We start from the raw sequence: 451,002 nt of genomic DNA, 5'->3' as shown, positions 1-451,002 counted from the left end.
GACGATGCGCACCCACCTCCCGGGTGCGCCGATGTGCTCGGCCCACGCCTCACGGCGCTCGCCGAAGCGGGTCGGCGGCATCACCTCAGGGTCGGGTGCGAGGCGCGGTGCGACGAGGGCGAGCTCCCCCAGTTCCTCGGCGATGGCTGCGATGCGGTCGAGCTCGTCGCGGCTATCGGCCGAGATGACGGCGCCGTGTGCAATGGCCAGGCGCAGCAACCCGTCGGTCTTCACCGCGGCGGTGACGATGGTATCGCTGCCCTTCACTCCCCGGCCGAGCACCTGGGTGAGCTCGCCGACGCTGGCCACGTCCACCCCGTGCCCCGCATCGCGCGCCGCATCGACGAAGGCTAAGGCCTTGTTGGCCTTGCGGGCGAAGAACACCTTGAGCTCGACGCCGTGGCCGCGCGCGGCGTCGACGAGCTGGGTGATGTTGCGCTCCATCGGCTCCGGGTTGAGGACGTTGACCGGGCTGGAATGGTCCTCGATGAGGTTGTGGCACGCCTGCGCATCGGCGAGGAGGCCATCCGCCCACGCCTCGGTGCGCGCGGTCAGAGGCGGGATGCCGTGCACCCCGCTCGGGGCCGCCGCCGCGGAGACGCGCCGCGCCCAGGCAGGGATGACATCATCGGGGCCCCGGCGCAGCGTGTCGTGGCCGAGGATCCATCCCTCGCACATCCTTCCCGCGGCGGCGAGGTGCTTCTGCCCGGAGACGGTGCCGTCGCGCTCGACGATGAGGGCACCGGCCTCGGTGCGCGCGAGCCCATCTGAGACGAGGCGGCCGACGAGCGAATCCGGGTGAACCCCCGGGGGCGCGGTGACCGAATCGACGACAGCGCTGGCTCCGACCTCGCGGGCGAGCGCACCGATGTCTTCCGCGCCGCGCCCGAGCACATCGGTGCGCACGCGGCCGGAATCGATCGCGGCGACGAGGTCCCGAGCGGTTACCGCGGGAGGGCCGAAGGCGACGCGCTCGAGGGTGTGCGTGAGCGCGTCGAAACGCTCCCCTCCCAGGCTGGCTCGCCCGCCAAAGGATGCGCGCTCGATGACGCGAGGGTAGAGCTCGCGAAACACGTAGCCCACCGCCTGGGCGGGGGTCCACGGGCGCAGGCCCTGCGCGCCGGCCAGCGAGGCGCGCAGCTCGGCGACGGCGTCACCGCTAAAGTCGGTGCCTTCGATGACGGGGCGGGTCTCCCCGCTCCCGCCGACTGCCTCGAGCACGGCGTCCGCGGCCTCGGCGAGGGCGCGGGTGAATGCGACGAGGTCGGCGCTTCGGGCAATCTCGGCCCCGGCGCGCTCGAGCGCGGCGGTGGCGACCGGCCCGTCCTCGGGATAGGCCTTGACCTCCATAAACCTTCCGCTGCGGGAAACAGGGAAGAACGTCTTGGCGCCCGAGTAGCGCACCACGTCCATGAACGACAGCGCCGCGCCGCGGACGAGCACCACGTCTGAGGGACCCAGGGCATCGAGGTTGGTGTGCGGGTAGGCGGCGATGGCGCCGGGAACCGGGGTGGCGGTCTCGTGGCCGGTGCAGATCATCACTTCGTCGAAAAGCGTGCCGTCGACCCTCAACCCACCGCCCGCCGGCACGATGCGCTCGACCCTGTGCTGGCGAAAATCGAGCGCGCACCCGCGCGGCACACGAGAGAGGGCCGCGCGCCACGAGGCGGCGATGAACTCCCCAACCTGCGCGCGCGACGGGAAATCCCCGCCCGGCGTGCGCCACTGATCGAAACTGCCGAGGCGGGTGGCAATAGCGCTGGCGGGCACGTTGAGCAGCCACTGGGCGGGAAGGTCGGGCTGGAACGCGCCGGTGGCGCTCGTGGCGCCGCGCGGGGCGGTGTCGAAAACGGTGAGCTCGATTGATGCGCCGCGCTCGCGCGCTGTGCCCATGAGCTCTTCGCACGCCCACAGCCCGCGCGGGCCTGCCCCGATAATGGCAACTTTCATCTACAGGTTCGCCTCCACCCATTCGTCGTTGTAGACCGTGTCCAGGTAGGCGCGGCCGTCATCGTGAAAGATCGCGGCGATCTCCGCGCCGGGGTGCCGCGCAGCAAGCGTATCGACGCCATGGGCAACCGCCCCGCCGGAGGCCCCCGGTAAAAACCCCGAGGCGCGCGCCATGGTACGGGCGGCGCGCACGGCATCGCCCGCGCTCACGCGGATCACGCTGTCGGGCTCGACGTGGGTGGAGAGTTCGGTGACCACACCGGCGCCGTAGCCGGGCAGGATCCGGCTCCCGCGGGTGCCGCCGAAGAGCACGGAGCCTTCAGCATCGATCGCGACCACCGTGGTGGGCAGGCCGTGGCTGCGCACGAAGTGCGCGCACCCGCCGATAGTCCCCGTCGTGCTCACCGCCGCGACGATGAAGTCCGGAGCGTGCCCGAGGGCGTCGATAATCTCGCACATCGTGCCCTCGCTATGCGCCGTAATCGCCGCCCGGTTGGAGTATTGGTCGAGGGTTATGGCCCCGAGCTCGGCGACGAGCTCGTCCACCGCGGCCCGGCGCGCCACGAGCCAGTCTCCGGTCTCCGGGTCGGGGGCGGTGACCTCGTGGAGTATCGCGCCGAGCGCGCGCATGTGTGCCAGCGTCTGGGCGTTTGTGCGCGTATCGACAACACAGTGGAAGCTCCACCCCCCGATCAAGGCCTCCCTCGCCAGCGCCACCCCGAGGTTGCCGGAGCTGGATTCGACGACAATCGTGCCAGGCCCGAGGATCCCCTTCTCGTAGGCGTCACGTACCATCGCCCGGGCCGTGCGGTCTTTGGCGCTGCCCGAGGGGTTGAAGGATTCGAGCTTAGCCCACGCCCGGGCGCGGGGCGAGACGGCGAGTTCGACGAGCGGTGTGTGGCCGACCGCGGCGAGAAGGTCCGGTCGTGGATCGCTGAGCATAACAACAATCTTATGCGTAATCGCTTCGTCCGGCTTACTGGCCGATGGTGAGGGCCTCCCCCGTGAACCGATCCGCGGAAATGTAGTACGCCTCCATCTGACCGTTGAGCATCACCACGTGCTCTGATATCGCGTCGGGCATGCCGGCTCCAACTTGCTTGAGCCTGTTCGCGATGTCCTCGGTAGCCATGTCCGCGTCAATGGTGATCGGCGCCGGCAGCGCTACCCCGGCGATCTGCGGGGTCACCGTCATTTCTTTGACGATGATGTGGAAGTGGCCGCTCAGAGTCGTCTTCACTCCGGGTCCCGAGCGCTGCCACTCGTCTGGGACGCCGGCAACGCTGCTGGGAAAGCGCACCCGAAGGTTGTCCAGAACCACCTTGTCGGCGTCGATCCGGATCGCGGAGCGTGGCCCCTGAGCTGTCTCGATGTTGACGTAGGAGAGCTTGACGCCACCCGTGAGTGCGGTGGAGTCCGCCTGCACGGTATACGTCGTCCCCGAAGGCGTGCCCATACCCGCAATCGGCTCTGGAGGGGCAAAGTCGAGCCCAGCGATGGGCGGGAGCGTGAGCTGTCCGGGAGGCGCGGGTGTTCCGAGTGGAACGGGGGGTGCGGGAAGTGCAGGAACAGACATGAGCTGCTCGAGCGGGGATTCCCGCGGCATAAGCGCGGACGTCGACGCGGGCGCAAGAATACCGACCGCCACGATACCAGCTAGCGCTGCGAGCCCGCCCCGACGAATCAAGATTCCTCCCCGTCCCGGCGTGCCCTCTTGTTCCCGTCCGGCCGCGGCCCGGGCGCCCACGCCAACGACAGCGCACCGCCGATCAAGGCGCACAGTGAGCCGACGAAAAATCCACCGAAGTTCGACGTCGGGATAGCCACGACAGCGAGAATCATTGCCGCAATGCCGGCCAGGAGCCGGCCCTCGCTTTGAAACCACACCATCGCCCCGCAACACAGAAGCAGCGCACCAATAAGCAGCGTAGAGACCCCGGACATCGTCGACAGGTGGACCTGGATGTTGGACATTTCGAAGGAGAGGTAGGCCGGGGTCAGGACAACCAGGCCGGAGATGACCATGAGCAAACCCGCGACAAAAGGACGGTGGGAAGCCCAGCGGCGAAATCTACTAGCACTGTGCATTGTCGACATCCTCAACCGTAATAACGCCGCCCCGCGCAGTTAGACTGTCCGCAGAAATCGAAGAGGCGTGGATGGTCTGGTTGATTGCCTCTAATTTTTCGGCGTTGAGCCCGAAAGCGCCAGGCAGTGCTTTGTCGCTGAGTTGTTGGGCGTCGATACCGATGTGCGGGTTGATCATCGTCATCTCACCTGCCAGGTCTTTGGCGCCAATGACCAGGTTGCTTGCGGTGGTCGACTCCCCCGGCACGAGCATCTGGAACTTCTTCGGACCGATTCCTGGAAGGTCGATGGGAGCGGACATACACAGATCTGCAATCATCGCTTCGCTGATGTGGAGGCGTGAGACCCCTAGGTTTCCGTTCTGCATGGGCTCAGCATCAACGAAGAGATCGAACTCTTGCCCCTTAATCGAACCAACCGTCTGGGTAAAGATCACGTTCGATAGCGCGATGTTTGCAGTCAGGCCCGTTTGCGCCATCACCGCGGTCTCTGCCCCCATCATGAGCAAGCCCGCCCCTAGCACGGCGGCAAAGCGCCCCTTCCTCAGGTGTCCCATGAGACATCCTCCCTTTGCCTATTGCTAGCGCTATTTCCCTCGCGCGAACTAACTATCGCTGCCGATACGATACACTCCCCACCGCCCAACGTGAGCCATTTCACGAATAATTTTTCGACAATCACCCCTCACAGCGTTCACCGTCCACCGTTCACTCGCCGTTTATTCCACCTTAAGCGACCGTTTACAGCGACCGCCTAGGATTTCGCTCGTCCAGCTACCCCCAATCCGCCTCACCCTTCGCCAGAAAATGACTCCGCTCCGCATGCCCAACAATCCCGCAGCCGCCACAAACGACCACACCCAGCCCCGCCGCCACTCGATCTCCCGGCGCTCCCTGCTCCTCGGCGGCACGGCGCTCGCCGCAGGCGCCGCCGCCTCCCGCCTCGGCGCGCCAGAGGCCTCCGCGCAGACTGGGCTCGGGGTAGAGGATGCGCACGCCGAGATTCCGCTGCGCTTCGGGCCCGACGGCCGCTTCACCATCGTCCAGTTCAACGACACCCAGGACGACCACCTCACCGACTACCGCACCATCGAGTTCATGGGGCGCGTACTCGATGCCGAGCGCCCCGGTCTCGCGCTTATCAACGGCGACGTCATCACCAGCGGCCCGCAGAACCCAGAGCAGGTCTACCAGGCCATCAACAACGTGGTCATGCCCATGGAATCCCGCGACATCCCCTGGGCGATCACGTTTGGCAACCACGACGAAGATTCCGTCGAGGACGCCGGCACCGGGGTCTTCGAGCGGCAGATGGCCGATTTCGTGCGCACCTACCGCCACAACCTCAACCCGCCTGCGGGCGACCGGGCGTTCGGGCACTCCGACACCCAGCTCCTCATCTCCGGCTCCGCCGAGCCGGGGACCGCACAGTTCGCGGTGTGGCTGCTCGACTCCGGCAACTACATGCCCGGGGAGTTCAAGGACAAGGCGAAGGAGGACCTGCCTCACTACGACTACATCCGGCCCGCCCAGGTCGAGTGGTACCTTAAGGCCTCCCGCGCGGCCGAGGAACGCTTCGGCCGCAAGATCCCAGGCCTGATGTACTTCCACATCCCCACCTACGAGCACCGCGATATGTGGTTCGGCGGGCCGGGCAAGGACGGCCTTATCGACCACAACGCCGCGGCCGATAAGCACGGTATCGACGGCGTCAAGCACGAGGACGTCTACTTCGGCTCGTTTAACTCCGGGATCTACGCCGCGGTGCGCGATCGCGGGGATGTGCTCGGCATCTACTGCGGCCACGACCACATCAACAGCTACCACGGCGACTACTACGGGGTGGAGCTCGGGTACTGCCCCGGCACCGGTTTCGCCCCCTACGGGCTCCACGACGGCACACGCGACCAGCACACCCTGCGCGGGGCCCGCATCTTCGAGCTCAACGAGAACTCCGAGCGTGTCTACGAGTCGACCCGCCTCGTCTTTGCCAAGGATCTTGGCGCGGACATGGTTCCGGCAAAGCAGCCTATCGACGCCCCCCTGCCGCTGCCCGACTACGTGCGCATGCCGGAAGCGACCCCCATGCCACGGCCGCAGGACCCCGCCACGGAGGACAGCCCGGCTTCGTCGACCCGATCGTCGCTGTCCTCGCGTTAGCCGCACGCGCCGCGGGCGCGGGCCTAGACTGGGCCCATGACTGACAACGATGCCACCACCGCCAGCAAAGATGAGCGCTTTGCGGCCGGCATGGCGGTGCGACGTGCCGTGATGGGCGACAACTTCGTCGATACCGCGCTTGCCAAGGCCGCAGGGTCCGACGGCGAGGAACTGCAACACCACATCACCGCCACCGTGTGGGGTTCCGTGTGGACCCGCGAGGGGCTCAGCCGCCGCGACCGCAGCCTGCTCAACATCGGCATGCTCGTCGCCCTGCGCGCCACCGAGGAGCTGCGCGGTCACGTCCGCGGGGCGCTTGCTAACGGCCTGACACGCGAAGAGGTCACGGAGGCGATCATCCACGCCAGCGGGTACTGCGGGGCACCCGCTGCGCTCTCGGCGATGAAGGTGGCCCAGGATGTTTTGGAGGCAGAGCTTGGGCCGAAAAAGAGTTAGCGCACGATGTTGCCGTTACTGTCGTATTTGTAGAACCCTTCACCATCGCCTGCACCCGAGCGGCCTTCTTCAATCATCCTCTTGGCCCGAGCTGTGAATTCCTTCTTCCACTCCGGCTGCTCGTCTTTCGAGCCTTCTGCGACGTTGACGATCGAACGCAACCCGATCATATCCATGATCTCGAAAGGCCCTTGATCGGTTGACATGGCGATCTTCCAATCCTTGTCAATCTGCTCAATGTCGGCCACATCGTTGACGTAGAGGTACTGGGCAGCCTGTAGGAACGGCACCATCATAGTGTTGAGAAGGTACGCACGTTGCTCCTTTTTCATAACTACCGGCTCGAGGTTCGCTTCGCGCGCAAACTCCTCGACGATATCGCGATACTTCAGGTCGGTCTCGGGATTAGGCATGATCTCTACAATGTTCTTTACCCAGACGCGGTTGGCGAAGTGGGTGTTGAGGAATCGCTCCGGTGCACCGGAGGCATCGGCGATCTCGCTGCCGAGAAGCGAGGACGTGTTCGTGCAAAATATCGTATTCTCGGATGCGGATGCGCCGAGCTTCTCCCACGTTGAGCGCTTCAACTCGAGTTTCTCCGGCACGGCCTCAATAATCAGGTCAGCTGACTTCGCGGCCGAGTCCAAGTCGGTGGTTAAAGTAAGGTTTTCGTGCCCAATCGAGATCGATTCTTCCGTCGCGTAGTCGAGCTCTTCGATCATCCGTTTGCCAATGATGTCGAAGCGCTTCTTGGCAGCCTCCACGGCGTCGTCGTTCAGATCCCAGGCAGTCACCTTGAACCCCGCGTGAGCAATAACAAACGCGATCTGAGCCCCGAGTACCCCGGAACCAATCACGCTGACGTGAGAAATGCGAGTCATGAACAATCCTTTCGTGTGGTTTGGTGGAGCAACCCCCCACAGTCCTACCATACGCAGAGAACGACGCTCGCTACGATAAATCCCCCCACCTCAGTAGCGAGGTGGGGGGGATTTACTGTACCCCGTACGGGATTTGAACCCGTGTTACCGCCGTGAGAGGGCGACGTCCTAGGCCGCTAGACGAACGGGGCGCGTTCGCTTGGTGTTTGCGACTTGTTAAACATAGAGGAGCCCCACCCGCCTGCACAAATCAGCACGTCATGCCCTATAAAAGCGCCCACCCGATGAGTGCCGCGCCGATGACGACGGCCCAGGCCGGAACCTTGAAGGCCTGCAGCGCGGTCAACGCGGCGGCGGCAAGCGACATCGTGGCCGCCCCTGTCACGCCCGAGGTGAACACGGGGGTGTAGAGGGCCGCGCCCAAAATGCCCACGACCGCGGCGTTCGCACCGGCGATTGCCCGGGCCACCAGCGGCCGGCGCCGCAGCTCGTCGAAAAACGGGAGCACGCCGAGGACGAGCAGGGCCGCCGGGAGGAAGATCGCCACTGTCGCCACAGAAGCGCCGACGAGCCAGTGCACGCCGCTTGCCGACGCCCCCAGGAAGGACGCAAACGTAAACAGCGGCCCCGGAACCGCCTGGGCGGCGCCGTAGCCGGCGAGGAAGGTGTCGTGGCCCACCATCCCCGTCGGCACCGTCGCGCCCTCGAGCAGCGGGAGAACGACGTGCCCGCCGCCGAAGACGAGGGCCCCGGCGCGGTAGAAGGTATCGAAGATCCCCGCTGCGTTCCCGCCGACGGCGCGGGAGAGGAGGGGCAGACCCGCGAGCAGGACGACGAACGCGGCGAGGCATGCGCCCGCGACCGCCTTCGGTACCCGCACGCTCAGCCCCGAGCTCTCCCCCGCGTCAGGCACCCGCTCGCACAGCGCCGCACCGGCGATCATCGCCGCCGCGATCGCGCCGACCTGGATGAAGGGAGTGGGCACCAGCAGCACCATGACGAAGGCGGCCAGCGCAATCCCTGCGCGGACTTTGTCCGTGATCAGCGAGCGCGTCATGCCGAGCACCGCGTGGGCCACGACGGCGACCGCGGCGGCTTTTAGGCCGACGAGCCAGCCGGCCTGGGAGACGTCGCCAAGCTGCGCGAGCCCGAGCGCGAAGAGCACGAGCGCGAGTGCCGACGGCATGGTAAAGGCCACCCACGCCGCCAACATGCCCGCAAAGCCTGCACGCTGGAGCCCGACTGCCATGCCCACCTGGCTCGAGGCGGGGCCGGGGAGGAATTGACATAGCGCCACGAGGTCCGCATACGACTTCTCGCTGAACCACTTGCGGCGGCCGACGAATTCGTCTCGGAAGAACCCCAGGTGCGCGGTCGGCCCGCCGAACGAGGTGAGGCCCAATTGAAGGAAGACGGCAAATACCTCGAGTGCGCTGCCGTTCGCTGGTTTCGTAGCCATCCTCCTCGCTGCTCCTACTCGGGGTGGCGCGGGTTGAGCAACCCCGAGCCCGCGGGCGCATGGGCGGGGTCTTCTCCCGCCTCGATCTGCCGGTTATCGGAGTCGACGAAGATCACCCGCGGGCTGTAGGCGGCGAGTTCGTCCTCGGAATACTGCGCGTAACCGATGATGATGACGAGGTCGCCCGGGCTGATAAGCCGTGCCGCGGCACCGTTTATTCCAATGACCCCCGTGCCGCGCTCGCCCGTAATGGCGTAGGTGGTCAGCCGGTTGCCGTTGTTGATATCGACGATATCGACCTGCTCACCCTCGTAGATGTCCGCGGCCTCCATGAGGTCGGCGTCGATGGTGCACGAACCGACGTAGTGCAGGTCCGCCTGGGTGACGGTCGCCCGATGGATCTTGGACTTGAGCATGGTGCGCAACACGAGAGCCAACCTTAATGTTTCTTACCCGAATACTGCCAATAGAAAACTCCCAGCCCGATGGATCAGGCTGGGAGCTATCCTTGTACCCCGTACGGGATTTGAACCCGTGTTACCGCCGTGAGAGGGCGACGTCCTAGGCCGCTAGACGAACGGGGCATAGAGCTAGCGGAGGAACTCCGCTGCTGGCCTACCTGGACTCGAACCAAGAATGACGGTACCAGAAACCGTTGTGTTGCCAATTACACCATAGGCCAATCGTTTTCCAGAACCGGCGCTCACCGCCCGCTCTGAACAACGTTGATTACTATAACCAGCCCGCCCCGCGAGGGACAAATCGCCAGCTAGAGGCTACTGCACAGCCTCAAACGGGGTGACGGCGCGGGCCGCGCGCAGGCGGGCCAGGGTCGATTCCTTACCCAAGAGCTCCATCGATTCGAACAGCGGCGGGGACACGGCGGCACCGGTGACCGCCACGCGCAGGGCGCCAAACGCCTTACGGGGCTTGAGGCCGAGGTCGTCGATGAGCGCGGCGTTGAGCGCGCTTTCGATGGTGGCGGTGGAGAAGTCCTCAATGGGCTCTAGCGCCGCGATACCAGCATCCAGGGGTTCCACCGCGTCGTCCTTGAGGTTCTTCTTCGCGGACTTCTCGTCGAGCACGAGGTCGTCGTCGGCGGTGACGAGGAACTTCAGCAGGCCGTAGGCGTCCGAGAGGACCTTGATGCGGGTCTGCACAAGGTCGGCCGCGACGGCGAACTTCTCGGCCGGGTAATCGGCGGGGAAGTCCGTGTGCTCGGTGAGGTAGGCGCGCAGGCGGGAAGCAAAATCCTCCGGGGCAAGCAGACGAATATGGTCGGCGTTAATCGCCTCGAGCTTCTTCTGGTCAAAGCGCGCGGGGTTGCCCAGCACGTCGGAGACATCAAAGGCCTCCACCATCTCCTCGACGCTAAAGATGTCCTTATCCGCGGAGAGCGACCAGCCGAGCAGCGCGAGGTAGTTGAGCATGCCCTCGGGGATGATGCCGTTGTCGCGGTGGTTGAACAGGTTGGATTCCGGGTCGCGCTTGGACAGTTTCTTGTTGCCCTCCCCCATCACGTAAGGCAGGTGACCGAACTGGGGGGCCCGCTCCACGATGCCGAGGCGGATGAGGGCCTCGTAGAGCGCAAGCTGGCGAGGGGTGGAGGAGAGCAGGTCTTCGCCGCGCAGGACGTGGGTGATGCCCATCAAGGCATCATCGAGCGGGTTGACCAGGGTGTAGAGGGGCGCGCCGTTGGAGCGCGCGACGACGTAGTCGGGCTGGGTGGCCGCCTTGAAGGTCACCTCGCCGCGCACCAGGTCCACCCAGGTCCAATCCTTCTCGGGCATGCGCAGGCGCCACACCGGTTCGCGGCCTTCCGCCTTGTACGCGGCGATCTGCTCTTCGGTTAAGTCGCGATCGAAGTTGTCGTAGCCGAGCTGCGGGTCGCGCCCGGCGGCGCGGTGGCGCGCGGCGACCTCCTCGGCCGTGGAGTAGGCGGGGTAGACCTCCCCTGCGTCGATAAGCTTGCGCAACACGTCCGCGTAGATGTCCATGCGCTGCGACTGGCGGTAGGGCTCGTGCGGGCCTCCCTTCTCTACACCCTCATCCCAGTCGAGGCCGAGCCAGGTGAGCGCGTCAATGATCGCGCGGTAGGACTCCTCTGAATCGCGCTTCGCGTCCGTGTCCTCGATGCGGAAGACGAGCGTGCCGCCACTGTGGCGCGCCTGCGCCCAGTTGAACAGGGCGGTTCGCACCAGGCCCACGTGGGGTGTGCCGGTGGGCGAAGGGCAGAAGCGGACGCGCATCTCGGTCGTCTGGGGGGTGTCAGTCATGCGCCCAATCGTAGCGCTCCCTCTCCCGCCCCCTCACCCTCGCCGTGGGGTCTCGCAGTAGACTTTCCAAACATGCTTTCCGCTCGTCCCGAAACCGCGCCCGATTTCCTGCTCTCCCGCAGCTCCGGCTCCGTGCGTACCCAGGGGGCGCGGACGGGGTATAGCGACGCCGCGGAGGCCGCCGCGGCGCTGCGCGAAGGGCGAGCCGAGATGATCGTCGGCGCCCTGCCCTTCGATCAAGACGCCGACTGCGCGCTGACGGTGCCCGAATCCATCATCCGCGAGCCCGGCCCTCTCAACCCGCACACCTATTACCGCACCGGCCCGGGCTCGAGGCTCTCCGCTCGCATCGAGGGATTTGACCCCGCCCCTGGAGAACACCTCAGGCGCATAGAGGCGGCCGTCTCAACAATCCAGGGCTCCGCGCTGGAGAAGGTCGTCCTCGCCCGCGCTGTGGATATAGCCTTCGATCCCGCCGTCGACCCACGCCTTGTCGCAGCCCGGCTCATCGACCACTCCCCGACCGGCGACGGCTTCATTGCGGACCTCACCCCGGCGGGTTTTCGCGGCCACATGCTCGTCGGCTCCTCCCCCGAGGTCTTGGTCAGCCGCCGCGGGCGCGCGGTCTCCTCATATCCCCTGGCCGGCTCGACCCCGCGCATTCTTGGCGACGCCAACGCCGACCGCGCCGCCGGCGAGGCCCTCGCCGCCTCCGCGAAGGACTTAGCCGAGCACGCCTTCGTGGTCGATCACATCACGGCAACGCTTGCTCCACTGTGCACGCAGCTGCGCGTGCCGAGCGCCCCGGAGTTGCACCGGACGGATGGCATGTGGCACCTGGCCACCCCGATTACCGGCACGCTGCGAGATCCCGCCCCCAGCGCGCTCGAGCTCGCGCGGGCGCTCTACCCCACCCCTGCGGTGTGCGGCACCCCGCCGGAGGCGGCCAAGGCGCTGATCTGCACCGCAGAGACGGACCGCCGCTTCTACGCGGGCGCGGTGGGACACACCGACGCGGCCGGCGACGGCGAGTACGTCGTGGCGATTCGGTGCGCGGAGGTCAACGGCGACGGGACCGCCGCCCGGGCGTGGGCGGGCGGCGGCCTCGTGGCCGGCTCGGACCCGCACGACGAGCTCGACGAGACGACCGCCAAGCTGCGCACGATCATGCGCGCGCTCGGCCTCGCCGAGGATTAGCTCGCCCAGGCGGAGCCTCCCCTAATAAGAACTCATCACAGCTAAGCGCGCTCCACGGGGTTGGCCAGCGTGCCAATGCCCGGGATTTCCACCTCGATGCGGTCCCCCGGCACCATCTCTGCGGTGCCCGCCGGAGAGCCGGTGCAGATCACATCGCCCGGCAGGAGGGTGAAGGAGGCGGTGATGAACTCGATGATCTCACCGAGGTCCATGATCATCTGATCGGAGTTCGAATCCTGCTTCGTCTCGGTCTTCCCGTCGTGGGTGAGGTGAGCCTTGATCGGGGTGTGCCCGAAGTCGAACTTCTCTAAGTCGGTCTCGATCCACGGGCCGAGCGGGCAGAACGTGTCAATGCCCTTTGCCCGGGCCCACTGCCCGTCGGCGAACTGCAGGTCGCGCGAGGAGACGTCGTTGACGATGGTCACGCCGCACACGACGGACTTCCAGTCCGCAGCCTTGACGTTCTTGCACGGCCTGCCAATCACCATCGCCAGCTCGCCTTCGAACTCGACCTTGGTGGCAAACTCCGGGATCTTGATCGCGGCCTCGGGGCCGATCACCGCTGTCGGGGGTTTGAGGAAGAGTGTCGGGGGAAGGTGCTCGGCGGACTGCTTGAACACCTCGGCGACGTGGTCGGCGTAGTTGCGGCCGATGGCCACGATCTTGGACGGCAGCATCGGGGCGAGGAGCCTGACGTCGGCAAGCGGCCACTCCTTGCCTGTGTATTCGGGTGGGGTAAAGGGGGTCCCGGCAATCGCCTTCGCGGTCGTTGCCTCGTCGTCGATCACCGCGAAGGCCATTCCCTCGGGGGTTGCAATTCGTCCAAAACGCATGCCTGCGAGATTACCCGAAGCACTCCCCCGTCGGAGGAGCCGGTCCCCGGGGCCGGCCGGGGCTATTGGTAGCTCACGAACCAGGGCCGCGGCTGCACCTCGGTGTAGGTGCGCTCCGGGGTAAACGTGGGCTGGTCTTCGTCGATAAAGTTCTTCCACGCCATGAAGAAGGAGGGGCTAAGCCCCTCGCGCAGGACATTCCAGGTGTCGAACTTCTGCTCGGCACTGCCGTGCCCGTCGGCGTGCAGGACGTAGGACAACTCGGGGTGATCGGTCCTGATGTTCTCGCGGTCCGGGAACATTCCCACCTGGAATTGGTGGAGCACGAACGCCTTTTGCGGCAGGTTGTTCGCCCGAGTGAGCTCCGCGAGCCAGTCGGCGACGACGTTTATCTCTTCGGCCCTGGCGGAACCGACCCGGGACAGCGGCTGCTCGCCGGGGTTGAGCTTCCACTCGGCGTCGAGGGCAAGGCCGACGTTGGGGCGCTTGAGCAGCTCCTCGTAGAGTTTGGCCTGCGCGAGGAAGTCGCCCTGGCCGGGCTGGAGGTCGAGCACGGCGTAACCGCCCGCGGCCGTGATCGCGTCAATCCACGGCACCACCGCCTCTACCGGCGCTTCGTTGGAGTAGTCGCCGTCGTCGCCGGGGGAATTCGAGGCGACGGTGACGATGATCTCGAAGGCCGGGATGACCGGCTGCTCCTCGAGCTGCTGGTAGCGCTGGGCGTAGTCCTTTGCCGTCTGCGCCGCTGCCTGCGGGTCCTGCTCCCCCATCATCCCGAGCTCGGGGGCAAACGGGTGGCCGTACAGCGCGACCATGCGCCGTCCGGGGAAGACGAGGCCGCCGCCGCCGGGCAGCTCTCCGTTATCCGCCAGGTCTACGAGGGTGCTGTAGCGCTGCGCGCCGCCCCACTGCGCGCCGAGCGCGATGGTGTCTTGTTCGGAGACTGTGCGCATGGACTGGGCGCTCGAGCGAGGGTCCGGCGCATCGAGCACCTCTACCTCCGCGCCGGCGGAGCGCGCCGTGGCTGCGGCGGCAAGGGAGGTCTGCGCCGTGGCCAGCATCGGGGGCAGCACGAGCTCGACGGGGCGGGCAGGCGCGAGGACGGCCACGGCCGCAACGTCGCCCTCTGGCGATGGGGAGGCAACCGGTTCCGTCTTCGCCACAGCCTCGTCGTCGCCGGGCACCTCCACGACGCGCTCGGCGCCGAGGCGCGCGATTTCGGCATCGACGGCCTGCGCCGTGGCGTCGCTACGCACGAGCATGGGCGCACCGAGCGAGGAAGCGATCGCGGCCGCGCGGAGCTGGTCTTGCCTGCTTGGCGACGCCACCACCACCGCCTCCGAGGAGCCGAAAAGCCGCCTGGATACCTCGACGCCGCTGCCGTCGGCGTCCGAGATCACCTCGGGCCCGTTTGTTTCCAGCCGGACCGGCTCCCCCGCCCCCTCCTCCTGCTGGGCACACGCGGGGAGGGTGAGGGCGAGCGCTGCGCAAAGCGCTCCGGCGGCAATCCTGACGGGGGGCGTTGAGGTGCTCATATGCGACTTTCGTGTGTCGGTTCTCTGGGTCGCTAAACTACCCTACGCGCACGCGCTGGCGATCCTGTCACCAACCTCCGATGTCACCACGGGCCCGGCCGGGCGCGCCGACACGTCCGCGGCCACGGCGTCCTCGATGCGCTGCGCGGCCGCCTCGTCGCCGAGCCAGCGCAGCATCATCGCGACGGAGAGGATCATAGCCGTCGGGTCCGCGATGCCACGTCCCGCGATATCGGGCGCGGAGCCGTGGACGGGCTCGAACATCGACGGGTTGGTGCGCGAAGCATCGATGTTGCCCGAGCAGGCCTGGCCCACACCACCGGTCACGGCGCCGGCGAGGTCGGTGATGATATCGCCGAAGAGGTTGTCGGTGACGATGACGTCGTAGCGCGACGGGTCGGTGACCATGTAGATCGTCGTCGCGTCGATGTGGTTGTAATCGACGGTGACCTCGGGGTATTCGGCGCCGACGGCGTCGACGGTCTTCTGCCACAGCCCACCGGCGTTGACCAACACGTTTGTCTTGTGAACGAGGGTGAGGTGCTTGCGGCGCGTCATCGCCAGCTCGAAGGCGTAGCGCACGACGCGCTCCACCCCGAAGCGCGTGTTCTGGGAGACCTCGCAGGCCACCTCGTGCGGGGTGCCCGCGCGCAGCACGCCGCCGTTTCCGGCGTAGAGGCTCTCCGTGCCCTCCCGGACGACGACGAAGTCGATCTCACCGGGGTTGGCCAGCGGGCTCACTGCCGTCGGGTAGAGCCGGGAGGGGCGCAGGTTGACAAAGTGGTCGAGGTTGAAGCGCAGCGGCAGGAGCAGGCCCCGCTCGAGCACGCCCGCCGGGACGCGCTGCGGGTCGCCCACAGCTCCGAGCAAGATGGCGTCGTGGCTGCGCAGGCTCTCCAAGTCCGCGTCTGTCAAAAGCTCACCGTTGCGCAGGTAGCGGCGCGCACCGAGGTCGTAGTCGGTCGTTTCGACGTCGCCACGCACCGCGCGCAAGACCTTGAGCCCCTCGGCCATGACCTCGGTTCCGATGCCGTCGCCTGCGATGACCGCAATCTTCATTTTTGGAATTCCTCTCTCACATTGTGGACGATCACGACCAGCCTAGCAGCCCTAGCAGCAGCGGCCCTGCGGGCTGGCGCCCTCCCGCGCCCACCTCGCCTTCCAGTATTCTCTCTCGCTGATCGGCGAGACCCCCGGGTGCTGCCGCCTAAGGTGCTCACAATACCTGCGGTAGTCGTTATCCCCCATGAGCTCCTTGAGGTACCAGCCCGCGGCCTTCCACCACGCCGCCGCCACCCTAGGATTCTCCCTTCGCTCCCGCGCGCGCCCCGCCGAGCACGCGCGCGAGTTCGCGCTCCTCCGCGCTGGCCACCATGCCGCGCGGGATGAACCACGTCGAGGGGCGATCGGGCTCCTCGCTCAACGCCAGCGGCCGGCCCACCCGGCGCGCCCGCACCGCCTTGACGATGGTGACAATGGAGGCTACCACCACCGCGATGACGAGGACCGCGAAGAGGATCGAGAGGCCACCTTGGATGTAGGTGTTGCGGATCACCGCGTCAATCGCCTCGGGGCTCTTCGCGCTGCCGAACTCGCTCAACCCCTGCTCGCGGGCCTGGCGGAAGCGGGCGTTTTGGGCAAAGTAGCCGATCGCCGGGTCGGAATGGAAGATTTTCTGCCAGCTCGCCGTCAGGGTGACCACGAGGTCGAATACGAGCGGCACCGCGGGCACCCACACCCAGGCGTAGAGCCCCTTCTTCACCACCACGACGGTCACCAGCGTCAAAGCAATGGCGGCGAGGAGCTGGTTGGCAATGCCGAAGAGCGGGAAGAGCACGTTGATTCCGCCCAGTGGGTCCGTCACGCCCATGACGAGGATGAGGCCCCACGCTGCGCAGACGATCAGGGTGGAGATCCACGAGCCGAGCCTCCACGATGGATCCTTGAACCGCCCGAGGCCGGGGATGTGGCCCAGGGAATCCGACATCATAAACCGGGCGACGCGGGTACCGGCGTCGACGGTCGTGAGGATGAACAGGGCCTCGAACATCAACGCGAAGTGGTACCAAAACGCCTGCAGCGCCGGGTTGCCAAACACGTCTGTCATGATCTCCGACATGCCCAGGGAAAACGTCGGCGCGCCGCCGGTACGCGAGACGATGGTCGGCTCCCCAATCGCGCTCGCGGTCTCGGCGAGCTCGCCTGCGGTGACGGGATCCCCGGGCAGGCCCAGCGTGGCGACGAACTGGGCAGCGCCTTCCTCCGTCCCCTTTGTCAGCCCCGCCGGAGCGTTGATCGCAAAATACATGTGCCGGTCGATGATGACCGCCGTGATCATCGCCATGACGGCGACGAAGGATTCCATCAGCATCGAGCCGTAGCCGATGGCGCGCATGTGCGACTCTTTCTCGATCAGCTTCGGCGTCGTCCCGGAGGAGATCAACGCGTGAAAGCCCGAGAGCGCCCCGCAGGCAATCGTGATAAAGAGGAACGGGAAGAGCGAACCGGCGAAGACTGGGCCGTTGCCCTCCAGCGCGAAGCTGGTCACGGCCGGCATCTGCACCGTCGGGCGGACGAAGAGGATCGCCACGGCAAGCAGCACGACGACGCCGATCTTCATAAACGTCGAGAGGTAGTCACGCGGAGCGAGCAGGAGCCAGACCGGCAGGACCGCGGCGACGATACCGTAGACCACGAGCGCGACGGCCAGGGTCGTCTTCGACAGGGTGAAAGCCTGGGCACCCCACGCGGTATCGGCAACGAAGCCGCCCCCGATGATCGCTGCAAGCAGCAGCACCACGCCGATCGCGGAGACCTCGACCACCCGACCGGGGCGCACAAACCGCGAATAGCACCCCATAAACACGGCAATTGGGATCGTCATCGCCAGCGAGAACACGCTCCAGGGCGATTCGGCCATCGCGCCCACCACGACGAGGCCGAGCACCGCGATGAGGATCACCATGATCGTCATCGTGGCGATAATGCCCGCGGCGCCGCCGACGCGGCCGACCTCGTCGGTAATCATCTGGCCCAGCGAGCGGCCGCGGCGGCGTGTCGAGATCCACAACACGAGGTAGTCCTGGACCGCGCCGGCGAAGATCACCCCGAGGATGATCCACAGCGTGCCGGGGAGGTAGCCCATCTGCGCCGCCATCACGGGTCCAACGAGGGGCCCGGCGCCGGCGATGGCGGCGAAGTGGTGCCCAAAGAGCACGCGGCGGTCCGTGGGCACAAAATCGGCCCCGTCGTCAACGTACTCCGCCGGGGTGGCGCGGGTGCTGCGGGGCTTGACCACCTTGTATTCGATAAGCCTGGCGTAGAGGGTGAACCCGATTACGTAGGAGCCCACCGCGGCGCAGACGAGCCACACGGCGTTGATCTCCTCGTGGCGCCCGAGCGCGATCGCCGCCCACCCCAGGGCGGCGAGTACCGCCGCGCACCCGATGCCGATGCGCTCGGCCGTCCCGATGGCGCGGGCGGGCGTGATCCCCACGATGTGTTCTTGCCCGTCCGGGGTGATTGATTTCTCTAACCGGTCCTCTCCCTCGCGGGCGCGTGGGCCCCGGCCGCTGACCGTCGTGCTCATCATGTTCCTTTCCGCGTGACGCTGCGTCTCAGTCTCATAGCGTCTTATACCGCGGGACACATGGTCTCATAAAATGAGCGAACATTGGGCGAAATCGCAAAAAATCCGGGGAATTACCCCCGGATTTCCTGCACTGCGGCCTCCTATGCCGCCGCGGGCGCTCCTAGCTCAGGTCGATCTGGATCGAGGAGGCACCGATCGACTCGGCGATCGCGGCCTCGAGCTCCTCGCCCACCTCGCGCTCGACGCGCAGGATGAGCACTGCCCCGTCGCCCTTCGACGTCTGCGTCATCGCGGCTGCCTCGATGTTGATCCCGGCGTTACCAAGCTGGCTGCCGACCTTGCCCAGCGCACCCGGCGCGTCGGTGTAGCGCAGGAACAGGTTGCGCCCCTCCGCGCGCATGTCAAGGCCGCGGCCGTTGATGTTGACGATCTTCTCCACCCGCTCCAGGCCGGTGAGCGCGCCGGTGACGGTGGAGGTCTCGCCCGTGGCGGAGACGACCTGGACCTCCAAGGCGCTGCGGTGGCTGCGTGCCTCGCTGTGTGTATCTACGGTGTATTCCACGCCGCGGGACGCGGCGATCGACGGCGCGTTGACGAAGGTGACGGGCTCGGAAATGATGCCGGAGAACAGTCCGCGCACCGCGGAGAGCCCGAGGGTGTCAACGTCTTCGGTCGAGAGCTCGCCGCGCGCGGTGACGCGCAGGGAGGCCGGGGCGGCGTCGAGAAGCTTGCCCGCAAGTAGGCCAAGCTTGCGCGCGAGATCGAGCCAGGCGGCAACCTCCTCCCCTACCCGCCCGCCTGTGATGTTCACGGCGTCCGCGACGAACTCGCCGCGCAGAGCCTTGAGCACGGAATCGGCCACGTCCGTGCCGGCGCGATCCTGGGCCTCGATCGTCGAGGCGCCCAGGTGGGGGGTGACCACGACCTGGTCGAGCGCGAAAAGCGGGGAGTCCGTACACGGCTCGGAGGCGTAGACGTCGAACCCGGCTCCGCGGATGCGGCCGGCGAGGATGGCGTCGTGGAGCGCCTGCTCGTCGACGAGCCCGCCGCGGGCGGCGTTGATGATGATCTGGCCCTCCTTCGCCTTGGCCAGCAGGTCCGCGTTGAACATCCCCGCGGTCTCCTTGGTCTTCGGCAGGTGGATGGTGACGAAGTCGGACTTTGCCATGAGCTCCTCGAGCTCAACGAGCTCGACGCCGAGCTGGGCGGCGCGTGCCGGGTTGGCGTAGGGGTCGTAGGCGATAATCGTGGTCTCGAACGCTTTGAGGCGCTGCGCGAAGAGCTGGCCGATGTGGCCGAAGCCAACGATGCCGACGGTCTTGCCAAAGACCTCGACGCCCTTAAAGGCCGAGCGCTTCCACTCGGCGTCGCGCAGGGTCTTATCCGCCGCGGGGATCTGGCGCGCGGTGGCGAGCAGCAGCGCGATGGCGTGCTCGCAGGCGGAGTGGATGTTCGAGGTCGGGGCGTTGGCCACCATGACGCCGCGCTCCGTGGCGGCGTCGATGTCGACGTTGTCGAGCCCCACACCGGCGCGGCCGATGATGCGCAGCTTCGGCGCGGCCTCGATGACCTCGCGGTCGACCGTGGTGGCGGAGCGGACGAGCAGCGCGTCGGCCTCGGGGACGGCCGCGAGGAGCTCGGTGCGGTTCGGGCCGTCGACCCAGCGAACCTCCACGGCGTCGCCGAGGGCGTCTACGGTGGAGGGTGCGAGCTTGTCTGCGATGAGCACGACTGGTTTAGTCACGGGTGGGGTCTCCTAGGGTATGCAGTGAATGCGATGTGTATGTCTAAGCCCGGGTGGCCGGATTTCCGCCCATCCTACCCGCTCCGGCGCGCGGGGCGATACACCGCGGTATTAATATTATTCTTCCGCCTGCATGATGTTGCGCGTGAGCTCCGCGGCGGAACCAAACTGCGGCCCCAGGGCGATGAGCGCGCCATCGGCAAGCCCGGCCATGGCGTAGAGCGCGCCATCCGAGCGGCGCGGATCAGGCTCGTCTAACACCTCGACGGAGGCCCCGAAGCTGCGTGCGTTGGTCACGGACGCAAGCGAGCTCTCGCGCGTGGCGACGACCACGGGGGCCATATCCGCATCCCTGCGCGACTGCAACGGGAAGGGGCGTGCCGCTGCCCCAGGCATGATCGCCGGGGCGTCCGGTGTACGCAGCCACGTCGGCGGGTCCCCCGGCAGGCCGGCCACCGCGCTCACGGCGGCGCCCGGGTCACCCGAGCCGGGGACGTCTCGGATGTCGAAGCGCAGGCTCGTCATCGTATGCAGGGCCTCCAGCCCGCCGGGGTCGCGCTGGAGGCGCAGCGCGCCGGTGGTCGGGGCGAGCGCGACCTGGCCGACCGTAAGCACGGTGTGCGCCTTGAGCCGCTCGATTTCGCGGATGACCTCGACGTGCCGCTGCGGGCTATAGGAGATCATGGGGGCGTGCGCCGTTACCGCGACTGAGGCCCCGCGCAGCTGCGCCTCCACCGTGCCGTCGGTGACCACCACCGTCTCCGAGGCGGAGAAAAACAGCCTTGAGGTCTCCACCCCGGACGGGTCATCAATCACGACCGGGTGGTCCTCGAAGCGCTCGGAGACGTGCCGCGACTGGTTGCGCGCCCGCGCGCTATCAAGCGGCGAGGCGGGCCCGGCGAGCGGGTTGACCGAGCAGGAGGCCAGCGCGGCTGCGGCTGCCAGCGCGATGACCCCGCGCCACATGCCCCACGTCATGCGCGCCGTCACGCCTCGTCAGCGGCCACGCGTGTGCCCATCGCGTGCTCCACCAGCGCGACGAGCCGGTCGAGGCGGTCCGCGAAAAACGCCGCCGCGTCGGAGGCCAGGAGGTGCTCCGGTGCGATGTCGTGGCCGCGGATCACGGCGTCAAACTCGGCGTCGTCAAGCAGGCTCTTGGACTGCAGCCTCGGCAGGTAGCGCCGCGGCTCGGTCGATTCGATGATGAGACGCGTGCGAATGCCCATCGGGGTGCGGCCCACCGCCGAGCGCAACAGCGCCGGGTCGACCCCTTGAGCGCGGCACACCTCCGGCGGGAAAACCAGCTCCAGCGAGGGCTCGAGCTCCGCAATGGTGTCGCTGGTAAAGGGCATACCGGTGCGCCAATCCCGGGCGCCGCGCGCCATGAGGAGTGCACCGAGGGCGCGGTAGACCCCCGATTCGGGCCCCGCCGTGGCAATGCGCTGGCGCTCACACCGCGCGTCCGCCACGGTGCGCGGGAGCTGATCTGTCTCGCCCCGCACCCACGGGGTGACCTCGTCGACGTCGCTCGCGGCCCGAATCATCGGCGAGTGCGCTCCGTAGAGCTCGCCGAACACGCCCGACCAAAACCACCGGTTGAGCCGATCGCGCGCGCTTTGCGACTCCCCGTCGACCCCGCCGCCCTCACTCGCGCCCTGCTGCCCACCGAGGCGCGCGAGCACGACCGCCAGGGAGACGATCTGCGCGGTGTAGGGCACCTGGTTGGCGTGGAACATGAAACGCTCGGAGAGGAACCGCGCCGCAGCGGCGAAGCCTTCGACCACCTCGTCGGCGGCGGCCACGTAATCGGCCACGGTAAGGCTCAAGATGTCCCCGCGGTGCCCGCTCGCCGTCCCTTGCCCGGCGGTGACGAACAGCGATACCGCACGCAAGAACTCAATGCGCCCGATCCCCTCGAGGGCCGGGTGGCTGCGCAGCTGCCGCTCCACGCCCTGCCAGTGCGCCGGGAGAGAAAACTCCGGGTCCTCCAGGGTAAAGGCGGCCGTGAGCAGATCGAAGACATCCATCTTGACGCCCGCCGAGTTCACGTGCGCGAAGATCTGGCCGATCCCGGTCAGCGGCGTGTCGCGCTCGATGCGCATGACCGGGATGGAATAGGCGTTCAGCTGGCTGGCCACCCGGGCGTGGAAAGCCGCCGCTGCGCCGCGCACCTCGGGGTTTGCTGTTGCCGCCGCGATGTCAAAGAGCAACTCGCTGCCGCGGGCGTGGAGCAACAGCGAGACAGGAATGACGCCGTGGGCAATCATGTCGTCCGTGCCCGCGATCCCGCCGGGGATTTCCGGGCCGAAGTGGGAGCGCACCGCCCCCTTCTCGTCGACGGCGAAGACCGCCTCGACGGGCATCGGGTCGGCAGAGACGGCGCGGCGGATATCGACGAAGAAGCGCCGCACAATGCGGCGGCCCATCAGGTCGAACGTCTCCACTCCCCCGTCGCCGGTGCCGTCACCCCCGAAGGCCTGGTAGAGGGCGGTGAGGCGCTGCTGGCCGTCGAGAAGCAACAGCCCGGGCTCCGCGAGCGAGCCCGCGACCCCGTTGATGGGCCGCGACGCGAACCGGGGCGCGACGTTGCGGGTATCGAGGGCGAGGAAGGCGCCGACGGGGTAGCCGCGCAGCACCGTAGTGACCAGCGAGCGCACGCGGTCGACGTCGAAGACGACGTCGTGCTGGAAGTCAGGCAGCTGCAGCTCGCCGCGGCCCGCGCGGGAGAACAGGTCAGTCAGCGAGTAGCTCGGCGTGGTAAAGCCCATGCCCCATACTCTAAGGAATCCGCCGGTATCGCGCGCGACACAGCGGCGCGCCCGCGGTACAGGCGACCGGCGCGTCCCCGATTCCCCCCTCCTCCTGACCGATGACGCCGAGCGGCCAATCCCCCGTCACCCCTCTTGAGCTGCCTGTTTTTCACGATTAGGACATCGTTATACAAACGTAAGCGCATGGTTTAGTCATTTTTTGTTAACGTGGATGTACGCCTCCGGCTAACCAGCCGGGAGCGCGTGAGCGCCGCGCGACCGCGTGGGTGCCCTACGCATTAGACCTCTTAAGCGAAAGGATCGACACAATGACGAACAACAACCATGATCCCAAGGACCTGAACAAGCTCAACAACCTCAACAACGAAGAGGTTAGCCACCGAGTCGAGGGCGTCCGCGACGACGCGAAGGTCCCCGCCACCAACGCAGGGCCCACCGTCGACACCACGAAGGCCACCGGCACCCCGACGACGACCGCTGGTTCGACCGCCGTGGCCGAGAACCAGGGCGGCGGCTGGTGGAAGTGGCTGCTGGGCCTGCTCGCGCTGCTGCTCATCGGCTGGCTGCTCTACTCGATCTTCGCCGGCAACAAGGACAACGAGGGCACCACGGGTGAGACCTCGACCTCCATTGTGGCCACCGAGACCGTCGACGTGACCGAGACCGAGGGCGCCCAGGGCGGTGCCGAGGGCGCGGCACAGAGCGCAACCGAGGGTGCTGGCGACGCCGTCCAGGGTGCAACCGAGCGCGCCGGCGAGGCCGCCAACAAGGCCGGCGACGCCGTCCAGGGCGCGACCGAGGGTGCTGGCGAGGCCGCCAACAAGGTCGGCGACGCCGTTCAGAACGCTGTGCCGACCAACTAGTCCGCGCACGCCCCCCCTACCCCGCCCCCGCCGCTTACGGCGAGGCGGGGTTTTTCATGCCGCAGGGCCCCGGCCCCCGCGTGCAAGGCGGGGTTTGTGGGAGCGTCCAGGCAGGAAAAGGCCCCGCGCGCTCGACGGATGATGCATCGAGCGCGCGGGGCTGGTTCGCTGAATTTAAGCGTGCCCCACGGTAATTACGCGGTTTCGCTCAGCGGGTTCTTCACCCAGCTCATCATGTCGCGCAGCTGGGCGCCGGTCTTTTCAATCGGGTGCTCCGCAACCTTCGCGCGCAGGCCCTCCAGCTCGGTGTTCCCGTTGTCGATGTTGGCCACGAGGCGGCGGGTGAACTCGCCGGACTGGATGTCCTTGAGCACCTCGCGCATGCGCTCCTTTGCGCCTTCGTCGACCACGCGCGGGCCGGAGAGGTAGCCGCCGAACTCCGCGGTGTCGGAGACGGAGTAGTTCATGTTGGCAATGCCGCCTTCGTAGATGAGGTCGACGATGAGCTTCATTTCGTGGAGGCACTCGAAGTAGGCCATCTCCGGCTCGTAGCCGGCCTCGGTGAGCACCTCGAAACCGTTCATGATGAGCGTCTCCAGCCCGCCGCAGAGCACGGCCTGCTCACCGAAGAGGTCGGTGACGGTCTCGGCCTCGAAGGTCGTCGGGATGACGCCGGCGCGGGCGCCACCGATCGCGGCTGCGTACGACAGCGCGAGGTCCTGGCCGTTGCCGTTCGGGTCCTGCTCAACCGCGATGAGGCAGGGAACGCCCTTGCCGTCGGCGAAGGTGCGGCGCACCAGGTGGCCCGGCCCCTTCGGCGCGACCATCGCGACGGTGATGTTCTCAGCCGGCTCGATGAGCTTGAAGTGGATGTTGAGGCCGTGTCCGAAGAACAGTGCGTCGCCGTCCTTGAGGTTCGGCTCGATGTCGTTGGTGAAGATCTCGGCCTGGGAGGTATCCGGGGCGAGCAGCATGATCACGTCGGCCCAGGCCGCAGCCTCGGCGTTAGACTTGACCTCGAAGCCGGCCTCCTTCGCCTTCTCCACGGACTTGGAGCCCTCGCGCAGGCCGACGACGACCTCGACTCCGGACTCGCGGAGGTTCTGGGCGTGGGCGTGGCCCTGCGAGCCGTAGCCGATCACGGCGACCTTCTTGCCCTGGATGAGGCTCAGGTCGGCGTCCTTGTCGTAGAAGACTTCGATTGCCATGGGTTAACCACGCACCTTTCTTAGTATGTGAGATAGACGTTTCACATTATGCCACAAGACCGCGCTACTTCGACGTCGACATGGACTTCGGGCCGCGGCCCAGCGCCACCTGGCCGTAGCGCACAAGCTCGCGGATGCCGAAGGTCTCCATCACGTCGAGGAACGCCCGGAGCTTCGACGGCGTGCCGGTGGCCTCGATGACGACGGATTCCGGGGCCACGTCGACGACGCGGGCGCGGAAGATGTTGGCCGCGTCGACGACCTGCGGCCGGTTGGTGTTATTGGCGTTGACCTTCACCAGCATCAGCGACCGCGCGATCGTGTTGTCGTCGTCAAGCCGCAAGACCTTGAGCACCTGGACGAGCTTGTGCAGCTGCTTGGTGATCTGCTCGATGTGGTACTCGCTGGCGTCGACGACGATAGTGAGACGGTTGATGCCCTCCGTCTCTGTCTTCGCGGAGACCAAGGACACCAGGTTGTAGCCGCGGCGGGTAAACAGCGCGGTGACGCGGGTGATGATGCCGTCGACGTCTTGCACGAGGACGGAGAGGATGTTTCTTGTGGTCTCGTCTCGGTTCATGATCAGTTTCCCTTCTCCTGCTCGCTGCCTAGCTCTACAACGTCATCGATGTCCTCCGGCGCGGTGCCCACGGACTCCTCCTGCTCGAAGAACGGCCGGATGTTGAGTGCGTACTGGATATCCGAGTTCGAAGCGCCGGCCGAAATCATCGGCCAGACCTGCGCGTCTTCCCCAACGATGAACTCGATGACAACCGGGCGGTCGTTGATCTCTCGCGCCCGGCGGATCGCCGGGATGACCTCGTCCTCGGAGGTTACCCGGATCGCCTCGGCGCCGAGCGCCTCGGAGAGCTTGACAAAGTCGGGCACGTAGACCTCGCCGCCGAGCTTGGTGTGCGAATAGTGGCCGTCGTAGAACAGCGTCTGCCACTGCCGCACCATGCCGAGGTTGCCGTTGTTAATCAGGGCCACTTTGAAGGGGAAGCCCTCCATCGCGGCGGTGGTGAGCTCCTGGTTCGTCATCTGGAAGCAGCCGTCACCGTCGATCGCCCAGACCTCCTTGTCGGGGCAGCCCGCCTTCGCGCCGAGCGCCGCCGGGATGGCGTAGCCCATGGTCCCCAGCCCGCCCGAGTTCAGCCACGTGCGGGGCTTGTCAAAGTTGAGGAACTGCGCCGACCACATCTGGTGCTGGCCCACGCCCGCGACGTAGATCGCATCGGTTCCGACCTGCGAGGCGAGGGTCTCGATGACGAACTGCGGGGAGAGCGATCCATCGGACTGCGGGTCATACCCGCGCGGGAAGCGCTCCTTGAGCTCGTTGAGCCGCTCGATCCACGCGCCGATCTTCGGCGCGTTGGCCTTGCCTTCCTTGAAGACGTCGAGAAGCTGGGAGAGCACCCGCCTGGCATCGCCGACGATGGGGACATCCACCTCGCGGATCTTGCCCACCTCGGCGGGATCGATATCGGCGTGGATGGTCTTCGCGAGGGGCGCGAAGGTCTCGGTGTCCCCGGTGACGCGGTCGTCGAAACGCGTGCCCACGGCGATGAGCAGGTCGGCCTCCTGCAGTGCGCCGACCGCAGGCACGGAGCCGTGCATGCCGGGCATGCCCATGTAGAGCGGGTGCGACTGGGGGAACGCGCCAAGAGCCATCAGGGTGGTGACGACGGGCACCCCGGTTTCCTCCGCAAGCGCAAGCAGCTCCTCGTGGGCCCCAGCCTTAATCACGCCCCCGCCGATGTAGAACACGGGCCGCTTCGAGGTGGCGATGAGCTTCGCCGCCTGCACAATCTGGCGCGAGTGGGGCTTGGTGTTGGGCTTGTAGCCGGGGAGGTCCACCACGGGCGGCCAGCTAAAGTCGAGCTCTTCGTTTTGGACGTCCTTCGGAATGTCCACGAGCACGGGCCCCGGCCTGCCGGTCGAGGCGATATGGAATGCTCCCGCGATCGCCGCCGGGATGTCCGCGGCCGAGCGCACCATCATATTGTGCTTCGTAATCGGCATCGTAATGCCGCGGATATCGGCCTCCTGGAACGCGTCGGTGCCGATCAACGGCGATCCCACCTGGCCGGTGATGGCGAGGATGGGAACGGAGTCCAAGTAGGCATCGGCCAAAGGAGTCACCAGGTTCGTCGCGCCCGGGCCGGAGGTGGCGATGCACACGCCGACCTTGCCCGTGGCCTGCGCGTAGCCCGTCGCCGCATGCCCGGCGCCCTGCTCATGGCGCACGAGAACGTGGCGCAGCGTGTGGGCCGCGAACAAGGACTCGTAGAGCGGGAGGACCGCCCCGCCGGGCAGGCCGAAGACGATGTCGGTGCCGAGAGCCTCCAGGCTGCGGACAACCGCGTCCGCGCCGGTCATACGCTCGGGCGCGGGCGCTTCAGGGGTTTTCGGGGCCTTCTTCGAGGGCTTTATGGAAGCTGCCACGTGAAAATAGCTCCTTAGGATCTCTGGTATCTCTGATGAGTGGTGTGTGAGGGCGTGGAAGGTGCAGATCAGATAACAAAAGCCCTCGGAGCAGCACGCGGGTGCTGTCGAGGGCGCTTGGTGACGGGGACTGAGGGTTAAGGTCAGAGCCGCTACGGCAAGCGCCGTACGCTAATCCCTACTACTCGCCGAGTCGTGATCATGGTCTCTCATCATACACAGCTACCTAGCGTCAACGAAGCGCTACCCTAGGAAAGCACTATGCCTTTTGAGTACATCGCCGTCGGGTTGTGGCGCTGGTTCGCCAACACCGGCATCAACCTCGCACTTTTGATCCTCCTCGCGCTGCTCGTGCCGCGCGCGGGGCGCTTCGCCAACCGCATCGCGGAGCGCCGCGCCGCGGAGCTGCCCGACTCCGGCGAGAGCAAGTCCCACCTCGCCATCGCCGGCGTGGGCATCTACATCGCCCAGGCGATTGCTTACTTCCTCATCCTCGTCTTCTTCCTGCAGCAGCTCGGCTTCTCCCTCGCCGGCGCCGCCATCCCCGCCACCGTGGTCTCCGCCGCCATCGGCTTCGGCGCACAGAGCATCATCGCCGACTTCCTCGCCGGCTTTTTCATCCTCTCTGAAAAGCAGTACGGCGTCGGCGACTTCGTCACCTTCCAGGGCAACGGTATCGACGTCTCCGGTGACGTCATCCAGATCACGATGCGCGCCACCCAGATCCGCACGATGCAGCAGTCGACCATCAGCATCCCCAACTCCACCGCGCGCATCTGCATCAACCAGTCAAACTACTGGTCTTCCGCCGTCGTCGTTGTCCCCGTGCCGCTGCTCGGCTCCGATTCCGCTGACGAGGCGATCGCACGCTCGGAGGCAGCCGCGCGCCGGGCGCTGGCCCGCCCCGAGATCTGCGTGAACGTGCGCGACGAGCTTGCGGTCCACCCCGCCGTTGAGATCAACCCGCCGGCCACCGTGGGGATGCCGTGGACCGTCGACATGCGCTTCGTCGTCCGCGTCGAGCCGCTGTCCCAGTGGATGGTCGAGCGCGCCATCCGCGTGGCCATCCTCAACGAATTCTGGGAGGAATACGGCTCTGCCACCACGATCGAGGGCACCCGCATCGCCCACGTCGTCGACGAAAGCGAGAAGCTCGACGGCTTCCCGCCGACCGAGTACATGGACCCCCTCGAGCTGCCTGCCGAGGACTCAGAGATGGATTCAGCGGCAGGTTCAGAAACACAGGCCGTGACCGCGCCCGCCGCCGCGGGCGAGGCGGAGGAGGACCCGGCGACCGAGACACTGACGGGCGATAGCGGGGCCGAGGAGAAGCTGCCGCGCATGGCTTTCGGGGGCAGGATTCGCTTGTCGACGGCCCTCCTCCTCGCCGCCTTCCTCATCCTGCTGCTTGCCCGCGGGCTCACCCTCGACCCCGCCGGCGCCGACAACCGGGGCGTGCTCGCCCCGCCACCAGCCTCGACGGAGCCCGCCACGCCGACAACACACGCCACACCGACTACCGGCGCAGACTCTGTGACAGACACCGTGCCCGCCGACACGCCCTCCTCCACCGCAGTGCCGGCGGAGACAACCCCACCGACCGTCCCCGCACAACCCTCCAGCCAGGCCCCGCAAGCAACGCCGCCGAACCCTGCCCCGGAGGGCTCCACGGCACCGGCGCCGCAGTCGGGCACCGGGGAGGCCGGTGGGGCGTCGCCAAGCGTGCCCCCTGCCCATGCCGATAGCGCGCCGCCGGTCGGCGCTCCCGCTTCGCAGCCCGCGAACCCGCTTGGCTAGCATGTAGCCATGACTGATTCGCCCCAGGTCTTTCGCCCCACCCGCGAGCACATCCTCGCGATCGTGCTCATGACGGCGATCGCCCTGATCGGCATCGCCTGGGCCCCGCTCGTACTCGGCTGGATCCTGCTCTTTCCCGCTGCCTACCTGGCGTGGGTGCTCTCTTCGTCCACCACCGTCTCCTCCCGCGGCATCGAGACCCGCTACCTGATGCGACGCAACGCCTCGCTTGCGTGGGGCGAGCTCGCAGGCATCGCCTTTCAGGGTGCACGCGCCCTCGCAACGACCAAGGACGGCTCCACCTACCCGCTACCCGGTGTAACGTTTAACACCATCCCCGAGCTCTCCGAAGCCTCGGGCGGGGCCATCACCGACGTCATCACGCAAAGCGCCGAGGCCGCCGATGGCAAATACGAAATCATCGACCGCGCCGGGCACAAGGTCCTGCTCACCCGCGATGAGTACGACGCCTACGTGCGCGTGCACCCCGACCTCTACGGCCCCCGCCCGGCAGGGAGCACCAAAATTTAAGGAGTAACAACCATGATTCCGCTTCGTTCACGAGTCACCACTGTCGGCCGGCAGGCCGCCGGGGCGCGTGCCCTGTGGCGCGCCACCGGCACCGGGGAGAGCGAGTTTGGCAAGCCGATCGTCGCCATCGTCAACTCCTACACGCAGTTCGTTCCCGGCCACGTCCACCTCAAAGACGTCGGCGACATCGTCGCCGAGGCCGTCCGCGCGGCTGGCGGCGTGCCCAAGGAATTCAACACCATCGCCGTCGACGACGGCATCGCCATGGGGCACTCCGGCATGCTCTACTCCCTGCCTTCGCGCGAAATCATCTCCGATTCCGTGGAATACATGGTCAACGCCCACACGGTCGACGCCATGGTCTGCATCTCCAACTGCGACAAGATCACCCCGGGCATGCTCAATGCGGCGATGCGGCTCAACATCCCCGCGGTCTTCGTCTCCGGCGGCCCGATGGAGGCCGGCAAGGCCTTCTCCGTCGGCGGGGTGACCAAGCCGAAGTCGGACCTCATCGACGCCATTTCGCTCTCCGCCAATGACGCGGTCTCCGATGCCGAGCTCGAGGAAGTGGCGAACAACGCGTGCCCGACCTGCGGGTCGTGCTCCGGGATGTTTACCGCCAACTCGATGAACTGCCTCACCGAGGCGCTCGGGCTCTCGCTGCCGGGCAACGGCACGACGCTGGCCACCCACACGGCGCGCCGCGAGCTGTTTGTCAAGGCCGGCCGCACCATCGTAGAGATGTGCACGCGCTACTACGGCGAGGGCGACGAATCCGTCCTACCGCGCTCCATCGCCTCTGTCGAGGCCTTCCGCAACGCCATGGCTCTCGATATGGCCATGGGCGGGTCGACGAACACCATCTTGCACATCCTCGCCGCCGCCCAGGAGGGCGAGGTCGACTTCGACCTCACCGACATCGACGACCTCTCCCACACCATCCCCTGCCTGTCCAAGGTGGCACCGAACGGGGAGGCCCACGTCGAAGACGTCCACCGCGCCGGGGGCATCCCGGCTATCCTGGGCGAGCTCAACCGCGCCGGCCTGCTGCACAAGAACGTCCACTCGGTGGCCTACCCCAGCCTCGACGCGTGGCTGAGCGATTGGGATATCCGTTCCGACAGCCCGCTGCCGGAAGCCATCGAGCTCTACCACGCCGCCCCCGGGGGCACGCGCACGACCACGCCGTTCTCCCAGTCCGCCCGGTGGGACAGCCTCGATACCGATGCCGCCAACGGTGTCATCCACGACGTCGAGCACCCGTTTACCTCCGACGGCGGCCTCGTCGTGCTGCGCGGCAACCTCGCCCCCGATGGAGCGATCTTAAAAACCGCAGGCGTGGAGGAGGGCCTGTGGGAGTTTAGCGGCCCCGCCCACGTCGTCGATTCGCAGGAGCAGGCCGTCTCCATGATCCTCGCCCGGGAGGTGCAAGAGGGCGAGGTTGTGGTGATCCGCTACGAAGGCCCCGCGGGCGGGCCCGGCATGCAGGAAATGCTCCACCCGACCTCCTTTCTCAAGGGTGCCGGGCTGGGCAAGAAGTGCGCGCTGATTACAGACGGCCGATTCTCCGGCGGCACCTCCGGTCTCTCCATCGGCCACATCTCCCCCGAGGCCGCGCACGGCGGCCTCATCGGGCTGATCGAAAACGGCGATACGATCTCGATTTCCGTGTCCAACCGCGAGCTCAAGCTTGACGTTGACGAGGAGGTGCTGGCCAAGCGCCGCGCCGCCATGGAGGCCTCCGAGCACCCGTGGACCCCGAACCGCACCCGCGAGGTGACCAAGGCGCTGCGCGCCTACGCGAAGATGGCCACCTCCGCCGATAAGGGTGCTGTCCGGGTCGTGGATTAGGCTCGAGCGGGTGAGTTCGAAGCACCTGTCCCGTCTCGTCGCCGCCCTCGGCGCCGTTTTCGGGTGCGTGGCCACCTGGCTGCTCATCCGCGGCACCGACTTCCCCATCGACACCATCATCTACCGCGAGGGGGCCCGCGCTTTCCTCGCGGGCCGCCCTCTCTACTCGGAGCCGATGTACGCGGCCGATGTCGCGCTCCCCTTCATCTACCCGCCCTTCGGCGCGCTCGTGCTCACGCCGCTTGCGCTGGCGAGCTGGCTGTCTGATGACGCCGCGGGCAACGCCGTCATCGTGCTCTCCTCGGCATTGCTGCTTGCCTGCGTGTACGTCGTGCTGCGGGCTGTGACGCGGGGGCGCCTCGGCGGCCCCTGGCTCGCCGCCGTGGTGCTCGCCGCGTGGGCGGTTGGGGTGTGGCTGGAGCCGGTGCGCTCCAACGCGCTCTACGGCCAGATCAACGTGGTCATCATGGCCCTCGTCGTGCTCGACGTGGTGCCGCGGAAGCGGTTTTTGCCCCAGGGCAGCCTTATCGGCATCGCCGCCGCCATCAAGATCACCCCGCTGGCGATGCTGTTGTTCTTCCTCCTGCGCCGTGACTTCCGCGCAATTGTCGCGGCCGGCGTTGCCGGCCTCGTCGCCACCGCGCTCGCCGCGGTGGTGCGCTTTGACGCCACTGCGGAATATTTCGGCACCACGCTGCTCAACATGGGCACGAAATCGGAGTTCGGGGTGGACACGACCTATCAGTCGAACAGCTCAATCAAGGGCGCGGTGATGCGGTTTTTCCCCAGCCCGGAGTCTCTCGCGGCGCACTCGGCGCTGGCGGGAGGCATCTGGATTGCGGCCTCGGTGGCCACGGTAGTGCTCGGCGCATGGCTCATGGTCGCGCTCATGCGGAGGGGCATGCTTGTCGACGCCACCTTGGTCAACGCCGTAATCATGCTGCTCATCTCCCCCGTCTCGTGGTCGCACCACTGGGTCTGGCTTGCCCTCATCCTGCCCGTGGCGGCGTGGCGCTGCGCGACGGTGCTGAGGTGGCCCGCGGCGCTCACCGCGGTGGCGGCGATGACCGCCGCGCTCACGCTGACGGTGCCGCCGAAGTGGTGGTTCGGCGACGAGATCGACGTCTACGCGCTGACGCTCTGGCAGAAGGTGTTGGTAGATGATTTCGTCTGGCTCGGCTTCGCCCTCCTCGCTGCGTGGGCACTCGCTCTGCGCCGCGTGGACGAAAAAGAGAACCAGGGCGCGCGGGTTGCGCCAGCCGCTTAGGCAAAGGGGTTGATGCCGGTACCGAACCACCACATCAGCCCGGCCGCCGCAATGCCAAGCACCGCGAAGATCCAGGAGGAGGCCAGCGGGCGCCGCGCCCAGCCGCGCCCGGCGTCGACGGCGTAGAAACCGGGGCCTGTAAACTGCTGCGCCAGTGCAAGGCCGAGGAGCACGACGGGAAGCCAGACGTTTGCGTCCCACATCAGCGCGTTGATTCCCGCGCCGGAGGCCGCGGCCGAGTGCGCGGCGTAGAAGCCCGTCACAGCGATGGCCACCATGGCCGCAGCCGGGGTGACGAGGCCGAGGACGATAAAAACGCCGGCTGCGAGCTCAAGCGTGGGCACGACGACAGCGAGGGCATCGCCGAAGGCGTAGCCGCTAAAGGCGTTTTCCAGCCCCGTCACGCCGTCGGAGGCACCGAGGCGGAAAAACGTCGCGGTGGCGTGGAACGCAAGGTAGCCGCCGAGGACGAGGCGGAGGATGAGCAGGCCGAGGTCGATCGTGCCGCGGCGGGCCCGCGGCTCGACGGCGGTCGCCGGTCCGGCTGGCACGGGATCCGGAGCGGCATCGGCGCTGGTCGGGTCGAACGCTTCGACGGGAGCGGGCGCCGGAGCCGGGTAGCGCCCCGTCGCCTCGTCTGCCGTGCCAGCGGCGGTCCCGGTGCTGCCTGTGCTGCCGGGTGTGGAACGGGGGAAGACCTCCGTCGGCGCGGCCTTGCCGGTGCGCTCGTAGATGTTCGAGCCGCCCGCCTGGCCCGTGTAGGTGGGAACGCCGTCGAGGCCGGTGAGGTCGTCTGCCGTGACGTCGCGGTGGTTGCGCGGGTTTATATTCGTCATAGCCTCGAAAGTATTGCAGGCCGGCGCGCTCGAGCGTGATTGCCCCCGGCGCGCCTCACGAAAACTTTGTTGACTTGTCACCTGATGTGGCACACACTGGGTGCCATGGACAAAAAGGATTGGAAGACACCCCCGCGCAACGCCTCGCCCGACGGGGCGTACGTGCGCGATACCACCTACATCCACGACCGCATCGTGCGCGACACCGCTCGCGCTAGCGACGGCGAGGCTGAGCTGTGGCCGGTCGTGCCGGGGCGATACCGCCTCATGGCCGCCCGGGCGTGCCCCTGGGCGCACCGCACCGTCATCGCCCGCCGGCTGCTTGGCCTGGAAGGCGCGATCTCGCTCGGCCTCGCCGGGCCGACCCACGACGCCGACTCCTGGGTCTTCGACCTCGACCCGGATGAGCGGGACCCCGCGACGGGCCTGCACCGGCTCAAGGAGGCCTACGACAACCGGTTCCCGGGCTACCCCAAGGGCATCACCGTCCCGGCGATCGTCGAGGTGGACTCGAAGCAGGTGGTGACCAACTGGTTCCGCCAGATCCCCGTGGACTTCAACAACGAGTGGTCCGACTACCACCGCGACGGCGCGCCCGACCTCTACCCGGAGAATCTCCGCGACGAGATCGACGAGGTGGCCGACCGCGTCTACAAGCAGGTCAATAACGGCGTCTACAGGTGCGGGTTCGCCGGCAGCCAGGAGGCCTACGAAGGGGCCTACCGCGAGCTGTGGGACGGGCTCAATTGGCTCGAGGAGCGGCTCGGCCGGCAGCGCTTCCTCGTCGGCGAGCACGTCACGCTTGCCGACGTCTACCTCTACCCCACCCTGGTGCGCTTCGATCCGGTCTATTACGCGCACTTCAAGGCCTCTCGCCACAAGATCGCGGAGCTGCCCAACCTCCGCGGCTACACCCAGGAGCTCTTCGGGCTGCCCGGTTTCGGCGATACGACCGACTTCACCGAGATCAAGCAGCACTATTACATCACCCACGAAGAGGTCAACCCCACCGGTGTCGTCCCGGTCGGCCCCGATCTGTCCTGGATCGCCGAGCCGCACGACCGCGACCGCTTCGGCGGCTCGCCGTTCGCCGCAGGGGTCACCGCGCCCGGCCCGGTGCTGGCCGGCGAGGAGGTTAAAAACCCGGAGCCGTTCCAGCTGGCGCTGCCGTAAGCAGGCGGGGGCGAGAGGCTTCGCTATTATTGGTTGATTAGAAGATAGTCCAATTGTTCACACCTTAATAGCGGGAAAGCGCATGAAAAAAGCCATCAAACTTGCCCTCGCCTTCGTCGGCCTGCTCGTCGGCGCCGGCTTCGCCTCTGGCCAAGAGACCATCCAATACTTCCTCTCCTACGGGTACTGGGGCATAGTTGGAACCATCGTCGCCGGGCTGATCATGATCATCCTGGGCGCGACGCTGTTCCAGCAGGGGTCTTACTACCTTGCGGACGACCACAGCGCCGTGTTCACATCCGTCTCCCGCCCCATCGTCGCCGGGTTCATGGACATCGCCACGATGTTCACCCTCTTCTCCATCGGCTTCGTCATGGTCGCGGGAGCCGGATCCAACCTCGAGCAACAATTCGGCTTCCCCACCTGGGTCGGCGCCGTCATCATGACGCTCGCGCTCATCGCCTCGGGCTTCCTCGACGTCGACAAGCTCACAGGCGTCATCTCGGCCATCACCCCGCTGCTCATCATCGCCGTCATCGGCGCGCTCATGGTCACCATCGTCAACATGCCGGATAACCTCAGCTCGCTCAACGAGCTGGCCATGCGCAACGAGCCGGCGGCGGGCTTGTTCGGCAACTGGTTTCTCTCCGCGGTGAACTACGCCTCACTCAACATCATCGTCGGCGTGTCCATGATCCTCGTCATCGCCGGTACCGAACTCAACCCCAGGGAGGCGGGCACTGGCGGGTTGATCGGCGGGATGATCTTCGCGTTCTTGCTGGTCATCCTCGCCTTTATCATCTTCGCCAACATGGAGGGCGTCTTCGGTGCCGACCTGCCGCTGCTCATGGTTTTTGACAACATGCACCCCGCCGTCGGGGTCGTGGTCGCGCTCATCATCTACCTCATGATCTACAACACCGCCGTCGGCATGTTCTACGGCATGGCCCGCCGGCTCTCCGCCAGCAAGCCGCAGCGCTTCCGCCCCATCTACTTCACGGTCGTGCTCATCGGCTTCGCGCTGTCCTTCATCGGCTTCGCGGACCTCGTCAGCTGGGTCTACCCCGTCATCGGCTACCTCGGCATGGCGCTCATCATCGTCATGCTGCTCGCCTGGGTCCGCGACCGCGCAGCCATCCAGCAAGAGACGCGGCGACGCGAACGACTCGCCGCGCTCGCGGGCGACGCCCTGGACCCAACGCATTCCACACTCGGGCCGAAGCAGCGCAAAGAGGTGGAGAAGCTCCTCAACCAGTCCAACGTCGACGATGCGAACCTGTGGCAGACCGTGCAAGAAGACGTTGCCGCCGAACTCGACGCCGACCCTGACAGCGAGTTCTCCCTGCACGACATGCCCGACCTCGATCCCGACTCCGACGACTACAGCGGGGCGCCCACCTCCACGAAGGAGGCCCCGGTGGATTGGGAGGCCTACGATTCCCTCTACCAGACCGGCAGCTTCCGCGCCGTCAAGCCCGGCGAGGCGGACAGCGGCAAATGAGGGCCACGTGTCGACGTTTTGCTACCCTCGGGTACGCATTCGAAAAACCTTAATCTTCGCGTACCCCACGGGACATAAATATGAGCCATTCGATTAAAGTCGCCCTCGCCTTCGTCGGCCTGCTCGTCGGCGCCGGCTTCGCCTCTGGCCAAGAGACCATCCAGTACTTTCTCTCCTTCGGGTATTGGGGCTTCGCCGGCACCATCGTCGCGGGCCTGGCCATCGTCGTCGTCGGAACGATCTTGTTCCAGCAGGGGTCTTACTACCTTGCGGACGACCACAGCGCCGTGTTCACATCCGTCTCCCGCCCCATCGTCGCCGGGTTCATGGACATCGCCACGATGTTCACCCTCTTCTCCATCGGCTTCGTCATGGTCGCGGGAGCCGGATCCAACCTCGAGCAACAATTCGGCTTCCCCACCTGGGTCGGCGCCGTCATCATGACGCTCGCGCTCATCGCCTCGGGCTTCCTCGACGTCGACAAGCTCACAGGCGTCATCTCGGCCATCACCCCGCTGCTCATCATCGCCGTCATCGGCGCGCTCATGGTCACCATCGTCAACATGCCGTCGGATTTCGGCGCGCTCAACGAGCTCTCCCTGCAGAACTCCTCCGCCGCGGGCGTGGGCAATAGCTGGTTCCTCTCGGCGCTTAACTACGCGGCGCTGTGCATCCTCGTGGGCGTGTCCATGATCCTCGTCATCGCCGGCTCCGAGCTCAACCCCGGCAAGGCCGGTCTCGGCGGGCTGATCGGCGGGATCGTCTTCGCCATCATGCTCGTCATCTTGGCGTTCGTGATTTTCGCCAACATGGAGGGCGTCTTCGGTGCCGACCTGCCGCTGCTCAAGGTCTTCGACAACATGCACCCCGCCGTCGGCGTGGCCATTTCGCTGATCATCTACCTCATGATCTACAACACCGCCGTCGGCATGTTCTACGGCATGGCCCGCCGGCTCTCCGCCAGCAAGCCGCAGCGCTTCCGCCCCATTTACTTCACGGTCGTGCTCATCGGCTTCGCGCTGTCCTTCATCGGCTTCGCGGACCTGCTTAGCTGGGTCTACCCCGTCATCGGCTACCTCGGCATGGCGGTCATCGTCGTGATGGTCTACGCCTGGGCCACGCACCGCGACGAGATCAAGGAGGAGACGCAGCGCCGCGAGCGCCTCACGGCGCTTGCCGGACAAGCCCTCGACCCCGGGGAGGACGACCTTACGAGCACGCAGCGCGCCGAGGTGGAGAAGCTCGCCACGTCCTCGCACATCGACGACAACGAGCTGTGGCACACAGTGCAAGAGGGCGTTGCCGCCGACCTCGATGCCGACTCGGAGTGCGACTTCGAACTTACCGATGCCCCCGCCCTCGACCCCTCCTCCGAGCACTACGACGGCGCCCCCTCCCCCTCCAGCGGGAGCACGATCGCCTGGGAGGCCTACGACTCCATCTACGGCTCGGAGAGCCCAGAGAGCCCAGAGAGCCCAGAGAAGAAAGGCTAGCTCAGCTTCTGGGCGATGAGCTTGTTCACCTGGCCCGGGTCCGCCTTGCCCTGGGTCGCCTTCATCACTGCGCCGACGATCGCGCCGGTCACCTTCTTGTTCCCGGCGCGGTACTTCTCCACGATGTCCGGGTTGGCGGCCAGCGCGTCGTCGACGGCGCGCTCGATGGCGGCGTCGTCACGCACGACCTCGAGCCCTCGCTTTGCGACGACCTCGTCGACGCTCCCCTCGCCCGCAATGACGCCATCGATCGCCTGTCGGCCCAGTTTCGTGGTGAGCTTGCCCTCCTTGACCAGATCGACCACCCGCGCCACATCCCGCGGGGTGACTCCGATGGCGTCTAGGTCCTTGCCCTGTTCGTTGGCCTTCGCAGTAATGTAGGAGACCCACCAGGCGCGCGCCTCGTCCGGGGTTGCGCCCGCTTCGACCGTGTCGACGACGAGGTCGAGCGCCCCGGCGTTGATAAGGTCGCGGAACTCCTTCTCCGGCAGCTGCCACTCCTCCTGGATGCGCGCACGGCGCACCCACGGCAGCTCCGGCAGCGTCGCCCGGATCTCTTCGACCCACTCGGGGCGGGCGATGACCGGTGGCAGGTCCGGATCGTTGAAGTAGCGGTAGTCGGAGGCCTCCTCCTTCGGCCGCCCCTTCGAGGTGGAACCATCCTTTTCCTGGTAGTGGCGCGTCTCCTGGACAATTTCGCCGCCGTGGTCGAGCACGTAGGCCTGGCGCTGCATTTCGAAGCGCACCGCCTGCTCGACAGATCTCAGAGAGTTGATGTTCTTCGTCTCGGTGCGGGTGCCAAACTTTTCCTGGCCGATGGGACGCAGCGAGACGTTGGCGTCGCAACGCATCGAGCCCTGGTCCATACGCGCGTCGGACACCCCGAGCGCCTTGACCAGCTCGCGCAGCGCGCCGACGTAGGCCTTGGCCACCTCGGGAGCGCGCTCGCCTGCACCGATGATCGGCTTGGTGACGATCTCAATGAGCGGCACGCCCGCGCGGTTGCAATCCACCAGCGACGCGGTGGCCCCCGTGATGCGGCCCGACGCCGAGCCTAGGTGCGTGAGCTTGCCTGTGTCTTCCTCCATGTGCGCGCGCTCAATTTCCACGCGCCACTCGGTGCCGTCCTCGAGGACGACGTCGAGGTAGCCATCAAAGGCGATCGGCTCGTCGTACTGGGAGATCTGGTAGTTCTTCGGCTGGTCCGGATAGAAGTAGTTCTTCCGCGCGAACCGGGAGCTCTCCGCGATCGTGCAGTTCAGCGCCAGGCCGATCTTGATGGCCCACTCCACGCCCTTGGCGTTGACGACGGGCAGCGCGCCCGGCAGGCCGAGGGAGACCGGGTCAATATTGGTGTTCGGCTCCGCGCCGAAGTGCGCGGACGAGGTGGAGAACATCTTCGTCTCCGTCGCCAGCTCGACGTGCACCTCCAGACCCATCACCGGGTCGTATTTCTCCAGGACGTCGTCAAAATCCATCAGGTCATAGGCAGTCATGGCCTACAGTGTAGTTCTCGGGCGCGCGTGTTCGGCCTTCGCATACTATGCGGGCGTTCCTCTCTCACTCAACCGACGACAACCTAGACCGGAACACCACCCAACACCCCAAAACACCCCCCCAACCCCCCTTCCCGTCTAGAACACCCGCAAGAGAGTGACTACCTCCCGACCCGCGCCTCCAGACCGCACTTCACGGTCGGCCACTCGTAATCCAGGATGGAGTAGATGCAGGAGTCGCGCACAGTGCCGTTGTTCATGATGCGCTGGCGACGCAAGGTGCCCTCGTAGGTGGCGCCGAGCTTCTCTAAGGCCCGGCGCGACTGCCAGTTCATGGCGTGGCAGCGAAACTCCGCGCGGATGAAGCCGAGCTCCTCGAAGGCGCGGGTGAGCACGAGGAGCTTGAGCGCCGCGTTGATACCGCTTCCCTGTGCCTTCGTACTCAGCCAGGTGTAGCCCAACTCGCAGTGCCGGTTGTGGTCGTCGATGTTGTACATGCAGGTCAGGCCTACGGCGCGCCCGGCCGCGCGGTCGATGACTGCCCACGGAACGTAGTTGTCGCTGCCGAGCAAGAACTCGATCTGGGCGGCGACCCCTTCAGGCGCGGGAACGTGGTCGACGTACCACGTCTTCCCCAGGTCCCCGACGGCGGCGCGCAGGTCCTCGGCGTGCGCACCGCCCAGGGGCTCGAGCCGGACCAGCGCGTTTTCCATCACCACCGCGTGCTCAGTCATGGGAGTAGTCTACGCGCCGCGCGATGAGGACGAGCAGGGCTCCGGAGAGGTTGTGCCATACCGAGAAAACCGCCCCGGGCAGCGCGGCGAGCGGGCTGAGGTAGGCCCCGGCCAGCGTGGCGGCGAGCCCGGAGTTCTGCATGCCCACCTCGATGGCCATGGTGCGTGCGACGGGCTCGGGCTGGCGGGACAGTCGACCCGTAGCGTAGCCCAGCGCGTAACCGAGGGCGTTGTGGATCACAACAGCGGCCAGCACGATGAGCCCCGCCTGCACGATCTTGTCGCGGGAGCCGAAGACGACGATGGCGACGATCAGCGAGATCGCCACGACGGAGACCCACGGCAGTGCGGGCAGCACGGCCTCGATGGCCTTCGGCACGACGAGACGGAGTAGCAACCCGGCGACGACGGGGAGGAAAACCATGCGCAGGATGGACAGCGCCATCGACGAGGCGCTGACCGGCATGTATTCGCCGGCGAGCCAAAGGGTGAGCACCGGGATCACAAGCGGCGCGAGCAAGGTGGAGATGGATGTCATGGTGACGGAGAGTGCGACGTCGCCACGCGCGAGGTAGCTCACGACGTTTGAGGAGGTCCCACCCGGCGCGCAGCCGACGAGGATGACCCCTGCCGCGACTTCCGGCGGCAGGCGTAACAGCAGCGTGACGACGACCGCGAGCGCCGACATGATGACGAACTGCGCCACCACGCCAATGAGCACCGGCAGGGGGCGCCGGGCCACGAGCGCGAAATCGGCCGGGCGTAGGGTCAGCCCCATCCCGAACATGACGATGCCGAGCAGCCAGGTGGTCCACCCCGAGATGGGCTCGACGGCGGCTGGGGCGAGGTAGCCGAGAGCACCTCCGGCGATGACGAGAAGGGGAAAGCCAAGGGCGGCGAGGTATGCTGAGCGGTCTTCCTGAGATGCTTCCATAAGGCGGAATCTTAGTCCCGCCAGATGAACTAGCCGAACATGGTCCGCGCGGTGCGGTAGCGCCCCTCCGGGACCTGCTTGAGGTGCGCGACGGCATCGGCGAGAGGGACGAGCTCGATGTGTTCGCCGTGGAGCGCCACGCAGGTATCGAAGTTCCCCTCGTGGGCGGCGCGCGCGGCGTTGACCCCGTAGCGGGTGGCCAGCACGCGGTCGTAGGCGGTGGGCGTGCCGCCGCGCTGGATGTGGCCGAGGACGGTGGTGCGCACGTCGTAGCCGAGGCGCTTTTTAATTTCGTCGCCAATAATCTGGCCCATGCCGTTGAATGTCTTGTGGCCGAACTCGTCTTCCTCCCCTAGCCCGGCGTCCATGGTGCCCTCCTTGGGCACAGCCCCTTCGGCGACGACGATGATGCCGTATTTCTCCCCCATCTGGAAGCGGCGCTCCATCGCCTTGCACATCTCGGCGATGTCGAATGGTTGCTCCGGGATCACGGTGTAGTGCGCCCCTCCGGCCATGCCGGCGTGCAGCGCGATCCAGCCGACGTGGCGGCCCATCACCTCGACGATGAGGATGCGGTTGTGCGACTCCGCCGTGGTGTGGAGGCGATCGATCGCGTCGGTGGCCACCGAGACAGCGGTGTCGAAGCCAAAGGTGTAGTCGGTCGCGGCGACGTCGTTGTCAATGGTCTTGGGCACACCGACGACGGGGACGCCGTTGTCCGAGAGCCACTTCGCACCCTTGAGCGTGCCCTCCCCGCCGATGGGGATGAGGGCGTCGACCCCGGCGTCATCAAGATTGCGCTTGATTGTCTCTAGCCCGGCCTTAAACTTGTCCGGGTGGAGGCGGCCGGTGCCCAAGATGGTGCCGCCGCGCAGGAGGATGGAGTCGATGAACGCGTCGTCGTAAAGGTCGACCCGGCGGTCCTCGATGAGCCCGACCCAGCCGTCCTCGTAGCCCACCACCGTGGAGCCGTACTGGGAGCTGGCGGTGCGCACGATTCCGCGGATCACAGCGTTGAGCCCCGGGCAATCTCCGCCGGAGGTGAGTGTGGCAAGTTTCATGGCTTCAACCCTAGCCGTTTTTCGCCCCCACGTCCCTGCGCAGCAGCAACACGGTGAAAAGCCCGAAGATCATCGACGCGGCAACGACCACCACCGCCGCGGGCGCGGAGCTCTCGACGGGACCGGAGGCAAGCACGAGGCCCACGAGCGCAACGCCTGTGACGGAGCCGAGCTGGCGCACCGTGTTATAAACCCCGCTGGCGGCGCTCGCCGCCTCAGCCGGAATCCGGCGCATGGTCGTGGCCGCGTTTGGCGCCCAAAACAGCGCGCTGCCCACGCCGAGCAGCGCGGTCGCTCCCGCGAGCCACCCCGCCTTGGCTCCTACGGCCATGACCCACCACGCCGCGCCCAGCCCGGCGAGCATGAACCCGAACCCGGCAGCCGTGAGCACGCGCGGGTCCATGCGCTCGCTCAGCCTGCCCGCAAGCGGCGTGAGCACCATGGCCACGAGCGACATCGGCACCGCCACGAGGCCCGCGCGTGACGACGCCACCCCCGCCGCCCCCTGCAGCCAATACATCACCGGAATAAACATCGAAGCCACTGCAAAACCCATCGCGGCGACACCTAAGACGCCGGCGGCGAAGTTACCGTCCGCAAATAGGCGCACCGGCACGAACGCATCGCCGCGGCGCCTGAATTGGAGAGCACAAAACACCGCGAGTACCACGGCTCCGACGCCCACGGCCGCCGGTTCAAGGAACTGGATTCCGTACACGAGGGACCCGAGCCCGATGAAGGACAGTGCGGTGGAGGAGGCGTCGATACGCGCGGGCGAGGTGGGAAGCCGCGGCAGCCACACGAGCGCCGCCGCGGCGACGCACGCCGCGAACCCGGCCTGCACGGCGAAGGCGACGCGCCACCCCGACTCGACGACAACCCCTCCGAGGACTGGCCCGAGCAGCGAGCCGACCGAGCCGACCACCCCCCACGCGGCAAAGGCCGGGCCCCGCCCGCTCGCGGGAAAGACCCTGCTGATCAGCCCGAACGCCTGCGGCATGAACACCGCGGAACCGATGCCTTGCACCGCGCGGGCGGCGACGAGCCAGCCGAGCGAGAGCGAGGCGGCGGCCGCCGCGAGGCCGGCCGCGTAGAGTGCCATGCCGACGACAAACACCCGGCGCTGCCCGAACCTGTCGCCGAGCCTGCCAGCCAGCGGCATGGGCACGACCGCGCAGATGAGGTAGGCGCTGGTGAGCCAGACGGCCTCGCGGGCAGGGTAGGGCAGGTGCGGGGCGAGCACCGGCATGAGGCCCTGATCGATCATGATCAGGAAGTACCCCGCGGCGAGCGCCGCGAGGATCCGGGCGTTAGCGGCGCCCGGCTTCAAAGGCCGCACCGACGCGGTAGATCCTGTCGTCGCAAAACGCCGGGGCGATGAGCTGCAGCCCAACGGGCAGGTTCGTATCCGGGGCGAGCCCCGCCGGAACCGACATGCCCGGCAGGCCGGCGAGGTTGAGGGGCAGGGTAAACAGGTCGAAGTTGTACATCGCGAGCGGGTCTTCCACCTTCTCCCCGAGCGGGAAGGCCGTGGTGGGCACCGCCGGGCCGGCGATGATGTCAACGCCTTCAAAGGCGCGGGCGAAGTCGGCCGCAACAAGGGTGCGGATGCGCTGCGCCTGGAGGTAGTAGGCGTCGTAGTAGCCGACGGAGAGCGCGTAGGTGCCCAGGATGATGCGGCGCTTGACCTCTTCACCGAAGCCCTCGCCGCGGGTGAGCGCCATGACCTCCTCGGCGGAGCGGGTGCCGTCGTCGCCGCGCCGCTGCCCGTAGCGCATGCCGTCGAAGCGCGCCAGGTTGGAGGAGACCTCGGAGGTTTGGATGAGGTAGTAGGCGCCCATCACGTGGTCGAAGTTTGGGCAGTCGGCCTCGATGATCTCGGCTCCCTGGGACTCCAGCTGCGCGAACGCGGCCTCAACGACCTCGTTGACGCCGTCTTGGGTGCCGGGGCGGGAGAACTGCTTGACCCGGCCGATCTTCACTCCGCGCAGATCCCCGCTGGCGCCCTCCCTCGCCGCGGCAACCACGGGCGGGACCTCGCGCTCGACCGAGGTAGCGTCGAAGGGGTCGTGCCCGGCGATGATCTCGTGCAGCAGCGCGGTGTCGAGCACGTTGTTGGCGCAGGGGCCCACCTGGTCCAGCGAGGACGCGTTGGCGATCACGCCGTAGCGGGATACCCCGCCGTAGGTCGGCTTCGCGCCGACGGTGCCGGTCAAGGAGGCGGGCTGGCGGATGGATCCGCCGGTATCGGTACCGATGCCGAGCGGGGCCTGGCCCGCGGCGAGCGCGGCCGCGGTGCCGGAGCCGGAGCCGCCGGGCACGCGGGTGAGGTCGTGCGGGTTGCGCGTCGGCTTGTAGGCGGAGTTCTCGCCGGAGGAGCCCATCGCGAACTCGTCGAGGTTGGTCTTGCCGATAATCGGGATCCCGGCGGCGCGCAGTTTGGCCACCACGGTGGCGTCGTAGGGGCTTAAGTAGCCCTCGAGCATTTTCGACGCCGCCGTCGTCGGAGCGTCCGTGGTCACCAGCAGGTCCTTGAGCGCGAGCGGGACGCCCGCGAGCGCGGAGGCGGGCTGATCGCCGGCGGCGACCTGTGCGTCGACGGCGTCGGCGGCGGCGAGCGCGGAGGAGGCGCTGACGTGGAGGAACGCGCCGAGCTCGCCGTCGGTCTCGGCAATGCGGTCGAGGAACGCCTGGGTGACCTCGCGGGAGGTGACCTCGCCGGCTTGGATCTTGGCCGCCAGCTCGTGGGCGGGGAGGGAGATAAGCCCTTCGGCAGGAATGACGTAGTTAGTCATGGTGTTGGTCATGATGCTCTACTCCTCTCCCCCGAGAATCTGCGGGACGACAAAGCGGTGATCCTCCACGGCCGGCGCCTGGTCGAGCGCCTGGGCCTGGGTGAGCGTCTTTGCCTCGACATCGGCGCGCATTCCTGCGTCGATGGAGAGCGGGTGGCTCATCGGGCTCACGCCATTGGTGTCGACCTTTTGGACCATTGATACCGCATCGACGATGCTATCGAGCTGCGGCGCGATCTCGTCGAGCTCCTCCTCACTCAAGGCGATGCGTGCGAGGCGCGCGATGCGCGCTACCTCGTCGCGGGAGATCTCGGACATGGTAGTTCCCACCCTTCAACAATGCGGATGATGTGTGATAAACGCCCCTCATCATACGTCACAGCGCGGACGCTCCGGTGGGCGGCGTGTGTAAGCGGCGGTGATATAACTTGTCCTATGTCTTACCTCATCCGCGTCCACTTGCCGGATACCCCGGGCAGCCTCGGCGAGCTCGCGGAGGCCTTCGGGCTGGTCGACGCCGACATCCGCTCGGTGGACATTGTCCAGATGGACCGCGAGGGCGTGGTCACGGATGACATCGTCGTCGAGCTTCCCACGGGCACGCTTGTCGACGCCCTTATTACCGCCGCCGCGTCCGTTCGCGGCGTCGAGGTCGATTCGATCCGCCCGTTCACCGGCACCGTCGATAGGCGCGGGCAGATCCAGATGCTCGCGCGCATCGCGGAGGTCACCCACGACGTCACCGCCGCCGCCGAGCTCGTCTCGGTGATGCCACAGGCGATGACCTCCTCGTGGGCCGTCGTGTTGCGTGAAACCCCCGACGGGCTCGTGCGCGTAGCCGCGTCCCAGGCCGCCCCGGGCGACGACGGAACGACGCCGCAGCTCGTTGATGTCACCACGGCACGCATCCTCCACCCGGAGGACGACACCTGGGCACCGGAATCGTGGTGGCTGTTGGAGACTACGTTGGCGATTACCCCGCTTAAGGGCACGGACCTCGTGCTCGTGGTTGGCCGCGTCGGCGGGCCGGACTTCCTCGCCTCGGAGGTCGCGCAGATCGGCGACCTCGGCCAGATTATCGGCGCGATGCTGCGCTAGATTGCCACCTCCGCGGCCGTTCATGGTGGCCATTTCCGCCGTGTGTGTGATCTTTGTCGCGGCGAGTATCGCCATCGCCAACTGGTACGTCATCGTCGCCCGGTGGCTCCCGGCGCTTCTCGCGGTTGCAGTCTCGCTGCTCTCCCCGGCCAACATCGCGGCGGTCGGCGGATACGTCGCCATCTCCTGGCGTCTCAGCGCCCGAGCGAACCCGGGTGTGACCTCGTCGGCGGAGATCATCGCATGGCCGTAGACCCATTCGGTCAGCAACGCGGTGATACCGGCCGCGGCTGAGGCTGTGTGACCGACCCTGTCATGGAAAAACGCCAGCAGGTCCTCGTTGATGTGTAAAGCGTTGGGCCCGCAATGCGCTGCTGTGCAAGCAGCTGCGCATGCTCCGGGCTGTCGGTGAACAGTTTTTGCACGTGCCGCAGAAACTGGATCAACGCCGCAGATGGGTCGCCGATGAGTAAAAGCTCGGTATCGATCGCGCCCGAGAACCGGTCGCCGAGCTCAATCCGAATCTCCTCCAGGTCCGCGACGTAGGTGTAGAGCGCGTTGGGGCTCACACCGGCCTGCTGTGCGATGCGCCGCTGCGTTAACGCGCCGGGCCCATGGCGCGCGATAAGTTTCTCCGCTGCAGCGAACAGCTTCTCCGCAGAAATGTCGCCCCTGGGACCTCCCTTTCCCGCAACGCCAGCCATAGGGTTGTGGTACCCCGCCAACAAAATTCTACGATTATGGTATTTTAGAATTTGTGACACGCACTGAGACAGCACGCATCGCCGATCTCGAACGTCGGGTTGCCCGCCTCGAAGCCCACACCCATCCCACAGGCCAACAACCCCCTGCATTCGTACTCACCGAGGCGATCAAGCGTAACGACGACCTTGCAGACGGCGCCGTCACCTTCGGCGGCGTGGTCGATACAGGACTTGGCCACTACGAATATGAATGGGCCAGACCAACCCATTGGGTCACCGACAGCCCCTGGGAGAACGAGATCGAGCGCCTCTCCGCCCTCGCCCACCCACTGCGCGGCGAGATCCTGCGCCGCCTGCTCGCCTCCCCGGCTTCCGTGCCCGAGCTCGTCGCCGAAGGCATCGTTTCCTCCGCGGGCACCGCCTACCACCACATGAATGCTCTCCACGCCGCGGGCTGGGTGGCAAAGCGCGACGGCGGGTACACGATCCCCCCGGGGCGCATCGTCCCCCTCATGACCATCATCACCGCAAGCGAGGCACACTAATGCTGCGTACGCCGATTATCGCCGGAGCCCTCGTGGCGGCAATCACTCTCGCGGGGCTCGTCCTCATCGGCCCCCGCCCGATCTTCCTGAGCAACGATCCCACCGGCGACCCGGAGATCACTGCCGTGCTCCAAGAGCACGCAGAGCGGGGCCACCACAACCTCGCGGCCTTCGTCTACACCGACGGCGAGGTCCGCTATGGCGGCCTCGGCGCGGACGAAAACACCGAGTTCGAGATCGGGTCGATCACGAAGACCTTCAACGCGGAGCTGCTGCGCCAGCAGATCGAGGAGGGCACGATCGGCCTGGATACGACGGTGGGCGAGATTATCGACGTCCCCGGCGCTCCCATCGAAAACGTCACCATGGAAGAGCTGGTCAACCACACCTCGGGCCTTTCACGATTGCCGGGGGTTTCTTTTTCCAACCTCATGAGCGCAACGTTTACGCTGAGCAACCCCTACGCAGACGTAACGCCCGAGGATATCTTCGACATCGCGCGCACGGCCGAACTCAACGGGCGCGGCGAGGAGCACTACTCCAACTACGGTCACGCCCTGCTCGGTCAACTGCTGGCGAAAAGCGCCGGGATGCCCTACTCCGAGCTGCTAGAGCGGAAGATTTTCGCCCCAGCGGGGATGGAACACACGCACCTGCCTGATCACCCTGAGGGCTTGACGCGCGGGCTCGGCAGCACCGGGCACAGAGCCGAGCCATGGGTGATGGACGGCTACGCCCCCGCGGGCGCGATCCGCTCGACTGCGGCGGATATGGCCCGCTACGTCGAATGGGTCGCGCGCCACGGACGCCCGGAATACGGGTGGGCGGAAGCGCCGGCGGACGGGACGGATTACCCCTACCACAACGGCGCGACCGGGGGCTTTCGGACGATGCTCGTCTGGTCACCGGACGCGCCAGGCGAGGCTGCTTTCGTCGCTAACGATACGGCCGCCTGGGTCGACAGCCTCGGGCTCGAACTGTTGAGGTCACACACGAGGAGCGCTAGCTAGCATGATCACGATCGCCGTCATCTCTTTCCCCGCAGTCCTGCTCATCCTCAGCGCACTGAAAACGCGGCGCACCCCCAACCCGGGATGGGGCCGGCTTGCCGACGTCACCATCACCGTCGCCGTGTTAGTCCTCGTCGGGCTGAACTCGAACGTGGCGTGGAATAGTTTCGGCCTGGTGTGGATCTGGCTCGCCCTCGCGGTTGCCGCGGCGGCGGTAGCGGGCTACACCGTGACCAGGATTCTTAGTTCTGCCCCGTCTCCAGCAGCTGCCGAAACTGCGCCTCGTCAAGAATAGGAACGCCCAGCTCGCGCGCCTTGTCCGCCTTGGAGCCGGCGTTTTCCCCCACCACGACGTAGCTCGTCTTTTTCGACACAGACCCGGCCGCCTTGCCGCCGCGCGCGAGGATCGCCTCCTTCGCCTCGTCGCGGGTGAACCCCTCCAGCGTGCCGGTCACCACCACGGTGAGCCCCTCGAGGGTCTGCGGCGGGGCATCTTCGGTCGAGTCTTCCATGCGTACCCCCGCCGCGGCCCATTTCTCGACGATCCCGCGGTGCCAATCGACCTCGAACCAGTCCTTGAAGCTCTCGGCGATAATCGTGCCGACTCCGTCGGTGTCTGCGAGGTCGGCCACGGGGGCGTCGATAAGCGCCTCCATGGACTTGTAGCGGGCGGCGAGCGCGCGGGCCGCGGTCGGCCCGACGTGGCGGATGGACAGCGCGACGAGCACGCGCCACAGTTCCTTCTCGCGCGCGGTGGCGAGGTTGGCCAACAGCTTCTTGCCCGAGGCGTTGACCTTGCCGGCCTTCGTCGTGTACACGCTGGATTTCTCCAGGTCGTCCTCGGTGAGGTCGAACAGGCCGCCCTCATCGTCCAAAACGCCGGACGCGAGCAGGTCGGCCGCGCCCTTCTCGCCGAGCGCCTCGATGTCGAAGGCGCCGCGCCCGGCGAGGTAGGTCAGGCGCTCGGCGAGCTGCGCCGGGCACGAGCGCGTGTTCGGGCAGCGCCAGTCGGCATCGCCCTCCTTCGCCGGCGCCAACACCGTGCCGCAGGCCGGGCAGTTCGTCGGGTAGACGAACTCGCGCTCGGTGCCGTCGCGCAGGTCAGCCACCGGGCCGAGGACTTCCGGGATGATCTCGCCGGCCTTGCGCACCACCACGGTATCGCCGATGAGCACGCCCTTGCGCTTGACCTCGTGCTGGTTGTGCAGCGTCGCCATCGACACCGTGGAGCCGGAGACGAACACCGGCTCGAGCACGGCAAACGGGGTGGCCCGCCCGGTGCGGCCCACGGAGACCTCGATGCCGAGAAGCTTCGTGGTCACCTCCTCGGGCGGGTACTTGTACGCGATCGCCCAGCGCGGGGCGCGCGAGGTCATCCCGAGACCACGCTGGGCGGCCACGCTGTCGACCTTGACCACCAGACCGTCCATCTCGTGGATCGCGTCGTGGCGGTGATCCGCCCAGTAGCGCACGGCCTCGTGGACCTCCTCGGGCGTCCCGGCCAGGCGCGTGTATTCGGAGACCGGTAGCCCCCACTCCGCGAGCTTCTCGTAGGCCTCGTGCTGGGTCGCGGGCGAGAAGCCCTCACGCGCGCCGATGCCGTGGCAGATCATGTGCAGCCTGCGTTTCTTCACGTCCTCAGGGTTCTTCTGCCGCAGGCCCCCGGCGGCGGTGTTGCGCGGGTTGGCGAAGGGCTTCCCGCCCTCTTTGATGCGCTGCTCGTTGAGCTCCGGGAAGTCCTCGGGCCGGATGAACACCTCGCCGCGCACCTCGAGAAGCGGCGGGAAATCCCCGGTCAGCCGGTGCGGGATGTCCTCGATGACCCGCGCGTTGGCGGTGATGTCCTCACCGACGCGGCCGTCCCCGCGCGTCGCGGCTCGCACCAGCTCGCCGCCCTCGTAGACCAGGTCGATGGAGAGCCCGTCGATCTTGAGCTCCGTGAGGTAGGGCCCCGGCGTCTTCGCCAGCCACTCGGTGAGCTCCTCGGCGGAAAACACGTTATCCAGGCTGGCCATGCGCTCCAAGTGCTCGACGTCGTTGAAACCGCTGGCCACCGGGGCGCCGACCTCCTTCGTCGGCGAATCAGGCACCGCGAGCTCCGGGTGGGCCTCCTCGAAGGCCTCGAGCTGCTTGTACAACGCGTCAAACTCGGCGTCGGAGATCACCGGCTGGCCGTTGTAGTACAGGTCGCGGTGGTGGCGCACCTCGCTGGCGAGGTCGTCCCATTGGCGCTGCAGGTCTGCGGAAATGTCGCTCACGGAAAGCCAGTCTAGAGTGAGGTCCATGCCAACGTTTGACGCCTCACGCATGCTCTCCTTCGACCTGGAGACCACCTCGGCCGACCCCGCCGTGGCACGCATCGTCACCTCCGCAACAGTGCTTATCGACGGCTCCTCCGTCACCCCCTCGGAAACACTGGCCGACCCCGGCGTCGAGATCCCGGCCGAGGCCGCCGCCGTGCACGGGATCACCACCGAGAAGGCCCGCTCGGAGGGACTCCCCCACGACGAGGTGCTTGCAGAGACCGTCTCCACCATCAAGCGCGGCTGGGAGGACGGGCTGACCCTCATTGTGTTCAACGCCTCTTTCGATCTCACCGTGCTGCGGCACCTGACCGGGGATTTCACCGTCACCGGCCCCGTCTACGACCCCTTCGTCATCGACAAGGTAAAGGACCGCTACCGCAAGGGCAAGCGCACCTTGGGAGCCCTGTGCGAGTTCTACGGCGTCAAGCTTGGCAACGCCCACGAGGCCACCTCCGATGCCATGGCCGCCGCCCGCATCGCGTGGAAGCAGGTGCGCATGTGGCCGGAGCTGGCCCAGATGGACGTCGGCGAACTCATGGAGTACCAGGCCGTGGAGTACTACAAGATGCAGTCCGAGCTCAAGACCTACTTCGAGTCCCGCGGCCGCGACGCCTCCAACGTGAACCTGGGCTGGCCGATGGCGGGCTAAGCCCTAGCCCAGCCCCTCCCACATGCCGCGCGCCTCCCGGTAGTTCTCCGCCGCCTCTCTCAGCGTCGCCGCCGGGCGCGCCCACACGTCGAGCCCCACGACGGCCGGGTCGATCTGCAGCTCGTCGAGGAAGGCCCACACCTGCTTCGGCTGCTGCGGCGCGATCGCCAGCCGGGTGCCTGCCTCTATGAGCGCCGCCACCCTGTCCTTGCCCGCCCCGTCGAGCGCGGCGATGTCCACGGTGAGCCACGGCGCGTTTACTAGTGCTTCGGTGTGGAGCAGGTGGGCGTCGAAAAGCGAAAGCCGCTCCTCGGGCTCGGGTACGGCGCGGATCTCCTCGTAGTCCGTCGCGCCCTTGAGCTCGCCAGCCATGATCTCGGGCAGCGCAGGCTCGTCGAGCTGCAAGATCGTGCGCGCGGCGCATCGCTTCTCGACGTCTTCTCTGTGCGCCCGGACCGCATCCATCAACGCATCGGTGACATCGCGCAGCGCGCCCGGGTCGGTGATGATGCGGTGGCCGTTTGCCATCTCGATCCGCGCCGCCAGCGTCCACGGGCCGACGAGCTGGACCTTTATCTCCTCAACCTTCCCCGCCCAGAGCTCCTCGAGGCGGTCTAAGTCGCGCGCCATCTGATCCCTGGCGCCGCGGTGCCGCGTGGCCACTCGCCACCCGCGCGGGCCGCGGTCGATGGGGATGTCCAGCAGCGCAGCGGTGCGCCCGATGAGGTCCGAGCCTAATCCCCGCTCGGGCAGCTGCGGCAGGTGCGGGGTGGGGCTCTCCCCCAGCACGATCTCGGCGGCCTTGGCCAGATCGGTGCCGGGCATCTCTCCGAGGCCGAATGCAGTCACGATTGCTCCTTCGTGTCGAGGGGATGCGTCCGATTCTATGGCGCTTCTCCGCCTCAACCCGGATACCCCGAACATGCCGCGGGTTGAGGGTGAGCAACCGCCAGTTGAGGCGTCCGAGTTGAGGTAGAAGTCGTGGGGGCGCCTCGGGGTGCTCCCCCTACGAACAACCGTGTATCCACAGACGAGTACTCGGCTGAAATCGCCCCGAAACGTCCCAATGCTCGTGTTTGAACACCCGCGGTTGGCGGGAGCCGAGGGCCCTACGCCGTCGCGCAGATGGTGCCGGAGCCGAGGACGACATCGCCAAGCCCATCCGGATCAGGCAGGTAGAGCACGGCTGCCTGTCCGCGGGCCACGCCCTCCAGCGGCTCGCGCAACGACAGCGCCACCTCATCGCCCGACACTGTGGCCACGCAGGGCACCACCCCGCCGTGCGCCCGGATCTGCACGTTGGCCTCGAAGGTGCCGGTCATCGCCGGGTGCAAAACCTTGAGCCGGTCGGCGCGGATCTCGCGCACGGTCAACGCCGAGCGCGGGCCGACGGTGACCACGCCGGTTGCGGCGTCGATGTCGGTGACGTAGCGAGGCTGTCCGTCAGCGGCGGGGACGCCAAGGTTGAGCCCGCGGCGCTGGCCGATCGTGTACTGGAAGGCTCCGTCGTGTCTTTTAAGCTCCGTGCCGTCACTATCCACGATCATGCCGGGGCGCATGCCTATCGACTTTCCCAGGAACGCCTGGGTGTTGCCGTCCGGGATGAAGCAGATGTCGTAGGAGTCGGGCTTTGTGGCCGTCGAAAAGCCGTGCCTCTTGGCCTCTTCGCGAATCTTGGGCTTTTCCGTGTCGCCGACCGGGAAGATGCAGTGGTCGAGCTCGGCGCGGGTGAGCACGCCGAGCACGTAGGACTGGTCTTTGAGGGGGTCAGCGCTGCGACGCAGGTTGCCCTCGGCGTCGAGGATGGCGTAGTGGCCGGTGGCAAGCGCGTCGAAACCGAGCGCCAGCGCGCGGTCGAGGAGGGCCGCGAACTTGATCTTCTCGTTGCAGCGCAGGCACGGGTTCGGGGTCTCGCCGTGCTCGTAGGACCACACAAAGTTGTCAATGACCTCCTCTTTGAAGCGGTCAGAGAAGTCCCAGACGTAGAAGGGGATGCCGAGCTTGTCGCAGACCCGGCGCGCGTCGGCGGAATCCTCCAGCGAGCAGCAGCCGCGGGCGGACTCACGGGTGGCCTGGGGGTCGCGGGAGAGCGCGAGGTGGACGCCGACGACGTCATGCCCGGCCTCGACGAGGCGTGCCGCCGCCACTGAACTATCCACTCCGCCACTCATCGCCGCCAAGACCCGCATGCCCGGGAGTGTACCCTGACCTCCCATGCCCCCAAAAAGCCAGACGTTCGAGATCGACTACGGCATCGCCGAGGTGATCGCCGAACACGACGGATCGCTCACCCTGCTGATTAACGGCGTGCCCAGCTCCTCCATCGTGCCGGGCGAGCCGGAGCGCCTCGATTTCGAGTACATGCGCTGGATCGCTGACTTCCTTGACAACCAGAAGCGCTGGGAGAAGCCGCGGCTGACTCACCTCGGCGGCGGCGCATGCTCTCTCCCCCGCTACTTCGCCCACGCGTGGCCGGGCAGCCGCAACACGGTGGTGGAAATCGACGGCGAACTCGCAGTGTTGGCGCGCAAGCTTTTCGACGTCCCCCGCGCCCCCGCGGTGAAAATCCGCGTGGGCGACGCCCGCACCGAGACCGAGGGATTTGCACCTGGCACGCGCGACGTCATCATTCGCGACGTCTTCGCCGAGGCAAAGACTCCCTACAACCTGACCACGGTGGAGTTCTTTGCGGCGGCGCGGGCGTCGTTAAGCGAGCTCGGCGTCTACATCGCCAACTGCGGCTCGCACGCCGACCTGAAAGAAGCCAAGGAAGAGCTCGCGGGGATGTGCGAGGTGTGGCCGCACGTCGCGGCGATCGCGGACCCGCCGATGCTCAAGGGTCGGCGCTACGGCAACATCGTGCTCATCGGCGCGAACACCGCGCTCGAGGCCTCCCCGCGCCTCACCCGCGCGCTGCTCGCTGGCGCGGTGCCCGCCCAGTTCAAGGGCGAGGAGTGGGCGCGGGCCCTGGCAACTCGGGCTCGTCACGATCCCGCCGCGCTAGAAACTCCCTAACCACCCCGGCGTAATCGGACGGACGCATGGTGGGCAGGTAGCAGCTCACCACCGCGAGCGCGATCGCGCCGAGCGCGAGCTCGTCATCGTAGGCGAGGTACCAGCCCGAGTGCGTGGGGTGGAACTTATACTTCGACGCCGCCAGCGAGCGGAACCCGTAGAGCGGTTCGATACGCGCCCCGGTGCGATCCAGCAGCACCTCGAGCAGCGAGTCCGGCTCGCTCGTGCGCGCCAGCGGTGCCCCCGAGAGCGAGACCCACTCTTTGCCCTCCGCGGCGGCGATCGCGGCGGCCTCGGCGAGCAGGAACTCCACCGTGGGGCGGAAGCCCGCCGTGTCGCGGCGCATGAAATCGAGGGTGTAGCCGACACACTGCCCGCCCTCGTAGACCGGCAACCAGCTGGTCACCCCGTGGAGGCGGCCGTCGTCGCCGACGGCGAGCAGGAGCTTCGTCCCCTCGACCGCCAGCTCGTCGACACCGCCCAAGGTAAAGCCCATCTCCGGTAGCGCCTTGTCTGCCACCCACTGTTCAGAAAGCGCGAAGACCTTCTCCCGCATCTCCACGTCGAGCTCCGCCCAGGTCGTCCACACCGCGCGCACGCCCTCCTTACCCGCGCGATTGCGGGCAGTGCGGATGTTTTGGAACTTCTTGCCCTTAAACTCGATGTTGTCGGTGTAGAGCAGGGACTCCTCGGCCACGTGGACGCGGCGGAACCCGGTGCGGGAGAAGTCCTCCGCCACCGAGTACCACGCCACTCTCCAGCCCTGCTCCGCGCAGTACGCCTCGAAGGCATCTGCGACGTCGTCACGCGTAGAAGCCTCCGTGTACACGGGCCCACCGACCGTCACCGCGACGTTGCGCACCACCCGAAACGCCACGTAGCCTTCTCCCCCGCCGGCGAAGAAGTAGCGGTTGCCGCCCCACAGCCCCATCCAGGCGAGGTGATCCCCTGTGCCGCGGGTGAGGATCTCCTGCGCCCGCTGCCGCTCCGTCTCCGCCGCCGGGGAGGGCGCCGAGGTGAGCGCCCGGTGCAGGAAGAAGAGAGCCGCGGCCCAAAAGGCGATGCCGACCCACTCGTAGAGCACCCACGCGAGGAAGCGCTGCGGGATGACGTGCGTAGGCAGCAGCACCGCAGCGGCGGGCGGCAGGAAGCGGGCCGGGGCCTCCAGCAGCGCCTCTCCGAGGCTCGGCGGCCAGAGGAAGCCGGGGTTGGCCAGCGCACCTGCGACCCACACGATCGTGCACACCACCAGCGCGCCTGCCGTGCCCACGATGGCGGGGCGCAGGCTCGAAGCGACCCGGAAAAACGCCCTGGTTGCCGCCAGAACGGCGAGCACGATCAGCCACGGCAAGATGACGAGAACGACGTTGACAGCCCTGAGCACGTCCGCCGTCGGGCCGCCCACCTGGGCGAAGATGATGACCAGCGAGCCTGCCGCGCTGAGGATAGCGAGCACCCAGGCCACCCTCCGCCCGCGCACGAGGCCGAAGGCGATGACGAGTGCCAGTGCCAGCGGGGCCATGTTGAGTAGGAAGGGACCCAGCCCGTCTTGTTGGTTGATGAGCAGCGCCTCGCGGCACGCGGTGGACTCGACATCGACGCAGCGCGCCTGGATCTCGTTGGCCGCCACCGCGGGCTCCCACATGAGCTGGCTCACCTGTGCGAACGGGCCACTTGCCTGGGGGTTGAGCGCAGCGAGAACGGGGCCCGCGCTCACCACGGCGAAAAGGGTTGCGATAAGCACGCGGGCCTCGCGCAGGGAGACACGCACTCGTTGGATGCTTTCCCGGTGGACCAAGCTCCCACCGGCCCACCCGAGTACGACGGCGCTGAGCGCGATGACGTCGACAAGCGAGCCGCTGTAGAGAACCAACGTGCCTGTGAGCACGACCATGATGAGGCGCAGGCGGCGGCGCCACAACACGCCCATCGTGGATGTGGCAAACGCGAGCGGGCCAAAGATCCACGCCACCGGCGACAGGTAAGCACCGGCTGCGAGGTTTGCACCCCACTCGTTGAATCCCGCCCGCTCAACCGCCGCGGCGAGGACGGCACCGATGGGCACCGCGAGGGCGTGGGAGGCCAGCGCAGCGACGATAAAGCGCCGGGTGCCCAGCAAGATTTCGGCCGGCACCGCGAAACACACCAGCGCGAAGGTGGCGTAGACCATCCCGGCCGGGTGCCAACTGGTCAGACCAGACGTCAGGAAGGATGCGATGTTTTCTTCGCCGAGGATGTGGTACCCAAGAATGTGGTAGGCGCCGCGGCCAAAGAGCGCATAGAGCACCCACATCCCCGCGAGCGCCACCACGCTCGCGGGGAACCTCAACGCGGCCTTCTTTAAGGCACTCATCCGATCCCTCCCCGCCGCGCAACGAAATCGAGGCTATCGCGCCACGCGACGCGCCACACGCCGTAGCTGTGCGCCCCGGGCACCGTGTCGTAGGTAGTATCCATGCCCGCCGCGCGGGCGAGGTCGTTGAGGTGAGGCAGGGCTGCTGTGGACATGTGGTCATCTTCCCCTGCGATGAAGCGCCCGGCAATGCCCCGGTAGGTCGGCGTGCCCTGCGCCTTGGCGAGGAGCGTCGCGGCGTTAGCGTTGTGGAAATCTTCCTCGCTGCCGCCAAAGATCTGCTGCACCGTCTTGTCGTGGCTGCCCACGTTCGGCTCCGCCTCGCCGGAGAAGTCCAGGAACGTGCCGTAGGCCTCCGGGTGGTTGGTGACAACCTGCAGTGCGCACGTGCCTCCGTAGCTCAATCCCCCGACCGTCCAGGTGGACTGGTCCTCGTTGACGTGGAAGGTATCCCGGATGAGCTGCGGGATGTCCTCGCTGAGGTAGGTCAACACCTGGTATTCGGGACCATCGGAGCAGGCCGGATTGCCTGTCTCCGAACCCGTAGCGTCGACGCTGATGACCACCGGGGCGATTCCGTTGTGGGCGGCCTGGTACTCGTCGAGCGCCTCGGCGGCGTCGCCCTTGGTAAACCAGTCCATCGGGCTGCCGGGGCTGCCGGCCATGAGCACGACGACGGGGAGGTCGTGGTTGCGCCAGTAGGCGGGAGGGACGTAGGCCACGGCGTCGCGCATCGGGCCCGCCGGCACCGTGACCAGGGCGGCGACCTCGCGGCCGTCGTTCAACGGTGCGCGGCGCAGTGTCGTGAACTTCTCGACGCTCACGCTCGAGGCGACCGGCACCGGATAGAACGAGCCCGCCGTCGGGTACTGCTGGTAGACGAGGTTGGAGACGAGGTAGGCGTTGGCCACCGCCACGACGGCGACGAGCCCGAGCACGAGGCGTCGGCCTTTTTGGGCAATCGCGGAGAACACGATGAAGACCGCGGCGGCGCCCGAGGCGTAGATCATCCACGGCACGGAGTCCGGGAAGGGCTTCGGCCACACTTCGAGCCCGAAGATCACCACCGCGGCCACCACAAGGCTCGCCCCGCCCGCCCAGGCTGTGCGGCGGTTGGGCGGGACGAGCGCGGCGAGCAAGGTCACAACCGCGATGGCGTAGATAGCAATGCTCGCGTCGCCGGAGACGAGCGAGAAGTTTCTCAGTCCTTCCACGCTTTTGTAACCTAGACCCCCATGGCCCCCAAGGCACTGCTCTCCCGCCTCCCCCGCGTACTTCCTGACCCTTCCACAGCGACCTCCCAGTCCACTGGCCGGGTCGTCGTAGCGGTTCACGGCACGTTGTCAGATCCGGTGGTCTTCGCCCCGCTCGGTGAGGCGCTAGGCTCCCGCGGGGTGGACATGGCAGCGGTTGCGCACGGGGCGCGGGGCTCGGCGCGTATCGACGCCTCAGCGGCCGAGCTCGCCTGCGCCATTGCCGCCCTGCCGGACGAGGTCGACCGGGTCGATATCGTCGGGCATTCCAGCGGCGCCCTGGTGGCGCTCCGGGCGCTCGCCGTGCCTGGCGTGCGCGAGCGGGTGGGAACCCTCGTCGGGCTGGGCGGGGCCTGGCGCGGCACCGACCACCACGGTTTCCTCCGCCCCGAGTGGCTGGTGCGGCTCGTTTTCGGGGAATCCTTCGTCGACCTCGAGCACGTCGCTGGTGAGCCGGCTCTGCCCGAGGGCGTCGAGGTGGTCTCCATCGTCTCCGACGCCGATAGCGTGGTGCCGGAGTGGTCATCCACGCTCGGCCGCGTGGTCACCGTCAGCGGCGTGCCCCACGCCCTGCTGCCGGGCTGCACCGACGAGGTGCTCGACGCGCTCGGGCTGTAGAGCTACTTCTGGGCGTTGGCGAGCAGGATGAGCAGGTCGCCGACGGAGTAGTCGCCGAGCATCATGGTGCGCAGGTCCCCGACAGGCAGCTGCCCCTGTGCCGCGAGGTCTTTCACGTTCGCGGCGATCTTGTCGGCGTCTTCGGGGTTAAAGCCGAATTTCGCAGCCGCGTCGTGGACCTGCGGGGAGCCGAGGATCCCGGTGGCAAGCCCCAGGATGGCCACGACGAGGGCGGTGTTGTCCTGCTCCAAAATGCCGAGCTCCCCAGACTCAGGGACCTGGAAGGACTCGAGGACCCCGCCGCCCACGGCGTAGTTGCCGGCGGAGAAGCTGGAGAGATCGGCCTCGCTGCCGTTGAAGACGTTCATGTCTACCGGGGTATTCATGCCCGGCACGCGCCCGGAATCGGAGCGCTGCCAAAACGTCAGCTTGTCCCAGCCCCCCACCGGGCGCGGGGCCTGGTTCTGGTAGGCCGCGAGCCACAGCGGGTAGCCGGTAAAGGCATTCGTATTGGCCATGCGCTCTGTCCAGAAGTAGCGGTAAGTATAGAGCATCGGCTTGGTGCCGGTGGCCTGCTCAACCTCGGAGAGGAACACCTGGGTCCAGCCGATGAGCGCCTGCGGGCTCAACCCCTCGTCGACCTCTACGTCGAGCACGGGCGGGAGGGAGAGCGCGGGACCGGCATTGATGACGGAGGCAAAGTACTGGGCCTGGGTGACCGGGTCTTCGGCGGGGCGCGCGTAGTGGTAGGCGCCGACCTTCATGCCCGCATCCGCCGCCGCGCGGGCGTCTTCGTCGTAAAACTCGTTCTTCCAGCCCTCGCCCTCGGAGGCCTTGACAAAGGCGAAGCGCTGCCCGCCGGGCCCGGCGACGGTGCGCCAGTCGATCTGCCGCCCGCCGGGGCGCTGGTGGCCCGCGACGTCGACGCCGGAGACCACCCCGGGCAGCGTCTGCGCGGCGGCGTCGGTACGCGAAGCCGGGCTAAACGGCACGACGACGGCGAGGACGAAGGTCAGGGCGGCCGCGACAAGCGCGGCGAGGACGGGTTGGATCCTGCGGGAGACGTGCATGCGCGCCACGCTAGCGCACTTAAATCACAAATTTCACACGCGACACACCACTTACAGGGATCCCGCGATTCGGGCACGCGTGACGACGCCCCCAATCTCCCCCACCAGCTCCTCAACGTCCTTTTCCGTCGACGTGCGCCCCAGCGTGAGCCGCAGCGCCCCCGCCGCTGCCTCGGGCGCGACCCCCATCGCCTCGAGCACGTGGCTGGACCGGTTGACCCCCGCCGCGCAGGCCGAACCCGTGGAGGCCTCGAGGCCCAGCGAATCCAACAGCATGATCAGCGCATCCCCGTTCGCGCCGGGGAAGAGCACGTGGACGTGGCCGGGGAGGGCGGGCAAGGGCGTTGTCACGCGGGCGTCCGGCACCTCGCGCAGGATGCCGGCGACGAGGGCCTCGCCGAGCCTGATGAGCCTCGCCTCCTCGTGCGCCATTTCCCCGACGGCCTCTCGCAGCGCCGCCGCCGTCGCCGCCGCGGAGGCCACATCCACCGTGCCCGAGCGCAGCCCCCTCTCCTGCCCGCCGCCGGTGATCACGGCGGTCGGCGCCGGAGAGCGCCGCGCGAGCAAGATGCCGGTGCCGCGGGGTCCTCCGAACTTGTGGGCGCTCGCCGCTAGCGTCGTCGCGCCGAGCTCGTGGAAGTCCACGGGGACCTTGCCCACCGCCTGGACGGCGTCGACGTGGAAGGGTGTGCCTACCACCGCAGCCCGGGCGGCGGCCTCGGCCACGGGCTGGACCACGCCCGTTTCGTTGTTGGCCCACATGAGGGTGGCGACGCCCGCTGGGGCGTCGAGAAGCGAGAAGTCCTCCACGCGGCCCTCGCGCGTGACGGGAAGCCACTCGAGCCTCGCCCCCTCGGTCACGGCCAGTGACTTGACCGTCTCGAGGACAGCCGGGTGCTCAATGGGGCTGGCCACCACCCGGCCTCCCCTGCTGGCGCGGTAGAGGCCGCGCACCGCGAGGTTGTCCGCCTCGGTACCCGAGCCGGTAAAGACCACCTCGACCGGGTCTGCGCCGAGCAGCTCGGCGACCTCCTCGCGTGCCTCGGCGAGCACGGCAGCCGCCCTGCGACCCGAGCCGTACTGCCCTCCCGGGTTGAGCAGGCCGGAGTACTCGGCCCAGGCCTGCCTCGCGCAGTCTCGCATCGGCGTCGTCGCGGCGTGGTCGAAGTAGGGCATGGGCGCGATTCTAGTCGCGCGTACCGCCACAGCTCTCGGATCCATCGGTGCTCTCGGAGCCGAGGAACTACACTGCAGTACTATCCACGCGCCGGAAGGAAGACCCCAAGGAGCCGCTCCGCCATGCCCCCACGCCCAATCCTCCTCGACTGCGACCCCGGCCACGACGACGCCGTAGCCATGCTCCTGGCCTGGGGAAGTCCCGCCATCGACCTCGTCGGCGTGACCACGGTCGCAGGAAACCAGACCCTGGAGAAGGTCACGGCCAACGCCCTCGCACTGGCGCGGGTCGCCGGGATCGCAGGAGTCCCCTTCGCGAAGGGCGCGGACTGCCCGCTCGTCGGCCCGCAGCTCATCCCCGCGGAGATCCACGGCGAGTCCGGCCTCGACGGCCCGCGCCTGCCGGGCCCCGGGGCAGACCTGGACCCGCGCCACGCCGTTGATCTCATCGCCGATACCGTGCGCGGACACGCCTCAGGCGAGGTCACCCTGGTGGCCACCGGAGCCTTGACCAACCTCGCCCTGTTCGCCCGCACCCACCCCGACCTAGTCGGACGGGTCGCGGGCGTGACGCTGATGGGAGGGGCGCACCACGGCGGGAACATGACCCCAGCGGCCGAGTTCAACATCCTCGCCGACCCCGAGGCCGCCGCCATCGTCTTCGACGCGAGCTGGCCGGTGACCATGGTCGGCCTCGACGTCACCCACAAGGTGTTGGCCACACCCGAGCGGATGGAGCAAATCGCACGGGTGGGAACCGACGTCGCCGGTTTTGTCGCCGAGCTTGTCGATTTCTTCGGTCAGGCCTACAAGGCTGAGCGCCGCTACCCCGGCCCGCCGATGCACGATCCTCTGGCTGTCGCCGCGGTGGCCGACCCATCCGTCCTCGCGACAGTAGCTGCGCCCGTGCGCGTAGAAACCCGCGGGGAGTACACGCGCGGGATGACGGTGGTGGACCTGCGCCGCACGTGGGATGTGGCTGGCGGCGAGCCGTCGATACTCGGTGTGGCCGACGACTATGAGAATATGTCGATGCACAGAGTCGGGGTCGACGTCGATGTTGATGGTTTTTGGCACATGCTTATCGACGCCCTCACCCGCATCGGCAACACCCACTTCAGGTAGAAAGGCCCCCGTTGACTTCACGACCAGCCGCCCCCGGCGACCCCGTTGATTCCCGCCCCGGCGGCATCGCCCTACTCATGGGTGTGCTCTTGACCGCTGCCGTTGCATTCCAGCTCAACGCCTCGATGCTCTCGCCCGTCCTGCCGACCATGGCCGCTGAGTTGGGTACCGACGAAGCCGCCGTAGGGTTAACCCAAACTGCGTTTTTCACCTGCGGGGCGATGTGCGGGCTGTTTTTGCCGCGCCTGTCCGACATCATCGGGCGGCGCCGGGTGCTCGTCGTCATGCTGGCAGTCATGTCCCTCGGCGGCGTGCTCGCCGCGCTCGCGCCGAACATTCAGGTGCTGCTTGCAGCCCGCGCCCTGCAGGGCATCGCGGGCCCGACCATCCCGCTCACCCTCATCATCCTGCGCAGCCAGGTCAAAGACGAGGTCCGCCTCGGCACCCTCATGGGTCTTATCGCCGCAGTCAACGGCGGCATCGCCGGGCTTGACGTGCTGTTGTCCGGTTGGATGGCCCAAGAATTCGGGTTCCGCTCGGTCTTCTGGCTCATCGCGGGCATGGGGTTGGTCGCGGTGGCTGCAGTTGCCCTCTGGGCTCCGGACTCCAAACCTTCCGCGGGGGTAAAAATGGACGTCGGCGGTGCCGCCCTTCTCGTAGTTTCCGTGCTCTCGCTGACCCTCGCCGTCAACGAGGCAGGCAAGGCCGGGGCGGCGAATTGGCTCGCGGTGGCCGTGCTCGCCGTGCTGGGCTTCGGGTTCTTCGCCGTGTTCTGGAGGTATGAGGGGCACCAGACGCAGCCCCTCGTCGCACCGCGCTACCTGGCCAGGCGCCACACCTGGGCGCTGTTGCTCACCACGGTGCTCACCATGACCGGTGTTTTTGCGGCGGTCAACGGCGTGGCGGTGTCGCTGGCCCAAAACCCCACCGCGGGCTTCGGTGTGGAGGCGGACGTCGCCGCGCTCGCGCTGCTGACCCCGTACGCGCTCGTCGGGTGGTTGGTTGGCCCGTTCGCCGGGCGCTTCGCCCCGCGTATCGGCTACGCCCGCTCGATCCGGGTCGCCAACATCGCCACCGCCGTCCTGCTCGTGTTGCTGGCGCTGGTGGGCGTGCGCTCACTCTGGGTCCTCATCGCCGGGGTCATCCTCATCGGGGTGACCTACGCCGGCATGGCCAACATCGTGCTCAACAACCTCGGCGTGGTCAACTCCCCGAAGGACAACGAGGGGTTCCTTCCCGGTATGAACTCCGCCGCCTTCAACCTCGGCGCCGGCATCTCCTTTGCCGTGCTTCCCGTTTTCATGGTCGCCGGTTCGCCGCAGGGCTCGGACTCCACCGCCGGGTATACGACAGCATTCCTCGTCGGCGCGGTCATTCTCGCGGTCTCCGCGGCGGCGACACTGCTCATCCCCCGCACGACCGTTGCCGAGCTGGATCGCGCTCTTAACTAGGCCCGCTCGCGCGCCCCGCACACGTACGCCACCGCGCTGGTGCCCACGCGCGCGACGACCACGGCCATCGGCCGCTTCCCCTTCAGCTTCAGTGAGGCCCGCAGCTTGTCGGGGTTGACGTCGACGCCGCGCACCAGGATTTCGAGCGAGCCCGCCCCGTAGGGCCGCAGCGCCGCCTTTAAACCACGCAGCGGCACCGCCTCAAGCACGGGGAATGCGCTGTAGCCCGCCGGGATCGCATCCCCGGTGAGGAAGGCGATGTGGGGGTCGAGCATCCACAGGCCGTGGCGCGCGCCGAAGGCGCGCACGAGCCCGGCGCGGATGACCGCCCCATCCGGCTCGACGATGTAGGCCCCGGGCTCGCCCACCTCAAGCTCCGCCTCGTCCTCGCGCGACGCGGAGGTGACGATGTCTGTGAAGCCGTCGCTACGCAGCACGGCGGCCTCGCGCGCCAGCCCTCCGGCAAGCCCCGGGGTGTAGAGGCAGGCCTCCTTGACCGCCCCGTCGACGGAGACGACGCTAACCAGCCCATCCCACTCGGAGTAGTCGATGCCCGGGGCACACTTCACGGCCAGCTCTCTGCCCCGGTACGCCGCGAGGAGGTCGGGCAGTGGGGGTTGGAGCTTCGCGGGGTCGGCGATGCGGTTTCCCCCGTCGCGGCGGGCGGGGTCGGCGACAACGACGGCGTCACGGGTAACGGGGGCGAGGGCGTCGGCACGCGCGAGCCACGCGTCCGGGCCCAGGTTGTGCCTGGCCATGAGCACCCTGGCCGAGTCGAGATCGGAGCCGAGCCACGCCAGCCCCGCCTCCGCCGCGGCGGGCGCCTCGGTGCCCACCGAGCAGGTCACGTCGTGGAGGCGGCCGGCCCCGGCAGCGGCGATGCGCCGCGCGCGCAGGTGGGCCACCGGCACGGGGGTGGCCTGCTGCGCGGCGTGGAAGTCTGTGAGCCACTCGCCGGGGAACTTCCCCGCGGCGGCCCGCCGCCCGCCGAGCAAGCCCATCACCGCGCGGGCGTAGGTGCCGAAGCGCTTGTCTAAAATCTTACGGTCGGAAATCATCGCGGCGCGGGTGAGAGAGAGCGCGGGTGCCACCTCGTCGATCTCGGCACGGTGGGCCGCGAGGAAGCGGACTTCCTCGACGCTAAAGCTCAAAGGGCCTCCCGATGCGGTCTTCTGGGCGCAGCGTGAAAAACTCGGCGTAGCGGGGGTTATCCACGGCGTCGTCGCGCACCAGGGTGATCTCTGCGCCCTTCGTCGCCTCCCACAGATCGTCGGTGGTAGCAAACTCGGAGATATCGAGAAGCTGCGCCCACGTCGAGGGCGCAAAGCGCACCAGCCCGGCCCGCCAGCCGTCGATAAGCAGCGCAGGCGGGAACCAATTCGCGTCGTCCGCCTCCCCCGTGCGCCCGTCGGGCTGCTGCCCCTCGGGCAGGCGCGCGAGCCAGGTAAACGTATCGTAGGTGGTACCTCGCTCGGAGCGCCCGACCCAGCGTGCGAAAGGAAGCAGCAGGTCCGGGGTGACCCGCAGGCCCTTATCGCGCAACACCTCGGTGAGCGAGAGCTCATGGGACTCCATGCGCACGCGCTGAGAATGGAAGGAGTGGGCGTCCGCGGGCAGGTCGCCCGCGCTATCGACGGCGAGGAGCGTACCGGTTTCCTCAAACAGCTCGCGCACCGCCGCAAGCAGCAGCGCGTAGGCGGTATCCGAGCCCACCTTGAGCTGCGCGGCGAGGTCTTCGGCGCTCCGGCCGTACCAGAGCTCACCGGCGCTCTCCGCATGCGGGAAGTCGCGGGAATCGACCCCGCCGCCGGGAAAAACGGTCATGCCGGGGTAGTTCGGCATGCTCATCACCCGCTCGAAAACCCAGACCTCCAGGCCCGTCTCGCCATCGCGCGTGAGTATCACGGTGCAGGCGAGGCGCGCTGAACTCTCGATGCTCTCGATTGCCACCGCGTGCCTCCTTCCGCCTAGCCTGCCCTGTGCACTCCCCCGCGCCGCGCGCGCCGCGCCGTGTAGCGCCCCTCCGAGGCGTGGACCTCGATGGGTTGATGATACGCGCGGGTGAGGTTTTCGGCGGTGAGCACGTCCTCGATGAGCCCCTGGGAGACGACTTCGCCTTCGTCGAGCAGCAGCGCGTGCGTAAAGCCCGGCGGGATCTCCTCGACGTGGTGGGTGATCATGACAATCGCGGGGGCGTCGGGGTCCATCGCGAGGTCCCCGAGGTAGGCCACGAGATCCTCCCTGCCGCCGAGGTCCATCCCGGCGGCAGGCTCGTCCATGATGAGCAGCTCCGGGTTGGTCATGATCGCGCGCGCGATGAGCACGCGCTTGCGCTCCCCGTCCGAGAGCGTCTCCCACGTGCGGTCGATCAGGTGCATCGCGCCGACCTGCTCGAGCACCTCGAGGGCCTGCTCGTAGTCCATCTCGTCGTAGTCTTCGCGCCACCTGCCCAAGATGGCATAGCCGGCGGAGACGACGAGGTCTCCGACCTTCTCCTCTCCGGGCACCCGCAGCGCCACGGCGGAGGAGGTGAGGCCGATCTGGGCGCGCAGGTCACGCATGTCGGTCTTGCCCAGCCGCTCCCCGAGGACGAAGGCCGTGCCGGCGGAGGGGAATTCCTGCGCGGAGGCCATCTTGATGAGCGTGGTTTTGCCCGCCCCGTTGGGGCCGATGACCACCCAGCGCTCGTCCAGCTCAACCTGCCAGTCGACGGGGCCGACCAGGCGCGCTCCCCCGCGGGAATACTCCACGCCGCGGAAATCGATCAGCAGGTCCGGGTCGGTTTCCAGTTCTTCTCCACGATTACTCACCCCTCCATTGTGGACTAAATCCGCCCGCCCGGGTGGCAGCGCGCCAACCCCCGGCACGGTTGGCGGTTGTGTGGCTAGTGTGGGGAGGCATACCACGCCGCACACCGCCCCCCGACCCAAGGATGTGGAGCACATGATTGGACGCTTCGGAATTGATGACGTACGCCCCCAGGTATCCGGGCGCACCCTGCCGGCCAAAGCCGTCGTCGGCGAGGTCGTCCCCGTCTCCGCACTCGTCTGGCGGGAGGGCCACGACGCGGTGGCCGCCACCCTCGTCACCGAGGCTCCCGACGGGACGCGCAGCGCGGCCTTGATGCAGCAAGAGGTCTACCGGCCGGACTACGTCCACGCGCTCATCGTCCCGCACGTGGAGGGGACGTGGCGTTTTCGTGTCGACGCCTGGAGTGACGTCATGGCGACCTGGCGCAACGCGGTGAGCAAAAAGCTCGCCGCGGGGCAGGGGGAGGCCGAGCTGGCCAACGACATCGCGCACGGCGTGGAGCTCTTCGATCGCGCCGCGGCAAACGCTCCCGCCGGTGCCGCGGAGGTCCTCTCCCAGGCGAGCAGCACGCTTGGCGACACCTCATTGCCGCTGGCCACCCGCCTCAACGCCGGGCTGGCGAAAGAGGTCACCGACGTGCTCGCCGAGCACCCGCTGCGCGAGCAGGTCACCCGCGGGCCGATCTGCGAGATCCTCGTCGAGCGGCGCGAGGCGCTGGTGAACTCGTGGTACGAGCTCTTCCCGCGCTCGACCGGCGGGCGCGACGCCGCGGGCAACCCGATCCACGGCACGTGGGAGACGACCTCGAAGGCCCTCGATCGGGTCGCCGCGATGGGCTTCGACACCGTCTACTTCCCGCCGATCCACCCCATCGGCGAGGTCAACCGCAAGGGCCGCAACAACACGCTCACGCCCGATCCGCAGGACGTGGGATCGCCGTGGGCGGTCGGCTCGGCAGACGGCGGCCACGACGCCTTCCACCCTCTGCTCGGCGGCGAAGAAGAGTTCCTCGCCATGCTCTCCCACGCCCGAGAGCTGGGCCTCGAGGTCGCGCTCGACTTCGCGCTCCAGGCCGCGCCCGACCACCCGTGGGCACGCGAGCACCCGGAGTTCTTCACCGTGCTTGACGACGGCACCATCGCCTATGCGGAGAACCCGCCAAAGAAGTACCAGGACATCTACCCCATCAACTTCGACAACGACCCCGAAGGCGTCTACGCGGAGATCTACCGGGTGCTGATGTACTGGGTGGGCCTGGGGATCAAGACCTTCCGCGTGGACAACCCGCACACCAAGCCGGTGAACTTCTGGCACTGGCTCATCAACGCCGTCCACGAGACGAACCCCGAGGTCATCTTCCTCGCCGAGGCCTTTACCCGTCCCCCGCGCATGTTCGGCCTATCCAAGGCCGGCTTTTCCCAGTCGTATACGCACTTCACGTGGAAGACCTCCAAGGCGGAGCTCATCGACTTCGCCGGCCTGCTCGTCGATGTCGCCGACGTCTCACGCCCCAACCTCTTCGTCAACACCCCCGACATCCTGCACGCCTCCCTCGTCACCGGCGGGAAGGCGGCGTTTGCCATCCGCGCCACCCTCGCCGCCACGCTGAGCCCGCTGTGGGGCGTCTACTCCGGCTTCGAGCTCTACGAAAACGTCCCCGTCGCACCGGATTCCGAGGAATACATGGACTCGGAGAAATACGAGCTGCGCCCCCGCGACTTCGCCGCCGCGCTCGGCCGGGGTGAATCCTTGGAGCCCTACCTCACCCTGCTCAACGCGATCCGCCGCGGCAACCCCGCGCTCCAGCAGCTTCGTCAGCTGCACTTCCACGACGCCTCCAACGACCAGGTGCTGGCCTACTCCAAGGTCGATGCCGTCAGCGGCAACGCCGTGTTAGTCGTGGTCAACCTCGACCCCTGGGCCACCCAGGAAGCGATGGTGCGCATAGACGCCGAGGCCATCGGCGTCGGCGCCGGGGAGAGCTACCCCGTCCACGACCTTGTCACGGGCGCCGACTACACGTGGAGCACGGATAACTTCGTGCGGTTGGTACCGGAGGCGAACGTGGCTCACATCTTTAGGCTGCCGGACGTCGATAAGCGGCTGCGCGCGTCGCTCGCCTTCCGCGCCATCCCTGACCACGACTACCGCCCATAAAAATCGGTAGCGTTTTACCTCATAAGCGTATCCCCCTCAAGCCACCCCCTGCGAAGGACCACCATGGAGAGCACACCTACACACCTTGCGATTCCGGAAGCGGACCGCGCGCGCCTCATCCAATGCAAGCACCACGCGCCCCACGACTTCTACGGCTGGCACAGCTTATCGGCCGGATCGGTCGTGCGCACCCGCCAGCTCGGGGCGGTAAAGGTCGAGCTCATCATCCACAACGAGCGGCGCGAGATGACGCCTATCGGCGACGACATCTGGGTCATCGGGCTTGAAGACGAGCACGCGCCCGACTACCGCCTCGCCGTCCACTACCCCTTTGGCAAAGAGGTCACCACCGCCGACGGCTACCACTTCCTGCCCACCCTTGGCTCCCTCGACCTCCACCTCATTAGCGAGGGCAGGCACGAGAGGCTCTGGGAGGTCTTAGGGGCCAACCCGAAGACCTACACCACCGCCTTAGGCGAGGTGAGCGGCACGGCCTTTGCCGTGTGGGCGCCCAACGCCCGAGGCGTCGCGGTGGTCGGAGACTTCTGCAATTGGAACCCGAACCAGTACCCGATGCGCACGCTCGGGTCGACCGGCGTGTGGGAGGTCTTCATCCCGGGCATCGAGGCGGGCACGCCGTACAAGTTCGCCATTCACGATGTCAACGGGGTGCGCGTGGACAAGGCCGACCCGATGGCGCGGCAGACGCTCGCCCCGCCGGAGACCGTCTCTGTCGTCGCCGCGCAGAGCACGTATACGTGGCGTGATCACGACTGGATGGCCAGGCGCGTGGGGCTGGATGCGAAAAACGCCCCCATGAGCGTCTACGAGTGCCACATCGGCTCGTGGAAGCAGGGCTCGAACTACGCCTCGCTGAAGGAAGAACTCGTGCCCTACCTCGTGGAGGGTGGTTTTACCCACGTCGAGTTCCTCCCCGTCGCCGAGCACCCCTTCGGTGGCTCCTGGGGCTACCAGGTCACCGGGTACTACGCGCCGAGCGCGCGGTGGGGCAGCCCGGACGAGTTCCGGGCTCTTGTTGACGAGCTGCACCTGCACGGCATCGGCGTCATCGTCGACTGGGTGCCCGCGCACTTCCCCAAAGACGCCTGGGCGCTCGGGCGTTTCGACGGCACCGCGCTCTACGAACACCCCGACTGGCGCCGCGGCGAGCAGAAGGACTGGGGCACCTACGTGTTCGACTTCGGCCGCAACGAGGTGCGCAACTTCCTCGTCGCCAACGCCTTGTATTGGTGCGAGGAGTTCCACTTGGACGGCTTGCGCGTCGACGCGGTGGCCTCCATGCTCTACCTCGATTACTCCCGCAACCCCGGGGAGTGGCTGCCCAATAGCCAGGGCGGCCGGGAGAACTGGGATGCCGTGCGCTTCTTGCAGGAGACCAACGCGACGGTGCAGCGCAGCCACCCCGGGGTGATCACCATCGCCGAGGAGTCGACCGCATGGCCGGGCGTGACTGCGCAGACCTCTGCGGAAGGGCTCGGGTTTTCCCTGAAGTGGAACATGGGGTGGATGAACGACACCTTGGAGTACTTCTCCCTCGACCCCATCCACCGCTCGTATCACCACAACGAGATCACGTTTTCGCTGGTCTACGCGTTCTCCGAGGCCTACGTTCTGCCGTTTTCGCACGACGAAGTCGTGCACGGTAAGGGCTCGCTGTGGCAGCGCATGCCTGGCGACGCCTGGAACAAGGCGGCCGGGATCCGTGCGCTGTTCGGCTACATGTTCTCCCACCCCGGAAAGCAGCTGATGTTCATGGGCTGCGAGTGGGGCCAAACCACCGAATGGGACGAGGCGCACTCGGTCAACTGGGACAACATCGCCGGCGAGGGAGAGGGCGCCTACCACCGCGGCATCATGCGCCTCGTGCGCGACCTCAACCGCGTCTACCGGGATACCCCGGCGATGTTTAGCCAGGACAACACCCCCATGGGGTTCCAATGGGTCAAGGGGGACGACCACGAGCACAACATTCTTGCCTACGTACGCTGGGGCGTGGACGGCCAGCCGCTGCTCGCGGTGGTGAACCTCTCCGGCGCATCCCACCTCGGCTACCGCCTGGGCCTTCCCGAGGCGGGCAACTGGCAGCTCGTGATCAACACCGACGCCGGAATCTACGGCGGCGCCGACAACGACCTACCGTGCACCGTCCACACCGAGCCCGTCGAGTGGGATAACTTCGAGCAGTCAGTCACGCTGCACGTGCCGGCCATGAGCGTGCAGTACTACACGCTCATGCGCTAGAGCTAGAACAGCGCCGAGGCCAGCCGGGTGCGCGCCGCGATGACCCGGCGATCGCCCGGCTCGTAGGCCTCGAAGAGCTCGAGGAGGCGCTCCTTCGCGCGCGGCTCTGTGCGCACCAGCTCGAGCAAGAGGTCGAACGCGCGCTCGGGCTCCCCACGGGCGACGTCATCGTCCGCCGCGGCGAGGGTGGCCTCCACCCCCTCCGGCTGGCTCGCCCCGCGCTCGTGGACCCGCTCGAGCACGGCAACCATCGCACGTGCGCGCTTCGCCTCGGCGTTTTTCGGCTCAGCGGCCAAGATATCATCGTAGATCGCCCTCGCGGCGGCGAAATCTGCGCGCTCGAGGGCCTCCGCCGCGGCCTCGAAACGCGGGTCGGTCTCCTCCGCCTGCTCCGCGCCGTCCTCCTCGCCGAGGCCGGCGAGCTGTGGGCCGATCTGCGAGACAAGGGCGTCCACCCACTGGCTCAGCTGGGCCGCGGGCTGGTTGCCCTCGAAGCTCGTCACCGGCCTGCCCGCCGCGACGGCGATTGCTGTCGGCAGCGCCCTGACCCCGAACATCTGCGCCACCGCCGGGGCTGAATCGGCGTCGACGTAGGCCACGCGGAAGGCGCGCTGGTCGCGTGCGAGCTCCTCGAACGTAGCCTTGAGCTGCACGGACTCGGGCGAACGGTCGGTGCCCACGAGCACCACCACTGGGATCTTCGCGGAGTAGCGCAACACCTCCTCTTCGACGTTCGACGCCGTGGCAGAGATAAACCCGGCGAAGCCGCCGCCCGCGCTTGGTCGCTGCCCGGCAGTAGCGCCTACCGCGCCGAGGTCTACCGCTCCGCGCTCATTGGGGCCCTGAGTCATGGTTGCTACTCCTTAAAGATCGTTGTCTGTGTGCTCGGCGGGGTGCTCGCCAAGGTGCTTGTTGAGGGATTCCATCTTCGCGGTGAGCATGTTGTCGTGCCCGGGCCTGATATCTGCCTTGATCACGAGGGCGACCCGCGGCGCGACCTCCTCGACGGCGCGGGTCGCGCGCTTGATCACGTCCATCACCTCGTCCCACTCGCCCTCGATGGTGGTAAACATCGCCGTGGTCTCGTTCGGCAGACCGGATTCCCGCACGACGCGCACCGCGCGGGCGACGGCGGCGGACATCTCTGCACGGGGGTTATCTGTGGTCGTCGGCGCGACCGAAAACGCGGCAATCATGGCATCTAGCTTAGCGACGCTCCCAGCAATGCCGGTGCCAATGCCTTCTGTCCTCTCCCCCGCGCACCGTATCCCGCGGCCACGCGACGACGTGGGCCACCCCGGGCGGGATATTGTGGTTGCAGCCCGGGCAGACATAGAACTTCTTCGCTGCAGACGACCCGATGAGCCGCATGCAGTATGTCTCCCCGCGCGCCCACCGCGGCCCGCTCACCTCCTGGGTGCCGATGAAGCTCGAGCCATCCCTCGGCAGCACGTAGGACGCGGTGATGTTCGACCGCCTATTCCTCCTCGGCATCTCCCCTATCCCCCCTAAAATAGGCGCAGCTCGTCGGACTCTATCCCGCGCAGCTCGTCGTAGTCGAGCACGAGGCACTCGAACCCCCGATCGAGCGCGAGCGTGCGGGCCTGCGGCTTGATCTCCTGGGCGGCAAAGACCCCGCGGACGGGCCGGAGCAGGTCGTCGCGGTTGAGCAGGTCGACGTAGCGGGTGAGCTGCTCCACCCCGTCGATCCCCCCGCGGCGCTTGACCTCCACCGCCACTGTCGCACCGCTCTCGTCGCGGGCGAGGATGTCGATCGGGCCGATCGCCGTGGGGTATTCCCGGCGCACGAGGGTATAACCGCGGCCAAGCGTCTCAATGTGCTCGGCGAGAAGCTCTTGCAGGTGCGCCTCCACCCCGTCCTTGACCAAGCCGGGATCCGGGCCGAGCTCCACCTCGGTCTCACTGACGACGTCCTCTAAGGTGATGCGCAGCTGCTCGCCCTTGTGGTTCTCGACGATCCACAGCTGCGCGCCCGTGTCCTCGCCATCCACATCCACCACGGGCTCTTCCCGCATCGAGCACGGCGGGGTCATCCAGTTCAACGGCTTGTAGGCGCGGTCGTCCGCGTGAATGGAGACCGAACCATCGGCCTTGACCATGATGAGCCGCCGCGCCGACGGCAGGTGCGCGTCGAGGCGGCCGACGTAGTCCACGGAGCACCGGGCGATGACGAGACGCATGGGTAATAGGCTACAACCCCGCGCTTACGGGCGGTGCACACGGCGCTGGGCGGCGCGGGGTTGCGCCCCTTTGGCGTCGCTACGCACGGAGCGCGTGCTCGGCGCGGATTCGATCCAGGACACCAACGCCATCTGCGCCCGGCTATCGCTGGCGAGCTCGTAGCGAGCCGCGCCGGTGCTCAGCACGACGACGCGATCAACGCCGGGTATGAACTCCCGCTCGGCCGCAGAGAGCTCACGGAAACCCTCGATGGAGCTGCCCCGCCGATTCACCGCGGCATCGCAGGTGAAAGACAAGGAGCGCAGCTTGTAGAACTTCAACTGCTCCTCGCTATACCGAAACACGCCGTGGCGCCAGCCGTGTACGTCCTCGGCAGGCAGCCTGCGCATCAGGCCCTGCGAGCCGGTGTTGCGCAGCGTGGAGAAGCGCCACAGCGCGGCCGCCCCCACCGCGACCACAGCCGCGACAGCGACAACGAACACAAGGCCAAAAACCTCCATGCGTCCACTCCTGCCTGTCAAACTCCGGTGAAGATAAAGCCCTCCCACCTGCGAAGGCGTGTTTGTCTCATTGTACATTCCGGGAATGAGTGAGAAAACCGCAAAAGGGGCTGCGCCCCCACCGCCGCAGCGGTAGAAACACAGCCCCTCTCAAGGGGGGGGTGGCGGCTAGTTGCCCGCGCGGCGCACCGCGGCAAGCTCTGCCTGCCCGCGCCACTTGCTCAACTCGTCGTCGTCCTGGCTCGCGTTGGATTCCGCCTCGGAGGAATTGACCTCGTCGGATAAAACCGCCCAGTCCGCCAGGATGGTGACCTTATCGCCCACGACAGAGAGGAAGCCTCCCTGCACCGCGGCGATGATGCGCTCGCCGTCCACCGGGTTGATCGTGACAACGCCGTTGTCCTTGAGCTGGCCAAGGAGGGGCTCGTGGCCCGGCAGGATGCCGATCTCACCCTCGGTGGTCTGCGCGGTGACGATGCTGGCCTGACCGGTCCAGATCATGCGGTCAACAGAGACCAGTTGCACGGTGATGTCAGCCATATCCCCCTCCTACTTTTCCTGCAGCTTCTTGTAAGCCGCCTCGACGTCGTCTAGGCCACCGAGGTTGGAAAACGCCTGCTCCGGGTAGGCATCGAACTCACCTTCGCAGAGGCGGTCGAACGCCTCGATGGTCTCCTCGAGCGGCACGTAGGAGCCCTCGTCGCCGGTGAACTTCTTGGCCACGAAGAAGTTCTGGCCGAGGAAGCGCTGGATCTTACGCGCGCGCATGACGGTGAGCTTGTCTTCCTCAGAGAGCTCATCCATACCGAGGATGGCGATGATGTCCTGCAGCTCCTTGTTCTTCTGCAGGATCCCGATGACCTTCTGGGCCACCGCGTAGTGGCGCTCGCCGACGATGCCCGGCTCGAGGATGCGCGAGGTCGACGTCAGCGGGTCCACAGCCGGGTAGATACCCTTCGAGGCAATGGAGCGCGACAGCTCGGTCGTCGCATCGAGGTGGGCAAACGTCGTCGCCGGGGCCGGGTCGGTGTAGTCGTCCGCCGGCACGTAGACGGCCTGCAGGGACGTAATCGAGCGGCCCTTCGTCGAGGTAATGCGCTCCTGGAGCACGCCCATCTCGTCCGCCAGCGTCGGCTGGTAGCCCACGGCAGAAGGCATGCGGCCCAGCAGGGTCGAGACCTCGGAGCCGGCCTGGGTGAAGCGGAAGATGTTGTCGATGAACAGCAGCACGTCCTGGTCCTGCACGTCGCGGAAGTACTCCGCCATGGTCAGGCCGGACAGGGCCACGCGCATGCGCACCCCCGGCGGCTCGTCCATCTGGCCGAAGACCAAGGCGGTATCGGGAAGCACGCCCATGTCCTCCATCTCGAGGAACAGGTCGGTACCCTCACGCGTGCGCTCGCCGACGCCCGCGAAGACCGAGGTGCCGGAGAACTCGCGGGCGATACGGGTAATCATCTCCTGGATGAGAACCGTCTTGCCCACGCCCGCGCCACCGAACAGGCCGATCTTGCCGCCCTTGACGTACGGGGTGAGAAGGTCGATGACCTTGATGCCCGTCTCCAGGATCTCGGTCTTGCCCTCGAGGTCCTTAAACGCCGGCGGGTCGCGGTGGATGCCCCAGCGCTCGCCGCCCTCGCCGACCGAAGGGTCGTCGAGGCACTTGCCGAGGGCGTTGAAGACGTGGCCCTTGACCTGGTCGCCCACGGGAACGGAGATCGGGTTGCCGGTATCGACCACCTTCGCGCCGCGCACGAGACCATCGGTCGGAGCCATGGCGATCGTGCGGACGAGGTTGTCACCGAGGAACTGCGCCACCTCGAGCACGAGGGTGCGCGAGAGGTCGCCGAGCTCGATGGCGGTCTCGAGTGCGTTGTAGAGTTCGGGCTGCTCGCCGCGCGGGAATTCCACGTCGACGACCGCGCCGATGACGCGAACGATGCGGCCGTTCTCAGAGCCTGCCGGCTTTTGAGTGTTCACGGCCTCGCGGGCTTCGGCCTGGGTGTCGGCCTGGCCCGTCGGCTCATCGCGTCCATCAGTAGATAGAGCTGTAGTCATGATTTAGTCACTTTCTCCACTATCGGCCAGCGCGCCAGCGCCGCCGATAATCTCGGTGATTTCCTGGGTGATTTGTGCCTGACGGGCTTGGTTAGCCTCACGCGAGAGGTTGTTGGCCAACTCCGTCGCGTTGTCGGTCGCGTTCTTCATTGCGGTGCGGCGAGACGCCGATTCCGAGGCGGAGGACTCCAAGAACATCGAGTAGAGCGTCCTGGAGACGTAGGCCGGAAGAAGCTTCTCCATCAAGGTATCGGCATCCGGCTCGAACTCCATGTCCGGGGCGACCTCACCAGACGTCGTCAAGAGATCCTCTTGCTCGTAGGTGAACTCCTCGAGCACCGGCTCGATCGGGAGCAGCTGGTGGACAACCGCTTCCTGCGCGAGCATGGAGACGAACTCCGTGTAGACAACGTGGACCTGATCGAAGCCGCGGACGGCCTGGCCCTCGGGCGCGTTGACGCCTTCGCGCCACTGCACCGTCGAGTCAGAACCGGCGAGGAAGCCATCGACGATGTGGGTGCGTACGTCGTGGGTGTCCTTCCACGTCGGCTGCTGGGACCACCCGGTCCACGCCCCGGCGATCTCCTGGCTGCGGAACTTGTAGTGTGTCACGCCCTTGCCGCCGGTGACGTAGCGGACAACCTCGTAGCCGGCGTCGGTAAGCATGCGCTCGAGCTCGGCGGCCTTCTTCAACACGTTGTGGTTGTAGCCGCCAGCCATACCGCGATCCGAGGTGACCACGAGGATCGCCGCGACCCGACCGTTTTCACGCTCGTGGAGCATGGGGTGGTCGAGGGAGCTCGCGGCCGCGAGGCGTTCCATGACTCGTTGCATCTCGTCTGCGTACGGCTTGGCCGCCTCGACGCGCTGCTGGGCCTTGGTGATCTGCGATGTCGCGATCAACTCCTGGGCCTTGGTGATCTTCTTCGTGGAGTTCACGGACCGGATCCGGTCGCGCAATTCGCGAAGTGTTGCCATGGTGTTACTGCCCTCCCTTCCTTAAGTAGAAGTGATCCAAGTGGTCTATTACTTGGAGCGGTTGACGTTGAGCTGGTGCTTCTTAACCTCGCCGGAGTCGAGCGGCTCCGCCTCCGGCTCGCGCACCACGGTCTCGCCCTCAGAGGAGCGGAACCCGCGCGCGAAATCCTCGTTGACGCGACGCAGGGTCTCCTTCGAGGCGTCGTCGAGGGGCGCGCCACCGGCGATCTGCTCGTAGACCTCCGGGGCGGTAGAGCGGATGTGCTCGTGCAGTTCGGCCTCGTAGCGGCGGACGTCTGCGACGGGAACGACGTCGAAGACACCCTCGTTGGCGAGCCAGATCGAGATGATCTGGAACTCAACCGACTGCGGGCTGTTCTCGGCCTGCTTGAGCAGCTCGACGAGGCGCTGGCCGCGCTCGAGCTGGCGCTTCGAGGCGGAATCGAGGTCGGAAGCGAACGCGGCGAAGGCCTCGAGGTCGCGGTACGCAGCGAGGTCGAGACGCAGGTTACCGGCGACCTTCTTCATGCCCTTGGTCTGCGCGGCGCCGCCGACGCGGGAAACGGAGATACCCACGTCGATGGCCGGGCGCACGCCCTGGTTGAACAGGTCGGACTGCAAGAAGCACTGGCCGTCGGTAATGGAGATGACGTTTGTCGGGATGAACGCGCCCACGTCGTTGGCCTTGGTCTCGATGATCGGCAGGGCAGTCAGCGAACCGGCACCGAGCTCGTCGTTCAGCTTCGCAGCGCGCTCCAGAAGGCGAGAGTGCAGGTAGAACACGTCGCCCGGGTACGCCTCGCGGCCCGGCGGGCGGCGCAGCAGCAGGGAAATCGCGCGGTAGGCCTCGGCCTGCTTCGTCAGGTCATCGTAGATGACGAGGACGTGCTTGCCCTGGTACATCCAGTGCTGGCCCAGGGCCGCCGCCGAGAACGGGGCGAGCCACTTAAAGCCGGCAGAGTCGGAGGCCGGGGCAGCCACGATCGTGGTGTACTCCAGCGCGCCGCGCTCCTCGAGTGTGCGGCGCACACCGGCGATGGTCGAGCCCTTCTGGCCGATGGCGACGTAGATGCAGCGGACCTGCTTCGACGGGTCACCGGTTTCCCAGAAAGCCTTCTGGTTCAAGATGGTGTCAATGCACACCGCGGTCTTGCCGGTCTTGCGGTCGCCGATGATGAGCTGGCGCTGGCCGCGGCCGATCGGCGTCATGGCGTCGATGGCCTTCAGGCCGGTCGCCATGGGCTCCTCGACCGGCTGGCGGTCAAGCACGCCGGCCGCCTGCAGCTCGAGCGCACGCTCTTCGTTTGATTCGATCGGGCCGAGGCCGTCGATCGGCTGGCCCAGGGGGTTGATGACACGGCCGAGGAAGTTCTCCCCGACCGGGATGGATAGGACCTCTCCGGTCCTTTTGACTTCGTCGCCCTCGGAGAGGGTTTCGAAGTTGCCCAGCACCACGACGCCGATTCGATCGGTCTCGAGGTTTTGGGCAACGCCGATGACACCGTTAGGGAACTCGAGCAGCTCGTTCGTCATGCAGCCCGGCAGCCCGGAAACCTGGGCAATGCCGTCTGCGGCCGAAGTCACCACGCCGACCTCCTCACGGGAGGCCTCCGCAGAGTAGCTCGAGGTGTAGTTCGCTATCGCGCTACGGATCTCATCGGAGGAGATCGTCAGCTCCGCCATGTTCTTCCTGCTCTCGGTAGATTGTTCCAGCATATGTTTTGTCTAGTAGGCCGTTGTGGCGGCGAGGTCGGCCCGCAGGCGCGTGATCTTTCCGCGCGTGGAGCCGTCGATGACCTCGTCACCGACGCGGATCACCATTCCGCCGAGGAGGCTGGGGTCAACCTCAGAGTGGATGGCAATCTCACAGCCGTAAATCGTCTTCAGCTTGCCGGCGAGGGCTTCCCGCTGCGAGTCGCTGAGCTCCTCGGCAGAGGTGATACGGGCCACCGTCTTGCCCCGCAGCTGCGCCACCTCTGTGGCGAGCGCGGCGAGGTCGTCGACGGGGTTGCTCTCGGGACGGCCGATCACCTGCAACGCCAGGGCCTCGGTGAACATAGTCACGTGGCCGTAGATGACGTTTGCCAAAAGGCCACGCTTCTTCTCGGCGGTCGCAGTGCGGTCAGCCAGCAGCTGGGTGAGCTGCTTGTTGTTCTCCAGCAGCACGGACAGGCCGAACAGCTCTTCTTCGACCTGCTCGAGCTGGCCCTGCCCCTCGGCGCCACGCAGCAGCGCGCGGCGGCCGAGGTTGATCAGCCCCTGACGCAGCTCGCGCGGCGACGACCACTCCTGACCCGCCGCGGCGAGGAGCACCTGCTTCGTCTGATCAGCAACCCTGTTGCCGAAGACGTCGCCCATGATCCCCGTGCGCTGCGCGGGCTCGAGGCTTGGATCCGCAACGGCGACACGCAGCGCGCGCTCGCCGTCGAGCTGGTCTACCACGAGAAACAGCTCGGCGCCGATCTGAGCGGCGGCGGCGACGGAGTTGTCGGAATTGCGGATCAGGTCTTCGAGGCGTACCTGTACCTGCTCTTGTGCTTCGCGACTAGCTGCCTTCATCTCGCCTACTTCCTCGTGGACACGTTGTCGAGCTGGGACAGGAAGTCGTCGATCGTCGAGGAACGGCGGGTCGAATCCGACAGCTCGGTGCCGAGCAGGCGCTCGGCGAGGCTGATCGAGTTCTGGCCCATCTCGTTGCGCAGCTCGGCAACGACCTGCTCGCGCGACGCGAGGAGCTGCTTTTCGCCCTCCTCGATGATGCGCGCGCGCTGGGCCTCGCCCTCGGCACGCAGTGCAGCCTCGATCTCCTTGCCCTTTGCACGGGCGGCTTCGCGGATCTCGGCCGCCTCAGCGCGGGCCTCGGCGAGCTCGGCGTTGTTCTTCTCCAGAGCAGCCTTGGCTTCCGCCTGGGCAACCTGAGCACGCTCGATACCGCCCTTGATGCGGTCTTCGCGCTCCGCGAGGACCTCCTGGAACTTCGGGATGACGTACTTGGAGAAGAGGAGGAAGACAACCGCGAAGACGACCAACGACCACACCACGTCGTACGCAGGCGGCAGGAGGATCGACGGCTCGTTGGCGAGCGGAGTCTCCCCTTCTGCAGCCACGTTAAAGATAGTGACGTTTGTCATAGGTTGCTCCTGATCTAAAAGGTTGACGGGTTTGATGTGCGCGTTCTTTTAGAACAGGAAGCCGGCGACGAGGCCGATGAGGGCGAGGGCCTCGACGAAGGCGATACCCAGGAACATGGTGGTGCGCAGCTGGCCGGCCATCTCGGGCTGGCGAGCCATGCCCTCGACGGTCTTGCCAACGAGCATGCCGATGCCGATGCCCGGGCCGATGGTGGCGATGCCGTAGCCGATGGACTGGAGGCCGTCGAATGCGGTGGTGGTGGACTCGGCCTGTGCGAGGATGATCTCGTTCATGTGAAAGTCGTTCCCTTTCTAGGTGCCCTAGGGCCGCGCGACGCGCGGCCACCGGGCGTGTGACATTGAGGTGGGGTTATTCAGTTTGGCCTTTAGTTCGCGCTTTGTTAGTGCGAATCAGCGTGCAGCGAGAGCTCAATGTACACCGCCGTGAGAAGCGCGAAGATGTACGCCTGCAGGAAGATGATGATCAACTCGTACAGGGTGAAGAGCAACGCTGCGATCAGGGTCAAGCCACTTACCGCCGTCCACGCGTTGAGCTGCCAGAAGAAGAAGTTGGTAGCGGAGTACAGCAGGACGAGGATGATGTGGCCCGCCAGGAAGTTCGCCATGAGACGAAGAGCCAGCGTGACCGGACGCAGGACGAAGGTCGAGAAAAACTCGATCGGCACCACGAGGATGTGGAGGAACCATGGCAGGCCGGGGATGATGAGCGAGTGCTTGAAGTACATAGCACCGTAGCGCTTCACCCCGGCGTAGATCATCGCGATGTAGGCCACGACCGCCAGCACGATCGGCATGCCGATGCGCGCGTTAGGCGAGATGTTCAGCCCCGGGATGATCGTTGCCGCGTTCATGAACAAGATCGAGAAGAAGATGGTGGCGAGGACCGGCAGGAACCGCTTCCCGTCCTTCTTCCCGAGCGTGTCCTCCGCGATCTGGACGCGGACGAAGTCCACACCCATCTCGGCGACGTTCTGCAAACCTTTAGGAACCAGCTGAGGCTTCCTAAAAGCAATAACAAAGAGGAGCACCAAAATCGCCGCCACGAAGAGGCGAACGATCATGATGCGATCCAGTGCGAACCACCCGTTGGCGAATTCCTCGCCGATCATGTGGCCGTACGTTTGCCCCGGGAAAAATTCTGGACCAAGTGAGGGCGCGTGGAATTCACCCTTAAAGCCCTCGGCCAAAGTTGTAACGCTCAGCGTTCTCTCCCGTTCTCGGGCCGCATTGCATGGATGTCAATGCGGTGCGATGGACGTCTTCAAAAAGACTGTCACCGCGGCGGACTCCGTCGCACATCAGCGACCGCGGGACAGGGGGAACCTCGAGGTTGATCTGGACCAACGCACAGGTGCGCAGGTTGTTACCTCAAGCAAACCCAGCGGTTAGCCTAACAGGTCCATCACTTTTTGGTCACTAGCGGGGGGATGTGCTCTACCCTGCGGGCTCGTATGCGGCCCAGATCACCGCGAGATGGGCGCTTTTGGCAGGCCAGGTGCCATTGTTAATTATCTCACAGGGGGTGCCTAGCCCGGCGCGAGGCGGCGCCGCGCGGCCGCTAGCCGACGTAGGCCACCCGGGTGGTGATCACACCCCACGCCTCGACACCGAGGACGATGATGAGCGCGGCAATCGTGGTTACCCCGAACGCGAGGTGATCGTAGAAGGTAAGGTCCCGGATCAGCATCAAGACCAGGACTAAGACCACCATCTTGACCAGCCAGCCGCCGAGTACGACCGCCATCGTCGTCGTCGGAGATGACGCCGAGGTCACGAGCACCGTTAGTGCCGTGAGCAGGACGAAACCCCCGCCGATTACCGCCCCCATGAGCACGGCCCAAATGCCGGGCAAGCCGCGCGCTGCGCCCCACCCCATCAACGAGGCGACGGTGAGCGCCCCCAGCGCGATGCCGCCGAGGCGCAGCGCGCGCAACAACGGGGCGCGCGGGTCGTCGTATTCGGTGGTATCCCGGGCTTCGAGCTCGCCGGGTGTCGTCGCTTTGCTTTCAGTCACGGGCACCCATCCTAGTCCACGCGTACGCCCGCCCCGACCCGGTTCATCGCCCCGCAGCGAACTCGGCGACTAGGTTGGGAGGAAAACACCCTCGAAACACCTCAAGGCGCGAGAAAAGGGACCCGTACCCACCATGACGAGCCAGACCCCAGGTAGCGCCAACGGGGGAACGTAGCGGTGATCGGAGCGCACGGCCACGTCGCGCTGCTCGCGTTGCCCTTGATCGCCCGCGTCACCGATGGCGAGATCTTTGGCATCATCCGCAACCCCGACCACGCCGAGGAGGTGCGCGATACCGGCGCGACCCCGCTGCTGCTCGACGTCGAGGAGACCTCCGAGCGCGAGCTAGCCGAGGCGTTTCGCACCCGCGAGATCAGAACCGTGGTGTGGTCCGCCGGGTCCGGCGGAGGCAACCCGGCCCGCACCTTCGCGGTCGACCGGGACGCGGCGATTCGCTCGATGCACGCCGCCGTGAGCGCGCGGGGGCACTCTCCTACTACGGCGCCGGGCCCGATCACGAAGTCCCCGTCGATGACGGCTTCTTCCCCTACGCCCAGGCGAAGACCGTGGCGGACGGCCATCTCGAACGCCTCGAGCGAGACGCGGGCCTGGCCTATACCGTCTTGCGGCCGAGCGTGCTCACGTTCGTCCCTGCCACTCACGAGATCGACGTCACAGGGGAGGGGCGCTTTTCCACGAGCCGGGCCAACGTCGCCGAATGCATCGCGGCGGCGGTGGCACACCCGCCGACCGACGGTCGCGTGGTGGAGTTTAACGACGGCGCGACCCCGATCTCCGAGGTCTTCTCCCGCTAGCGCCGGTGGCCTCGCGCGAGGACAGCAGCGGCACGGCCGTGAGCAGCGCCGCCGCGACGACGGCGATGGCGGTCACTCCCACAGCGAAGCGCACGGGCACAATGGAAAAACTCACGGCGCCGAAGGCGACTGCTGAGACCCACGTGTAGAGCACCAGCACGGTGCGCCGGTGCGTGTGCCCCAGCCGCAGGAGGCGGTGGTGGATGTGCCCGGCATCAGCCGTCGCCGGGCTCTGCCCCTTCGCCGCCCGCCGCACCACGGCCCAGACGAGATCGATCACCGGCAGCGCCACCGCGGCCCCCACGACCATGACGGGGCTGATGAGCGCGATGAAGTCCGCCGTGCCGTAGAGCGACATGTTGATCTTGCCGGAGGCGCTGATCGAGGCCGCAGCGAGCAGCAGCCCGATGAGCATCGCCCCGGAATCGCCCATGAAGATGCGCGCGGGCTCGAAGTTGTGTGGCAAAAAGCCGGCGCAGATGCCCACGAGCGCAGCGCAGATAATCGCCGGCGGGTAGGCAGAGACCGCACCTGCCTGATCGTGCAGGATGGTCAGCGAGTAGACCAGGATCGCTCCCCCGGCGATCATGCCGAGGCCCGCTGCCAGGCCGTCGATGCCATCGACGAAGTTCACCGCGTTAATCAGCACCACGGTAAAAAGCGCGGCCACGGCCATCCCCTGAACCTGGTCGAGGATGAGCGTGGTCCCGTCGCCGAAGGGGACAAAGAACACGGTAAACGTCACGCCGAGGAAGCTCAGTAAGACTGCGGCGAGGCACTGACCAATGAGCTTGGTCAGCGCACCGAGCTCGTAGAGGTCATCAACAAGTCCGACGATGACGATCGCGAACGCCCCGGCGACCACCGCGGTCATCTCCGGGGTCACGGGCGCGAACCCGCGGGTGAGCGCGGGCAGCTGCTCGGCGAGGAAGACCGCGCAGATAAACCCGCTGAACATCGCCAGCCCGCCGAGCGAAGGCGTCGGCTGGGTGTGCACGTCGCGGGTGCGGATCTCCGCGACGCGCCCTGTGCGCACGAGCAGCGAGCGCACAGGGCCCGTCATGAGGTAGGTAATGGCCGCGGCGGTCAGGAGGACGAGCCCGAGCTCGCGCAGCGGCACGCCTGCGCCGCCCACCTAGGACCTGGCCCTGCTCATGCTCTCCGGGTCAAGGCCCAACACTTCACCGATGCGCTCCGCGCTGACCGCTCCGTGGCGCAAAATGACAGGGTGCGGCCCGGAAATATCCACGATAGTCGAGGCCGTACCTACCTCCGCGCGCCCGCCGTCGAGGTAGACCGGGATGGCGTTGCCGAACTGCTGGCGGGCCTGCGATGTGGTCACCGCCGCGTCGTGGCCGGAGAGGTTCGCCGAGGACACGGCCATCGGCCCGACTTCGCGCAAAAGCTCGATCGCCAGCGGCTGGTTCGGCATGCGCAACAAGACCGTGCCGCGGGTATCACCGAGGTTCCACGGCAGAGAGGGCGCCTCGGGCACGACGATCGAGAGCCCGCCGGGCCAAAACGCCTCCACGAGGATCTTCGCGGTATCACTGAACTCCCGCACCAGCCCCTGGATGGTCGACCACGAGCCGACGAGCACGGGCACGGGCATGTCGGGCCCACGGCGCTTGGTGGCCAAGAGCTTTGCCACCGCATCGTTGTTGAATGCATCGCACCCGATGCCGTAGACGGTGTCGGTCGGCAGCACCACGCACTGGCCGGCCCGAATCGCGTCCGCCGCGGCGGCAAGTCCTTGGGCCCTACCGTCAGGGGACAGGCAGTCATACGTCTGGCTCGGCATGGTTCTCCTTCGCGCGTGGGTTTCTAGCTACCGCACTACCTTACTCGCCGTGACAAACCTCGCCCGCCCGGTGAGGTCCCGCAGCACCGCAGGCTCGCCCAGCTCGCCGTGCGCCGCGACCTCCCGCAACACGAGCTCGGAGGTCTCCTCGTCGTGCTCGATCCCGAGCGCGCCGCCCGGCGCCAGCAGCGCGGCCGCAACGGGGATGAGACCGCGGATGGCGTCCATGCCGCTCGCGCCCGAGAACACGGCCTCGTGCGGGTCGAAATACACCTCCGGGCTCAGCCCCGGGTTCTCCGGGACATAGGGCGGGTTGGAGACGACGAGATCGACGCGGCCGCGCAGCGGCGCGAGGAGACCCGGGTCGGTGAAGTCCCCGGCGACGACGTCAACGCTTACCCCCGCGCGCCGCGCGTTGGCGGCGGCGTAGTCCCTGGCTACGGTTGAGGCGTCGACGGCGGTGACGGAGGCGTCGCCACGCGCGTGCGCGATAGCGATGGCCAGCGCGCCCGAGCCCGTACCAAGGTCCACCACGCGCGGCTTGTCGACGCCAGCGAGCGCGCGCACCGCCCACTCCGCGAGCACCTCCGTCTCAGGGCGCGGGATAAACACCCCCGGGCCGACGGCAAGCTCGAGGGGGCCGAACGCTGCCACGCCGGTGATGTGCTGCAGCGGCTCGCGGCGCGCGCGGCGCGCGATGCGCTCCCTATAGCGCTCCTCGAACCCGTCGGGAACCTCGGCGAAGTTGACCTCGAGGGGGGCGAGGCCGAGGAGGTCTGCGGCGATGAGGCGCGCGTCGACGAGCGGGGTGTCGACCCCGGCGTCGGCTAGCACGCGCGCCGCGGCCGCGACGAGCTGCCTACTGCTCTGCTTCAAGGCGCTCCTGGCGCTCATGCTTCTGCAGCGCGGCGATGAGCTCGTCGAGGTTGCCGTCGAGCACCGAATCGAGGTTGTTCGCCTTGAAGTTGATCCGGTGATCGTTGATGCGGTTCTCCGGCCAGTTATAGGTGCGGATGCGCTCGGAGCGGTCCATCGTGCGCACCTGGGAGGCGCGGCCCTCGGCCTCCTCGGCCTCCGCCTTCTCCCGTTCGAGCTGGTCGAGCCGGGCCTGCAAGACCTGCATCGCGCGCGCCTTGTTCTGGATCTGGGAGCGCTCGTTCTGGCAGGTCACCACGATGTTCGTCGGCAGGTGCGTGATGCGCACCGCCGAGTCGGTCGTGTTCACGCCCTGACCGCCCTTGCCGGAGGAGCGGTAGACATCGATGCGCAGGTCCTTCTCGTCGATGTTGACGGAGGCAACCTCCTCCGGCTCCGGGAAGACGTACACCCCGGCCGCGGAGGTCTGGATGCGCCCTTGGGACTCGGTCACCGGAACGCGCTGCACGCGGTGGACGCCGCCTTCGAACTTCAGCAGCGACCACGCCCCGTCCCGCGAGGGGGTCTTCGCCTTGATCGCCACCGTCAAGTCCTTGGCGCCGCCGAGGTCGGACTCCGCGAGGTCCAACACCTCCCAGTTCAGGCCGTGCTTCTCGCAGTATTTCTGGTACATGCGCGCGAGGTCCGCGGCGAAGAGCGCGGCCTCCTCGCCGCCGGCCCCGGCCTTGATCTCCATGATGATGTCGTCGCCGTCGTGCTCATCCCGCGGGGCAAGCAGGTCGGCCAGCTCTTCCTCGAGCACCGCGATCTCGCCCTCAAGTCGCTGCGCCTCCTCGGCGAACTCCTTGTCCTCGCTCGCCATCTCGGAGGCCGCCTCGAAATCGTCGCGGGCCTGCGTGAGCCGGTTATAGACGTTGATGATCGGCTGCAGCTCGGCGTAGCGCTTCGAGAGCTTGCGGAACTGATCGGCGTCCCCGGCCACATCCGGGTCCCCCATCTGGGCCTGGATGCCCTCGTATTCGGAGACGTAGTCGTCAACGAGTGAGACTTCACCAGCCATCAGAGGTACTCCTCTTCGTTCTTGTCCGCCGCCATCGGCGCCGACTGCGCCACGCCCATGAGGAACTCGCCGTTCGTCTTCGTCTTCTTCAGCTGCTTGATCAGCATGTCGATCGACTGCTGCGGGTCGAGGGCCGAGAGGATACGGCGCAGCTTGTGCATGATGCGCGCCTCCTCAGGCGCGAGGAGAAGCTCGTCCTTGCGGGTGCCCGAGGGGTTGACGTCGACGGCCGGGAACACGCGCCGCTCGGCGATCTTGCGATCCAGCTTCAGCTCCGCGTTGCCCGTGCCCTTGAACTCCTCGAAGATGACGGTATCGCCGGCCGAGCCGGTCTCGACCATCGCGGTGGCGATGATCGTGAGCGAGCCGCCTTCTTCGATGTTGCGCGCCGCGCCGAGGAAGCGCTTCGGCGGGTAGAGCGCGTTGGAGTCCACGCCGCCGGAGAGGATGCGGCCCGACGCCGGGGAGGAGTTGTTGTACGCGCGGCCCAGGCGGGTGATGGAATCGAGCAACACGACGACGTCGTTGCCCATCTCCACCAGGCGCTTCGCCCGCTCGATGGCGAGCTCGGCGACCGCGGTGTGCTCTGACGGCGGCCGGTCGAAGGTCGAGGAGATGACCTCGCCCTTAACGGAGCGCTGCATGTCGGTCACCTCCTCCGGGCGTTCGTCAACAAGCACGACCATGAGGTAGCACTCGGGGTTGTTGGTCGCAATGGCGTTGGCGATGTTTTGCATGATCGTCGTCTTGCCCGCCTTCGGCGGGGAGACGATGAGCGCGCGCTGCCCCTTGCCAATCGGCATGACGAGGTCGATGACGCGGGTGGTGAGGATGTGCGGCTCCGTCTCCAGCCGCAGGCGCTGGTTCGGGTAGAGCGGGGTGAGCTTGTGGAAGTTCTTACGCTGCTTCGCCTCCTCGACCCCCATCGCGTTGACCGTGTCCACGCGGACCAGCTGGTTGTAGCGCTGGCGGTTGCGCCCGTTTCCGTGGGTGTGGCTCTGGCCGTTGGCCCGGACCTGCCCGATCACCGCGTCGCCGGAGCGCAGCCCGCAGGAACGGACGAGCTTGTTGTTAATGAACACGTCGGCGGAGCTGGCGTGGTAGCCCGTGGTGCGTACGAAGGCGGTGTTGTTGTCCACAACGTCAACGATGCCGGCGACCTCCTGCAGGTCGTCCTGCGAATAATCCTGCCCGCCACCGTTGTTGTGGTTGTTGTTCCCGCCGCCGTTGTTCTGGTTGTTCCCGCCGCCGTTGCGGTTGCGGTTGCGGCGCCCGCGGCGCCCGCGGCGGTTGCCCCCGTCGCCGTCTCCGGCGTCGTTGCGCTCCCTGTTGTCCCGGTTGTCCCGGTTATCCCTGTTTTCGCGCTGCCCGTCGGCGTCGTTGTCGACCTCGCTTCCCTGGTCGCGGCCGGCGTCGTCGCTGTGCTGCGCCTCGTCCCCGCCCCCCTTGGCGCGGTTGCGGCGCGCCCGGCGCGCCTGCGACCGGGACTCGTAGCGCTGCTCCTCGGCCTCGCCGCGATCGGACTGCCCGGGCTGTTCAGACTCCGCCGCGGCTCCGCTGCCCTGGGCCTCAGGCGAGCGCTCCCCCGTGTCCTCGGCGGCGCCCGAGGCTCGCCGCGCCGCGCGGCGCCGCTGCCCGGCGCCGCCACCCTCCGCACCCCCGGCCTCTTCTGCCGCGCCCCCGGCCGGCTCGACCGCCGCGCGCTTGGGCACGACGCCAGTGGTGATCGCCTGGATCAGGTCGCCCTTGCGCAGGGTAGAGACCCCGCGCAGGCCCTTCTCCGCTGCCAACTTGCGCAGCTCGGGGAGCTTCATGGTGGTGAGGTCTTGGCCGTTGTGGCCCTGTGCGGCGTTGCCCGTCTCGGTCACGAAAGTCCTTTCGTCGCCCCCGGCTTCGCCGACCGCGCGCACCCTTTGTGTCGGGGCGCGAAGCCGGCGTAGGCCGGCGGCGTTCGTGTGCAATGAATGTGTGTGCTGTTGTCCGGCTCACGGTGCGCGCTTAGTATGCGCGCCCCACGGCGTGCCTCGCGCGGGCGGCCTCAACCAATCTCGGCTGGGATCCCCGCGAGCGTGCGGCGTGGCGTGAGCCGGGGCATGAAATCACGGAAGACCGCTCGAACCAGCCTCGAAGCGGCTGAGCCCGATGCTGCCATCGGGGTGTCTTCGCCGGGCGCACATGCGGCCCAGCAGTACTCGATGGGCGATCTCGCAAGCATTGTATCCCATTGGCCCGGAAACGCATGGATCCAACCCCGCCATGGCGAGCGCTAGAGTAGTGTGCATGCTCTCCACCATGCAGGAAGTGCCGTTTTCCGTCGCTCGGATCCTCTCCTATGGGGAGACCATTCATTCGGCGACGCGGATTACCACGTGGCGCTCGGGCGAGGCCGAAGAATCGAGCTTCGGCGCGGTGGGGGCGCGCGCTGCGGCGTTTGCGCACGCACTCAATGACTCGCTCGGGGTCACGGGGGACGAACGGGTGGCCACGCTGCTCTATAACTGCGCTGAGCACCTCGAGGTAATGTTCGCTGTGGCGGCAAAAGGCGCCGTGTTCACGCCGGTGAATTCCCAGCTCGTCGAGGACCAGATCGCATACGTGCTCAACCACTCGCAGGCTCGGGTGGTGGTGGCAGACCCCCGCCTCGCCGCGAAACTCGGGCGGGTTCTCGCGTCCTGCCCACAGGTGACGGCGGTGTGTTTTACCGGGCTAGGCCCCCTCGATCCCCTCGCCGCTGAGCTGCCGGACGGCACCGAGGCGCTGTCATACGAGTCGCTTCTCGACGGCCGCTCGACCGTCTACGACTGGCCCGACCTGCCGGAGACCACCGCCGCCGCGCTGGTCTATTCCACCGCGACGACGGGGGCACCGAAGGCGGTGGCGTACTCGCATCGCTCCCTTTGGCTTGAGGCGATGAGCCTGCGCGCCACCGATTCGATGGCGATCACACACGGCGAGACCTTCTTGTGTTGCATCCCGATCTACCACGTGTTGAGCTGGGGCGTCCCGCTCGCGGCCTTCCTCGCCGGGGCGCCTTTGGTACTGCCCGATTCCGACGTCTCCGCCCCCACCCTGGCGGCACTTATCGCGGCGACTCACCCGCGGGTGGCACACGGCGTGCCCACGCTGTGGATCCAGCTGATCAACCACTACGTTGACAACCCACCGGGCCGGATGAGCTTGACCGAAATTTTCGTCGGCGGTTCCCCCGTCCCGCCCGCGCTGATCAAGGCGTGGGAGGAGCGCTACGGCGTCGACGTGATCCACGTCTGGGGCATGACCGAGACCTCCACCGTCGGCACCGTCGCGCGCCCTCCCTCGGGAGTCTTCGGTGAGGCCCGCTTGGCGTTTCGCGTCTCGCAGGGCCGCTTCGCGCCCGACTTGGAGTACCAGGTGGTCAACGACGGGAAGGTCATGGCCTCGACCGACCGCTCCCAGGGCGAGATCCAGGTCCGGGGGAACATGGTCGCCGCCTCCTACTACCACTCGCCCACCCAAGAACCCGGGGAGCTCGCCGGCGAGTTCCGCGGAGAGCAGGTCACCGACGTGCGCGAGGCATTTACCGCCGACGGGTGGCTGCGCACGGGGGACGTGGGCACGGTGACCAACGACGGCTTCATGACGCTCTATGACCGGGCCCGAGACGTGATCCGCTCCGGCGGCGAGTGGATCTATTCCGCGCAGGTGGAAAACCTCATCATGGAATCCGGAGAGGTCATCGAGTGCGCGGTGATCGGCTACCCCGATAAGCAATGGGGCGAGCGCCCGCTCGCGGTGACCGTTTTGCGCGGGGACATCCCCGCCACGCAAGAGACCGCCCAGATGCTGCGCACGCAGCTCTACTCCCAGCTGCCGCGCTGGATGGCCCCGGAGTATTGGACGTTCGTGAGATCCATCGATAAGACGTCCGTGGGCAAGTTCGACAAAAAGGACCTGCGCAAGCACCTTGCCAACGACCGCTTCGACATCATCGCGCTGCCGGGGCCGGGAAACCGCGGCGGCGAGTAGGGCCCGCTAGGCCCTGCCAAGGCTCGAAGTCACGGGCCCTGCGACTTCGAGGTCCAACACCCGCAACCCGGCCTCGCGGGCGGAATCAAGGATCTTCTCCGGTACCGGCTCGGTGCTCAACACCATCGCGGTCGGCCCGGCGCCCGAGAGGTAGGCGGCAAAGCCACGGTTGCGCAGGTGGTTGACCCATTCGCTGGTCACCGGCAAGACGTCCGCACGATAGGGCTGGTGGAGGCGGTCGCGCGTGCCCTCCCACAGGAGCTCTGGGTGGTGCTGGATTGCCACCGTCATCACCGCCGTGCGGGAGACGTTAAAGCGGGCGTCGATATGCGTGACGTGGCTCGGCAGCACCTGCCGGACCGCGTTCGTCGAGGCGTGAAAGTCGGGCACGAGCGCAGTCGCCCTGATATCGGGTTGCACGCCAATACTGACTGCCTTGTAGCAGGGATCGCTCACCCCGTCGACCGGCACGTCCGTCCAGGAGACCACCGCCCCGCCGAGCACTGATGCCGCCGCGTTGTCTGGGTGACCTTCGAACGCGGAGGAGAGCTGCACCACGGCGGCGGTGTCGAGCGGCCCGCCGGCGAGCGTGTTCGCGGCGACGACGCCGGCCACCGCGGCGGCCGCCGAGGAGCCCAGACCGCGCGATTGCGGGATCGTGTTCGTGCACACGACGCGCAGGCCCGGAGCGTTGACGTCAGCGGCCTTGAGTCCCGAGCGGATCGCCTTGACCACGAGGTGGGAGGAATCGCGCGGCAGGTCGCCGGCGCCCTCGCCGAAGATCTCCACCTCGAGCCCGTGCGGGGTGACCTCGACCTCGACGGTGTCGAAAATCCCCAGCGCGATGCCGAGGGTGTCAAAGCCAGGGCCGAGGTTGGCCGAGGAACCCGGAACGGTCACCGTGGCCTTGAGGCCGACGGGAAGGTCGGTGGGCATGGGTCGTACCTGCCTTCCTAGGCGTCGAGTCGAATAACGGAGTTGATTGCCTGCACGTCGGCGTGGCCCGCTAGCTTATCAACGATCCCCTGCAGCCGCTTCTCCTGCGCGGCGTGCGTGACCACGATGAGATGCGCGCCGTCGCCGGATTCCTCCTGGCGCACCGCCGAGAGCGAGACCCCAGACTCTGAGAAGGTCCGCGCCAGGTCGGCGAGCACGCCGATGCGGTCGTTGACGGTCATATTGATGTGGTATCGGGTGTCCACCTCCCCGAAGGCCACGACGGGGTAGTTCGCGTAGGGGTTTTCTGCCGGCGCGCGCCCGCCGTGGATCTTGTTGCGCGCGGCGCCGACGAGATCGCCGAGGACGGCGGAGGCGGTGGGCGCCCCACCGGCGCCGTTGCCGTAGAACATCAACCTCCCCGCGGCCTCCGCCTCGACGAAGATCGCATTGTAGGATTTATCCACCGTGGCCAGCGGGTGTTCGTTGGGCACCAGGGTGGGGTGGACGCGCGCGTTGACCCCGGTGGTCTCGCCGGATGCGTCGACAAGCCGCTCGCAAATGGCCAAAAGCTTGATCGTCTGGTTCGACTGCCGCGCGGCGTCGATGTCCTCGGCGGTGATCTTGGTGATTCCCTCGCAGTAGACGTCGTCGTAGGTGACGCGGGTGTGGAAACCCATCGAGGCCAAGATGGCGGCCTTCGACGCCGCGTCGTGGCCCTCGACGTCTGCGGTCGGATCGGCCTCGGCGTAGCCCAGGCGGGTGGCCTCGGCGAGCGCATCTGCGTAGCTCATTCCGGTCGTCGCCATCGCGTCGAGGATGAAGTTCGTGGTGCCATTGACGATGCCGGAGATGCGCTGGACCTGGTCACCAGCCAGAGAGCGGCGCAGCATGCCCACGACGGGGATCGCCGCGGCGACGGCGGCCTCGTAGTAGAGGTCGACCCCAGCGTCGTTGGCGGCCTCCGAGAGCTCATCGGCGTGCGCCGCCACCAGCGCCTTGTTTGCTGTGACGACGGACTTACCCGCCTTGAGGGCTTCGAGGACCAGCTCGCGCGGGTAGTCGATCCCCCCGATGAGCTCGACGACGATGTCGACGTCCTCGCGGGCGATGAGGCTGCGGGCATCGTCCGTGACCTCAATGCCCGCGACTTCCGGAGAGCCTACATGCTTATCGACGTTCGCGACCGCCACTCCGCGCACCTCGATGGGCCCCCCGATGCGCTGGGCGAGGTTGTCCGAAAACTCCGCCAACAGGCGCAGGACCTCGGTGCCTACCGTGCCCTTGCCCAACACGGCCACGCCGACCGGCTCGCCGATGCCCTTGCCCGGGTAATTGCCGTTGCGGCCTTCGGCATTCGAAACTGGGGTAGGTTGAGGGCTCGAAAAAGTCATGGTTCCTAGAGGTCCTTACATTGTCATTCGCAGGTGACGCGGGTGTATCCCCCAGCATACATAACGTACCGCTCGGTCTATATCGCGGGCAGGTCGTACTCGCGAGCCAGCAGGTCCTCGACCGTCTCGCGCCGCACCATCGGCGTGATCTCCCCCGCCCGCACCGCGACCACGGCGGGGCGGCCGAAGGCGTTGTAGTTCGAGCTCATCGAGTAGCAATACGCCCCGGTTGCCGCGAGCGCCACGAGGTCGCCGGGGGCGACGTCCTCGGGCCAGGACGCGTCGTTGACCAGGATGTCGCCCGACTCGCAGTGCGATCCCACGAGGCGCGTGGGCACCTCCGCGCCGTCGACGAGACGGTTGACCACGCGGGCGTCGTATAGCGAATCGTAGAGCGACGGGCGGATGTTATCGCTCATGCCTCCATCGACCGCGATGTAGCGCCGCGTGGTCGTGTGCGACGTGTGGACGTCTTTGACGGTGCCGACGCGGTAGACAGTTACCGTCGACGGCCCGGCGATCGCCCGGCCCGGCTCCACCACCACAGTCGGCGCCGGAATACCAAGGTCGTCGGCGACCTCGCGGACCGCCCGGAGCAGGTCCGCCGCCACCGCCGCCACGTCGAGGGGCTCTTCCTGCTCGACGTAGGCAATGCCGTACCCGCCGCCGAGGTCGAGGTAGTCCAGCGCCACGGACTGCTCGGCGTAGATCTGCTTGTAGAGCCCGAGCACGCGCTCCGCGGCAAGCTTGAAGCCCTCTGCATCAAACACCTGAGAACCCACGTGGCAGTGTAGGCCGGTCAGCCGCAGGTGATCGGCGGCGATCGCGTCCCCCGCGGCCCGATACGCCGAGCCCGAGGCGAGCGAGAGGCCAAACTTCTGGTCTTCGTGGCTCGTCGCGATGAACTCGTGCGTGTGGGCGTCGACGCCCGGCTTGACGCGGATGAACACATCCTGCACGGCACCTGCCCGGCCCGCCACGACGTTGAGCTCGCGCAGCTCCTGGTGCGAATCGACGACCACGTGGCCCACGCCGGCGCTCACGCACAGGCCCAAAAAGCTTAAGGACTTGTTATTTCCATGCACGGTGATGCGCTTCGCGGGAAAGCCCGCCGCGAGTGCGATGCGAAGCTCGTTTTCGGAGGCGACGTCGAGCGCGAGGCCTTCCTCGTCGACCCAGCGCGCGATCTGCCGGGTGAGGAACGCCTTCGATGCGTAGTGGACGTTTTCGGGGGCGCCGAACGCGGCCGCCATGTCGCGGCAGCGGGAACGGAAATCGTCCTCGTCGATGACCATGACGGGGGTGCCGTACTGCACGGCGATCTCCGGCAGCGGCACACCGCCGATGGTGACCTCGCCGTCGGCGCCTCGCGCGGCACCGCGCGGCCACACGTGGGTGGGGAGCTCGTTGAATCCCATCTACATCTGCTCCGGGGCGCTCACGCCGACAAGGCCCAGCGCGTTGGCCAACACCTGGCGCGTCGCCATCGCAAGCGCGAGGCGGGCGGAGTGGATCGGCTGGGCCTCCTCGCCAGCCTTCGGCAGGATCTGGCAGGCGTCGTAGAACTTGTGGAAGGAACTGGCGAGCTCCTCGGCGTAGCGGGCCACGCGGTGCGGCTCGCGCAGCTGCGCCGCCGCCCCGACCACCGCGGGGAACTCCCCGAGCGTGCGGATCAGGTCGCCCTCCTTGTCGTGGTCAAGCAGCCCGAGCTCGGGCTCGTCGTATACCACCCCGGCATCGTGGGCGCGCCGCGCGATCGAGCAGAGGCGGGCGTGGCCGTATTGGACGTAGTAGACGGGGTTGTCCGAGGATTGCTTCGTCCACAGGTCGAGGTCGATATCGAGGGTTTGATCCACCGAGGAGCGCGCCAGGGCGTAGCGCGCACCGTCGACCCCGATGGCGTCGACCAGGTCGTCGAGGGTGATGATGGTGCCGGCGCGCTTGGACATCTTCACCGGCTTGCCGTCGCGCACGAGGTTGACCATCTGGCCGATGAGCACCTCCACGGCCTGCGGGTCGTAGCCGAGTGCCTGGGCGGCGGCGCGCAGGCGCGCGATGTAGCCGTGGTGGTCGGCGCCGAGCATGTAGATGGCCAGGGTGTGGCCGCGGTCGAACTTGTCGGCCACGTACGCGATGTCCCCGGCGATGTAGGCGGCGTTGCCGTCGGACTTGATCACCACACGGTCCTTGTCGTCGCCAAAATCAGTCGAGCGCAGCCACCACGCGCCCTCCGACTCGTAGAGGTTGCCGTTGCCCTTCAGGGTGGCAATCGCCTTGTCCACGGCACCGGAGGCGAACAGGGAGTTTTCGTGGAAATAGACGTCGAACTCGACGCCGAACTCCGCGAGCGAGGCCTTGATGTGGTCAAACATCATCTCCACGCCCTCCGCGCGGAAGGTCTCCTGGACCTGCGCCGGCTCGCCGGCAAGGGCGTCGGGCCGCTTATCGACGACCGCCCCAGCAATCTCCGAGATGTACGCCCCACCGTATCCGTCCTCGGGAGTGGGCTCCCCCTTCGCGGCGGCAACCAGCGAGCGGGCGAAGCGGTCGATCTGGCCGCCGTGGTCGTTGAAGTAGTATTCGCGGGTGACCTCCGCCCCGGCGGCCTCGAGCACGCGGCCGAGCGAGTCGCCGACGGCCGCCCAGCGGGTCCCGCCGAGGTGGATGGGCCCGGTCGGGTTCGCGGAGACGAATTCGAGGTTGACCCTCTCGCCTGCGTACATGTCACTGTGGCCGTAGGCCTCGCCGGCGGCGAGGATGTCGGCGACGATCTCTCCCTGCGCCTCGGCGGCGAGGCGCAGGTTAATAAATCCTGGTCCGGCGACCTCTGCGGTGGCGATCGCGGGGCTGGTCGCAAGCGCCTCTGCGAGCCAGCCGGCAAGCTCCCTGGGGTTCGCGCCAGCCTTCTTGCCCACCTGGAGGGCGATGTTCGTGGCGTAATCGCCGTGCTCCGGGTTGCGGGGCCGCTCAACGGTCACCGTGGCGGGGACGACGGTGGCGTCGAGGTCGTGCTCGTGAAGGACGGTGGTCGCGGCCTGCTTGATGGCCGATGCGAGGTCAGCTGGCGTCATGGGGCACAAGTCTAATTCAGGCTGCGACAACCGCACCCCGCGGGTAGCCGGGCCCCAGAGGTTCCAAAAAAGATACGATGAGTGTGTTAGCCCTGTTCCACCGTTCCCCCAGCAAAGGATGCTTCACTTATGCGCCAACGTTTACGCTCCCTCGGTGCCGTCGGCATCGCCGCGCTCGCGCTCGGGCTTGTCGCGGCCCCGCAGGCGGGCGCGCAGGACGCCCCCGCGGTCACCCGCGAGGAATGCCCGGTCACGGTCAACGCCGCGCGCGCCGAGTGCGGTCAGGTCGAGGTGCCCATGCGTTACGACGACCCGACCGGGCCGCACATCTCGGTCGGCTACATCCGGATCCCGGCCGCCGACCCGGCCGCCCGACGCGGTGTGCTCTTCGGCAACCCCGGAGGTCCCGGCATCGATGCGTATAGCTACTTCGGCATCGATGGAGGACCCCTCTCGACGTTCGAGTGGCCGGCCGAGATCCGCAACGAGTGGGACTTAGTCGCGGTGCAGCCCCGCGGGCAGGTGCACTCCACGCAGCTCGCCTGCCCCGCCCAGGGCCTCGACGACCCCCTCACAATCGCCCAGGCCCAGCTGTCCTCCGGGCGCTATCTTCGCGACGCCTGCGAGTCTGGCCAGCCGGGGTATCCGAGCACGATGACCACCCAGACCAACGCGATGGATTGGGAGTCTGTGCGGGCGGCGCTGGGCTACGAGAAGATCTCCATCATGGGCCTGTCCTACGGCACCTACCTGGGCTCGGCGTACGCCTCCCTCTACCCGCAGCACACCGACCGCGTCGTGCTCGATTCGGCGATGGACCCGAACTTGCGCTGGCAGGCGCTCGCGGCAAGCCAGATCGCCGGGTACGAGCGCGCGTTAGAGGACTACTTCTCCTTCGTCGCCGCCAACGACGCGACCTACCACATGGGCGATACGCCGCTAAAGGCCTACCAGTACTGGTCCGCCCGCATCGTCGAGGAGACGGGCACGAACCCCACCGTGACCCCTCCCCCGGCGCAGGTGGGCGACCTTCCCGCCGGGCTGGGCTCCTCCGGCGAGCTCGGGGCGGAGGCAATGACGTCGTCAAGCAAGGCACGCGTGGAGGGCGAAGGGATTGTCTCCCGCATGCTCCACCCGGGCGCCACCCAAGCCGCATCAGGGCTGCTTAACGCCACCAGGACGCTCCTGCCTGCCCCGTCGATGTGGGACAGCCTCGCGCGCATGACCAACGGGACGCTGCCCCCTCATGACGGGACTGAGGGGCTCTCCGAGGAGGAGACCAAGAAGCTGGCCGAGGAGCAGATCCTGCAAAGCATGGGGATGATCCAGCTCGCCACCGTGCAACAGTGCAACGAAAACATCACTGCCCCAGACCACGGGCTGCTGCCCACCGCGCTGTGGGCGCGCTACGTCAGCAATGACCTCTTTACCGCCCCCAACGCGGTGCTGGCCTCTGGGATGCAGTGCTCCGGTACGCAGCCCGTCGCAGGCCCGGTCGAGCTCGACGGCTCACAGCTGGCGGTGCGCCCGCTGCAAATCAACGCCACCGGCGATCCGCAGACCGTCTACTCCGGCCGCGGCACCATCGCGGGGGCGATGGGCTCTCACCTCGTGACGGTTCACGGCCCGGGCCACGGCCACGTCGGGCTGGGCAACAAGGCAGTCGACCGCATCGTCATCGACTACCTGCGCACCGGGCGCACCGAGGTCACCGACGCGCCCGGCTACTTTGAGGCTCGCTAGAGCCCCTTCATAATCGTCGTCGCCAGCTCCTGCGACGATGCCGGGTTCTGCCCGGTGTAGAGGTTGCCGTCGGCGACAATATGAGAGGTAAACGGCTCGCCGGCGCTGTAGGTCCACGCCGAGCTCGACGAGCTTGTCCTCAAGCAGCCACGAGGCCTTCTCAGCGAGCCCGCCCGCGCTTGCTTCCGCGTTGGAGAAACCGGTCATCTTCCGCCCCGTGGCGGCGATGACCGCAGGCGGGCACACCATCGCTAGGGTGCGGCCTTGCTCCGGCCTGCTCGACAGGATGCGTGCCGACGCCTCGCTGACCGCCAGGTCCTCCATCGGGCCGTGCCCACCCGGGTAGAACACGACGTCGAAGGCATCCGGGTCGACCTCCTCGAGCACCGCCGGGGCACCAAGCACCGACGACAGCACCGCGGGCTTCGCTTCCTGCTCATCGTTGAGGCTTACAGGGTCCGCCACAGGCGTGCGCCCGCCGGGGGTGGCCACCGTGGCATCCCAGCCCGCGTCGCGGAAGACCTCGCACGGGGTGGTGAACTCCTCGGACCAAAACCCGCTGCGATGCGTCGTCGTGTTCTAGGCAGATGCGCCTAAACCCGGACGGGTAAGAATGCGCCCGGAGCGTCATTTTTTGGGCATTCTTACCCGTCCGGGTTTACCCTCAATGGCACGGTGCGCACACGCAAACCCCCAGGCCATAGCCCCGGGGCAAGATGGTGCGCCCAGAGGTGTCTGTAGGCGCGACATAGTTGACAGACCATGCCTGAGGTGATGGTTGACAAGGTATACAGTCCCAACCGCAACCTCGCCCTCGTCAAAGCCGTCAGAGAACAACACGAACCCGTAGCGAAAGTCGCCGCCCGCTTCAACATCTCCCGCCAACGCGTCTACAAACTCCTAGCGGACTATGACGCCGGAAGCCCCGCGGCAATCGCCCCGAAATCCCGCGCACCGCACACCCACCCGCACGCCATACCCGACAGGCTTCGCAACCGCATCATCGAGATGCGCACCGAACTTACCCGGGCCGGCATCGATGCGGGCCCGGACACCATTGCCTTCCACCTTCAGCGGCAAGGCCTGCGCGCACCGTCACCATCAACAATCCGCCGAATCATCACGCACCAGTAAAACCATCACACAGCTACGACACCAACTCGACGAATTCACCGCCTACTACTACACACAACGCCCACACCGATCCCTTGGACGCCGCACCCCCGAGACCGCCTGCACCACAGGGTCGAAAGCCACACCCCCGTTCACACCGGACGAAGAATGGCGGGTGCGCAACGACATCGCTAAAAGACACCGGCAATACCATCGCCGAACACTCCATCGACACCACCCGCCACCACCAAAACCATCCTGGCGACAAGGCGACCCACCCCTGGCCTGACGCACAAAACCAGCGCCCCACGAACACAAACACTGGGACGCCGGTTTGTCCACCATGACGCGACTGATGACAATGGTGTCCCCGACAGGATTCGAACCTGCGACCTTCGGTACCGGAAACCGATGCTCTAATCCACTGAGCTACGAAGACATACGCGAGCGACTCGCACGTGTAAAGAGGTTATCACCCGGCTTCCGGATAGAGCGAATCACCGCCCCCCCCTAAACACCTTCGGGCATGATGAACCAGGCGACGGCGTAGGCTAGGATGCCCGGCACGAAGCCGGTGACAACAGTGGCGGCAGCGACGATGAGGCGGATGAGGACGGGATCGAGCGCGAAGTAGTGTGCGAGGCCGCCGCACACGCCGGCGATCATCTTTTCGGAGCTCGAGCGCGTGAGCCGCTTGATGGGGTCAGAGCCGTTGGTGGGAGTGGTGGGCGTGGACATGATGGAAAAGCCTTTCTCTGACGCGGTCTTAGGTGGCCTCATGGCCTCTGACACACTTCATTGAACGCCGCCGCCGACCGGCACGCATCAGGGTTTTCCCTGATTAATCCCCTGATCCCAGCGTTGATTCCGGCACCCGTTGGCACGCGGGGATCCGCGGCGATGCGCCGAGAACGTTGTCCACCTCGATGATGCCTGAGAGGAAGCGTCGCAACGCGGCCGCGTCTTCGCGCCCGAGGTGGTCGAAGACGACGCGGCGCACGGACTCCACATGGTCTGGGGCGGCCTCGGTCACTCTGCGCATCCCGTCCTCGGTGAGCTGAACTAAGACGCCGCGCGCATCGCCGGGACACTTGCTTTTGGTCAGCAAACCACGCTTTTCCATGCGGGTGACCTGGTGAGAGGTCCTCGATCGGTCCCACTCGAGCGCGACGCACAGGTCGCGCAGCCGCAACTCGTGGCCGGGGGCCTCCGAGAGCGCGACGAGGACGCCAAATTCGGAGGCGGAGAGGTCCGAGGTGGCCTGCAGCGTCTCCTCGATAACCCGGTTGAGCTTCCGGGACGCCGAGAGCATGAGGCGCCACAGGTCCTGTTCGTCGTCGTTAAGCCAGCGAGGTTGTTGAGCCATAGCATTCAACGCTACATCGTCGAGCGCGCAAAACGAAACGGATCGGAACGATGAGGAGGGCACCATTTACGCACTCCACCTGCATAGACCGTCCGCCATCCCCCTTATGTTGACACGTCACTCTCACGGGCTATGATGGCCTTTGTTAACACGTCAACAACTACTCAAGGAGATACACAGATGCACGATCTCACCGGTACCTGGAACCTCGACCCCGCCCACTCATCTGTCGGGTTCGTCGTCCGCCACGCGATGGTCTCCAAGGTGCGCGGCACCTTCACCGACGCCGCCGCCACGCTCACCGTGGACGGCGAGGCCCCCGAACGCTCCCGCGTCACTGCCTCGGTCAAGACCGGCTCCCTCAACACGGGAAACGCCGACCGCGATGCGCACGTGCGCGGTGAGGACTTCTTCGATGCGGAGAGCTACCCGGAGATGACCTTCGAGTCCACCGCTTTTCGTGTCGACGACTCTGGCAACGGCACCGTCGAGGGCAACCTCACCATCAAGGGCGTGACCAAGCCTGTCACTCTCGCCGTGGAAACCTTCGGCGTGCAGACCGATCCCTCGGGCAACGTCCGCGCCGGGTTCGAGGCCAGCACCAGCATCGACCGCACTGCCTTCGGGATCGACTTCAACGCCCCGCTGAACTCCGGTGGCGTGCTGCTGTCCACGAAGGTCGACATCGAGATTGAGGGCTCCGCCATCAAGGCGTAGACATCCCCTCTCGGCTAAGCCCTAGCCTTGAGCTCCTCAATCGAGGCGAGCTTGGCGGCTGGCACGCGGTCAAACCTCTGGGGATAGCACGTCAACACAAACACCTGGGTGCGTGCACCCACCCGGGCGACCAGTGAGTTCATCAGGCTTAGCCTGGTGGGGTCGGTCGCACCGAGGGCATCATCGATGATCACCGGGACCTCCTCCGCCGAGTCCTCCCCCGCCCCCACGAGATCCGCGATGGCGAAGCGGATGCACAAGGCAAGCTGTTCCTGGGCCCCGCCCGAGAGCTGGGGGAGATCCACCGTCGTATCACCCTGGGTCCGCGCACGCACCTCCAGAGAATCGCTGAGCTCGAATTCGACGCCCGCACCGAAGACCACCTCGGCGTAGCGCGTTAAGGCCTGGGCAAACGGGGCTGCGTAGCGCGCCCGCGCCGCGTCCCGGTGGCGCATCATGGTCTCGCGCAGGAGCTTGATCGCCTCGGCGCGCTTTCTCGCGCGCGCCAGGTCCGTGCGAGCGGCGTCGAGCCGTGCCTCCGCCTGATCCGCTTCCTCCGCAACGCCCGTGGCCTGTTCAATCCGCCCCTTGAGCTCGGCAACCCGGTTCGTTGCCTCGGAGTGGCGGGTCTTGAGGTTACGCACGCGCGTGCGGGCACCCTCGAGCAGGTTCGCGGCGAGCGCGGGGTTGGCCGCGGCGAGTTGCTCTCCGAACTCCCCCGCCGCCCGGCGCGCTTCCTCGAGCGCGGTGGCGGCCGCGTCGCGGGCCGCCTCAAGGTCACCGTCCGAGGCGGCGGCGCGGGCCTCCTCCAACTTCGCCTGCGCGGCGCTGATCTGCGCCCTCGTTGATTCCGCCCTCGACTCCAGCACCGCCAGGGCGGTGGCGTGCTTGCGCTCCGCCCAGGGCTTGAGCTCGGCCTCCGCGCGTTCGAGCTCCTCCGTCGCCTCGTCAAGCCGGCGCTGAGCGCCTTCGAGAACGGCCTCGGCCTCCGTTTCGTCGGCCGCTCCCCTGCCGACGCCTGCCTCCCCGTGCTCCTCCTCGCGGGCGCGCAGGCGGTCCCGCTCCTCCTTTAGCTCTTGGGCGTTCCTCCCGTCGAGGAGGTCTTTCACGCGGCGCTCGCTCGCCTCGATCGCAGTGAGAAGCTCTGCGTGCTCGTCGCGACGCGCGCGGGCTTGGTCAAGGTCGGCGCACCCGAGCGCGGCCAGAAGCTTCTCCTCTGCACGCAGCGCCTCTTCCAGCTTCTCATTCCGATCGCCCGCACCGTCGCCGGCACGGTAGGTCACGGTGTATTCCCCGATTCCGACGGCCGTGCCCTCGAGGGCGCTCACAGTAGCGCGTCCGTCGAAGGCCACCTCTTCCCCGTCGATGCGTAAGGTCCCGTCCGAGGGGCCCGTGACCTCTAGCTTCGCCGCCGCGGCGGACGCGAGGCTGGAGGCCACCGCAACCTTTTCGTGTGCCTTCTCTAACGCGCGGAGGTCCGCCGCGGTCACGACCACGTCGGGCCGCTTCGCCTTGAGGGCGGAGAGCTCTTCGTCCGCCTCGTCGAGACGCGTGATAAGCGCGTCGAGCTCGGCCAGCTTGGCGCGGGAGCGGGAGCGCTGGCGGGCAGCCTCGGCACGCTTGGCCTCCTCGCGCGCTCGAGCCACCGCCGCCTTTGCCTCATCTCGCACCTCCGTGAGCTCCGCAGCCTTGCCTGCCTCTTCCTCGGCCTGCTCGGCGGCCTCGGCGAGCTTGGCGCCCTGCGCCACAGCGTCCTTCTCTAAGGCGGCGAGTTGGGCTACGGCCTCCGTGCGCGCCGCGAGGTCGGCCTCGGCGCGGTCGCGCTCCTTGGCGCGGCGCTGTTCCTCCTCCCCGGCGCGGGCTGCTTTCTCCGCAAGCTCCGCGGCCGCCTTTGCTTCAGCGCCCCGTTCTTCCTCCTCGATGACAGCTTCAGGCAACTCCCGCTCGATCGTGCGGAGCTCCTCTTCGCGCCGTTCAACCTCCTCGACGAATTGGCGCAAACTCTCCCACTCCTCGGCGAGGACGCGAAGCTCCGCCTCGCGCTCATTCACCGCCACCTCCAGTGCCTTGTACGACGCCTTTTCTTGGCCCTTGTCCGTGAAATACTCGCCGTATTCCTTCGAGATGCGCTCCATGAGCGCGGTGTCCTCTGTCCCGGAGCCACCCTCCTCGCTTACCCCGTCGAGGGCGTGGGTGATCGAGGGGATGCCGGCGGCCGCGATGCCGAGATCGAGCTCCCCCTGTCGCAGGAACAGCGCCTCGGCGAGGGTCTCGTCCAGGTGGCCGGAGATGATCTCCGCTAGCCTGTCATCTGCTTCCCGGCCGGCGAACTGCTGGTGTTGAGGGGCGGTGATGTTCAGCTCGCATTTAGGTTTGCGGAGAAACCGCTTCCATATCCGGAAGGTGTATGGCCCGATGGTCGCCTTCAGCGTGACCTCGGGCGCGACGTCTTTGCCCACAGGAGCGAGCGCCTTGATGTCTTTTCCCTTCGAGCTGTACTTGACGTTGAGCACGGCAGCGAGACCGTCGAGGATGGTGGACTTTCCCGCTTCGTTATCCCCGTGGATGATCATCACGCCGGTTGCGGGGATATCGCTTAGCACAAGGTGCTCGACACCGCGGACGTTGCGCAGTTCTAAGGAGTGGATCTTCATGTGCTCTAGGCCTCCGAGGTCAGGCGGAATAGGACATTGATCGCATCGCGGGCAACGGCGTCTCCGTCGGCCGCGCTGGCGGCGAGCTCGCGGGCGGCGGAGGCCGCGAACCCGCTGAGGGGGAGGTTTTCGAGCTCCTCGTCCCCGGGCTCGAGGTGGAGATCCATAAGCCTGGCCCTCTCGCGCAGCGAGGCAAAGAGCGGCTCGAGGTCGCCGATCCCCTGCTCGAGCCGGCGGGTGTCCTCCAGGCCGAGGGTGCCCTTGATGGCGTATTTCACCACAGTGCGGTCCTTCTCCGGGTAGGCGCGCAGCCGCTCGAGCAGCGCATCCACATCGCGCCTATCTGCGACGTCGAAAAACAACGCGTCAAATGTCCACCCGCCGACGGGGACCTTCTCCACCTCGATCTCGCGGGTATCCTGGCCCTTTGACAGGCTCACGACGAGGGCGTTGCCGGAGTCGACTTCTCCTCCCGCCACCCCCGGTGTGTGATCGAAGAAGTCGGTCGTCTCGGGCGAGCCGGAAAACCACACGCGGCCGCTGGTGCCGAGGCTGCGGGTGGAGTGGGTATCGCCTAAAGCGACGTAATCGATCGTGCGATCAGCCAGGCTCGCTTCGAGGTTGGGCAGGTCGATGACATCGGGGGCGAACTCTCCGGTGCGCGCCTCGACCTGACCGTGCGCGACGAGCACCCGGATGGCCTCGGTCGGCTCGAGCGGGCCGAGCGCCTTCGCGCACAGGTCCTCCGCGGCCTTCTTCGCCTTCAGCGGAGCGGCGACGATCTCAACCCCGGGGCGCACCTCGATCGGCTCGAAGGTGCCAAGCACCGTGACGTTGGGGATCTCCTCGGTGCGGCGGAAGATCGAGTCCGCCACCAGCGGGTCGTGGTTGCCGGGCAGGAGGTAGACGGGTACGGGCAGCTTCCGCAGCGCCTCGAGCGCTCGCCCACGGGTGAGCGCCTGGAGGGAGTTGTGCTCGAAGACGTCGCCCGCGACGACGATAAACTCCGCGCCCCGCTCGCTTGCGAGCTCCCCGATCCGCGCGACGGCGCGCAGCCGCGCCTCGTCGAACCGGGACTGGGCCTCGGGCGGGAGAAATTTTCTCGTCATTCCCAGCTGCAGGTCAGAGGTGTGGATGAAGGTGAGATCGCTCATGGGTGCACTTCTACCAAATCTCGTGGACAGCGGCCCGCCGACTATCGAATATACGTTCTATTCTCGCGCGTCCAGGCTCGTCAGCTCCTCGTAGAGGTCCTCGATGTCAGCCACCGCTCGAAGCTGGTCGATGTTGGTAAAAGACACCGACTGCATTGCGCGGTGCAACAGATCGATGTCGGAGTCCGCGATCATCGGGGCGATATCCGGCTCCGGCAAGGAAGGCAGGTCGCGGCCCGACCAGAAGAATTCAGAGCCAACCTGCGAATTCTCCCGCGCTACCGACACCGCGCGCAGGCGCACGCCATTTTCAATCGAGGCGAGGGTGAGGCTGCGCATGGAAAAGATGGTCTCGGGTCGGGTATCGATGAGCTCGGCCAACTTCTCCGCCACCGCCACCGCGTGCTTGCACACGGCGGCGGGGTCCGGGCAGCTACAGAGGAAGCGCACGCTCGAGGCATCGGGCGCGATGAGGATATCGAGGACATCGTCGTCGAATTCTCCTGCGCGCGCCCGCGCCACCGATCCCGCCCGGCGCGCCATCATATCCAGGGCGACCTGGATATCCGCCCTCTCGCGCGCCGGGAGCTGGATGGTCACCGTAAACGGCTCGTTCTGGCTGCCCGCCACGAGCCCGTCGCATCCCCCCATCCGCGGGGTGAGCTCTAAGACGTGGCCGCCCTCAGCGTAGAGGTGGCCGCGCTTGACGCGCCCGGGGTCTGTCTGGCGCACCGCGGCGTTGACCAGACGCATCGCCGCCGGGGAGTACGCGGAGGCGCGAAGCGGGGCCTCGGCGCCGGGATGGCGCGCCTCCTCGGGCGTCGACACGCGGCGTCGTGCCCCGAAGTTGGCGTAGATGACGTTGTCCTCGCGCGGCCTGGCCATAGGTTAATCCTCCTGATTCCGGTAGCTCATAAGCCTAGCGAGGTCCTCCGTATCGAGCTCCGTGATCCATCCCTCGCCTTCGCCGACGACCGTGCCCGCGAGCTGCATCTTGCCGTCGAGGACGTCTTGGATAGATTCCTCCAGCGTGCCGCGGGTGATCATCTTATAGACGGTGACGTCCTTTGTTTGCCCAATGCGGTAGGCGCGGTCAGTGGCCTGATTCTCCACCGCCGGGTTCCACCAGCGGTCGAGGTGGATGACCACCGAGGCCGAGGTGAGGTTGAGCCCGGTGCCGCCCGCCTTGAGCGAGAGCACCATGGCGCGTGGCCCATCCTCGGCCTGGAAGCGCTCGACCATCGCGTCGCGCGCCTCTTTTCCCACCCCGCCGTGCAGGAACGGAACCTCCTCACCGAGGCGTTCTTCGAGGTAGGGCTGGAGCAGGGAGCCGAAGGCCTTGTACTGGGTGAAGATGAGCACCCGCTGGCCGGAGTCCATGGCCTCGCCGAGCAGCTGCATGAGCATCTGGACCTTCCCAGAGCGGTGGACGCCCTTCACCGTCACCGGCGAGCCGTCACCGAGGTAGTGCGCCGGGTGGTTACAGATCTGCTTGATGCGCGTGATTGAGGCCAGCACCAGTCCTTTGCGGGCCATGCCCTTGCGGCGCGAAAGCTCGCGCTCGACGTCGCGCACGAGCGCGGTGTAGAGGGCCGCCTGCTCGGCTGTCATGTCGACGGCGACGATGTGCTCGTTCTTCTCCGGCAGATCGTCGATAATCGCCGGGTCGGTCTTCAGACGCCGCAGGATAAACGGGGTGGTGAGCCTGCGCAGCCGCTCGCTCATCTCGGCGGCGAGCTCCTCGTCGCGGCGCGACTCAATCACCTTCGCGAAGTGGTTGCGGAAAAACGTCTGGCTGCCGAGGATGCCGGGGTTGGTGAAATCGAGCAGGCTGCGCAGCTCCGAGAGCTTGTTTTCGATCGGCGTGCCCGTGAGCGCAATGCGGTGGCGAGCGGGGATCGCGCGCACGCTTTTCGACGCCTTCGTCGACGCATTCTTAATCGCCTGCGCCTCATCCAACACCACGTGGTCCCACCCGACCCGCGCCAGAGAGGCCACGTCGCGCCCGGCGACACCGTACGAGGTCACCACCACGTCCGCCGACTCGATCGCGGCGGCGAGCTCGTCACCGGCGAGGCGGCGCGAGCCGTGGTGGACTAAGACCCGCAGTCGCGGGACGAACCTCGCCGCCTCCCGCGCCCAGTTGCCCACCACGGACGTCGGCGCCACGACGAGGCTGGGCCCCATGCGATCCCCGCGCTCGGCCTCCACGGCAAACAGCGTGAGCAGCTGCAGCGTCTTGCCCAGCCCCATATCGTCAGCGAGCACCGCCCCCAGCCCGGAGCGCGACATGAAGTAGAGCCAATCCACGCCACGGCGCTGGTATTCCCGCAGCTCGGCGCAGACCCAGCCCGGGAGCTCGACGCGCTCGGGCGCCGGGCGCTGGGTGCCGGAGACCAGCGAGGTAAACCACGGCGACCCGGCGAACTCCACGACGTCGATGTCGGCCTCGGCCGCCGATTCCAACGCCAGGGCGCGTAGCTCCGCCGCGGTGACGGTGCCCCCAAACGCGGAATCGTCCTCCCCTGCGGCAGGCGAGTCTTTGTGAGCCGCCGCGAGCCTATCCATGTAGCGGCGCGTCCTGGCCAGCGAGCGGGAGTCGGCAAGCACCCACTGGCCGCGCAGCTTGACCAGCCCGGACTTCGACTCGATGAGGCGTGCCATCTCCTCGTCGTTGAGCTCGACGTCGCCGACGGAGAGCCGCCAGTCGTAGGAGACCAGCGTATCGAACCCGAGGTGCGTCACCGTGGAGGAATCGTGCGGATCGCCGGGATCCGCCACCGATAGCCGCGCACGCGTCTCCGCCTCGGACCAAGCCCGCGGCAACATCACGGCGAAGTTGTTGTGGCGCAGCCGCGCGGCGTCGCGCTGGACGAAGCGGACGATCTCCTCGGTGTCGAGGAAGGCGTCCCACTCCCCCTCGCCCTCGGCAAACAGCGCGCCCGCAGCGCGCGGGTGGGCGACGGGATCGACCAGATCGCTCACCTCGATGGCGCGCTCCAACTCGCGGCGCAACGTCTGGGCGGTGGCGGCGTCGAAGTCGCTGAGCACCACCGGCCGCGGAGAATCCGTCCCGGAGCGCACCTGCGCGCGCACCGGCCACCTCGCCTCCGCCTCGTATGCCCCCGAATCGCCCGCGTCGACCGCGTCGTCCACGTCGTCCGAATCATCGTCGCCCCCAGGCGGCTCGACGATGAACACCAGCTGGAGGTTCACCGCGGTAATCGAGCCGTTCCAATCACTGAGCTTGCGGGCGAGCTCGGCCCCGCCGCGGCGCAGTGGCGTACCGCTGAGCAGCGAGCGGACGAAGTCGTGCCAGGGGTAGGGCCGCGTCCCCTCGTCCAGGCGCGAGAGGATGGCCGTGGCAATCCAGTGCACGAGGGTCTGCGAGACACCCTCGTCCAGGCTGGGGTTGTTCGCCGTTAACACCCCCGGCGCCGCCGCGATCATCTCCGCAAGCCACCCGCGCTCGTCAACCCCGGTGCCGAGCTGCCACTGGGCGTAGAACGCCCCGTCGCGGTAGGGCACGTGGAGGCTCACCCGGCCCGCGCGAACAAATCGGGACAGTCCGCTAAAGAGGCGCACCAGCCACATAATGTCGGGGGCGAGGGACTCGCCCTGGGGCGGCGGGGCGAGCGCCGAGGGGTCGTCGTAACGCGCGAGCGCCGCGAGGAAAGCCACCGCGTCTGCCGGCGCGAACGCCGCGGTAGGAACCCGCAGCTCGACGTGCTTGCCGCGCGGGGTTTGCAACGTGACCCGCTCGCGGTGCCGGAACCTTTCGTCGACGAGCTCCGCGGCGACCTCGGGCGGGAACGTCCCCTCCGGAACTTGGGACGGCAGCACGACCTTGCGCCCTTCCACCTGCTCAACCCACAGGTTGAGCCCGGACTCGCGCATCCAGAGCCCGTGGAGGAGGAATTTAGGCATAACCACCCTTATACCATGACACTGGTTCACGTTACCCTGGAAAAAGTCCGTACCCATGCATAAGAAATGTAAGGAGACCCTCCCCGTGAACAACGCGTGGATGATTACGGCCATAGTGCTCTACTTCGCCGTCATGCTCGCCATCGGCTACTACTCGTGGCGTAAGACAAGCAAATACGACGACTACGTCCTCGGCGGCCGCGACCTCCCGCCTTTCGTAGCGGCGATCTCGGCCGGCGCCTCGGACATGTCGGGCTGGCTCCTCATGGGCCTGCCCGGCGCACTGTTCGCCACCGGCATGAGCGAGCTGTGGATCATGATTGGCCTGCTCATGGGCACCTGGGCCAACTGGAAGTGGGTCGCCCCCAGGCTGCGCTCGTTCTCGGAGGTCTCCGGGGATTCGATCACGCTCCCGAGCTTTTTTGAAAACCGCACCCACGATACCTCCCGCGTGCTCCGCGTGGTCGCGGCTGTGATCATCATCTTCTTCTTCACCTTCTACGTCTCCTCCGGCATGGTCGCGGGCGGCAAGTACTACGAGTCGACCTTCGGCGGCAACTACCTCACCGGCATGCTCATCGTCGGCGCCGTCACCGTCATCTACACCCTCATCGGCGGCTTCCTTGCCGTGTCCTACACCGACGTGGTCCAGGGCATGCTCATGTTCGCAGCCCTGCTCGCCGTGCCGATTACGGCGCTGTTCGTGCTCAACAACCCGGCGGACATCTTCTCCTTCGCGGCAGAGAACCCCTACGGGCCCTACCCGGAGGCAAACCCCACCTATTTCAACCTCTTCGCCGGGGTCTCAGCCGTGACCATCATCGGCAACCTCGCCTGGGGCCTGGGCTATATGGGCCAGCCGCACATCGTCACCCGCTTCATGGCGCTGCGCTCGCCGGCCGAGGCTGCCTCTGCCCGGCGCACCGGCACGACCTGGGTCTCCGTGTGCTACATCGGTGCCGTGTTTACCGCGCTCGTGGGCACCGTCTACTTTTCCCAGACCGGCGCTCAGATTACCGACGCCAGCGGCGAGACCGTCTTCCTCGACCTGGCGAAGCTGCTCTTCCACCCGCTCATTGCCGGCATCATCTTGACCGCCGTGCTCGCCGCGATCATGTCGACGATGTCCTCCCAGCTCCTCATCACCTCCTCGGCGCTCATCGAGGACCTCTACCGCGTCGTGGCTAAGCGCGAGGTGTCCGGGCGGTGGCTGCTGCTGGCCTCCCGCGGCATGGTCGTTGCCATCGCGCTCATCGCCGTCGCCCTGGCCGTCAACCCCTCCGATACTGTCTTGGGCCTCGTCGGCTTCGCGTGGGCCGGGTTCGGCGCGGCCTTCGGCCCCGTCGTCGTCGCCTCGCTCTACTGGAAGCGCCTCACCGCCCCCGGCGCGATTGCGGCGATGCTCTCCGGCGCGGTGACGGTCTTCGTGTGGGGCTCGATTGATTCGGCGCTCACCGAGCTCTACGAGATCGTGCCCGGCGTGATCGTCGCCACCGTGGCAATGGTCGCTGTCTCGCTTGCCACCCGAGCCAAGCCGGAGGCCATCGAGCAGTTCAACGCCGCGGTGCGCGTCAACGACTACGCTATGGACAACCCCACGGCATCCTTTGACGACGCGCTCGACGCGGTGGAAGGACGGAACCGCTAGGCGCCTCGCGCAGTCTAAGAGGGTATGCGCACCTATCTCTGTCTGCTCATTGCCCTCACCGTTGCCGTCGTCCCGTTTCCCACGCCGCTTACTTACGGGCTTGCGGCACACGTACCCTCCACACCCCAGCGCGCACGCGTAATCGGCTACGAGCGCGACGCCTTCGGGCCGGGCTGGGCCCCGGCCCCCGGCGGGTGCGACACCCGCTCCGCACTGATGGCCGCGGCCTTCGGCGCGGCATCGTGTGGCAGGCGGGAGACGCTTTCCGCCTCGCCCATTACGGATCCCTATACGGGTAGCCCGCTCGACCCCGCCGAGGTGGAGATCGACCACGTATACCCGCTCGCCGCGGCGTGGGACCTCGGGGCGCATGCATGGAGCGCGGATAAGCGCGTCGCCTTCGCCAACGACCCGCGAAACCTCGTGGTCACCTCCGCGAAGGCTAACCGCGAAAAATCCGACCATCTCCCCAGCGAGTGGCTCCCGCCGCGGCGCCGCGCCCATTGCCCGTATGCGCGGCAGCTCGTCGCGGTCGCCCAGGCCTACGGCCTCGCGCTGCCGCGGGCTGACGCGCGTGCCGCACGACGCGCCTGCGCGGGATTGCGAGGCGTGCTCTCTGACAGGGCACTGTAAGGTGGTGTGCATGACTACTGTTCTTGTTGTCTTCCACGTGGCCGCAGCGATCCTGCTGCTTGGCCCCGTCATCGTCGCCACCTCCATGTTCCCGCGCCAGGCCGCGGAGGCCCGCAAGGGCGATGCGTACGCCGCGGGCCGCGCCTCGATCCTCTACCGCATCACCTCGACCTACGGCATGCTCTCCGCAGCAGTGCCCCTGCTCGGCGCGGTAGTTCTCATCTTCGGCTGGGAGGAGTTCAAGACGAACTTTTTCCTCCACACGGCGATCGTCCTCGCGCTCATCGCCTGGGGCGTCCTCTTCGGCATGGTCATCCCTCAACAGCGCAAGATGATGGGGGCGATTAACGCCCTTGATCCCGCCGAGGCTGACCAGAGCGATTTCACCTCGAACTTCGAAGGCACGAAGGCCAAGGCGACCGCCGGAGCAGGCCTGTTTAACCTGCTTGTCATGATCGTGTTGATCCTGATGTACCTCCCGTCGAGCATCTTCGCCTAGGCAGTACTGCGCGCGCAAAAGCGGCCTCCCCATCGTGCGTGGGGAGGCCGCTTTTGTAGCGCTATGTAGGCCCGGGGGGCTGGCTGGCTAGTCCCGCCAGCCGCGGCCCTGTCCGCCGCGCCCCCGGAACCCGCCGCCGCGGCCGCCGCGGTCGGAATCCCTGCGCGCCGCACCGCCCTTGTCGCGCTGAATGTTGATCAGCTGTCCCGAAATGCGGGTATCGGAAAGCCTGTCTAGCACGGAGCGGTCCATGTTCTTCGGCAGCTCCACGAGCGTGAAGTCACCGCCGATGGTGATACGGCCGAAGTCGCGGGAGTTCAGCCCGCCCTCGTTCGCGAGCGCACCAACGATGGCGCCGGGGCGCACGTGCTGGCGCTTGCCCACATCGAGGCGGTAGGTATCGAAGTTCTCGCTGTCGTCGCCAAAGCGCCCGCGGCCACCGCGCCCGCCGCGATCATCACGGTCGAACCGGTCGCGCCGCCCGCGCCCACCGCGATCATCACGGTCGAACCGGTCGCGCCGCCCGCGCCCACCCCGGTCGTCGCGGTCGAAATCGCGGTCGCGGCGGTCACGCTTGTCCTTCGGCGGCTCCTTCATCAAGAACTCGTCGCCGGCGTTCGCCTGCGCGGCCAGCGCCGCGGCGATGTCGTCCATGGGCACGTCGTTGGCGCTGGAGTATTCGCGCACCATGGCCTTGAACACGTCTTGGTCCTTCGACTCCAGCGACTCCGTGATCGAGTCCATGAACTTCAGCTTGCGGCTCTCGTTGACCTCGTCGACCGTCGGCAAGTCCATCTCTTCGATCGTCGCGTTGGTCACGCGCTCGATAGAGCGCAGCATGCGGCGCTCGCGCGGGGTGACAAACAAGATCGCCTCGCCGGTGCGCCCGGCACGGCCCGTGCGCCCGATGCGGTGGACGTAGCTTTCCGTATCGTTCGGGATGTCGTAGTTGAACACATGGCTGATGCGCTCGACGTCGAGGCCGCGGGCGGCGACGTCGGTGGCCACCAGGATGTCGAGCCGGCCGTCGCGAAGCTGATCGACAGTACGCTCGCGCTGCTGCTGGGCGATGTCGCCGTTGATCGCGGCGGCGGAGAAGCCGCGAGCGCGCAGCTTCTCGGCGAGCTCCTCGGTCTCATGCTTGGTGCGCACGAACACGATCATCGCCTCAAACTCGGTGACCTCGAGGATGCGCGTGATCGCGTCGAGCTTGTTGCGGTGCGCGGTAAACAGGTAGCGCTGCGTGATGTTGGTGTTGGTGCGGGTCTCGGACTTGACCGTCACCTCGGCCGGGTCGTTGAGGTACTGCTTGGAAATCCGGCGGATGCCGTTCGGCATCGTCGCCGAGAACAGCGCGACCTGCTTGTCGTCCGGGGTATCCGCGAGGATGCGCTCGACGTCTTCCTGGAAGCCCATGTTGAGCATCTCGTCGGCCTCATCAAGCACGAGGAAGCGCAGGTTGGAGATGTCCAGCGAGCCCTTCTCCAGGTGGTCGATGACGCGGCCCGGGGTGCCGACGATGATCTGGGCCCCGCGGCGCAGCCCGGAGAGCTGGATGCCGTAGGCCTGGCCGCCGTAGATCGGCAGGACCTGGATCTTGCCCAGGTGGTCGGCGAAGGATTGGAAGGAGTCGGCGACCTGCAGGGCGAGCTCGCGCGTCGGCGCAAGGACGAGCGCCTGCGGGTGGCGCAGCGAAGGATCGATCTGGCTGAGCACGGGCAGCGCGAACGCGGCGGTCTTGCCGGTACCGGTCTGCGCGAGGCCGACGACATCGCGGCCCTCCATGAGCAGCGGGATGGTCTGCGCCTGAATGGGCGAGGGCTGCTCGAAGCCGACCTTCTTCACGGCGTTGACGACGTCTTTCGGCAGGTCGAGGGCTTCGAACCCGTTGGCGGGCTCTTCAGCTACCTCGTCGGCGGGATTCGCCGGGGCAGCCTCGGTAGACGGGGCGTCATCTTCGTTGTGTTCATTCTCAGTGGCGGTGGCTTCGGGCGTGGCCGAAGCGCCGGCGTTCTCAGAATCTCCCGCATCCCTGGTGTCTTCTTCTGCGACAGCCTGCGGGGCATCCTGATTTTCCGACAGTGTCATGTCCGGCTCAAACTCGCTGCCGGTAGCGTTTTCGGAAGTGCTCATTGCTATCCCACACTACGCGAGGCGCGCGAGTATTACTATCTGGGACGTCAGTGCCCCTCACCCTGCCCACCAGTTAAGACAGCGAAGGGACCCGCCCGCCATGACCCAAGCCGCTCGTCCTGCCACGCACCCGACCGCGCCCACCCACGGCAACAAGATCGTGCTCATTGGCGCCGGCGCCGTCGGCATTGCCTACGCCTACGCCCTGCTCAACCAGGGCCTGACTGACCACCTCGCGATTATCGACCTCGACGAGGAGATGGCCTGGGCACAGGTCGAAGACCTCTCCCACTCCGTGCCGTTTTCCGGCCAAAACATCCAGGTTACGGTCGGCACCTACGCCGACTGCCGCGACGCGGCGATCGTGGTGAACTGCGCTGGCGTCGCCCAGCGCGAGGGCGAGACGCGCCTCGACCTCGTGGCCCGCAACATCGCCATCTTCGACGCCATCAACCGCCAGGTGATGGACAACGGCTTCAACGGCATCTACCTCGTGGCCACGAACCCGGTCGACGTGCTCTCCTACGCCACATGGAAACAGACGGGCCTTCCCGCCGCGCAGGTCATCGGTTCCGGCACGGTTCTTGATACCGCACGCTGGCGCCACAACCTCGGGCGCTACTTCGACATCGCGCCGTCGGCCGTACACGCCTACGTCATCGGCGAGCACGGCGATTCCGAGCTGCCGGTGTTGTCGTCGGGAAGTATCGCCGGTGTGCCCATCCCCCGCATCGTGGAGAAAGAAGCAGAGAAGGACCCGCACGTCCATGAGCGCATCGACGAGATGTTCCGCGCCACCCGCGACGCCGCGTACGACATCATCCGCCGCAAGGGCAACACGTCCTACGGCATCGGCTCGGCGCTCGCGCGCATCACGCGGGCGATCCTGCGCAACGAGGACGTCGCCCTGCCCGTCTCCGCGCTCTTGCAGGGAGAGTACGCGCGTGACGACGTCTTCATCGGCACCCCCACCATCCTCAACCGCGGCGGGGTCCGCAACGTCGTCGAGTTGCGCCTCGACCCGGGTGAGTTCGCCCGATTCGACGCCTCCGCCGCGACTCTGCGCCGCGTCATCGAGGACTCGGGACTGGAGGCCTGAGAAAGCTAAGACGCGGGGAACAAAACTTCGCCCAATCGTTTCTGCCGCGATGGCTCTCGCCCTTGTGTATGCCGCTCGATAGGTTTGGCTGCCGAAACCTCAGCGACACCCGGCTGAACTCCCGCATAGCCCACTCGCGATCAGTTGCCCTACAGGTCTCCAGCTTCTTGACTTTCATCAGTTCTGCGCCGATGCGACCTTTTCCGCATCGAGCGGGATGTTGTCCACACAGTCGTGGACCTTGCCCGTTCCTACTGAGGCTGATTCCGAGCCGCACGCTTGTGTGCGTCTGCGCCTGCTGGATGAAGTTGTTAGGACGTTGGCGCGAAGACGAGGTATGGCTGAGCGCCAGCGTCCGTAAGGGAAGCACTGCCAAACGAAAACGCTCTCCCTGGCGGGTACCCCCAGGGAGAGCCTTGCTACGCCTTGCGTATAAGGGCACCTTCGGCCGACTAGTCCTCGGCGCGGGCGTCGCGCGCCCGCTCGAGGTCGCGGCTGCCGCCGAAGAACTTCGCGTGCACCTCGCAGGCCCGCAGGAACTCCCGATGGGCCTGCTCAATATCGGCGCCCGTGACCACCACGGCGTTTGCCTCTCGCTCGAAAAACCCGCGGGTGTCTTCCACCGAGGTCCCGCGCATGAGTTCGGAATCGGCCTCGACGTCGACGGTGGCGGCGTGGGCGTCGACACGCAGGGCGCCCAGCGCCACTTGCGCCGTGAGCAAGTCGTGGACCTGCGCGAGGTAGCCCTCCCCCATCTCGTCGTGGAACTCGAAGTAGAAGCGCATCATCTCCCCAAGCTCGGCGGCAATCGGGGCGGGCCCCAGCGTATCGACGCACCTGCGCAGCGCCGCAGGATCAATCACCATCTGCTCGGTGAGCCCGAGAGAGCACACGGTCACCGGCACAGGCGTGCGGGAAAAAACCTCGGCGGCGGCGTGCGGGTCGACCCAGAAATTCCACTCCGCGCTCGGAGTGGTGTTACCGGGATAGAAAAACGCTCCACCCATGACGGTGATGTGGCGCAGCCGAGCGAAATGGCCCGGGTGGAGCTGCGCGAAGGCCGCGAGGTTGGTCAGCGGCCCGGTGACGATGAGGTGGAGGTCCTCGGTACTGCGCTCGATCGCATCGCACCATAAGGCATCCCAATCGTGCTCCACGTGGCGATCGGGTGCCGTGGCATACCCCACGCCTGTCGGGCCGTGGGTCTCCGGGGTCGTCGTCAAGCTGTAGACGAGGGGGCCCGGCAGACCCGCCGCAAGCGAGACCGTGCGCAGCCCGCACTGCGCGAGCACCCACGCCGCATTAATGGCGCACTGCTCCGCCCCGACGTTGCCGGCGCTCGTGGTCACCGCCTCTAGCTCGATGGCACCCTCGTGGTGCAGTGCTGCGAGGTAGATCAACGCCAGCGAATCGTCAATTCCCGGGTCACAATCGATGATGACGCGCTTGATAGCCCGCACCTCCCTAGTTCTTTTCCGCTGCGAGGGTGTCAACCCCGCGCACCAGCCACACTGCCAAAGACACCGCAGCGATCGCCCCGCACGAAGCAAAAGCGGCGGCAAACCCGACGGACTGCGCCAACATGCCCACGATAATCGGGGCGAAAATCTGGCCCGCGTCCATCGTCATCTGAAACGTCGAGAGTACCTTACCGCCTGAGCGCTCATTGCCGACGATATCCGCCAACGCCGCCTGCTGAGCCGGGTTCATCAACCCGCCGCCCACCCCGGCACAGACGGACATAAGAAGCAGCGCCCACACGCTTGTGGCAAAGCCGAGGAAGCCCGTAAACACCGCTGTAGCGGCCAGGCCTGCGACAATCAGCGGCTTGCGCCCCAACCTATCAGCCAAGCGCCCGGAGAACTGCAACGTAATCGCGGTTCCCACCGCGAACGCTGTGAGCGCCAGACCCGCGGCAGCGGCGCCATTAGCGAAGACGCTGGCCGCGAACAGCGGCAAGACGGACACCCGCGCGCCCAAGTTCGCCCACCCGTTAGCAAAACCAGAGGTCAACAGCGCCTGGTACGTTGGCAACGCAGCGGCGTCTGCAAACCGCATCGGGGGGAGCTTCGGCGGGAGCGGCGCCCGGCGCCTCGGGGAGGAGGTGGCCACCCACACGATCCCCGCGGCCAAAGCAACGCCCGCGCCGTAGACGGCAAACGGGATGCGGTATCCGAGGGAGGCGAGCAGCGCCCCCATGATGGGGCCAATGATGTTGCCGAGCAGGAACGCAGAAGCGTACACCGCGCTCGCGCGGCCGCGGATCGTCGGCGGCGCAACCCTCACAATGAGGGCCTGGGCGGAGAGAGTAAACATCGTCGAGCCAAACCCCGCGATAAAGCGCAAGGCGAAGACGTGCCAATACGCCTGCGCATACGCAACAAAGAACGTAGATACAGCGACGATGAGCAGGCCCGCTATGTAGACAGGCCGGGAGCCGAGCTTATCCACCAGAAGCCCCGCACCCGGCGCACCAAGAAGGCGGGCGGCGGCGAAGACAGAGACCACAGCACCAGCAGCGGCCATGGACACACCAAAGCTTGCCGTGAACTGCGGAAGAATGGGCGCAATAAACCCGTATCCGAGCGCAATGACAAAGGCTGCGGCTGTCAGCACCCAGATGGTGGCCGGGATCTTCGGCGCGGAGGACTGCGAGGGCAACGGTGTAGACATGTCGACCTCAGGGTAGCCCTCACAAGCCATCTCGGTGGCGCGGGGTGGTGCGCGCGGCTTCATTCGAGGTTGGATGACTCTGCAGCTGCGGAGCCTGCGGGGGTGACTCTGCAGCTGCGGAGTCGAGGTGCGGCCGAAAAAACTCCGCAACGCGGAGTCAGCGGGAAGTTCACTCTGCAACTGCGGAGTCGAGGTGCGGCCGGAAAAACTCCGCAATGCGGAGTCCACAGGGGGTGACTCTGCAACTGCGGAGTCGAGGGACGGGCCGGAAAACTCCGCAATGCGGAGTCAGCGGGAGGTTCACTCTGCAGCTGCGGAGTCGAGGGACGGGCCGGAAAACTCCGCAATGCGGAGCCCCCGCCGAGGCCGAAACCCTTCCCACTCTGCAGCTGCAGAGTCACAATCCTCTCCAGAGAGCCCTTCGCGCTCTGGAGATCCGTTGATCACCGACAAACTTTTTAGAACAAATGTTCTACATCCGTTCATGCCGTGTCGCACCGGTGTTCTACTTTTTAAGCCATGACACACACCACTGCCATCGCCCACCGCCATCCCCTCGCCCTCGAAGACCTCCACACCATCATTCACCACCCGCGTTCGCTCGCGCGCCCGAGCGCCGCGTGGCGCCCGCCCGTGAAGGCACTTCCTCCTCTCGATTCCGGACCGAGGCTCTCCGCGGCCATCACTCGTCGTCGTGTCGGTCCACGAGCGAGGGCGCGAATTCAGGGTTGGGGCGAACAACACGTGCCCGCCTATCTCATCGAGATCCGCATCGCAGACCCCACGGGCGTCCCGGTCGACGGCACGCTCGCCCGTGCATGGGTCGACGCACTGGTCACTGAGGAATTTGCCGACGCCGTGCACGCGCTACCCGCCTCGCGAGCGGCTACCTTCGTGTGGCTCGCCGATAGGACGTTCCGGCCGGTGTTTTCCCCAGCCTCAATGTTCGACGGGATGTTTGCCGCCTAAGCCGGCTGCCTAGACCTCGTCGTTGAGCGGGACCTGGGACTCGGGGTCGATGCCGGCCGCGGGGTTGTCTTCGTCTTCGTCGTCGAAATCGAAGTCGTCGTCGAAGCCTTCCTCGTCATCATCATCGACATCGTCAAGCCCTTCGAGCTCGTCATCGAGGCCGTCGCGCCCAAAGATGTCGTAGACCTCGGGCTCGTCGAAGCCATCTTCAACGGGCAGGAGCTGGGCCTCCCACTCCTCGGCTTGGTCGGCGGCGAGCGAGAGGACGTCGAAAAGCCTGTCGAAATCCGCGAAACGGCCGAGATCGAGCACCTCGGCCTCTGCAACGGCCTCAGCGTGGATGGTCTCAAACAGACGCGCCCGGTCCTCGTCGGTGAGCTCGGCATCCCCGTCGGATTCCCACAGCTCCCCGATCGCATCGTCGACAAGGTCATCGTAGCTTTCCGCCAGCGCGACAAAAGTCACAGATGCGCACGGCTCCCCGTCGACAACCTCGACCAAGACCTGCAGCTCGGCGCTCTGTCCCACCTCAGCGCGCATGAGCTGGGTGTTGACCGGGTCGGGGAAGAACTCCAGATCGCTGATCCGTTCGTCGGTCGCCTCGTGCAAGTCGCGGAGCACGGTCACCACTTGGTCTGTGGCGACGTGCTCGCTCACTGTGTTCACCGCGTCCTCGACAGAGAACACGACGGAGACCAGCACGGCCTCAAACTCCTCGTCGTCCTCATCGACGTCGGCCGCGGCGATATAGACGTTCGCGGCCGGCAGGTGCGGGTCAATCTCGACAAATTGGATCTCCACGTCCGCGGTGATCGGGACGAACATGGTCTCATCGTGGACGCGCGATTCGATGCCGTCACGGTCCAATGCGGCGGCGATATCCTCGAAAAAGCTCACGGCGAACCATTCCTTCCAAGTGGGAAAACTCGATGTGTCACGTGCGACGGCCCCAGCCTAGCGGCGAAACGCCCGCCCCGCTGATACACGCGCAGAACTCGCGCCGACCAGACACTCTTTACTCGTCGTCGCTTTCCGGGATATCGAAGCCGAAGAACTCCGCCAGTGACTCCATCAGATCATCGCGATTGTTTCCCCACTGGCGCATGTCAAAGCCCTCCCACGCCCTGCGTTGCGCCGCCTTCGGGTCGTACTCCACCGCAAAACCCTTCCCGAACACCGCTGTCGCGCGGCCCGGGCGATCATCGCGGCGGAAACCGTACTCCGGCCACTTCTCTCCCGGCCTGCCTGTGTGGAAGAACGCGCCCCAATGCGCCTGCATCTCGCGGCTGACCTCTTCGAATGCCTCCCTCGATCCGAAGCGATCTAATTTTGAGACCCGGGTGGCATACGGGTCGCCGAACACCGCGACAAGATCCGCCGAGTGCATCGCGCCGAGCCCCAGCAGGTGCATCGCGGTCGATGCGTAGTCGAACCTGTACATCCAGGTCGGAGCGGAAACACGATGCGCGGTGGCGAGCATGACCGAGGGCGCCCAAAACACTGCATCGGCGATGAGGTCCGCAAAATCGGCGCGCCCGCCTGCGTAGCCGTAGGCCTTGAGCACCATGAGGGCGTTCTCCGCGTCGAAGACCTCCAGGGCCCGGCGCGCAGCGCGCTGCCGCGACCGTGTGGTCTGGTACATCGCCTTGGCAAAGCTCGCCTCGTCGGAATTCGTCCCAATAATCAACGGCACGGAAGCCTGCTCCCCCGCGGCGAACGCATCGATCGGGTGGCGGGGCAGGCTCGACCCATCGACGGTAGGCATAAACGCAGTGTTAAACTGCACGACCTCCTTGCCCGTAAGCATCATCGAGCGGCCAACCCGCACGATATCATCGGCCGGCACGGCGCGTAGGTCGGCCAGTGTTGTATCGCGGGGCAGGGAGAGGCCGTCGATAAGCTTGCGCACCCACATCGCTGCCTGCACGCGCGAGTGCACGCTTGCCGACGGCGGCGACTGCGCAATCGCCCGATGGAACAACCCCCGCGCGGCGGGCGCACACATCAGATGCAGCACCGCCGCGCCCCCGGCGGACTCCCCCATCAAGGTCACCGCGCCGGGGTTGCCACCGAACGCGGCGATGTTGTCGTGCACCCAGCGCAGCGCGAGGATCTGATCGTAGAGCGCGGGGTTAGCCACGCAATCATCGCCCAGCGAACGCATGTCCAAATACCCCAGCGCGCCGAGGCGAAAGTTCACCGAAACGTAGACCACGTTGGTCGATTGGGCCAGGTAGTGGCCCTGCAGGACCTTTTCGTGCGAGGCGCCGGTGACGAAGGTACCGCCGTGAAAATACACCACGACGGGCAGCTCGTCGTCGGTATCCGGGCGCACCACATCGAGCGTGAGGCAATCCTCGCTGCCCACCACGGTCTCCCGCAGGCTCAGCGTCGTCTGCACCGCCGGGGGCGCGTACTCGACGGCCTCCCGCACACCCTCCCACTCGGGGGCAGGGCGCGGCGCGCGGAAGCGCTGCGGGCCGGCCGTCGACGCACCAAAGGGCACCCCGCGCCAGGTGCGCGCGCCGGTGAGCGGGTCGACGACGCCACGCACCTGCCCCGAGGAGGTGCGCACCACGGGACCTTGTTGCGCCACTGCGTTGGCCTCGCTTTCGCATTGCTCAATGTATACGGTATACACCGCTCCGGCGCGCCGCGCGCGGGCGGATCTTCTAGAATGGACCGAGCCGCAGAGACCTATCCAAGGAGAAGACCATGTTCGGGCGCTTTGAATCGCACCACCTGGGTAACGGCCAGGCGGCCTCAGACATTATTACCGACGCCATCCACTCCGACCCCGCGACGCTGGAGGCGCAGGCGGGCTGGATGGGCAAGAGCTTCATCACAGCCGTCGATACCGCCGTCCGGCTGCAATCGTCCAGCATCAAGGCCTACGTCCACTGGCTGCGTCGCCAAAACCCTGAGGCGACCCCGGCGCAGGTGCAAGAAAAGATGGACCGCCACTTCCGCACCACCGTCTCCGGCACGGGCGCCGGCGCGGGGCTTGCCTCGGCCGTGCCCGGCATCGGGCTGGTCACCGGGGCCGCGGCGATCGCGAGTGAATCCGTCGTCTTCCTCGACCTCGCTGCCTTCTACACCGTGGCCAGCGCCTACCTGCGCGGGGTCGACATCGACGATCCGCAGCGCCGCCGCGCCGTCGTGCTCGTCGCCCTCACCGGCGCCCAGGGGCTCGCGATCGTCGACACAATCCTCGGTGCGCAGGGCGGGGTGAGCAACCTCCGCACCCTCTCGCGCTTTTCCGGTCCGACCCTCGTGGAGGCGAACAACATCTTGACGCGCGCCGCGCTGCGCAGCGTGACCAAGCGCCTGCGCCGCGCCTGGCTGGGCAAGTTCCTCCCCTTGGGCGTCGGCGCGGTGGCGGGCACCATGGCCAACCGCAAGCTCGCGCGCGTGGTGCGCGATAACATCGCCTCCTCGCTCGGCCCCCTTCCGCAGCGCTTCGCCGAGGCGCTGCCCGCCACGGAGAGCGAGGAAGAAAAGGACGTCAAGCGGGCCTCCTCGCCGCGGGAGTTCATTGGTTTCGTCGTCTCGGCGATCACGCCCGGCAAGAGCGACGGCAGCGACGGCAGCGGCGACAGCGACGACTCGGCAGCGACAGTGAAGGAGCAAGGCAACGAAAGCGATACGTCGGCCGGCAGGCGGTTCTTCCGCCGTCGGCGCAGCTAGGCCTTTCCCGCGCCTGTTTTACAGAGCGCTTGCGGCCAACCGTGCCGCCGCGGCTGCGGCGTTCGGCGCTGCGATCATCGCCGCTTTTGCACAGGCCTCCCTGCCTGCGCTCACCGGGCGCGCTGTCGACGTAGCCACGGGCGAGGCCGCCGGTTCGGTAGGCCCGATCGCCTGGGCAATGGTGGGGCTCGCGCTGCTGACTTACGCGCTGAGCTGGGTGCGCCGCCACAGCTCAGGGCACCTGGCTGCGAGCTCGCAGCACTGGGTGCGCACAGGCCTGCTTGAAACGCTGCAGCGACTCGACGGGCCGGGCCAAGACGACATCGTCACCGGCGAGATCATCTCGCGCTCGATCTCGGACCTCAACCAGTTCCACGTCGTGCTTGGCTCGGCGCCGATGTTTCTCACGCGCGCGCTGCAGCTCGCCGCCACCCTGGTCATCATGGCGGCGATGGACTTACGCCTCACGGCGCTCTCGCTGGCGTTCATGCCTCTCATTTTGTGGGAAGCCAATCGTTCCCGCCGCGCGCTCTACGCCGCGACCTGGGTCAACCAACACGCCGCCGCGGATGTGGCCAGCCACGTTGAGCAAACGGTCTCCGGCGTACGCGTGGTCAAGGCGTTCGGGCGCGAGGACCGCGAGATCGACCGGCTCGATGAGCTCGGCCGCAGGCTTTACGCAGCGAAGATGCGAACGGCCCGACTCACCGCCCGCTTCCAGCCCGTTTTGTCGCAGCTCCCGAAGCTGGCGCTCGTGGTCACCATCGTCCTCGGCGGCCTCATCGCGGCGGGAGGCGGCATCAGCGTGGGCGGCTTCGTCGCGTTTACCGCCTACCTCTCGTCGATGTCGTCGCTGATGTCGATGCTCACCAACCAGTACGTGCGGCTGCAGATGGGCATGAGCTCGCTCGACCGCCTCGATGAGGTCCTCACCCTCTCGCCGCAGCGCGCGGAGCCCGCCGATGCGCTCTCCCCTCCGCCCGGCGCGTTGGGCATTGAGTTCGACTCCGTGTCCTACTCGTCCGGCGGCGAACGCGTGCTCGACGGGTTCAGCCTCAAAGCGCGCCCCGGCGAGGTCGTCGCGCTCGTTGGACCGGCCGGGGCGGGCAAGTCGATGGCGGTGGCGCTCGCGGGCGCGTTCTACGCCCCAGATGCGGGCAGCATCTCGCTTCTCGACGCCTCAGGGAAACGCACCGATTATTCCCGCCTCCACTCCGCCGACATCCGGTCGAAGGTGACCTGCGTGTTCGACGAGGCGTTTTTGTTCTCTTCCTCCATCCGGGACAACATCGCGATGGACAGCGGCGCGACCGACGCAGAGGTCCGCGCCGCTGCCCGGATGGCTGCTGCGGCGAGCTTCATCGAGGAACTACCGGAGGGCTACGACACCGTCGTCGGCGAGCGGGGCCTCACCCTCTCCGGCGGCCAGCGCCAGCGCATCGCCCTGGCTCGCGCTCTGCTCTCCTCCCCCAAGGTGTTGCTGCTTGACGACGCCACGAGCGCCATCGACGCCGAGACCGAGGCGGTCATCCTCGACAACTTGCGGGCTCACCTCGCGGGCGTGACCGTCATCGCCGTGGCGCACCGCCAATCCACCGTCGATCGCGCCGAGCGCGTCGCCGTAGTCGAGCGCGGCCGCGTCGTCGAGCTCGGCCCGCGCGACGCCGTCGTGGCCACGCCGGCCTACCGCGCGCTGATGGAACCGGATGACGATGCGCCCGCTCGCCCCGCCGTCATCCCCCGCGAGGAGCTGTGGCCGGAAGTGCAGCGCACACCCCGCGTCGGCACCGCCACCCCGGAGCTCCTCGCGCGGATACGCGCACTCCCGCCGGCCACCGAGGACCCGGGGCTTGGAGCCGGCGCGCGCGCTGCGCTGCGCAACCCGGTCGGCGAGTTCAGTCTCTCCCGGTTGTTCCGGGCGGTGCGCTGGCTTATCGCCGCAACCGTCGCGCTGCTCGTCGTCGGCGTGCTTGCCGAGCTCGCGCTGCCCACCTTAATCCGCGCCGCGATCGACAGGGGTATCGTCCCCGGCGATACGGGTGCGCTATGGGTGGTCGGGGCCGCAGCGCTCGGCGTCGTCGTGTGCGCGTGGGCCGCCGAATCCTTGGTTACGACGCTTAGCGCGCGTGCCGGCGAGCGGCTGCTCTACGGGTTGCGCCTGCGCAGCTACGCCCACCTGCAGCAGCTGGGGTTGAGCTACTTCGAGCGCAACCTCTCCGGGCGGATTATGACGCGGATGACCACGGACATCGATACCTTGTCGTCTTTTTTGCAAACCGGCTTGGCCCAGTCGATCGTCGCCGCCGGCACGCTCGTCGGCGTTGTTGTCATGCTCGTGGCCACGGACCGCCAGCTCACGCTGGTCGCGCTCGCGGCCGTGCCCGTCATCGTGGCGGCGACGGTGGTCTTCCGGATCCTCTCCAAGCGCTACTACCATGCCGCCCGCGCGCAGATCTCGCTGGTCAACGGGGAGTTTGCCGAGCGCATCGGCGGGATCCGCATCACCCAGACCCACCGCGCCGAGGCGGCCTCGCTCGCCTCCTTCGCGGCCGCCAGCGAGTCCTACCGCCGCATGCGGATGCGCTCGGTGAACCTCTTGGCCCTCTACTTCCCCGGCATGCAGGCTATCTCCCAGGTGATGACGGCCGCGGTCGTCGGCGCCGGGGCCGGACGGGTGGCTAGCGGGGACCTGAGCGTCGGCGTCCTCGTCGCCTTCACGATGTACCTCGGGTTGCTCTACGGGCCCATCCAACAGCTCGGTGCGCTTTTCGATTCATGGCAGCAGGCCACCGTGAGCTTCGGGCGCATCACGGAGCTGCTCTCCACGCGCACGACCGTGGCGGACACCGGGCGCGCCCCGGGCGCCGCCGAGGCCGCCCGCGGGCCGCTCGAAATGGACGCCGTCTCCTTTTCCTACGACCCGGCCGGGGGTGAGGCGGCGCTCGTGCTGCGCGACGTGACCGTCACCTTCGCGCCGGGCGAGACCGTCGCGCTTGTTGGGCCGACGGGCGCGGGGAAATCGACCATCATCAAACTCCTCGCGCGCTTCTACGACCCGACGGAAGGGGCGATTCGGGCGTCGTCACGCGATATTGCCCGCTTCCCCTTAAAGGACTGGCGCCGCGCGCTCGCGCAGGTGCCGCAGGAGGCGTACCTCTTTCCCGGCACGGTGGCCGAGAACATCGCCTACGGGGTCGACAGGGCAACCGAGGAGCAGATCGAGGCCGCCGTGGCGCGCATCGGCGCCCTGGGGATCATCGCGTCGATCCCCGGCGGGTTCAACCACGACGTCGGCGAGCGCGGGCGGGGCTTGAGCTCCGGGCAGCGGCAGATCATCGCGCTCGCGCGCGCAGAGATGCTCGAGCCGGGCGTCGTGCTCTTCGACGAAGCCACCGCCACCCTCGACCCCGCGACCGAGGCGCTGGTGCTGGAAGCGACCGAACACACCGCCGCCGGGCGCACCGCGATCATCGTTGCCCACCGGCTCGCCACCGCGCGGCGGGCCGACCGAATACTCGTTGTCAACCAAGGACGTATCATGGAAGACGGTTCCCACGACGAGCTCCTGGCAGCTGGAGGGCAATACGCCAGGATGTGGTCCGCCCACCGCTAGCGGGGGTGGTTACCCCGCGTTGTGGGCTGTTCATTAGAGTCGATGACGTTAGCGCAATCAAACACAGAAGTGAGGCGAGCACCTGCCGTGAGCAGCGACAGCACTTTCGGGCAAAACGACTGGTTAGTCGACGAGATGTACCAGCAGTATCAACAGGACCCGAGCTCCGTTGACCCGGAGTGGCGCGACCTGTTTGCACGGGACAGCTCATCAAAGGTCACCTCCGGGGGGAGCGTTGCTACCCCCGCTTCGGGCACGACGTCCGCCGGCGCAGAGCGCAAGAAGACCGATCCCCGTGTCTCCCGCACCACCGGCGCGCCGAGCCAGGACGGCCGCGCAACCCACGTGGACGAAGCGTTAAAGCCGGCCAAACCGGCCCGCAGGAAGACAGCTTCCCCGTTAGAGAAACTCGGCTCCGTGGAGCGCGAGCCCGGCGAGAAGCAGCTCAAGGGCATCTACAAGTCCATCGCCAAGAACATGGATGCGTCTCTGTCGCTGCCGACGGCAACGTCGGTGCGAGACATGCCTGTCAAGCTCATGTTCGAAAACCGCTCCTTGGTCAACGATCACCTCACCCGCACACGGGGCGGCAAGATCTCCTTTACGCACATCATTGGCTACGCCGTGGTCAAGGCAGCCCAGCTCCACCCGGGCATGAACGTCAATTACAAGGTGGAAAACGGCAAGCCGTTCGTCGTCCAGCCGGAGCACATCAACCTCGGCCTCGCCATCGACCTGCCACAGAAGGACGGCACCCGCGCCCTCGTCGTCGCTTCGATCAAAGAGTGCGAGAACCTCTCCTTTGACAAGTTCGTCGAGGGCTACGAAGACATTGTCACCAGGGCCCGGGACAACAAGCTCACCGTCGATGACTTCCAGGGGGTGACCATCCAGCTGACCAACCCCGGCGGCATTGGCACCCGCCACTCCATCCCGCGGTTGACCAACGGTATCGGCACCATCGTCGGCGTCGGGGCGATGGACTACCCCGCTGAGTTCGCCGGCGCCTCCGAGGACCGACTGGCTGAACTCGGTGTGGGCAAGCTCGTGACGCTAACCTCTACCTACGACCACCGCGTGGTCCAGGGCGCGGAGTCGGGCGAGTTCCTGCGCACCATCTCGCAGCTGCTTATCGATGACGCATTCTGGGACGAGATCTTCGCCGCGATGGGCATCCCCTACGCCCCGCTGCGGTGGGCGCAGGACCTGCCGAACTCCGGCATCAACAAGGACACCCGCGTCATGCAGCTCATCGAGGCCTACCGCTCCCGCGGCCACCTCATCGCGGATACGAACCCGCTGAGCTGGCACCAGCCCGGCCTGCCGAAGCCGGATTCGCGCGACCTCGATATGGAGACCCACGGGCTGACTCTGTGGGACCTCGACCGCACGTTCCACGTCGGCGGGTTCGGCGGCAAGGAAACGATGACGCTGCGCGAGGTACTCTCTCGCCTGCGCGCGGCCTACACCCTCCACGTTGGCGCCGAATACACTCACATCCTCGACCGCGACGAGCGCGAGTGGCTGCGCGACCGCATCGAGGCCGGAATGCCGAAGCCGACCAACGCCGAGCAGAAGTACATTCTGCAAAAGCTCAATGCCGCGGAAGCATTTGAGAACTTCCTGCAGACGAAGTACCTCGGCCAGAAGCGCTTCTCCCTCGAGGGCGCGGAGACCCTCATCCCGCTCATGGACGCGGTCATCGACACCGCGGCGGGCCAGGGCCTCGAGGAAGTCGTCATCGGTATGCCGCATCGCGGCCGCCTCAACGTCTTGTTCAACATCGTGGGCAAGCCCGTCTCCACCATCTTCAACGAGTTCGAGGGCAACATGCAGTCCGCCCAGCAGGGTGGCTCCGGCGACGTGAAATACCACCTCGGCTTCGAGGGCGAGCACATCCAGATGTTCGGCGACGGTGAGATCAAGGTCTCGCTCGCTGCCAACCCCTCCCACCTCGAGGCCGTTGACCCGGTCATGGTGGGCATGGCGCGCGCGAAAGACGACGAGGCAAGCCGCACGAAGGGCCGCACGGACCACCCGATCGTGCCGCTCATGCTTCATGGCGACGCCTCCTTCGCCGGGCTTGGCATCGTGCAAGAGACGCTCAACCTGTCCAACCTCACCGGCTACACCGTGGGCGGCACCGTGCACATCGTGGTGAACAACCAGATCGGCTTTACCACTACCCCGGACTCCGGCCGCTCGACGTACTACGCCACCGACCTGGCCAAGGGCTTCGATTGCCCGGTCTTCCACGTCAACGGCGACGACCCCGAGGCTGCGGCCTGGGTCGCGCAGCTCGCCACCGAGTACCGCCGCGAGTTTGGCAAGGACGTCTTCATCGACCTCATCTGCTACCGCCTGCGCGGCCACAACGAGGCCGACGACCCGACGGTGACCCAGCCGCTGATGTACGAGAAGATCCAGGCCCACCCGACGGTGCGCACCCGCTACACCAACGACCTGATCGGCCGCGGCGACATCACCGCCGACGAGGCGGACATCGCCGCGCAGGACTTCCACGACCAGCTGGATTCCGTCTTCTCCGACGTCAAGGCCAGCGAAGGCAAGCCGAGCGAGCAGACGGGCATCACCGAGGCTCAGGAGCTGACCACCGGCCTGAGCACGAACATCTCAAAGGAGACCTTCGCCCGCCTGGCCGACGCGTACGCCAACTTGCCGGCGGACTTCACGCCGAACAAGCGGCTGAACTCGGTGTTGAAGAAGCGTGGGGCGTCGCTAAGCGAAGGCGACATCGACTGGGGCTGGGGCGAGCTGCTCGCCTTCGGCTCGCTCGCCGAGCAGGGCAAGCTCGTCCGTCTCGCCGGCGAGGACTCCCAGCGCGGCACGTTTACCCAGCGCCACGCTGTGCTCTACGACCCGGAGACCGGAGACCTGCTCAACCCGCTCGACGTCAACGCGGTCAACGCCGGCAACGGCGGGCGCTTCCAGGTGTTTAACTCGGCGCTTACCGAATACGCAGGCCTCGGCTTCGAGTACGGCTACACCATTGGCAACCGTTCAGCGGTCGTCGCGTGGGAGGCCCAGTTCGGCGACTTCGCCAACGGCGGCCAGACCATCATCGACGAATACATCTCCTCCGGCGAGACGAAGTGGGGCCAGCTCTCCGGGCTCATCGCCCTTCTCCCCCACGGATACGAGGGCCAGGGACCGGATCACTCCTCGGCGCGCATCGAGCGCTTCCTGCAGCTCGTCGCCGAGGGCTCAATGACGGTTGCTCAGCCGTCTACCCCGGCGAACCACTTCCACCTCCTGCGTCGCCAGGCCCTCGGCGACATGAAGCGTCCGCTCATCGTCTTCACCCCGAAGTCGATGCTGCGCAACAAGGCCGCGGTCTCGCAGCCGTCCGACTTCATCGAGGTCGATCGATTCCAGTCCGTCATCGACGATCCCTTCTTCGTCGAGCGCGGAAACACCAAGGTCGCAGGCGCGGACCACTCGAAGGTGACCACGATCCTCCTGTGCTCGGGCAAGATCTACTGGGAGCTGGACAAGCGCCGCCAGAAGGACAAGCGCGACGACGTGGCCATCGTGCGCATCGAGATGCTCCACCCCATCCCGTTCAACCGCCTCTCCGACGCGTTTGCCAACTACCCCAACGCGAAGCAGATCCGGTTTGTTCAGGATGAGCCCGCCAACCAGGGCCCGTGGCCGTTCTACAACGAGCACCTGCGCCAGCTCGTGGACAATATGCCGGAGATGGTCCGCGTCTCCCGCCGCTCCCAGTCGACGACGGCGACCGGCGTGGCCAAGGTGCACCAGCAGGAAGAGCGCCAGCTCATCGACGAGGCCTTCGCCGTCTAGCTTCCTGCCGCGCTGGCTAGACGGGCGGCTGGTCGAGCAGCTTGTCCGAGGCGCCGGACTCGCCTTCCTCGATGGACTGCGGGTCCACGCCAACCTTGGTGTGCTCGAGCATCCAGGACGCGACGACACGGCGCACTGGCGCTCCCCCCTCGACCTCGCCGACCATCGCGTCGAGGTCGTCGGTGCTGATCACACGGTTGACAAAGTTCAATCGGTTGACCTGTCCCCGGTTAAGTTCGGTCTTGCGAAACACCGGGATGATATTCATCGGCAGAGTCCCCTCGCCTCGCTGAGCGCCCTTTTCGGCGCAGCCCTCGGCGGGCGAGGGGTCGATCGTCATCACCCCGCCGGGAAAGGTGCCCACGGCGTCTTCGTAGACGGCCTTGGAGGCGGAGTCGTCGTTCATATCGCCCGCCGTTTCGTCTTCCTCGATGTCGCGCTGCGTCTCTTCGGCGAGCGCCGGGTTGAGCTGCCCGAGGATCTCGCCCGTGCACGCGATGGCCACGTCCGCCTCTCCCGTTCCCACGAGGTCAACAGCCGTAGTCCCCGCCGCCGCTGGGAGCCGCTCAACCGTGGCGGGCTGGCCGACGGAGACGAGCAGGGCGCGGTAGATCTCCCCTAAGACCTCCTGCTCGACGGAATCGGGCTTAATCCCGATGATGTATCCCTCCGCGGCGGTCTCCGCGGGGCGGCCGCACGCGCCGAGCGCACACACCGCCGCGGCGCACAGGGCGACGGCGGCGGTGGTGGTGAATCCAGGTCGGGTGAGCATGGGCTCATCCTACCCGGGGCGGTAGTTCTCGCTGCGGGAGGCTATTGCGCGTCCTTGGCGGGCGCGAAACCCATCTCCGCGATCATGTCGCGGGCGCGCGGTGCGGACTGCGGGTCGCAGATGATGTCGTAGCGCCCGGCGACGATGGTGGTCATCGAGGCGAAGTCACGCTTACCGCCCGTCAGGGCGTAGCCGACGGCCGCGAAAATGAGGCCGAAGACCGCGCCGATGAGGATGGACCAGCCGAAGATGCCCCAGCCCGTGCCGGGCAGGGCGAACAGGGCGAAGATCAGGCCGATGAAGAGGCCGAACCACGCGCCCGAGAGGGCCCCGGAGAGGAGAATGCGCGGCCAGGTGAGCCGGCCGGTGACGTTTTCAACCTGCATGAGGTCGACGCCGACGATCTTGAGGTCTTCAACGCTAAACTCGTGGTCCGAGAGCCCGTCGACGGCGCGTTGCGCCTCTTCGTAGGTGTCGAAGGAACCAACCGGCCACCCGGCGGGGCGGACGCGGGCGATGTCCTGGCGAATGTTGTGCTGGGAATTGGATTGTGCACTAGTCATAGGTGAGAGTTTACACATTTTTCGGTCGACCGTATGGCGCCCGCCGCTAGCTGCGCGCTTATACTTGCACTCAATGACTGAGCAACTCTCCACGCAACAGGTACTCGAGGCCCTCTCCCGTGTCGAAGACCCCGAGATCGGCCGGCCGATCACCGAGCTCGACATGATCGAATCGGTTTCTATCGACGGCTCTGACGTCTCCGTCGGCATCTACCTCACCATCGCGGGGTGCCCAATGCGCGAGACGATCCACTCGAACGCACGGGCCGTTCTTGAAGAACTCAACGGGGTCAGTAGCGTCGACGTGCACATGCACACGATGAGCGACGAGCAGCGCCGGGCGCTGAGCCAGAAGCTGCGCGGCACCCAGGCCACCCCCTCGATCCCGTTCGCGGACCCCGACTCGCGCACCCGCGTCTTTGCTGTGGCGTCCGGCAAGGGCGGAGTGGGCAAGTCTTCCATGACGGTCAACCTTGCCGTCGCGCTCGCCGCCGAAGGGCTTACGGTGGGCGTGCTCGACGCCGATATCTACGGGCATTCCGTCCCCGGCCTGCTTGGCTCGGCGGGCCAGGCCCCCACACTTGTCGACGACATGATCATGCCCCCCATCAGTCACGGCGTTCGGCACATCTCCGTCGGCCAGTTCGTCGATGGCAACGCCCCAATCGTGTGGCGCGGGCCGATGCTCACCCGCGCGATCCAGCAGTTCCTCAGCGACGTCTATTGGGGTGACCTCGACGTCTTGCTGCTCGATCTGCCTCCCGGCACGGGAGATGTGGCCATCACGGTCGCCCAGCTCATCCCCAACGCCCAGCTCATCGTCGTGACCACCCCACAGTCCGCCGCCGCAGAGGTCGCCGAGCGGGCGGGGACGATCTCGCAGCAGACCGGGCAGCCCATCGCTGGAGTGATCGAGAACATGTCCGCCATGGTCTTGCCGGACGGCACCGTCTTAGACGTCTTTGGCACCGGCGGCGGGGAGGCCGTGGCCCAGCGATTGAGCGCTTTGACCGACTCCGCCGATGTCGAGCTGCTCGGTTCCGTTCCGCTCGATCCGCGGCTGCGCACCCATGGTGACGACGGCACCCCCGTCGTGCTCTCGGAGCCGGATTCGCCTTCGGCGCGCGCGATTGCCGCGATCGCGGCGAAGCTCAAGGTGCGCCGCTCCACTCTGGTGGGAAAGAGCCTCGGGGTAAGCCCCCGCTAGGTGATATCCGCCCAGGAAAAACTGGCGCCACCCTCGCGCTTCGGCGCGGGCGCGCCCTGCTCCGGACGGGGGCGCGGTCCTGAGCCCGCCGGGGGCCTGGGCGGGGCCGTCGATGCGTCGCCAAGCTGGCTGCGCGGGTCGAAATCCTCGAAGAAGCTCTCGTCACCATCGAGAAAGACCTTCGTGATCGCCTTGCGCGGCCCCATGGCCGCGTACTCGGTAACGGTGCTGAGAGGTTGGCGCAACTCGTCGAAACCCCCGAGCTCGCCATCGAGTTCCTTGCGCGCGTTGGCGATGGCCTTGCGCGCCGCGTAGATGCCCGCGCGGACGTCCTTGATCACCTCAGGGAGGCGCTCGGGGCCGATCACGATCAGCCCGATGATGACGATGAAGAAGATCTCGCCCCAACCGATGCTTGAAAACACGGCCTATACTCTACCCCTTTGTCCCGCCGTGACCGCGCCCGAGCAGCGCCCGGTACGCCCCGCCCACGAACTCGGCAACGCTGTAGGGCTCCCGGCGATCGACATAGCTGATGTCCTGCCCGGCAGATTCGGCCGGCAGCTTCGCCAGCCTTTCCACCAGCGCCAACGGGGCACGGACCTCCCCGTCGGCGTCGCAGTGGCGCAGCCTCTCCGCGGCGGCGCGCTGCTCGCTGACCGCCCCGCGGCACTCCTCGCACTTGACAATGTGCACTCGGGCGCGGTGCAGCGCCGTCGGGGAGAGCTCGGAGTCTGCGAACGCGGCGACGGCTTCGGGGCTGAGGTGGTCGGTGGAAGAAAACGGACGCTTCTTCCGCGGCGGCTCTCCCGGGCGGGGAATCGCCATGGCGGGGCCTCCTTCAATCAAGCGTTGAGATCTCACCCCATGCTACCGGCTTTGGATGAGTTCCCGGGCGCTCTCGTCGCGCGCCGCCTGTTCCTCGAGGCTTAATCGCAGCTGCGTGCGGCCGCGGTGGATGCGCGAGCGCACCGTGCCCATCTTCACCCCGAGTGTCTCCGCGATCTCCTCGTAGGTCATCCCCACCACGTCGCACAGGACGACGGCGACGCGAAAATCCGGGCCTAAGCCATCGAGCGCCTTCTGCAGCGCAGGGTCGAGGTTAGCGACGGAATACGCCTGCTCCGGCGTCATATCCGTGCCCGGCACGCGCTCGTAGTCCTCCGGCAGGGCCTCCATGCGAATCTTCGCGCGGTGGCGCACCATATCGAGGAAGAGGTTTGTGGTGATGCGGTGCAGCCACCCCTCGAAGGTTCCCGGCTTGTAGGACTTCAGGCTGCGGAAGACGCGCATGAAGGTCTCCTGGGTGAGGTCCTCTGCGTCGTGCTGATTACCAGAGAGACGAAACGCCAGCCGGTAGACGCTATCGGCGTGCTCCTCGACCAGCTCGGCCCAGCTCGGCATCCGGCCCACGCCCGCGTCGAACGCGGCGGTTCCTTCGAGAACGTCTGGCGAGGAGGCGGCGGGGGCGGTATCCGGGGCGGGCAGCGGGTCCATGCACCAATGTTTTCACGCCGCTATCGAAAAATCCAGAAATGCGGCTTTTAAATGCCTGTAGACCGAGCAGGTGCACCGGAGCGGGGCGCGCGGTGCGGCCTAAGATGTGGCCTAAGATAGGGGCGTGAGTGATTCCGCCTTTACCTTAATGTCCGACTACATTTCTTCGCGCCCCGCGCCCGGCGCGGCCGCCGGGGTCGAGTTCGCGCGCACCGACGCTGAAGAAAACGCCTTGAGCGTGCCAAGCGCGGCGACGTTGTCGCTCCTCAGCGCCCTCGCCGCGGGCGGGTCGGCGGCACACGGCACGCACGGCGCGGTCGCGGTCACCCCGGCAGCCGGGGCCGTCGGGCTGAGCATCCTCCACGGTCTTGCAGAAAAAGCCGCGGTGACCTGCATTGATCCGGAGGCCGCGCACCAAGCCAGCGCGCGCGAGGCCTTCCGGCTGGCCGGTTTCCCTGCCTCCCGCGCGCGCTTCCTCACCGCACGCCCCCTCGACGTCATGGGGCGACTCGCCCCCGCGTCCTACCGCCTGGTCTATCTCGACGTCGACCCGGTCGAGTTCGGCCCGGCCATCGATGTCGCCTGGCCGCTCGTCGCGCAGGGCGGCACTGTGGTCATCGCGGGCTCGCTTCTCGACGGCACCGTGGCCGACCCCACCCGGCGCGACCGCGCCACCGAGGCAGCACGCGCCGCCGACGCGGCCGCCGAGGAGCTCTCCGAGAGCGGCGCCGCCACCATCGCCCGCCTGCCGCTCGACGGCGGGCTGACCTTGATAACGAAACGCTAGCTAGATCACTTCGTTTTTGCCGACGACGACGACCCCGTTGTCGGAGACGGTAAACCGCCCGCGGTCGCGCTCGAGGTCGACGCCGACGATCTCCCCATCGGAGACGTAGACGTTCTTATCGAGAATGGCGCGGCGCACCACTGCGCCTTTACCCACACGCACGCCCGGCAACAGGACGGATCCTTCCACCGTCGCGCCCTCCTCCACGAGCACGTCCGTGGAGACAACCGAGTTGCGCACCGTCGCACCGGAGACGATCGAGCCGGAGGCCACGATCGATTCCTGCGCGATGCCGCCGAGGACGAACTTTGCGGGAGGTAGATTGTCCTCCTCTGTGGAGTGGATCGGCCACGCCTTGTTGTAGAGGTTGAAAATCGGGTGCGAAGAGATGAGGTCCATGTGCGCGTCGTAGAACGAGTCAATGGTGCCGACGTCGCGCCAATAGCCCTTGTCACGCTCTGTCGCGCCGGGGACCTCGTTGCTCGAAAAGTCGTAGACGTGGGCGCGGCCCTTGCCCACGAAATAAGGGATGATATCCCCGCCCATGTCGTGGGCGGATTCGTCGTTCTTTTCGTCCTCAAGCAGCGCATCGATGAGCGCCTCGGTGGAGAAGACGTAGTTGCCCATCGAGGCAAACGTGGCCTCCGGGTCGTCCGGTGTACCCGGAGGGTCGGCCGGCTTTTCGAGGAATTCCGTAATGGCACCGGTCTCATCGGCCTGAATGCAGCCAAACGCCGTCGCCTCACGGCGCGGCACGCGGATGCCGGCCACGGTCGCGTCCATGCCGGAGGCGATGTGGTCCTCGACCATCTGAGAGGGGTCCATACGGTAGACGTGGTCAGCGCCGAAAACGAGGACGTAGTCCGGCTTGTCGTCGTAGATCAGGTTGAGCGACTGCACAATCGCGTCCGCCGAGCCCGAGAACCAGCGCTTGCCGCGCCGCTGCTGGGCGGGCACGGAGGCGATATATTGCGGCGTGGGGCCGGAGACGTTCCATGCCGTGGCCACGTGGCGGTCGAGCGAGTGCGACTTGTACTGGGTGAGCACGGCAATGCGCATGTATCCGGCATTGACCAGGTTCGACAACACGAAGTCGATGAGCCTGTAATTTCCGGCGAAGGGAACGGCGGGCTTGGCGCGGTCGGCAGTCAGCGGAAAGAGCCGCTTCCCTTCGCCGCCCGCGAGGACGATGGCGAGAACTCGGGGCTGTGTCTTCACAGTGATTAAGCTTATTGAATCCCGCGTCATCATGCACGCAAACGCGGGGATCCATGCAGCCTGCCGGTTTCCTCACTAAGCTCGGCAGTCATGAAAGTGGGAATGTTCACGCGGGAATACCCGCCGGAGGTATACGGCGGAGCAGGGGTGCACGTCACCGAGCTCACCCGTTTCATGCGCCGAATCGACGACGTTGACGTCGACGTGCACTGCATGGGTGCGCCGCGCGATGAGGACGGTGTGATCGTCCACGGCGTCGACCCCGAGCTCGAGGGGGCAAACGGCGCGATCAAGACACTGTCCACGGGACTGCGCATCGCGAACGCCGCACGCGACCTTGACGTCGCCCATTCCCATACCTGGTACGCGGGCCTGGGGGGCCACCTCACCGGCCTGCTCTACGACATCCCCCACGTGGTCACCGCACACTCGCTTGAACCGGACCGGCCGTGGAAACGGGAGCAGCTCGGCGGCGGCTACGACGTGTCGTCCTGGTCCGAGAAAAACGCCATGGAATACGCCGATGCTGTCATTGCTGTCTCCACAGGGATGCGCGAGGCGATCCTGCGCGCCTACCCGCGGATAGACGCCTCCCGGGTCCATGTCGTGCTCAACGGCGTCGACACGCAGAAGTGGTTCCCGGGCAAGGGCGACATCGCGGCGGGGCTCGGCGTGGACGAATCCCGTCCGATTGTCGCCTTCGTCGGCCGCATCACGCGGCAAAAGGGCGTCAACCACCTGCTCAAGGCCGCCGCTCACTTCGACGATGGCATCCAGCTGGTCTTGTGCGCCGGGGCCCCGGATACCCCTGAGATCGCCGCGGAGACCCAGACTCTAGTCGACGAGCTCTCTCGTCGGCGCGGGGGAATCCACTGGATCAAGGACATGCTGCCGCCGGAGAAGATCCGAGAGGTCTACGCCGCCGCCGACATCTTCGTCTGCCCCTCAATCTACGAACCGCTGGGCATCGTCAACCTCGAAGCAATGGCGTGCGGCACAGCCGTGGTCGCCTCACGCGTCGGCGGCATCCCAGAGGTCGTCGTCGACGGCGAAACCGGAGTGTTGGTGGACTACTCCGAAGCTGACCCGGCCGCATTCGAGCGCGGCCTCGCCGAGGCCGTCAACGCTCTGGCCGCCGATTCCGACCGCACGCAGGCGATGGGGCAGGCCGGGCTCGCGCGGGTGCACAAGGACTTCACCTGGGACGCGATCGCACGCCAGACCGTCGATGTATACCGAAGCTTGATCTAAGTGAAGGACCTATGATGAGCGTTTATAGACCAGAACTACATGTCACGGCCGAGGCTGGGATCCTCGACGCCGCCGCGGGCATCCTGCGCGACGGCGACGCCGCGCAGGCGAAAGACGTCTGGCACATCTTCTACCAATACCGCGCAACGCCCGAGGCCCCGAGCCGCTGGGGTCACAGCTGCTCGGAGGGCAACGCCTTCGACTGGGTCGAGTGCAACGACACCGTCGTACCCATCGGCGGCGAGATCGCGGTGCGTGCGGGCTCGGTTGTCGCGCACGAGCAGGGCGCGGACCTCTACTTCACCTCCGTGACGGAGGCGGGGATGTCCATCCAGATCGCGCGCACCCCCAATCTCGACGCGCTGTGCGAGGACGTCGACGATTCCTACCAGGTCGACCCCGCCGTGCGCAGGCTTGGGGCGGTGCTTGTCAACGAAGCCGGCTACACCCGCTTCCGCTCCCCCTGTGTCGTACCCGACTGGCGCGAATCCGGTGATCGCACCAAAGGCCAGTCGGGCTGGCTCATGCTCGCCATGACCGGCGAGCCCGAGCGCCCCGTGCCCGTCGTGCTCTCCTCGACAGACGGCACCGCGTGGACGCTCAGCGGGCCCTTGACGTTCGCCGGCGACCCCGGCTTCGATCCCGCCGCTGAGGCCCTCGTCGCCCCGCGCATCATCAGGCTGCGCGACGAGGTCGATGCCCGCATCTACGACGTGCTCATGTTTACCCTTGAGCGCCGCGGGAAGGACACGACCGGCTACATCGTGGGCACGCTCGAGGGCAACGTCTTCACCGTCTCGAAAGAGGCGCGCCGGATCGACCTCGGCCACGACTTCACCCGCCCCCGCAGTACGAACTACTCCCCGGGCAGCATCTCCGAAGGCGACCGCCTCAGCCACGCCTACATCTACGGCCTCATGACGGACGTCGGGCGCGGGGGCGACCCGACGGCGGAGCCGAACTGGGAGGCCGAGGGCTGGTCGCGGACCCTGACGCTGCCGCGGCGCATCACGCTGCAAAACGGCGCGCTCTACCAGACCCCGCCGCGCGGTCTGCCCGACGCGGTCGCGGAGACGGAGCGGGCCCACCTGTGGACCGGGCTGTGCGAGATCCCCGTAGGCTCCGCCGTGGTCGCTGAGGTACTCGACGGCGCGGGCGAGGTCGCTGCCGTGGTCACCCACTCGGGAGACGAGGTCCGTCTCGACCGCCTCGACGGGGCACCGGCCTCAGCGATCGTCGGCGAGGACGACGAGGACAACATCACCATCGTTGTCGACAGCTCGACCATCGAAGTCTTTGCCGGCGGTGGTGTCGTGGCCATGTCCTCGCGCTTCTGGCCGGAGGGCGGGTGCTCCGGGCTCCGGGTAACCACCCACGGCCAGGCCCAGGTCATCAACGGCTGGCACCGCGGCGCTTAGAGCTTACGCATCCGCACCAAGGTGCCGCGGGCGGTCACGTCCATGAAATCCGGCAGCTTCTCAAGCCGTTGCCGCAGCGTCGACGGCTCGACGTGGTGCGCCGACGGGCTCATGCCTACCTGCGCGGCGATTGACGCGCGATCAAGCCTCATCGTGAACTCGACCTGCGTGGGATCAGCGGCCAGTTCGAGGTGGCCGGACGCCTGCTCGAGCATGCGCTCGAGCTTGCCTTCTTCCACGCCGAGAATCCCCAGCGGGGCACGCAGCTCGTCGAGGTGTCCGCGGGAGGCGATGAGGCAGACAACCTCCCCGCCGGGGACGAGCACGCGGGCGAATTCCGCGGGGTTGCGCGGGGCGAAAACGACCTCGATGGCGCTCACTGAGGCGTCGATAAGCGGGAGGCCCTCCCACACATCCGCGACGACCGCGCCGACGCGCGGGTGCGACTTGGCCAGGCGCTTCGCGGCGGGCACCGAGATGTCGATGCCGACCCCGCGCGAGGACTCAATGCTATCGAGCGTGTGGGAGAGGTAGTATCCGGTGCCCGCGCCGACCTCGAGGATGACAGGCTCGGCCGCGCCCGTCGCCGCGGCGGCGTGACACACATGCTCGGTGACCGACTCGACGAACGGGGCAAAGTGGCCCTGCGAGAGGAACACCTCGCGCGAGGTGACCATCTCCAAGCTATCGCCCTCGTGGTTCAACCCCGATCCGGCGCTGAGGGTGACGTAGCCCTGCTTGGCCACATCGAAGGAATGCCCGGAGGCAGAGACTAAGCGGGAGTAATCGTCTGCCCCGCGCAGCGCGGACCCATCGATCGGGTCGGCGAGGACATCAACAACGTCTTTGAGCATACGGCGCGCTATTCTCCGGCAGCCTCGAGCAACAGGGCGCCCAGCTCGGAGGCCTCCTCCGCGTTGAGCTCCACGACGAGGCGGCCGCCGCCGTCCGAGGGGATGCGCATGACGATCTTGCGGCTCTCGACCACGGCCTCCATCGGGCCGTTACCGGTGCGCGGTTTCATTGCTGCCATGGGTATTACTCCTTGTCAACGCAGGCGTGTGGCTCCAACTCTACGCGCCTTTCGGCCCCGACACCGCCAGATTCACCGGATAGCTGGGCGATTAAGGCGTCGACCTGATCCATCCGGTAGCCTCTGTGGACCACCTCAAGCTGGATCCGACCGAGATCACCGGCGGCAACCGCGCGCCGGTTGTGCTCGATGACATCGGTGGTCTCCGCCAGCTCCGGGGCGGCCTCGCCGCGGCCGAAGAGCTCGGCGCTGCCCATGATGCCGAGCAGGCACACAATCGCGATGCCGAGGATGATCAGGACCCAAGAGAGCATGGGTCATATCCTATCGGGTGGCTCGGCGGGCCGCTGCGAAACCCGCGCCGCGCCCACGCCCGCACGCGAGAGGATCGTCGCCGCGACCTCGTCCGCGGTGCGCGCCAGCTCTTCGAGCGGGCGGTTGCGGTGGCGGCGCAGGCCCAGCTCCGCCTGGGCGATCGCGGCGGGCCCGTAGACGCGGGCGATATCGATCAGCAGCCCCGCCTCCACCCCGTAGCCATCCACGAAAGGCAGACGCAGGGCGGTCGAGCGGCGGATCGCGTATTCCCCCGCAAGCGGCTGATCGATGCCGGCGAGCTCCGGGAAGAGCTGGCGTAGCAACGGCTTCGCCGTGAGTTCGGTGACCCTTCCGCCGCCGGAGTCGGACCGCCCCATCGCGCGGCGATAGGAGGCCTTGACCATGTGCACGGTAGGCGATGCGAGCGGGGCGGCGAGCGCGCCTACCCACCACGGCTCGGCCGTGGTGACGTCGGCATCGACAAAGACGACGATCTCGCCGGCCGCGGCCCGCACCCCGCGCCACAACGCCTCACCCTTGCCCGGCCGGGTGGGCACCTCTGGGCACGCCTCCGCCCAGTTGACCACCCTCGCGCCGGCCTCAGTTGCGCGCTGCGCCGTCTCGTCCGTCGAGTCGGAATCGAGCACGATGACCTCGCTGGCGACCGAGGCGAGGCAGGCGCGGACCACGGCGACGACGGTGTCCTCCTCGTTGAGGGCCGGGATGACCACGCTAATCGACGCCCCGCTCACGCCAGCCCCCGCACCGTCTGCAGCGGCGCCGCCCCACCCGCGATCGCCGCGGTCATGCGGATCACGTCGACGGTCTCGCGCACCTCGTGGGCGCGAAAGACCGCCACCCCCCGCGCCGCGGCCCAGGCGGTAGCGGCGAGCGTTCCGGCGACGCGGCCGCCCACCGGCGCGCCGACCGTCTCCCCCACGAAGTCCTTGTTCGACAGCGCCATAAGCACAGGCCAGCCCGTGGCCACCAGTTCGTCGACGCGGCGCAAAATCTCCAAGCCGTGGAAGGTGTTCTTGCCAAAATCGTGGGCCGGGTCGATGTAGACCTTTCCCTCCGGAACTCCGAGGGAGGCCGCCCTCTCCGCTAAGGCCACGGTATCGCGCACGACCTCTGCGACGACGTCGTCGAAGTGGACGCGGTGCGGCCTCGTCCGCGGCACTACCCCGCCGGTGTGGGAGCACACGTAGCCGACCTTGTGCGCCGCCGCGACCTCGACAAGCTCCGGATCGTAGCCAGCCCACGTGTCGTTGATGAGGTCCGCCCCGGCCGCGATAGCGGCGTCGGCGACCGGAGCGCGCCACGTATCCACCGAGATGCCGATGCTCGCGTGCCTCCTACGGATCGCCTCGATGAGGGGGACGACCCGGTCGATCTCCTCTGCCACCCCCACCGTCGATCCCGGCCCGGCCTTCACCCCGCCCACATCGAGGATTCCCGCCCCGGCGTCCACGACGTCCTCGGCCCGCGCGAGCGCGGCCTCGATGCCGAAGGTCGCGCCGCGGTCGTAGAAGGAATCGGGCGTGCGGTTAATAATGGCCATCACCGTGGCCAAGTCGTCCGACACCGCTTACTCGGCGCCTTTCTCCGGGGTCTTGAGCCGGTTGTCCGTCATGATCTTGTGGGTCTTAACGATATACGCGATGGCATCGCTTACGGAGTCGGTGACCAGGAACAGCTCGTCGTCGCCCTCGGAGATCAGGCCGCGGGCGAGCTGCTGGGAGCGGATCCATTCCACGAGCCCGCCCCAGAAATCGGTGCCCATGAGCACGATCGGGAAGTTGGTCACCTTGCCGGTTTGCACCATGCACAGCACCTCGAAGACCTCGTCGAGGGTGCCAAAGCCTCCCGGCAGGGCGATAAACGCCTGGGAGTACTTCAAAAACATCGTCTTCCGGGCGAAAAAGTAGCGGAAGTTGAGCCCCAAGTCGACCCAGTCGTTGAGCCCCTGCTCGAAGGGCAGCTCGATGCCCAAGCCGACGGAGAGCCCGCCGGCCTCGTGCGCGCCCCGGTTCGGCCCCTCCATCAGCCCGGGACCCCCGCCGGTGATAACGGCATAGCCCGCTGACACCAGCGCCTCCCCGATCTCGCGCGCCTTGGCGTATTCCGGGGTGCCCTCACCGAGCCGCGCGGAGCCGAAGACGGTGACGGCCTTGGGCAGGTCGGAGAGCGCATCGAAGCCTGCGACGAACTCGGATTGGATGCGCATGACCCGCCATGGGTCGGCGTGCCTCCAATCGTGGTCGCTGCTGCCCAAAGATTCCAGCAGGCGCTGGTCGTGCGTGGTCGGCTGCTGGGCGTCGCTACGCAGCATGATGGGGCCACGCAGCTTGCGGTCTCGTTCTGGCTTGGGGGTGATGGTGGGCGCCACGTATCTGCCTCTTTGCTTGTCGTTGAACTGCTGGATCGCGTGCTATCTCGCGGCGAGGTACTCGCCAAGCACCCGCGCCACGGTGCGGATCTGCTCGGTCGGGCATTGCTCATCGACCTTGTGGGCATAGCCCGGGTCGCCGGGCCCGAAGTTCACGGCCGGAATTCCAAGGGTAGAGAACCTCGAGACATCCGTCCATCCGAACTTCGCCCGCACTTCGCCGCCGACGGCGCGCACGAGATCACGGGCCACGGGCTGGTCCAGGCCGGGCATGGCTCCCGGCGCGACGTCATCGAAGACCAGCTCGAGGCCCTCCTCGAGGGCGAGGACATCAACGAGGTGCGCCTTTGCGTCCTCGACGCTGCGGTCCGGCGCGAACCGGAAGTTAATGGTCAGCCGGGCGGCGTCGGGGATGGTGTTGGTGGCCACGAAGCCGTCCATGCCCACAACGTTGAGGCCCTCGCGGTATTCGCACCCCGCGATGGTCACTCGGCGTGGGGAATAGTTGGCCACACGGGTGAGCACCCCGGCGAGCTTGTGCGCGGCGTTGTCGCCGAGCCAGCTGCGCGCGGAGTGGGCGCGCACGCCGCGCGCTTCGACGAACACCCGGATGGTGCCCTGGCAACCGGCCTCGATGACTGCGCCGGAGGGCTCGCCCAACAGGGCGATATCACCAGCGAGCAGCTCGGGGTGGTCTCGCTCCAGATGGTAGAGGCCGTTATCGGTGATCGCGACCTCCTCGCACTCGTAGGCAATGAGGGTCAAATCGACCGCGCTCGCACCCGGCGCGGACAAGCGGGCGAACGCACCGAGGTAGCAGGCAAGGCCGGACTTCATGTCCACAGCACCGCAACCGTAGAGCGTCTCGTCCTCGATGCGGTGGGGCGTGTTGCCCGCCAGCGGAACCGTATCGATGTGCCCGGCGAGCACGACGCGCTGGCCCAGGCCGTGGTGGGTGCGGGCGACCACCGTGTTGCCGGTGCGGATGACCTCCACGCCCTCGAGTGTGTGCAGGGCGGCCTCGATGGCGTCGGCAAGCGGGCGCTCATGGTGGGACGGCGACTCGATGTCAATCAACGCCGCGGTGAGCTCGACGGGGTCCGCACATAGGTTTAGATCAGCCACCCCACGCATCCTACGTTTAAGATGTGGACCATGCCGCTTGGAGCAGTCGCGACAGGGATCGCCAACATCGCCATCGACGGGACGGTTCTTGACACGTGGTACCCCTCGCCACGGCTGGTCGAGAGCACTTCGCTTGGCGACGCCCCCTCGCCCGGCTCCGAGAGAGTCAGCGCCCGCGACCTCTCCGACAGCTTCCTCCAGATCGTCGGCGCCGACCGCGACCGCCTCGTCGAACTCGTCCCGGTGCGCACCGTCATCGCCGACCTCTCCGCCCCCGCCATCGACGCCCACGACGTCTACCTCCGCCTCCACCTCCTCTCCCACCGCCTGGTGCGCCCGCTCGAGCTCAACATGGCCGATTGCCTCGAGCACCTCGTCGACGTGGTGTGGACGAACAAGGGCCCGTGCCTGGCGGACAATTTCGAAAACGTGCGCACAAACCTGCGCTCCCGCGGCCAGATCCACGTCTACGGCATCGAGCGCCTGCCCCGCATGGTCGACTACGTCGTTCCCACCGGTGTCTCCATCGCCGAAGCCGAGCGCGTGCGCCTGGGCGCCTACCTCGCACCGGGCACCTCTGTGATGCGCGAGGGCTACGTCTCGTTCAACTCCGGTTCCCTTGGGCCTGCGCGCATCGAAGGGCGGCTATCCTCCTCCGTCGTCATCGGCGAGGGCTGCGACATCGGGCTTTCCACCACCGTCATGGCCACCCGTGCCGAGCGCCGCAACCGCACTCCCCTGCGCCTCGGCCGGGAGTGCAAGCTCCACCCCTCCGCCGGCGTCATCGGAGTTAACCTGGGCGACCGCTGCGAGGTCGGAGTCAACGTCATGCTCGAGCCTTCAACCACGATCATGGATTCACGCTCCGGCACCATGATCTCAGCCGGCGCCATCGCCGGACTTAGCGACATCGCAATTACCAACGAGCCGGACTCCCCTTGCCCGGTGCTGCGGCCCCGGTAGGTGCTGCCGATTCACTGCGGTCGATGGGCCCCGGGATTGTGCGGGTCTTGCCAGGGCATCGGTGTGACCCTACGGTTCCGAAACGTCATATCTGAGGTTATCGTGGCTGCATTTGCCCAGGCGGTCACAGTCTCGCGGGGCTTCGATGTGGCGTCGCGGCAGGCTCATCGAATAAGCACGCGTCACCCGCTGGAAGCAAGCCATCAACCACGTGGCGGCCTCCTACCCCCGACCGCTCCAACACACCTCCACAGAGGCCCCACACACGAACAACGTGACACCCCCAATATTGAGGGTGTCAGGAAATTTGTGTGTGAGGCTCTGATCCAGAAGGAGTTTCACCGATAATGACAACGGTGACAACGAAGAAAAACCATGACCAGGACAAGGTCAACGAGATCAGCGAGAAGCTGATGGAAAATCCTGAGCTCGCCAAGCTGATTGGCGAGTTGTCGACGTCCACCGATGACGCCAGCGACCTGGTCAAAGGTCTGTTGCAGGCATCGATTAACGCTGGTCTGCAGGCGGAAATGGATGCCCATTTGGGCTATGGTCATTCCGACCGGAAGATGAAGGCCCAGGTTGAACCAACACAGGGTAGTAACCACCGCAACGGGTCGTACACCAAGACCGTCAATTCTGGGTACGGCGCGTTGGAAGTGACCGTGCCCAGGGATCGTGCCGGTACGTTTACTCCCCAGATGGTGCCCAAAGGCTCACGCCGGCTCACAGAGCTCGACGACATGATCATCTCGCTGTACGCCGGTGGGATGACCGTGCGCGATATTCAGCACCATCTCGCCACCACCCTCGGGGTGGATATGAGCCCAGATACGATCAGCACGATTACCGATGCAGTCTTAGACGAGGTCATGATCTGGCAAAACCGTCAGCTCGACGAGTTCTACCCAGTAATCTTCCTTGATGCGCTACGCGTGAAGATCCGCGATGGCCACCGCGTGGTCAACAAGGCGTGCTACATGGCGGTGGGCATCGACATGGACGGTATCAAGCACATCCTGGGCTTGTGGATTGCTGATAATGAAGGTGCCGCCTTTTGGGCATCTGTGTGCGCAGATCTGGCCAACCGTGGGGTCCAAGACGTGTTCATCGTCTGCTGCGATGGTCTTCAAGGCCTACCGGAAGCCGTGGAGGCAACCTGGCCACATTCGATGGTGCAGACCTGCATCGTGCACCTGATCCGGGCGGCGAACCGGTGGGTGTCCTATCAGGACCGAAAACCCGTCTCCAGCGCGCTACGTGCGATCTACACGGCCGCAAACGAAGATACCGCCCGTGCCAGCTTAGATGCGTTCGAAACCTCTGAGCTTGGCCAGAAGTACCCGCAGTCGGTGAAGGTCTGGCGTGATGCGTGGGATCGGTTCGTGCCGTTTCTGCAGTTCCCGCCTGCGGCACGGCGGGTACTCTACACCACGAATTCGATCGAATCGCTGAATGCTGAACTGCGGAAAGCCACCCGCAACCGGGGCCAGTTTCCGAACGATACCGCGGCGCTGAAAACGCTGTGGCTGATGATCTGCAACATCGAGGACAAGCGCGCTGCCCAGCGAGCGAAGAAAGCGAAGCGCGCCATCGAATGCAACGGCTATATTGAAGGAGCGAAAGCCACCGGGTGGAAACAAGCCATCAACCAACTAGCCGTGGCTTACCCCGACCGATTCGCGGACTACTTGTAAACCAAGCCCCCCCGCACACAAAGAATCGGACACCCTCTGATATACACCACGAACTCAATCGGGTCGTTCAACGACGAGCTGCCTCAAGCCACCCGAAACAGGGACCAGTTCACCAACGATGAGTCCACGTTGAAGACGTTGTGGTTGATTGATCTGCACCATCGAAGACACACGTGCCCGACGCCGCATCAAAGTAGGTAGCAAGGCCCGAGCTACCACCGGCAGGCTCATCGAATAAGCACGCGTCACCCGCTGGTAGCAAGCCATCAACCACATGGCGGCCTCCTACCCCGACCGCTCCAACACACCTCCACAGAGGCCCCACACACGAACAACGTGACACCCTCGGCCAGCCAGCTGAGATGTCACAGTGAACGGTTTTCAGGCCGCGAACCCCAGGCAGCCACATCGAACAACCCCGAAAATGCGACATCTCGGTAGGCCGCCCCAGGCAATAACCCACCCACGACCGGCGTCGAGACCCCCGGGTCACCCTCCTGCCCACCCCCGATTATGCTTTTCGCATGTCCACTACCGCCCCCCACCCTGTGACGGCGCTCCGCCGCGGTTTAAAGACGCGCCACCTCACTATGATGGGCCTCGGCTCCGCCATTGGCGCCGGGCTCTTCCTCGGCACGGGTGTCGGCATCCAGGCCGCCGGCCCGGCTGTCATCATCGCCTATTTTATTGCCGGGGCGATCACCGTGTGCGTGATGCAAATGCTCGCCGAGCTGGTCGCCGCCCGCCCATCCTCCGGAACGTTTTCCACATACGCCGAGCAGGCTTTTGGCCCGTGGGCCGGGTTTGCGGTCGGCTGGCTCTATTGGTTCATGATGATCATGATTGTGGCCGTCGAGGTGACGGGGGCGTCGGCAATCATCGCCGGCTGGCTCGGTGTTTCGCCGTGGATTCCGGCTTTGGTGGCAATTGCTGTGTTCACCGTGGTCAATTTCGCGGCCGTGCGCAACCTCGGCGAGTTCGAGTTTTGGTTCGCGCTGATCAAGGTGAGCGTGATCGTCGCGTTCCTCGCCCTTGGGCTGCTTTTGTGGTTGGGCTGGTTGCCGGGGTCTGAGTTTGTCGGTCTGTCCAATGTTGCTGAGGTCGGCTTCATGCCCAACGGCTTGGCTGGTGTGGCCACGGCGCTGCTCGCGGTGGCATTTGCGTTCGGCGGGATCGAGATGGTGACCATCGCCGCGGCCGAGTCGGAGGATCCGGAGGTGGCGGTGCATTCGGCGATTCGCTCGATCATTTGGCGGATCACGGTGTTCTACCTCGGCTCGGTGGCGCTGATCATTCTGTTGCTGCCGTTCGAACAGATCGGCGGTGCGCGGGATGCATCTGAGTCGCCCTTCACCGCGGTGCTCCAGCTCGCGGGCATCCCAGGTTCGGTAGGCATCATGGAGGCCGTGATCGCGATTGCGCTGCTCTCGGCATGCAATACACAGATCTACGGTTCGTCGCGGTTTTTGCACAACCTCGCTCTGCGTGGCGACGCCCCCGCGGCCTTCGCCGCCACTAACTCTCGCGGGGTGCCGCTGCGCGCCGTGATTGTCTCCGTGTTCTTCGGGTTTGTCGCCGTCGCCCTGCAGTATTGGAACCCGCCGGGGCTCTTGGCTTTCCTCCTCAATGCGGTGGGCGGCTGCCTCATCGTGCTCTGGTTTGCCATTGCCCTGTCGTTCATCCGGCTGCACCCGCGCCTGGCCGAGCGCGGTGAGGTCACCGAGGTGCGGATGTGGTGGCCCTCCGTCTTGCCGTGGGCGACGATCGCGCTGGCGGGCGGGATCGTGGTGCTCATGCTTACCGACCCCGCTGGCCGTGCCCAGATGCTCTCCGTCGCCGTTGTTGTCGGCGTAATCACCTTCGCTGGTATTTTATGGACCACCTCCGGCGCGTTTTCCCGACGCGCTGCACTCACCCTCGAGGAGAACTCTCATGACAACTAAGCACACCCCCGCCCTCGGCACGGGGTTAAAGTCGCGCCACCTGACGCTGATGGGCCTGGGCATGGCCGTCGGCGCGGGCCTGTTTCTTGGAGTCGGCGCGGGCATCCGCGCGGCCGGGCCTGCGATCCTCATCGCCTACGTCATCGCCGGGGCCATCGTCGTGGCCGTGATGCGCATGCTCGGGGAGATGGCGGCTGCGCATCCTTCACCTGGGTCGTTCGCCACCTACGGGCGCCTCGCCTTCGGCAATTGGGCGGGGTTCCTGCTGGGATGGCTCTACTGGTTCCTCCTCATCATGGTCGGCGGCGCGGAGATCACCGGCGCCGCGGCGATCATGGCAGGTTGGTTCGACGTCCCCCAGTGGATCCCGGCGCTGATCGCGGTGGCGTTCTTCGCCGCGGTGAACCTGGCGCAGGTCAAGGGCTTCGGCGAGTTTGAATACTGGTTCGCCATGATCAAGGTCGTCGTCATCGTGGGCTTCCTGATCGTGGGCGCGGCGCTGTTTTTCGGCCTGTTCCCCGGTACGAGCTTCGTCGGCTTCGGTAATGCCGCCGAGGCGGGTTTTGCCCCGAACGGGGTGGCGGGTATCGCCGCGGGCTTGCTGGCGGTGGCGTTTGCCTTCGGCGGCATTGAGGTGGTCACCATCGCCGCGGCCGAGTCGGAAAACCCGGTCGCTGCGGTCAAGCGGGCGGTGAACTCGATCATCTGGCGCATCGGGTTGTTCTACATCGGCTCGGTGATCATCATCATCCTGCTGTTGCCGTACTCAGAGATTGACGCCGCTGATTCGGCGGCGGATTCGCCGTTTACCCAGGTGCTCGGCATGGCGCATATCCCGGGCGCGGCCGGTTTCATGGAGGCGATCATCGTGCTCGCGCTGCTCTCGGCGTTCAATGCGCAGATCTTCGGCTCCTCCCGCATGGCCTACCAGCAGGCACTCGACGGCGACGCCCCGGCCTGGCTGCGGGCGACGAACGCCCAAGGTGTGCCCATTAATTCCGTGCTCGTCTCGGTGTTCTTCGCGTTCTGCTCGGTGGGCCTGCAGTGGTGGAACCCGCCGGGGCTCCTGGCGTTTCTCATGAACGCTGTCGGCGGCTGTCTCATCGTCACCTGGGTGATGATCGCGCTGAGCTACCGGCGGCTGCGCCCCCGGCTCGCGGCGGCAGGCATGGAGCACAGCCCGGCGTGGCTTGCTCCCGCCACGCTCGTCGTGCTCATCGGCATCGTCGCGCTCATGCTTTTCGACGCCTCCGCGCGCTACCAGATCCTCGCCGTCGCCGCCCTCTCCGCAGTGTTGATTGGGCTTTCTTTCCTCAACCGCATGCGCTCCGGGAGCAACCCCGCCTGATGCTCTAAGGTGTGAGGCATGACTTCTGCTCTACACACTTCGGCGAGCGCCCGCGGCGTCGCCACCGTCACCCATAACGGCACCGTCCTCGATGTGTGGTACCCCGCCCCGAAGCTGGGCGAGGCCGTCGAGGGCACCGGCACGCAGCGCGTTGACTCCCCGGATCCCCGCTTCGACGCGCTGGTCGGCCCCGACGAGGACCGCGGTGTCGCCCGCGTCCAGGTGGAGACGACGATTGCGGATCTCTCCGCCCCCGCCATCGATGCCTACGATGTTTACCTGCGCCTCCACCTGCTCTCCCACCGCCTGATCAAACCTCACGAGGCGAACATGGATGGCGTGTTCGGGCTGTTGGCCAACGTGGTGTGGACGAACTACGGCCCGTGCGAGGTCTCCGATTTCCAGGTGACCCGCAGCCGCCTCGCCGCGAAGGGCCCGGTCGTGGTCTTCTCTGTGGACAAGTTCCCCCGCATGGTTGATTACGTCGTCCCCTCCGGCGTGCGCATCGGCGATGCTGACCGCGTCCGCCTCGGCGCCCACCTTGCCGAGGGCACGACGGTGATGCACGAGGGTTTTGTCAACTTCAACGCCGGCACGCTCGGCGCCTCCATGGTCGAGGGCCGGATCTCCGCGGGCGTCACCGTCGACGACGGCACCGATTTGGGCGGCAGCGCCTCCATCATGGGCACGCTCTCCGGCGGCGGCAAGGAGACCATTTCGCTGGGTAAGCGCTGCCTGCTCGGAGCGAACTCGGGCGTGGGCATCTCGCTTGGCGACGACTGCGTGGTCGAGGCCGGGCTCTACGTCACCGCCGGTACCCGCGTGCGACTCTCCGCAGATATCGCCGCCGCCTACGGCTACGCCGACGGCGAGGAGATCAAGGCGCTCGAGCTCTCCGGTAAATCGGGCATCTTGTTCCGCCGCAACTCGCTCACCGGCGCCGTGGAGGCGCTGCGCGCCAAGGGCATTGAGCTCAACGCCGAGCTACACAAGAACTAGCTAGACGGCCTTGGGTTTGCGAAACGCCCAGAACTTGTTGATGACGAAGTTCACCGGCATCGCAATGAGCGTCGAGATCGCCTGCGCCCAGTAAGACTTGGTGCGCAGGCCCGAGGAGTCGTCGAAAATCTCGCTGGGCAGCGCGATCGGCGATGTCGGATTCATAAGAAGCGTCATCACCGTCAACGACACCCCGAAGGCGAGGACGCCGGTGGCGATGAAAGGCACAAAGCCCTTGAGCCACGGCTTCCTCGGTATGTGCTTAAACGTCCAGTACCGGTTGAGCTGATAATTCCACACGTTGGCGGCGACGAAGGACAGCGTCGAGAGCACGTGGTACCACCGCACGTTGAAGCGGGTGCCGAAGAGGTTGAAAAACACATCGGCCTCGTGGATTCCGAAGCCCAGGTCGATCGTCTTCTTCAGCACGTAGAAGACGACGAGGTTCACAGCGACCCCGGAACCGCCGACGAGCCCGAACTTGACGAACTCCCGCGCGCTTGCCGCAAGCCGCACAGAAGTGCTAGCCAACTGGGAAATCAGCCCCCCGACCGCCGAGCCGCGCGGCGGCGGCGGCGATGCGCTCGTCGGTGGCGGTGAGCCCCACCCGCACGTGCTGGGAACCGGAGGGGCCGTAGAAGTCGCCGGGGGCGGCGAGGATTCCGCGGCGCGCCAGCCAGTCGAGGCTGCCTCGGGAGTCGAGGCCATCACGGCGCGCCCAGAGGTAGAGCCCGGCCTCGGAGTAGTCGATGCTGAACCCGGCCGTTATGAGGGCGTCGATGAGCAGCGCGCGACGCTTCGCGTAGATGAGACGCTGCGCGGCCTCGTGGTCGTCGTCGGCGAGCGAGGCGACCATCGCGTGCTGAATCGGGCCGGGGACCATGAGCCCCGCGTGCTTGCGCACGGCCAAGAGCTCCTGTATGAGGCGCTCGTCGCCGGCGAGCATGCCCGCGCGGTAGGAGGCCATGTTCGACGTCTTCGACAGTGAGTGGATCGCGAGCAGGTTCGTGTTGTCCCCGCCGGTGACCCGCGGGTCGAGCAGGGAGACGGGATCGGCCGACCACGGCAGGCCCATGTAGCACTCGTCGGAAGCGATGATCGCGCCGGTCTCGCGAGCGAAGCCGGCCCAGGCTCGCAGCTCCTCGACCGAAGCCACCCGCCCCGTTGGGTTCGACGGGGAATTGATAAAGACGATTTCTGCACCCTCGGCGTCGGCCGGTGCATCGGCGCGCACCACGCGGCAGCCGGCGATCAACGCCCCGACCTCGTAGGTGGGGTAGGCCACCTCGGGGATGGCGACGGTGGAGCCTCGCACCCCGAGCATCGTCGGCAGCCAAGCGATGGCCTCCTTCGTGCCAATCACCGGCAGCACGCTCTTCTCGCTCAGCCCGGCAGCGTGGTAGCGCCGCTCCAAGCTGTGCACGATCTCGGCGCGCAGTTCGGGCGTGCCCATCGTCTGCGGGTAGCCCGGCTCGGCGGCGTGATTGGCCAGCGCGAGCTGGATCGACGGGCTTACCGGGTCGACGGGCGTGCCAACGGAGAGGTCAACGATGCCATCTGGGTGGGCGTTCGCCAGCGCCTTGTACTCCGCGATCGTATCCCACGGAAAGTCCGGCAGCTGCGCCCCCAGCGGGGTGCGGGTCATAGGCGTCCTATTCCTGGTTCTGCGGCGGGAGCGCGGCAATGAAGGGGTGGTCGAAGTCCTGTGCACCGAGCTTCATCGCGCCGCCCGGCGAGCCGAGCTCGTCGAAGAAACCCACGTTGGCGTCGTAGTAGTCGGCCCATTCCTCGGGCGTGTCGTCTTCGTAGAAGATGGCCTCCACCGGGCAGGCCGGCTCGCAGGCGCCGCAGTCGACGCACTCGTCCGGGTGGATGTAGAGCATCCGCTTCCCCTCATAGATGCAGTCGACGGGGCACTCCTCGACGCACGAGCGATCCAGCACGTCGACGCACGGCTGAGCAATGATGTAAGTCATGCCAGCTATTATGTCACCTTCGTCGTTGAGCGGGCCACACACCTCCGGCCATCCCGGCGACGAGCAGCGTCGCCGCCGATACGGCGCGAATATTATTGCCGAAACACATCGCAACTGCGCTGGCGAGCCACACGGCGAGCGGGATGAATAGTGCCGCGCGAGGCACCGGCCAGAGCGCCGCCGTGCGCGTGAGCACGGAATTAAACAGCGCCGCCGCGGTAACCGCTATGGGCGCCGCGGGCAGCGAATCGAGCGAGGCCACCTCCAAAAGCGCCGAAGCCGCCGCACCCGCGCTCAGCCACACGTAGGCGCCGACGACCTCCCCGCGGGTTCTCACCACTCGATCCCACTGAGCAGGTCTGCGCCCGGCTCGAGCTCCACGCCCTCCCCGAACTGGTAGTACTCTCGGCGGGTCACCGCCTGGGTTTTGAGGTTCGATAGCGCATACGCCGTCACCGGGCCCGCGGCGCGCACAGAGTGGGGGTTGGTCTGCCCCGCGTAGCCGTCGGCGATCCACACCTGGGTCGCATGGGAGCGCATCGCCTCGACCTTCGCACTGTAGGCCCGATCGTCGAGCTCGACGAACGTGTCGGCGGCTTCGACGGCGTCGAGCTCGCCCGGCGCCGGGTAGGACCACCCCGCGGGCGCGTCCGCGGGCAGGCTGGCTTCAAGGTCGCTGCGCAGGCGTACCGCCCACAGGATGCGCGGTACCCCGCCTACCCGCCGTGCGGCGGCGTGGGTGATCTCGTGGGCCCGGATGTGGTCCGGGTGGCCGTAGCCGCCGTCCGGTCCGTAGGTGAGCACGAGATGGGGGCGCTCGATGGCAAGCAGCTGCGCGAGGTCCTCCACCGCAGCCTCCCCCGAGTTGACAAACGCCCGGGGGTTGGCGTGCGAGGGCGCCCCTACCATGCCGCTATCGCGGTAGCGGCCGGGCCCGCCGAGGAAGACCTGCCGCACCCCGAGGATGCGGCAGGCGCGCTCGAGCTCACCGATGCGAAAGCCCCCGAGCTGGTCGGCCTCGTCCGCCACCAGGCCCTGGTAGGTCTCCCCGATCACCTCGCCTTCCTCGCCGAGGGTGCAGGTGACCACGAGCACGTCGGCGCCGCGGGCGGCGAGGCTGGCGAGCGCACCGCCGGTAGAAATGGACTCGTCGTCCGGGTGGGCGTGCACCGCGACGACGCGATAGCCTGCAAGGTCTCGCTGGGTCAAGGGAGGACTCCTTAGGTCTCTCATTGGTGGTCTCTACTGCTTCCCCGACGCCTCGGCGTAGCCTTCCGCGAGGCGCCAGCTCGCGGCCGTATCAAGTCCACCGGGCCAGTTCGCCACGTCAGGGTCTGGTCCCACGATACCCTGACCGAGGGCCTGGATCCGGCGCTCGTAGAGCAGCGGAATCCACACCCGCTCCCGCCCGAGCGCCTCCTCGACGGCCGCGCGCGCCTGCGCCGGGGCAATTCGGCCCGCCAGGATTGCATCGGCGAGCTCCTCGGTGTGCGGCGTGCACAGCCCCGTGAGGTTGCCCGCCCGGTAGTCGGCGGGCTGGCAGTAGAGCCTGCTGGCGAGCTCGTTGGGGGCTTGTGTGCCCGGCACGTAGTGCACCACGGCGTCGATCGAATCGCTCGCAAGGCCCCCGCTGACGATGCTTAACGCATCCGTCGATACCACCTTGGCCGGCACGCCGCGGCGCACCGCCAGGTCAACAATGGAGCGCGCGGCGGCGGTGGCCTCGGGGTCCGCGGCGTCGGCCGCGATCCGCAGGGGGCGAGAGGGGGTGGCGCGCTGGGTGAGCACCCCGGGGTTTGGGGAGGCGGTGTTGTCGTACGCAGCGACGCTAAGGTCGGCGTCTCGGCCGGCTGCGAGCCGGGCGACGAGCGGGACGTCGATAAGCGAGCTCAGCGCTTCGCGCGCCTCGATATCCCCCACGATCGGCGAGGTCACAGACACGCTCACGCCGAGGGTGCGGGGCCCGTCGACCATGCGGACCTGGGTCCCGGGGAGCAGCGAGAACGCCTCCCGCGTCGTTTGGTCGGGGATCATGTCTACGAACGCGACCTGGCCTGAGCGGAGGCGGTCCGTGGTTTGGGCCGTGCTTCTCGACGCCACAATGCTCACCACGTCGACAGCCGCCGTGCCCCGCCCCCAAAACCTGTCGTTGCGGTTGAGCGTGATCGTCCCGCGAGCGCGATCGACGCCGTGCACCATGAACCTTCCCGCCGACGCCGGAAGCGTCTCTGCGGCGGCGGTGGCGAAATCGGAGGCGTCCGGCTCAAGCAGGTGGGAGGGCATGAGGTGGGCAAACAACCCGCGCCAATCCCCCACCGGAGCTGAAAAATTGACATCGACGGTCTTGCCTAGCGGGCCGCTGACGCGGATATCTGAAATCGCCCGGTAGCCGGCCGGGTCAATGACCCCCGGGGTCGATTTCATCGCGCGCCACAGGTAGACGAAATCGGCCCCGGTAATCGGCGTCCCGTCGGACCACTGCGCCTCCCCGGTGATGACGTAGCGCACCGTCATCGCCCCGGGCGAGCTCGGCAGCACGGTCGCGCCCGCAAGGAGGTCACTGTTGCGCTCCCCGCCGGAGAAGGCGCTCGGCAAGGTGAGATCGGCAATGGCGCTCACCAGCGCGGATTCATCCGCAAGGAGGTGGGGATTGAGCCCTGCGCGCAGGGGCTGCGAAGCCACCTGCACCTGGGTGCGCTGTGGCCTGGGCGGCGCCGGGGTCGTCGTCGTTGTCGGCTCCGCCTCACCCGGGTATTCCTCCCCCTGCTGCACGAGCGGGGGCGGGCCGGGGCGCGCCGCGCAGCCCGCGGCCGCAAGCGCTGCCGCGGCGGCGAGCGCCAGGCCTACCCTGCGGTATGCCAGATCGCCCACAGCACGCTGCCTACTTATCGCGCTGCTTCGCACGCGAACGGGCACGGCCACGCTCGGTGGCGTTGAGAATGATCTTGCGCACGCGCATCGCCTCGGGCCCGACCTCGACGCACTCGTCGTCGTCGCAGAACTCGATAGCCTCGTCGAGGGAGAGCGTGCGCGCCTTCGCCAGCGTCACCGTGGCATCGGCGGTGGCCGAGCGCATGTTGGTGAGCTTCTTCTCCTTCGTGATGTTGACGTCCATATCCTCGTCGCGCGAGTTCGCCCCGACGACCATGCCCTCGTAGGTCTCCGCGCCCGGCTCGACGAAGAAGTCGCCGCGATCGGCGAGCTGGGTTAGGGCGTAGGCCGTAACCTGGCCGGAGCGGTCTGCCACCAGGGAGCCGGTCGGGCGGCCCTTGATCGGCCCCGCCCAGGGACGGTGCTCGATGGAGTACGAGTTGGCGATGCCGGCGCCGCGGGTCTCCGTGAGGAAGGTGGTGCGAAAACCGATCAGACCACGCGAGGGGACGTCGAACTCCATGCGCACCCAGTCGCCCGAACCGGCATTCGACATGCCCGTCATCTGACCCTTCCGGTTGGCCATGAGCTGGGTCACCGCACCCTGGTACTCGGAGGGGGTATCGATGACCATGTGGTCGTACGGTTCGTAGGTCTTGCCGTCGATCTCCTTCGTCACCACCTGCGGCTTGCCCACGGTCAGCTCGAAGCCCTCGCGGCGCATCTGCTCGATAAGCACGGTCAGGGCCATCTCGCCGCGGCCCTGCACCTCCCAGGCGTCGGGGCGGTCGGTGGGCAACACGCGGATGGAGACGTTGCCGATAAGCTCCTGGTCGAGGCGCGCCTTGACCATGCGCGCGGTGAGCTTGTCGCCGCCGTTGCGCCCAGCCATCGGGGAGGTGTTCACTCCGATGTTCATCGAGATCGCCGGGTCGTCGACCTTGATGCGCGGCAGCGGCTCGACGTTTTCCGGGTCGGTGAGCGTATCGCCGATCATGATCTCGTCGATGCCGGAGACCGCGGCGATATCACCCGCAACGACGTCGCCGGTCGCGGGAACGCGGTCGAGGCCCTCGGTGACGAGCAGCTCGGCGATCTTGACGTTTTTCACGTGCTGGTTGCCCTCGGCGTCGTAGTGCACCCAGGCGACGGTCTGTCCCTTCTTCACCGTCCCGCGGTAGACGCGGATAAGGGCGATGCGGCCAAGGAAAGACGAGGAATCCAGGTTGGTCACCTGCGCCTGGAACGGCGCATCGAGGTCGGCGGACGGCTCGGGCAGGGTGTCGTAGATGACGTCGAAGAGCGGCTGGAGGTCCTCGTTGTCCGGCACGTTGCCGTTGCCCGGGTTGTTGAGGGAGGCCCGTCCCGCGCGGCCGGAGGCGTAGAGCACCGGCAGCTCGAGGAGGTTCTCCGCTGCCTCGGCGGCCTCTGGGTCCTCCAGTCCTGCGCCGAGCTCGAGGAGGAGGTCTTGTGCCTCATCGACGACCTCATCGATGCGCGCGTCGGGGCGGTCGGTCTTGTTCACGCAGATGATCACGGGCTTCTTCGCCTCCAGCGCCTTGCCCAGGACGAAGCGGGTCTGGGGCAGGGGGCCCTCAGAGGCGTCGATAAGCAGCACAACGCCGTCGACCATAGACAGGCCGCGCTCGACCTCGCCGCCGAAGTCGGCGTGGCCGGGGGTGTCGATGACGTTGATGACCAGGTCGCGGCCGTCCTTGCCGGCACCCGCTCGGCGGATGGCGGTGTTCTTCGCCAAAATGGTGATGCCGCGCTCGGATTCGAGCTCGCCGGAGTCCATGACGCGATCGCCGTGTTCGCCGTGGTCGCCGAAAACGCCGGATTGCTCCAGCATGCCGTTGACGAGGGTGGTCTTGCCGTGGTCGACGTGCGCGACGATGGCGACGTTACGGAATTCGGGGTGCGACACTGAGCCGGTGCTCCTTCTAGGAGGTGGTGGTAAATAACGCCTAAACCCTACCCGCATCACCCCGCCATTGCACTCCCTCGCCTCCTTGACTCCTCCACTGCGGTGACTATTGTGACTAGAGTTACTTGCTAGTGAAGATTTGCCACGCGCTCAACGCCCACCTCACCCTGAAATAAGGAACCCTTCCCCGTGCCCTCCTTCGCCTCGTTTGCCCGCAGACCACTGACCGCCATGGTCGCCGCCGCCTCCGCCGCAGCGCTCATCGCCGCCGCGGCCCCCCAGGCTAACGCCCAGCCCGAGGACCTCTCCTCCCGCATTCCCCTCTACATCGACGGGCTCGGGCGGCCCACCCCGCTCGCCGTGGAGGCCGTCTACGCCTTCGCTGCCCAGCCCGGCGTCCCGCCCGAGGTGGCCGACGCGCTGCGGGCGGGCATTGATTTCTTCGCCGGCAACGGCGAGCCCGGGGGCCCGCCGCTGCCCGAGGACGCCCCCGCCATCGCCCAGTTCGCCTGGCCCACCATCTCCCGGGACTGCATCGGCCCGGGCCTACACTCCACCGCCTCTGCGATCGCTGCGCCCGGCCCCACCGAGATCCCCGCGCCGGGCGCCGGCCCAGGGCAGGTGGCGTTTGCCTTCACCGCCTTGGGAACCCCCGCGGCCGCCGCTGAGCAAGGTGAGATGAACGTCTACTGGGTCAATGTAGAAAACCTCCGCGCCGGAGTGACCGCCCTGGGCAACAACGGGATTAACCCCACCGGGCCGACAACGCTGTCCGGAACGGCCGATACCGGCCCCGGCTTCGTCCTCGCCGTCGCCGCCGGGCGGGTGCACACCGAGGCCCGCGCCTGCGGCTTCGCCCCCACGGCCGCGGCGTTTCACGTCCACTAGCAGAGCCATGGCCGTCGACCTTCACCCCGTCAAGCAAGAGACCTTCGACACCTGCGCGCTCACCAACACCGATCCGAAAGGGTTCGTGCGCACTGTCGAGGTCTACCGCGAGGCCGACTTCGGCCTCTACATGGCCCGCGGCGCCAACCACCCGGGCTTCGGCTACCTCGAGAGCTGGCTGCTGCCCGATTACGGCCTGCGCGCCAACATCTTCCACTTCCGTCCCGGCTTTCAGCGAGACCAGGACTTCTACTTCGACATCGCAGACATCACTGTCGATGGGCCCGTGTGGCGCACCCGCGACCTCTACATCGACCTCGTATCGAAGACGGGCCGCCCAGCCGAGGTCGTCGACATCGACGAGCTCGCCGCGGCCGCGGCGGCCGGGCTCGTCACCGCCGCGGAGGTCGAGCGCGCCATCGAGGCCACGCTAGCCGCCGTCGACGGCATCGCCCGGCACCACGACGACCCGATGGCGTGGCTGCGCTCGGTGGGGGCGGACCTCACGTGGGCGGATGCGGTTGAGCTCATGCCAGCTAACGAGAAACCGTAGCGTCGACCTCGGCACACGATAGCCGGGCTTCCTGCTCGGCCCACATTCGCCAGTAGGCGGCGAACCCGGGATCGCGCGCCAGCGCCCGCGCCTTCCTCGTAGCGGGGTCTGCGACAACGCGCAGCGTGTCCACGTCGCCAAGCGCGCGCGCCGCGCGTATCGACGCCTCCGTCACCGCGCCGACCCCCTCCACGATGAGGTCGGCGCGCGGATCGAGGCGCACCCAGTCCCCTCGGCGCTCCTGCTCCCAGTCCCACCGCCAGTAGCCGGGGTTGACGGGATCCAAGACGTCCTCGGCGACCATGCGCGCGCCCTCCTCAAGGCCCGCCCACCCGGGGTAGAAGTCATCCATGTGGACCACGCGGATGCCCAGAGCACTGCCGATGAGCTCGGCGAGGGTGGTCTTCCCCGCGCCGGATGGGCCGTCGATAAGCAGGGTGTAGCGGCTCACAGCGACACCGCCCACACCGGGCGCAGCGTGCCCAGCCACCACGAGGCACCGATACTCACCGCCGCGGCCGCCGCGCAGGCCGCCACAAGCAGCCAATCGCGACCGGTGAGCCGCGAGGTACGGGCGTGCGTGCGCGCCCCGGTGCCGAACCCCCGCGCCTCCATCGCGGTGGCCAACTTCCCGGCACGGCGCAGGGACATGACGAGAACGCCGAACGCGAGCGAGAGCCAGTAGCGGGCCCGATCTGCGTTGTTGATTCCCCTCGCGCGCCGAGATAGCCGCATCGCGGCCAGGTCATCGCGCAAAAGCTCGAGGGTGCGAAGCGCCGCGACCGCCCCGATGACGAAGCGCTCCGGCAGCCTGAGGACCTGGATGAGGCCGTCGCCGAGGTCGGTCGGATCGACCCCCTTTGATAGCACCACCACGGGCAGCGCGACGGCGAGCACCCGAACACTAACAGCCACCGCCAGGCTCAGCGAGAGTTCAGTGACGTTGACCAGGCCCCACGAGAAGTAGGTCTCTCCCCCGCTCTTGCCGTAGAGCGCCATCGGAATCCCGGCCAGTGGCGCAGCGATGAGCAGTGGCCACGCGCGGCGGGCGAGGTTAGAGGGGACGACTCCACACAAGGGTGCTGCGGCGAGGGTGATCGCGAGACTGATCGCCGCGGTGACGGTATCGAGTGTGAACAAGATGGGGGTGGTCATGACCGCAAGCCCGACGATTCTCGTGACGGGATTGACCCGGCTCAGCAGGTTCATTCCGCTCCCCTGCCCACCTCAATCGTGTGATCCCCCAACGAGTCGATGAAGATTTCGTCGTGAGTGATTGAAACCACGGTCACCCCATCCGCGGTGAGCTCCCGGAGGAGGCCTGCGAGCTCGGTGAACGTGCGGTCGTCCTGGCCGAATGTCGGCTCATCGAGGACCACCAACCGCGGCGCGTTGGCCAACGCGGTGACCACGGAGAGACGGCGTTTTTCGCCGCCGGAGAGGGTAAACGGGTTGGCATCCATGACATGCGTGAGACGGAAACGCTGGGTGAGCTCGGAGATACGCCCCGGGCTCGCGCCGGTGAGCTCCAGCTCGGCCCTCACCGACGATGTAACGAACTGGTGTTCCGGCTCCTGGAACACGTACCCGATGCGCTGCGCGAGATGCAGCGAGGACCACGTGTGCGGCGCGGTGGACAACCCGCGCGCAATGCCATCTGAATAGGCGACCCGCCCGGCGCGCGGCTGGAGGAGACCGGCGAGGGTCAGTGCAAGCGTCGTCTTCCCGGAACCGTTGGGCCCGGTGATCACGGTTGAATACCCCTCGGGAACCCGCAGCGGCGCTGCGGCTCCAGCCCGCGTAACCAACTCGTCCGCGGCCACGGCCGGTTGCGTTCCGTGCGCCACGCCACGCGACGGTGGCAGCTGAGGCCCGGTCGGCAGCTCGAAAATTTGCTCCAGACCAGTGCCGTCAAGGCGGTAGTACTTCTGCACCACCCCTTCCCAAAAGTGGGGGCGGTGCTCGACGACGATCAGTGTCGCTCCCGTTACCTCGCACGCTCGGTCCACGGCGGAGATTACCTCGGCCCGGCCGCGCGGGTCGAGGTTCGCGGTGGGCTCGTCGAGCACGATGATCTGCGCGCCCATCGCCAAGATCCCGGCCAGGGCGAGCCGCTGCTTCTGCCCTCCGGAAAGCCGCGCCGTGGGGTGGTTGAGCGGGAGATCGAGGCCGACCGCGTCTAGTGCGGAGCGCACCCTCGGCCAGATCTCGGCCGGGGGCGTGGCCGTGTTTTCGGCGCCGAAAGCAACATCGTCTCCCACGCGGCCGTAAATGACCTGCGAATCGGGATCTTGGAGAACCATGCCCACGGTGCCCTCGATGGCGAGGGTGCCGAGGCGGTGACCGTCCTCGTCGTCTCCCGCCAGGCCTGCGATGAGAGAGAGCAGCGTCGATTTTCCGGAACCGGAATCGCCGGTGATGAGGATGCGCTCGCCGCGCTCGACGTCCAGGTCCACCCCCTGGAAGGCAGGCTGGGGCCTCGTGGCATGGCGGTAACCCAGCCCTCGCGCAGAGATGACCGGCATGGCCTACCTAGCTATTCCGTGGGCGCCGAGAAGCGCTCACGGCCCGGACCGAAGCGATCCAGCGCGCCCGTTCGTGCCAGCGCGCGCACCAACCAGAACCCGAGCAGGCCCGCGAGCACGGCGCCGGAGAACACCGTACAGGTCAAGTAGATGGCGTTGAAGGCGAAGCTCTTTGCCAAGTTCCCGTAGGTGAACAGCTCGAGAATAAAGGCACCGATACCCGCCCCCATACCGGCGATGACCGCAACGTCGGCCGAGAAGCGTCGATAAGCAAAGGCCGCGAAAACAACCTCCGCGCCCAAACCTTGGGCGAGGCCGGAATAAATCGTCGGCATGCCCCACTGGCTGCCGAGAACCGCAGAGATGCTCGCTGCGAGAACCTCGACGAACAACGCCGCTCCCGGCTTGCGTATGACTAGCCCACCGAGGACGCCGCCGAGGAACCAGACCCCGCTAAAGAGCCCTCCCAGCCCAGGCGTCAACGCATCGAGAGCGCTAAAACCGGCGTAACCGACGGAGTTCCACACCCAAAAAATCAGCCCGCAGGCAACCCCGAGCACCGCTGCGGTGACGATGTCAATGACCCGCCAGGTATTGCGGGAGTTATTCGCTGCCACTTAGTTGTCCTTCCTCGCGCCGGCATTACCCGGATCCAGGTTCAACGGTTCGTAGGGGACTGCGCGCGCCGCCACGTCTCAGCCCCCGCGCGAAAGTTCGGGAGCACCCGTGTTGGTTGTGGAGACCACGATACAGGGCGCAACCCCGCACCGACTATTCGATTCTAGGAGCCGATATCGAAGCCGAGGTTCTCCCCTGTCCCCAGCTCAACGCCCAGTCCTGGCACCGAGTTGAGAAGATTTTTCGTGTACTCCTCTCGCGGATTGCCGAATATGTCGTCCGCAGCGCCTATCTCTACTGCCTTGCCCTGGCGCATCACCACGACGTCGTCCGCAGTCTGGCGCACGACGGCAAGGTCGTGCGTGATAAAGAGGTAGGACAATCCCAATTCGCTCTGCAATCCAGTCAAGAGCTCCAAGATCTGGTTCTGGACAAGCACATCGAGTGCGGAGACCGCCTCGTCGAGCACGATTACCTCGGGTTTCAGCGCCAAAGCGCGAGCGATGGCGATGCGCTGGCGTTGTCCTCCGGAGAGCTCGTTTGGGTAGCGTCGCATTGCCGAACGTGGTATCTGCACCATATCAAGCAGCTCCGCCACCCGTGCTTCACGCGCCTTTCTACCGCCGACCTTGTGCAACGCCAGCGGTTCCTCGATGCAGCGGTAGATCGAATACATCGGGTCGAGAGAACCGTACGGATTTTGGAAAACAACCTGCATTTTTCTCCGCATGGCGAAAAGTTCTCTGCCTTTGAGCGAAGACACGTCGCGTCCTTCGAAGATCACCGCGCCACTCGTGGGCTTAAGCAGAGAGAGCACCATGTTGGCCACCGTGGACTTGCCGGACCCGGATTCACCGACCAGGGCAAGCGTCGAACCGCGACGCAGCTCGAAGGAGACGTCGTCAACCGCGCGCAGCGTCTTCTTGTCTCCCTTCGCTCCACGGACGTCAAACTCTTTAACCAGATGCTCGACGTTAACCACTACATCGGCGCTGCCCGCCCCGCTGGTCAAGGATTCCGACGTAGAGAGGCCCTGCGTCTTTGCAGACTGAATACGTGCCGAGGCCAACGACGGCGCCGCCTTGACCAAACGCTTCGTGTAAGGGTGACCAGGATTACGGAGGATCTGAAGGCTCGGGCCTCGCTCGACGATCCGCCCGCGGTGCATCACCACGAGGTAGTCCGCGCGTTCCGCCGCGAGCCCGAGGTCATGGGTGATAAAGAGCAACGCCGTCCCGAGTTCACTGGTCAGCTGTCCCAGGTGGTCCAGGATCTTCTTCTGCACCGTCACATCTAGCGCCGACGTCGGTTCATCCGCAATGAGAAGCTTCGGACGAGCCGCCAGGCCGATCGCGATGAGAGCGCGTTGCCGCATGCCACCCGAGAACTCGTGTGGGTACTGCTTCGCCCGCCGCTGAGCATCTGGCAAGCCGGCTTCTTCCAGAAGCTCGCAGGTGCGTTCGTGGAGCTTTGACCCCTCAGCGATGTTGTTGGCCCGCAGAGACTCTTCGACCTGGGTACCGATCTTCCACACGGGGTTGAGGTTGCTCATCGGGTCCTGCGGCACAAGCCCAATGCGGCTACCGCGGATCTCTTGCCATCCCTTCTGATCCAACTTAGTCAATTCTTCACCCTCGAGCTTGATCGAGCCCGCGGTCACTTTTCCGGTACCGGGCAATAGCCCAAGGATGGACATCGCCGCGGTGGACTTGCCAGACCCAGACTCCCCGACGATGGCAACAGCCTGCCCTGGATAGATCTGCAGGTCGAAGTCTCGGACGGCTTCAACGGTTCCAGTGGTGGATTCGAATGCAACCTTGAGACCGGTGATATCCAGGAGGGGTTCTTCATAAGGTGTGCTCATCGGTTCCTCGCCTTCGGGTCTAGGGCGTCGCGCACAGCGTCACCCATCATGATGAAACTCAGGACGGTCAGCGCGAGCGCGATCGCCGGATAGAAAAGGACCATGGGTTGGGTGCGTAGCGACGCCTGGGCGGCCGAAATGTCCCCTCCCCACGACACCACCGTCGTGGGCAACCCGATACCGAGGAACGACAGTGTCGCTTCGGCGACAATAAAGGTGCCAAGCGCCACAGTCGCGTAGACGATGATCGGAGCTGCTGCGTTGGGCATGATGTGGCTGACGATGATCCGTGCGTCTGAGGCCCCAAGCGCCCGAGCAGCTGTAACAAACTCGTCGTTCTTTACACCGAGCACGGCTCCCCTGGTAATACGTGCAATTTGGGTCCACCCAAACATTGCCAAGGCGAAGACCACCATCCAAATCGAACGTTGATTCTGGAACATCGACATCACCACGATGGCGGCAAGAACGAGCGGCACCGCAAAGAAGATATCAGTCAAACGAGACAGCAGCGTGTCCCACAATCCCCCGAAGTATCCGGCAATCGCACCCACGACGGACCCGATTAGGGTAACGACAATCGTGGTGAGCACGCCTACCGTGACAGAGGCGCGCGCGCCGTAAACAGTCCGGGAGTAAATATCGCAGCCTTGACGGTCGAATCCGAAAGGGTGCCCGGTCTCTGGGCCACCCAGCGAACGGGATAGCGCGCATTCACGTGGGTCGACGGAGGTAAACAGGCTCGGGAACATGGCGAGTGCGAGCGCCATCGCAATGAGCACTGCCGAGACCCAAAACACCGGCCTGCGACGCAGGTAGCGCCATGCTTCGCTCCATTGGCTGGAGGGGGCAGAATTGTCGGCGACGGCGTCAACAGCGCCAAGGCCAACCTCATCGGTCTCCGCGATGAAGTAGTCCTGGCCCTTGCGCAGGACGGCGCGTTCAAAGGAGTTCTCAGGCATATCGAATCCTTGGGTCGAGTACGGCGTAGAGGAGATCCACGATGAGATTGGCAACGATGTAGACGATGACCAACACGGTTGTAAAGGAGACGACGGTGGCTGGTTCACCTTTGATGATGGCCTGGTATATCGTCCCCCCGACACCGTTAATTCCGAAGATTCCTTCGGTCACAATCGCACCGCCCATCAACGCGCCAAGGTCGGCACCGAGGAAAGTCACCACGGGGATAAGGGAATTGCGCAGCACGTGCCGCCCCATGACCGCCTGGGAGGACAGTCCCTTTGCTCGTGCGGTCCGCACGTAATCGGCACGGAGGTTCTCGCTCACCGCTTGCCTCGTCAGCCTGATCACGTAGGCAAAAGAAAGCGCCCCGAGAACCACCGCGGGCATGAGAAGCGCCATGAAAGATTCATTCCTGCCAACAGTAACGGGCAGCAGACCCCACTTCACGCCGACGACGTATTGGAGCACGAACCCAATAACAAATGACGGCACCGCAATGACGAACAACGAGACGAGCAGGATCGTCGAATCGAAAACTCCTCCACGGCGGACCCCAGCTATCACGCCGAAGGTGACGCCGAGGACTGCTTCGAAAACGAGCGCCATCAGTGCAAGCTTGATGGTGACGGGAAACGCGTTCGCCATGACAGAGGCGACCGGTTGGCCAGAAAATGTCGCACCGAAGTCGCCCGCGAAAATGCCCTTGATATAGAGCAGGTATTGCACGATAAATGGTTTGTCCAGATTATATTCGGCCTCGATGCGAGCCCTGGCCGCCTCCGACAATCCGCGATCGCCACCGAGAGCCTGGACTGGATCCCCAGGCATGAGAAACACAAGCGCGTAAAGGAGCAGTGTTGCGCCGAAGAAAACGGGGATCATTTGGAGCAGGCGGCGTCCGATGTAGCGAAGCATGGTCGCGTACCCTCCTTTGTGGATGTAGTGATTTACATTCGATGGGGAAGCAAAGCCAGCACCCCGCTGCTGGGTGCAAGCGGGGTGTAGACCTCACCAAAAACTACTTCTTCGTGATGGCGTAGTAGAGGGGCTGTGACTTCCAGGAGAAGGTGACATTATCGACGTTCTCGGAGAAACCGCCGGTGACGTTGGAGTACCACAACGGGATCGACGGCAGATCCGCGAGAAGGATTTCCTGCGCTTGGTTGTAGGTCGGAGAAGCCTCCTCAAGATTGGCCGCGCCCGCAGCCTCATCGAGCAGCCTGTCGACCTCGGGGTTAGAGTAATCCCCATCGTTGGAGCTCGCTCCGGTGCGGTAGAGCGGGACGATGAAGTTGCCCAACAGCGGGAAATCGCCCTGCCAACCGGTTCGGAAGGCACCCTTGAGGGTTCGGTTGGTCACGTCGTCACGCAGCGACTTGAAATCGGGGTACGCGTTTCCGACGGCCTCGATTCCAAGCGTGTTCCGGATGGAGTTTGCGACCGCGTCGACCCACGGCTGATGACCGCCATCGGCGTTGTAAGAGATAGAGAATTCCCCAGTGAACGGCGAGATGGCGTCAGCCTCTGTCCACAGGCGCTTGGCCTCCTCGGGATCGTAGCTCAGAACCTCCGCGCCGTTTAGGTTCTCCGAGTGCCCCGGAATTACCGGGGAGGTGAAATCGGTCGCCGGGGTCCGCGTCCCCTGGAAAATGGTGTCGGTGATTTCTTCGCGATTAATCGCACGGGAGAGCGCGGCGCGGCGTAGTTTCCCTTCCTCTCCGGAGAAGTGTTCGAGGTTGTCCGGGATGGTGAATGACTGAAAAACTGCCGCCGGCTGGTTGACCGCTCGTTCGCCGAGTTCGTTTTCGAAAGTCGCGAAAGCGGAATCGGGAACCACATCGAGCACGTCGAGGTTGCCCGCCAAGAGGTCTGCGTAAGCCGCATCCTGCTGGGCGTAGAACACGAAGGTGACCCCGTCGTTCTGGGCCTTGCGCTCCCCAGTGTACTCCTCATTGGGCACGATGGTCGCGTCCTGGTTGTGGTTCCAGGCCTCCAGCTTGTACGGGCCGTTGCTTACCGGTTTTTCCCCGTAGCTTTCGATGTTGTCATAGGCAGAGGGGTGCAGCGGGAAGAACGCAGAGTATCCGAGCTGTTCCGGGAAATCAGCCATGGGCTCGGCCAGTTCGATAGTGAAGGTTTGGGCGTCTTCGACCTTCAGCCCCTCCATCTCGGACTTTCCTTCCTCGAAACCGAGGATCGGCTCGTAGAAGGACGCCGACATCAAGGCGTTCTCCATCGTGTAGTTCCAGGCCTTGACGAAGTCCTCGGCTGTCACCTGAGTGCCGTCGGACCACTTTGCGTCCTCTTTCAACCGCACCCGGTAGATCTTCTCCCCCACCAAGTCGATAGATTCCGCGATATCGTTGTGGGCCTTGCCCTCGCCGTCGTAGTAAATGAGACCCGAGTAGATGCTGTCGATGATCCGACCGCCTCCGTTTTCATTCGTGTCCCCGGGGATGAGAGGATTCTGTGGCTCCGAACCATTGACCAGAACGTAATTGTCTCCGCCCTGGCCAGAGGCGGATCCGTCTGTGCTCTCGCCCCCGCATGCGACCAGACCGAGCGTCATCACGCCAACCGCGCCCAGGGATAAAAATTTTTTGATCGACATGACACTTCTCCTTAGATGTCTGTGTGAAAATGACTGGTGCGTCCGACTTTCGCCCGCCTTCGTGGGGCCACCGCGAGAACTAATCTTTCGCGGTCAGGTGATGCAGGTGGAGCAGGCCCCAGCCAGAAAGTCCTGAGAGAAGGTGCTGCCGGACGAGGATTAGTCGTTCTAGCAACCGATGTGAGACGTTCCCCCGAATGCAACCCTAACGACATACGCTTATGACACATCGAGGTCGCGGTGGGTGCTACCCACTCTTGACACCCCCCGGCTGAGTTGTAGAAACTGCTGAGCGTGCCAACAATCGAGGAGAGAGTATCGGCCTCCGCGCCCAGGCGCTTCGAACCCGACCCCTTGAAGTCAGGCGCTCTCTCCCCGGCATCGCCGCCTTCCGGAGCGACGACAACGGCGATCCCCTCTTTCACTACCGCCAAAGAGAACCTCCCAGGTCTAACTCATCTATCTATTGGCAGGTATCTAACCATAAGCTCCATCCAACTATTGGAAATATCGCAAAAATTCCCGAGGGGTAAGTACATTATTGCCGGTAAACAGCTTCAGTTCGGCCGCAGGAATCTACCCCTTGTTTACCCCCGATACACCTTCGGCACGGCCTCCCCCACTCCCCGCCGCACAGCCGGACCCCACCCGATCTACTAGGATCGCACTGTCTATCCCGGAGTATTTCCGCACCCTCTTTCCCGAAAGGTACCCCCATGGCCGGTGGCCTACTTGCACTGCTTGATGACGTCGCTTTGATCGCCCGCACCGCGGCCGCATCCACCGACGATGTTGCCGCAATGACGGTGAAGACCTCCGCGAAGGCCGCGGGCGTCGTCATCGACGACGCCGCCGTGACTCCCCAGTACGTCCAGGACGTCACACCGGCGCGCGAGCTGCCGATGATCTGGCGCATCGCCAAGGGATCGCTGCGCAACAAGCTGCTAATTATCCTTCCCATCGCGCTGATCCTCAACGCCATTGCACCGTGGGCGCTCGTGCCCATTCTCATGCTCGGCGGCGCCTATCTTTGCTTCGAGGGAGCAGAGAAGATCTTGCACAAAATCGCTCACCGCGGCGAGGAAGAGCACGCCGCCGCCGAGGCCCCGCAGAGCGAGGACCAGCTGGTCAGCAGCGCTATCCGCACGGACATGATCCTCTCCGCTGAGATCATGATCATCTCCCTCGACGAGGTCAAGAACGAACCACTATGGATGGAGGCGGCCGTGTTAGCCAGCGTCGGCGTCTTCATCACCCTCGTCGTCTACGGCGCGGTCGCACTCTTGGTCAAGGTCGACGACATCGGGCTCGGCATGATCAAGCGCGACAACGCCCCCGGGTTCGGCCGTGTACTGGTCAAGGCCATGCCTTATGTCCTCAGCGCGATCGGGATTATCGGCACAGTGGCCATGCTCTGGGTCGGTGGCCACCTCATCATCCGCGGCCTCGACGAGGTCATCGGCCTCCACGGGATCCACCACCTCATCGTCGCTGGTCAGGAGGCTGTCGGCGGGGGCGCGGCCGGCTGGTTCGTCGAGACGGGAATCTCGCTTATCGTTGGCCTGATCGCCGGTTTCATCGTCGTCGGAATCGTCGCCCTGGCCACGAAGGCGATGAAGCGTTGACAGCCCCTCACGACGCGATCCGGGTCACGGGCGCCCACGAGAACAACCTCAAGGGCGTCTCGCTGACCATCCCGAAGCACAAGCTCACCGTCTTCGCCGGGTTGTCAGGCTCGGGAAAGTCTTCGCTGGTCTTCGACACCATTGCCGCGGAGTCGCGCAGGCTTATCAACGAGACGTACTCGTCGTTCGTGCAGGGCTTCATGCCCTCGATGTCGCGGCCCGACGTCGACAGGCTCGAGGGCATCACCACCGCCATCACGGTCGATCAGGAGCAGCTCGGGGCGAACGTGCGTTCCACGGTGGGCACCGCCACCGACGCCACGGCGATGCTGCGCGTGCTCTACTCGCGCGTGGCCGAGCCGAACGCGGGAGGGCCCGGTGCGTATTCCTTCAACGTGCCCTCCGTTAGCGGCGGCGGCGTTCTCACCGACGCCAAGGGCAAGAAGAAAGTGGTGAAGGACTACAAGCGCACAGGCGGGATGTGCCCCGAGTGCGAGGGCACGGGCCGCGCGTCGACCTTTAACGTCGACGAGGTCGTCGATACGAGCAAGTCGCTTGACGACGGCGCCATTACCGTCCCCGGCTACAAACCCGGCTCCTGGCAGCTGCGCGCGTACGCCGAGTCCGGCCTCTACCCCGCCGATACGCCTGTGGCTGACTTCACCGACGAGCAGCGCCACGCTCTGCTGTTCGCCGAGCCGCGCAAGATGGACTACCTCGGGTTTAACTCCACCTACGAAGGGCTCATCCCGAAGCTGTCGAAGTCGCTGCTGAGCAAGGACAAGGAGGGGCTGCACAAGGCGATGCGCGAGTTCGTCGAGCGCGCCGTGACCACCGGGACGTGCCCGTCCTGCGGCGGCACGCGCCTGGCCCCGCACGCGCTGGCCTCGAAGATCAACGGGAAGAACATCGCCGAGCTGTGCGCGATGGAGGTCGGCGACCTCGCTTCCTGGTTCGACGCCATCGATGCGCCGTCCGTCGCTCCGCTCGTTGCCGCGATCCGCGACACGCTGGCCCATTTCGTCACCATTGGGCTGGGTTATCTCACGCTCGACAGGCCGACATCGACGCTCTCGGGCGGGGAGGCGCAGCGCATCAAGATGATCCGCCACCTCGGCTCCGCGCTGACCGATGTCACGTACGTCTTCGACGAGCCCACCGCGGGCCTGCACCCGGACGACATCGAGCGGATGAACACGCTGCTGCTTGAGCTGCGTGACAAGGGCAACACCGTGCTCGTCGTCGAGCACAAGGCCCAGACCATCGAGATCGCCGACCACGTCGTCGAGCTCGGCCCGGGCGCCGGTGCCGACGGCGGCTCCGTCGTCTTCGCCGGCACCGTCGATGAGCTCAAAGCGGCGCAGACGCTCACGGGCCGCCACCTCCACGACAGCTACCGCCTCAAGCCCGACGAGGAGTGCCGCGCGGGCAATGGAGTCATCGAGGTGCGCGGGGCGAGCGCGAACAACCTCGACTCGGTCGACGTCGATATCCCGCGCGGCGTGCTCGTCGCGATCACGGGCGTCGCCGGTTCCGGCAAGTCCTCCCTGCTCGCGGCGCTGCCGCTCGATGACCACACGGTGTGGGTCGACCAGTCCCACATCTCCGGTTCGCGCCGGTCCAACCCGGCGACCTACACCGGGGCGCTCGATGCGATTCGCAAGGCCTTTGCCAAGGAAAACGGGGTCAAGCCCGCGCTGTTTTCCCCCAATTCCGAGGGTGCTTGCCCCCACTGCAAGGGCGCCGGGGTGGTCTACGTCGACCTGGGCATCATGCAAGGTATCGACGTGGTTTGCGAGGTCTGCGAGGGCAAGCGTTTTGACGACGCCGTGCTCGGCTACACCTTCGGCGGGCGCACCATCGCGGAGGTGCTCGACATGCCGGCGGCGGAGGCGCGGGAGTTCTTCTCGGCCAAGGACCACAAGGTCGCCGCCGCGACCCGCATCTCGGGCTACCTTGTCGACGTCGGGCTCGGCTATATCCGGCTCGGCCAGCCGCTGACTACGCTCTCCGGCGGGGAGCGCCAGCGCCTCAAGCTGGCCAGCCACCTCAACGACAAGGCCACCCTCTACGTCCTCGATGAGCCGACGACCGGGTTGCACGCCGCGGACTCCGCAACACTCGTCGCGCTGTGCGACAGGCTCGTGGACTCGGGCGCGAGCGTTATCGTCGTCGAGCACAACCCCGCCGTGGTCACGCGGGCGGACCACATTATCGACCTAGGGCCCGGCGCGGGCTCGGCGGGCGGCCGCGTCGTCGCCCAGGGCACGCCCTCGCAGGTCGCGGGCGCAGCCTCCTCCGTCACAGGAAAGTATTTGAGAAAGTTTACGGGCCGCTGAGGGATTCGCGCGTATCGTAGGTGTCAGAAGGATTATCTGGATACTTTTAAGGAGTACGCACATGTCTCAGCCCGTAGGCGATCGGGGCCCGCAGCCCTACACCGTGAACATTGAACAGGCCACCGTGAACAACGAGGCCTTCCGCGACACGCTGTGGACGGGTAAGAACCTGCAGCTCACGGTCATGTCCATCCCGGCAGGCGGCGAGGTAGGCGCCGAGATCCACGATGACCACGACCAGTTCCTCCGCCTGGAGTCCGGCTCACTGCACGCCATGATCGGCGCGAGCGAGTCTGAACTCGAGGTCGATACCATCGTGCGCGATGACGACGCGATCTTCGTCCCCGCCGGGAAGTGGCACAACTTCGTCAACGAGGGTACCGAGACTGCGAAGCTCTACTCCATCTACGCCCCGCCGGAGCACGCCCACGGCACCTTCCACGCCACGAAGGCCGACGCGGACGCCGCCGAGCACGCCGAACACTAGGTGGTGCACGGACCAACCTCCTACCTCCTCGCGCCGTCCGCGTGGGGGGCGGGCGAGGAGATCCCGGTTGTCGATGTGGTGCAGGCCATCTTGTTCGGGGGTCTCGCTGACCCTTCGACGACCACCTACCTCGATGTCTCTTTGGAGCCCGACCCCCTGACGCGGGGCTGGCGCGTCCGCACCAGCGACGGGTGCATCATCGGCGCTGTTGAGGAGGGGGAGCGGCAGCGCTTCGAGGCCCTCGACCGCGTCCACGCCGCGGGGCACGTCCCCACCACTGTGGCGGGGGCACAAATCGACACTTCGCGCGGCGCGTTTCTTCTCGACGTCTACCTCCCGCCCGCCCAGCTGTGCGTCCCGCGCAATAACTGCCCCGCAGGCCGCGCTGTCCTGCCCGCCGGGGACATGTACCCCGTCGACGCCTCCCGCGGGGAGCTCGACGCCGCCGAGCTCGCGGGGAGATCCCCCGGGCAGTGGATCGTGGGGCTAGACCTCGTCAGGGACGTGGTGGTGGCCTCGCTTGGCGGGCGGGTGCTTGGCCCGCTTGGCGATGACGATTCCGCCGCCCTCGCCCCGCTCGTCGCGGGCGGCGCAGCCTGCGCCCGCGCCCACGTGCTCGAGGGCATGGTTGGCCTTGATGTCTCTGCAGGAGCGCCAGCCCCCCTACCCGCGATCGCGGAGGAGAGATTCGAGCCCGTCGAGGCGTGGCACGTGACCGATTTCCCGGACGGCACCTGGGGGATTACCGTCGAGCGCGACCGCGCCGTCGACGAGGAGGACCGCGCCCATCCCGCCGCGGGCGCGCGGCGCGTCTCCTCCCCTGCCGCAGGGATCGACTTCACGCCCACCACGAGCTTCCGCGCATCGGCGGTGACCTACCTCACGGAGGTAGAAAAGCTCGCGCTCCTGCGGCGGCAGGACTCGCACCGCGGTTCCGGCCGCCACCGGGCCGGATAGACGCCGTATAAACACCGTATAAACGCAGCAATTCCAACCACCAGCTCACGCACCTACCACCCCATGAATTCACGCAGTCCCCTCACACCGCCCCATTCCCACCCCGGCTCCCCCGTGCCCATGCCGGGCGGTATCACCGTGCAGGTCATCGGCGACGTCCTCGGCCCGGGCATCTCCGACCACGTCGGCTTCCTCTCGGGCGATGTGGGCGTGATGGCGCCGCTGGGCGATGGCACCTTCGCGCTCATCTTCGGCGACTCGTTCCGCGAGGAAAATCTGCGGGGTCAGTGGCTCAGCCCTGTCGGGGTTGCCGCCACGCTTATCGACGACCAGGTGGCCATCCTCCGCCCCCTCGGCGCCGGGGAGAGAGTCGAGCAGCTCATCGACTACCCGCGCCCTCCCGGCGACAACCTCACGCTCATCCCCTCCGACGTCGTCAACATCGACGGCACCCTCTACTTGCAGGGCATGTGGAACCGCGGTATCGGCAACGTGCTCTCCACGGAGATCTGGGCCTCTCGCGATCGCGGGCGCACATGGCGCAGCGTGGGCGCGACCGATCCGGGCTACCTCGGCGGGGTGGGAAACCTCATTTCCTGGGAGCGGGGGCCAGACGGGCTGATCTACGTCGTTTCTACCTCTTTTACGCGCAGCAACCCGGTCTACCTCTCGCGCTTCGCGCTGCCCGACATCACCGAGCGCACCCGCTGGCAGCTCTTCGACCCTTCCACGGGAGCGTGGTCGCGCGACGGGGCGCCGATTCTGAGCGGCGGCGTGAAGGCCGGCGAGCTCAACCTGCGCTACATCGACGGCCACTGGGTGCTCGCCATGTTCAACAACGAGACGCTCCAGGTCGAGGTGCGCGCCTCGACGACGCTGGCACGGGAGTGGGACTCGGTGCCTACCGCAGTCGTCGCCAAGCATGGCCCGTGGGAAAACAAACAATCCCCCATGAACTTCTCCCAACCCTACGGCGGGTACATCGTGCCCGGCTCCACGCTCGCTCACTTAAACATCGTCATCTCGCAATGGAACACCGCGGACAACAGCCGCTACAACGCCACCCAATTCACCGTGCGCGGCCTCGACTCCTTCTTCGGCGCCAGAGCCTAGTCCGGCACGACGCCGGGCAAAGGGTTATGGTATGTCTACATTCGTCGTCCACCCTTCGCACCTCAGTGAGGTTTTCGTGCTCAGGCATCCAGGTTCCCGGCTCATCGCCCTTGCCCTGTCCGCAGCCCTCGTCAGCGCCGCCCCGCCGGCCGACGCACGCCCTGGTTCGTCGCTGGGCTCCTCGCTCGGCTCGAGCAAGCCCCAGGCCGACAACGCCAGGATCCTGGGTCCCTCGGAACCCGTGGCCATGCCCGGCGGGTATTCCGTGCGGATGGTGCGCGACCTCCTCGGCCCCACGCTCACCCCGCACGTGGGGCTGCGCTCCGGCGATTTGGGGGTGATGGCCCCGCTCGGCAACGGCGAGTTCGCGGTCGTATTTGGGGATTCGTTCCGCGGCGTGAATTTGCTCGGTGAGTGGCTCAGCCCCGTCGGCGTCGTCGCCACGCTTGCCGACGGCACCATCCAGGTCGAACGCCCCCTCAACGCCGGGGCCGGTGTCACACAGCTCATCGCCTACAACCGGCCGACCCACAACTTCACCCTCACCCCCTCCGACATCATCAACATCGACGGCACCCTCTACATGCAGGGCATGTGGCACCACGGCCTCGGCAACGTGGACACGACGGAGATCTGGGCCTCTCGCGATCGCGGGCGCACATGGCGCAGCGTGGGCGCGACCGATCCGGGCTACCTCGGCGGGGTGGGAAACCTCATTTCCTGGGAGCGGGGGCCAGACGGGCTGATCTACGTCGTTTCTACCTCTTTTACGCGCAGCAACCCGGTCTACCTCTCGCGCTTCGCGCTGCCCGACATCACCGAGCGCACCCGCTGGCAGCTCTTCGACCCTTCCACGGGAGCGTGGTCGCGCGACGGGGCGCCGATTCTGAGCGGCGGCGTGAAGGCCGGCGAGCTCAACCTGCGCTACATCGACGGCCACTGGGTGCTCGCCATGTTCAACAACGAGACGCTCCAGGTCGAGGTGCGCGCCTCGACGACGCTGGCACGGGAGTGGGACTCGGTGCCTACCGCAGTCGTCGCCAAGCATGGCCCGTGGGAAAACAAACAATCCCCCATGAACTTCTCCCAACCCTACGGCGGGTACATCGTGCCCGGCTCCACGCTCGCGGACTTAAACATCGTCATCTCGCAGTGGAACACCGCGGACAACAGCCGCTACAACGCCACCCAATTCACCGTGCGCGGCCTCGACTCCTTCTTCGGCGCCGCCCGCTAGCTACCCATCGAGGAGGCTAACGGCCCACCCGTTGGCCTCGAAGGCATACTCCACCCGCGTCGCGTTTCGCGCGTCGACAGCCTGGAAGAACTCTAGGCGCACCGGCTCGACCCGCCAGATGTGGAAGCCTTCCGTGGAGTGCTCATCAAGGCGCGCGGCGCCGCGCACCCGCACGGTGCGGTTCATCGGCTGCCACCAGAAGTTCAAGGCGGCGACTGGGCTGTCGGTGAGCTGCTCGACCTTGGTCGAGTGCGCGCCCGTGCCAAAGCTGAAGCCCTTATCGCTTAGCTCCATCAGGTTCATCACACGGGCGTCCGGCACCCCGTTTTCGTCGACCGTGGCGACCGTGGCCGCGCGGACGTCTTCGCAACCCGCCTCGACCGCAGCGTGGAACCACTGGGTGAACAGCTCGAAAGGGTCGTCCGGAAGGTCATTGGTGTCAAAGCTCGGCGGGCGCCCGCACAGGGATGAGATGTTGCCGAGGTATTCGGAATCGAGGTAGGTCATGGCCTCGACGATACCCGCCGGGAGAGACTTCACCGAGTGTTCAACCTCGGGGTACCTGGGGGTTACCTCATCACAATATCGTGAACTGCGCATAACACTCTGAGCGTTCCCCGAAAGGACCCCCACCCCCATGCGCTTCTCCCTGCCCCGCGCCGCGGTCGCCGCGGTCTCCGTCAGCGCCCTGGCGCTCTCCGGCCTGCCGGTCGCTTCCGCGCAGACCGCCGGCGAGTTCACCGTGTCCAACTTCACCGACTTCCACGGCCGCTGGGAGCAAGTAATTGACACGAAAAAGCCGGAGAATACCATCCCCGGCGCCGTCGCACTCAAGTGCGCCGTCGATAAGGCTGCCGAGGGCCGCGCCCACGCCCTGACCTCCTCCGGCGACCTCATCGGCGCCTCTACGTTCGCCTCGATGATTCTTGACGATGAACCCACGATCGACATCATGAACCTCATGGGCCTCGACGTCTCCGCGGTGGGCAACCACGAGTTTGACAAGGGCGCCGACGACCTGACCAACCGCGTCGTCCCCGAGGCGGAGTGGACCTACCTCGCCGCGGGGGCTGATGGCCTGGACCGCTCCACCGGGGTGGAGGGCTACAAGATCATGGAACTCGACGGGGTCAAGGTCGCCTTCATCGGTGCTGTTACCGACGACATGCCTAACCTCGTCTCCCCCGCCGGCATCGAGGGGATCACCTGGGTAAACCCAGTGGACTCTATCAACGCGCTCGCCGACACGCTCACCGCCAGCGGCGAAGCCGACGTCGTCATCGCGCTGCCGCACGAGGGCAAGATCGCCGCCGACGCGTGGTCCGACAATGTTGACGCCGTCTTCATGGGGCATACCCACGAGTACATCGCACCCGAGGCAGGCAAGACCCCGCTCATCATCCAGGCGGGCCAGTACTCCCAGGGCCTGGCGAATGTCGACTTCGCCTACGACAAGGCCACCGACACGCTCACCGTGCAGAAGGCCGAGCTGCTCAAGCCCGCCGACATCACCGCCTGCGACACCCCCAACCCCGAGATCCAGGCAGTCATCGACGCGGCGGTGGCCGAAGCAAAAATCGAAGGTTCCAAGGTGATCGGCACCCTCGATCAGACGCTCTACCGCGGCACCAACGCGGGCGCGGATTCGGGCTCGAACCGCGGCGTCGAGTCCCAGCTCAACAACCTCCTGGCCGAGGTCGCCGCATGGGGCCTAGCCAAGAACTCCCGGATCACGCCCGACATCGCGGTGATGAACGCCGGCGGCGTCCGTACGGACCTGCTCGAGGGTGAGGTGACCTACGAGGAAGCCTTTCTAGTCCAGCCCTTCGGCAACGAGATCACTTACACCACCTTGAAGGGATCCGACTTCAAGGAAGCCCTCGAGCAGCAGTGGCAAGACCCCACCCAGGGCCGGCCCTTCCTCTCCCTCGGCGTGTCCAACAACGTCTCCTACACCTACGACCCCACCGCTCCGCAGGGCGAGCACATCACCTCCGTCACCATCGATGGCGTCCCGCTCGACCCGGACAAGGACTACGTCGTGGCCGGCTCGACCTTCCTGCTCGGCGGCGGCGACCGGTTCAGCGCGCTGAAGAAAGGTACCCCGCTTTCCCTCATCGGCTACATCGACGTCCAGGCTTTCGAGGAATACCTCACCACCTACCTCGGCGGCGGGGACGCCCCGGCACCGCGCACCGGGCAATCCAACGTCGGCATCCACATCGACAAGCCGCTCGTGGCGGGCGAGCAGGCCACCATCGACCTGACCTCGCTGATCTACACCCAGGGCGAGACCGCAAAGACGGTCACGATCGAACTGGGAGACCTCAAGTACAGCTCGGAGATCGACTACGACTTCGGCCCGGCTAACTACAACGAGGCGGGCCGGGCGAACTTCACGTTCGGAATTCCGAAGGACTACGCCGGTGAGTACACCCTCCGCGTCACCACCGATGCCGGTACGGATGTCTCCCTTCCCCTTACCGTCGCACCGGCGAAGGCCACGACCCCCACGCCGGCACCGAAGCCCTCTTCCGACGGCTCCTCTGATGGCTCTTCCGGCGCCTTCACTGGCGGCTCGTCGACCGGCCTGATCACCGGCGTGATCGCCACCATTGCCGCCGTGGTCGCCGCTATTGCCTTGGGGGTTGGCGGCATCCTGGCTAACCAGCCGCAGCTGCTGGGCATGCTGCGCGCCTACGTCCCTGGCTTCCCGTTCTAGCCGTTCTAGGGAGGTAGACTCTCCGGGGTGAAAACTACCCCGTGGCTCGCCCTGTGGTCGATGATGATCGGGTTCTTTATGATCCTGCTCGACTCGACCATCGTCTCCGTGGCCATACCGGCGCTGGCCGCCGACCTCGGGGCGCGCTACAACGAGGTCATTTGGGTCAACAGCGCCTACCTCCTCGCCTACGCCGTGCCGCTGCTCATCACCGGCCGGCTGGGCGACCGCTTCGGCCCGCGCTCGGTCTACCTCGCGGGCCTGGCGTTGTTTACCGCCTCGTCCCTGGCGTGCGGCCTGGCGCATTCGATCCCGCTGCTCGTGGCCGCGAGGATCTTCCAGGGCCTCGGCGGGGCGCTGTTGACCCCGCAGACGATGAGTGTGATGATCCGCATCTTCCCGCCGGACATCCGCGGCGGCGCGATGGGCGTGTGGGGAGCGACCGCGGGTGTGGCCACTGTCGCGGGCCCGCTCGTGGGCGGCGTGCTTGTCGACGCCGCCGGCTGGCCCTGGATCTTCTTCGTCAACGTCCCCATCGGCGTGGTCGGGCTCGCCCTGGCGTGGCGCTTCGTCCCGGTACTCGAAGGCACGGCCCGCCGCCTCGACTGGGCCGGGGTGGCAATGAGCGCCGTGGGCATGTTCTGCCTCATCTTCGGCATCCAGGAAATCCAGCGCGTGTCCTGGTCGTGGGTTCTCGTTGCGGCGGGGCTCGCCTTCCTGCTCGGCTTCGCCGCCTGGCAAAGGCGCACGAGGACAGACCCGCTTGTCCCACCGGCGCTATTCCGTGACCACAACTACACGCTATCAATCCTCGCGATCTTCGCCATCGGTTTCACCGTGGCCACCTACGCCATCCCGTGGATGATCTACGTCCAGCAGGGCGTCGGATACACCCCGACCCAGGCCGCGCTCCTCGTGCTCCCCGCCGGTGTGGTCTCCGGCGCGCTCTCACCGTACATCGGCAGGCTCACCAACACGCTGCCGCCGAAGCCGTTCGCCGTGGCGGGGATGGCCTTGATCGGGATCTCCGTGGTGCTCATGGCGCTCATCACCACCTCCGAGGCTGACCCGCGCTGGTTGCTCGCCGTCTCGGTGGTCACGGGCCTGGGCAATGCGATGATGTGGGGACCTTTGTCGATGATTGCCACGCGCAACCTCGACCCGCGGCTCGCCGGGGCTGGCTCTTCGGTCTATAACACGATGCGCCAGGTGGGATCCGTGATCGGATCCGCTGCCGTCGCCGCGCTCATGGGCGCCCAGGTCGCCCGCCACGGCTCCTTGTCGGCGGCGATGGGGACGTCGATGTTGCTGCCCGCAGCTGTGATGTGCCTCGGTGCGGTCATTGGCACGGCCTTTGCCCGCACCGAGGCATGGTCGCGCCCTTAGGCGGTGGCGGAGATGTGCCAGGCCATGCCGTAGGCGTCCTCGCACTGCCCGTAGTGGTCACCCCACGGGGCGCGTTCGAAGGGCATGGTCACCCGCCCGCCGTCCTTCGTGAGTGCGTCGATAATGCGGCGGCCCTCCTCCACGTCGTCTGCCTCGTAGACGAAGGAGCAGTCTCCGCGGTTGAGCGCTCCGGAGTTATCGGAGAGGTCATCGCTTCCGGTGAGGTTGAAGGTGCCGGTGAGCTTTCCGTGGGCGACGGCCTCGCGCGGGGCCGGGAAGGGGAACTCGGCGCCGTTGTCGAGCTGGTCGCCGTAGGTGAGGACCTCGAGCTCGCCGCCGAAGATGGAGTGGTAGTAGGTGAACATCTCCGCGGCGTTGCCGTGGAAGGAAATGTAGGGGTAGGTTGCAGGCATACACTCATCTTTGCACAACCGTGGCGAGCTCACCTGGCAACTTACCCGGCGCTCCAGGCACCCCAGGAAGGCGGATGTTCGATTATGAGGATCGCGAAGCTTCGTGATGCCGCGTCGGCCGCGCGGCTACTGCGCGAGTTCAACGTGGAGTTCGGCTGCGCCGCACCCGACCTCGACGCCTTGACCAGACGGTACGAAAAGCTCATCTCCTCGGGCGCGGGATTTGTTGTGCTCGCGGACGGATTCCAGGGGTTTGCGCAGGTTACTTTGCGCCCCACCCCCTATTCCGATGGCCCCCTCGCGGTGCTCGATGAGCTCTACGTCGTCCCGGAGCACCGCTCGCGCGGGATCGGCTCGCGCCTCCTCTCGCGCGTGGAAACGGAGCTGCGGGAGCGCGGTTGCGAGGAGATGCACATCAGCGTCGATGCGGGGGATGTCGATGCGCGCCGCTTCTACGAGCGGCACGGCTACTCCAAGACCGATCCGGAAACGGGCAAGGACATGTACCTCTACGTGCGCGAATTCGGCCGTGGCGCGTAAGCCCCGCGCGCCGAAGAAGCGCATCGCGGGCACCTATCGCATCGACACGGGCACCGCGCGCATTATCGAGGATCCGCTGCGCGACGGCGGCTACACGCTCGAGGTCAACAACGTTCCATCCTCCTACGTCGTCCTCGGCGCGCCGGAGGTGCTCGAATACGACTACATGGAGTGGATCGCGGGCCTCATGCGTGGCGACGCCCCCTTCACCAGCACCCACCTCGGCGGCGCCGCCTGCACCTTGGCGTCGTACTTCCAGCAGCGCTGGGGCGGCAGCCACACCGCCGTGGAGGTCGACGCGGCGCTCGCGAGGCTCGTGCGCTGGGCTTTCGAACCGGCCGCCCCAATTGTTGTCGCGGAGGCCCGCGCCTACACCCACGCGCTTGCCCCGGGGTCGCAAGACGTCATCGTTCGAGACGTCTTCGCCGGCCCCGCCACCCCGCGCCCGCTCACCACGGTGGAGTTCTACCGCGCGGCCCGCACCGCCCTCGCTCCCGGCGGGATCTACGCCGCCAACGTCGGTGACCTGCCGGGTCTTTCGCAGTCGAGCGCGGAGCTCGCCGGGATGGCAGAGGTGTTTGCGCACATCGGGGTGGTATCAACCCCGGATATCCTCGCCGGGCGGGCCTACGGCAACATCGTCCTGGCCGGCTCGGACACCGAACTGCCCGGGGAGCGGCGGGCGCGCGAGATCGCCTGCGGCGCGGCGGCCCGGCGAGACTAGCTAGAGGGTGATGCCGAACCGCTCTGCGAGCTGCGGCAGGTTGCCCACCAACGCGGCGACGATTCCGATCGCGCCGATGACGGCCGCGGCGATGCCGATCCCGGCCGCTGCCTCGGAGGATCCACCGGTGGGGGCTTCTGGCTGCCCGTCGCCCGGGGCGTCGACTGCCGAGTGCGAGAGCGTGACGTCGTCGACAAGCGAGCCGTCAAAGGTGTTGTAGCTGCGCACGTTGAGCGCGTCCCCGTCGACCTCGACCACCGAATAATCCGGGGTGTAATCCTGGTTCCACAGCGCGATCGTCGGCTGGTTGAGCCCGGCCTCGCGGGCCTGCTCAAGGGTCATCCCCGGGTATTCCTTGCCGTCGTTGCCCTCGAAGTCGTAGTACTTGCCGCCGCCGGCGGTGTTGAAGGTGAGGTAGAGCACCTCACCGTCTTCCTTCTCCAGGACATCCCCCGGGGCGGCAGGTGCGTTAGGGACGCGCGGGGAAAGGCCGTTCATCAGGTGCGAGCGGTTGTACATGTGGTCATGGCCGTTGAGCACGAGGTCCACGCCGACCTCACTGAAGACCGGGCTAAGGGTCTCGCGCATGCGCACGATGTCCTCGTCGGTGTAGCGCCCGCCGTGGGAGTGGAAGGCGAAGTGGTTCAGCACGATCACCCAGTCCTTGTCGCTGCCGTGGGCGGAGGCGGCTTCGCGCACGAACTGGGCCTGCTCGGCCAGGCCGGCGTCATCCTTGCGGTTGGAGTTCAAGGCGATAAACAGCGCGTTGTTCTGTTCGAAGAAGTAGTTCGAGGTATCGCCCTGCTCGTTGGGCAGGTCCCAGTGCTCCTTAAAGTGGCGGGTGGCCAGGCTAGAGGGGTACGTCTCGTGGTTGCCCTCGATGGCCGCGAAGCGGTAGCGGCGCAGCTGCGGGGCGGAGAAGTAGGCGTTGTACTGGCCGAGGGTGCCGATCAGGTCGCCCCAGCCCTCGACCTGGTCGCCGAGGCTGACGAAGAGGGACGCGTCGGGGGCCTGCTCCGCGGCGCGCGCGGCGGTTTCACGCCACGTGCGCGCCTGCTCGCTAATCCGCGCGCCGACTCCGATCTGCGCGTCGGTCACGGCGACGAAGCGCCAATGATCGTCCCCGTCGTCGATGGTGACCGTCTCGGGGGCGCTCCACCCGCCCGCCTCGGACCCGATCTGGTAGCTGTAGGCAACCCCGGGCTCCAACCCGGTGACCTCGGCAAACCGGGAGCGGTAGGCGATAGCCCCGAAGTCTACCTCGCGCCCGGGCACCTCGATCGCGCGCTCCGGGCTGCCGTCGGGGTAGATGCGCACGACCTCGGGGCCGCTAAAGCTCGTCCGCCAGGAGAAGTTCACGCTGCTGGCATCCGGCCCCACCTGGGTGGCGGCGCGGAAGACCGGGCCCGAGGATGTATCGGACGGCGATGACGATGACGACGACGAGCCCGGCGCTGCGTCGGCCGGCGCCTCCGCCCCTAGCACGAGGGCGAGGACGAGCACAGTGGCTGCGGAGAGCACGGACGACACGGGCGATGCGGACGATGCAGAGCGCATGTGAACACCTTCAGGTCTGGCGGGAAGAGACCTGTCAATCTCACCACAGCGAGGTGAAGTGTGAGTAAACGCTACATGGCGGTCTGGTTATTTTCCGGGGCCATCCTGCAGCTCGGGGACGAACGGGGTCTGGTCTTCGATGGCGCGGCGCACCATGTCGCGGTGGCCCTCGCCCGTGCGCACCTCGAAGGTGACGTCGGTGCCGTCGTTGCCCTGGAGTGCCTTCGCCCCGGCGCTGATCTGCTCGAAGTTGATGATTTCGTCGTCTTCGCTGCTGAAGATGACAACCGGGGTCTTCGGGTACATCTTCGCCATAGAGTTCGCCGCGAGGTGCTCGAGCAGTGGGGTGAGCGTGGGGGCGTCGTTAAAAATGTCCTTGCCGGGGGTCGTGTTTTCCTCCTTGAAGGTGGTCAGGCACACCTTCGAGGCGAAGTCCATGACCTTCTTTCCTTCCTCGCTGAGGAAATCATCGGCGCGGATCGCCGGGTTAAAGTTCATCGCTCCCTGAAGGGCGAACGCGGAGTAGGCGAGATTTTCCTCGTCGATGCCCGCCGCCATCTCCTTGGCCACCTCGGCCGGGATCTCCGTCGCCGGCACGAAGGTATCGCCCGGCGCGATCGCGAGGGTCTTGACCAATCCCGTTGCGACGTTCTCGGCAGAGGCCGCGGAGACCGCGGCGAACCCGCCCTGGCTCCACCCCGTGTTGTACCAGGTCTCGGCGAAGCCGAACTTCTCCCGCGTCGCGCGCACCATCTCGTTGACGGACGAGGCCAGGGAGTGCCGGTCCATGTAGGTGCCATTGCCCGTGGTGCCCAGGCCCTCGTAATCGGGCTGAATCACCGCGAAGCCCTTATCCAGCCAGACCTGCAGGTAGTCCTCGACCACGAGTTCAAACGCCTCGTGGTCGGGGTGCGTGTCAATGGCGAGGGAGGGCGCGGCCTGCCTCGTAATTCCGGTCGTGCCGTGCGCCCAGCTCAGCACCGGCCAGCCGCCCTGCGGCGCCTCTCCGACGGGGAAGGTCACGAGCCCGGTCACGGCGATCGGGGTGCCGTGGGCGTTGCGGGCACCGTAGGTCACTCGAAGGGTCTTCGCTCCGTTGGGAGCGGAGATAATCCTCTCTGCGGGAAGCTCTTCCTGCTTGAGGATGGTGCCTACGGCCGCCTCGTCGATGGCGACCGAATCATCCACCGTATCGGTCTCAGTGCGGGTAGCGCTCTTCGGCCGCAGCGCAATCGTGGCGAGGGCAGCCGCGGATGCCACAGCCGCGATAGCAACAAATTTCTTCGAAACCATATTTTCTCCTTACCTTTCGCTCATCGGTGCGTGTCGTGCACACTTCCACCGTAGTAAGGCGGGGCGAAAAATGTCGGTGTGCGCTACTGTCGCGCTATGACAAACGCCCCAGCTACGCCCCCGACCAGCCAGATCGCCCGCCTGTGGGAGAAGTCCTCCGGCTCGCCCATTAAACGCGGGCTGTTCTCCGCAATGTACGCGCTCAAGGCGCCGTACTTCCGCACGGTGTTGCCCCGCATCCAGGAGCTTGTCCCGGGCAGCCACTGCACCGTACGCATTCCACAATGGTGGGGCGTGAATGACCACATCGGCACCTTCCACGCTATCGCTGCCCTCAACGGCGCGGAGGCCGCGATGGGGCTTCTCGCGGAAGCGACCGTGCCCCCAACGCACCGCTGGATCCCCCGCGGGATGCGCGCGGACTACCCCGCGAAGTCCACCGGGGGCCTCACCGTGACGGCTACGGCAGACTGGCCTGAGTACTCCTCCATCACGCGCGAGACGGGCGGGCAGCTCGTCACCATCGCATGCACGCTTGTCGACGACTCCGGAACCGTCCCGGTCACTGCCGAGATCGACATCTGGGTCAGCGCGAAGAAGTAACCCTACCTCTGCGGGGAGACGAGGATCTTGACCGAGGTCCCCCTCGCGGTCCAACAGGGCGGCAAAGCCTTTCTCCACGATGCCCTCGGGGGCGATCTTTGCCGTGAAGTACGGCTCCAGGTCGATCGCCCCCGAGCGCACCTGCGTAATCGCCTCGTCGTAGTCCTCGCGGTAGTACCCGTAGGCGCACTTGACCACAATCTCGGCGCGGTGCAGCTGGGAGAGCACGTCGAAGTCGAGCTGCTTCGAGGGGATGGCAACGAGCTGCAGGCTCCCGCCGGGGTGGAGGGTTGCGGCGAGGGAGGAGATGACGGGCACGACGCCGGCGCAGTCGAAACAGTCGAAGGTGACGTCGACAAGCCTGACCTCGCTAACCTCGCGGATCTTCGCTTCCAGGTCCCCTTCCATGGGGTTGATGCCCCACTCCCAGCGGGAGGTTGAGGCGGGCTCCTCGGCGTCGTCGACACGCAAGTCTTCCGGGCCGTAGAGCCGCGCTGCCTTCGTGGGTGTCCCTTTCGCGGAGGAAGTCTTTAGCCTTACTCACTAAACTTTACGCCCAATAGGCTCCCGATAAGTGCCCTGGAGACTACATCGCGCAGGTCTCGCACGCATCCGGTGGGATGATTCCGGCGCGCTGGCCGTGGCGGTAGATCCAGCAGCCCGCACAGAACCCGAGGAAAGCCTCGGCGGAGGCGGCCAGGATGAGCAACAACAGCGTGACCTGCGCCGCGGCAAGGCCCCCGAGCGTCATGAACGCGTCATGAACACCAACGCAGTGAGCGAGAACGCCAACCCGATGCACTGCGCGAACTGCTTGGGCGCCCCCGAGACAATGTGCTGCCTGCCGAACACCGCGTCCGCGAGGAAGCGCACGGAGAGCTGGCCGAACGGCGAGTACTTCGGGCCGGCGTAGACGCGCAGTGCGAACCCGGCCGTGAGCAGCGCGTTGAGAACGAGCGCGACGCCGGGCACGGTAGCCGAGGCGATTACCTGTTCGAAACTACCGACGCACGCCCCACGGGCTTTTCTGCACGCGTCATCAATCGCCCGCAATGAAGGCGAATCTACTTTCGTACCGTGACGATAATCATAAATGGCTTCCACCTGCATCGATAGCCATTTTTGCCGAAAGTTATACGCGGCGACGCAACGAATCCAAGTCGTAGCTCCTAAGGTCTCAGGAGCGCCAATTGCTTCGAACACAATGACGCCCGCCCATAATCCATCCTCTTTCCAAAGTTTTTATTGGAGCGCACAACATGCTTACTTTTCTGGCCGCTGCCGGTGCCTCGGCAGCGATAGCCATGGAAGGATTTCGCCGCCGCGAGAACCGCCACACGCAGACCCTGCACAGCCTTGACGTCAACGTCCACGTCAACGGCATCCGCGGCAAGTCGACCGTCACCCGCATGATCGGCGGGGTTTTGCGCGCCGCCGGCTACAGCGCGATTGCCAAGACCACCGGCACCTACGCCTGCGTCATCGACCAGGCCGGTGGCGAGCACGCGATCGCGCGCAGCGGCCCCGCCAACATCAACGAGCAATACGACATCCTCAAGCAGTGGGTCACCCCCGAGATCACCGCCGCCGTCTTCGAGTGCATGGCCGTCAAGCCCAAGTACCAGACGCTGTGCCAAGACGTCATCCTGCGCTCCCCCATCTGCGTGATCACCAACGTGCGCCTCGACCACCAGGAAGACATGGGAGACACCGTCGAGGAGATCGCCGCGTCCCTCTGCTCGACTGTGCCCGACCACGGCTTCGTCGTCACCGGAGAGCGCAACCCCGACCTCGTGGCTATCCTTCAGGAGCACTGCGATGCCAAGGGCGCCCGCCTCGTCGTCGCTGAAGAATCCGCGCTATCGCGCTCGCTCGTGGACAAGTTTGACTACCAGCAGTTCGAGGAAAACGTCGCGGTGGTCCTCGCCGTCGCAGACCTCCTCGGCATCGACCCCGAGACAGCCACCCGCGGCATGCTCGCCGCCGCCCCCGATCCCGGGACGACGCGCGTGACCCGCATCGCCGACCCTGAGGCCCCCGATCTCTACTGGGTTCCAATGTTCGCCATCAACGACTGGGAGTCCACCGTCCGGGTCTTTGACGACGTCAAGCAGGGCCTGCCGGATGACTGCCACCACGTCATCGCGCTGAACAACCGCGCGGACCGCACCGACCGCGCCGCGATGTTCGTCGACCTCGTCTGCGAGGAGCTGCTCGATTCCTCGGACCTCATCGTGCTCTACGGCGAGATCCAGGAGGTCGTGCAGAAGAAGCTGCTCGACCTCGGCGTGCCCGATGACAAGATCGTCACCACCCTCGAGGCCGACGACTCCGACGGCCGGGAGCTCGTCAACGCCGCCCGGATGCGCTTCGAGCCGGATGAGAACGTCGCCGTCTACGGGATGGTTAACATCCACACCGAGGCCGTGGGCGCCATGGAGCGATACATCACCGCCCTCGTCGAGGGCAGCCGCGCTGAGGTCGGTGTGGCGTGATCTCGGCTCTCTTTGACAACTACGGTATCCTCACCGACTTCGTCCACCTGTCCTTCCTCACCGGCATCATCGTCGGCTTCATCTACTTTCGGCGCCGCCGCGTCTCCATTGGCGGCACGCTCGCGATCGGCTACTTGGCCTCGTCCCTCTACGCCCCGCTCAACGTGTTGGCCACCATCGCCGTCGCGCTTGTCGCGTTCCTTCTCATCCGCCTCGTCATCTTGAAGGTCTTCCTCCCGCGCCCGCGCCAGATCTTTGCCATCGGCTTGGCCGTCGGCGTCGTCCTGGACGCGGCCTGGATCGCGGCAAGCACCTATTTCTTCCCCGGCACCGCCGAGGATGACCCGCTCCAGCTCGTCGGCGTGATCGTGCCCGGGATGCTGTGCAACTCCCTGGTCAAGCAGGGCGTGGCCAAGACCTTGATCCCGCTGGCCTGGATGGTTCCCCTCTCCGGGGCCATCGGCCTTGCGGCCGCCTGGCTCGTGCCGTTGTCCGTGTCCAACACAGTCTTCGCACCGCGCGGGGAGGCCACGGTCGCCACCAATTTCGCCCTGAGCGCCGCTTCGGTCATCTTCGCCGTGATCATCCAGGAATCCACGGTCCGCAGCGTTAAGCTGCGCACGGCCGGCTACGTCACCGCGGGCGTGCTCGCGAGCTCCATGCTCGCCTCCCCCATCGTGCTCGCGGTCATTGCGGTGGTGGTCGCGCTCGTCGCCGCGGTGTGGATCCCGTACTCCCGCCGCACCCCTCTCTTTGGCAAGGACCGATTCTTCATCCTGTTGATGCTCTCCTTTACCTTCAGCATCACCGCCGAGATCGCGCTCTACGCCGCCGCGGGCACTCGTTTCGACGGCCCGCAAAACATCGTGTTTACCGTTCTTCCCGCCATCATCGTCAACGACCTCGTCCAGTACGGGCCCAAGCGCACCGCGGCAGGCTTCGGTCTCTCCGCCGCCGGATGCACCACGTTGGCGACTTCGATCACACTCTTCGCGTAGGCAGAATAACTGGTGAGAAAGATCATCTCCACTCTCCTCGCCCTGCTCGCCGTCCTCGCGGTGGGCGCGGGTATGACCGTGGTTGCGCTGACAAACGGAACACCGGTCGCCAAAGACGGCTCGGTCTCCGCGTTCGACCGGATCGGCCGGGCGTTCACGGCCGCCGAGGTGGCTGCGCGGGATCGTCGATACGCAGCGAACGCGAGCTCCGGGCGCGGCGAACCCGACGCCGTGCACTGGGTCGACCGCACCGATTCCTCGCCGCTCGTCATCGTCGCCCCACACGCCGTGAACCACCACCGCGACGGCGAGCCGAAACCCGCCGACCGCTACACCGGCCCCATCGCCGAGATCCTCGCCCGGCGGCTCGGCGCCAGCGTGCTCACCACCACCGGAGAAGTCTCCGATTGGAATGAGCAGTGGGACGACCGCGACGACGAGTTCACCCGCATCCTCCACGACCTGCCCGACGAGGCCATCATCATCGACCTCCACGGCATGGCCGACAGCTCGGCGGCGGAGCCGATCTCGCTCGGCACCGGGAAGAAAGACTCCGGTCCGAGCATGGAGATCGCCGAGGGAATCAAGGACTCCTTCGGCGGCGCCGCCGAGATCAACGAAACATTTACGGCCAAGGCCGCCTACACCGACACCCGGCACATGCAGGGTCGCGGGCACGACGCGCTGCAGGTCGAAATGGCGCAATCCATGCGCAATCCCGGCGACCTCAACGTCGGATACACCATCGACGCGCTAGAAGGCGCGCTCGAATCACTTCACTGAAAGGACACCTCACCCATGAAGAAAACCACACTCGTCGGCACCATCCTCGCCGCCACCATCGCGCTCCTCTCCCCTGCCCCCGCCCAGGCGACCCCGACGATCGCCGAGGCCTCGGCACTCACCGTCGCGGAAGACGGCGGCAGCGAGGGCTACATCGGCCTCACCTTGACCGGCGACGGCGCCTTCGCCGTCTCCGCCGATCGCCTGCGCATCACCACCGGCGATGGGCAGGCCGTCGCCGTGGCCTCCACGCTCACCGAGCGCGACCCTGAGACCAACATGCGACTGCGCGAGATCACGGGATCGGAGGTCATCTCGGCGGGCGAGACGCTCAGCCTCCGCTTCGCATTCCACGGATCGCGCCATCTTGACGACGCCTCCAACCGCATCGCCCTCACCGACGCCGACGGCCACACCGTGACGTCCTGGGCCATCCGTTAAACGCGATCCCCGCATCGCGGCGGGACAAAATACGCGATGTGGGGTTTCGTCGGTAAGCGCTGCCCGAAACCTAGCCCGCTGGCGCTCTGTAATATAAAGCCCCGTGTGGTCACACCGTGACTCCGCATTGCGGACTTTTCCGGGTGGACAACTTTTCAACGAGCGCCGACATCGTAGCGGGCCGATAGACTTATCGCCATGGAGCGTACCTACGCGTGGCAGCACATCAATAATCCAAGCATCAGAAACGAAGCACGGGTGCGGTTTCACGATGCTGGTTTATCCGCGACCGGCACCCAACATGGCGAGGGGTACAGTGCCGCATGGACGTTGAGCGCTGTGGAGAACTGGGTTACCCAGCGCGTCGCAATCGACGTTGTGGGCGAGGGATGGAGGCGACACCTTGACCTTGTGAGGACCGACGGCGGCGAGTGGACGTCGGCGATCGAGGAATCGGGCATCCAGCCACTAGGTCTCCCCTCCCCCGGCATCGCCGAGTCAGCTGATCTTTCAACTGCGCTGGACTGCGACCTCGCCCTGTGCCCCCTCACGAATACAATGCCGATCCGTCGCCTGGGTCTGCTCGAAGCGGAAGTTCCCAGTACTCAACTTCTCATGGCCTGGATTGATGTTCCCTCTCTCCAGGTGATTGCTTCAGACCAGTACTACAGCTCGATCAGCCCTGGGGCCGTCCGCTACTCGAGCGGCACGCGCGGGGTGGACGTCGAGCTGGAAGTCGACAGGGAAGGGGTTGTCCTTTACTATCCTCACCTCGCACAACGTATCTAGCTTCGGTTGAAAGCAGCCCGCCTGCTGCGTCGAGACAATTTCACTGGGCTTGATCTGCTCGATCCCGAAAAATTTCGCCACCGGAAGCGCCGTGTCCGCAGTGATCGCGCTTTCCCCTCACAATCTCGTTAATCCGGCAAGGATGAACGCCGATGAAGACGGCGAGCTTGTGTCGGGTTATCCCCATCTCCCGACAAAGTCCTCCATGAGGATTACTCCCGGGTGGACCGGAAGGGGCTTGTCAGTGATAGTCATCGATCTCGACCCCCTCTCGCCGAGCCGCGTTCCACCGAAAACAGATCCGCCACAGGTCGTTGATTCGAATGCTGTACTGACCCCGCCGATCGCCCTTCAACGACCCGGTCCGGTTTCCCTGAGGATTCCGCGACTCCTGAAGCCTCTGCAAATACACAAGTTGGCAGGGCTTCCGCAGAATTGATCGAGCGAACCCGTTCTCGATTCCGCAACCGCTCAGTGTCCTTGTCGGCGAACGACTGAATAGCTTCGCCGTATCCGCCACAACGCGAAGCGTCAATAGCGCTACACGTTGAACTTGAACTCCACGACGTCGCCGTAGTCTTTTGAACCCGCGCTAGCCGTTCCCTCGTCGTTGGATGCGTCCTGTAAGTGTGAGCCCCTTTCAGCGGTAAACCTCTCGGCGGTGCCCGACCCTGAGCACGAGTACCACCAGTTCGTCGTGGTGGATGTCGTACACGACTCGGTAGTCTCCCACGCGAATTCGGAACTCACCGCTACCTCCCTTCAGCTGGATGCTCCCAGGAGGACGGGGATCGCCTGCGAGCGATTCGATTGCATCCAGCAAGCGGCGTGCCGTCGACCTGTCGAGCTTCCGGATCGCCTTCGCTGCTGAAGGGACATAAGTGATCGTGTACGACATCTAGCAGGTTCAAAGACCGAGCTCGCGCACGAGTTCTTCGTGCGAGACGCGCCCCTTCTCGTTGCGCGCTTCAGCAGCGACGCAGATATCAGCCTGATCCTCCAGTGCGCGTACCGCACGGTCGTAGAATTCCGGCGACACGACAACCGCGCGGCAGCCCGCGCCACGCGACGTGATCTCAACGGGTTCGCGCTGAGCCGCGGCAATGTAGTCGCTCTGCTGGCGACGGAACTGGGACAAAGTCACGGAAGTCATGACACCATCGTACAACTTGTACAAGTTGTACCCAAGTGGCGTGCAAGGCCACAACCAGACGTTAGACGTTGAACTTGAACTCCACCACATCGCCACGCATTGAACGATGACGGGGCTCGAGGACGTCAGGGAGTGATTGCCCTGGTCAGAGTGTCATTGCGAGGATTCAGAGGTCGCTTGATGCGTTCTCTTCGTCGAAGAGACCTTCAGGCAGGACGTCGCCGTGACGCTCCCTCAGTCAACACCTGAGCAACATCCTCCGCCTACACCTTCGGCCGCTTCCCCGTCCTGGACGCTAGCCACATTGTGTGCTCACGACTGATGGCCTCCTCGGCATCAGCAACCACGCTCGGCCAGTCCTGCTCAGGGACAGACTCCAACTTGTCTGTCTGTATCGCCAGCTCCATCGCTGCCATAGAGTAGGCAGCCGCTAGCGGCGAGAACTGTTTCACGCCCACCCATGCTGCCCCTGCCGCGATGAGAGCCGCCATGAGGCCTGCAAGGTCCACACGCCACCCTCCAACCGCCCGCAGGGAAGCAAGCACAAGGGCGACCACCTCGGCGCTCACGAGCGCAATTCGCCAGCCCGTAGCGTGCTTTCGATTGTCATCGGCCTTGGTTGCGTACCAACTCTGCTGGTCCTTGGTGCGGCCATTCAAGTAGGCATCGCGACGCGCATGAAAGGGTGCGTCGCGCAAGGCCTGCATCCCCGAGGTTACGAGCGGCCCAGGCGCGGTGACCGTAACTCGTTCCGATGCCTCCTCAGCGATCTTGGCCAGACGCTCGCGCAGCAGGTCCTTCGCCGCAGACTGGTCCAAAGAGACGGGGAATGGGTCGGCCCCCACAGCGTATCGCCATGCCAGTGTCTTAGCGGACTCAGCGAGCGCCCGACCGTCGTACCAACGTTCCGCCGGCTTGTGGGCCCATGCAGCGAGTTCGGCAATGAGCGCCACCATGAAACCAAGCAGGATCACCGATGCCGCCAGATCTACGCGCCCCACGGGGAGCGAGAATGCCGCCCCAAGGGCTGCCACAATGCTCCCTCCCAGCCGCAGGCGCTCGTACCGCAGAGTCCACTTCTGCCCGCTCTGAGATGCAGCATCAGCATTCCGCCAGAACTCCGGCAGGTCCGTTTCGGTCAGTGGGCCAGGCATCAGCAGGAGGAATTATAGGACCGAAGGTTACGGTTGTTGTCAACAAGGTGGGCCCGCGACGTGCGCGCGTCATAGGCTGTCTCGATAAGGTTCGCGAGGCTACTGGCGCTGCTGGGATATTTCCACCAGCGGGCGTATCCATCTTCACCACTGGCACCCATGATGTTGTCCCGCACACGTGCAGGCAGCTTCTTGTCGTAGTAGTCAGCCGCCGAGGGTAGCGTGATAGCCAGCAGCCCACTCCGGCTGGCAGTTGAGGTGTTTCGCAATGAAGCAGCAACCTCCCAGTCCACGAACTTGCGAGCCCACGTGCATCTGCCCACAAGAACGATGGTCACGGTCGTATCGCGCAGGTACTTCTCGCGAATCCTCGCCTTGATGTAGTCCTCGTTGGTGCTATTGATGATGTCTCCGGCCATGCTCGCGCCGATGCCCCGCGCAATGAGGACGTCTTGGTCATGATCGAAGTCTTGGATGAACTGTTGCACCTCGTACTCATCATCGTGGTGATAGGAGATGAAACACTTCCGTCGAGTGTGTTGACCCAGTTCCATGAACGTTCCTCCTCTGGGCCTGCCGCGGCGCAGACCCCTGCGCCAAGGATACGCATCTCCAGAGTTTCGATCGCCTGCGACCCACCGGCAGCACCGAGCGGAAGCTAGGGGTCTCCACACCTCTCTACCGACTTGGTCGCGCACGGAGTTCTGACTTACCGCGAAGGGCCTCTCGGACGCTCTCCGGGCAGCCCCAATTCATGCAGAACGTTCACGGCGCGACTCGGCAGCGCCTCTACACGTTAGACGTTGAACTTGAACTCCACGACGTCGCCATCCGCCATGACGTAGTCCTTGCCCTCCATGCGCACCTTGCCCTTGGCTCGCGCCTCGGCCATCGATCCGAGCTCATCCAAGTCGTCGAAGGCGACGATCTCGGCCTTGATGAACCCCTTCTCGAAGTCAGAGTGGATCACGCCTGCCGCCTTCGGTGCGGTGTCGCCCTTGCGGATGGTCCAGGCACGCGACTCCTTCGGGCCCGCCGTCAGGTAGGTCTGCAGGCCGAGCGTGTCAAAGCCGGCCTTGGCCAGCGTCGCCAGCCCTGGCTCGTCCTGTCCCACGGCCGCGAGCAGTTCGGCCGCGTCATCGGCGTCAAGCTCGAGCAGCTCGGTTTCGGTCTGGGCGTCGAGGAACACAGCCTCGGCCGGGGCCACCAAATCGCGCAGCTCGGCCTTGCGCGCCTCGTCGGTCAGCACAGCCTCGTCGGAGTTAAACACGTAGAGGAAGGGCTTCGCCGTCATTAGGTGAAGATCGCGCACCAGCGCGAGGTCAATCTCACCGGACTTGGCGGCGGCGAAGAGCGTTCGGTCGTCCTCCAGAACAGCCTGGGCCTTCTTCGCCTCCTCGGCCTGGGCCGCGACGTCCTTGTTCTTGCGGCCTTCCTTTTCCATGCGCGGCAGGGCCTTCTCAATGGTTTGCAGGTCCGCCAGGATGAGCTCGGTGTTGATCACGGAGATGTCGCTGGCGGGATCGACCTTGCCATCGACGTGGATGACGTTGTCGTCGGAAAAGGCGCGCACGACCTGGCAGATCGCGTCGGCTTCGCGGATGTTGGCGAGGAACGCATTGCCCATCCCCTCGCCCTCGGAGGCGCCCTTGACAATGCCGGCGATATCCACAAAAGACACCGTCGCCGGGAGGATGCGCTCGGAGGAGAAGATCTCCGCCAGCCGCTGCAGGCGCGGGTCGGGCAGCTCGACGAGGCCGACGTTCGGCTCGATGGTGGCGAACGGGTAGTTCGCCGCGAGGACGTCGTTACGCGTCAAGGCATTAAAGAGGGTGGATTTCCCCACGTTGGGCAGGCCGACAATTCCAAGGGTAAGACTCACGGGAGACAATCCTATCCCACCCCCCGACGCGCCTGGGCGCGATGGGGCATGATGGTTCGCGTGACTACGCCTGAAGAACCCGAACACACTGGGGACACAGAGAACACAGAGGACACAGGGGCCACAGAGGCCACAGAAGGGACGGGCCCGCGTCAACGGGTCGACCGGGGCGTCGTGCTCAACAGCTGGCTGAAGTCGGCGGCAATGTTTACCCTGCGCATCCTCATCGTCAGCGTGTTCCTCTACGCCCTGGCGATGCTCATCGGGGCCTTTTGGGAGGGCATCCTCCCGGTCATCCTCGCCCTCATTGTGTGCACCGTGCTCGCGCCTGTGGCCTCTGCCTTGCGCAGGCTCCACCTCCCCGGGGGCCTGGCCGCGGCCATCTCGCTGCTCGCGTTCTTCGGCCTCGGCGCGGCCTTGGTCTCCCTCGTCGCCCCGGACGTCGCGTCACAGTCGCGCGTGCTGGCCATCCAGGGCCTCGAGGGCCTGCAGCGCCTCCAGCTGTGGATGCAGGGCCCGCCGCTCAACCTCGACCCCGACGAACTCAACGACGGTGTCAACCAGCTCTCGAGCTGGCTGCAAAACCAGGCCGGAGCGATCGCCGGTGGTGTCTTCGCCGGCATCGGGACTGCCGCTGGCCTTATGGTCACGCTCATGGTCGTGCTCGTGTTGACGTTCTTCTTCCTGAAAGACGGCCCCCGCTTCCTGCCCTGGCTGCGCGGGGCGACCGGGGGGCGCACCGGCCTGCACGCCACCGAGCTGCTCACGCGGGCGTGGCGGACACTCTCGGGCTACATCCGCGCCCAGGCCATCGTCTCTTTTGTCGACGCCGCGGTCATCGGCACCGGAGTCTGGCTCGTCGGGGTTCCCATGGCCTTTACCCTGGCCGTGATCACCTTCGCCGCCGGTTTTATCCCGATCGTCGGCGCCGTCGTCGCCGGCGCGCTCGCCGTGCTCGTCGCGCTCGTCTCGCTCGGTCTCACCGAGGCCCTCATCGTTCTCGCCATCGTCATCTTGGTCCAGCAGCTCGAGGGCAACGTGCTCTCCCCCGTGCTGCAATCCAAGGCGATGGACCTCCACCCGGTGATCGTGCTCGTCTCCGTCACCATCGGCGGCGGCCTCTTCGGCCTGGTCGGGGCATTCCTCGCGGTGCCGGCAGCCGCGATGGTCGCCGTGGTCTTCCGCTACATCATGGACATGATCACGATCCATTCCGGCGAGCGCACGGCCGCCTCCATCACGTTTGCCACCCCGGAGGGGCGCGAGATCGCCGAGGTCGAGCAGCGCGAGTCGGTCTTCGAGCGTCGCGAATGGATTGGCGAGAGGACATGGGCGCAAACCCCCGTGGCCACGGACGAAACCCACGCGCGATCCAGAGGCGGGAGCACGAGCTGGAGGGCGGTCATGCGCGAGCTGTCCCGCGCGCGACGCAAGAAAACCACCCGAGAGGAACACTAGTTCGATACGGTTAAGGGCGTGTCCGGACCGTGTGGCAAGGTGTAGACATGCATGTTGCACCCGGACTCGTTGTCCTCCTTCTGCTCGCCACCGCGCTCGCCGGGTTCTTCGTCGGCCGCGCCTATGAGCGTCGTCACGCTGCCCCTGTCGGCCCGCCGGCGCTTGACGCGGAGCCGATCTCGGCGGCGCTCGAACGGCTCGCCGCTCAGCTCGACGACTTAGACGAAGACCGGGCGCTCGCGATGAACGCCCTGGCCAGTCAGGTACAATCCATTACCCGCACCTCGGCCCGCCTGGCGGACCGCACGGACCAGCTCATCTCCGCGCTGCGCTCGCCCCAGACACGCGGGCGCTGGGGCGAGGTGCAGCTCCAGCGGGTCGTCGAACTCGGCGGCATGGTCGAGCACTGCGACTTCGACGTACAAGTCACCGCTCTTGCCGACGGCACCAGGGTCCGCCCCGACATGATCATCCGCCTTGCCGGCGGGCGCCACATCGTCGTCGATGCCAAGGTGCCGTTTTCCTCCTACCTCGACGCCCTCAACACCGATGACCCGGAGGAAAAGCAGGCGTACATGCGCAGGCACGCCCACCTCATGCGCTCCCACGTCGATGCGCTCTCCGCCAAGGCCTACGTCGCCGCCTTCCACCCCACCCCGGAGTTCGTCGTCATGTTCGTCCCCGCCGATCCCTTCCTCGACGCCGGGCTTGCCATCGACCCCGAGCTTCTCGACTACGCGTTTGCCCGCGACGTCGTCATCGCCACCCCCACGACGCTTTTCGCGCTGCTGCGCACCGTCTCCCTCGGTTGGCGCAACGAGGCGGCCGCGGACCAGGCAAAAGAAATCCAGCGTCTCGGCACAGAGCTCTATCAGCGCCTCGGCACCATGAGCGAGCACTACAACAAGATCGGCCAGTCCCTCGAGCGCGCCGTCGAGGCGTACAACTCCACGCTCGCCTCCCTCGATTCGCGGGTCATGGTCACCGCGCGGAAGTTCGAGCAGCTCGGCGTGGTCGGGCCCCGACGCTCCGGCTCGCCGCACCTCGAGAGCGTGTCCGCGGCGCCGCGCCACGCGGTAATGTAGAGCACGTGTCACACGTCTTGCCCCGCGCCCAACGCCCAGCCTTCGAGGGCATTCCCACGGTGTCTTCCATCGCCATCGTCGGCGCCGCCCTGTTCACGGGCGCGCTGCTCTCTGTCCACGCGGGTCAGATCTCGTGGCCGTTCCTCGCGCTTTTCACCATCGCCGCGCTCTCCTGCGCGACCCTGGTCAACCCGCGCGGGCTGTTTCTCACCGTGGCGTTCATCCCGCTGCTCTTCGTCGTCGCGGCGCTGGCCACCGGGTGGGGCATCGCCGCATCAACCTCGGCGGCGCTCTCGCGCGCGGACGCGCTCGTGATCGCCTACCCCGTCCTCCAGCTCTTCCCCGTCCTCGCCGCGGCGACCCTCGGCGCGCTCATCATCGCCGCGGTGCGCTATAGCCTCCTGCGACGCCACAACGCCGCCATCGCTCGCGCTGAGCGCGCGGAGCGCCGCCGCATAGCGCGTTCGAACCGCCGCACGCGCGAGCGCACCCTTAGCGTCGAAGAAATCTTAGCCCGCGTGGAGCGAGACCAACGCTAGACCCGGGCCGGCCGCAGGTCCCGCGGCAGGGAGAACGTGATAGTCTCCGTGCTGGTCGTGACCTGCTCGACGGTGCCGAAGCCACGCTCGGCGAGAAACTCCAGCACCTCACGCACGAGGATCTCCGGCACCGACGCCCCCGAAGTCACGCCGATGGTCTCCACGCCCTCGAGCCACTCTTCCTGGATCTCCGCGGCGTAGTCGACCAAGTGGGCCTCCTGTGAACCCGCCTCGAGCGCGACCTCAACCAGCCGCCGCGAGTTCGAGGAGTTTTGCGAGCCCACCACGATCATAAGCTGGCACTTCGGCGCGATCGCCTTGACCGCCACCTGCCGGTTCTGGGTGGCGTAGCAAATATCATCGCTCGGCGGGTTTTCTAGGTGCGGGAAGCGCTCGTGGAGTTTGGTGACAATCTCCATCGTCTCGTCGACGGACAGCGTCGTCTGGGACAGCCACACCAGCTTCTGCTCCGGGGCAAAGTCCGGCAGTGCGTCGACGCCGGCGACGCCGTCGACAAGGTGTGTGACCTCGGGCGCCTCACCGGCCGTCCCCTCGACCTCCTCGTGGCCCTCGTGGCCGACGAGCAGGATGTGGTAGCCATCGCGAGCGAAGCGCTTGGCCTCGTTGTGCACCTTCGTCACCAAAGGGCAGGTCGCATCAAGCGTCAACAGGTTGCGCTCCACGGCCGATTCGCGCACCGCCGGGGAGATGCCGTGCGCGGAAAACACGAGGTGCGCGCCTTCAGGGACCTCATCGGTTTCCTCAACGAAGATCACGCCGCGCTTCTCCAGCGTCTCCACGACGTATTTGTTGTGCACGATCTGCTTGCGCACGTAGACCGGCGCGCCATACTTCTCCAGCGCCTTCTCCACGGTCTCGACGGCCCGGTCGACCCCCGCACAGTACCCGCGGGGCGCGGCAAGAAGGATGTTTTTAGCCTGATCAGTCATGGAACCAAGAGTATCCAAAAGCAGTCTAAAAGAATAGGCGGCCGGAAAAGCCGGGGCCGCTAGACTGAACCGAGCGAATCGAGAAAGGGGACGCGGTGACGAAACCGAAGAGCACGCCGGAGAATCCGTGGCCGGTGTCCAAGCTCAATTCCAGCGTGAAGCAGTGGATCGAACGCCTCGGGTGGCTGTGGGTGGAGGGCCAGCTCACGCAGGTGGGCGTGAAGCCGTCGTGGCGGATGTCTTACCTCACGCTGCGCGACACCCAGGAGCAGGCCTCTGTGGAGCTCACCGCGGAGACGTCGCTTATCAGGAGCATGCCCACCCCGCTCAAGGAAGGCGACCGGGTCGTGGTCCTGGGTAAGCCCGCGTTCTATCCGGGCCGGGGCAGGTTCTCGATGTATGTCACCGACATCCGCCACGTCGGCGAAGGCGAGCTGCTCGCCCGCATCGAGCAGCTGCGCAAGAAGCTCGCCGCCGAGGGCCTCTGTGACCCGGCGCGCAAGCGCCCGCTGCCCTACCTGCCACGCACCATCGGCCTCATCACGGGGAAGGGCTCAGCGGCGGAGCGAGACGTCATGTCGGTGGCCCAGTCCCGCTGGCCCGCGGTGTCTTTCACCGTGATCAATACCCCGGTCCAGGGCGCGACTGCCGTACCCGCGATCGTCGAGGCGCTGGGCCGCCTCGACGCTGACGACGAGGTCGACGTCATCATCATCGCCCGCGGCGGCGGCTCCGTCGAGGACCTCCTTCCTTTCTCCGAGGAGGCGCTGCAACGCGCGGTCGCCGCGGCGCGCACCCCGGTGGTCTCCGCGATCGGTCACGAACCCGATAACCCGGTGCTCGACAACGTCGCCGACTTGCGCGCTGCAACCCCGACGGATGCCGCCAAGCGGGTGGTCCCGGATGCCGCGCAGGAGCGCGCGTTTATTGCCGAGGCCCGCGCGCGCACGAGCGCCGCGCTGCGCGGCTGGGTGGAGCGGGAACGCTCCTCTCTTCGCGCGGTGCGCTCCCGCCCCGCGCTGGCCAACCCGATGGCAACGCTGGAGCAGCGCCGCGACGAGCTCGACCGCGCCCGCTCACTGATTCGCCGCGACATCACCTACCTCGTGCGCGAGGAATCTTCCCGCGTTGCGGCCCTGCGCTCGCAGGTCGCCGCCCTCGGCCCGGCGGCAACGCTCGCCCGCGGATACGCGGTCGTCCAGGTTGTGCCCCGCGATGGCTCAGAGGCGCAGGTGGTCACGAGCATCGAGCAAGCCCCGCCGGGCTCGCAGCTGCGCATGCGCGTGGCCGATGGCTCGGTCACAGCGGCATCGATTGCCACACACCAGGCAGACTAGAACCACGACAGAGAGGATAAAACCCATGGCAGAGACCACATTCGGCGCCGGACACCCGGGAGAAAACGCCTTCGAAGACCCAGCAAGCTTGAGCTACGAAGAGGCCCGCGACCAGCTCGTCGAAACGGTCAAGATCCTCGAGCTCGGGCAGATGAGCCTAGACGAGTCGCTGAAGTACTGGGAGCGCGGAGAGGCACTGGCGAAGCGGTGCGAGGTGCTCCTCGACGGCGCCTCGAAGCGCGTCGAGGAAGCCATCGCCCAATCGCAACAACCCGCCGATAGCTAGAGCGCCGCCGCGATGAGCTCGCGGAACTCCTCGTCGGTGGCGGCGCCGGTGGCGACGAGCCGCCGTTGCCCCGCGTCGACCGCCCAGATGTCGCGGACGCCGGGCGCTGCATAGACCTCGGCATCGTGGCCCGAGATGGCCTCCGTGCGGGCCAGCTCGCGCGGGGTGGGGTCGACGGCGGAGATGGCGTCGTCAAGCGAAGCCGCCGTCTGGGTGAGCTGGAGGTAGCTGCCCGCGGGGGTGACCCACCCGATGACCGGCGCCGGCGCTCCCCCGACCATCGTGCGACGCGCGGAGTTGGCCACCCACTCTGCGGGGACCTCGGGGTAGCGCACGGGAAAATCGACGGCGCGCGACTCGAGGTCGATAAAGGCTCGGGCGTCGACCTCTTGGACCGGCCCCTGCTCAGGGGCACCGGGGTTGAAGGAGCACAGTCCCGTAAACCCGACGACGGCGAGCATGGCCACGATGATGAGCGCGACGTTGATAAGCATGTCGCGCCCGTCGGTAAAGATGCGGGGTTTGTTCTCGCCTGCCACGAGCTTAAGTATGGCACGTACCCCCGAATGAGGAACAATAAGCCGGATGCGCGGCCACAAGTGACACAATGGGGAGGCGATATTGCCCCACTTATGTAGCTCAGGAGGCTGCCACCCATGTCTGACCAGACCGTCCCCACCCAATACCCGGACCGCAACCTCGCCCTCGAGCTGGTGCGAGTGACTGAGGCGGCGGCGCTTGCCTCCGGCCGCTGGGTTGGCCGCGGCAAGAAGAACGAGGGCGACGGCGCAGCCGTGGACGCGATGCGCAAAATGATCAACTCCGTCACCATGGACGGCGTCATCATCATCGGCGAGGGCGAAAAGGACGAAGCCCCCATGCTCTACAACGGCGAGAAGGTCGGCAACGGCGAGGGCGCGAAGGTTGACCTCGCGGTCGACCCGGTCGACGGCACCCGCCTCATGGCGGAGGGCCGCCCGAACGCCATTTCCGTCATCGCCGCAGCCGAGCGCGGGGCGATGTATAACCCCAAGGATGCGTTCTACATGAACAAGATCGCCGTCGGCGCCGATGCCGTGGGCAAGATCGACATCACTGCGTCGGTGGCGGACAACGTCCGCTCTGTCGCGGCGGCCAAGGGCATCAAGCCTGCAGAGGTCACCGTGGTGGTGCTCGATCGCCCCCGCCACGCTGGGCTCGTCGAGGACATCCGCGCGGCGGGCGCGAAGGTTCGCTTCATCATGGACGGCGACGTCGCCGGCGCGATCTCCGCGGCGCAGGACACGAACTCGATCGACATCATGATGGGCATCGGCGGCACTCCTGAGGGCGTCATCGCCGCGTGCGCCCTGAAGTGCCTCGGCGGCGAGATCCAGGGCCAGCTGGCCCCGCAGAGCGACGAGGAACGCGAGCGCGTCCTCGCCGCCGGGCACGACCTCGACCGGGTGCTCACCATCGACGACCTGGTCTCCACCGACAACTGCTACTTCGCCGCGACGGGCGTGACCAACGGCGACATGCTGCGCGGGGTGTCCTACCGCAAGAACGGCGCGACGACCCGCTCTCTGGTGATGCGAGGCACCTCCGGCACGGTGCGCTTCGTGGAGTCCATCCACCAGCTGTCGAAGCTGCAGGAGTTCTCCGTCGTCGACTACTCTGACCCGACGGAATAGCAGTAGCAGTAAGCACCCAAGATTTTTAGGAGAGAGACATGGCTGAACAGGAATACCGCATCGAGCACGACACCATGGGCGAGGTCAAGGTCCCCGTGGACGCGCTGTGGCGCGCACAGACTCAGCGCGCGGTGGAGAACTTCCCCATCTCCGGCCGCGGCCTGGAGTCCCAGCAGATCCGCGCGCTCGGCCTGCTCAAGGCCGCCTGCGCGCAGGTGAACAAGGATATGGGAAACCTCCCGGCCGACAAGGCCGACGCGATCATCGCGGCCGCGCACGAGATCGCCGAGGGCAAGCACGACGACCAGTTCCCGATCGACGTCTTCCAGACCGGCTCGGGCACCTCGTCGAACATGAACACGAACGAGGTCATCGCCTCCATCGCCAAGGCTCGCGGGGTTGAGGTCCACCCGAACGACGACGTCAACATGGGCCAGTCCTCCAACGACACCTTCCCCACCGCGACCCACGTCGCCGCCACCGAGGCCGCCGTCTCTGACCTCATCCCGGGCCTGCGCGTGCTCCACGACTCGCTCGCCGCGAAGGCGAAGGAGTGGCACACCGTGGTCAAGTCCGGGCGCACCCACCTGATGGACGCCACCCCGGTGACCCTGGGACAGGAGTTCTCCGGCTATGCCCGCCAGATCGAGCTCGGCATCGAGCGCGTCGAGGCGAGCCTGCGCCACCTCGGCGAGCTCGCGATCGGCGGCACCGCGGTGGGCACCGGGATTAACACCCCGGCTGACTTCGGTGCGCGCGTCACCGCGGAGCTGGTCAAGCTCACCGGTGTTGAGCAGCTCTCCGAGGCGGCCAACCACTTCGAGGCCCAGGCCAACCGCGACAGCCTCGTCGAGTTCTCCGGCGCGATGCGCTCGGTGGCGGTGTCGTTCTACAAGATCGCCAACGACATCCGGCTCATGGGCTCCGGCCCGCTCGCCGGCTTCGCGGAGATCCACCTGCCGGACCTCCAGCCGGGCTCCTCCATCATGCCGGGCAAGGTCAACCCCGTGCTGTGCGAGACCGCAACGCAGGTCTCCGCCCAGGTCATCGGCAACGACGCCGCCGTCGCCTTCGCCGGAACGCAGGGCCAGTTCGAGCTCAACGTGTTCATCCCCGTCATGGCCCGCAACGTGCTCGAGTCCGCCCGTCTGCTGGCGAACACGGCCCGCCAATTCGCCACCAAGCTTGTCGACGGCATCGAGCCGAACATCGAGCGCATGCAGACCCTGGCGGAGTCCTCGCCGTCCATCGTCACCCCGCTGAACTCGGCGATTGGCTACGAAAACGCCGCCAAGGTGGCCAAGACCGCGCTCAAGGAGGGCAAGACGATCCGCGAGACCGTCATCACCCTGGGCTTCGTCGACGGCGAGAAGCTCACTGAAGACGAGCTCGATCGCCGCCTCGACGTGCTCTCGATGGCTAACACCGACCGCAACTAGTGGAAGGGGCCAAGGCTCCCCGGGTCGGGGTCATCTTCTCCGCGCTCATGCTCACCATGCTCATGAGCTCGCTCGGGCAGATGATCTTTGTCACCGCGCTGCCCACCATCGTCGGCGAGCTCGGCGGGGTCGAGCACATGAGCTGGGTCATCGCGATGTTCATGCTGACGATGACCATTGCCATGCCGCTCAACGGCAAGCTTGGCGACGCCCTCGGGCGCACCTGGCTCTACCTCGGCTCCATCGGCCTGTTCGTCGCTGGATCTATCTTCGGGGGCCTCGCGGACTCGATGGGCCTGTTGATCCTCGCCCGCGGGATCCAGGGCCTCGGGGCCGGCGGGATGATGGTCAACTCTCAGGCGATCATCGCCGAGATCATCCCCGCCCGCCAGCGCGGGAAGTACATGGGTGCCATGGGCGTGGTCTTCGGCGTCTCCTCCGTGCTCGGACCGGTCCTAGGCGGCTGGTTTACCGAGGGCCCCGGCTGGCGCTGGGCGCTGTGGATCAACGTCCCGTTCGGGCTGGCCGCCATCGCGGTGTCCGCGGCGGTCCTGCGTCTGCGCGGGCGCTCGGACGGCCCGGTGAATTTCGATGTCTTAGGCGCGGTGTTCATGGTGCTGGCCACCGGGGGCATCATCGCGGCCACGACGTGGAAGGACATTGTCCTCATCTGCGCCGCCGTCGTCTTTACTACCCTCTTCGTCGCGGTCGAGATGCGAGCGGCGCAGCCGCTTGTGCCGATGAACCTCTTTGCCAACCGGAACATGGCGCTGACCACCGTGGCAGGGGTAATCCTCGGGTTTTCTATGACGGGGGTGATCGGTTATGTGCCCACCTACCTCCAGATGGTGCACGGCCTCACCCCTACCCAGGCCGGCCTGGTGCTCGTGAGCATGGTCGCCGGGATGCTGCTCGTCGGCGTCTCGGTGGGCTTCGTTATCTCTCGCACCGGGCGGTATAAGGCCTACCCCATTGCCGGGATGGGGATGATCACCCTGTCCCTCGTTGCCCTCTCGAGGCTAGAGGCCTCCTCGCGCCTTGCGTTCCTCGCGGCCTGCCTCTTCTGCTTCGGTGTGGGCATCGGGCTCGTTATGCAGGTCCTCATGTTGATTGTCCAAAACTCGTTCCCGGTAAGCGTCGTGGGCACCGCCACCGCGGCGAACAACTTCTTCCGCCAGCTCGGCTCCGCGCTCGGGGCCTCGCTCGTAGGCTCCCTGTTTATTCATAATCTCGGGGAAAAGCTCGCAGGGGCGTCGATAAGCACGCTGACCCCGGGCGCCGTCGCCGGGCTCCCGCCGGAGCTCAAAGCGGCGGTGGCCACGGGCTATAACGACGCGCTCACCCCGGTGTTCGCGCTCATGGCGCCGCTGACGCTAGGCGCGCTCGTGCTGCTCGCCTGGGTCCGCGAAGACCCGCTTAAAGAGACGATTAGCTAGGCCGGGCTACTTCTCGCCCGGCTTGGGCAGGAGAAGCTCGTAGATGTCGGTGTCGCGCCACTGCCCCTCCATCTCCCCGTAGGACATCTGGGCCATGTGGTGGAACGTGCCCACCTTTTCAAACCCGCGGGAGAGGTGCAGCTGCGCCGAGCCCTCGTTCTCGGGGAAGATCCACGAGTGGATGGACCACTTATCAAGCGCGATACACGTCTCGATGAGCCTGTCGAGCAGGGCTCCTGAGATACCGCGCCCCTGGGCGTCGGGGTGGGTGTAGATGGAGTCTTCCACGACCCCGTGGAAGACGCTGCGCGAGGACGCCTTAGCGGCGGAAACCCAGCCGAGGATGCGCTCGTCATCCTCGGCTGGGGTAGCCACGAACACCGTCTCCATGATTTTGCGGGCCCGGAACTCTTCCCAGCTCGGACCAGCGGTTTCGTAGGTTGCGTGCCCCGATCCCAGCCCCATCTCGTAAATGTCGCGGACCTGCGGGTAGTCGGCCGGGCGGATCGGACGGAGGTTAAATCCGTCGTGGGTTGAATGAGACATGGCCCATATTGTCTAACGAATCCGGCGGGGACGCAATCCGCGGCGAGGCTACTTGACGTTGACGTTTGCCTGGAACTCGCCGTTCGAGCCGCCGCGGGCCCACTCGATGGTGCCGTTTTCAAACTCCTGAACCCAGCCGGAACCGTTCTCGATCTTCTTCTCCGGGGCGACCGGGAAGCCGAGGTTTTGCTCCGGCTCGACGGTGGTCAGCCAGTTGTTAGCGATCTCGCCCCAGGTGGGTGCGCCGCCGGTGTTCTCGTTCCAGGTGACGTAGTGGCCGTTGTCGTAAGAGGCGATCCAGCCACCTTCCTTCTCCTCGACCTTCAACGGCTCGCCCCACGCGGGCTGCTCGGCGTAGGTCTTCATGGCCTCGGCGAGCCCCGCGGGGACCATGGCCTGCTGGCCATCGGCGGTGGTAACCGGAACCGTCTCGCCCTTGGCCTCGGCGGGTGCGGACTCCTTCACCGTGTTGGTCTCGGTTGCCGTCTCCTCGACAGTGGTCTTCTCTCCGGCCCCGCCCTGCTCGGCGGAGGAGCAGGCGGCCAGCCCGGTAGCGAGCATGGCTGCTGCGACTGCGGCGGCGATCGTGCGCTGGGTATTCATTGTGAAAACCTTTCATCTAGGGAATTTTGATTACTTATTCCATAATACAGATAAATCAGATTCCCGCGCCGCCTCGCCCCGCTTACAGCAGCTTCCAGTCCTCCAGGCCCGGGTAGAGCGGGTACTTCTCCGCCAGCGCATCGACGCGGGCGTGAAGGGCCTCGCGGTCGGCGCCCTCGCCATCGATGAGCGTGCGCGCGATCACCTCCGCAACCTCCGCGAAGTCCGCATCGCCGAACCCGCGGGTGGCAAGCGCGGAGGTGCCGATGCGCAGGCCGGAGGTCACCTTCGGCGGGCGCGGGTCGAAAGGCACCGCGTTGCGGTTGACCGTGATGCCCACCTCGTGCAGCAGATCCTCCGCCTGCTGGCCATCCATCGTCGAGTTCCGCAGGTCCACGAGGACGAGGTGGACATCGGTGCCGCCGGAGACGACGTCGACGCCGGCCCCCTTGGCGTCGTCACGCGTGAGGCGCTCGGCGAGGATCTTCGCGCCGTCAATGGTGCGCTGCTGGCGGTCCTTGTACTCGGGCAGGCCCGCGATCTTAAAGGCGGTAGCCTTCGCGGCGATGACGTGCATGAGCGGCCCTCCCTGCTGGCCGGGGAAGACCGTGGAGTTGAGCTTCTTGTGCAGGTCGAGGTCGTTGGTGAGGATGAAGCCGGACCGGGGCCCGCCGATCGTCTTGTGCACGGTGGAGGAGACCACGTGGGCGTGCGGCACCGGGTTGGGGTGCAGGCCGGCAGCAACCAGGCCGGCGAAGTGGGCCATGTCCACCCACAGGTAGGCGCCAACTTCGTCCGCAATCGAGCGGAACTCCGCGAAGTCCTGCTGCCGCGGGTAGGCCGACCACCCCGCGATGATGACCTTCGGCTTGACCTCGCGCGCCTGCTCGCGCAGCTTGTCCATGTCGATGAGGTGGGTATCCTTCTCCACCTGGTAGGCCGCGACGTTGTAGAGGCGGCCGGAGAAGTTGATCTTCATGCCGTGGGTGAGGTGACCGCCGTGCGCGAGGTCGAGGCCGAGGATCGTCTCCCCCGGCTCAGCCAGCGCCATGAGGACGGCGGCGTTGGCCTGGGCGCCCGAGTGCGGCTGCACGTTGGCGTACTTCGCGCCGAAGACCTCCTTCGCGCGCTCGCGGGCGAGGTCCTCGATGACGTCAACGTACTCGCAGCCGCCGTAGTAACGGCGGCCCGGGTAGCCCTCGGCGTACTTGTTTGTCAGCACCGATCCCTGGGCCTGGAGCACCGCGCGGGGGACGAAGTTTTCAGAAGCGATCATCTCCAGCGTGTTGCGCTGGCGGCCGAGCTCGCTCACGATGGCCTCGTGGACTTCGGGGTCCAAAGAGGCGAGATCCTGGTAGCGGAAATCCTCGTTCATCTTTCCGGGTCCTTCTTTAGTGGGGGATAGTTTTTAGCCAGTATATGCCCGAGATGACACAATGGGGCCATGTCTCGCGCTGTAGATTCCAGCCCCTACGTCGATTTCAACCGCGGCGACTGGCGTCAGCTGCGCGCCTCCATGCCCCAGCTGCTCACCGCGGTCGAGCTCAACAAGCTCGCCGGCATTGGGGAGAACATCGATCTGGCCGAGGTTGCGGATATCTACCTGCCTGTCGCCCGCCTCATCCACCTACGCGTCGCGGCTGCTCAACGGCTCGGCGCGGCCACCGCAACCTTCCTGGGGGAATCCATGCGGGTGCCGTACATCATCGGCATCGCAGGCTCGGTTGCTGTGGGCAAATCCACCACCGCCCGCGTGCTCCAGGCCCTGCTGCAAAGGGGCAAGACCCACCCCCGGGTCGACCTCGTGACCACAGATGGGTTCCTCTACCCCACCGCGGTGTTGCGGGAGCGCGGCCTGCTCGAGCGCAAGGGGTTCCCAGAGTCCTACGACCGGCGCGAGTTCATGAGGTTTATCACCGACGTCAAGTCGGGCGCGAGCGAGGTAGCCGCGCCGGTGTATTCCCACAAGTTCTACGACATCATACCGGGGGAGAAACAGGTCGTCGACCGCCCGGACATCGTCATCCTCGAGGGACTCAACGTGTTACAGACGGGCCCGACGCTGATGGTCTCCGACCTTATCGATTTCTCCATCTACGTCGACGCAAAGACCGAACACATCGAAAAGTGGTACATCGATCGCTTCCTCGAGCTGCGCGAGACCGCGTTTCGCGAGCCCGGCGCCCACTTCGCGCGCTTCGCGCAGCTTTCCGACGCCCAGGCCGCCCGCGAGGCGCGGGAAATCTGGCAATCGATCAACCTGCCCAACCTCGTGGAGAACATCCTGCCCACCCGCGTGCGCGCCTCCCTCGTGCTCCGCAAGGGCGCCGACCACAGCGTAGAGCGGGTGCGAATGCGCAAGCTCTAGGGCCTTAGGTGTGCCTTACTTGCCGAAGCGTCTTGAGCGTTTCGAATAGTCGCGCAGGGCGCGCAGGAAATCGATCTTCCGAAACGCTGGCCAGTATGTATCGGTAAACCAGATCTCCGAGTAGGCCGCCTGCCAGAGCAAGAACCCGCTTAAGCGCTGCTCCCCCGAGGTCCGAATCACCAGGTCCGGGTCCGGCTGGCCAGATGTGTAGAGGTGCGCCTCGATCGAATCCGCTGTGACGGCCTGAACAATCTCCTCCGCCGACCTTCCCGCGTCCGCTTCCTCGGCCACCAGCGTCCGCACCGCGTCGACGATCTCCTGGCGCCCGCCGTAGCCCACGGCAATGTTGACGGTCAGCCCCACCTTGTCCGTCGTAGCCTGCGCGGAGCGCTGCATGCCCGCGGCCACCTCCGCGGGCAGGAGCTCTAAGTGCCCGACGAGCCTAACGCGGCAGGAATGGTCGTCGGCCGCGAGGTCTTCGATAACGCCGGAGATGATATTGAAAAGCAGCTCAACCTCTTCGGTCGTGCGCTTGAGGTTTTCCGTCGAGAGCAGGTAGATGGTGACCACCTCGATCTCCATCTCCGCGGCCCAGCGCACCAGCTCGCCGATCTTCGCCGCGCCCGCGCGGTGCCCGTGGGAGACGTCGACGTACCCGGACTCGCGGGCCCAGCGGCGGTTACCGTCGGCCATCACCGCGATGTGTCGCGGCCCCTTCTTTCCGCGCAGCTCACGCTTCAGCCTCGCCTCGTAGAAGGGGTAGAGGAATTTCACCAGCGCAGTCACGGGCTCCACTCTACAGCCCCCTGCGCACCCCTATAGGTACGACGTACGACTGAGGTCGCGCAGGCCTGCCTCTTCCATCGCCGCGTCGATCGCCTCGCGGTCGAAAGGGTCGATGCCGTGCTGCTCGGCGAAGAGGCGGCGCCGGTTGAACCGCGAGAGGCGGCGGTGGAAGGCGTAGCCGATCCCGAGGATGACCACCCCCAGCACGACGAGAATGAAAAGCCCGACCGGCGAGGCTTTGCCGAACTCCGGGCCGACCGGGGTCTCCGGCGGTGCCTGGGCAACCACCCACATCGCCGCGTGCGTCGCCGTCGTCACTGTGCATCCTCCTCTATGCCCGCGAACAGATCATCTTCCGGTAGGTGGGTGGTCACGCGGGTGCGGGCGAGCTCGAACTCCTCCGTCGGCCACACCTCCCGCTGGTCCTCGATCGGGCTGGCTAAAAACGCGCCGGCCGGATCGATCTGGGTCGCGTGCGCCGTCAGCGCGGCGGCGCGGTGTTCGAAGTAGTCCGCGCACTCGATGCGGGTGGTCACCCGCGACATCACGTCGGCCTCGTTTTCCGCCCAGCGCTTGATCATGTACCCGTACGGACTCGGCTTGCCTTGGTCAAGGAGGCGGTCGTGCAGCAGCTGCATGCGCTGCAGGATGAACCCGTGGGTGTAATAGAGTTTCAGCGGCGTCCAGGGCTCACCCTCCTCGGGCGCAAACCCCGCGTCTCCCGCGAGCTCCCACGCGCGCATGGAGATCTCGTGCACCTTGAGGTGGTCGGGGTGGGGGTACCCGCCGTTTTCGTCGTAGGTGATGATGACGTGCGGCCGAAACTCCCTGATGACGCGGACGAGAGACCGCGTGGCTTCCAGCGTATCGACGAGCGCGAAGCACCCCTCGGGCAGGGGCGGGAGCGGGTCGCCCTCGGGCAACCCGGAATCGACGTAGCCCATCCACTCGTGCTCGACGCCGAGCGCGGCGGCCGCGCGGGCCATCTCTTCTCGGCGCACCGTGGTCATGTTCTCTAGCACGCCGGGGCGATCCATCGCCGGGTTCAAGATGTCGCCGCGCTGACCGTCGGTGCAGGTGACCACCTTGACGCGGTGCCCTTGATCCGCGTAGCGCGCCAGGGTCGCCGCTCCCTTCGAAGACTCGTCGTCCGGGTGAGCGTGAACTGCTAGTAGGCGCATACCGCTTCTCCAGCCGTGTGTGGTGATGACTTCATGAACGGCCCCCCATCTTAGTACCATCGACGTAGCATCGACGCGAACACCCGCTTACTCTAAGGACCATCTCGACGTGACTCCCCCCGCACCCCCGCGCGCACGCTACTCTGCCAACCCCGCTTCCGGGCCGGGGGGCAAGGTGTTCGCCATCGCCGCAACGCTCATGGTGCTGCTCGTCATCGTCGCGGGCGCTACTCGATTGCTTCAGCGCCTGCAGGTGCCGGTGTCGGCCAACTTTGTCACGCAAGAAGCGATTGACGACGCCTCCACGAAGCTTTGGATCGACATCACCCGCAAAGACCCCTCGGTGCCATCGTATTGCATCGTCACCGCGGTGGATTACGACTTCGCTGAGGTGGGGCGTCGTGAAGTGATCGTACCCGCGGGGGGCGAGAAGCTCACCCACGTCGGCATCGAGCTCCCCGTGCGCGCCCCCGCGGTTTCCGGCCGGGTCTATGGGTGCTCAACCGATATCCCCTTCTACATGGATGTCACCCCCTAGCTGCGTGATAGAATTCGCCGGCGAGTATTCCATGTAATCCCCAGTGACGGAAGGTGCATCCCGCATGGCTGAAGCCCAGAAGCAGTACATCACCCCGGAGATGAAGGCGAAGCTCGAAAACGAGCTGCAGGCCCTCATCGACAACCGCCCGGTCATCGCCGCGGAGATCAACGAACGCCGCGAAGAGGGCGACCTGAAGGAAAACGCCGGCTACGACGCGGCGCGCGAGCAGCAGGACCAGGAGGAGGCCCGGATCAAGCAGATCTCGGAGATCCTGGCCAACACCACGACCGAGCGCGCCGGCATCGTCGAGGGCGTCGCCCAGGTCGGGTCCGTCGTCCACGTCTACTACAACGGTGACGAGAGCGACAAGGAAACCTTCCTCATCGGCACCCGCGCCGCCTCAACCGACAACAAGGACCTGGAGACCTACTCCGAGAGCTCCCCGCTCGGTGCCGCCGTTGTCGGTGCCTCCGAGGGCGAGACGCGCACCTACCTCGCGCCGAACGGCCGCGAGATTTCGGTCACCGTCGTCACCGCGGAGCCGTATGATTCGGATAAGGCCGCAACCCCACGCTCGCGCTCGTAGAGAAGGATCACAGACTGTGAATAGCAAGCACACCTCCAAAGCCATCGCCGCCGGATTCTTCGCGCTCGCCGCGCTCGGGCTAGCGGCGTGCTCCCCGCCTCACCAGGTCGACTCCGCGGAGAAGGTTGACACCGCCACCACGCAAGACCCGCGCTCCCTGGCGGGCGCTGCGCAGGCCAGCGCGGAATCAGCACCGCGCTCCAACGTCGCCGAAGCCGCAGCACCGATCGAGGCTTCCGGCACCCCCGTCTTCATCGACTGCGGCAAGCCGGCGGGTTCCGAGCCAAAGCGCATCACCCTGTCGTGCCAGGACCAGAACGACTTTATTGAGGACATCACCTGGGACGAGTGGAGCTCCACCATCGCCACCGGCACCGGCACGCGCGTCACAGTTGACCCGGACCGCCGGGTTGAGAACACCGAGATCGTGCTCGGCAGCCCGCAGGAAGTCAACGGCGGCCTCCAGTACACGACGGTGAGCGTCGCTGGCGTCTCGGTCAACCCGGGTACCCAGTACTAGCCCCCGAAAACTGAAAAATCCCGCCCGGTGGCGTCTGGGCGGGATTTTTGTCGCCTGTGCTAGTCGCGTTGCGCCTGCGAGAGCAGGTGCAGGATCTCGGTGTAGAGCCACACGAGTGTTACCGCGAGGCCGAGAGCGACGCCCCAGGCCATCTCGGACGGTGCGCCGGTGCGCACGAGCTTGTCCGCGAGGTCGAAATCCTGCAGGAAGGACAGCGCGGCCAAGATGATGCACACGATGCCGAAGATGATGGCGAGCGGGCCACCGTCGCGCAGCGGGTTCATGCCCGTGAAAAGGAACAGCACAAGGTTACCCAAAGCCATGATGGCCACGCCGAAGATTGCCCCGGTGAGGATGCGGTTAAACCGCGGGGTGACCTTCACCGCGCCGGTCTTGTAGACGTAGAGCATGCCGAGGAACACGCCGAGGGTGCCGAGGATTGCCTGGGCAATCATCGCGCCCGCGTTCGCGTTCCCGATCACCCAGCCCGACATGACGACGGAGAATCCGCCGACGAAGAGGCCCTCGAAGACCGCATAGATCAGGGTCACGGTGCGGGAACCGAAGTTCTTGCCAAAGCTGTGGACCAAGACGGTGATAAAACCACCGATGGCGCCGACGAAGGTCAGAATCGAGGTCAGGCCGGGGTTACCGGTCAGAGCGATCGCCGTGTTGGCCACCGCGCACGCGACGATAACCGCGAGGGTGATGCCGGTCTTGGTCACGACATCATCAACAGTCATCGGGCGGCGGGTGCTTGGCTGGTAGTTCTGCTGGTACCCGTAGCCCGCCTCGCTTCCCGCCTGCGGGAGCTGGGACAAGACAGGGTTGTTGCTTCTCACTATCCCCGTTTTCCTTTCATGGTGAGGGATTGGTACGTACTCATAGAGCTATAACGAACTATTCAGGCGGATAGTTCCCACGAACATTGCCGACATGCTGCATACTCAGCGCCTCCGCCTTCGTCCCTGGATGCGCAGCGACGCGCCCCCTTGGCGCGCACAGGGTGTGTCACGTTTACTCTTTAGAGGTGTGAATGCCGCCCTATCGCACTACGACCGCGCGTGCGACCGCGTCGCCGCTCAGGTCATCGCTGAGTATTCCACCAGCTTCTCGCTGGCCACGCGCCTGCTCGGCCCCGCGGTACGGCGGGACGTGCGCAACCTCTACGCCATGGCCCGCATCGCCGACGAGATCGTCGACGGTGCGGGAGGGAGCGAGAAAGCTGCGCTTCTCGATACCTACGAGGCCAGCGTCCGCCGCGCATCGGCGACGCGTTTCCACACCGATCCGGTCCTCCATGCTTTCGCGAACAGCGCTCGCCGCTGCCGCTTCGACGACTCCCACCTCGAGGCGTTTTTCGCCTCGATGCGCCGCGACCTGACACAGAGGTCCTATGCCCCGGCAGAGTTCGAGTCCTACGTGTATGGTTCAGCCGAGGTCATCGGTCTCATGTGCGTCAATGCGTTCCTCGCCGATGCCCCAGTCGATGCCGACGTGCGCCGCGAGCTCGATTCCGGGGCACGCGCACTCGGATCGGCCTTCCAAAAGGTCAATTTCCTGCGCGACTTAGGCGAGGATCACAACGAGCTCGGCCGCACCTACTTTCCCCGGCTTATTGGTCGCGAACTTGACGACCATGCCAAGGCGGGGCTCGTCGCCGAGATCCGTTCCGAGCTCGCGCGCGCCGAGCGCGCCATCGCTCTACTACCGCGCTCCTGCCGCGCCGGTGTTGCCGCGGCGCACGCCATCTTCACCGAGCTCACTAACCTTATCGACGCCACCCCTGCAGCTGCGTTGGCATCTGCACGCATCTCCGTGTCAAACCACCGCAAGCTCTACCTCGCCGCCAGGGCACTGGGGAGGCACCGTGGCTGAGCGCACCGCGATCGTCATCGGCGCCGGGGTCGCCGGTCTCGCCACCGCAGCGCTGCTCGGGCGCGAGGGGTTTCGCGTCACCGTCATCGAGCGCCTGGGCGAGGTCGGCGGCCGGGCGGGAGAGGAAACCATCGACGGCTACCGCTTCGACACAGGGCCGTCGTGGTATCTCATGCCGGAGGCGTTCGACCACTTCTTCGGGATCTTCGGCCTGCGCGCGTCCGACGTGCTCGACCTTGTCGATCTCGCCCCGGCCTACCGAATCTTCCCGGAGGATGAAGAGCCTCTCGATGTCTACTCGGGCCGCGACCGCGCCATCGCTCTTTTCGACGCCATCGAGCCCGGCGCAGGCCCCACCCTCTCTGCCTATCTCGACTCTGCGGCCGAGGCCTACCACCTGGCCGTCGAGCACTTCCTATACACCACCTTCGACTCTCCCCGTCCGTTTTTCTCGCGCTCCCTGCGCGGCCGCTACCTCAAATTGGCGCGGTTGTTGACAGAAGGGCTTGAGGGGGTCGTCGAGAAGAAATTTCGCGATCGGCGGCTGCGCCAGATTTTGACTTACCCGGCAGTTTTCCTCTCCTCGCACCCCGCACGAACGCCCTCGCTCTACCACCTCATGAGCCATACCGACCTCGTGGAGGGCGTGCGCTACCCGCGCCGCGGCTTCTCCGCCGTCGTCTCGGCGCTCGCCTCCCTGGCCTGCGAGAATGGCGCCGAGATCCGCCTAAACGCGGATGTCGAGGCGATTACCTATTCCGGCTCAAGCGCCACAGGCGTGCGCCTGACGGATGGGACCTGGCTGCTTGCTGACGCCGTTGTGTCCACGGCAGACCTGCACTTCACCGAGACTCGGCTTCTGCCTCCATCCAAGCGCACCTTCAGCGACCTCTGGTTCGCGGCGCGCGACCCCGGGATCGGCGCCGTGCTCGTCATGCTGGGAACCGACAAGAAGCTGCCCCAGCTTGCACACCATAATTTGCTTTTCAGCCGGGACTGGGAGCCGGATTTCGATGCTGTGTTTGACAGCCGCGACGGGGCATCGCGGTCGATCTACGTGTCCAAGCCATCAGCAACGGATCCCTCCACCGCGCCCGCGGGTTGCGAGAACCTTTTCGTCCTCATCCCCGTCGCCGCGGCGGAGGGTTTCGGGCACGGCGACCTGTACGAGGACGTCGCGTCCCCGGCCGTCGCCTCGCTTGGCGACGCCGCCATCGACCGCATCGGGTCCTGGTGCGGGATCGAGAACTTCCGAGACCACATTACCGTTGCGCGTACGCTCGGCCCCACCGACTTCGCGAGTCGCTACAACGCGTGGTCGGGTGGTGCCCTCGGCCCAGCACACACGCTGCGCGGATCGGCTTTCCTGCGCGGGCGCAACGCATCGAAGAAGCTGAGCAACCTCTATTACGCGGGCGCGACGACGCTACCCGGCGTGGGTGTGCCAATGTGCCTGATCAGCGCGGAGAACGTCATCGCCCGAATGGGTCGCTCGCGATAAGTCTCGCGATTCTCGCCTCGTAGTCTGCGAGGGGCTCGCCTCCTTCCTCGGGATTCCAGGGGTGCTCGTAATACATCTCGGGTGGTATCTCAAAGGGGAAGCGCATTTTAAACTCAGCCTCGAGCGCGTCCAATGCGCTCTCGCAGGCGGCGCGGTTCCCGGTGGCGTCGAACTCGTCGAGGATCTTGTGCCCCCGAGCGTAAAACGTTGTCACCCTATCCCTTTCCCTGCGCCTCGCGTCGAGGTTGATGTTCCACCTCGGGTTACGCTGGTTGAGTTGCTCGCCAATGAACCCCTCCGGCTCGGCGAGCGCGTACGTGCCGTCTCCGAATAGCCACACCACGTCGCCCGTGACCGGGTCCGGAACGTAGTATGCGCGCCGGTCGGTCTTCAGATTGTGGTGCGTGGCGCAGAGTGAGTAGAGATTGCTCGGCGTCGTCGCGCCGCCCTCATCGTACGGGACGCGGTGATCGAGCTGGCACTTCTCCGCCGGTCTCTGGCATCCCGGCCACAGGCACACTCCGTCTCTAGCGACCGCATACGCCCTCATGTTCGCGGAGGGAACGTAGCCGTCGATGGCGTGGGCAGCGACGGCATCGAGGTTGACCACGCGCGGCGGGTTGCCCTCAGTAAGCTCGTCGAGGGCCGCCGTGCCCGCCGCATCGGTCCACCCGTGGCCCGGGAAGAACACCGACGCCCCCGGCACAACCTCGCCACTGGGAGTCACCGGGGCGTAGCCAAAAATGGTCACGCGGGGCTGACCGTGCACTCCTCCTGTAAGGATGAGCTGTGCAGCCTCCGCCTCGGTGAGTTTGTGTTCACGCGCAACCTGGCGGCGGTATTCCGCCATCAAGGCACTGGTGGCGTTATCGCATTCGACCGTCAGACCCGAGCGCTTGGCTCCGGAAAACTCATAGAGCGTGAATTTCCCCGCGGGTTTGTCGCGCTCGTCGCGCTTGCGCTGGTTAAAACCGACCCGCTCATCCAACTTCGCGATGAACCGGTGCAGGCGTCGGGTCAACGCCCGCGGCGCAACCAGTGGCTGATCCGCCTTCTTGGGCGTGAACATCGCGGCGAGGTACTCGTCGATCGTCCCGAGCACCTCGGCGGATAATTCCGGGCCAAGTTCGGCCACGACGTTGTCGATGGCGACGAGGCGTTTGACATCGAGCAGCCGAGTCGACTCTTGAATCGCCCGCAGCCAGGGCAGATCCGCCAGGCGCCGGTAGGCGAAGATCGCCTTCTCCACCGTCGCCTTGGACTCCCCCGTTGCCTCCTGGATCCCCGTTACCTCAAGCTCGAAGTCGTCGACGATGTACGTCGGATCGGCCCACGGCGAGTAGAGCTCGAAGTCAATGTCCCGCTTGCGTTGCGCCAGCTCCGCACGTGCATCGCCCGGACGCTGCGTACGGAAGTATCGTTTGACCTGGTCTTTTTCCATCATCCCCCCTTTTCACACGCCATGGTACGCGAACAGGTTTTCTATGTCAATGGCTTTGCGCACCTTTTTTACGCTCTATATAGCTCTTTCGTTCCAATAGTCCAGCGAATTTCACGAACAGGTGGCTAGCATCGCCAAGGCCGCCTATCGCCTGAATGAGGGAAGTGAATGACCTGCATATTGCAGGGAGTACTGATGAAGCTGCGCTTCCCCTCCGCTGTTCTGTGCGTCGCCACGCTGCCTGCTTGCACGCAGACCGCGCAAGTCTTTTCGACGCCTACTCAACCGCCCTCGATGACCGAGAGGCAATCCAAAGTTGCCATCCGCTCGGCTACGTCCCAACCCGCCGAGGACAATTTCTACGATGGCACTGTTGTGAACAGGAGTACCGCGGAGGTCTTAGACGGGCGGGCGTCACCCAACAACGAAAGCCCAGATAACGAATACATCGTGCTCGTTTTCGACTCACCGCGCGGATTAACGGCCCCGAGATTGACATAAAAACCGCGCAGCTCACCAAGATCGACCGGCCCGTGGCGAGAGTACGTCGTCAAGCGCTTACGCATCACTACCGATTCGACAACATGGCACTTCCCCTCCGAAACTGCACTCCCCACTAGGGCTTCCACGCCCCACAACGGGGGCGATCTATACCGTCGAGGAAATGTGGGTGCATTTCCCAAACGCACAGGCAACACTAAGGTTAGCGGCATGAAAACCCTCGCAGCCGCCGTACCGGCCCTCGCCATCGCCTGCTCCGGGGGACCGCTACGTGGCCCTGGGCGAGAGCTATGCCGCAACCGGATCCATCTCCTCCATCCCTGCCCCCGACCCGCGCAGGGTCCTCTGCTCGCGTAGTGACGACAGCTACCCCGAGGTCCTCGCTCAGCACCTCGGCCTCCGCCTCGACAACGCTTCCTGCGGAGGGGCTGTCCCGGGAGCCTATTGGAGCGAATCCCGCCTCGGCACCGTCGTTGTCCCGCCGCAACGCGACGCCGTGACCCCCGATGCTCGCCTCGTGACCATCACTTTCGGCGGTAACCCGTGGGTCATCTCACCCGTCGCCCCAGCCTGCTTGCCGACGTCCCTGGGCGCTCCAACACCGTGCCCGCAGGCGGTCTCCCAGGTCGATAGGGCGTCGATCGCGAGGCAGCTCACCGACATCGTGCGCGACGTCGCGGCCAGCGAAGGTGTCGGCTACGGCTTCCTCACCGGCGGCTGGGCACGCCCCGTCGCCGATGCTTCTAAGCGTGCCCCCAGTGGGACTCGAACCCACACTGCGCGGATTTTAAGTCCGCTGCCTCTGCCGATTGGGCTATAGGGGCGTGCCCCGATACTTTACTCGCTCAGCGAGAAAACCTTGGCTTCGGCCCCGAACATCTCTGCCAGGAAGTCCGAGACCCACTGCACCAACTCGGTGTCGCGCAGTGTCGGCTGGTTGATGCCTTGGGCCACCCTTGGTAGCGGTACCTGGAGCACCTTCGCCGCGGCGCGGTAGTTCGCCCCTGGGTAGAGGCGCTTGAGGCGTACCTGCTTGGAATCGGGCAGATCGACGGGCTGGAACTTGATCCGGGTGCCTTGGACGAGGATGTCGCTGATCCCGACGCTGCGCGCCTGGTGGCGCAGGCGCGCGACCTGCATGAGGCGGGTCACCTCGTCCGGCAGCGGCCCAAAGCGATCGGCCATTTCCTCGGCGACGGCGTCCAAGGAGGCGTCGTCACGCGCCTGCGCGAGCTTGCGGTAGATCTCCAGGCGCAGGCGCTCCGAGTTGACGTAGGTCTCGGGGATGTGGGCGTCAACAGGCAGGTCAACGCGGATCTCCTTGGGCGTGGAATCGGTCGCGTCAACGGGCTCACCGGACATCATCGCCTTGAACGTCTCGACGGCCTCGCCCACGAGCCGAACGTACATGTCGAAGCCGACGCCGGCGATGTGGCCGGACTGCTCCGCGCCGAGCACGTTGCCCGCCCCACGCATCTCCAGGTCCTTCTGCGCCACCGCGATGCCGGAGCCGAGCTCGTTGTTCTGCGCGATGGTCGCGAGCCTGTCGTAGGAGGTCTCGGTCAGCGTCTTGTCCTTCGGGTACAAGAAATAGGCGTAGGCGCGGTCTCGCGAGCGCCCGACGCGGCCGCGCAGCTGGTGGAGCTGGGACAGGCCCATGTTCTGCGCGTTCTCCACAATCAAGGTGTTCGCGTTGGCGATATCCAGGCCCGTCTCCACGATCGTGGTGCACACGAGGACGTCGTACTCGCGGTTCCAAAAACCCTGGACGGTCTGCTCGAGGACCTGCTCGGACATCTGCCCGTGCGCGACGACGACGCGCGCCTCCGGGACGAGATCCCGCACGCGGCGCGCCGCCTTTTCGATGTCGGCCACCTTGTTATGGATGTAGAAGACCTGGCCGTCGCGCAGCAGTTCGCGCCTGATCGCGGCGGCGATCTGCTTGTCTTCCTGGGGGCCGACGTAGGTGAGCACCGGGTGGCGGTCCTCGGGCGGGGTCGTGATCGAGGTCATCTCGCGGATGCCGGTGAGCGACATCTCGAGGGTGCGCGGGATCGGGGTCGCCGTCATCGTGAGCACGTCGACGTGCGATTTGAGCGCCTTGATGTGCTCCTTGTGCTCGACGCCGAAGCGCTGCTCCTCGTCGACGATGATAAGCCCCAGGTTCTTCCACTGCACGCCGGTGGCGAGCAGGCGGTGGGTGCCGATGACCACGTCGACGGAGCCGTCCGCAAGCCCGGCGATGATCTCCTTGGAGTCCGCCGCCGAAGTGAAGCGGGAGAGCTCACGGATGTTCACGCCGAAGCCCGCCATGCGCTCGCTAAACGTCGAGAAATGCTGCTGCGCAAGCAGCGTCGTCGGCACGAGTACCGCAACCTGCGTGCCGTCCTGGACGGCCTTGAACGCCGCGCGCACGGCAACCTCGGTCTTGCCGAACCCGACGTCGCCGACGATGACACGATCCATCGGCGTCGGCTTTTCCATATCCTCTTTCACCGCCTCGATGGCCGTCATCTGGTCCTCCGTCTCGACGAACGGGAAGCGCTCCTCCATCTCCTGCTGCCAGGGCGTATCCGGGGCGAACGCGTGGCCCGGCGCGGCCTGGCGCTTGGCGTAGAGCTCCACGAGCTCGCCAGCGATCTCGCGCACGGCCGCGCGCGCCTTCCGCTTGGTGGCCTTCCAATCCGAGCCGCCCATTTTGCTTAACGACGGCTGCTCACCGCCCGAGTACTTCGACAACAAATCGAGGGACTCCATGGGCACCCAGAGCTGGTCGTTGGGCTGCCCCCGCTTCGCCGGCTGGTATTCGAGCACGATGTATTCCCGGCGGGAATCTCCGTCTCCTGCCTTGATGGTGCGCTCGGCCATCTTCACGAACTTCCCGATGCCGTGGGTGTCGTGCACCACGAAATCCCCCGGCTTCAGCGCCAGCGGGTCGACGCGGTTTCGGCGCTTGCGCGCCCGGCGCTTGGCACCGGCGATATCGCCGACGCGGTTACCGGTCAGGTCCGTCTCCGTGACTACCACCATGTTCGGCCCGGGAAAGACCACGCCTGCGTGAGAGAGACCCTGGTAGACGGTGACTTTGCCGTCGACAGGCTCGAGGCCCGGCGTGGCGATGCGCGCGGAGATCCCGTGCTCGCGCAGCCTCTCCGCGAAGCGCTCCACCGTGCCCTTGGCCGGGGCGATAAAGGCGGCAGTACCGCCATTGGACTGCACGTGGAGCTTCAAGGTGGCAAAGAGCTGCTCAATCGCGCGTGGATCACCCTTCGGCGCCGGGGCGGAGGAAAACTCCAAGGGCAGCGTTTCGGCATCGTCGGCGCTAAACATCCCCGGCGCCGCGAAAGTCCACCAGGAGTTCCCCGCCTTGCGCGCGGAAGCCTCGAGGGATTCGAACGAGCGATACGACGACGCCGAGACGTCGAGGCCCTCGACCGCGACCGGGCCCTGCGCCCCCATCGCCGCGGCCTCCCAGCCCGCCTCGAGGAACTCGCGGTCAGTAGCCTCCAGGTCCGCGATGCGGGCCCGGACCTTCTCAGGCGACGTCACCACGACGATGGAGCCCTCCGGTAGCAGCTCGGGCAGGGCCTTATAGGGCGCGTCGGTGAGCACCGGGATGAGCGCCTCCATGCCGTCGGCGTGGTGATGTTCGGAAATCCGCGTCAAAAGCTGCACGAGCGTCGGGTTACCAGGGTGATCCTCCGCGAGCTGTCGGGCCTTGGCGGCGACTGAGTCGTCGATAAGCAGCTGGCGCGCGGGGTAGAGCTCAGTGCGCGAGACGGGATCGATCGTGCGCTGGTCGGCGACGGAAAAGGTGCGGATGTCCGTGACCTCGTCGCCCCAAAACTCGATGCGCACGGGGTGCTCCCCCGTGGTGGGGAAGACATCGATCAGCCCGCCGCGCGTGGCAAACTCCCCGCGCTTGGCCACCATATCGACGTGGTCGTAGGCGAACCCGTTGATCCGGCGCACCAGCTCCGTGAAGTCGTACTCCTGTGCGGTGCTAATCGTAATGGGCTCCACCGCCGGCAAGACCGGCTGGCACGCGCCGCGCGCCGCGGTGACGATCACGCGCGGGAGCTCGTGGAGCACCTTCGCGCGAGCGCCCACCACATCCGCCGCCGGGGAAAGCCGCTCGTGCGGCAGCGTCTCAAGCGCCGGGAAGTAAGCCACGTTTGCAGGCCCAATGAGCGCGGCGAGCTCCGCGCTGAGATCTTCCGCCTCGTGCCCCGTCGCGGTGACGAGCAACACCGGGGCCTCCCGCGAGAGCGCCGCGGTGGCCCAGCTGCGCACCTGGTCAATCCCGGTGATGTGGAGGCGAGACTGGCCGACGTTGTTCATCAGCCCCTGAAGCTTGGGATCCGTCAAGGCGCGCGCGAGCACGCCACCTAGGGCAGGTGCGGTATTGGACATACGGTATTACACAATTCCCTTCGCGGTCGCGATGATCTTCGGCTGCGCCTCGAGCCCGGCGAGACCATTCCAACAAAGATTTGCCACGTGCGTGGCCACAGCGAACTTATCCGGCGAGCGCTGATCAAGCCACCACAGCGCCGTCAAGGACACCGCCCCGACGATCGCCTGGGCGTGGAGTGCCGCGAGCTGCGAGTCGAGTCCGCGGTGGAGAAATGCCTCCCCGAGTAGGAAGGACACTTCCTCGGTGACGGTGTTCATCAACGTCGAGTAGCTGCGCTGGCCTCCCGGCAGCTGCCCATGGACGAGGAGGACGAACCCGTCCGTGTGATCCTCTACGTACGTCAAAAGCGCCAAGATCCCGTTTTCGATCCGCTCCCTCCACCGGCCCTCGCCGATGGAGCTCACGATCGAGTCGTAGAGGCGAGCGTGCTCCGTTTCGACGACCGCCCGGTAGAGGCCCTCCTTGCCACCGAAGTGCTCGTAGAGCACCGGCTTGGACACCCCTGCGCGGGTGGCGATCTCCTCGACAGAAATCGCATCAAATCCCCGATCTGCAAAAGCCGCCCGGCCGACCTCAATGAGTTGCTCCCGGCGCTGTGGGCCGGTCATACGCTGTCGAGCCATGTTCATTACTCTACCGGGGCGGCGATGGGTTACACTATCGGCTAACAATTCCCCATGGTGTAATTGGCAACACTACGGTTTTTGGTACCGTCATTCTAGGTTCGAGTCCTGGTGGGGAAGCGCTATCCTGGTCCGCGTGGAACACCAGGAATACAACGCACGCCGGTTCATCTGGGCCAATGGTCTCCAGGCGATCGGCGACGAGATCGTCGCCGCCAAGACACTTTTGCCGTGGCTGTTCACCTCCGCGGGAGTGCCCTCCTTCTTCGCGGGCCTCCTCGTCCCCGTGCGCGAGTCCGGTTCCCTGCTGCCCCAGGCCGCGCTGAGTCCGTGGGTGAGCTCGAAGCCGAGCCGCAAGAAGGTCTGGCTGATCGGCTCCTGGGGGCAGGCGGCATCCGCCGTCGGCGTCGCTGTGTGCGCGGCCACGCTCCGCGGCGTCGCGCTCGGCATCGGCGTGATCGCCTGCCTGGCGGCGTTGAGCATCTTCCGCGCCATCTGCTCGATCTCCGGCAAGGACGTTCAGGGGCGCACCGTCGAGAAGGGGCGCCGCGGGCTCATCACGGGCCGCGCGACGGCGCTGGCCGGGGCCTTCACCCTTGCCATCGGCCTGGCCATGATGCTCCTGCCGGGCGAGCCGCCGCGCTGGATCATCGTCGCCCTGCTCGCCTTCGGGGCCTCGACGTGGGCGCTGGCCTCCCTGGTCTTTGCCGGGGTGCGAGAGCCCGTCGCCGAACTCGGCTCCGCGGCCGCCAGTGACGAACAGGAGGGCTGGCTCAAGGCCACGTGGAACCTCGTTTCCCAGGACAAGCAGCTGCGCTCCTTCCTCATCGTGCGCTCGATGATGCTCGTCACCGCTCTCTCCACGCCCTACATCGTGATCCTCGCCCAACAGAACGGGGCGAATCTTTCGAGCCTGGGCGCCTTTATCATTGCCTCGGGCGGGGCCTCGCTGCTCGGCGGGAGGATCTCGGGAATCTGGTCGGACCGCTCCTCGAAGCTCACTATGGCGCTGGCCGCCGCCTTCGCCTCGACGGTGATTGTGGTGCTGCTGGTGTGCGCCGACGTGGCGTCGCCGCGCGTGAACGCCATCGCGATGCCGGTAGGCTTCTTCGCCATCAACCTCGCACATACAACGATCCGTGTGAGCCGCAAAACCTACCTGGTGGACATGGCCGACGGGGAGCGACGCACCCTCATCACAGGCGCCTCGAACACCGTGATGGGGATCATCCTGCTCGTCGTGGGAGCACTGAGCTCCGCCGCGGCCACCGTGAGCACCCAGGCGGCGCTGATCGTCCTCGCCGCCCTCGGCGCGGCGGGGGTCGTGGGGGCGTGGAACCTCAAAGACGTCAACAAGGATGTCAACAAGGATGTCTAGGTGTGGCGTTATGCTAAATGCCATGAGTGACCACACCCCATGCGCCGTGATCGTCCTCGCGGCCGGCGCAGGAACGCGCATGAAATCCGCCACGCAGAAAACCCTCCACGAAATAGGGGGGCGCAGCCTCCTGGCCCACAGCCTGCACGCGGCGGCCGCGGTGAACCCCGAGCACGTCGTCGCCGTCGTGGGCCACCAGCGTGACCAGGTCTCCCCCGCCGTCGACGCGATATCGGCCGAGCTCGGGGTGGAGGTCCGGCAGGCCGTCCAGGCCGAGCAAAACGGCACCGGGCACGCCGTCGCCTGCGGCCTGAGCGCGATCGAGGGCTTTAACGGCACGGTCGTGGTAACCAACGGCGACGTCCCGCTCCTGCGCCCGGAGACGATCTCCTCGCTCGTGGCCGCGCACACGGAGGCGCGCGCGGCCGTCACGGTGCTCTCTATCGTGCTCGACAACCCCACCGGCTACGGTCGGATCGTGCGAGACGAAGGCGGCCAGGTCCTCAAGATCGTCGAGGAAAAGGACGCCGACGACGAGACCCGGAGCATCACCGAGGTCAACTCCGGGGTCTTCGCCTTCGACGGTGCCGTGCTGCGCGATGCACTCGGGCGCATCACGACCGACAACGCCCAAGGCGAGCTCTACATCACCGATGTCCTCGGCATCGCGCGGTCCGATGGCCTCAGCGTCTCCGCCCACCGCGCCCCGGACCCGGGCGAGCTCGCCGGCGTCAACGACCGCGTTCAGCTCGCCGCCGCCGGCCGCGAGCTCAACCGCCGCCTCGTCGAGCGCGCCATGCGTGGCGGGGCGACCGTCGTCGACCCGGCAACAACCTGGATCGGCGTCGACGTCGTCGTGGGATCCGACGTGGTGATCCACCCCGGCACCCAACTGTGGGGCTCTACCGTCATCGGCGACAACGCCGAAGTCGGGCCCGATACGACGCTCACCGACGTCGAGGTTGGCCCCGGCGCCTGCGTGGTGCGCTCCCACGGCTCCGGCAGCGTGATCGGTGAGGGCGCCACCGTCGGGCCGTATACCTACCTGCGCCCGGGCACGCGCCTCGGCTCATCCGGCAAGCTAGGGGCGTTCGTCGAATCGAAAAACGCCACCATCGGGACTGGCTCGAAGGTCCCGCACCTGACCTACATCGGCGACGCCACCGTGGGCGAGCACTCCAACATCGGATGCGCGAGCGTGTTCGCCAACTACGACGGGGTAAACAAGCATCACACCACCATCGGCAGCCACGTGCGCGCAGGCTCCGACACCATCTTCGTCGCCCCCGTGACCGTGGGGGACGGCGCGTATACGGGCGCGGGTACAGTGGTCACGGACGATGTTCCGGCGGGCGCGCTCGCGGTGAGGGAAGGGCGGCAGCGCAACATCGAAGGCTGGGTCGAGCGCCGCCGCCCTGGGACGGATTCGGCGGACGCCGCCGCACACGCACGACAAAAGTAAAGGATTGCTTCTCTATGACCGGTTACACCACCGAAAACCACAAGGATCTCAAAGTCTTTTCCGGACGCGCCCACTCCAAGCTGGCCGAGGCGGTGGCCGCCGAGCTCGGCATCGAGCTCGTTCCTACCACCGCTCGCGACTTCGCCAACGGCGAGATCTTTATCCGTTTCGAGGAATCCGTCCGCGGCGCCGACTGTTTTGTGATGCAATCCCACTGCCAGCCGATCAACACGTGGCTCATGGAACAGCTCATCATGATTGACGCCCTCAAGCGCGGCTCCGCCAAGCGAATCACGGCGATCGTCCCCTTCTACCCCTACGCGCGCCAGGACAAGAAGCACCGCGGGCGCGAGCCGATCTCCGCTCGCCTCGTCGCCGATCTTTTCGCCGCGGCAGGCGCGGACCGCCTCGTCGCCGTCGACCTGCACACTGACCAGATCCAGGGTTTCTTCGATGGCCCGGTCGATCACATGCACGCTATGCCGATCCTCACCGAATACATCAAGTCGAAGTACTCGATGGATAACCTCTGCGTCGTCTCCCCCGACGCCGGTCGCGTCAAGCAGGCCGAGAAGTGGGCCAATACTCTTGGCGACGCCCCCATGGCCTTCGTCCATAAGACCCGCGACATCGACGCGGCCAACCAGGTCGTCTCCAACCGCGTGGTCGGCGATGTCGAGGGCAAGGACTGCGTGCTCATGGACGACATGATCGACACCGGCGGAACGATCGCCGGCGCCGTCGGTGTGCTCAAGGACGCCGGTGCGAAATCCGTGATCATCGCCTGCACCCACGGCGTGTTCTCCGACCCGGCCCGCGAGCGGCTCAGCAGCTGCGGCGCCGAGGAGGTCATCACCACCGACACACTGCCGCAGAACACCGAGGGCTGGGAAAACCTCACTGTCCTCTCGATCGCCCCGCTGCTGGCGAAGACAATCCGCGAGATCTTCGAAAACGGCTCGGTAACGACCCTTTTCGAGGGACAGGCTTAGGCCCGGCAAAGCAGTCATATACCCTTGTCGCCATGGAGGCGACTAAAAGGCGCGCGATTGCGGCGACCACCGTAGGCACGGCGATCGAGTGGTGCGACTTCTTCCTCTACGCAGCGGTCGCGGGGTTGGTGTTTGAAGACCTTATGTTCGGCCCCTCGCCCCGGGGGCGTCGACCATAGTGTCCTTTGCCTCCGTGGGAATTTCCTTTCTGTTTCGTCCCCTCGGCGCGTTCCTCGCCGGGCACTTCGCCGATCGAATCGGGCGCCGCGCAGTGCTCATGACCACCCTGGTCATGATGGGCGGGGCGACGACGCTCATCGGCCTCGTACCCACTTACGCCACGGCGGGCGCGCTCGCCCCGATCCTCCTCGTATCGCTGCGCCTCATTCAGGGCCTCTCGGCTGGCGGGGAGTGGGGATCGGCCGTTTTGCTCGCCGTCGAACACGCCCCGGCGGGCAAGCGCGGGCTCTTTAGCGCAGGACCCCAGATCGGCGCGCCGGCCGGCTTGTTGTTGTCTTCAGCGGCGCTCGCTGTAGTCAACATCGTCGCCCCAGGGGATGCCTTTACCGAGTGGGGTTGGCGGGTGCCCTTCCTCCTCTCCTTCCCCCTCATGATCGTGGCCTGGTGGGTTCGCGTGCGCGTGGACGAATCCCCCGTCTACGAGCGCATGGCTGCAGAGCGCGAACGCACACCACGCGCCCCCATCGCAACCCTCTTCGCGCGCTTCAGCCCGCTCGTGCTCGCCGGCGCGCTTCTGTTCGCCGCCAACGGCACTGCCGGTTACATGACAACGGGCGGCTACATCCAGAAGTACGCCACGAACGAGCACGGCATGCCGAGGGGCGACATCCTCTGGGCGGTCACGGCCGCCGCCGCCGTGTGGCTTGCCTCTACCGCCGTTACCGGTTGGCTCTCCGACCGGGTCGGGCGCAAACGCACCCTTGTTGTGGGGTTTGTGGTCCAGGCTTTAGGCGTGGTCGCGTTGTTCCCCCTCGTCAATACGGCCTCTCTCCCGAAAGTCTACGCCGGCCTATTCCTCGTGGCTGTCGGGCTTGGACTTACCTACGGGCAGATCGGGGCGCTGTTCGCCGAACTCTTCCCGGCCTCGATCCGGGCCTCGGGTGCGTCGATCAGCTACGCCCTCGGTGCGATCCTTGGCGGCGCTTTTGCGCCCACGATCGCCGCAGCACTCCGCGAATCCACCGGTTCGACCACGGCGATCACGGCCTACCTGCTCGCGGCCGCGCTGGTCGGGCTGGCAGTCTCGCTGCTCCTGCGGGACCGGACAGACATCCCGCTCGGCCACGAGCATGAAAAAGAGCAGTCGGTCGGCCATTTTGTGTGGCAACCTGCGGCTGTTAGGATGTAGCGGTCTCGGCGAGGGCCTCAATACGGGCCGTTATCGACGCGATGCACATCCTGCGATCACTCGACGAGTCCTTATCCGTTTGCACGTGGTCGCAGGCCTCGCCTGTGGCCGACGACTTCCCCGAAGGAGTATCCACATGGCTACCACCGTTACCGTCATCAAGGCCGAAAAGCGCGAAGAGTTTGGCAAGGGCGCAGCCCGCCGCCTGCGCCGCGACGGCCGCATCCCCGGCGTCCTCTACGAGGCCGGCATCGACAACGTTCACTTCTCCGTCGACCGCATCGAGATGACCGCACTTGTGCGCAACGAAGGCACCAACGCCATCCTCGAGCTCGAGGTTGATGGCCAGAAGCTTCTGTGCATGGTCAAGCACGTCGACCAGAACGTCATCACCCTCGACATCGACCACATCGACCTCCTCGGCGTCAAGCGCGGCGAGAAGGTCACCGTCGAGGTCCCGATCGTCACCGAGGGCGAGGCCGCCCCGGGCGCCGTCGTCCTGCAGGAGACCGACGTCGTCGAGATCGAGGTCGACGCGCTCAACATCCCGGACGAGATCACTGTGAGCATCGAGGGCAAGGAGATCGGCGAGCAGATCACCGCCGGCGACCTTACCCTGCCCGCGGGCGCCGAGCTCACCTCCGACCCGGAGGCACTGGTTGTCAACGTCACCTACTTCCAGGAAGACACCGAGCTCGAGGAAGCTGCCGCCGAGGCTGAGGAGGGCGGCGCCGAGGCCGGCGCCGACTCGACCGTCGAGGTTGCTGACGGCGGCGAGGGCGACGAGGGCGCGTCCGAGTAACCTCTAGTGGCGTGACTGCTCTCATCGTCGGGCTGGGCAACCCCGGCCCCGCCTATACCAGGACACGCCACAACGTCGGCGCCGCAGCGCTCGAGGAGCTTCTCGGGCGCTGCAAGGCTCGGCTTAGCCCGCACAAGAAGACGAACACGGACCTCGCCGAGGCCCCCGGAATCGTCATCGCCCGCACGCGCAGCTACATGAACGACTCCGGCGGACCCATAAAGGCCCTCGCCGGCTACTTCAAGGTGGCTCCGAGCGGGCTCTTCGTGCTTTACGACGACCTCGATCTCGATCTCGGGGACGTCCAGCTCCGCCCCGGCGGGGGCGACCACGGCCACAACGGACTGAAGTCCATCTCCGCCTCGCTGGGCACCCGCGAGTACAACAAGCTCGCCATCGGCATCGGCCGTCCGCCCGGGCGCATGGCCCCGGCGGACTACGTGCTCAAGCCGTTTTCGAAGAAGGAATCCGCCGAGCTCCCGATCGTTTTTGCCGATGCGGCGGACCTGCTCGAGGAGGCGCTGAAGTGATGCGGCCCGACCTACCGCAGTGGCTCGTCGTCGGCCTGGGCAACCCGGGGCTCCGGTATGCGCGAACGAGACACAACGTGGGTTTCATGGTCGTCGACACGCTGGGACGCTCCCTCGGCGAGACGGTGGCCGTGCTCAAGCCTCAGACGTATATGAACAACTCAGGCGACGTCGTGGCGCCTGCAGCGCGAGAGCTGGGACTCGGCGCTGAGCGCATCATCGTCTGCCACGACGAGCTCGACCTGCCTGCCGGGGTGGTGAGGCTGAAACAGGGAGGCAACGAAAACGGCCACAACGGCCTGAAATCCATTACCGAGTCACTGGGAACCCGTGACTACCTGCGGGTACGCATCGGCATCGGGCGACCCCCCGCGGGGGTGGCGGTCCCGGACTACGTCCTCTCCCCGCCCGAGGGGGATGTATCGGACCAGATCACCGTGGCGGCGGAGGCGGTGCGGCTGCTCATCACAGAGGGCCTTGCCAAGGCGCAAAACGTCGTCCACTCCAGGGCGGCTACGATAGACAACCTATGAGTACCCTTTCCGAGGCCAAGCGGCGGCGCACCTTCGCCGTCATCGCCCACCCCGATGCCGGCAAATCCACACTCACCGAGGCGCTGGCCCTACACGCGCACGTCATTTCGGAGGCGGGCGCGGTGCACGGCAAGGGCAACCGCAAGGCCACCGTCTCCGACTGGATGGAGATGGAGAAGGACCGCGGCATCTCGATCGCGTCCTCGGCGCTGCAGTTCGAATACCTCCCGGAGGGGGCGGATGCGGCGGAGCCTTACGTGATCAACCTCGTCGACACGCCTGGCCACGCGGATTTCTCCGAGGATACCTACCGCGTGCTCTCGGCCGTCGACGCCGCCGTCATGCTCATCGACGCCGCCAAGGGCCTCGAGCCGCAGACGCTGAAGCTTTTCCGTGTATGCAAGGCGCGCGGCCTGCCCATCGTCACGGTGGTCAACAAGTGGGACCGCGTCGGGCGCACCCCGCTGGAGCTTGTCGATGAAATCGTGACCGAGATCGACCTGCAACCCACCCCCCTGTATTGGCCAGTCGGCGAGGCCGGCGACTTCCGCGGCCTGGCACATATCGACTCCGACGGTGAGGCGGACCGCTACATCCGCTTCATCAGGACCGCCGGCGGGTCTACCATCGCCCCGGAGGAGCACTACACGCCGGAACAGGCCGCCGAGCACGAGGGAGAGACCTGGGAAACCGCCGTGGAGGAGGCCGAGTTGCTCGCCGCCGACGGCGCCGTGCACAACCAGGAGCTCTTCGAGCAGTGCGTGACTTCCCCGGTTATCTTCGCCTCTGCGATGCTCAACTTCGGCGTGCACCAGATCTTGGACACCCTTTGCGAGATCGCCCCGGCCCCAGCGCCTCGCTCCACCCGCGCGCTCGACGGCGATTTCTCCGGGGTGGTGTTCAAGGTCCAGGCCGGCATGGACAAGAACCACCGCGACACCCTGGCGTTCATGCGCGTGGTCTCCGGCGAATTCGACCGCGGCATGCAGGTCACCCACGCGCAATCCGGGCGCACCTTTTCCACCAAGTACGCCTTGACAGTCTTCGGGCGCACGCGCGACACGGTGGAGACCGCTTACCCGGGAGACATCATCGGGCTCGTCAACGCCGGATCACTCGCCCCGGGCGATACTATCTTCACCGGCGCGAAGGTCCAGTTCCCGCCGATGCCACAGTTCGCGCCCGAGCACTTCCGCACCCTGCGCGCGAAATCCCTGGGCAAGTACAAGCAGTTTCGCAAGGGCCTCGAGCAACTCGACGCGGAGGGCGTGGTGCAGATTTTGCGTAACGACGCCCGCGGGGACGCCGCCCCTGTCATGGCCGCAGTCGGCCCGATGCAGTTCGAGGTCATGCAGGCGCGCATGGACAACGAATACAACGTCGAGACCGTTGCCGAGCCTGTGCCCTACTCCGTGGCCCGGCGCACCGACGCGGAATCGGCCGCGGAGCTGGGGCGCCAGCGCGGGGTCGAGGTATTTACCCGCTCCGACGGCGAACTCATCGCGCTCTTCGGCGACAAGTGGAAGCTCGCCTTCATTGAGAAGGAAAACCCGCAACTCACCATCGAGCCCCTCGTCGCCGACTAAAGTTTCTCAGCGCTCTTACGCTTCGCCGGCAATGAAGGCCTCAAGATCCGCGCGGGCCTTCTCGTCGCCGAGCTGGACCGGCGGCGACTTCATAAGGTACGAGGACGCCGGGTTGATTGGGCCGGCCAGCCCGCGGTCGAGCGCGATCTTGGCCACGCGGATCGCGTCGATGATCACGCCCGCCGAGTTCGGCGAGTCCCACACCTCGAGCTTGTACTCGAGGCTGAGCGGCACCTCGCCAAAGGCTGTGCCTTCGAGGCGGACGTAGGCCCACTTGCGGTCGTCAAGCCACGCAACGTAGTCCGAGGGACCGATGTGAACATTGCGGTCATCCACCTTCCCGGCGATTGGCCCCTCCGTCAAGTTCGACGTCACGGACTGGGTCTTGGAGATCTTCTTGGACTCCAGGCGGCTGCGATCCAGCATGTTCTTGAAATCCATGTTGCCACCTACGTTGAGCTGCATCGTGCGGTCGAGCCGCACCCCGCGGTCCTCGAAGAGCTTGGCCAGTACACGGTGAGTGATGGTCGCTCCCACCTGGCTCTTGATGTCGTCACCGATGATCGGCAAACCAGCGTCGGTGAATTTACGCGCCCACTCAGGGTCGGACGCGATAAACACCGGCAGGGCGTTGACGAAAGCACAACCGGCGTCAATCGCAGCCTGGGCGTAGAGCTTATCTGCCTCCTCAGAGCCCACGGGCAGGTAGGAGACGAGGACATCGGCCTTGGCGTCACGAAGCGCCTGCGCAACGTCGACGGCCTCTGCCGGGGACTCCGTGATAGCGGACAGGTAGTGCTCGCCTAGGCCATCGGAGGTCGGGCCGCGCTGCACCTCGACGCCGAGGTGGGGTACGTCGGAGATTTTGATGGTGCAGTTCATGCCGGATTCGGTAGCCTCGGCCAGGTCCTTGCCCACCTTGTCGGCATCGACATCGAAAGCGGCGACAAACTCGACGTCGCCGACGTGGTAGTCGCCCAACTGGACGTGCATCAGCCCGGGCACCTTCTCCTCCGCCGGGGTGTTTTTGTAGTACTCCACGCCTTGAATGAGCGAGGTAGCGCAATTGCCAACTCCCGCGATGGCAACTCGTACTTTCTTGTTTCCCATGTTCGCGCGTTACTCCTTCACAATCTGTTCCGGCCGGTCGGTACGATCGGCCCCGGCGCGAATTAACTTTGGCACTCCGCCGCGGTATTCGGAAGTCGGTGCAGGCGCTGTATCGATCAAGGTCAACACGCTATTTCCAGCGAGGGCTGCACGAAGCCCCCCGTGTGTGATGCTCACCACACAAAGACTGTGCGGCGACCACCATGCCGTTTCCCGCCGAGTGTAGAAAGCACTCTGGCGAGGATCGCCAGCCATAGACGCGCGCCGACGCGTGCGCGCAGGAGCTCTACCTCGCACGCGCCTTCACCTGTATTTCGCTCACCGATACTGAGAAGGAAGACCAGCAGCTCACCATCCAGCCGCTGGTGGCTGACTAGCCTCGACGGCACTAATGATCGCCGAGAAGTCGAGCCCGCCGTGACCGGCCTCAACAAACTCAGCGTACTGCTCTGTTGCAGCGCGCCCCAGTGCGGTATCAGTGCCCGTGTCATGTGCGGCCTGCATGGCCAAGTTCAGATCCTTGAGCATGAGCGCGGCAGCGAAGCCAGGGGCAAACTCATGGTTCGCCGGGGAGCCTTCCACGAGCCCCGGAACAGGGGCGTTGACGCTTAGCGCCCACGAATTGCCGGTCGCGTGGGAGATGACCTCGAAAAAATCGCGCGGATCAAGCCCGAGCCGCTGTCCCAGCACAAGGGCTTCAGCTAACACGATTTGGTGCACAGCGAGGATCATATTATTGCACGCCTTCACGGCCTGCCCGTTGCCGATCGCCCCACAGTGGGTGACCGAAGACCCCATGTCTACAAGCAGGGGCTTCGCCGCAGCGAAATCCTCTTCTGCTCCGCCGACCATAAACGCCAAGGTTCCGTTGGTCGCGCCGACGATGCCACCGGATACGGGGGCGTCGATAAACCGCGAGCCAGCCTCGGCGACTTTACGGGCGATCTCTCGGGCCTGGGAAACCGCGATCGTAGAGACGTCAATATAGAGGCGCGGGGTGGGATCAGCTTCAGTGAGTGAGGTGACGACCTGGTCAACCAGCATCCCGTTGGGCAGGCTCGTGATCACCACATCGGCGTCTGCCGCGGCCGCCTCGGCACTGTCTGCAAGCTCGATACCCGAGGGTTTGGATACGAGGTCGAAGCCGCGCACGGTGTGGCCGGCCTGAGAAAGATTGGTGGCCATGGGTGCGCCCATGTTACCCAGGCCGATGAATGCAACTGTGGTCATTGCTCTGCTCCTTACTTCATAATCGGCATAGTGAAGTCTGGCCCGACCTCACATTCGTCCGGCCAACGGGTGGTCACGGTCTTGGTCTTGGTATAGAAGCGGAAGGCATCGGGGCCGTGCTGGTTCAAATCCCCGAAGCTCGAGTCCTTCCATCCACCAAAGGTGTGGTAGGCGATCGGCACCGGAATAGGGACGTTCACACCAACCATGCCGACGTTGACGCTGGTGAAGAAGTCACGGGCCGCACCGCCCGAGCGGGTGAAGATTGCCACGCCGTTGCCGTAGTGGTGCTCGCTCGGGTAGGCGGCAGCCTCCTCGATCGTCTCGGCGCGCACCATGCACAGCACCGGGCCAAAGATCTCCTCGGTGTAGATACTCATGGAAGCCTTCACATGATCAAAGAAGGTGGGGCCGACGAAATAGCCGTCGGCAAGAGAGGCTCCCTCGAAAGATGCGTTCGACAGGTCGAGTGTGCGACCGTCAGAGACAAGCTCGGCGCCGGCCTCCACGCCCTCGTCGATGAGCGAGACGACCCGGTCGCGCGCCTGCGCGCTCACCAGCGGGCCGTAGTCTGCCTCCGGGTCCAGGCTATGGCCGACCTTGAGCGTAGTCATCTTCGCCACGATGGCCTCGCGCAGCTTCCCTGCGGTCTCCTCGCCCACCGGGACGACGACGGAGAGTGCCATACAGCGCTCGCCGGCTGAGCCGAAGGCGGCTCCGACGAGTGCGTCCGCGGCGGCCTCGATGTCGGCGTCGGGAAGCACGATGGCGTGATTCTTTGCGCCACCGAAGCACTGGGAGCGCTTGCCTGTTGCGGCGCAGCGCTCGTAGATGTACTGCGCGATAGGGGTGGAACCGACAAAGGCGACGGCCTGAACAACCTCGGAATCCAAGATCGCGTCGACGGCCTCCTTGCCGCCGTGGACGACGTTGAAGATGCCGGCCGGGCCGCCCGCCTCGACGAAGAGCTCGGCGAGGCGGACCGGGACGGAGGGATCGCGTTCCGAGGGCTTGAGCACGAACCCGTTGCCGCAGGCGAGGGCGGGACCCGCCTTCCACAGCGGGATCATCGCGGGGAAGTTGAATGGGGTGATACCTGCGACCACTCCGAGGGGCTGGCGCAGCGAGAAGGTGTCGAGCCCTGCGCCGACCTCGCTCGAGAACTCACCTTTGAGCTGGTGCGGGGCGCCGAGGCAGAACTCGAGGACGTCGACGCCTCGCAGAATGTCGCCCTTGGCGTCGTTAAAGGTCTTGCCGTGCTCGCTAGAGAGGGTCCGCGCCAGGTCATCCATGTTCGCGTGAATAAGGCGGATCCACTCGCCGATGATGCGGGCGCGGCGCTGCGGGTTCAATGCGGCCCAGGCGGGCTGTGCCTTAGCGGCCGCGGCGATGGCAGCGTCGACGTCGTCCTTGTTGGCCATCTTGACCTCAGCCTGCCGCTGACCGGTCGAGGGATTGACAACAGGCTGGGTGGCCCCGGGCGTGCCTTCGTAGGAGGCGGCGTCGATGTAGTGGCTGATGGTATACATGGCTGAGGTTTCTCCTGATGCGTGTCGGTGAGGGGGCTAGCGCGGAGGCATGCGCAGCGCGCCGTCAAGTCGGATGGTCTGGCCGTTGAGGTAGTCGTTGTCGATGATTGAGACCACGAGGCTCGCGAACTCCTCCGGCCGGGCCAGGCGGGAGGGGAACTGCACGTTCGCCTCGAGCTCGGCGCGGAATTCGGGAGTGATCTGGGACATCATGGGTGTCTCCACGATTCCCGGTGCGATCGCGTTGACACGGATGCCCAGTGAGGCGAGGTCGCGCGCCGCGGTGATCGAGAGCGCGTGAACCGCACCCTTCGACGCCGAGTAGGCCGCCTGCCCAACCTGGCCCTCGAAAGCGGCGACGGAAGCGGTGTTGATGATGACGCCACGCTGGCCGTCGGCGTCGAGCGGCTCGGTCGTCGCCATTTCTGCAGCCGCGGCGGTGAGCACGTGGAAGGTCCCGCGCAGATTGACGTCGATGACCTTGGAGAAAAGGCCGGGGTCGTGCGGGCCTTTGCGGCCGAGAATGCGTGCCGACGGCGCAATGCCCGCGCAGTTGACGGCGACGCGCAACGGCGCCTCAGCCGCGGCGTCGGCGACGGCGGCGGAGACAGCTTCCGGGTCGGTCACGTCGACAACCACGGAGGTGAATCCGACCGAGTCGGCGGGTTCCTGCAGGTCGAAACCCGTAACGCGGACCCCGCGAGCAACCAGGAACTCGGCGGTGGCGCGTCCGAGCCCGGAAGCCGCCCCGGTGACGACTGCTGCAGTATTGGTCAATTCCATTGAAATGCTCCTTGCAATGGTTGTTGAAGAGTTAGGACACGAAGGCGGACACGCCTGTAACTGCGCGGCCGACGATCAGCGAGTTGATGTCGTAGGTTCCCTCGTAGGTAAACAGCACCTCGGCATCCCCCATGAGCTTTGAGAGCCCGTGCTCGGTGAGGATGCCATTGCCGCCGCCAATGGCCCGGCCGAGGGAGGCCGATTCGCGGGCGAGACGAGTGGTGGTGGCCTTGGCCAGCGCCGCGATCGGCATGACAAGCCCGCCGTGTTGCTGCACCTCGGCCACCTGGGCCATAAGCGCGAGCGAGGCGGAGGCGTTGCCGAGGATGCGCACGAGCTGTTCCTGGACGAGCTGGAACTTCGCAATCGGCCGGCCAAACTGCTGGCGGTTGATGGCGTAGTCGCGGGCCGCATCGAAGATCGCGAGCTGGATCCCAGCGCCCTGCCAGCCGACCCACGCGCGCGAGGAGCACAGGAAGTCATTGACGTTGGCGAAGGACTGTGCCCCGGGCAGCGCGTTGCCGTGGGGGATGGTGACGCCGTCGAAGATGATGTCTGCATTTTGCATGATGCGCAGACCCATCTTGCCGGAGATCTTCTCCGCGCTCACCCCCACGCGGTCAAGCTCGACGAGAAACGCCCGGATGCTTCCGTCGGCGGTGTCGCGGGCGAAAGTGATGGCAAAATCGGCGAAAGTTCCGCCGCCTATCCATCGCTTCTTGCCGTTGATTACCCATCCCTCCGCGGTTCGCTCCGCAGTGGTGGCAAGGCCGCCGGCGATGTCGGAGCCGTGCTCGGGCTCCGTCAGCGCGAAGCAGCCGGCCTTGTCAAAAGTGCGTAGCCCCGGCAGCCAGGTCTTTTTCTGCTCCTCGGAGCCGAGCTCGTTGAGCATGCCGACGATGAGCTCGTTGTGGATTCCGACGAAGGCGGAGACAGAGACGTCAGCACGCGTGAGCTCCGCGTAGACGAGGCCGCGGAAGAGCCGGGAGGTCTGCCCCAGCTCAACCTCGCCGAGGCCCTCGCTGGCGAGCTTCGGGAGGAGGTCGAAGGGGAATTCTTCGGCATCCCAGTACGGTCCGGTCACCGGGGCGATCTCGCTCTGGAGAAACTCGTGGATCTCGCGCAGCCGCGTGCGCTCGCTGGGTTCGAGGCGCCCCGCGACGGCGAGAATATCGGCGTCCGGGTGAGGGATGAAGGCCATGACATACTCCTTGCAGTACGGTTATGTCACTAACTGTACCGTGCGTGGGGTGGCCGCGTCTCGAAAATGGACGCAACTAAGCTGGATTTCGTGACCCGTGAACTCACCACCCGGCAGCGCGAGCTATTCGACACTCTCAAGGCCGACTTCCTCGCGGAGGGGTTCGAATCCTTCACCATCGACTCCGCCGTCAAGCGCTACCACTGCTCGAAATCGACGATCTACGCGCTTGGTGGCTCGCGCGACGAGATCATCCGGCGGGTCCTCATCAGCTTCTTCCAGGACATCGCGCGGGCGACCGCCCCCACGGCCGAATCCCCCGCGCTCGCCCTTAGGAAGTACTTCGCCGCCATGTCGGAGGCGCTCGCCCCGGTCAGCCCCACTTTCGCCCGCGACCTCGCCGTGGAGGCCGTGGCGCAGGAGGTCTACTCCGTCAACACTGCAGCCGCGGTGGCAACCATCAAGGCGCTCATCAATGCGGGCATCGAGAGCGGCGAGTTCTCCACCCCGTCCCCGGAGTTCATCGCGGCACTGATATACCGCACGATGAGCGACATCCAGCAGGGCGAGTATGCGGAGGACATCGGACTCTCTGCAGCCTACCGGGAGCTCGGACGGCTCATCCTCGGCGGCATCGCCGCGCACTAGAAAAAAAATTTCCCAATCCTACGTTTGTATAGAAAATAATCACTAACGTTACGAGGGCCCCGACGTCAAAGGAGATCCCCCGTGAACCCCACCACTGAGCAGTTCAAGGCCGCCCGCGACCGGCTCGCCGGCCTGAGCACCGACTACGAAGCCGCCCGGCAGGCCTTCGAATGGCCCCGCTTCGAGCACTTCAACTTCGCCCTCGACTGGTTCGACCACCTGGCCACAGAGGCGTCGACACGCGAGCGCGACGCTCTTGTCATCGCGGACGCCGACGGCTCCATCCTGCGCCGCACGTTCGCCGAACTCGGGCAGCGCTCCGCGCAGCTGGCGAACTGGTTCGAATCCGTTGGCGCCACCCGCGGCGATCGCGTCATGATCATGCTAGGAAACCAGGTCGAGCTGTGGGAGACGATGCTCGCCTGCATTAAGGCCGGCCTTGTCATCAACCCCGCCACCGCCATGCTCGGCCACGCCGATCTCCAAGACCGCACCGAGCGCGCGGGCATCTCCTGGGTGGTCACCAACGCCTCCAACGCGGAGAAATTCGGCGCGGTCAGGGGCGATTTCACCCTCATCCAGGTCGACGGCGACTCACCTGCGCAGAGCGCACACCCGACGCTGTGCTACAACGATTCCGTCGCAGCCCCACTCGAATACACCCCGAAGTGCCCGACCCGGGCGGACGAGTCGCTGCTTTTGTACTTCACCTCCGGCACGACGTCGAAGGCCAAGCTCGTCGAGCACACCCACACATCCTACCCCGTCGGCCACCTCACCACGATGTACTGGATTGGACTCACCGAAGGCGACGTCCACCTCAACGTCGCGGCCCCCGGCTGGGCGAAGCACGCCTGGTCGAACTTCTTCGCCCCCTGGATCGCCGGGGCGACCGTATTCCTCTACAACTACGAGCGCTTCGACGCCCCCGGGCTGCTCGCCATCATGGACGCCGAGCACGTCAGCAGCTTCTGCGCCCCGCCGACCGTGTGGCGCATGCTCGTCCAAGCCGACCTCGCCCAGATCAAGCACCCACCGACCAAGCTCGTCGCCGCCGGGGAGCCGCTCGACCCCGAGCTCATCTCGACCATCGAGCGCGCCTGGGGCACCCGCGTGCGCGACGGGTTCGGCCAGACCGAGACCTCGGTGCAAATCGCCAACACCCCCGGCCAGCAGGTCAAGCCGGGCTCGATGGGCCGGCCACTGCCCGGCTTTACTGTCGCGCTGATCGACCCGGAGACGAACAAGGAAGGAGACACCGGTGAAATCTGCCTCAAGCTCGACCCCCGCCCGGTGGGCCTGACCCCCGGCTACTTCCGGGAGGCGGAGAAGAACGCCGAGGTCTTCCGTGACGGCTACTACCACACCGGGGATACCGCGCGGCGCGACGCCGACGGGTACATCTTCTACATCGGCCGCGCCGACGACGTGTTCAAGGCCTCAGACTACCGGCTCTCCCCCTTCGAACTCGAATCCGTCGTCATCGAGCACGGCGCCGTGGCCGAGGTCGCCGTTGTGCCCTCGCCGGACCCGATCCGCCACGCGGTGCCTAAGGCCTACGTCGCGCTCGCCCCGGGTTTCGAGCCCAGCGCGGGGACCGCGGCGGAGATCCTCAAGCACTGCCGCGACGGTCTCGCCCCGTACAAACGGATCCGGCGCCTGGAGTTCTTCGAACTGCCAAAGACCATCTCCGGCAAGATCCGCCGGGTTGAGCTGCGCGCCCGCGAGGTTGAGATCCACGCGGCTGACGGCGGGGCGACGACGGCGCCGACGGAATTCGCCGACGCCGATTTCCCGGAGCTGAAGGGAGACTAAGAGTTGGTGAAGCCGGGCTTGCGCTTCTCCACAAACGCGGCCATACCTTCCGCTTGATCCTTAGAGGCGAAAATCGAGTGGAAGGTGCGCCGTTCGAAGAGCAGGCCCTGGCTCAGCGTCGTCTCCCAGGACGCGTTGACCTGCTCCTTGATCATTGTGGTGGCTACCAGCGACTTCTCCGCGATGGTCGAGGCGGTCTCGAGGGCTTTGTCAAGCAGCTCGGCGGCCGGCACGACCCTGGCGACGAGACCCGCGCGCTCTGCCTCTTCGGCGTCCATCATCCTGCCCGTCAGGCACATCTCCATCGCCTTGGCCTTACCCACCGCGCGGGCGAGGCGCTGCGAGCCGCCCATCCCCGGGGTCACGCCGAGGTTGACCTCGGGTTGGCCGAACTTGGCGTTATCCGCCGCAATGATGAAATCACACATCATGGCCAGCTCGCAGCCGCCGCCGAGAGCGTAGCCGCCGACCGCGGCGATGATCGGCGTGCGGGCGCGGGTGAGCTCGTCCCACCCCGCGAACCAGTCCGCGGAATACATCTCGGTGGCGCTCTTATCCGCCATTTCCTTGATGTCGGCGCCGGCGGCGAAGGCCCTCTCGGAGCCGGTGAGGACGATCGCGCCGATCTCCTCGTCGCGGTCGAAGGCGGTCACGGCGGCCGTGACCTCACGCATGGTCTCGTCGTTGAGCGCGTTGAGCGTCTCAGGGCGGTTGAGCGTGATCAGGCCCACGCGTCCGTGTGTCTCGGTAATGATCATGGGGCTCTATTTTCCTTTCGGGTGGCTGAAATCAGGCGGGGTCGGGCCGGAAATAGGCTCGAACATGGAATCGGGGAGGTCGGTAGGGACGTCCTCAAGCGAGGCGTAGGTCCACTTCGGTGAGCGATCCTTCTCGACAACCTGGGCCCGGATGCCCTCGACGAATTCGGGATGGCGCTGCATGTTGAGCGACATCCAGAACTCCTGGGTGAGCGTGCCCGCTAAGTCGAGCGAAAGGTTGCGCTCCAGCGAGCGCTGCGTGACCCGGATGCCCAGAGGAGAGTTGCGGCGCATCACCTTCGCGGCCTTTGCGGCCCACTCGGAATGACAACCGTCTAGCCTGGCAAGGATCTCGACCGGGTCGTGCGCGTCGCCGTAGATCTCGACCATCTCGCCGCGCTCCGTGCCGAAGCCGGGGCCAATCTCGCGGGAAAACTCGGCGATCACGCCCGGATCACCGGTTTCGCACAGCGTATCGACGAGCCCGTCCAGACTCCCGGAAGGCACAAACACGTCGGCGAACCCGGTGTCGATCGCCTCCGCGGCACCGACGTGCAGCGCCGTGTAGGCGAGGTGGCGCCCCAGCCCGTCCGGCGCGCGGGAGAGCAGGTATGACCCACCGGCGTCTGGGGAGTAACCGATGCCGACCTCGGGCATGCCAACGCGGGAGTCGTCGGTGACAACGCGGTGCGAGGCATGCGCGGAAATGCCCACTCCGCCACCCAGCACGATGCCACTCATCAAGGCTACGACGGGTTTGGGGAAGGCCGCGATCGTGTAGTCGAGCTCGTATTCCTCGCGCCAGAAGGTCTCCCCTTCGTGACCTCCTGCGATCGCGTCGCGGTAGAGGGCAGCCACGTCACCGCCGGCACACAGGCCACGCTCGCCCGCGCCGCGGATGACCACGAGTTCCACCGCGTCGTCTGCGGCCCACCCATCGACCACGCGGCGGGCCTCGCGGATCATTTCCAGGGTAAGCGCGTTGAGCGCCTGCGGACGGTTCAGCGTGAGGATTCCCGCGTGGCCGCGGACCTCGTTGAGGATTTCTGTCGTCATGCTATGCCTCCAAAAGTAGTGCTTCGCCCTGTCCCCCGCCGCCACAGAGTGCAACGCCGGCTCTCCGAGCCGCACCGGCAGCGATGCTATGGGCGGCGTGGACCACCAGTCTGGCCCCGGACGCACCGATCGGGTGCCCCAGCGCGATCGCCCCGCCGTGCGGGTTGACCACCTCCGGGTTTACCCCCAGCGCCCGGGCGGAGTGGACCGATACGGAGGCGAAAGCCTCGTTGATCTCGATGTGGTCGAGGTCAGTGATCCTCCAGCCCTGCCGGATCAGTGCGGCGTGTAAAGCGTTGGCCGGCTGGGCCTGCAGCGACGCATCGGGCCCGGCGACTTGTCCCGGTGCTCGCAGGGTAGCCAGCACCTGCCAGCCAGCCTCTTCCGCATGCGCCCGGGTGGTCAGCACCACTGCCGCGGCGCCGTCGGAAAGTGGCGAAGAATTACCCGCCGTGATCTCGCCTTCGGAGGAGAACACGGGTCGCAGCTTCCTCAGGGAATCGGTGGTAACCCCATCACGAATTCCCTCGTCGGCAGCAATGGTCACCTCACCCTTGCGGTTGATCGTCACAGGCACGACCTCTGCGGCAAAGATCCCTTCGTCCGTGGCGGCACGGGCGCGCTGGTGGGACAAGGCCGCCGCCCGATCCTGGTCGGCGCGATCGACGGGAAAGGATGCGGCGAATTGTTCCGTGAGCAGCCCCATGGAGATACCGAGCTCGGCGGAGCGCAGGCCGTCGTATTCCATATGGTCGATCGCCTCGATGGCGCCAAACTTCACGCCCGCGCGGGCGCCGGGCAAGATGTGTGGGGCATTCGTCATCGATTCCATGCCGCCGGCGACGACGACACGCGCCTCTCCGGAGCGGATTAGGCGGGCCGAGTCGATGACCGCGGTCAGCCCGGAGAGACAGACCTTGTTCACCGTGGACGTGTGTGCAGCCGGGCTGATCCCGGCGCCGAGAGCGGCCTGCTTCGCCGGATTTTGCCCTACCCCGGCTTGCAAGACCTGCCCGAGGATGACAGCGTCGATGTTCGTGCCGGGGACCCCGGCCTGCGCCAGCGCCCCCCTTATCGCGCGGCTTCCTAGCTGGACCGCACTCAGCGTGGATAGCCCGCCCAGCAACTTACCAAATGGTGTGCGCGCGGCACCTACGATCACGACGTCGCCTGCTCTCTCCGACATGCGCTCTCACTCCCTCCTACCGTACGGATTTTTAATAAATCGTACAGCCTTCGCGCGCATCGAGCAGGGTTAGGCGAGAAACTTCTCCCACCTGGCCCACTCACGCTCAACCTGCCGTTCGCCTGCGAGGTAGTTAGCGTCCAGCCGCGCGAGGCGACGCTCCGTGGATTCGACCTGCATGTCGTCAGGGAAGAGAACGACGGCGCGGCCTGCGGCTTCAGCGGCCAGTATCTTGCTTTTCGACGCATTGTAGCGACGCGCCCTTTCCAAGAGGGCCTCGCCGATCGCCGGGTAGCGCCGGAAGAAGCGGCGCACCGCCGCCGGCTGGGCGATCGGATTCTTCACAAAGTCACGGGGACGTGTGGCCAGGACGAGGAATTTGTCGAACCCAGCGCGCTGCGCGGCGTCGATAAGCAAACCACCCGACTCGCCGAGGGCGCCGTCGACGTAGGGAGCGTCGTCGATAAGCGTGATCGGCATGACCTTCGGCACCGTCGAGGAGGCGCGCGTGGCCTGGAAAATGAGGTCGGGACGCCGCGCGAAATCGCGCCGCGTCCACGCGACGGTATCCCCCGTATCCGCTCGCATCGCCTCAACGTGCAGCTCGACCTCGCTGGCTGTGAACGCCTCGAAATCGAATGGCAGCAGCGCTTCAGATTCGCCATAGATGAACTCGGAGTTGAAGTAGCCCTGGCCGCGCACGAGCTTGAGCCACCCGCCGAACTTCGGGTGGGAGACGAGGTCCGTAAACGCCGCTTTCGCCCGCTCCGCGTCACGCGAAGCGTAGTTCGCCGCGTGGACGGAACCCGCGGAGACCCCACCAACCCAGCCAAAGCGCACGCCTTCCTCGATAAACTTGACGACGGCGGGTGCGGTGTAGGAGTTACGCATCCCGCCGCCCTCAATAATCAAAGCGGTATCGCGGGCGTCGATCATGCCTTCAAGACTACGGCGTGAGCGCTCCACCCGTCACCGCGAGCGTCTCCCCGGAGACGTAGGAGGCGTCCTCGGAGGCGAGGAAGACGTAGGCACCGGCAAGTTCGGCGGGCTGCCCGGCGCGCCCGATCTCCGAATCCTGGCCGAACTGCGTCAGCTTCTCCATAGGCTGCCCGAGCGAAGGCTGTAGCGGCGTCCAGATCGGCCCCGGCGCCACCGCGTTGACGCGAATTCCCTTCTCCGCGAGCAGCGCCATGGACAGCCCCTTCGACATGTTGTTCATCGCAGCCTTCGTCACCGCGTAGTGCACGAGGTGGGCAGAGGGATCGTAGGCCTGAATCGAGGAGGAGAAAATGATCGAGCTGCCCGCCTCCATATGCGGCACGGCGGCCTGGGCCAGATAGAACGGGGCGTAAATGTTGGTCTTCATCGTCTTGTCCCACTCGTCTTCCGAGATGTCGAGGAAGTTGTCGTGGGAGATTTGACGGCTCGCGTTGTTGACCAGAATGTCGATCCCGCCGAGGCCCTTGATGGCCTTGTCCACCGTGTCGAAACACTCCTGTCGGCTCTCGAGGTTGCCCGGGATGGCCACGGCCTTGCGGCCGGCATCCTCGATAAGGCCGACGATGACGTTGGCGTCCTCTTCCTCCGAGGGGAGGTAGGCGATGGCGACATCCGCGCCCTCGCGCGCGTACGCGATGGCCACCGCGGCGCCGATTCCGGAATCGCCACCAGTGATGAGGGCCTTGCGCCCTGCAAGCTTGCCGGAGCCGACGTAGGAATCCTCGCCGCGGTCCGCGGTGGGGATCATCTCGACATCCAGGCCTGGGTTTTTCTGAGTCTGCTCGGGCGGGGAGATGACGGGGTACTTGGTGCGGGGATCTGTGAGAGTCATACCCCGAGCCTACTCGTAAATAGATGCTTATGCGTTTTCTTCCTGTACCTGACGCGCAGTGCGGTCCATCCACCGCTGCACCTTGAGGCGGAAACGCACAGCCCCCATCGACCGCGGCCGCGCCTGGATACGCCGCACCGAGTCGTAACCGCACTGAAGCTCCTTGACACGCAGCACCTCGGCATCGATCTTCACCCCGACGAGCAGCCCCAGATTCACCGCCCACGCCACCACCACGACGACGAGCGCCGTGCCGAACGCACCGTATGCGCTGCGGATACCCACCACGGAGAGATAGGCGCTAAAACCCGTCCACACCGTCGCGGCGACGACAAGGGCGGCCGCGGAGCCGACCGTGAGCAGACGAAACCTGCCGGGGCGCACGTTCGGTGCGAAGTAATAGAGGCACGCGACGAGGAGCACCGCGACGATGACCATGACAGGCACGCGCACCCACCGCCACACGGGGAAGAACGCCTGCGTGAGAAACTCCACGACCCCGGTCAACCCGAGCGGCCTAGCCAAGGGCGTGAGCAGTCCGATGACCAGGTGCTCCTGCATCAGGGAGGCAAATATCAGTCCTACGGCCCCCACCACAAGAACGAGCGTGAGCAACCACATCGTCACCCATATAAGGAAGATGTTGCGTCCCTCGGCGCGGCCGTAGATGACGTTCGCGCTGCGCGAGAACGAGCGCGCGTAGGCCGAGGCGGTAAGCAGCGAGAGCAGGATCGAGACGACGAGGGCGAGCGTGTTGTGCCGCGGCTCCCCCACCACAGATTGCAAGAACTGCGCCGCCTCATCTTCCAAATCCCGTGGCACGTAACGCACCACGAACTCCCCGAGCAGCGCATCCACGGCCGCGGCGTCCCGCGGCAGAAGCAATGTAGCAATTGAGTAGAGCGCCAACACCGTTGGCGCCGCAGAGAGCACCGTGTAATACGTCAGAGCCGCCGCGCGATCGACCATCGCGTCCATCCCGAAGTCGAAGACGACCTTTTGTGCCACCAGCTTCCACCCCGCGGAATGGAGGTGATTCGCGCGCACGTGGCCGGGGGACGAGACCTGGACCTCGCCGGGGCCGTAGGAGATGACGAGCTCGGCGCGGTGCGATGTGGGCTCTTGCTCGGTCACTTCTTAGGTACCCGCTTGATGCGCTCGATGTTCTTGCCGCGGGCGAGCTCGTCGACGACCTTGTCCATCCGGCGGATCTCGCGCATGAGCGGGTCCTCGACGTCTTCGACACGCACCCCGCACACCACGCCGGTGATGAGCGCTGCATGCTCGTTCAACTGGGGCACCGAGGCGAAGAAGTCGCGGAGGTTGGCCTCGGATTCCGCAACCTCGTGAAGGCTTTCTACGCTATGGCCGCTGAGCCAGCACAAGACGTCGTCAAGCTGCTGTTGGGACTTGCCCTTGCGTTCGACCTTGGCCAGGTAGAGGTTGTAGATGTCGCCGAAACGGTAGGCGAAGACGCGCTCGAGGTTGTCCATGGGAACGAGGGTACCGTGCATTCAAAGGCGCTATGCTGGCGCGCATGGGACTGCTCGAATCGCTGCGCGGGCTCCTCGGCCGGAACAAGCGCTACGACCAGGCGCAGGCCAGCCGACTCGAGGTGCACACCGCGAACCTCAGCCCGGACACCGCCGAGCTGCTCGTCGTGATCACCCTCGACGCCGACTCCTTCAACCGCCTCAGGCGTATCGACGCCCCATTGCGCCTCTCCCCCACCACAGGCCGCGCCGTGACCTTCGTGCCCGTGGGCGATGCCAAAGACCCTGCGCTCGACCCGAACCTCGGGTGGATCATTCCGGTGACGCGCGGGAGCCTCGATAAGCTGCGCACGCTCCCGGCTACTCCCGGCAGCTACGAGATCGACGGCACCCACCTCGCCTTCGTGGTCACCGCCTAAGCTCGCCCGAGTGCCTCCCCGACGCGCTTTCCGGAGTGGATGCAGCCGCCCAGGAAGGTCCCCTCCAGCGCGTTCTTGCCGTGCATCCCGCCGCCGCCAAAACCTGCGGCCTCGCCACAGGCGTAAAGGCCCTCGAACACGGAGCCGTCGGGGTGGAGCGCGCGGCCGGAGAGGTCGGTCTCGATGCCCCCGAGCGTCTTGCGGGTGAGCACGTGCAGGCGGATCGCGATGAGCGGGCCCTTCGACTCGTCGAGGATGCGGTGCGGCGGGTGGACGCGGACGATCTTATCGCCGAGGAACTGCCTCGCCATGCGGATGTAGTTGACCTGGATGTCCTTGGAAAACGCGTTGGAGAGCTGCGAGTCGCGCTCGATGAGCTGGCGGCGGACCAGCTCGGCGTCGACCTCGACGCTGCCGATCTCGTTCATCCCCGCGACGAGCTCTTCGACCGTGTCCGCAGTGACCCAGTCCACCCCGTTGTCCTGGAACGCCTTGATCGGCCCGGGGGTGCCGGAGCCGATCCTGCCGAGCAGCTTCTTGATCTCCTTGTCGGTCAGGTCCGGGTTCTGCTCGGAGCCGGAGAAGATGAACTCCTTATCGGCAATCGCCTGGTTGAGGATGAACCAGGAGTAGCCGTAGCCGGTGCGGCCGATGTGGGCGAGCGCCGCGAGGTTATCGGAGCCCGGGAAGAGGTTGGTGGGAAGGCGGTGGCCCGCGGCGTCGAGCCAGACCGACGAGGGGCCGGGGATGATGCGGATGCCGTGGCCCGGCCAGATCGGGTCCCAGTTGATCATGCCTTCGGGGTAGTGCCACATGCGGTCGGTGTTGACCAGGTTGGCGCCGGCGTCTGCGGCGATGTCGATGCCGCGGCCGTCGACGAACTCGGGAACCCCGGTGACCAGGTCGTCGGGGCAGGGCCCCCAACGATCGTCCGGCCACATGCGGCGCACCTTCTCCAAGTTGCCGCCGATGCCGCCGGTGGCGATGACCACGGCGAGGCCGCGCAGCTCGAAGTCGGAGATTTCCTCGTTGTTGGAGGCGGCGCCGCGTACCGAGGGGTCGCTAGCTAGCTCCTTGCCCGCCACGCCGCACGCGCGGCCGCCCTCGATGAGGATGCGATCGACGCGGTGGCGGAAGCGGAACTCGACCTTGCCCTGCTTCTCTGCCTCGAGCAGCGGCTCACGGAAGATACGCACGACCTCGGGGCCGGTGCCCCAGGTGACGTGGAAGCGCGGGACGGAGTTGCCGTGGCCCGAGGCGTCGCCGGAGCCGCGCTCGGCCCAGCCGATCGTCGGCACGATGCGAAGGCCCAGGTTACGCAGGTAGCCGTGCATCTCGTGCGCCGCGAAGCGGACGTACTCCCGGCCCCACTGCCGCGGCCACTTGTCGTTGTCGGTCTCGTCGAAGTCCGCCGAGTTCTCCCAGTCCATCCAGGCGAGCTCTTCGTAGTCGTTCACGCCCATGAGCTTTTGCTCGGGGGAGCCGACGAGGAAGAGCCCACCGAGGGACCAAAAGGCCTGGCCGCCGAGGTTTTCCCTGCTCTCCTGGTCGACGAAGACGACGTGCTTGCCCGCCTTGACGGCCTCGTAGCCGGCGACGAGGCCGGATAACCCGCTGCCGACGATGATGACTGAATCCTGCGCTAGTTCCATGTTTGAGACGATACCCGGATTTCGCGCCAAACCGGGCGGGTTGAGCGAAAATCGAAAATGTCACCAGACGTTCACCTGCGCGACCCGCCGCATAGCCTGCGGCTACCTTCGTAAGCGGGTAACGTGAGCGGGACACCCGGGCGACGCAGCGGGTGCGCGAGCGCGTTTTTTAAGAGAAAGGCTGTCAATAGTGAAGATTGCGATTCTGGGCGGAGACGGATTCTGCGGCTGGCCCGCGTCCCTCCACCTCTCCGACCTCGGACACGACGTTGTCATCGTGGACAACCTCTCCCGCCGCAGGATCGACGAGGAGCTCGGCGCAGAATCACTCACCCCGATCGCCTCCATCGAGGAGCGCCTCCAGGCCTGGCAGGAGGTCTCCGGAAAAACCATCGGCTTCCGCAACATCGACGTTGCCCAGGACTACGGGGGCCTGCGCGACTTCATCGTCGAGTTCGCCCCCGACGCCGTGGTGCACTTCGCCGAGCAGCGCGCCGCGCCCTACTCGATGAAGAACCCGCGCACGAAGCGCTACACCATCGACAACAACGTCAACGCCACCCACAACCTGCTCGTCGCCATCGTCGAGTCCTGCCTCGACGTCCACGTCGTCCACCTCGGCACGATGGGCGTCTACGGCTACGGCACCGCGGGCATGAAGATCCCCGAGGGATACCTCGATATCAAGGTCGAGACCGACGAGGGCAACGTCTTAGAGCAGCAGATCCTCTACCCCACCAACCCCGGGTCCGTCTACCACCTGACAAAGGTCCTCGACCAAAACATCTTCGCGTACTACGCCAAGAACGACGAGCTCCGCATCACCGACCTGCACCAGGGGATCATCTGGGGCACCCACACCCCGCAGACGGAGCGAGACGAGCGCCTTATCAACCGCTTCGACTACGACGGCGACTACGGCACCGTGCTCAACCGTTTCCTCATGCAGGCCGCCATCGGCTACCCGCTGACCGTCCACGGCACCGGCGGGCAGACCCGCGCGTTCATCCACATCCGCGACATGGCCAAGTGCATCGAAATCGCCTTGAACAACCCGCCCGCCCGCGGCGAGCGGGTCATGATTATCAACCAGATGACGGAGACCCACCGGGTGCGCGACCTCGCCGAGCTGGTGGCGAAGATCTCCGGCGCATCCGTTGAGCGCGTCCCCAACCCGCGCAACGAGGCGGACGAGAACGAGCTGTTCGTCTCCAACGACACCTTCCTCAGCCTGGGCCTGGAGCCAACCAAGCTCGCCGAGGGCCTGCTCCAGGAGGTCGAAGAGGTCGCCGAGCGCTACGCGCACCGCGTCGACCGCGCGAAGATCCCGGCCCGCTCGCTGTGGACGAAGAAGCAGGCCGAGGGCGTACCTACCGGCGAGAAGTAGATGCGGATCGCGATTTTTACGGAGGTCTTCCTCCCCAAGATCGACGGCATCGTCACCCGCATCACCCGCACCCTCGACGAGCTCGCCGCGCTTGGCCACGAAGTCGTCGTCTTCGCCCCCGGCAACCCCGTGCAAAGCTACGCGGGCTTCCGCGTGGTCACAGTTCCCTCCGTGCCGTTTTGGCCGATCTACCCCGAAAACCACGTCGGTGCGCTCCACCCCGGGATCTACCGGGAGCTCCGGGCGTTTGACCCGGACGTCGTCCACTGCGTCAACCCGATCTGGACGGCCGGGTGGAGCGCGCTCATCGCGGAGAAGATGGGCTACCCCATCCTCGCCTCTTTCCACACCGACGTGCCCGAGTACACCCGCAAGCTCGGTATCGGCTGGATGCGGCGGCCCGCCCTGTGGGGGATCCGCACCTTCCACTCCCGCGCGAAGGTCAACCTCGTGACCTCGGCGCCGATGCTGGAGAAGGCGAGCGACTACGGCATCGACAACGTCGAGGTGTGGCCGAAGGCTGTGGATACGGTGGGCTTCGCGCCGTCGAAAAGCGAGCCCGCCATGCGCGCCATGCTAAGCGGCGGCAACCCCGACGACCCCCTCGTGACCTACGTGGGCCGGATCTCCGCGGAGAAATCCACCGCCCGCACGCTGGGGATCATGGAGCGGGTGCGCGAGCGCGTCCCCACCGCCCGGCTCGCGCTCATCGGCGCCGGCCCGCAGCTCGAAGAGCTCAGGCGCACCATGGACCGTGATTGGATCACCTTTACCGGCTACCTCTCCGGGGCGCAGCTGCACAGCGCCTACGCCTCGGGCGACGTGTTGCTCTTCCCCTCGACAACTGAGACGCTCGGGTTCGCCGCGCTCGAGGCTCTCGCCTCGGGCGTCCCCGTTGTCGGGGCCCGCGCCGGCGGTCTTCCCTACGTCATCGACGACGGCATCACCGGCTACACGGTGGACCCGCAGCGTAGCGACGCCGAGTGGGCCGGCCCGGTCGCCCGCCTACTCACCGACGCGCAGGCCCGCGGCGAGTTCTCGCGCGCCGCGCGGGCCGAGGCCGAGCGCTGGTCCTGGCGCTCGGCCACGCAGCGGCTCGTCGAGTTCTACGGGGCCGCTTGCGCGGAGTAGTGCCACCATTGGTTAAATGGTGACATGTCATATTTCAAAGACGTAGTCCTTGTCGTTGCCCGCGTGATCATCGGCGTCATCTTCATCGCCCACGGCTGGCAGAAGTTCACCGAGTGGGGCCTCGACGGCACCGCCGAGACCTTCGCCGGCATGGGGGTGCCGTTCCCCTTCGTCGCCGCAACCGGGGCAGCCACCGCCGAGCTGCTGGGCGGAGTCGCGCTCCTTATCGGCGCCCTCGCGCTCGCGGCCGCCTCAGCGTCGACTACCTGATCTCGCGCGGATCCTTGCGCGCCGGGTAGATCTTCGGGCGCACGCCCGCGATCTCCTCGACAATGCGCACCACCTGGTGGGAGTAGCCGTACTCGTTGTCGTACCACACGTAGAGCACCAGGTGGTTGCCCGCCGCGATGGTGGCCAGGCCGTCGACCACGCCGGCGTGGGTGGTGCCCAGGATGTCGGTGGAGACGATATCGGGCGAGTTGATGTAGTCGATCTGCTGGCGCAGGTTCGAGTCGGTGGACACCCGGCGAATAAACTCGTTGACCTCGTCCTTTTCCACCTCTTTCTCGAGGTCCAGGTTGAGCACGGCCATGGAGACGTCCGGGGTGGGCACGCGGATCGCGTTGCCGGTGAGCTTGCCTTCAAACTCCGGCAAGGCCTTGGAAACGGCCTTGGCCGCCCCCGTCTCGGTGAGCACCATGTTCAGCCCGGCGGCGCGGCCGCGGCGCGGGCCCTTGTGGTAGTTATCGGCCAGGTTCTGGTCGTTGGTGTAGGAGTGGACCGTCTCCACGTGGCCGTGCCGCACCCCGTAGCGGTCGTTGATGACCTTGAGCACCGGGGTGATGCCGTTGGTGGTGCACGAGGCGGCGGAGAGCACGTTATCGGAGGCGTCGTTAGTAATGTCGCCGTGGTTGACGCCGTAGACGATGTTGCGCACGTCGCCCTTGCCCGGCGCGGTGAGCAGGACTTTTTGCACCCCGGCCGACTCGAGGTGGCGGCTTAGACCCGCCCGATCGCGCCACTTGCCGGTGTTGTCCACCACGATCGCATCGCTGATGCCGTAGCGGGTGTAGTCGATCGAGGCCGGATCATCCGAGTAAATCATCTGGATCGGGGTGCCGTTCGCCCAGATCACGTCGTTGTCGCGGTCGACCGAGATGGTGCCGTTGAAGGGGCCGTGGACGGAGTCGCGGCGCAGCAGGGAGGCGCGCTTGACAATGTCGTCCTCGCCCTTTTTGCGCACGACCACCGCGCGCAGGCGCACGCCGCCGTAGGTCGCCTCGCGGGCCACGAGGATGCGGGCGAGCAGGCGGCCGATGCGGCCGAAGCCGTAGAGCACCACGTCGCGCGGCTCGACCGCCGTGTGCGCCCCGATCGCACCGGCGAGCTCCGCCTCAAGGAACTCCCTTAGGTCCACGCCCTCGGTGCGAGAGAAGTTCTTTGCCAGGCGGCCGAGGTCGATGGAAGAGGTGCCGAGGTCGAGGGTGACCAGCTCCTTGAGAATCGGCAGGGTCTCCTCGAGCGGCAGCTCGCGCTCGACGATGCGGCGCGCGTAGCGGTGCGCCTTGATGATGTCGATGTCGGTCACCCCGACAAGCAGGCGCCCGTAGATGGAGGTTACCGCGTTGTTCTCCCGGTGCAGCTGGCTGATCAGGGGGATCATCTCCTGGGCCAGCGTGAGCTTCCGGTTGAAGTCGTTGTGGGCAGCGGTCGATGGGGTGTAAGCGCTCACTGATGTCCTTACTCGGTTGGGGGTATTTCACATACGCATCCAGTTTATCCATGCCAGTCTATCCATGCGCCGACCATGCGATCGGCTATACCCCTTCGGCGCGACGTGCGATACTTCAGGGGCAATGGCTCAACCCATCATCGACTTCACCCAGCCCGCCGACATCGTCGCCCCGCAGCTGCTCGGCTGCGTCATCGAGCACGGCGGGGTGCGCCTGCGGCTCACGGAAGTGGAGGCCTACCTCGGCGAGAACGACCCGGCCTCCCACACCTTCAACGGCAAGACGGCGCGCAACGCCGCCATGTTCGGCCCGCCCGGCAGGCTCTACGTCTACCTCTCCTACGGCATCCACCACAACGGCAACATCGTCTGCGCACCCGAGGGCACCGGGCAGGGCTGCCTCCTGCGCGCAGGCGAAGTCGTCGGCGGCGTCGAAATCGCCGCCGCCCGGCGCGGGGAGACCCCCTTTGCCAACCTCGCCCGCGGGCCCGGAAACCTCGGCAAATCGCTCGGGCTCTCTCTGACGGACAACGGGGCGCCTGTGCGCATCACCGCGCCCGACTCCGCCCCCGAATGGGTCGCCGGCCCGAGGGTCGGGATTACGAAAAACGCCGCGGCCCCGCTGCGGTTTTGGATCCCGGGCGAAGCCACGGTGTCGCGACCGCGGGGGCGTCGCTAAGCTTTCGCGCCCTTCTCGAGCGCGGCAGCGACGTCGGGCACGTAGCGGAACTCCCCGCGCGGCGGGCGGGTATAGGAACCTGACTCGAGGCGCTGCGGGATCTCCGGCAAGTCGATCTTGATGTGCTCGTAGGGAATCGTGGAGAGCAAGTGGGAGATCACGTTGATGCGCGAGCGCTTCTTATCATCGGACTCCACGGTGTACCACGGCGCGGACGGGATGTCGGTGTGGATGAACATCTCGTCCTTCGCCCGCGAATAATCCTCCCACTTCGTGATGGATTCAAGGTCCATCGGGGAGAGCTTCCACCGGCGCAGCGGGTCCTCGCGGCGGGCCACGAAGCGCGCGTATTGCTCCTCGTCGGAGACGGAGAACCAGTACTTGCGCAGCATGATGCCGTCTTCGACCAAGAGGCGCTCGAAGATCGGCGCCTGGTGAAGGAAGCGGCGGTACTCCTGCGACGTACAAAAGCCCATCACCCGCTCCACACCTGCGCGGTTGTACCACGAGCGATCAAAGATGACGATCTCGCCCGCCGAGGGCAGGCGCTCGACGTAGCGCTGGAAGTACCACTGGCCGCGCTCGCGCTCCGTCGGCTTCGGCAGCGCCTCGATCCGGCACGTGCGCGGGTTGAGGTACTGGGTAATCCGCTTGATCGCGGAGCCCTTCCCCGCCGCGTCGCGGCCCTCCATGACAATGACGAGGCGGGCACCGGTGGAGACCACCCAGTGCTGCATGGCCACCAGCTCGCCCTGGAGCCGCAGCAGCTCGGCCTCGTAGGCCTTCTTCGACAGCTTCGCGGGCTTGTCGTTCTTTCCGCGCTTATCGGCTTTGCTCAACCCGAAACTCCACGAGCTCGTCCCACTCCGTCTTGCCATCGATCTGGTGGTTAATGACCTGCGGGGTCTTTGTGAGTAGCTTCGGCAGGTATTCCTGCGCCGCACGGAAGTGCGGGGACGTCACGTGCGCCTTCGCCGCGCCGTCCACGTAGGCCTCGACGAGGAGGTACTCGTTCGGGTCCTCCTCGCTGCGGTACCAGTCGAAGAACAGGTTGCCCTCCTCGGCGCGCGAGCCGTCGGTGAAGTCGGCGACGAGCTCGCGGAAGTTCTCAACGTGCTCGGGCAGGGGCTGGAACTTAACGTTGATGAGAATCATGTCTTCCACACTACGCCCCAGCGGTATAAATAAGTGAACACCAATTCCAACCCAGAGGAAGGCGGAACGCAGAAGCCCGTGAGCACCACCATCGACCTCAACGCCGATCTCGGCGAGACCACAGCAGGAAACCCCGTGGCTGACGACGCCTCCATGCTAACGATGGTCTCCAGCGCCAACGTCGCCACCGGGTTCCACGCGGGAGACCCACACTCCATCGCGGCCACGCTGGCGGAGGCGAAGTCCCGCGCGGTCACTATCGGCGCCCACATCGCCTACCACGACCCCGCCGGCTTCGGCCGCCGCTTCGTGGACTACGACCCGGCCGAACTCGCCGACGAAACCCTCTACCAAATCGGCGCCCTCGACGCGCTCGCCAGCGCCCAGGGGCTCACGGTGCGCTACGTCAAGCCGCACGGCGCGCTCTACAACACCATCGCGCACCACGCCGAGCACGCCCGCGCCGTCGTCGACGGCGTCAAGGCATTCAGCCGCGACCTCGCGCTCATGCTGCTGCCGGGCGGAGTAGCCGTCGACATTGCCGAGGCCGCGGGCCTGCGGGTGATCCGCGAGGCCTTCGCCGACCGCGGCTACAACCCGGACGGGACTCTGGTGTCCCGCCGCGCCCCCGGGGCGGTCATCACCGACCCCGGCGCCGTCGCCGAACGCGTAGCCCAGGTCGCGGCCACCGGCTCCGTCACCGCGATCGACGGATCGACCCTCGAGGTGCGCGCCGAATCGGTCTGCGTCCACGGTGACTCCCCTGGCGCGGTCGAGCTCACCCGGAGCGTCGTCGAGCGGCTCGGGCGCGAGGGCATCGAGATCCGGAGCGCGCTGTGACGCGCGCCGAGGCAATCACACCTGTCGGTTCGCGCGCGCTCATCGTCGACCTGCCCGACCTCGAAGCCGTGATGGACTGGCACGCCGCGCTGAGCGCGGCGCCGCTCGACGAGCAGAGCGACGTCATCGCCGCCGCCCGCACGGTGCTTCTCACCTTCGCATCCCCGCGCGCCGCAGCGGCCGCGGCCACCGAGCTGCGCGAGTTCTCCCCCGCCCGGGCGCAGCGGCGCGCCCCGCGCACCATCGAGATCGACGTGCTCTACGACGGCGCCGACCTCGACTCCCTAGCCGCCTCCCTGGGCACGTCGCGCGCTGAGCTCATTGAGTGGCACACCTCGACGACGTGGGTCGCCGCGTTCGGCGGATTCGCGCCGGGATTTTCCTACTGCGTCCCGGAGCATGGCCGCGGCCTGGACATCCCGCGGCTTCCCACCCCGCGCACCGAGGTGCCCGCAGGCGCCGTCGCCGTTGCGGGGCAGTTCTCCGCCGTCTACCCCCGCACCTCCCCGGGCGGGTGGCAGCTGGTGGGCACAACCCGCACGGCTATGTGGGACTCCGCGGCGTCCCCGCCCGCCCTGGTCGCCCCCGGGGACCGGGTGCGCTACCGGGCCGTCGACACGCTGCCCGAGCCCCGCTCTGAGAGCCCGCGGCGCCGCGAGCTGCCCCCGCACCGGCCGGTCTTTCGCGTCGAGGACCCCGGCCTGCTCACCGTCTTTCAGGACCTCGGCCGGCCGGGACACGGAAACCTCGGCGTGACCACCTCCGGCTCCGCCGACCGCGCCTCCGCGCGCACCGCGAATGCTGCCGTGGGCAACGCGCGGGGGGCAGCGGTGCTAGAAAACGTCGGCGGGTGCGCCCTGACCGCGCGCGCAGAAACGGTCGTGAGCGTCACCGGCGCGCCCGCCGATGTCCTTATCGACGACCGCTTAGTGCCCCTCGCGGCGCCACTGATCGTCCCCGCCGGCGCGCGGCTGAGCGTCTCGGCCCCCAGCGCAGGCATGCGCTCCTACATCGCGGTGCGCGGAGGGTTCATCGCGAACACAGAGCTCGGATCGGCGTCCACAGACGTCCTCTCCGGGCTCGGGCCGCGACCGATTGCCGCCGGCGATACCCTCAGCGTCGCCCTGACGGCCCCGCCCTTCTCCACCTCCGCGACGGCGAGCAACCCGCTGCGCGTGAGGCACGAGGGCGGTATAACCGCGGGCACCGTGCGCTGCGTGCCCGGCCCCCGCGACGACTGGTTCTCGCCCGCGACCTTCGAGCGCTTCTTGGCCACCCCCTACACCGTGACGGCCGAGTCCAACCGGGTCGGCCTGCGCCTGCGCGCGGAGCACCCGCTCGAGCGCACCCGCAATGACGAGCTTCCCTCGGAGGGTATGGTTGCAGGATCCGTGCAGGTCCCGCCGAGCGGCCAGCCGGTCGTGTTCCTGCGCGACCACGCCGTAACCGGGGGCTACCCCGTCATCGCCACCGTCATCGACGAAGACCTAGACATCATCGCCCAGCTCCCGGCGGGCGCCACGCTCCGCTTCGAGCTCTACAACCGCTAGAAGGACTTCCCCACCCGTGACTTTCAACGCTGTACTCATTGCTAACCGCGGAGAGATCGCCGTACGCATCGCCCGCGCCGCCCGCGACGCCGGGATCCGCTCCATCGCGGTCTACTCCGAGCCCGATACCGGTGCGCTGCACACCCTCGTCGCCGACGAGGCATACCGCCTGCCGGGAAAGACCTCGGCGGAGACGTACATGAACATCCCCGCCCTGCTCGCGGTGGCGGCCCGCGCCGGCGCCGACTGCGTGCACCCCGGCTACGGGTTCCTCTCCGAAAACGCCGATTTCGCCCGCGCGGTGCAGGACGCCGGTTTGACGTGGATCGGCCCGACCCCCGAATCCATCGAGCTGCTCGGCGACAAGCTCGCCGCACGCCGGGTCGCCGTCGAGGTCGGCGCCCCTCTCGCGCCCGGCACCCCGGATCCCCTCTCCCACTGGGAGCAGGCGCGCGACTTCGCCCGGGAGCACGGCATGCCCATCGCGATCAAAGCGGCGTTCGGTGGCGGCGGGCGCGGCCTCAAGGTCGTCACCGAGGAGGCCGACATCGAAGAGGGATTCAACTCCGCCGGCCGCGAGGCCCGCGAGGCGTTCGGCCGCGGGGAATGCTACGTGGAGAAGTTCCTCACCCACCCGCGCCACGTGGAATGCCAGATCCTCGCCGATACCCACGGCAACGTCGCGGTGCTGGGCACCCGCGACTGCTCCACCCAGCGGCGGTTCCAAAAACTCATCGAGGAAGCTCCCGCCCCCTTCCTCACCGACGAGCAGCGCCGCGCGATCGAGGATGGGGCGCGGGATATCTGCGCCGCCGCCGGCTACGTCTCCGCCGGGACGGTCGAATACATCGTCTCCGAAGACGGCACGGTGTCATTCCTTGAGGTCAATACCCGCGTTCAGGTGGAACACCCCGTCACGGAGGCCGTCACCGGAATCGATATCATCGCCGAGCAGTTCCGGATCGCCGCGGGTCTGCCGCTTTCCTTCGCCGGCACGCACCCCGAGCCGCGCGGCCACGCGTTCGAGTTTCGCATCAACGCCGAAGATGTCTCCAACGGCTTCGCCCCCTGCCCCGGCACGGTCACGCTTTTCGACGTCCCCACCGGCCCCGGGATCCGCGTCGACGCGGGCGTGCGCACGGGATCGACCATCCCTGCCTACTACGACTCGCTCATGGCGAAGCTCATCGTGTGGGGCCCCGATCGCGCCACGGCGATCCGTCGCGCGCGGCGGGCGTTAGAGGAGTTCCGCATCGACGGCGTGCGTACCGTCTTGCCTTTCCACCGGGACATGATCGACTCCGCGGAGCTCACCGGCGAGCGCCTCGGGGTCTACACCGACTGGGTGGACCAGAACTATTCGCCTTCAGCCGCGCGCGACGTCGCCGACATCGAGCACATCTACGACGAGCGCACGCGTGTCGTCATCGAGCTCGACGGCCGCCTCCACGTCGTCGGCGTCCCCACCGCCTTGTTCACCGCCGCGGGGACCTCAGCAAACACATCCACGAGCACAGCGCCGCAGCGGGGCGGCAGCGGTGCGGAGAGCGGCGGAGAAGGCGCGGTGACTTCGCGCTTTGAAGCGACCCTCGTCGAGTGGCTCGTGGCTAGCGGAGATACCGTGGAGCAAGGCGACCCTGTGGCAACGGTTGAGGCCATGAAAATGGAGTCCACCATCGTTGCGCCGCGCGGCGGCCACATCACGCTGAGCGCCGCGGAGGGCGAGCGCGTCGCGGCGAACGCCACGATCGCGACGATTAGCTAAGCCCACAAGGCTGCGAGCCCGGCGAGGGAGCGGTAGCCCATGAACACCGTGACCAGGAGCATGACCGCGCCGATGGCGAGCAGCCACTTGGGGTATGAGTAACCGGCGAGCAAGTCGCCGCGGCGCCACGCGGCCCACAGGACCACGGCGAAACCGATCGGCAGGATAAGCCCGTTGAAGGCGCCAGCAAAGATGAGCAGGGTTTGCGGGGCTGTGCCGAGGACCAGGTAGGCGAGCGCGCAGACCGTGATGAAGGCGACGGTGAGCCAGTTGCGCACCTTCGGGTCGGTGCGTTGCGTGGTCACGAAAGTAATCGAGGTGTACGACGCGCCGATGACCGACGATAGCCCCGCCGCCCACAGAACGAGGCCGAAGGAGCGCAGCCCGAACTCCCCTGCGGCGTGGAAGAACGCGTCGGCCGCCGTGTTGTCTTTGGACAGCGTGACGCCGGTTGCCACCACGCCGAGGACGGCGAGGAAGAGCAGCACGCGCATCACCCCGATGACAGCGATGCCGAGCACCGAGGAACGCGTGATCTGCGCGAGGTTATCCACCCCGGTGTTGCCCGAGTCGATGAGGCGGTGGACCCCGGCGAAGGTGATGTAGCCTCCCACGGTTCCGCCGATCAGGGTGGTGATGACGAGGAAGTCGACCTTTTCCGGAAGCACGGCCTGCCGCAACGCCTCTCCGACCGGGGGTTGGGAGACCACGGCGACGTAGAGCATGAGCAAGATCATGATCGCGCCGAGCGCGATGACGATTCGGTCGAGCGCAATGCCCGCGCGCTTGGAGAGGAAGACGAAGACGGCGATCGCGGCGGAGACCGCGCCGCCAATCTTCGGGTCGATGCCTAGCATCGCGTTGATGCCGAGGCCCGTGCCTGCAATGTTTCCGATGTTGAACACGAGGCCGCCGACGAACACGAGCGCTGCCATGAACCAGCCGAGGCCGGGAAGGATGGCGTTGCCGAGCTCGTTGGCGCGCAGCCCTGAGATGCCGAGGACGCGCCAGACGTTGAGCTGGATGGCGATGTCGACGAGGATGGACAGGACGATCGCGAAGGCAAAAGCCGCGCCCAGCTGCACGGTAAACACCGACGTCTGGGTCAAAAAGCCGGGGCCGATTGACGATGTAGCCATGAGGAACACGGCACCGAGCATCGGCCCAATGCCCGCGCTGGGGTTCTTTGTGGAGGGAGCGGCCATTGGACCACCCTTTCTATCGTTGACGTAAGGGACGCTGAAGTACCCCAGGAATACTAGGGCAGGCGCGCTCGCTAGTGTGAGCCCGGGTTTATCCCTCGAGCTTCTCCCCCAGCTCGAGCCACTCCAGCTCGAGGGAGTCGCGCGCCTCGCGCATATCGCTCAGCGCCGCCGATGCTTCCCCTATTGACACGAAATCGGGCTCCCCCGCGGCGGACATGGCGGTAATCTCGCCCTCGGCATCGTCGATCTGGTCGGTGAGCTTGGCTATCTTGCGCTCGAGCGCGTTCATCTGCTTGCGCAGCTCCCGTTCCTCCTGGGAGGACATGGAGCCTCGCTTGTCGACGCCCCTTTTCTCCCCGAGATCGAGCGGGCCGGCCCCGGTGGCCTCCTCCGCCCGGCGCGCGAGGTACTGCTCAATCCCGCCGGGGAGGTGGGTGAGGGCGCCGTCGCCGAAGAGGGCGTAGGTGTTATCGGCGACCCGCTCGATGAGGTAGCGGTCGTGGGAGATGACGACGAGGGTGCCCGGCCAGCTGTCGAGGAGGTCTTCGAGCTCCTGGAGGGTGTCGATATCGAGGTCGTTCGTCGGTTCGTCGAGAAGCAGCACGTTCGGCTCCGCCATGAGCACGCGGGTGAGCTGGAGGCGGCGGCGCTCCCCTCCCGAGAGGTCGCCGACCGGGGTGCGCTGGCGCTGCGGGCTAAACCCGAGGCGCTCGGCGAGCTGGGCGGCCGTCAGCTCCTTGGCGCCCAGGTGGACGTAGCTGGCGACGTCCTCCACGGCGTCGATGAGACGGCGGGAGGCGTCGAGGTCGTCGAGTTCTTGGCGCAGCCAGCCGAGCCGGGTGGTCTGCCCCTCGACGCGCCGACCCGCCGCGAGCGGGTACTGCCCCGCCAGCGCGCGCAGCAGGGTCGTCTTGCCGGAGCCGTTGACGCCGACGAGGCCGATGCGCTCGCCCGGCGCGAGGCGCCACGTGAGGTGGTCGACGAGCACGCGGCCGTCGGGGGCGTCGATGCGCGCGTCCTCCAGCTCGATGACGACCTTGCCCTGGCGCTGGCGGGCAAACGCCATGAGCTCGACGCTATCGCGCGGGGCGGGCACGTCGGCGATAAGCGCCTCGGCGGCCTCGATGCGGTAGCGCGGCTTGGAGGTGCGCGCGGGCGCTCCGCGGCGCAACCAGGCCAGCTCCTTGCGCGCGAGGTTGGCCCGCCGCTGCTCGATCGCCTCGGCCTGGCGGGCGCGCTCTGCCCGGGCGAAGGTCCAGTCGTTGTAGCCGCCCTCGTAGACGTCGACGGTGCCGTCGTGGACCTCCCACGTCAGCGTCGCCACCGTATCGAGGAACCAACGGTCGTGCGTGACCACGACGACCGCGACCTTGCGGGCCAGCAGGTGCTCGGCGAGCCACTGGACGCCCTCGACGTCGAGGTGGTTCGTCGGCTCGTCGAGGACGACGAGGTCCAAGTCTTGCACGAGCGCGGCGGCGAGGTTGACCCGGCGGCGCTCCCCTCCCGAGAGGCTCCCGACGGGGGTGTCGAGCCCCAGCTCGGCTACGCCCGTGCCCTGGAGCACCTCGCGGACCTTCGCGTTGGAGGCCCACTGGTAGGTCTCCACCCCAAGCGGCTCGACGACGGCCTGGCCGATGGTGAGGGCTGCGTCGAGATCGAAACGCTGGGTGACCACGGCCATGCGCAGCCCAGAGTTGTGGGACACGCGCCCGCTATCGGGCGGCTCGATGCCCGTGAGCACCTCGAGCAAGGTTGTCTTGCCGCCGCCGTTGACGCCGACGATGCCGATGCGCTGACCGCTTTGAACGCCGAGCGAGACCCCGTTGAGCAGGGTTTTTAACCCCCAAGACTTGGTCACGCTTTCCAGGTTGATGAGGTTTACCATGACCGGGCTATCTTAACCGCAGGTAGCGCACGATGTGAGCGCAGGCTATCGCATCGGAATCCGCCGCGTGGTGCACGAGCTCGAAGCTCGGGGCGCACACCGCGGTCACGGTCGGCAGCTTGTAGTTGGGCAGGCCGGGGATGGCCCGCCGGGCGGTGCGGTAGGTGCAGTAGAACCTCTCCGGCACGGTCCCGGTGCAGTAGTAGTCGTCCAGGCCCCGCCACACGGCCGCGTCGAAGGCCGCGTTGTGCGCCCAGACGGGAAGCCCGTCGACGAAACCAGCGACGTCATCGGCAATGTCGAAGAAGTAGGGCGCGTCCGCGACGTCTTCTGCCCGGATGCCGTGGATGTGTGTGAACTCAAAGGACATGTGCTCCTCCGGAGGGCGGAGGTAGCTCACCAGGGTCTCCACAATCTCATCCCCCGCCACCTTGACCAGCGCAATCTGGCACGCCGACGGCCCGCCGCGCCGGTTGGCGGTTTCGAAATCGACGGTGACGAACTCCGGCGCCAAAAGGTCTGCGCGGGAGGGGATGAAACTGCGTGATCTCATGGAGAGACACCTTAAGCCCCGGCCGCGACATCACTGCACGACAGCGCCCTCAACTGGGCCTTTGGCAAAGACGGCCTCGAACTCGTCGTACTGGTCGTAGATCTCGTCGCGGGTATTGATCGCGCTGAGCGCGTCCTCGCACAAAAGCGCGACGGTCGGCCCGGAGCCGGAGACGATCGCCTTGAGGCCGCGCGAGCCCGCGACGTCGAGCAGGCGGCGCAGTTGGGGGCGCAGCGCCACGGCGGCGGGTTCCAAGTCGTTGTGCAGCGCCGCCGCAACCCGCCGAGGATCCCCCGTCACCAGCGCCTGCGCGAGCCGGGTTGTGCCCATGTGAGGAACCAGCGAGGCGTCCCCGTGGCGCATGTCGTCAAGGCACGCGAAGGTCTCGCCCGTCGGCAGTGCGACCATGGGGTTGATAAACACCCACCAATACTCGCCGCGCGACATCATCTCGCAGAGCTCGTCGCCGCGGCCGGAGCCGAGCGCCGTGCCGCCCTGGAGGCAGAACGGAACGTCCGCGCCGAGCGCGGCGGCTTCTCGCAGCAAGGCCGTATCGTCGAGGCGGAAGCCGGTGAAGTCCTCGACGTAGGCGGCCGCGGCAACGAGCGCCGCCGCGGCATCGGCCGATCCCCCCGCCATACCGCCGGCGACGAAGACGCTCTTGTCCACCGCGAGGTCGACCGGGGGCAGCGGGGCAGGCGCGGGGGCGAGGCGCCGGTAGGCCTCGACCGCGGCGTCGACGGCGCGCCAAGCGAGGTTTCGCGGGGTGTCGATGTCCTCGGTGGGCCGGGTGACGCGGAAGGTCGTCTCCAACCGCGCCACGACGCTTCCCGACGCCACGGCGGGCCGCTCCGGGTGCGCCGCGAGCACGACGACCTCGCGCCGGTCCACCGCCTGGAACACCGTGGAGAGCTCGTGGTATCCGTCCGGGCGGGCCTCACCGACGCCGAGGTGGAGGTTGACCTTGCCGGGTGCGGAGGCCGTGTAGTCTACCGTCATCGCTGCTCCTGCCTGGCAAGGCGGAGGAAGTCGCCCACCGCGAGCTTTTCCCCGCGCAGCCCTGGGTCGATCCCGGCCGCGCGGCAGGCTTCCTCGGCCGCGGCCGCGGTGCCGTAGAGGGGGGCTAGAGTGGAGCGCAGGGTCTTGCGGCGCTGCGCGAAGGCGGCGTCGACAAGCGCGAACGTGCGCTCGCGCAGGCTCCTCTCGGCGCCCGGGGAGACGTCGATGCGCACGAGCCCGCTCTCGACATTCGGCGCGGGCCAGAACACGTTTTTGCCGACGGTCCCGGCGCGGCTGACGCGGCCGTAGAACGACGCCTTGACGCTGGGCACCCCGTAGACCTTCGAGCCGGGCTGCGCGGCGAGCCTGTCGGCGACCTCCTTTTGCACCATGACCAGCACCCGTCGGATCGTCGGGAACTCCTCGAGCAGGTGCAGGAGCACCGGCACCGAGACGTTGTACGGCAGGTTGGCCACGAGCGCCGTGGGCGTTGACGCGAGGTCTGCGCGGCCGACCCGCAGCGCATCGACACAGACCACCTCGAGGCGCTCGGCATAGCATGAAGCGCGCTGCTCCACGGTGCGCCCGAGGCGGCCGGCGAGGCGCGGGTCGATCTCCAGCGCGGCCACGGCTGCGACGGAATCGACCAGCGCGAGGGTCAACGAGCCAAGCCCGGGGCCGACCTCGACGACGACATCGTCCGGCGCAAGATCGGCCGCGGCGACAATGCGGCGCACCGTGTTGGGGTCGTGGACGAAGTTCTGCCCCAGCTTCTTCGTCGGCGCCACGCCGAGCTCGGCGGCGAGCTCGCGCACCTCAACGGGGCCGAGCAGGCGGGAGGGCTCCACCTCTAGCGCAGGCCCAGCTTGGCGGTGCACGCCGGCCACGCGCCCCACCCCTGGGCGGCCTGGGTCTTCTCCGCGATCGCGATCTGCTGCTCGCGGGTGGCCAGATCCGCGGTGGGGGCGTACTGGGTGCCGCCGTAAGCTGCCCAGGTCGAGGCGTTGAACTGCAACCCGCCCTGGTAGCCGTTGCCGGTGTTGATGGCCCAGTTCCCGCCGGACTCGCACTGCGCGATCGCGTCCCACACCGAGCCGCCGGCGACCGCAGGCGCCGCGGCAGACGCGGGCGCGGCAGCCTTCGTGCCTCGCGCGATGACGGCCGGTGCCGCCGGGCGGGTCTGGATGTCCTCGACGACACCGGTGGATTCGACCGCGCCGTTGACCGTCACCGTGCGGTGCACCAGCCGCCGCTCTCCCGGCTTGCCCGGCTCGCGGACCTCTTCGGCGCCGGCGGGCAGGGAGGCATCGTCGACGTAGTGCGCCGGGGCGTCAAACGCGGCGGTCTCGGTGCGCTCCGCCACGTCAACGCGGTCAAGGACGATGCTCATGTTCGGCGTCACCGGCGCGTCGAGCGCGACGTTGAGTCGGTCGTTGCTATCGAAGGTGATTCCGCGGGCGGCGAGCAGGTCGCCGACGGTCTTCGCCGCCTCGGACGTGTAGACGACGCGCCCGGCGTCGCGGATAGAGACGATCTTCGGGGTGGTCACGTCCAGCGTCATCCCGTCGGTGACCTGCTCGTCCGGGTGGGCGTTGAGCGTAGCCGCGGGGGTGATCCCGGCCTCGGCCATGAGGTCGGCCACCGTCGCGGCCGTGGAGGTGAGCTCGCGCTGCGCCCCGTCAATGACGAGAGCGACCGGCTTTGCCGTGCGCACGGTAATGGTATCGCCCGGGTTGAGCGCCGAAGAGGGGGCCGGGTAGACGAGGTCGGCGCCGCCGACGGTCACGCCGGCCGCCTTGAGCGCACCTTCGACGTCTCCGGAGTAGGTGCTCACGGACTTCGCCTCGCCGTTGATGTCGACGGTGACGTCCTTCTGGGCGGCCATGGCGGTGGTGGCGCCGCCGACGAGGACCGCCCCCGCGACGCTGCCGGCGAGGACGCGGCGTGTGGCGGTGGTGGTCGAGTTGATGCGCTGTGCAGCCATGAATTCCCTAACGTCTGGATTTCTCATCTAATAGTCGATGTAACAATACGGTAACAAACCCGTCTTGACAAGCCGCGAACCACGCCTTTACCAGCAGTCACACGGCAAACACGCGTGAGAAGGTCTCCCCCACCTCGCGGGCAAGCTCATCCACGCCCATCCCGCGCGCGGCGGCCACCGCCAGCGCCGTGTGCCCGATCAGCGCGGGCTCGTTGCGCGAGCCGCGGTAAGGCTCCGGGGTCATGTACGGCGCATCCGTCTCGATGAGCAGCTGGCCCGCCGGTGCGAGCGCGGCTGCCTCGCGCAGGTGATCGTTGCGCTTGAAGGTGACGTTGCCGGCAAACGAGAGCACGTAGCCGCGCTCGATCGCCTCCCGGGCGACATCGACCGGCGAGGAAAAGCAGTGCAGCATCACCTCGCGCGGGCGCGGCATCTCCGCCAAGATGCGCATCATCTCTGCGTCGCCCTCGCGGTTGTGGATCATCAGCGCCTTGTCCGAATCCACCGCCAGCTGAATGTGGAAACGGAAGGCCTGCTCCTGCACGTCGAGCGGGGCCGTGGAGTCCGGGTCGTGCGCAATCCAGTAGGTGTCGATGCCTGTCTCCCCGATAGCCACGCAGCGCTCATCGGCGGCCATCTCCACAAGCCGCGCCCGGGCGGCGTCGTCGAGCTCCCCGGCCCGTGTCGGGTGGATCGCGCAGGCGGCGAAGACCCGCTCGTGGGCGCGCGCCGCCGCGAGCGCCAGCTCCGCCTCCTCGAGGCCGTCGCCGACGGTACACATGCGCTCGACCCCTGCGGCCAGCGCCCGCTCGACGAGGGCGCCGGAGTCGTCGCCGATGGAGGCGAGGTGCGTGTGGGCGTCGACAAGCCCGGCGATCGTGCGCGCGGGAGTGGGGATCGGTCGCGGCTTTTTGCTCATAAAGTAGAGCCTATGGCATCTGAAACATTTAGCGACATTGACGCCGCCACGCGGGCGCAGATCGACGCCGACCTCGCCGCCGCCTCCACCCGCGGCATCTCCGGTGGTATCGACGACATCGTCGAATCCTTCGAATCCGTGGTCACGGAGTTCCTCTCGCTCGACGCGGAGCGCAAGCGCTCCTACCCGCGCGGCGAGACCGCCCGCATCTTCGGCACTGCGCTTGGCGACGCCCTCGTGCGCGATCACAACTTCGCCTGGCGCTTGCTGAGCGACGACTACGGCACCGACCTCGTCGTCGCCCGGGGCGAAGGCAGCGAGGAAGAGAAATACACCGCCCCCATCGTCGTCGTCGACCTCCGCTTCGACGACGAGGAGCCGGGGCGGCTGCGGGCGTTTATCACCCAGTTTCTCTAGCCAGCAAAGCGCGCAGCGCGAAGGTCACCAACCAGTGGGTGGACATGAAATCGCCGCTGACGATCTCCTCGGCCACGGCCGCGAGGTTGTCGCGCGCCGCCGCCTCGGCGCGCCGCGCGGCCGGCTCGTCGAGCCATCCCGCCAGCTCCCGCAGGTGCCAGGCGCGCGAGAGAGCCAGGCCGAAGAGGTGGACCGATTTCCCATCCGTCCGGTCGAGCACAGTGGGGGTCGCCAGCAGCGGGTCGTCGGCCTCGCCGAGCCGCGGGAGAAACCTCCCCAGCCAGGCGCCAAACGCGCCCGGGTCCATGACGCGGCGCATGAGGCTCGCCTCACACAGCGCAGCAGAGAGGAAGTCGTTCCCGCTCGGCTCGTAGACCACCGGGTAGTCGCGATCGGCGCCAAACCAGCGCATCGCGTGGTCGACGATCGCCTCGCACACGTCTTCCCGGCCCAGCTCCCGGGCGGAATCCAGCAGCAGCGAGAGGGAAAACGCCGTGTTGTCGTGGACCCCGGTGCGCACCGGGTAGGCAAGCGTGGGCAGCCACTCCAGGAGGTTGTCGAAGACGACCTCGCTTAAAGGCGCCATCGCCTCTGCCCACCGGGGCGCGCCGGGGTGTGACGAGCGCGCGCAGGCGGCGGCAAGCTGCGTTGCCCACGCCCACCCGTAGGGTCGCTCGTAGCTGCGGCGGGCGCGCACGTACTCGGCCTCGACCTGGGTGTGCGCGGGCTGAAGGCGGGCGTCGAGTCGCTGCGCGAGCTCTCCCGCAAGCCCGTCGCCCACGCCCTCGCCGAGCAACACGACGGCGGAGTATTGCATGTGCACCGACGAATGCCAGTCCAGGCAGCCGTGGAAAGACGGGTGCAGCCGGTGCGGGGTGACGTCGCAATCCTGCGGGTCACTCGCAGAGTGCGCCGAGTTCCACGGGTAGTGGCGATCGAGCGCGGAGACAATCGTTGCCGCCCACGGGTCTGCATACGGTGTTATTGGGCTTGACATGGGTTTTTCCTCCTAGAGGCGCAAAGACATGCATGACCGAAATGGTGATTTCCGTATCCTAGGCGGGCATGGAGGCACTCACCCTTGCACCCCACCACGCCCTCGTCGCATCTGACCAGGTAGCACCCGAGGCCATGCGCGACTTCTTCGACCGCTACTACCCCATGCTCGGCGAGTTTTTAGGCTCCGTCGGCGCGAGCCCACTCGCAGCGCGGGCGTATTACTTCTCCCCGCCGGGCGAGGTCTTCGATCTCGCCGCGGGTTTCGTCGTGCCCGCCGGAGACCTCGCTGTCATCTCCCCGCTCGTCGGCGACATCGGCGACGAGCGGGTCACGCTGCGCGCCTTCGACTCCATGGATGTGCTCACGCACAGGGTCACCGCGCCGTACGAGGAGCTGGGGGCGAGATGGGAGTCCTTCTCCCGCGATGCGCTTACTGCTGGTCACAGCTTCGCGGGACTGACCTTCGAAGAATACGTCACCATGCCCGGCGGCGAGGAAGCTCCCGTGACCGACCTCTACATCGCGCTGAGCTAGCTGCCCGCTACTGCACGGGCGCCCAGTCCGGGCCGGTGACACCCAGCTCGGGATCCAGCTTGGCAATGAGCGGCTGGGGTTTCGCCAGCGCCGTGCCGGGGGTGATATCCACCCGGCCCCATACCGCCTTCTGCGCGGCGTAGTCTCCGGTGATCGTCGGGTAGCTCTGTCCCTCGGCGGGCAGGCCGACGCCGACGAGATCGACCGCGATGTCGTCGGCGACCTCTTCGACGCGCGGGGCCGCCGCCCACACGCCCTCGCGCCCGAGCGTCTCGTGGACCTTCTGGGCGGTGTGCGGGATAAACGGGGTGAGTAGGGCGTTGCAGTCCGAGACGACCTGCAGCGCGGTCCAGAGCACGGTGGCGAGGCGTTCGCGCTGGCCCGGGTCCTTCGCCAGCTTCCAGGGCTCGTTTTCCGCGATGTAGGCGTTCGCCTCACCAACGACGTGCATCACTTTCGTGATCGCGGCCTTAAAACGGGCCTTGCCCAGGTCCGCGCCCGCCTCGTCAAACGTGCGCTCCGCGAGATCGAGGATGCGCTGGTCGGATTCCTCCAGCGTGCCCGGCGCGGGCACCTCCCCGAAGTTCTTGTGCGCCATCGAGACCGTGCGGTTGACCAGGTTGCCCCAGCCGTTAGCCAGCTCGTTGTTGACGCGGCGGACGAACTCGTCCCAGGTGAAGTCCGTGTCGTTGTTCTCCGGGCCGGCCACGGCGATGAAGTAGCGCAGCGGATCGGGGCCGAACTCGCGCAGGAAATCCTTCACGTAGATCACCACGCCCTTCGACGAGGAAAACTTCGAGCCCGACATGGTGAGGAACTCCGAGGAGACAACCTCGGTGGGCAAGTTGAGCTCCCCGAGCTCGTGGAGCTGCCCACCCCTGGCACCCTTGCCCGCGTAACCGAGCAGCTCGCCGGGCCAGATCTGGGAGTGGAAGGTGATGTTGTCCTTGCCCATGAAGTAGTAGCCCTCCGTGGCGGGGTCCTGCCAGAACGCCTTCCACGCCTCCGGGTCGCCGGAGCGGGCCGCCCACTCGATCGAGGCGGAGAGGTAGCCTACGACGGCGTCGAACCACACGTAGAGCTTCTTCGACGGGTTGTCCTGCCAGCCCTCGACGGGGATCGGGATGCCCCAGTCGATGTCGCGGGTCATGGCGCGCGGGCGCATATCCTCGAGCAGGTTGAGGGAGAACTTCAACACATTGGGGCGCCAGTCCTCGCGGGTTTCCAGCCAGGCCTTCAAGGCGTCGTGAAGCGCGGGCAGGTCGAGCATGAAGTGCTCGGTCTCGACGAACTTCGGGGTCTCGCCGTTGATCTTGGACACCGGGTTGATAAGGTCTGCCGGGTCGAGCTGGTTGCCGCAGGTGTCGCACTGGTCTCCGCGCGCGTCCGCTGCGCCGCAGATGGGGCAGGTGCCCTCGATGTAGCGGTCCGGCAGGGTACGCCCGGTCGAAGGGGAAATCGCGCCACTGGTGGTCTCTTTAACCATGTAGCCGTTGGCGTAGAGGCCCTTAAACAGCTCTTGGACCACCGCGTAGTGGTTGCGGGTGGTCGTGCGGGTAAACAGGTTGTAGGACAAGCCGAGCCCGGCTAGGTCCTCGACGATTTGCGCGTTGTAGCGGTCCGCGAGCTCCTTGACGCTCACGCCCTCCTTGTCGGCCTGGACGAGCAGCGGCGTGCCGTGCTCGTCGGTACCGGAGACCATGAGCACGTTGTTGCCCGCCATGCGCTGGTAGCGGGCGAAAACGTCCGAGGGAACGCCGAAGCCGGCGACGTGGCCGATGTGGCGCGGCCCGTTGGCGTACGGCCAGGCGACGCAGACGAGGACGTTTTTCGCGGAACCGGAAGAAGTCATAGGCCCAAGTTTACTAACGGCGTGCCTTGACCATTCGGTTGCGCTTGCGGTTTTCCCTCTCCTGCCGCTCACGGTTGACTCGGCGCTCGACCGCGAGCTGGCGGGCGAAGCGCTCCTGCTCCTTCTTGTCCAGGTAGATCGTGTCATTGGAGATGTCCTTGACAATCGCGACCATGAGAGCGATGAGGATGAACAGGAAGGGAGTAGCGGCGACAATGGTCACCGACTGCAGCGCGTTGAGCGCATCGGAACCGCCGCTGATAAGCAGCGTCAGACCGACTACGGCGGTGCCGAGCCCGAAGACCGCGGCGAGCCACGGCTTCGCGTCCGACTTGCCGTTTTGTGCCATCGAGGCCATCACGGTCGAGGCCGAATCGGCCGAGGTAATAAAGAAGGTAGCCAGCAGCACCACGGCAAAGATACCGATGAAAAACCCGCCGGGCAGGGTGTGCAGGAGGCTAAAGAGCTGCTCCTCGGCCGCGCCCGAGCCGTAGATGGAGTTGCCGTCCTGCTCGAGCTTGATCGCGTAGCCGCCGAAGATGGCAAACCAGATCGTCGAGAGTACCGAGGGCACGAGGAGCACGCCGAGACAGAACTCGCGGATCGTGCGCCCGCGAGAGATGCGGGCCAGGAACATGCCCACGAACGGCGACCAGGAGATCCACCAGGCCCAGTAGAAGATGGTCCAGCTAGAGAGGAACTCCCCCGCCTCGCCATCGGCACTCTCCGCGGTGCGCCCGGCCATGAGGAAAAACTGGTCGACGTAGGAGCCCACTGCCGTCGGCAGCATGTTCAAGATGTTGACGGTCGGGCCGACGACGAAGACGAAGATGGCCAGGACCGCTGCGACAAACAAGTTGAAGTTCGACAGCCACTGGATGCCGCGGCCCACCCCAGACATCGCCGAGAGGAGGAAGGCGAGGGTGAGTACGGCGACGATACCAACGGTCAGCCGGGTCGACGGGGTTTCGACAAAACCGGAGGCAGTGAGCCCGGATGTGATCTGCAGTGCGCCGAGGCCGAGCGAGCAGGCGGTGCCGAAGATCGTGGCGAAGATGGCGAGGCTATCGATGATCTGGCCGATCACGCCATCGGCGGCCTTTCGCCCGATGAGCGGGGTAAACGCACTGGATACGAGCTGCTTGCGGCCAAGCCGGAAGGTAGAGTACGCGATCGCGAGACCGATGATGGCGTAGACGGCCCAGGGGTGGAGCGTCCAGTGGAACATTGTCTGCGCCATGGCCGTTCCCACCTGGTGCTCGGGCTGGCCTGGCACGCCATCACGGTACATGCTCAGCGGCTCCGAGGCGCCATAGAACATCAGGCCAATGCCCATGCCCGCGGCGAACATCATCGCGATCCACGAGGTCGTCGAAAACTCGGGCTGCTCATCGTCGCCGCCGAGGCGGATGGAGCCGAAGTTGCTCAGCGCGACGGTGAGGATGAAGCCGACGAAGACTGTGCCGAAGAGGACGAAAGCCCAGCCGACATTGTCGATCACCCATCCGAAGGAGGTGTTGGCGAAGGCGGCGAAGCTCTCCGTGCCGGCGAGGCCCCACGCGACCACGGCGGCGACGATGACAACGATGGGGGCGACGATGCCGAAGTTGATCGGGGCGTTTTCGTCCTCCGCCGCGGACTCGGCCGGGCCCTGGCCCGGCTGCGCGACGAACTCGACGCCGTGGCTATCGGCCTCGATGAGGGCCGCGAGCTCGCTCGTTGCCGATGGCGACGCGGCATCGGGGGTGTCCTGGTGGGTCATCCCTCATTCTCCTTCCAACGATATATCAGGAAATCCAAATAATCGACGAGAAGCAGGCTACCCTAAAGTCACCCCAATGTTAACCGGAGCCGCGGGCAGCCAGCGTGGCGTCGTAGAGCTCGCCCGCTTTCACCCCGGCGCCGTGGGCGACCTCTTTGACCACATCCTTGAGCCGCTCGCCGCCCGCCACGCGTTCGAGCACGGCGCTGACTAGCGAGGCGGGATCCGCCGCGCGCGGCGCTGCCCCCTCGATGACCACGGTGATCTCCCCGCGCAGCCCCTCGGCCGCCCACTCCGCGAGTTCCCCGAGACCCGCCCGCTTGACCTCCTCGTAGGTCTTGGTCAGCTCGCGGCACACCGCTGCGCGGCGCGCGGTACCGAGCACGGCTGCGGCGTCGCCAAGCGTGGCCGCGATGCGGTGCGGGGACTCGAAGAAGCACACCGCGCGGCGCTCATCGACGAGCGTTTCCAGCCACGCCCGGCGCGCGCCCTGCTTCCGCGGGGCAAACCCGTCGAAGATGAACTGGCCCACCCCCAGTCCGGAGAGCGCCAAGGCAGTGGTCACCGCCGAAGGGCCAGGGATACACGTGACGGGGATGGCGGCGTCATGCGCGGCGGCGACAATCGAGTGACCGGGGTCGGAGACGAGTGGCATGCCCGCGTCCGTAACCACGAGAACCATCGACTCCCGCGCGGCGTCTAAGAGTTCGGCGACGCGACCGTCCTCGTTGTGGTCGAAGTTGGAGACCAATCTCCCGCCGATGTCGACGCCAAGAGCCGCGGCGAGTTGGCGGGTACGGCGTGTGTCCTCCGCGGCGACGACGGCTGCCTCCGCGAGGGCCCGGGCGAGCCGCGGCGAGGCGTCGCCAATGTTGCCCAGCGGCGTCGCCGCGAGCACGATGCCCGCAGCAGGGGCGGATTTGTCGTACTCACTCATGCGCACCAAGGGTAATATCCCCGGGGTGAGACCGGCCACCGCACCAGCCCCGAAACCAGCACGGGCCCTAGCGCCCACCCGCATCCCCGCGACCGCGCCGTGGACGAGGCGGGATACGGCCTCACTGGCCATCATCGCGGCGCTGGCGCTGTTTACCCGCGCAATCGGCCTGACCCAGCCCACGGCCGGTGGCACCCCCGTCTTCGACGAGAAGCACTACGTCCCGCAAGCCTGGGACATGGTGCGCTCCCACATCAACCCGATCCTCGGCGGGATCGAATCCAACCCGGGCTACGGGCTCGTGGTCCACCCGCCGCTGGGCAAGCAGCTGCTCGCCATCGGCGAGGCGCTCTTCGGCTACACCCCGCTGGGTTGGCGGGTGATGCCGGCGCTGTGCGGGGCGGGCGTAGTGGTCTTCACCTGGCTTTTGTGCCGCCGGCTCACCCAGTCGACCACGCTGGCGTTTCTCGCCGGGCTCATTGCGGTCTTCGATGGTGTTTTACTCGTCAGCTCGAAGTTCGGCATGCTCGACATCTTCCAGGTGCTCTTTGTCGTCGCGGCCGCCTGGACGCTGGCGGGCGACATGCGCGAGGTCCACCAGCGGATGCGCCGCGCGGCGATCACCGGAGAGCTTGGGCCGCGGCAGGGGTTTCGCTGGTGGCGCTTCGCCACCGGGGTGCTGCTCGGCTTGGCGCTGAGCGTGAAGTGGTCGGGCCTGTACTACATCGCCTTTTTCGGCCTACTCTCCTCGTTCTGGGACCTGTGGCTGCGCCGCCGCTACGGCGCGCGCAGGCCCGTTGTGGGCACCCTGCTTCGCGACGTCCCCTCCGCCCTCGCCTCCCTCGTCGCCGTGCCCGCACTCATCTACGTGTGGTCCTGGCGCGCCTGGTTTGCCTCCGAAACCTCCGTCTACCGCCACGCCGCGACAGACGGCACCATCGCTGGATCCGATTGGCCGTGGCTCGGCGCCCTGCCAGATACCGTCGCGAGCTGGCTCTACTACCACCTCTCGGTGGCGGAGTTCCACGCCTCGCTGACGTCGTCAAGCGGGCACAGCCATCCCTGGGATTCGAAGCCGTGGGCGTGGCTGGCGGGCGCCCGGCCGATCCTCTACTACTCCGCCACCGACATCGAGTGCGGGCAGCGCACCTGCCGGGAGATGATCTTCCTCTTCGGTACCCCAGCGATCTGGTGGCTGACCGTGCCCGTGCTGCTGTGGGCCGGGTGGGTCTGGCTCACCCGGCGCGACTTCCGCGTCATCGTGCCGGTCATCGCCTTCGGCGCGGGCTTCCTCCCCTGGCTCGCCGCCTTCGACCGGCAGATGTATTTCTTCTACGCCACCGCGCTCGTGCCGTTTTCCATCGTGCTCATCGCCACCGCGCTCGGCTCCCTCGCCTCCCTCGGCGCCCCGGTGCGCAGCCCGCTGGTCCGGCGCGTGGCGGGATACCCCATCACGAGCGGGCAGCTCGCCGTCATCGGCTACCTCGCGCTCGTCATCGCCATGTTTGTCTACTTCGGCCCGATCCTCTACGGCGTGCGCATCCCCGATTCCTACTACAACTCGATCATGTGGCTGCCTAGCTGGCGCTAGGCTCCGCTCCGAGCAAGCGCCACGCGCGCGTCAGACTCGCCCCGCGGTCCACGGCCAGCGTGCCCAGCAGCGCGAGGAGAGTGGGCACGAGGACGGCGACGTAGGCGGTGGAGACCGGTGCCACCCCGAGCACCGCGTCGCGCACCACAAACCCCACCGTGAAGGTGAACATCGTGCCCACCACCAGGGCGATCCCGGGGATCTGCGCCGGGCGGTAGGCCGCGAAGACCAAAGCACAGGCCACGCCGAAGCGGACGGAGGCGGCGCCGGGGTCGTCGATAAGCGCGATGCCCCAGACCACCCACAGCAGCGCGCACGCGGCCAGCGCGACCCGCCCCAGGGTAAGGAAGACGAAGCGGCGCTGCGCGAAGGCTCGCCACCCGTCCTCCACCCCGGCGAGGATGGCCGCGGAGAGGTCCTCCGGGGGGACCAGGCCGCGCTCCGGGACGTCGAAGCTGCGGGCGAGCGCGGCGGCCTCGCGGTAGAAGGCGCGGCACTGCGGGCACTGCGCGACGTGCGCGTCTACCACGGCATCATCAATCCCAGTCTCTTCCCCGTCCACGCGGGCGGAGAGCGCGGCGCGGACCTCCTCGTGGCTAAGCACGGGTCAAGACCCCATCCATGCTCGCCCGCCCGGCCCCGAAAACGACGACGGTGATGAGGCTCACCGCGAGAACCAGCGGGTATTCCACCCCGCCCGCCTCCGCGAAGAAGCCGCTGTCGAGGTGGACGAAGTAGGCCGCCGCGGCGACGAGCAGCGCGAGCACGCCCGCCACCAGCGTGGAGAGCAGCCCGATGATGAGCAGCGAGCCCCCGATGAGCTCGACGGAGGAGGCGAGCGCGGCGCTGATGCGCGGCTGCGGGACCCCCCAGGCGGCGAACTGCCTGCCGGTTAGGCCAATGCCGGTGTCGAACCAGCTGCGGTACCCCCGCGCGACGAAGACGGCGCCGAGGCACACGCGGAGCGTCAGGAGGGCGAAGTCTCGGACCGCGGGCCTGTTCATGCGACTTAGACTACCCCCGGAACCTGCGGGCGTGAACTACAGTCCAATAAGGTATGGCACTGAAAGATTCCGGACCGATTGTGTGCGACGACGGACGCGCCCGCCCGCCCTGGGCCGCGAGCGATCCGCTGCTGCGCGCCTACTACGACACCGAATGGGGCATGCCCGTGCGCGATGAGCGCGGCATGTTCGAGCGGGTGTGCCTGGAGGGGTTCCAGGTCGGCCTGTCGTGGCGGGTCGTGCTGGCCAAGCGCGACGCCCTGCGCGGTGCGTTCTATGGATTCGACCCGGACAGCGTCGCAGGTATGGGGTCGACGGAGCATTTGCTTGGGGACGCCTCGTTGATCCGCAACCGCGCGAAGCTTAACGCCGTGGTAAAAAACGCCCGCGCCACCGTGGCCCTACGCGCGGAGGGCACGCACCTAGGCGAGTTCGTCTGGGGTTTTAAGCCGGATACGACCCCGGCGCCGCTCACGATGGAGGATGTCCCCACCTCGTCGCCTGAGTCCAAGCGCCTCGCCGCGGAGCTGAAAAAGCGCGGCTTTAGCTTCGTCGGGCCGGTGACGATGTACGCGCTGATGGAGTCGACCGGGGTGATCGATACCCACCTGGTGGGCTCGTGGCGCCGCGGCTGTTCGGGGGTATGGGCCTAGCTGGCGTAGCCGTAGCTCACCGGGGCCTCGCGGTGGTATCCGAGCTGCGCGAAGTCCGGGCTGTCGTCGTCGAGCTCGACGATGACGGCGCCGGGGCGGCGGCGCTGGGCGCCCGCCCCCGCGGAGGCGACGCCGAGGCGGGAGCGGCGCAGCTGGCGCACGCGGCGGGCGTGCAGGGCGCGCTCGGCGCGCACCACGGAGCGCAGCGCGGCCATGAACCACACCGTCAGCGCGATGGTGACGGCGGGGGCGACCCACACCCAGCCGCCCGCGACGAAGGCGGCGACGAAGGCCACGACGTCGGCGACGATGAGCCCGAGGAGCGTGCGCTGGCGGCGGCGGAACCTGTCCTGCCGCGCCGCGCGCTCGCGCTCCGGGTCCCAGCCGCCGCGGCCGAGGCGGTTCTTGGCAAAGGCGACGTCTTCTTCCGTCAGCTCGTCGTGGGCGTCGTGCTCCTCGGCGGCCGCGTCCGCTGTATCTGCTGTATTCGCTGCATCTGCTGTATCTCGTGTATCTACAGCCTCTACTGTATCCACAGTATCGACAGTGGCTTCGGCGTCCTCGGTAGCCACCGCGTTAGCCTCGGTGCCTGCGGTGCCCTGAGAGACCTCGAAACCAAAGTCCTCGGGAGAGCCGTAGGACTCATCGATGGCGTAGGGCTCGGCTGGCTCCGCGGGCTCGCCCTCGTGCTCGTCCTCCCGCAGCACGCTCAGCGCGGTCGAGCCGCCGGCCTCCTCGACGACCTCCCCATCGAGCACGCTCACCGCGGTCGAACCCCCGGCTGCGGGGGCGGTCTCCTCGCGCGGCTCCACGGCGCGCTCCACTTCCACGGCCTCGACCTCCTTAAAGCCCTCCTCATCGCCGGAGTGGCGGTGCACATCAGCCGGGGTGAGCTTCGGGCGCCGGCGCTGCGCGACCGGCTCCGCGCCGCTGTGGAGCACGCGGGTGGCATCGAACCCGTCGCCGGAGTGCCGGATCGGCTTGTTGTTGCCCATGACGATCGGCGCGAGCACGATCACCCAGACGACGATGATCAGCACGATAATGAGGCTGAGGCTGCCCATGCGGGGTGGCCACCTTTCTGGTCTATAGACGAGGCAGATAAAACCGGTAGACCAAAGGGTATCGGGGCGCGGCCCGCCCCGGGCTCAGGCACGCCGGGAGATCTTCCCGGCGTTGACAAGCCTATCGACGGCCCCGGCGCGATAATCGTCGCAGTTTTGCGCCACGAAGTGGTGGTCCTGCCACCGCCCGTCGATGTGGAGGTTGTGCCGCAAGAACCCCTCGTGGCGGTAGCCGTTGGCCAGCAACACCCGGCCCGAGGCCGGGTTGGAGGGCAGGTAGGTCGCGGTGACGCGGTGCATCCCGACGGCTTCGAACGCGAGGTCGGTGCCGAGCGCGCACGCGGCGGTGGCCACGCCGCGGCCCATGTAGCCGGAGTAGACCCAGTAACCGATCCAGCACTCGCGCACCGCGCCGTGCTGGATGTTTCCCAGCGTGACCTGCCCGGCGAAGCACCCGTCGAGCTCGATGGCGAGCGGGACGACCACCCCGTCTTCGGCGAGCGCGCGCAGGCTCGCCCACGTGCTGCGCCACGCCGTGCGCGAATGCGCCTCCGCCCAGGTGCCCGGCACTGTCGGTTCGACGGGGCGCAGCCACGCCTCGTCGGCGCGGCGCATGCGGCACCACTGTGGACCATCCGCGCTGCGCAGCGGGCGCAGGCGCAGCGAGGAGGCGTCGCTAAGCGTGACCTCGCGCGTGGCCACGGGCCACCCGGGGTGGCGCGGCGCCGGGCGGGGCGCGAGGAAGGCGAAGATCTCGCGCACGGCCTAGCCCTGCTGCAGAAACTCGACGTCGACGACGTCTCCGGGGCGCACCGCGGTGGTCTCTTCCGGGATCTTGATCAGTGCGTTGGCCTCGGCGAAGCCCGCCAGCAGGTGCTCGGGCGCGCCGCCGGCCCCGCTTAAGGCCTGGACGAGGTAGTCCCCGGTCTCGGCGTCGCGCATGAGGCGGCCGCGCACCAGCCCGAGTCGCCCGGGCAGCGATTCGACGGGGCCGAGGCAGCGCGCCTTGACGCTGCGGCGCGTTGGCACTGCCTTGCCCAGCGACTGCCTGATCGCGGGCCGGAGGAATGTCTCGACGATGACGAGCGCGCTGGCGGGGTTCGACGGCAGGAGGAAGACCGGCACGCGGGCATCCCCGAGCAGCCCGAAGCCCTGCACGGAGCCGGGGTGCATGGCCACCCGCGTGGTGTCAATATCCCCGAGCTCACGCAGCGCTTCCTGGACGGGCTCGCAGCCGCTGCCGCCGACCGCGCCCGTGATGACGAGCATTTCGCTTCTCGACGCCTGGTGGCTTATCGTCTCCTTCAACCCGCGCGGCTCCGCGTTGATGATGCCCGCGCGCGTGACCGCCGCCCCGGCCTCCTTCGCCGCCGCGGCCACCGCGTAGGAGCACACGTCGAAGACCTGGCCCAAGCCGGGGTCGCGCTCGATGTCGACGAGCTCGAGGCCGTAGGACATCACGGTCACGCGCGGGCGCGGGTAGACGAGCACCTTGTCGCGCCCCGCCGCGGCCAACAGCCCAATCTGGGCGGGGCCCAACACGAAGCCCTGGCGCACCGCGATGTCGCCGGGCTGGATGTCGTCTCCGACCTTGCGCACGAAATCCCCGCTCTTCACCGGGCGCTGCGGGACCATTCTCCCCCGGCCGCGGTCGCTCCAGTGGAGGGGCAAGACCGCGTCGGCCAGCGTCGGAAGCGGCGCGCCGGTGGCGACCCGGACCGCCTGCCGAGGCTGGAGGCGCAGCGGCTTTTGCGAGCCGGCCGGCACCTCGCCGACGACGGGCAGGGAGCGCTCCCCGGCGCGCTGCTCATCCGCACCAAGCGCGACTCCCCCGCCCACGTCGACGGCCCGTACCGCGTAGCCGTCCACGGCGGCCTGCGGGAAGCCGGGCAGCGGGTTGGACGCGGCGACCTCCTCGGCGCACATGAGGCCGAGGGCGTCGGTGATGCCGACACGAATCGGCTCCGGCACCGGCGCGGCGTCGAGCACCATCGCCAGCTGATCGTCCACGCTGCGCATCGAGGGCATGACCGGCATCATAGCTGCGGGTTTTCGGCCTCGTACTCGCTGATGATCGCCTTGATCGCCGTGTAGAGGGCGGGGCCGTAGGTCTTATCGTGGAGCCCGAAGTCGACGTTGGCGGGGATGTAGCCCGCCGGGTTGCCGAGGTCGTGGCGCTTGCCCTCGTGGACGACCACGTGCACCGGGTGGCCCTCCTGGATCATCAGCTCGATGGCGTCGGTGAGCTGCAGCTCGCCGCCCTTGCCGGGGGTGATGCGGCGCAGCGCGTCGAACACCGCGCGGTCAAGGAGGTAGCGGCCCACGGCCACCAGCGTCGAGGGTGCTTCCTCTTGGGCCGGCTTTTCCACCATCCCGCGGACCCGCTTGACGCTAAACCCGTCGAAGTGGCCGTCGATCTCCTCGACGTCGAACACGCCGTAGTTGAAGACCTCCTCCGGGGTGACGTTGTAGGCGCAGAGCACGGAGCCGCCGAGCTCGTCTCGCACCTGCGCCATCTTCTCCATCGCCCCGTTGGGCAAGACGAGGTCGTCGGGAAGCATGACCGCGACGACGTCTTCGTCATCGTCGAGCGCGGCCTCGGCGCAGCCGACCGCATGGCCCAAGCCGAGCGGCTTTTCCTGCACGACGGAGACGGCCTCGATGAGGTTGGTCGCGCGCTGGACCTTCTCCACCTGGGTGGTCTTGCCGCGCTCGGCAAGCGTGGCGCAGAGCTCGTCGAAGTTGCCGAAGTGTCGCATGATCTCCTGCTTTTCGGGCGCAGTGATAATCGCCAGGCGCTGCGCCCCGGCCTGCGCCGCTTCCGCCGCGATGAGCTCGATGCCGGGGGTATCAATCACCGGCAGCAGTTCCTTGGGCACCGTCTTGGTCGCCGGCAGGAACCGAGTTCCCATCCCGGCGGCCGGTACGACGACTGTCCGAATTCCATGAGAGCTAGCTTGACTGGTTGCGCGCATAATCTAGCAGCCTACCCGCGCGCGCAGCGAGGCTTGATGAGCGACCCGTGTGTGACAATGAGGGCATGGATGCAAAAACGGTCATGCGCGAAGAGCACCTCGCTTATCGACGCCACCTGCGCACCCACCCCGCGCTCAAGGGCCCCCTCGATGCGGCCATTGTCTCATACGCGGTGGACCTCGTGGCATCGTTTGGGACCTCTTGCGGCCGCATCAACGTCGCAGCATACGAGCCCTACCCCTCCGAGCCAGGGGGAGACGGGCTCGTCCCGGCCCTCGCGGGGGTCTCGCGCAGGTTGTTTCTGCCCGTCACGCTGCCGGAGGGCCGCCTGTCTTGGGTGGTGGCGGGCGGGGACGGGCCGCGCTACACCTCGCGGGTGCTCGCCTCCTGCGGCGTCGTCTTTGTCCCCGCCCTCGGCGTCGATGCCTCCGGCCTGCGCCTGGGCAAGGGAGGCGGCTACTACGACCGGGCGCTGGCGGGGTTGGACGCCTATACCTGCGCCGTGGTCTTCGAGCGCGAGCGCGTCGCGAGCGTGCCAGCCGAGCCCCACGACGTCCGCGTGCGCGCCGTTCTCAGCGAGCAGGGCGTGCGCGCCGTGGAACCGATGTGACCCCGCGGCAGTCCAATAGTGGTGTGAAGACTTTTCCTCTCCAGGCTCTCCAGGCTCTCCAGGCTCTCCGTACCCCCGGCTACCGCCGCACCGTGGCAGTGCGCCGCGCGGCCGCCCTCGCCCTGCTCACCGCCGCCGCGGTCAACCTCGTCTCGGGGCGCGCCGCAGACCCGCAGGTGGTGACGTTTTCCAGGCCCGTGGGCGCGGGCAGCGTCGTCGAGGCCGCGGACCTCGAGGTGCGCCGGCTGCCGGCGGAGGCCGTACCCGACAACGCCGTGCGAGAGATCGACGTCGCTGCGGGGCGCATCCTCGCCGCCGGGGCCTCGCGCGGCGAGGTGCTCACCTCCACCCGGCTGGTCGGGCCCGACCTCGCCCGGGAGCTCGCCGGAGGCGCGCCGCCGGAAGACTACGCCATGGTGCCGGTAGCGCTCGCAGAGCCGGAGATCATCCCCCTGCTCCACCACGGCGCGACCGTGAGCGTGGTCACCACCGGGGACGAAGGGGCAGCCCCGGTAACCGTAGCCACCGGGGGCCGGGTCGTGGTCGCGGAAGCGGAGGCCGGCACGGTGCTGCTGCTGCTCCACGATTCGCAGGCCGCCGCCGTCGCGGCGGCGGCTTTGGCGAGCCCACTCGCCGTGGTGCTCAATGGCCAGGCCTGACATTTCGGTATAAGGTTGCTTGGACCCTACTGTCACCACCACCCGTAGAAGGACTCACATGCTCAAGGGCTTTAAAGACTTCATCATGCGCGGCAACGTCATCGACCTCGCGGTCGGTGTCGTCATCGGCTCGGCGTTCACCGCCATCGTCACCGCGTTCTCCGACAACATCATCAACCCGCTCATCGCCGTCATCGGCGGCACCGAATTCGGGTTTGGCTTCGAGCTCATCAAGGGCAACGAGGCGACCTTCATCAACGTCGGCGCGCTCATCACCGCGATTATCAACTTCCTGCTCATCGCCGCCGTCGTCTACTTCTTCATCGTCGCCCCGATGAACAAGCTCGACCAGCTGCAGAAGCGCCGCAAGGGCATCGCCCCGGAGGAGTCCGCCCCGACCGAGACCGAGCTGCTCGCGGAGATCCGCGACCTGCTCTCCCACCAGGGCGGCACCGGCGCTCACCGCGCCGAGTAGCGCTGGTAGTGCGGCGGGCGCTGCTCCTCGTAATACGCGAGGTCGAGCGGCTCGAACTGCGGGGTATGACCCGCATCCGCCTCACGGTCGTACTCGACGACGGCGGTGCGCGTGGCGCGCCGCCGCTTTTTCTTGCCCTCCACCGCTAGACGCTGCAGGTGTTGAGGTCCGCGATGAGGTGGTTGACCAGCGGGTGCATCGTCGACATCCCGTCGCGGATGGCCTGGCGGCTCGCCGCGAGGTTGACCACCACGGTCGAGCCGGAGACCCCGCAGATGCCGCGGGAGGTCGCCGCGTCGACGGCGCCGCAGCTCTGCCCGGAAAACCGGATGGCCTGCCCGACGCCGGGGACCATCTTGTCAATCACCGCGCGCGTGGCCTCCGGGGTCTTGTCCCGCGGGCCAACCCCGGTGCCGCCGACGGTGAGGACGAGGTCGACGCCGCCGACGACACCGGTCTCGATCGCCTTGCGGATGTCGGACTTCTTCGACTTCACCCTCACGATGGCGTCGACAAGAAAGCCCGCCTCGACGAGCAGTTCCGCGACGAGGCGATGGGTGTCGTCGGCGGGATCCTCGTAGCGGTGGTCCGAGACCAAGACCACGAGCGCGCACGGCGGGACGGGCGCGGCCTGTTCCTGCTCGGTGGCGATGAGGAAAGCGTCGTCGGGCTCACTGATCTCCAACGCGTCGAGCGTCTCTGGCATGGGCTTTCCCCTTTTTCGTCGTGGACGTCGCGGCTGCGCGCGCCGGTTGCAAATACAGGTTAGAACTTACTCCGAACTCAGCGTCACATCTACCGCTCGCGGCTGATCGTTACCGCGGGAGCGCACCTCGAGCTTCACGGTCGCCCCGAAATCCTGCGACCGGGTTGCGGCGATGAGCGCATCGGCCGAGTCAATCGGGCGCTCGTTGAGCCGCGTCACCACGTCACCGACCTTCAGGCCGGCCTTATCGGCGGGGCTGCCCGGCTCCACCCCTGCGACGACGGCGCCCCGGGTGGGATCGGCGATGCTCACCTGCACGCCGAGCATGGGCTGCTTCGCCTCCCCTGTGTCTATGAGCTGCTTGGCCACGCGCTGCGCGAAGTTCGACGGGATGGCGAAGCCGAGGCCGATGGAGCCCGCGCCGCCCTGCGGCGAGGCAGACATCGAGGCGATGACCGAATTCATCCCCACCAGGTTGCCGTTCATATCCACCAACGGCCCGCCCGAGTTGCCCGGGTTGATCGCCGCGTCGGTCTGGATGCCGTCCATCAGCGAGCTCTCCCCGCCGCCCTGGGAGGCGCGCACCGGCCGGTTGAGCGCCGAGACGATGCCGCTGGTCACGGTCGCGGAAAAGCCGAGCGGCGAGCCGATGGCGACGACTTCCTGGCCGACGTGGAGCTCGTTCGAATCGCCGAAGCGAATCACCGGCAGGTTGGAGGCACCCTCGATCTTGAGCACGCCGACGTCGGTGTTGACGTCGGAGGCGACAAAGCTGGCGGGGTGGGACGAGCCGTCGTTCAACGTGACCTCGACGCGCGCTCCCTTTTCCGCCTCGGCGATGACGTGGTGGTTGGTGAGCACGTAGCCGTCGCTCGAGATGATCGAGCCCGACCCCTCGGCGCGGCCCTGCGCTCCGTTGACGGCAATGGAGACCACCGCGGGCAGCACCGTGGCGGCGACCTGCTCCACCGAGCCCTCAGGCGCGGGGGCTGGGTCGGAGGCCGGCTTTTGGTCGAGGGCCTCGTTGACGTAACCGTGGTTCGACCCGCCTGCGGCGTTACCCGCGAAGTAGCCCGCTCCCCCGCCCACGACGAGGGAGCCCACCAGAGCAAGAGCGACCGCCGCGCCGACTCCGCCGGTGCGCTTCTTCTCCGGCTGCGACTGAACCTGCGTGACAAACGGAGGCTGCTGCTCCGGCATCTGAGACTGTATGGGATTATTCATGGGAAGGAATTGTGCAGCCTTTCACTGTAGAGAATCTGCGCCGTCTAAGCGCCGTGACGTAGGGTATTCTGAACGTTTACTGTACGCCACGAACTGGCGGAATAGCGAAAAGCCGGGCCCCGGTCGTCCGGGGCCCGGCTGATCTGAGCTTGCGCGGCGTCGACTAGAACTGCTCGACGTCGATGAGGCCGGCCTTCGCGGCCTTGACCAGGCGGCGCGGGATGCGCACCTCGCGGCCGTCGATCTTGACGGTCTGCAGGTCAGGGTTGTCCGCCTTCCACTGGGAGCGGCGCATGCGGGTGTTAGCGCGGGACTTACGGAACTTCTGTACTGGCATGACTCGTGTTCTCCTTCGGCCTTTACTTAGCGGTCTTCTTCTTACGGCGAGCCATGCCGCCGAAGCGCTGGTTGAACTTCTCCACGCGTCCGGCCGTGTCCATGAGGCGCTGGGCGCCGGTCCAGAACGGGTGGGACTCGGAGGTCACGTCGACGACGATGAGCGGGTACTCGTTGCCGTCTTCCCACTGCTCGGTACGATCAGAGGTCATGGTGGAACGGGTCAGGAACTTGTTTCCCGTGTTACCGTCTTGGATGATCACCGGGTGGTAATCCGGGTGAATATCGTTTTTCATCTGTGGATTCGTCTCCCTCAGGATTGAACTTCAGGTCGGTTCCGGGGCCGCCGGATCGTGCCTGAGTTGGGTGCGAACATGGTTCTTCATCCGGCCGGTGCCGGACAACTCGCAATATCCTACATGTGACGTGCAGGTATACATAATCAGTATGGTTCTCGACCTCGTCGCCGGCCCGCGCTCGCGTTCAACGCGCTCTCCCTGGCGGCATTGCTTGGCGACGCCCCCCTCTCCAAGCCCCCGCCCCCACCACCGCCTTCCCGCCGACCCGCTCCCCCTCCCGCAGTGCTGTTGATTCAGCTGGCGGGCCCCTGGCAGGCCGCTGCGGGGTGGCCGTGCCGTGGAAGGCGTTTGTGGTCTGCGGCCTAGCGCTCGCCCCGGTGGGAATTGCGGCCGGTGTGGGCGCCCAGCTAGTAGAGCTTGTGCATCACTAGTTCAACCGGCCCGCGCTCAAAGCGGCGCAGCCACAGCGCGGAGAAGGCGAGCAACACGCCACTGATGGCAAAGTAGATGGCGATCACCCAAAAAGTCTCGTACTGTCCCGCGATCATGCGGCCGAGGCCGAGGCCGAAATCGTAGAAGACGATCGACGCCAGGAGGTTTTGCAGGATGTAGCAGCTCAGCGCCGTCTTGCCCACGTTCGCGAGTGCCAGCCCGATGCCGCCGAGCGTGCCACCACGCCGAGCGTAGAACTCGGCGATCAGCGCAAGGAGGCCGAAGGCGACGACGGCGGAGGTGACGTAGCGCGTCGTCATCGCCGCCGAGCCGGTGGCCCACAGACGCAGCCCCCAGTCCAACGGGATCCCCACCCCGAGCCCGAAGGCCATCACGGCTTTGCGCAGCTTCTCCTGCGCCGGGTCGAACAGCCCGGCGCGGTAGAGGCGGGCGCCGATGAGAAACATCGCCAGCCCCATCACGAAGAGAATGGGGATTTCTGTGCGTCCCTCGGCGAAGCTGGTGACGCGCTGCCGAACCATCTCCCAGTAGCTCGCCGTCGAGTCGTAGAACTTCGCATCGATATCCACCTCCGGCTGCCCGCGGTCGGAAGGGGCGGATCTCTCGGCGAAGGCGAATGCGACGTCGATAAGCACGATGATGCTCACGTGCGCGACTAGCGCACTCCACATGAGAAGCTTTTGAACGCGCTCGCTGCGCGCGAGGATGGGCGCGACGGCGAGCGCTGTGAGGCCGTATCCCATGAGCACGTCGAACTCGAAAACGAAGGTGTAGTTGATCAGGCCTTCGGCTGCAAGCAGCGCCGCTCTCCGGTAGTAGCGGCCCGGCCACTTCTTCCCGCGCCGCTGGAAGGATTGCCGCTGGATCTCCAGGCCGATGCCGAACATGATGGTGAGCAGGCCGAGGAACTTTCCGTCGGTAATGAGGTGCAACACGGCGTGGATAATCGCCCCGACTCCGCCGCCGGCGGCCACCTCGCCCGCCAGCGACTGGCCTGGAGCACCGAACAAGGCCTCCATGAAGACGGATTCTGCCGAGCCGGAGGTCGCCGCGAAGATCCAGATGTTGCTGGCTAGCGTGCCAAGAATGGCGATGCCACGAATGACGTCGAGGGCGACGATACGCGCGGAGGGTCGCACCTCATCCTGATTGAGCATGGGACCTAGGCTACGAATTGGCCGGGGCCGCGAACAGTGCCCGTGGTCACGACTTTGTACACCGTGCGCCATGACCGGAGTCACGGTTTGTTCGCTAAGTTATCTCCCCATGGCGGCTAGCCCCACGCACTCCTCGGCAAGCTACTTTTTGCGCTTTCTCGACTACTTCTGCGTGCTCTTCGCGGTGCTTACCACCACCCCGCAATACCCCCTGGTCGAAGCGTGGGTGCTCGTCGCGTCGATCGCAGCGTTTACAGCGGCGTGGTTCGTGTGGCGGGCCTGGCCCTGCCGCGCCAGCTCGGTGTGCACGGCTGCGCTGAGCCTGGTTGTGCTGGCCGTGAGCAACAGCCCCGTTGTGGTGCTGGCCCTCTGGCTCGGGTTCGTCGCCCTGGCACGCACGCTCGGGGACCGCTCGGCCCGGGCGTTTGCCCCGCTGCCCGTTGCCGTCACCGTCGTTGCCCAGCTTGTTCTCCACAGCCCCCCGTGGCACGTCTTGACCGAATTCGCCGCCATGGTGGTCGTCGCCGCCTCCGGTGTTGCGCTCGGCCGCACCGTCACGGCCTCCTTCGACGCCGAAGCGAGGCTGCGCCGCTCGCTGCGCGATTCCCGCGAGCTCGCGCTGTCTAAAGAACGCGAGCGCATCGCCGCAGGGCTGCACAACGGCCTCGGGCACCTGCTCACGTCGATCGGACTGAGCATCGACTTCGCCTCCCGGGTGGTCGAGGCCGAGCCAGCGCGGGCGAAGGAAGAACTCCGCGTAGCACGAGAGAGAACGACGGAGGCTCTGGATGCGATGCGAAAGACGGTCCGGGCGGTCTCGCCGCCGCTTGTCGACGCCCCCTTTGGCGCCACCGTGGAAGGCCTCGCCGCACGGTTCGACCGGACGGGCCTGACCGTCAAGGTCACCGGCGCGAGGGACGCCGGGTGGGACGCCGGGTGGGACGAGGAGCGCACTACTCTCGCGCTTGTCTTCGTGCAGGAGGCGCTGACCAACATCGTGCGCCACTCGGGCGCCACCCGCGTCCATATCTCGGTCGCTCCCGGGGGCGTGTCTGTCGAGGACGACGGGACGGGAAACGCCAGCGAGGCGAGTTTCGGCATATCCTCTTTGCGCAGGCGTGCCTCGCAGGTCGGGGCGCGGCTCATCACCGAGCCGCACGGCGGGATCGCCGGGGGCTTCCGCATCAGCCTGGACTTCGAGGGAGAACGCCGATGAACACTCGGGATGTAGCCGTCATACTTGTCGACGACCACGAGATGCTCCTGCGCGGGCTCACCCTCGTGTTCGACACGATCGAGGGCGTTAGCATCGCCGCCACCACCACCGACGGGGCCCGCGCGCTGGAGCTCGCCCGCCAGCACGGCGCCGACGTCGTCGTCACCGATGCTCAGATGCCCGGCGTCGACGGGCTGGGGGTGGTCTCTCGGTGCGCGCCTGAGTTTCCGGTCCTCGTGCTCACCACCTACGACGACTCCCGGCTCGTCTCTTCCCTCGTGGAGGCCGGGGCGGCGGGCTATGTGTTGAAGGACATCGCCCCTGAGGAGTTGGCGCGCGCGGTCACGGCCGCGGCCGACGGCGGCGTCGTACTCGACCCGCGGATTGCTCGCTACGCGTACGCTTCGCCTGCCGACGAGCTGGCAATCCTCACCCGCGCGGAGCGGGCAGTGGCGCGGTGCGTCGCGCGCGGGATGAACAACCGAGAGATTGCCGGTGAGCTCTCGCTCGCGGAGGGTACGATGAAAAACCACGTCTCACATCTCCTGCGTAAGTTGGGTGCGCGCGACCGCACGGCCCTGGCCCTGCGTGTGGCCGATTCGCTGCGCTACCGCGATTAGGAATACCGGCAGCGAGCCTGTAGTGTTGATACCCGCTGTTGTCGAAGTACACGTCATACGCCTGCGTCAACCGATTGCTACCTCACCTTTCCTCACAGGTAATCAGTGCGTGGGCGGCAAGAAGAGAAAGAAGTCAACCCATGTCGGCACATTGCCAGGTCACGGGACGTCAGCCGTCTTTCGGCAAGACCGTCTCGCACTCGCACCGCCGCCACTCGCGCCGTTGGAACCCCAACGTGCAAAAGAAGCGGTTCTACCTGCCCTCCGAGGGCCGTACCATCACCCTGAACGTCTCCGCGAAGGGCCTGAAGATCATCGACCGCGACGGCATCGAGTCCGTCGTCGCCGCTATCCGCGCGCGAGGTGAGAAGATCTAAATGGCACGCAACGATATCCGCCCGATCATCAAGCTCAAGAGCACCGCGGGCACCGGGTTTACCTACGTGACCCGTAAGAACAAGCGCAACAACCCGGATCGCATCACCCTGAAGAAGTACGACCCGGTCGTGCGCAAGCACGTCGAATTCCGCGAGGAGCGATAATTTATGGCTAAGAAGTCTAAGATCGCCAAGAACGAAAAGCGCAAGGAGATCGTCGCCCGTTACGCGGAGCGCCGCGCTGAACTCAAGGCCATCATCCGTAACCCGGAGACGTCCGACGAGGACCGTCTCGACGCTCAGTTTGAGCTCAACCGTCAGCCGCGCGACGCCTCCCCGGCCCGCGTGCGCAACCGCGACTCGCACGATGGCCGCCCCCGCGGCTACCTCCGCAAGTTCGGTTTGTCCCGTGTCCGCATGCGCGAGATGGCTCACCGCGGTGAGCTTCCGGGCGTCCGTAAGTCTTCGTGGTAAGGAGGAAAGCACACTATGAAGCGTGGAAATAACCAGCGCAAGCAGCGCATGGAGCAGTCCCGTCGCCCGAAGAAGAACCCGCTCAAGGCCGAAGGTATTGAGAAGGTCGACTACAAGGACGTCAAGACCCTGCGACTGTTCATCTCGGATCGCCACAAGATCCGCTCCCGCCGCGTCACCGGGCTGACCCCGCAGCAGCAGCGCCAGGTCGCTACCGCTGTGAAGAACGCCCGCGAGATGGCTCTTCTGCCGTTCACCACCCGCTAGGTTTCGGTTGACAACAGCAGCGTAGAGTCGCACTCGACGTAAATCACGACAAAGCACCCGTTTAAGGGTGCTTTTTCTATTCCTATCGGCCGTTACGGCTAGAATGAGGTGCCATGTCTGGAACAGTGGGCCGCCCCCGCAAGAACAGCCCCCGTCGCCGCGGTAAGACCGCCCGCGACGAGATTCTCGACGCTTCTTCAGAGCTGTTTACCATGCAGGGTTTTGCGACGACCTCGACCCACCAGATCGCGGACGCCGTTGGCATCCGCCAGGCCTCGCTCTACTACCACTTCCCCTCCAAGACCGAGATCTTCTTGACCCTCCTGATGGGCACCGTCGAGCCCGCGCTCGATTTGGCCAAGGATCTCTCGGAGACAGACGAGTCGCCCGCCTTGAAGCTCTGGGCGCTCGTCGCGGCAGAGACGCGCATTTTGCTGTCGTCGAATTGGAACATCGGCCGCCTCTACCAGCTCCCCGTGGCCAACTCCGAGGAGTTCCACGACTACCACGACGCGCGGCGCGAGCTCGAGGATGTCTTCCGCGAGCTCGCCGCGGAGATCGTCGGGGACGACGACCCGCGCATCGACCTGCCTTTCCAGATGACGCTGGCGGCCATCGAGCTGCGCGATAACACGGGCAAGGCACCCTATCCGCTTGTCGACGACGCCTTGCCCGCCCCTTCCGTCATGATCGCCGACGCGGTCCTCGACGTCCTCCACGCCGAACTGCCCGACAACCGCGGCATGCGCACCCTCGATCTCGTCTCCAAGGTCACGGACGGCGGCGGCGGTTCTTAGCAGGCGGCGGTGGGCAGGGCGTCGAGAAGCGGCGCGAGCTGATTCGCCGCCTCGTTGGCCATGGCCTGGCCCGTGGCGTAGGTGCCGTCCGCAGGCAGCACTGTGATGGCGAGCGCCACGTCCTCGCCCCGGCTATTGGCCACCCGCGCGAGCTGGCGCACCTGGTAGCTTCCCTGCACATCGGGACCCCAGCCGCCCTTGAGGCGGGCCCCTGGCAGATGCCCGAGCCCGTAGGCCTGATCCGCGTTCACGCTGCCCATGAGCGTGAGCACGGGGCCCGCCCCGGCCACGCACGCGAGGTGCGAGGCCAGCGTCGCTTCTTGGCTGGCCGTGAGCAGTGTCTGGCCGAAGACCGAAAACTCCGGGCGGAGCTTCGTCGTGTTTACGCTCGCCTGAACCCCTGTGTCCGCGAGGACCGCGTCGACATCGGGCGGGGTGATAACGCTCCAGAGCGACTCGGCGGCCGCGTTATCCGAGGCCTGGATCATTGCGGGGGCAAGCGCCTGCGCGTCTGCCGGGGCGACGCGCTGCGCCGCGATCGCGATGGGAACCTTGATGGTCGACCACGCAGGGTAGGCGCCATCGTCCCCGCCCACGAGCGTTTCCCCGGCCCCGGCGACCGCGATACCCACCGAACCCCCGTAGGCGGCGGCGACGGAATCGGCGACCCGGGCTAGGGCGTCACCCAGCGCCGGTTCGCGCGGGGTTTCGGGTTGCGCCTCCGACGGGCCCTCGGGGTGGGGTGGGGCGGCAAGGACGGTGGATGTCAACGTCACGGTCGGGCGTGGCGCAGAGGTCACTGCTGTGGGCGTTGGTGCCGGGGCACAGCCCGAGAGGGCCGCGAGGCACAAAGCTAGTGCGCCCGCCCGCCCGATCACCAGATCTTCACCACGGCGTTATCGCCGCCGCGGCAATACACCGTGCCGGATCCGGAGCAGCTCATGTTGTAATTGATCCCCGTCGCCGGGCTGTAGGCGGTAAGGGAGACGTTCGGCCCGCCGTTGTTTCCGCACTCCCTGATGAAAGCCGAATACACGTTGGCGGCAAATCCCGCAGAAGTCACGCCGTTCGCCGCGCTGTAGTTCGAGTACGGGCAGGAGTTGCGCGCGACCGGGGCGACGGGCTCGGGCGCCGCGGCTGGAGAGGGCTGCGCTGCGCGCTGCATAGTCTGCGTCTCAATGACAGTCACCGGCGCCGCGTCGCCGGAGTTTGCGCTGGTATTGAGCGTGCCGGAGCCGACGAAGTACGCGATCGCGCCCACAAGCGCGACGAGAAGCACCACGAGGGCCGCCACCAAGGCGATACCCGCGCCGTTTCCTCCGTTCGAGGGCGCGGGCTGCGGGTACGGTTGCTGGTAGGGCTGTCCCCAGCCTTGGTCGTGTGGCTGCACGAGTCTTTACCTCCGAATGTCAACACCGAGATTTTGGAGGTTATCGTAGCGCGATTGCCAGCTTACGCCAATCTTTTAGTGGAAGAAGTGTCTCGTGCCCGTGAGGTACATGGTCACACCGGCCTTTTTCGCTGCCTCGATGACCTCGTCGTCGCGGATCGACCCGCCGGGCTGGACCACGGCGGTGATTCCGGCGTCGGCAAGCACCTCGAGCCCGTCCGCAAACGGGAAGAACGCGTCGGAGGCCGCGACCGCCCCGTTGGTACGATTCGCGCCTCCGTCGAGCGTGTTGGCGCGCTCGACGGCAAGGCGGGCAGAATCGACGCGGTTGACCTGGCCCATGCCCACGCCCACAGACGCGCCGTGGGAAGCGATGAGGATGGCGTTGGACTTCACGCAGCGGATCGAGCGCCAGGCGAACTCGAGGTCTGCCAACACCTCGGGCGTGGCCGGCTCACCGGCCGCGAGGGTCCACTTCTCGGGCTCGTCGCCCTCGGCCTGGTAGGTGTCGCGCTCCTGAATGAGGAACCCGCCGTTGATCTGCTTGACCTCTTCCTCGCCGAACTCAGGCTCGACTTCGAGGATGCGCAGGTTCTTCTTCTCCTGCAGGATCTCAAGCGCCTCCGCCTCGTACGAGGGTGCGATGACGACCTCGGTAAAGATGGGCTTGATGCTCTCCGCCAGTTCGACAGTGACCTCGCGGTTGACCGCGATGACGCCCCCGTAGGCGGAGACCGGGTCGCAGGCGTGCGCCTTGCGGTGGGCATCGGCGACGGAGACGTCGGAGACGGCGATGCCGCACGGGTTAGCGTGCTTGACGATGGCCACGCACGGGAGCTCGTGGTCCCAGGCGGCGCGCCAGGCGGCGTCGGCATCCTGGTAATTGTTGTAGCTCATCTCCTTGCCGCCGTGCTGGGTGGCCTCCGCCAGGCCAAAGCCCTCGCTGATCAGGCTCGCGGCCTGGTGCGGGTTTTCCCCGTATCGCAGCTCGCCTTCGGCGTCACCGGAGAGCTGCTCGGCAAACCAGTCGAAAACGGCCGCGTCGTAGTCGGCGGTGTGGGAGAACGCCTCGAAGGCGAGCTCGCGGCGCTGCTGGTCGTCGAAACCCTCCCCCTTGACCGCGTCGATGACCTCACCGTAGCGCTTGGGGTCCGTCACCACCGCCACGGAGGGGTGGTTCTTCGCCGCGGCGCGCACCATCGACGGGCCGCCGATGTCGATCTGCTCGACGCACTCGTCAAAACTCGCCCCGGACGCGACAGTCTCTTCGAAGGGGTAGAGATTGACCACCACGAGCTGGAAGGGCTCGATGCCGAGCTCGGCGATCTGGCGCGCGTGGTCCTCCTCGCGCAGGTCGGCGAGGATGCCGGCGTGGACGCGCGGGTGGAGGGTCTTGACTCGGCCACCGAGCACCTCGGGGAACCCGGTGAGGTCTGCAACCTCCGTGACTTCCACGCCGGCCTCGGCGATGCGCTTGGCGGTCGAGCCGGTGGAGACGATCTCGACCCCGGCGTCCCCGAGCGCCTTGGCCAGCTCGTCGAGCCCGCTCTTGTCGTAGACGCTCACGAGGGCGCGCTTGATGGAGATGTGAGTATCAGCCATGGGTGAAGTAGGCCTTTCCGTTGTCGATGTGGGCGCGGCGCAGCACATCGACGATGAGCGCGCGCTCCCTAACCTTGATTCTTTCGTGCAGCTGCGCCTCGGTCTCCCCGGGGCGCACATCCACGGCCGCCTGGGCGATGATCTCCCCCGTGTCGACGCCCGCGTCAATGTAGTGGACGGTGGTGCCCGTGACCTTGACCCCGTATGCGAGGGCATCGCGCACCGCGTGGGCGCCGGGGAACGAGGGCAGGAGCGCCGGGTGGGTGTTGATCAACCGCCCCTCGAACGTATCGAGGAAGGCCTTACCCACGATGCGCATGAACCCAGCGGAGACGACGAGATCGGGCGCGGCGGAGTCCACGGCGTCGCGCAATGAGGCGTCCCATTCCTCCCGGTCACCGCCGAGCTCGACGACGGCGACGCGAACCCCCGCCCGGCGCGCCCGCTCAAGCGCGGGGCACTCACTATCAGCGGCGACAAGGCACACGTGGTAGGACTCATCCTGGTGATCGAGGATCGCCTGAAGCAGCGTGCCCGACCCGGAGACCAGGACGGCAACTGCGACGGAGTGCTGGGATCTGTGCGTCACTCGCCCGAGTCTAGCGCGTCGCTGCCCGCCCGGTGCGCCTTGCGGGGCACCGCCGCCACGATAAGCCCGATGATGCCCACCCAGGCGAGGGCGAGAAGCGGCACGATGAGCGGGTGGGGCCCGATGTAGTCGTAGGCGCCGACCACCCCGCCGGTATACGGCACGGCGGCGAGGACGAGCGCGCCGGTCCAGGCCGAGGTGAGCAAGGCCTCTTTGATCCGCTTGATCCGCTGCGGCCCGGTGCCGCGGGTGGCGAAGAAGTGGGCGATAACGGCGGTGGGGATGACCATGAGCGCCGGTGCCCACGCGGGGGCCTGCGCTGGGACCGCGGCAAAGAGGGGCAGCGGCGGCAGCGCGACGTTGTCGACGACGAAGAGCGAGGCCGCCTGTGAGGCGTATTCCAGGCTTCCGCCGAGGAGCACGCCGAGGGTGGCCGCGATCCCGTTGAGCGCATAGACGAGGCTCAGGGCGACGAGCGCGGGCGCAGGGAAGGACTCGCCGAGCTGCGCCATCTTCGGCCACCCCGCGACGCACAGCGCGGCGAAGACCACCGCGGCGGCCGCGCCGAGGCGCACCAGGAGGTTGAGCGCCTCGCGCGACCCCGGCACACTAAAGGCCCCAAAGACAATGCCCGCCGCATACGGCCCGATCGGGAGGAGCAGTGCGAGCGGGTGCGGCAGCGCCACCGGGTAGACGTGGGAGGCGTCTGCGACCATAAATACGGCGATGCCGGTGAGCGTGAGCGCAACACCGGCCGTGAGCGCGGCGTACGCGCCGACCTCGCGCATCTGCGGACGGGCCCCCAGCGCGGCCCGCGAGCGCCGGGCGACGAGCGCGGCGATTGCGACCGGGCCGATGAGGGGGGTAAGCCCCATCGTCACCCCATCAATGGTGACGGGGACCCCGTGTATGGCCAGCCACGTCTCCCCGATCGCGGCGGGGATGTAGGCGGGCTCGGCCCCAGACAGGAGCACAGCGGCCAGGCACACGGCCACGACGCCGAGGGCGATCACAGCGAGCGGCACAGCGGCGGAGGGGAAAAAAGTGCGGAGCACGCCCGCCCAGTCCTGCGGGTCCGGCTCCTGTGCTGCCGGGGCGGGTTGGCTGGCAGGCGCAGGTCGCCTCGGGCGGCGCCGGCGGGTGGAGCCGGGGCCAGGGGCGGGACCTGAAGCGGGGCTGTACTTGGTACTCATCGACGTCATTGTCCCACACCGGGCGCCGCGGGATGCTCAGCCCGAGCCGGTGTAACGGCGGCGGCAGAAAAACAGATAAGGAAAACCATCATTTGGCTTGCCTTGCCTTGACCGAACCGTTACAGTAACCCTTCGTAGATAACGGGAAGGTCACAAACCCGTCACGGACAGACTGAATGAGGACCTCAATGTTGAACTCCACGAAGGCACGCACGGGCGGCAAGCACCGTAAGCAGTCCCCCAACACGGGGCGCGCGACGCTCGTCGCGCTCGCCACCGGTGCGGTTTCAACCGCCGGCGTTTCCGGCGCCGCCGCGGCGTCCATCCAGGCCGACGCGGAGGTGCAGGAGCCCTCGGTGGATTTCTCGCTGGCCGCGAAATCTGACGTCGTCGAGCCGGGGGCGGCCGCCCCCGAGGTCTCCCCTCAGATCCTCGCCATCGCGGAGTACAAGCCGGTGGAGAACTTGAGCTCCCAGCTCTCCAAGGCCGTCGAGCACTCCGAGGTCGTCGCCGCGGCCGATGCCCTGCTGCGCGCTCCGTCGAGCATGAAGCCCGCCGAGGGCGTCTTCACCTCCGGTTTCGGCCCGCGGTGGGGAGCGTTCCACGCCGGCATCGACATCGCGAACTCCATCGGCACCCCGATCCTCGCGGTGATGGACGGCAAGGTTATCGACTCCGGCCCGGCGCAGGGGTACGGCCAGTGGGTCCGCCTGCAGCACGAAGACGGCACGATCACGGTCTACGGGCATGTGGATACGCTTGATGTCGCCGTGGGCGATCAGGTCAAGGCAGGCCAGAAGATCGCCGGGATGGGTAACCGTGGCTTCTCCACCGGCCCCCACCTTCACTTCGAGGTGCACCCGGGCGGGAACGCGCCGGTGGATCCCGTGCCGTGGCTGGCACAGCACGGCATTACCGTTTAGGCCTACACAGCTGTGGGGGTAGGGAAACCTACCCCCTTTTCTTTACCCCCTTAGTCACAATTTTCACACCAGTAACACGCGGGGTATGCAGCGGTTTGGCACACACCTTCGATGCATCCCCCGTGAAACCCCGTTGCCCCGGCTCATGCGCGGGTTTAAGTTGACTCACTGTTCGCCGCTCGCAGTACCTATAGAGCCGAGCCACAGACCCAAGGATCCTATGAAACGCCACCTGCTCTTAGTCCCGCTCGCTGCCGCCGTGCTTGCCGCCACTGCCGCGCCCGCCTCCGCACTGACCGTCAACGTCTCTGGCGCCCCCTCGCTGCCGGCCGCGCTGGCCACCGCCGCCACTACCATCATCACCTCCGGGGCGACCATCACCGCCGGGGATCACAGCGTCGTCTATGACCCGCGCGCCGAGGAGCAGTTCTTGCACCTGCCGCCCGGCACGATCCAGATCGCCCCGCCCGAGGGCGAGGGCGCCGTGGCCCGGCAGGAGGGCCGCACCGCCGACGGCCGCAAGGTGGTCACCCCGGCCGCCGGGCGCATCAGCTCCGGTTTTGGCCAGCGATGGGGGCGGATGCACCAGGGCATTGACATCGCTAACGACGCCGGCACCCCGATCTACGCCGTCATGGACGGGACTGTCACGGCCGCCGGGCCCGCCCAGGGATTCGGCAACTGGGTCGTGATCAAGCACGACGGGGGCGAGGAATCCGTCTACGGCCACATGCGCCAGTTTGATGTCGCCGTCGGCCAGCGGGTGAGCGCCGGGGAGCGCATCGCCAGCATCGGCAGCGAGGGCCGCTCCACGGGCCCGCACCTCCACTTCGAGATCAAGCCGGACGGCACCACCCAGGTCGACCCGCAGGCGTGGCTGCGGGAACAGGGCATTGACCTCTAGAGCTTTTCCATGGGCACGCCGCCGATGAGCATCAGGCGGACCGTGCCGGAGGAGCCGAAGTCAACCACAACGGTCTCCCGCACGCCCGAGCCTTCGACCGATTCCACGGTGCCGAGGCCGTACTTGGCGTGGTTGACGCGGTCCCCCGGAGCGAGCTGGAGGTTCTTGTTCACCTTCGTCCGCGCCGCAGCGCGCGGCCTCCGGCGGGGGCTCTCCCACGCGGAGGTGTGCTCGGTCTCCGGCTCAACCCGGCGCCAGTCGATGAGATCCGCAGGGATCTCGGCGAGGAAGCGGCTGGCGGGGTTGGTCACGGGGGAGCCCCACGATGAGCGCAACATCGCCCGGGTGAGGTAGAGGCGCCGCTTCGCGCGCGTGATGCCGACGTATGCTAATCGACGCTCCTCCGCCAGCTCGTCCGGGTCCCCCAGCGCGCGCAGGTGGGGGAACTGCCCATCCTCCCAACCGGTGACAAAGACGTAGGGGAATTCGAGGCCCTTGGCCGTATGCAGCGTCATCAAGGTGACCACGCCCTGGCCGGTATCCGGCAGCTGATCGGCGTCGGCGACGAGGGAGACGCGCTCCAAAAACTCCTGCAGGGTGCCGGTCTCTTCGCGGGCAACGGAGACGAGCTCGTTGAGGTTGTCCAGGCGCGCCCCGTCCTGCGGGTCGCCCGAGTCCTCGAGCTGCCCGCGGTAGCCGGTTTCTTCCAGGATCCGGTTGACCACGTAGCCGATATCGGGCGCCTCGGCAAGCTCCGCGCGCAACCTGTCTAAGAGGTCGACGAAGCCGGCGATCGCCTTTTTCGAGCGCGCGGCGAGCATATCTACCTCGCCGGCAGAGGCGTCGACAAGCGCGCGCCCGAAGCTTATCCCGCGGTGTTGCGCGTGTAGCGCCACCGCCGCCTGGGCCTTATCCCCGATTGCCCGCTTGGGCACGTTGACAATGCGCCGCATGCTCACGGTGTCGTCGGGGTTATCGAGCACCTTGAGGTAGGCGACGATGTCCCTGATCTCGCGCCGCTCGTAGAAGCGGGTCCCGCCGACGACCTTGTAGGGGATGCCGGAGCGGATAAAGATGTCCTCCAGCGCGCGGGAGGCGTTGTTCGTGCGGTACATCACCGCGATGTCGTTGAACTGGGCCCCGGCGTCGACCAGCTGGTCAATCTCCGCTGCAACGAAGCGGGCCTCGTCGTGCTCGTCGTCGGCGACGAAGCCGACAATCTTGTCGCCCGATCCGTGCGCCGTCCACAGGTTCTTGGGCCGGCGCCGGTCGTTTTGAGCGATGACGGCGTTGGCGGCGCTGAGGATGTTCTGCGTCGAGCGGTAGTTCTGCTCGAGCATGATCGTCGTCGCATCAGGGTAATCGCGCTCGAACTCCTCGATGTTGCGGATCGTGGCACCGCGAAACGCGTAGATGGACTGATCCGAATCGCCCACGACGGCGAGCTCAGGCGCGTTCTCCCCCGCGCCCACGAGCGCGGAGATGAGCGCGTACTGCGCGTGATTGGTGTCCTGGTACTCATCAACAAGAACGTGGCGGAAGCGCCTGCGGTAGTACTCCGTCACCTCTGCGTGCTCCCGGAAGATCCGCACCACCTCGCCGATGAGGTCGTCGAAGTCGACCGCGTTGGACTGGCGCAAGCGGCGCTGGTAGTCCACGTAGACGTGGGCGACGGTGAGGTCGAACGGGTTTTTCGTGCGCTCGGCAGCCGCGAGCGCCTCGGCGGGGCCGACGAGCTCGTTTTTGTGGTTCGATATCGCATTCGCCAGTAAGCGGGCGGTGAATTTCTTCCACTCGAGGCCGAGCTCCTTGGAAATCATGGCGAGCAACCGACGCGAGTCGTCCGAATCGTAGATGGTGAAGTTCGAGTTCAGGCCCTCCACGAGGTGCGCTTGCTGACGCAGGATACGCACGCACACCGAGTGGAACGTGGCCACCCACATCTCGCGGGCCTCGGGCCCGACGAGCGCCGCGACGCGCTCTTTCATCTCGGCTGCGGCCTTGTTGGTGAAGGTAATCGCCAGAACCTGCCACGGCGCCACCCCGCGCTCCTGGAGCAGGTAGGCGATGCGCCGGGTGAGCACCGCTGTCTTCCCCGAACCGGCGCCGGCGATGATGAGCAGCGGCCCGCCGGTGTGCGTGACGGCGGCCTCCTGCTGGGGGTTGAGCCCCAAAACCAAATCTGTAGTCATGATGGTGCCTACCCTACAATCTGCGACAGACACGACTGGCCCGGTGGCATAATGTCTCGCCATGAGCGAGTTAGAAATCCGCATGCCCTCGGGCACCGACGACCCATTGTCAGACGCCGAGATCCAAACCTACCGCGAGGAGATCGACCGGCTCGACCGCGTCATCCTCGACGCCGTGAAGCGGCGCTCGGAGGTCTCCAGGGCTATCGGCAAGACCCGGATGGGTTCCGGCGGCACGCGCCTGGTGCACCGGCGCGAGGTAGCCATTATCAACCAATTCCGCGACGAACTGGGCGAGGAAGGGCCGGTGCTCGCCGGCGTTTTGCTACGCCTCGGGCGCGGCAAGCTGGGCTAGAAGCGGCGGGTTTTCATTGCGGGCGGATCGGGGTGTGCGGTTGGGGCTAGTGCTTGCCTCGGCCCAGATTCCACAGTGGAGGGCTGGGGCGACTGTGGCATCTCACCACGCGGCCCCGTCGCTGAAGCACCCCTCCACAGTGACATCCCACCAGCCGCCCCCGCAACCACCCCAACCACCATGAAAGACGGGCGGCCACCGCCGAGAATGACTAGCGTTGATGGCATGACTGACATCACCGCCACGCCGGCCTGGCACAACCTCGCACAACTATTCGATGCCAAGCGCGCAGTGACCCTCCGTGACCTGTTCTCGGCCGACCCTCAGCGGGCCGCGGCACTCACCTTTGATGCCGCAGGCCTCCACGTCGACCTGTCGAAGAATCTCATCGACGGCGAGGTCGTCGCCGCGCTCGTCGCCCTCGCAGAGCACGCCGAGCTGCCGCGCCGCATCGAGGAGATGTTCACCGGTGCACACATCAACAACACGGAGGATCGTGCCGTCCTCCACACCGCGCTGCGTATCCCGGCCGCGGAAGACCTCAGCGTCGACGGCCAGGACGCTGCCGCCGACGTTCACGAGGTGCTCGGGCGGATGCGCGACTTCGCCTCCGCCCTGCGCTCCGGCCAGTGGCTGGGAGCGACTGGCCACACCATCAAGAAGGTGGTCAACATTGGCATCGGCGGCTCGGACCTCGGCCCCGCGATGGCCGTCAAGGCGCTGCGCTCCTATGCCACTGCCGGGATTACCGCAGAGTTTGTCTCCAACGTCGATCCCGCCGACATGATCAGCGTCCTGGATCGCTGCAACCCCGAGGAGACCCTGTTCATCGTCGCCTCGAAAACTTTCACAACGCAGGAGACCCTCGCCAACGCGCACGCCGCGAAGCGCTGGCTGCTCGAGCGTTTCGACGGCGACGAATCCGCCATTGCCAAGCACTTCGTCGCCGTGTCCACCAACGCGGAGAAGGTCGCAGAGTTCGGTATCGACACCGCCAACATGTTCCCGTTTTGGGATTGGGTCGGCGGGCGCTACTCGGTCGACTCGGCGATCGGTCTGTCGCTCATGGCCGTGATCGGCCCGCTTGATTTCATGCGCTTCCTCGAGGGCTTCCGCGCCCTCGATGAGCACTTCCGCTCTACCCCGCTCGAGCGCAACGTCCCGGTGCTGATGGGGCTTATCAACGTGTGGTACCGCAACTTCTACGGCGCCCAGACCCACGCGGTGCTGCCGTATTCTCAGGATCTCGCCCGCTTCCCCGCCTACCTGCAGCAGCTCACGATGGAGTCCAACGGCAAGTCCGTGACCAAGGAGGGTGAGCGGGTCGGTGTTGATACCGGCGAGATCTTCTGGGGCGAGCCGGGAACGAACGGCCAGCACGCCTTCTACCAGCTCATCCACCAGGGCACGACGATGATCCCGGCGGATTTCATCGGCTTTGCCTCCCCGAAGCAGGACCTCCCCGCGGCGGATGGCACCGGCTCGATGCACGATCTGCTCATGGGCAACATGTTCGCCCAGACAAAGGTGCTGGCTTTCGGCAAGACGGAAGAGGAGATCGTTGCCGAGGGCGTCGATAAGCGCCTTGCCCCTCACAAGGTCATGCCGGGCAACCGCCCGACGACGACGATCCTCGCCGCGGAACTCACGCCGCACACCCTCGGCGCGCTCATCGCACTCTACGAGCACATCACGTTCACCGAGTCCGTGATCTGGGGCATCAACGCTTTCGATCAGTGGGGCGTGGAGCTGGGCAAGCAGCAGGCCAACGACCTGGCCGCCGCGGTCTCGGGCGAAGTCGAGCCGGATACCGGTGATTCCTCCACTGATGCGCTCATTTCCTGGTACAGGAGCGCCCGCTAGTGGGCGATAAGATCTCGACGGACCGCTACACCCCGCGGCAGCGCACGAAGTACCGCAAGCGGTTGGAGGACGAGCTGGAGGTATTCGACCGGCACCTCCAGCAGGCGAAGTTCGTCAGCGACGGCACGGTCGGGCTCGAGCTCGAGCTCAATCTTGTCGACGCCTCAATGCACCCCGCTCCCCGCAACAACGACGTGTTGGCGCAGTTGAGCGATGAGTACCAGTCGGAGATCGGTGCTTACAACGTCGAGCTCAACCTGCCCCCGCAATCGATCGGCGGGGCGGGCCTGCGCCGCCTGGAAGAAGGCCTCACCCAGCGGCTAGAGGAGGTCCGGTGCGCGGCCCGGAAGTGTTCCACCGAGGTCGCCATGATCGGGACCTTGCCCACCGTGACCACCGAGTTCCTCGAAGATCCGGCGTGGATGACCAATGAACACCGCTACCGTGGGCTCAACAACTCCATCATGGAGTCTCGGGGGGAGCTCTTGCATGTGCGGCTCTCTCGCCAGGACGACTTCCAGCACGACTTCGAAGACATCGCCACCGAATCGACGTGCACCTCGATGCAGCTGCACCTGCAGGTAGCCCCGAACCGGTTTGCCGATGCGTGGAACGCCTCGCAGGCTATCGCCGGGGTCCAGGCAGCTGTGGGCGCGAACTCCCCGCTCTTCCTCGGTCGCAGACTCTGGCACGAGTCGCGCATCCCGGTGTTCCAGCAGTCCATCGACACCCGCACCCAGGAGCTGATCAACCAGGGCGTGCGCCCGCGCGTATGGTTCGGAGAGCGCTGGATTACCTCGGTGTTCGACCTATTTGAAGAAAACGTGCGCTACTTCTCGCCCCTGCTCCCCGAGGGCCGCATGGAGGCCGGAAAGCCCCTGATGACGGGCGATAACCCCGGCCTGCACTACCTCAATTTGCACAACGGCACGGTGTGGCGCTGGAACCGCCCGATCTACGACCCCAACGGCGAGCTCTCCCACATCAGGGTGGAAAACCGCCTGCTGCCGGCCGGGCCAACCGCCAAGGACGTCATCGCCGATGCTGCTTTCTATTACGGCCTGGTGAAGTTCCTCGGCGAGCAAACCCGCCCGGTGTGGTCGCGCATGAGCTTTGCCACTGCTGAGGCGAACTTCTTAGCGGGCGCGCGCGACGGGCTCTTCGCCCGCGTGTCTTGGCCGACGCTTGGCACCGTGGATGTCTGCAAGCTCGTTGCCGAGCACCTGCTCGATATGGCGCGCGAGGGCCTGCGGCTTTTCGACGTCTCCGTGGACTGCATCGAAGAATACCTCGGCATCATCGCCGGGCGAGTCGAGGCAAGGCAAAACGGCGCGTCCTGGCAGCTCGCCGCGCTCGACAGCGTCTCGGGCGACGATGCCTTGGAGCGCGTTGTCAGGCAATACCTTGTCAATCAGGCGGCCGGCGCGCCGGTGCATACTTGGTCCACGGAAGTTGCGTAGGGCAAGATAGTTCGTTGTCCGTGCCCTCATCCAAGGAGTTCCCAAGCAGTGCAGGCGATTATTGACTGGCTCGTAGGCCTCATGGAGGCCATCGGCGCCCCCGGCGTCGGCCTGGCCATCTTGGCCGAAAACATCTTCCCACCCATCCCCTCCGAGGTGGTCTTGCCGCTCGCCGGTTTCACCGTCGCCCAGGGCTCGCTCAACCCGGTTGCGGTGTTCGTGTGGTCTCTCATCGGTTCCGTCGGCGGCGCCTACCTACTCTACGGCCTCGGTGCCTGGCTGGGCGCAAAGCGGCTGCGCGCGATCGCGGAGTGGATGTGGCTGGTCAAGGGCACCGATGTGGATAACGCGCTGAGCTGGTTCGACCGCCACGGAAAGATCTCTGTGTTTTTCGGCCGTCTCGTCCCGGGCGTGCGCTCGCTCATCTCGATTCCCGCCGGCCTCGACCGGATGAACCTGGTCGCATTCGGCTTGTGGACCACGCTCGGCTCCGCGATCTGGAACGCGATCCTCATCGCGCTGGGGTATTTCCTCGGTGATAACTGGCACATCGTCTCTGACTACGTGGACCGCTACTCCAAGGTTGTCTACCTCGTCTTGGCGCTTGTCATCGTCGGCTTCCTCGCGTTTTTCATTCGCCGCGCGCTCAAGGAGCGGGCTGGCAACGCGGACACCACCAAATAACCCGCTCGAGGTCGCCGCGCCCGCCGAGGAAGCTCTTCTCGATGAGCGTGGTGCACCTGCGGCACGGCTTGTTGTTGCGCCCAAATACGTAAGACGTCTCCCCTGCTCGTTTGATCCCCGTGGTCACGCGGACTGGGGAGTCTCTATTTGCCCACATGAGCTTGCGCGCGATGCGCACATGCTTATCGACGTCCACCTCCCCCACCTCCCTCGCGGGGTGCGTTCCGGCGATGAAGCAGATCTCCGCGCGGTATTCGTTGCCGATGCCCGCGGCGTTTTTCTGATCCAGCAACGCACGCCCGATCTCGAGGTGAGGGGTGGCCTCAATGCGGCGCACCACCTCATCGTGGTCGAAGTCTGCGGCGAGCATGTCGGGGCCGAGGTAGCCCATGCGCAGGTCGTATTCGCGGGCCGGGAAGACCTCGACGAGCCCGAGGGAGTGCCCGACAATTTCAATCTCGCCGTCGAGCTGCAGCACGACGCGCGCGGTATGCCCGGGCTTTTTCCACCTCGCGCCCACCTTGTGGATCGCCCACGTCCCCTCCATCTTCAGGTGGGTGTGGAGTACCTGCGGTCCGAACTGCATGAAGAGGTGCTTGCCGTAGGGCCAGACCCGCTCACAGCTAAGCCCCGTGAAGTCGACGGTGGCGAAGCGCGGCACGCGCAGGCTCGTCGCGGTGACGGTGCGCCCGGACATGAACTGCAGGCGCTTGGAGAGCTGGTAGACGGAATCGCCTTCGGGCATGGGTGGGGAGCTTTCGTATCAAGAGTGCCAAGAGGTCGAAAAAACATTCTATACTGCGCGGCGAACATGTGAGGGGGCGGCGAGTGAGACGTCTTCGTGCACCGCCACATACCCCTCGCCTTGACAAGCGGTGGCCTCTCATCTCGCCTCACACCACACCCGGTCACGGCCGGCACCCCGAGGGAAAGATGTGACCTGCTGCCCCAGTATCATGCACTTAGCAACGAACGTATTGGACAGGTGAGACCCCTAACCAACAGTCACAGATACCCCACGCTAGCGGACACTGATAATGGGAGTGCGGGACAAGAACCATCCGGAATGACCCACTAACGGACTGGCCACAATCTGATTGTGTGCCTTCGTTGCGATCTGTCTTCCGGGCTGGTTCTCGCCCCGCACCGCGATCCGGCGATTCGGTCATGACCTCATAGGAGCGTGACCTCTCACCGTGACCACCCCGGCAGGTGTCATAGTAGTAGTCCCATCAGTGTCCTGTCTGCTCGAACCCTCGGATCAGCGGCTACCTTCATCACTTCCCTATGCGAAAGCGTTGACAGCCATGACCACAGACATCGACCTCTCCGCAAGCCCCGTCGCCGGGGTCGACACCCACACCGACACCCACACCGTCGCCGCGGTGACCCCAACCGGCCGGCACCTGGCCACCGAAACCTTCCCCACCACCAGGCCCGGCTACACACACCTCGCCGAGTTCCTCAGCAAGCACGGTGTCGGCGCCGTCGGAGTAGAAGGAACCAACTCCTTCGGTGCCGGATTAACCCGGCACCTCATAGACCGTGGCTACACGGTCGTTGAAGTCCTGCGCCCGGCCCGCAGCATTCGACGCCGGGACGGGAAATCAGATCCGGTGGATGCCCTTGCCGCCGCGCGACAGGTCCTGACCGGGGAAGGGCTGAGCACGCCTAAAGATTCCACGGGCCCGGTGGAGTCGTTACGAGCGTTACAGATCACCCGGAAACAGCTGGTGTCCACCACCGCGAAACTCATCACAACGATGAAGTCGTTGCTGGTCACAGCCCCTGATGACATCCGCACCCGCTACGCCACGATGACCAACCACGCTCTGGTCAACGCGTTGGTGTACTGCCGACCGTCGTCGGATGTTACTGATCCGCGAAATGGTGTGCTGACCAGCCTGAAGATTCTGGCCACGACCTACCGCGCATTGCGGGTGCAGTGCGATGAGCTGGAAACCCGGATCGCTGCCCTGGTGTCAGTGATCAATCCCCATGTCAGCAACATCGTGGGATGTGGGGCTCTTGTTTCCGCTGATCTGCTGATCAGCATCGGCGATAATCCGGAGCGCATCCACTCCGAAGCAGCGCTGGCGCACTTATGTGGAGTGGCTCCACTGCCGGCAAGCTCTGGGCGAACCAACCGGCACCGGCTCAATCGTGGTGGTGACCGGCGGGCGAACTCAGCGTTGTACCGAATCGCTATGGTGAGGATGAAGTGTGACCAGCGCACCAGGGAGTACGTCGCCCGGCGTACCGAGGAGGGGTTGTCGAAAAGGGAGATTATTCGCTGCCTGAAGCGCGCGATCGTCCGGGAGATCTACCGGGTCATATGCACCAGGCGCAGTACGTCACAGCCCAGGGATCTTCGTCGGGATGAGTTGAAAGAACTGCGTATCGCGAAGCATCTCACCCAGGTGGTTGTAGCGAAGCATTTGGGGTGTGCCCCGGCGAGGATCAGTGACATCGAGACTGGAAAACGTCCGTTGACGGAATTAGCATCGGCCTACGAAAAATTTCTGAAAAGCGCTTGACACAATATAGGAGCATCGCAACCTGGCGGATGAGGGGCACCGCGCAAAAAAGTACTTTCCTCGCAGAGCAAAACCTACAAACTTGTTGTAATGTAGCCATTGTCTGAAGGCATGTTCAATAGCGCCTTGCAACGCGACGCGTCCATCTGCTGGCACCCGAATGTTGGTTTCGGCACCGCCCACCAAGTCGGCGGACGCATCAGACACAAATGGGGCAATCTCGGGTGGGAAAACGCCGCCCTGGGCTACCCCGTAACCGATGAGTTGAAAACACCTGACGGTGTGGGCCGGTTCAACCACTTCCAGGGCGGGTCAATTTACTGGTCACCGATCACCGACGCGCACCAAATCTGGGCGTGATCCGGGATAAGTGGGCAGCGCAAGGATGGGAGACTGGGCCGTTGGGCTACCCCACCACCGATGAGTTGACCACCCCAGACGGAAAAGGCAAGTACAACCACTTTCAGAACCAATCGATCTACTACTCGCCTCCTGGTGGGGTACACACTATTAGCGGGAAGATTCGCGACTACTGGGCCAAAGCTGGCTGGGAAAAAGCCCCCTCGGATTCCCGTCATCGGATCCGTACACGGCCGGCGGCGGGGTGAAGCAGAACTTCACCGGTGGTGCCATCCAAGCATTCGAACTCACCGGGGTAGAGAGTGCAGGCCTGCATCGTGCATCTGATTCGGGCTGCCAACCGGTGGGTATCCTATCAGAACCGTAAACCCGTCTCGCACGCGCAACGTCAGGTCTATACCGCCGCGAACGAGAACACCGCTAGAGCCGCGTTGGACACGTTCGAAGCCTCTGAACTGGGGCAGAAGTACCCGCAACCGTGAAGGTCTGGTGCGACGCGTGGGAGCGGTTCGTGCCGCTTCTGCAGTCCCCCGGCAGCTCGTCGAGTACCTTACACCACCAACGTGATCAAATCTCCCAACGCCGAACCGCGCAAAGCAACCCGCAACAGAGGCCAATTCCCGAACGATACTGCGGCGATGAAGACGCTGTGGTTGATGATCTGCAACATCGAAGACAAGCGCGCCGCCCAGCGTGCGAAGAAATCAAAACGTGCCATCGACTGCAACGGCTATATTGAAGGCGCTAAAACCTCCGGGTGGAAACAAGCCATTGGTCTGGGCTGGATTACATGGACCGTGCGCTTTGATCGTGTTTTTCGTGACAGCCCCTGTTGGCAGGAAGCCTGGTCATCATGAAGAAGTTTTGGAAACACACCCCTGAGCAGATTGTGCCCAAGCTCGACATAGCCCGGTCTATGAGGGTCTCGGGTGGTACTGTGGCCGAAGTCTGCCGTGACCTCGGCGTCAGCGGGGAAACGGCCATCGCTGAGTCAAGCAGTACGGCGAGAGGTCCCGCAGCGAAGCCCGCCGCTTTCAAGAGCTGCAGGAAGAAAACGCCAAGCTCAAACTCCTACTCAGGCAAGCCGAGTCGGAAAAGGCGCTGCCGAAGGAGCTTGCGGAGGCAGCATTCTGACCCCGGCACGCAGAGATGAAGCCATCGATTACGCCCCTTCCGTGGATTATTCGGTGCGCTTTGCCTGTCGGGTCGTCGGGGTATCCACGGTGGCGTCCTACAGCGCCGGCAAACCCCACCAGGAACCCAGCCTGGATACGTAAGCCGCTCTGCACAGTTGGCTCGCCATCTTCGCTAGTAAGCACCAACGCTGGGGCTATCGCCGCGCGTGGGTGAAAGGCCGACAGGCCGGCTTTACCTGTGGCCATGATATGGTGAGCCGCCTGAGGCGCCAGGAGGGTCTGCGGGTCTTTCCTCGCAAAGCTCCTAAGCGACAGTGCTTGCCCGCGCCAACACCCCACACGCAATCAGCGGCATGTCTGGGGGACGTGTGGGCGCTGGACTTCCAATTTGATAGCGGCTACCAGGGCAAAGCCTTTAAGATCTGCAACATGATCGACGAATTCACCCGTGAGCATGGTGGTTTCGAGGTCGCTCGGTCAATCACCGCTACTGCGGTCATTGACCTGCTGGAGAATGTAGCCGCTGCGCGTGATGGCAGGCCTCGGGTGGTGCGCATGGATAACGGCCCGAAGTTCATCAGCCATGAGCTGACACAATGGGCAGGCAAGCAAGACCGAGCAAGACACTGTCGATGCGTTCATCCCGCCGGGAATGCCCTGGCATAACGGGGCTGTGGAGTCCTTCCACAACCGGCTACGTGACGAGCTCCTAGAAGACGAGATGTTCGACAACCCTGCCCATGCGTCGCGCTGCCTGCCGATTGTGGTCGAAACGCTATAACACCCATCACCCTCATTCAAGCCTAGGATTTATCCCGCCGACTGAATACGCCAACCAATGGCACCAACCCCAGGAAAGCACTCAAACCGCCCGATCCTAAAAAACCAGCCCGGCCCACTCCCCGATGGCAAACTTACGGCGAATTAAGCTTAATACGCCTTGTCATCGAAGCTCAGCTCCCCGAATGCTTCGGCTACTGAGCGCCCGCGGCGCTTCGGTGTCGATGCAACCCCGTACTCGCGCAGGCCAAACGCCGGCTCCCCTTTGAGCCTCTCCACGCTCAACGGCTTCTTCCGGTCCACGCGCTTCAGGCCGGAGGCCACAGAGGGCAGTAACTTGACTTGGATGACAAGATCGACCGCCCCCCATGTCGATGCCGAGCTCGAGCGATGAGGGAGATACCACCGCTTTAAGGGCCACGTCCTTTGCGGGGAGCTTTCTCTGAGGGACTAACGGTGGCTTAAGGGGATCTGGGGGAGGGAGACATCGACGGCGGGATTGGTGCGTGTTCTTGGTCGATTCGTCGCATAATGGCGCAGGGCAGTGTTCCCGGCACAGGGCCAGAATAGCTAGCTTTGGATGCGCTCTCGCGGGGTGGGGAGGAACGCCGTGGCGCTGGTCAAGAGGAAGACTAGAACGAATAGCACCCAGAGACCCGCCGGCATGAACGGCATCCACGCTCCCACTTCGCCGGTAGTGACGAAGTAGGCGACCATCTCGTACCAGAAGCTGGCCAAAAGGGCTGCGAGTATCGCCGTCAGGTACGGGAATAAGATCGCCCAAAACGTGGTGAGCTGGATGCTAGTTTGAGTCTTTCCGAGCAGGTGGAGAGGTGCGAAAAAGCTCCTCAAGCCTTCGCGCCTTCCGATAGCTTCCACGAGAAGAATGACGCAAATAGCGAGCAGCGTATACGCCACGAGGGGAATAAATCCAGATGTCCCGTCCCCATTGGGCCCGAAAAAGATTTGCGTATCGTTGCCCGCGTTGCTTGCCCACTCCTTGGCTGGAACGACCCGGTAATCATCGCTCACCTGCGCGGAGCCGTCAACGACGGCGAGCGCCCAGTCCGGGTTGACTGGGGGATTCACTGAAACAGCCTCGGCAAGCTTCATCGAAGCGAAGTGGAATGGGTTGTCGCCTTCTGGCTCGATCTGACCTGGCAGAAATTCATTTAGCACTTCAGAGCTAGTTGCCGATAGCGTGTAATCATTCGCATATTTGCGCTCCACCGATTCCTCGCCGGAACCGAGAATATCGGACGGCTGCCAATAGACAACCCCGTGGCACCCCTGCCCGAGTTCGTCGCATACCGCCTCCGCCTGGGCCGGGTGGAGCAACTGTTTCTCCTGGCTGACCACAATAGGAACCTCGCTAACGCTTTGCTGCGCGTAGAAGCTTCCGCCGTCCAAAGACGCGTATGCCCACGTGAATCCGGACAGCGGGATAGACAAAAGCACGGCAGCCAACCCCGTCCGTGTGATCGTGCCGGCTGCATCAATTGAGCGAATCCCGAGCGAAGGCGCAGTCCACCCAACGACGCGACTGAGCACAGTTGACACTGCACCCCCAATTAGTCGGCCTATCGGGGCCGCGAGGACCGCAGCGACAACTGGGGCCGAAATAACCATGAGCGCGACTCCCGCGTTCGAACCCCCAGTCGCAATACTCCACACACCAACGCCGAAATTCAGCGCCAGCGCCACGTAACCGACAGCCAACCCGGCCTTCCTCCACGCACCTGATCTTGGGGCCGAGTCCGTGCTGCCCTCGAGCACCCGCTCAAACCGGATCGTGCCCACGCCAATGAGGTAGATGAACATCATCACGACCGGGGCGGTGGCGAGAACCGCCTGGGGCGAGCCCCAGACATCAGGCAACCGCTTGTTCATTCCGATAAACAAGAGCCGGAAGAACGGATCAGCGATTAGCCTGCCCAGCACGACGGCGGATGCGGCGGCCACCAAAGTCAACAACACCGCCTGAAGCACCAAATGGCGTTGGAAGAACGCATTGCTCACTCCGAGATTTTTCAGCGCACGGAGCGTCGGTCGGTGGTCGACGATGAAGTTTTGGTGTGCCAATCTCACGCCGGCCAGCGTCGGGACTATCGCGATCAGACTGAGGTTGACCACGCCCTGCTTCAGGTCCGAGCTACCCCCGGTGGAGAAGGCCACATAGAGGATAGTCCCGACAAGCGTCCCGATCACCACTGCGGTAAACAGAATTCCCGCCATGTATGGACGAACGGTCGTTCTCAGTTCGCGACGATAAGCTGCATGCGCATCCATTTTCAGCTCACTTCCCCAACTCAAGCAGGGTGTGCGCGGTCCCGCCAAATAGCTCCTGGTGAGAGCAATACACAACGATCGCACCCGCCTTCGCAGCCTCCAGCATTAGGGACTCGACGATAGCGACATTAGCTCCATCCAGCGCGCTAACGGGTTCATCCATCAGCAACAGATCCGGCTGCGACGAGAGTGCCTGGGCTATGGACACTCTCTGGCGCTGCCCACCCGAAAGGTCGTTCGGGAAAGCACCGGCGTACTCCGACATGCCCAAGCGGTTCAGGAGCGACGCCTGCCCCGAGCGGTCGAACCCGCGCCCCGCGACGTCAACTGCAAGAGCCAGGTTTTCCTCACACGTCAAGCTCTCTAAGAGGGTCGGAGCCTGAGGGACGAACCCCACATGCCGAGCTCTCCATCGCGCGGCCTGATTCACCGACCACTTATCTGCCTGCTCACCGTCAATAATCACCCTCCCCTTCGTTGGGTTACGGAGACAGGCGAGCAGTTCAAGGACAGTCGACTTACCACTGCCCGACGGTCCACTAACGACGTAAACACCAGCAGTACTTAGCCTGAACGACACATCATCTAGTACTAGGGGGGAATATCTCCCGTAGCGAAACTGAAGTTTATTCCATCTAATTTCAACCACTAGGTTCACCTCTCTTTGACTGGGTACGACAGTATCATGCCGAGCCTAATCACCCAAGGATCCCGTTCGCACAATGCTGAAGAGCACTGGGTTTGTGAGAGACGGGGTTTCAGCCGCGCGAGCGTAAGGTGGTGGCCGTATCCGGGTGGGTGAGACAGTGGCAGGCCTCGTGCTCGATGGGTGGTACGTATCAAATGGAGCTGGGAAGGCGTTCATTTGGAGCTGGGAAGGCGTTTATTGTTGTACCGAAACATCCAGCTAATAGTGGCCTTTTCCACCTCTTGCCACGTACCCCACGTCCGTTTTTGAGATTCGATCTCTTCGCTCGTGTACAGGACACTCGTTGATTCCATCAGCTCATTGTCATACGCATCTCCCACGGTGCCGATGGAGTCGGTAATCCCTTCTCGTTCAATCAACACAGTGTCGTCACCACTGGTATACTGGGAACTAGCATCCGAATGATGAATAATCCCTACAGGCGTGAACCTAGGATCATGCCGAGACCGAGCTGCAAGAGCCTGCCGGAGTGCATCGAGAATCCCTAACGGGTGGACACCGCCTACCCCAGAAACCGGCGGGAGTACACGTCAGTGACGAAGGAAACATAACACAATCCATTCATGTCGTAGACTAGTTGAAGTCGGCCACCCACCACTGATTCGGGCGAGCAACACTACTCCACGCTTACACTGGTCAGAAAACCTCGGGTTTGAAGTGTACTGGGTTTGGTTCGGCTTCTTTTAGGCCCCAGTGTTGACGGGCTGGGTGAGACAGTACTCGGTTTCTACTTCCTGTGGGGTTGCGTAGTCCAATGCTTCGTGAGTTCGCTTGGTGTTCCACCAATGCATCCACCGTAAGGTGGCGAGCTCGACTTCCCCCACCGACGTCCACAGGCCTTGGGCATCAATGGGTTCAGCTTTGTATAGACCGTGGACTGTTTTGAGCCACAGCGTTGTCATAAGAATCGCCGACTGTTGCCACACTCGGCCGGATCCCGGACTCAGCCAAGGCCATGGAATACGTCAAGGACACCTACTGGCTACCCCGATCGCTATGGTGAACCAGGTGGTTGCCATGGATTCGCCCGGCAGTCGTGAGAGGTGCTCCAAAGCCTCCGTAGGCAGCGCGTTAGTACGCATCGTAGAGCGTGTGGCAACACCGACAATTTTCCGGCTGAAGATATCAACGACAAACGCGGTGTAGGCGAATCCCGACAGGGTACGGAGGTAGGTCATTTCGGTCATGTCGGCAACCCACAGCCTACCCGGTGCTTGTGCACGCACGTTTCGTCGCACAAGCCCCTTACGATGATCCGGTGTCTATAGGCTGACCGTTGTCACGCGGCTGCGCCCACGTCTCCGGCCGGAAACACCTGCCAGTTTTATCAGTCGGGCAGACTTGTCACGGCCAATTTGAATGCCTTCATGGTTCATGGCGTGCCACATTGTACGGGTGCCGTAGACCGAGAAATTCTCCGCATGCTAACAGTGGATCTCTCGGATGAGCAGGCTACCCGCTTAAGGCTCTCGCGCTAGGGACGCATGTGGCGGCTTTTCGGTAGCCGCGGGAGGTCATGAAACCAGGATCTGCCTGCCTTAAAGGATTCGGCAGATGGCCTCGACCCCACACTGATCCTTATAAGCGTCGATGTAGGAGATCATGTGGTCGTGGCTCGCTCGAGCTCCGCCGCGAAAAAGCCGAAGCAGTCTGAACAATCCCGTTAGCCCGCCTAAGCTCGCGGTTTTCCCTGCGCAGGCGCTTTGAGTCCTTCTTCCATGTTTCCCCGCCTGACGCGACACAGCGGTCACGCACTTCAGGCGCTGTCACGGTACCAGGCCCGCGACGTGTGGTGAGATACGCCGAGCAGCTCGCCGACCTCCTTGTAGGCGCGTTGCAATGAAGACGACTCCAGGCGGACCATGTCGATGATCTGATGGACCGCCTTTTCCTTGAACACGACCGAATGCTTTCCGAGCATAGTATCCAATTCTTCGTTAGCTGAGGTAGGAACCAAACCCAGGACGCTTCAGGTTCTCCGGGTCCGCCACGGTGGTACGCGAGGTCTTGTTGCGGAGTATACCGCTGATTCCTAGGACACGCATCGATCAGTCAACCTGGTCACGCCCGATCACCCAGCCCGCCGTTGAGCGACCCTACACGTTGATCGCCGCCCGTAGACGCACCGATTCACCTTCCACAGCGTAAACAGCCGGTTCGCGTCGTAGGCTTCTTCGATGTCTGCCGGTGTAGGACCTCAACCACACTGTCAATAACGCGAGTAGGTGACCGGTGGCATGGCGTACTGGTGTTCTTGTAACACCCGGCACATCCGCTCGATAGAATAAAGGCGCCAGTGAACGTGGAGGAAATCCGCGACTATGTGAGTATGCGGTCGAGCTCCGCTTGGGAAAAGCCAAAGGCCAATGACATGATATAGTTGACTTTCTTCAATTGTCTTTCCCTGCGCACCTAGGCAAGTTCGGCGCCCTTGTTCGCTTCAGGTGTACTCTTATCTGCCCGCGTTTTACTCTCAGCCCGGCGGATCCAGTCGTGCAGGGTCGCTGGGTTGATATCCGACATGGTACCGATCTTGCGGCGGGTTCCCGACTTAGAGGCTCCACCCGCTGCCAAGGCCTCGTGGTACAGGCCCAGCGCGCGTTCCCGCATCTCCTCGTCGTACTTAACGTCTGGCATGGTCTCACACTCTCAAGTGTAGGTCCAAGTGCCTCACGCACCCCGTACGGTTCATACGGGCGTTTTCCCTGGCCAAGCAGTGGCGCGATTTTGCCACCCGGAAGGACGGGTTCGCCGTGGTTCACCGTAGGGAATCGTCGTCAGCCCGATAATCACCCGACCCAAGGCTTGAGACACACACCTTCGCTCAACGACTGCCGATTTAGGCACTATTTCCAAGATATGTGGGCTGGTCACTCCTGCATTTTTATAACATGATCGGCTATATTTACAACCCGAACATCGTGCGTAATCACTACCCACAACTTGCTAAAACGGTTCACTTGTAAGTAGCTAACGAGTTGTTCAACTAACAGATCGTTAAGTCCGTTTGTCGGCTCGTCGAGCACGATCCCCACGGTATTTTGAGCAAGCGCACCGACAACAGAAAGGCGCTTTGCCTCTCCCCCAGAGAACACACCACGAAAAAAACTTGAATTGCCGGTTCTGCCCAATAGATTAGAAACATCAAGAGCAGTGAGTGCGCCATGTAGGAGACCATCATCCAAATCACGCTCCACTCCCCGAAGACCTTCGGCGAAATTGGGCGATTGCGCAGAATAGCTAAACCTAGAACGCAATTCTTCCGGACTAAGCGTCCTTCCTTTAGAGTCCCTAATACGGCCCCAACTTGGAGCTTCTAACCCAGCAATGATTCTCCCGAGAGTTGTCTTTCCAGCACCGGAGCGACCAGTGACGACCACCAAACCACGACTAGGAATCCGAAATTTAATGCGCGATAAAATTACTCTACCCTTAGGCGAGTCGCGCATTTCAAGATCGCCGACGAGAGAGCAGTCCAAAGCGCCAACGGTGTGAGATTCCATAGGTTCGCTCGCCTCTTGCGGAATACACTGCAAGCGGTAGATGCGCTGGATCAAAGCGGAGGTATATTGCCAGGAAAATGACGCTCCGGCAATAGACTGAACCGGGGTAACAACAAGTGAGGAGAAGAGGAAAACCTCTACAATTTGGTTCAATGCCATATCGCCGTTCGGATAAAGAACTACAGCTGACAGGCAGGCCATGGTTGGCGCAGTCGCACCGAAGAGCAGATCTGCAGGACTACCAAATTTGAGTTTCGAACAGAGAAGGCGAAGTCCACTGGACTGCACTGTTTTGATGGATTTGAATAGGTTCGACTCTCGCACCCCGCCCGAAAGAAATAGCCTACTGCGTGCTTCGTCATAACAGTCGATGTAGCCATACTGAAAACTTACGAAGCGTTGGTTAGCTGCCACAGCGTTCTCACTCTTCCGCCTTACACTCTTCAGCCCCAGGACAACGGACATACAGCCTGCCGTCAGCAATAGTGACGCTATAACAACAAGCAGGACATTAAGATGTACAAAATATATAGCTACACCTAAAATAATGGTTACATTCTTTGCACCTTCCAAGACCGGACGAATAATTCCTCCAATCGCCGCCGGTACCTCCGAGGCCGTCACTACGGGATAAACACGTTTCATTTCCTCTAGCTCAGTACCAACCTCAGCATGACTAATCTTAAGAAAGAGCTCCTCCCTAAGATCAGTTACACGTCGGAGCTGAATAACCTGATTCAAACCTTGAATCGCGACCGTCAGCCCAAGCTGACAGACCACCGCCGCCATGAACAAAACCGCAGCCTTGTTCCGCTCATTACTGTCGAAAGCAACCAGACCAGATAACAGCAGCGGCTGAGCGAGTTGGAGCAACGACGCAGACACATTAAGAACTACGAGTCCGCCCAGGCCTACGAGTCCTCTGCTTCCGATAACTGAGCATATGGGCATCCATGGAGCTGCCGGGGCCTTAACACAGCCTCCATGCGTCTGCCTATTATTCGCTGCCATACTCACTTGCCAAAAAGAGGCGTAGGAATGAAGTCCATTGGCGAATTGGGAGTAATCTTCTCGGCCCACGCCACACCTGCGGCACCACCTGTGAAGCTGCTATTAATTGACCTAGCGTCATCCCCAATTACCACGGAATGTCCTCTAAAACAGCCGCTGGACAACAGAATTTCTCGGTCGTACTGCGCGGGGCTTGGGCTCGGGAGGCCGAGCACCATTCTGCGCTTTGCAAGAAGCTTCAGCCCCGAAGCGCCCTTCATCAAAGACGGGAGCGCGATTACCCCGGGCATAACCGTTGGCAGCAACAGGGAGTCTACTTTGGGATTCGTGCCCACTCCTGAATGTCGCGCGGCATCCCGAGCCCATATCACTCCGGCCGACCCTACACCCAGATAAGGTAGAAACTTACCATCAGCGGATACCTGCAAACGGCCACGCCTGTCATGTTTGAGCCGCCTTTCCTCCTGTTCAATCATTGTGCTTACTAAAGGCGAGACATCTAACGAACCAAACAAGGCAACAGCGTTCAATACGGAGCACACGGTGCCTGACCACCCATAGAGTAAGCCTGGCGAGACGTTGACATTCCCCCTTCTGTCCAAAACCATAAGATTTAGAACCTCCTCTATCCGTTTGGCTAATCCCTCTAATCGATTCTCAAATAAATACGGCTTTTCCCTCATCAGAGATTCCAGAGCGACTATCAAACCGCCTATGCCACTTGTCAAGCTATGATCAAGATGCATAGGCTGTTCCAGCACTTCTTCCACCTTCCTAAAATAGGTGTTGAGATATTTGTCGTCGAGCGGCAACCCTAGAGTCAGTGAAGTAACGATATATCCAGAATGTCCTGACCACAACGAAATATCGTCTTCGTCAATGCTACCTTCGGAATTTTGCACCCATCGGTTCTCCAACTCCTTATCACTATGGCCCATCAGCCGCAGGGCGCACAGGAGGCTCCCAATACCACTACCAAAAGTATATATGTCGTTACGTTCAGATAAGTAGACATCGCTGAGCCCCACCCGGCTAGCAAGCCCCTTGGACGCACCAATGCCAAGTACCAAGGACTCGCTTGAAACCCTATCTAATGGCCGAGAGAAATTCTCGGGAGAATCCAATCTCTCTCTTCCAACTCCACAGTATTCATCAAAGAGCGTCTCTCCAGGCTCACCAAATAACGACTTTGCGTACTCCCGAAGAAGCTGCTTATTGTCAGGAAACACATCCAGAATAGGACCATGCCCAGTGAGCGCGAAGGCTGCCACTCGTCCCAAGGAGTAGTAGTCGGCGGCTGTTCCACGGACAGAGAGCGAGCCCGTGAAACCATCAGTGGAAATAACGCGTGCCTCGTCAATTGAGTCCGGAGTTCCCTCCCAGTCAACTACGTAGACATCGCCACTGTCCTCGAGAATTATGTTCTCCGGCGATAGATCATAGTGGAAAATGCCGATTTCATGTGCATCGCTAAGAATTTGTCGTACCTCATTCAGCACCTGGCCGAGCTTTAACAAATAGGTATCCTTCTCAATTTCATGGTAAGCCCTTCCTATCTGTTCGACTATCCAAGAATTCATTGAGCGCCCATGGATGAATTCATAAGCAAAGAACACACTTGGCCCAGCGTCGAAACAGCCCAAGAAACGGGGCACGCCTTTTATGTCCTTCAACATCTCCAAGGCCTTCTTTTCACGGTAGAATCGGCAGACGGTATCCCTTCCCAGTTGGTCGACCTCGGACCTTCGCCTTCCTTCCTTCACAAACGCTTCTTTCCCTTCAAAAATGGCGGAGAACGTAAGTCCCCTGGACGTATTCCGTAAAGGGACCACGTGCGTATAGGGCAGAATTACGTCTTTTGCCCTGTGCGCTCGGATCAGTTCATTAATCCACGGAGAGACTGGCGCCCAATCTGGCAACGAAAAAGTGGACTTCCTCTCCACCCATTCCACTCCGCCGTTTGGCTTTGTCATGAACTCTTGCGTAAATCCCGTTTCGGGATTGATTGCCGTTTGTAACACGAAAGGGCCGTAACGAATGTGCACTATCGACTCGCCTATCTGAATGTCTGTTAAAATTCTCGGGCCCTTGAATCCGTTCGTGAGTGAGACAAGTTTGGTGGCAACCTCCTCAGTCTCCACCTGCGTTTCTGGGTATATTGTGACGAATTTCCCGAAGAGATCACCAGGGATTCTCCTAGAGTTCCGTGTCTCAAGCTCTGTCCGAGACCTGATGTGCTTAAAATGCAGCCCCCTACTGAAAAGATATGGCTTGACCAGAGCGAGCAACTTGGTACTCTCGCTTAAATCGCAGGATAAATGTATCTTCCAGCCTTGTCGCGCAATATTGTTTGGTCTAAACTTGTAGTTTATCCAGTCCCCCCTCTCGTTAACTTCATATTCCCTCGGAGCATCGTCATCGAAACGTGACGAGTTGACTGATCTTGCAAATGATTGGCCCCACTCATCTTTCGTCCCGATGCTATGATTCGGCACCACTCTCTACATCCTTTCCGAAGCGCCACTTAATGAGTCGTTTATACTACTCAAGACATGCAATTTATACTACTCAAGACATGCAAGAGGACAGACGGCAAGGCTGCTAAAAGAGTCCGTCTCGTCGTCTGCATGAGTAAAGCGACTCAGCACCTCTTGAATTTCGGCACTGTTGAAATGTATATACGATTCTGCGCTGTATTTTCCAGATCCGATATCACATTGGTTCCCAGATTCTCCGGCGGTATGCAAACCTACTAATTGGTCACCACTGAGAATTGGTGCCCCAGAGTCACCGCGACATGTACTTCGCTGTGTAACGCTCACGGTTACAATTAGATCCCTGAAAGTCCAGCCCTCGGTAGTTCTCAATCGATCAATCCGCCCCACAAGCTCCAACGGTACCACTCGCAGTTTGCTCGACCCCTCTCCGTTGAAAGCAACCAGTGACAACTTTTCGCCCTTGCTAGGAAAGTGAGACGGGGCTGATAACGGCTTTCCTTCTTTCCTATGTAGCGTTTGGAAGAACGCGAGATCCCTGTCATTCGATACTATTTCGACCTGCGCTATCTCATCCCAGGTCCGCTCTGGCTGTGCTAGGAAGTATGTTGCCCCTCCTTCCGGAAAGCAATGCTGGCTCGTCACCCAAATCGATTCACGTACGTACACGGCGTTACAAATTTGTTCTAAGTCGTCTGCCCTTTCCGATCTTATCCATATTTTTCCTAGGCTCTGCTGCACACCTACGCGGTCTATATCATCTACCCCGAAGCTGCCGGCGCTCGCCTGTGCGAGAGGCGCCAGTACTAACGAAAGCCATACGATCAACCCTATCCCAACAATTGACGTATAGAACCCATGAACTGGTCCTTTGTCGGTAGTTTTTGCAAGTTTCATTGATTACTCCTTCTGACCAAATATTCCGCTATTTATAACGGTTAAGGGGTGGGCCCCCCCAAGCAATCGGAGATCCCCACCCCAAACGAGGCGATGCCGAGAATTTACCGTTGATAGAATCCCAGCAAGCGTGCGTTAGTTGTTACCACAAAACGCAATACTGATGTTCGAAGACCGGTCACTTCCGCATGCAGTGGCAGACAAGCGGCTCTGGGCCTCAACCCCTAGCTGAGGGACCTCGTTCGAAATTTCCTGAAGCTCGTAGAACGACATTTTTCACCTCCTTCCCTTCCGGGTTCAGCGTATTTGGTCTCTATGAACCTGACTCAAATTGCTCATGAACTTTTCTTTAATTCGCGCTCGAATCCTCATCAAGCCGCAGCACGCAGCACACGTACTTTCTTCCCCCGTGTTTAAGGTGGCCTTAGCTGCAGCATGCACAGTGCAGCCTATTGGGGGCTTCTGTGCGGCTCCACGCTTTACTCATTCCTCGTTCGGCTAAAGGGCCTTGCCCCTGATCCTAGCCCCCTTGGGGGCGAGTGCGGCCCCGCAATCACACAAGAAAAACGCCGCCTCCCCATTGATCCTTTCCACGGTAAAGGGCCTCATGCGTCCGGAATTCACCACCTCCGAAAGCGCCCCGACCACCAGCGGCAGAGGATCGCCCACCCCGTCGGGAAACGTGTCGAAAAAGGTGGTCATCGTCTTGCCTCCGCGGGTGAGGTGGGCGGCAAGGAGGCCGTCGATAAGCACGACGAGCGCCCCCGCGGAGCGCGTTGGCCCCTGGGCCGGCCACGGCAGTGCGGCGCCGTAGGGGTTGGCCGGGTCGGTGGCGGCGAGCACGTGGACGAGCGGCTCACGCGCGCCCGAAGGCCAACCGACGACGTCGTCGGAGTCCTGGTGCCCGCGCAGGCGGTCGATAGTCGCGGGCGTCGAAAATTGCGAGGCACCCAGCCCTTCGACAAGGTAGCCGCGCATCGCCTTGCCGGACTCCTCGAACCCGGAGAGCACCTTGTAGGCCAGGGCGAACCCGCCGAGGACGTCCTCGGCAACGACGCTGCCGCGCGTGAGAACGCCGTAGCGGTCCAGCCAGGCCTCGCCAAGCGCCACCGAGCGGCGGGTGGCATCGGCGTCAATCGTGGGGGTCGCGGCCCACCGACCCACCATGTCCGGCGAGGTCGCGCTGGCAAAGGACGTACGCCCCGAACGGATCCGGGAACGCGAGGGGCGCCTCTTAGCGCGATGCGCGGACCTCCCCGCCGCTAGCCGCGCGCGGATCGGGGCAAATGAATCCGGCGCGATGCAGCCGGCCTCAACGAGCCCCCAGATCGCCTCGCGCAGCTCCTCGCTGGTGGTGCCTTCCAAAAGGTCGCTAAAGAGGTACCCGCCGCCCCGGCGCACCTTCTCCATCACCTCGGCCTGGGTCAGCGAAAACGCCGGCTCGGTGACATCCGGCACAAGCTGGGAGGCGTAGTCCGCGGGCAGCAGCATGATCCACGGGTCGTTGGCCCCGGCCTTACCCGCACCGACGATGGCGATCTCGCCCGAGGCGGTGAGCTCGTCGAGCATCACCGGGGAGTAGTCGCCGACGCGGGAAGGCAGCACCCACGACTCCCAGGCGGAGGCGGGTAGGCGCACCCCGGCAAGCTGCTCGAGCACGGTGAACACGCCGTCCGCACCGCGAAGGGCCGGGGTCTGCCCCACCGGGGCGACGTGCGACCAGCCGGTGAGGAAGCGGGCGTAAGCCGACTGGGACACCGGCCGGGCCTGAGCGCGGGCGATAGCCAGGGAACGGGAGCGGATGATGCGCAGCACCTCGGCTGCGACGTACTCGGCCTCGTCGATGCCCTGGCGGAAGCGCCCCTCGATCACCTTCCCGGCATCCACCAGCGGCTGCAGCGCGGAGTAGGCCGCCCCGACCGCCAGCCCGAAGGCGCCGGCAAGGTCGCGCAGCGTGAACGGGCCGCGGGTGCGCACCCACCTGCCCACGAGCTGGGCCAACGCGTCATTAATCGTCGCCACCTGGGCGGGCACGCCGGGCGGGACGGGCACGCCCAGGCCGTCGCGAAGCAGCGGCGCGTCAAGCACCTGGGCGATATGCTCGCGCCCGCCGATGCGCACACGCATAACGCGGGAGCCCAGCGCGGCTTCTAGCGATGCCAGCGGCACGGACGTATACAGGGAAAGGTCGTCGATTGGGATCGGCCCGACGATGCGCAGGGTGTCGGCGAACTGCTCGGAGGTCTCGGCCTTGCCCACCCGGCGTAGCGAGGCGTCGACCTCGGCGATGACGGTGGCGTCGAGAAGCTCGCGCAGCTCGACGGTGCCGAGCAGCTTCGCCAAAAGCGAGGGATCAAGCGAGAGCGCGGCGGCGCGCTTTTCCGCCAGCGGGCTATCGCCCTCGTACATGAACGCGCCGGTGTAGTTGAACAACAGCGAGGAGGCGAACGGGCTGGGCTGCTGCGTGGTCACCTCCGCGATGCGCACGCGGCGGGTCGCCAGATCGCCCATCACCTCGCGCAGCGCGGGCAGGTCGTAGACGTCCTGGAGGCACTCGCGCACCGTCTCCAAGATGATGGGGAAGGAGGGGTAGTTGCGCGCGACGTCGAGAAGCTGCTCGGCGCGCTGCCGCTGCTGCCACAGCGGCGCACGCCTGCCGGGGTTGCGGCGCGGCAGCAGCAGGGCGCGGGCCGCGCACTCGCGGAAGCGGGAGGCGAACAGCGCAGAGCCGCCGACCTGCTCGGTGACGATGTCGGCGACCTCGTCGGAGTCGAAAAGAAAGAGCGAGGCATCCGGATCCTTCTCCCCCTGCGGCAGGCGCAACACGATGCCGTCGTCGCCGGCGACGGCCTGGGCGTCCATGCCGGTGTCCTGCGCGACACGGTAGCCCACCGCGAGCGCCCACGCGGCGTTGACCCCTTTGCCGAACGGGGTATGCAGCACCACCCGCCAATCCCCCAGCTCGTCGGTGAACCGCTCGAGCACGAGCGTCTTCTCGTCCGGGACGATGCCGGTGGCTTCTTCCTGCTCCTCCAAAAACCGCAGCAGGTTCCCGCGGGCGAACTCGTCGAGGGACTCATCGATGACCCTCTCCCGGCGGAACTCACCAAGCGCCTTGCCCAGCTCGTAGGGCCGGCCGAGCGAATCCCCGGTCCAAAACGGCAGCCGGCCGGTATGCCCTGGCGCGGGAGAGACCTGCACCTGGTCGCGGGTGATGTTCTCGATACGCCAGCTCGACGCGCCGAGGGTGAACACGTCTCCGACGCGGGACTCGTAGACCATCTCCTCATCGAGCTCGCCGACCCGGCGCGGGGCGGAATCCCCGCCGACCAAGAACACGCCGAACATCCCGCGGTCCGGGATGGTCCCTCCGCTGGTCACGGCGACGCGCTGGGCACCGGGGCGGGCCTTGAGAGTATTTCCCTCCAGGATGGCGCGGGGCCGCAGCTCCGCGAAGTCGGTGGAGGGATAGACGCCGACGACTAAGTCGATCACCGCGTCGAACACATCACGGGACAGGTTGCGGTAGGGCCAGGCGCGGCGCACGGTGGCGAACCATTCGTCGACGTCGAGGTCCTCGACTGCGACTGCGGCGATGGTCTGCTGGGTGAGCACGTCGAGCGGAGAGACCGGGGTATGCAGCTCCTCGATCATGCCTTCTCGCATCCGGGGCACGATCACGGCCGTTTGCACGAGGTCAGCGCGGTGCTTCGGATAGAACACGCCCTCGGAGACCGATCCCACCGAGTGCCCGGCGCGGCCCACGCGCTGCAGGCCGGAGGCCACCGAGGGCGGCGACTCGACCTGGATGACAAGGTCGACCGCCCCCATGTCGATGCCGAGCTCGAGCGATGAGGTCGACACCACGGCTTTGAGGGATCCCTCTTTGAGCATCGTCTCGGTGGCGAGGCGCTCCTCCTTCGACACCGAACCGTGGTGGGCGCGGGCGATGACGGGCGCTGCGTGCCCGGCGGTGTCGACGGCCTTCATCAGCTGCGCTGGGGGCCGCCTCAAAGCGGGGCTCAGCGCATCTGGATCGTGTTCCTTCGCCCACAGCTCGTTGAGCTGGCTGGTCAACCGCTCCGCGGTGCGCCGCGCGTTGACGAAGACGATGGTCGAGCGGTGCGCCATCACCTCCTCGTAGACGGCGCTCTCAATGTGGGGCCAGATGCTTGGCGACGCCTTCGGCGCCAGCTCGTCATCAACATCGAGCACCGCCTCCCCGATCGTCGAGGCGTCCTCGGCCACGGGCAGGTCGCTCAAGTCCTCCACGGGCACGCGGACACTCAGGGTCCACTTCTTCTCGCTGCCCGGGTTAACAATGGTCGTGTTCCTGCCGAGGAAGTTCGCCACCGCCTCCAGCGGGCGCACGGTGGCGGAGAGCCCGATGCGTTGGTAGTTCCCCGCCAGGTTCTGCAGCCGCTCCAGCGAAAGAGAAAGGTGCACCCCGCGCTTGGTGCCGGCGAGCGCGTGGATCTCGTCAACGATGACGGTGTCGACGCTTTTCAGGATCCCCGCCGACTTCGAAGTGAGCATGAGGTAGAGCGACTCCGGCGTGGTGATGAGGATATCCGGCGGTTTTCGGGTCTGGCGGTTGCGCTCGGCCTGCGGGGTATCGCCGGAGCGCACCGCCACCGAGACGTCCGGGACCTCCAACCCCATGCGCTGGGCCACGCGGGAGATCCCGGCGAGCGGGGCGCGCAGGTTGTTCTCCACGTCCACCCCGAGCGCCTTGAGCGGGGAGATGTAGAGCACCTTGACGCCGCCGTGGGTCGAGCGGGCGGCACCGTCGATGGGCAGCGCCTGCTGGCCGGCCCGCTCGACGAGGTTGTTGAGCGCCCAGAGGAAGGCCGCGAGCGTCTTTCCCGAGCCCGTCGGGGCGACAACCAGGCAGTTCTCGCCCTGCGAGATGGCCTCCCAGGCGCCTATTTGAACCGGCGTCGGGGCCGCAAACACCTCGCTAAACCAGGTGGAGACCTGGGGGCGGAAGCGGTCGAGAACGCTTGGGGTCATGCGGGCTACTTTAACCGGGTACTGTGTGAACCATGACAGAGCAGTACTCCGATTCGAGGCTGACCAACCTCATCGCGCAGGGCACGGGTGAGATTCTCAAGGGCATCCGCGGCGTCGGCCTGTTGCGCGGCCGGGAGCTGGGCGAGGCCGGCGACGAGCTCGCCCAAGACTGGATTGCCCGCGTGCTCGCGCAGCACCGCCCCGACGACGGTGTGCTCTCAGAGGAAGCTGCGGACGACCGCGCCCGCCTGGACAAGGACCGGGTCTGGGTCATCGACCCGCTCGACGGCACGAAGGAGTTCGCCACCGGCCGCCAGGACTGGGCCGTGCACGTGGCGCTGGTGGAAAACGGGGTGCCCGCCCACGCCGCGGTGGGACTGCCCGATCTCGGCGTAGTGTTTAAGTCTTCCGATGTCCGCCACGTCTCCGGTCCGCTGTCGCGCCGCATCGCGCTGTCGCGCAATCGGCCGCCGGAGGTGGCAAAGTTCGTCGCCGACAAGCTCGGCTTCGAGGCCGTGGGGGTCGGCTCGGCGGGCGCAAAGGCGATGCACGTGCTGCTCGGCGACTACGATGCCTACGTTCATGCCGGTGGCCAGTACGAGTGGGACCAGGCCGCGCCCGTGGGCGTGGCGCGCGCGGCGGGGCTGCACGCCTCGCGCCTTGATGGCTCCGAGCTGCGCTACAACAACGCCGATACCTACATCCCCGACATCGTGATCTGCCGGCCCGAGCTCGCCGACGACATCCTCGCCGCCTGCGCCGAGTACGCAGGGAAGTAGCCTCATGCCTATCCCCACCCCCTACGAGGACCTCCTGCGCGACATTCTGGACCACGGCGCGCCCAAGGGCGACCGCACGGGCACCGGCACGATCAGCGTTTTCGGCCGCCAGCTGCGCTACGACCTCGCCGACTCCTTCCCCCTCCTGACCACAAAGAAGGTGTTTTTCAAGGGCGTCGTCGGCGAGCTTTTGTGGTTTTTGCGCGGTGAATCCAACGTAAAGTGGCTGCAGGACAACGGCATCCACATCTGGAACGAGTGGGCGGACGCCGACGGTGAGCTCGGCCCCGTCTACGGGGTGCAGTGGCGCTCCTGGCCCACCCCGGACGGCCGCCACATCGACCAGATCCAGAGCGCGCTGGACACGCTGCGCACTAACCCCGATTCGCGCCGCAACGTCGTCTCCGCCTGGAACGTCTCCGAGCTCGACAAAATGGCGCTTCTGCCCTGCCACCTGCTCTTCCAGCTCTACGTCGCCGACGGGCGCTTGAGCATGCAGGTCTACCAGCGCTCCGCGGATATGTTCTTAGGCGTGCCGTTCAACATCGCCTCCTACTCCCTCCTCACCCACATGTTCGCCCAGCAGGCGGGCCTGGAGGTCGGCGAGCTCATCTGGACCGGCGGCGACTGCCACATCTACACCAACCACCTCGACCAGGTGCGCGAACAACTCTCGCGCGAGCCGCGGCCGTACCCGCAGCTCGAACTGCGCCGCGCCGCGAGCCTGTTCGACTACACCTTTAAGGACATCTCGGTCACGGGGTACAACCCCCACCCGGCGATCGCCGCCGAGGTGTCGGTCTAATGCTCGGCGCGATCTGGGCGCAGAGCCTCGACGGGGTGATCGGTGACGGCCACAGCATGCCCTGGCACCTCCCCGAGGATCTAAAACACTTCAAACAGGTCACGCTCGGCACGCCCATCATCATGGGACGGCGCACCTGGGAATCGCTGCCGACCCGCCCGCTGCCCGGCCGCGCCAACCACATCGTCTCCTCCCGTCAGGCCGGCGATTGGTCTGACGGTGCGTTTGTTTCCCGCGACATCCCCGACATCATGGGGGACGCCTGGATCATCGGCGGCGCCCAGCTCTACGAGTCCACCATCGACTTGGTCGACGTCATCGAGCGCACGCTTATCGACGCCGCTTTTAACGTCCCCGACGCCGTCTACGCCCCCCGGATCACCGAGGACTTCTCCCTGGTCTCGCAGACCGAGTGGCTCACCTCGAGCACGGGCCTGTGCTACCGCTTCCAACGCTTCGAAAGGATCTAGCGGAGCCAAAGGAAGGCCCGGCAAGTGCTGCATCGCAATGAGCTTCGGCAGTGTGCTTCAACCGGGCCTTCGCCACGAAGGATAAACCGTTCGTGACCCAGCCGAAAGCATAACATGCCAGTACGCGGTGATTCCGAATGCATCGGTCAAAATCGCGAAGAGTGAGTATATTGGCTTCTACTTGCCGAAGGAAAAAGATGGGGGTGATCCTGCATCCATTCAGGGAATCTTTCCAAAAATCCTCAGCACCTACGCACCTCTCAAGTGGTCGAATGACGAGAAGGAACGACTCAAAAGATCGAGTAACTCCGACGATCGACGCCTGGCACAAGTGATGAGCTACGGCCTCAGCAACGGCTACGAGGGGTCCATGCCGTACCAGGTATACTTTCTCTCGGACCTATCTTCCAGCGAGACCCTGCGTAAACCCGGTCCGATCCAGCACGACGGAAGAGGTCGCGGATCCGGGTTCGTCAAACGCCCCAGATATTTTCACAGTTCCTCGCTGCTTGCCGCCCATAGGACGAGCGATCTCAGCGAGTGACCGATCTACTCTATCTTAAGGAGTTTTAGTGACTGCCCCCGTGACCGTCTACGCCACCGACTGGTGCCCGTTTTGCCGCGCCCTTCTCTCCGGCTTGCAAGGCACCGACGTGGACTTCGATGTCGTTGACGTCGACGACCCGGCAAACCAGGAGTTCTCCGACTGGGTCGCCTCCGTCAACGGCGGCAACCGCATCGTGCCCACGGTGAAGTTTGCCGACGGCACGCACCTCACGAACCCGAGCGTGGGGGCGGTCGCAGAGAAGTACGACTCGATGCGCTAGTCTTATCCCCTACTGCCCTAGTAGCTCAGTGGATAGAGCACGGCTCTCCTAAAGCCGGTGTCGGAGGTTCGATTCCTCTCTGGGGCGCTAGAGTTCCCCTCATGACCGGCCTACCGCTTATCGGCGCGTTCGTCGCTGCCATCGCGCTGCTCATCGTGATGATCTCGCGGTGGAAGATCCATCCCTTCCTCTCGCTGCTGTTCGTCTCGCTTACCTTCGGCCTCGTCGGCGGCATCCCGCTAGCGGAGATCACAGGCGTCATCGGCGAGGGCTTTGCCGCCACGTTCACGTCCTTCGGGCTTGTCGTCATCTTCGGCACGCTCATCGGCCACATCCTGGAGAAGACGGGGGCAGCCTTCCAGCTTGCCGACGCCATCGTCCGCGTCATCGGCAAGCGCCACCCGGTCCTCGCCATCGAGCTCATGGGCTGGGTGGTGTGCATCCCGGTGTTTTCCGATTCTGGCTTCGTCATCTTGAACCCGGTGCGCAAGGCGCTCGCCCAGCGCACGGGTGCCTCCCCCGTCGCCATGGCGATCGCCCTGTCGGCGGGCCTGTTTACCTCCCACGTGTTCATCCCGCCTACCCCGGGGCCGGTCGCGGCGGCGGCGAACATGGGGGTGGAGGACAACCTGCTCATGGTTATGGGCCTGGGCGCGCTGGTGTCCGTACCCGTGCTGGCGGTGGCCTACGCCTACTCCGTCTACATCGGGCGGAAGATCGAGACACCGGAGTCGGACCAGGTTCCCGCTGACGTGGAATCTGCCTACGCGGAACTGCGCAACTCGTATACCCGCCTGCCGTCGACGTCCCTGTCGTTGGCCCCGATCCTCGTGCCGATTGTCCTGATGGCGGCGGGCTCGGTGGTGTCGGTGACGGGGGCGTCGACACGCGTGGGCTCGCTCGTTGAGTTCCTTGGCAGCCCCGTCATCGCGCTGGCCATCGGGTTGTGCTGCGCGGTGGCGCTGCTTGCCGAGACCGCCATGGTCGACCGCTTCTACGAGTTCACGGAGGAGGGCCTGCGCACCGTGGGCCCGATCATCCTCATCACCGCCGCCGGCGGGGTGCTCGGCCGGGTGATCTCGCAGACCGACGTCGTAGACTTCATCTCCCACAACGCCGAGCGGCTCTCCTCCCTCGGCCTGTTCTTCCCCTTCCTCGTCACCGTGTTGTTCAAGACGGCACAGGGCTCTGCCACCGTGGCGATGGTGACCACCTCGAGCCTCGTGGCTCCCCTGCTTCCGGTGCTCGGGCTGGAGGCACCGCTGCAGGTGGGGCTCGCGGTGATGGCGATTGCGGCCGGCTCGCTCGTCGTCTCCCACGCCAACGACAGCCACTTCTGGGTGGTGGCCAACCTCTCCAAGCTCACGCCGCAGCAAGCCTACCGCTCCCAAACCGTCGTCACGGGGCTCATGGGTGTAAGCGCGATGGCCTTTATTTGGCTCCTCGGCCTCGTCCTCGTCTAGCCTTGGCAGAATGACTGGCTACCTCGTTCCCACGAAGAAGGTCCGCGTCTCGGACTTCGCGCAGAAAAAGGCGCGGAAAGAAAAATGGGCCATGCTCACCGCCTACGACTACTCCACCGCCCGCGTGCTCTCGGAGGCGGGTATCGAGTGCCTGCTCGTGGGCGATTCCGCCGCCAACGTCGTCTTCGGCTACGACACCACGAACAGGGTTGGCCTCGACGAGATGGCCTACCTCGGCGCGGCCGTCGTGCGCGGCGCCGGCAATGCCTTCGTCATCGTCGACATGCCGTTTGGCACCTACGAGGCCTCCGATGCGCAGTGCGTGGTAAACGCCACCGAGCTCATCCGCCGCACCGGTGCCCAGATGCTCAAGCTCGAAGGCGGGGTGCGCATGGCTCCCCGGATCAAGGCGTTAAAAGACGCAGGCCTGCTGGTGTGCGCGCACGTCGGGTTCACCCCGCAATCCGTCGACGCCCTCGGCGGGTTCAAGGTGCAGCGCGAGCGCCTGCGGGAAGATACCGCCGCGGTAGTCGAAGCGGGCGCCGACATGGTGGTCTTCGAGATGGTCCCGGCGGACCTCGCGGGGGAGATTACCGCGGAGTGCACGATCCCCACCATCGGCATTGGCGCGGGCGCGGGCACGGATGCCCAGGTGCTGGTGTGGCACGACATGGCCGCGCTGCCGGAAGGTGCTCGCCGGCCGTCGTTCGTCGAGGTCTTCGGCGAGGTCGGAGCGGAGCTCACGAGGGCGGCCGCCGCCTACAAGCAGGCCGTCCACCAGGGGCGCTTCCCCGACGCGGCGCACTCCTTTTAGCCGAGGCGAACCTCGGCGTTGTCGATGAGCCTGGTGGTGCCCACCTTCGCGGCGACGAGCAGGCGCGCCGGCCCGGTGTAGCCCGCGGGGATCTCCTCGAGCTCGGGCGTGCGCAGCTCGAGGTAGTCGAGGTCGAGGCCGGAGGAGGCGTCGATAAGCGAGCGCGCGCGATCGAGGCTACCCGTGGCCAGCGCCCGAGAGAGCACGCCCGCCACCTCGCGCTCGGCGTCGCTGAGGTAGCGGTTGCGCGAGGACAACGCCAGGCCGGAGGGCTCGCGCACGATGGGCCGCCCGTGCACGCGCACCGGCAGATTAAGGTCCGCGGCCATCTCGCGCACAAGCACCAGCTGCTGGTAGTCCTTCTCGCCGAAGAACGCGTCGGTGGCGCAGGTGAGCGAGAACAGCTTCGCCACCACGGTGAGAACGCCAGCAAAGTGGCCGGGGCGCGAGGCGCCCTCGAGGATCGCCCCCTTCGGCCCCGGTTGGATCGTCGTGCGCGGACCGGACGGGTACATCGTCTCTGCGCTGGGGGCAAAGACCGCATCCACGCCCTCGCGCTCGAGCAGCTCAACGTCGCGCTCGAGCGAGCGAGAGTACGTCGCAAGGTCCTCGCCGGGCCCGAACTGCAGCGGGTTAACAAACACGCTCACCACGACGGGGGCTCCCAGGGTCTTGGCGGCGCGGACCAGGGAGATGTGGCCTTCGTGGAGAGCACCCATGGTGGGCACGAGGCTGAGCCTATCGGACCTATCGGGCCTACCGGGCCTGCCTATCGCGCGGGCGAGTTCGTCGGGGGTATGAATGGTAGCGGTCATGCAAGGACAATTTAGCGAATACGTATGGGAGGACCGACATGGAGACCTACAATGTCGACTACGCCTGGGCCTGGGGCACGAGACGCACAGGAGACCCGATCACCTTGAGGGCACATTTTCGATTTGCTTCCGAGGACATTGCGAAGCGCGCGACGCGCGAGTTCTTCGATGCCTTGATGCGCGAGCACGGGTTCCACGGCGCGGGCGGGTGGGCCGCGGAGCTGGCCGGCTCGAGACAAGCTGAACGCGCAATCGACTTTACCGCGGGCGGCGAAGATGTTGCCGATGCTATAGGCTACGCCGCTGAGGATGCGGTGGAACACTTCTCCCGCTACCCAGGTACGACGGTTAGCTGGGAGCAGCAACCGTATTAGTGTCAAATGCCTGCGGGAAGTGGAGCGCGATACCGCTACCCCGTGCTGCCTCGCGCAGGACGTTTCGCGTCGCCCTCACGTTGTCGGCCGGATAGGGAATCGGTTTAAGCGATTTTGACAATGGCCGGCCAAAGTGATCCCAGTGCACCGGGATCACCAGCCTCGGCCGAAGCTCGCCAACGGTCTCGGCCCAATATGCGCGTTGAAATTCAGCGCTTTGGCGCCCCAACGCCCCAACGCCGAGGTAGACGACATCCGCGCGCAAACCCCGTAGAAAACCCGGGACGAAATTCGCGCTCGGCAGCACCAGGATATTGCCCGCAGGGTGGCTGAAGTGGAACACGAAGCAGCCGCCGTCTTTAAAACTCAGCGTATGGCACGGGCTAGCCAGCTCGCCATCGATGGTGCCTGGGGAGATGTTACCGGGGCTGTGCGGCGCCTCGATGATGCGCACAGTGAAATCGCCGATCTCGACGCTATCGCCGCCCGCAATCTGCTCCATGAGCTCATCCGCAAGGCCCTCTCCCTTGCCAAAGTTCAGGCTCGAACGAGAGCCATAAAGCCTCGCGCCGAAGCGCTCTGCCACGGCGGGGGCATCGAGAATGTGGTCGTGGTGGGAGTGGGAAACAAAAATGGCGTCTAGCTTATCGACGCCACCTTTATGCAACGCCCAGTCCACCGCAGCCTCATCCGAACGCAGCCGACCCAGCACAAGGCGGGCGAAGCTCGGACGAGTAAGGAAAGCATCGACAAAAATGCTTGTCACCCCATCAGTGATATGCACACTAGATGTGCCGTAGAACGTGCTAGAGATCTCCCTTGCCATAAAGCAATGATACGTTACACAGAAAAACACATGCCGTCCTACTGAATTTAGGGAGCACACCCGATGACCCGACCCACACTCAGCCGACGCTCGTTCTTCGCAGCCACCGGCATCGCCGCCGCCGCGCTCGCCGCGCCCGCCCGAGCCAAAGCTACCGTCCTCGGCACCGTCCTCGACTACTCCGCCGGCGTCCCCTCGGGCTCCTCGGTCCGCACAGCCGGCCACGTTGGCGCCGTACGCTACGTCTCGCGCCCCCGCCCTGGCGCCGAGTGGATGCGGGCGAAGCCCGTCACCGCGGCGGAATCCGTCGATTTCTCAGCAGCCGGCCTCGCTACCGCCTCGGTGTACCAATTTGGCAAAGGAGAAACCGCAGATTGGCGCGGCGGCGCTGCATCCGCCGCTGTCCACGCCCCGCAGGCCATCGCCTTCCACTTCGCCGCCGGAGGGCCTACCGGACGGCCAATTTACATTGCCATCGACGACAACCCCACCTGGGACCAGTACATCGGGCAGATCCGCCCCTACCTGCGCGCCTTCGGCGCCGCCCTGGCCGCCGTCGGGCTACACACCGGCGTCTACGGCAACTACAACACGATCCAGTGGGCAGCCGACGACGGCATCGGCCCGTTCTACTGGATGCACGATTGGGGCTCCGGCGGGCGCATCCACCCGCTCGCCGCGCTCCACCAGGTCGGCGGGCGCCGCGCGTGGATCGATGGCGTCGAATGCGACGTCAACAATGTCTACGCCACCGACTGGGGGCAGTGGAACCCCCACCCATTGGCCGGACTGTCATCGTTGTCCTCGCTCTAGTGGGCCACCGGCGCCTCGACGCCCACGCCGGTGAGTGAACGCACTTCCATTTCTGCCTGCAGCTCTCCGAGCCGATCGGGCTTGCCCAGGTAGGTGCCCACAATGCCGGCGATGAAGGCCAGCGGGATGGAGACGACTCCGGGGCTCGTCAACGGGAAGATCGACCAATCCGCATGCGGGAACATCGCCGATGGCGAGCCGGAGACCGCCGGGGAGAGCGCGATGAGCACGAGAGCGGAGATCAGGCCCGTGTACATGGAGGCGATCGCACCGGTGGTGTTGAAGCGCTTCCAGTAGAGGGAGTAGAGGATCGTCGGCAAGTTGGCGGATGCGGCGATAGCAAACGCGAGTGAGACGAGGAAGGCAACGTTTTGAGACATCGCCAAGATCCCCAGCACGATTGCCACAACACCGATGACCACCACTGTGATACGGGAGACGCGGACCTGATCCGCCGCAGAAGCTTTGCCGTCGCGAAGCACGGCGTCGTAGATATCGTGCGCGATGGATGCTGAAGCGGTAATCGCGAGGCCTGCGACGACGGCGAGCACCGTGGCGAAGGCGACCGCAGAGATCAGCGCCATAAAGATGGACCCGCCGAGCTCGAAAGCGAGGAGAGGCGCGGCCGAATTCGCGGCCCCCGGCGCTGCGAGGATGCGATCAGGCCCCACCAGCGCCGCCGCACCGTAACCAAGGACGAGGGTGAGCAAGTAGAACCCGCCGATGAGCACAATCGCCCAGGTGACCGACTTGCGAGCCTCCTTCGCTGTGGGCACGGTGTAGAAGCGCATGAGCACGTGTGGAAGCCCGGCGGTACCGAGAACTAAGGAGAGCCCGAGCGAGACAAAGTCCAGCTGGCTGTCGAAGGAGGCACCGTACTTTAGCCCCGGGGCGAGGATATCCTCGGCAGCATACCCTTTCTGCTGGATGTATTCCGAAGATCCGTGGGAGCTCACCGCTGCATCGAGTAGCGCACCCATGCCGCCGCGCACAGCGACGAAGACGAGCACGGTCATCACCGCGACGCCACTGATCAACAAGACGGCCTTAATCATCTGCACGTAGGTCGTGCCTTTCATCCCGCCAATGAGCACGTAGGCAATCATGACCACGCCGACGACGCATACGCATAGCGCCTGGGGCCAGAACCCGTGCAGGTTGAGAAGCACGGAGACTAAAGAGCCCGCGCCCGCCATCTGAGCGATGAGGTAGAACAGGGAGACAAACAGCGTGCCGCACGCCGCGGCTACACGCACCGGCTTCTGGCGGAGGCGGAAAGATAACACGTCTGCCATGGTAAAGCGCCCCACGTTGCGTAGCGGCTCGGCGACGAGCAGCAGGGCCACGAGCCAGGCGACGAAGAACCCGATCGAGTAGAGAAAGCCGTCGTAGCCCGTGAGCGCAATGGAGCCGACAATGCCGAGAAACGATGCCGCCGAAAGGTAGTCTCCCGCGATGGCAAGGCCGTTTTGGGTGCCGCTAAACTGCGCTCCCCCGGTGTAGAAGTCCGAGGATTTCGATGTCGTCTTCCCCGCGCGGGTCACGATGTACATGGTGACCGCGATGAAGGCTATGAAAATGGCGATATTGAGGATGGGGTTTCCCACCGCCGCGCTGCTCTCCTTCACGCCTGCCCCTCCATCCTCTCCCGGATGGCGGCCGCGCGCGGCTCGATGTTTTTGTTGGCGTAGCCGACGTAGAGGTAGGTGATCGCAAACGTCGTGGCGAACTGAGCGATCCCGAGCCACATGCCCACGTTCATCCCGGCGGCCGGTTGAGCCATGGCCTCGGGGTAGAAGGTCGCGGTGACGACGTAGAAAAGATACCACGCGAAAAACGCCACTGAGACAGGGAAGGTGAAGCGGCGGTGCGCGCGGCGCAGGGCCTGAAATTCGTCGCTACGTTGCGTTGCGACGAACTCCTCAGGCGTGAGGGAAACAACGGGCACGGATATGTCCTTTCATCCACAAAGTGATCTTCGTTACTAGTTACGAAGAAACTTAGTGGATGTCACACCCGCGCACGCGAAATCAGGGAAACTTTCTCGCCCCCTACCCCTCATACTCCCCGGGGAAGGACAGAGGATCCGCCGACTGGCGCTCCCCCGGCATCCGGTCAAGCGCGGCGACGTCCTCGGCGTCAAGCTTGATGTCGAGCGCGGCGAGGTTTTCGGCGAGGCGCCTAGGGTTCGCGGTCTTCGGAATCACTGAGCACCCCAACCCCACGAGGTAGGCCAGCGCGACCTGCGCGGGAGTTGCCCCGTGCTTGTCCGCCACCTCCACCAAGGCGGCCTCGGAGAAGTTCGCGCCGCGGGCAAGCGGGGACCACGCCTCGGTGACAATGCCCTTGTCCTTGTGATAGCCGCGCAGCTCGTCCTGGGTAAACCCGGCGTGCAACTCCACCTGGTTGAGCACCGGCGTCACGCCGGTACCCGCGATGATTTCGTCGAGCACCTCGGGGTAGAAGTTCGATACACCGACGGCCTTGAGCTTGCCGGTCTCGCGCAGGCCAACGATCTCCTCGTACGCACTAGCGTAGAGCCCGCGCTGCGGCCACGGCCAGTGCACCAGGTAGAGGTCGAGGTAGTCGAGCCCGAGGCGGCCAAGGGATTCCTCAAAGGCCCGCTCCGGGCGGTCCTGGTCATCGTTCCACAGCTTGGTGGTGATGAAGAGGTCTTCGCGGGCTACATCGCCGGCGGCGATGGCGCCGTTGACCGCCTTGCCCACGGCCTCCTCGTTGCCGTAGATCTTCGCGGTGTCGATGTGCCGGTAGCCAAGCTCGATCGCCTCGCGCACGATCGCGCCCGTCTGGTCGTTGTCGAGCTTATAGGTCCCCAGCCCGATGAGGGGAAGTTCGGATCCGTTGTTGAGGGGCATAACTGGAATAGCCATGCCCCCCATTATCGCGCGAAATTAGTTCGCGTCGAGCAAATCGATGACGAAGACGAGGGTGCGCCCGGAGAGCGGGTGGCCGCCGCCCGCGGGGCCGTAGGCCTTCTCCGGGGGGATGGTCAGCTTGCGCCGGCCCCCCACCTTCATCCCCGGAATGCCTTCCTGCCAGCCCTGGATCAGGCCGGCGAGCGGGAACTCAGCGGCCTCGCCGCGGTCCCATGAGGAGTCGAACTCCTCCCCGGTGCCGTAGTCGACACCGAGGTAGTGCACCTTCACGAACCCTCCTTCGATGGCCTCGGCGCCATCGCCGACAATGAGGTCCTCAATGACGAGGTCTACCGGCGCTGGTTGAGTCGAGATCTCAATCGTGGGCTTATCCATGAAAAGGTAACTCCTTAGTCTAGGCGTAAATGATCAGATTAGACCAACCGCATTGTAGCCGAAGGCACCTAGCGCTGGTCGCGGGGGACGAAGTCACGCTTGGTTGCGCCGGTGTAAATCTGGCGCGGGCGGTTGATCTTCGAGTTCATCGCCAGCTGCTCGCGGTAGTGGGCGATCCAGCCCGGGAGGCGGCCGATGGCGAAGAGCACGGTGAAGAAGTTCGTCGGAAAGCCCATCGCGCGGTAGATCAGGCCCGTGTAGAAATCCACGTTCGGGTAGAGCTTGCGGGAGATGAAGTAGTCGTCGTTAAGCGCGATGCTCTCGAGCTTTAGCGCGAGCTCAAGGAGCTCGTCACCACCGAAGTGCTCGAGCACCTCGTGCGCGGTGTCCTTGACAATGGCGGCACGCGGGTCGTAGTTCTTGTACACGCGGTGCCCAAAGCCCATCAGGCGCACACCCTTTTCCTTGTTCTTCACACGGTTCATGAAGTCGGTGGCGTCGCCGTCGTGGTTGTCCTTGATGTCATCGAGCATCTCGAGCACGGCCTGGTTCGCCCCGCCGTGCAGCGGGCCGGCGAGCGCGTTGATGCCGCCTGCCACCGCAACGAACATGTTCGCCTGCGCCGAGGCAATCATGCGCACCGTGGAGGTCGAACAGTTCTGCTCGTGATCGGCGTGGAGGATGAGCAGCTTATCCAGCGCCTTGATCAGGACCGGATCGACCTCGTAGGGCTCCGTGGGGTAGCCGAACATCATACGCAGGAAGTTCTCGCGCGGGTTCAGGGAATTATCCGGGTACATATACGGCTTCCCCTGGGAGGCGCGGTAGGCGTAGGCGGCGAGCATGGGCACCTTTGCCATGAGGCGCACAGTGGCCTTGTCCAGCTGCTCCTCGTCGAGCGGGTTGAGCTGATCCTGATAGTACGCCGAGAGGATGTTGACGGAGGAGGCGAGCACGGCCATCGGGTGCGCATCTCGCGGGAAGATATTGAACGCGGCCTTGAAGTCCTCATCAAGCAGTGTGTGGTGCCGTAGGTTGGTGTTGAACTTCTCCAACTCTTCCACGGTGGGCAGCTCGCCGTTGATAAGCAGGTAGGACACCTCGTTGAAGGTGGCGTTATTCGCAAGGTCGGCGATGTCGTAGCCGCGGTGGCGCAGGATTCCCGCATCGCCGTCGATGTAGGTGATCTTCGACTCGGTCGAGCCCGTGGAGACGTAGCCCGGATCGAAAGTCACCAGTCCGGTCTCGCCGAGGAGGTTGCCGAGCTGGAAGCCGTCATTACCCTCGGTGGCGCGGACGAGATCCATCTCATACTCGCCCCCCGGGTAGTGAAGTACGACCTTATTGTCATTTTCAGTAGACACTGCAAACCTTTCATCGTCACGGTCTGGGTCGATTCCCGGGTCGATCTTAGTGCCGATCTTAGGGGGCGATCCAGATAGAACTAATGGCTCATAGTAGCAAAGCTTGTGATGCGGGCAACAAGATTACTGCGCTGCGTCCTGGGTCTCCCCCGAAACGGAGGGGGTGATAAAATCGCCCACTACGCCAACGCACTGGCAACCGATCGACGAAACGGGGCTTACATGAGCAACTACCCAACGATTCCCGCGGAGCTACTCCCTGCCGACGGCCGCTTCGGATGCGGCCCGTCGAAGATCCGCCCTGCCCAGATCGATGCCATTGTCGCGGGCGCATCCTCGGTCATCGGCACATCCCACCGCCAACCTGGCGTCAAGGACGTCGTCGGCGCCGTGCGCGAAGGGCTAGCGGAGCTGTTCTCCCTGCCGGAGGGCTACGAAATAGTGCTCGGCCTCGGCGGGGCAACGGCTTTTTGGGACTCAGCCACCTTCGGCGTCATCGAGCGCAGGTCGGCCCACCTCAGCTTCGGCGAGTTCTCCTCAAAGTTTGCAAAGGCAGCGAAGCTCGCTCCGTGGCTCGACGAGCCCACGGTCGTGGAAGCGGAACCGGGCGACGCTCCCGATCCCGCGGAGCTCGCCGGCGTGGACGCCGACGTCGTCGCCTGGGCCCACAACGAAACCTCGACCGGCGCGGCTGTGGGCGTGACCCGCCCGAGTGGCACCGACGCGCTCGTCGTGGTCGACGCGACCTCCGGCGCGGGCGGGTTGCCCGTCGAGATGGACCAGGCCGACATCTACTACTTCTCCCCCCAGAAGTGCTTCGCCTCCGACGGCGGGCTCTGGCTCGCGGCGATGAGCCCCGCTGCCCTCGAGCGCATCGCCTCCATCAAGGCCTCCGGGCGTTTCATTCCGGCGTTTCTCGACCTCAACACCGCGGTGGAGAACTCGCGGAAGAACCAGACGTATAACACCCCGGCCGTAGCCACGCTGCTCATGCTGGCGAACCAGGTCGCGTGGATGAACAACAACGGCGGTCTCGCGGGAATGGTCTCTCGGACCACGGCGAACTCGGAAGCACTCTACGGCTGGGCTGAGCGCCACGAACTGGCCACCCCCTTTGTCAAGGACGCCTCGAAGCGCTCCCTCGTGGTGGGCACCGTCGACTTCGACGACTCCGTCGACGCCGCCGCCCTGGCCAAGGCCCTGCGCGCCAACGGGGTTGTGGATACGGAGCCCTACCGCAAGCTCGGGCGCAACCAACTACGTATTGGGTTGTTCCCCGCAATCGATACCGCAGACGTGGAATCACTCACCGCCGCCATCGATTTCCTCCTCGAAGCGGGCGTCGGCCGCTAGTTCGGCGCTACCCTAGGAGATTGTGATGCGAGAGTTGTTCCACGTAGCTGAGGAGTCCACCGAAACCTTCTACGTCCTCAAGGACTCCGAAGGGGTGCGCTTTCAGCTCGCGCGCACAGAGCTCGACGGCGCGCCTGCCCAGCCCGAGGCCGCGGCACCCCGGGACGCTCCCGCCTCCCCCGAACCAGAGGTGCGGCCAAAAGACATCCAGGCCCGCATCCGCGCCGGGGAATCCCCCGCCGCCGTCGCCGCCGACCTCGGGGTAACTGAGGTGCGCATCGAGCCGTATGCGCATCCTGTCCTGCTCGAGCGCTACCAGATCGCCGAGGCAGCGAAGAACTCCCACCCGGTGCGGGAAAACGGGCCCGCCAAGCTCACGCTCTTCGAGGTGCTCGCCACCGCGTTCGCCGCCCGCGGCGGTTCGTTGTCCACTGCCGAGTGGGACGCAACCCGCCAACCCGGCGACGAGTGGGTGGTCCACGTGCGGTGGGCGTCCGGAAAGAGCAACAACGAGGCTATGTGGGCGTTCAAGCGGTCGATGGGATCAGCCGCGACCGCAGAGGCGCGCAATACCCTCGCCGCTGACCTCACCGATCCTGACTTCGTGCAGCCGGTGCGCTCCCTCACCGCGGTCGAGCCCGCCGAGGAGGCCGCCGCTGAGCCCGCGGACGAAACGGCAGCCAAGGCGACCGAACCCGCGGCGACAACAGAAATCGCCGAGGGCGATTTCCTCCGCCACCCCGACGACGGGCAGCAGCCCAGCGCGCGGCGCCGCAAGGCGGTCACCCCGCACTGGGAGGACGTGTTGCTCGGGGTGCGCACGAATACGAAACGCCCGCGCGGCTAAGCCTGTTAAGCGCGGGGACACGATTTTAAGAAGGAAGGACTCGTCATGGGGTGTGCTGCAGTAGTCACGTTCTGGTTTGTGACGGCCACCGATCCGGCGGTGGTGCTCAGCGGCGAGCCGAAGGCCGACCGCGGGTTCGGGCGGAAGCTGCTTGCCCAGCTCAACCCAGCCTGGCCGATCACCCCGATCGGGGAGTTTCCGCTCAACCGCTCCTCTACCCCGTCACGCGCGGAGTTCTACATCGCCGGCTACCCGGGGGTGGCAGTGGTACAGACCCTTATCGAGGATGTCAGCACGATCACAGGGGCGGCCCAGCACCTCCTGCGCGCGCTGCCCGCCAGCGACGTCTACATCATCGCCCGCGGCGAGGATTCCGACTTCGCGGGGTTTGCGCACTTCGCCGGCGAGACGGCCAAGCGCGCCTTCGCCGCCACCCGAGACGCCGTGGCCGAGGACATCGGTCTGCCCGAGCCCTTCGAGGCTCCGTTTTGGGCCGGTGAGACGGTCGAGCAGCTCGGCGGGATTTCGCTGCCCTTCGTGCCCAAGGAGCTTGCCTCCGCCGCCGAGGCCAGCTGGTTGGGAATCGACGTCTCCCCTGACGGGCCCGACCTCGGCGTCGTGGGCTACGCGGTCGACGGCCGGCCGGAGCCCAAGATTGCCCCCGCCGTGAGGGCGCCCAAGAGCGTCGGCGAGGTCGCTGCGCGCTTCGCAGAGAAGGACAAGGGCTACGACGACTACCTCGACACGACGCAGGACGAGGAGGGCGACGAGTTCGCCGCGCTTGCCGACGCCACAGTCGCCGCCGCGAAGAAAGTCGGGCGAGGCCTCGCCCGGCGCGCGCGCTCCCTCGCGATCGACATCCGGGAGCGCATCCGCCACTCCGACCGCGGCTAGCGCAGGCTGCGCTGCCGCTCGTAGAAGGCGATGGCGGCGGACGTTGCCACGTTGAGCGAGTCGGTGCCGGGCGCCATGGGGATGCGGGCGCGGATGTCGGTCGCCCGCATGGCGTGCTCTGTCAGGCCGGGACCCTCCCCTCCGACGAGGAAAGCAACCTTGTCGTATGGGCGCCCGGCGGCATCGACGAGGGCGTCGGCAAGGTGGGAGGCTTCCTCCGCAGGGGTGAGCGAGACGAGCCTCCAGCCGGCCACGCGTAGCTCCTCCAGGCCGCGCTGCCACGTCGTCACAGTGCCCTCGACATGGGCGAACGGGGTGCGCAGCGCATGGCCCATGGACACACGTACGCTCCGGCGGTACAAGGGGTCGGCCGTTCCCGCCCCGAAGAGCACCCCGTCGATGCCCATCCCCGCGGCGTTGCGGAAGATCGCGCCGATGTTTTCGTGGTCCCCCACGCCCTCGAGGATGACGAGGCTCCGAGCGCCGTCAAGCACCTCGGCAACGGTAAGAGGGGCGGGGCGGGAGGCCACGGCAATGAGCCCGCGGTGCATGTCGTAGCCGGCGACCTCGGCGAGCACCGGGCGGGTGACCTCGTAGACGGGCACGTCTCCGAGGTCGGCGCCGAAGGTGGCGAGGAAGGAATCGAGCCTGCCGCCGAACCCGACGACGCAGCTCAGCGGGAAGCGCGAGTGCACCATCCGGCCGCAGATGAGCGGTCCCTCGGCGTAGACGAGGCCGCCGCGGGAGTCGGAGTGTTTGAGATCTCGGACGTCGTCAAGCCGCGGGTCCTGGGGGTCGTCGATACGTGTGCGTTGCGGACAAGGCATTAGGACAGCGCCGCCATAATCGGGCCGTGGGCGAAGAAGACGACGAACAGTGCCGAGATGAGCCACATGATCCAGTGCACCTCGCGCGCCTTGCCGGCGAAGACGGCCATGAGGGAAAACGTGATGAAGCCCACGCCGATGCCGTGGGCGATGGAGTAGGTAAACGGCATGGTCACGATGGTGAGGAAGGCGGGGAGCGCGACGTGGAACGAACCCCAATCGATGTTGCCCACCTCCATCATCATGAGCGCGCCGACCACGACGAGCACGGGCGCGGCGGCCTCGATGGGGACGACCTCGTAGAGCGGGGTGAAAAACATCGCGGCGAGGAACAACAACCCGGTGACCACGTTGGCCAGGCCCGTGCGCGCCCCGTCGGCGATGCCGGCGGAGGAGTCGATGTAGACGGTGTTCGACGACGAGGACGCCGCACCACCGACGACCGCACCGAGGCCCTCGACGACGAGGGCTGTCTTCATCCCAGGGAGGTTCCCCTCCGCATCGACGACGCGCGCGTGGCGGCCGAGCGCGCTCATCGTGCCCATCGCGTCGAAGAAGTTCGCCAGCACGAGGGTGAACACGAGCAGGGACGCGGCGACGACGCCTGCGTGCGCGAACCCGCCGATGGGGTCGATGTTGCCCACGATCGAGAGGTCAGGTACCCCGCCGAGGGAGTCGGGGATGTGCGGTACCGCCAGCGACCAGCCCCGCGGGTCCTCGGCTGAGGAGCCCGCCCCGGTGATCGCCTCGACAACGAGCGAGATGATGGTGGTGGCGACGATGCCGATAAACAGGCCGCCGGGGACGTTTCGGACCACCATGAATCCGCAGAGAATGAGCCCGACGATGAAGACGAAAGTGGGCCAGGAGGCGATCGAGCCGCCGATGCCGAGTTGGACCGGCACGGTGGTCATGGCGGCGTCGGGGACACGGCGGACAAATCCCGCATCGACGAGCCCGATCATCGCGATGAACATGCCGATGCCCACGCTCATGGCCACCTTCATGGAATCCGGGATCGCGTGAAACACCGCGGTGCGGAACCCAGAAATCGCCAGCGCGCAGATGATAATTCCGTCGACGACGACGAGTCCCATCGCCTCGGGCCAGGTCAGCCCCTCCTGGCCGACGAGGGTGACCGCGACGAGCGTGTTGAGACCAAGCCCGGTGGCGATGCCGAAGGGGTACTTCGCGATGATGCCGAAGAGGATCGACATCACGCCGGCCGCCAGAGCGGTGGCCGCCGCCACCTGGGGGATGCCAAGGACCGTGCCCTCTCGGTCGGGCACCGTGCCGATGATGAGCGGGTTGAGCAGGACAATATAGGCCATGGCGAAGAAGGTGACCACCCCTCCGCGGATTTCTGTACCCACGCTCGAGCCACGCTCGGAGATGTGGAAGTATCGGTCTAGCCACGTGGATGAGTTCCGAGTTGCCACGTAAGGTCCCCTTTTGCTGGCGGTCCAGTGAAGTTTTCCTGTCATAGCCTGACACCGCTTTGACGAAATTCCAAACCGAAATTCTACATCCACACGCGAAGGAGCACCGGGGTGAGCGAACCGATTGTGCTGACGTTCCTCGTCGCCGACGGGATGGTTGTCGACGCACCCGCCTACGCCGCGGCGCTGCGCCGCGCCGGGGTGCCGTCCTCGGAGATCAACCGGTTGCGCATCCAGCTCGCCACCCTCACGGGAACGCGGCGCGTGATTCTCGAGGTCTCCGGGGGAGTCTCCCTCTCCCTGCGGCCGCTCCCGCCGGCGCCGAGCGAGATCACCGTGGAGGCGCACCCCATCCGCGACGAGCGCACCGCCCCGCAACACTTCGGCCCGGACCTGGGGTGGCAGCGGGGCGCGCTGGCGCGGCTGCGGGCGCACGAGGGCCTGCTTATCGACGCCTCATCGAGGATCCCCCAGGCAATCTGCGCTCCCCTTCTCACCGTCTCTGCCGGCATCGCGCGCGTGTCCACCCACCCCGCAACCACCCCCTCGATCGCCCTCGACGGGGTGGTGGAGATCCTCTCCGAGCTCGGTGCGGTCATCGAAGAGGTACCCGGATTCCAGCTACGGGAGCTCCTCTCCACGGAGACGTGGGTGGTCGACCCCATCTACGGGGCGCGTGTGGTCTCCCACTGGCGGGAATACGGGGCGATCCTGCCCGGCCGCACCCTTCTCGAGCGCGGGGGCATGCCCACGCACCGCGACGTCAACGAACTGCGCCGCGAGCGCGCGGTGCTGATCTCGCGCTAGAAGACGGGGAGCTCGTCGTCGTAGAGCGTCTCTGCCTCGCCGAGGTCCGATTCCTCCAGGCGCGTCTCCGAGTGCGCGCCGCAGCCGTAGCTGGCGGCCACGACCCTCCCGTCGGCGGAGTATTCGTTGGCGCATACCCCGAAGTTCTCCCCGATCGGCTCCGCGGCCGGGATGTAGAACGCGCAGGTGCGGCAGTGCATGGCCGCCTTTTCCGCGAACTCGCTATTGGGCCCGAACTCCCCTGTGCGCCACCGCTGCTTGGCCTCCTCGAGCCCCTTCTTCGTGAGGTACTGGGCGCTGTCGCGCCCGACGAAGGTGACCGCGTCGGCAGCAAAGGAGTCCGCGGTGAGGCGGTGGTCGTCCGGGGCGGGCTCCATGACATCGCCTGGGCCCAGGTCCCCCGGGCGCAGGCGCTCGGAATACGGAACCCACTCAGGGGCCTTGAGCGCGTCGCCCGCGGGGAGGAGGGCGACCTCGTTGACCGTGACGTGGCTCGAGCCCGTCGCGCAGGCAAGCACCGCGTTCCACTCCCACCCCGGGTAGCCGGGCACGTCCGCTTCGAACCGGTGGGTGGCCACGTTGGCGCTCACCCCTGTGAGGCCGATGTGGGCGCCGATGGTTCCCTCGGCGATTTCCTCAAGGGCCCGCCGCGCGGTCTCTACGGCGCGGGACCCGATGAGCGGGCTTGCGTTTCGGTTCCTGGACTGAGACACGTGCCCTATTATGCGCCACGCGCGACGCGCTGGGGCATGATGGGTCCCATGTCTCGCGCTGGATTCCCCGCCCTCCTCGCCGCGGCCTTCCTTCCCCTGTGCGTGGTGTCCTGCGGGGCGCCCACCGCGCAGGACGCCGCCGATCCCGTCGAGCGGCTCGTGGCCGCGGAGGTGGCGCGCTATCCCTTTAATCCCGACAGCTTCACCCAGGGCTTAGAGGTCGGCCCCGACGGCAACGTGGTGGTGGGCACGGGGCAATACGGGCTCTCGCGCATCTACCGCTCGACGCCCGACGGTGAGGAGCTTGCGAGCGCGGTGCTCGATCCACGGTTTTTCGGCGAGGGCCTCACGCGGGTTGGCGACTCGATCTGGCAGCTCACGTGGAAAGAAGGAGTGGCGATCAAGCGCGACGCGGCGAGCTTGGAGGAGACCGGGCGGGCGAGTTATTCCGGGCAGGGGTGGGGGTTGTGCTCGCGCGGCGATGAGGTGATCTTCTCAGACGGCACCGCCGAGCTGCGGCGAATGGACCCCGTCACGTTCAGCGAGCGGGGGCGGTTGACGGTGACGCTGGAGGGCCAGCCCGTAGACCACCTCAACGAGCTCGAGTGCGTTGGCGATGAGATCTACGCCAACGTCTTCTTAAGCACGGACATTCTGCGTATCGACGCCTCAACGGGCGCCGTCACCGCAGTCATTGACGCCTCCGGCCTGCCGAACAACGCCGCCCCCGACCCCAACAACGTGCTCAACGGCATCGCCCACATCCCCGGGACCGACGAGTTCTACCTCGCCGGAAAGCGCTGGCCAGACCTCTACCGGGTCCGCTTCGTGGCGGCCCCGGCGGCACACTAGGGTGGTGAGCCATGAAAAACAGATCCTGGCTGCTCTCAGCTGTCATCTTGTTCGGCGCGCTGGTCCTGGTGGCCGGCTTCTACGCGTTTTCGCGCTGGCAGCAATCGCGCCCGTCCACCCCGGTGGGCCAGCTCAGCGTATCCGTGACCGCGGGTGAGGTAAGCCGCGAGGTCGACCCGTACACCGTCTGCCCCCTCGACGAGCAGTGCGACGGCGGGCAACCGCCCACCATACCGCTCGAGGGCGCCGACGAGGTCACGCTCGACGTGCCCTCAGAGGTCGCACAGTCGAGCTGGCGGCTGCTGAGCATCTACGACGACCCGGCCGCCAACGGCGAGGAGGTCTTCCCCTCCGGCGAGGCCACCACGGCGACGGTCCCCGCCGTCAAGGGGGAGGCGCACCTCGTTGTGGTTGAGGTCTCCACGCTCGCCGTGGATACCGACGCGGCCGGGGAGGAGACCCCGGTGGTGGCGACGTGGTCCGTTGGCTTCGAGCCCGGCGCTTAGGCGTCGAGCTCCTTGGCCACGGCGCGCAAGATCTCCGCAACCTGTTTGCCGTGTGCTCGCTCCGGGTAGCGCCCGGCCTCGAGCGCCGGCTGAATCTGGGTCTCTAGCACCGTCATCATGTCGGCGAGCAGCTTGTTGAGCTCCTCTGGCTTGTAGCGGTGCGAGGGACGCCGCTTGGGGGATTCGAGCACTCGCACGCGCAGCGCCTGCGGCCCCCGGCGCCCCGCGGCGAAATCGAACTCGATGCGCTGGCCCGCGACGAGCTCCTCAACACCGTCGGGCAAGACGTTCTTGCCCACGAAGACGTCCTCGTCCCCGGGGTTTGACGCGAAGCCGAATCCCTTCTCGGCGTCGTACCACTTCACTTTCCCTACCGGCATGCCTTTGGTTCCTCCTTGTCAAAACGATCATTCTACAACGGCAGTCAAGCCACTATGACACACGTCACATCGATGGGGCGAGGCGCCGTCGACCAGTGCGTTTTCTGCACCCGACCGCTTACGCGTGGCCCAAGTTAATCCGATTTGTGCCCTCTGCGTGACTAAATCGTTACAAACCGATATAGTCGCCCGCATACCCCTCAACGGGGAGAGAACCTAATACATTCCGACAGCCACGCCGAATCCCGCCCGGCTACCAGGGGGCGGGAGCGGAGGACCCACCTTCTCTGGAGGCCTTGGTCTCCTTGGGGTGAAGCCGCAGCCCGCGGCCTGGCACCTACAGCCAGAACCCGACAGCTAACTTCGCAGGCGGTCAAAGAAGAGAGGACACACCACATGGGACGCCACACCAAGCAGACCGCATCGTTTGCCAAGAAGGCGCTCGCCGGCACCGCAGCGGCCGCCGCGCTCAGCGGCATCGCCGCCCCGGCCGCGCAGGCCGCACCCGACTCCGACTGGGACCGCCTGGCACAGTGCGAGGCTGGCGGGAATTGGCAGATCAACACGGGCAACGGCTACCACGGCGGCCTGCAGTTCTCCCCCTCGACCTGGCGCGCCTACGGCGGCGAGCAGTTCGCCCCTTACGCCTACCAGGCAACCCGCGAGGAGCAGATCATCGTTGCCGAGCGCACCCTGGCCGCCCAGGGCTGGGGCGCGTGGCCCGCCTGCTCGGCGAGCCTCGGCCTAAACTCCGCGCCGACCAACCGCGACGCGCAGCCTGCGGCACCCGCACCCGCTCCGGAACCCGCGCCTGAGGCGGCGCCCGCCCCGGCCCCTGCGCAGACCACCCAGGTCGATGCGCTCTACAACGCCGTCGCCGAGGCGCTGAGCGAGTACAACCTCCAGGTCCCGGCCCACGTCCAGGCGAACTACGCGGCCAACCGCGACAACTACAACGACTTCTACCAGGCCAACAAGTCCCTGATCGACGCAGCGCTCGGCGGGGATATGAACTCCGCAATCGCGCAGCTCTCCAGCCGCTAGGCGCGACACAAGGAAGAGACATAAAGAAACGCCCTGCCGTGCGGCGGGGCGTTTGTCGTGCGCGCGCAGGCTAGCCGTTAAAGCGGGTCGTCGTGTGCACGTAGCCGATCTCTTCGTAAGGGAGCGGCAGGATGAGCTCGTCGCCAAACGGGCTGGAGGCGCCCGCCAGCTTGGAGGAGATCTCGGTCACCGGGTGACCGTTACCGGGAGTGTCTACTGGCCACGCCGGGTTAGCGCGGCCGATCTTGTCAACGTTGGAAGCCATGGAGTTATTGTTTCATGTCGACGCCGAAATCGCACGTAGTATTGCCCCCGATATGTCTGTGATGTACTCCGCACTCGGGGAGATGAGCGAAGGCGAGCTGCGCCGCATCATCGCCCACCGGCCTGACGTCGCCTACCCCACCCCGCCCTCGCTGGCGGCGCTGGCAACCCGCCTCGCACTCCCCGGCTCGATCGCGCGGGTCCTGCGCACCCTCACGGCGGCGGAGATCGCGGTGTTGGAGGTCCTTGGCGACTACGGCGCGGAGCTCGAACCCGTTGCCCTCGAGCGAGTTGACCTCCCCGTCGACCTCCCGCGGTGCGCCGCCCGGTTGCGCGACCGCGCCCTTATCGTCGGGCCTGATGATGCGCTGCGCCTCGCCCCCGGGGCGCTCTCCGCCCTTCCCCCAGGTTGGCGCATCCTCGATCCGGCGCCCGAGGGGCTCGCGGAGGTGCTCGCTGGGCTAGGTCAGCGCGAACGATCCGTACTAGAAACCTTGGCCTCGGCGGGATCGATCGGCACCTCTCGCGCGGCCGCGCCCGACGCGGACCCGGAGCTGCCGGTCCCGCGACTCATTTCGCGCGGCCTCCTGGTGCGGGTGAACTCCCAAACCGTGCGCCTACCCCGGCCCGTGCGCGAGGCGCTGCGGGGCGGCACACCCCGGTCCTACCCGCTCTCCCCGCGGCCGGCCGGCGAAGCCGTCGAGCCCTCCCTCGTCAGCTCCTCCTCCGCGGCTGCCGGACTCGACGCCGTGCGCCAGGTGCGCGGCGTGATCACGCGGCTCATCGGCGCCCCCATCGCGTTGCTCAAGGACGGCAGCCTCGGGGTGCGCGCCACGGCCGCGCTAGGCAAGGAGCTGGGATTCGACCCGGCGCTCGCGGTAACCGTCGCGGAGTCCGCCGGGCTCATCGGGCGCGGCGACATCGACGCTGCGGACTGCCTCGCCGCAACCCGGGAGGGCCTGGCCTGGCTGGATGCGCCGTTGTACCAACAGTGGGCGGTCGTGCTGTGCGGGTGGTTCGCCTCACCGTGGCGCACGGAGCTAGACCGGAAGCTGCTAAGCGAAGAGATGCGCGCTCCGGAAATCCGCTGGGAGCGCAGGGGCGTCGTCACGCAACTGCGAGAAGGGCCGCTTGACCGCGAGGACCTCGGGGCGAACCTGCACCACTTCGCGCCGCTTATGGCCTCGGGGCTGTCGTACGCGTTGATCGATAAGGTCGTCGAGGAGGGCCACGCGATCGGCGCACTAGCACACGATATGGTGTCTCCCCCTGCTCGGGCGCTGCTTGACGGGGCGGATATCGCCGCGGCCACGCGCGAGATGGTCCCCGCCGAGGTGGACTACGTCATCGCACAGGCCGACATGACCATCCTTGCCCCCGGCCCGCTCGCCCCGGAAGTGGCCACCACCCTCGAGGCGTTCGCGGACCTCGAATCCCCCGGGATCGCTAGCCTCTACCGGGTCACCGACGCCTCCATCAAGCGCGCTCTCGACGCCGGACGCACCGCCGAAGAGCTTCAGGCCTGGCTCGAGCGCCACTGCGCCGGGGAGGTCCCGCAGGCCATGCGCTTCGCAATCACCGATGCCGCCAGGCACCATGGCGCGCTGCGCGCCGGGGCCGCAATGAGCTACCTGCGAAGCCGCGATGAGGCCCTGCTCGCGGCCGCTGCCTCCGAGGTCGAGGGCTTAAGAGTCATCGCCCCCACCGTCGCGGTATCAGATGCCAGCGTGTCCCAACTCGTAGCGCAGCTGCGCGCCGCGGGGTTCCACCCGGCGGCGGAGGATGCCTCGGGCGCCACGCTGAACACGCACGAGGACCCGTTGCTCGTCGCCCCGACTCCCTCGTCACTGCCGAAGGAACGCGCGGTTGATGAGGCGCAGCTTGATCGGGTCGTCGCCACGCTGCGCTCGACGAGCGCCGACGAGGGCGCCGGTGAAGGAGAGGGCGAGGAGGGCTTTTTTGCCACTTTGCAGTCCGCGGCGCGCTCGCGCAGGCACGTCACCATCGGGTACGTGGACAAAGACGGGCGGGGGCGCCTTATGACCGTGTTGCCGCTGACCGTGGGCGCGGGCCGCCTCGACGCCCTCGACGAGGCAACCGACCGGGTGGTGCGGGTAGAGCTGCCGAGGATCACGCGGGTAGTTGTGGCGTAGTAATTGAAAACCCTTGACGCATTGTTGTATTTATGCAACACTATATTGTGTGTCCCCAAGAAAGCAGGCGAAAAAGCCAATCTATAACAGGATCCGCGTGCTGCGCACGGAGCGGGACATGTCGCGCGCGCAGCTCGCCGAGCTTGTCGACGTCAACCCCCAAACCATCGGCGCCATCGAACGCGGCGACCACTCCCCCAGCCTGGATCTCGCCATGAGCATCTGTGAGGCCTTCGAGCTGCCGGTCGAGGCCGTGTTCTCTCGCACCGCACCCCAGCCCATGTCCAAGGAGCTCTACAGAACATGACCATCGAACTCTCCTCATCCCGTGAGCGGGCGCTCAGGCGCTGGCGGCGCATCGAGGCCCGGCAAGAAACGTGGGCCGGACGGCAACGTCGCCTCAGCCGCCCTGGTCCGACGAAAGCCTTAACAACGACGTATGCCGCGGCACTCTCGATCGCGCTTTGTGTATGGATCGCCGCGAACTTTTTGACCCCAACTCCGCTGCTTCTGGGCATATACATCGCCGCCTTGATCGCCGCGATGTTCGCAATCACCCTGCTGCGCATCAGCATCGGCAGTCGCGACAGGGCACCTGCGGCGGTACTTGATGATTACGAAGCCGAGGTACTGTCCCTGTGGCGCAGCCGCGCCTTGACCGCAATGTCCATCGCCCTCTTCTCAGGCGGCGCGGCGTTCGCGTTCATTTACCCGCTCGCCTCCTCGAGCTCAGCCGCCGCATCCCAGGTGGCGGTAAACGCGGGGCTGTACATGATCTTCGTCTACCTCGCCGTGGCGACCCTACCCACCGCAGGCTACGCCGCCACCTTCAACCGCAACCCGGAGGAATAAACGATGCCTAGTTTGACCATTTCCCACTTGCACAAGCGTTTCGGAGACATCCAGGCACTCAGCGACATGAGCTTCAGCGTCAACCCTGGCGAGATCTACGGCTTCGTCGGATCCAATGGTGCCGGCAAGTCAACCACGATGCGCATCGCGCTGGGAGTGCTGAAGGCAGACGAAGGCGAAGTACGCTTCGGTGAGCACCCGCTTGATAACGACACCCGCCGTCGCATTGGCTATATGCCAGAGGAGCGCGGCCTGTACGGCAAGGAAAAGATCCTCGACCAGTTGGTCTTCCTGGCCAAGCTGCACGGTCTGACGCAGGTTGCGGCCACCCGAAACGCCACCGACCTGCTCGAGGAACTTGGCCTCGGCGAACGCGTGGCTGACAAGCTCGACGACCTCTCGCTCGGAAACCAGCAGCGCGTCCAGCTCGCCGCGAGCCTCATCCACGACCCCGACGTACTCATCCTTGATGAGCCCTTTTCCGGCCTCGACCCCGTCGCCGTCGACGTCATGAGCCGGATGCTCGTGAACCGTGCCCGTGGCAAAGGGATACCGGTGCTCTTCTCTTCCCACCAGCTCGACCTGGTGCAGCGCCTGTGCGACCGCGTTGGCATCGTCGCGCACGGCCGAATGGTGGCCGAAGGGACGGTCAATGAGCTCCGCTCGCGCGGCCCTGTGCTCTACCGTGTCGCAACAGCTGAGCGCGGCTGGTACCCGGAAGGCACAACCGTCGTGGCTGAGACGCCCGACCACGTCATCGTCGAGCCCCAGGCAGGCATCTCCGACCAGGAAATCCTGCGCGCCGCTCTCGCGGCCGGTGCAGTCCACGAATTCACCCGTGTCGTCCCGGACCTCACCGACCTGTTCAAGGAGGCAGTGCAGTAATGACTGGTTCCACGCACTATTCCCCCGTTCACACGATGCGCACCACCGCCCTGCGAGAGATCGAGCTGCTCATCCGCATGAAGTCGATCTGGGCGACGGTCATTCTCCTGCTCGTGGGTATCGTCGGCTTTTCCGCGTTCCTCGGCTGGCAAGCAAACAAGGCCGAGGACGACCTCAGGAGCCCGCTCGCGGTCGTCGGTGCCCCCGCTGAGGCATTCGCGGGGACCTCTTTCGAGCCGCGCGAGGCACAGAGCAGGCAAGAAGCGGAAGACCTCGTGCTAAGCGGCGAGGTGAAGGCCGCCGTTGTGGCGACCCCGCAGGGCTTCGAGGTGCTTGCCAGCGGCGAACCCCCGCTGAGCACTGTCTCGCAGGTCCAGACGATTGCAACGGGGCTTGCCCAGGCGGAGGCGCTGGGGCAGCTCGGGGTGAGCCCTGAGGATTACGCCGCGTCGCTGCCCCCGGCTGAGGTCACCGCGAACGACGTGTCTGCGGAATCGACCCCTGACGCCGACCCCGCGGACGGCGCGCGCATGGGAACTGCCATCGCCACGGTTTTCATCAGCATCTTCACGGTGTTCATTTTCGCCGCCAACGTGGGAAGCCGGGTGACTGTGGAGAAATCCTCCCGCGTCATCGAACTCATCCTGTCCGCGGTCCGCCCGCTCGATTTCTTGGCGGGAAAGATCGTCGGCAACGTACTCTTCGGCCTGGCAGCTACGGTGTTCATCGTCGGGGTGGGCGCGGCGTCCTTCGCGCTGGCGGGGCTCACGGAGTCCATCACCATCTCCTGGGGCATCTTGCCGCTCATGGCCGTCGGATGGCTTTTGTCCATGCTGTTCTTTAGCACCCTCTACGCTGCCGCCGGAGCAATAGTGCAGCGTACCGAGGACCTGCAGTCCACCCAGGGCCCCATCCTCATCCTCATGATGGCCGCTATGTACGTCCCGCTGTTCGGCATCGACAGCACGGACGCAACATGGATGCAGGTTGCCAGCTGGATCCCGCCGGTGTCGTTCTTTACCGCACCGCTAACGTACGCCGCGGGGGACTTCTCCATGGCCCAGCTCGTCTCCTCGCTGGCCCTCGGCTTGGTCGCCACCGTCGCCGCGATGTGGGTCGCGGCGAAGATCTACCGAAACTCGGTGCTCAACAACGGTTCGAAGATGACCTGGGCACAGGCGCTGAAGGCCTCCTAAGCACCCGGTGCTACGTTAGGGCGCATGCCTGCCTCGCTCGACGGACCCCTCATCGTCCAATCGGACAAGACGGTACTCCTCGAGGTCGGCCACCCGCTCGCGGGTCAGGCCCGCGCGGCGCTCGCGCCGTTTGCGGAGCTCGAGCGCGCGCCCGAGCACGTCCACACCTACCGCATCACCCCGCTGGCTCTGTGGAATGCGCGGGCCGCGGGGTTTGACGCGGAGCAGGCCGTCGATACGCTTGAGCGCTACTCGCGGTTTCCCGTGCCGCAATCGCTGCTTATCGACGTCGCCGAGACCATGGCCCGCTACGGCCGCATACAGCTGCTCAAAAGCCCCGCCCACGGGCTCGTCCTCGTGGCCGATTCCCCCGCCTTGCTCACCGAGGTCACCCGCCACAAGGCGATAAAACCGCTCGTCGGCGCCGCGATCGACGAGGTGACCATTCCCGTCCACCCCTCGGCGCGCGGGCGCATTAAGCAGGAGCTGACCAAGCTCGGCTGGCCGGTCGAGGACCTCGCCGGCTACGTCGACGGGGAATCACACCCCATCGAGCTCAACCATGACGGTTGGGAACTGCGCGACTACCAGGCCTATGCCACCCAGTCCTTCTGGGAGGGCGGCTCCGGGGTGGTCGTGCTGCCCTGCGGGGCGGGCAAGACCATCGTCGGCGCGGCATCGATGGCGCAGGCGAAGACCACGACGCTGATCCTGGTCACCAACACCGTGGCGGGCAGGCAGTGGCGAGATGAACTGCTGCGCCGCACCACCCTCACGCCGGAGGAGATCGGCGAGTACTCCGGCGAGCGCAAGGAGATCCGCCCGGTGACCATTGCCACCTACCAGGTGGTCACGCGCAAGACGAAGGGCGAGTACCGGGCGCTCGAGCTGTTCGATTCCCGCGACTGGGGCCTTATTATCTACGACGAGGTCCACCTGCTGCCCGCCCCGGTGTTCCGCATGGCGGCCGACCTGCAGTCGCGCCGTCGGCTCGGGCTCACCGCCACGCTCGTGCGTGAGGACGGCCGGGAAGACGACGTGTTCTCGCTCATTGGGCCCAAGCGCTACGACGCACCGTGGAAAGAGCTCGAATTAGCCGGCTACATCGCCACCGCCGAGTGCGTGGAGGTGCGCACGACGCTCACCTCCGAGGAGCGCATGGCCTACGCCACCGCGGAAACGCGGGAGCGCTACCGGATCGCGGCGTGCTCCCGGGGCAAAGATGGTGTCGTCGACAAGCTGCTCGCGCGCCACGCGGGCGACCAGGTGCTCATCATCGGTGGCTTCCTCGACCAGCTCGAAGGCCTCGCCGCACGCCTCGGCGCCCCGCTGGTCGACGGCAAGACGTCGACGAAGAAACGCGAGGCGGCCTTTGCAGCCTTCCGCAGCGGGGAGATCCGCACCCTCGTGGTGTCTAAGGTGGCCAACTTCTCTATCGACCTGCCCGAGGCCGGGGTCGGTATCCAGGTCTCGGGCACCTTCGGCTCCCGTCAGGAAGAGGCTCAGCGCCTCGGCCGCCTGCTGCGGCCGAAGGCCGACGGTGGCGGCGCGACCTTCTATACCGTCGTCGCCCGCGACAGCCTCGATGCCGAATACGCGGTGCGCAGGCAGCGCTTCCTCGCCGAGCAGGGCTACGCGTACCGCCTTGTGGACGCAGCGGACCTTTAATATGAGGCCATGACTGACTCCCCCTCCCACTTTCACTTCGCCGTCGACGAGGATTGGGCGAAGCAGCACAACGAGGTGCTGCGCGACACCAAGCTCCTCGTCGCCTCCGCCGTCGCGCTCTTTGTCATCTTCCTCGCCGCGGGCGCCGCGGTGTGGTTCCTCGTCGACCCGGCCTCGCCGTGGCGCCTGCTCGGCGGGCTCGGGCTGTCGCTGTTCGGGGTGATGATGCTCATCGTGGGCCTGGCCATCCCCCGCTCCGTGGGCACCGCTCAGTCCGTCTACGATTCGGCCACGCTCGCCCCCGCGATCATCGCCGATACACCGGGCACTCGGACGACGCTGCTCGCGCTTGTTGATTCCCCCACCCCGGCCCTCGTTGCCCGCGACGTCCAGGCGATCCCCCACGTCAATGCCGTTATCGGCGCGAAGGTCCCCGTCGCGGTGGCCGCTGGGCCCGTGATCACCCCGATGCCGATCGCGTGGGGGACGCCCGATCCGGGCGTCGTCACGCGAGCCGCATCTGAGATTAGCGACGCCCGCTGGCGCGCCCTCCGCAGCGCGAAAGGCCGATTAGAGGAGGTCCGCGCCGCGAAGAACGGCGTGCTCCCGATTAAGCCCTGACGAATGTGACGGGGGTAACCCCTACCGGTCTGCCATGCTGTCTATCACCGCAGAATTAGGTATGATTCACCCACTTCGTTTCTGCAACGAAATGTCAGCCGCCGAAGAGGTGGGAGATCATCCGAAAGGAAGACCGTAGTGTCAACTAGTTTCACCGCTGACGGGAACCGCCCCGGGGACGTTGCCGCCGGGGCGCAACGCACCGGAATTTCCCGCGTCCTTGATTGGCGCCCGTTGAGCACACTCGCCCGCGTCATCATCGTCCTCTGCCTCGTCATCCCCCTTCTCATAGCAGCGACATTTATGTGGGCCATGTGGGACCCTTCCAAGACACTTCCGAACGTTCCCCTCGCCGTGGTCAACCACGACAAGGGCGCCGAGCTCGATGGCCAGCAGCAAAACGTCGGCGACCAGGTCGTCGAAGGGCTCTTGCATACCGACTACCTCGCGTTCGAGGAGCTCTCCACGGAGGACGCCGCGATGGGGCTGAAGAAGGGCGACTACCTCTTCGTTGTCACCATCCCGGAGGATTTCTCCGAGCGCACCGTCTCCCTCATCTCGGACAACCCTCGCCAATCCGAGGTGCTTGTTGAATACAACGACTACGGCGGCACCAACGGCCAGGTCATCACCAACTCGCTGATCCCGCAGCTGCAGGCGCAGGTCGCGGCGACGATTGCCGAGAACTACGCAAAGCAAACTCTTACCGGCCTCAACTCCCTCGGCGACGGCATCAAGCGGGCCTCAGACGGCGCGACGCAGATCGACGACGGCGTGGGCCGGCTCCAAGAAGGCGCGGGCAGGGCCGTCGACGGCATCAACCAGCTCGACTCCGGCGCGACCGAGCTCAACAACGGCGCGGCCCAGCTCGACTCCGGCGCATCCGAGCTCAACAACGGCGCGGCCCAGCTCAACGACGGCGCGATCCAGCTCGAGGACGGCGCGATTCGGCTTCGCGACGGCATGGTCACGCTCAAGGACGGCACGGGCCAGCTTGGCGCCGGCGCCGCGCAGATCGACGGCGGCGTCCAAGAGCTCACCGGCACCCTCATCCCGCTGCTCGAGCAGGTCCAGTCCGTGGTCACCCAGGTCACCCCGGTGATCCAGACGCTGCGCTCGGCGGGGCTCAACGCCCAGGCCGATCAGCTCGAGGCCACCGTGAGCAAGCTCGACCCGGCCAACCCGGAGAACATGGTCGCCCAGCTCAACCTGCTGCGCAACGGCACCGCCGAGCTGAGCTGGAACCTCAACAGCCCCGATGCGCCTTACCTCGGCGGCGTGAACCAGCTCCTCGACGGCTCCCAGCAACTGGCGCAAGGCTCCACCCAGCTGCGTGAGGGTACCGACCGGCTCAAGGACGGCACCGTGCGCCTCAAGGACGGCACCACGCAGCTTGCCGACGGCACAGTGCGCCTCAAGGACGGCACCACGCAGCTTGCCGACGGCGGCGTGCAGCTCACCGGCGGCGTCGACCAGCTCAAGGACGGCACCAGCGAGCTCAAAGCGAAGCTCGACGAAGGCGCGGCGAAGGCACCAACGGTGCCCCAGCTCGACCGCTCCGCGCACCAGATGGCCGTGCCGATCGTCTTCGACGAGGCGAACCTCCACCCCGTCCAGGAGCTTGTCGACCCAGCGAACCCGACGGTGAAGTCCATCGAAAGCGGCTTCTCCCTCATCGTCATCCTCGTCTTCGGCTACCTCATCATGGCGGTGCTCTCCGCGCTGCTGCCCCACGTCGTGGGCCGCCGATCCGAGAGCAAGACCGGGGCGGGCCCCGTCCTGCGGGCATTTGGCCTCATCTTCGGCATCAACCTCCTCATCGTGGGCGTCTTTACCGCGATCGCGGTTCTTACCGGCTGGCGCCCGGCTCACTGGGGCTCCATGGCTGTCGTCCTCGCGCTCATTGCGGCCAACGGTGCAGCGATGTTCCAGTTCTTCCGCATCCTCTTCGGCCGCCTCATCGGTGGGCTGTTCTCCATCGGCTTCTTCGCCCTGGGCCTGTTCGTCTTCGGCGGAGTCTGGCCGCTGCCGACCATCCCCGGACCTCTGCAGTTCATCCACAACCTCCACCCGATGAGCCACGCCCGCTACGGCTTCATCCGCGCGGTCGAGGGGATTTACGACGGCCGCTTCTACGCCGCGCTGGCCGTCCTCGCGATCTTGAGTGCGGTCTCCCTCGTGCTCTCCATCCTCATCTACAACGCCCGCCGGAGTGGATCCGCTCAGGCGCTTGCCGAGGATAACCTCGTTGTCGCAGCGGCAGAGCGCCGCCCCGGCGAGGAACCGGTGGATTCGATCGTGCGCTAGCTGATCCTACGCGTCCCAGTGGCCCCTCTTTGAGGGGCCACTTTTTGCCTATTCCAGACTGGACTGTCTACGTAGCCAGTTTCCTACAGACAGCACCACCACCCCACCCACGCTGCATATATTCACCGAGAATATAACGCTGGCACCCGTAACAGACCGCGTGGTTCACTTTCCTATGTAAAAGAGAACATGCTCTCAAGGACGGTGCCCACGTGCGAACCCCTGGTCGCGGCCTAGTGGCCGTTGCAGCTGCTGCGGTCCTGACGGCTGGATGCACCTCCGCAGTCGACCGGCACATCGCCGCCGCGCACGGGAGCCCCGTCAGTGGCGGCACGGTGCGTATCGCGACAACTAACGATCTCACCCCCTCTCTGGTGTATTCGGGAACCAAGTCGTCCGAGACGACCCTCACCGGATTGGTCTACAACGAGCTGATCTCCTACCCGCCCGAGGGACTCGAGCCCCGGCCCGAGCTCGCAGAAGGCTGGAGTGTCTCGCCCGACGGCACCGTTATCTCTCTCGATTTGAGGCGCGACGTCACGTTCCACGACGGGCGCCCATTCACGTCTCGAGATGTCGCTTTTAGCCTTCGGGCATATTCCGATCCTGCGAATGCTGGGCAGCTCGCGCGCGTCGCCCAATTGATCGAAACCATCAACACCGACGACCCGCACCGCGTTGTGCTCACCCTTTCCCGACCTGCAAATAACATCTTTGACCTGCTTGCCGTCGTCCCCATCATCGATGAGAATTCCTTCGAGGAATGGAAGCACGGCAAAAGCTACATTGGGACAGGGCCGTTCATGTTCGAGAGATGGTACCCCGGATCGAGAGTCGAGTTTAAGGCGAATCGGGGCTATTGGGGCGGTCCGCCTCACATAGACGGGGTGGACATGCTCGTCACTCCGGACCAGAAAACCCAATTCTCCCAGCTGCGCTCCGGATCGATTGACGTTTTAGCTGATTCCGTACCGCGCGATGTAGCTGCACTCGACGGTAACCCCGCATTCAAGGTGGTAAGTGCCGAGGAGGCGGGCTCAATGGTCTATCTCGGGGCTAATGTGAGCACGCCGGCGCTGCAGGACCCACGGGTTCGAGAAGCCATTTCCCTAGCGATCGACCGCCATCGAATTGTCAGCGAGGTCTACTTGGACCGTGCCCGCGCAACGGTATTGCCCTGGTCCGAATACTCCCCCGCCTATGACGGTATGACGGACTCTGCGTCCCGGAACGTTGAGCGGGCGCGTGAGCTATTAGGAGGGTCGGAGGCTCCACGTCGTATCACGCTTTCATTTGCCTCCGATTCACTGGAGCATCGCACTGTTGCGCAAATCATCGCCGATAACCTGTCAGAGATTGGGATCGACGTCGAACTGGAACCAACTGAATACGCCGCGATGATTTCCCAGCTTCGCAGCGGATCGTTCCCGGGGCTTTGGGTCTTGGGCCATGGTTTTTCTCAGTACAACCCCTCGACGCTCGTCACTAGCGCTTTTCCATTTAACGCGGCAAAGAATTCGTCGAATTTTTCCGATCCGGATTACTCATCTGCAGTCGAAGCATCTTGGAATACGCCCGACCCAAGCTCAGAATCCGCACGCCAATCTTACTGGGCCCTCAATGCTGAGCTCGTTTCCAACGCTTTCGTCATGGAAATCGCAGCCCCCGAGACTGCGGTGATTACCGCGGGAAACCTGCACGACGTGACCTGGACAAAGAGAGGCGAGCTGGATCTTTCAGCCGCATATTTCACCCGATAGCTCCCATAGACTAGCAAGGAATCAGCCGTGGTTAATCACTTACTTCACCGCTTCCCGCCGGCGCTGCTCACTCTCGTGCTCGGCTCTATCGTGATCTTCGCCCTGCTCCGTGTGTTTCCCGGCGATCCCGCAGAGGTAATGGCAGGAGCGGATGCCCCTCCCGAGGCCATTGACTCGATCCGCCGATCCTTGGGTCTGGATCGGCCTGTTCTTAGTCAATACTTCGCCTGGATCGGGTCCATCATGACCTTGAATTTCGGGGATTCGTACGTAATAGGCGGTTCGATTTCTGAGCTTCTTTCCGCAGCCGCGCTCAACACGTGTGTACTCGCTTCCAGCGCCCTCATCCTCTCTATGCTCATTGCTCTTATCCTCGGAGTCGGCGTCGAACTCATCGATGTTCGGTGGGCCCGCGATGCCGCGGCCGCAATAACTACCCTTGCATTGGCGATCCCGAACTTCGTCGTGGGCACGGTACTTCTCATTGTCTTCAGCGTCGTCCTCGCAGTGCTTCCGGCTGGTGGCATTCCCCGGGAAGGGCTAAGTGAAAACCCAGAGATCACTGTCCAGTTTCTTGTACTACCCGCGATAGTTCTCGCGCTTCCAGTTGGCTCCCAACTGGCACGGTTTCTCCAAGACTCGATCAGCCGGGAACTGAGAGCCTCGTACGTGACAACGGCCCGAGCGCTCGGTATCCCTCGTTCACGCATTATTCTTACCCAGGTCCTCCCTAACGCCCTTCCTGCCGCATTGACGGTCCTCGGGCTCGAAATCGGGCATATCTTCGGAGGAACCGTCATCGTCGAAGCTCTTTTCGCCTGGCCGGGCCTCGGTTATCTGACGCAACAGGCCATTATCAACCGCGATTACCCGGTGGTCCAGATCATTCTCTTGCTCTCCGTGGCCCTCTATGTCTTCATCCAGCTCGCCTCCGACATCACCCATGCCGTTTTGGACCCACGCATTCGAATTGGAGCCCGTTGATGAGTAGCGTCTTTTCCAGTTTCCCACGTACCGCCGTCGACGTGCGTGGAGCAGGCAACATCTCCATTCTGGGTGCACCCCGGGGGCGAGCCCGCGGCGCCATTCCGTTCGCCCATGGCAAGGGCCTCACGGGAGCCGTGCTTGTGGGACTAGTCGTCGCCGCTGGGCTGCTCGCACCCTTCCTGACGCCATACTCACCCGAGCAACAGATCGCAGGTGTCAATTTGACGGGGCCAAGTGCATCACACTGGCTCGGCACCGACGCGCTTAACCGAGATTTACTTACACGCACTCTCTACGGAATCCGGGTTAACCTCCTCATATCCTTCATCGCGGTCCCCCTCGGGGCCTCTTGCGGATGCATCCTCGGATTCTCGTCAGCGATGTGGAAGCCTACCGACGAGCTCGTCCAACGCGCCTTCGACCTCATACTTGCGTTCCCTGCACTTATCCTTGGCATAGCGCTGAGCGTGGTCTTCGGACCGGGCCTCAAAACGGTTTTCATTCTTGTCATTCTCATCAACATTCCAATTTTCGGCCGCCTGGCGCGCACGCAAGCGCTACGCGTGCGCGAGCTTTCCTACGTCGAATCCGCCGCCGCGTGTGGCGCGGGCACGTGGTGGATCCTTCGCCGACACATCATGCCAAACAGCCTGTCCCCGATCATGGTTCAATTCTCCATCGCCATGTCCCTAGCTGTCTTCGTGGAGGGGGCGATGAGTTTTCTCGGCATCGGGGTGATGCCTCCAGCACCTTCTCTCGGCTCACTGATCAACGAGGGCGCTGCGTACGTCTACCACGCCCCCTTATTCGCCGTCGGCCCACTCGTTGTTGTCATCTCCTTTGCAATGGGTTTGATGCTCATTGCACAGGCCGTTTCAGAAAGGAACCGCTTAGAGCCATGAGCAAGCCATTGTTGACTATTCGAGATCTACACGTCACCTTTGCGCAGCCGCGCTCCGCTGTCGAATGCGTAAACCTCGACGTCCACCGCGGTGAAACCGTCGCCCTCGTTGGTGAATCAGGATCCGGTAAATCCATGACCGCGCGTGCCATCATGGGACTTCTACCCGCAGGCGCAAAGGCGTCGGGCTCGATTGCAATCGGCGGCGAGGAGCTCCTTGGCAGGGACGAAAAGATCCTCAATGCGCACCGCGGTTGCACAGTCTCCCTAGTCTTTCAGGACCCGCAGTCCGCGTTGAACCCGGTACGGCGCATTGGGTGGCAGATCAAGGAGGCCATCGCAGCGCACTCGCTCGTCGCACAAGGATCGGAGGGTGCTCGGGTCCATGAACTCTTGGAATGGGTCGGCATCCCTGATCCCGCGCAGGCGACCCGAAAGTACCCGCACCAACTTTCAGGTGGACAACGGCAGCGGGTTGCCATTGCGCTTGCGCTTGCAAACGATCCCGATCTACTCATCGCCGATGAACCCACAACAGCACTCGACGTTACTGTCCAACGGGAAATTCTCGAACTGATCCGCCACCTCTCGCAGCGCAACGGAATGGGCGTCCTCCTGATCACCCATAACATCGCCATTGCATCAAAGTATGCAGACCGTGTCACCGTTATGCGTGACGGCTGCGTATTGGAGAAGGGGAAGATCTCCGACGTCTTTACCCACCCGAAGCATCCGTATACGCGAAAGCTTCTGGAAGCGGTCCCTCGGTTGGACACCCCTGGTCCGAGAGAAGACCCCGGGCACGTTGAAGCCCCGTTCGTCGAATGCCGAGATGTCTCCGTTGCATACCACACGGCGGGTTCAGACCCCTTCTTCGCTCTCAGATCGGTCAGCCTGGCCATCGAGAAGGGGACCGTATTAGGGCTCGTTGGGGAATCCGGCTCCGGAAAATCAACGCTCGGACGCGTTGCAGCAGGTCTGGTGATCCCGAGTGCCGGCACGGTATCAGTTGGCGATCACAACCTAGCTGAGCTGAGCACACGTGAACTGCGCAAGCTTCGTCGAGATTTTGCGCTCATTCCACAAGATCCAGCCGCCTCGCTTAACCCTCAACGCACCGTCGGCGAAAGTATTCGGGAACCCCTCGACATCCATCGGGTGGGAGACCGGGAGTCGAGAAGACAACGCGTTGCCTCACTCCTCGACGCCTTGTCCTTACCCGCGGATTTCGCGAATCGCTATCCAGGTGAACTCTCCGGCGGCCAGCGACAGCGCGTGTCCATCGCCCGAGCCCTTGCCCTTTCGCCATCTTTGATCATCGCCGACGAGCCCACCAGCGCCCTTGATGTGTCTGTGCAGGCGGAGATCGTCACGCTCTTTCGCCAACTGCAGCGCGAACTGAGATTTACCGCGATCTTTATCAGCCACGACCTCGCGGTTGTCTCAGACATTTCCGACTCTGTAGCTGTAATGCGGCAAGGGGAACTCGTTGAGCACGGCCCTACCGACACCGTATTCCATCGACCTTCTAGCGGGTACATGCGCGATCTTCTCGGCGCTACTATTCCCGCCCCAGTTCACGTCTAGAAAGGAAGCTCTCATGTCGAAGCAAAACATTCCACCCTATGCTCGCGGTTACGAAGGTTTTAAGGGAACCGTAGGAAGAACGGTTGAGCAGTCCGACCCGTGGTGGCCGGAGGAGAAGCGGGCACCGGGAAATTCGCCGAACATCGTGCTCGTACTTCTCGACGACATGGGTTATAGCGACATCGGCCCGTTCGGCTCCGAAATCGCCACCCCTACTCTCGACAGGCTCGCACAGCGGGGAGTGAGGTTGACAAACTACCACACAACCCCGGTGTGCTCTCCCGCCCGCGCTGCAGTACTCACAGGGTTAAACCCGCACCGCGCTGGCTACGCCAGCGTAGCCAACTCTGATCCTGGCTACCCAGGCTTCCGTCTAGAACTTGGTGAAGACGTTGCCACCCTGCCCGAGGTACTGCGAGGACATGGCTACGCCACCTACGCGGTGGGCAAGTGGCATCTCACACGCGATGCTCTGCTCAACGCGGCGGCCGACAAATCGTCGTGGCCCATCCAACGCGGGTTTGACCAATACTACGGGGCGTTGGAAGCTTTCAATTCCTTCTTCCACCCAAATCAAATTGTTCAAGACAACACTATTGTGCAACGGGAGTCGACCCCGGAAGGCTACTACCTCACCGATGACTACACGGGCCATGCGCTGGAATTCATCAAGGGCCTACGCGCCTCCGACTCGCGCAAGCCGTTTTTCCTGTACTTCGCGCACACAGCAATGCATGGTCCGCTCGGGGCGAAAGAAAGCGACATCGACAAGTACCGCGGAACCTACGATGTAGGGTGGGATGCTATTCGGCAGCAGCGCTATCACCGCCAGGTACAGGCCGGCATTATCCCAGCAGGCACTCCCCTGCCAGAGGCCGTGGGGAAGCTCGGCCGTGAGATCCCGTCGTGGGAGAGCCTCGATGAGGACACGCGCTTCATATACGCGAAGTACATGGAGGTCTACGCCGCGATGGTAGACAATGTCGATCAAAGCCTTGGGCGGATCGTCGACCTGCTCGAAGAACTTGGGGAGCTCGACAACACAATCATCGTATTTACCTCCGACAATGGGGGGACAGCCGAGGGCGGTCCAGAAGGGACCCGATCCTATTTCAGCCGGTTTGCGAACCTGCCTGGAATTCCAGGCGATTTCGAAAGGGATACACCACTTAACCCGGAGCTCATCGGGGGGCCACGCGCGATGTCCCATTACCCGGAAGGATGGGGAAACGTCTCCAACACACCGTTCCGATTCTACAAAGGACAAACCTACGCCGGCGGAATCCGAGTGCCGCTAATCATTTCCTGGCCGCGCGGATTGCCTACCGACGGAAGTATCCGGCGCCAATATCAATACGTGACCGACCTCACTCCAACGCTGCTCGAATTGGCTGGCTTGAAGCATCCAGGAACACGCCACAACCTACCTGCGAAATCTATCGATGGCGCGAGCTTCGCCACGGTCTTGCACAACCCAGAGGCGCCGAGCACGCACACCGAACAGTATTCGGAATGGGGTGGCAACCGCGGCTTCTATCGAGACGGATGGAAGGTAGTGGCAAATCATGAGCCCGGCACTCCCTACGACGACGGAGAGTGGGAACTCTACCACGTGGAACAAGACCCCAACGAGATCAACAACCTCGCTTGTCGTTACCCCGAAAAGCTCCGCGAGCTTGCCGACGCATGGGAACGCGCCGCATGGGAAAACACCGTCTTTCCCCTCGATGACAGATCCAATCCCCACAGCTACCGGCGGAGAGCGGCCGAGGCGGAATTCGACAAACCCGTCACGATTCTCCCCGGTACTCCCAAACTTGAACGCTACCGTTCCTCAAAGCTCACCAAGCTAAGAGCATTTAGAGTGTACATAGACGTGGAATACGACGACGGTAACGAAGGAATTCTTCTCTCCCACGGTGACCAGGGCGGCGGATACGCTCTCTACATCAAGGAAGGAAAACTCTGGTTCGCATTCAACGAATACGGGCGCCTACACGACGTCGATTGCGGCTCCATACCTATTGGACACCACGACATAGTCCTGAACACAATTCCCCTGCCCAATTTCCGCGCAACGCACAAGGTATACCTCGATGGAAGGCAGGCCGGTGCGCTCGACGAAGTGTGGGCACTGATCGGCTTCGCCCCATTTAGTGGGATTGACGTAGGAGTAAACCGCGGCGGGCCCGTGCACTGGGGCCTCTACGAGCAACACGGATCTTACCGCTACACCGGCAAGCTCCACTCGGTGCGGTACGTCCCTGGCCCCAGGACAGACTATGATCCTGAATTGATCGCCGAGCTGGAGCGAGATGTCGAAGCAGCGGGAGATTAGATAAGCAAAAGGGAGGAAAGCCCTGGCGTGGGTCTTCCTCCCTTTTGTGGTGTGAAGTTGTTGGGTCGGCGGTAACTTACTCTCCCACCCCCTCCCGGGGGCAGTACCATCAGCGCGGGCGGGCTTAGCTTCCGGGTTCGGAATGGGTCCGGGCGTTTCCCCGCCGCCATCAACCACCGACACACTTTGTGGGGTCACAATATGGTGTTGTTGTGGTGTGTCAGATACTGCATAGTGGACGCGTGCACCCCTTTTGTTGTGGGGGTTTTTGTGTGTATTGGTGTATTAGTACCAGTCACCTCCGACAGTTGCCTGTCTTCCAGATCTGGCCTATCAACCCCATCGTCTGTGGGGAACCTCGAGCGAAACCTCATCTTAAAACAGGCTTCCCGCTTAGATGCTTTCAGCGGTTATCCCTCCCGTACGTAGCCAACCAGCCATGCTCCTGGCGGAACAACTGGCACACCAGAGGTACGTCCGTCCCGGTCCTCTCGTACTAGGGACAGCCTTCTTCAAGTTTCTGCGCGCGCGGCGGATAGAGACCGAACTGTCTCACGACGTTCTGAACCCAGCTCGCGTGCCGCTTTAATGGGCGAACAGCCCAACCCTTGGGACCTACTCCAGCCCCAGGATGCGACGAGCCGACATCGAGGTGCCAAACCATCCCGTCGATATGGACTCTTGGGGAAGATCAGCCTGTTATCCCCGGGGTACCTTTTATCCGTTGAGCGACACCACTTCCACACGTTGGTGCCGGATCACTAGTCCCGACTTTCGTCCCTGCTCGACATGTTCGTCTCACAGTCAAGCTCCCTTGTGCACTTACACTCTAAAGACCTGATTGCCAACCAGGCTGAGGGAACCTTTGGGCGCCTCCGTTACTCTTTGGGAGGCAACCGCCCCAGTTAAACTACCCACCAGGCACTGTCCCCAACCCAGATCATGGGCCAAGGTTAAGGCCTCCACAACGGTCAGAGTGGTATTTCAACAACGACTCCACCACCACTAGCGTGACGGTTTCACAGTCTCCCACCTATCCTACACAAACCGCAGCGAAGACCAATACCAAGCTATAGTGAAGGTCCCGGGGTCTTTTCGTCCTGCCGCGCGAAACGAGCATCTTTACTCGTACTGCAATTTCACCGGGCCTGTGGTTGAGACAGCAGGGGAGTCGTTACGCCATTCGTGCAGGTCGGAACTTACCCGACAAGGAATTTCGCTACCTTAGGATGGTTATAGTTACCACCGCCGTTTACTGGGGCTTAAATTCTCCGCTTCGGGGCATACACCCCTAACAGGTCCTCTTAACCTTCCAGCACCGGGCAGGCGTCAGTCCGTATACATCAACATCACGTCTTCGCACGGACCTGTGTTTTTGATAAACAGTCGCTCCCCTCTATTCTCTGCGACCACCACCAGCAACCACCCGCACAGGGCAGCAACCAGCAGTGGTCCCCCTTCTCCCGAAGTTACGGGGGTAATTTGCCGAGTTCCTTAACCACAGTTCACCCGACCGCCTTAGTATTCTCTACCTGACTACCTGTGTCGGTTTCGGGTACGGGCCGTATATAGACTCGCTAGAGGCTTTTCTCGACAGTCCAGGATCACTTACTTCACCCCCAATAGGGCTACGCATCACGCCTCACACATAGTGATCGCATGCATTTCACACACAATCGTGCCACACGCTTACACCACAATCCACTAAGCGGCTAAGCTACCTCACTGCGTCACCCCATCACTGTGCTACAACGATTCAGGCCCCACACCACACCACCACCAACCCCCACCAAAGATGGGGGTATAAGACAGTGATGCGGCACGGTTAGTATCACCGCGTCACACTTGGGCGCCTACACACGGGTACGGGAATATCAACCCGTTGACCATCGACTACGCCTGTCGGCCTCGCCTTAGGACCCGACTCACCCTGGGAAGACGAACTTGACCCAGGAACCCTTAGTCATCCGGCGGATAAGATTCTCACTTACCACTCGTTACTCATGCCTGCATTCTCACTCGCACACAGTCCACAACCCCTCACGGTACTGCTTCACCCCATGCACGACGCTCCCCTACCCATAGAACACTATGCCGCGGCTTCGGCGGTGTACTTGAGCCCCACTACATTGTCGGCGCGGAACCACTCGACCAGTGAGCTATTACGCACTCTTTCAAGGATGGCTGCTTCTAAGCCAACCTCCTGGCTGTCTTCGCGATCCCACATCCTTTTCCACTTAGTACACCCTTAGGGGCCTTAACCGGCGATCTGGGCTGTTTCCCTCTCGACTATGAAGCTTATCCCCCACAGTCTCACTGCTATAGACCACTTCACCGGCATTCGGAGTTTGGCTGACATTGCTAAGATGATAGTCCCGCTCAACCAACCAGTAGCTCTACCTCCGGCAAGCTGCTATAACGCTGCACCTAAATGCATTTCGGGGAGAACCAGCTATCACGGAGTTTGATTGGCCTTTCACCCCTACCCACAACTCATCCCCTCAGTTTTCAACCTAAGTGGGTTCGCGCCTCCACAACCTCTTACAGCTGCTTCACACTGGCCATGGGTAGATCACCCCGCTTCGGGTCCAGGACATGCCACTACACCACCCTCTTCGGATTCGCTTTCGCTACGACTACCCCACACAACGGGTTAACCTCGCGACATGCCGCTGACTCGCAGGCTCATTCTTCAAAAGGCACGCCATCACACACACGAGGTGCTCTGACGGATTGACAGCGCACGGTTTCAGGAACTATTTCACTCCCCTCCCGGGGTACTTTTCACCATTCCCTCACGGTACTATCCACTATCGGTCACACTGAGTATTTAGGCTTACCGGGTGGTCCCGGCAGATTCACAACAGATTCCACGAGCCCGCTGCTACTCGGGACACAACACACGAAGCAGCATCACGCGTTCACGTACAGGGGCTCTCACCCACTACGGCGCACCATCCCAAGTGACTTCCGCTCACGCAACACCACCACGCCCAAGGTCAGCAGCCCCCAGACAGTCATATCCCACAACCCCACACACGCAACCCCTGCCAGGTATCACACGCACATGGTTTAGCCTCATCCACGTTCGCTCGCCGCTACTAGCAGAATCATTATTATTTTCTTCTCCTACGGGTACTGAGATGTTTCACTTCCCCGCGTCACCCCCACACAAGCTATGAATTCACCTGCGGGTCACACCACACAACTGGTGCCAGGTTTCCCCATTCGGACATCCTCGGATCAACGCTCAATCGGCAACTCCCCGAGGCTTAACGCAGCCCTCCACGTCCTTCATCGGCTCAGCATGCCAAGGCATCCACCGTACGCCTTAAAAAACACACAAAAAAACACAAGAATAAAGATGCTCGCGTCCACTATACAGTTCTCACACACCACACCCACCCCCACACACGAGGGAAGGCTCACACAGAAACAACACCACGTGCTGCCCCAGACACCCAACAGCATGCCAACGCCCTCACAACCAAGTCCTGCATGCACGCAACCAACCATCAGCCACACACCACAACCACAACCCCCACACTAAAACAGGGGGGTGATGCGCATCCACCTGGAATTTTTTTCAAAAAAGGTGGCAGCAACACACACGGCCACTCAACCACCACACACCCACCAACCCACAGGGCCAGCAGATGACACAAAAAACAAACTCCTTAGAAAGGAGGTGATCCAGCCGCACCTTCCGGTACGGCTACCTTGTTACGACTTCGTCCCAATCGCCGATCCCACCTTCGACAGCTCCCTAACACGTTTAGGCCACTGGCTTCGGGTGTTACCAACTTTCATGACGTGACGGGCGGTGTGTACAAGGCCCGGGAACGTATTCACCGCAGCATTGCTGATCTGCGATTACTAGCGACTCCGACTTCATGGGGTCGAGTTGCAGACCCCAATCCGAACTACGACCGGCTTTCAGCGATTAGCCCCACCTCACAGTGTCGCACACGCGCTGTACCGGCCATTGTAGCATGTGTGAAGCCCTGGACATAAGGGGCATGATGATTTGACGTCATCCCCACCTTCCTCCGAGTTAACCCCGGCAGTCTCTCATGAGTCCCCACCATCACGTGCTGGCAACATAAGACAAGGGTTGCGCTCGTTGCGGGACTTAACCCAACATCTCACGACACGAGCTGACGACAACCATGCACCACCTGTACACCAGCCACAAGGGAAACCACATCTCTGCGGCGATCCAGTGTATGTCAAGCCCAGGTAAGGTTCTTCGCGTTGCATCGAATTAATCCACATGCTCCGCCGCTTGTGCGGGCCCCCGTCAATTCCTTTGAGTTTTAGCCTTGCGGCCGTACTCCCCAGGCGGGGCGCTTAATGCGTTAGCTACGGCACAAACCCCGTGGAAGGGACTCACACCTAGCGCCCACCGTTTACGGCATGGACTACCAGGGTATCTAATCCTGTTCGCTACCCATGCTTTCGCTCCTCAGCGTCAGTTACTGCCCAGAGACCTGCCTTCGCCATCGGTGTTCCTCCTGATATCTGCGCATTTCACCGCTACACCAGGAATTCCAGTCTCCCCTACAGCACTCAAGTTATGCCCGTATCGCCTGCAGTCCCACAGTTAAGCCATGGACTTACACAAACGACGCGACAAACCACCTACGAGCTCTTTACGCCCAGTAATTCCGGACAACGCTCGCACCCTACGTATTACCGCGGCTGCTGGCACGTAGTTAGCCGGTGCTTCTTCTCCAGGTACCGTCACTTACGCTTCGTCCCTAGCGAAAGGAGTTTACAACCCGAAGGCCGTCATCCCCCACGCGGCGTCGCTGCATCAGGCTTGCGCCCATTGTGCAATATTCCCCACTGCTGCCTCCCGTAGGAGTCTGGGCCGTATCTCAGTCCCAATGTGGCCGTACACCCTCTCAGGCCGGCTACCCGTCGACGCCTTGGTAGGCCATTACCCCACCAACAAGCTGATAGGCCGCGAGCTCATCCCATACCGCAAAAGCTTTCCACCACCCCATCCAAAAAGTGGTCATATCCGGTATTAGACCCAGTTTCCCAAGCTTATCCCGAAGTACAGGGCAGATCACCCACGTGTTACTCACCCGTTCGCCACTCGAGTACCACAGCAAGCTGTGGCCTTTCCGTTCGACTTGCATGTGTTAAGCACGCCGCCAGCGTTCATCCTGAGCCAGGATCAAACTCTCCACAAAAACATTTCGTCAAGAAACATCAGGCCGTGAAAAGCCCAACCCCAACCAAAAACCAACCCCACAACAACAACATCACAGGGAAGGCCAAACAATCTTTCCATTCACGCAGCCAACAATCAACCACGCACCACAACCACACACAAGTGCAGCCACAAGCAGCATCGCCATCAAAAGTTCACGACACCACCACCAGCACACACCACAACCCACACACAAAGCATGAGCACGCAGCCACAGCACGCAACCAACAATCAACCACGCACACACAAAACAAAAAAGTACATTGGCACACTATCGAGTTCTCACACAACACACGCACACCAGCCAAACGTTAACCTCTCGGCAACCTCAACCGGCGGCGAAGACATACATTAACCACAACCACACACCAACACAAATCCCCAGCACAAGAGGGGTGTTTAGTGGTAGGTAGCGAGCGGTCCGTGGGGGCCTTCAATCACTTTCACTTCGGTGTTGAAGATTTCGGTAAGGAGGTCGTCGCGCATGATCTCCGCCGGCGTGCCGAACGCCACGATCTGCCCGTCCTTCGCCGCGCAGATGAAATCGGCGTAGCGCGCCGCGAAGTTGATGTCGTGCAGCACGATGATGATGGTGCGCCCCAGCTCGTGAGCGGCGTCGTAAAGGTGCTTCATCATCTCCACGGAGTGGGCGATGTCTAGGTTGTTCAGGGGCTCGTCGAGAAGCACGTAGTCAGTCTCCTGGCATAGCACCATCGCGACGTAGGCTCGCTGGCGCTGACCACCGGAGAGCTGATCGAGGTAGCGGTTCTCGAGCGCACTCAACCCGAGGAAGTCCACGTATTTCGTGATGATGTCCTCGTCCTCCGGCGTGAGCCGGCCCCGCGAGTACGGGAACCGCCCGAAGCCAACGAGCTGGCGCACCGTGAGGCGAGTGACAAAATGGTTCTCCTGGCGCAGGATCGAGATCGTCTTCGCAAGGTCCTTCGACTTGGTCTGCGTGACGTCCATCGAGCCGATTTCCACGGTTCCCGCGTCGAGCGAGAGCAGCCGTCCGATCATCGTCAGCAGGGTCGACTTGCCTGCGCCGTTTGGCCCCACCAGCGCGGTGATTCCGCCTGCGGGAATCTGCAGGTTGACGGGGCCGATGGCGACGTCGTCGCCGTAGGCCTTGCGGACATCGGTCAGGGTAATCACAAGCGTCCCTTTCTCAAGATCACGACCAGGAAGGTGATTCCTCCTACCAGCTCGATGATGATCGAGACCACGCCTTGAGCATAGAAGATGTGGTTCATGATGAAGTAGGCCCCCGTGAGCACGACGTAACCGAGCACAATCGCCATGGGAAAGACGTAACGGTGGTCGTAAGTGTCCGTGAACTGGTACGCGAGCGTGGCCACGAGGAACCCAAGGAAGGTCATCGGCCCGACCAGCGCGGTGGACACCGCCATCAGGATGGACACCAAAATCAGCGTATAGATGGCATTTTTCCGAAAACCCACCCCGAGGTTGACGGAGACGTCGCGGCCAAGCGAGAGCACGTTGAGCCGGCGGGAGTTCAGCAGCACCAGGGTCACGGCGATGAGCACGAGCGGAATCGCGACGGGATAGAACGCCGGGTCCGCGTTGTTGACGGAGCCGAAGAGTCGGGCGGTGAGCACGTCGAACTCGCTGGGCGTGAGCATGCGTTGCATGAACGTCGATAAACTGCCCAGGCCCCCGCCGATGACGATGCCGACGAGCAGCATAGCGTGCAGATTGGCGGCGTTGTCGGTGAGCAGCCAGGAGTACAACACGAGCGACAGGCCCACCATGAGCACGAGCTGGAGCACGAACGTCTCGAGCGTGCGCGAGGCGATCAGTCCGGAGGCCCCGAGGAAGTAGATGGTGGCGGTGTTGATCGCGATATAGAGGGACTCGAACCCCATGATGGAAGGGGTAAGAATCCGGTTGTTGGTCACGGTTTGGAAAGCGACTGTCGCCACGCCCTGGCACACGGCGACCACCGCCATCGCGATCACCGCGTTCAGGCGCCGCTCCGCGATCAGCCAGTACGCGCGAGTACCAAAAGCCACGGGGTTGTCCCACGCGAGGAGCCCCGCGGTGAAGACCACGGCGAGCGCAACCATCACGCCGAGCGCGATGAAATAGCGCCGCTTGCTTTTCGACGTCTGAAACGCGCCGACGTTACGAACCACGCTACCCATGGCGGGCCTGTCTGATAATCAGCGCGATGAACACGACAGCGCCAACGAGGCCGAGGATCACCGAGACCGGCATCTCGAACGGCGCGATGATGGTGCGGCCGATCAGGTCGCAGGCGGCGACGATGCCGATGCCGAGGAGGCACACCCAGGGCAGGTTGGAGCGCAGGTCATCGCCACGGATCATGGAAACGATGTTGGGGACGATCAGGCCCAGAAATGGCAGGTAGCCGACCACAACGGTGACCACACCGGCGGCGATGGCCACCAGCGAGGTGCCCACGAGCACGATGCGGTTGTAGTTCAGCCCGATGTTGGTAGCCACGTCCTCACCCAGGCCGGCGGCGGTGAGGCGATCTGCGTAGAAGAACACCACGGCGACGACGAATAGGACGATCCACAAGACCTCGTACTGTCCGGCAATGACGCTGGTGAACGAGCCGGCGAACCACACGCCTAGGGATTGCAGCAACTGCGTCTGTAGCGCCCAAAACGTTGACACGGAGCTGACCACCGCGCCCAGCATGATGCCGACGATCGGCACGATGAGACTCGAGCGCAGCGTCACACGTCGCAGGAAGGCGAAGAACACCATGGTGCCCACGAACGCGAAGGCCACTGCCACGATCATGCGCACCAGGATGGAGGCGTTCGGCGCGAACACCATTGTGGCCAAGAGCCCCAGGCCAGCCCACTCGGTGGTTCCGGTGGTGGTGGGTTCGACGAAGCGGTTTTGGGTGAGCATCTGCATGATCAACCCGCTCATCGCCATGGCCGCGCCGGCGAGTATGAGAGCGATGGTGCGCGGCACGCGGGTGGCGTTGAACATGGCCCACCCGTCCTCGGCGCCGAGGATGTCGTACTGCCCCACTGCCAGGGAGGCGAAAAGGAGCGCGCCGACAACACCAGCACCCGCCAGGAACTTCCAGTCGAGAAGTGCCGGGCGGGTGGCGGTGGGGGCAGAGGACATTACTTGGAGGCCTCGAACTGATCGGCGATGTCGTTGAGGATCTCGGTGTAGGTGATGATGGACTCGTTGGTGTAGGTGTCCGCGGGCGCAACGTAGAGCTGACCCTCCTTGACTGCCGTGACGTTTTGCAGTGGCGCAGCATCCTCGATCACGCTCAGCGCGGCCGGGGAACCCTCATCAGTGCGCGTGCCAGCGTCGCGGTCGAGGATGAGCATCCAGTCCGGGTTGGCGGAGGCGATGGCCTCGACGGAGATGTCGTCGCCCTGATGGTCGTCGGTGGCGTTGTGGACTTCGAGAGCGGGCTTCATGCCGATCAGGTCGAACAGCGGGCCCCAGGTGCGGCCGACGCCCGGCGCGACGTAGCCGATCTCGCCGCCGGAGATGTTGACAGCCATCACGGTCTGCTCGGGGTTGTAGGCGGCCTTGGCGCGTTCGAGGGCGTTTTGGAAGTCGTCGACAAGCTGGGCGGCTTCCTCCTGCTTGCCGAAGATCTCGCCGAGGGACTCGGTGTGGCGGATCAGCTCGGCGTCGAAGGGCTCACCGTCGCGCGGCTCGAAGTCAACGAGAACAGCCTCGGGGACGAGCTGTTCAATGTCCGCGTCGTGGGTCTGGAAGCGCTGGCCGGAGACGATAACGTCGGGCTCGGCTGCGACGATGGCCTCGAGGTTGGGCTCGCGATGGTTGCCGATGTCGACGATGTTGTCGTTGTCGCCGATGCCGGGGATGGTCACCGGGACGAGCGCGCGCGCCGCGGCGACGGGCTCGATGCCCCAGGTGTCCAGGAGCTCGAAGGAGCGGTTGTCCAAAGCAACGACGCGCTGCGCGGGGCTCGGGACCTCCTTGACGCCGTAGTTGTCCTCGACGGTGACCGTGTTCTCGGCCTGCGCCGCCGTGGTGGCCGTGGCATCAGACGCCTGCTCCTGCGCGGCGGAGCAGGATACAACGGTCAGCGAAACGGCTGCGACGAGCGCTGCCGCGGCGGTTCGGGTATTGAAACGGGACAAGGTCCGCGTCCTTTCTCTCTTAAAACTTAGGTAAGGATTACCTTGGAGATAGTATGGGGGCGACCCAGGTTAGCCAACCCTTACCCCCGGGGCCAACGCAGAATTACACTACACTAGTGTTTTCTAATTCAGTCCGCGGGGGTAATTTCCGGCATCACGTTCTGAATGAACTCGTCGATCTGCTCTTCCGCATCGCGCTCAGAAGCGCGGAAGTTGACCATCACGTGACTGATCCCGATCTCGCGCTGCTTGTGCAGCAAACGAATCAGCGCGTTGCGGCCCAGCCGGTAGCCGAAGTGGTGCCCTTCCGCCTCGGCGTCCGGGTTCGGATGCAGGTCAAGCCACAGCGACTCGGCGAAGGGCTTCCACCCGCCGCCGAGCGTATCGACGGCGACGTTCCAGTTGTCCACGTTGACCTTCTGCATCTCAAGGCCTTTGTGGTACATCAGCCACCCGTGCGTGTGTTCAGCACGCCACTGCATTGTCTGCTGGAGCGAACCGGTGGCTAACAACGGCACGTCCCGCGCACTCGGTTTGGGGACGACATCCGCGCCGCCCATCTTCCCGCCGGACCAGCGAATCGGCGAGTAACTGGTGGTCATGGCCTCGCGGTAGACGCGCAGGTGCTCCGCCAGCACGTCTCCCCTGGTCCCGCGATCTTGCCCGAAGGCGGGAAACTCCTCCGGCCGATCCCCCGTGGCGATGCCGAACAAGAACCGCCCTCCCGAAAGCCTGTCCAGCGTTGCCGCGCGCTTGGCCATGAGCAGCGGATGCTGGAATGGCACGACAACTGCCGCTGTGCCGAGCGCGATCGTCGACGTCCGCGCGGCCAGGTAGGACAAGTACATCCACGGGTCCCACACCTGGCCGACGTCGCCGAAGGTCTCCACCCGCAGCGGGATGTCGCGCACCCAAACGGCCGCGAACCCGGCGTCCTCCGCCTTGCGGATCAAGCGCACCTGATTGTCGAGCGAATCCTCGGTGCTTTCCTCCGCGCTTTCCTCGATCGGCAGGCTCAGGCCCACCGTCAGCTCGCCACGAGGGTGTCAGGAAATTTGTGTGTGAGGCTCTGATCCAGAAGGAGTTTCACCGATAATGACAACGGTGACAACGAAGAAAAACCATGACCAGGACAAGGTCAACGAGATCAGCGAGAAGCTGATGGAAAATCCTGAGCTCGCCAAGCTGATTGGCGAGTTGTCGACGTCCACCGATGACGCCAGCGACCTGGTCAAAGGTCTGTTGCAGGCATCGATTAACGCTGGTCTGCAGGCGGAAATGGATGCCCATTTGGGCTATGGTCATTCCGACCGGAAGATGAAGGCCCAGGTTGAACCAACACAGGGTAGTAACCACCGCAACGGGTCGTACACCAAGACCGTCAATTCTGGGTACGGCGCGTTGGAAGTGACCGTGCCCAGGGATCGTGCCGGTACGTTTACTCCCCAGATGGTGCCCAAAGGCTCACGCCGGCTCACAGAGCTCGACGACATGATTATCTCGCTGTACGCCGGTGGGATGACCGTGCGCGATATTCAGCACCATCTCGCCACCACCCTCGGGGTGGATATGAGCCCAGATACGATCAGCACCATTACCGACGCGGTGTTAGAAGAGGTCATGATCTGGCAAAACCGCCAGCTCGACGAGTTCTACCCAGTGATCTTCCTCGACGCGCTGCGAGTGAAGATCCGCGATGGCCACCGCGTGGTCAACAAGTCTTGCTACATGGCGGTAGGCGTCGACATGGACGGCATCAAACACATCCTGGGATTGTGGATCGCAGACAATGAAGGCGCCAGTTTTTGGGCATCCGTGTGCGCTGACCTTGCCAACCGTGGGGTCCAAGACGTGTTCATCGTCTGCTGCGACGGGCTCAAAGGCCTGCCGGAAGCCGTGGAGGCAACCTGGCCGAATTCCATGGTGCGAGATGAGTATCGTGCACCTGATCCGGGCGGCCAACAGGTGGGTGTCCTACCAAGACCGCAAACCCGTATCAAGTGCGCTACGGGAGGTCTACACCGCACCGAACGAGGACACCGCCCGCGCCGCCCTGGACGCGTTCGAGGCGTCCGAGCTGGGACGGAAGTATCCGCAATCGGTCAAGGTGTGGCGTGATGCGTGGGATCGGTTCGTGCCGTTTCTGCAGTTCCCGCCTGCGGCACGGCGGGTACTCTACACCACGAATTCGATCGAGTCACTCAATGCTGAACTGCGGAAAGCCACCCGCAACCGCGGCCAGTTCCCGAACGATACCGCGGCGCTGAAAACGCTGTGGCTGATGATCTGCAACATCGAGGACAAGCGCGCTGCCCAGCGAGCGAAGAAAGCCAAGCGCGCCATCGAATGCAACGGCTATATTGAAGGAGCGAAAGCCACCGGGTGGAAACAAGCCATCAACCAACTAGCCGTGGCTTACCCCGACCGATTCGCGGACTACTTGTAAACCAAGCCCCCCCGCACACAAAGAATCGGACACCCTCCTCGCCACGCCGAAACGTTCGGGCAAACCCCGGCAGTTCTGTGTGCGGGGTCTGTGAGAGTTGGAATAGCGGGTTTGTCTCGGGCATGGGCCCGAGTGTAGGCCGGTACCCACACCTAGTTGGGACGCCGCCTATTGCAGGGTGGAGCTAAATGCTGGGAGCCTGAATGGAGCGTCCAGCGTGGAAAAGGGTGTACTCGATAACGTCGGTGGGCAAGTCCGGGCACCACTGCCCGTGAACCTGCTCGATGATAAAAATGCCGGCCCCAGGTGTTTAATCCTGGCCCTGCTGTAATTCCTGAACTCAAAGTAAGCGTCATCGGCTGAGTTGAGCGCTGCGGCTTTCAAACCCTGGAGTAACTTCGCCGGCGCATCGGGCTGGTGTAAAGGCCGAAGACACCGCTGTGTTTACTGCGCGCTCATCCCAGCGCCCCACGAGCACACGGCAACGTAGAAGCTTACGGCCTCAGCCTCGGTCTCTACGGACTCCCCGAGTTCGAACAACCGCTGCCGGGACACAGAAAGGAAACGGTCATCCCTGGCCAGGAAATGAGGCAGCGGCAAAATTACTCGGCCAGCTTTTAACCCACCACTCGGGGCGAAAAAGTCTCCGTTTGCCCCCAGACGATCTCGGTGGACGCTGCATCCTCCGGTGGACCCAAGACCCTTAGAACGTGCAAGAAATCGTCGTTAGGCCGCGCCATGGAAGACGTCTACCTCCGACTAAAGCGCGGTGTCCTCCACGCGGCGCTCTTCCCAGGTCTCGATATTGTCCGGATGAATCGTCTGGATACGACCGAGGAGATCCTCGGCAGTGAACTCGGTGCCATTCTCTATGGCCTCGCGCAGCTGGGCCACGCGGTCCTCACCGGTTTCCGGGTGTTCGGTACGGAAGTAGAGGGTGTCGCCTTCGTACTGGGAGATTTCGATGGCGTCGATGCGCATGATGTGATCCTTCGGGTGAGCGGGCCAGGTTTCAGACGCAACAATAGCGGCCACGATGCTCACGCGCAGCGCAAGAGACAAAAAGCAAGCCCCGGACCGTTGCAGGTCCGGGGCTTGACCTCGGTGGAGCTGCCGGGAATCGAACCCGGGTCCTTCATCACCGCGCCAGGGCTTCTCCGTGCGCAGTTCGCACGTCGCCTCTACTCGGCCCTCCGGATCAGGCAAACATGTCCGGATGGCGGGCCCAGCCGGTGTGAGGTGTCCCCGCGGGCCGCACCGGCACGGCCCTTGGGCAAGTCCCCTAAGTCGATGCCAGGTACCGGGACGGGGACGGGCCCGGCCTGACAGACACGCTAGTCGCTAGCTCTTAGGCAGCGAGGGCGTAGTCACGCTGAGAGTTCTTCTCTGCGTTTATTGTTTGCTGCGACGCTTACGGTGGTCTCCAGCCTGCACCGGCACGCTTCCCCTGGCTTGGTCAATGAAGTCGAAACCAAAATCAACCCCATTCACTACGGGAACCGTAGGAGAACTCACTCTACGCCACGGCTAGGACTTGCGCAAGGGGCTCACGCGGAGGAAGTCGATCACGGCCTCCGGCCCCACGTCCACGGCGAGGCGGGCAGCTTGAGCCACTGCCGCGGGCGACATCTTCGGGCGGGGATCCCCGGCGAGCATATCGGTATCAGTCGGCCCCGGGTGCAGCGAGGTCACCCGCACCCGCCCCTGCTCTTCCAAGCGGAGCGTGTCGGTGAGGCCCTTTAAGGCAAACTTCGTGGCGCAGTAGACGCTGCCGCCCTCCACCCCGTGGAAGCCGGCGCCGGAGTTGATGGTGAGGATGAGGCCACGGGAGCGTCGCAAAGCGGGCAGCAGCTCGCGCACAAGCGTCACCCCCGCAAACACGTTGACCTCGAAGGCCTCGCGCCACTGCTCGTCCGTCAGCTCGTCAAAGGGCGCCTTCGGGTAGATGCCGGCGGCGTGGACGAGCACATCGAGCTCGCCAATTCCCGCGCAGGCCTGCGCCACCGCGGCGCTATCGCGCAGGTCGACCACGAAAGGCTCGGCGCTCGGCAGCGTGGCGACGACCTCGGATGCGTCCCGGGACGCCCCCACGTAGACGTGGTGGTCGCGCCCGAGCTCTTCGGCGATCGCGCGGCCGATACCCCGCGATGCCCCCGTCACGAGTGCCTTTTTCACGCCTTGATCCCCTTAAACTTCCGGCCCATCTCGCGCGCGATCTCGCGATCCTCGTCGCGCTTTTTAATGTCTTGGCGCCGATCGTAGTCCTGCTTGCCCTGCACGAGCGCGAGCTCGACCTTCGCCTTGCCGTCCTTCAAGTAAAGCGAGAGCGGCACGAGGGTCCGGTTGCCGTCGCGCAACTTGCCCTCGAGCGAGTCGATCTCGCGCCGGTGCATGAGCAGCTTACGGGTGCGCCGCGGGGTGTGGTTGGTCCACGATCCCCTCGAGTATTCGGGAATGTGGAGGTTACGCAGCCACACCTCGCCGTTATCGATGGTGGCAAACGCCTCGACGAGGCTGGCCTTGCCGTCGCGCAGCGACTTGATTTCCGTGCCGACGAGCACGATGCCGGTCTCGAAGGTATCGAGGATGTTGTAGTCGTGGCGAGCCTTCCGGTTCGTCGCGATGACGCCGCCGGAGGCATCCTTCTTCTTCTTTTTCGCCATAGTAGGCGACCAGTCTACCCCGTCACTTGCGCACGTAGGAACGCAGCGCCACCTGTGCGGCGATCCCCCCGAGCACCATGGCCGCGAGCGTGACCGCCGGCATGACGGTCGCGACCATCGAGTCGGGAACACGAGCGACGAGCTGGGAGGCATAGAGGTCCCCCATGAGCGGATCGACCAAGAAGCGCTTTCCGGCCCACACACCGGCAGTGGCGATGATGCCGCCGATGAGCACCGAGACCACGGCCTCGAGCACGAACGGCGCTTGGGTGAACCAGCGCGAGGCGCCCACCATGCGCATGATCCCGATCTGCTCGCGCCGGTTGAAGGCCGCGAGCTGGACCATGTTGGAGATGAGGAACAGCGCCGCGAGCGCCTGGGCCGCCGCGACGACGAAGGTGGCGTTACGGAAGGTATCCATCGTGCCGGCGGCCTCGCGGACGGTGTCAGCCTGGTCGGTAACCACGGCGACCTGCGGCATCTGGGAGACCGCCTCCACCGGGCTTGGATCGGTCGGATCCTTCAGCCGCACATGCAACGCCGCCGGCAGCGCGTCCGGGGTGGTCTCGCGCACGAGGTCCGGGTCGGTCTGGCCGAAGAGCTCGACGAACCTCTCGTAGGACTGCTGGCGGGAGCGGAAGGTCACCTGCTCAACCCCGTCGCTGGACTGCAGCTCATCGCGCACCTCAAGGCAGGCGGGCGAGGAGCAATCGGTATCCGTCGCCGAGATCTCCTCATCGAGCTCAATCATGACCTCGACGCGGTCGAGGTAGAGCGCCTTTGTCTCGTTCGTCGCTTGGGTAATGAGGATCCCTGCGCCGACGAGCACGAGCGAGAGCGCCGTGGTGATGATGAGCGCCACGGTCATGGTGAGGTTGCGCCCGAGCCCGCGGAAGGCTTCCTTGGCGATAAATCCCCAGTTCATCAGCGCACCTCCGAGCCGGTCACACCGTAGACGCCGTGCTTGTCGTCGCGCACGAGCTTGCCCAGGTTGAGCTCCATCACGCGCTGGCGCAGGTCATCGACGGCCCGGGCGTTATGGGTGGACATAATCACGGTCGATCCGAGCCTGTTGATGCGGGTGAGCAGCGCCATGATCTCGTCGGCCGTGGCGGGATCGAGGTTGCCCGTGGGTTCGTCCGCAAGCACGAGCGGGGGCTTATCGACGAACGCCCGCGCGATGGCGACGCGCTGCTGCTCTCCTCCCGAGAGCTCGTGGGGCATGCGGTTAGCCTTCGCGTCGAGCCCCACGAGCCCGAGCGCATCGGGCACGAGCTTGGCAATCTTGCGCTTCGGCTTGCCGGTGACCTCGAGGGCGAAGGCGACGTTGTCGTAGACGTTGAGCTTGGGCAGGAGGCGAAAGTCCTGGAAGACGTAGCCGATTGACTGGCGCAGCTTGTTGATCTCGCTCCCCTTGAGCGCGTTGACGTGGAAATCACCGAAGCGAATATCGCCGCTGGTGACGTTTTCCTCCCGGATCATCAGCTCGAGGAAGGTTGACTTGCCCGAACCGGAAGGGCCGATGAGGAAAACGAACTCGCCCTTGTCGATGGTAAAGGAGATGTCGTCAAGCGCGGGCCGCGTCGAGGTCGGGTAGGACTTTGTGACGTGGGAGAAGGTAATCATTGGCTCTTACCCTACTTGTTTTCTGCCATGCGCCAGCGAATCCCCGACTCCAAAAACCCGTCGATGTCGCCGTCGAGGACCTTCTGCGGGTCGCCCACCTCGTAGTTCGTCCGCAAATCCTTCACCATCTTGAAGGGGTGCAGCACATAGGAGCGCATCTGGTTGCCCCAGGACGCGTTGCCCCCGGCGCCGAGCGCGTCGAGCTCCGCCTTTTCCTCCTGGCGCTTGCGCTCGAGCAGCTTCGACTGCAACACGCGCAGCGCCGAGGCCTTGTTCTGAATCTGGGACTTCTCGTTTTGGCAGGTCACCACGATACCGGTAGGCAGGTGGGTGATCCGCACCGCGGAATCGGTCGTGTTGACGGACTGCCCGCCGGGACCCGAGGAGCGATAGACATCGACGCGGATGTCCGCATCGGGGATGTCGATGTGGTCGGTCTGCTCCACCACGGGCAAGACCTCAACCTCCGCGAACGAGGTCTGGCGCCGCGCCTGGTTATCAAACGGCGAGATGCGCACGAGACGGTGCGTGCCCTGCTCCACCGAGAGCTGGCCGTACATGTACTCGCCGTGAACCACGAAGGTCGCCGACTTGATGCCCGCCTCCTCCGCATACGAGACGTCGTAGATGTCCACCTTGTACCCGTTCTTCTCCGCCCAGCGGGTGTACATGCGCATGAGCATCTCCGCCCAGTCCGCCGCATCGACACCGCCGGCACCGGAGCGGATGTTGACCACCGCCTCGCGAGCGTCATACTCGCCGGAAAGCATGGTCTGCACCTCGAGCGAGGAGACGGCCTCCTCCAGCGCGCCGAGTTCCTCTTCCGCCAGCGAATCATCGCCTTCTTCCTCGGCGAGCTCGTAGATCACCGGCAGGTCGTCGACACGCTGGCGCAGCGAGGTGACCTTCTTGAGCCTCGACTGGACGCCCGAGAGCTCCGTGGTCACCGCCTGGGCGTGCGCCGGGTCGTCCCACAGCGAGGGATCGCCCGCCTGCTGCTCGAGCTCGCGCGAACGTGCCGTCAGCTCGCCTAGGTCCATCACCTTTTCGATGGTGGTCAGCGTCGAATCGAGATTGGCAATGCGTGTCGCGGTCTCCGGTTGCATAGCCCGCAAGTCTAGCGCGGCGGGCATAATGGGGGGCATGACTGCTGCCTTCTCAACTTCCTTCGATCAGTCTGACGACGCCGCCCTCGCCCGCGAGCTCGTGAAGCACGCAGGCACACTCGCCCTGCGGATGCGCGACGAGGGGCTAGAGACGACGGAGAAGACCTCGGTATCGGACGTGGTCACCGACGCGGACCGGGCGGCGGAGAACTTCGTGGCCGAGGCGCTTGGCAAGCTCCGCCCCGCAGACGGGATCTTGGGCGAGGAGGGCGCGGCGAAGGCATCGACGAGCGGGCGGACGTGGGTGGTAGACCCAGTCGACGGTACGTATAACTTCGCCTCGGGCTCGGACTACTTCTGCTCCGCGATCGCACTGGTCGAGGGCGAACCGGCGAACCCGGAGCGCATTCTCACCAGCGCCGTCTACCGCCCGGCCCTCGAGACGCTGTGGCAGGCGGCGGACGGGCAGGCCACGTGCAACGGGCGCCGCCTCGGCCCGCTGCCCGCCGCCGGGCTCGACCAGCTCGGCGTGGCCACCTACCTCCACCCCGCCTCGATGCAGATCGAGCCTGTGCGCGCGGCGTGGACGGCCGCGGTGGAAGGCGCCGCGACGATCAGGATGCTCGGGGCCGGTTCGATCGACCTCTCCACGGTGGCCTCCGGCGGGATCGGCGCCTGGCTGCAGCACACCGTGGCCGATTGGGACTGGCTGCCCGGCCGGGCGCTCGTCGAGGCGGCCGGGGGCCGCACGATCAAGGTCAGCGCCGGCGGCGTCGAGTGGTGCGTGGCGGGCAACCAGCGCGTCATCGAGGACATCGCGACTAGACTGTCGCACCATGCCTAACTACGCCGACGACCTCGCCCTCGCCCTCAAGCTCGCGGACGCCGCTGATGCGATCACGCTCGAGCGCTTCGAGGCGGCCGACCTCACCGTCGAATCGAAGCCCGATTTCACCCCGGTCTCCGACGCCGACCTCGCCGTGGAAGAGGCGCTACGGGCCGAGCTGGCGCAGGCCCGCCCCGCCGACAAGGTGCTCGGCGAGGAGTTCGGCGGCGAGGTCGCCTTCGAGGGCCGCCAGTGGGTCATTGACCCCATCGACGGCACGAAGAACTTCGTGCGCGGCGTGCCCGTGTGGGCGACGCTCATTTCGCTGCTTGTCGACGCCACCCCGGTCGTCGGCGTCGTATCCGCCCCCGCTCTGGCGCGGCGCTGGTACGCCTCAGAGGGCGCAGGGGCCTGGCGCACGTTCAACGCAGGGGCGCTCACCCGGCTGGGCGTCTCGCGCGTGGGCGATATCGAGGATGCCTCGGTGTCTTTTTCCTCCCTCAGCGGGTGGCATGAGCGCGGCCTGCGCGAGAACTTTGTGTCGCTGACAGATCGCGCCTGGCGCCTGCGCGGCTACGGCGATTTCTTGAGCTACTGCTTCGTCGCCGAGGGCGCGGTCGACGTCGCCGCCGAGCCCGAGGTCTCGCTCTGGGACCTCGCAGCCCTATCTGTGCTGGTCACAGAGGCGGGAGGTAGGTTTACCTCCCTCGAGGGCGTGGACGGCCCGCACGGCGGGGACGCGGTGGCCTCCAACGGCCTCCTCCACGACGCCGTCCTGCAGGCCCTTAGGGGAGCCTGAAGCCCGCGCCCGGGCCTCCGGCTGCGTCCATCGCTGCGGCGATGGTGTCGAAGCGCGCCGAGGCCGTCGGCGAGAAGATCGGGCCCTGCAGCGGGGAGTTGCACGGCAGGTTGACAATCCCGCCGTTGATGATGCCGACCAACCTGTCGCCGGAGTAGAGCGGCGCGCCCGAATCCCCCTGCATGGCGCAGACCTGGTTGAGGTTCATGCGGCCGTCCTCGAACCAGGTAAACCCGCAGGTCTGCGCCGAGGCGTAGCCGCTTTTGCACACGATTTGGCCGGGCGCGAGCGTGGGCGCGCCGACGTGGTTGATGCTCACCCCGTTGTAGGTGCGGGTGACCTCGGCGACCGGCCAGAGCTCGATAACGGCGTAGTCGAGGCCGTGGTCCACCGCGGCGACGAGCCCGGCGGGCCCTAGCCCCACGGCGTCGGCGGAGGTGACCACCTGCCCGACCTCCCCGCAGTGGCCCGCGGTGAGGGCGACCATCCGGCCGCGCGCGTCGATGCCGGCGACGGCGACGGTGCACATGGCGTTGCTCCCGACGTAGATCGGGGTGCCGGGGCCGATGAGGGCCTTGCCGCGGGCGGCGGCCTCGGCTGCCTCCGGCGCGGTCCGGGGGGCGTCGTGAAGCGAGCCCGGAACCCGGTGGAGCACGGCGTCCGCGAACGGCTTGCCGGCGAGCGCCTTCGAGATCGGGTCGGTGCGCCACACGTAGTTCGGGTCCTCCTGCGCGTGGGCGAGCGGGGCGCCCGCGGCGATGACGAGGGCGGCGATGAGCGGGGCGAGGAGGCGACGAACCATGGGGGCCAAACTTTCTCTCAAGTAACTTCTGCAACAGGAATATAGCATTCTCGCGCCCGGCCGACTAGGTTGGAGCGCACGACCTCACACGGGCGCCCCACGGGTTAGGGGCTGAGACCGCGCCGAAGACGCCGCGCGGGCACCGTTCGAACCTGCCTGGTTAGCACCAGCGAAGGAAGTTAAGGAGCCTCACATGGCAGACGCATACGCGCACGAAATCCACCCGAAGCACAGCTACGCCCCGATCCGCTCGGGCGGGCTGGAAGTCCCAGAGACCGCCATCGAGCTCGACGACTCCCCCACCGGCCCCAACGAACCCTTCCGCATCTACCGCACCCGCGGCCCCTGGGCCGAGCCCGAGGTGGGCCTGCCGGGGCTGCGCACCGAATGGATCGCCGCGCGCGGCGACGTCGAGGAATACGCCGGGCGCGAGCGCAACCTGCTTGACGACGGCACCCGCGCCGCCAAGCGCGGCGCCGCCTCCGAGGAGTGGCGCGGCGCCCGGCGCGCCCCGCTGCGCGCCCGGGAAGGCAAGCGCGTCACCCAGATGCACTACGCCCGGCGCGGCGAGATCACCCGGGAGATGGAGTTCGTCGCCCTACGCGAGCACTGCGACGTGGAAAAGGTGCGCTCGGAGGTCGCCGCGGGCCGCGCGATCATCCCGAACAACGTCAACCACCCGGAGAGCGAGCCGATGATTATCGGCAACGCCTTTGTGACCAAGATCAATGCCAACATCGGCAACTCGGCCGTGACGTCGTCGATACGCGAAGAAGTGGACAAACTGCGCTGGGCGACGCGCTGGGGAGCGGATACCGTGATGGATCTCTCCACAGGCAACGACATCCACACCACCCGCGAGTGGATCATCCGCAACTCCCCCGTCCCGATCGGCACCGTGCCCATCTACCAGGCGCTGGAAAAGGTCGGCGGCATCGCAGAGGAGCTGACCTGGGAGATCTTCCGCGACACCGTCATCGAGCAATGCGAGCAGGGCGTGGACTACATGACCATCCACGCCGGGGTGCGCCTGCCGTTCGTGCCGCTGACCACGCGCAGGGTCACCGGCATCGTCTCGCGCGGTGGTTCGATCATGGCGGGCTGGTGCCTCGCGCACCACAAGGAGTCCTTCCTCTACGACAACTTCGACGAGCTCTGCGAGATCTTCGCCGCCTACGACGTCGCATTCTCGCTTGGCGACGGCCTGCGCCCCGGCTCCGTTGCCGACGCCAACGACCCGGCCCAATTCGCCGAGCTGAAGACCATCGGCGAGCTCTGCCACCGCGCCTGGGAGCACGATGTCCAGGTCATGATCGAAGGCCCCGGCCACGTGCCGCTGAACATGATCCAGGTCAACAACGACAAGGAGCAGCAGTGGTGCGGCGGCGCGCCGTTCTACACCCTCGGGCCGCTGGTGACCGACATCGCGCCCGGCTACGACCACATCACCTCCGCCATCGGCGCGGCCAACATCGCCGCCGGCGGCACCGCGATGCTCTGCTACGTCACCCCGAAGGAACACCTCGGCCTGCCGAACAAGGACGACGTGAAAACCGGCGTGATTACCTACAAGATCGCGGCCCACGCCGCCGACGTGGCCAAGGGCCACCCGGGCGCGCGGGCCTGGGACGACGCGATGAGCAAGGCGCGCTTCGAGTTCCGCTGGGAGGACCAATTCGCCCTCTCGCTCGACCCGGAGACCGCCCGGGCCTACCACGACGAGACTCTGCCCGCCGAGCCCGCGAAGACCGCCCACTTCTGCTCGATGTGCGGGCCAAAATTCTGCTCGATGCGCATCTCCCAAGACATCCGCGACGAGTTCGGGGATTCCATCGCCTCCCTCGGCATGCCGAGCATTGAGGCCGCCCTGGGTGAGCAGCACATGGCGGAGGTGTTCCGGGAGCACGGCTCCCAGGTCTACCTCCCCGAGTAGGTTGGAGGGCCATGAGCGATAGACAGCGCCTCCTCGTCCCCGACCTCGCCCGCGGCGTCTCCCTCGGCGGCATCGCCTGCGCCAACGCCACGACCGCGTGGATGACCGACGCCAACACCGCCCCGGGCAGCACGCTCGGCGGCGTCACGCACGGAAGCACCGTCGACCAGGTGCTCGCGGTACTCACGGCGATGTTCATCCACGTCCGCGGGCTGCCGATGTTCTCCACCCTGCTCGGCTTCGGGTTCGGCCTTGTCGTATCAAGCCTCTACCGCAAGCGCTACCCGCTGCCCGCCGCCCGGGGCATCCTGGCGCGACGCTACGCCATCCTCGCGGCCTTCGGCTTCGCGCACATGTTCGCCGTTTTCTACGGCGACATCATGGCGATGTACGGCTTGATCGGCGTAGTCCTCGCGATGCTCTTCGCCGTGGGGTCCACGTGGCTGCGGGTGATCGCCTACGTCCCGCTCACTCTCTTCGCGCTTACCTCCGCAGCCGGGGCCGCGGCCGCGTATTTCTGGGGCGGGTTCGCCGCGCCTGAGCTGCGCTCGGTGACCGCCGACCTCGACTCCCTGCCCACATACCTCGGCGAGAACCTCTCCGCCGCGGTGCAGATGGCGCTGGCCTCCCCGTTCGCGGTCCTCGAGCTCGGGGGGCTGACTATCATCGGCTACATCTGGGCCCGCGAAGGCTACCTCGTTGAGGTGGACAAGCACCGGCGGATCCTGCTCGCGTGGGCCGCGCTCGCTGCGGCCATCATCCTCGCCGTTGGCCTGCCCTGGGGGCTCTCGGCCATCGGGGTGCTCGACCCGCAGCTAGAAGAGCCGCTGGCGATGCTCAACCAGGGCGTCGGTGCGTTCATCGGCCCCGGCATCCTCGCCGCCTTCGCACTGCTCTCCCACGCGATTCGGGACCACTCCGCCTGGGTCTACCCCTTCGTGGCGCTGGGGAAGCGCTCGATGTCGGGCTACCTCGCGCAATCGTTCCTCTTCATCATCCTGGTCATGCCTTTTGGGTTCGGGCTGGGGCTGGAGGCGTCGATAAGCGGGAAGATCGCGCTGGGCCTGCTCGTGTGGGTGATCACCCTGGTAGCGGCCTCGCTGCTCGAAGCAGCGGGCAGGCAGGGCCCCTTCGAGTGGGCGCACCGGCGGCTTTCCTACGGGCCGACCGGCAGGATCGAGCCGCGCGATGGATAAGCTTGACCTGCGCTGCTACTTCGTTACCGGCGCTGGGCCGGACGTGGTCTCGCGGGCGCGCGCCGCGGCCCTCGGTGGCGCCGGGGTGATCCAGGTGCGCAGCAAGCCGATTTCCGCCCGGGACCTCTTCGAGCTCTCCCGCGCGGTGGCACGCGAGGTCAAGGCCGTGCGCCCCCGCACGCGCGTGCTTGTCGACGACCGCGTCGACATCGCCCTCGCGCTGCGCGACGACGGGGTCGACGGCGTCCACCTCGGGCAGGACGACCTCGATGTCCGCCTCGCCCGCGAGCTGCTCGGCCGTGATGCGATCATCGGGCTGACCACCGGCACGCTCGAGCTCATCCGCGCGGCGAACGAGGTCGCGAGTGTGATCGACTACATCGGGGCGGGGCCGTTCCGGGCGACACCGACGAAGGATTCTGGCCGCTGCCCACTCGGGCTGGAGGGCTACCCCCCGCTCGTCGCCGCTTCGGCCGTGCCCCTCGTGGCCATCGGCGACGTCACTGCTGACGACGCCCGCGACCTGGCGCGCGCAGGCGTAGACGGCGTGGCGCTCGTGCGCGGGATCATGAACGCGCCGGATCCGGAGGCCTACACCGCGCGGGTGGTTGCAGAGTTCGACCGCGGCGCTACGAGCAGTTGAACTCCTCGAGTGTCACGGCGTTGTCGCAGCGCTCCGGCAGGCCGTGGTCGCGCGAGACGAACCGGGCGCCGTCGGGCATGAGGAAGTGGATGTCTCCGTGTTCCTTCATGATGCGCACGGACCCCTCGGTGACGAGCGCATGGCACGCGGAGCACAACGGCAGCAGGTTGTCGAGGTCCGTGAAGCCCCCTTCCGCCCACTCGGTGATGTGGTGGACCTCCATGAACCTCGTGTGGGTGCATCCGGGCATGGCGCACTGCCCGCGCCACATCACCATGAGGGCGGCTACCTGGGCATCCGTTGCCAACCTGCGGGAGCGCCCGACGTTTAACACCAGCCCCTTCTCATCGACCGTGGTGAGGCGATAGGAGGCGTTGGACAAGAAGTTCTTCACCGCCTCCGAGGGCGCGGCGAGGTTGTTGGGGAGATAGGCGCGCCCGTCCGTCGTCATCACGACGTTGACGTTCGCGCCGGGGGTGCGAAGCGTGCTGCGCGGGTTCGCGCGCGCCAGGCGGATGACACCCATAAACGACCCGAGCAGTGCGCTCCCGAGCGGGAGGCCGAAGCCGGAGACCGGCTCTTGCCCCTGCTCCTGGCTATACGCGCCCTCTCCGATCTTCAGCGCGGCCATGATCTCCGCGCCTTCGGCGGCGCTGAAGTCTCCCCACAGGCGCACCCGCCCGTCCTCGCGCGGCTTCACCCGCACGTACGACCTGGCACCTTCTGCCTTGTTGCGCTTCAGCTTCGACAGCGCGACCTCGAGCTCGTGATAGCCCAGTCTCACGGCCATATCCACCAGCTCACGCTCCGTCTCCGCGCTGAGCAGCGGGGCGATGAGGCGGGCCTTCGAGTAGTTCAACGCGCCGCCCGAAAACGCCTCGGCGAGCAGAGGATATCCGAGCATCGCGCGGGCAACCTTGACGTACTCGTGTGCCGTGGTCTCCGAGAGCCCGAGGCGCTGGACCAGCCAGAGCGCTGTGGTCGAGGCCCCGAGGCGGCGCGCCATGTTGGCCTCGTCGAAGCGTCCGATTGCGCTCAGCATCCTCGCCTTGTGGCGAGTGATGCCGATAAACGCCTCGACAATGTCGTGTGCTAGCTGCTCCGTGGTCATTTTCTCCCCCTTGATACCCCCACGCTTGATGCGAACACGTGCACTATAACAACCCCCTCGGACATCGCCCTCTAGCTGCGATTATATCGTTTTATAGCAAGGGCACCAGCACTCCGCATTGCGGAGTTTTCATAAACCTGTTCGAATAGAAACTCCGCAATGCGGAGTCCTTCGGCGTGCCACAATGGAGACCATGACCACCATCGCTATCGCCGGGGCCGGGATTATCGGGCTCTCCACGGCGCTCACCCTCGCCGATCGCGGACACGACGTCACCGTCTACGACGCGCACCCGCGCTCCGGCGCCTCCCACCACGCCGGCGGGATGCTCGCGCCGGTAGCAGAGGTCGTCTACCAGCAGGATCCGCTCTTCCCCCTGATGCGCGCCGCCGCGGCCTGGTACCCGGACCTCATTGCGTTGATCGGCCGCTACAGCGCCCTGCCCACCGGCTACCGCACGGAGGGCACCCTCGTCGTCGGCGCCGACCGTGCGGACAAAGCCCACCTCGACGAGCTGCAGGACTACCAGCTCGCCCACGGGATGGAGGCGACCCGCATCACCACCCGCGCCGCCCGGGCCCTCGAACCGGCCCTCTCCCCCGCCATCGCGGGAGCGGTGCGCATCGACGGTGATCACCAGGTCCAGCCGAGGCTTATCACACGCGCGCTTGACGACGCCTGCGCAGCCGCCGGGGTGACCTTCCTCGCGGAAGACCTCCACGACGTCCGCGAGGCTCACGCCGATCAGGTCGTCATCGCCGCGGGCCTCGGCGCCGAGCAGATCGGCGGCTGGGACAACCACCTCAAGCTGCGCCCCGTCTACGGCGACGTTGTGCAGCTGCGGGTACCCGAGCACCAGTTCCCGCTCGTGGACAGGGTGATCCGGGGGTTCGTCGAAGACCGCGCCGTCTACCTCATCCCGCGCGCCGACCGCACGCTCACCATCGGGGCGACGAGCAGGGAGGACGGGCGCGCCGTGCCCCTCGCCCAGGGCGTGCACCAGCTGCTGCGCGACGCCGCGGAGATCGTGCCCGGCATCGAAGACTGCGACTTTGTGGAGGCGAGCTGCGGAGCGCGCCCCGGCACCCCGGATGACCTTCCCTACCTGGGCAGGGTGAGTGAGCGGGTGGTCGTATCCACCGGGTACTTCAGGCACGGGATCTTGCTGGCGGCGCTCGCCGCGCGGTGCGGTGCCGAGGTCGTCGAAAAGCGAAGGCCCTCCGTAGACTTGAAGGACACGAACCCGCTGCGACACAGGAGGTAGTCATGCACATCACGGTCAACGGCGAGGCGCGCGAGACCGCGGCGACGACGGTGGAGGAGCTGGTGGTCGAGGAAGTGGGGCAGGCGCCCGGCGCGGGCACCGCCGTCGCGATTGACGCCGAGGTGGTCCCGCGCTCCGAGTGGGGCTCGACCCGCGTTGCCGAGGGCTCGCGCGTGGACATCCTCACCGCGGTGCAGGGGGGCTAGGGCCGTGCTGGAGATCGCGGGGAAGACCTTTTCATCCCGCCTCATCATGGGCACCGGCGGGGCGAGCTCCCACGACATCCTCGAGCGCGCACTGGTGGCCTCGGGGACAGAGCTCACCACGGTGGCGATGCGGCGCCACGCGGCGAATACCGAGGGCGAGGGCGTGTTCGACCTGCTGGCAAGGCTCGGCATCGCGCCTCTGCCGAATACCGCCGGCTGCCGCACCGCCCGCGACGCCGTCATCACCGCCAAGCTCGCCCGCGAGGCGCTCGGCACCGACTGGGTCAAGCTGGAGGTCATCGCCGATGACAGGACGCTGCTTCCCGATGTCGTCGAGACGCTCGATGCGTGCGAGCTGCTTGTCGACGCCGGGTTTACCGTCCTCGCCTACACCTCCGACGACCCCGTGGCCGCCGCGCGGCTCGAAGACCGCGGGGCGGCGGCGGTCATGCCGCTCGGCGCACCGATCGGGACCGGGCTGGGCATCTTGAACCCCCACAACATCGAGCTGATCTGCTCGCGCGCGCAGGTACCCATCCTCATCGACGCCGGGGTGGGCACCGCCTCAGACGCCGCGCTCGCCATGGAGCTCGGCTGCGACGGGGTGCTGCTCGCCAGCGCGGTGAACCGCTGCCAGGATCCCGTGGCGATGGCGAGGGCGATGCGGCTGGCCGTGGAGGCCGGGGCGCTGGCCAAGGGCGCGGGACGGATCCCGCGGAGGGAGCACGCGGTGGCCTCGTCAAGCGCGAGCGGACTCGTCTCCTGGGCGGATGAGGTCCTCTGAGAGGCGCCAACCGCCCTCCTCGTGGTCGTACTCCAGCTCGGGGCGGGCAATTTCATTGCCCTCGGCGTCGAAGCCCGGCGCGGGCTTAGCCTCGGCCTCCTCGAGCTTCTCGGCGCTATCAGTCTTCTCCCACTGACGGGTGCGCATGCGCCGGGCGGCCGCGGAATCGTCATCCATCGCCTTGAACAGGGCGAACATCATGAGGAAGTACATGATGAAAAACGGCAGGGCGATGACGATGACAACCTCTTGGAGAGCCTCGATGCCCGTGTCGTTGATAAACAGCAGCGCGGCGGCCACGGCGGCGATGGCGACGACCCACCCGACGCGGTAGTACGTCGGGGTCTTGTTCTCTTCGCCGGTGGCGAACATGTCGATGACCATCGCGGCCGAATCCATTGAGGTGACGAAGTAGAGCACGATCACCCCGAGCGCGATCGCCCCGACGACGCCGTAGGCCGGGAAGTGCTCGAGCAGCGTAAACAGCGCCCGCGGCGTGTCCCCCTGCTCGACGACGGGGCCGGTGAGCACGCCGGGCTCGGCGGTCTCGAGCTCGGTTGCGGCGCGGCCGAAGATGGAGAACCACACGATGTCAAAGGTCGTCGGCAACAAGATCGTGCCGGCGATGAACGCGCGCACGGTGCGCCCGCGCGAGATGCGAGCGAAGAACATGCCCACGAACGGCGCCCAGCAGATCGTCCACGCCCAGTAGAACGCCGTCCACGTGGCGTGCCAGCCGGGGTTATCGCCGTAGGAGTCGACCCAAAACATCAACTCGGGCAGCGAATCGGCGTAGATGCCGAAGGACTCGGTGACCTGGCCGATGAGCGTGAGCGTCGGGCCGGCGAACAAAACGAAGACCAACAGCGCCACAGTCGCGGCGATGTTGAGGTTAGACAAAATCTTGATGCCCTTATCCAGGCCCGTGGCCACCGAGGCGCAGGAGGCAACGGTGATCGCCAGGATGATCGCGAGCTGCACGGGGGTGATGAGCGGCACGCCCCACATGATGTTCATGCCGGCGGAGATCTGCAGCACCCCCAGGCCGACGGAGACGGCGAGGCCAAAGACGGTGCCGACGATGCCGAGGGCGTCTAAAAGCTTGCCCGGCCACTCGTAGACGCGCGCGCCGAGCAGCGGGGAAAATAGCGAGGAGAGCCGCGCCGGCATCTTGCGCTTGTAGGTGAAATACCCCATTGCCAGGCCCGGCAGGGTAAAGATCACCCACATGTGGATGCCGAAGTGGTAGTAGGTGAATTCGAAGGCCTGGGTGATCGCCGCCCGGCTCATCGGCTCGAGGTCCCCGCGCGGCGGGTTATACGCGTGGTGCAGCGGCTCGGCAGCGCCCCAAAACATCAGCGTCGCGCCCATTCCCGCGGCAAAGAGCATGGCAAACCAGACGGGGAGGGAGTATTCGGGTTCGTCTTCGTCGTCGCCAAGCCTGAGGTTGCCGTAGCGGGAGACGAACACGACGATGAGGTAGACCAACACCGCGGAGACCCCGGCTATGTAGAACCACGAGAAGTTGTCCATGAGCGCGCCGGCGGCAGCCGAGTAGGCGCGGCGGGCGGCGTCGCCGAACGCGATGGTCAGCGAGACGAAGAGCGCAATAAATCCGATCGCGGAGTAAAAGATCAGCGGGTCGGACTTCAGCCCCCGCCTGCGTGGTGCGGACATGGGTGCGAATTTTAGCGCCGCGGCGCTCTAGAGTGGGATTCATGCACGATCTGCCACGCGAGGAGTTGCGCCGCACGGCCCGGCACATGAACCTGCCCGGCTTCGGCCCGGAACAGCAATCGGCACTCCACCGCGCTCGCGTCCTCGTCATCGGCGCCGGCGGCCTGGGCTGCCCCGTCATGCAGGCGCTGGCCGCCACCGGCGTCGGGCATATCGCGGTGATCGATAGCGATTGCGTCGACATCACCAACATCCACCGCCAGATCCTCTTCGGCGCCGGCGATGTCGGCCGCAAGAAGGTCGAGGTTGCAGGCGAGCGACTGCGCGCGCTCCAGCCCGGCATTGAACTCGAGCTTATCGACGCCCACTTCACCCCCGATAACGCTCTCGCACTCCTCGACGGGGTCGACGTGCTCGTCGACGGCTCCGACACCTTCGCCACCAAGTTCCTGGCCGCCGATGCCGCCGAGATCACAGGCACGCCTCTCGTGTGGGGCTCGGTGCTGCGCTACCGCGGCGACGTCGCGCTGTGGTGGTCCGGCCCCGGCGCGCCGTCAGGCGGGGTGGGCCTGCGCGACCTCTACCCCGCCCAACCCGACCCGGACTCCGTGCCGGACTGCGCCACCGCCGGTGTGCTCGGGGTGACCACTGGCGTCGTCGGCGGGCTCATGGCCACCGAGGTCGTGAAGCTCCTCGCGGGCCTGGGAGAGGCGCGGCCGGGCGCACTGCGGGTCTATGACGCACTGGGGGCGTCGTTAAGCGAGTACGCGGTGCGCCGGGATCCGCGCCGCGAGCTGACGCGCGAGCTGGGCAGCTACCCCGCGGCGCCGTGCGCGGTACCAGGGGCGGCGTCGTTGGTCGCGGATAAGGTGGCGCGCGGCGAGGCGCTCGGGTTGGACGTGCGCGAGGCCCACGAGAGGGCGCTGGCGGACCTGGAGGGAAAGAGCATCCACCTGCCGACGAGCACGTGGGAGACCCGCCCGCAGGAGGCCTTCGAGGCGATCGGCGGGCTGCCCGCAGGCACCACCGTCGTGGTCTACTGCGCCTCCGGGGTGCGCTCCGGCAGGTTTGTCGAGCGCTTCGGCAGCTTCGCCGCCGAGCGCGGGATCCGCTTAGAAGAGCTTCCGGGCGGGGTAGAGTCGGTGGGGTGAAAATTCACGCACTCTCAATGATGACTCTGGCCTAGCGCGGCCGGAAGAGCATCCCCGCGAGCGAGGAGGTCACCGCCGAGCCGATGAGCACGAGCACCGTGTAGAGGATGCCGCTCACGCCGAGCATCGAGAGCAGCCACCCGAAGAACATCGCGCCGATGACGGCGCCTGCGATAGCGATGATCCAACTTTTTACGTCCATGCACACCCACTCTAAGCGAAGGCGATGACAATGCAACGAGCCGAGCAAAGGCTCCTCGAGCGGTTTATGTGGCTCTCCATCGCTGCGGCAGTAGCAACCATCGCGTTCAAGCTCGCCGCAGCATGGGTCACCGGTTCCGTGGGGTTCCTCTCCGATGCCATAGAATCCCTCATCAATCTCGTCGCCGCGATCGTCGGCCTCGTTGCGCTGAAGGTCTCCGCCAAGCCCGCCGACCAAAATCACAACTTCGGCCACGCGAAGGCGGAGTACTTCTCCTCCCAGGTCGAAGGCTCGATGATCCTGCTCGCCTCGGTGGCGATCATCTACACTGCGGTGCAGCGCCTCATCACCCCGCAGCCCATCGAGCAGGCCGGGATAGGCCTTGCGCTCTCCGTCATCGCCACCGCGCTCAACCTTGCCGTCGGGTTGGTCCTCCTGCGGGCTGGCAAGAAGTACCGCTCGGCGACGCTCGACGCGGACGGCAAGCATTTGCTTACCGACGTCTGGACCACCGTCGGTGTCATCGTCGGCATGGCACTGGTTGCCATCACCGGCTGGGAGATCCTCGACCCCCTCGTCGCCCTCGCCGTCGGGGCGAATATCCTCTTTACCGGCTACACGCTGCTCAAACAGTCCTTTATCAGCCTGCTCTCCGAGGCGCTGCCGGAAGACGAGCGCCGCGCCATCAAGGCCTACCTCGATGGCTTCGCCGCCGAGCACGGGGTGGACTTTACCGACGTGCGCACCGCGGCCTTCGGCCGCGAGCGCCTCGTCAACGTGGTCATGCAGGTGCCCGGCTCCTGGAGCGTGGAGAGCTCACACGACCTCGCCGACCTCATCGAGGAAGGGATCGACGGCGCACTCGGGGGCGCGACCACCCTGGTACACGTCGAGCCGTTGGGGACGAGCTCGCATGTAGGGTTTAACTGGATCTAGCGCCAGAGGAGGTCGCGGTCAAGCGCGGCCCTGTAGACCGCCGCTAGTCGAGAGCCACCGGCCACGACTGCGGGGGAGCCTCGGCCCGTCCATGAACAGAGGAGCATGGGGGTGCTCATAGGTCTAGCAGCTGGTCGAGCACATGAGGCTCCAGGGCCTCTCCTCGGCAGCGCTTTCCTCAGATCGGGGTAATAGCCTTCCGCTGGCACGCACCGAGCTTCTCAGCGGCGTCTTGGATGTGGCGCCGCGAGTAGCCTCCGCCTGCGGTAAAGCCTATCCCCGTCCACGGGCGAAGGAGGTAGATTCCCGTGTCGCAACTAACCCCGGGTAGCGAAAGCGGCCACAGTTTCCACCGATAGACAGGCGGGCCGTAAGGAGACGGTAGCGGCAACACATAATCATTCTACCTGGGGCATTGATCCCGGAAGGAACACGCCAACCATGATCGCACCATGGGATCCAGGTTGTCTTCAGTGACAGTTCCTCGACCACATTGCCTGCACGAACTCGTGCATTCATCCCCGACTTGAAAACCTATTGAAAACATGCTTTAGTGGAAACTAGTTGAAAACGTGCCGAAAGGTACCAACCCGAAAGGAACGACATGACCCACACGATCCACGAGTCCCACGACCACACCCACGGCGAGGGCTGCGGCCACGTCGCAGTGCCCCACGGTGACCACGTCGACTACGTCCACGACGGCCACCTGCACCGCGAACACGAGGGCCACTGGGACGAGTGCGAGGCCGCCGACCACGCCGAGCACACCGACCACACGGACCACACCCACGGCGAGGGCTGCGGCCACGTCGCAGTACCCCACGGTGACCACGTCGACTACGTCCACGACGGCCACCGCCATGCCGCCCACGGCGACCACTACGACGAGCACTAGTCGCTCACCACAAAGCCCGGCTCCGACAGTCCTGTCGGGGCCGGGCTTTTTCTGGGAACTCGCCCCGAAAATCATACTTTTCCCATCGCACGGTTCCCCGTCATCACACCTTTGCGGTAGCCTCCTCATCCGGGGAAAGATAATACCCAAGAAGGAGGACCCCATGCGCGCAACGTTCCGCGTGAAAACACTTGCCATCGGGCTCGCCGCCGCAGCGGCGTCGTCCGCCACCCCGGTGCTCGCTACCGCGCAAGAGCTCTCCTCTGTGCAGGGCCCACACGACGGCGCGCCCCTCGGCGGATCATCAATCGTCCAGTCCGGCGAGGAGTTCTTCGCCCCCGTGGACAACCTGGGTGACTACGCACCCGGCGAAGTCATCAGCACCAGGACGATCCCCTACCACTTCGTCGGCCTGCCGATCCCGGTCCAGGTCGTCCAGATCAAGTACCGCTCGACCGACCACGACGACAAGCCCACCTACAACATCACCTCGGTGGTCAAACCAACCGGCGAGTCCAACGGCCGGTTGGTCTCGATGCACTCGGTCTACGACTCCCTCGACCCGGCCCACAGCCCCTCTCGCGCCATCGCCGGGAATATCGCGCTCGGGCTGTTCAACTCCTGGATCGAGACCCCGACCATCGTCCAGATGCTCGCCGGCGGATACACCGTCGCCGTGACCGACATCGAAGGCCAAGACGCCAACTTCTTCGACGGCCCGACCTATGGCCGTCTCACTCTCGACGGGATCCGCGCCGCGGAGCGCACCCCCGAGACCGGCCTCTCCCCCGACGCCCCCGTCGGCCTGATCGGGTACTCCGGAGGCTCCATCGCCAGCGTGTGGGCCGCCCAGCTCGCCCCCACCTACGCACCCGACATCAACGCACGGCTCGTCGGCTCCGCCGCCGGTGGCGTGCCCACCAACGTGCTCAACCTGGTCAACTACATCGACGGCGCTCCGTTTTGGGGACCACTGACCGTCATGATCCTCATCGGCTTGTCGCGCTCCTACGACTTCTCGCTCGAGCCCTACCTCTCCGACTACGGCAAGCACATGGTCGACGACCTCTCGCGAGCCACCATTACCGAGGTCAGCGCGTCCTTTGCCGGGGTCGACTGGGCATCCCTGTTCAAGCCCGAATACCGCGACCCGCGGTCAATTCCCGAATTCGTCGACGCCGTCAACCGCAACAACCCCATCCTCGCCGCCGACCCGGCCACGCCGTTTTTCATCGGCCAGGCCAACAACGGGGAGATCACCGGCACACCCACCGGCCCCGAGGGAATCGGCACCGGGGACGGCATCACCGTCACCGGAGACACTCGGGCACTCGCGCACAAGTACTGCGAGGCCGGCAACCCGGTGATCTACCACGAGTACGCCATCATGGAACACACAGCAGGGTTCCTCACCTTCTCCGCCGGGGCGTGGCCGTGGCTGCAGGATCGCTTCGACGGCAAGCCCGCAGGCACCAACTGCGGCGACTTCCCCGCGGGCAACCCCGCGGAGCCGGCGACCACCGTGCCGCCAGCGAAAGGCGGCACGCAAGAGTATCCGAAGGACTTGGCGGGACTGCGCGAATTCCTCAAGGGCCGCGGCTCGTCCGGGTCATCAATGAGCAGCAGGTAAGCCCCGCTTGCAATGTCTAGCGCTCGGCTCGCTGAGACAGCATGCGGTGCGTATGAGCGTGCAAAGCCCCAGCGATGATAAGGCCGAGCACAATCGCGATGGCAGCCCGCGATAGGTTCCATGCCGTCTGGGGCCACGCGGGCAAGGCAATCAGCCACAGCGGCCCCCTCGCGAGGACGTCGCCGCCCAGCAAGACGGAGGCGAGCCAGAGCAGGAGAACCGCGAAGATGCTCAGCGCCGTCCCAAAGCGCACGAGGAGCTGAAACGCGATGAGGAAAACGACATCGCCGACCAACGTCCCGATGATAAGGCGCCTAGCCTCGTCGCTGGGCTCACCGCCAGCACTAAGCCCGATAAGCCCTGCGACGAAGCACACCGCTGCGATAATAGCAAGCGACCACAGCAGTATTACGCGAGCGATTCCAGGGAACTCAACCCGCATGATCCTCCACGCGCTAGACATCCTCAGCCATGTGAGCGTAGGCAGCAGTCCCGCGCCCAGGGGAAGCACCGCAAACACGAACAGGCCGTGAACGATGTCTACCGTATAGGTCTGCGCGATATAAGCCAGTGCCAAAAACGACACCCCGAGGCACCCCATCAGGGCTCCGCCGAAGGCGACGCTGGCTATTGCACGCCAGGAGCGTGGCCGCTGGGCGTCAACACGCTGCACGATGGCGGGAATGTATCCCGCACTACGCCTCACAGCGGAGGCCACTGCCTGTTCATTCCGCGCAGCACGCGTGGGCACGCGAACCCAGACGTTTTCCGTGGTGAGCAGCGCTGCCGCTATCCCCACGGCGGCAAGTATGCCGCACAAAGCGAGGGCGAGTCCGGGGCTTTCGTTGCGCAGCGGCGAGTCTGGCTCGAGGTAGAGGAGGTTCTGGTGAAAGCCACCGGCGGGAAGTATCAGCCGAAGCGGCCAGGCCATCGGCCAAACCCACCAGTAGTCCCCCTCAACGACCCGTCCGTTGGCGCCAATGATTTGCCAGACGAGAAAGACAATGACCGGCACGACGAGACCAGTCACACGCCCGAGTGCCGCGCCGAGGCCAGCGATGCCGATAGTGCCAATGAAGGCGAAAAGACCGAGGCGCACGACCCTCCCGATTCCCGGAACTCCCCCAATAGCGGCCAACGCCGATACGGAGGCGAAGAGAATCACGTGGAAAATGGCAAGGCTGACCAGCACCATACATAGACGGGCGCCCCTCTGCCTCACTGCGCTCACAGGGCGCCACAGCGTCGCTCCGTAGTGGGCTTGCCGCTCCCTCGACTCCGCGGTGGCCGCGAACAGGGCTGCTACAGGTGCGGCCAGGCCCGTTAAGTACACGCCCTGCCAGGCCATGATGCTCTCGATGGTCCTGTCCTGTTGAATGGCCCACCCCCGCAATATGAAGCCAATGATCGTCAGAGGTATCGCGACGAGCGGAAGCCATTGCAGCGCCGAGCCGCGGGCCCGTAGGAGTTCGGCGGAGAGGTAGCGGCTCATGCCAGCTCTCCCATCGTCAGCCGGAAAAACTCCTTCTCCAAGTCCCCGTCGGGGGCAAGCCTATCCAGCGGGCCGGAGTAGCGGATGTGGCCCTCAGCAAGCACGGTGGCGTCGTCGGCGAGGTGGATGACCTCGCCGAGCTGGTGGGAGCTCACCAGCACCGCGCGGCCCTGACGCGCCCATTCACGCAGCAGCTCGCGCAGCTCGGCGATGCCCTGCGGATCGAGGCCGTTCTGCGGCTCGTCAAGGACGAGGATCTCCGGGTCGCCGAGGATGGCCTGTGCCAGCGCGAGGCGCGCCTTCATACCGGTGGAGAAGCTGCCTGCCCGCTTGCGGCCGGTTCCTGCGATGCCGGCGACGCCGAGCGCGCGGTCCGCCTCGGCATCCGGTAGCCCGAGCAGGCGCGTGTGCACGAGCACGTTGCTTCGCGCACTGAGGTGCCCGTAGAAAGCGGGCCCGTTGACGGAGGCGCCGATGCTTTTGAGGTGATCTTTTGCCCAGGGCCGGCCGAAGATGCGCACCTCTCCCGCATCCGCGGGCAAGAGTCCGAGCAGGATCGAGATGAGTGTGGACTTGCCCGCGCTGTTGCGCCCGAGAAGGGCGTGCACGCGGCCGGGGGCGACGTCGAAGGTGACGTCGCCAAGAACTCGTTGCGCGCCGAAGCTCTTGGCCACGCGTTCAAAACTGATCGCTGGTGTGGTTGTCATGCCGCATATGCTGCTCGCTTATCTGCGCCCCCGGATCCGCCCGGAAGCCGAAATCCGCGCGAATGCTTCTCCTCCCCTAGGAGGAGGAGAGCCCCGCCCGGAGCGCGAAGAGCACGAGCGCCACGCGGTCTCGGGCGTGCAGCTTTGCCAGCAGGCTCGACACGTGGGTCTTCACCGTCGTCTCGGCAACATGAAGGCGCTCGGCGATCTCGGAGTTCGTGTAGCCCTCGGCAACGAGTGCGAGCACGTCCATCTCCCGTGCGGTGACGAGGTCGAGGGCACGGCGCTGCTCCAGGGAGAGGGCCCTGCCGCGTGAGTGTGCGGCGCGGTAGGCCGCGAGCACGGGACCGGTGACCTTGCTGGAGAGCACCGACTCCCCCGCCGCCACCGCCCGCACCGTGGCGGCAAGCTCCTCGGGGTCGGAGTCCTTGAGCAAAAAGCCGTGCACCCCGGCAGTCAGCGCCTCGGCGACGAGCTCTTCGTCGTCGAAGGTGGTGAGCATGACCACGCGGATGGATGGGTGAGCGGCCATAATCGCCTTGGCCGCTGCGATGCCGTCCATCCTCGGCATCCGGATGTCAAGCACGGCGACGTCGATAAGCCTCCCCCGCGCGGCGGCGACCGCCTCTACGCCATCGCGGGACTGCGCCACGATCTCGATGTCGGGCTCGGCAGCGAGGATGGTGGCCAGGGCCTTAGCGAGCAACGCTTGGTCATCTGCAAGCAAGACGCGGATGCTCATAACGGCAGCTCCGCGTGGACGCGAAAGCTCTTAGGGCTGCCGCCTGCTCGAAAGCTGCCACCAAGCGAGCGGGCGCGCTCCTCGAGTCCGATGAGCCCCGTTCGTGAGCCGCGGCTGTCGGCCTGCGCGGTGCCGCTCGAGGCGACGTCTATCGCGAGGCAATCCCCGCAGGTCACCTCCACGATCACGCGAGCACCGACGCCCTGGTGCCGCAGGACGTTGGTGAACGCCTCTGTAACGATCCGAGAGACCGCCAGCTGGATCAGCTCAGGCGAGGCGTCAAGCTCCGCAGGGATCCGCGCGTCAATGTCGAGCCCCGCAGCGCGGAAACCCTCGATCACGCCCGGGAGGTCTACGCGTCGGGCAACGGCACTGCTGTTGCGCAGCGCGTGGACGATCTCGCGTACCGCGGTGAGCGCCTCATCGGAGGTCTGCCGGATCTCCTCGAGCGCGCCCACGGCCGCCTCAGGATCGCTTTTCGACGCCACGAGCCCCGCGGCCGCCTGCACTTTCATGAGGGTGAGGCTGTGCGCGAGGGCGTCGTGAAGCTCGCGCGCGATGAGCATGCGCTCCTCTTCCTGCGCGCCGCGTAGTGCCGCGAGCCGCTGCTTTTCCTCCGCCTCGCGCTGCCGCTCGATGGCGTAGCCGCGGGTGCCGGCGAAGTAGACCGCGATGAGCAGCGCCCAGTGGAAAGCCAGGCGGAATGCCGCCTCGGTGCCTGCCGCGTAGCGCAGCTCGAGACTCTCCTGGAGCTGCCACATCGCCGGCGAGACGAAGGAGCCCGCCAAAGACAGCGCCAGGACGAGGCCCGGGGCACGGCGGTCGGTGCAGTGGCGGGCCGAGGCATAGACGGCCATCGGGGCGACGACGAGCCAGGGCGCCACCCCCGGATTCGCCGGCAGCGCCGCGAACCACGAGACCGACCACGCGGCCAGCCCGACGAAGAAGCCCGCGGCGCTCAGCACCGGGCGGGAGCGCCACACCCAGAAGAACGGGACGAACCACGCCGAGGCCAACGCCTGCAGGATGTTCACCGGTGTCGGCGTGCTCACAGCGACGAGAACGTAGAGGAGAGCGAGCGCGGCCGCGACCGCCGTTAGCACACGGTCCCCTATAGGCACTGTCCTCCAGAGGCGATCCCGCATGGAGGAATATCGTACCGGGTCGCTACTCGTAGCGCAGCGCCTCGATCGGGTCGAGCTTGGCGGCCCGGTCGGTCGGGTAGAGGCCGAAGAACAGGCCGATCGCCAGAGAGTACCCGAGCGATAGGAGCACGGCGTAGAGCGGCGGAAACACAAGGTTGCCAATGAGCAGCGAGCCCGTCATACCGAATTCGGAACCAAGGCGGATTCAACTGGTCGTCGCAACACCTTGAGGTGAGAAAGGTGTTCAAGGATGGCGACCAAGGACTGGAGCATGAAGACCAGCGAGGTCCCGGAGGGGATGCGGCGGCAGTGGCGCGCGGACCGGGCGTTGCGGCCAGCAATGCGCTCTCCGGGCAGACCGCAGCCATCGAGGGCGGTGCAGCGACAATTCTGGCGCCTGATCGCGGCCGGGGTCACGACAGCGGAGGCAGCGCTGGCGGTGGGGGTGTCGGTGCCGGTCGGATCACGGTGGTTCCGTCACGCTGGCGGTATGCCACCGCTGACGTTGACGGAGCCAACTGGTCGTTATCTCAGTTTCGAGGAGCGAGAGGAGATCGCGATCTTGCGTGCTCAGGGACGCGGTGTCCGGTCGATCGCGCGTACCCTTGGGCGGGATCCGGGCACGATCAGTCGGGAGTCGCGCCGCAACGCTGCTACCCGCAGCGGGAAGCTGGAGTATCGCGCCACGGTGGCCCAATGGAAAGCCCAAGAGGCCGCGAAACGACCCAAGACCGCGAAGCTGGTGGCCAACCTGCGGCTTCGCGACTATGTCCAGGACAGACTCTCTGGGAAGGTCACTGGCCCGGACGGGACGCCGGTGGAAGGGCCGGTCACGCCGACGTGGAAGGGGTTGAACAAGCCTCGTCGGCAAGATCGACGGTGGGCCACCAGTTGGAGCCCGGAGCAGATCAGTCACCGCTTGAAGCTGGATTTCCCTGATGATGAGTCAATGCGTATCAGTCATGAGGCGATCTACCAAGCGTTGTTCATCGAAGGCCGCGGCGCGCTGAAGCGTGAGCTGGTGGCTTGCCTGCGAACGGGCAGGGCGTTGCGACAGCCCCGTGAGCGTTCCCGGAACAAACCCGGCGGTCATGTCGGCGCCGAGGTCGTGATCAGCCAACGCCCCGCAGAAGCCGCTGATCGCGCTGTTCCAGGACACTGGGAAGGTGACCTGGTCATCGGGACCGGCCGCTCTGCGATCGGGACCTTGGTCGAGCGTCGCAGCCGCGCGACGATCCTGGTCCACTTGCCCCGCCTCGACGGCTGGGGCGAGCACCCTCCGGTCAAGAACGGCCCCGCGCTGGGCGGCTACGGTGCAGTCGCGATGAACGCGGCTCTGGCCGCTGCGATCACGACCCTGCCCCAGCAGTTACGCAAGACGATCACCTGGGACCGCGGCAAGGAACTATCAGGACATGCCGCGTTCACTCTTGAGACTGGCACCAAGGTGTTCTTCGCTGATCCGCACTCCCCGTGGCAACGGCCCACCAACGAGAACACCAACGGCCTGCTACGTCAGTACTTCCCCAAGGGCACCGACCTGTCCCGCTGGAGCGCAGACGACCTCGAAGCGGTGGCCCACACCCTCAACAACAGACCCCGCAAGACCCTCGGCTGGAAGACCCCCGCCGAAGTCTTCGGTGAAGCACTACAATCCCTGAAACAAGCCGGTGTTGCAACCACCGGTTGAACCTGCCCAATTACGATCCCGGTGATTCCTCCGACCAAGCAGACGATGATCGCCTCGGCGATGAACTGCGTCCGGATGCCGCGCTGGCACGCGCCAAGGGCCATGCGCACGCCAACCACCGTGAGCATGGCTCCCATCATCGTGATCCGATGGTTGAAGCTCGCGATCTCCCTCGACGCGTTGGACACCTTGGCGTGGAAGTCGGGGTTGTACGCGTAGAACGAGTCCATGACGGGCTGCAGCTGCTGGCCGACGGCGGCCTTCGTCGAGGCGTCGCCAGCCGCCCGCACCGAGGTGCTCGGGAAGGCGGTGCCCGCGCCCGGTTCGGAGGGGATCTACCACTACATCGCGGCAGGAACAGCCGACGACCACGCCTGGTCGACGCTGAAGTACAAACAAGACTTCATCCAGCAGATCTACCAGGGCACACAGGCCGCAAACTCCCTTGACGTCGACGATGATAAGTCCAATGTGCTCGCACGCAACAAGTCGCTCGCCACCGGAAACCCTGAATTCGAGCGCGAAATCGTTCTCGCCCGCGAAGTCTCCGAGCTCCAGTCGAAAAAGACCGAGCACACAGCACAGACGGAATCGGCGGAGTTCTACATCGCTACAGCGGCTAAACAGTATGGGCCGGTTGGGGCCACGACGGAATCAGCATCGCCACCGCCAATGGGGAACTCATCGTCAAATACGATTGGCCGCCAACCGAGTCACGATACATCTGCACAAACTAGACAAAGACGCCAAGAAAAATCATCGGCTTCCGGTGTCCCGAGGCAAAACATTCGTAAATATAGATAATTCCTTGAACGACGAGTGCGGGATTGCCACCCCAACTACTACTGCAGCGATCCTGTTTTCTAAATGGCGATCCTTCTACTTAGTCATGGACAGCTTTGCTCTCTGATTTGCTTTGGATGCGGACCAAAGCAAAGTGATGATTTGTACCACTAGGGTGGCTACTGGGAGGGCGTAAAGTGAACCCGTAACGGTGTTGCCGTCGGGCTTGAAAAAGATAAGGGCCAGCACCGAAAACAGCGCTCCTACGAAACCCGTGATTGACGCCGCATTCAAGTAAGGAATGGCCGCCTTATGGCCTTCGTTCCATGCCGCGTCGGAAGAGAGGGTAGCTCTAGTCCTGATGCCGATAGCCTCGATGCGCTCTAGGCTACCCCTGTTCGTCGCACTAACCATCCCGGAGGACAGTAGTGAGAGAAGTAGAGCCCCCACCACTAGAAATACATAACCAAACACCAAATTACCCCTTTCTTTGACTGTGTGGAAGGAGAGGCTGTGTTGAGGAGGTGCCCAACATTCGGCAAGTCGGATGTTTGGCGGTGCCCCGCTCCAAGCCATCACGGGTCGACATTGGGGTCAAGTTCATTGCGAGGTTCTGAGCTCCCCGATTCCGGCTGTTAGGCCGCCTGGCACTGGTTCAAGGAGTGAGAACACTCATCGCTGGGGGATAATATAGGGCCCTGCCGGAGCCGGAGCCGGAACCCGAATGGGCGCGAGCCGATGTAGTTGGTGTGCTGATGGGGTTAGTTCCTGTGATGCCTCAAGACTTTAGCGGCATAACATAGAGGGTTGGGGCGTCAATCTTCGCTAGCGCCGGCGGACCCAGGAGCTCGCTGCCAGCGGCGCTCTCAGCGACGGTGAGGTCATGGTCAAGGCGATTACCAATGATCCTTACGCCGGGATGACATGGGAGGAGCGGGACGCGGCGCTCGCACATGACCACGAGATGAGCTCGAAGTGCCCACCCCTTGACTACGTCGAGTCGCTGCAATAGACAGAAGCCGATCGCGAGAAGGGAACTGACGATGATGACGACTATTTCCGGCCGGGTCTTTGGGGCGCCCGCGAGAGATGATGACGCGAACCCCGAGCGGGTAACGATGCAGATTTTTGCCCGGGACCCCGACAATCCGCGGTTGTTGTTGGTCGCGCAGGCTTTTGCTGAAGGGGCTCTCGCTGAGCTCGTCGCCGCCGACTACACCCACGGTTCGATGATCACCGCCACTGGTGTGTTGACACGGAGACCACCCCTGCCCGAAGGACAAGAAGCGGGAAACACCTACGCTTCACTCGCCCTTACCGACGTCACACGCGGGCTATGACTCGCCCCGACTTCAACTTCGACCCCGAGGTCCAGGTCCTCAACAGCCTGCTGTGGTCACAGAATGACAAAGCGGACGCGTACGTGCTCGACCCTCTCGGTGAAGAGGACGTTTTCAATCCACTCCATGGTCAACTTTTCACTGCGATCAAGGACGCCCATACACACGGCCGGGGCGCGACGCCGCAAGCGTCAACGCACACCTACTGGCCAGCCACGACGCACTCGGTGTCATACACCCAGAGGCTGTCAGTCACCTGATCGTCAACACCGCGGTAATAGACGCGATCTCCACGGCAAGGCCTACGCGGTTCTCTGCGACTCCTACCGCCGGGGTCTCGAGACGGTTGCCGACTCGTTGAAGTTCGCCATTGAAAAGCGCCGATGGAGGATCTCTTTGACCTCCTGGTCGGTCGCGGCAAGCAATAGCGCGCGAGCTCCACCGCGCCGGAGAACACGACTCCGCACGAGCGCATTGAAGACCAGCTCGGGCGAGGCGAGGCCGCCGCTTCACCGTTCTGCTTCCCCGGCCCGTCGCATCCGTGCGCAACGAAATGACCCCCTCTCCCGAAGGAGAAGGGGTCAATCTCAGATAATTAGTAGCGGGGGCAGGATTCGAACCTACGACCTCTGGGTTATGAGCCCAGCGAGCTACCGAGCTGCTCCACCCCGCGACGGGTGATATGTACTTCACCTGCTGCCCTCGCGGGCGGAACCCCGTCCGCGTCGGCAACGTGTACCAACTATAGTGACGCCCCCACTAAACACCAAATCCCCTGGCGAGGTGTGGTTTCGCCAGGGGATCAGGCTACTTCTGGAGTTTTTGGTACTCCCCGACCGCCCGATCCAGCTCGTCGAGGGCTTTGCCGTACTCCTCGAAGGAGCCGTTGCGGGCCCCTTCCAGGTTGCGCAGCGCGTCGTCGATGCCCTTGAGAGCCTCATCGGCGCTCTTTGCGGTACCCGGCTGCACGGCAGGTGACGGCGCCTTATCCTGCGCGTCGGGCGCCGGAGCGGCGTCGTCGGCAATGGAGATGTCCTGCGCGGCGTCCGACTGGATACCAACCTGGCTCAGCGCCTGCGAGATCGTCGGAGCGTAGCCAACGCGGCCCTGATAGAACACGAGCACGCGCAGGAGCTTCGGGAACGCCGAGGCCTGGTCCTTGCGCTGGGAGTAGACCGGCTCGACGTAGAGGATCTCCCCATCTCCCACCGGCAAGGTAAGGAGGTTGCCGTTCTTCAGGTCGTTCGTGCCCTCCCACAGCGAGCGGTCGCGCGCCACCTGGTCGGAGGACATCAGCTGGTCCTGGGCCTGCTTCGGCCCCTGGGTCTGCGTGTTCGTCGGCAGCACCCGCACGGTGATCTTGCCGTAGTTCTCCGGATCGGAGCCCACCGACATGTGGGCCGAGAGGAACTCGCGGTTGAGACCGCGGTACGGGGTGATGAGCTGGAAGGACGGCTGCCGCGTCTCGGGATCGGCCGCGACGACGTAGTACGGCGGCTGGTTGAGCTCCTGGCGCCCCTCCGGCGCGGTCGGGTCGTTGGGCACGGACCAGAACGCGTCGTTGCTGAAGAACACCGCAGGGTCGTCGACATGGTAGCGGGCGAGCAGCTCGCGCTGCACCTTGAAAAGGTCCTCAGGGTAGCGCAGGTGCTCGCGCAGCGTATCGGAGATCTCGCTGGCCGGCTTGACCGAGTCCGGGAACACCCCCATCCACGCCTTGAGCACCGGGTCCTGCTCGTCGAAAGCGTAGAGCTCGACGGTGCCGTCGTAGGCATCGACTGTGGCCTTCACCGAGTTGCGGATGTAGCCCAGGTTGTTGTTCACCAGCCGCTGCGTCGTACCATCTGGGTTGAGCGCATCTTGGGTGGTGTTCTCCATCGAGGTGCGGGTGGAGTACGGCAGCTGGGACAAGGTGGTATACCCATCGACGATCCACTTCACCCGGCCGTCGATCACCGCCGGGTAGGTCTTTGAATCGGTCGTCAACCAAGGGGCGACCTGCTCGACGCGGTTGCGCGGATCGCGGTCGTAGAGGATCTTCGACTCCCCGCCCACCCGGTCGGACAGTAGGAAATTGAGCTCCTGGTACTTCAGCGCGTATGCCGCACGGTTGAACCAGTTGCCCAGGTCAACACCGCTTTCACCGGCATAGGTGTAGCTCGAAGAATCCGTGTCGTACTCTACCGGGCCCTGCCCGTTGTCCCCCACGATGGCGTAGTCCAACCCGTCGTCCGACGACGCGATGACGGGACCATAGTAGATGCGTGGCTCCTCGACCTTAATGCCGAGCTTATCCGCCTCATTGCTTTCCGACGCCACAGCGTTGGCCTGCAGGTCAGAAACGGTGAAGATGGGAAGGCCGCCGCGCGTCGAGCCAGCGTCTTGGGCCGCTTCATCGACAGTATTGGCCTGCGCGGCGATAAACCCGTTGCCGTGGGTGTAGACGGTGTGCCGGTTGATCCAATCGCGCTGGTTTTCACGCAGTGCGTTCGGGTCGAGCTCGCGGGCCGCAACGACGAAATCGCGCATCTGGCCATCGACCTCGTAGCGGTCCATCGCCAAGGTCTCAGGGAAGCCGTAGAAGTTGCGCAGCTGCTGGTTCTGGGTAAACGTCGGGGAGATGATGTCCGGGTCGAGCAGGCGGATGTTGGAGATCGTCGCCGCGTCGTTCGCGACCTTCTGATTGGCCTGGTTGGACGACTCCCCCGCCCCCCAGTTATCGAGGTAGGTGACCTGGTCGTCGGTAATCCCGTAGGCGTAGCGCGTGGCCTCGATGTTGCGGCCGATGTATTCGTTTTCCTTCGCCTGGCGGTTGGGCTTGACGGAGAACTGCTCGAGCAACGCGGGCCACACCCCGCCGATGACCACCGCGGAGACGAGCATGAGGACGGTGGCGAGCACCGGGATGCGGAAATCCTGGAACACGATCGAGGCGAAGAAAGCTGCCGCCACGATCACCGCAATGACCATCAGCGCGATCTTCGCAGGAAGGGAGGCATTAATCGTCGTGTAGGAGGCGCCGGTGAAGATGTCGTTTTGCTGATAGAGCAACGTGTAGCGCTCAAGGAAATACCCCACCGCGCGCAGCAGCATCCACAGCCCTGCCGTCACAGCCAGCTGGATCCGAGCGGTGCGCGAGACGTACCCGCTGACCCCCGCGATGTTCGAGCCGATCCTGATCCCGCCGAGCAGGTAATGCGCGACCAGCCCGACAAAGAAGGCGACGATAAGCAGCATCGACAGCGTGCCCAGCACCACCGAGATACCGGGCAACGCAAACGCGTAGAACCCGAGGTCTCGGCCGAACTGCGGGTCCGTCACCCCGAAGTCCCCGCCCTCGAGCCACAGCATGATCGTGCGCCACGAGCGCTGCCCCGCCAGCCCAGCAAACACCGCGACGGCGAGCGGAACCCAGACCAACAAGTTGCGCACCGCCGAGGCGATCTGCGCCCGGTACGGCGCGTCGACAGCTCCCAGGATGCTGCGCGGGCGGCCGCGCCACGCAACGTAGGCGGCCGCATACGCGATGGCTCCACCCACCGCGGCGAAGACCACGAAGAGCGCAACTCGGGCGAGAAGTACCTTGTTAAACACGCCACGGAAACCGAGATCCCCGAACCACAGCCAATCCGTGTAGAACCCGGCGGCCATGGGAACGAGGAACAAGATCAACGCGACGACCCCAATGACGGTCAAGATCCCAGAGTTCGTCCTCGCGCTCGGCTGCGGCGGGGTGAGGCGGGTAGCCAATCCAGCTCCTTAAAAGATTCTAAGAATGATCAATGTCATGTATAGCCTAGGCTGTTAAACGATCTCGTAACCCGAAAGGTTCCCCCATGCGCGAGCAGCAGGCACTGAACAAGGCGATGATGGAGGCCGTGGAATTCGTCCACGCGGAAGGCTGGGACGCCGGGCCGACTCTGTTCGGCCTCGTGCCCACGCGCCTCCTCGTCGACCACCTTGACAACCTCGAGGCCGCCGACGCGCCGACGGAGGCGCCGCTCACCCTCGTCGTCCAGGACAACCTCCCGGCGAGCCTCCCACCCGGCTCCCCCGAGCTGGCAGACTACGTCGCGCGCGTCGTGTGGCCCCGCGAGGTCGAAGGCGTCATCCTCGCCCAGGAGATCTCCTTTGTCGATTCCTCCGCGCCGGGAGTTCAAGGACCACGCCCGGCGCGGCTGTTTTCCGGGGTATTGCGCAGCGACGACGTCGAGCTCACGCTCCTCCAGCTGCGCCCCACGGACGAGGAGCTTGCGCAGCGCGGCCCGTTCGCCGAGGACGACATCGAGCTGCGCGGCGGCCCGGGCGTCGCGCCGGGCGTGATTGCGGCGCTGCGCTACGGGCTCGAGCAGGAGCCGGACGAGGGGGATTTAGGGTAGTGTGCGAACTGTTTGAGTGTGACCGAACGCCGTCTCTAGGAGTCATCCGAGTGATCCACCCCTCCTCCCGCCCCGCCGCCGCGGCCGTTGCATTGGCGTGCGCGGCCGCCATCCTCGCCGCCTGCACCTCACCCCAGAGCATATCCCCGCAGGGTGGCGGGGTGGACCAGGAAAGCGCGACGAGCACCGAGGCAAGCACCGCCACGAGCACTGCGACGAGCACCGCCACGAGCACTTCCGCAGAGGCGAGCACCGAGGCGAATAAAACGCGGGAGAAAGACGCTCGAGAGAAAGAGGCGGTCGGCGTCGTGGCCCAGCGCTTCTCCACGCTGGCGCCGGAGTCGTTCTTCGCGCAGTTGGACGAGTGCCTCGCCGTCGATTCGGACGGGTCCTTCGACTGCTCCGGCCCCGATGTCGGCCAGTTCCAATTCTTCGACTCTGACGCGAAAGCCGCCTCCACAACGCAACTGCTCACCGAGCTGCGCAGCTCCCGCATCGTCGAAGACACCGGCGAGCGCGTTGTCGGGTGGTCGACTCTGGGCACCACAGTGATCATCACAGTCGTGGACAACACCACCGGCCAAGTCATGCAACAGCTCATGTCCTCCGATAAGGATGACCCGCGCGAGCGCATCGTCTCGCTCGGCCTCGCCAAGCCGGGCGGCCAGGCCACCGAAGAGCAGCAACAGCAGCCTGCGGGCTAGCGGCAGGCGGGGACGTCGCGGCCCGCGCTAAAGTCCTGCATGGCCGAGATGGCGTCGTCAAGCGTGGCGACGCCCGCTACCACCATCTCCCCGGAATCGACGCGCGCGACCTCAGAACAATTGCCCGCGGGCGCCAAAAACAGCTCCGCCCCGGCGTCGCGCGCCGCCCGGATCTTGTGCGCAATGCCCCCAATCGGGCCGACCTTACCGTCCTCGGCGATGGTTCCGGTGCCCGCGACAAACCGCCCGCCGTTGAGCAGTCCCGGGGAGAGCTTGTCAATGACGGCAAGAGAGAACATCATCCCCGCGCTGGGGCCGCCCACATCATTGAGGTTATAGTCCACCGAGACATCCCCTGCCGGCTGCGAGGTCATGAGCACCCCGAGCTGCGGTGAGCCAGGCTCTTCGGGGTTATCCCCGAGTGTGGCCTCCACGTCGAAGGCACGCTCACCGCGCCTGACGCCCAGCACCACCTTCTCGCCCGCCGCGCGCGCCCGCACGAGGTCTTGCACCTCGCCGGGCTGAGATACCCCGCGCGCATCGACGGCCGTGATGACATCGCCCGGCTCTAGCACGCCATCCGCGGCGGATCCGGGCACGAGGTCGTGGACGACCACCTCGGTCGGCAGCCCGAGGTGGTTCATCGCCGCCACCGTCGCCGCCGCCTCGGAGGCGACGAACGCAGACTCGTTGAGCCTGCGCAGCTCCTCCTCGCTCACATCGGGCGGGATGACCTGCCCCAACGGCACCAAGGTGTCTCCGGTACCGATCCAGCGGCCCAGCGCCTGCGCCAGGGTCATGTTCGTGCGCACCGAAACCGTGGTCATGTTGAGGTTGCCCTCCGTGGGATCCACCTCGGCGCCCTCAACGTCGACGACCGGGGTGCCTTCGACGTCGCCAAGCGTGTTAAACGTCGGCCCCGGGCCCTCGGCGGCGAAAGGAACGGTGAGGGCGATATCGGTAGCGGGCACGTGATCGAGCGAGAGCGCGAGCGCGAGCAACCCCACCGGCACCGCCCCCCAGATCACCGTGGACCAGCGGCGCGGGTTGTCCTCGCGCGGCGGCGTGGGCACTTGCGTCGGCCCTGTTGTCGGCCCTGTCGTCGGCTCTGTCACGGGGCAACATCATATCCCAGCGCTAAGCCACAGACACAGCCGCGTTCGCTCTCAGCATCCACCCGCACCCCGTGCGCCACTGTAGTGTGTGTGGTATGAGTAACGGATTCGGTTTCTCCTTTCCCCACAACGGCAACGGAGACGGCGACGGCGACAACTTCGACCTCGGCGACATCCTCAACCAGTTCGGGCAGATGCTCTCCGGCATGGGCACCAGCATGAACAACCGGGCCGAGGGGGAAGCGGTGAACTTCGACCTCGCGGCCCGCATCGCCCGCCAGCGCATCGGCGAGCAGCCCGCCGCCTCCGCGGGCGATGCCACCGCCGTGGCCGAATCCCTGCGGCTAGCGGACCTGTGGATCGACGAAGCCACCGACCTGCCTACCTCCCCCGCGCAGCCCGCCGCCTGGAACGCCGGCGACTGGCTCACCCACACCATGCCGATGTGGAAGCGCCTGGTCAACCCCGTCGCCGAGCACATGGGGCGCGCCCAGCTCGAATCCATGCCCGAGCAGGCCCGCGAGATGATGGGCCCGATCGCCGGGATGATGAACTCGATGAACTCGATGAGCTTTGGCATGAAGCTTGGCCACGCGCTCGGCGACCTTGCCCAGCAGGCGTTAACCGGCACCGATTTCGGCCTGCCGGTCGCACCACAGGGCACGGCCGCGATCTTGCCGCACAACGCCACGGCGATTTCCAAGGACCTAGGCGTGGCCAGCCAAGAGGTGCTCGTGTTCATCGCAGCCCGCGAAGCTGCCCGCCAGCGCCTCTTTACCCACGTGCCGTGGCTCGTTGAACGCATCGTGTCCTCGGTCGAGGAATACGCCGCCGGGCTCGAAATCGACACCTCCCACCTCGAGGAGGTGGCACGCTCGCTCGACCTAGAATCGAGCGACCCGCAGCAACTGCAGGAAAAGCTCAACGAGCTCCAGGGCATGGACCTTAGCCCTCGCATCGGGACGAGGAACTCGCTGGCGAGCTCGCGCCTAGAGACGCTCCTCGCGCTCGTCGAGGGCTGGGTCGACGTCGTCGTCACCGCTGCCCTCTCCGACCGCATCCCCTCGACCAGCCAGCTCACCGAGGCGTGGGCGAGACGGCGCGCCACCGGCGGCTCCGCCGAACGGGCCTTTGCCAACATCGTTGGCATCGAGCTCTCCGCCCCCAAGGTGCGCGAGGCAGCCGAGCTGTGGCGGCGGGTCGATGTGGCCGTGGGCACCACGCGCCGCGACGCCGTGTGGGACCACCCCGATTTCCTCCCCACCGCCGAAGACATCGACAGCCCCGCGGAGTTTATCGACTCCCTGCTCGATGATGCACCGGATACCAGCTTCGACGAGGAGCTAGCCAAGCTCGAAGAAGACCTCCGCAACGGCGACGACGAGCGCTAGCCCCCGCTCAGCGCGCGAAGCGCTGGTAGGCCTCGAGGTAGCCCTTGGCGCGCTCCGCCAGCGGTGCGCGGTCAGCCAGCTCCCAAAACTGCGGCCCGTGGCCCGGCACGATTGTGTGCGCCAGCTCGTGGACGATTACCACATCGACGACGTAGTCGGGCACCTCACGCAGGCGATCGCTGATGCGGATGTCTCCGGTGGCGACGCTGCACGATCCCCACCTGGTATGTTGCCTGCTGGACCAGCGGATCGAGGTGAAACTGGCCCGCCCGCCCAGCACGGAATCGTTGAGCTGGCGGGCGCGGGCGAAGAGGGCGTCGTCACTCTTGCCCAAGCGCGACGCGGTGGCCTTGCGCTCGAGCCTGCCCACCATCTCTTCGACCACCCGGCGCTCCTCGGCCCGGCTCATCCGTGCCGGGATGCGCACCTCAAGCACGCCGGCAACGAGGCGCGCCGAGACGGTCTTCGTCCGCTTCGCCGAACGGATCACCCGCACGTTTTCCTCCGCCCACATGAAAAGTGAGTCTAGCTGTGGTGAAATAGTGCGCATGCAGGCCCTCCTCCGCCTCGCCCCCGGCGCGCGCGTCATTGCGCGCGGCACGAACGCCCTGCAGTTCGGCCTCGACGCGACGCGCTGCGGCATCGTCGAGACCGACCTTGCCCCGCGCATCGCCCCGGTGCTGGCCAGGTTGAGCGAGGCGGCCCCGGAAGCCGAGGTCGTCTCCGGCCTGGTGGAAGCGGGCCTTCGCCCCGCCGCGGCGCTCAGCCTGCTCGGCGACCTCATCTCATACCGGGTGGTGGTGGCGGTGCCCGCGGCCCGCCCCAGCGTGCTCGTCTGTGGCGCGGGCCCGCTATACGACGCCACCACGGCGCACCTCAGATCCGCCGGCGCCACCGTGCGCAGCGCCCTTGGCGCCGAGCCCCTCTCTCGCGCCCTCGAAGGGCTAGACGCCCACATCCCCGTCGCGCTCATAGACACGCTCCCCCATGCCCTCGCGCACGCGCACGACCTGCGCGACCACGCCGGTGACACGCTACCGATCTCTGTAGTGGACACCCGGGTCTTCATCGGCCCGCTCGGCGGCAACCGCGGCGGCCCCTGCCCCTTGTGCGCCCACCTCTATCACGCCGAGCGCGACCACCAGTGGGGCGCCATCATCCGGGCCAACGCCCCCGACCCCGCAGCGGCGGACCCGCTGGTCGTCGCGGCCGGAGCGGCCGCGGCCGCGGTCGCGCTGCGGCGACTGTGCGGGCTGCTCGACCCGCCAGGCGTCTCCGCGCCAGGCCTGCGCCGCGGCGAGGTCATCACCATCGACCCCTTCGGCCCCACGCCGCTGGCCAGGGAGGTCGTCTCCCCGCACGGCGACTGCCCCGTGTGCTTCTAGTCCACAAACGGTCGAAGCACCTCGAGGACTTCGCCACCGTACTTGTCCACCTTCACCGGGCCAACCCCGGAGACGCCCAACAGCTCCGCCTCGGACGCGGGCATCGTCTCGACGATGGAGAGCAGCGTCGCATCCGAGAAGACCATGTACGCGGGGTGGCCCGCCTCCCGCGCCGTCTCGAGCCGCCACGCCTTGAGCGCCATGAACGCCTCCTCGTTGTACTCCGGCTCGCAGTCGGCGTGCCGGCCAAGCGACTTCTCGGCGGGCGTGCCCAGCGGGCCCGCGCACACCCGGCAGGCACGGGGTCGAGAGAGCCGGTCGGGGGTCTTTTCCACCTCGAGGTCAGGGGCAATGCCGTCGAGGAAGCGAGAGCGGGTGCGCGACTTGCGCCCGCCCTCCTGGCGCGCCAGCGACCACGAGAGGCGCAGGTGTTCGCGGGCGCGGGTCACCCCGACGTAGAGCAGCCTGCGCTCCTCCTCGATCTGCGCGTCGCCGGCCTTGATCGCGTGCGAGATGGGCATGGTGTTATCCACCAGGCCGACGAGGAACACCGCGTCCCACTCCAGGCCCTTCGCCGCGTGCAGGCTCGCCAGGGTCACCCCGTCGACGCTCGGGGGCTGCTTTGCATCCGCGCGTTGGCGCAGGGAGCGCAGCACGTCGGTGAGGTTGTTCGCCTCCCGCGTGGTCACGATCTCCTCGATGAGATCCACCAGCGCGCCAAGGGTTTGCCAGCGCTCGCGCGCCTGCGCGCCCTCCGGCTCGCTCGGGGTGAGCCCGAGAGGCGCGAGGGCGGCCCGCGCCACGGCGACCGGGTCGTCCGGCAGGTCGGTGCGGCGGGCGGCGGAGACCAAGGCGCCGATCGCCTCGCGGATCTCTGCGCGCTGGAAAAAGCCCTCGCCGCCCCTCACCTGGTAGAGGATGCCGGCGTCAGCAAGAGCGGCTTCAAACGCCGCTGATTGGGCGTTGATGCGGTAGAGCACGGCGATTTCCTTGGCGGGAGTTCCGGCGTCGATAAGCGCGCGGATCTGCGTGGCCACCTCGCGCGCCTCCGTCGGCTCGTCATCGAAGGCCGCGAAGGTGGGGGCGGGCCCCGCCGGGCGCATGCCCTCGAGCTCGAGTCGGGTGCCCGCCGCCCTGCCCTGTGCGCGCGAGATCACCGTGTTGGCGAGCCCGGTAATCTGCGGCGTCGAGCGGTAGTCCCGCTGCAGCTTGACCACGGTGGCGTGGCCGTAGGTGCGCGAGAAGTTCAAAAGGTAGTTCGGGGTCGCGCCGGTAAACGAATAGATCGTCTGGTTCGCATCGCCGACGACGGTGAGGTCGTCGCGCTGGCCGAGCCAGCCCTCGAGGACGCGCTGCTGCAGCGGTGTGACGTCCTGGTACTCATCGACAACGAAGCTTTGGTACTGGGAGCGGAACTCCTCCGCCACTGCGGGCGCGTTCTCCAGCGCCCCGGCGACGTGGAGGAGCAAGTCGTCGAAGTCGAGCAGCATGCCCTCGGGGCTCGTTTTGTACTCCTCATAGAGGCGATAGACCTGCGCGACCTGCTCCGCGTCCGCGGGCGGGGTGCGGTTCGTTCCGCTCACGCGCCGCGCGTAGTCCTCGGCACCGATCACCGAGGCCTTCGCCCATTCGATTTCCCCTAAGAGGTCGCGCACCATTTCCTTGTTGGCGGCGAGCCCGGCGGCACGCGCGGCGCGGCCGACCAAGGGGAACTTGTTGTCGAGCACCCGCCACGGCAGGTCGCCGGCGACCTGGGGCCAGAAGTAGCGCAATTGGCGCAGAGCGGCGGCGTGGAAGGTGCGCGCCTGCACCCCGCCGATGCCGAGGGTGCGCAGCCGATCGCGCATCTCCCCTGCGGCCCGCTGGGTAAACGTCACGGCGAGGACCTTGTTCGGCGAGACCATGGATTGGTCGATCAGGTGCGCGATGCGGTAGGTAATGGTGCGCGTCTTGCCGGTCCCCGCCCCCGCGAGGATGCACACGGGCCCGCGCGGCGCGGTGGCCGCAACACGCTGGTCGGCGTCGAGCAGGGAGAGATCAATTGCCACTGGCAGCCTCTGTCTTTCCCGTGATCTCTCGGGTGTGGCGAACGTAGAGGAGCCGATCGCCCGGCTCGACCGTCTCCGCCTCCGGCGAGTCGATGCGGTAGAGCTCGCCGGATCGCACCACGCCGAGCACGATATCGGCGAGGTGGCGCGGGTTCGCCCCGACCTCGTCGTCGCCGATCGGGCGCTCCGCCACCGCGAAGCCCTCATCGGGGCTGAGCAGGTCCTCCATCATCGCCACCACCGGCGGCGTGACGGTGGCGATACCGAGGAGGCGCCCGGCGGTTTCCGAGGAGACCACGACGGAATCCGCGCCCGATTGCATGAGCAGGTGCTGGTTTTCGCTCTCGCGTACCGACGCCACGATCATCGCACTCGGTGCAAGCTCCCGCACCGACAGCGTGACCAGCACCGCGGTGTCATCGCTGGACGGGGCGACGACGACGGAGCGCGCCCTCGTGACCCCGGCGATCTTGAGCACGTCGGACTTCGTCGCGTTGCCGTGGACCGTGACCAGGCCGCGCTTTTCCGCGCGGGCGAGTACTCCCGCGTCCTGGTCGACGACGACGATGGTGTTCGGCGAGGCGCCGTCAGCAAGCAGGGCGTCGATGGCGGAGCGCCCCTTGGTGCCGTAGCCGATGACGATGGTGTGGTTGCGCACGGTTCTCCTCCACTGCTGGATCTGAAGGGTTTTGCGGGAATCTTCGGTCAACACGGCCAGGGTGGTGCCGACGAGCAGCATCAGGAAGGCGATGCGCAGCGGGGTGATGAGGAAGATGTTCATCAGCCTCGCCTCCTGCGTCACCGGGGTGATATCGCCGTAGCCCGTTGTCGAGAGCGATACCGCCGAGTAATACAGGGCGTCGACGAAGGTGAGTTCCTCCGAGTAGCCGCCCTTGTCAAGGTAGACGATAAAGGCCACAGCGACCATGAGGATCGAGGCGTAGAGAAACCTGTTGAGGATGATCGCCCACGGCGTCGCGCGCGCCGCCGAGGGGATCCGCACGACGTCGATAAGCGTGTGCACGGGGGTATCGCTCACGTCGGCGTCGGCGCGGAAGCGATCGCGCCACGTCAGCCCCATGGGGTTGTTGTTAAAGATCCTCACCTCGGCCCTCATGCCCTTTCTGCGCCGGAGTCTGCTTGGAACTCTAGCCCGTGCCCGGCCGATTGCCGAAGCAACCGCTCGAGCTCGGCGGATCCGGGCAGCTCGCCAGGCTCGAAGTCTTCGCCGGTGCGCACGTAGAAAAACATCGCCCGCACCGGCCTGCCGTCCGCCGCGATGCGCCGCCACGCCTCGGCGTAGACGGCGAGCTGGAGCTTCGCGCTCTCCATCTGGGCCGGGGCCGGCTTGGTGCCCGTCTTCCAGTCCACGACCACCCAGCTGCCCCCCTGCTCGAAGACCGCGTCCATCCTGCCCCGCACCACGGCGGAGCCGAGCGCGAGCTCGAAGGGCTGCTCGACGTACGCGGGCGTCTTCGCGGCCCAATGGCTTTTCTCGAAGTTGGATTTGAGCAGCTCGAGCGTGCGCTTGTCCACGTCCGGTTCCTCGCCCCCGGGAAGCTCATCTTCCGTCAGCAGCGGGCGGGCGTGGTAGAACTCTTCCAGCCAGGCGTGGAACGCGGTGCCGCGCTTGGCGTACGCGTTGGGTTTAAACGGCACGGGGCGCCTCGCGCGGCGGGCAAACTGTTCCGGATCGGCCTTCAGCGCCACCATGTCGGAGGCCGTGAGCTCGCCGGGCAGCATGACCGGCACCTCCGGGGCCTGCGCGGCGAGGTGTTCTTCGATGAGCGCCGTGGTGTCGCGCTCCCAGAGGGAGTAGAGCTCCCCCTCGGTCAGCGCGGGGAGGTCTTCGATGGCCGCGGAGACGAGGTCGGCCGCCGCCGCGTCCGCGGGATCGACGCGCAGGTGCGGCCAGGTCCCCTCCCGCTCGCGGTCGAAGCTCACAGGCTCGGCCGGGGCCGTCTCTTCGGCAGAGCTTTCTTCCCTGCCTTCTCCCCTGCCTTCTCCCCCGGCCCAGGCCACCACGGCGTGATCAGGGACGAGCCCGCGGATCGCCGCGAAGTGCTCGTAGGGCTCCGCGGCGCTCTGGCGGCCGGGCACGGTGCGCGAGGCGGTGATGATGAGCTTGCGCTCGGTGCGGGTAACCGCGACGTAGAACAGGCGGGCGGCCTCCTCCGCCATCTTCTCGCGGTCTGCGGCGATGTAGTTCTTCGCCGCCTTCGCGAACTGCTTGCGGTCCTCAGCGTCGTCGAAGGCGTCGAAGTCTTCGTCCGGCACGCGCCCGATCTGGGTGAGGAACGTCGAGGCCTGGGCCTTGTACGTCGAGGCGTCGGCGCGCGCGACGGCGACGGTATCCCATTCGAGGCCCTTCGCCTTGTGGGCGGTGAGGATCTGTACCCTGTCGGAGGCCACGACCACGTTTCCTGGGGTGAGGCCGCCCTCGTGCTCGCGCGCGAGCTGGAAGTAGTCCAGGAGGGAGTCAAGGCTGGTGCCCGGGTAGGTGGCGACCACGTCCAAGAGGCGGTCGAGGTGGGCCGCCCCGGTGGCGGAGGGGCGCGAGAGCACCTCGGTGCGGATGCCGAAGACCGAGATGATGTCGGCGAACAAGTCGGGCAGCCGCTTGCCCAGCGACTGAGTGCGCAGCCTGCGGAGCTTGGAGGAGAGTGCGTTGATGCGGGCGAGGCCTTCCTGGCTGTAGCGCTCCTCCTCGCCGTGGTCCGCCACAGCATCGGTGAGGCCGGCCGGCGCGTCGCCCCCCGCAGTGATGTCGGCGGCCTCCTCGACGAGCTGGCGCAGCTGCGCCCGGTAGTGCTCGAGCGGGTCCTCGAGCATCTCGGCTTCCGGGCGCGCGCCACGCAGATTGGCGGCCCGGGCGGCGAGCGCATCGAGGTCGTCGAGGCCTAGCCCCACCGCCGGCCCTGCCAAGACACGCAGCGCCGCAGCGGAGTCGTCCGGGCGCACGAGCATTGTGGCGATTGCCACGGTATCGGCGACCTCGGGGACGTCGAGGAGGCCGGCCAGCCCGACAATTTCGTAGGGGATCCCGCGCGCGGCCAGCGCCTCTGCCACCTCAGGAGAGGTCTTGTTGGCGCGCACGAGCACGGCCGCGGAGAACGGCTCCCCGTCTTCCTGGGCCTGGTTGTATTGCCGGGCGAGCTCGTCGGCGAGGAAGTCGAGTTCTTCGTCGTCTCGCTCGAAGTAGCCGAGCAGCACCTCGCCGGGGGCCGCGCCCGGGCGCGGCTCGAGCGGCGCGACAGGGCGTTTCGCGCCGGTGCCCAGCAGCGCGTCCGAGACCTCGTTTGCGAGTGCGAGCACCTCCGGCGGATTGCGCCACGAGGTCGTGAGCTGCATCTTTGGCGCGGGCCCGCCGTCTGGGGCAGGGAAATCCTCGACGAAGGCGGCGAGGTTTTCCACGGTAGCCCCGCGCCAGCCGTAGATGGCCTGCATGGGGTCGCCCACCGCGGTGACCGTGAGCGGGTTCCGGCCGTCTTCGCTGCTGCCTGAGCCCTCGCCGAAGAGGCTGCGCAACAACACGCGCTGCGCGTGGGAGGTGTCTTGGTATTCGTCGAGCATGACCACTCGGAAGCGGCTGCGCTGGGATGCTCCCACCGCCGGGTGGTGGGAAGCGAGCCGCGCGGCGACGGACATCTGCTCGTTGAAGGTGACCACGCCCCGTGCGGCCAGCTCGGAGGCAAGCTTTTCCACCAGCGGCAGGTAGGCGCGGCGGCGCTCCTGGGTAGCGCGCCATCTCGTCATCTCGTTGGTGAACTTCGCCGGATCCTTACCCCCGTCCAGCGCCTCCGTCTCCGCGAGGAACGTGCGCGCATGCTCGGCAACCTCGTCGGGTTCGGCGAGGTCATTACCCATGTTGGTCACCAGGTCGAGGAGGTCGGTGACGACAGACGCGGGGGTCGGGTTCGCCCCGCCGGGCACGAGGAGCGTCCCGGCGTAGTCCTGCACGACCTCGTGTGCGATGGCGTGCAGCTCCGCGTCGGTGATCATGCGCGCATCTGGCTCGACCGGGACGAGCAAGCCGTATTCGCGCACGAGGTCGCCGGCGTAGGCGTCGTACGTGGACACGGTCGGCGCGATGATCTCGAGGGATCTCGCCAGCTGCCCCGAGGGGTCGAGCCGGCGCACGAGGTCAGCGTTGGAGGCGAGCGCGCTCAGCCGGTCGCGGATGCGTTTACCCAGCTCTTGGGCCGCCTTGCGCGTAAACGTCAACCCGAGGACTTCCTCGGGGCGGGCGTACCCGTTGGCCACGAGCCAGACCACGCGCGCCGCCATGGTCTCCGTCTTGCCCGCGCCCGCGCCCGCCACGACGAGCAGGGGGCCAGGCTCGGCGCCGATGATCTCCGCCTGCTGCTCAGTCGGCGGGAATTTTTGACCAAGGTATTTCGAGAGCACGGCCGGGCTCATCGGCTGGCGCCCTCCGCCTTGTGTGTCGCGCCTATCCACGGGTGATCACCTGTCCTTCGGGTTGTACCGGGCACAGCGCCCGCACGGAACAATGCTCGCAGTGCTTCCCCGTGCGGGCGAGGAGCTCGGGCCCCGCCATCTGCTCGGGTAGGGGCCGCACGAGCTCGGCAAACTGCTCGAGCTCCTCCGGCGACTTCGGCGCCTGCTCGCGGGTGGTGAGCTTGACCGAGTCCACCGCCGGGTAGACCAGCACCGCTCCCCCCACGCGATCCAGGGCGGCGCCGCCTGGGGCGGTAACGACCCGCCCTCCCTCGAGGGTTCCGTGGGCAAGCGCAAGCTGGTAGGCCGTGAGCTGCGCGTTGTCAGCGGCCTCCGGCTTCGAGAGGGCTCTTTTCGACGTCTTGAGGTCCACGATGTGGAGAGCCCCGCTGGCCTCTCGCTCGAGGCGGTCGGCGCGACCGACGATGCGCACCCCGCCGGCAACGTCGACGTCGATCGACGCCTCGACGGCGACCTGCTCGAACGTCGCGCGGGAGGCCTGGAGCCACCCGAGCGTCTTGTCAATCGTGTGCTCGAATTCTTCGATGTCGCGCTCTCGCTTCCACGCCGGGGAGGCGTCGGCGCTGCGGCGGGCATCGAGCACCTCCGCGCGAGCAAGGGCCTCGTCGACCCCCCTGCCTAGGGCCTCGAGGTAGGCATGCGCCATCGCACCGTAGACCGCCCGCATGGACCCGTCGAGCCCGACCATGCGCTCGAGCACCGAGTTCATCGGGCAAGCCAGCAGGCCCTCGATGCGCGAGGGCGAGAGCTTCTTCGGCACCGGCAGGGCTTTCTCCGAGGCCACCGTGGTCGTCGCCCACCACTGCCCAGGATCGGCGCCGGGCACCCCGGCTTCGGCGAGGCGGGCGAGTTGACGCGCCGCCTGCGCCCGGCCCGCCTCGCCGAGGGCGTCCGAGCGGGCGGCACGGCGCAGCTCGGCGATGAGGTCGTCGTGGGCAAGAACGCGGAGGGTCAGCGCCTCCCCGCCGCCCACTCCGAGCGGTTCTTTCGCGTGTTCAGCGCGCGCGAAACGAAGCTCGACGTCGTGTGCGGCGCACCATTCCTCGACGAAGCGCGAGGGTGAGACGACCTCGTCGCCGTCTGGGTCGTCGACCGCGGTGACCAGGAGGGATTCGGTCGCCCTCGTGGTGGCCACCGTGAAGAGCCTGCGCTCCTCGGCGGCCCGCTCAGCCTTCCGGCTCACCGGCACGGAGGGGTCGACCCCGTTGTCGAGCAGGTCCACGAGCTCCTCTTGCCCGAAGATCGTCCCTGTGACCGCCAGCGAGGGCCATTCCAGCTCCTGGACCCCGGCCACGACAACGCGGGCGAACTCCCGGCCGGCGGCGCCGTGGGCGGTGAGGAGGTAGACGGCGTCGGGGGTGGCGGTGCGGCGGTCGCGCACACCGGTGGGAAGCTCCTGGTCGGCGATGTAGGAGATGAATCCCTTGATCCCGGAATCCCCGCGGCGCTCCGTGAAGTCGCCTGCGGCGTCAAACAGCGCCATCACGGCGTCGAGGTCGCGGTCGGCCTGCGAGCCGGTCGCCCCGCCGCGCAGCGCCGCCGCGAGGAGCCGCGAGGACAGGCCCGTGGCGTTCCACACCGCCCACAAGATCTCCTCGACGCTGCCGGAGCCGAGCTCGGCCCGCCCGGCGTCGAGGACGGCGCGCACGTGGAGGAGGATGTCGAGCTCGCGCTCGGTGAGCATCGCGCCGAAATCGGGCAGCGGGTTCGGCGAGGCGACAAGGTCGCGCAGGGTGTCCTCGGCGCGCCGCGCGGGCGCGTATCTGCGCAGGCCGCGCAAGAGGCGGCGGTAGGTCACAGGGTCGGTCCCGCCGACAGGGCCGAGGAGGAGCTCGCGCCAGGCAGCCGGGTCGAGGTCCTCGGTGAGCGCCCGCAGGCCAAGGACTAGTGCGGCGACGATGCGCTGCTCGCCCAGCACCACGTCGGTGGGATCGAGCATGACCGGCACCCCGGCCTGCAGCAACGCGCGGCGCATCGGCTCGATCGCGGCGCTGGAGCGAACGATGACCGCCATGTCTCGGTAGGCCTCACCCGCCTCGAGGTGGGCCCTGCGCAGCTCGTCGGCGACGACGCAGTGTTGGGCCGCGGCGCTCGGGCACACCACCGCGCGGCGCTGCGGTCCCCGCCGAGAGGGCCCGAGGTTGATCGTCTCGTGCGCGATCCCCCCGAGGTCGCGGAAGAAGTTCGGGGAGGCGCCGCGGAAGTGGAACACGCTTTGCCCGAGGTCGCCGCCGACGACGGCGAGCCTGGCGCGCGCAGCGAGCCGGGCGACCAGCTCGGCCGGTGCGGGGGCGAGATGCTGGGCATCATCAACCACAACGGTGTGCCAGTGCCCCTCCACCTCTGCCCTGAGCACCTGGGTGACCAGCTCGGACGCACTCAGTGTCCGAGCCGGGTTGAGCGCCATGACCTGGAGGTATTCTTCGAGGAAGTCCCCGGAGGCGGCCCAGATCGGCCGGCCGTGGCGCTGACCGAGCGCACGAAGGTCTGCGGGGGTTGCCCCGCGCTCGACGGCGCGCAGGAGGAAATCCCGCAGTTGGCGGGCGAACCCGAGCAGAGGGAGCGCGGGGCGCAGCTCTACCGGCCACGTGCCGCGGCCGTCCTCGACGTGGCCGGCGAGGAGCTGGCGGATCACGGCGTCTTGCTCCGCGCCGGAGATGAGCCTGATGTCTTCCCCGGATTGCTGGCGCAGCAGCGCGAAGGCGAGCGAGTGGACGGAGCGCACCATGGGCTCGTCGATGACGAAGCCGGAGGCGGCGAGGCGGTCGGAGAGCTCGACGCGCATCCGCGCGCCGGATTCCTTCGAGGCGGCCACGACGAGGATGCCGCGGGGGTCGGCGCCGGAGGCCACCGCGTTGACCACGGTGTCGATGAGGAAGCTGCTCACCCCCGAGCCCGCCTGCCCGGTCACCTTCCATGTGCCCTCGGTGGGCAGCGGGTGGTCCCACCGGCGGTCATTGAGACGGCGCTCGCGCGGGACGAGGTATGCCCGCGGCGTCGGCGGGAGCGGAGATGCGATCGACATGGCCACGATTGTGCCAGCCTAGTGCGACATCAGCAGGTCTCGCACCCGAGAGAAAATAGAACTCACGTTCGATACTCCCGGCTCAAGCGCCACCGTGGCCTCGCGGTAGCGCAGCGCGCAGGCCGCCAGCTCGCGCAGGTGAGGAACGTGCGCCCAGCGGGCGATGACGCGCTCGTCGACGGAGCTGGTCAACAAGGCATCGACAAGCACGAGCGCGGCGGTATACCCGCGCGGCCGAAGCTCGGCCGAGGGCACGATATCCGTCAGCGTCGGCGGCAGCGAGCCGGAGAAGATGCAGCAGGAAAAGAAGTCGAGGTGGGCTAGACCGACGGGGCCGTCGAACTGCTCATTTTCGAAGGCGGCGCGGTCAGCCTTCGCCCACCGATCTTCGCGACGCCCCGCCGGGGGCTCGACGCCGGCAACGGCGTCGTCGAATGCCAGCGCGGCGGCAATGGATTCGTCGGCACGCGCGGCGAGCTCGCCCTCGACGAAGTCGTTGGCCCTAAACCCGCCCACGACCACGCGCCCGTCGGTGGCGCGCACGGGGCGGGCGACGCTCAGCGCCGGAGAGGAAAACCTCTCGCGCACCTTCGCCGACCACGCGGATGTCGCCGTGGCCGGGGCGATAACGACGCGGGCGTAGCGCACGCCGTTGTCCCAGGCCGGCCCCGCGGCGACCGGGTTGATGCCGTCGACTTGGAACGCCGAGAGGACGTGCCGCGGGATGTCCACGCCGCTCACCTCACAACACCGCCGGGCGGGGGTAGGGCCACGGGTTGGCGCGGCACGTCTCCGGCGTATCGGGGTAGACCTCCTCGGGGTCGAGCCCGTGGAGCTCTGCGTTATTGAGGCTCAAGGTCTGCTGCATCATGATCGGGGCGAGCTCGCCGTCGGCCGGGCACGCGACGTGGGCGGCAAAGCCCAGCGCGTGGCCAACCTCGTGGTTGATGAGGTACTGGCGGTAGCGCCCCAGGTCGCCTTCGAAGGGAGCGGCGCCGCGCACCCAGCGCGCCTCGTTGAGCACGACGGTGCTCTCCCCCGTGGCCATGGACCGGCAGCTGGTCTCCAACCCGAGGTCTCCCCCACAGTTTTCCCTGGTGGTAGCCGCCGAGGTGAGCCGGATGCGCAGGTCTGGGTTCTCGCTGCCCGTGACGTGCTCGAAGCCGAAGCGCGGGTCGTTGGTCCAGCCCCGGGGGTCGGCCAGGGTGGCATCGACGAGCGCGGATAGGGCGTCATCGCCGCCGAACTGCACCGCGTCGATGCCCTCTTCGACCTCGACGACGTAGCGCAGCGTGAGCTCCTCGCCCTTGCCCGCCTTCGCACCCGGGGCCCCGACCTCGCGGTAGGTCCGCGTGCCGGCCTCGGTATACGGCCCGCCGGGCGGGAGGTCGTTGAGCCCGACGCTCCCTTCTGGCAGCTGCGCGGGATCGCGCACCGGCTCGCCGTCGTGGCCCGCGGCCTCGTGCGGCGCGCCCTCCTGCCCCGCCGGGGCCGCCAGGGCCGCGTCATCGGGGTTGGCCACCACGTTGGCCGCGACGAGGAGGGTGATCACCGAAAGGACCGGGATGGCGTAGGCGCGCCAGCCGTACTCGCGGACAAACCGCTGGAGAAACGGCTCTCGCGCCTCCACATCCTCGCCCAGCGTAGGGCCGAGCCCCTGCCGATGGGTCATAGCGTCTCGCCCCAGGCCCAGCTAGCGCGCGAACCCGACGGAGCGGGCGGTGGAGGTGCCCACCTCGACGTAGGCGATGCGCTCGGTGCGCACGAGGTAGATCCTGCCCTTGTCATCTGCCAGTGTCACCGTCGGTGCACCCTCCGCGATCGCCGCCTTGACCTGCTCGAGCACCGAGTCTTGGGACTCTGCGCTGGCCACGGTGAGCTCGCGGGCGGTGTCGGTGAGGCCGATCCTGATATCCATAGTCGAAAACTTCACTGTCCTTAAATCGTGTCTTGTCGAAGGTCGCGTGCAGGTACGTAGGGGCCCATTGTATCGCGCGGCTTCCATCGCGCGTCCCCTCGCGCACCACGCGTGACGACGCCCCTTCTGAGCTGCGACCGGACAATACCCGACGTTGGGGTTGGCGCAAACATGTTTAAGATAAGCGTGTGCCTTCGCCCGCAGACCACACCGCGCCGACCTTCGCCGAGCTCGGCGTCGCCGCCGAGATCGTCGACGCGCTGGGCGAGCTCGGTATCACGCACGCGTTTTCCATTCAGGAGCTCGCGCTGCCGATCGCGCTGGCCGGCAAAGACCTCATCGGGCAGGCCCGCACCGGGATGGGCAAGACCTACGGGTTCGGCGTAGCCGTGATCGACCGCGTCTTCGACGACGCCGACATCGCCGAGCTCGACGGCACCCCGCGCGCGCTGGTGATCGTGCCCACCCGCGAGCTCGCCGTGCAGGTGGGAGACGATCTGGTGCACGCCGCCGCGCACACGCCGGTGCGGGTGACCACGATCTACGGCGGGCGGGCGTACGAGCCGCAGATCGAGCAGCTTCGCTCCGGCGCGGACGTCGTCGTGGGCACACCCGGGCGGCTGATCGACCTCTATGAGCGCGGCGAGCTCGCGCTCCATCGGGTGGCCATCCTCGTGTTGGACGAGGCCGACGAGATGCTCGACCTCGGGTTTTTGCCGGACATCCAGAAGCTCTGGTCGGCCCTGCCGCGCCCGCTGCAGTCCATGCTGTTTTCCGCCACGATGCCCGGGCCGATCCTCACCCTCGCCCGCTCGTTGATGAACAGGCCCGTCCACATCCGCGCCGAGGCCGCGGATTCGCCCCGCATTCACGCCACGACGAGGCAGGTCGTCTTTCGCTCCCACCGGATGGATAAACCCGAGGTCACGGCGAAGATTCTGCAGGCAAAGGGGCGGGGCCGCACGATCATCTTTACCCGCACGAAGCGCACCGCCGCCGAGCTTGCTGCGGACCTGGCGCAGCGCGGCTTCACCGTCGCCGCGGTGCACGGCGACCTTGGCCAGGCGGCGCGTGAGAGGTCCTTAGAGGCGTTTCGCAGCGCGGCGGTGGAGATCCTCGTGGCCACCGACGTGGCGGCGCGCGGGATCGACATCGACGATGTCACCCACGTGATCAACTTCCAGACCCCGGATGACCCCATGACCTACGTCCACCGGATCGGGCGGACGGGCCGCGCGGGTAACTCGGGCACCGCGGTGACCCTCGTCGGGTATGACGAGGCCGCGAAGTGGGAGGCGATCGATTCCGAGCTCGGCCTGGGCATGCCCGAGCCCCCGGCGTGGTTTTCCACCTCGCCCGAGCTCTTCGAGGCGCTTGCCATCCCGGCGTCCGCCGGCGAGCGCGTCGGCCCGCCGACGGAGTTGCTCGGGGATGCCGAGCCGCGCCGCAGGCCGGATCGGAGGCGCCGATGAGCCCCGCGCTGCGCCGCACCCGCGGCGATGTCCTGGCCAGCGCCGCGATTGCGGCCACCGCGCTCGCGCTCGTCGGCGGCGCCTACGCCACGGCCCCGATCCGCTCCTCCGAGCTCACCCCGGCGCCGGAGCGCCTGGAATCGGTCGCCCCGCTGAGCTCCGCCCCGCAGCAGCTCGCGGAGAGCTTCCGGCTTGTCGACGACTCCCCCGGCGCCGCCCCGCTTATCGCTCAGGGCCTCATCATCAGCTACTCCGCCGCTGAGAAGACGCTGAGCGCTACCACCCCCACGGGCGCCACCGCGTGGACGTACCGGCGCGAGGTGGAGCTGTGCTCGTTGGGGCAGGCGTGGGGCAAGGTCGTGGCCACCTACCGCGACCGGGCCGGCTGCGGCGACGTCGTCGCCATCGATGCGCTCTCGGGCCAATACGCCGGCACCCGCGCGGCGGTTGCGCCGGACGAAGTGCGCGGCATCTCGTCGAACGACCGCGTCGGCACTGTGAGCGCGAGCCGGGTGGAGCTGTGGCGCTCCGACCTCGTGCGCACCGTCGAATACGGGCGAGTCGAAGCCCCGCAGGAGGCAGATTTCCAGCCCCACCAGTGCGAAATATCCTCGGCGCTCACCCGCAAGGAGCTCCTCGCGGTGACCGAGACCTGCGCCGACGGGACCTGGCTGAGGCTTTTAGACGCCACCCCGGAAGACTCCCGTAAACCCGAGATCCACTCGAGCACCCGCGTAGCAGCGGGCTCTTTTCTCCTCGCCGTCTCTCCCGAGGCCGCGGCGATCTACGACCCGGCCGCGGGCGAGGTGCGCTCCTTCGGCACCGACGGCGCGCAAAAATCCGCCAGCCCGACACCCCCGCTCGACCCCGCGGTCTCCACCGCGGATCTACCGCACCACATGACGGCCGCAAGCGGCGGGGCGCTCCTGCTCTTCCGCCCGGGCGATCTCAGCCTTTCCGGTTCGCTCGACGGCGCTTTGGGGACGGGGTGTGCGGCCGGCGACCGGGTGCTCGTGCCCATCGACGGAGGCCTTGCGGTGACGCGGGCGGATACGCCCGAGCCCCAGGTGGAGCGGGTCATCGCCGTCGATCGCGGCGGGGACGAGGCCAGGCGCGTGGGCGTTGCCGCGGCGGGCGAGGTGGTCGTCGAAAAGCGAGGCAACGCCCTCGTCGCGCTGAGCGCGCTCTAGCGCTGCCGTCGCAGCTCGTAGCGCGCTTCCCAGTACTGCACCGCCGCGGGGTGGAACACGCCTACGAGCGCGGCGAGCGCTGAGGCCGCCGTGGCCGCTCCGAGCGCGGGCGCACCGCCGCTGAACATGTAGACCGCCACGCCCAGCAAGATCGCCTCGATGAGGACGATCGCCCCGCGCCCCGAGGGCCGGCCCGCCACCGTGCGCACGGCGTGGAAGGCGACAAAACCGAACACGACGAGGAGGAATACGGCCGTGCCCACGCCGACGTAGTTCGCCGCGCCCGAATCGGACTGCAGGCTCGAGGCGGCCCCGCCCGCGCGAGCGCGGAGGTTGGTGGCGATGAGCGAGATCGCATAGACGAACATCGCTGCGCATTGCAGGGCTACGACCGCCCCGCCGAAGCGCACGATCGCGGGGACGGGCACGGAGGCCGCGGGCATCGGCCGGTCGGGGTGGGGCGGTTGCGTTGACATCACAACCCAAAAGTCTATCCACCGGGCCTTGACGGGGACGAGAGGCGTGCCTAGGGGGGGGCCGGTCGGTGTTGCCCTGATTTGACCGCGGGGTTCGCATCGTGCTCGGCGACACGCGCATATCTGCGCTGGTAGTCGGCGTGTATCCAGTCCGCGATTTGGTTGGTGGCGACCAATTCGGCGCCTCCAGCCCGAATAATATTTTATGATCTCCATCACATTTTACCCTTTATCTCTAGCGAAGCCGTGATGAACGTGCCATTATTCTCGGGTAGCAAAAACGACGGGCTGGTTACCTAGCCCTTAACCCCACACCACCACGGGGTTAACAGTAGGGAAAGCGATGACGGCCCCCGGAACCACCGGGGCCCACCGCCCGCCCTGCACGTGCTGATCACGTCGACTGCGCCCCTCATCTCAAGGGGCTGTCTCGTGACGCGCACGCACCCGCACGACCCGATTGACCGCCCGACATTGACAGACCCTTACGAAGGAGACACGACCATGGATTGGCGCCACGAAGCTGTTTGCCGCGACGAAGACCCCGAGCTTTTCTTCCCCGTCGGCAACTCCGGCCCCGCACTTGCCCAAATCGCGCAGGCGAAGCTCGTCTGCAACCGCTGCCCCGTGACCTCCCAGTGCCTCAAGTGGGCCCTGGAGACCGGCCAGGACGCCGGCGTGTGGGGCGGCCTCTCCGAGGAGGAGCGCCGCGCGCTCAAGCGCCGCAACAAGCAGCGCGCCCGCGGCCGCGCCCGCCTCACCGCCTAACCTCGCGCGTGCGCCGGAGAGAGCGCACACCCGATGTGTGGCCAGCGCGCACTCGGCGATAGAGTGATAGGCCAGATATCCCCCTACTCCGCACTGACATGAAGGAGGCTCCCATGAGCAAGCGTGGCCGGAAGCGCAAGGATCGCCGCAAGAAGAGCGCGAACCGCGGCAAGCGCCCTAACGCATAAGAACCGAAAAACGCCCCGCCCCCCACCGCAACGCGAGTGGGGGGCGGGGCGATTTTCCCTGCCCTGCGCCTAGCGCCCGGGCCGGCTCACCCGCACCTGAGTCACCTGGGACACCTGAGTCACCTGAGTCACCTGGGACACAGTGAGGGTGGTGATCTGCGCCAGGATGCGCCGCTTGAGCCCTTCGGGCGCCCGGGCGGCACCGCAGCAGTCCCGCACCAAAACCCGAGCGGCCTGTTCGTCCTCCAAGCGGCGGAAGCAGCCCGGGCAGCGTGCGATGATCTCACGGATCTGCGCGGCGCGCTCGGCGGTGGTCTCCGCATCAAGCAGCTCGCAGAGCATGAGGTGCGCATCGCCGCACTCGGGACAGTCGCAGCCCTGTGCACCATAAGCTGTGCGGTCGTGGTTGCCGGCGCTCATCAGTTCTCTACCTCCAGGCCGATTCCGTGCTCGTTCGCCACGTCTTTCAACATCGCGCGGAGCTGTTTTCTTCCCCGATGCAGGCGCGACATCACCGTGCCGAGCGGAATGCCGAGCGCCTCAGCGATTTCCTTGTAGGCCATCTCCTCAACATCGGCCATGTAGACCACCATGCGGTAGTCCTCGTTGAGCTCGTCGAACGCCTCGGAGATCCGGCCGTTCGGCATGTTTTTCAGCGCCGCCACCTCGGCCGATTCCAGGCCTGTCGAGTCGTGCGAGCTCGTGGTATAGAGCTGGTGGTCGGTCACGTCATCGGTCGAAGTCTCCAGCGGCTGCCGCTTCTTCTTGCGGTAGGTGTTGATGTAGCTGTTGGTCATGATCCGGTAGAGCCACGCCTTCAGGTTGGTGCCCGGGGTGTAACTGCCGAACGCCTTGTACGCCTTGAGGAAGGTCTCCTGCACGAGGTCCTCGGCGTCCTGCGGGTTGCGGGTCATGCGCAGCGCGCCGCCGTAGAGCTGGTCCACGAGCGGCATTGCCTCCGCGGCGAAGCGCTCCTTGAGGTCGGCAGTATCTCCCGTGTCTCCCGTGTCGCCAGCGTCTCTAGTGTCGAGGTCAGTCTCGGCCATGCGCGCCATTCTACGCACGGCCCCGCCGCCCGCAGCTGACCTGGTAGGCCCTGATCTGCTCCGATAGACGCTGATAGTCTCGAAGACCATGCAAAGGATCATCCAGACCGTCTGGTGCAGCGACGACGACGCCGCCGAGCGGGTGTCCCCCCGCCTGCTCTTTGCCGGGCCCGCTTTCAGGCGGGTGGGGGAGGCCAGGGCGCTCTACACGGAGACCTTCCCCGCCTCCCGGGTGCACCTGCAGCCCGCAGAGTGCGCGGTCGCCTACTCCGAGGTCGACGCCTGGTGGGATGCGCTGGCGAGCATCCCCGGGCCCTGCGGGTGGATGAGGGATCCCGTCGGCCTGAGCTGGCAGATCGTGCCGGAGAACTACAGGTCCTTGCTCGGCACTCCGGGTGCCTTCGAGCGCGCCTCCCGCATGGGCACGATCGTCATCGAGGAGGTCTAGGGCGATGGCCGCACGGACACGCGCGCTCGCGGCCCTTGCCGCGGTGCCCCACGAGGTTGTGGAATACACCCCCGGTAGCGACGATTTCGGCCTCCACGCCGCCGCTGAGCTCGGCCTCGATCCCGCCGAGGTGGTCAAGACGCTGGTGGTCGCTGGACCGCAGCGCGCCTTAGCGCTGTGCTGCGTGTCCTCTTCTTCCCGCCTCGCCCTCAAGCAGGCGGCCAAGGCGCTTGGCTGGAAGCGCGCGGAGCTGGCGGATCCGGCCGTCGCGCAACGCGCCACGGGCTACATCGTTGGCGGCATCTCCCCGCTGGGCACGCTCACGAAGCTGCCCACGCTTATCGACGCCCCCCTCGCCCACCGTGACATCATCACCGTCTCCGCCGGCAACCGCGGCCTCTCCGCGAGACTCGCCCCCGGCGACCTCGCCTCCCTCACCGAGGCTCAGTTCGCCCCCATAAGCTCGGCGTGGTCGTTGCGCACGTTGCCCACCTCGGGCGCCGCGTGCCGCGCGCGCAGCTCGCCGGCCACGCGCGAGGGGCCAAGCAGCTCGCCGGCCTGCTCCGGGGTGCCGTGCACCCACTGCTCGACCTCCTCGGGCAGGAGGAACAGCGGCAGCCGGTGGTGCAGCCACTCCATCGGCTCGGCGGCCGCGGTGGTCACCATCGTCGCGGAGAGCTGATCGCCCCCGGTCTCCCACAGCGCCGCCGCGTAGAGCATCCCGCGCTCCGGGGCAACGAAGTAGGGGACCTTGTCCTTCCACTCGTAGTACCCGTCGAGCACCATGAGCCCCCGCCGCGCCGCGAAGGCCTGGCGAAACGACGGCTTTTCCGCCACCGTCTCGGCGCGGGCGTTAAACAGCGGGGCGCCTCGCTCGTCCTTCTTCCAGCGCGGGATCAGGCCCCAGCGTGCGGCGTTGAGCGAGGCCTGGGCCCCTTTCAGGCGCACGAGGGGGACCTGCTGGGTGGGGGCGACGTTGTAGCGCGGTGGGGGCGTGCCGTCGGGTGCGGCAACGGAGTCGACGCCGGGGATCGCCGCGATGGCGTCGATAAGCTCGTTGCCCGTTGTAAAGAGAACGAAACGTCCACACATACCCCCCATTATGGCTGGCTTATGATGGTGGGCATGACACAGCTGTGGCCCGCGCCTTATTCCGCGACCCCGATCACCCATACCCAGGTCATCCCGGGGTCGAAGTCGCTGACCAATCGGGCCTATATCCTCGCCGCGCTGGGCGAGGGAACCTCGACCATCTCCGGCGCGCTGCGCTCGCGCGATACCGACCTCATGCGCCAGGCGCTCGGCGCGATGGGCGTCGGCTTCGCCGAGTCGGGCGGCGTCGTCGAGGTCACCCCGGGCCAGCTGGGCGGCGCCGAGGTCGATTGCGGGCTCGCCGGCACCGTCATGCGCTTCGTGCCCGCCGTGGCGGCCCTCGCCACGGGCGAGGTGCGTTTCGACGGCGACGCGCGCGCCCGCCAGCGCCCGATTGCCGCGATCCTCACGGCGCTGCGCCAGCTCGGCGTTGAGATCACCGGCGACGAGCTACCCTTTATCGTCCACGGCCGCGGCGCTGTGCGCGGGGGCGACGTCGAGATCGATGCCTCCGGTTCCTCTCAGTTCGTCTCCGGCCTCCTGCTCGCCGCCGCTCGCTTCGACCGCGGGGGGAGCATCACCCACACCGGGGCGACGCTCCCCTCGCTTCCCCACATCGAGATGACCTTAGCGATGCTCGCCGAGGCCGGGGTGGTGGTCGAATCCTCCGGGCATAGGTGGCACGTCGCCCCGCAGCGCATCCGCGCCCGCCACTGGGAGATCGAGCCCGACCTGTCGAATGCGACCCCGTTCCTCGCCGCGGCCGCGGTGACCGGCGGGGTGGTGAGCGTCCCGGGCTGGCCCGCCGTGACCACACAGCCCGGCGACGCGATTCGCGGCATCGTGGAGCGCATGGGCTGCGAGATCGACATCGACGCCGAGCACATCTTGACTGTGCGCGGCCCCTCGCGCGGCACGCTGCGAGGCATCCGCCTCGACATGAGCGATATCGGCGAGCTCACCCCCACCGTGGCTGCCCTCGCGGCCTGCGCCAGCTCGCCGAGCGAGATCACGGGCATCGCCCACCTGCGGGGGCACGAAACCGACCGGCTTGCCGCCTTAACGGAGGAGATCAACCGGCTCGGGGGCAGGTGCGAGGAGAGCGCGGACGGCCTGCGGATCAGCCCGGCGCGCCTGCACGGCGGCACGTGGCGCTCGTATGAGGACCACCGCATGGCCACGGCCGGGGCGATCATCGGGCTTGTCACTAAGGGCGTGAGCGTCGAAGACATCGGCACCACCGCGAAGACCCTGCCCGGCTTCGCGGGCATGTGGGAGGACATGGTGGGCGAGGCCGCAGCGGTGGAGGCCTAGCGCGTGGCGCGGCGGTTTAGCGACTTCGACGAGTCCGACGTGCGGGTGCGGCCCGGCAAGGGATCTCGCCCGCGCTCGAAGGACCGCCCCTCCCACGACGACGCCGTCGACGGCATGGTGGTGACCAAAGACCGGGGGCGGTGGGGAGTCGTCATCGAGGACACCGGGGCGGTGGTGCAATGCATGCGCGCCCGCGAGCTCAAGCGGGTCTCCGTCGAGGTCGGCGACCGCGTCGGGGTCGTCGGCGATACGAGCGGGCGCAAAGACACCCTCGCCCGCATCGTCAAGCGCGCCGAGCGCAGCTCCGTGCTGCGGCGCACGGCCGATGACACCGACCCCTACGAGCGCATCATCGTCGCCAACGCCGAGCTCCTCCTCATCGTCACCGCCGTGGCCGACCCGCCGCCGCGCATAGGCTTTGTCGAGCGCGCCCTCATCGCCGCCTTCGTCGGCGGCGTGACCCCCGTGGTGTGCCTGACCAAATCCGACCTGGCCGACCCGGGGGTCTTTCGCTCCGAGCTCACCGACCTCGACGTCGATGTCCTCGAAGTCGGCATCGACGACGAGATCGACGAGCTCACCGCGATGCTCACTGGACGGCTCACCGCGCTCATCGGGCACTCGGGCGTGGGCAAGTCCACGCTGGTCAACAGGATCGTCCCCGGCGCCAACCGGCTCACCGGCGAAGTCTCCGGGGTGGGCAAGGGCCGCCACACCTCGACCCAGTCGGTCGCCCTCGAGGTGCCCGGCGGGGGCTGGATCATCGACACCCCCGGTATCCGCTCCTTCGGCCTCGCCCACGTCTCGCCCGACCAGGTCGTCGCGGTCTTCCCCGAGCTCGCCGCCGCTGCCGAGGATTGCCCGCGCGGGTGCAGCCACCTCGGCCCGCCGGCCGATCCGGAGTGCGCCTGGGACGCCTTGGACGCGGATACTCCCGTGGGCAGGCGGGCCCGGGCCGTGCGCAGGCTGCTCGAGGCGCTGCGCAGCAACAACGAGTGGGAGCTTAAAGGAGCTCGATAAGAAAGGGCAGCTCGCTCGGGTGGTAGAAGGCCATGTAGTTGTCCTGCGCGTCGCCGACGGCGAGTTCGGCGTCTTCGTCGCCAAGATCGGCGGCGTCGATGTGAGCAATCGCCCTGCGCGTCGCCTCCTCGGCCTCAGCGACGTCGACGTGGACCGCGGCGACGTCGCCACGCGAAATCGGCCCCGCGAGCCTGACCACGCTCTCGCCCATCTCCGGCTCGCCGGCCGCGCCCTCGACGTCGGCGGAGACGACGACGCGGCGGTGCGGGAACCTCTCTTCGTCACCAATCGCGAGCAGGCGTATCGACGCCATCGCGGCGTCGTCGAACGCGATCGCCTCAATCTCCTCGATGTCGCCGGAGGTATAGAACTCGGTGAGCTCCGGCGTCGCCGCGAACGCCCACCCGCCGCGGGCGTGGAGCACCCCGGTCTCCTGCAGCTGAGCGAGCATGGCGAACGTCGCCGGGATGTAGACGCGCACTAGAACTCGCCCTCGATGCCAAAGAGGGACTGGACCTCCACCGCGGTGCGCTCGAAGGCCGTGTGCAAGATGCCGATCATGCCGTTTTCCACCGCCGCGCGGACGTTCATGATGTCATCATCGGTCATCACACAGTCCACCAACGGCGCCTCCACGGCGTCGGCGGCGGCCTGGAACGCCACGCGATCCGGCTTTTCCGCCCCGACCTCGCTCGAGAGGATCACCGCGTCGACCACCCCGCTAAACTCCCACTCCCGGATGGCCTCGGCGGCCGGGTCGTCGCCGTTTGCGTTGGACAAAATGGCGGTTTTGATTCCGACTTCTTTCACCGCAGAGATCAACTGGCGCCAGCGGCGCTTATCCTCGGCGTCGGTATCGAGCACCCCTGCGTAGTCAATAATCAGTGCCTGCATCCTGCTTCCAACCCCTTGTCTGTCTGTGCACAAAAGCCGTGCATACTAAAGTGTGCGCGCGAGGCCCCCTCCGGCCGCGCGAATCGTGACACAATCCTACCTGCTGCGTGGAACACACAACCTGCCAAGGAGGAACGGCCGCCGTGCGCACCACCTACTACCCCGTGCCAGGGCACCAGTACATGCGCATCATCACCCCGCGCACCGCGCCGCCTGCCCGCCGCGCCCCCACCTCGGAGGCCGCCGCCGTCTCTCCCCTCGTGCGCGGCGCGCTCGACGCCGCCTTCGGGGTGCGCGAAGCGGCCACGCTCACCTCCAAGCTCTACGCCCTCGGGGTGCGCAACCACATCAACGCCAGGCGCAGGCTTGCCGCCGCAGCCACGGCCCACGGTCCCGTGCGCATCGTGAGCTGCCACGCCCGCGAGGGCGGGGAGTTCTTCGGCACCGTCGACGCCGGCGGCCGACGCTTCGGCTACGCCGCCCGCGTGCGCGATGGAGCGCTCGTCTCCTTCAAGGTGCTCTGAGGGGAGGGGCGGGCTAGGCCTGCGCGACGGGCTGCTCGCCCGATTGCTGCTCGAACTGCCTGCGCATCATGAACAGCTGGCGCACGGTTTCCTCCTGGACGGCCTCCTCCATCGCCTGGAACATCTCCCCGCCCTCTTTTTGGTACTCCACCAGCGGGTCGCGCTGCGCCATGGCGCGCAGGCCGATGCCCTCTTTGAGGTAGTCCATCTCGTAGAGGTGTTCGCGCCACTTCGCGTCGATAATCGGCAAAATGACCATGCGCTCGACGTTGCGCATCTGCGCCTCCCCGCCGATCGCGGCGACCTGTCCCTCCAGCGCGTCGTACTGCGCCTGCGCGTCAGCCACGAGCGCCTCGCGCAGCTCCGTGGCAGTGAGCTCGCCCGGGCGGCCGTAGTCTGAGCCGTCGACAAGCTCGCGCGCGGTAACGCTCGGGCCGTAGAGAGAATCGAGCGCACTCCAGAGCTCATCGAGGTCCCAATCCTCGACGTAGCCGGTTGCCGTCGCGCCGTCGACGTAGGCGCCGACGGTGTCTGTGATCATGCGGCGCACCTGTTCCTTCAGGTCGGCCGAGGCGAGGATCTCCTGGCGCTCTCGGTAGACCACCTTGCGCTGCTCGTTGAGCACCTCGTCGTACTTCAGCACGTTCTTGCGCATCTCGAAGTTCTGGTTCTCCACCTGGCTCTGCGCGCCCTTGATCGCGTTGGAGACCATCTTCGCCTCGATCGGCACATCGTCCGGCACGTTGAGGCGGTTCATCATATTCTCCATCGACTGGCCGACGAAGCGCACCATGAGGTCATCGCGCATGGAGAGGTAGAAGCGGGTCTCGCCCGGATCGCCCTGGCGGCCGGAGCGGCCGCGCAGCTGGTTATCGATGCGGCGGGACTCGTGGCGCTCGGTGCCGATGACGTAGAGCCCGCCGGCCTCGCGCACCTTATCGCCGAGCTCCTGGGAGCGCTCGCGGGCCGCGGGCAGAAGCGCTTCCCACTGCTCCTGGTAGCGTTCCGCATCCTCGAAGGGATCGAGCCCCTGCTCCTGCAGCTGCGCGTCGAGCAACACCTCGGGGTTGCCGCCGAGCACGATGTCGGTACCGCGGCCGGCCATGTTCGTCGAGACAGTCACCTTGCCCGGCAGGCCGGCCTCGGCGATGATGCGCCCCTCCTCCTCGTGGTGCTTGGCGTTGAGCACGTTGTGCTTCACGCCCTTGCGGGTGAGCAGCTGCGAGAGGTACTCGGAGCGCTCCACCGAGGTCGTGCCCACGAGCACCGGCTGGCCCTTCTCCACGTGCTCGGCGATATCATCTGCCACCGCAGCGAACTTCGCCTCCTGGGTTTTGTAGACCAAATCATCGCGGTCGACGCGCTGGTTTTCCTTGTTCGGCGGGATGGCCACGACGTCGAGGCCGTAGATCTGGTGGAGCTCGGCGGCCTCCGTCTCCGCGGTACCGGTCATGCCGGCGAGCTTGTCGTAGAGGCGGAAGTAATTCTGCAGGGTCACCGTCGCCAGGGTCTGGTTTTCGTTCTTGATCTCGACGTTTTCCTTCGCCTCGATCGCCTGGTGCATCCCCTCGTTGTAGCGGCGGCCCGAGAGCACGCGGCCGGTGAAGCTATCGACGATTAAGACCTCTCCCTTGCGCACGATGTAGTCCTTGTCGCGCTCGAAGAGCTCCTTGGCCTTGATCGCGTTGTTGAGGTAGGACACCAGCTGGGAGTGCTCCGGGGCATACAGGTTGTCGATGCCGAGCTGGTCCTCGACGAACTCCACGCCCTCCTCCGTCACGCCGATGGTGCGCTTGCGCTTATCCACCTCGTAGTGGATGCCCTCGCGCATCCTCGGTGCGAGCTGAGCAAAAACGGAGAAGAACTGGCTGGAACCATCGACCGGCCCGGAGATGATCAGGGGCGTGCGGGCTTCGTCGATAAGAATCGAGTCGACCTCGTCGACGATGGCGAAGGCGTGACCGCGCTGCACCATGTCCGCGGTCGAGCGGGTCATGTTGTCGCGCAGGTAGTCGAAGCCGAGCTCGTTGTTCGTCCCGTAGGTGATGTCGGCGGCGTAGGCCTTCTTCCGCTCGGGCGGGCGCATCTCGGAGAGGATCACGCCGACGTCAAGGCCAAGGAAGTGGTGGACGCGGCCCATCATCTCCGCGTCGCGCTTGGCCAGGTAGTCGTTCACGGTGACGATATGCACGCCCTTGCCCGCCAGGCCGTTGAGGTAGGCGGGCAGCACCGAGGTCAGCGTCTTGCCCTCGCCAGTCTTCATCTCTGCCACGGAGCCGAAGTGCAGCGCCGCGCCGCCCATGATCTGCACCTTGAAGTGCTTCTGCCCAAGCACGCGCCACGACGCCTCGCGCGCGGTGGCAAACGCATCGAGCAGAATCTCATCCATGCTCGCCCCGTCGGCGAGGAGAGTGCGAAACTCCGCGGTCTTCGCCTTCAGCTCCGCGTCGCTGAGCGCGGCGTAGTCGTCCTCGAGCGCGATGACCTGGTCGGCGATCTTGCTCAGGCGCTTGACAGTGCGACCTTCTCCGGCTCGGAGAAGCTTGGATAATCCAAACACGTAGGTGGGGTCCTTTACTGCGGTAAATGTTCTCGGCGGGCAATTGGCCGGTTAGTAGGCTTTACTAACCGGCCATTGTACGCACGCACGTTACTCGTTCGAGTCAACCAACGAGATCAAACCGTAATCGTAGGCGTGGCGGCGGTAGACAACCGAGGGGCGCATCGTCTCGGCATCGGTAAACAGGTAGAAGTCATGACCTACCAATTCCATCTCGGAGAGCGCATCATCCACGCTCATCGGCGTCGCCGGGTGCTCCTTGCGGCGCACGATCTGGCCGGGCACGATATCTTCGACACGACCCTCGTAGGGGTCGACGTCGTAGGCGCCCTCCTGCGCCTGCCGCGCCTGCCGGGCCTGTCGGGCCTCCGCCTCGAGCTCCGCGGCGATCTCGCCGGCGGACTTCGGCGCACGGTGGCCCGAGCGGGCGATCTCGCGGCGAACCTTCACCTTGTGCAGCGAGCGCTCGAGCTTGCCAATCGCCGATTCGAGCGCGGCGTAGAAGCTGTCCTCCTTCGCCTCGGCGCGGGCGAGGTGGCCCTTGCCGGTGGCGGTGATCTGGATGCGCTGGGCGTGCGCCTCCCGGCGCGGGTTCGGCTCGTGGGTGAGCTCGACGTGGAAGAAGTTCAGCGTCGGGTCGAGCTTTTCAATCTTCGCGAGCTTCGCGTTGACTCGCTCCTGGAAGTGCTCGGGGACCTCGACGTTTCGGCCGGTGATGGTGACCTGCGCCTCGGGTTGTTCTGCGCGGGTCTCTTCGGCGAATTCAGATGCGGTCATCTGCTTCCTCCCTTGGTGTCGTAGGAATGGGATCCGCTTTCAAGTATACAACTGGTCATAACCATATGGCGCACAATGCGCCGCCAATTCCGTGCGGGTTCCACGGCACAGCAAGCCCCCGGCTCCCCGCCTCACGCGGCGCACAGAGCGACGCACGCGCGCACGTGAGCAGCGCGCCCAAGCAGCGTGGCGACGCTCGCCCCAAGCGTCGCCCCTGTCGTGACCACATCGTCGACCACGACGAGGTCGCCGGGAGGGACCGCCCCGCGCCACGCCACCGCCCCCGCCAGGTTGGCGCGGCGCTCCGCGGCGCTCAGCTCCGCCTGGTCGCGGGCCGAATCCCGCAAGTAGAGCACCGGGTAGGTCGCCCGCCCGCTCGCCCGGCACATCGCCTCCACCGGGTCGCCCCCGCGCCTCCGCGCGGAGCGGGGGCGGGTCGGCGCCGGGACGAGCCCCGCCCCGGCCGGGATCTCCCCGCGCGCCTCGAGGTGGGCGAGCGCGGCGCCGAGGACCGCGCCGCAGTGGGCGCGCACGGCGAGGTTGCCCCGCTCCTTCATCGCCAGCACCACCCCGCGGTGCGCCCCCGAATACGGGCCGAGCGCGAACACGGGCACAAACGCGTCGACGGAGGGCGCCATCCGGTACGGCACGCGCTCTAGCTCGCGCCGACACCGCGCGCAGAGCACGTCCCCGGCTGCCTGGCACCCCGCGCACCTGCGCGGGAGCACCAGCTCGAGCAATCCCCCCATCGTCTCCGCCTCCTCCCCCAATGTCTTCCTTGGCCGCGAGCCTAGTTGCGTGGGCCTAGCGCGCCACGATCGGTACCGAGCGCACGCCCTGGAGGCCGGGCACCTCACGCCAGTTCGTAGCCTCCGCGGCGCCGTCGGCGCTATCGGGCATCTGCAGCACCGCGTTGGCATCGGTCGCGTAGACCATCCCGGCCCCGGCCGCCACCGCGACCACCGGCGCGGTGATGTTACCGATCGGCTTGCCCGTGGTGCCCGATCCGTCCTGCTCCACGCGCACCACGGGTGAGCCCGGGTTGGAGGTACCCACGACAATCGAGCCGTCCGCCTGCCAATCCGCGGCGATGACGTTGCCCGCTAAGTCCGGGGCGTACTCCAGCACGTTGGTGATGCGGCGCTGGCCGCCCTGGTCCTGCTCGACGATGCCCGTATACAGCGTGCCCTCGACCACCATCACCGCGCGCACGCCGGTCGGCGAGAGCCGCAGCACCGAGATGCTGCCATCGACCCCGTCAGGCATGTCCACGGCCACATCGCTGGAGGCGAACTCCCCCGTGGCCGCGCGCGTGAAGCGCACCACGCGCTTGCCGTCGGCGACGACCCACACGCCCGCCTTGCCGCGTTCGTAGGCCGGGCGGGTGAAGTTCTTGGCGCGCGCGACCTCTGTGGAGCCCTTGTCAAACTCGCCAATCTTGAGCACCTGCTCGCCGTCCTTGCCCGTTACCACCGCGTAGTTGCCCCCGGCGCCGATGTCGGCCGAGGCGATCGATCCCTGCTCGGCGAGCTGGCCGTCGAGGGGTTCAGCCTTGCCGTCGTCCACCTTGAACAGGCTCTGGTTGGCCAACGTGTAGAGGTTGTCCTCCGCCGCGTGCGAGGCTTGCGGGTTGGCGTCGGCGAAGTCCTCCCGGCTGAAGGTCTCCACCCCCGGCACGAGCGGGTCACCGTCGGCGGTAATCGCGACGGGGCGGTTGATGCCGATGCTCGAGAGGGTCCAGACGAGCTGCGAGGCGAAGCGCACGCGCTGGTTCTCGCTCAGCTTGCTCAGCCCGGTAAAGGCGTATGCCCCGTCCTGGACGCCGGTGTAGGCGGCCTCCGGGGGGATCTCGAAGTCGACGACGTCACGCAGCCGCGTGGACGGGCCCGCAAGCAGCAGGGAGATGACGGCCGTTTCCAGCGAGTCGCGCCCGGCGTGGACCCAGCGGCGGTCGGGCACGATTTCGCGTGCCCCGCGGGCGTAGTAGAAGACGTTGTACGGCTGGTACCGGTTGCGCATCTCCGAGCGCTCGATCACCGTGCCGGGGGGCAGGGAGGAGATCCGCCACTGCCCGTCGACCCGCTCGAGCTCCATCGTCGCCTCGTAGCCCTGCCGGGTGGGCACGAACGCGCCGCCGGGTAGCAGCTCGCCGACGACGTTGCCCTGCACGTTAAAGCTCTGGGTCTCACCCCCTCCGGCGAGGGTGTTGATGCTTATGCGATCGACGACGATGGTCGAGGTCGACGGGTCCCACGCCTGCCGCGCCTGCTCGGTGAGGAAGCTGCGCGCCCCCTCGTAGTTCGCCGCCGGCACCGCCGAGGCGGCGAAGAAGTCCCGCAGCAACATGTCCGGATCGCTGTTCGGCTCCGGGCGGATGTCGGGGCTGGCCTGGGTGGGGGCGTCGAAGCGACGAATGACCTCCGGCTCCGAATCCGTCGGCAGCGCCGCGCACGACCCCATCACGAGCCCCGCCGCAACGGCCGCAGCGACAAGCACGATCCTGGCCCCTACCTGCCCCATCTGCTAGACCTCGCTTCCCTTGTGCGTCGGCGCCACCACGTCGACGGGGGCCGTGGAATACCCCACGCGGGGATCGCGGGGGACGACAAGACGAAACTGTGAGCCAACGTCGGGAGTCCCCGCCGCATCCAAGGTCCCCTTGTGCAGCAAGGCGTCCTCCCGGGCGATGGCCAAGCCGAGCCCGGTGCCGCCGGAGTGGCGCTTGCGGGACTTATCTGCCCGCCAGAAACGGTTGAACACGAGCTCCTCCTGCCCCGGCTTGAGTCCCACCCCGTGGTCGGTCACGGTCACGGCCACGGCCTCGTCGTTTTGCGAGAGCTCCACCACGACCGGGTTGCCCTCCGAGTGGTCGACCGCGTTGGCGAGGAGGTTGCGCACGATGCGCTCGATGCGGCGGGAATCGCCCTCGATCATCACCGGCTCCTCCGGCAGGTCGAGCTCGACTGGGACATCGAGCTGCTCGGCGAGGTACCTCGTCTGCTCCCAGGCGGAGAGGATCGGGGTGCGCGCGTCGAGCTGCGCCGGGGAGAGGTCTGCCACCCCGGCATCGTGCCGCGAGATCTCCAACAGGTCTCCGAGGAGGGCCTCGAAGCGGTCGAGCTCCCGGGTCATGAGCTGAGTGGCCCGCCTCGCGTGCGGCGCGAGACTGTCCTGGTCCGCCGCTATCATGTCCGCTGCCATGCGCACCGTGGTCAACGGCGTGCGCAGCTCGTGGGAGACGTCCGAAGTGAACTGCCGCTGCAGGTCCCCGTACTCCTCGAGCTGGTTGATCTGGCGGGAGATCTTGTCGGCCATGTTGTTAAACGACAGCGCAAGCACCGCCATTTCGTCCTCGCCGTCGACTGGCATGCGCTCGCGCAAGTGGCCGGCCGCAAACCGCTCCGCGGTGCGCGAAGCCGAGCGCACCGGGGCGACGATCTGCTGGGAGGCGAGCCAGGCGATGCCCACGAGTAGGACCACAACGACGAGGATCGCGGAGACGAGCATGCCGCGCATGAGCGCGAGGGTGGAGGCCTCCCCTTCCATGCTCATCACCAGGTAGACCTGCAGGCCCGGGATGTCCGAGTTGGTCGGGGTGCCCACGATCAGCGCCTTGTAGGTCGATCCGTCCGCCCTGTGCGCCTCGTGGAACTGGTAGGCGACGTTGCCCTCGGTGACGAAGCGGCGCAGCCGCTCCGGGATCTCGTATCCCTCCGGGGATGTGGTCAACGAGCCGTCGGCGTTTTCGAGCAGCAGGATCGGCTCGTAGACCGCGACGAGGTCTGAATCCTGCTGGGAGCGCTGTCCGAGCACAGCGCGCGCCGAGTTGAGGCGGGTTTGCGTGGAGCCGGCGGAGCCGGAGCCGTCGATTTGTTCCTCGGCGATCAGCCGGGCCCGCTCGATCTCCGTCGCCGCGAGGTCCGCCTTCGCCATGGTGACGCGCTGCGTGACCACGGAAGCGAGTGAGAACCCCAGCACGATCATGACCACCGTGGAGACGATGAGCACTGTGCCGACGAACCTCACCTGGAGCGAGGTCCGCCACGCCTCGGCGGCACGCTCCCTGGCGCGCCGAACTCGGTTGGTGTTCAGTGCCTTACGCTCCCGGTTTGCCCGTCTTGTAGCCCACTCCACGCACCGTCAAGATGATCTCCGGGTTCTCCGGGTCGTGCTCGATCTTCGAGCGCAGCCGCTGCACGTGGACGTTGACTAAGCGGGTATCCGAGGCGTTGCGGTAGCCCCAAACCGTCTCTAAGAGCTCCTCGCGGGCGTGGACCTGGTTGGGCTTGCGCGCCATCTCCAGCAGCAGGTCGAACTCGAGCGGGGTCAGCGCGATCTCCTCGCCGGCGCGGGTGACCATGTGCTGGGGCACGTCGATGGTAAGGTCCCCGATCGTGAGCACCTCGCTCGGCTCGGAGTCCGTGCGGCGCAGCCGCGCGCGGATTCTGGCAATGAGCTCCTTTGGCTTGAACGGCTTGGTGATGTAGTCGTCGGCACCCGATTCGAGCCCCAGCACGACGTCCACAGTGTCGGTCTTGGCCGTGAGCATGACGATGGGCACCGCCGAGACCTTGCGGATCTCGCGGCAGATGTCGACCCCGTTCATCCCCGGCAGCATCAAATCGAGCAGGATGACGTCCGGGTCGTAGCTCTCGAAGGCGCCGATCGCCTCCGCCCCATCGGTGACCGGCTTGCACTCGAAGCCCTCCGCCTCAAGCACGATGGTGAGCATTTCGTTGATCGCCGGGTCGTCATCAACGACGAGGATTCTGGGGGTCATTTCGGCTCCTTAGGCGAAGGTCTTCGACTGCTTGGATGATAGCGTCCGGCTGGGCGCTGCGCAGCCACCGCCCCGCCCAGCCGGACGCGGAAAGGCGCTCGTAGGCGGCAAACGTCGCAACCTGCAGCGCGGCGTCGCGCTCGTAGCGGTCGGGCTCGCGCGAGGCGTCGTGCGCGGCGCGCTTTCGCACCCGCTCCTTCGCCTCAGCAGGGCTCGTATCGACGAGCACGTGCAGGTCGGGCCGGGGCAGCCCGAGGCGGCCGAATTCGAGCTCTTCGACCCACCCAAACGCCGAATCCGATCCCGTGCGCGCGGCGGTGTAGGCGGCGTTGGAGGCGACGTAGCGGTCGAGGACGATGAGCTTATCCGGGGCGCCCACGAAGGCGTCGAGAAGCGGCTTGGCTCCGTGCCTGTCAAGCGCGAAGAGGGTGGCCATGCCGTGGGCGGAGCCGACAAGATCGCCCATCCGGCCGGCCAGCGCGTCGCGCGCGAGCTGGGCGTGGAGGGAGACCTCGTAGCGCGGAAACGCCAGGCTTTGCGCGCCCAGCGCCGCCGTGACGGCCTCGACCAGCGTGTTCTTGCCGGCCCCGTCGATGCCTTCGACCGCGATGATCATGAGCAGGTAGCCCCCCGCCCTAGTAGCGGTAGTGCTCGGGCTTGTACGGGCCCGCCACGTCGACGCCGATATACTCCGCCTGCTCCTTCGTGAGCTCGGTGAGCCGGCCGCCGAGCGCCTCGACGTGGATGCGGGCGACCTTTTCGTCGAGGTGCTTCGGCAGTCGGTAGACCTCGTTGCCGTACTTCGCGGAGTTGGTGTACAGCTCGATCTGAGCGATGGTCTGGTCCGCGAAAGAGTTCGACATGACGAACGACGGGTGGCCGGTGGCATTGCCGAGGTTGAGCAGGCGCCCCTCGGAGAGCACGATAATCGAGTTGCCCGACGGCAGGTGGAACAGGTCAACCTGCGGTTTGATCTGGGTCCGCGAGACGTCGTCGCGGTGGAGCAGCGAGTGCATATCAATCTCGTTATCGAAGTGCCCGATGTTGCCCAGCACAGCGTGGTCTTTCATCTTGAGCATGTCCTCGAAGGTGATGATGCCCAGGTTGCCTGTCGCGGTGATGATGAAGTCCGCCTGGGCGATCGCCTCGTCGACGGTAACAACGCTGTAGCCATCCATGAGGGCCTGCAGCGCGTTGATCGGATCGATCTCGGTGACCGAGACGATCGCGCCCTGGCCGCTGAGCGCCTCGGCGACTCCCTTGCCCACGTCACCGTAGCCGCACACCAGGGCCCTCTTGCCCGCGATGAGCATGTCGGTGCCGCGGTTGATCCCGTCGATAACGGAGTGGCGGGTGCCGTAGCGGTTGTCAAACTTCGACTTGGTCACCGCGTCGTTGACGTTCATGGCGGGGAAGGGCAACACGCCCTCCCGCGCGAAGTGGTAGAGGCGGTGCACACCCGTCGTGGTCTCCTCCGTCACCCCCTTGACCTCGGCGGCGGTGCGCGTCCACTTGGCCGCATCGCGCTCGAGCGTCTCGGCCAGCATCGCGTAGAAGGCGACCTGTTCGTCCGAGTCGCCCGGCTGGGCCTGCGGTACGGCACCGGCCTTTTCGAACTCGAGGCCCTTGATCACGGCCATGGTCGCGTCCCCGCCGTCGTCCAAGATCATGTTCGGGTAAATTCCCTCGCCCCAGCTGAAGATCTGGTTGACGCACCACCAGTACTCCTCGAGCGTCTCCCCCTTCCACGCGAAGACAGGCACGCCCTGCGGGTTTTCCGGGGTGCCGTGCTTGCCCACGACCACGGCCGCGGCGGCGGCATCTTCCGTGGAGAAAATGTTGCACGACGACCAGCGCACCTGCGCCCCGAGCTCGACGAGGGTTTCGATGAGCACGGCGGTCTGGGTGGTCATGTGGATCGACCCGGAGATCCGCGCCCCGGCCAGCGGCTTGTCCGCGCCGTACTCGCGGCGCAGCTGCATCAGGCCCGGCATCTCGTATTCCGCGAGCTCGATCTGCTTGCGGCCGGCTTCAAACAAGGTGATATCCGCGACCTTGTAGTCGCTCACGGCGCTGGCGTTACTCATCGAATCACATCTTTCGTCTGGGCTATTATCCACTGTCCTCGTGCGGGCCTCTTCCATCCCTGCAGGTCACGGCGGGGGCGTGAGAATACTCTATACACCTTAGCCGCAGCAATCGGGCCGGCACGACACCCCCGGGCAGCACGGGGGGCGGGGGCGGGCGTCTAGGAGAGGGCCTCAATAAACTGGTCGATATCGGCGAAGTCCTCGTCGTCACCCTCGACCGCCTCAAGCAGCCCCGCGGCCGCCTCCGCGAGCTTCTCGTCTACCTCCGCATCAACCTCGCGGATAAAGGGGTAAGAATCCACAACATCGCCCGCGCTAAACGGCGCCCCCGCCCACATCGCGGCGATCGTGGCCGCGGCGCGGCCGTTGGCGAGCTCTTCGCCGGTCGGCGTCGTCTCACCCGCCGCGAGCAAAACGGCGTCTCGCACCGCCTGCACCGCCTCCTCCGGCTCGAGGTCGTTGAGATCGTCGAGGAAATCGACGTTGGCCTCCTCCGTCAAGATGAACCTATCCCACGTGCTCATGGGTCTTTCCCTCCCTTGCATTCGGTGATGTGTGCCCGTGGCCGCTCGCGGCCTCGCACCTCCCCTTAGTACGCGATCCAGCGGCGCGATTCCACCGCGGCGGACCTCCCGCTAAGCCCTGGACCCGCGCATACTTCACAGCCGCCGGTTGACGTGCTATAAATGCAAAGACGACGCCTAATTGTTACCAACTTGTAACCAGTAGCGATACGCGAAGGACACACCGTAGACACACCGATGAAGGGGCACCCCGTGAACGACTCCAAGCGCCTTGTCACAGCGCTCATGGCCGTTGGCCTCGTTCTCGCGCTGGGCATCGGCCTGATCGTGTGGAAGGTCTCCTCCCCCTCGTCCGGCAGCGCGCCGACGTTCCAGGCCGACGCTGTGGAGCCCGCAGCGGACGAGGAGCGCTCGAGCTCCCCCGCCGCCCCGACGCGCTCGACCATGGCTTCCGATTCGGACGAGAACGCCGATCACGCTCCTGGCGCGGAGGGCGCGACCGAGCCCCCGGCGCAGCGGGGCACCGACGGGACGGGCGGCGGCGCCGAAGGCGCCCCGCGCGACCCCCTCCTCCCGCCCAACGCCGTGGTCAACCCCTCCACCAGGGCTTCGCGCCCGACGCAGATCCTGCGCCCCTCCAACGTCGTCCCCACATCGGTGGCCTCCGCGCCCGACGGGGCCCTGCTCACCGGCCCCACCGGTGCGGGCGAGCCCGCCACCCCCGGCGAGGCTACCTACGAGCAGCCCTCCTCCCCGTCGACGTCTGTGCCTGTGCCGCAGACAACCGCGCCGACCACGAGCACGCAATCCCCGACGGAGAGCACCTCTCCGGTGACGCCGACCACGGCGACGGAGCCGACCCCGGCCACGGAGCCCAGCCCGGCGGCGATCCCGACGGACAAGGCGCTGCGTCAGGCCGTTCCCGAAGACGCGACCTCTTCCGAGCCGCCAGAGACGCTGCTTGAGCGCCTCCGCGGCGCCATCGGCAGGCAGATCCTCTAGAGGCTCCCAGAACCCCCTAGGCGTTTTCCATCACCGTCGCCGCGAGGGCGCGCACGAGCAACCGCGCTGCAGCACCGAAGGCACCGGTCTCGCCTTCTGCGACGCCCTCGGCCCGGGCACGGCCCGCGGGAAGGTGCCTGCGGTCATCCTGGTTCCACGCCACCACCGCGGGCCCGACTGCGCCCGCGGGAGGATCGATGAAGGGATCGTGGAAGATGTCCTCCGGCCCGGTCTCTCGCAGCGCGCGGCCCAGCTCATCCCGGTCGACGAACCCGCTGGCCATCCCGCGGACGGACCACATCTCGGCCACCGCCCTGGCGACGACTCGACCACAGCTGTTCACACCGGTGTGCACGAGCGGGCCGGCGGCGGCGAACTCGCGCAGGGCGCGGGCGGGGTTGACCGTGGCGTCTCGCTCGGGGCTCAGCCCGACTAGCTCGCGATCGACCTCGTCGGCGGCGGCGCCGAGCAGGCCGCCGCGTGCGTCTTCGGGGCGCACCAGTGCCCACGCCGCCCCGAAGGAGCGCAGCGCCGAGGGCCCCTCGGGCCCGGGCGGCGCGGGGATGACGATGGTGTCGGAGGGGGCCTCGCTGACAACGGCCCCGCCTGCCGGCCCGGCCAGCACGCTCGCCGCGCCACGCCGCGCGGCCGTCGCCAAAGCGCGGGATGCCGCCTCGGCCGCCTCTGGGGACGACGGCTCCCCCACGACGACTACGACGTCGAGCGCACCGACGTAGTGCGGCAGACCGGGCGTGACCATGACGGGAAGCGCCGCCGGGGCCGCGAGCTCGACGGCCGCGCGCGCCGCCGCCGCGGAGGACTGGTCTGCAGGCACGATGACGAGGCTGCGCGGCGCGAGGCTGCGCAGCGGGGCAAACACGTCGGCCGCCTCGGCAATCGCGCGCAGCTGGGCGCCTTCGTGCGCGATGTCGAAGAAGGCTGCTCGCTCGCAGCTGCTGGGCAGAGCGGCACGGGGGTCGGCCCGGGGGTCGGCGAAGTCGTCCATGCCCGCCAGGCTACGCGCGGATGACGGAGAGGACCTCCTCGACGAGGGATGCAACCTCGCCTTGGGTGGGCGCCTCGGCGTTGAGGCGCAGGAGGGGCTCCGTGTTCGAGGCGCGGACATTGAACCACACTGGCGGGTTCTCGCCGAGGGTGATGGTCACCCCGTCGAGGCGATCGATGTCAACGGCGCGGTCCTCAAACGCAGCGACGACGCGCTTGGTGGCCGCTTCTTGGTCGCTCACATGCGAGTTGATCTCGCCGGAGGCACAGTAGCGGTCGTAGCTCCCCATCATCTGGCTCAGCGGCTGGTCCTGCTCGGCGAGCGCGGCGAGCACGTGGAGGGCGGCGAGGAGGCCAGAGTCTGCGTTGTAGAACTCGGCGAAGTAGTAGTGCGCGGAGTGCTCCCCGCCGAAGAGCGCCCCGGTCTGGGCCATGTGCGCCTTGATGTAGGAGTGCCCGACGCGGGTGCGCACCGCCGTGCCCCCGTTTTCCTCAATGATCTCGGGCACGGCGCGCGAGGTGATCGCGTTGTGGATGATCGTGGCGCCGGGGTGGCTGGCGAGCGTGCGGGTGGCCACGAGCGCGGTGACGGCGGAGGGCGAGATGGGGTTGCCCTTTTCGTCGACGACGAAGCAGCGGTCGGCGTCGCCGTCGAAGGCGAGCCCGATATCGGCTCCCTGTTCGACGACGAACTTCTGCAGGTCCTCAAGGTTTTCCGGGTCGAGCGGGTTGGCCTCGTGGTTGGGGAAGGTGCCGTCGAGCTCGAAGTAGAGCGGGCGCACGTCGAGGCCGTCGAGCACGGTGGGTACCGTCAGCCCGGCCATGCCGTTGGCCGCGTCGACCGCGACGACGAGGCGGCGCTGCGGCAGCGGCGCGAGCTCGCGCAAGAACGCCGCGTAGTCTTCGAGCACGTCTCGCTTATCGACGCCCCCTACCTCCCCGTCCCAGCCCGGCACGCCGTCGATGACCATCCGCGCGATCTCGGCCAGGCCGGTCTCGGTGCTCACCGGCTTCGCCCCCGCGCGGCATAGCTTGATGCCGTTGTACTGCGCGGGGTTGTGCGAGGCGGTAAACATCGCCCCAGCGCAGGACAGCGAGCCGGAGGCGTAGTAGAGCTCGTCGGTGGAGGTCAGGCCGAGCTCGATGACGTCGAGCCCCTGCGAGGTCGCGCCGCGGCAGAAGGCGGCGGCGAGCTGCGGCGAGGAGGGGCGCATGTCGTAGCCCACCGCGATGCGGCGCTCGCCCTCCTCGCGCAGGATGTGGGCGTAGGCCGCGCCGACGACGGAGATGAATTCCTCGTCGATGTCCGTGCCGACGACGCCACGGATGTCGTAGGCCTTGATGACGCTGCGCAGGGAGCTTGTGGTGTGCTGAATTGCCATGGCGACAATCCTAGCCCTCCTCGCCGCGCTCCCTTTGTGCCTCGGGCTCCGGGTCGGGCACGACCCGGAGGTGGGAGCGGCGCGCGGCCTTGGCGGCGGCGACCTGCCCCTCAATGCGTTTGGTGCGGTGGACCGGGTGATTGGAGGTGCTGGGGTCGCCGAAGTCGTGGTTCGCCGCGTACTCAATGGGGTCTTCGCCGGCGTCGACGAGCCCGGTGGTGACCCTTCCCGCTTCGCGCACGGCCTCGGCCAGGGCGGTCAAGTCGTCGTCGTCAAGCTGCTCGAGCTCCTCGTCGTCGATGTCGACGTGCTCGACGCGCACCATGTCCCAGCCGACGGGCGCCGAGATGTTCGCCGCGTGGTGCTCGCACAGGTCCCAGGAGTGGGGCTCGGCGACGGGCGCGAGCGGCCCTACGACGGCGGTGGAGTCCGCGTAGGCGTAGATGAGCGTGGCCACGGCGGGTCGGCCGCAGCCCGGTCGGCAGCAACGACGGAAGGTGTTCACGGGGCCCAAGTCTAAACTTCTCCTTGAGATTAGGCGGATGACACGCGGCGCGCTCCCGCTGAAGCGCCGCGCCCGCCGCCTATCATAGGACGCCATGAGCAAGGCCGACCCGCTGCACATCCGACCCGCCCGCGACCGCCGCGCCCGGGGGCCGCGCGGGCCGCTGCTGCCCATCGGCGTGCCGCGCTACCGCTCGCGCTCGATGGCCTTTGACCAGCTCGTTTTGGAGAGCTACGCCCCTTTGCACAACTCCTACCCCGACCAGCTCTCCGGGGTCGACCTCGCCGTGGATACGATCCCACGGATGCGCCTGCGGCCGGATTCGATCATTCCCGATGACATCGTTGCCGACGGCCCGGTCCCGCTCGGGCGGGTGCTCGCCGCCGGGGTGGACCGCTACGGCAGCCCTACGCGCGCCCGGATCGTCGTATTTCGTGCGCCGATCGAGCACCGCGCGAAGACAGCGACCGAGCGCTCCGAGCTGCTCACGTGGGTGCTCACCGCGTTGGTGGCCTACCACCTCAACCTGGACCCGCGCGATATAGACCCGGACTTCGGGCTCTAGCCGATCTGCTTTTTCAGCCTGCGGCGCTCGCGGTCGGACAGGCCGCCCCAGATGCCGAAGCGCTCGTCGTGCTCGAGCGCGTACTCGAGGCACTCGTCGCGCACCGCGCAAGCCTGGCAGATGCGCTTCGCCTCGCGCGTCGAGCCGCCCTTTTCCGGGAAAAACGCCTCGGGGTCGGTCTGGGCGCACAGGGCTTGATCCTGCCATTCCTGCTCGACGGTGCCGAAGAGTTCATCGAGAGTCATCCCGCCCGCAGCTGCGCCGCGGAGAATGGCGTTGTCAGCCGTGTTGTCCACGCCGTCCCCTTCCTGCGTTGTGGTCTGTGATCCGGCACCGCCGCCATTGCCGATGCGATCCGGTGTAATTACGCCGGTGCCATTTCCGTGTGGTTTCTACTAGCGATTGAACACCGAGAAACTAAATAGCCGCAACCTCTCGGGCCGTCTTTTCGCGCTCGCGCCCGAAGAACCGCCGTCATTCGCCACAGGAGTCACATGGGCAACAGGGCCCGCCCAGAGGGGGTAGCGAGAGGGGGTACTACATCTAGTGGTAGACCACCCGCAGCACACCTATTCGGTCGCGCCCCCGGCGTGTCGCTACGCATCCGGCGAAAACCTGATCCCCGAATCCGGGATGTCCACGCCCGGCCACACGCGCATCCCGCCCTGGAGCTCGCAGCGCGCCCCGATCTGGGCGCCCTCGCCGATCACGCAGCCGAAGATCCGGGCGTTCGCCCCGATGCGCACCCCCGCCGCGATAATCGAGCCGCGCACCACAGCCCCCGGCTCGATGGTCACCCCATCGAAGATCACACTGTCATCCACGCGGCAACCGGCGCCGATGTCGCAGCCCCGGCCCACCGTGGTACCGCCCATGAGGATGACCCCACCGGCGACGCCGGCGGAGTCGTCGACAAGCGCCTCGCCCGTCTTTCCCACGAGCAACGGCGAATAGGCGATGCCGCGCACGAGGTCGGACGAGCCCTGCACGAAGTCGTCGGGCCTGCCCATATCGCGCCAATACGTCGTGTCCACGTGCCCGACGATCCGCGCGCCCGCCGAGAGCAACCCCGGGAAGGTCTCGCGCTCGACCGAGACGACGCGTCCGGCCGGGATCTGGTCGATCACCGAGCGCTTGAACACGTAGCAGCCCGCGTTGATCTGATCCGTCGGCGGATCAGGGGTCTTTTCCAAAAATTCCAAGACGTTGCCGTCGCCGTCCGTGGGCACGCAGCCGAACGCCCGCGGATCGGGCACCCGCACGAGGTGCAGGGTCACATCCGCGTCCTTCTCGGCGTGGGTGTGCAGGATATCGCTCAGGTTCGCCCCGGAGAGCACGTCGCCGTTGAACACCATCGCGGTATCAAAGCGCAGCTTCGGCGCGACGTTGCGGATCGCCCCGCCGGTGCCAAGCGCCTCTTCCTCCACGACGTATTCAATCTCGAGGCCCCACTCCGAGCCGTCGCCGAAGTAGGACTCGAAGACCTCGGCGCGAAACGACGTGCCCAGCACCACGTGGCGCATGCCGGCCTCGCGGATCCGCGCGAGCAGGTGTCCGAGGAACGGCACCCCAGCGGTCGGCAGCATCGGCTTCGGGGTCGACACCGTCAGCGGGCGCAGACGCGTCCCTCGCCCGCCGACGAGGATGACGGCGTCGGTATGCGCTGGATCAGACATATAACTTAGGTACCTTTCGCTAGCTCGAGTGCGGCGCGTGCCCTCAGCCCGAGCCAGAGGGCCCCGCGCAGCGGCGCCTGCCACCAGGCCGGGTGACGGTCTGCCTGGAAACGGTACGCGGAGGCGTGGTGGGCGGGCACCGTGACACGCGCGTGTCGCCCCGCGACGTGACCTTGATCATGGTGGATAACCGCCGAGGGGCAGTACACGTTGCGCCACCCGGCGCGGGTGAGCCGATCGCCGAAGTCGACGTCTTCGAGGTACATGAAGTAGCGCTCGTCGAACCCCCCGACCGCGTCGAAGGCGTCCCACCGCACCATCAGGCACGACCCGGAGAGCCACCCGGCGACGCGCTCGGTGTCCATGTCGCGCTCCGCGCGGTAGGCGGCGCTAAACGGGTTGGACGGCCAGAGACCGGAGAGCAGAGCGTGCCCGATGCCCGTAAAGAGCCCGGGGACCTCGCGCGCGCTCGGGTAGGCCCGTCCGTCCTCCTCCTCGATCCTCGGCCCCACCGCGCCCGCCTCCGGCCGGCGCCGCAGGCACGCGGCGAGCTCGTCGATGGACCCGGGCAAAAAGCGCACGTCGGGGTTGGTGATAAGGAAGTACTCGCCGTCTATCTCGCCCGCGTGGCGACGCCCCTCGAGCCACCGCGCCGCCGCATTAATCGCCGCGCCGTAGCCGATGTTGCCGCCCGTGCGCAGCACCTCCACGTCCTCCCGCCCGGCAGCGAGAGCCTCGGGCGCGCCGTCGGTCGAGCCATTGTCCGCACACACCACAATAAACGGGCGGGAGCACGCCTCCGGGAGCGAGCGGGCGAGCGCGTCGAGGTGGCGTCCCGGGGAAAACGTCACCGTTATTACGGCAAGCGGCGCATCACGAGTAGTCACAATGACACGAGCCTAGCGCCTACGGCGCGAAATGCCCGGTTGCGGCGCGGATACCCGCCGGGCAATGTCGTATACTCCCGTGGGTGAGCGTCAACACAGACAACTCCGGGCCAGCACGGCCCGCTCAGCGCCGCGCGCGAGACATCCAGCCCGCCCCCTCCCGGGTGCGCGACATCTCCCAGGCCGGACACCCTGTGCTCAAAGGCGCCCTCGCCGCCACCTCCGCGGCCATCATCGCGATCTCCGGAATCGGCTACTTCTCCGTCGGCCGCCTCGGCGGCCAGCTCAGCGCCTCCGAGCTGCAGCTGCGCGAGGGCGGCGCGGACAGCCTCGATGGGGCCGTCGACATCTTGCTCGTCGGGTCGGATTC

The 451,002-nt window shown here is 66.0% G+C and carries 426 protein-coding genes, 7 tRNA genes, 3 rRNA genes, 1 other RNA gene, 9 pseudogenes and 2 riboswitches (2 of these 448 cut by a window edge); of the genes and pseudogenes, 187 read left to right on the top strand and 259 right to left on the bottom strand.

Annotation, left to right across the window (positions count from 1 at the left end; all coding sequences use genetic code 11):
* From C3E79_RS04865 to C3E79_RS04845, 5 genes are all read right to left on the bottom strand, one after another.
* Window positions 1-1,950: the 5' portion of an FAD/NAD(P)-binding protein gene (locus C3E79_RS04865; protein ID WP_108403899.1), read on the bottom strand. Its footprint begins 759 nt before the window's first position; 1,950 of the gene's 2,709 nt are visible here — the first part of the coding sequence; its start codon is at window positions 1,948-1,950; its stop codon lies beyond the left edge, outside the window.
* Window positions 1,951-2,892, bottom strand: a complete 942-nt coding sequence (locus C3E79_RS04860) for a pyridoxal-phosphate dependent enzyme (protein WP_108403898.1) — start codon at window positions 2,890-2,892, stop codon at window positions 1,951-1,953.
* Window positions 2,893-2,926: 34 nt separating this feature from the next.
* Window positions 2,927-3,406 (bottom strand): hypothetical protein, encoded by a 480-nt coding sequence (locus tag C3E79_RS04855; RefSeq protein WP_179948321.1) that lies wholly within the window; start codon window positions 3,404-3,406, stop codon window positions 2,927-2,929.
* Window positions 3,407-3,633: 227 nt separating this feature from the next.
* Window positions 3,634-4,038 carry a DUF6114 domain-containing protein gene (locus tag C3E79_RS04850; protein WP_146183412.1) on the bottom strand — a complete coding sequence of 135 codons (405 nt, stop codon included), beginning with the start codon at window positions 4,036-4,038 and terminating at the stop codon, window positions 3,634-3,636.
* Entirely contained in the window at window positions 4,025-4,594 is a 570-nt protein-coding gene (locus C3E79_RS04845) for a DUF6230 family protein (protein WP_108403896.1), read from the bottom strand. Before C3E79_RS04845 ends, C3E79_RS04850 begins: the two co-directional genes overlap by 14 nt.
* 265 nt (window positions 4,595-4,859) lie before the next feature.
* Between C3E79_RS04845 and C3E79_RS04840 the strand changes: the two genes are divergently transcribed.
* Both C3E79_RS04840 and C3E79_RS04835 read left to right on the top strand, forming a co-directional pair.
* Window positions 4,860-6,197, top strand: a complete 1,338-nt coding sequence (locus C3E79_RS04840; RefSeq protein WP_108403895.1) for a metallophosphoesterase family protein — start codon at window positions 4,860-4,862, stop codon at window positions 6,195-6,197.
* 36 nt (window positions 6,198-6,233) lie between these two features.
* Complete coding sequence (locus C3E79_RS04835) at window positions 6,234-6,653, top strand: carboxymuconolactone decarboxylase family protein (protein ID WP_108403894.1); 420 nt, start codon at window positions 6,234-6,236, stop codon at window positions 6,651-6,653.
* On the opposite strand, the gene C3E79_RS04830 is transcribed toward C3E79_RS04835, so the two are convergent.
* The 7 genes from C3E79_RS04830 to gltX all read right to left on the bottom strand — a co-directional run bounded on the left by C3E79_RS04830 (window position 6,650) and on the right by gltX (window position 11,269).
* Window positions 6,650-7,534 carry a 3-hydroxyacyl-CoA dehydrogenase gene (locus tag C3E79_RS04830; protein WP_108403893.1) on the bottom strand — a complete coding sequence of 295 codons (885 nt, stop codon included), beginning with the start codon at window positions 7,532-7,534 and terminating at the stop codon, window positions 6,650-6,652. The two genes, C3E79_RS04835 and C3E79_RS04830, sit on opposite strands and share 4 nt — an antisense overlap.
* Before the next feature lie 118 nt (window positions 7,535-7,652).
* Window positions 7,653-7,725, bottom strand: a tRNA-Glu gene (locus C3E79_RS04825).
* A 74-nt stretch (window positions 7,726-7,799) separates the two neighbouring features.
* On the bottom strand, window positions 7,800-8,993 hold the full coding sequence (gene chrA, locus C3E79_RS04820) for a chromate efflux transporter (protein ID WP_108403892.1): 1,194 nt from the start codon (window positions 8,991-8,993) through the stop codon (window positions 7,800-7,802).
* A 14-nt stretch (window positions 8,994-9,007) separates the two neighbouring features.
* Complete coding sequence (gene panD, locus C3E79_RS04815; protein ID WP_108403891.1) at window positions 9,008-9,421, bottom strand: aspartate 1-decarboxylase; 414 nt, start codon at window positions 9,419-9,421, stop codon at window positions 9,008-9,010.
* A gap of 83 nt (window positions 9,422-9,504) precedes the next feature.
* A tRNA-Glu gene (locus tag C3E79_RS04810) sits at window positions 9,505-9,577 on the bottom strand.
* 26 nt (window positions 9,578-9,603) lie between these two features.
* A tRNA-Gln gene (locus tag C3E79_RS04805) sits at window positions 9,604-9,675 on the bottom strand.
* Between the two features lie 94 nt (window positions 9,676-9,769).
* Window positions 9,770-11,269 (bottom strand): glutamate--tRNA ligase, encoded by a 1,500-nt coding sequence (gene gltX, locus C3E79_RS04800; protein WP_108403890.1) that lies wholly within the window; start codon window positions 11,267-11,269, stop codon window positions 9,770-9,772.
* A gap of 72 nt (window positions 11,270-11,341) precedes the next feature.
* Between gltX and C3E79_RS04795 the strand changes: the two genes are divergently transcribed.
* On the top strand, window positions 11,342-12,466 hold the full coding sequence (locus C3E79_RS04795) for an isochorismate synthase (protein ID WP_108403889.1): 1,125 nt from the start codon (window positions 11,342-11,344) through the stop codon (window positions 12,464-12,466).
* A 41-nt stretch (window positions 12,467-12,507) separates the two neighbouring features.
* Here C3E79_RS04795 and C3E79_RS04790 read toward each other — a convergent pair whose 3' ends face one another.
* The 8 genes from C3E79_RS04790 to C3E79_RS04755 form a co-directional block, all read right to left on the bottom strand.
* Window positions 12,508-13,299 (bottom strand): fumarylacetoacetate hydrolase family protein, encoded by a 792-nt coding sequence (locus C3E79_RS04790; RefSeq protein WP_108403888.1) that lies wholly within the window; start codon window positions 13,297-13,299, stop codon window positions 12,508-12,510.
* A gap of 62 nt (window positions 13,300-13,361) precedes the next feature.
* Window positions 13,362-14,834: a cell wall-binding repeat 2 family protein gene (locus C3E79_RS04785; protein WP_108403887.1), complete on the bottom strand. Its 1,473-nt coding sequence runs from the start codon at window positions 14,832-14,834 to the stop codon at window positions 13,362-13,364.
* Between the two features lie 42 nt (window positions 14,835-14,876).
* Window positions 14,877-15,893 carry a 3-isopropylmalate dehydrogenase gene (locus tag C3E79_RS04780; protein ID WP_108403886.1) on the bottom strand — a complete coding sequence of 339 codons (1,017 nt, stop codon included), beginning with the start codon at window positions 15,891-15,893 and terminating at the stop codon, window positions 14,877-14,879.
* Between the two features lie 51 nt (window positions 15,894-15,944).
* Entirely contained in the window at window positions 15,945-16,130 is a 186-nt protein-coding gene (locus C3E79_RS04775; RefSeq protein WP_268876075.1) for a YbdD/YjiX family protein, read from the bottom strand.
* Between the two features lies 1 nt (window position 16,131).
* Window positions 16,132-18,423, bottom strand: a complete 2,292-nt coding sequence (locus C3E79_RS04770) for a carbon starvation CstA family protein (protein WP_108403885.1) — start codon at window positions 18,421-18,423, stop codon at window positions 16,132-16,134.
* A gap of 163 nt (window positions 18,424-18,586) precedes the next feature.
* Complete coding sequence (gene serA, locus C3E79_RS04765) at window positions 18,587-20,170, bottom strand: phosphoglycerate dehydrogenase (RefSeq protein ID WP_108403884.1); 1,584 nt, start codon at window positions 20,168-20,170, stop codon at window positions 18,587-18,589.
* Between the two features lie 117 nt (window positions 20,171-20,287).
* Window positions 20,288-21,148 (bottom strand): hypothetical protein, encoded by an 861-nt coding sequence (locus tag C3E79_RS04760; RefSeq protein ID WP_235840689.1) that lies wholly within the window; start codon window positions 21,146-21,148, stop codon window positions 20,288-20,290.
* Between the two features lie 8 nt (window positions 21,149-21,156).
* Window positions 21,157-22,938, bottom strand: coding sequence for a DUF262 domain-containing protein (locus tag C3E79_RS04755; RefSeq protein ID WP_108403883.1), 1,782 nt, complete (start codon window positions 22,936-22,938; stop codon window positions 21,157-21,159).
* 311 nt (window positions 22,939-23,249) lie between these two features.
* Here C3E79_RS04755 and C3E79_RS04750 point away from each other — a divergent pair, with 311 nt between their 5' ends.
* Window positions 23,250-23,804: a hypothetical protein gene (locus C3E79_RS04750; RefSeq protein WP_108403882.1), complete on the top strand. Its 555-nt coding sequence runs from the start codon at window positions 23,250-23,252 to the stop codon at window positions 23,802-23,804.
* Between the two features lie 194 nt (window positions 23,805-23,998).
* On the opposite strand, the gene ilvC is transcribed toward C3E79_RS04750, so the two are convergent.
* The 3 genes from ilvC to C3E79_RS04735 all read right to left on the bottom strand — a co-directional run bounded on the left by ilvC (window position 23,999) and on the right by C3E79_RS04735 (window position 27,457).
* Window positions 23,999-25,012: a ketol-acid reductoisomerase gene (ilvC, locus tag C3E79_RS04745; RefSeq protein ID WP_108403881.1), complete on the bottom strand. Its 1,014-nt coding sequence runs from the start codon at window positions 25,010-25,012 to the stop codon at window positions 23,999-24,001.
* 64 nt (window positions 25,013-25,076) lie between these two features.
* Window positions 25,077-25,592: an acetolactate synthase small subunit gene (gene ilvN, locus C3E79_RS04740; RefSeq protein ID WP_108403880.1), complete on the bottom strand. Its 516-nt coding sequence runs from the start codon at window positions 25,590-25,592 to the stop codon at window positions 25,077-25,079.
* Window positions 25,593-25,594: 2 nt separating this feature from the next.
* Window positions 25,595-27,457 carry an acetolactate synthase large subunit gene (locus C3E79_RS04735; protein WP_108403879.1) on the bottom strand — a complete coding sequence of 621 codons (1,863 nt, stop codon included), beginning with the start codon at window positions 27,455-27,457 and terminating at the stop codon, window positions 25,595-25,597.
* A gap of 261 nt (window positions 27,458-27,718) precedes the next feature.
* On the opposite strand from C3E79_RS04735, the gene C3E79_RS04730 reads away from it, so the two are divergent.
* From C3E79_RS04730 to C3E79_RS04715, 4 genes are read left to right on the top strand one after another with little or no spacing between them, the layout of a single operon-like run.
* Window positions 27,719-29,254 (top strand): mechanosensitive ion channel family protein, encoded by a 1,536-nt coding sequence (locus tag C3E79_RS04730; RefSeq protein WP_108403878.1) that lies wholly within the window; start codon window positions 27,719-27,721, stop codon window positions 29,252-29,254.
* A gap of 9 nt (window positions 29,255-29,263) precedes the next feature.
* The gene (locus C3E79_RS04725) at window positions 29,264-29,785 is read left to right on the top strand and encodes a PH domain-containing protein (protein ID WP_108403877.1); all 522 of its coding nucleotides are present in this window, start codon (window positions 29,264-29,266) and stop codon (window positions 29,783-29,785) included.
* A 12-nt stretch (window positions 29,786-29,797) separates the two neighbouring features.
* Window positions 29,798-31,636 carry a dihydroxy-acid dehydratase gene (gene ilvD, locus C3E79_RS04720; RefSeq protein ID WP_108403876.1) on the top strand — a complete coding sequence of 613 codons (1,839 nt, stop codon included), beginning with the start codon at window positions 29,798-29,800 and terminating at the stop codon, window positions 31,634-31,636.
* Window positions 31,637-31,646: 10 nt separating this feature from the next.
* Window positions 31,647-32,903 (top strand): glycosyltransferase 87 family protein, encoded by a 1,257-nt coding sequence (locus C3E79_RS04715; RefSeq protein ID WP_235840688.1) that lies wholly within the window; start codon window positions 31,647-31,649, stop codon window positions 32,901-32,903.
* Here C3E79_RS04715 and C3E79_RS04710 read toward each other — a convergent pair.
* Window positions 32,900-33,739, bottom strand: a complete 840-nt coding sequence (locus tag C3E79_RS04710; protein WP_108403875.1) for a DoxX family protein — start codon at window positions 33,737-33,739, stop codon at window positions 32,900-32,902. The genes C3E79_RS04715 and C3E79_RS04710 overlap by 4 nt on opposite strands.
* 105 nt (window positions 33,740-33,844) lie before the next feature.
* Between C3E79_RS04710 and C3E79_RS04705 the strand changes: the two genes are divergently transcribed.
* The 3 genes from C3E79_RS04705 to C3E79_RS04695 all read left to right on the top strand — a co-directional run bounded on the left by C3E79_RS04705 (window position 33,845) and on the right by C3E79_RS04695 (window position 37,906).
* Window positions 33,845-34,912: a glutathione S-transferase C-terminal domain-containing protein gene (locus C3E79_RS04705; RefSeq protein ID WP_108403874.1), complete on the top strand. Its 1,068-nt coding sequence runs from the start codon at window positions 33,845-33,847 to the stop codon at window positions 34,910-34,912.
* Window positions 34,913-34,994: 82 nt separating this feature from the next.
* On the top strand, window positions 34,995-36,413 hold the full coding sequence (locus C3E79_RS04700) for a YkvI family membrane protein (RefSeq protein WP_108403873.1): 1,419 nt from the start codon (window positions 34,995-34,997) through the stop codon (window positions 36,411-36,413).
* 80 nt (window positions 36,414-36,493) lie between these two features.
* Window positions 36,494-37,906, top strand: a complete 1,413-nt coding sequence (locus tag C3E79_RS04695; protein ID WP_108403872.1) for a YkvI family membrane protein — start codon at window positions 36,494-36,496, stop codon at window positions 37,904-37,906.
* Here the strand turns inward: C3E79_RS04695 and gatB are convergent.
* From gatB to gatC, 7 genes are all read right to left on the bottom strand, one after another.
* On the bottom strand, window positions 37,903-39,402 hold the full coding sequence (gatB, locus tag C3E79_RS04690; protein WP_108403871.1) for an Asp-tRNA(Asn)/Glu-tRNA(Gln) amidotransferase subunit GatB: 1,500 nt from the start codon (window positions 39,400-39,402) through the stop codon (window positions 37,903-37,905). The genes C3E79_RS04695 and gatB overlap by 4 nt on opposite strands.
* A gap of 161 nt (window positions 39,403-39,563) precedes the next feature.
* Window positions 39,564-40,136 (bottom strand): GNAT family N-acetyltransferase, encoded by a 573-nt coding sequence (locus tag C3E79_RS04685; RefSeq protein ID WP_108403870.1) that lies wholly within the window; start codon window positions 40,134-40,136, stop codon window positions 39,564-39,566.
* On the bottom strand, window positions 40,129-41,070 hold the full coding sequence (locus tag C3E79_RS04680) for a bile acid:sodium symporter family protein (protein ID WP_108403869.1): 942 nt from the start codon (window positions 41,068-41,070) through the stop codon (window positions 40,129-40,131). The genes C3E79_RS04685 and C3E79_RS04680 overlap by 8 nt, the downstream gene beginning before the upstream one ends.
* Before the next feature lie 29 nt (window positions 41,071-41,099).
* Window positions 41,100-42,131 carry an ATP-dependent 6-phosphofructokinase gene (locus C3E79_RS04675; protein WP_108403868.1) on the bottom strand — a complete coding sequence of 344 codons (1,032 nt, stop codon included), beginning with the start codon at window positions 42,129-42,131 and terminating at the stop codon, window positions 41,100-41,102.
* 10 nt (window positions 42,132-42,141) lie between these two features.
* Window positions 42,142-43,470 (bottom strand): MFS transporter, encoded by a 1,329-nt coding sequence (locus tag C3E79_RS04670; protein ID WP_235840704.1) that lies wholly within the window; start codon window positions 43,468-43,470, stop codon window positions 42,142-42,144.
* Complete coding sequence (gatA, locus tag C3E79_RS04665) at window positions 43,442-44,926, bottom strand: Asp-tRNA(Asn)/Glu-tRNA(Gln) amidotransferase subunit GatA (protein WP_108405060.1); 1,485 nt, start codon at window positions 44,924-44,926, stop codon at window positions 43,442-43,444. The genes C3E79_RS04670 and gatA overlap by 29 nt, the downstream gene beginning before the upstream one ends.
* A gap of 18 nt (window positions 44,927-44,944) precedes the next feature.
* Window positions 44,945-45,244 carry an Asp-tRNA(Asn)/Glu-tRNA(Gln) amidotransferase subunit GatC gene (gatC, locus tag C3E79_RS04660; RefSeq protein WP_108403866.1) on the bottom strand — a complete coding sequence of 100 codons (300 nt, stop codon included), beginning with the start codon at window positions 45,242-45,244 and terminating at the stop codon, window positions 44,945-44,947.
* Between the two features lie 117 nt (window positions 45,245-45,361).
* Here gatC and C3E79_RS04655 point away from each other — a divergent pair, with 117 nt between their 5' ends.
* Complete coding sequence (locus tag C3E79_RS04655; protein ID WP_108403865.1) at window positions 45,362-46,024, top strand: ACT domain-containing protein; 663 nt, start codon at window positions 45,362-45,364, stop codon at window positions 46,022-46,024.
* A 22-nt stretch (window positions 46,025-46,046) separates the two neighbouring features.
* The gene (locus C3E79_RS04650) at window positions 46,047-46,277 is read left to right on the top strand and encodes a hypothetical protein (RefSeq protein WP_108403864.1); all 231 of its coding nucleotides are present in this window, start codon (window positions 46,047-46,049) and stop codon (window positions 46,275-46,277) included.
* Window positions 46,278-46,287: 10 nt separating this feature from the next.
* Here C3E79_RS04650 and C3E79_RS04645 read toward each other — a convergent pair whose 3' ends face one another.
* On the bottom strand, window positions 46,288-46,728 hold the full coding sequence (locus C3E79_RS04645) for a TetR/AcrR family transcriptional regulator (RefSeq protein WP_158268509.1): 441 nt from the start codon (window positions 46,726-46,728) through the stop codon (window positions 46,288-46,290).
* A gap of 53 nt (window positions 46,729-46,781) precedes the next feature.
* Here C3E79_RS04645 and C3E79_RS04640 point away from each other — a divergent pair, with 53 nt between their 5' ends.
* From C3E79_RS04640 to C3E79_RS11315, 3 genes are read left to right on the top strand one after another with little or no spacing between them, the layout of a single operon-like run.
* A complete protein-coding gene (locus C3E79_RS04640) occupies window positions 46,782-47,273 on the top strand; it encodes an ArsR/SmtB family transcription factor (RefSeq protein ID WP_108403863.1) in 492 nt (163 codons plus the stop codon).
* Window positions 47,273-48,283 carry a serine hydrolase domain-containing protein gene (locus C3E79_RS04635; protein WP_108403862.1) on the top strand — a complete coding sequence of 337 codons (1,011 nt, stop codon included), beginning with the start codon at window positions 47,273-47,275 and terminating at the stop codon, window positions 48,281-48,283. The genes C3E79_RS04640 and C3E79_RS04635 overlap by 1 nt, the downstream gene beginning before the upstream one ends.
* A gap of 1 nt (window position 48,284) precedes the next feature.
* Entirely contained in the window at window positions 48,285-48,578 is a 294-nt protein-coding gene (locus tag C3E79_RS11315; protein ID WP_146183417.1) for a hypothetical protein, read from the top strand.
* Here C3E79_RS11315 and ligA read toward each other — a convergent pair.
* On the bottom strand, window positions 48,526-50,568 hold the full coding sequence (ligA, locus tag C3E79_RS04630; RefSeq protein WP_412778874.1) for an NAD-dependent DNA ligase LigA: 2,043 nt from the start codon (window positions 50,566-50,568) through the stop codon (window positions 48,526-48,528). The genes C3E79_RS11315 and ligA overlap by 53 nt on opposite strands.
* Between ligA and C3E79_RS04625 the strand changes: the two genes are divergently transcribed.
* Window positions 50,567-51,238, top strand: coding sequence for a 3'-5' exonuclease (locus C3E79_RS04625; RefSeq protein ID WP_108403861.1), 672 nt, complete (start codon window positions 50,567-50,569; stop codon window positions 51,236-51,238). The two genes, ligA and C3E79_RS04625, sit on opposite strands and share 2 nt — an antisense overlap.
* 3 nt (window positions 51,239-51,241) lie before the next feature.
* On the opposite strand, the gene C3E79_RS04620 is transcribed toward C3E79_RS04625, so the two are convergent.
* Together C3E79_RS04620 and mnmA are read right to left on the bottom strand one after the other, a co-directional pair.
* Window positions 51,242-52,087, bottom strand: a complete 846-nt coding sequence (locus C3E79_RS04620; RefSeq protein WP_108403860.1) for a uroporphyrinogen decarboxylase/cobalamine-independent methonine synthase family protein — start codon at window positions 52,085-52,087, stop codon at window positions 51,242-51,244.
* 260 nt (window positions 52,088-52,347) lie between these two features.
* On the bottom strand, window positions 52,348-53,427 hold the full coding sequence (gene mnmA / locus C3E79_RS04615) for a tRNA 2-thiouridine(34) synthase MnmA (RefSeq protein ID WP_108403859.1): 1,080 nt from the start codon (window positions 53,425-53,427) through the stop codon (window positions 52,348-52,350).
* Window positions 53,428-53,452: 25 nt separating this feature from the next.
* Here mnmA and C3E79_RS04610 point away from each other — a divergent pair, with 25 nt between their 5' ends.
* Complete coding sequence (locus tag C3E79_RS04610) at window positions 53,453-54,253, top strand: spermidine synthase (RefSeq protein WP_108403858.1); 801 nt, start codon at window positions 53,453-53,455, stop codon at window positions 54,251-54,253.
* On the opposite strand, the gene C3E79_RS04605 is transcribed toward C3E79_RS04610, so the two are convergent.
* The gene (locus tag C3E79_RS04605; protein WP_108403857.1) at window positions 54,180-56,606 is read right to left on the bottom strand and encodes a bifunctional lysylphosphatidylglycerol flippase/synthetase MprF; all 2,427 of its coding nucleotides are present in this window, start codon (window positions 56,604-56,606) and stop codon (window positions 54,180-54,182) included. The two genes, C3E79_RS04610 and C3E79_RS04605, sit on opposite strands and share 74 nt — an antisense overlap.
* Window positions 56,603-57,820 (bottom strand): alpha/beta hydrolase, encoded by a 1,218-nt coding sequence (locus C3E79_RS04600; protein ID WP_108403856.1) that lies wholly within the window; start codon window positions 57,818-57,820, stop codon window positions 56,603-56,605. Before C3E79_RS04600 ends, C3E79_RS04605 begins: the two co-directional genes overlap by 4 nt.
* Before the next feature lie 21 nt (window positions 57,821-57,841).
* Here C3E79_RS04600 and C3E79_RS04595 point away from each other — a divergent pair, with 21 nt between their 5' ends.
* On the top strand, window positions 57,842-58,477 hold the full coding sequence (locus C3E79_RS04595; RefSeq protein WP_146183416.1) for an esterase/lipase family protein: 636 nt from the start codon (window positions 57,842-57,844) through the stop codon (window positions 58,475-58,477).
* A gap of 2 nt (window positions 58,478-58,479) precedes the next feature.
* On the opposite strand, the gene C3E79_RS04590 is transcribed toward C3E79_RS04595, so the two are convergent.
* Together C3E79_RS04590 and C3E79_RS04585 are read right to left on the bottom strand one after the other, a co-directional pair.
* On the bottom strand, window positions 58,480-59,547 hold the full coding sequence (locus C3E79_RS04590; RefSeq protein ID WP_108405057.1) for a glycoside hydrolase family 25 protein: 1,068 nt from the start codon (window positions 59,545-59,547) through the stop codon (window positions 58,480-58,482).
* A gap of 51 nt (window positions 59,548-59,598) precedes the next feature.
* Window positions 59,599-60,723, bottom strand: a complete 1,125-nt coding sequence (locus C3E79_RS04585) for a cysteine desulfurase family protein (protein ID WP_108403854.1) — start codon at window positions 60,721-60,723, stop codon at window positions 59,599-59,601.
* A gap of 123 nt (window positions 60,724-60,846) precedes the next feature.
* Between C3E79_RS04585 and C3E79_RS04580 the strand changes: the two genes are divergently transcribed.
* Together C3E79_RS04580 and C3E79_RS04575 are read left to right on the top strand one after the other, a co-directional pair.
* On the top strand, window positions 60,847-61,848 hold the full coding sequence (locus C3E79_RS04580) for a nucleoside hydrolase (RefSeq protein ID WP_108403853.1): 1,002 nt from the start codon (window positions 60,847-60,849) through the stop codon (window positions 61,846-61,848).
* Window positions 61,849-61,925: 77 nt separating this feature from the next.
* Window positions 61,926-63,299: an MFS transporter gene (locus tag C3E79_RS04575; RefSeq protein ID WP_108403852.1), complete on the top strand. Its 1,374-nt coding sequence runs from the start codon at window positions 61,926-61,928 to the stop codon at window positions 63,297-63,299.
* On the opposite strand, the gene C3E79_RS04570 is transcribed toward C3E79_RS04575, so the two are convergent.
* The 3 genes from C3E79_RS04570 to C3E79_RS04560 are packed head-to-tail and all read right to left on the bottom strand — an operon-like array spanning window position 63,296 to window position 66,109.
* Window positions 63,296-64,450, bottom strand: coding sequence for a THUMP-like domain-containing protein (locus C3E79_RS04570; protein ID WP_108403851.1), 1,155 nt, complete (start codon window positions 64,448-64,450; stop codon window positions 63,296-63,298). The two genes, C3E79_RS04575 and C3E79_RS04570, sit on opposite strands and share 4 nt — an antisense overlap.
* On the bottom strand, window positions 64,440-65,249 hold the full coding sequence (locus C3E79_RS04565; protein ID WP_235840703.1) for an NUDIX hydrolase: 810 nt from the start codon (window positions 65,247-65,249) through the stop codon (window positions 64,440-64,442). The genes C3E79_RS04570 and C3E79_RS04565 overlap by 11 nt, the downstream gene beginning before the upstream one ends.
* Before the next feature lie 17 nt (window positions 65,250-65,266).
* Window positions 65,267-66,109 carry an ABC transporter ATP-binding protein gene (locus C3E79_RS04560; RefSeq protein WP_235840702.1) on the bottom strand — a complete coding sequence of 281 codons (843 nt, stop codon included), beginning with the start codon at window positions 66,107-66,109 and terminating at the stop codon, window positions 65,267-65,269.
* 133 nt (window positions 66,110-66,242) lie between these two features.
* Between C3E79_RS04560 and C3E79_RS04555 the strand changes: the two genes are divergently transcribed.
* Both C3E79_RS04555 and glgB read left to right on the top strand, forming a co-directional pair.
* Entirely contained in the window at window positions 66,243-68,267 is a 2,025-nt protein-coding gene (locus C3E79_RS04555) for a maltotransferase domain-containing protein (RefSeq protein ID WP_108403849.1), read from the top strand.
* Between the two features lie 63 nt (window positions 68,268-68,330).
* Complete coding sequence (glgB, locus tag C3E79_RS04550; RefSeq protein WP_108403848.1) at window positions 68,331-70,529, top strand: 1,4-alpha-glucan branching protein GlgB; 2,199 nt, start codon at window positions 68,331-68,333, stop codon at window positions 70,527-70,529.
* Window positions 70,530-70,531: 2 nt separating this feature from the next.
* On the opposite strand, the gene C3E79_RS04545 is transcribed toward glgB, so the two are convergent.
* The 14 genes from C3E79_RS04545 to C3E79_RS04480 all read right to left on the bottom strand — a co-directional run bounded on the left by C3E79_RS04545 (window position 70,532) and on the right by C3E79_RS04480 (window position 81,433).
* Window positions 70,532-71,380, bottom strand: coding sequence for a tetratricopeptide repeat protein (locus tag C3E79_RS04545; protein ID WP_108403847.1), 849 nt, complete (start codon window positions 71,378-71,380; stop codon window positions 70,532-70,534).
* Window positions 71,381-71,392: 12 nt separating this feature from the next.
* Window positions 71,393-71,725, bottom strand: a complete 333-nt coding sequence (locus tag C3E79_RS04540; protein WP_108403846.1) for an MTH1187 family thiamine-binding protein — start codon at window positions 71,723-71,725, stop codon at window positions 71,393-71,395.
* A 10-nt stretch (window positions 71,726-71,735) separates the two neighbouring features.
* A complete protein-coding gene (locus C3E79_RS04535) occupies window positions 71,736-72,023 on the bottom strand; it encodes a hypothetical protein (RefSeq protein ID WP_108403845.1) in 288 nt (95 codons plus the stop codon).
* 14 nt (window positions 72,024-72,037) lie between these two features.
* The gene (gene nucS / locus C3E79_RS04530; protein ID WP_108403844.1) at window positions 72,038-72,730 is read right to left on the bottom strand and encodes an endonuclease NucS; all 693 of its coding nucleotides are present in this window, start codon (window positions 72,728-72,730) and stop codon (window positions 72,038-72,040) included.
* A gap of 24 nt (window positions 72,731-72,754) precedes the next feature.
* Complete coding sequence (locus tag C3E79_RS04525) at window positions 72,755-73,231, bottom strand: DUF2550 domain-containing protein (RefSeq protein WP_158268508.1); 477 nt, start codon at window positions 73,229-73,231, stop codon at window positions 72,755-72,757.
* Window positions 73,232-73,399: 168 nt separating this feature from the next.
* Window positions 73,400-73,771, bottom strand: coding sequence for a F0F1 ATP synthase subunit epsilon (locus C3E79_RS04520; RefSeq protein ID WP_108403842.1), 372 nt, complete (start codon window positions 73,769-73,771; stop codon window positions 73,400-73,402).
* A gap of 9 nt (window positions 73,772-73,780) precedes the next feature.
* A complete protein-coding gene (gene atpD / locus C3E79_RS04515) occupies window positions 73,781-75,289 on the bottom strand; it encodes a F0F1 ATP synthase subunit beta (RefSeq protein ID WP_235840701.1) in 1,509 nt (502 codons plus the stop codon).
* 3 nt (window positions 75,290-75,292) lie between these two features.
* Complete coding sequence (locus tag C3E79_RS04510; protein ID WP_108403841.1) at window positions 75,293-76,267, bottom strand: F0F1 ATP synthase subunit gamma; 975 nt, start codon at window positions 76,265-76,267, stop codon at window positions 75,293-75,295.
* Between the two features lie 48 nt (window positions 76,268-76,315).
* Window positions 76,316-77,983, bottom strand: a complete 1,668-nt coding sequence (atpA, locus tag C3E79_RS04505) for a F0F1 ATP synthase subunit alpha (protein ID WP_108403840.1) — start codon at window positions 77,981-77,983, stop codon at window positions 76,316-76,318.
* A 9-nt stretch (window positions 77,984-77,992) separates the two neighbouring features.
* A complete protein-coding gene (locus C3E79_RS04500) occupies window positions 77,993-78,826 on the bottom strand; it encodes a F0F1 ATP synthase subunit delta (RefSeq protein ID WP_108403839.1) in 834 nt (277 codons plus the stop codon).
* 5 nt (window positions 78,827-78,831) lie between these two features.
* A complete protein-coding gene (locus C3E79_RS04495) occupies window positions 78,832-79,398 on the bottom strand; it encodes a F0F1 ATP synthase subunit B (protein WP_108403838.1) in 567 nt (188 codons plus the stop codon).
* Window positions 79,399-79,446: 48 nt separating this feature from the next.
* Window positions 79,447-79,692 carry an ATP synthase F0 subunit C gene (locus tag C3E79_RS04490; RefSeq protein WP_108403837.1) on the bottom strand — a complete coding sequence of 82 codons (246 nt, stop codon included), beginning with the start codon at window positions 79,690-79,692 and terminating at the stop codon, window positions 79,447-79,449.
* Window positions 79,693-79,799: 107 nt separating this feature from the next.
* On the bottom strand, window positions 79,800-80,528 hold the full coding sequence (atpB, locus tag C3E79_RS04485; protein WP_482764191.1) for a F0F1 ATP synthase subunit A: 729 nt from the start codon (window positions 80,526-80,528) through the stop codon (window positions 79,800-79,802).
* 449 nt (window positions 80,529-80,977) lie between these two features.
* Window positions 80,978-81,433: a Cg1360 family ATP-synthase-associated protein gene (locus tag C3E79_RS04480; RefSeq protein ID WP_108403835.1), complete on the bottom strand. Its 456-nt coding sequence runs from the start codon at window positions 81,431-81,433 to the stop codon at window positions 80,978-80,980.
* Between the two features lie 177 nt (window positions 81,434-81,610).
* On the opposite strand from C3E79_RS04480, the pseudogene C3E79_RS04475 reads away from it, so the two are divergent.
* Window positions 81,611-82,248, top strand: a pseudogene (locus C3E79_RS04475) (NAD(P)H-binding protein).
* Here C3E79_RS04475 and C3E79_RS04470 read toward each other — a convergent pair.
* From C3E79_RS04470 to rho, 5 genes are read right to left on the bottom strand one after another with little or no spacing between them, the layout of a single operon-like run.
* Window positions 82,205-83,383: a glycosyltransferase family 4 protein gene (locus tag C3E79_RS04470; protein WP_108403834.1), complete on the bottom strand. Its 1,179-nt coding sequence runs from the start codon at window positions 83,381-83,383 to the stop codon at window positions 82,205-82,207. The pseudogene C3E79_RS04475 and the gene C3E79_RS04470 sit on opposite strands and share 44 nt — an antisense overlap.
* Entirely contained in the window at window positions 83,384-84,049 is a 666-nt protein-coding gene (locus tag C3E79_RS04465; protein WP_108403833.1) for an L-threonylcarbamoyladenylate synthase, read from the bottom strand. It abuts the gene before it with no gap.
* 27 nt (window positions 84,050-84,076) lie between these two features.
* Window positions 84,077-84,943 carry a peptide chain release factor N(5)-glutamine methyltransferase gene (prmC, locus tag C3E79_RS04460; protein ID WP_108403832.1) on the bottom strand — a complete coding sequence of 289 codons (867 nt, stop codon included), beginning with the start codon at window positions 84,941-84,943 and terminating at the stop codon, window positions 84,077-84,079.
* Window positions 84,909-85,985 carry a peptide chain release factor 1 gene (prfA, locus tag C3E79_RS04455; RefSeq protein WP_108403831.1) on the bottom strand — a complete coding sequence of 359 codons (1,077 nt, stop codon included), beginning with the start codon at window positions 85,983-85,985 and terminating at the stop codon, window positions 84,909-84,911. Before prfA ends, prmC begins: the two co-directional genes overlap by 35 nt.
* On the bottom strand, window positions 85,985-87,853 hold the full coding sequence (gene rho / locus C3E79_RS04450) for a transcription termination factor Rho (RefSeq protein WP_268876076.1): 1,869 nt from the start codon (window positions 87,851-87,853) through the stop codon (window positions 85,985-85,987). The genes prfA and rho overlap by 1 nt, the downstream gene beginning before the upstream one ends.
* A 412-nt stretch (window positions 87,854-88,265) precedes the next feature.
* Between rho and C3E79_RS04445 the strand changes: the two genes are divergently transcribed.
* Complete coding sequence (locus tag C3E79_RS04445) at window positions 88,266-89,990, top strand: long-chain fatty-acid--CoA ligase (protein WP_108403830.1); 1,725 nt, start codon at window positions 88,266-88,268, stop codon at window positions 89,988-89,990.
* Window positions 89,991-89,996: 6 nt separating this feature from the next.
* On the opposite strand, the gene thrB is transcribed toward C3E79_RS04445, so the two are convergent.
* From thrB to argS, 4 genes are all read right to left on the bottom strand, one after another.
* Window positions 89,997-90,926, bottom strand: a complete 930-nt coding sequence (gene thrB / locus C3E79_RS04440) for a homoserine kinase (RefSeq protein ID WP_108403829.1) — start codon at window positions 90,924-90,926, stop codon at window positions 89,997-89,999.
* A 17-nt stretch (window positions 90,927-90,943) separates the two neighbouring features.
* The gene (locus C3E79_RS04435; RefSeq protein WP_108403828.1) at window positions 90,944-92,320 is read right to left on the bottom strand and encodes a homoserine dehydrogenase; all 1,377 of its coding nucleotides are present in this window, start codon (window positions 92,318-92,320) and stop codon (window positions 90,944-90,946) included.
* Window positions 92,321-92,397: 77 nt separating this feature from the next.
* Window positions 92,398-93,738: a diaminopimelate decarboxylase gene (gene lysA / locus C3E79_RS04430; RefSeq protein WP_108403827.1), complete on the bottom strand. Its 1,341-nt coding sequence runs from the start codon at window positions 93,736-93,738 to the stop codon at window positions 92,398-92,400.
* On the bottom strand, window positions 93,739-95,391 hold the full coding sequence (gene argS, locus C3E79_RS04425; protein ID WP_108403826.1) for an arginine--tRNA ligase: 1,653 nt from the start codon (window positions 95,389-95,391) through the stop codon (window positions 93,739-93,741).
* 129 nt (window positions 95,392-95,520) lie between these two features.
* Here argS and C3E79_RS04420 point away from each other — a divergent pair, with 129 nt between their 5' ends.
* The gene (locus tag C3E79_RS04420; RefSeq protein WP_179948320.1) at window positions 95,521-97,134 is read left to right on the top strand and encodes an alpha/beta fold hydrolase; all 1,614 of its coding nucleotides are present in this window, start codon (window positions 95,521-95,523) and stop codon (window positions 97,132-97,134) included.
* Here C3E79_RS04420 and C3E79_RS11760 read toward each other — a convergent pair.
* Both C3E79_RS11760 and C3E79_RS11755 read right to left on the bottom strand, forming a co-directional pair.
* A complete protein-coding gene (locus tag C3E79_RS11760; RefSeq protein ID WP_328587444.1) occupies window positions 97,131-97,277 on the bottom strand; it encodes a hypothetical protein in 147 nt (48 codons plus the stop codon). The genes C3E79_RS04420 and C3E79_RS11760 overlap by 4 nt on opposite strands.
* Before the next feature lie 97 nt (window positions 97,278-97,374).
* Window positions 97,375-97,632 (bottom strand): annotated as a pseudogene (locus tag C3E79_RS11755) (type 1 glutamine amidotransferase family protein); the annotation flags it as partial.
* A gap of 276 nt (window positions 97,633-97,908) precedes the next feature.
* On the opposite strand from C3E79_RS11755, the pseudogene C3E79_RS04410 reads away from it, so the two are divergent.
* Window positions 97,909-98,536: pseudogene (locus C3E79_RS04410) on the top strand (helix-turn-helix domain-containing protein).
* A gap of 73 nt (window positions 98,537-98,609) precedes the next feature.
* Here the strand turns inward: C3E79_RS04410 and C3E79_RS04405 are convergent.
* From C3E79_RS04405 to C3E79_RS04395, 3 genes are all read right to left on the bottom strand, one after another.
* Window positions 98,610-98,686 (bottom strand) — tRNA-Arg (locus C3E79_RS04405).
* A gap of 71 nt (window positions 98,687-98,757) precedes the next feature.
* The gene (locus tag C3E79_RS04400; RefSeq protein WP_179948319.1) at window positions 98,758-98,985 is read right to left on the bottom strand and encodes a PspC domain-containing protein; all 228 of its coding nucleotides are present in this window, start codon (window positions 98,983-98,985) and stop codon (window positions 98,758-98,760) included.
* A 103-nt stretch (window positions 98,986-99,088) separates the two neighbouring features.
* Window positions 99,089-99,613, bottom strand: a complete 525-nt coding sequence (locus C3E79_RS04395; RefSeq protein ID WP_108403825.1) for a MarR family winged helix-turn-helix transcriptional regulator — start codon at window positions 99,611-99,613, stop codon at window positions 99,089-99,091.
* A gap of 180 nt (window positions 99,614-99,793) precedes the next feature.
* On the opposite strand from C3E79_RS04395, the gene C3E79_RS04390 reads away from it, so the two are divergent.
* Window positions 99,794-100,330 (top strand): YceI family protein, encoded by a 537-nt coding sequence (locus C3E79_RS04390; RefSeq protein WP_108403824.1) that lies wholly within the window; start codon window positions 99,794-99,796, stop codon window positions 100,328-100,330.
* Window positions 100,331-100,344: 14 nt separating this feature from the next.
* Here the strand turns inward: C3E79_RS04390 and C3E79_RS04385 are convergent, their stop codons facing one another.
* From C3E79_RS04385 to C3E79_RS04370, 4 genes are read right to left on the bottom strand one after another with little or no spacing between them, the layout of a single operon-like run.
* Window positions 100,345-102,984, bottom strand: a complete 2,640-nt coding sequence (locus tag C3E79_RS04385; protein ID WP_108403823.1) for an ATP-binding protein — start codon at window positions 102,982-102,984, stop codon at window positions 100,345-100,347.
* A gap of 5 nt (window positions 102,985-102,989) precedes the next feature.
* On the bottom strand, window positions 102,990-104,138 hold the full coding sequence (locus C3E79_RS04380) for a metallophosphoesterase family protein (protein ID WP_108403822.1): 1,149 nt from the start codon (window positions 104,136-104,138) through the stop codon (window positions 102,990-102,992).
* A 57-nt stretch (window positions 104,139-104,195) separates the two neighbouring features.
* Window positions 104,196-105,023 (bottom strand): SWIM zinc finger family protein, encoded by an 828-nt coding sequence (locus C3E79_RS04375; RefSeq protein WP_108403821.1) that lies wholly within the window; start codon window positions 105,021-105,023, stop codon window positions 104,196-104,198.
* Window positions 105,024-105,026: 3 nt separating this feature from the next.
* Window positions 105,027-108,065, bottom strand: coding sequence for a DEAD/DEAH box helicase (locus C3E79_RS04370; protein ID WP_108403820.1), 3,039 nt, complete (start codon window positions 108,063-108,065; stop codon window positions 105,027-105,029).
* A 100-nt stretch (window positions 108,066-108,165) separates the two neighbouring features.
* On the opposite strand from C3E79_RS04370, the gene putP reads away from it, so the two are divergent.
* The 3 genes from putP to C3E79_RS04355 are packed head-to-tail and all read left to right on the top strand — an operon-like array spanning window position 108,166 to window position 110,845.
* Complete coding sequence (putP, locus tag C3E79_RS04365) at window positions 108,166-109,713, top strand: sodium/proline symporter PutP (protein WP_108405051.1); 1,548 nt, start codon at window positions 108,166-108,168, stop codon at window positions 109,711-109,713.
* Window positions 109,714-109,737: 24 nt separating this feature from the next.
* Entirely contained in the window at window positions 109,738-110,346 is a 609-nt protein-coding gene (locus C3E79_RS04360; protein ID WP_108403819.1) for an HNH endonuclease family protein, read from the top strand.
* Between the two features lie 10 nt (window positions 110,347-110,356).
* Window positions 110,357-110,845, top strand: a complete 489-nt coding sequence (locus C3E79_RS04355) for a DUF2269 domain-containing protein (RefSeq protein WP_108403818.1) — start codon at window positions 110,357-110,359, stop codon at window positions 110,843-110,845.
* Between the two features lie 87 nt (window positions 110,846-110,932).
* Here C3E79_RS04355 and C3E79_RS04350 read toward each other — a convergent pair whose 3' ends face one another.
* Window positions 110,933-112,978 carry a DEAD/DEAH box helicase gene (locus C3E79_RS04350; protein WP_108403817.1) on the bottom strand — a complete coding sequence of 682 codons (2,046 nt, stop codon included), beginning with the start codon at window positions 112,976-112,978 and terminating at the stop codon, window positions 110,933-110,935.
* A gap of 100 nt (window positions 112,979-113,078) precedes the next feature.
* Between C3E79_RS04350 and C3E79_RS04345 the strand changes: the two genes are divergently transcribed.
* The gene (locus C3E79_RS04345; protein ID WP_108403816.1) at window positions 113,079-114,077 is read left to right on the top strand and encodes an L-lactate dehydrogenase; all 999 of its coding nucleotides are present in this window, start codon (window positions 113,079-113,081) and stop codon (window positions 114,075-114,077) included.
* Between the two features lie 452 nt (window positions 114,078-114,529).
* Here the strand turns inward: C3E79_RS04345 and C3E79_RS04340 are convergent, their stop codons facing one another.
* Together C3E79_RS04340 and C3E79_RS04335 are read right to left on the bottom strand one after the other, a co-directional pair.
* On the bottom strand, window positions 114,530-115,528 hold the full coding sequence (locus tag C3E79_RS04340) for a nucleoside hydrolase (RefSeq protein WP_108405050.1): 999 nt from the start codon (window positions 115,526-115,528) through the stop codon (window positions 114,530-114,532).
* Window positions 115,529-115,541: 13 nt separating this feature from the next.
* Entirely contained in the window at window positions 115,542-116,750 is a 1,209-nt protein-coding gene (locus C3E79_RS04335; protein ID WP_108405049.1) for an MFS transporter, read from the bottom strand.
* Between the two features lie 519 nt (window positions 116,751-117,269).
* On the opposite strand from C3E79_RS04335, the gene C3E79_RS04330 reads away from it, so the two are divergent.
* Entirely contained in the window at window positions 117,270-117,719 is a 450-nt protein-coding gene (locus C3E79_RS04330; protein ID WP_108403815.1) for a hypothetical protein, read from the top strand.
* A 9-nt stretch (window positions 117,720-117,728) separates the two neighbouring features.
* Here C3E79_RS04330 and C3E79_RS04325 read toward each other — a convergent pair whose 3' ends face one another.
* Both C3E79_RS04325 and C3E79_RS04320 read right to left on the bottom strand, forming a co-directional pair.
* Entirely contained in the window at window positions 117,729-118,616 is an 888-nt protein-coding gene (locus tag C3E79_RS04325; protein ID WP_108403814.1) for a DNA primase, read from the bottom strand.
* A gap of 118 nt (window positions 118,617-118,734) precedes the next feature.
* Entirely contained in the window at window positions 118,735-120,315 is a 1,581-nt protein-coding gene (locus C3E79_RS04320; RefSeq protein WP_179948318.1) for a carboxylesterase/lipase family protein, read from the bottom strand.
* A 119-nt stretch (window positions 120,316-120,434) separates the two neighbouring features.
* On the opposite strand from C3E79_RS04320, the gene C3E79_RS04315 reads away from it, so the two are divergent.
* The 3 genes from C3E79_RS04315 to C3E79_RS04305 all read left to right on the top strand — a co-directional run bounded on the left by C3E79_RS04315 (window position 120,435) and on the right by C3E79_RS04305 (window position 128,844).
* Window positions 120,435-121,406, top strand: coding sequence for a hypothetical protein (locus tag C3E79_RS04315; RefSeq protein WP_235840699.1), 972 nt, complete (start codon window positions 120,435-120,437; stop codon window positions 121,404-121,406).
* A 13-nt stretch (window positions 121,407-121,419) separates the two neighbouring features.
* Window positions 121,420-125,019: an ABC transporter ATP-binding protein gene (locus C3E79_RS04310; RefSeq protein WP_179948336.1), complete on the top strand. Its 3,600-nt coding sequence runs from the start codon at window positions 121,420-121,422 to the stop codon at window positions 125,017-125,019.
* Between the two features lie 87 nt (window positions 125,020-125,106).
* Complete coding sequence (locus C3E79_RS04305) at window positions 125,107-128,844, top strand: multifunctional oxoglutarate decarboxylase/oxoglutarate dehydrogenase thiamine pyrophosphate-binding subunit/dihydrolipoyllysine-residue succinyltransferase subunit (protein WP_108403811.1); 3,738 nt, start codon at window positions 125,107-125,109, stop codon at window positions 128,842-128,844.
* 16 nt (window positions 128,845-128,860) lie between these two features.
* Here the strand turns inward: C3E79_RS04305 and C3E79_RS04300 are convergent, their stop codons facing one another.
* On the bottom strand, window positions 128,861-129,616 hold the full coding sequence (locus C3E79_RS04300) for a hypothetical protein (RefSeq protein ID WP_108403810.1): 756 nt from the start codon (window positions 129,614-129,616) through the stop codon (window positions 128,861-128,863).
* 41 nt (window positions 129,617-129,657) lie between these two features.
* Complete coding sequence (locus C3E79_RS04295; RefSeq protein ID WP_108403809.1) at window positions 129,658-130,179, bottom strand: YflT domain-containing protein; 522 nt, start codon at window positions 130,177-130,179, stop codon at window positions 129,658-129,660.
* Window positions 130,180-130,252: 73 nt separating this feature from the next.
* Between C3E79_RS04295 and C3E79_RS04290 the strand changes: the two genes are divergently transcribed.
* Window positions 130,253-131,386, top strand: a complete 1,134-nt coding sequence (locus C3E79_RS04290; RefSeq protein WP_108403808.1) for an Mrp/NBP35 family ATP-binding protein — start codon at window positions 130,253-130,255, stop codon at window positions 131,384-131,386.
* On the opposite strand, the gene tatB is transcribed toward C3E79_RS04290, so the two are convergent.
* The 3 genes from tatB to sigE are packed head-to-tail and all read right to left on the bottom strand — an operon-like array spanning window position 131,383 to window position 132,883.
* Window positions 131,383-131,811: a Sec-independent protein translocase protein TatB gene (gene tatB, locus C3E79_RS04285; protein ID WP_108403807.1), complete on the bottom strand. Its 429-nt coding sequence runs from the start codon at window positions 131,809-131,811 to the stop codon at window positions 131,383-131,385. The two genes, C3E79_RS04290 and tatB, sit on opposite strands and share 4 nt — an antisense overlap.
* Window positions 131,812-131,821: 10 nt before the next feature.
* The gene (locus C3E79_RS04280) at window positions 131,822-132,214 is read right to left on the bottom strand and encodes an anti-sigma factor (RefSeq protein ID WP_108403806.1); all 393 of its coding nucleotides are present in this window, start codon (window positions 132,212-132,214) and stop codon (window positions 131,822-131,824) included.
* A 42-nt stretch (window positions 132,215-132,256) separates the two neighbouring features.
* Window positions 132,257-132,883, bottom strand: a complete 627-nt coding sequence (gene sigE / locus C3E79_RS04275) for an RNA polymerase sigma factor SigE (protein ID WP_108403805.1) — start codon at window positions 132,881-132,883, stop codon at window positions 132,257-132,259.
* A 124-nt stretch (window positions 132,884-133,007) separates the two neighbouring features.
* On the opposite strand from sigE, the gene C3E79_RS04270 reads away from it, so the two are divergent.
* Window positions 133,008-133,670 carry an O-methyltransferase gene (locus C3E79_RS04270; RefSeq protein WP_235840698.1) on the top strand — a complete coding sequence of 221 codons (663 nt, stop codon included), beginning with the start codon at window positions 133,008-133,010 and terminating at the stop codon, window positions 133,668-133,670.
* Here C3E79_RS04270 and glgC read toward each other — a convergent pair whose 3' ends face one another.
* A complete protein-coding gene (gene glgC / locus C3E79_RS04265; protein WP_412778875.1) occupies window positions 133,671-134,918 on the bottom strand; it encodes a glucose-1-phosphate adenylyltransferase in 1,248 nt (415 codons plus the stop codon). It abuts the gene before it with no gap.
* Between the two features lie 60 nt (window positions 134,919-134,978).
* Here glgC and glgA point away from each other — a divergent pair, with 60 nt between their 5' ends.
* Window positions 134,979-136,139, top strand: coding sequence for a glycogen synthase (gene glgA, locus C3E79_RS04260; RefSeq protein WP_179948317.1), 1,161 nt, complete (start codon window positions 134,979-134,981; stop codon window positions 136,137-136,139).
* 14 nt (window positions 136,140-136,153) lie between these two features.
* Entirely contained in the window at window positions 136,154-137,557 is a 1,404-nt protein-coding gene (locus tag C3E79_RS04255) for a GH32 C-terminal domain-containing protein (RefSeq protein WP_108403801.1), read from the top strand.
* On the opposite strand, the gene C3E79_RS04250 is transcribed toward C3E79_RS04255, so the two are convergent.
* From C3E79_RS04250 to dapE, 7 genes are read right to left on the bottom strand one after another with little or no spacing between them, the layout of a single operon-like run.
* Window positions 137,554-138,411 carry a methyltransferase domain-containing protein gene (locus tag C3E79_RS04250; protein WP_108403800.1) on the bottom strand — a complete coding sequence of 286 codons (858 nt, stop codon included), beginning with the start codon at window positions 138,409-138,411 and terminating at the stop codon, window positions 137,554-137,556. The genes C3E79_RS04255 and C3E79_RS04250 overlap by 4 nt on opposite strands.
* Before the next feature lie 8 nt (window positions 138,412-138,419).
* The gene (locus tag C3E79_RS04245; RefSeq protein WP_108403799.1) at window positions 138,420-138,590 is read right to left on the bottom strand and encodes a DUF3117 domain-containing protein; all 171 of its coding nucleotides are present in this window, start codon (window positions 138,588-138,590) and stop codon (window positions 138,420-138,422) included.
* A 5-nt stretch (window positions 138,591-138,595) separates the two neighbouring features.
* A complete protein-coding gene (locus C3E79_RS04240; protein WP_108403798.1) occupies window positions 138,596-138,904 on the bottom strand; it encodes a cell division protein DivIVA in 309 nt (102 codons plus the stop codon).
* A 3-nt stretch (window positions 138,905-138,907) separates the two neighbouring features.
* Window positions 138,908-139,657 (bottom strand): glucosyl-3-phosphoglycerate synthase, encoded by a 750-nt coding sequence (locus tag C3E79_RS04235; RefSeq protein ID WP_235840697.1) that lies wholly within the window; start codon window positions 139,655-139,657, stop codon window positions 138,908-138,910.
* A complete protein-coding gene (folP, locus tag C3E79_RS04230) occupies window positions 139,654-140,466 on the bottom strand; it encodes a dihydropteroate synthase (RefSeq protein ID WP_108405047.1) in 813 nt (270 codons plus the stop codon). Before folP ends, C3E79_RS04235 begins: the two co-directional genes overlap by 4 nt.
* A 27-nt stretch (window positions 140,467-140,493) precedes the next feature.
* The gene (locus tag C3E79_RS04225) at window positions 140,494-141,294 is read right to left on the bottom strand and encodes an LOG family protein (protein ID WP_244280438.1); all 801 of its coding nucleotides are present in this window, start codon (window positions 141,292-141,294) and stop codon (window positions 140,494-140,496) included.
* Between the two features lie 42 nt (window positions 141,295-141,336).
* Entirely contained in the window at window positions 141,337-142,428 is a 1,092-nt protein-coding gene (gene dapE, locus C3E79_RS04220) for a succinyl-diaminopimelate desuccinylase (protein WP_108403797.1), read from the bottom strand.
* 21 nt (window positions 142,429-142,449) lie between these two features.
* Here dapE and C3E79_RS04215 point away from each other — a divergent pair, with 21 nt between their 5' ends.
* From C3E79_RS04215 to dapD, 5 genes are all read left to right on the top strand, one after another.
* Complete coding sequence (locus tag C3E79_RS04215; protein ID WP_108405044.1) at window positions 142,450-143,382, top strand: 2,3,4,5-tetrahydropyridine-2,6-dicarboxylate N-succinyltransferase; 933 nt, start codon at window positions 142,450-142,452, stop codon at window positions 143,380-143,382.
* 347 nt (window positions 143,383-143,729) lie between these two features.
* The gene (locus C3E79_RS04210) at window positions 143,730-145,079 is read left to right on the top strand and encodes an IS256 family transposase (protein ID WP_108403796.1); all 1,350 of its coding nucleotides are present in this window, start codon (window positions 143,730-143,732) and stop codon (window positions 145,077-145,079) included.
* 524 nt (window positions 145,080-145,603) lie between these two features.
* Complete coding sequence (locus C3E79_RS04205) at window positions 145,604-147,022, top strand: amino acid permease (RefSeq protein WP_108403795.1); 1,419 nt, start codon at window positions 145,604-145,606, stop codon at window positions 147,020-147,022.
* Window positions 147,012-148,370 (top strand): amino acid permease, encoded by a 1,359-nt coding sequence (locus tag C3E79_RS04200; RefSeq protein WP_108403794.1) that lies wholly within the window; start codon window positions 147,012-147,014, stop codon window positions 148,368-148,370. Before C3E79_RS04205 ends, C3E79_RS04200 begins: the two co-directional genes overlap by 11 nt.
* A gap of 18 nt (window positions 148,371-148,388) precedes the next feature.
* Entirely contained in the window at window positions 148,389-149,369 is a 981-nt protein-coding gene (gene dapD / locus C3E79_RS04195; RefSeq protein WP_108403793.1) for a 2,3,4,5-tetrahydropyridine-2,6-dicarboxylate N-succinyltransferase, read from the top strand.
* On the opposite strand, the gene C3E79_RS04190 is transcribed toward dapD, so the two are convergent.
* The 7 genes from C3E79_RS04190 to typA are packed head-to-tail and all read right to left on the bottom strand — an operon-like array spanning window position 149,370 to window position 156,143.
* On the bottom strand, window positions 149,370-149,900 hold the full coding sequence (locus C3E79_RS04190; protein WP_108403792.1) for a GtrA family protein: 531 nt from the start codon (window positions 149,898-149,900) through the stop codon (window positions 149,370-149,372).
* The gene (gene dapC, locus C3E79_RS04185) at window positions 149,893-151,014 is read right to left on the bottom strand and encodes a succinyldiaminopimelate transaminase (protein ID WP_108403791.1); all 1,122 of its coding nucleotides are present in this window, start codon (window positions 151,012-151,014) and stop codon (window positions 149,893-149,895) included. The genes C3E79_RS04190 and dapC overlap by 8 nt, the downstream gene beginning before the upstream one ends.
* A 7-nt stretch (window positions 151,015-151,021) precedes the next feature.
* Window positions 151,022-151,345, bottom strand: coding sequence for a ferredoxin (fdxA, locus tag C3E79_RS04180; protein ID WP_108403790.1), 324 nt, complete (start codon window positions 151,343-151,345; stop codon window positions 151,022-151,024).
* Window positions 151,346-151,358: 13 nt separating this feature from the next.
* A complete protein-coding gene (locus tag C3E79_RS04175; protein ID WP_235840729.1) occupies window positions 151,359-151,682 on the bottom strand; it encodes a hypothetical protein in 324 nt (107 codons plus the stop codon).
* Window positions 151,679-152,554, bottom strand: coding sequence for an N-acetyl-1-D-myo-inositol-2-amino-2-deoxy-alpha-D-glucopyranoside deacetylase (gene mshB, locus C3E79_RS04170; protein WP_179948316.1), 876 nt, complete (start codon window positions 152,552-152,554; stop codon window positions 151,679-151,681). Before mshB ends, C3E79_RS04175 begins: the two co-directional genes overlap by 4 nt.
* Before the next feature lie 33 nt (window positions 152,555-152,587).
* The gene (locus tag C3E79_RS04165) at window positions 152,588-154,216 is read right to left on the bottom strand and encodes an ABC transporter family substrate-binding protein (protein ID WP_235840730.1); all 1,629 of its coding nucleotides are present in this window, start codon (window positions 154,214-154,216) and stop codon (window positions 152,588-152,590) included.
* Window positions 154,217-154,226: 10 nt separating this feature from the next.
* Window positions 154,227-156,143, bottom strand: coding sequence for a translational GTPase TypA (gene typA / locus C3E79_RS04160; RefSeq protein ID WP_108403787.1), 1,917 nt, complete (start codon window positions 156,141-156,143; stop codon window positions 154,227-154,229).
* A gap of 189 nt (window positions 156,144-156,332) precedes the next feature.
* Here typA and C3E79_RS04155 point away from each other — a divergent pair, with 189 nt between their 5' ends.
* Together C3E79_RS04155 and C3E79_RS04150 are read left to right on the top strand one after the other, a co-directional pair.
* On the top strand, window positions 156,333-157,031 hold the full coding sequence (locus C3E79_RS04155; RefSeq protein ID WP_235840731.1) for an Rv1157c family protein: 699 nt from the start codon (window positions 156,333-156,335) through the stop codon (window positions 157,029-157,031).
* Between the two features lie 7 nt (window positions 157,032-157,038).
* Window positions 157,039-157,584, top strand: coding sequence for a ribonuclease FAU-1 family protein (locus tag C3E79_RS04150; protein WP_108403786.1), 546 nt, complete (start codon window positions 157,039-157,041; stop codon window positions 157,582-157,584).
* Here the strand turns inward: C3E79_RS04150 and C3E79_RS04145 are convergent.
* From C3E79_RS04145 to C3E79_RS04110, 8 genes are all read right to left on the bottom strand, one after another.
* Complete coding sequence (locus tag C3E79_RS04145) at window positions 157,568-158,035, bottom strand: nucleoside/nucleotide kinase family protein (RefSeq protein WP_235840732.1); 468 nt, start codon at window positions 158,033-158,035, stop codon at window positions 157,568-157,570. The genes C3E79_RS04150 and C3E79_RS04145 overlap by 17 nt on opposite strands.
* Window positions 158,032-158,793, bottom strand: a complete 762-nt coding sequence (locus tag C3E79_RS04140) for an energy-coupling factor transporter transmembrane component T family protein (RefSeq protein WP_108403784.1) — start codon at window positions 158,791-158,793, stop codon at window positions 158,032-158,034. Before C3E79_RS04140 ends, C3E79_RS04145 begins: the two co-directional genes overlap by 4 nt.
* On the bottom strand, window positions 158,790-160,109 hold the full coding sequence (locus C3E79_RS04135) for an ABC transporter ATP-binding protein (protein WP_108403783.1): 1,320 nt from the start codon (window positions 160,107-160,109) through the stop codon (window positions 158,790-158,792). Before C3E79_RS04135 ends, C3E79_RS04140 begins: the two co-directional genes overlap by 4 nt.
* A gap of 11 nt (window positions 160,110-160,120) precedes the next feature.
* Window positions 160,121-160,726 carry an ECF transporter S component gene (locus C3E79_RS04130; RefSeq protein ID WP_108403782.1) on the bottom strand — a complete coding sequence of 202 codons (606 nt, stop codon included), beginning with the start codon at window positions 160,724-160,726 and terminating at the stop codon, window positions 160,121-160,123.
* Window positions 160,727-160,890: 164 nt separating this feature from the next.
* Window positions 160,891-162,591 carry a dipeptide ABC transporter ATP-binding protein gene (locus C3E79_RS04125; protein WP_108403781.1) on the bottom strand — a complete coding sequence of 567 codons (1,701 nt, stop codon included), beginning with the start codon at window positions 162,589-162,591 and terminating at the stop codon, window positions 160,891-160,893.
* Entirely contained in the window at window positions 162,588-163,553 is a 966-nt protein-coding gene (locus C3E79_RS04120; protein WP_108403780.1) for an ABC transporter permease, read from the bottom strand. Before C3E79_RS04120 ends, C3E79_RS04125 begins: the two co-directional genes overlap by 4 nt.
* On the bottom strand, window positions 163,546-164,472 hold the full coding sequence (locus C3E79_RS04115; RefSeq protein ID WP_108403779.1) for an ABC transporter permease: 927 nt from the start codon (window positions 164,470-164,472) through the stop codon (window positions 163,546-163,548). The genes C3E79_RS04120 and C3E79_RS04115 overlap by 8 nt, the downstream gene beginning before the upstream one ends.
* Before the next feature lie 103 nt (window positions 164,473-164,575).
* Window positions 164,576-166,168, bottom strand: a complete 1,593-nt coding sequence (locus C3E79_RS04110; protein WP_108403778.1) for a peptide ABC transporter substrate-binding protein — start codon at window positions 166,166-166,168, stop codon at window positions 164,576-164,578.
* A 716-nt stretch (window positions 166,169-166,884) separates the two neighbouring features.
* Between C3E79_RS04110 and C3E79_RS04105 the strand changes: the two genes are divergently transcribed.
* The 6 genes from C3E79_RS04105 (at window position 166,885) to C3E79_RS04080 (ending at window position 173,926) form a co-directional block, all read left to right on the top strand.
* Window positions 166,885-167,793, top strand: a complete 909-nt coding sequence (locus tag C3E79_RS04105) for a DUF808 domain-containing protein (RefSeq protein ID WP_108403777.1) — start codon at window positions 166,885-166,887, stop codon at window positions 167,791-167,793.
* Window positions 167,790-170,132 (top strand): ATP-binding cassette domain-containing protein, encoded by a 2,343-nt coding sequence (locus C3E79_RS04100; RefSeq protein WP_108403776.1) that lies wholly within the window; start codon window positions 167,790-167,792, stop codon window positions 170,130-170,132. The genes C3E79_RS04105 and C3E79_RS04100 overlap by 4 nt, the downstream gene beginning before the upstream one ends.
* A 61-nt stretch (window positions 170,133-170,193) precedes the next feature.
* Window positions 170,194-170,619, top strand: coding sequence for a cupin domain-containing protein (locus tag C3E79_RS04095; RefSeq protein WP_108403775.1), 426 nt, complete (start codon window positions 170,194-170,196; stop codon window positions 170,617-170,619).
* Window positions 170,620-170,622: 3 nt separating this feature from the next.
* Window positions 170,623-171,576, top strand: coding sequence for a hypothetical protein (locus C3E79_RS04090; protein WP_146183431.1), 954 nt, complete (start codon window positions 170,623-170,625; stop codon window positions 171,574-171,576).
* Between the two features lie 63 nt (window positions 171,577-171,639).
* Window positions 171,640-172,689, top strand: coding sequence for a DUF4185 domain-containing protein (locus C3E79_RS04085; RefSeq protein ID WP_108403773.1), 1,050 nt, complete (start codon window positions 171,640-171,642; stop codon window positions 172,687-172,689).
* Window positions 172,690-172,720: 31 nt separating this feature from the next.
* Entirely contained in the window at window positions 172,721-173,926 is a 1,206-nt protein-coding gene (locus C3E79_RS04080; protein ID WP_235840629.1) for a DUF4185 domain-containing protein, read from the top strand.
* Here the strand turns inward: C3E79_RS04080 and C3E79_RS04075 are convergent, their stop codons facing one another.
* Window positions 173,927-174,466, bottom strand: coding sequence for a pyridoxamine 5'-phosphate oxidase family protein (locus C3E79_RS04075; RefSeq protein WP_235840630.1), 540 nt, complete (start codon window positions 174,464-174,466; stop codon window positions 173,927-173,929).
* Between the two features lie 97 nt (window positions 174,467-174,563).
* Between C3E79_RS04075 and C3E79_RS04070 the strand changes: the two genes are divergently transcribed.
* A complete protein-coding gene (locus tag C3E79_RS04070) occupies window positions 174,564-176,648 on the top strand; it encodes a bifunctional metallophosphatase/5'-nucleotidase (RefSeq protein WP_108403772.1) in 2,085 nt (694 codons plus the stop codon).
* Between the two features lie 27 nt (window positions 176,649-176,675).
* Window positions 176,676-178,034 carry a DHA2 family efflux MFS transporter permease subunit gene (locus C3E79_RS04065; RefSeq protein ID WP_235840631.1) on the top strand — a complete coding sequence of 453 codons (1,359 nt, stop codon included), beginning with the start codon at window positions 176,676-176,678 and terminating at the stop codon, window positions 178,032-178,034.
* Here the strand turns inward: C3E79_RS04065 and C3E79_RS04060 are convergent.
* Complete coding sequence (locus C3E79_RS04060) at window positions 178,031-178,447, bottom strand: VOC family protein (protein WP_108403771.1); 417 nt, start codon at window positions 178,445-178,447, stop codon at window positions 178,031-178,033. The genes C3E79_RS04065 and C3E79_RS04060 overlap by 4 nt on opposite strands.
* Window positions 178,448-178,531: 84 nt before the next feature.
* Here C3E79_RS04060 and C3E79_RS04055 point away from each other — a divergent pair, with 84 nt between their 5' ends.
* The gene (locus C3E79_RS04055; RefSeq protein WP_108403770.1) at window positions 178,532-178,987 is read left to right on the top strand and encodes a GNAT family N-acetyltransferase; all 456 of its coding nucleotides are present in this window, start codon (window positions 178,532-178,534) and stop codon (window positions 178,985-178,987) included.
* On the top strand, window positions 178,977-179,711 hold the full coding sequence (locus tag C3E79_RS04050; protein ID WP_108403769.1) for a spermidine synthase: 735 nt from the start codon (window positions 178,977-178,979) through the stop codon (window positions 179,709-179,711). The genes C3E79_RS04055 and C3E79_RS04050 overlap by 11 nt, the downstream gene beginning before the upstream one ends.
* Here C3E79_RS04050 and C3E79_RS04045 read toward each other — a convergent pair whose 3' ends face one another.
* The gene (locus C3E79_RS04045) at window positions 179,712-181,268 is read right to left on the bottom strand and encodes a purple acid phosphatase family protein (protein WP_108403768.1); all 1,557 of its coding nucleotides are present in this window, start codon (window positions 181,266-181,268) and stop codon (window positions 179,712-179,714) included.
* Window positions 181,269-181,355: 87 nt separating this feature from the next.
* Window positions 181,356-182,561, bottom strand: a complete 1,206-nt coding sequence (locus C3E79_RS04040) for an alpha/beta hydrolase (protein ID WP_108403767.1) — start codon at window positions 182,559-182,561, stop codon at window positions 181,356-181,358.
* Between the two features lie 96 nt (window positions 182,562-182,657).
* Here C3E79_RS04040 and C3E79_RS04035 point away from each other — a divergent pair, with 96 nt between their 5' ends.
* Together C3E79_RS04035 and C3E79_RS04030 are read left to right on the top strand one after the other, a co-directional pair.
* On the top strand, window positions 182,658-183,164 hold the full coding sequence (locus C3E79_RS04035) for a hotdog fold domain-containing protein (protein WP_108403766.1): 507 nt from the start codon (window positions 182,658-182,660) through the stop codon (window positions 183,162-183,164).
* Window positions 183,165-183,191: 27 nt separating this feature from the next.
* The gene (locus C3E79_RS04030; RefSeq protein ID WP_108403765.1) at window positions 183,192-183,605 is read left to right on the top strand and encodes a hypothetical protein; all 414 of its coding nucleotides are present in this window, start codon (window positions 183,192-183,194) and stop codon (window positions 183,603-183,605) included.
* Between the two features lie 145 nt (window positions 183,606-183,750).
* On the opposite strand, the gene C3E79_RS11695 is transcribed toward C3E79_RS04030, so the two are convergent.
* Both C3E79_RS11695 and C3E79_RS11690 read right to left on the bottom strand, forming a co-directional pair.
* On the bottom strand, window positions 183,751-183,915 hold the full coding sequence (locus tag C3E79_RS11695) for a DUF4395 family protein (RefSeq protein ID WP_235840632.1): 165 nt from the start codon (window positions 183,913-183,915) through the stop codon (window positions 183,751-183,753).
* Window positions 183,912-184,136, bottom strand: coding sequence for a DUF4395 family protein (locus C3E79_RS11690; RefSeq protein ID WP_235840633.1), 225 nt, complete (start codon window positions 184,134-184,136; stop codon window positions 183,912-183,914). The genes C3E79_RS11695 and C3E79_RS11690 overlap by 4 nt, the downstream gene beginning before the upstream one ends.
* Before the next feature lie 287 nt (window positions 184,137-184,423).
* Here C3E79_RS11690 and pgsB point away from each other — a divergent pair, with 287 nt between their 5' ends.
* The 5 genes from pgsB to C3E79_RS04000 all read left to right on the top strand — a co-directional run bounded on the left by pgsB (window position 184,424) and on the right by C3E79_RS04000 (window position 188,670).
* On the top strand, window positions 184,424-185,659 hold the full coding sequence (pgsB, locus tag C3E79_RS04020; RefSeq protein WP_108403764.1) for a poly-gamma-glutamate synthase PgsB: 1,236 nt from the start codon (window positions 184,424-184,426) through the stop codon (window positions 185,657-185,659).
* Window positions 185,656-186,657, top strand: coding sequence for a poly-gamma-glutamate biosynthesis protein PgsC/CapC (locus C3E79_RS04015; protein ID WP_108403763.1), 1,002 nt, complete (start codon window positions 185,656-185,658; stop codon window positions 186,655-186,657). Before pgsB ends, C3E79_RS04015 begins: the two co-directional genes overlap by 4 nt.
* Window positions 186,658-186,669: 12 nt before the next feature.
* Window positions 186,670-187,440: a hypothetical protein gene (locus C3E79_RS04010; protein ID WP_108403762.1), complete on the top strand. Its 771-nt coding sequence runs from the start codon at window positions 186,670-186,672 to the stop codon at window positions 187,438-187,440.
* A gap of 15 nt (window positions 187,441-187,455) precedes the next feature.
* Window positions 187,456-187,881: a hypothetical protein gene (locus C3E79_RS04005; RefSeq protein WP_108403761.1), complete on the top strand. Its 426-nt coding sequence runs from the start codon at window positions 187,456-187,458 to the stop codon at window positions 187,879-187,881.
* Window positions 187,882-188,079: 198 nt separating this feature from the next.
* Window positions 188,080-188,670: a putative glycolipid-binding domain-containing protein gene (locus tag C3E79_RS04000; RefSeq protein WP_108403760.1), complete on the top strand. Its 591-nt coding sequence runs from the start codon at window positions 188,080-188,082 to the stop codon at window positions 188,668-188,670.
* A 63-nt stretch (window positions 188,671-188,733) separates the two neighbouring features.
* On the opposite strand, the pseudogene C3E79_RS11590 reads toward C3E79_RS04000, so the two are convergent.
* The 7 genes and pseudogenes from C3E79_RS11590 to ychF form a co-directional block, all read right to left on the bottom strand.
* Window positions 188,734-188,877: pseudogene (locus tag C3E79_RS11590) on the bottom strand (helix-turn-helix domain-containing protein); the annotation flags it as partial.
* 34 nt (window positions 188,878-188,911) lie between these two features.
* Window positions 188,912-189,082: a type II toxin-antitoxin system RelE/ParE family toxin gene (locus C3E79_RS03990; protein ID WP_235840648.1), complete on the bottom strand. Its 171-nt coding sequence runs from the start codon at window positions 189,080-189,082 to the stop codon at window positions 188,912-188,914.
* Between the two features lie 228 nt (window positions 189,083-189,310).
* Window positions 189,311-189,568 carry a type II toxin-antitoxin system RelE family toxin gene (locus C3E79_RS03985; RefSeq protein WP_108403759.1) on the bottom strand — a complete coding sequence of 86 codons (258 nt, stop codon included), beginning with the start codon at window positions 189,566-189,568 and terminating at the stop codon, window positions 189,311-189,313.
* 9 nt (window positions 189,569-189,577) lie between these two features.
* On the bottom strand, window positions 189,578-189,823 hold the full coding sequence (locus C3E79_RS03980) for a type II toxin-antitoxin system Phd/YefM family antitoxin (protein ID WP_108403758.1): 246 nt from the start codon (window positions 189,821-189,823) through the stop codon (window positions 189,578-189,580).
* A 263-nt stretch (window positions 189,824-190,086) separates the two neighbouring features.
* A complete protein-coding gene (locus C3E79_RS03975) occupies window positions 190,087-190,977 on the bottom strand; it encodes a DUF4231 domain-containing protein (protein WP_108403757.1) in 891 nt (296 codons plus the stop codon).
* Window positions 190,977-191,531 (bottom strand): TIR domain-containing protein, encoded by a 555-nt coding sequence (locus tag C3E79_RS03970; RefSeq protein ID WP_108403756.1) that lies wholly within the window; start codon window positions 191,529-191,531, stop codon window positions 190,977-190,979. The genes C3E79_RS03975 and C3E79_RS03970 overlap by 1 nt, the downstream gene beginning before the upstream one ends.
* Window positions 191,532-191,773: 242 nt before the next feature.
* Entirely contained in the window at window positions 191,774-192,859 is a 1,086-nt protein-coding gene (ychF, locus tag C3E79_RS03965) for a redox-regulated ATPase YchF (RefSeq protein WP_108403753.1), read from the bottom strand.
* Window positions 192,860-192,919: 60 nt separating this feature from the next.
* On the opposite strand from ychF, the gene C3E79_RS03960 reads away from it, so the two are divergent.
* From C3E79_RS03960 to C3E79_RS03950, 3 genes are read left to right on the top strand one after another with little or no spacing between them, the layout of a single operon-like run.
* Window positions 192,920-194,317: an AI-2E family transporter gene (locus tag C3E79_RS03960; RefSeq protein WP_412778861.1), complete on the top strand. Its 1,398-nt coding sequence runs from the start codon at window positions 192,920-192,922 to the stop codon at window positions 194,315-194,317.
* A gap of 47 nt (window positions 194,318-194,364) precedes the next feature.
* Complete coding sequence (locus C3E79_RS03955) at window positions 194,365-195,402, top strand: DNA recombination protein RmuC (RefSeq protein WP_108403749.1); 1,038 nt, start codon at window positions 194,365-194,367, stop codon at window positions 195,400-195,402.
* Between the two features lie 5 nt (window positions 195,403-195,407).
* Window positions 195,408-195,941 carry a DUF6542 domain-containing protein gene (locus C3E79_RS03950; RefSeq protein ID WP_108403747.1) on the top strand — a complete coding sequence of 178 codons (534 nt, stop codon included), beginning with the start codon at window positions 195,408-195,410 and terminating at the stop codon, window positions 195,939-195,941.
* On the opposite strand, the gene C3E79_RS03945 is transcribed toward C3E79_RS03950, so the two are convergent.
* Window positions 195,938-196,891, bottom strand: coding sequence for a 4-hydroxy-3-methylbut-2-enyl diphosphate reductase (locus C3E79_RS03945; RefSeq protein WP_108403745.1), 954 nt, complete (start codon window positions 196,889-196,891; stop codon window positions 195,938-195,940). The two genes, C3E79_RS03950 and C3E79_RS03945, sit on opposite strands and share 4 nt — an antisense overlap.
* Window positions 196,892-196,986: 95 nt before the next feature.
* Between C3E79_RS03945 and xseA the strand changes: the two genes are divergently transcribed.
* Together xseA and C3E79_RS03935 are read left to right on the top strand one after the other, a co-directional pair.
* On the top strand, window positions 196,987-198,228 hold the full coding sequence (gene xseA, locus C3E79_RS03940; protein WP_108403744.1) for an exodeoxyribonuclease VII large subunit: 1,242 nt from the start codon (window positions 196,987-196,989) through the stop codon (window positions 198,226-198,228).
* 25 nt (window positions 198,229-198,253) lie between these two features.
* Window positions 198,254-198,514: an exodeoxyribonuclease VII small subunit gene (locus C3E79_RS03935; protein WP_108403742.1), complete on the top strand. Its 261-nt coding sequence runs from the start codon at window positions 198,254-198,256 to the stop codon at window positions 198,512-198,514.
* Here C3E79_RS03935 and C3E79_RS03930 read toward each other — a convergent pair.
* Window positions 198,511-199,053 (bottom strand): DUF4245 domain-containing protein, encoded by a 543-nt coding sequence (locus C3E79_RS03930; protein ID WP_108403741.1) that lies wholly within the window; start codon window positions 199,051-199,053, stop codon window positions 198,511-198,513. The two genes, C3E79_RS03935 and C3E79_RS03930, sit on opposite strands and share 4 nt — an antisense overlap.
* A 117-nt stretch (window positions 199,054-199,170) precedes the next feature.
* On the opposite strand from C3E79_RS03930, the gene glpX reads away from it, so the two are divergent.
* Genes glpX through C3E79_RS03915 form a run of 3 tightly spaced genes read left to right on the top strand, consistent with a single transcriptional unit; the run spans window position 199,171 to window position 203,062 of the window.
* A complete protein-coding gene (gene glpX / locus C3E79_RS03925; RefSeq protein WP_108403739.1) occupies window positions 199,171-200,187 on the top strand; it encodes a class II fructose-bisphosphatase in 1,017 nt (338 codons plus the stop codon).
* Window positions 200,188-200,225: 38 nt separating this feature from the next.
* On the top strand, window positions 200,226-201,626 hold the full coding sequence (locus tag C3E79_RS03920; RefSeq protein WP_108403738.1) for a class II fumarate hydratase: 1,401 nt from the start codon (window positions 200,226-200,228) through the stop codon (window positions 201,624-201,626).
* A 47-nt stretch (window positions 201,627-201,673) separates the two neighbouring features.
* A complete protein-coding gene (locus tag C3E79_RS03915; protein ID WP_108405037.1) occupies window positions 201,674-203,062 on the top strand; it encodes an MDR family MFS transporter in 1,389 nt (462 codons plus the stop codon).
* A gap of 6 nt (window positions 203,063-203,068) precedes the next feature.
* Here the strand turns inward: C3E79_RS03915 and C3E79_RS03910 are convergent, their stop codons facing one another.
* The 3 genes from C3E79_RS03910 to glyA all read right to left on the bottom strand — a co-directional run bounded on the left by C3E79_RS03910 (window position 203,069) and on the right by glyA (window position 205,586).
* On the bottom strand, window positions 203,069-203,608 hold the full coding sequence (locus tag C3E79_RS03910; RefSeq protein ID WP_108403736.1) for a GNAT family N-acetyltransferase: 540 nt from the start codon (window positions 203,606-203,608) through the stop codon (window positions 203,069-203,071).
* 48 nt (window positions 203,609-203,656) lie between these two features.
* Window positions 203,657-204,211 carry an LGFP repeat-containing protein gene (locus C3E79_RS03905; RefSeq protein WP_108403735.1) on the bottom strand — a complete coding sequence of 185 codons (555 nt, stop codon included), beginning with the start codon at window positions 204,209-204,211 and terminating at the stop codon, window positions 203,657-203,659.
* A gap of 82 nt (window positions 204,212-204,293) precedes the next feature.
* Window positions 204,294-205,586 (bottom strand): serine hydroxymethyltransferase, encoded by a 1,293-nt coding sequence (glyA, locus tag C3E79_RS03900; protein WP_108403734.1) that lies wholly within the window; start codon window positions 205,584-205,586, stop codon window positions 204,294-204,296.
* Between the two features lie 69 nt (window positions 205,587-205,655).
* Here glyA and coaA point away from each other — a divergent pair, with 69 nt between their 5' ends.
* A complete protein-coding gene (coaA, locus tag C3E79_RS03895) occupies window positions 205,656-206,579 on the top strand; it encodes a type I pantothenate kinase (protein WP_108403732.1) in 924 nt (307 codons plus the stop codon).
* Between the two features lie 15 nt (window positions 206,580-206,594).
* Here the strand turns inward: coaA and C3E79_RS03890 are convergent, their stop codons facing one another.
* Genes C3E79_RS03890 through mca form a run of 3 tightly spaced genes read right to left on the bottom strand, consistent with a single transcriptional unit; the run spans window position 206,595 to window position 208,546 of the window.
* On the bottom strand, window positions 206,595-207,365 hold the full coding sequence (locus tag C3E79_RS03890) for an isoprenyl transferase (protein WP_108403731.1): 771 nt from the start codon (window positions 207,363-207,365) through the stop codon (window positions 206,595-206,597).
* A gap of 30 nt (window positions 207,366-207,395) precedes the next feature.
* Window positions 207,396-207,659 carry a hypothetical protein gene (locus C3E79_RS03885; protein WP_108405036.1) on the bottom strand — a complete coding sequence of 88 codons (264 nt, stop codon included), beginning with the start codon at window positions 207,657-207,659 and terminating at the stop codon, window positions 207,396-207,398.
* Window positions 207,660-207,679: 20 nt separating this feature from the next.
* Window positions 207,680-208,546, bottom strand: a complete 867-nt coding sequence (gene mca / locus C3E79_RS03880; RefSeq protein ID WP_108403730.1) for a mycothiol conjugate amidase Mca — start codon at window positions 208,544-208,546, stop codon at window positions 207,680-207,682.
* A 109-nt stretch (window positions 208,547-208,655) separates the two neighbouring features.
* On the opposite strand from mca, the gene C3E79_RS03875 reads away from it, so the two are divergent.
* From C3E79_RS03875 to C3E79_RS03865, 3 genes are all read left to right on the top strand, one after another.
* Entirely contained in the window at window positions 208,656-209,084 is a 429-nt protein-coding gene (locus tag C3E79_RS03875) for a DUF4307 domain-containing protein (RefSeq protein ID WP_235840634.1), read from the top strand.
* 64 nt (window positions 209,085-209,148) lie between these two features.
* On the top strand, window positions 209,149-209,673 hold the full coding sequence (gene greA / locus C3E79_RS03870) for a transcription elongation factor GreA (RefSeq protein WP_108403729.1): 525 nt from the start codon (window positions 209,149-209,151) through the stop codon (window positions 209,671-209,673).
* A gap of 16 nt (window positions 209,674-209,689) precedes the next feature.
* A complete protein-coding gene (locus C3E79_RS03865; RefSeq protein WP_108403727.1) occupies window positions 209,690-210,193 on the top strand; it encodes a hypothetical protein in 504 nt (167 codons plus the stop codon).
* Between the two features lie 59 nt (window positions 210,194-210,252).
* Here the strand turns inward: C3E79_RS03865 and C3E79_RS03860 are convergent, their stop codons facing one another.
* On the bottom strand, window positions 210,253-211,035 hold the full coding sequence (locus tag C3E79_RS03860; RefSeq protein ID WP_108403726.1) for a Bax inhibitor-1/YccA family protein: 783 nt from the start codon (window positions 211,033-211,035) through the stop codon (window positions 210,253-210,255).
* A gap of 190 nt (window positions 211,036-211,225) precedes the next feature.
* On the opposite strand from C3E79_RS03860, the gene C3E79_RS11585 reads away from it, so the two are divergent.
* Both C3E79_RS11585 and crtI read left to right on the top strand, forming a co-directional pair.
* Entirely contained in the window at window positions 211,226-212,071 is an 846-nt protein-coding gene (locus C3E79_RS11585) for a phytoene/squalene synthase family protein (protein ID WP_235840635.1), read from the top strand.
* Window positions 212,064-213,572, top strand: coding sequence for a phytoene desaturase family protein (crtI, locus tag C3E79_RS03855; RefSeq protein ID WP_235840636.1), 1,509 nt, complete (start codon window positions 212,064-212,066; stop codon window positions 213,570-213,572). Before C3E79_RS11585 ends, crtI begins: the two co-directional genes overlap by 8 nt.
* On the opposite strand, the gene C3E79_RS03850 is transcribed toward crtI, so the two are convergent.
* The 4 genes from C3E79_RS03850 to C3E79_RS03830 form a co-directional block, all read right to left on the bottom strand.
* A complete protein-coding gene (locus C3E79_RS03850) occupies window positions 213,544-215,013 on the bottom strand; it encodes an HNH endonuclease signature motif containing protein (RefSeq protein ID WP_235840637.1) in 1,470 nt (489 codons plus the stop codon). The genes crtI and C3E79_RS03850 overlap by 29 nt on opposite strands.
* Before the next feature lie 1,251 nt (window positions 215,014-216,264).
* Window positions 216,265-216,338, bottom strand: a tRNA-Leu gene (locus C3E79_RS03840).
* Window positions 216,339-216,351: 13 nt separating this feature from the next.
* A complete protein-coding gene (gene mfd, locus C3E79_RS03835; RefSeq protein WP_108403720.1) occupies window positions 216,352-219,927 on the bottom strand; it encodes a transcription-repair coupling factor in 3,576 nt (1,191 codons plus the stop codon).
* A gap of 6 nt (window positions 219,928-219,933) precedes the next feature.
* Complete coding sequence (locus C3E79_RS03830) at window positions 219,934-220,554, bottom strand: TetR/AcrR family transcriptional regulator (protein WP_179948314.1); 621 nt, start codon at window positions 220,552-220,554, stop codon at window positions 219,934-219,936.
* Window positions 220,555-220,690: 136 nt separating this feature from the next.
* On the opposite strand from C3E79_RS03830, the gene C3E79_RS03820 reads away from it, so the two are divergent.
* The 9 genes from C3E79_RS03820 to C3E79_RS03785 all read left to right on the top strand — a co-directional run bounded on the left by C3E79_RS03820 (window position 220,691) and on the right by C3E79_RS03785 (window position 229,206).
* Window positions 220,691-221,932: an MFS transporter gene (locus C3E79_RS03820; RefSeq protein ID WP_108403717.1), complete on the top strand. Its 1,242-nt coding sequence runs from the start codon at window positions 220,691-220,693 to the stop codon at window positions 221,930-221,932.
* 22 nt (window positions 221,933-221,954) lie between these two features.
* Complete coding sequence (glmU, locus tag C3E79_RS03815; RefSeq protein ID WP_108403715.1) at window positions 221,955-223,394, top strand: bifunctional UDP-N-acetylglucosamine diphosphorylase/glucosamine-1-phosphate N-acetyltransferase GlmU; 1,440 nt, start codon at window positions 221,955-221,957, stop codon at window positions 223,392-223,394.
* 14 nt (window positions 223,395-223,408) lie between these two features.
* A complete protein-coding gene (locus tag C3E79_RS03810; protein ID WP_108403713.1) occupies window positions 223,409-224,386 on the top strand; it encodes a ribose-phosphate diphosphokinase in 978 nt (325 codons plus the stop codon).
* A 32-nt stretch (window positions 224,387-224,418) separates the two neighbouring features.
* Entirely contained in the window at window positions 224,419-224,565 is a 147-nt protein-coding gene (locus C3E79_RS11745; protein ID WP_328587440.1) for a hypothetical protein, read from the top strand.
* A 14-nt stretch (window positions 224,566-224,579) separates the two neighbouring features.
* On the top strand, window positions 224,580-225,755 hold the full coding sequence (locus C3E79_RS03805; RefSeq protein ID WP_328587441.1) for an MFS transporter: 1,176 nt from the start codon (window positions 224,580-224,582) through the stop codon (window positions 225,753-225,755).
* Between the two features lie 136 nt (window positions 225,756-225,891).
* Window positions 225,892-226,557: a 50S ribosomal protein L25/general stress protein Ctc gene (locus C3E79_RS03800; RefSeq protein ID WP_108403712.1), complete on the top strand. Its 666-nt coding sequence runs from the start codon at window positions 225,892-225,894 to the stop codon at window positions 226,555-226,557.
* Between the two features lie 11 nt (window positions 226,558-226,568).
* Entirely contained in the window at window positions 226,569-227,087 is a 519-nt protein-coding gene (gene pth, locus C3E79_RS03795) for an aminoacyl-tRNA hydrolase (protein ID WP_108403711.1), read from the top strand.
* Window positions 227,087-227,620 carry an aminoacyl-tRNA hydrolase gene (gene pth, locus C3E79_RS03790; protein ID WP_108403710.1) on the top strand — a complete coding sequence of 178 codons (534 nt, stop codon included), beginning with the start codon at window positions 227,087-227,089 and terminating at the stop codon, window positions 227,618-227,620. The genes pth (C3E79_RS03795) and pth (C3E79_RS03790) overlap by 1 nt, the downstream gene beginning before the upstream one ends.
* Window positions 227,617-229,206, top strand: coding sequence for a peptide chain release factor 3 (locus C3E79_RS03785; RefSeq protein WP_108403708.1), 1,590 nt, complete (start codon window positions 227,617-227,619; stop codon window positions 229,204-229,206). The genes pth (C3E79_RS03790) and C3E79_RS03785 overlap by 4 nt, the downstream gene beginning before the upstream one ends.
* Window positions 229,207-229,221: 15 nt before the next feature.
* On the opposite strand, the gene C3E79_RS03780 is transcribed toward C3E79_RS03785, so the two are convergent.
* The 5 genes from C3E79_RS03780 to C3E79_RS03760 all read right to left on the bottom strand — a co-directional run bounded on the left by C3E79_RS03780 (window position 229,222) and on the right by C3E79_RS03760 (window position 235,059).
* On the bottom strand, window positions 229,222-230,316 hold the full coding sequence (locus C3E79_RS03780; RefSeq protein WP_108403706.1) for an inositol-3-phosphate synthase: 1,095 nt from the start codon (window positions 230,314-230,316) through the stop codon (window positions 229,222-229,224).
* A 348-nt stretch (window positions 230,317-230,664) separates the two neighbouring features.
* Window positions 230,665-231,546 carry a 3-hydroxyisobutyrate dehydrogenase gene (gene mmsB, locus C3E79_RS03775; RefSeq protein ID WP_108403704.1) on the bottom strand — a complete coding sequence of 294 codons (882 nt, stop codon included), beginning with the start codon at window positions 231,544-231,546 and terminating at the stop codon, window positions 230,665-230,667.
* Between the two features lie 11 nt (window positions 231,547-231,557).
* Window positions 231,558-233,075 carry a CoA-acylating methylmalonate-semialdehyde dehydrogenase gene (gene mmsA, locus C3E79_RS03770; RefSeq protein WP_108403703.1) on the bottom strand — a complete coding sequence of 506 codons (1,518 nt, stop codon included), beginning with the start codon at window positions 233,073-233,075 and terminating at the stop codon, window positions 231,558-231,560.
* Window positions 233,076-233,111: 36 nt separating this feature from the next.
* Window positions 233,112-233,858, bottom strand: a complete 747-nt coding sequence (locus tag C3E79_RS03765) for an SDR family NAD(P)-dependent oxidoreductase (RefSeq protein WP_108403702.1) — start codon at window positions 233,856-233,858, stop codon at window positions 233,112-233,114.
* A gap of 31 nt (window positions 233,859-233,889) precedes the next feature.
* Window positions 233,890-235,059: an acyl-CoA dehydrogenase family protein gene (locus C3E79_RS03760; RefSeq protein ID WP_108403700.1), complete on the bottom strand. Its 1,170-nt coding sequence runs from the start codon at window positions 235,057-235,059 to the stop codon at window positions 233,890-233,892.
* A 90-nt stretch (window positions 235,060-235,149) separates the two neighbouring features.
* Between C3E79_RS03760 and C3E79_RS03755 the strand changes: the two genes are divergently transcribed.
* Both C3E79_RS03755 and C3E79_RS03750 read left to right on the top strand, forming a co-directional pair.
* On the top strand, window positions 235,150-235,707 hold the full coding sequence (locus tag C3E79_RS03755) for a TetR/AcrR family transcriptional regulator (RefSeq protein ID WP_108405034.1): 558 nt from the start codon (window positions 235,150-235,152) through the stop codon (window positions 235,705-235,707).
* An 81-nt stretch (window positions 235,708-235,788) separates the two neighbouring features.
* The gene (locus tag C3E79_RS03750) at window positions 235,789-237,522 is read left to right on the top strand and encodes an AMP-binding protein (RefSeq protein WP_108403698.1); all 1,734 of its coding nucleotides are present in this window, start codon (window positions 235,789-235,791) and stop codon (window positions 237,520-237,522) included.
* Here C3E79_RS03750 and C3E79_RS03745 read toward each other — a convergent pair.
* The 7 genes from C3E79_RS03745 to C3E79_RS03715 form a co-directional block, all read right to left on the bottom strand.
* Window positions 237,519-238,280, bottom strand: a complete 762-nt coding sequence (locus C3E79_RS03745) for an enoyl-CoA hydratase (protein WP_108403697.1) — start codon at window positions 238,278-238,280, stop codon at window positions 237,519-237,521. The two genes, C3E79_RS03750 and C3E79_RS03745, sit on opposite strands and share 4 nt — an antisense overlap.
* Before the next feature lie 6 nt (window positions 238,281-238,286).
* On the bottom strand, window positions 238,287-239,336 hold the full coding sequence (locus C3E79_RS03740) for an enoyl-CoA hydratase/isomerase family protein (RefSeq protein ID WP_108403696.1): 1,050 nt from the start codon (window positions 239,334-239,336) through the stop codon (window positions 238,287-238,289).
* A gap of 1 nt (window position 239,337) precedes the next feature.
* Entirely contained in the window at window positions 239,338-240,522 is a 1,185-nt protein-coding gene (locus C3E79_RS03735; RefSeq protein WP_108403695.1) for an acetyl-CoA C-acyltransferase, read from the bottom strand.
* Between the two features lie 69 nt (window positions 240,523-240,591).
* Window positions 240,592-241,458, bottom strand: a complete 867-nt coding sequence (locus C3E79_RS03730) for a patatin-like phospholipase family protein (RefSeq protein ID WP_108403694.1) — start codon at window positions 241,456-241,458, stop codon at window positions 240,592-240,594.
* Between the two features lie 10 nt (window positions 241,459-241,468).
* Window positions 241,469-242,353 carry an SDR family oxidoreductase gene (locus tag C3E79_RS03725; RefSeq protein WP_108403693.1) on the bottom strand — a complete coding sequence of 295 codons (885 nt, stop codon included), beginning with the start codon at window positions 242,351-242,353 and terminating at the stop codon, window positions 241,469-241,471.
* A gap of 27 nt (window positions 242,354-242,380) precedes the next feature.
* Complete coding sequence (locus tag C3E79_RS03720; RefSeq protein ID WP_108403692.1) at window positions 242,381-243,487, bottom strand: YihY/virulence factor BrkB family protein; 1,107 nt, start codon at window positions 243,485-243,487, stop codon at window positions 242,381-242,383.
* Window positions 243,484-243,846, bottom strand: coding sequence for a DUF2200 family protein (locus tag C3E79_RS03715; protein ID WP_108403691.1), 363 nt, complete (start codon window positions 243,844-243,846; stop codon window positions 243,484-243,486). Before C3E79_RS03715 ends, C3E79_RS03720 begins: the two co-directional genes overlap by 4 nt.
* A 44-nt stretch (window positions 243,847-243,890) precedes the next feature.
* On the opposite strand from C3E79_RS03715, the gene C3E79_RS03710 reads away from it, so the two are divergent.
* Complete coding sequence (locus C3E79_RS03710) at window positions 243,891-244,265, top strand: hypothetical protein (protein ID WP_146183392.1); 375 nt, start codon at window positions 243,891-243,893, stop codon at window positions 244,263-244,265.
* On the opposite strand, the gene C3E79_RS03705 is transcribed toward C3E79_RS03710, so the two are convergent.
* Complete coding sequence (locus C3E79_RS03705) at window positions 244,262-245,917, bottom strand: FAD-binding dehydrogenase (protein WP_108403689.1); 1,656 nt, start codon at window positions 245,915-245,917, stop codon at window positions 244,262-244,264. The two genes, C3E79_RS03710 and C3E79_RS03705, sit on opposite strands and share 4 nt — an antisense overlap.
* A 190-nt stretch (window positions 245,918-246,107) precedes the next feature.
* Here C3E79_RS03705 and C3E79_RS03700 point away from each other — a divergent pair, with 190 nt between their 5' ends.
* Genes C3E79_RS03700 through C3E79_RS03690 form a run of 3 tightly spaced genes read left to right on the top strand, consistent with a single transcriptional unit; the run spans window position 246,108 to window position 248,705 of the window.
* Entirely contained in the window at window positions 246,108-247,304 is a 1,197-nt protein-coding gene (locus tag C3E79_RS03700) for an NAD-dependent epimerase/dehydratase family protein (protein ID WP_108403688.1), read from the top strand.
* Complete coding sequence (locus C3E79_RS03695) at window positions 247,305-248,435, top strand: glycosyltransferase family 4 protein (protein WP_108403687.1); 1,131 nt, start codon at window positions 247,305-247,307, stop codon at window positions 248,433-248,435.
* A 24-nt stretch (window positions 248,436-248,459) separates the two neighbouring features.
* Window positions 248,460-248,705, top strand: a complete 246-nt coding sequence (locus C3E79_RS03690; RefSeq protein ID WP_108403686.1) for a DoxX family protein — start codon at window positions 248,460-248,462, stop codon at window positions 248,703-248,705.
* Here C3E79_RS03690 and C3E79_RS03685 read toward each other — a convergent pair.
* On the bottom strand, window positions 248,698-250,098 hold the full coding sequence (locus C3E79_RS03685) for a glyceraldehyde-3-phosphate dehydrogenase (RefSeq protein ID WP_235840650.1): 1,401 nt from the start codon (window positions 250,096-250,098) through the stop codon (window positions 248,698-248,700). The genes C3E79_RS03690 and C3E79_RS03685 overlap by 8 nt on opposite strands.
* Before the next feature lie 205 nt (window positions 250,099-250,303).
* Here C3E79_RS03685 and C3E79_RS03680 point away from each other — a divergent pair, with 205 nt between their 5' ends.
* Entirely contained in the window at window positions 250,304-250,846 is a 543-nt protein-coding gene (locus tag C3E79_RS03680; protein WP_108405033.1) for a DNA-3-methyladenine glycosylase, read from the top strand.
* Here the strand turns inward: C3E79_RS03680 and ppk2 are convergent.
* Window positions 250,843-251,685 carry a polyphosphate kinase 2 gene (gene ppk2 / locus C3E79_RS03675; protein WP_108403684.1) on the bottom strand — a complete coding sequence of 281 codons (843 nt, stop codon included), beginning with the start codon at window positions 251,683-251,685 and terminating at the stop codon, window positions 250,843-250,845. The genes C3E79_RS03680 and ppk2 overlap by 4 nt on opposite strands.
* Complete coding sequence (locus tag C3E79_RS03670) at window positions 251,669-252,001, bottom strand: putative quinol monooxygenase (RefSeq protein WP_108403683.1); 333 nt, start codon at window positions 251,999-252,001, stop codon at window positions 251,669-251,671. The genes ppk2 and C3E79_RS03670 overlap by 17 nt, the downstream gene beginning before the upstream one ends.
* Window positions 252,002-252,079: 78 nt before the next feature.
* Between C3E79_RS03670 and C3E79_RS03665 the strand changes: the two genes are divergently transcribed.
* From C3E79_RS03665 to C3E79_RS03655, 3 genes are read left to right on the top strand one after another with little or no spacing between them, the layout of a single operon-like run.
* Window positions 252,080-252,841: a LamB/YcsF family protein gene (locus C3E79_RS03665; protein ID WP_108403682.1), complete on the top strand. Its 762-nt coding sequence runs from the start codon at window positions 252,080-252,082 to the stop codon at window positions 252,839-252,841.
* A complete protein-coding gene (locus tag C3E79_RS03660; protein WP_235840638.1) occupies window positions 252,838-254,391 on the top strand; it encodes a 5-oxoprolinase subunit B/C family protein in 1,554 nt (517 codons plus the stop codon). The genes C3E79_RS03665 and C3E79_RS03660 overlap by 4 nt, the downstream gene beginning before the upstream one ends.
* Window positions 254,392-254,407: 16 nt before the next feature.
* Window positions 254,408-256,156 carry an acetyl/propionyl/methylcrotonyl-CoA carboxylase subunit alpha gene (locus C3E79_RS03655; RefSeq protein WP_108403681.1) on the top strand — a complete coding sequence of 583 codons (1,749 nt, stop codon included), beginning with the start codon at window positions 254,408-254,410 and terminating at the stop codon, window positions 256,154-256,156.
* On the opposite strand, the gene C3E79_RS03650 is transcribed toward C3E79_RS03655, so the two are convergent.
* The 7 genes from C3E79_RS03650 to C3E79_RS03620 all read right to left on the bottom strand — a co-directional run bounded on the left by C3E79_RS03650 (window position 256,153) and on the right by C3E79_RS03620 (window position 263,701).
* Entirely contained in the window at window positions 256,153-257,361 is a 1,209-nt protein-coding gene (locus tag C3E79_RS03650) for an NRAMP family divalent metal transporter (protein WP_108403680.1), read from the bottom strand. The two genes, C3E79_RS03655 and C3E79_RS03650, sit on opposite strands and share 4 nt — an antisense overlap.
* Before the next feature lie 88 nt (window positions 257,362-257,449).
* Window positions 257,450-259,246 carry an ABC-F family ATP-binding cassette domain-containing protein gene (locus C3E79_RS03645; protein WP_108403679.1) on the bottom strand — a complete coding sequence of 599 codons (1,797 nt, stop codon included), beginning with the start codon at window positions 259,244-259,246 and terminating at the stop codon, window positions 257,450-257,452.
* Between the two features lie 7 nt (window positions 259,247-259,253).
* Entirely contained in the window at window positions 259,254-259,799 is a 546-nt protein-coding gene (locus C3E79_RS03640) for an exonuclease domain-containing protein (RefSeq protein WP_108403678.1), read from the bottom strand.
* A gap of 30 nt (window positions 259,800-259,829) precedes the next feature.
* Window positions 259,830-260,798, bottom strand: a complete 969-nt coding sequence (locus C3E79_RS03635; RefSeq protein WP_108403677.1) for a 4-(cytidine 5'-diphospho)-2-C-methyl-D-erythritol kinase — start codon at window positions 260,796-260,798, stop codon at window positions 259,830-259,832.
* Entirely contained in the window at window positions 260,795-261,646 is an 852-nt protein-coding gene (gene rsmA / locus C3E79_RS03630) for a 16S rRNA (adenine(1518)-N(6)/adenine(1519)-N(6))-dimethyltransferase RsmA (protein ID WP_108405031.1), read from the bottom strand. The genes C3E79_RS03635 and rsmA overlap by 4 nt, the downstream gene beginning before the upstream one ends.
* A gap of 2 nt (window positions 261,647-261,648) precedes the next feature.
* Window positions 261,649-262,782 (bottom strand): resuscitation-promoting factor, encoded by a 1,134-nt coding sequence (locus C3E79_RS03625; RefSeq protein ID WP_108403676.1) that lies wholly within the window; start codon window positions 262,780-262,782, stop codon window positions 261,649-261,651.
* A gap of 97 nt (window positions 262,783-262,879) precedes the next feature.
* Complete coding sequence (locus tag C3E79_RS03620; RefSeq protein ID WP_108403675.1) at window positions 262,880-263,701, bottom strand: TatD family hydrolase; 822 nt, start codon at window positions 263,699-263,701, stop codon at window positions 262,880-262,882.
* A 12-nt stretch (window positions 263,702-263,713) separates the two neighbouring features.
* On the opposite strand from C3E79_RS03620, the gene C3E79_RS03615 reads away from it, so the two are divergent.
* Entirely contained in the window at window positions 263,714-264,118 is a 405-nt protein-coding gene (locus C3E79_RS03615; RefSeq protein WP_108403674.1) for a DUF3806 domain-containing protein, read from the top strand.
* On the opposite strand, the gene C3E79_RS03610 is transcribed toward C3E79_RS03615, so the two are convergent.
* Entirely contained in the window at window positions 264,102-265,115 is a 1,014-nt protein-coding gene (locus C3E79_RS03610; protein ID WP_108403673.1) for a DUF2891 family protein, read from the bottom strand. The two genes, C3E79_RS03615 and C3E79_RS03610, sit on opposite strands and share 17 nt — an antisense overlap.
* A 68-nt stretch (window positions 265,116-265,183) precedes the next feature.
* On the opposite strand from C3E79_RS03610, the gene C3E79_RS03605 reads away from it, so the two are divergent.
* Window positions 265,184-265,651, top strand: a complete 468-nt coding sequence (locus tag C3E79_RS03605; RefSeq protein ID WP_108403672.1) for a GyrI-like domain-containing protein — start codon at window positions 265,184-265,186, stop codon at window positions 265,649-265,651.
* A 7-nt stretch (window positions 265,652-265,658) separates the two neighbouring features.
* On the opposite strand, the gene metG is transcribed toward C3E79_RS03605, so the two are convergent.
* The 3 genes from metG to rsmI all read right to left on the bottom strand — a co-directional run bounded on the left by metG (window position 265,659) and on the right by rsmI (window position 270,202).
* Complete coding sequence (gene metG, locus C3E79_RS03600) at window positions 265,659-267,503, bottom strand: methionine--tRNA ligase (RefSeq protein ID WP_108403671.1); 1,845 nt, start codon at window positions 267,501-267,503, stop codon at window positions 265,659-265,661.
* 13 nt (window positions 267,504-267,516) lie between these two features.
* Window positions 267,517-269,265, bottom strand: a complete 1,749-nt coding sequence (locus tag C3E79_RS03595; RefSeq protein ID WP_108403670.1) for a BCCT family transporter — start codon at window positions 269,263-269,265, stop codon at window positions 267,517-267,519.
* A 79-nt stretch (window positions 269,266-269,344) separates the two neighbouring features.
* Window positions 269,345-270,202 carry a 16S rRNA (cytidine(1402)-2'-O)-methyltransferase gene (gene rsmI / locus C3E79_RS03590; protein WP_108403669.1) on the bottom strand — a complete coding sequence of 286 codons (858 nt, stop codon included), beginning with the start codon at window positions 270,200-270,202 and terminating at the stop codon, window positions 269,345-269,347.
* Between rsmI and C3E79_RS03585 the strand changes: the two genes are divergently transcribed.
* On the top strand, window positions 270,135-271,793 hold the full coding sequence (locus C3E79_RS03585; protein WP_412778863.1) for a dolichyl-phosphate-mannose--protein mannosyltransferase: 1,659 nt from the start codon (window positions 270,135-270,137) through the stop codon (window positions 271,791-271,793). The genes rsmI and C3E79_RS03585 overlap by 68 nt on opposite strands.
* Here the strand turns inward: C3E79_RS03585 and C3E79_RS03580 are convergent.
* Complete coding sequence (locus C3E79_RS03580; RefSeq protein ID WP_108403667.1) at window positions 271,780-272,397, bottom strand: zf-HC2 domain-containing protein; 618 nt, start codon at window positions 272,395-272,397, stop codon at window positions 271,780-271,782. The genes C3E79_RS03585 and C3E79_RS03580 overlap by 14 nt on opposite strands.
* Window positions 272,390-272,797, bottom strand: a complete 408-nt coding sequence (locus C3E79_RS03575) for a DoxX family protein (RefSeq protein WP_108403666.1) — start codon at window positions 272,795-272,797, stop codon at window positions 272,390-272,392. The genes C3E79_RS03580 and C3E79_RS03575 overlap by 8 nt, the downstream gene beginning before the upstream one ends.
* Window positions 272,798-272,850: 53 nt before the next feature.
* On the opposite strand from C3E79_RS03575, the gene C3E79_RS03570 reads away from it, so the two are divergent.
* Window positions 272,851-273,450 carry a DNA-3-methyladenine glycosylase I gene (locus C3E79_RS03570; protein ID WP_108403665.1) on the top strand — a complete coding sequence of 200 codons (600 nt, stop codon included), beginning with the start codon at window positions 272,851-272,853 and terminating at the stop codon, window positions 273,448-273,450.
* Here the strand turns inward: C3E79_RS03570 and sepX are convergent.
* From sepX to C3E79_RS03550, 4 genes are all read right to left on the bottom strand, one after another.
* A complete protein-coding gene (gene sepX, locus C3E79_RS03565; RefSeq protein WP_108403664.1) occupies window positions 273,447-274,514 on the bottom strand; it encodes a divisome protein SepX/GlpR in 1,068 nt (355 codons plus the stop codon). The genes C3E79_RS03570 and sepX overlap by 4 nt on opposite strands.
* A gap of 84 nt (window positions 274,515-274,598) precedes the next feature.
* Window positions 274,599-275,276 carry a GNAT family N-acetyltransferase gene (locus tag C3E79_RS03560; protein WP_235840639.1) on the bottom strand — a complete coding sequence of 226 codons (678 nt, stop codon included), beginning with the start codon at window positions 275,274-275,276 and terminating at the stop codon, window positions 274,599-274,601.
* A 3-nt stretch (window positions 275,277-275,279) separates the two neighbouring features.
* Window positions 275,280-276,533 carry a molybdotransferase-like divisome protein Glp gene (gene glp, locus C3E79_RS03555; protein ID WP_108405029.1) on the bottom strand — a complete coding sequence of 418 codons (1,254 nt, stop codon included), beginning with the start codon at window positions 276,531-276,533 and terminating at the stop codon, window positions 275,280-275,282.
* 17 nt (window positions 276,534-276,550) lie between these two features.
* A complete protein-coding gene (locus C3E79_RS03550; RefSeq protein ID WP_108403663.1) occupies window positions 276,551-277,489 on the bottom strand; it encodes a UTP--glucose-1-phosphate uridylyltransferase in 939 nt (312 codons plus the stop codon).
* Window positions 277,490-277,554: 65 nt separating this feature from the next.
* Here C3E79_RS03550 and C3E79_RS03545 point away from each other — a divergent pair, with 65 nt between their 5' ends.
* Genes C3E79_RS03545 through mscL form a run of 3 tightly spaced genes read left to right on the top strand, consistent with a single transcriptional unit; the run spans window position 277,555 to window position 279,234 of the window.
* Window positions 277,555-278,100: a 5-formyltetrahydrofolate cyclo-ligase gene (locus C3E79_RS03545; protein ID WP_108403662.1), complete on the top strand. Its 546-nt coding sequence runs from the start codon at window positions 277,555-277,557 to the stop codon at window positions 278,098-278,100.
* A gap of 23 nt (window positions 278,101-278,123) precedes the next feature.
* Window positions 278,124-278,759, top strand: coding sequence for an SAF domain-containing protein (locus C3E79_RS03540; RefSeq protein WP_108403661.1), 636 nt, complete (start codon window positions 278,124-278,126; stop codon window positions 278,757-278,759).
* Between the two features lie 58 nt (window positions 278,760-278,817).
* Window positions 278,818-279,234, top strand: coding sequence for a large conductance mechanosensitive channel protein MscL (mscL, locus tag C3E79_RS03535; RefSeq protein ID WP_108403660.1), 417 nt, complete (start codon window positions 278,818-278,820; stop codon window positions 279,232-279,234).
* Here mscL and C3E79_RS11310 read toward each other — a convergent pair.
* From C3E79_RS11310 to C3E79_RS03510, 6 genes are all read right to left on the bottom strand, one after another.
* Window positions 279,219-279,377 (bottom strand): hypothetical protein, encoded by a 159-nt coding sequence (locus tag C3E79_RS11310; RefSeq protein WP_158268489.1) that lies wholly within the window; start codon window positions 279,375-279,377, stop codon window positions 279,219-279,221. The genes mscL and C3E79_RS11310 overlap by 16 nt on opposite strands.
* A 2-nt stretch (window positions 279,378-279,379) precedes the next feature.
* Complete coding sequence (locus C3E79_RS03530; RefSeq protein ID WP_108403659.1) at window positions 279,380-279,940, bottom strand: MogA/MoaB family molybdenum cofactor biosynthesis protein; 561 nt, start codon at window positions 279,938-279,940, stop codon at window positions 279,380-279,382.
* A 66-nt stretch (window positions 279,941-280,006) separates the two neighbouring features.
* Window positions 280,007-281,164, bottom strand: coding sequence for a S1C family serine protease (locus C3E79_RS03525; RefSeq protein WP_412778864.1), 1,158 nt, complete (start codon window positions 281,162-281,164; stop codon window positions 280,007-280,009).
* Window positions 281,165-281,327: 163 nt separating this feature from the next.
* Entirely contained in the window at window positions 281,328-281,501 is a 174-nt protein-coding gene (gene rpmF / locus C3E79_RS03520; protein WP_108403657.1) for a 50S ribosomal protein L32, read from the bottom strand.
* 22 nt (window positions 281,502-281,523) lie between these two features.
* Window positions 281,524-281,796, bottom strand: a complete 273-nt coding sequence (locus tag C3E79_RS03515) for a type B 50S ribosomal protein L31 (RefSeq protein WP_108403656.1) — start codon at window positions 281,794-281,796, stop codon at window positions 281,524-281,526.
* 410 nt (window positions 281,797-282,206) lie between these two features.
* Window positions 282,207-283,409, bottom strand: coding sequence for a DUF418 domain-containing protein (locus C3E79_RS03510; protein WP_158268490.1), 1,203 nt, complete (start codon window positions 283,407-283,409; stop codon window positions 282,207-282,209).
* A 109-nt stretch (window positions 283,410-283,518) separates the two neighbouring features.
* On the opposite strand from C3E79_RS03510, the gene C3E79_RS03505 reads away from it, so the two are divergent.
* The 7 genes from C3E79_RS03505 to C3E79_RS03475 all read left to right on the top strand — a co-directional run bounded on the left by C3E79_RS03505 (window position 283,519) and on the right by C3E79_RS03475 (window position 287,160).
* Entirely contained in the window at window positions 283,519-284,625 is a 1,107-nt protein-coding gene (locus C3E79_RS03505) for a sensor histidine kinase (protein ID WP_158268491.1), read from the top strand.
* Window positions 284,622-285,245 carry a response regulator gene (locus C3E79_RS03500; protein ID WP_108403654.1) on the top strand — a complete coding sequence of 208 codons (624 nt, stop codon included), beginning with the start codon at window positions 284,622-284,624 and terminating at the stop codon, window positions 285,243-285,245. Before C3E79_RS03505 ends, C3E79_RS03500 begins: the two co-directional genes overlap by 4 nt.
* A gap of 140 nt (window positions 285,246-285,385) precedes the next feature.
* The gene (gene rpmB / locus C3E79_RS03495) at window positions 285,386-285,622 is read left to right on the top strand and encodes a 50S ribosomal protein L28 (RefSeq protein WP_108403653.1); all 237 of its coding nucleotides are present in this window, start codon (window positions 285,386-285,388) and stop codon (window positions 285,620-285,622) included.
* Entirely contained in the window at window positions 285,623-285,787 is a 165-nt protein-coding gene (rpmG, locus tag C3E79_RS03490; RefSeq protein WP_006841072.1) for a 50S ribosomal protein L33, read from the top strand.
* Between the two features lie 3 nt (window positions 285,788-285,790).
* Window positions 285,791-286,096 (top strand): 30S ribosomal protein S14, encoded by a 306-nt coding sequence (gene rpsN / locus C3E79_RS03485; RefSeq protein WP_108403652.1) that lies wholly within the window; start codon window positions 285,791-285,793, stop codon window positions 286,094-286,096.
* Between the two features lie 15 nt (window positions 286,097-286,111).
* Window positions 286,112-286,363 (top strand): 30S ribosomal protein S18, encoded by a 252-nt coding sequence (rpsR, locus tag C3E79_RS03480; protein ID WP_108403651.1) that lies wholly within the window; start codon window positions 286,112-286,114, stop codon window positions 286,361-286,363.
* 113 nt (window positions 286,364-286,476) lie between these two features.
* Window positions 286,477-287,160, top strand: coding sequence for a TetR/AcrR family transcriptional regulator (locus tag C3E79_RS03475; RefSeq protein ID WP_108403650.1), 684 nt, complete (start codon window positions 286,477-286,479; stop codon window positions 287,158-287,160).
* On the opposite strand, the gene C3E79_RS03470 is transcribed toward C3E79_RS03475, so the two are convergent.
* The 5 genes from C3E79_RS03470 to C3E79_RS03450 form a co-directional block, all read right to left on the bottom strand.
* Window positions 287,157-287,960: a serine hydrolase gene (locus C3E79_RS03470; protein ID WP_235840640.1), complete on the bottom strand. Its 804-nt coding sequence runs from the start codon at window positions 287,958-287,960 to the stop codon at window positions 287,157-287,159. The two genes, C3E79_RS03475 and C3E79_RS03470, sit on opposite strands and share 4 nt — an antisense overlap.
* Window positions 287,961-288,034: 74 nt before the next feature.
* A complete protein-coding gene (locus tag C3E79_RS03465) occupies window positions 288,035-288,550 on the bottom strand; it encodes a hypothetical protein (protein ID WP_108403649.1) in 516 nt (171 codons plus the stop codon).
* Between the two features lie 75 nt (window positions 288,551-288,625).
* Window positions 288,626-290,152 (bottom strand): bifunctional phosphoribosylaminoimidazolecarboxamide formyltransferase/IMP cyclohydrolase, encoded by a 1,527-nt coding sequence (purH, locus tag C3E79_RS03460; protein ID WP_108403648.1) that lies wholly within the window; start codon window positions 290,150-290,152, stop codon window positions 288,626-288,628.
* The gene (purN, locus tag C3E79_RS03455) at window positions 290,145-290,741 is read right to left on the bottom strand and encodes a phosphoribosylglycinamide formyltransferase (protein WP_108403647.1); all 597 of its coding nucleotides are present in this window, start codon (window positions 290,739-290,741) and stop codon (window positions 290,145-290,147) included. The genes purH and purN overlap by 8 nt, the downstream gene beginning before the upstream one ends.
* Window positions 290,738-291,934 carry a cell division protein PerM gene (locus tag C3E79_RS03450; RefSeq protein WP_146183393.1) on the bottom strand — a complete coding sequence of 399 codons (1,197 nt, stop codon included), beginning with the start codon at window positions 291,932-291,934 and terminating at the stop codon, window positions 290,738-290,740. The genes purN and C3E79_RS03450 overlap by 4 nt, the downstream gene beginning before the upstream one ends.
* A 188-nt stretch (window positions 291,935-292,122) precedes the next feature.
* Here C3E79_RS03450 and C3E79_RS03445 point away from each other — a divergent pair, with 188 nt between their 5' ends.
* Both C3E79_RS03445 and C3E79_RS03440 read left to right on the top strand, forming a co-directional pair.
* The gene (locus tag C3E79_RS03445; RefSeq protein WP_108403645.1) at window positions 292,123-292,857 is read left to right on the top strand and encodes a M23 family metallopeptidase; all 735 of its coding nucleotides are present in this window, start codon (window positions 292,123-292,125) and stop codon (window positions 292,855-292,857) included.
* Window positions 292,858-293,077: 220 nt separating this feature from the next.
* Entirely contained in the window at window positions 293,078-293,761 is a 684-nt protein-coding gene (locus C3E79_RS03440; RefSeq protein WP_108403644.1) for a M23 family metallopeptidase, read from the top strand.
* Here the strand turns inward: C3E79_RS03440 and pcrA are convergent.
* Window positions 293,758-295,953: a DNA helicase PcrA gene (gene pcrA / locus C3E79_RS03435; RefSeq protein WP_179948312.1), complete on the bottom strand. Its 2,196-nt coding sequence runs from the start codon at window positions 295,951-295,953 to the stop codon at window positions 293,758-293,760. The two genes, C3E79_RS03440 and pcrA, sit on opposite strands and share 4 nt — an antisense overlap.
* Before the next feature lie 61 nt (window positions 295,954-296,014).
* Here pcrA and C3E79_RS03430 point away from each other — a divergent pair, with 61 nt between their 5' ends.
* From C3E79_RS03430 to C3E79_RS03415, 4 genes are all read left to right on the top strand, one after another.
* Window positions 296,015-296,308: a chorismate mutase gene (locus C3E79_RS03430; protein ID WP_108403642.1), complete on the top strand. Its 294-nt coding sequence runs from the start codon at window positions 296,015-296,017 to the stop codon at window positions 296,306-296,308.
* A 225-nt stretch (window positions 296,309-296,533) separates the two neighbouring features.
* Window positions 296,534-298,171 carry a glucose-6-phosphate isomerase gene (gene pgi / locus C3E79_RS03425; protein ID WP_108403641.1) on the top strand — a complete coding sequence of 546 codons (1,638 nt, stop codon included), beginning with the start codon at window positions 296,534-296,536 and terminating at the stop codon, window positions 298,169-298,171.
* Entirely contained in the window at window positions 298,171-299,631 is a 1,461-nt protein-coding gene (locus tag C3E79_RS03420) for a glutamate-cysteine ligase family protein (RefSeq protein WP_108403640.1), read from the top strand. Before pgi ends, C3E79_RS03420 begins: the two co-directional genes overlap by 1 nt.
* Before the next feature lie 48 nt (window positions 299,632-299,679).
* The gene (locus C3E79_RS03415; RefSeq protein ID WP_108403639.1) at window positions 299,680-300,315 is read left to right on the top strand and encodes a DedA family protein; all 636 of its coding nucleotides are present in this window, start codon (window positions 299,680-299,682) and stop codon (window positions 300,313-300,315) included.
* Here C3E79_RS03415 and C3E79_RS03410 read toward each other — a convergent pair.
* The gene (locus C3E79_RS03410) at window positions 300,278-301,060 is read right to left on the bottom strand and encodes a DNA-formamidopyrimidine glycosylase family protein (RefSeq protein ID WP_108403638.1); all 783 of its coding nucleotides are present in this window, start codon (window positions 301,058-301,060) and stop codon (window positions 300,278-300,280) included. The genes C3E79_RS03415 and C3E79_RS03410 overlap by 38 nt on opposite strands.
* A gap of 562 nt (window positions 301,061-301,622) precedes the next feature.
* Between C3E79_RS03410 and C3E79_RS03405 the strand changes: the two genes are divergently transcribed.
* The 7 genes and pseudogenes from C3E79_RS03405 (at window position 301,623) to C3E79_RS11825 (ending at window position 305,229) form a co-directional block, all read left to right on the top strand.
* Window positions 301,623-302,852: an IS110 family RNA-guided transposase gene (locus C3E79_RS03405; protein WP_092149648.1), complete on the top strand. Its 1,230-nt coding sequence runs from the start codon at window positions 301,623-301,625 to the stop codon at window positions 302,850-302,852.
* 111 nt (window positions 302,853-302,963) lie between these two features.
* Complete coding sequence (locus C3E79_RS11580) at window positions 302,964-303,212, top strand: LGFP repeat-containing protein (protein ID WP_235840641.1); 249 nt, start codon at window positions 302,964-302,966, stop codon at window positions 303,210-303,212.
* Window positions 303,209-303,460, top strand: a complete 252-nt coding sequence (locus tag C3E79_RS11575) for an LGFP repeat-containing protein (protein WP_235840642.1) — start codon at window positions 303,209-303,211, stop codon at window positions 303,458-303,460. Before C3E79_RS11580 ends, C3E79_RS11575 begins: the two co-directional genes overlap by 4 nt.
* Window positions 303,461-303,514: 54 nt before the next feature.
* Window positions 303,515-304,069, top strand: a pseudogene (locus tag C3E79_RS03395) (transposase).
* A gap of 426 nt (window positions 304,070-304,495) precedes the next feature.
* Complete coding sequence (locus C3E79_RS03390; RefSeq protein WP_425266440.1) at window positions 304,496-305,014, top strand: DDE-type integrase/transposase/recombinase; 519 nt, start codon at window positions 304,496-304,498, stop codon at window positions 305,012-305,014.
* A complete protein-coding gene (locus C3E79_RS11830; RefSeq protein ID WP_108403636.1) occupies window positions 305,001-305,129 on the top strand; it encodes an integrase core domain-containing protein in 129 nt (42 codons plus the stop codon). The genes C3E79_RS03390 and C3E79_RS11830 overlap by 14 nt, the downstream gene beginning before the upstream one ends.
* Window positions 305,089-305,229, top strand: coding sequence for an integrase core domain-containing protein (locus tag C3E79_RS11825; RefSeq protein ID WP_108403635.1), 141 nt, complete (start codon window positions 305,089-305,091; stop codon window positions 305,227-305,229). Before C3E79_RS11830 ends, C3E79_RS11825 begins: the two co-directional genes overlap by 41 nt.
* A 49-nt stretch (window positions 305,230-305,278) precedes the next feature.
* Here the strand turns inward: C3E79_RS11825 and C3E79_RS11300 are convergent, their stop codons facing one another.
* The 10 genes and pseudogenes from C3E79_RS11300 to C3E79_RS03340 form a co-directional block, all read right to left on the bottom strand.
* Window positions 305,279-305,452, bottom strand: coding sequence for a hypothetical protein (locus C3E79_RS11300; RefSeq protein WP_158268493.1), 174 nt, complete (start codon window positions 305,450-305,452; stop codon window positions 305,279-305,281).
* Window positions 305,453-305,698: 246 nt separating this feature from the next.
* The gene (locus tag C3E79_RS03375) at window positions 305,699-307,417 is read right to left on the bottom strand and encodes an FtsX-like permease family protein (protein ID WP_146183394.1); all 1,719 of its coding nucleotides are present in this window, start codon (window positions 307,415-307,417) and stop codon (window positions 305,699-305,701) included.
* Window positions 307,418-307,424: 7 nt separating this feature from the next.
* Complete coding sequence (locus C3E79_RS11820) at window positions 307,425-307,997, bottom strand: ABC transporter ATP-binding protein (protein WP_425266439.1); 573 nt, start codon at window positions 307,995-307,997, stop codon at window positions 307,425-307,427.
* Window positions 307,998-308,809: 812 nt separating this feature from the next.
* A pseudogene (locus tag C3E79_RS03365) lies at window positions 308,810-310,047 on the bottom strand (IS3 family transposase).
* A 491-nt stretch (window positions 310,048-310,538) separates the two neighbouring features.
* Entirely contained in the window at window positions 310,539-310,763 is a 225-nt protein-coding gene (locus tag C3E79_RS03360; RefSeq protein WP_108403632.1) for a hypothetical protein, read from the bottom strand.
* A gap of 233 nt (window positions 310,764-310,996) precedes the next feature.
* Window positions 310,997-312,502, bottom strand: a complete 1,506-nt coding sequence (locus tag C3E79_RS03355; RefSeq protein WP_158268495.1) for an ABC transporter ATP-binding protein/permease — start codon at window positions 312,500-312,502, stop codon at window positions 310,997-310,999.
* Window positions 312,503-312,642: 140 nt separating this feature from the next.
* Window positions 312,643-315,138, bottom strand: coding sequence for a class III lanthionine synthetase LanKC N-terminal domain-containing protein (locus C3E79_RS03350; protein ID WP_146183395.1), 2,496 nt, complete (start codon window positions 315,136-315,138; stop codon window positions 312,643-312,645).
* Between the two features lie 66 nt (window positions 315,139-315,204).
* Window positions 315,205-316,032, bottom strand: a complete 828-nt coding sequence (locus C3E79_RS03345; protein WP_108403629.1) for a trypsin-like serine protease — start codon at window positions 316,030-316,032, stop codon at window positions 315,205-315,207.
* 135 nt (window positions 316,033-316,167) lie between these two features.
* Entirely contained in the window at window positions 316,168-316,305 is a 138-nt protein-coding gene (locus C3E79_RS11815) for a SapB/AmfS family lanthipeptide (RefSeq protein WP_412778865.1), read from the bottom strand.
* 225 nt (window positions 316,306-316,530) lie between these two features.
* Window positions 316,531-321,045 (bottom strand): ATP-dependent helicase, encoded by a 4,515-nt coding sequence (locus C3E79_RS03340; protein WP_108403628.1) that lies wholly within the window; start codon window positions 321,043-321,045, stop codon window positions 316,531-316,533.
* A 32-nt stretch (window positions 321,046-321,077) separates the two neighbouring features.
* Between C3E79_RS03340 and C3E79_RS03335 the strand changes: the two genes are divergently transcribed.
* The 7 genes from C3E79_RS03335 to panB all read left to right on the top strand — a co-directional run bounded on the left by C3E79_RS03335 (window position 321,078) and on the right by panB (window position 326,203).
* Window positions 321,078-321,824 (top strand): 3'(2'),5'-bisphosphate nucleotidase CysQ, encoded by a 747-nt coding sequence (locus C3E79_RS03335; protein ID WP_108403627.1) that lies wholly within the window; start codon window positions 321,078-321,080, stop codon window positions 321,822-321,824.
* A 4-nt stretch (window positions 321,825-321,828) separates the two neighbouring features.
* On the top strand, window positions 321,829-322,629 hold the full coding sequence (locus tag C3E79_RS03330; protein ID WP_108403626.1) for a thymidylate synthase: 801 nt from the start codon (window positions 321,829-321,831) through the stop codon (window positions 322,627-322,629).
* Entirely contained in the window at window positions 322,629-323,099 is a 471-nt protein-coding gene (locus tag C3E79_RS03325) for a dihydrofolate reductase (RefSeq protein ID WP_108403625.1), read from the top strand. The genes C3E79_RS03330 and C3E79_RS03325 overlap by 1 nt, the downstream gene beginning before the upstream one ends.
* 572 nt (window positions 323,100-323,671) lie before the next feature.
* Window positions 323,672-323,926: a mycoredoxin gene (locus C3E79_RS03320; RefSeq protein WP_108403624.1), complete on the top strand. Its 255-nt coding sequence runs from the start codon at window positions 323,672-323,674 to the stop codon at window positions 323,924-323,926.
* A gap of 14 nt (window positions 323,927-323,940) precedes the next feature.
* Window positions 323,941-324,013 (top strand) — tRNA-Arg (locus tag C3E79_RS03315).
* Window positions 324,014-324,027: 14 nt separating this feature from the next.
* Window positions 324,028-325,389, top strand: a complete 1,362-nt coding sequence (locus tag C3E79_RS03310) for a GntP family permease (protein WP_108403623.1) — start codon at window positions 324,028-324,030, stop codon at window positions 325,387-325,389.
* A gap of 10 nt (window positions 325,390-325,399) precedes the next feature.
* Window positions 325,400-326,203: a 3-methyl-2-oxobutanoate hydroxymethyltransferase gene (panB, locus tag C3E79_RS03305; protein ID WP_108403622.1), complete on the top strand. Its 804-nt coding sequence runs from the start codon at window positions 325,400-325,402 to the stop codon at window positions 326,201-326,203.
* Here the strand turns inward: panB and panC are convergent.
* Window positions 326,200-327,018, bottom strand: a complete 819-nt coding sequence (gene panC, locus C3E79_RS03300) for a pantoate--beta-alanine ligase (protein WP_108403621.1) — start codon at window positions 327,016-327,018, stop codon at window positions 326,200-326,202. The genes panB and panC overlap by 4 nt on opposite strands.
* 38 nt (window positions 327,019-327,056) lie before the next feature.
* On the opposite strand from panC, the gene C3E79_RS03295 reads away from it, so the two are divergent.
* Window positions 327,057-327,392: a hypothetical protein gene (locus tag C3E79_RS03295; protein WP_108403620.1), complete on the top strand. Its 336-nt coding sequence runs from the start codon at window positions 327,057-327,059 to the stop codon at window positions 327,390-327,392.
* Here the strand turns inward: C3E79_RS03295 and C3E79_RS03290 are convergent.
* Window positions 327,367-328,218 (bottom strand): MBL fold metallo-hydrolase, encoded by an 852-nt coding sequence (locus tag C3E79_RS03290; RefSeq protein ID WP_108405026.1) that lies wholly within the window; start codon window positions 328,216-328,218, stop codon window positions 327,367-327,369. The two genes, C3E79_RS03295 and C3E79_RS03290, sit on opposite strands and share 26 nt — an antisense overlap.
* A gap of 63 nt (window positions 328,219-328,281) precedes the next feature.
* On the opposite strand from C3E79_RS03290, the gene C3E79_RS03285 reads away from it, so the two are divergent.
* The gene (locus tag C3E79_RS03285; protein WP_108403619.1) at window positions 328,282-329,031 is read left to right on the top strand and encodes a DUF1906 domain-containing protein; all 750 of its coding nucleotides are present in this window, start codon (window positions 328,282-328,284) and stop codon (window positions 329,029-329,031) included.
* Here C3E79_RS03285 and C3E79_RS03280 read toward each other — a convergent pair.
* From C3E79_RS03280 to C3E79_RS03260, 5 genes are all read right to left on the bottom strand, one after another.
* Window positions 329,028-330,659: a solute symporter family protein gene (locus C3E79_RS03280; protein WP_108403618.1), complete on the bottom strand. Its 1,632-nt coding sequence runs from the start codon at window positions 330,657-330,659 to the stop codon at window positions 329,028-329,030. The genes C3E79_RS03285 and C3E79_RS03280 overlap by 4 nt on opposite strands.
* Window positions 330,656-330,985, bottom strand: coding sequence for a DUF485 domain-containing protein (locus C3E79_RS03275; RefSeq protein WP_108403617.1), 330 nt, complete (start codon window positions 330,983-330,985; stop codon window positions 330,656-330,658). The genes C3E79_RS03280 and C3E79_RS03275 overlap by 4 nt, the downstream gene beginning before the upstream one ends.
* 97 nt (window positions 330,986-331,082) lie before the next feature.
* Complete coding sequence (locus tag C3E79_RS03270) at window positions 331,083-331,922, bottom strand: aldo/keto reductase (protein ID WP_108403616.1); 840 nt, start codon at window positions 331,920-331,922, stop codon at window positions 331,083-331,085.
* Window positions 331,923-331,943: 21 nt separating this feature from the next.
* Window positions 331,944-332,303, bottom strand: a complete 360-nt coding sequence (locus tag C3E79_RS03265) for an FKBP-type peptidyl-prolyl cis-trans isomerase (protein ID WP_108403615.1) — start codon at window positions 332,301-332,303, stop codon at window positions 331,944-331,946.
* 68 nt (window positions 332,304-332,371) lie between these two features.
* Window positions 332,372-333,667: a citrate synthase gene (locus C3E79_RS03260; RefSeq protein WP_108403614.1), complete on the bottom strand. Its 1,296-nt coding sequence runs from the start codon at window positions 333,665-333,667 to the stop codon at window positions 332,372-332,374.
* Window positions 333,668-333,889: 222 nt separating this feature from the next.
* On the opposite strand from C3E79_RS03260, the gene serC reads away from it, so the two are divergent.
* The 3 genes from serC to C3E79_RS03245 are packed head-to-tail and all read left to right on the top strand — an operon-like array spanning window position 333,890 to window position 336,761.
* Entirely contained in the window at window positions 333,890-335,020 is a 1,131-nt protein-coding gene (gene serC / locus C3E79_RS03255; RefSeq protein ID WP_108403613.1) for a phosphoserine transaminase, read from the top strand.
* Window positions 335,021-335,045: 25 nt separating this feature from the next.
* Entirely contained in the window at window positions 335,046-335,867 is an 822-nt protein-coding gene (gene sepH, locus C3E79_RS03250; RefSeq protein ID WP_108403612.1) for a septation protein SepH, read from the top strand.
* Between the two features lie 45 nt (window positions 335,868-335,912).
* Window positions 335,913-336,761 (top strand): DUF6928 family protein, encoded by an 849-nt coding sequence (locus C3E79_RS03245; protein WP_108403611.1) that lies wholly within the window; start codon window positions 335,913-335,915, stop codon window positions 336,759-336,761.
* Here the strand turns inward: C3E79_RS03245 and C3E79_RS03240 are convergent.
* On the bottom strand, window positions 336,758-337,588 hold the full coding sequence (locus C3E79_RS03240) for a TrmH family RNA methyltransferase (RefSeq protein ID WP_108403610.1): 831 nt from the start codon (window positions 337,586-337,588) through the stop codon (window positions 336,758-336,760). The genes C3E79_RS03245 and C3E79_RS03240 overlap by 4 nt on opposite strands.
* Window positions 337,588-339,027 (bottom strand): NCS2 family permease, encoded by a 1,440-nt coding sequence (locus tag C3E79_RS03235; RefSeq protein WP_235840644.1) that lies wholly within the window; start codon window positions 339,025-339,027, stop codon window positions 337,588-337,590. The genes C3E79_RS03240 and C3E79_RS03235 overlap by 1 nt, the downstream gene beginning before the upstream one ends.
* Window positions 339,028-339,138: 111 nt before the next feature.
* Between C3E79_RS03235 and C3E79_RS03230 the strand changes: the two genes are divergently transcribed.
* Window positions 339,139-339,834, top strand: a complete 696-nt coding sequence (locus C3E79_RS03230) for a hypothetical protein (RefSeq protein ID WP_108403608.1) — start codon at window positions 339,139-339,141, stop codon at window positions 339,832-339,834.
* Here the strand turns inward: C3E79_RS03230 and C3E79_RS03225 are convergent.
* On the bottom strand, window positions 339,831-340,547 hold the full coding sequence (locus tag C3E79_RS03225) for a DUF3027 domain-containing protein (protein ID WP_412778866.1): 717 nt from the start codon (window positions 340,545-340,547) through the stop codon (window positions 339,831-339,833). The two genes, C3E79_RS03230 and C3E79_RS03225, sit on opposite strands and share 4 nt — an antisense overlap.
* Window positions 340,548-340,586: 39 nt before the next feature.
* On the opposite strand from C3E79_RS03225, the gene C3E79_RS03220 reads away from it, so the two are divergent.
* Window positions 340,587-341,399, top strand: a complete 813-nt coding sequence (locus C3E79_RS03220) for a glutaminyl-peptide cyclotransferase (protein ID WP_108405025.1) — start codon at window positions 340,587-340,589, stop codon at window positions 341,397-341,399.
* A gap of 11 nt (window positions 341,400-341,410) precedes the next feature.
* Complete coding sequence (locus tag C3E79_RS03215; protein ID WP_108403606.1) at window positions 341,411-341,905, top strand: DUF2771 domain-containing protein; 495 nt, start codon at window positions 341,411-341,413, stop codon at window positions 341,903-341,905.
* Here the strand turns inward: C3E79_RS03215 and C3E79_RS03210 are convergent.
* A complete protein-coding gene (locus C3E79_RS03210) occupies window positions 341,902-342,285 on the bottom strand; it encodes a cold-shock protein (protein ID WP_108403605.1) in 384 nt (127 codons plus the stop codon). The genes C3E79_RS03215 and C3E79_RS03210 overlap by 4 nt on opposite strands.
* A gap of 226 nt (window positions 342,286-342,511) precedes the next feature.
* A riboswitch (cyclic di-AMP (ydaO/yuaA leader) is annotated at window positions 342,512-342,673 on the top strand.
* 8 nt (window positions 342,674-342,681) lie between these two features.
* Here C3E79_RS03210 and C3E79_RS03205 point away from each other — a divergent pair.
* On the top strand, window positions 342,682-343,329 hold the full coding sequence (locus C3E79_RS03205) for a resuscitation-promoting factor Rpf1 domain-containing protein (RefSeq protein WP_108403604.1): 648 nt from the start codon (window positions 342,682-342,684) through the stop codon (window positions 343,327-343,329).
* 70 nt (window positions 343,330-343,399) lie between these two features.
* Here the strand turns inward: C3E79_RS03205 and C3E79_RS03200 are convergent, their stop codons facing one another.
* Entirely contained in the window at window positions 343,400-343,594 is a 195-nt protein-coding gene (locus C3E79_RS03200) for a hypothetical protein (protein WP_108403603.1), read from the bottom strand.
* Between C3E79_RS03200 and C3E79_RS03195 the strand changes: the two genes are divergently transcribed.
* The 13 genes from C3E79_RS03195 to C3E79_RS03135 all read left to right on the top strand — a co-directional run bounded on the left by C3E79_RS03195 (window position 343,593) and on the right by C3E79_RS03135 (window position 360,848).
* Window positions 343,593-345,746, top strand: a complete 2,154-nt coding sequence (locus tag C3E79_RS03195) for a helicase-associated domain-containing protein (RefSeq protein ID WP_235840646.1) — start codon at window positions 343,593-343,595, stop codon at window positions 345,744-345,746. The genes C3E79_RS03200 and C3E79_RS03195 overlap by 2 nt on opposite strands.
* Before the next feature lie 49 nt (window positions 345,747-345,795).
* Window positions 345,796-346,053, top strand: a complete 258-nt coding sequence (locus tag C3E79_RS03190; RefSeq protein WP_108403602.1) for a helix-turn-helix transcriptional regulator — start codon at window positions 345,796-345,798, stop codon at window positions 346,051-346,053.
* A complete protein-coding gene (locus C3E79_RS03185) occupies window positions 346,050-346,598 on the top strand; it encodes a hypothetical protein (RefSeq protein ID WP_108403601.1) in 549 nt (182 codons plus the stop codon). The genes C3E79_RS03190 and C3E79_RS03185 overlap by 4 nt, the downstream gene beginning before the upstream one ends.
* 3 nt (window positions 346,599-346,601) lie before the next feature.
* Window positions 346,602-347,483 (top strand): ABC transporter ATP-binding protein, encoded by an 882-nt coding sequence (locus C3E79_RS03180; protein ID WP_108403600.1) that lies wholly within the window; start codon window positions 346,602-346,604, stop codon window positions 347,481-347,483.
* Window positions 347,483-348,679: an ABC transporter permease gene (locus tag C3E79_RS03175; protein ID WP_108403599.1), complete on the top strand. Its 1,197-nt coding sequence runs from the start codon at window positions 347,483-347,485 to the stop codon at window positions 348,677-348,679. Before C3E79_RS03180 ends, C3E79_RS03175 begins: the two co-directional genes overlap by 1 nt.
* A 24-nt stretch (window positions 348,680-348,703) precedes the next feature.
* Window positions 348,704-350,347, top strand: a complete 1,644-nt coding sequence (locus C3E79_RS03170; RefSeq protein ID WP_108403598.1) for a DNA repair helicase XPB — start codon at window positions 348,704-348,706, stop codon at window positions 350,345-350,347.
* 9 nt (window positions 350,348-350,356) lie between these two features.
* Window positions 350,357-350,968 (top strand): DUF3239 domain-containing protein, encoded by a 612-nt coding sequence (locus tag C3E79_RS03165; RefSeq protein WP_108403597.1) that lies wholly within the window; start codon window positions 350,357-350,359, stop codon window positions 350,966-350,968.
* Between the two features lie 138 nt (window positions 350,969-351,106).
* The gene (locus tag C3E79_RS03160) at window positions 351,107-353,275 is read left to right on the top strand and encodes a YhgE/Pip family protein (RefSeq protein ID WP_235840647.1); all 2,169 of its coding nucleotides are present in this window, start codon (window positions 351,107-351,109) and stop codon (window positions 353,273-353,275) included.
* 236 nt (window positions 353,276-353,511) lie between these two features.
* A complete protein-coding gene (locus C3E79_RS03155; protein ID WP_158268496.1) occupies window positions 353,512-355,035 on the top strand; it encodes an ABC transporter substrate-binding protein in 1,524 nt (507 codons plus the stop codon).
* Between the two features lie 27 nt (window positions 355,036-355,062).
* Complete coding sequence (locus C3E79_RS03150) at window positions 355,063-356,019, top strand: ABC transporter permease (RefSeq protein WP_108403595.1); 957 nt, start codon at window positions 355,063-355,065, stop codon at window positions 356,017-356,019.
* Window positions 356,019-356,924, top strand: a complete 906-nt coding sequence (locus tag C3E79_RS03145) for an ABC transporter permease (RefSeq protein WP_108403594.1) — start codon at window positions 356,019-356,021, stop codon at window positions 356,922-356,924. The genes C3E79_RS03150 and C3E79_RS03145 overlap by 1 nt, the downstream gene beginning before the upstream one ends.
* Complete coding sequence (locus C3E79_RS03140; RefSeq protein ID WP_108403593.1) at window positions 356,921-358,510, top strand: dipeptide ABC transporter ATP-binding protein; 1,590 nt, start codon at window positions 356,921-356,923, stop codon at window positions 358,508-358,510. The genes C3E79_RS03145 and C3E79_RS03140 overlap by 4 nt, the downstream gene beginning before the upstream one ends.
* Before the next feature lie 13 nt (window positions 358,511-358,523).
* Window positions 358,524-360,848 carry an arylsulfatase gene (locus C3E79_RS03135; protein ID WP_108403592.1) on the top strand — a complete coding sequence of 775 codons (2,325 nt, stop codon included), beginning with the start codon at window positions 358,524-358,526 and terminating at the stop codon, window positions 360,846-360,848.
* Between the two features lie 63 nt (window positions 360,849-360,911).
* Here C3E79_RS03135 and rrf read toward each other — a convergent pair.
* The 8 genes from rrf to C3E79_RS03095 form a co-directional block, all read right to left on the bottom strand.
* Window positions 360,912-361,029: ribosomal RNA gene (gene rrf / locus C3E79_RS03130) — 5S ribosomal RNA — on the bottom strand.
* An 85-nt stretch (window positions 361,030-361,114) separates the two neighbouring features.
* Window positions 361,115-364,194, bottom strand: a 23S ribosomal RNA gene (locus C3E79_RS03125).
* A 335-nt stretch (window positions 364,195-364,529) separates the two neighbouring features.
* A 16S ribosomal RNA gene (locus C3E79_RS03120) occupies window positions 364,530-366,049 on the bottom strand.
* The 16S, 23S and 5S rRNA genes sit together here, the layout of an rRNA operon.
* A gap of 419 nt (window positions 366,050-366,468) precedes the next feature.
* Window positions 366,469-367,224 (bottom strand): iron ABC transporter ATP-binding protein, encoded by a 756-nt coding sequence (locus C3E79_RS03115; RefSeq protein WP_108403591.1) that lies wholly within the window; start codon window positions 367,222-367,224, stop codon window positions 366,469-366,471.
* Window positions 367,221-368,234, bottom strand: coding sequence for an iron chelate uptake ABC transporter family permease subunit (locus C3E79_RS03110; protein ID WP_108403590.1), 1,014 nt, complete (start codon window positions 368,232-368,234; stop codon window positions 367,221-367,223). Before C3E79_RS03110 ends, C3E79_RS03115 begins: the two co-directional genes overlap by 4 nt.
* Complete coding sequence (locus C3E79_RS03105) at window positions 368,227-369,201, bottom strand: ABC transporter permease (protein ID WP_179948310.1); 975 nt, start codon at window positions 369,199-369,201, stop codon at window positions 368,227-368,229. Before C3E79_RS03105 ends, C3E79_RS03110 begins: the two co-directional genes overlap by 8 nt.
* On the bottom strand, window positions 369,201-370,205 hold the full coding sequence (locus tag C3E79_RS03100; RefSeq protein ID WP_108403589.1) for a siderophore ABC transporter substrate-binding protein: 1,005 nt from the start codon (window positions 370,203-370,205) through the stop codon (window positions 369,201-369,203). The genes C3E79_RS03105 and C3E79_RS03100 overlap by 1 nt, the downstream gene beginning before the upstream one ends.
* Before the next feature lie 128 nt (window positions 370,206-370,333).
* Complete coding sequence (locus C3E79_RS03095; protein WP_268876079.1) at window positions 370,334-371,236, bottom strand: LLM class oxidoreductase; 903 nt, start codon at window positions 371,234-371,236, stop codon at window positions 370,334-370,336.
* A 64-nt stretch (window positions 371,237-371,300) separates the two neighbouring features.
* Between C3E79_RS03095 and C3E79_RS03090 the strand changes: the two are divergent.
* A pseudogene (locus C3E79_RS03090) lies at window positions 371,301-372,651 on the top strand (IS256 family transposase).
* Between the two features lie 444 nt (window positions 372,652-373,095).
* On the opposite strand, the gene C3E79_RS11810 reads toward C3E79_RS03090, so the two are convergent.
* From C3E79_RS11810 to prfB, 8 genes are all read right to left on the bottom strand, one after another.
* Entirely contained in the window at window positions 373,096-373,206 is a 111-nt protein-coding gene (locus tag C3E79_RS11810; RefSeq protein ID WP_412778880.1) for a hypothetical protein, read from the bottom strand.
* 204 nt (window positions 373,207-373,410) lie between these two features.
* Complete coding sequence (locus tag C3E79_RS03085; protein WP_108403588.1) at window positions 373,411-373,632, bottom strand: flagellar biosynthesis anti-sigma factor FlgM; 222 nt, start codon at window positions 373,630-373,632, stop codon at window positions 373,411-373,413.
* A 121-nt stretch (window positions 373,633-373,753) separates the two neighbouring features.
* Window positions 373,754-374,136, bottom strand: a transfer-messenger RNA (tmRNA) gene (gene ssrA, locus C3E79_RS03080).
* A 42-nt stretch (window positions 374,137-374,178) separates the two neighbouring features.
* A complete protein-coding gene (locus C3E79_RS03075) occupies window positions 374,179-374,826 on the bottom strand; it encodes an SDR family oxidoreductase (protein WP_108403587.1) in 648 nt (215 codons plus the stop codon).
* Window positions 374,823-375,314 carry an SsrA-binding protein SmpB gene (gene smpB / locus C3E79_RS03070; protein ID WP_108403586.1) on the bottom strand — a complete coding sequence of 164 codons (492 nt, stop codon included), beginning with the start codon at window positions 375,312-375,314 and terminating at the stop codon, window positions 374,823-374,825. The genes C3E79_RS03075 and smpB overlap by 4 nt, the downstream gene beginning before the upstream one ends.
* A 22-nt stretch (window positions 375,315-375,336) precedes the next feature.
* Window positions 375,337-376,239 (bottom strand): permease-like cell division protein FtsX, encoded by a 903-nt coding sequence (ftsX, locus tag C3E79_RS03065; protein WP_108403585.1) that lies wholly within the window; start codon window positions 376,237-376,239, stop codon window positions 375,337-375,339.
* On the bottom strand, window positions 376,239-376,940 hold the full coding sequence (gene ftsE, locus C3E79_RS03060; protein ID WP_108403584.1) for a cell division ATP-binding protein FtsE: 702 nt from the start codon (window positions 376,938-376,940) through the stop codon (window positions 376,239-376,241). Before ftsE ends, ftsX begins: the two co-directional genes overlap by 1 nt.
* Window positions 376,941-376,951: 11 nt before the next feature.
* On the bottom strand, window positions 376,952-378,046 hold the full coding sequence (gene prfB / locus C3E79_RS03055; protein ID WP_108405022.1) for a peptide chain release factor 2: 1,095 nt from the start codon (window positions 378,044-378,046) through the stop codon (window positions 376,952-376,954).
* 28 nt (window positions 378,047-378,074) lie between these two features.
* Between prfB and C3E79_RS03050 the strand changes: the two genes are divergently transcribed.
* Together C3E79_RS03050 and hisN are read left to right on the top strand one after the other, a co-directional pair.
* Window positions 378,075-378,890 (top strand): inositol monophosphatase family protein, encoded by an 816-nt coding sequence (locus tag C3E79_RS03050; protein WP_108403583.1) that lies wholly within the window; start codon window positions 378,075-378,077, stop codon window positions 378,888-378,890.
* On the top strand, window positions 378,883-379,671 hold the full coding sequence (gene hisN / locus C3E79_RS03045; RefSeq protein ID WP_108403582.1) for a histidinol-phosphatase: 789 nt from the start codon (window positions 378,883-378,885) through the stop codon (window positions 379,669-379,671). The genes C3E79_RS03050 and hisN overlap by 8 nt, the downstream gene beginning before the upstream one ends.
* Here the strand turns inward: hisN and C3E79_RS03040 are convergent.
* Entirely contained in the window at window positions 379,658-380,473 is an 816-nt protein-coding gene (locus C3E79_RS03040) for a S1 family peptidase (RefSeq protein ID WP_108403581.1), read from the bottom strand. The two genes, hisN and C3E79_RS03040, sit on opposite strands and share 14 nt — an antisense overlap.
* 78 nt (window positions 380,474-380,551) lie before the next feature.
* Window positions 380,552-380,668: riboswitch (TPP riboswitch) on the top strand.
* Between C3E79_RS03040 and thiC the strand changes: the two genes are divergently transcribed.
* The 3 genes from thiC to C3E79_RS03025 all read left to right on the top strand — a co-directional run bounded on the left by thiC (window position 380,667) and on the right by C3E79_RS03025 (window position 384,245).
* Window positions 380,667-382,406, top strand: coding sequence for a phosphomethylpyrimidine synthase ThiC (gene thiC / locus C3E79_RS03035; RefSeq protein ID WP_108403580.1), 1,740 nt, complete (start codon window positions 380,667-380,669; stop codon window positions 382,404-382,406). Its footprint overlaps the riboswitch before it by 2 nt.
* An 11-nt stretch (window positions 382,407-382,417) precedes the next feature.
* Window positions 382,418-383,602: a DUF418 domain-containing protein gene (locus C3E79_RS03030; protein WP_108403579.1), complete on the top strand. Its 1,185-nt coding sequence runs from the start codon at window positions 382,418-382,420 to the stop codon at window positions 383,600-383,602.
* Entirely contained in the window at window positions 383,595-384,245 is a 651-nt protein-coding gene (locus C3E79_RS03025; protein WP_108403578.1) for a thiamine phosphate synthase, read from the top strand. Before C3E79_RS03030 ends, C3E79_RS03025 begins: the two co-directional genes overlap by 8 nt.
* Here C3E79_RS03025 and C3E79_RS03020 read toward each other — a convergent pair.
* Window positions 384,232-385,356 (bottom strand): HNH endonuclease signature motif containing protein, encoded by a 1,125-nt coding sequence (locus C3E79_RS03020; RefSeq protein ID WP_108403577.1) that lies wholly within the window; start codon window positions 385,354-385,356, stop codon window positions 384,232-384,234. The genes C3E79_RS03025 and C3E79_RS03020 overlap by 14 nt on opposite strands.
* Window positions 385,357-385,549: 193 nt before the next feature.
* On the opposite strand from C3E79_RS03020, the gene thiO reads away from it, so the two are divergent.
* From thiO to C3E79_RS03005, 3 genes are read left to right on the top strand one after another with little or no spacing between them, the layout of a single operon-like run.
* Window positions 385,550-386,620, top strand: coding sequence for a glycine oxidase ThiO (gene thiO / locus C3E79_RS03015; RefSeq protein ID WP_108403576.1), 1,071 nt, complete (start codon window positions 385,550-385,552; stop codon window positions 386,618-386,620).
* A 2-nt stretch (window positions 386,621-386,622) separates the two neighbouring features.
* Window positions 386,623-386,826 carry a sulfur carrier protein ThiS gene (thiS, locus tag C3E79_RS03010; RefSeq protein WP_108403575.1) on the top strand — a complete coding sequence of 68 codons (204 nt, stop codon included), beginning with the start codon at window positions 386,623-386,625 and terminating at the stop codon, window positions 386,824-386,826.
* A gap of 4 nt (window positions 386,827-386,830) precedes the next feature.
* Window positions 386,831-387,610, top strand: coding sequence for a thiazole synthase (locus tag C3E79_RS03005; protein WP_108403574.1), 780 nt, complete (start codon window positions 386,831-386,833; stop codon window positions 387,608-387,610).
* Here C3E79_RS03005 and C3E79_RS03000 read toward each other — a convergent pair.
* Window positions 387,566-389,287: a BCCT family transporter gene (locus tag C3E79_RS03000; RefSeq protein WP_108403573.1), complete on the bottom strand. Its 1,722-nt coding sequence runs from the start codon at window positions 389,285-389,287 to the stop codon at window positions 387,566-387,568. The genes C3E79_RS03005 and C3E79_RS03000 overlap by 45 nt on opposite strands.
* A gap of 41 nt (window positions 389,288-389,328) precedes the next feature.
* On the opposite strand from C3E79_RS03000, the gene C3E79_RS02995 reads away from it, so the two are divergent.
* Window positions 389,329-390,438 (top strand): ThiF family adenylyltransferase, encoded by a 1,110-nt coding sequence (locus tag C3E79_RS02995; RefSeq protein ID WP_108403572.1) that lies wholly within the window; start codon window positions 389,329-389,331, stop codon window positions 390,436-390,438.
* 31 nt (window positions 390,439-390,469) lie between these two features.
* Here C3E79_RS02995 and C3E79_RS02990 read toward each other — a convergent pair whose 3' ends face one another.
* Entirely contained in the window at window positions 390,470-390,640 is a 171-nt protein-coding gene (locus C3E79_RS02990) for a glycerol dehydrogenase (protein WP_108403571.1), read from the bottom strand.
* Between the two features lie 24 nt (window positions 390,641-390,664).
* Between C3E79_RS02990 and C3E79_RS02985 the strand changes: the two genes are divergently transcribed.
* From C3E79_RS02985 to C3E79_RS02975, 3 genes are all read left to right on the top strand, one after another.
* Window positions 390,665-391,576: a cation diffusion facilitator family transporter gene (locus tag C3E79_RS02985; RefSeq protein WP_108403570.1), complete on the top strand. Its 912-nt coding sequence runs from the start codon at window positions 390,665-390,667 to the stop codon at window positions 391,574-391,576.
* Window positions 391,577-392,180: 604 nt separating this feature from the next.
* Window positions 392,181-392,474 carry a hypothetical protein gene (locus C3E79_RS02980; protein WP_108403569.1) on the top strand — a complete coding sequence of 98 codons (294 nt, stop codon included), beginning with the start codon at window positions 392,181-392,183 and terminating at the stop codon, window positions 392,472-392,474.
* A gap of 163 nt (window positions 392,475-392,637) precedes the next feature.
* Window positions 392,638-394,104, top strand: a complete 1,467-nt coding sequence (locus C3E79_RS02975) for a lipase family protein (protein WP_108403568.1) — start codon at window positions 392,638-392,640, stop codon at window positions 394,102-394,104.
* Between the two features lie 16 nt (window positions 394,105-394,120).
* Here the strand turns inward: C3E79_RS02975 and C3E79_RS02970 are convergent, their stop codons facing one another.
* The 5 genes and pseudogenes from C3E79_RS02970 to C3E79_RS11295 all read right to left on the bottom strand — a co-directional run.
* Window positions 394,121-395,596 carry an ABC-2 family transporter permease gene (locus C3E79_RS02970; RefSeq protein ID WP_108403567.1) on the bottom strand — a complete coding sequence of 492 codons (1,476 nt, stop codon included), beginning with the start codon at window positions 395,594-395,596 and terminating at the stop codon, window positions 394,121-394,123.
* The gene (locus C3E79_RS02965; RefSeq protein ID WP_108403566.1) at window positions 395,593-396,303 is read right to left on the bottom strand and encodes an ATP-binding cassette domain-containing protein; all 711 of its coding nucleotides are present in this window, start codon (window positions 396,301-396,303) and stop codon (window positions 395,593-395,595) included. Before C3E79_RS02965 ends, C3E79_RS02970 begins: the two co-directional genes overlap by 4 nt.
* A gap of 76 nt (window positions 396,304-396,379) precedes the next feature.
* Window positions 396,380-397,045 carry a response regulator gene (locus C3E79_RS02960; RefSeq protein WP_108403565.1) on the bottom strand — a complete coding sequence of 222 codons (666 nt, stop codon included), beginning with the start codon at window positions 397,043-397,045 and terminating at the stop codon, window positions 396,380-396,382.
* Window positions 397,042-398,148 carry a sensor histidine kinase gene (locus tag C3E79_RS02955; RefSeq protein WP_108403564.1) on the bottom strand — a complete coding sequence of 369 codons (1,107 nt, stop codon included), beginning with the start codon at window positions 398,146-398,148 and terminating at the stop codon, window positions 397,042-397,044. Before C3E79_RS02955 ends, C3E79_RS02960 begins: the two co-directional genes overlap by 4 nt.
* A gap of 64 nt (window positions 398,149-398,212) precedes the next feature.
* Window positions 398,213-398,389, bottom strand: a pseudogene (locus C3E79_RS11295) (ABC transporter permease); the annotation flags it as partial.
* A 72-nt stretch (window positions 398,390-398,461) separates the two neighbouring features.
* Here C3E79_RS11295 and C3E79_RS02950 point away from each other — a divergent pair.
* From C3E79_RS02950 to C3E79_RS02940, 3 genes are read left to right on the top strand one after another with little or no spacing between them, the layout of a single operon-like run.
* Window positions 398,462-399,880 (top strand): IS30 family transposase, encoded by a 1,419-nt coding sequence (locus tag C3E79_RS02950; RefSeq protein ID WP_108405021.1) that lies wholly within the window; start codon window positions 398,462-398,464, stop codon window positions 399,878-399,880.
* Between the two features lie 21 nt (window positions 399,881-399,901).
* Window positions 399,902-400,099 (top strand): hypothetical protein, encoded by a 198-nt coding sequence (locus C3E79_RS02945; RefSeq protein ID WP_108403563.1) that lies wholly within the window; start codon window positions 399,902-399,904, stop codon window positions 400,097-400,099.
* 9 nt (window positions 400,100-400,108) lie between these two features.
* The gene (locus C3E79_RS02940) at window positions 400,109-400,684 is read left to right on the top strand and encodes a hypothetical protein (protein WP_108403562.1); all 576 of its coding nucleotides are present in this window, start codon (window positions 400,109-400,111) and stop codon (window positions 400,682-400,684) included.
* A gap of 75 nt (window positions 400,685-400,759) precedes the next feature.
* On the opposite strand, the gene C3E79_RS11805 is transcribed toward C3E79_RS02940, so the two are convergent.
* Window positions 400,760-401,077 carry an SdpI family protein gene (locus C3E79_RS11805; protein WP_425266438.1) on the bottom strand — a complete coding sequence of 106 codons (318 nt, stop codon included), beginning with the start codon at window positions 401,075-401,077 and terminating at the stop codon, window positions 400,760-400,762.
* A gap of 469 nt (window positions 401,078-401,546) precedes the next feature.
* On the opposite strand from C3E79_RS11805, the gene C3E79_RS11685 reads away from it, so the two are divergent.
* Window positions 401,547-401,675 (top strand): hypothetical protein, encoded by a 129-nt coding sequence (locus C3E79_RS11685; protein ID WP_268876065.1) that lies wholly within the window; start codon window positions 401,547-401,549, stop codon window positions 401,673-401,675.
* 31 nt (window positions 401,676-401,706) lie between these two features.
* Window positions 401,707-402,003 carry a hypothetical protein gene (locus C3E79_RS02930; protein WP_108403560.1) on the top strand — a complete coding sequence of 99 codons (297 nt, stop codon included), beginning with the start codon at window positions 401,707-401,709 and terminating at the stop codon, window positions 402,001-402,003.
* A gap of 599 nt (window positions 402,004-402,602) precedes the next feature.
* Here the strand turns inward: C3E79_RS02930 and C3E79_RS02925 are convergent.
* Window positions 402,603-402,676 (bottom strand) — tRNA-Met (locus tag C3E79_RS02925).
* Between the two features lie 134 nt (window positions 402,677-402,810).
* Window positions 402,811-405,753 (bottom strand): UPF0182 family protein, encoded by a 2,943-nt coding sequence (locus C3E79_RS02920; RefSeq protein WP_108403559.1) that lies wholly within the window; start codon window positions 405,751-405,753, stop codon window positions 402,811-402,813.
* 86 nt (window positions 405,754-405,839) lie between these two features.
* On the opposite strand from C3E79_RS02920, the gene C3E79_RS02915 reads away from it, so the two are divergent.
* Entirely contained in the window at window positions 405,840-406,382 is a 543-nt protein-coding gene (locus C3E79_RS02915) for a PPA1309 family protein (RefSeq protein ID WP_108403558.1), read from the top strand.
* Window positions 406,383-406,432: 50 nt separating this feature from the next.
* Window positions 406,433-407,086, top strand: a complete 654-nt coding sequence (locus C3E79_RS11460) for a hypothetical protein (RefSeq protein WP_179948309.1) — start codon at window positions 406,433-406,435, stop codon at window positions 407,084-407,086.
* Here C3E79_RS11460 and C3E79_RS02905 read toward each other — a convergent pair.
* On the bottom strand, window positions 407,083-408,093 hold the full coding sequence (locus C3E79_RS02905) for a YlbL family protein (RefSeq protein ID WP_108405020.1): 1,011 nt from the start codon (window positions 408,091-408,093) through the stop codon (window positions 407,083-407,085). The two genes, C3E79_RS11460 and C3E79_RS02905, sit on opposite strands and share 4 nt — an antisense overlap.
* A 203-nt stretch (window positions 408,094-408,296) precedes the next feature.
* On the opposite strand from C3E79_RS02905, the gene C3E79_RS02900 reads away from it, so the two are divergent.
* Window positions 408,297-409,592: a zinc-dependent metalloprotease gene (locus C3E79_RS02900; protein ID WP_108403557.1), complete on the top strand. Its 1,296-nt coding sequence runs from the start codon at window positions 408,297-408,299 to the stop codon at window positions 409,590-409,592.
* A 7-nt stretch (window positions 409,593-409,599) separates the two neighbouring features.
* On the opposite strand, the gene C3E79_RS02895 is transcribed toward C3E79_RS02900, so the two are convergent.
* Window positions 409,600-410,142 carry a M48 metallopeptidase family protein gene (locus C3E79_RS02895; RefSeq protein WP_235840533.1) on the bottom strand — a complete coding sequence of 181 codons (543 nt, stop codon included), beginning with the start codon at window positions 410,140-410,142 and terminating at the stop codon, window positions 409,600-409,602.
* On the opposite strand from C3E79_RS02895, the gene C3E79_RS02890 reads away from it, so the two are divergent.
* Window positions 410,141-410,977 carry a hypothetical protein gene (locus tag C3E79_RS02890; RefSeq protein WP_235840534.1) on the top strand — a complete coding sequence of 279 codons (837 nt, stop codon included), beginning with the start codon at window positions 410,141-410,143 and terminating at the stop codon, window positions 410,975-410,977. The genes C3E79_RS02895 and C3E79_RS02890 overlap by 2 nt on opposite strands.
* Here C3E79_RS02890 and C3E79_RS02885 read toward each other — a convergent pair.
* The 7 genes from C3E79_RS02885 to C3E79_RS02855 are packed head-to-tail and all read right to left on the bottom strand — an operon-like array spanning window position 410,974 to window position 422,447.
* Window positions 410,974-413,025 carry an ATP-dependent DNA helicase UvrD2 gene (locus C3E79_RS02885; RefSeq protein WP_108403554.1) on the bottom strand — a complete coding sequence of 684 codons (2,052 nt, stop codon included), beginning with the start codon at window positions 413,023-413,025 and terminating at the stop codon, window positions 410,974-410,976. The two genes, C3E79_RS02890 and C3E79_RS02885, sit on opposite strands and share 4 nt — an antisense overlap.
* Window positions 413,015-414,106 carry a potassium channel family protein gene (locus C3E79_RS02880; RefSeq protein WP_108405019.1) on the bottom strand — a complete coding sequence of 364 codons (1,092 nt, stop codon included), beginning with the start codon at window positions 414,104-414,106 and terminating at the stop codon, window positions 413,015-413,017. Before C3E79_RS02880 ends, C3E79_RS02885 begins: the two co-directional genes overlap by 11 nt.
* A gap of 32 nt (window positions 414,107-414,138) precedes the next feature.
* Complete coding sequence (locus C3E79_RS02875; RefSeq protein WP_108403553.1) at window positions 414,139-417,444, bottom strand: ATP-dependent helicase; 3,306 nt, start codon at window positions 417,442-417,444, stop codon at window positions 414,139-414,141.
* Between the two features lie 31 nt (window positions 417,445-417,475).
* Window positions 417,476-420,529: an ATP-dependent DNA helicase gene (locus C3E79_RS02870; protein ID WP_108403552.1), complete on the bottom strand. Its 3,054-nt coding sequence runs from the start codon at window positions 420,527-420,529 to the stop codon at window positions 417,476-417,478.
* A gap of 18 nt (window positions 420,530-420,547) precedes the next feature.
* Window positions 420,548-421,261, bottom strand: a complete 714-nt coding sequence (locus C3E79_RS02865; RefSeq protein WP_108403551.1) for a hypothetical protein — start codon at window positions 421,259-421,261, stop codon at window positions 420,548-420,550.
* 10 nt (window positions 421,262-421,271) lie between these two features.
* The gene (locus tag C3E79_RS02860) at window positions 421,272-422,201 is read right to left on the bottom strand and encodes a DUF3152 domain-containing protein (RefSeq protein WP_108403550.1); all 930 of its coding nucleotides are present in this window, start codon (window positions 422,199-422,201) and stop codon (window positions 421,272-421,274) included.
* A 21-nt stretch (window positions 422,202-422,222) separates the two neighbouring features.
* Window positions 422,223-422,447 carry a DUF3107 domain-containing protein gene (locus C3E79_RS02855; protein WP_108403549.1) on the bottom strand — a complete coding sequence of 75 codons (225 nt, stop codon included), beginning with the start codon at window positions 422,445-422,447 and terminating at the stop codon, window positions 422,223-422,225.
* A gap of 188 nt (window positions 422,448-422,635) precedes the next feature.
* Here C3E79_RS02855 and C3E79_RS02850 point away from each other — a divergent pair, with 188 nt between their 5' ends.
* Window positions 422,636-423,919, top strand: coding sequence for a DEAD/DEAH box helicase (locus tag C3E79_RS02850; protein WP_108403548.1), 1,284 nt, complete (start codon window positions 422,636-422,638; stop codon window positions 423,917-423,919).
* Window positions 423,916-425,109: an Rv3212 family protein gene (locus C3E79_RS02845; protein WP_108403547.1), complete on the top strand. Its 1,194-nt coding sequence runs from the start codon at window positions 423,916-423,918 to the stop codon at window positions 425,107-425,109. The genes C3E79_RS02850 and C3E79_RS02845 overlap by 4 nt, the downstream gene beginning before the upstream one ends.
* Here C3E79_RS02845 and C3E79_RS02840 read toward each other — a convergent pair.
* The gene (locus C3E79_RS02840) at window positions 425,106-425,585 is read right to left on the bottom strand and encodes a hypothetical protein (protein ID WP_235840535.1); all 480 of its coding nucleotides are present in this window, start codon (window positions 425,583-425,585) and stop codon (window positions 425,106-425,108) included. The genes C3E79_RS02845 and C3E79_RS02840 overlap by 4 nt on opposite strands.
* A gap of 504 nt (window positions 425,586-426,089) precedes the next feature.
* On the opposite strand from C3E79_RS02840, the gene C3E79_RS02835 reads away from it, so the two are divergent.
* Together C3E79_RS02835 and C3E79_RS11800 are read left to right on the top strand one after the other, a co-directional pair.
* Window positions 426,090-426,353 carry a WhiB family transcriptional regulator gene (locus C3E79_RS02835; RefSeq protein WP_108403545.1) on the top strand — a complete coding sequence of 88 codons (264 nt, stop codon included), beginning with the start codon at window positions 426,090-426,092 and terminating at the stop codon, window positions 426,351-426,353.
* Between the two features lie 113 nt (window positions 426,354-426,466).
* A complete protein-coding gene (locus tag C3E79_RS11800) occupies window positions 426,467-426,541 on the top strand; it encodes a 50S ribosomal protein bL37 (RefSeq protein ID WP_100227335.1) in 75 nt (24 codons plus the stop codon).
* Window positions 426,542-426,610: 69 nt separating this feature from the next.
* Here the strand turns inward: C3E79_RS11800 and C3E79_RS02830 are convergent, their stop codons facing one another.
* Window positions 426,611-426,961 carry a mycothiol system anti-sigma-R factor gene (locus C3E79_RS02830; protein ID WP_235840536.1) on the bottom strand — a complete coding sequence of 117 codons (351 nt, stop codon included), beginning with the start codon at window positions 426,959-426,961 and terminating at the stop codon, window positions 426,611-426,613.
* Entirely contained in the window at window positions 426,961-427,587 is a 627-nt protein-coding gene (locus tag C3E79_RS02825; RefSeq protein ID WP_108403544.1) for a sigma-70 family RNA polymerase sigma factor, read from the bottom strand. Before C3E79_RS02825 ends, C3E79_RS02830 begins: the two co-directional genes overlap by 1 nt.
* Before the next feature lie 88 nt (window positions 427,588-427,675).
* Here C3E79_RS02825 and C3E79_RS02820 point away from each other — a divergent pair, with 88 nt between their 5' ends.
* Together C3E79_RS02820 and C3E79_RS11570 are read left to right on the top strand one after the other, a co-directional pair.
* The gene (locus C3E79_RS02820) at window positions 427,676-428,035 is read left to right on the top strand and encodes a VOC family protein (RefSeq protein ID WP_108403543.1); all 360 of its coding nucleotides are present in this window, start codon (window positions 427,676-427,678) and stop codon (window positions 428,033-428,035) included.
* Between the two features lie 4 nt (window positions 428,036-428,039).
* Window positions 428,040-428,453: pseudogene (locus C3E79_RS11570) on the top strand (YbaK/EbsC family protein); the annotation flags it as partial.
* 26 nt (window positions 428,454-428,479) lie between these two features.
* Here C3E79_RS11570 and C3E79_RS11565 read toward each other — a convergent pair.
* The gene (locus tag C3E79_RS11565) at window positions 428,480-429,127 is read right to left on the bottom strand and encodes an SOS response-associated peptidase (RefSeq protein WP_108403542.1); all 648 of its coding nucleotides are present in this window, start codon (window positions 429,125-429,127) and stop codon (window positions 428,480-428,482) included.
* Between the two features lie 24 nt (window positions 429,128-429,151).
* Between C3E79_RS11565 and aroA the strand changes: the two genes are divergently transcribed.
* Together aroA and rsgA are read left to right on the top strand one after the other, a co-directional pair.
* Window positions 429,152-430,441 carry a 3-phosphoshikimate 1-carboxyvinyltransferase gene (aroA, locus tag C3E79_RS02805; RefSeq protein ID WP_108405017.1) on the top strand — a complete coding sequence of 430 codons (1,290 nt, stop codon included), beginning with the start codon at window positions 429,152-429,154 and terminating at the stop codon, window positions 430,439-430,441.
* Between the two features lie 3 nt (window positions 430,442-430,444).
* A complete protein-coding gene (gene rsgA / locus C3E79_RS02800) occupies window positions 430,445-431,461 on the top strand; it encodes a ribosome small subunit-dependent GTPase A (protein ID WP_108403541.1) in 1,017 nt (338 codons plus the stop codon).
* Here the strand turns inward: rsgA and C3E79_RS02795 are convergent.
* Both C3E79_RS02795 and C3E79_RS02790 read right to left on the bottom strand, forming a co-directional pair.
* Window positions 431,445-431,942, bottom strand: a complete 498-nt coding sequence (locus tag C3E79_RS02795; protein ID WP_179948308.1) for a DUF6912 family protein — start codon at window positions 431,940-431,942, stop codon at window positions 431,445-431,447. The genes rsgA and C3E79_RS02795 overlap by 17 nt on opposite strands.
* Window positions 431,942-432,355, bottom strand: a complete 414-nt coding sequence (locus C3E79_RS02790; RefSeq protein ID WP_108403540.1) for an HAD family hydrolase — start codon at window positions 432,353-432,355, stop codon at window positions 431,942-431,944. Before C3E79_RS02790 ends, C3E79_RS02795 begins: the two co-directional genes overlap by 1 nt.
* A gap of 143 nt (window positions 432,356-432,498) precedes the next feature.
* Here C3E79_RS02790 and C3E79_RS02785 point away from each other — a divergent pair, with 143 nt between their 5' ends.
* Window positions 432,499-432,879, top strand: coding sequence for a hypothetical protein (locus C3E79_RS02785; protein WP_235840537.1), 381 nt, complete (start codon window positions 432,499-432,501; stop codon window positions 432,877-432,879).
* A gap of 13 nt (window positions 432,880-432,892) precedes the next feature.
* Here the strand turns inward: C3E79_RS02785 and secA are convergent, their stop codons facing one another.
* The 9 genes from secA to C3E79_RS02740 all read right to left on the bottom strand — a co-directional run bounded on the left by secA (window position 432,893) and on the right by C3E79_RS02740 (window position 443,610).
* Window positions 432,893-435,439 carry a preprotein translocase subunit SecA gene (gene secA, locus C3E79_RS02780; protein ID WP_108403539.1) on the bottom strand — a complete coding sequence of 849 codons (2,547 nt, stop codon included), beginning with the start codon at window positions 435,437-435,439 and terminating at the stop codon, window positions 432,893-432,895.
* 90 nt (window positions 435,440-435,529) lie between these two features.
* A complete protein-coding gene (hpf, locus tag C3E79_RS02775) occupies window positions 435,530-436,216 on the bottom strand; it encodes a ribosome hibernation-promoting factor, HPF/YfiA family (protein ID WP_108403538.1) in 687 nt (228 codons plus the stop codon).
* 131 nt (window positions 436,217-436,347) lie between these two features.
* The gene (locus tag C3E79_RS02770; protein ID WP_108405014.1) at window positions 436,348-436,965 is read right to left on the bottom strand and encodes a ComF family protein; all 618 of its coding nucleotides are present in this window, start codon (window positions 436,963-436,965) and stop codon (window positions 436,348-436,350) included.
* 55 nt (window positions 436,966-437,020) lie between these two features.
* Window positions 437,021-438,712, bottom strand: coding sequence for an LpqB family beta-propeller domain-containing protein (locus C3E79_RS02765; RefSeq protein WP_235840538.1), 1,692 nt, complete (start codon window positions 438,710-438,712; stop codon window positions 437,021-437,023).
* 27 nt (window positions 438,713-438,739) lie between these two features.
* Complete coding sequence (gene mtrB, locus C3E79_RS02760) at window positions 438,740-440,308, bottom strand: MtrAB system histidine kinase MtrB (protein ID WP_179948332.1); 1,569 nt, start codon at window positions 440,306-440,308, stop codon at window positions 438,740-438,742.
* A gap of 4 nt (window positions 440,309-440,312) precedes the next feature.
* Entirely contained in the window at window positions 440,313-440,996 is a 684-nt protein-coding gene (gene mtrA, locus C3E79_RS02755) for an MtrAB system response regulator MtrA (protein ID WP_108403535.1), read from the bottom strand.
* Entirely contained in the window at window positions 440,971-441,612 is a 642-nt protein-coding gene (locus C3E79_RS02750) for a dTMP kinase (RefSeq protein ID WP_108403534.1), read from the bottom strand. The genes mtrA and C3E79_RS02750 overlap by 26 nt, the downstream gene beginning before the upstream one ends.
* Window positions 441,613-441,631: 19 nt before the next feature.
* The gene (gene ahcY, locus C3E79_RS02745; protein WP_108403533.1) at window positions 441,632-443,083 is read right to left on the bottom strand and encodes an adenosylhomocysteinase; all 1,452 of its coding nucleotides are present in this window, start codon (window positions 443,081-443,083) and stop codon (window positions 441,632-441,634) included.
* 161 nt (window positions 443,084-443,244) lie between these two features.
* A complete protein-coding gene (locus C3E79_RS02740) occupies window positions 443,245-443,610 on the bottom strand; it encodes a DUF4259 domain-containing protein (protein WP_108403532.1) in 366 nt (121 codons plus the stop codon).
* A 252-nt stretch (window positions 443,611-443,862) separates the two neighbouring features.
* On the opposite strand from C3E79_RS02740, the gene C3E79_RS11680 reads away from it, so the two are divergent.
* Window positions 443,863-444,612: a hypothetical protein gene (locus tag C3E79_RS11680; protein ID WP_146183357.1), complete on the top strand. Its 750-nt coding sequence runs from the start codon at window positions 443,863-443,865 to the stop codon at window positions 444,610-444,612.
* A 16-nt stretch (window positions 444,613-444,628) separates the two neighbouring features.
* Here C3E79_RS11680 and C3E79_RS11290 read toward each other — a convergent pair whose 3' ends face one another.
* Genes C3E79_RS11290 through C3E79_RS02715 form a run of 3 tightly spaced genes read right to left on the bottom strand, consistent with a single transcriptional unit; the run spans window position 444,629 to window position 447,504 of the window.
* The gene (locus C3E79_RS11290) at window positions 444,629-445,618 is read right to left on the bottom strand and encodes a hypothetical protein (protein ID WP_146183358.1); all 990 of its coding nucleotides are present in this window, start codon (window positions 445,616-445,618) and stop codon (window positions 444,629-444,631) included.
* Window positions 445,619-445,628: 10 nt separating this feature from the next.
* Window positions 445,629-446,999, bottom strand: a complete 1,371-nt coding sequence (locus C3E79_RS02720; protein WP_108403528.1) for a phosphomannomutase/phosphoglucomutase — start codon at window positions 446,997-446,999, stop codon at window positions 445,629-445,631.
* Window positions 447,000-447,009: 10 nt separating this feature from the next.
* Window positions 447,010-447,504, bottom strand: a complete 495-nt coding sequence (locus C3E79_RS02715; RefSeq protein ID WP_187346089.1) for a DUF3499 domain-containing protein — start codon at window positions 447,502-447,504, stop codon at window positions 447,010-447,012.
* 94 nt (window positions 447,505-447,598) lie between these two features.
* Here C3E79_RS02715 and C3E79_RS02710 point away from each other — a divergent pair, with 94 nt between their 5' ends.
* Window positions 447,599-448,069: a metallopeptidase family protein gene (locus C3E79_RS02710; protein WP_108403526.1), complete on the top strand. Its 471-nt coding sequence runs from the start codon at window positions 447,599-447,601 to the stop codon at window positions 448,067-448,069.
* Here the strand turns inward: C3E79_RS02710 and C3E79_RS02705 are convergent.
* The 3 genes from C3E79_RS02705 to C3E79_RS02695 all read right to left on the bottom strand — a co-directional run bounded on the left by C3E79_RS02705 (window position 448,066) and on the right by C3E79_RS02695 (window position 450,635).
* On the bottom strand, window positions 448,066-448,314 hold the full coding sequence (locus C3E79_RS02705) for a WhiB family transcriptional regulator (protein WP_172808059.1): 249 nt from the start codon (window positions 448,312-448,314) through the stop codon (window positions 448,066-448,068). The genes C3E79_RS02710 and C3E79_RS02705 overlap by 4 nt on opposite strands.
* Before the next feature lie 351 nt (window positions 448,315-448,665).
* Window positions 448,666-449,745: a mannose-1-phosphate guanylyltransferase gene (gene manB / locus C3E79_RS02700; RefSeq protein WP_108403524.1), complete on the bottom strand. Its 1,080-nt coding sequence runs from the start codon at window positions 449,743-449,745 to the stop codon at window positions 448,666-448,668.
* A 5-nt stretch (window positions 449,746-449,750) separates the two neighbouring features.
* The gene (locus tag C3E79_RS02695; protein ID WP_412778845.1) at window positions 449,751-450,635 is read right to left on the bottom strand and encodes a glycosyltransferase family 2 protein; all 885 of its coding nucleotides are present in this window, start codon (window positions 450,633-450,635) and stop codon (window positions 449,751-449,753) included.
* Between the two features lie 80 nt (window positions 450,636-450,715).
* Between C3E79_RS02695 and C3E79_RS02690 the strand changes: the two genes are divergently transcribed.
* A protein-coding gene (locus C3E79_RS02690) for an LCP family protein (protein WP_235840539.1) crosses the window boundary here: on the top strand, window positions 450,716-451,002 show its 5' portion. The gene runs 1,315 nt beyond the window's last position; the window shows 287 of its 1,602 coding nt (coding positions 1-287); its start codon is at window positions 450,716-450,718; its stop codon lies beyond the right edge, outside the window.

This window comes from Corynebacterium liangguodongii (genome assembly GCF_003070865.1).
In the GTDB taxonomy this organism is placed as follows: Bacteria; Actinomycetota; Actinomycetes; order Mycobacteriales; family Mycobacteriaceae; genus Corynebacterium; species Corynebacterium liangguodongii.
Note: the sequence above shows the minus strand (reverse complement) of the source record. Positions and strands in the feature narration are given on the sequence as shown.

Excerpts from the sequence above, each read along its gene's own strand:
- C3E79_RS04680 (WP_108403869.1), bottom strand. The coding sequence starts at position 41,070 with ATGGAAGCATCTCAGGAAGACCGCTCAGCATACCTCGCCGCCCTTGGC.
- C3E79_RS04840 (WP_108403895.1), top strand. The coding sequence starts at position 4,860 with ATGCCCAACAATCCCGCAGCCGCCACAAACGACCACACCCAGCCCCGC.
- greA (WP_108403729.1), top strand. The coding sequence starts at position 209,149 with ATGGCTGAAGCCCAGAAGCAGTACATCACCCCGGAGATGAAGGCGAAG.
- C3E79_RS04780 (WP_108403886.1), bottom strand. The coding sequence starts at position 15,893 with ATGAAGATTGCGGTCATCGCAGGCGACGGCATCGGAACCGAGGTCATG.
- C3E79_RS03325 (WP_108403625.1), top strand. The coding sequence starts at position 322,629 with ATGCTCGGCGCGATCTGGGCGCAGAGCCTCGACGGGGTGATCGGTGAC.
- C3E79_RS04005 (WP_108403761.1), top strand. The coding sequence starts at position 187,456 with ATGAAGAAAACCACACTCGTCGGCACCATCCTCGCCGCCACCATCGCG.
- C3E79_RS03295 (WP_108403620.1), top strand. The coding sequence starts at position 327,057 with ATGGAGACCTACAATGTCGACTACGCCTGGGCCTGGGGCACGAGACGC.
- C3E79_RS04355 (WP_108403818.1), top strand. The coding sequence starts at position 110,357 with ATGACTACTGTTCTTGTTGTCTTCCACGTGGCCGCAGCGATCCTGCTG.
- C3E79_RS03270 (WP_108403616.1), bottom strand. The coding sequence starts at position 331,922 with ATGGCTATTCCAGTTATGCCCCTCAACAACGGATCCGAACTTCCCCTC.
- thiC (WP_108403580.1), top strand. The coding sequence starts at position 380,667 with ATGGCAGACGCATACGCGCACGAAATCCACCCGAAGCACAGCTACGCC.
- C3E79_RS04370 (WP_108403820.1), bottom strand. The coding sequence starts at position 108,065 with ATGCCTAAATTCCTCCTCCACGGGCTCTGGATGCGCGAGTCCGGGCTC.
- C3E79_RS04835 (WP_108403894.1), top strand. The coding sequence starts at position 6,234 with ATGACTGACAACGATGCCACCACCGCCAGCAAAGATGAGCGCTTTGCG.
- C3E79_RS03945 (WP_108403745.1), bottom strand. The coding sequence starts at position 196,891 with ATGACTGATCAGGCTAAAAACATCCTTCTTGCCGCGCCCCGCGGGTAC.
- C3E79_RS04790 (WP_108403888.1), bottom strand. The coding sequence starts at position 13,299 with ATGCGTTTTGGACGAATTGCAACCCCCGAGGGAATGGCCTTCGCGGTG.
- sepH (WP_108403612.1), top strand. The coding sequence starts at position 335,046 with ATGCGAGAGTTGTTCCACGTAGCTGAGGAGTCCACCGAAACCTTCTAC.
- C3E79_RS03915 (WP_108405037.1), top strand. The coding sequence starts at position 201,674 with ATGCTCACCATGCTCATGAGCTCGCTCGGGCAGATGATCTTTGTCACC.
- manB (WP_108403524.1), bottom strand. The coding sequence starts at position 449,745 with ATGTCTGATCCAGCGCATACCGACGCCGTCATCCTCGTCGGCGGGCGA.
- C3E79_RS03215 (WP_108403606.1), top strand. The coding sequence starts at position 341,411 with ATGAAAAACAGATCCTGGCTGCTCTCAGCTGTCATCTTGTTCGGCGCG.
- C3E79_RS04390 (WP_108403824.1), top strand. The coding sequence starts at position 99,794 with ATGCACGATCTCACCGGTACCTGGAACCTCGACCCCGCCCACTCATCT.
- C3E79_RS02750 (WP_108403534.1), bottom strand. The coding sequence starts at position 441,612 with ATGATCATCGCGGTCGAAGGCATCGACGGGGCCGGCAAGAACACGCTG.
- C3E79_RS04610 (WP_108403858.1), top strand. The coding sequence starts at position 53,453 with ATGCCCCCAAAAAGCCAGACGTTCGAGATCGACTACGGCATCGCCGAG.
- C3E79_RS11815 (WP_412778865.1), bottom strand. The coding sequence starts at position 316,305 with ATGTCGTTCTACGAGCTTCAGGAAATTTCGAACGAGGTCCCTCAGCTA.
- C3E79_RS03140 (WP_108403593.1), top strand. The coding sequence starts at position 356,921 with ATGAGCAAGCCATTGTTGACTATTCGAGATCTACACGTCACCTTTGCG.
- C3E79_RS04605 (WP_108403857.1), bottom strand. The coding sequence starts at position 56,606 with ATGAGTGCCTTAAAGAAGGCCGCGTTGAGGTTCCCCGCGAGCGTGGTG.
- C3E79_RS03170 (WP_108403598.1), top strand. The coding sequence starts at position 348,704 with ATGCCTGCCTCGCTCGACGGACCCCTCATCGTCCAATCGGACAAGACG.
- C3E79_RS03450 (WP_146183393.1), bottom strand. The coding sequence starts at position 291,934 with ATGAGTACCAAGTACAGCCCCGCTTCAGGTCCCGCCCCTGGCCCCGGC.
- C3E79_RS04830 (WP_108403893.1), bottom strand. The coding sequence starts at position 7,534 with ATGACTCGCATTTCTCACGTCAGCGTGATTGGTTCCGGGGTACTCGGG.
- C3E79_RS04650 (WP_108403864.1), top strand. The coding sequence starts at position 46,047 with ATGGTGGCCATTTCCGCCGTGTGTGTGATCTTTGTCGCGGCGAGTATC.
- C3E79_RS04525 (WP_158268508.1), bottom strand. The coding sequence starts at position 73,231 with ATGGAGGTTTTTGGCCTTGTGTTCGTTGTCGCTGTCGCGGCTGTGGTC.
- C3E79_RS04255 (WP_108403801.1), top strand. The coding sequence starts at position 136,154 with ATGAGCGTTTATAGACCAGAACTACATGTCACGGCCGAGGCTGGGATC.
- C3E79_RS02965 (WP_108403566.1), bottom strand. The coding sequence starts at position 396,303 with ATGACAACCACACCAGCGATCAGTTTTGAACGCGTGGCCAAGAGCTTC.
- glgB (WP_108403848.1), top strand. The coding sequence starts at position 68,331 with ATGGAGAGCACACCTACACACCTTGCGATTCCGGAAGCGGACCGCGCG.
- panB (WP_108403622.1), top strand. The coding sequence starts at position 325,400 with ATGACTGGCTACCTCGTTCCCACGAAGAAGGTCCGCGTCTCGGACTTC.
- C3E79_RS04315 (WP_235840699.1), top strand. The coding sequence starts at position 120,435 with ATGTTCGGGCGCTTTGAATCGCACCACCTGGGTAACGGCCAGGCGGCC.
- C3E79_RS02870 (WP_108403552.1), bottom strand. The coding sequence starts at position 420,529 with ATGTCGATCGCATCTCCGCTCCCGCCGACGCCGCGGGCATACCTCGTC.
- thiS (WP_108403575.1), top strand. The coding sequence starts at position 386,623 with ATGCACATCACGGTCAACGGCGAGGCGCGCGAGACCGCGGCGACGACG.
- C3E79_RS03285 (WP_108403619.1), top strand. The coding sequence starts at position 328,282 with ATGACCCGACCCACACTCAGCCGACGCTCGTTCTTCGCAGCCACCGGC.
- C3E79_RS11825 (WP_108403635.1), top strand. The coding sequence starts at position 305,089 with ATGCGTCGCGCTGCCTGCCGATTGTGGTCGAAACGCTATAACACCCAT.
- C3E79_RS04850 (WP_146183412.1), bottom strand. The coding sequence starts at position 4,038 with ATGCACAGTGCTAGTAGATTTCGCCGCTGGGCTTCCCACCGTCCTTTT.
- C3E79_RS04115 (WP_108403779.1), bottom strand. The coding sequence starts at position 164,472 with ATGCTTCGCTACATCGGACGCCGCCTGCTCCAAATGATCCCCGTTTTC.
- C3E79_RS03330 (WP_108403626.1), top strand. The coding sequence starts at position 321,829 with ATGCCTATCCCCACCCCCTACGAGGACCTCCTGCGCGACATTCTGGAC.
- C3E79_RS03195 (WP_235840646.1), top strand. The coding sequence starts at position 343,593 with ATGGAGTTATTGTTTCATGTCGACGCCGAAATCGCACGTAGTATTGCC.
- C3E79_RS03955 (WP_108403749.1), top strand. The coding sequence starts at position 194,365 with ATGCATGTTGCACCCGGACTCGTTGTCCTCCTTCTGCTCGCCACCGCG.
- C3E79_RS03585 (WP_412778863.1), top strand. The coding sequence starts at position 270,135 with ATGTTGCCCAGCGGCGTCGCCGCGAGCACGATGCCCGCAGCAGGGGCG.
- C3E79_RS04490 (WP_108403837.1), bottom strand. The coding sequence starts at position 79,692 with ATGAACGAGATCATCCTCGCACAGGCCGAGTCCACCACCACCGCATTC.
- C3E79_RS04510 (WP_108403841.1), bottom strand. The coding sequence starts at position 76,267 with ATGGCAACACTTCGCGAATTGCGCGACCGGATCCGGTCCGTGAACTCC.
- C3E79_RS11745 (WP_328587440.1), top strand. The coding sequence starts at position 224,419 with ATGGAGGCGACTAAAAGGCGCGCGATTGCGGCGACCACCGTAGGCACG.
- C3E79_RS04060 (WP_108403771.1), bottom strand. The coding sequence starts at position 178,447 with ATGCCTGCAACCTACCCCTACATTTCCTTCCACGGCAACGCCGCGGAG.
- ligA (WP_412778874.1), bottom strand. The coding sequence starts at position 50,568 with ATGGACCTCACTCTAGACTGGCTTTCCGTGAGCGACATTTCCGCAGAC.
- C3E79_RS11830 (WP_108403636.1), top strand. The coding sequence starts at position 305,001 with ATGCCCTGGCATAACGGGGCTGTGGAGTCCTTCCACAACCGGCTACGT.
- C3E79_RS04360 (WP_108403819.1), top strand. The coding sequence starts at position 109,738 with ATGCGCACCTATCTCTGTCTGCTCATTGCCCTCACCGTTGCCGTCGTC.
- C3E79_RS04625 (WP_108403861.1), top strand. The coding sequence starts at position 50,567 with ATGCCAACGTTTGACGCCTCACGCATGCTCTCCTTCGACCTGGAGACC.
- C3E79_RS04520 (WP_108403842.1), bottom strand. The coding sequence starts at position 73,771 with ATGGCTGACATCACCGTGCAACTGGTCTCTGTTGACCGCATGATCTGG.
- C3E79_RS04330 (WP_108403815.1), top strand. The coding sequence starts at position 117,270 with ATGACACACACCACTGCCATCGCCCACCGCCATCCCCTCGCCCTCGAA.
- C3E79_RS04445 (WP_108403830.1), top strand. The coding sequence starts at position 88,266 with ATGCTCTCCACCATGCAGGAAGTGCCGTTTTCCGTCGCTCGGATCCTC.
- C3E79_RS03615 (WP_108403674.1), top strand. The coding sequence starts at position 263,714 with ATGGCATCTGAAACATTTAGCGACATTGACGCCGCCACGCGGGCGCAG.
- C3E79_RS11695 (WP_235840632.1), bottom strand. The coding sequence starts at position 183,915 with ATGACGCTCGGGGGCCTTGCCGCGGCGCAGGTCACGCTGTTGTTGCTC.
- C3E79_RS02840 (WP_235840535.1), bottom strand. The coding sequence starts at position 425,585 with ATGTCAACGCAACCGCCCCACCCCGACCGGCCGATGCCCGCGGCCTCC.
- ilvC (WP_108403881.1), bottom strand. The coding sequence starts at position 25,012 with ATGGCAATCGAAGTCTTCTACGACAAGGACGCCGACCTGAGCCTCATC.
- C3E79_RS11290 (WP_146183358.1), bottom strand. The coding sequence starts at position 445,618 with ATGGACGACTTCGCCGACCCCCGGGCCGACCCCCGTGCCGCTCTGCCC.
- C3E79_RS03920 (WP_108403738.1), top strand. The coding sequence starts at position 200,226 with ATGGCTGAACAGGAATACCGCATCGAGCACGACACCATGGGCGAGGTC.
- C3E79_RS04585 (WP_108403854.1), bottom strand. The coding sequence starts at position 60,723 with ATGCCCTACTTCGACCACGCCGCGACGACGCCGATGCGAGACTGCGCG.
- C3E79_RS03695 (WP_108403687.1), top strand. The coding sequence starts at position 247,305 with ATGCGGATCGCGATTTTTACGGAGGTCTTCCTCCCCAAGATCGACGGC.
- C3E79_RS11565 (WP_108403542.1), bottom strand. The coding sequence starts at position 429,127 with ATGTGTGGACGTTTCGTTCTCTTTACAACGGGCAACGAGCTTATCGAC.
- atpA (WP_108403840.1), bottom strand. The coding sequence starts at position 77,983 with ATGCTGGAACAATCTACCGAGAGCAGGAAGAACATGGCGGAGCTGACG.
- C3E79_RS04730 (WP_108403878.1), top strand. The coding sequence starts at position 27,719 with ATGCCTTTTGAGTACATCGCCGTCGGGTTGTGGCGCTGGTTCGCCAAC.
- C3E79_RS04770 (WP_108403885.1), bottom strand. The coding sequence starts at position 18,423 with ATGAGCACGACGGTCAGCGGCCGGGGCCCACGCGCCCGCGAGGGAGAG.
- C3E79_RS03180 (WP_108403600.1), top strand. The coding sequence starts at position 346,602 with ATGCCTAGTTTGACCATTTCCCACTTGCACAAGCGTTTCGGAGACATC.
- gatA (WP_108405060.1), bottom strand. The coding sequence starts at position 44,926 with ATGACTAACTACGTCATTCCTGCCGAAGGGCTTATCTCCCTCCCCGCC.
- smpB (WP_108403586.1), bottom strand. The coding sequence starts at position 375,314 with ATGGCGAAAAAGAAGAAGAAGGATGCCTCCGGCGGCGTCATCGCGACG.
- C3E79_RS03430 (WP_108403642.1), top strand. The coding sequence starts at position 296,015 with ATGAGCGAGTTAGAAATCCGCATGCCCTCGGGCACCGACGACCCATTG.
- C3E79_RS03905 (WP_108403735.1), bottom strand. The coding sequence starts at position 204,211 with ATGAATACCCAGCGCACGATCGCCGCCGCAGTCGCAGCAGCCATGCTC.
- C3E79_RS03475 (WP_108403650.1), top strand. The coding sequence starts at position 286,477 with ATGTCTGGAACAGTGGGCCGCCCCCGCAAGAACAGCCCCCGTCGCCGC.
- C3E79_RS03335 (WP_108403627.1), top strand. The coding sequence starts at position 321,078 with ATGACAGAGCAGTACTCCGATTCGAGGCTGACCAACCTCATCGCGCAG.
- C3E79_RS03705 (WP_108403689.1), bottom strand. The coding sequence starts at position 245,917 with ATGGAACTAGCGCAGGATTCAGTCATCATCGTCGGCAGCGGGTTATCC.
- C3E79_RS02740 (WP_108403532.1), bottom strand. The coding sequence starts at position 443,610 with ATGAGCACGTGGGATAGGTTCATCTTGACGGAGGAGGCCAACGTCGAT.
- gltX (WP_108403890.1), bottom strand. The coding sequence starts at position 11,269 with ATGACTGACACCCCCCAGACGACCGAGATGCGCGTCCGCTTCTGCCCT.
- ilvD (WP_108403876.1), top strand. The coding sequence starts at position 29,798 with ATGATTCCGCTTCGTTCACGAGTCACCACTGTCGGCCGGCAGGCCGCC.
- C3E79_RS02900 (WP_108403557.1), top strand. The coding sequence starts at position 408,297 with ATGAGTAACGGATTCGGTTTCTCCTTTCCCCACAACGGCAACGGAGAC.
- thiO (WP_108403576.1), top strand. The coding sequence starts at position 385,550 with ATGACCACCATCGCTATCGCCGGGGCCGGGATTATCGGGCTCTCCACG.
- C3E79_RS04420 (WP_179948320.1), top strand. The coding sequence starts at position 95,521 with ATGCGCCAACGTTTACGCTCCCTCGGTGCCGTCGGCATCGCCGCGCTC.
- C3E79_RS04710 (WP_108403875.1), bottom strand. The coding sequence starts at position 33,739 with ATGACGAATATAAACCCGCGCAACCACCGCGACGTCACGGCAGACGAC.
- mmsA (WP_108403703.1), bottom strand. The coding sequence starts at position 233,075 with ATGTATACCATCAGCCACTACATCGACGCCGCCTCCTACGAAGGCACG.
- C3E79_RS02975 (WP_108403568.1), top strand. The coding sequence starts at position 392,638 with ATGCGCGCAACGTTCCGCGTGAAAACACTTGCCATCGGGCTCGCCGCC.
- C3E79_RS02880 (WP_108405019.1), bottom strand. The coding sequence starts at position 414,106 with ATGGGGCTGACGTGGCGCGATCGCTTCCGCGCCGACGCCGACGTGAGC.
- C3E79_RS04290 (WP_108403808.1), top strand. The coding sequence starts at position 130,253 with ATGACTGAGCAACTCTCCACGCAACAGGTACTCGAGGCCCTCTCCCGT.
- C3E79_RS03760 (WP_108403700.1), bottom strand. The coding sequence starts at position 235,059 with ATGGCCTTCATCCCTCACCCGGACGCCGATATTCTCGCCGTCGCGGGG.
- hpf (WP_108403538.1), bottom strand. The coding sequence starts at position 436,216 with ATGACCGCATCTGAATTCGCCGAAGAGACCCGCGCAGAACAACCCGAG.
- C3E79_RS03690 (WP_108403686.1), top strand. The coding sequence starts at position 248,460 with ATGTCATATTTCAAAGACGTAGTCCTTGTCGTTGCCCGCGTGATCATC.
- C3E79_RS03740 (WP_108403696.1), bottom strand. The coding sequence starts at position 239,336 with ATGACGACAGAAATCCTCAACGAGGTCCGCGGCCACGCGGGAATCCTC.
- C3E79_RS02930 (WP_108403560.1), top strand. The coding sequence starts at position 401,707 with ATGATGACGACTATTTCCGGCCGGGTCTTTGGGGCGCCCGCGAGAGAT.
- C3E79_RS04580 (WP_108403853.1), top strand. The coding sequence starts at position 60,847 with ATGCCCCCACGCCCAATCCTCCTCGACTGCGACCCCGGCCACGACGAC.
- mtrA (WP_108403535.1), bottom strand. The coding sequence starts at position 440,996 with ATGACCCCCAGAATCCTCGTCGTTGATGACGACCCGGCGATCAACGAA.
- rpsN (WP_108403652.1), top strand. The coding sequence starts at position 285,791 with ATGGCTAAGAAGTCTAAGATCGCCAAGAACGAAAAGCGCAAGGAGATC.
- C3E79_RS04725 (WP_108403877.1), top strand. The coding sequence starts at position 29,264 with ATGACTGATTCGCCCCAGGTCTTTCGCCCCACCCGCGAGCACATCCTC.
- rpmG (WP_006841072.1), top strand. The coding sequence starts at position 285,623 with ATGGCACGCAACGATATCCGCCCGATCATCAAGCTCAAGAGCACCGCG.
- folP (WP_108405047.1), bottom strand. The coding sequence starts at position 140,466 with ATGGCCATTATTAACCGCACGCCCGATTCCTTCTACGACCGCGGCGCG.
- C3E79_RS04655 (WP_108403865.1), top strand. The coding sequence starts at position 45,362 with ATGTCTTACCTCATCCGCGTCCACTTGCCGGATACCCCGGGCAGCCTC.
- C3E79_RS03550 (WP_108403663.1), bottom strand. The coding sequence starts at position 277,489 with ATGCGCGCAACCAGTCAAGCTAGCTCTCATGGAATTCGGACAGTCGTC.
- C3E79_RS03610 (WP_108403673.1), bottom strand. The coding sequence starts at position 265,115 with ATGTCAAGCCCAATAACACCGTATGCAGACCCGTGGGCGGCAACGATT.
- C3E79_RS03735 (WP_108403695.1), bottom strand. The coding sequence starts at position 240,522 with ATGTCGGAGAGAGCAGGCGACGTCGTGATCGTAGGTGCCGCGCGCACA.
- rpmB (WP_108403653.1), top strand. The coding sequence starts at position 285,386 with ATGTCGGCACATTGCCAGGTCACGGGACGTCAGCCGTCTTTCGGCAAG.
- C3E79_RS03245 (WP_108403611.1), top strand. The coding sequence starts at position 335,913 with ATGGGGTGTGCTGCAGTAGTCACGTTCTGGTTTGTGACGGCCACCGAT.
- hisN (WP_108403582.1), top strand. The coding sequence starts at position 378,883 with ATGCCTAACTACGCCGACGACCTCGCCCTCGCCCTCAAGCTCGCGGAC.
- C3E79_RS02720 (WP_108403528.1), bottom strand. The coding sequence starts at position 446,999 with ATGGCAATTCAGCACACCACAAGCTCCCTGCGCAGCGTCATCAAGGCC.
- prfB (WP_108405022.1), bottom strand. The coding sequence starts at position 378,046 with ATGCAACCGGAGACCGCGACACGCATTGCCAATCTCGATTCGACGCTG.
- mscL (WP_108403660.1), top strand. The coding sequence starts at position 278,818 with ATGCTCAAGGGCTTTAAAGACTTCATCATGCGCGGCAACGTCATCGAC.
- C3E79_RS04845 (WP_108403896.1), bottom strand. The coding sequence starts at position 4,594 with ATGGGACACCTGAGGAAGGGGCGCTTTGCCGCCGTGCTAGGGGCGGGC.
- C3E79_RS04705 (WP_108403874.1), top strand. The coding sequence starts at position 33,845 with ATGGACAAAAAGGATTGGAAGACACCCCCGCGCAACGCCTCGCCCGAC.
- C3E79_RS03830 (WP_179948314.1), bottom strand. The coding sequence starts at position 220,554 with ATGGCTCGACAGCGTATGACCGGCCCACAGCGCCGGGAGCAACTCATT.
- C3E79_RS04110 (WP_108403778.1), bottom strand. The coding sequence starts at position 166,168 with ATGTCGATCAAAAAATTTTTATCCCTGGGCGCGGTTGGCGTGATGACG.
- C3E79_RS03340 (WP_108403628.1), bottom strand. The coding sequence starts at position 321,045 with ATGACCCCAAGCGTTCTCGACCGCTTCCGCCCCCAGGTCTCCACCTGG.
- chrA (WP_108403892.1), bottom strand. The coding sequence starts at position 8,993 with ATGGCTACGAAACCAGCGAACGGCAGCGCACTCGAGGTATTTGCCGTC.
- C3E79_RS03645 (WP_108403679.1), bottom strand. The coding sequence starts at position 259,246 with ATGGTAAACCTCATCAACCTGGAAAGCGTGACCAAGTCTTGGGGGTTA.
- C3E79_RS02855 (WP_108403549.1), bottom strand. The coding sequence starts at position 422,447 with ATGGATATCAGGATCGGCCTCACCGACACCGCCCGCGAGCTCACCGTG.
- C3E79_RS03810 (WP_108403713.1), top strand. The coding sequence starts at position 223,409 with ATGACCGGTTACACCACCGAAAACCACAAGGATCTCAAAGTCTTTTCC.
- C3E79_RS03500 (WP_108403654.1), top strand. The coding sequence starts at position 284,622 with ATGAACACTCGGGATGTAGCCGTCATACTTGTCGACGACCACGAGATG.
- C3E79_RS04860 (WP_108403898.1), bottom strand. The coding sequence starts at position 2,892 with ATGCTCAGCGATCCACGACCGGACCTTCTCGCCGCGGTCGGCCACACA.
- C3E79_RS11315 (WP_146183417.1), top strand. The coding sequence starts at position 48,285 with ATGATCACGATCGCCGTCATCTCTTTCCCCGCAGTCCTGCTCATCCTC.
- dapC (WP_108403791.1), bottom strand. The coding sequence starts at position 151,014 with ATGACCCGCACCCCGCTGGGGGCGCAGCTGCCGGACTTTCCGTGGGAT.
- glgC (WP_412778875.1), bottom strand. The coding sequence starts at position 134,918 with ATGACGCGGGATTCAATAAGCTTAATCACTGTGAAGACACAGCCCCGA.
- pgi (WP_108403641.1), top strand. The coding sequence starts at position 296,534 with ATGACTGACATCACCGCCACGCCGGCCTGGCACAACCTCGCACAACTA.
- C3E79_RS03985 (WP_108403759.1), bottom strand. The coding sequence starts at position 189,568 with ATGTCGTACACGATCACTTATGTCCCTTCAGCAGCGAAGGCGATCCGG.
- gatB (WP_108403871.1), bottom strand. The coding sequence starts at position 39,402 with ATGACTGCCTATGACCTGATGGATTTTGACGACGTCCTGGAGAAATAC.
- C3E79_RS03105 (WP_179948310.1), bottom strand. The coding sequence starts at position 369,201 with ATGTCCTCTGCCCCCACCGCCACCCGCCCGGCACTTCTCGACTGGAAG.
- C3E79_RS03165 (WP_108403597.1), top strand. The coding sequence starts at position 350,357 with ATGACTGACTCCCCCTCCCACTTTCACTTCGCCGTCGACGAGGATTGG.
- C3E79_RS02980 (WP_108403569.1), top strand. The coding sequence starts at position 392,181 with ATGACCCACACGATCCACGAGTCCCACGACCACACCCACGGCGAGGGC.
- argS (WP_108403826.1), bottom strand. The coding sequence starts at position 95,391 with ATGACGCCAGCTGACCTCGCATCGGCCATCAAGCAGGCCGCGACCACC.
- C3E79_RS04350 (WP_108403817.1), bottom strand. The coding sequence starts at position 112,978 with ATGAGCACTTCCGAAAACGCTACCGGCAGCGAGTTTGAGCCGGACATG.
- C3E79_RS04750 (WP_108403882.1), top strand. The coding sequence starts at position 23,250 with ATGACGAACAACAACCATGATCCCAAGGACCTGAACAAGCTCAACAAC.
- C3E79_RS03625 (WP_108403676.1), bottom strand. The coding sequence starts at position 262,782 with ATGGCTGCACAGCGCATCAACTCGACCACCACCGCCACACGCCGCGTC.
- C3E79_RS04495 (WP_108403838.1), bottom strand. The coding sequence starts at position 79,398 with ATGACAAACGTCACTATCTTTAACGTGGCTGCAGAAGGGGAGACTCCG.
- C3E79_RS03025 (WP_108403578.1), top strand. The coding sequence starts at position 383,595 with ATGGATAAGCTTGACCTGCGCTGCTACTTCGTTACCGGCGCTGGGCCG.
- C3E79_RS04200 (WP_108403794.1), top strand. The coding sequence starts at position 147,012 with ATGACAACTAAGCACACCCCCGCCCTCGGCACGGGGTTAAAGTCGCGC.
- C3E79_RS02970 (WP_108403567.1), bottom strand. The coding sequence starts at position 395,596 with ATGAGCCGCTACCTCTCCGCCGAACTCCTACGGGCCCGCGGCTCGGCG.
- C3E79_RS04295 (WP_108403809.1), bottom strand. The coding sequence starts at position 130,179 with ATGACTAGTGCACAATCCAATTCCCAGCACAACATTCGCCAGGACATC.
- panC (WP_108403621.1), bottom strand. The coding sequence starts at position 327,018 with ATGACCGCTACCATTCATACCCCCGACGAACTCGCCCGCGCGATAGGC.
- C3E79_RS03110 (WP_108403590.1), bottom strand. The coding sequence starts at position 368,234 with ATGGGTAGCGTGGTTCGTAACGTCGGCGCGTTTCAGACGTCGAAAAGC.
- C3E79_RS03570 (WP_108403665.1), top strand. The coding sequence starts at position 272,851 with ATGGCACTGAAAGATTCCGGACCGATTGTGTGCGACGACGGACGCGCC.
- C3E79_RS04045 (WP_108403768.1), bottom strand. The coding sequence starts at position 181,268 with ATGCGCTCTGCATCGTCCGCATCGCCCGTGTCGTCCGTGCTCTCCGCA.
- C3E79_RS04685 (WP_108403870.1), bottom strand. The coding sequence starts at position 40,136 with ATGACTGAGCACGCGGTGGTGATGGAAAACGCGCTGGTCCGGCTCGAG.
- mnmA (WP_108403859.1), bottom strand. The coding sequence starts at position 53,427 with ATGCGGGTCTTGGCGGCGATGAGTGGCGGAGTGGATAGTTCAGTGGCG.
- C3E79_RS03240 (WP_108403610.1), bottom strand. The coding sequence starts at position 337,588 with ATGCCTTGTCCGCAACGCACACGTATCGACGACCCCCAGGACCCGCGG.
- C3E79_RS04675 (WP_108403868.1), bottom strand. The coding sequence starts at position 42,131 with ATGAAACTTGCCACACTCACCTCCGGCGGAGATTGCCCGGGGCTCAAC.
- C3E79_RS03310 (WP_108403623.1), top strand. The coding sequence starts at position 324,028 with ATGACCGGCCTACCGCTTATCGGCGCGTTCGTCGCTGCCATCGCGCTG.
- C3E79_RS03050 (WP_108403583.1), top strand. The coding sequence starts at position 378,075 with ATGGGGGGCATGACTGCTGCCTTCTCAACTTCCTTCGATCAGTCTGAC.
- C3E79_RS02845 (WP_108403547.1), top strand. The coding sequence starts at position 423,916 with ATGAGCCCCGCGCTGCGCCGCACCCGCGGCGATGTCCTGGCCAGCGCC.
- C3E79_RS04300 (WP_108403810.1), bottom strand. The coding sequence starts at position 129,616 with ATGCTCACCCGACCTGGATTCACCACCACCGCCGCCGTCGCCCTGTGC.
- fdxA (WP_108403790.1), bottom strand. The coding sequence starts at position 151,345 with ATGACTTACATCATTGCTCAGCCGTGCGTCGACGTGCTGGATCGCTCG.
- C3E79_RS04245 (WP_108403799.1), bottom strand. The coding sequence starts at position 138,590 with ATGGCAGCAATGAAACCGCGCACCGGTAACGGCCCGATGGAGGCCGTG.
- C3E79_RS04575 (WP_108403852.1), top strand. The coding sequence starts at position 61,926 with ATGGGTGTGCTCTTGACCGCTGCCGTTGCATTCCAGCTCAACGCCTCG.
- C3E79_RS04555 (WP_108403849.1), top strand. The coding sequence starts at position 66,243 with ATGATTGGACGCTTCGGAATTGATGACGTACGCCCCCAGGTATCCGGG.
- C3E79_RS04280 (WP_108403806.1), bottom strand. The coding sequence starts at position 132,214 with ATGGCGATTCCCCGCCCGGGAGAGCCGCCGCGGAAGAAGCGTCCGTTT.
- C3E79_RS03670 (WP_108403683.1), bottom strand. The coding sequence starts at position 252,001 with ATGATTCTCATCAACGTTAAGTTCCAGCCCCTGCCCGAGCACGTTGAG.
- C3E79_RS02890 (WP_235840534.1), top strand. The coding sequence starts at position 410,141 with ATGCAGGCCCTCCTCCGCCTCGCCCCCGGCGCGCGCGTCATTGCGCGC.
- C3E79_RS04055 (WP_108403770.1), top strand. The coding sequence starts at position 178,532 with ATGAGGATCGCGAAGCTTCGTGATGCCGCGTCGGCCGCGCGGCTACTG.
- glmU (WP_108403715.1), top strand. The coding sequence starts at position 221,955 with ATGAGTGACCACACCCCATGCGCCGTGATCGTCCTCGCGGCCGGCGCA.
- C3E79_RS04240 (WP_108403798.1), bottom strand. The coding sequence starts at position 138,904 with ATGCTCTCTTGGGTCCTGATCATCCTCGGCATCGCGATTGTGTGCCTG.
- C3E79_RS03785 (WP_108403708.1), top strand. The coding sequence starts at position 227,617 with ATGAGTACCCTTTCCGAGGCCAAGCGGCGGCGCACCTTCGCCGTCATC.
- gatC (WP_108403866.1), bottom strand. The coding sequence starts at position 45,244 with ATGTCCGAGATCTCCCGCGACGAGGTAGCGCGCATCGCGCGCCTCGCA.
- C3E79_RS03135 (WP_108403592.1), top strand. The coding sequence starts at position 358,524 with ATGTCGAAGCAAAACATTCCACCCTATGCTCGCGGTTACGAAGGTTTT.
- C3E79_RS04795 (WP_108403889.1), top strand. The coding sequence starts at position 11,342 with ATGCTTTCCGCTCGTCCCGAAACCGCGCCCGATTTCCTGCTCTCCCGC.
- C3E79_RS04375 (WP_108403821.1), bottom strand. The coding sequence starts at position 105,023 with ATGGCCAGGCCGCGCGAGGACAACGTCATCTACGCCAACTTCGGGGCA.
- C3E79_RS04080 (WP_235840629.1), top strand. The coding sequence starts at position 172,721 with ATGTCTACATTCGTCGTCCACCCTTCGCACCTCAGTGAGGTTTTCGTG.
- C3E79_RS04345 (WP_108403816.1), top strand. The coding sequence starts at position 113,079 with ATGACCCAAGCCGCTCGTCCTGCCACGCACCCGACCGCGCCCACCCAC.
- C3E79_RS03545 (WP_108403662.1), top strand. The coding sequence starts at position 277,555 with ATGGATGCAAAAACGGTCATGCGCGAAGAGCACCTCGCTTATCGACGC.
- C3E79_RS04105 (WP_108403777.1), top strand. The coding sequence starts at position 166,885 with ATGGCCGGTGGCCTACTTGCACTGCTTGATGACGTCGCTTTGATCGCC.
- C3E79_RS03410 (WP_108403638.1), bottom strand. The coding sequence starts at position 301,060 with ATGCCCGAAGGCGATTCCGTCTACCAGCTCTCCAAGCGCCTGCAGTTC.
- C3E79_RS04755 (WP_108403883.1), bottom strand. The coding sequence starts at position 22,938 with ATGGGCTTTACCACGCCGAGCTACTCGCTGACTGACCTGTTCTCCCGC.
- C3E79_RS02790 (WP_108403540.1), bottom strand. The coding sequence starts at position 432,355 with ATGCAGGCACTGATTATTGACTACGCAGGGGTGCTCGATACCGACGCC.
- C3E79_RS02875 (WP_108403553.1), bottom strand. The coding sequence starts at position 417,444 with ATGAGCCCGGCCGTGCTCTCGAAATACCTTGGTCAAAAATTCCCGCCG.
- C3E79_RS03715 (WP_108403691.1), bottom strand. The coding sequence starts at position 243,846 with ATGGACAACCTCGAGCGCGTCTTCGCCTACCGTTTCGGCGACATCTAC.
- mfd (WP_108403720.1), bottom strand. The coding sequence starts at position 219,927 with ATGTCCAATACCGCACCTGCCCTAGGTGGCGTGCTCGCGCGCGCCTTG.
- glgA (WP_179948317.1), top strand. The coding sequence starts at position 134,979 with ATGAAAGTGGGAATGTTCACGCGGGAATACCCGCCGGAGGTATACGGC.
- pgsB (WP_108403764.1), top strand. The coding sequence starts at position 184,424 with ATGCTTACTTTTCTGGCCGCTGCCGGTGCCTCGGCAGCGATAGCCATG.
- sigE (WP_108403805.1), bottom strand. The coding sequence starts at position 132,883 with ATGGACCCGCTGCCCGCCCCGGATACCGCCCCCGCCGCCTCCTCGCCA.
- C3E79_RS02990 (WP_108403571.1), bottom strand. The coding sequence starts at position 390,640 with ATGGACGTAAAAAGTTGGATCATCGCTATCGCAGGCGCCGTCATCGGC.
- C3E79_RS04095 (WP_108403775.1), top strand. The coding sequence starts at position 170,194 with ATGTCTCAGCCCGTAGGCGATCGGGGCCCGCAGCCCTACACCGTGAAC.
- C3E79_RS04035 (WP_108403766.1), top strand. The coding sequence starts at position 182,658 with ATGACAAACGCCCCAGCTACGCCCCCGACCAGCCAGATCGCCCGCCTG.
- C3E79_RS03685 (WP_235840650.1), bottom strand. The coding sequence starts at position 250,098 with ATGATCCCCCTGATCAGCCAGCTGCACCGGGAGAACAACGCGGTAACC.
- putP (WP_108405051.1), top strand. The coding sequence starts at position 108,166 with ATGATTACGGCCATAGTGCTCTACTTCGCCGTCATGCTCGCCATCGGC.
- C3E79_RS04785 (WP_108403887.1), bottom strand. The coding sequence starts at position 14,834 with ATGAGCACCTCAACGCCCCCCGTCAGGATTGCCGCCGGAGCGCTTTGC.
- C3E79_RS03525 (WP_412778864.1), bottom strand. The coding sequence starts at position 281,164 with ATGAATAATCCCATACAGTCTCAGATGCCGGAGCAGCAGCCTCCGTTT.
- C3E79_RS02710 (WP_108403526.1), top strand. The coding sequence starts at position 447,599 with ATGAGCAAGGCCGACCCGCTGCACATCCGACCCGCCCGCGACCGCCGC.
- nucS (WP_108403844.1), bottom strand. The coding sequence starts at position 72,730 with ATGCGTCTCGTCATCGCCCGGTGCTCCGTGGACTACGTCGGCCGCCTC.
- C3E79_RS03650 (WP_108403680.1), bottom strand. The coding sequence starts at position 257,361 with ATGGCCGCTCCCTCCACAAAGAACCCCAGCGCGGGCATTGGGCCGATG.
- C3E79_RS04540 (WP_108403846.1), bottom strand. The coding sequence starts at position 71,725 with ATGATTGCCGCGTTTTCGGTCGCGCCGACGACCACAGATAACCCCCGT.
- C3E79_RS11685 (WP_268876065.1), top strand. The coding sequence starts at position 401,547 with ATGGTCAAGGCGATTACCAATGATCCTTACGCCGGGATGACATGGGAG.
- C3E79_RS02705 (WP_172808059.1), bottom strand. The coding sequence starts at position 448,314 with ATGACTCTCGATGAACTCTTCGGCACCGTCGAGCAGGAATGGCAGGAT.
- C3E79_RS03185 (WP_108403601.1), top strand. The coding sequence starts at position 346,050 with ATGACCATCGAACTCTCCTCATCCCGTGAGCGGGCGCTCAGGCGCTGG.
- C3E79_RS03780 (WP_108403706.1), bottom strand. The coding sequence starts at position 230,316 with ATGGGAAACAAGAAAGTACGAGTTGCCATCGCGGGAGTTGGCAATTGC.
- C3E79_RS04500 (WP_108403839.1), bottom strand. The coding sequence starts at position 78,826 with ATGAAGGCAGCTAGTCGCGAAGCACAAGAGCAGGTACAGGTACGCCTC.
- C3E79_RS02860 (WP_108403550.1), bottom strand. The coding sequence starts at position 422,201 with ATGACCCATCGGCAGGGGCTCGGCCCTACGCTGGGCGAGGATGTGGAG.
- C3E79_RS03200 (WP_108403603.1), bottom strand. The coding sequence starts at position 343,594 with ATGGCTTCCAACGTTGACAAGATCGGCCGCGCTAACCCGGCGTGGCCA.
- C3E79_RS04855 (WP_179948321.1), bottom strand. The coding sequence starts at position 3,406 with ATGGGCACGCCTTCGGGGACGACGTATACCGTGCAGGCGGACTCCACC.
- C3E79_RS03020 (WP_108403577.1), bottom strand. The coding sequence starts at position 385,356 with ATGACCACGGAGCAGCTAGCACACGACATTGTCGAGGCGTTTATCGGC.
- C3E79_RS04385 (WP_108403823.1), bottom strand. The coding sequence starts at position 102,984 with ATGAAGATCCACTCCTTAGAACTGCGCAACGTCCGCGGTGTCGAGCAC.
- glp (WP_108405029.1), bottom strand. The coding sequence starts at position 276,533 with ATGCGCAGCGTGGACGATCAGCTGGCGATGGTGCTCGACGCCGCGCCG.
- prmC (WP_108403832.1), bottom strand. The coding sequence starts at position 84,943 with ATGAGCGCCAGGAGCGCCTTGAAGCAGAGCAGTAGGCAGCTCGTCGCG.
- C3E79_RS04135 (WP_108403783.1), bottom strand. The coding sequence starts at position 160,109 with ATGCCGGTCATCTCTGCGCGAGGGCTGGGTTACCGCCATGCCACGAGG.
- sepX (WP_108403664.1), bottom strand. The coding sequence starts at position 274,514 with ATGGGCAGCCTCAGCCTCATTATCGTGCTGATCATCGTCGTCTGGGTG.
- pcrA (WP_179948312.1), bottom strand. The coding sequence starts at position 295,953 with ATGACTACAGATTTGGTTTTGGGGCTCAACCCCCAGCAGGAGGCCGCC.
- C3E79_RS04400 (WP_179948319.1), bottom strand. The coding sequence starts at position 98,985 with ATGTCCACGCCCACCACTCCCACCAACGGCTCTGACCCCATCAAGCGG.
- C3E79_RS04205 (WP_108403795.1), top strand. The coding sequence starts at position 145,604 with ATGTCCACTACCGCCCCCCACCCTGTGACGGCGCTCCGCCGCGGTTTA.
- C3E79_RS03345 (WP_108403629.1), bottom strand. The coding sequence starts at position 316,032 with ATGAAACTTGCAAAAACTACCGACAAAGGACCAGTTCATGGGTTCTAT.
- purH (WP_108403648.1), bottom strand. The coding sequence starts at position 290,152 with ATGGCTGATACTCACATCTCCATCAAGCGCGCCCTCGTGAGCGTCTAC.
- C3E79_RS04150 (WP_108403786.1), top strand. The coding sequence starts at position 157,039 with ATGGCCGTCGACCTTCACCCCGTCAAGCAAGAGACCTTCGACACCTGC.
- C3E79_RS04465 (WP_108403833.1), bottom strand. The coding sequence starts at position 84,049 with ATGCCGAGCCAGACGTATGACTGCCTGTCCCCTGACGGTAGGGCCCAA.
- prfA (WP_108403831.1), bottom strand. The coding sequence starts at position 85,985 with ATGGCTGGTGAAGTCTCACTCGTTGACGACTACGTCTCCGAATACGAG.
- thrB (WP_108403829.1), bottom strand. The coding sequence starts at position 90,926 with ATGCCCACCGACCTTCCCGTCGGCCTCAAGGCCACGGTGACCGTTCCG.
- C3E79_RS04435 (WP_108403828.1), bottom strand. The coding sequence starts at position 92,320 with ATGACTTTTTCGAGCCCTCAACCTACCCCAGTTTCGAATGCCGAAGGC.
- ilvN (WP_108403880.1), bottom strand. The coding sequence starts at position 25,592 with ATGAACCGAGACGAGACCACAAGAAACATCCTCTCCGTCCTCGTGCAA.
- C3E79_RS04040 (WP_108403767.1), bottom strand. The coding sequence starts at position 182,561 with ATGGTTTCGAAGAAATTTGTTGCTATCGCGGCTGTGGCATCCGCGGCT.
- C3E79_RS04695 (WP_108403872.1), top strand. The coding sequence starts at position 36,494 with ATGAGCCATTCGATTAAAGTCGCCCTCGCCTTCGTCGGCCTGCTCGTC.
- C3E79_RS03505 (WP_158268491.1), top strand. The coding sequence starts at position 283,519 with ATGGCGGCTAGCCCCACGCACTCCTCGGCAAGCTACTTTTTGCGCTTT.
- serC (WP_108403613.1), top strand. The coding sequence starts at position 333,890 with ATGAGCAACTACCCAACGATTCCCGCGGAGCTACTCCCTGCCGACGGC.
- C3E79_RS04210 (WP_108403796.1), top strand. The coding sequence starts at position 143,730 with ATGACAACGGTGACAACGAAGAAAAACCATGACCAGGACAAGGTCAAC.
- C3E79_RS03885 (WP_108405036.1), bottom strand. The coding sequence starts at position 207,659 with ATGTGGGTGGTTGCCCAGGCACCGCCGGAGACCCCGGTCGGCCCGGAG.
- C3E79_RS03290 (WP_108405026.1), bottom strand. The coding sequence starts at position 328,218 with ATGGCAAGGGAGATCTCTAGCACGTTCTACGGCACATCTAGTGTGCAT.
- C3E79_RS03175 (WP_108403599.1), top strand. The coding sequence starts at position 347,483 with ATGACTGGTTCCACGCACTATTCCCCCGTTCACACGATGCGCACCACC.
- C3E79_RS11805 (WP_425266438.1), bottom strand. The coding sequence starts at position 401,077 with ATGGTTAGTGCGACGAACAGGGGTAGCCTAGAGCGCATCGAGGCTATC.
- rpsR (WP_108403651.1), top strand. The coding sequence starts at position 286,112 with ATGAAGCGTGGAAATAACCAGCGCAAGCAGCGCATGGAGCAGTCCCGT.
- metG (WP_108403671.1), bottom strand. The coding sequence starts at position 267,503 with ATGACTTCTTCCGGTTCCGCGAAAAACGTCCTCGTCTGCGTCGCCTGG.
- C3E79_RS04215 (WP_108405044.1), top strand. The coding sequence starts at position 142,450 with ATGCCGCTTGGAGCAGTCGCGACAGGGATCGCCAACATCGCCATCGAC.
- C3E79_RS02820 (WP_108403543.1), top strand. The coding sequence starts at position 427,676 with ATGCAAAGGATCATCCAGACCGTCTGGTGCAGCGACGACGACGCCGCC.
- C3E79_RS03040 (WP_108403581.1), bottom strand. The coding sequence starts at position 380,473 with ATGGTTCGTCGCCTCCTCGCCCCGCTCATCGCCGCCCTCGTCATCGCC.
- C3E79_RS02830 (WP_235840536.1), bottom strand. The coding sequence starts at position 426,961 with ATGAGCGCCGGCAACCACGACCGCACAGCTTATGGTGCACAGGGCTGC.
- C3E79_RS03635 (WP_108403677.1), bottom strand. The coding sequence starts at position 260,798 with ATGACGGTAGACTACACGGCCTCCGCACCCGGCAAGGTCAACCTCCAC.
- mca (WP_108403730.1), bottom strand. The coding sequence starts at position 208,546 with ATGCGCCTACTAGCAGTTCACGCTCACCCGGACGACGAGTCTTCGAAG.
- C3E79_RS03145 (WP_108403594.1), top strand. The coding sequence starts at position 356,019 with ATGAGTAGCGTCTTTTCCAGTTTCCCACGTACCGCCGTCGACGTGCGT.
- rsmI (WP_108403669.1), bottom strand. The coding sequence starts at position 270,202 with ATGAGTGAGTACGACAAATCCGCCCCTGCTGCGGGCATCGTGCTCGCG.
- C3E79_RS11580 (WP_235840641.1), top strand. The coding sequence starts at position 302,964 with ATGTTCAATAGCGCCTTGCAACGCGACGCGTCCATCTGCTGGCACCCG.
- C3E79_RS03800 (WP_108403712.1), top strand. The coding sequence starts at position 225,892 with ATGGCTACCACCGTTACCGTCATCAAGGCCGAAAAGCGCGAAGAGTTT.
- C3E79_RS02950 (WP_108405021.1), top strand. The coding sequence starts at position 398,462 with ATGAAGACCAGCGAGGTCCCGGAGGGGATGCGGCGGCAGTGGCGCGCG.
- C3E79_RS03000 (WP_108403573.1), bottom strand. The coding sequence starts at position 389,287 with ATGTCCGCACCACGCAGGCGGGGGCTGAAGTCCGACCCGCTGATCTTT.
- C3E79_RS03440 (WP_108403644.1), top strand. The coding sequence starts at position 293,078 with ATGAAACGCCACCTGCTCTTAGTCCCGCTCGCTGCCGCCGTGCTTGCC.
- C3E79_RS03765 (WP_108403702.1), bottom strand. The coding sequence starts at position 233,858 with ATGGAATTGACCAATACTGCAGCAGTCGTCACCGGGGCGGCTTCCGGG.
- C3E79_RS02940 (WP_108403562.1), top strand. The coding sequence starts at position 400,109 with ATGACGGGCTGCAGCTGCTGGCCGACGGCGGCCTTCGTCGAGGCGTCG.
- glpX (WP_108403739.1), top strand. The coding sequence starts at position 199,171 with ATGTCTGACCAGACCGTCCCCACCCAATACCCGGACCGCAACCTCGCC.
- C3E79_RS03405 (WP_092149648.1), top strand. The coding sequence starts at position 301,623 with ATGACCACAGACATCGACCTCTCCGCAAGCCCCGTCGCCGGGGTCGAC.
- coaA (WP_108403732.1), top strand. The coding sequence starts at position 205,656 with ATGTCTCGCGCTGTAGATTCCAGCCCCTACGTCGATTTCAACCGCGGC.
- C3E79_RS03445 (WP_108403645.1), top strand. The coding sequence starts at position 292,123 with ATGTTGAACTCCACGAAGGCACGCACGGGCGGCAAGCACCGTAAGCAG.
- C3E79_RS03030 (WP_108403579.1), top strand. The coding sequence starts at position 382,418 with ATGAGCGATAGACAGCGCCTCCTCGTCCCCGACCTCGCCCGCGGCGTC.
- C3E79_RS02985 (WP_108403570.1), top strand. The coding sequence starts at position 390,665 with ATGACAATGCAACGAGCCGAGCAAAGGCTCCTCGAGCGGTTTATGTGG.
- C3E79_RS03850 (WP_235840637.1), bottom strand. The coding sequence starts at position 215,013 with ATGGAAAAAGACCAGGTCAAACGATACTTCCGTACGCAGCGTCCGGGC.
- C3E79_RS03725 (WP_108403693.1), bottom strand. The coding sequence starts at position 242,353 with ATGACTCTCACAGATCCCCGCACCAAGTACCCCGTCATCTCCCCGCCC.
- C3E79_RS04700 (WP_108403873.1), top strand. The coding sequence starts at position 34,995 with ATGAAAAAAGCCATCAAACTTGCCCTCGCCTTCGTCGGCCTGCTCGTC.
- C3E79_RS04590 (WP_108405057.1), bottom strand. The coding sequence starts at position 59,547 with ATGCACGTCTCCCGCAGGATCCAACCCGTCCTCGCCGCGCTTGTCGCG.
- C3E79_RS03265 (WP_108403615.1), bottom strand. The coding sequence starts at position 332,303 with ATGGATAAGCCCACGATTGAGATCTCGACTCAACCAGCGCCGGTAGAC.
- glyA (WP_108403734.1), bottom strand. The coding sequence starts at position 205,586 with ATGAACGAGGATTTCCGCTACCAGGATCTCGCCTCTTTGGACCCCGAA.
- C3E79_RS04125 (WP_108403781.1), bottom strand. The coding sequence starts at position 162,591 with ATGAGCACACCTTATGAAGAACCCCTCCTGGATATCACCGGTCTCAAG.
- C3E79_RS02915 (WP_108403558.1), top strand. The coding sequence starts at position 405,840 with ATGCGCGAGCAGCAGGCACTGAACAAGGCGATGATGGAGGCCGTGGAA.
- C3E79_RS03980 (WP_108403758.1), bottom strand. The coding sequence starts at position 189,823 with ATGACTTCCGTGACTTTGTCCCAGTTCCGTCGCCAGCAGAGCGACTAC.
- C3E79_RS03360 (WP_108403632.1), bottom strand. The coding sequence starts at position 310,763 with ATGCCAGACGTTAAGTACGACGAGGAGATGCGGGAACGCGCGCTGGGC.
- C3E79_RS03620 (WP_108403675.1), bottom strand. The coding sequence starts at position 263,701 with ATGAGCAAAAAGCCGCGACCGATCCCCACTCCCGCGCGCACGATCGCC.
- C3E79_RS03085 (WP_108403588.1), bottom strand. The coding sequence starts at position 373,632 with ATGCGCATCGACGCCATCGAAATCTCCCAGTACGAAGGCGACACCCTC.
- C3E79_RS03975 (WP_108403757.1), bottom strand. The coding sequence starts at position 190,977 with ATGCCTGGCCCACTGACCGAAACGGACCTGCCGGAGTTCTGGCGGAAT.
- C3E79_RS04250 (WP_108403800.1), bottom strand. The coding sequence starts at position 138,411 with ATGCTCAAAGACGTTGTTGATGTCCTCGCCGACCCGATCGATGGGTCC.
- C3E79_RS04395 (WP_108403825.1), bottom strand. The coding sequence starts at position 99,613 with ATGGCTCAACAACCTCGCTGGCTTAACGACGACGAACAGGACCTGTGG.
- C3E79_RS03575 (WP_108403666.1), bottom strand. The coding sequence starts at position 272,797 with ATGAACAGGCCCGCGGTCCGAGACTTCGCCCTCCTGACGCTCCGCGTG.
- C3E79_RS04635 (WP_108403862.1), top strand. The coding sequence starts at position 47,273 with ATGCTGCGTACGCCGATTATCGCCGGAGCCCTCGTGGCGGCAATCACT.
- dapD (WP_108403793.1), top strand. The coding sequence starts at position 148,389 with ATGACTTCTGCTCTACACACTTCGGCGAGCGCCCGCGGCGTCGCCACC.
- C3E79_RS02895 (WP_235840533.1), bottom strand. The coding sequence starts at position 410,142 with ATGCGCACTATTTCACCACAGCTAGACTCACTTTTCATGTGGGCGGAG.
- C3E79_RS04140 (WP_108403784.1), bottom strand. The coding sequence starts at position 158,793 with ATGAACCTGCTGAGCCGGGTCAATCCCGTCACGAGAATCGTCGGGCTT.
- C3E79_RS03970 (WP_108403756.1), bottom strand. The coding sequence starts at position 191,531 with ATGGAACTGGGTCAACACACTCGACGGAAGTGTTTCATCTCCTATCAC.
- C3E79_RS03910 (WP_108403736.1), bottom strand. The coding sequence starts at position 203,608 with ATGTCTCATTCAACCCACGACGGATTTAACCTCCGTCCGATCCGCCCG.
- C3E79_RS03515 (WP_108403656.1), bottom strand. The coding sequence starts at position 281,796 with ATGAAAAACGATATTCACCCGGATTACCACCCGGTGATCATCCAAGAC.
- lysA (WP_108403827.1), bottom strand. The coding sequence starts at position 93,738 with ATGGGATTCAACGAGCTCCCCACCCACGTGTGGCCGCGCGGTGCCGCG.
- C3E79_RS03510 (WP_158268490.1), bottom strand. The coding sequence starts at position 283,409 with ATGCTCAATCAGGATGAGGTGCGACCCTCCGCGCGTATCGTCGCCCTC.
- C3E79_RS02835 (WP_108403545.1), top strand. The coding sequence starts at position 426,090 with ATGGATTGGCGCCACGAAGCTGTTTGCCGCGACGAAGACCCCGAGCTT.
- C3E79_RS04070 (WP_108403772.1), top strand. The coding sequence starts at position 174,564 with ATGCGCTTCTCCCTGCCCCGCGCCGCGGTCGCCGCGGTCTCCGTCAGC.
- C3E79_RS04760 (WP_235840689.1), bottom strand. The coding sequence starts at position 21,148 with ATGACGTGGGGCATGTGGCGCGGGGTCATCGCGCTGGCAGCCGCAGCC.
- C3E79_RS04335 (WP_108405049.1), bottom strand. The coding sequence starts at position 116,750 with ATGTCTACACCGTTGCCCTCGCAGTCCTCCGCGCCGAAGATCCCGGCC.
- C3E79_RS03730 (WP_108403694.1), bottom strand. The coding sequence starts at position 241,458 with ATGATCGACGCCCGCGATACCGCTTTGATTATTGAGGGCGGCGGGATG.
- ahcY (WP_108403533.1), bottom strand. The coding sequence starts at position 443,083 with ATGAGTAACGCCAGCGCCGTGAGCGACTACAAGGTCGCGGATATCACC.
- C3E79_RS04545 (WP_108403847.1), bottom strand. The coding sequence starts at position 71,380 with ATGACTCAGGGCCCCAATGAGCGCGGAGCGGTAGACCTCGGCGCGGTA.
- ftsE (WP_108403584.1), bottom strand. The coding sequence starts at position 376,940 with ATGATTACCTTCTCCCACGTCACAAAGTCCTACCCGACCTCGACGCGG.
- C3E79_RS04120 (WP_108403780.1), bottom strand. The coding sequence starts at position 163,553 with ATGCCTGAGAACTCCTTTGAACGCGCCGTCCTGCGCAAGGGCCAGGAC.
- aroA (WP_108405017.1), top strand. The coding sequence starts at position 429,152 with ATGGTGGGCATGACACAGCTGTGGCCCGCGCCTTATTCCGCGACCCCG.
- C3E79_RS03745 (WP_108403697.1), bottom strand. The coding sequence starts at position 238,280 with ATGATCATTACCGAGACACACGGACGCGTGGGCCTGATCACGCTCAAC.
- C3E79_RS04085 (WP_108403773.1), top strand. The coding sequence starts at position 171,640 with ATGAATTCACGCAGTCCCCTCACACCGCCCCATTCCCACCCCGGCTCC.
- atpB (WP_482764191.1), bottom strand. The coding sequence starts at position 80,528 with ATGATCGGCGAGGAATTCGCCAACGGGTGGTTCGCACTGGATCGCATC.
- pth (WP_108403710.1), top strand. The coding sequence starts at position 227,087 with ATGCGGCCCGACCTACCGCAGTGGCTCGTCGTCGGCCTGGGCAACCCG.
- C3E79_RS04595 (WP_146183416.1), top strand. The coding sequence starts at position 57,842 with ATGGCCCCCAAGGCACTGCTCTCCCGCCTCCCCCGCGTACTTCCTGAC.
- C3E79_RS03935 (WP_108403742.1), top strand. The coding sequence starts at position 198,254 with ATGGCAGAGACCACATTCGGCGCCGGACACCCGGGAGAAAACGCCTTC.
- ftsX (WP_108403585.1), bottom strand. The coding sequence starts at position 376,239 with ATGAACTGGGGATTTATCGCCAAGGAAGCCTTCCGCGGGCTCGGGCGC.
- C3E79_RS04535 (WP_108403845.1), bottom strand. The coding sequence starts at position 72,023 with ATGCCGAGGAGGAATAGGCGGTCGAACATCACCGCGTCCTACGTGCTG.
- C3E79_RS02960 (WP_108403565.1), bottom strand. The coding sequence starts at position 397,045 with ATGAGCATCCGCGTCTTGCTTGCAGATGACCAAGCGTTGCTCGCTAAG.
- C3E79_RS03205 (WP_108403604.1), top strand. The coding sequence starts at position 342,682 with ATGGGACGCCACACCAAGCAGACCGCATCGTTTGCCAAGAAGGCGCTC.
- C3E79_RS03530 (WP_108403659.1), bottom strand. The coding sequence starts at position 279,940 with ATGCCAGAGACGCTCGACGCGTTGGAGATCAGTGAGCCCGACGACGCT.
- rpmF (WP_108403657.1), bottom strand. The coding sequence starts at position 281,501 with ATGCCAGTACAGAAGTTCCGTAAGTCCCGCGCTAACACCCGCATGCGC.
- C3E79_RS03375 (WP_146183394.1), bottom strand. The coding sequence starts at position 307,417 with ATGGATGCGCATGCAGCTTATCGTCGCGAACTGAGAACGACCGTTCGT.
- C3E79_RS02770 (WP_108405014.1), bottom strand. The coding sequence starts at position 436,965 with ATGGGGGGATTGCTCGAGCTGGTGCTCCCGCGCAGGTGCGCGGGGTGC.
- C3E79_RS03605 (WP_108403672.1), top strand. The coding sequence starts at position 265,184 with ATGGAGGCACTCACCCTTGCACCCCACCACGCCCTCGTCGCATCTGAC.
- dapE (WP_108403797.1), bottom strand. The coding sequence starts at position 142,428 with ATGCGTGGGGTGGCTGATCTAAACCTATGTGCGGACCCCGTCGAGCTC.
- C3E79_RS04000 (WP_108403760.1), top strand. The coding sequence starts at position 188,080 with ATGGAGCGTACCTACGCGTGGCAGCACATCAATAATCCAAGCATCAGA.
- mmsB (WP_108403704.1), bottom strand. The coding sequence starts at position 231,546 with ATGACCACAGTTGCATTCATCGGCCTGGGTAACATGGGCGCACCCATG.
- C3E79_RS03220 (WP_108405025.1), top strand. The coding sequence starts at position 340,587 with ATGGGTCCCATGTCTCGCGCTGGATTCCCCGCCCTCCTCGCCGCGGCC.
- C3E79_RS04645 (WP_158268509.1), bottom strand. The coding sequence starts at position 46,728 with ATGGCTGGCGTTGCGGGAAAGGGAGGTCCCAGGGGCGACATTTCTGCG.
- C3E79_RS04380 (WP_108403822.1), bottom strand. The coding sequence starts at position 104,138 with ATGAGCGATCTCACCTTCATCCACACCTCTGACCTGCAGCTGGGAATG.
- C3E79_RS02995 (WP_108403572.1), top strand. The coding sequence starts at position 389,329 with ATGCACGATCTGCCACGCGAGGAGTTGCGCCGCACGGCCCGGCACATG.
- C3E79_RS03710 (WP_146183392.1), top strand. The coding sequence starts at position 243,891 with ATGGGACTGCTCGAATCGCTGCGCGGGCTCCTCGGCCGGAACAAGCGC.
- C3E79_RS03640 (WP_108403678.1), bottom strand. The coding sequence starts at position 259,799 with ATGAGATCACGCAGTTTCATCCCCTCCCGCGCAGACCTTTTGGCGCCG.
- C3E79_RS03595 (WP_108403670.1), bottom strand. The coding sequence starts at position 269,265 with ATGACCCACCAGGACACCCCCGATGCCGCGTCGCCATCGGCAACGAGC.
- atpD (WP_235840701.1), bottom strand. The coding sequence starts at position 75,289 with ATGACTACAGCTCTATCTACTGATGGACGCGATGAGCCGACGGGCCAG.
- C3E79_RS02825 (WP_108403544.1), bottom strand. The coding sequence starts at position 427,587 with ATGGCCGAGACTGACCTCGACACTAGAGACGCTGGCGACACGGGAGAC.
- C3E79_RS03210 (WP_108403605.1), bottom strand. The coding sequence starts at position 342,285 with ATGCCGGTAGGGAAAGTGAAGTGGTACGACGCCGAGAAGGGATTCGGC.